The organism is Spiroplasma endosymbiont of Lasioglossum villosulum (assembly GCF_964020195.1).
In the GTDB taxonomy this organism is placed as follows: domain Bacteria; phylum Bacillota_I; class Bacilli_A; order Mycoplasmatales; family VBWQ01; genus Spiroplasma_E; species Spiroplasma_E ixodetis_A.
This window is the reverse complement of sequence record NZ_OZ026539.1, coordinates 749,726-1,211,098: the sequence shown is the minus strand read 5'-3', so window position 1 is coordinate 1,211,098 and position 461,373 is coordinate 749,726. Positions and strand designations below refer to the sequence as shown.

499 protein-coding genes, 5 tRNA genes, 6 rRNA genes, 1 other RNA gene, 4 pseudogenes and 2 riboswitches (2 of these 517 only partly in view) are annotated in these 461,373 nt (G+C 24.0%); of the genes and pseudogenes, 328 read left to right on the top strand and 187 right to left on the bottom strand.

Annotated features, from left to right (window positions below; genetic code table 4):
• The 13 genes and pseudogenes from gpmI to AACK81_RS06815 form a co-directional block, all read left to right on the top strand.
• A protein-coding gene (gene gpmI, locus AACK81_RS06875; RefSeq protein WP_338960985.1) for a 2,3-bisphosphoglycerate-independent phosphoglycerate mutase crosses the window boundary here: on the top strand, nucleotides 1-176 show its final stretch. Its footprint begins 1,360 nt before the window's first position; 176 of the gene's 1,536 nt are visible here — the last part of the coding sequence; its start codon lies off the left edge, out of view; it ends in the stop codon at nucleotides 174-176.
• A gap of 190 nt (nucleotides 177-366) precedes the next feature.
• On the top strand, nucleotides 367-1,293 hold the full coding sequence (locus tag AACK81_RS06870; RefSeq protein WP_338960982.1) for a hypothetical protein: 927 nt from the start codon (nucleotides 367-369) through the stop codon (nucleotides 1,291-1,293).
• Nucleotides 1,294-1,321: 28 nt separating this feature from the next.
• A complete protein-coding gene (locus tag AACK81_RS06865) occupies nucleotides 1,322-3,664 on the top strand; it encodes a hypothetical protein (protein ID WP_338960980.1) in 2,343 nt (780 codons plus the stop codon).
• A gap of 119 nt (nucleotides 3,665-3,783) precedes the next feature.
• Entirely contained in the window at nucleotides 3,784-5,088 is a 1,305-nt protein-coding gene (eno, locus tag AACK81_RS06860) for a phosphopyruvate hydratase (protein WP_338960977.1), read from the top strand.
• A gap of 106 nt (nucleotides 5,089-5,194) precedes the next feature.
• Nucleotides 5,195-6,247, top strand: a complete 1,053-nt coding sequence (locus AACK81_RS06855) for an ATP-dependent 6-phosphofructokinase (protein WP_338960974.1) — start codon at nucleotides 5,195-5,197, stop codon at nucleotides 6,245-6,247.
• Nucleotides 6,248-6,265: 18 nt separating this feature from the next.
• Nucleotides 6,266-7,672, top strand: coding sequence for a pyruvate kinase (gene pyk / locus AACK81_RS06850; protein WP_338960972.1), 1,407 nt, complete (start codon nucleotides 6,266-6,268; stop codon nucleotides 7,670-7,672).
• 43 nt (nucleotides 7,673-7,715) lie between these two features.
• Nucleotides 7,716-9,650 (top strand): threonine--tRNA ligase, encoded by a 1,935-nt coding sequence (gene thrS, locus AACK81_RS06845; RefSeq protein ID WP_338960970.1) that lies wholly within the window; start codon nucleotides 7,716-7,718, stop codon nucleotides 9,648-9,650.
• Nucleotides 9,651-9,960: 310 nt separating this feature from the next.
• Nucleotides 9,961-11,483: ribosomal RNA gene (locus tag AACK81_RS06840) — 16S ribosomal RNA — on the top strand.
• A gap of 191 nt (nucleotides 11,484-11,674) precedes the next feature.
• Nucleotides 11,675-14,612, top strand: a 23S ribosomal RNA gene (locus tag AACK81_RS06835).
• 82 nt (nucleotides 14,613-14,694) lie between these two features.
• Nucleotides 14,695-14,801, top strand: a 5S ribosomal RNA gene (rrf, locus tag AACK81_RS06830).
• Together the 16S, 23S and 5S rRNA genes form the textbook arrangement of a ribosomal RNA operon.
• Before the next feature lie 152 nt (nucleotides 14,802-14,953).
• Nucleotides 14,954-15,668, top strand: a pseudogene (locus AACK81_RS06825) (DNA alkylation repair protein); the annotation flags it as partial.
• Nucleotides 15,669-15,759: 91 nt separating this feature from the next.
• Complete coding sequence (locus AACK81_RS06820; protein ID WP_338960965.1) at nucleotides 15,760-16,293, top strand: hypothetical protein; 534 nt, start codon at nucleotides 15,760-15,762, stop codon at nucleotides 16,291-16,293.
• Complete coding sequence (locus AACK81_RS06815) at nucleotides 16,262-17,002, top strand: hypothetical protein (RefSeq protein WP_338960962.1); 741 nt, start codon at nucleotides 16,262-16,264, stop codon at nucleotides 17,000-17,002. Before AACK81_RS06820 ends, AACK81_RS06815 begins: the two co-directional genes overlap by 32 nt.
• Nucleotides 17,003-17,080: 78 nt before the next feature.
• Here AACK81_RS06815 and AACK81_RS06810 read toward each other — a convergent pair whose 3' ends face one another.
• Nucleotides 17,081-18,196: an Mbov_0401 family ICE element transposase-like protein gene (locus tag AACK81_RS06810; protein WP_338960959.1), complete on the bottom strand. Its 1,116-nt coding sequence runs from the start codon at nucleotides 18,194-18,196 to the stop codon at nucleotides 17,081-17,083.
• A gap of 635 nt (nucleotides 18,197-18,831) precedes the next feature.
• Here AACK81_RS06810 and AACK81_RS06805 point away from each other — a divergent pair.
• From AACK81_RS06805 to AACK81_RS06750, 12 genes are all read left to right on the top strand, one after another.
• Entirely contained in the window at nucleotides 18,832-19,227 is a 396-nt protein-coding gene (locus AACK81_RS06805) for a terminase small subunit (RefSeq protein ID WP_338960956.1), read from the top strand.
• Nucleotides 19,221-19,802, top strand: a complete 582-nt coding sequence (locus AACK81_RS06800) for a phage terminase large subunit (RefSeq protein ID WP_338960954.1) — start codon at nucleotides 19,221-19,223, stop codon at nucleotides 19,800-19,802. Before AACK81_RS06805 ends, AACK81_RS06800 begins: the two co-directional genes overlap by 7 nt.
• 465 nt (nucleotides 19,803-20,267) lie before the next feature.
• Nucleotides 20,268-20,573, top strand: coding sequence for a hypothetical protein (locus AACK81_RS06795; protein ID WP_338960950.1), 306 nt, complete (start codon nucleotides 20,268-20,270; stop codon nucleotides 20,571-20,573).
• 3 nt (nucleotides 20,574-20,576) lie between these two features.
• Nucleotides 20,577-21,062, top strand: a complete 486-nt coding sequence (locus AACK81_RS06790; protein ID WP_338960949.1) for a hypothetical protein — start codon at nucleotides 20,577-20,579, stop codon at nucleotides 21,060-21,062.
• Nucleotides 21,010-21,873 carry a hypothetical protein gene (locus AACK81_RS06785; protein WP_338960946.1) on the top strand — a complete coding sequence of 288 codons (864 nt, stop codon included), beginning with the start codon at nucleotides 21,010-21,012 and terminating at the stop codon, nucleotides 21,871-21,873. The genes AACK81_RS06790 and AACK81_RS06785 overlap by 53 nt, the downstream gene beginning before the upstream one ends.
• Nucleotides 21,842-24,706, top strand: a complete 2,865-nt coding sequence (locus tag AACK81_RS06780; RefSeq protein ID WP_338960944.1) for a hypothetical protein — start codon at nucleotides 21,842-21,844, stop codon at nucleotides 24,704-24,706. Before AACK81_RS06785 ends, AACK81_RS06780 begins: the two co-directional genes overlap by 32 nt.
• 16 nt (nucleotides 24,707-24,722) lie before the next feature.
• Nucleotides 24,723-25,208, top strand: coding sequence for a hypothetical protein (locus tag AACK81_RS06775; protein WP_338960942.1), 486 nt, complete (start codon nucleotides 24,723-24,725; stop codon nucleotides 25,206-25,208).
• Between the two features lie 4 nt (nucleotides 25,209-25,212).
• Nucleotides 25,213-26,403, top strand: coding sequence for a hypothetical protein (locus AACK81_RS06770; RefSeq protein WP_338960940.1), 1,191 nt, complete (start codon nucleotides 25,213-25,215; stop codon nucleotides 26,401-26,403).
• A gap of 5 nt (nucleotides 26,404-26,408) precedes the next feature.
• Entirely contained in the window at nucleotides 26,409-27,188 is a 780-nt protein-coding gene (locus tag AACK81_RS06765; protein ID WP_338960938.1) for a hypothetical protein, read from the top strand.
• Nucleotides 27,172-27,969, top strand: a complete 798-nt coding sequence (locus tag AACK81_RS06760; RefSeq protein ID WP_338960935.1) for a hypothetical protein — start codon at nucleotides 27,172-27,174, stop codon at nucleotides 27,967-27,969. The genes AACK81_RS06765 and AACK81_RS06760 overlap by 17 nt, the downstream gene beginning before the upstream one ends.
• A gap of 741 nt (nucleotides 27,970-28,710) precedes the next feature.
• Nucleotides 28,711-28,833: a hypothetical protein gene (locus tag AACK81_RS06755; RefSeq protein WP_338960933.1), complete on the top strand. Its 123-nt coding sequence runs from the start codon at nucleotides 28,711-28,713 to the stop codon at nucleotides 28,831-28,833.
• Between the two features lie 16 nt (nucleotides 28,834-28,849).
• Entirely contained in the window at nucleotides 28,850-29,059 is a 210-nt protein-coding gene (locus AACK81_RS06750) for a hypothetical protein (protein WP_338960930.1), read from the top strand.
• Here AACK81_RS06750 and AACK81_RS06745 read toward each other — a convergent pair.
• The 3 genes from AACK81_RS06745 to AACK81_RS06735 all read right to left on the bottom strand — a co-directional run bounded on the left by AACK81_RS06745 (nucleotide 29,054) and on the right by AACK81_RS06735 (nucleotide 31,025).
• Entirely contained in the window at nucleotides 29,054-29,884 is an 831-nt protein-coding gene (locus AACK81_RS06745) for a hypothetical protein (RefSeq protein ID WP_338960927.1), read from the bottom strand. The genes AACK81_RS06750 and AACK81_RS06745 overlap by 6 nt on opposite strands.
• Nucleotides 29,885-29,887: 3 nt before the next feature.
• Nucleotides 29,888-30,145 carry a hypothetical protein gene (locus AACK81_RS06740; protein WP_338960924.1) on the bottom strand — a complete coding sequence of 86 codons (258 nt, stop codon included), beginning with the start codon at nucleotides 30,143-30,145 and terminating at the stop codon, nucleotides 29,888-29,890.
• A gap of 496 nt (nucleotides 30,146-30,641) precedes the next feature.
• Entirely contained in the window at nucleotides 30,642-31,025 is a 384-nt protein-coding gene (locus AACK81_RS06735) for a recombinase RecT (RefSeq protein WP_338963053.1), read from the bottom strand.
• A 110-nt stretch (nucleotides 31,026-31,135) separates the two neighbouring features.
• Here AACK81_RS06735 and AACK81_RS06730 point away from each other — a divergent pair, with 110 nt between their 5' ends.
• The gene (locus AACK81_RS06730) at nucleotides 31,136-32,086 is read left to right on the top strand and encodes an IS30 family transposase (protein ID WP_338960921.1); all 951 of its coding nucleotides are present in this window, start codon (nucleotides 31,136-31,138) and stop codon (nucleotides 32,084-32,086) included.
• Nucleotides 32,087-32,105: 19 nt separating this feature from the next.
• Here the strand turns inward: AACK81_RS06730 and AACK81_RS06725 are convergent, their stop codons facing one another.
• From AACK81_RS06725 to AACK81_RS06705, 5 genes are all read right to left on the bottom strand, one after another.
• On the bottom strand, nucleotides 32,106-32,591 hold the full coding sequence (locus AACK81_RS06725) for a recombinase RecT (RefSeq protein ID WP_338960919.1): 486 nt from the start codon (nucleotides 32,589-32,591) through the stop codon (nucleotides 32,106-32,108).
• A gap of 204 nt (nucleotides 32,592-32,795) precedes the next feature.
• On the bottom strand, nucleotides 32,796-32,972 hold the full coding sequence (locus AACK81_RS06720; RefSeq protein ID WP_338960918.1) for a hypothetical protein: 177 nt from the start codon (nucleotides 32,970-32,972) through the stop codon (nucleotides 32,796-32,798).
• Nucleotides 32,959-33,615: a PD-(D/E)XK nuclease family protein gene (locus AACK81_RS06715; protein WP_338960916.1), complete on the bottom strand. Its 657-nt coding sequence runs from the start codon at nucleotides 33,613-33,615 to the stop codon at nucleotides 32,959-32,961. The genes AACK81_RS06720 and AACK81_RS06715 overlap by 14 nt, the downstream gene beginning before the upstream one ends.
• Nucleotides 33,608-33,730, bottom strand: a complete 123-nt coding sequence (locus tag AACK81_RS06710) for a hypothetical protein (protein ID WP_338960913.1) — start codon at nucleotides 33,728-33,730, stop codon at nucleotides 33,608-33,610. The genes AACK81_RS06715 and AACK81_RS06710 overlap by 8 nt, the downstream gene beginning before the upstream one ends.
• Nucleotides 33,731-33,747: 17 nt before the next feature.
• On the bottom strand, nucleotides 33,748-33,957 hold the full coding sequence (locus AACK81_RS06705) for a hypothetical protein (protein ID WP_338960911.1): 210 nt from the start codon (nucleotides 33,955-33,957) through the stop codon (nucleotides 33,748-33,750).
• A 563-nt stretch (nucleotides 33,958-34,520) separates the two neighbouring features.
• On the opposite strand from AACK81_RS06705, the gene infC reads away from it, so the two are divergent.
• The 10 genes from infC to AACK81_RS06655 all read left to right on the top strand — a co-directional run bounded on the left by infC (nucleotide 34,521) and on the right by AACK81_RS06655 (nucleotide 43,829).
• The gene (infC, locus tag AACK81_RS06700; RefSeq protein WP_338960909.1) at nucleotides 34,521-35,054 is read left to right on the top strand and encodes a translation initiation factor IF-3; all 534 of its coding nucleotides are present in this window, start codon (nucleotides 34,521-34,523) and stop codon (nucleotides 35,052-35,054) included.
• Nucleotides 35,055-35,079: 25 nt separating this feature from the next.
• The gene (gene rpmI, locus AACK81_RS06695; protein WP_174480739.1) at nucleotides 35,080-35,268 is read left to right on the top strand and encodes a 50S ribosomal protein L35; all 189 of its coding nucleotides are present in this window, start codon (nucleotides 35,080-35,082) and stop codon (nucleotides 35,266-35,268) included.
• A gap of 16 nt (nucleotides 35,269-35,284) precedes the next feature.
• Nucleotides 35,285-35,644, top strand: coding sequence for a 50S ribosomal protein L20 (gene rplT, locus AACK81_RS06690; protein WP_252320320.1), 360 nt, complete (start codon nucleotides 35,285-35,287; stop codon nucleotides 35,642-35,644).
• Between the two features lie 233 nt (nucleotides 35,645-35,877).
• Nucleotides 35,878-36,738: a hypothetical protein gene (locus tag AACK81_RS06685; RefSeq protein ID WP_338960906.1), complete on the top strand. Its 861-nt coding sequence runs from the start codon at nucleotides 35,878-35,880 to the stop codon at nucleotides 36,736-36,738.
• A gap of 31 nt (nucleotides 36,739-36,769) precedes the next feature.
• On the top strand, nucleotides 36,770-37,273 hold the full coding sequence (locus AACK81_RS06680) for a dUTP diphosphatase (protein WP_338960903.1): 504 nt from the start codon (nucleotides 36,770-36,772) through the stop codon (nucleotides 37,271-37,273).
• Between the two features lie 35 nt (nucleotides 37,274-37,308).
• The gene (locus AACK81_RS06675) at nucleotides 37,309-38,016 is read left to right on the top strand and encodes a SprT family zinc-dependent metalloprotease (RefSeq protein WP_338960901.1); all 708 of its coding nucleotides are present in this window, start codon (nucleotides 37,309-37,311) and stop codon (nucleotides 38,014-38,016) included.
• Nucleotides 37,994-38,773 carry an RNA methyltransferase gene (locus tag AACK81_RS06670; RefSeq protein WP_338960899.1) on the top strand — a complete coding sequence of 260 codons (780 nt, stop codon included), beginning with the start codon at nucleotides 37,994-37,996 and terminating at the stop codon, nucleotides 38,771-38,773. Before AACK81_RS06675 ends, AACK81_RS06670 begins: the two co-directional genes overlap by 23 nt.
• A 64-nt stretch (nucleotides 38,774-38,837) precedes the next feature.
• Complete coding sequence (gene pheS / locus AACK81_RS06665) at nucleotides 38,838-39,902, top strand: phenylalanine--tRNA ligase subunit alpha (RefSeq protein WP_338960896.1); 1,065 nt, start codon at nucleotides 38,838-38,840, stop codon at nucleotides 39,900-39,902.
• 24 nt (nucleotides 39,903-39,926) lie between these two features.
• On the top strand, nucleotides 39,927-42,332 hold the full coding sequence (pheT, locus tag AACK81_RS06660) for a phenylalanine--tRNA ligase subunit beta (RefSeq protein WP_338960895.1): 2,406 nt from the start codon (nucleotides 39,927-39,929) through the stop codon (nucleotides 42,330-42,332).
• Nucleotides 42,333-42,407: 75 nt separating this feature from the next.
• Nucleotides 42,408-43,829: an MATE family efflux transporter gene (locus AACK81_RS06655; RefSeq protein ID WP_338960892.1), complete on the top strand. Its 1,422-nt coding sequence runs from the start codon at nucleotides 42,408-42,410 to the stop codon at nucleotides 43,827-43,829.
• A 237-nt stretch (nucleotides 43,830-44,066) separates the two neighbouring features.
• Here the strand turns inward: AACK81_RS06655 and AACK81_RS06650 are convergent, their stop codons facing one another.
• Nucleotides 44,067-45,017 (bottom strand): IS30 family transposase, encoded by a 951-nt coding sequence (locus AACK81_RS06650; RefSeq protein ID WP_338960236.1) that lies wholly within the window; start codon nucleotides 45,015-45,017, stop codon nucleotides 44,067-44,069.
• A gap of 353 nt (nucleotides 45,018-45,370) precedes the next feature.
• On the opposite strand from AACK81_RS06650, the gene AACK81_RS06645 reads away from it, so the two are divergent.
• From AACK81_RS06645 to AACK81_RS06625, 5 genes are all read left to right on the top strand, one after another.
• On the top strand, nucleotides 45,371-45,886 hold the full coding sequence (locus AACK81_RS06645; protein WP_338960889.1) for a hypothetical protein: 516 nt from the start codon (nucleotides 45,371-45,373) through the stop codon (nucleotides 45,884-45,886).
• Nucleotides 45,887-45,898: 12 nt separating this feature from the next.
• Nucleotides 45,899-46,222: a hypothetical protein gene (locus tag AACK81_RS06640; RefSeq protein ID WP_338960888.1), complete on the top strand. Its 324-nt coding sequence runs from the start codon at nucleotides 45,899-45,901 to the stop codon at nucleotides 46,220-46,222.
• A gap of 62 nt (nucleotides 46,223-46,284) precedes the next feature.
• The gene (locus AACK81_RS06635; RefSeq protein WP_338960885.1) at nucleotides 46,285-48,111 is read left to right on the top strand and encodes a hypothetical protein; all 1,827 of its coding nucleotides are present in this window, start codon (nucleotides 46,285-46,287) and stop codon (nucleotides 48,109-48,111) included.
• A 138-nt stretch (nucleotides 48,112-48,249) separates the two neighbouring features.
• Nucleotides 48,250-48,981 (top strand): ABC transporter ATP-binding protein, encoded by a 732-nt coding sequence (locus AACK81_RS06630; protein WP_338960882.1) that lies wholly within the window; start codon nucleotides 48,250-48,252, stop codon nucleotides 48,979-48,981.
• Nucleotides 48,981-49,748: an ABC transporter permease gene (locus AACK81_RS06625; RefSeq protein ID WP_338960880.1), complete on the top strand. Its 768-nt coding sequence runs from the start codon at nucleotides 48,981-48,983 to the stop codon at nucleotides 49,746-49,748. The genes AACK81_RS06630 and AACK81_RS06625 overlap by 1 nt, the downstream gene beginning before the upstream one ends.
• Nucleotides 49,749-49,853: 105 nt before the next feature.
• Here the strand turns inward: AACK81_RS06625 and AACK81_RS06620 are convergent, their stop codons facing one another.
• On the bottom strand, nucleotides 49,854-50,453 hold the full coding sequence (locus tag AACK81_RS06620) for a BspA family leucine-rich repeat surface protein (RefSeq protein ID WP_338960878.1): 600 nt from the start codon (nucleotides 50,451-50,453) through the stop codon (nucleotides 49,854-49,856).
• Nucleotides 50,454-50,850: 397 nt separating this feature from the next.
• Between AACK81_RS06620 and AACK81_RS06615 the strand changes: the two genes are divergently transcribed.
• Entirely contained in the window at nucleotides 50,851-51,261 is a 411-nt protein-coding gene (locus AACK81_RS06615; RefSeq protein WP_338960875.1) for a GNAT family N-acetyltransferase, read from the top strand.
• Nucleotides 51,262-51,988: 727 nt separating this feature from the next.
• On the top strand, nucleotides 51,989-54,616 hold the full coding sequence (locus tag AACK81_RS06610; protein ID WP_338960872.1) for a valine--tRNA ligase: 2,628 nt from the start codon (nucleotides 51,989-51,991) through the stop codon (nucleotides 54,614-54,616).
• Nucleotides 54,617-54,624: 8 nt separating this feature from the next.
• On the opposite strand, the gene AACK81_RS06605 is transcribed toward AACK81_RS06610, so the two are convergent.
• On the bottom strand, nucleotides 54,625-55,107 hold the full coding sequence (locus tag AACK81_RS06605; protein ID WP_338960869.1) for a hypothetical protein: 483 nt from the start codon (nucleotides 55,105-55,107) through the stop codon (nucleotides 54,625-54,627).
• 101 nt (nucleotides 55,108-55,208) lie between these two features.
• Here AACK81_RS06605 and AACK81_RS06600 point away from each other — a divergent pair, with 101 nt between their 5' ends.
• The 5 genes from AACK81_RS06600 (at nucleotide 55,209) to AACK81_RS06580 (ending at nucleotide 61,686) form a co-directional block, all read left to right on the top strand.
• Nucleotides 55,209-55,754 (top strand): hypothetical protein, encoded by a 546-nt coding sequence (locus AACK81_RS06600; protein WP_338960866.1) that lies wholly within the window; start codon nucleotides 55,209-55,211, stop codon nucleotides 55,752-55,754.
• Nucleotides 55,754-57,868 (top strand): ComEC/Rec2 family competence protein, encoded by a 2,115-nt coding sequence (locus tag AACK81_RS06595; protein WP_338960864.1) that lies wholly within the window; start codon nucleotides 55,754-55,756, stop codon nucleotides 57,866-57,868. The genes AACK81_RS06600 and AACK81_RS06595 overlap by 1 nt, the downstream gene beginning before the upstream one ends.
• A gap of 152 nt (nucleotides 57,869-58,020) precedes the next feature.
• Nucleotides 58,021-59,064, top strand: coding sequence for an SGNH/GDSL hydrolase family protein (locus tag AACK81_RS06590; protein ID WP_338960861.1), 1,044 nt, complete (start codon nucleotides 58,021-58,023; stop codon nucleotides 59,062-59,064).
• Nucleotides 59,065-59,279: 215 nt separating this feature from the next.
• Nucleotides 59,280-60,191 (top strand): DNA polymerase III subunit delta, encoded by a 912-nt coding sequence (gene holA, locus AACK81_RS06585; RefSeq protein WP_281747832.1) that lies wholly within the window; start codon nucleotides 59,280-59,282, stop codon nucleotides 60,189-60,191.
• Between the two features lie 43 nt (nucleotides 60,192-60,234).
• Nucleotides 60,235-61,686, top strand: a complete 1,452-nt coding sequence (locus AACK81_RS06580) for a hypothetical protein (protein ID WP_338960856.1) — start codon at nucleotides 60,235-60,237, stop codon at nucleotides 61,684-61,686.
• A gap of 59 nt (nucleotides 61,687-61,745) precedes the next feature.
• Here the strand turns inward: AACK81_RS06580 and AACK81_RS06575 are convergent, their stop codons facing one another.
• A complete protein-coding gene (locus AACK81_RS06575; protein WP_338960853.1) occupies nucleotides 61,746-63,347 on the bottom strand; it encodes an ABC transporter ATP-binding protein/permease in 1,602 nt (533 codons plus the stop codon).
• Between the two features lie 339 nt (nucleotides 63,348-63,686).
• Between AACK81_RS06575 and AACK81_RS06570 the strand changes: the two genes are divergently transcribed.
• Nucleotides 63,687-64,832, top strand: coding sequence for a threonine/serine dehydratase (locus AACK81_RS06570; RefSeq protein ID WP_338960850.1), 1,146 nt, complete (start codon nucleotides 63,687-63,689; stop codon nucleotides 64,830-64,832).
• A gap of 106 nt (nucleotides 64,833-64,938) precedes the next feature.
• On the opposite strand, the gene rpsT is transcribed toward AACK81_RS06570, so the two are convergent.
• Nucleotides 64,939-65,199, bottom strand: a complete 261-nt coding sequence (gene rpsT / locus AACK81_RS06565; RefSeq protein ID WP_338960848.1) for a 30S ribosomal protein S20 — start codon at nucleotides 65,197-65,199, stop codon at nucleotides 64,939-64,941.
• 212 nt (nucleotides 65,200-65,411) lie between these two features.
• Between rpsT and AACK81_RS06560 the strand changes: the two genes are divergently transcribed.
• The 6 genes from AACK81_RS06560 to AACK81_RS06535 all read left to right on the top strand — a co-directional run bounded on the left by AACK81_RS06560 (nucleotide 65,412) and on the right by AACK81_RS06535 (nucleotide 70,049).
• A complete protein-coding gene (locus tag AACK81_RS06560) occupies nucleotides 65,412-65,693 on the top strand; it encodes a hypothetical protein (RefSeq protein ID WP_174480491.1) in 282 nt (93 codons plus the stop codon).
• Between the two features lie 21 nt (nucleotides 65,694-65,714).
• Nucleotides 65,715-66,323 carry a hypothetical protein gene (locus tag AACK81_RS06555; RefSeq protein ID WP_281747823.1) on the top strand — a complete coding sequence of 203 codons (609 nt, stop codon included), beginning with the start codon at nucleotides 65,715-65,717 and terminating at the stop codon, nucleotides 66,321-66,323.
• Nucleotides 66,324-66,359: 36 nt separating this feature from the next.
• Entirely contained in the window at nucleotides 66,360-68,114 is a 1,755-nt protein-coding gene (locus AACK81_RS06550) for a DUF2779 domain-containing protein (RefSeq protein WP_338960842.1), read from the top strand.
• The gene (gene fmt / locus AACK81_RS06545; RefSeq protein ID WP_338960839.1) at nucleotides 68,101-69,048 is read left to right on the top strand and encodes a methionyl-tRNA formyltransferase; all 948 of its coding nucleotides are present in this window, start codon (nucleotides 68,101-68,103) and stop codon (nucleotides 69,046-69,048) included. The genes AACK81_RS06550 and fmt overlap by 14 nt, the downstream gene beginning before the upstream one ends.
• A 45-nt stretch (nucleotides 69,049-69,093) precedes the next feature.
• Entirely contained in the window at nucleotides 69,094-69,675 is a 582-nt protein-coding gene (locus AACK81_RS06540) for a hypothetical protein (RefSeq protein WP_338960836.1), read from the top strand.
• Nucleotides 69,676-69,809: 134 nt separating this feature from the next.
• Nucleotides 69,810-70,049, top strand: coding sequence for a hypothetical protein (locus tag AACK81_RS06535; protein WP_338960834.1), 240 nt, complete (start codon nucleotides 69,810-69,812; stop codon nucleotides 70,047-70,049).
• A gap of 164 nt (nucleotides 70,050-70,213) precedes the next feature.
• On the opposite strand, the gene AACK81_RS06530 is transcribed toward AACK81_RS06535, so the two are convergent.
• The 5 genes from AACK81_RS06530 to AACK81_RS06510 all read right to left on the bottom strand — a co-directional run bounded on the left by AACK81_RS06530 (nucleotide 70,214) and on the right by AACK81_RS06510 (nucleotide 73,262).
• Nucleotides 70,214-70,681 carry a hypothetical protein gene (locus AACK81_RS06530; protein WP_338960831.1) on the bottom strand — a complete coding sequence of 156 codons (468 nt, stop codon included), beginning with the start codon at nucleotides 70,679-70,681 and terminating at the stop codon, nucleotides 70,214-70,216.
• Nucleotides 70,682-70,934: 253 nt separating this feature from the next.
• Nucleotides 70,935-71,066 (bottom strand): hypothetical protein, encoded by a 132-nt coding sequence (locus AACK81_RS06525; protein WP_338960829.1) that lies wholly within the window; start codon nucleotides 71,064-71,066, stop codon nucleotides 70,935-70,937.
• Between the two features lie 251 nt (nucleotides 71,067-71,317).
• Nucleotides 71,318-71,893 carry an ETX/MTX2 family pore-forming toxin gene (locus AACK81_RS06520; protein ID WP_338960827.1) on the bottom strand — a complete coding sequence of 192 codons (576 nt, stop codon included), beginning with the start codon at nucleotides 71,891-71,893 and terminating at the stop codon, nucleotides 71,318-71,320.
• A 321-nt stretch (nucleotides 71,894-72,214) separates the two neighbouring features.
• The gene (locus tag AACK81_RS06515; protein WP_338960825.1) at nucleotides 72,215-72,550 is read right to left on the bottom strand and encodes a hypothetical protein; all 336 of its coding nucleotides are present in this window, start codon (nucleotides 72,548-72,550) and stop codon (nucleotides 72,215-72,217) included.
• A gap of 37 nt (nucleotides 72,551-72,587) precedes the next feature.
• Nucleotides 72,588-73,262: a BspA family leucine-rich repeat surface protein gene (locus tag AACK81_RS06510; protein ID WP_338960822.1), complete on the bottom strand. Its 675-nt coding sequence runs from the start codon at nucleotides 73,260-73,262 to the stop codon at nucleotides 72,588-72,590.
• A gap of 224 nt (nucleotides 73,263-73,486) precedes the next feature.
• Between AACK81_RS06510 and lepA the strand changes: the two genes are divergently transcribed.
• On the top strand, nucleotides 73,487-75,295 hold the full coding sequence (lepA, locus tag AACK81_RS06505) for a translation elongation factor 4 (RefSeq protein ID WP_422397373.1): 1,809 nt from the start codon (nucleotides 73,487-73,489) through the stop codon (nucleotides 75,293-75,295).
• 150 nt (nucleotides 75,296-75,445) lie between these two features.
• Here lepA and AACK81_RS06500 read toward each other — a convergent pair whose 3' ends face one another.
• On the bottom strand, nucleotides 75,446-75,616 hold the full coding sequence (locus tag AACK81_RS06500) for a hypothetical protein (RefSeq protein ID WP_338960816.1): 171 nt from the start codon (nucleotides 75,614-75,616) through the stop codon (nucleotides 75,446-75,448).
• A 134-nt stretch (nucleotides 75,617-75,750) separates the two neighbouring features.
• Here AACK81_RS06500 and AACK81_RS06495 point away from each other — a divergent pair, with 134 nt between their 5' ends.
• Both AACK81_RS06495 and AACK81_RS06490 read left to right on the top strand, forming a co-directional pair.
• Nucleotides 75,751-76,038, top strand: a complete 288-nt coding sequence (locus tag AACK81_RS06495; RefSeq protein WP_338960814.1) for a hypothetical protein — start codon at nucleotides 75,751-75,753, stop codon at nucleotides 76,036-76,038.
• 127 nt (nucleotides 76,039-76,165) lie between these two features.
• Entirely contained in the window at nucleotides 76,166-76,678 is a 513-nt protein-coding gene (locus AACK81_RS06490) for a hypothetical protein (RefSeq protein ID WP_338960812.1), read from the top strand.
• Between the two features lie 180 nt (nucleotides 76,679-76,858).
• On the opposite strand, the gene AACK81_RS06485 is transcribed toward AACK81_RS06490, so the two are convergent.
• On the bottom strand, nucleotides 76,859-77,827 hold the full coding sequence (locus tag AACK81_RS06485; RefSeq protein ID WP_338960809.1) for a hypothetical protein: 969 nt from the start codon (nucleotides 77,825-77,827) through the stop codon (nucleotides 76,859-76,861).
• A gap of 277 nt (nucleotides 77,828-78,104) precedes the next feature.
• On the opposite strand from AACK81_RS06485, the gene AACK81_RS06480 reads away from it, so the two are divergent.
• From AACK81_RS06480 to AACK81_RS06460, 5 genes are all read left to right on the top strand, one after another.
• Nucleotides 78,105-79,286, top strand: a complete 1,182-nt coding sequence (locus tag AACK81_RS06480) for a prolipoprotein diacylglyceryl transferase (RefSeq protein WP_338960807.1) — start codon at nucleotides 78,105-78,107, stop codon at nucleotides 79,284-79,286.
• 123 nt (nucleotides 79,287-79,409) lie between these two features.
• Nucleotides 79,410-79,718, top strand: a complete 309-nt coding sequence (locus AACK81_RS06475) for a hypothetical protein (RefSeq protein ID WP_174480536.1) — start codon at nucleotides 79,410-79,412, stop codon at nucleotides 79,716-79,718.
• Nucleotides 79,719-79,737: 19 nt separating this feature from the next.
• Complete coding sequence (locus AACK81_RS06470; protein ID WP_338960804.1) at nucleotides 79,738-80,796, top strand: MSC_0882 family membrane protein; 1,059 nt, start codon at nucleotides 79,738-79,740, stop codon at nucleotides 80,794-80,796.
• 56 nt (nucleotides 80,797-80,852) lie between these two features.
• On the top strand, nucleotides 80,853-81,263 hold the full coding sequence (locus AACK81_RS06465) for a hypothetical protein (RefSeq protein WP_338960801.1): 411 nt from the start codon (nucleotides 80,853-80,855) through the stop codon (nucleotides 81,261-81,263).
• A gap of 27 nt (nucleotides 81,264-81,290) precedes the next feature.
• Nucleotides 81,291-81,815, top strand: a complete 525-nt coding sequence (locus tag AACK81_RS06460; RefSeq protein WP_338960798.1) for a hypothetical protein — start codon at nucleotides 81,291-81,293, stop codon at nucleotides 81,813-81,815.
• A gap of 168 nt (nucleotides 81,816-81,983) precedes the next feature.
• Here the strand turns inward: AACK81_RS06460 and AACK81_RS06455 are convergent, their stop codons facing one another.
• Nucleotides 81,984-82,412, bottom strand: coding sequence for a hypothetical protein (locus tag AACK81_RS06455; RefSeq protein WP_338960795.1), 429 nt, complete (start codon nucleotides 82,410-82,412; stop codon nucleotides 81,984-81,986).
• A 246-nt stretch (nucleotides 82,413-82,658) separates the two neighbouring features.
• Here AACK81_RS06455 and topA point away from each other — a divergent pair, with 246 nt between their 5' ends.
• From topA to AACK81_RS06435, 4 genes are all read left to right on the top strand, one after another.
• Nucleotides 82,659-84,620 (top strand): type I DNA topoisomerase, encoded by a 1,962-nt coding sequence (gene topA / locus AACK81_RS06450; RefSeq protein WP_338960793.1) that lies wholly within the window; start codon nucleotides 82,659-82,661, stop codon nucleotides 84,618-84,620.
• Between the two features lie 9 nt (nucleotides 84,621-84,629).
• A complete protein-coding gene (truB, locus tag AACK81_RS06445) occupies nucleotides 84,630-85,553 on the top strand; it encodes a tRNA pseudouridine(55) synthase TruB (RefSeq protein WP_252320746.1) in 924 nt (307 codons plus the stop codon).
• The gene (ribF, locus tag AACK81_RS06440; protein ID WP_338960790.1) at nucleotides 85,546-86,430 is read left to right on the top strand and encodes a riboflavin biosynthesis protein RibF; all 885 of its coding nucleotides are present in this window, start codon (nucleotides 85,546-85,548) and stop codon (nucleotides 86,428-86,430) included. Before truB ends, ribF begins: the two co-directional genes overlap by 8 nt.
• A gap of 137 nt (nucleotides 86,431-86,567) precedes the next feature.
• Nucleotides 86,568-86,870 carry a hypothetical protein gene (locus tag AACK81_RS06435; RefSeq protein ID WP_338960787.1) on the top strand — a complete coding sequence of 101 codons (303 nt, stop codon included), beginning with the start codon at nucleotides 86,568-86,570 and terminating at the stop codon, nucleotides 86,868-86,870.
• A gap of 50 nt (nucleotides 86,871-86,920) precedes the next feature.
• Here the strand turns inward: AACK81_RS06435 and AACK81_RS06430 are convergent, their stop codons facing one another.
• Entirely contained in the window at nucleotides 86,921-87,724 is an 804-nt protein-coding gene (locus AACK81_RS06430; RefSeq protein ID WP_338960784.1) for a phosphotransferase, read from the bottom strand.
• An 83-nt stretch (nucleotides 87,725-87,807) separates the two neighbouring features.
• Here AACK81_RS06430 and AACK81_RS06425 point away from each other — a divergent pair, with 83 nt between their 5' ends.
• Genes AACK81_RS06425 through AACK81_RS06415 form a run of 3 tightly spaced genes read left to right on the top strand, consistent with a single transcriptional unit; the run spans nucleotide 87,808 to nucleotide 88,936 of the window.
• On the top strand, nucleotides 87,808-88,341 hold the full coding sequence (locus tag AACK81_RS06425) for a cob(I)yrinic acid a,c-diamide adenosyltransferase (protein WP_338960781.1): 534 nt from the start codon (nucleotides 87,808-87,810) through the stop codon (nucleotides 88,339-88,341).
• Entirely contained in the window at nucleotides 88,341-88,649 is a 309-nt protein-coding gene (locus tag AACK81_RS06420; RefSeq protein WP_338960778.1) for a non-canonical purine NTP pyrophosphatase, read from the top strand. Before AACK81_RS06425 ends, AACK81_RS06420 begins: the two co-directional genes overlap by 1 nt.
• Nucleotides 88,643-88,936 carry a non-canonical purine NTP pyrophosphatase gene (locus AACK81_RS06415; RefSeq protein WP_338960775.1) on the top strand — a complete coding sequence of 98 codons (294 nt, stop codon included), beginning with the start codon at nucleotides 88,643-88,645 and terminating at the stop codon, nucleotides 88,934-88,936. Before AACK81_RS06420 ends, AACK81_RS06415 begins: the two co-directional genes overlap by 7 nt.
• Before the next feature lie 741 nt (nucleotides 88,937-89,677).
• On the opposite strand, the gene AACK81_RS06410 is transcribed toward AACK81_RS06415, so the two are convergent.
• Together AACK81_RS06410 and AACK81_RS06405 are read right to left on the bottom strand one after the other, a co-directional pair.
• Nucleotides 89,678-90,367: a hypothetical protein gene (locus AACK81_RS06410; RefSeq protein WP_338960772.1), complete on the bottom strand. Its 690-nt coding sequence runs from the start codon at nucleotides 90,365-90,367 to the stop codon at nucleotides 89,678-89,680.
• A 241-nt stretch (nucleotides 90,368-90,608) separates the two neighbouring features.
• Nucleotides 90,609-91,256: a hypothetical protein gene (locus AACK81_RS06405; protein ID WP_338960769.1), complete on the bottom strand. Its 648-nt coding sequence runs from the start codon at nucleotides 91,254-91,256 to the stop codon at nucleotides 90,609-90,611.
• 135 nt (nucleotides 91,257-91,391) lie between these two features.
• Here AACK81_RS06405 and AACK81_RS06400 point away from each other — a divergent pair, with 135 nt between their 5' ends.
• The 4 genes from AACK81_RS06400 to AACK81_RS06385 all read left to right on the top strand — a co-directional run bounded on the left by AACK81_RS06400 (nucleotide 91,392) and on the right by AACK81_RS06385 (nucleotide 95,328).
• Nucleotides 91,392-92,666, top strand: a complete 1,275-nt coding sequence (locus AACK81_RS06400) for a hemolysin family protein (protein WP_252320658.1) — start codon at nucleotides 91,392-91,394, stop codon at nucleotides 92,664-92,666.
• A gap of 75 nt (nucleotides 92,667-92,741) precedes the next feature.
• Nucleotides 92,742-93,812, top strand: coding sequence for a hypothetical protein (locus AACK81_RS06395; RefSeq protein ID WP_338960764.1), 1,071 nt, complete (start codon nucleotides 92,742-92,744; stop codon nucleotides 93,810-93,812).
• A 92-nt stretch (nucleotides 93,813-93,904) separates the two neighbouring features.
• A complete protein-coding gene (locus AACK81_RS06390; RefSeq protein WP_338960761.1) occupies nucleotides 93,905-94,165 on the top strand; it encodes a hypothetical protein in 261 nt (86 codons plus the stop codon).
• 212 nt (nucleotides 94,166-94,377) lie between these two features.
• Complete coding sequence (locus AACK81_RS06385) at nucleotides 94,378-95,328, top strand: IS30 family transposase (protein WP_338960236.1); 951 nt, start codon at nucleotides 94,378-94,380, stop codon at nucleotides 95,326-95,328.
• A gap of 159 nt (nucleotides 95,329-95,487) precedes the next feature.
• Here the strand turns inward: AACK81_RS06385 and AACK81_RS06380 are convergent, their stop codons facing one another.
• Nucleotides 95,488-96,363 (bottom strand): Cof-type HAD-IIB family hydrolase, encoded by an 876-nt coding sequence (locus tag AACK81_RS06380; RefSeq protein ID WP_174481248.1) that lies wholly within the window; start codon nucleotides 96,361-96,363, stop codon nucleotides 95,488-95,490.
• A gap of 12 nt (nucleotides 96,364-96,375) precedes the next feature.
• On the bottom strand, nucleotides 96,376-97,401 hold the full coding sequence (gene trpS / locus AACK81_RS06375) for a tryptophan--tRNA ligase (protein ID WP_338960758.1): 1,026 nt from the start codon (nucleotides 97,399-97,401) through the stop codon (nucleotides 96,376-96,378).
• 190 nt (nucleotides 97,402-97,591) lie between these two features.
• Here trpS and AACK81_RS06370 point away from each other — a divergent pair, with 190 nt between their 5' ends.
• Nucleotides 97,592-98,101, top strand: a complete 510-nt coding sequence (locus AACK81_RS06370) for a hypothetical protein (RefSeq protein WP_338960755.1) — start codon at nucleotides 97,592-97,594, stop codon at nucleotides 98,099-98,101.
• A gap of 735 nt (nucleotides 98,102-98,836) precedes the next feature.
• On the opposite strand, the gene AACK81_RS06365 is transcribed toward AACK81_RS06370, so the two are convergent.
• Entirely contained in the window at nucleotides 98,837-99,787 is a 951-nt protein-coding gene (locus tag AACK81_RS06365; protein WP_338960236.1) for an IS30 family transposase, read from the bottom strand.
• 253 nt (nucleotides 99,788-100,040) lie between these two features.
• Here AACK81_RS06365 and AACK81_RS06360 point away from each other — a divergent pair, with 253 nt between their 5' ends.
• Together AACK81_RS06360 and AACK81_RS06355 are read left to right on the top strand one after the other, a co-directional pair.
• Nucleotides 100,041-100,217: a hypothetical protein gene (locus AACK81_RS06360; RefSeq protein WP_338960753.1), complete on the top strand. Its 177-nt coding sequence runs from the start codon at nucleotides 100,041-100,043 to the stop codon at nucleotides 100,215-100,217.
• A 16-nt stretch (nucleotides 100,218-100,233) separates the two neighbouring features.
• On the top strand, nucleotides 100,234-100,524 hold the full coding sequence (locus tag AACK81_RS06355; protein ID WP_338960750.1) for a hypothetical protein: 291 nt from the start codon (nucleotides 100,234-100,236) through the stop codon (nucleotides 100,522-100,524).
• Between the two features lie 4 nt (nucleotides 100,525-100,528).
• Here AACK81_RS06355 and AACK81_RS06350 read toward each other — a convergent pair whose 3' ends face one another.
• The 23 genes from AACK81_RS06350 to AACK81_RS06240 form a co-directional block, all read right to left on the bottom strand.
• Nucleotides 100,529-101,851 carry a hypothetical protein gene (locus AACK81_RS06350; RefSeq protein ID WP_338960747.1) on the bottom strand — a complete coding sequence of 441 codons (1,323 nt, stop codon included), beginning with the start codon at nucleotides 101,849-101,851 and terminating at the stop codon, nucleotides 100,529-100,531.
• Nucleotides 101,823-102,560, bottom strand: a complete 738-nt coding sequence (locus AACK81_RS06345) for a hypothetical protein (RefSeq protein WP_338960744.1) — start codon at nucleotides 102,558-102,560, stop codon at nucleotides 101,823-101,825. Before AACK81_RS06345 ends, AACK81_RS06350 begins: the two co-directional genes overlap by 29 nt.
• Nucleotides 102,511-103,752 carry a hypothetical protein gene (locus tag AACK81_RS06340; RefSeq protein WP_338960742.1) on the bottom strand — a complete coding sequence of 414 codons (1,242 nt, stop codon included), beginning with the start codon at nucleotides 103,750-103,752 and terminating at the stop codon, nucleotides 102,511-102,513. Before AACK81_RS06340 ends, AACK81_RS06345 begins: the two co-directional genes overlap by 50 nt.
• Nucleotides 103,753-103,768: 16 nt before the next feature.
• A complete protein-coding gene (locus tag AACK81_RS06335) occupies nucleotides 103,769-103,891 on the bottom strand; it encodes a hypothetical protein (protein WP_255495889.1) in 123 nt (40 codons plus the stop codon).
• A 576-nt stretch (nucleotides 103,892-104,467) separates the two neighbouring features.
• Nucleotides 104,468-106,321: a hypothetical protein gene (locus AACK81_RS06330; RefSeq protein WP_338960737.1), complete on the bottom strand. Its 1,854-nt coding sequence runs from the start codon at nucleotides 106,319-106,321 to the stop codon at nucleotides 104,468-104,470.
• A gap of 3 nt (nucleotides 106,322-106,324) precedes the next feature.
• The gene (locus AACK81_RS06325) at nucleotides 106,325-108,022 is read right to left on the bottom strand and encodes a hypothetical protein (protein ID WP_338960735.1); all 1,698 of its coding nucleotides are present in this window, start codon (nucleotides 108,020-108,022) and stop codon (nucleotides 106,325-106,327) included.
• Between the two features lie 15 nt (nucleotides 108,023-108,037).
• Nucleotides 108,038-109,219, bottom strand: a complete 1,182-nt coding sequence (locus AACK81_RS06320) for a hypothetical protein (RefSeq protein ID WP_338960734.1) — start codon at nucleotides 109,217-109,219, stop codon at nucleotides 108,038-108,040.
• Nucleotides 109,220-109,237: 18 nt separating this feature from the next.
• Nucleotides 109,238-109,612, bottom strand: coding sequence for a hypothetical protein (locus AACK81_RS06315; protein ID WP_338960732.1), 375 nt, complete (start codon nucleotides 109,610-109,612; stop codon nucleotides 109,238-109,240).
• A gap of 17 nt (nucleotides 109,613-109,629) precedes the next feature.
• Nucleotides 109,630-109,815 carry a hypothetical protein gene (locus tag AACK81_RS06310; protein ID WP_338960729.1) on the bottom strand — a complete coding sequence of 62 codons (186 nt, stop codon included), beginning with the start codon at nucleotides 109,813-109,815 and terminating at the stop codon, nucleotides 109,630-109,632.
• 1 nt (nucleotide 109,816) lies between these two features.
• Entirely contained in the window at nucleotides 109,817-110,005 is a 189-nt protein-coding gene (locus AACK81_RS06305; protein WP_174481134.1) for a hypothetical protein, read from the bottom strand.
• A 36-nt stretch (nucleotides 110,006-110,041) separates the two neighbouring features.
• The gene (locus AACK81_RS06300; RefSeq protein WP_338960727.1) at nucleotides 110,042-110,197 is read right to left on the bottom strand and encodes a hypothetical protein; all 156 of its coding nucleotides are present in this window, start codon (nucleotides 110,195-110,197) and stop codon (nucleotides 110,042-110,044) included.
• Nucleotides 110,198-110,213: 16 nt separating this feature from the next.
• Nucleotides 110,214-110,975 carry a hypothetical protein gene (locus AACK81_RS06295; protein WP_338960724.1) on the bottom strand — a complete coding sequence of 254 codons (762 nt, stop codon included), beginning with the start codon at nucleotides 110,973-110,975 and terminating at the stop codon, nucleotides 110,214-110,216.
• Nucleotides 110,976-111,080: 105 nt separating this feature from the next.
• Nucleotides 111,081-111,317 carry a hypothetical protein gene (locus tag AACK81_RS06290; RefSeq protein WP_338960722.1) on the bottom strand — a complete coding sequence of 79 codons (237 nt, stop codon included), beginning with the start codon at nucleotides 111,315-111,317 and terminating at the stop codon, nucleotides 111,081-111,083.
• A complete protein-coding gene (locus AACK81_RS06285) occupies nucleotides 111,317-111,448 on the bottom strand; it encodes a hypothetical protein (RefSeq protein ID WP_338960719.1) in 132 nt (43 codons plus the stop codon). Before AACK81_RS06285 ends, AACK81_RS06290 begins: the two co-directional genes overlap by 1 nt.
• A 101-nt stretch (nucleotides 111,449-111,549) precedes the next feature.
• Nucleotides 111,550-111,903: a hypothetical protein gene (locus tag AACK81_RS06280; RefSeq protein WP_338960716.1), complete on the bottom strand. Its 354-nt coding sequence runs from the start codon at nucleotides 111,901-111,903 to the stop codon at nucleotides 111,550-111,552.
• Complete coding sequence (locus AACK81_RS06275) at nucleotides 111,903-112,064, bottom strand: hypothetical protein (protein ID WP_338960714.1); 162 nt, start codon at nucleotides 112,062-112,064, stop codon at nucleotides 111,903-111,905. The genes AACK81_RS06280 and AACK81_RS06275 overlap by 1 nt, the downstream gene beginning before the upstream one ends.
• A 3-nt stretch (nucleotides 112,065-112,067) precedes the next feature.
• Nucleotides 112,068-112,361: a hypothetical protein gene (locus AACK81_RS06270; protein WP_338960712.1), complete on the bottom strand. Its 294-nt coding sequence runs from the start codon at nucleotides 112,359-112,361 to the stop codon at nucleotides 112,068-112,070.
• Entirely contained in the window at nucleotides 112,351-112,554 is a 204-nt protein-coding gene (locus AACK81_RS06265; RefSeq protein ID WP_338960710.1) for a hypothetical protein, read from the bottom strand. Before AACK81_RS06265 ends, AACK81_RS06270 begins: the two co-directional genes overlap by 11 nt.
• Nucleotides 112,555-112,635: 81 nt before the next feature.
• A complete protein-coding gene (locus AACK81_RS06260; protein WP_338960708.1) occupies nucleotides 112,636-112,827 on the bottom strand; it encodes a hypothetical protein in 192 nt (63 codons plus the stop codon).
• An 8-nt stretch (nucleotides 112,828-112,835) separates the two neighbouring features.
• Entirely contained in the window at nucleotides 112,836-113,039 is a 204-nt protein-coding gene (locus AACK81_RS06255; RefSeq protein ID WP_338960705.1) for a hypothetical protein, read from the bottom strand.
• Complete coding sequence (locus AACK81_RS06250; protein WP_338960703.1) at nucleotides 113,032-113,202, bottom strand: hypothetical protein; 171 nt, start codon at nucleotides 113,200-113,202, stop codon at nucleotides 113,032-113,034. The genes AACK81_RS06255 and AACK81_RS06250 overlap by 8 nt, the downstream gene beginning before the upstream one ends.
• A complete protein-coding gene (locus tag AACK81_RS06245; protein WP_338960700.1) occupies nucleotides 113,174-113,692 on the bottom strand; it encodes a hypothetical protein in 519 nt (172 codons plus the stop codon). Before AACK81_RS06245 ends, AACK81_RS06250 begins: the two co-directional genes overlap by 29 nt.
• A 759-nt stretch (nucleotides 113,693-114,451) precedes the next feature.
• A complete protein-coding gene (locus AACK81_RS06240; RefSeq protein WP_338960698.1) occupies nucleotides 114,452-114,634 on the bottom strand; it encodes a hypothetical protein in 183 nt (60 codons plus the stop codon).
• A gap of 398 nt (nucleotides 114,635-115,032) precedes the next feature.
• Here AACK81_RS06240 and AACK81_RS06235 point away from each other — a divergent pair, with 398 nt between their 5' ends.
• From AACK81_RS06235 to AACK81_RS06225, 3 genes are read left to right on the top strand one after another with little or no spacing between them, the layout of a single operon-like run.
• Nucleotides 115,033-115,428 (top strand): Spx/MgsR family RNA polymerase-binding regulatory protein, encoded by a 396-nt coding sequence (locus AACK81_RS06235; RefSeq protein ID WP_174481244.1) that lies wholly within the window; start codon nucleotides 115,033-115,035, stop codon nucleotides 115,426-115,428.
• 23 nt (nucleotides 115,429-115,451) lie between these two features.
• Nucleotides 115,452-116,267: an NAD(+)/NADH kinase gene (locus AACK81_RS06230; RefSeq protein ID WP_338960695.1), complete on the top strand. Its 816-nt coding sequence runs from the start codon at nucleotides 115,452-115,454 to the stop codon at nucleotides 116,265-116,267.
• Between the two features lie 38 nt (nucleotides 116,268-116,305).
• Nucleotides 116,306-116,704: a hypothetical protein gene (locus AACK81_RS06225; protein WP_281749171.1), complete on the top strand. Its 399-nt coding sequence runs from the start codon at nucleotides 116,306-116,308 to the stop codon at nucleotides 116,702-116,704.
• 1 nt (nucleotide 116,705) lies between these two features.
• On the opposite strand, the gene AACK81_RS06220 is transcribed toward AACK81_RS06225, so the two are convergent.
• Nucleotides 116,706-117,041 carry a rhodanese-like domain-containing protein gene (locus AACK81_RS06220; protein WP_338960691.1) on the bottom strand — a complete coding sequence of 112 codons (336 nt, stop codon included), beginning with the start codon at nucleotides 117,039-117,041 and terminating at the stop codon, nucleotides 116,706-116,708.
• A gap of 106 nt (nucleotides 117,042-117,147) precedes the next feature.
• Here AACK81_RS06220 and AACK81_RS06215 point away from each other — a divergent pair, with 106 nt between their 5' ends.
• Both AACK81_RS06215 and AACK81_RS06210 read left to right on the top strand, forming a co-directional pair.
• Nucleotides 117,148-119,262: a polyribonucleotide nucleotidyltransferase gene (locus tag AACK81_RS06215; RefSeq protein WP_338960688.1), complete on the top strand. Its 2,115-nt coding sequence runs from the start codon at nucleotides 117,148-117,150 to the stop codon at nucleotides 119,260-119,262.
• 178 nt (nucleotides 119,263-119,440) lie between these two features.
• Nucleotides 119,441-121,210 carry a ribonuclease J gene (locus tag AACK81_RS06210; protein WP_338960685.1) on the top strand — a complete coding sequence of 590 codons (1,770 nt, stop codon included), beginning with the start codon at nucleotides 119,441-119,443 and terminating at the stop codon, nucleotides 121,208-121,210.
• A gap of 312 nt (nucleotides 121,211-121,522) precedes the next feature.
• Here AACK81_RS06210 and AACK81_RS06205 read toward each other — a convergent pair whose 3' ends face one another.
• Nucleotides 121,523-121,720, bottom strand: coding sequence for a hypothetical protein (locus tag AACK81_RS06205; RefSeq protein WP_338960682.1), 198 nt, complete (start codon nucleotides 121,718-121,720; stop codon nucleotides 121,523-121,525).
• A gap of 677 nt (nucleotides 121,721-122,397) precedes the next feature.
• Here AACK81_RS06205 and AACK81_RS06200 point away from each other — a divergent pair.
• Both AACK81_RS06200 and uvrC read left to right on the top strand, forming a co-directional pair.
• Nucleotides 122,398-123,510, top strand: a complete 1,113-nt coding sequence (locus AACK81_RS06200) for a hypothetical protein (RefSeq protein WP_338960679.1) — start codon at nucleotides 122,398-122,400, stop codon at nucleotides 123,508-123,510.
• 104 nt (nucleotides 123,511-123,614) lie between these two features.
• Complete coding sequence (gene uvrC / locus AACK81_RS06195; protein ID WP_338960678.1) at nucleotides 123,615-125,384, top strand: excinuclease ABC subunit UvrC; 1,770 nt, start codon at nucleotides 123,615-123,617, stop codon at nucleotides 125,382-125,384.
• Nucleotides 125,385-125,580: 196 nt separating this feature from the next.
• Here the strand turns inward: uvrC and AACK81_RS06190 are convergent, their stop codons facing one another.
• A complete protein-coding gene (locus tag AACK81_RS06190) occupies nucleotides 125,581-127,452 on the bottom strand; it encodes an ankyrin repeat domain-containing protein (RefSeq protein WP_338960675.1) in 1,872 nt (623 codons plus the stop codon).
• A gap of 354 nt (nucleotides 127,453-127,806) precedes the next feature.
• Between AACK81_RS06190 and parE the strand changes: the two genes are divergently transcribed.
• From parE to AACK81_RS06115, 15 genes are all read left to right on the top strand, one after another.
• Nucleotides 127,807-129,729 carry a DNA topoisomerase IV subunit B gene (gene parE / locus AACK81_RS06185; protein WP_338960672.1) on the top strand — a complete coding sequence of 641 codons (1,923 nt, stop codon included), beginning with the start codon at nucleotides 127,807-127,809 and terminating at the stop codon, nucleotides 129,727-129,729.
• 22 nt (nucleotides 129,730-129,751) lie between these two features.
• Nucleotides 129,752-132,265, top strand: coding sequence for a DNA topoisomerase IV subunit A (gene parC, locus AACK81_RS06180; RefSeq protein WP_338960669.1), 2,514 nt, complete (start codon nucleotides 129,752-129,754; stop codon nucleotides 132,263-132,265).
• Nucleotides 132,266-132,423: 158 nt separating this feature from the next.
• Complete coding sequence (locus AACK81_RS06175) at nucleotides 132,424-133,863, top strand: NADP-dependent glyceraldehyde-3-phosphate dehydrogenase (RefSeq protein ID WP_338960667.1); 1,440 nt, start codon at nucleotides 132,424-132,426, stop codon at nucleotides 133,861-133,863.
• 246 nt (nucleotides 133,864-134,109) lie between these two features.
• Entirely contained in the window at nucleotides 134,110-135,060 is a 951-nt protein-coding gene (locus AACK81_RS06170; RefSeq protein WP_338960666.1) for an L-lactate dehydrogenase, read from the top strand.
• Between the two features lie 20 nt (nucleotides 135,061-135,080).
• On the top strand, nucleotides 135,081-135,908 hold the full coding sequence (locus tag AACK81_RS06165) for a formate/nitrite transporter family protein (RefSeq protein ID WP_338960663.1): 828 nt from the start codon (nucleotides 135,081-135,083) through the stop codon (nucleotides 135,906-135,908).
• Between the two features lie 501 nt (nucleotides 135,909-136,409).
• A complete protein-coding gene (locus tag AACK81_RS06160; protein WP_338960660.1) occupies nucleotides 136,410-136,790 on the top strand; it encodes a hypothetical protein in 381 nt (126 codons plus the stop codon).
• Between the two features lie 173 nt (nucleotides 136,791-136,963).
• Entirely contained in the window at nucleotides 136,964-137,113 is a 150-nt protein-coding gene (rpmG, locus tag AACK81_RS06155; RefSeq protein ID WP_174481164.1) for a 50S ribosomal protein L33, read from the top strand.
• Nucleotides 137,114-137,196: 83 nt separating this feature from the next.
• Nucleotides 137,197-138,273, top strand: coding sequence for an aminopeptidase P family protein (locus tag AACK81_RS06150; protein ID WP_338960658.1), 1,077 nt, complete (start codon nucleotides 137,197-137,199; stop codon nucleotides 138,271-138,273).
• Nucleotides 138,274-138,275: 2 nt separating this feature from the next.
• On the top strand, nucleotides 138,276-138,839 hold the full coding sequence (efp, locus tag AACK81_RS06145; RefSeq protein WP_174481165.1) for an elongation factor P: 564 nt from the start codon (nucleotides 138,276-138,278) through the stop codon (nucleotides 138,837-138,839).
• A gap of 14 nt (nucleotides 138,840-138,853) precedes the next feature.
• Nucleotides 138,854-139,225: a hypothetical protein gene (locus AACK81_RS06140; protein ID WP_338960656.1), complete on the top strand. Its 372-nt coding sequence runs from the start codon at nucleotides 138,854-138,856 to the stop codon at nucleotides 139,223-139,225.
• On the top strand, nucleotides 139,191-139,595 hold the full coding sequence (nusB, locus tag AACK81_RS06135; RefSeq protein ID WP_338960654.1) for a transcription antitermination factor NusB: 405 nt from the start codon (nucleotides 139,191-139,193) through the stop codon (nucleotides 139,593-139,595). The genes AACK81_RS06140 and nusB overlap by 35 nt, the downstream gene beginning before the upstream one ends.
• 247 nt (nucleotides 139,596-139,842) lie before the next feature.
• Nucleotides 139,843-140,841 (top strand): hypothetical protein, encoded by a 999-nt coding sequence (locus AACK81_RS06130; RefSeq protein ID WP_338960652.1) that lies wholly within the window; start codon nucleotides 139,843-139,845, stop codon nucleotides 140,839-140,841.
• Nucleotides 140,842-140,995: 154 nt separating this feature from the next.
• Nucleotides 140,996-142,066, top strand: coding sequence for a hypothetical protein (locus AACK81_RS06125; RefSeq protein WP_338960649.1), 1,071 nt, complete (start codon nucleotides 140,996-140,998; stop codon nucleotides 142,064-142,066).
• A 206-nt stretch (nucleotides 142,067-142,272) separates the two neighbouring features.
• Complete coding sequence (locus AACK81_RS06120; protein WP_252320766.1) at nucleotides 142,273-143,016, top strand: hypothetical protein; 744 nt, start codon at nucleotides 142,273-142,275, stop codon at nucleotides 143,014-143,016.
• Nucleotides 143,017-143,032: 16 nt separating this feature from the next.
• Complete coding sequence (locus AACK81_RS06115; protein WP_338960646.1) at nucleotides 143,033-143,812, top strand: alpha/beta hydrolase-fold protein; 780 nt, start codon at nucleotides 143,033-143,035, stop codon at nucleotides 143,810-143,812.
• A gap of 6 nt (nucleotides 143,813-143,818) precedes the next feature.
• Here the strand turns inward: AACK81_RS06115 and AACK81_RS06110 are convergent, their stop codons facing one another.
• Entirely contained in the window at nucleotides 143,819-144,097 is a 279-nt protein-coding gene (locus tag AACK81_RS06110; RefSeq protein ID WP_338960644.1) for a SemiSWEET family sugar transporter, read from the bottom strand.
• A 132-nt stretch (nucleotides 144,098-144,229) separates the two neighbouring features.
• Between AACK81_RS06110 and AACK81_RS06105 the strand changes: the two genes are divergently transcribed.
• Nucleotides 144,230-145,279 carry a DUF3137 domain-containing protein gene (locus AACK81_RS06105; RefSeq protein ID WP_338960641.1) on the top strand — a complete coding sequence of 350 codons (1,050 nt, stop codon included), beginning with the start codon at nucleotides 144,230-144,232 and terminating at the stop codon, nucleotides 145,277-145,279.
• 53 nt (nucleotides 145,280-145,332) lie between these two features.
• Here the strand turns inward: AACK81_RS06105 and AACK81_RS06100 are convergent, their stop codons facing one another.
• Together AACK81_RS06100 and AACK81_RS06095 are read right to left on the bottom strand one after the other, a co-directional pair.
• Complete coding sequence (locus AACK81_RS06100; protein ID WP_338960639.1) at nucleotides 145,333-146,304, bottom strand: ABC transporter permease; 972 nt, start codon at nucleotides 146,302-146,304, stop codon at nucleotides 145,333-145,335.
• Nucleotides 146,305-146,334: 30 nt separating this feature from the next.
• On the bottom strand, nucleotides 146,335-146,721 hold the full coding sequence (locus tag AACK81_RS06095) for an ATP-binding cassette domain-containing protein (protein ID WP_338960636.1): 387 nt from the start codon (nucleotides 146,719-146,721) through the stop codon (nucleotides 146,335-146,337).
• A gap of 211 nt (nucleotides 146,722-146,932) precedes the next feature.
• Here AACK81_RS06095 and AACK81_RS08875 point away from each other — a divergent pair.
• A pseudogene (locus AACK81_RS08875) lies at nucleotides 146,933-148,182 on the top strand (ISNCY family transposase).
• 152 nt (nucleotides 148,183-148,334) lie between these two features.
• Here the strand turns inward: AACK81_RS08875 and AACK81_RS06080 are convergent.
• The 3 genes from AACK81_RS06080 to AACK81_RS06070 all read right to left on the bottom strand — a co-directional run bounded on the left by AACK81_RS06080 (nucleotide 148,335) and on the right by AACK81_RS06070 (nucleotide 150,242).
• Nucleotides 148,335-148,754, bottom strand: coding sequence for a hypothetical protein (locus AACK81_RS06080; RefSeq protein ID WP_338960629.1), 420 nt, complete (start codon nucleotides 148,752-148,754; stop codon nucleotides 148,335-148,337).
• 328 nt (nucleotides 148,755-149,082) lie between these two features.
• Nucleotides 149,083-149,787, bottom strand: coding sequence for an Mbov_0401 family ICE element transposase-like protein (locus tag AACK81_RS06075; RefSeq protein WP_338960627.1), 705 nt, complete (start codon nucleotides 149,785-149,787; stop codon nucleotides 149,083-149,085).
• Nucleotides 149,760-150,242, bottom strand: coding sequence for a UPF0236 family transposase-like protein (locus AACK81_RS06070; RefSeq protein WP_338960625.1), 483 nt, complete (start codon nucleotides 150,240-150,242; stop codon nucleotides 149,760-149,762). Before AACK81_RS06070 ends, AACK81_RS06075 begins: the two co-directional genes overlap by 28 nt.
• Before the next feature lie 64 nt (nucleotides 150,243-150,306).
• On the opposite strand from AACK81_RS06070, the gene AACK81_RS06065 reads away from it, so the two are divergent.
• The 3 genes from AACK81_RS06065 (at nucleotide 150,307) to AACK81_RS06055 (ending at nucleotide 152,391) form a co-directional block, all read left to right on the top strand.
• On the top strand, nucleotides 150,307-151,845 hold the full coding sequence (locus AACK81_RS06065) for a hypothetical protein (protein ID WP_338960623.1): 1,539 nt from the start codon (nucleotides 150,307-150,309) through the stop codon (nucleotides 151,843-151,845).
• Nucleotides 151,846-151,995: 150 nt separating this feature from the next.
• A complete protein-coding gene (locus AACK81_RS06060) occupies nucleotides 151,996-152,163 on the top strand; it encodes a hypothetical protein (RefSeq protein ID WP_338960620.1) in 168 nt (55 codons plus the stop codon).
• 18 nt (nucleotides 152,164-152,181) lie between these two features.
• Nucleotides 152,182-152,391, top strand: coding sequence for a hypothetical protein (locus AACK81_RS06055; protein ID WP_338960617.1), 210 nt, complete (start codon nucleotides 152,182-152,184; stop codon nucleotides 152,389-152,391).
• A gap of 121 nt (nucleotides 152,392-152,512) precedes the next feature.
• Here AACK81_RS06055 and AACK81_RS06050 read toward each other — a convergent pair whose 3' ends face one another.
• The 19 genes from AACK81_RS06050 to AACK81_RS05960 form a co-directional block, all read right to left on the bottom strand.
• On the bottom strand, nucleotides 152,513-154,552 hold the full coding sequence (locus AACK81_RS06050) for a hypothetical protein (protein WP_338960614.1): 2,040 nt from the start codon (nucleotides 154,550-154,552) through the stop codon (nucleotides 152,513-152,515).
• Complete coding sequence (locus AACK81_RS06045) at nucleotides 154,497-155,744, bottom strand: hypothetical protein (protein ID WP_338960612.1); 1,248 nt, start codon at nucleotides 155,742-155,744, stop codon at nucleotides 154,497-154,499. The genes AACK81_RS06050 and AACK81_RS06045 overlap by 56 nt, the downstream gene beginning before the upstream one ends.
• Before the next feature lie 18 nt (nucleotides 155,745-155,762).
• Nucleotides 155,763-155,885, bottom strand: a complete 123-nt coding sequence (locus AACK81_RS06040; RefSeq protein ID WP_338960611.1) for a hypothetical protein — start codon at nucleotides 155,883-155,885, stop codon at nucleotides 155,763-155,765.
• A 119-nt stretch (nucleotides 155,886-156,004) separates the two neighbouring features.
• Nucleotides 156,005-157,951, bottom strand: a complete 1,947-nt coding sequence (locus AACK81_RS06035; protein WP_338960609.1) for a hypothetical protein — start codon at nucleotides 157,949-157,951, stop codon at nucleotides 156,005-156,007.
• A 3-nt stretch (nucleotides 157,952-157,954) separates the two neighbouring features.
• A complete protein-coding gene (locus AACK81_RS06030; protein ID WP_338960607.1) occupies nucleotides 157,955-159,673 on the bottom strand; it encodes a hypothetical protein in 1,719 nt (572 codons plus the stop codon).
• Between the two features lie 14 nt (nucleotides 159,674-159,687).
• On the bottom strand, nucleotides 159,688-160,872 hold the full coding sequence (locus AACK81_RS06025; protein WP_338960604.1) for a hypothetical protein: 1,185 nt from the start codon (nucleotides 160,870-160,872) through the stop codon (nucleotides 159,688-159,690).
• 18 nt (nucleotides 160,873-160,890) lie between these two features.
• Complete coding sequence (locus tag AACK81_RS06020) at nucleotides 160,891-161,265, bottom strand: hypothetical protein (protein WP_338960602.1); 375 nt, start codon at nucleotides 161,263-161,265, stop codon at nucleotides 160,891-160,893.
• 15 nt (nucleotides 161,266-161,280) lie between these two features.
• Nucleotides 161,281-161,469: a hypothetical protein gene (locus AACK81_RS06015; RefSeq protein ID WP_338960599.1), complete on the bottom strand. Its 189-nt coding sequence runs from the start codon at nucleotides 161,467-161,469 to the stop codon at nucleotides 161,281-161,283.
• 33 nt (nucleotides 161,470-161,502) lie between these two features.
• The gene (locus AACK81_RS06010) at nucleotides 161,503-161,661 is read right to left on the bottom strand and encodes a hypothetical protein (RefSeq protein ID WP_338960597.1); all 159 of its coding nucleotides are present in this window, start codon (nucleotides 161,659-161,661) and stop codon (nucleotides 161,503-161,505) included.
• 16 nt (nucleotides 161,662-161,677) lie between these two features.
• Nucleotides 161,678-162,502, bottom strand: a complete 825-nt coding sequence (locus AACK81_RS06005) for a hypothetical protein (protein WP_338960594.1) — start codon at nucleotides 162,500-162,502, stop codon at nucleotides 161,678-161,680.
• A 119-nt stretch (nucleotides 162,503-162,621) separates the two neighbouring features.
• Nucleotides 162,622-162,804, bottom strand: coding sequence for a hypothetical protein (locus AACK81_RS06000; RefSeq protein WP_338960591.1), 183 nt, complete (start codon nucleotides 162,802-162,804; stop codon nucleotides 162,622-162,624).
• Nucleotides 162,805-162,815: 11 nt separating this feature from the next.
• The gene (locus AACK81_RS05995; RefSeq protein WP_338960588.1) at nucleotides 162,816-163,052 is read right to left on the bottom strand and encodes a hypothetical protein; all 237 of its coding nucleotides are present in this window, start codon (nucleotides 163,050-163,052) and stop codon (nucleotides 162,816-162,818) included.
• Entirely contained in the window at nucleotides 163,052-163,213 is a 162-nt protein-coding gene (locus tag AACK81_RS05990; RefSeq protein WP_338960586.1) for a hypothetical protein, read from the bottom strand. The genes AACK81_RS05995 and AACK81_RS05990 overlap by 1 nt, the downstream gene beginning before the upstream one ends.
• A gap of 3 nt (nucleotides 163,214-163,216) precedes the next feature.
• A complete protein-coding gene (locus tag AACK81_RS05985; RefSeq protein ID WP_338960583.1) occupies nucleotides 163,217-163,510 on the bottom strand; it encodes a hypothetical protein in 294 nt (97 codons plus the stop codon).
• Nucleotides 163,464-163,937: a hypothetical protein gene (locus AACK81_RS05980; protein WP_338960581.1), complete on the bottom strand. Its 474-nt coding sequence runs from the start codon at nucleotides 163,935-163,937 to the stop codon at nucleotides 163,464-163,466. Before AACK81_RS05980 ends, AACK81_RS05985 begins: the two co-directional genes overlap by 47 nt.
• Nucleotides 163,938-163,939: 2 nt before the next feature.
• Entirely contained in the window at nucleotides 163,940-164,170 is a 231-nt protein-coding gene (locus tag AACK81_RS05975; RefSeq protein WP_338960578.1) for a hypothetical protein, read from the bottom strand.
• Nucleotides 164,163-164,333: a hypothetical protein gene (locus AACK81_RS05970; protein ID WP_338960576.1), complete on the bottom strand. Its 171-nt coding sequence runs from the start codon at nucleotides 164,331-164,333 to the stop codon at nucleotides 164,163-164,165. The genes AACK81_RS05975 and AACK81_RS05970 overlap by 8 nt, the downstream gene beginning before the upstream one ends.
• 210 nt (nucleotides 164,334-164,543) lie before the next feature.
• A complete protein-coding gene (locus AACK81_RS05965) occupies nucleotides 164,544-164,822 on the bottom strand; it encodes a hypothetical protein (protein WP_338960574.1) in 279 nt (92 codons plus the stop codon).
• 626 nt (nucleotides 164,823-165,448) lie between these two features.
• A complete protein-coding gene (locus AACK81_RS05960) occupies nucleotides 165,449-165,778 on the bottom strand; it encodes an ATP-binding cassette domain-containing protein (protein WP_338960573.1) in 330 nt (109 codons plus the stop codon).
• Nucleotides 165,779-166,112: 334 nt separating this feature from the next.
• On the opposite strand from AACK81_RS05960, the gene AACK81_RS05955 reads away from it, so the two are divergent.
• From AACK81_RS05955 to AACK81_RS05945, 3 genes are all read left to right on the top strand, one after another.
• Nucleotides 166,113-167,438 (top strand): hypothetical protein, encoded by a 1,326-nt coding sequence (locus tag AACK81_RS05955; RefSeq protein ID WP_338960570.1) that lies wholly within the window; start codon nucleotides 166,113-166,115, stop codon nucleotides 167,436-167,438.
• Nucleotides 167,439-167,440: 2 nt separating this feature from the next.
• A complete protein-coding gene (locus AACK81_RS05950; RefSeq protein ID WP_338960568.1) occupies nucleotides 167,441-168,202 on the top strand; it encodes a hypothetical protein in 762 nt (253 codons plus the stop codon).
• Nucleotides 168,203-168,322: 120 nt separating this feature from the next.
• Entirely contained in the window at nucleotides 168,323-169,807 is a 1,485-nt protein-coding gene (locus AACK81_RS05945; protein WP_338960565.1) for an APC family permease, read from the top strand.
• Here AACK81_RS05945 and AACK81_RS05940 read toward each other — a convergent pair.
• The 3 genes from AACK81_RS05940 to AACK81_RS05930 all read right to left on the bottom strand — a co-directional run bounded on the left by AACK81_RS05940 (nucleotide 169,764) and on the right by AACK81_RS05930 (nucleotide 172,739).
• Nucleotides 169,764-169,967 (bottom strand): hypothetical protein, encoded by a 204-nt coding sequence (locus AACK81_RS05940; RefSeq protein WP_338960562.1) that lies wholly within the window; start codon nucleotides 169,965-169,967, stop codon nucleotides 169,764-169,766. The two genes, AACK81_RS05945 and AACK81_RS05940, sit on opposite strands and share 44 nt — an antisense overlap.
• A gap of 128 nt (nucleotides 169,968-170,095) precedes the next feature.
• A complete protein-coding gene (locus AACK81_RS05935) occupies nucleotides 170,096-171,004 on the bottom strand; it encodes an ABC transporter ATP-binding protein (protein WP_338960561.1) in 909 nt (302 codons plus the stop codon).
• Between the two features lie 13 nt (nucleotides 171,005-171,017).
• Entirely contained in the window at nucleotides 171,018-172,739 is a 1,722-nt protein-coding gene (locus AACK81_RS05930) for a hypothetical protein (protein ID WP_338960558.1), read from the bottom strand.
• A 356-nt stretch (nucleotides 172,740-173,095) separates the two neighbouring features.
• Here AACK81_RS05930 and AACK81_RS05925 point away from each other — a divergent pair, with 356 nt between their 5' ends.
• Nucleotides 173,096-174,703, top strand: a complete 1,608-nt coding sequence (locus tag AACK81_RS05925) for a hypothetical protein (RefSeq protein WP_338960555.1) — start codon at nucleotides 173,096-173,098, stop codon at nucleotides 174,701-174,703.
• 458 nt (nucleotides 174,704-175,161) lie between these two features.
• Complete coding sequence (locus tag AACK81_RS05920; RefSeq protein ID WP_338960553.1) at nucleotides 175,162-176,403, top strand: DEAD/DEAH box helicase; 1,242 nt, start codon at nucleotides 175,162-175,164, stop codon at nucleotides 176,401-176,403.
• A gap of 63 nt (nucleotides 176,404-176,466) precedes the next feature.
• Here the strand turns inward: AACK81_RS05920 and AACK81_RS05915 are convergent, their stop codons facing one another.
• The 3 genes from AACK81_RS05915 to AACK81_RS05905 all read right to left on the bottom strand — a co-directional run bounded on the left by AACK81_RS05915 (nucleotide 176,467) and on the right by AACK81_RS05905 (nucleotide 179,981).
• Nucleotides 176,467-176,622 (bottom strand): hypothetical protein, encoded by a 156-nt coding sequence (locus AACK81_RS05915; RefSeq protein WP_174479916.1) that lies wholly within the window; start codon nucleotides 176,620-176,622, stop codon nucleotides 176,467-176,469.
• Between the two features lie 158 nt (nucleotides 176,623-176,780).
• Nucleotides 176,781-178,952 (bottom strand): hypothetical protein, encoded by a 2,172-nt coding sequence (locus tag AACK81_RS05910; protein ID WP_338960550.1) that lies wholly within the window; start codon nucleotides 178,950-178,952, stop codon nucleotides 176,781-176,783.
• A 168-nt stretch (nucleotides 178,953-179,120) separates the two neighbouring features.
• Complete coding sequence (locus tag AACK81_RS05905; protein WP_281748449.1) at nucleotides 179,121-179,981, bottom strand: ribonuclease HIII; 861 nt, start codon at nucleotides 179,979-179,981, stop codon at nucleotides 179,121-179,123.
• 131 nt (nucleotides 179,982-180,112) lie between these two features.
• Between AACK81_RS05905 and acpS the strand changes: the two genes are divergently transcribed.
• From acpS to AACK81_RS05875, 6 genes are all read left to right on the top strand, one after another.
• On the top strand, nucleotides 180,113-180,433 hold the full coding sequence (acpS, locus tag AACK81_RS05900) for a holo-ACP synthase (RefSeq protein ID WP_338960545.1): 321 nt from the start codon (nucleotides 180,113-180,115) through the stop codon (nucleotides 180,431-180,433).
• A gap of 28 nt (nucleotides 180,434-180,461) precedes the next feature.
• A complete protein-coding gene (locus AACK81_RS05895) occupies nucleotides 180,462-181,769 on the top strand; it encodes a thymidine phosphorylase (RefSeq protein ID WP_338960541.1) in 1,308 nt (435 codons plus the stop codon).
• A gap of 74 nt (nucleotides 181,770-181,843) precedes the next feature.
• A complete protein-coding gene (locus AACK81_RS05890) occupies nucleotides 181,844-183,169 on the top strand; it encodes a hypothetical protein (RefSeq protein WP_338960538.1) in 1,326 nt (441 codons plus the stop codon).
• A 154-nt stretch (nucleotides 183,170-183,323) separates the two neighbouring features.
• The gene (locus tag AACK81_RS05885; RefSeq protein ID WP_338960536.1) at nucleotides 183,324-184,076 is read left to right on the top strand and encodes a segregation/condensation protein A; all 753 of its coding nucleotides are present in this window, start codon (nucleotides 183,324-183,326) and stop codon (nucleotides 184,074-184,076) included.
• A complete protein-coding gene (scpB, locus tag AACK81_RS05880; RefSeq protein WP_286641535.1) occupies nucleotides 184,069-184,650 on the top strand; it encodes an SMC-Scp complex subunit ScpB in 582 nt (193 codons plus the stop codon). The genes AACK81_RS05885 and scpB overlap by 8 nt, the downstream gene beginning before the upstream one ends.
• Nucleotides 184,643-185,380, top strand: a complete 738-nt coding sequence (locus AACK81_RS05875) for a pseudouridine synthase (protein ID WP_338960534.1) — start codon at nucleotides 184,643-184,645, stop codon at nucleotides 185,378-185,380. Before scpB ends, AACK81_RS05875 begins: the two co-directional genes overlap by 8 nt.
• A 21-nt stretch (nucleotides 185,381-185,401) precedes the next feature.
• Here AACK81_RS05875 and AACK81_RS05870 read toward each other — a convergent pair whose 3' ends face one another.
• Nucleotides 185,402-186,025, bottom strand: coding sequence for a hypothetical protein (locus AACK81_RS05870; RefSeq protein ID WP_338960532.1), 624 nt, complete (start codon nucleotides 186,023-186,025; stop codon nucleotides 185,402-185,404).
• 266 nt (nucleotides 186,026-186,291) lie between these two features.
• Nucleotides 186,292-186,531, bottom strand: coding sequence for a hypothetical protein (locus tag AACK81_RS05865; protein ID WP_338960530.1), 240 nt, complete (start codon nucleotides 186,529-186,531; stop codon nucleotides 186,292-186,294).
• A 279-nt stretch (nucleotides 186,532-186,810) separates the two neighbouring features.
• Here AACK81_RS05865 and AACK81_RS05860 point away from each other — a divergent pair, with 279 nt between their 5' ends.
• Nucleotides 186,811-187,170, top strand: coding sequence for a hypothetical protein (locus AACK81_RS05860; RefSeq protein ID WP_338960528.1), 360 nt, complete (start codon nucleotides 186,811-186,813; stop codon nucleotides 187,168-187,170).
• A 19-nt stretch (nucleotides 187,171-187,189) separates the two neighbouring features.
• On the opposite strand, the gene AACK81_RS05855 is transcribed toward AACK81_RS05860, so the two are convergent.
• Nucleotides 187,190-188,140 (bottom strand): IS30 family transposase, encoded by a 951-nt coding sequence (locus tag AACK81_RS05855; RefSeq protein ID WP_338960236.1) that lies wholly within the window; start codon nucleotides 188,138-188,140, stop codon nucleotides 187,190-187,192.
• A 376-nt stretch (nucleotides 188,141-188,516) separates the two neighbouring features.
• On the opposite strand from AACK81_RS05855, the gene AACK81_RS05850 reads away from it, so the two are divergent.
• From AACK81_RS05850 to AACK81_RS05840, 3 genes are all read left to right on the top strand, one after another.
• Nucleotides 188,517-190,451, top strand: a complete 1,935-nt coding sequence (locus tag AACK81_RS05850) for a hypothetical protein (RefSeq protein WP_338960526.1) — start codon at nucleotides 188,517-188,519, stop codon at nucleotides 190,449-190,451.
• 253 nt (nucleotides 190,452-190,704) lie between these two features.
• The gene (locus AACK81_RS05845) at nucleotides 190,705-190,842 is read left to right on the top strand and encodes a hypothetical protein (protein WP_338960524.1); all 138 of its coding nucleotides are present in this window, start codon (nucleotides 190,705-190,707) and stop codon (nucleotides 190,840-190,842) included.
• Between the two features lie 89 nt (nucleotides 190,843-190,931).
• Nucleotides 190,932-191,198, top strand: coding sequence for a hypothetical protein (locus AACK81_RS05840; RefSeq protein WP_338960521.1), 267 nt, complete (start codon nucleotides 190,932-190,934; stop codon nucleotides 191,196-191,198).
• A 435-nt stretch (nucleotides 191,199-191,633) separates the two neighbouring features.
• On the opposite strand, the gene AACK81_RS05835 is transcribed toward AACK81_RS05840, so the two are convergent.
• From AACK81_RS05835 to AACK81_RS05775, 13 genes are all read right to left on the bottom strand, one after another.
• Nucleotides 191,634-192,074 (bottom strand): hypothetical protein, encoded by a 441-nt coding sequence (locus AACK81_RS05835; RefSeq protein ID WP_338960518.1) that lies wholly within the window; start codon nucleotides 192,072-192,074, stop codon nucleotides 191,634-191,636.
• 30 nt (nucleotides 192,075-192,104) lie between these two features.
• Entirely contained in the window at nucleotides 192,105-192,254 is a 150-nt protein-coding gene (locus AACK81_RS05830) for a hypothetical protein (protein ID WP_338960516.1), read from the bottom strand.
• Nucleotides 192,255-192,363: 109 nt separating this feature from the next.
• Entirely contained in the window at nucleotides 192,364-193,224 is an 861-nt protein-coding gene (locus AACK81_RS05825; protein WP_338960514.1) for a hypothetical protein, read from the bottom strand.
• Between the two features lie 9 nt (nucleotides 193,225-193,233).
• Nucleotides 193,234-194,286: a hypothetical protein gene (locus AACK81_RS05820; protein ID WP_338960512.1), complete on the bottom strand. Its 1,053-nt coding sequence runs from the start codon at nucleotides 194,284-194,286 to the stop codon at nucleotides 193,234-193,236.
• A 203-nt stretch (nucleotides 194,287-194,489) separates the two neighbouring features.
• Nucleotides 194,490-194,687, bottom strand: a complete 198-nt coding sequence (locus AACK81_RS05815; RefSeq protein WP_338960152.1) for a hypothetical protein — start codon at nucleotides 194,685-194,687, stop codon at nucleotides 194,490-194,492.
• A gap of 2 nt (nucleotides 194,688-194,689) precedes the next feature.
• On the bottom strand, nucleotides 194,690-195,013 hold the full coding sequence (locus AACK81_RS05810; protein WP_338960510.1) for a hypothetical protein: 324 nt from the start codon (nucleotides 195,011-195,013) through the stop codon (nucleotides 194,690-194,692).
• 12 nt (nucleotides 195,014-195,025) lie between these two features.
• Entirely contained in the window at nucleotides 195,026-195,286 is a 261-nt protein-coding gene (locus tag AACK81_RS05805; protein WP_338956747.1) for a hypothetical protein, read from the bottom strand.
• A gap of 236 nt (nucleotides 195,287-195,522) precedes the next feature.
• Nucleotides 195,523-195,711 (bottom strand): hypothetical protein, encoded by a 189-nt coding sequence (locus AACK81_RS05800; RefSeq protein ID WP_338960158.1) that lies wholly within the window; start codon nucleotides 195,709-195,711, stop codon nucleotides 195,523-195,525.
• Complete coding sequence (locus tag AACK81_RS05795; RefSeq protein WP_338960160.1) at nucleotides 195,711-195,836, bottom strand: hypothetical protein; 126 nt, start codon at nucleotides 195,834-195,836, stop codon at nucleotides 195,711-195,713. Before AACK81_RS05795 ends, AACK81_RS05800 begins: the two co-directional genes overlap by 1 nt.
• A 16-nt stretch (nucleotides 195,837-195,852) precedes the next feature.
• Nucleotides 195,853-196,272, bottom strand: coding sequence for a hypothetical protein (locus AACK81_RS05790; RefSeq protein WP_338960508.1), 420 nt, complete (start codon nucleotides 196,270-196,272; stop codon nucleotides 195,853-195,855).
• A 1-nt stretch (nucleotide 196,273) separates the two neighbouring features.
• Nucleotides 196,274-197,131 (bottom strand): hypothetical protein, encoded by an 858-nt coding sequence (locus tag AACK81_RS05785; protein WP_338960506.1) that lies wholly within the window; start codon nucleotides 197,129-197,131, stop codon nucleotides 196,274-196,276.
• 101 nt (nucleotides 197,132-197,232) lie between these two features.
• The gene (locus tag AACK81_RS05780) at nucleotides 197,233-197,427 is read right to left on the bottom strand and encodes a hypothetical protein (RefSeq protein WP_338960504.1); all 195 of its coding nucleotides are present in this window, start codon (nucleotides 197,425-197,427) and stop codon (nucleotides 197,233-197,235) included.
• A 49-nt stretch (nucleotides 197,428-197,476) separates the two neighbouring features.
• A complete protein-coding gene (locus AACK81_RS05775) occupies nucleotides 197,477-197,764 on the bottom strand; it encodes a hypothetical protein (protein WP_338960502.1) in 288 nt (95 codons plus the stop codon).
• Nucleotides 197,765-197,963: 199 nt separating this feature from the next.
• Here AACK81_RS05775 and AACK81_RS05770 point away from each other — a divergent pair, with 199 nt between their 5' ends.
• Entirely contained in the window at nucleotides 197,964-199,211 is a 1,248-nt protein-coding gene (locus AACK81_RS05770) for an ISNCY family transposase (protein WP_338960500.1), read from the top strand.
• A gap of 152 nt (nucleotides 199,212-199,363) precedes the next feature.
• On the opposite strand, the gene AACK81_RS05765 is transcribed toward AACK81_RS05770, so the two are convergent.
• From AACK81_RS05765 to AACK81_RS05740, 6 genes are all read right to left on the bottom strand, one after another.
• Nucleotides 199,364-199,783 carry a hypothetical protein gene (locus AACK81_RS05765; protein ID WP_338960498.1) on the bottom strand — a complete coding sequence of 140 codons (420 nt, stop codon included), beginning with the start codon at nucleotides 199,781-199,783 and terminating at the stop codon, nucleotides 199,364-199,366.
• A 345-nt stretch (nucleotides 199,784-200,128) separates the two neighbouring features.
• Nucleotides 200,129-200,269 carry a hypothetical protein gene (locus AACK81_RS05760; protein ID WP_338960166.1) on the bottom strand — a complete coding sequence of 47 codons (141 nt, stop codon included), beginning with the start codon at nucleotides 200,267-200,269 and terminating at the stop codon, nucleotides 200,129-200,131.
• 68 nt (nucleotides 200,270-200,337) lie between these two features.
• Nucleotides 200,338-200,967 (bottom strand): rolling circle replication-associated protein, encoded by a 630-nt coding sequence (locus tag AACK81_RS05755; protein ID WP_422397372.1) that lies wholly within the window; start codon nucleotides 200,965-200,967, stop codon nucleotides 200,338-200,340.
• A 639-nt stretch (nucleotides 200,968-201,606) separates the two neighbouring features.
• Complete coding sequence (locus AACK81_RS05750) at nucleotides 201,607-202,335, bottom strand: NCS2 family permease (protein WP_338960494.1); 729 nt, start codon at nucleotides 202,333-202,335, stop codon at nucleotides 201,607-201,609.
• An 80-nt stretch (nucleotides 202,336-202,415) separates the two neighbouring features.
• Nucleotides 202,416-202,513: riboswitch (purine riboswitch) on the bottom strand.
• 203 nt (nucleotides 202,514-202,716) lie between these two features.
• Entirely contained in the window at nucleotides 202,717-203,238 is a 522-nt protein-coding gene (locus tag AACK81_RS05745; protein ID WP_338960492.1) for a hypothetical protein, read from the bottom strand.
• A gap of 8 nt (nucleotides 203,239-203,246) precedes the next feature.
• A complete protein-coding gene (locus AACK81_RS05740; protein WP_338960490.1) occupies nucleotides 203,247-203,537 on the bottom strand; it encodes a hypothetical protein in 291 nt (96 codons plus the stop codon).
• 285 nt (nucleotides 203,538-203,822) lie between these two features.
• On the opposite strand from AACK81_RS05740, the gene AACK81_RS05735 reads away from it, so the two are divergent.
• From AACK81_RS05735 to AACK81_RS05665, 15 genes are all read left to right on the top strand, one after another.
• The gene (locus AACK81_RS05735) at nucleotides 203,823-203,972 is read left to right on the top strand and encodes a hypothetical protein (RefSeq protein WP_338960489.1); all 150 of its coding nucleotides are present in this window, start codon (nucleotides 203,823-203,825) and stop codon (nucleotides 203,970-203,972) included.
• A complete protein-coding gene (locus AACK81_RS05730; protein WP_338960487.1) occupies nucleotides 203,944-204,492 on the top strand; it encodes a hypothetical protein in 549 nt (182 codons plus the stop codon). The genes AACK81_RS05735 and AACK81_RS05730 overlap by 29 nt, the downstream gene beginning before the upstream one ends.
• A 127-nt stretch (nucleotides 204,493-204,619) precedes the next feature.
• Nucleotides 204,620-205,399: a hypothetical protein gene (locus tag AACK81_RS05725; protein WP_338960485.1), complete on the top strand. Its 780-nt coding sequence runs from the start codon at nucleotides 204,620-204,622 to the stop codon at nucleotides 205,397-205,399.
• Between the two features lie 80 nt (nucleotides 205,400-205,479).
• Nucleotides 205,480-205,707 carry a hypothetical protein gene (locus AACK81_RS05720; protein WP_338960483.1) on the top strand — a complete coding sequence of 76 codons (228 nt, stop codon included), beginning with the start codon at nucleotides 205,480-205,482 and terminating at the stop codon, nucleotides 205,705-205,707.
• Between the two features lie 152 nt (nucleotides 205,708-205,859).
• Nucleotides 205,860-206,582 (top strand): RsmE family RNA methyltransferase, encoded by a 723-nt coding sequence (locus AACK81_RS05715; RefSeq protein WP_338960481.1) that lies wholly within the window; start codon nucleotides 205,860-205,862, stop codon nucleotides 206,580-206,582.
• An 11-nt stretch (nucleotides 206,583-206,593) separates the two neighbouring features.
• The gene (locus tag AACK81_RS05710; protein WP_338960479.1) at nucleotides 206,594-207,577 is read left to right on the top strand and encodes a Gfo/Idh/MocA family oxidoreductase; all 984 of its coding nucleotides are present in this window, start codon (nucleotides 206,594-206,596) and stop codon (nucleotides 207,575-207,577) included.
• Nucleotides 207,567-208,244, top strand: a complete 678-nt coding sequence (deoC, locus tag AACK81_RS05705; RefSeq protein WP_338960477.1) for a deoxyribose-phosphate aldolase — start codon at nucleotides 207,567-207,569, stop codon at nucleotides 208,242-208,244. The genes AACK81_RS05710 and deoC overlap by 11 nt, the downstream gene beginning before the upstream one ends.
• 273 nt (nucleotides 208,245-208,517) lie before the next feature.
• Complete coding sequence (locus AACK81_RS05700; RefSeq protein ID WP_338960475.1) at nucleotides 208,518-208,925, top strand: DUF3800 domain-containing protein; 408 nt, start codon at nucleotides 208,518-208,520, stop codon at nucleotides 208,923-208,925.
• Between the two features lie 126 nt (nucleotides 208,926-209,051).
• Nucleotides 209,052-209,429 (top strand): hypothetical protein, encoded by a 378-nt coding sequence (locus AACK81_RS05695; RefSeq protein ID WP_338960473.1) that lies wholly within the window; start codon nucleotides 209,052-209,054, stop codon nucleotides 209,427-209,429.
• 225 nt (nucleotides 209,430-209,654) lie between these two features.
• Nucleotides 209,655-209,864: a 50S ribosomal protein L32 gene (gene rpmF, locus AACK81_RS05690; protein ID WP_281747878.1), complete on the top strand. Its 210-nt coding sequence runs from the start codon at nucleotides 209,655-209,657 to the stop codon at nucleotides 209,862-209,864.
• Between the two features lie 169 nt (nucleotides 209,865-210,033).
• Complete coding sequence (locus AACK81_RS05685) at nucleotides 210,034-213,054, top strand: DEAD/DEAH box helicase family protein (RefSeq protein ID WP_338960469.1); 3,021 nt, start codon at nucleotides 210,034-210,036, stop codon at nucleotides 213,052-213,054.
• A 245-nt stretch (nucleotides 213,055-213,299) separates the two neighbouring features.
• Nucleotides 213,300-214,821, top strand: a 16S ribosomal RNA gene (locus tag AACK81_RS05680).
• Between the two features lie 191 nt (nucleotides 214,822-215,012).
• A 23S ribosomal RNA gene (locus AACK81_RS05675) occupies nucleotides 215,013-217,950 on the top strand.
• Between the two features lie 82 nt (nucleotides 217,951-218,032).
• Nucleotides 218,033-218,139: ribosomal RNA gene (gene rrf / locus AACK81_RS05670) — 5S ribosomal RNA — on the top strand.
• 102 nt (nucleotides 218,140-218,241) lie between these two features.
• Nucleotides 218,242-218,730, top strand: a complete 489-nt coding sequence (locus tag AACK81_RS05665; protein ID WP_338960468.1) for a hypothetical protein — start codon at nucleotides 218,242-218,244, stop codon at nucleotides 218,728-218,730.
• 62 nt (nucleotides 218,731-218,792) lie between these two features.
• Here the strand turns inward: AACK81_RS05665 and AACK81_RS05660 are convergent, their stop codons facing one another.
• Together AACK81_RS05660 and AACK81_RS05655 are read right to left on the bottom strand one after the other, a co-directional pair.
• Nucleotides 218,793-219,590 carry a Pr6Pr family membrane protein gene (locus AACK81_RS05660; RefSeq protein ID WP_338960467.1) on the bottom strand — a complete coding sequence of 266 codons (798 nt, stop codon included), beginning with the start codon at nucleotides 219,588-219,590 and terminating at the stop codon, nucleotides 218,793-218,795.
• Between the two features lie 182 nt (nucleotides 219,591-219,772).
• Nucleotides 219,773-220,723: an IS30 family transposase gene (locus AACK81_RS05655; RefSeq protein ID WP_338960236.1), complete on the bottom strand. Its 951-nt coding sequence runs from the start codon at nucleotides 220,721-220,723 to the stop codon at nucleotides 219,773-219,775.
• 388 nt (nucleotides 220,724-221,111) lie between these two features.
• On the opposite strand from AACK81_RS05655, the gene AACK81_RS05650 reads away from it, so the two are divergent.
• Nucleotides 221,112-222,707 carry a hypothetical protein gene (locus AACK81_RS05650; protein WP_338960465.1) on the top strand — a complete coding sequence of 532 codons (1,596 nt, stop codon included), beginning with the start codon at nucleotides 221,112-221,114 and terminating at the stop codon, nucleotides 222,705-222,707.
• Between the two features lie 427 nt (nucleotides 222,708-223,134).
• Here AACK81_RS05650 and AACK81_RS05645 read toward each other — a convergent pair whose 3' ends face one another.
• Entirely contained in the window at nucleotides 223,135-223,848 is a 714-nt protein-coding gene (locus AACK81_RS05645; protein WP_338960463.1) for a hypothetical protein, read from the bottom strand.
• A gap of 212 nt (nucleotides 223,849-224,060) precedes the next feature.
• Here AACK81_RS05645 and tsaB point away from each other — a divergent pair, with 212 nt between their 5' ends.
• The 4 genes from tsaB to AACK81_RS05625 all read left to right on the top strand — a co-directional run bounded on the left by tsaB (nucleotide 224,061) and on the right by AACK81_RS05625 (nucleotide 228,704).
• Nucleotides 224,061-224,642 carry a tRNA (adenosine(37)-N6)-threonylcarbamoyltransferase complex dimerization subunit type 1 TsaB gene (gene tsaB, locus AACK81_RS05640; protein WP_338960461.1) on the top strand — a complete coding sequence of 194 codons (582 nt, stop codon included), beginning with the start codon at nucleotides 224,061-224,063 and terminating at the stop codon, nucleotides 224,640-224,642.
• Nucleotides 224,643-224,692: 50 nt separating this feature from the next.
• Nucleotides 224,693-225,535 (top strand): MurR/RpiR family transcriptional regulator, encoded by an 843-nt coding sequence (locus tag AACK81_RS05635; protein ID WP_252320354.1) that lies wholly within the window; start codon nucleotides 224,693-224,695, stop codon nucleotides 225,533-225,535.
• 82 nt (nucleotides 225,536-225,617) lie between these two features.
• Nucleotides 225,618-227,723 (top strand): fructose-specific PTS transporter subunit EIIC, encoded by a 2,106-nt coding sequence (locus tag AACK81_RS05630; protein WP_338960459.1) that lies wholly within the window; start codon nucleotides 225,618-225,620, stop codon nucleotides 227,721-227,723.
• Nucleotides 227,724-227,756: 33 nt separating this feature from the next.
• Nucleotides 227,757-228,704, top strand: coding sequence for a type I phosphomannose isomerase catalytic subunit (locus AACK81_RS05625; RefSeq protein ID WP_338960457.1), 948 nt, complete (start codon nucleotides 227,757-227,759; stop codon nucleotides 228,702-228,704).
• A 10-nt stretch (nucleotides 228,705-228,714) separates the two neighbouring features.
• Here AACK81_RS05625 and AACK81_RS05620 read toward each other — a convergent pair.
• Nucleotides 228,715-229,922, bottom strand: a pseudogene (locus tag AACK81_RS05620) (trans-sulfuration enzyme family protein).
• Nucleotides 229,923-230,975: 1,053 nt separating this feature from the next.
• Complete coding sequence (locus tag AACK81_RS05615) at nucleotides 230,976-231,356, bottom strand: RidA family protein (RefSeq protein WP_338960455.1); 381 nt, start codon at nucleotides 231,354-231,356, stop codon at nucleotides 230,976-230,978.
• A gap of 500 nt (nucleotides 231,357-231,856) precedes the next feature.
• On the opposite strand from AACK81_RS05615, the gene AACK81_RS05610 reads away from it, so the two are divergent.
• Nucleotides 231,857-232,171 carry an HU family DNA-binding protein gene (locus AACK81_RS05610; protein WP_252320859.1) on the top strand — a complete coding sequence of 105 codons (315 nt, stop codon included), beginning with the start codon at nucleotides 231,857-231,859 and terminating at the stop codon, nucleotides 232,169-232,171.
• Here AACK81_RS05610 and AACK81_RS05605 read toward each other — a convergent pair.
• Nucleotides 232,168-232,629, bottom strand: a complete 462-nt coding sequence (locus AACK81_RS05605; RefSeq protein WP_338960454.1) for a Holliday junction resolvase RecU — start codon at nucleotides 232,627-232,629, stop codon at nucleotides 232,168-232,170. The two genes, AACK81_RS05610 and AACK81_RS05605, sit on opposite strands and share 4 nt — an antisense overlap.
• A 76-nt stretch (nucleotides 232,630-232,705) precedes the next feature.
• Between AACK81_RS05605 and AACK81_RS05600 the strand changes: the two genes are divergently transcribed.
• The 18 genes and pseudogenes from AACK81_RS05600 to AACK81_RS05510 all read left to right on the top strand — a co-directional run bounded on the left by AACK81_RS05600 (nucleotide 232,706) and on the right by AACK81_RS05510 (nucleotide 250,202).
• Nucleotides 232,706-233,023, top strand: coding sequence for a DivIVA domain-containing protein (locus AACK81_RS05600; RefSeq protein WP_281749393.1), 318 nt, complete (start codon nucleotides 232,706-232,708; stop codon nucleotides 233,021-233,023).
• Between the two features lie 29 nt (nucleotides 233,024-233,052).
• Nucleotides 233,053-233,402, top strand: an RNA gene (gene rnpB, locus AACK81_RS05595) — RNase P RNA component class B.
• A gap of 48 nt (nucleotides 233,403-233,450) precedes the next feature.
• Complete coding sequence (locus tag AACK81_RS05590; protein ID WP_338960450.1) at nucleotides 233,451-233,912, top strand: CinA family protein; 462 nt, start codon at nucleotides 233,451-233,453, stop codon at nucleotides 233,910-233,912.
• A gap of 53 nt (nucleotides 233,913-233,965) precedes the next feature.
• A pseudogene (locus AACK81_RS08870) lies at nucleotides 233,966-234,482 on the top strand (hypothetical protein).
• Nucleotides 234,446-234,949 (top strand): recombinase RecA, encoded by a 504-nt coding sequence (locus AACK81_RS05575; protein WP_338960446.1) that lies wholly within the window; start codon nucleotides 234,446-234,448, stop codon nucleotides 234,947-234,949. Before AACK81_RS08870 ends, AACK81_RS05575 begins: the two are co-directional and overlap by 37 nt.
• Nucleotides 234,950-235,112: 163 nt before the next feature.
• Complete coding sequence (rny, locus tag AACK81_RS05570) at nucleotides 235,113-236,699, top strand: ribonuclease Y (protein WP_338960444.1); 1,587 nt, start codon at nucleotides 235,113-235,115, stop codon at nucleotides 236,697-236,699.
• Nucleotides 236,700-236,850: 151 nt separating this feature from the next.
• A complete protein-coding gene (ffh, locus tag AACK81_RS05565) occupies nucleotides 236,851-238,206 on the top strand; it encodes a signal recognition particle protein (protein ID WP_338960442.1) in 1,356 nt (451 codons plus the stop codon).
• A gap of 331 nt (nucleotides 238,207-238,537) precedes the next feature.
• Nucleotides 238,538-238,789, top strand: coding sequence for a hypothetical protein (locus tag AACK81_RS05560; RefSeq protein WP_174480064.1), 252 nt, complete (start codon nucleotides 238,538-238,540; stop codon nucleotides 238,787-238,789).
• A complete protein-coding gene (locus AACK81_RS05555; RefSeq protein ID WP_338960440.1) occupies nucleotides 238,770-241,457 on the top strand; it encodes an Mbov_0397 family ICE element conjugal transfer ATPase in 2,688 nt (895 codons plus the stop codon). Before AACK81_RS05560 ends, AACK81_RS05555 begins: the two co-directional genes overlap by 20 nt.
• A gap of 366 nt (nucleotides 241,458-241,823) precedes the next feature.
• Complete coding sequence (locus AACK81_RS05550) at nucleotides 241,824-242,126, top strand: hypothetical protein (protein ID WP_338960438.1); 303 nt, start codon at nucleotides 241,824-241,826, stop codon at nucleotides 242,124-242,126.
• 54 nt (nucleotides 242,127-242,180) lie between these two features.
• A complete protein-coding gene (locus AACK81_RS05545) occupies nucleotides 242,181-243,524 on the top strand; it encodes an Mbov_0396 family ICE element transmembrane protein (RefSeq protein ID WP_338960436.1) in 1,344 nt (447 codons plus the stop codon).
• A gap of 34 nt (nucleotides 243,525-243,558) precedes the next feature.
• Nucleotides 243,559-243,687, top strand: a complete 129-nt coding sequence (locus AACK81_RS05540) for a hypothetical protein (RefSeq protein ID WP_255495888.1) — start codon at nucleotides 243,559-243,561, stop codon at nucleotides 243,685-243,687.
• Between the two features lie 45 nt (nucleotides 243,688-243,732).
• Nucleotides 243,733-245,616: a VirD4-like conjugal transfer protein, CD1115 family gene (locus AACK81_RS05535; RefSeq protein ID WP_338960433.1), complete on the top strand. Its 1,884-nt coding sequence runs from the start codon at nucleotides 243,733-243,735 to the stop codon at nucleotides 245,614-245,616.
• 210 nt (nucleotides 245,617-245,826) lie between these two features.
• The gene (pgsA, locus tag AACK81_RS05530; protein ID WP_338960431.1) at nucleotides 245,827-246,468 is read left to right on the top strand and encodes a CDP-diacylglycerol--glycerol-3-phosphate 3-phosphatidyltransferase; all 642 of its coding nucleotides are present in this window, start codon (nucleotides 245,827-245,829) and stop codon (nucleotides 246,466-246,468) included.
• Between the two features lie 23 nt (nucleotides 246,469-246,491).
• Complete coding sequence (locus AACK81_RS05525) at nucleotides 246,492-247,298, top strand: SDR family NAD(P)-dependent oxidoreductase (protein WP_252320132.1); 807 nt, start codon at nucleotides 246,492-246,494, stop codon at nucleotides 247,296-247,298.
• Nucleotides 247,299-247,458: 160 nt separating this feature from the next.
• The gene (locus tag AACK81_RS05520; protein ID WP_338960236.1) at nucleotides 247,459-248,409 is read left to right on the top strand and encodes an IS30 family transposase; all 951 of its coding nucleotides are present in this window, start codon (nucleotides 247,459-247,461) and stop codon (nucleotides 248,407-248,409) included.
• A 123-nt stretch (nucleotides 248,410-248,532) separates the two neighbouring features.
• Nucleotides 248,533-249,087, top strand: a complete 555-nt coding sequence (locus tag AACK81_RS05515; protein WP_338960427.1) for a hypothetical protein — start codon at nucleotides 248,533-248,535, stop codon at nucleotides 249,085-249,087.
• Between the two features lie 584 nt (nucleotides 249,088-249,671).
• On the top strand, nucleotides 249,672-250,202 hold the full coding sequence (locus AACK81_RS05510; RefSeq protein WP_338960425.1) for a hypothetical protein: 531 nt from the start codon (nucleotides 249,672-249,674) through the stop codon (nucleotides 250,200-250,202).
• Between the two features lie 136 nt (nucleotides 250,203-250,338).
• Here the strand turns inward: AACK81_RS05510 and AACK81_RS05505 are convergent, their stop codons facing one another.
• Both AACK81_RS05505 and AACK81_RS05500 read right to left on the bottom strand, forming a co-directional pair.
• Nucleotides 250,339-250,644 carry an SDR family oxidoreductase gene (locus tag AACK81_RS05505; RefSeq protein WP_338960423.1) on the bottom strand — a complete coding sequence of 102 codons (306 nt, stop codon included), beginning with the start codon at nucleotides 250,642-250,644 and terminating at the stop codon, nucleotides 250,339-250,341.
• On the bottom strand, nucleotides 250,601-251,080 hold the full coding sequence (locus AACK81_RS05500; protein WP_338960421.1) for an SDR family oxidoreductase: 480 nt from the start codon (nucleotides 251,078-251,080) through the stop codon (nucleotides 250,601-250,603). The genes AACK81_RS05505 and AACK81_RS05500 overlap by 44 nt, the downstream gene beginning before the upstream one ends.
• Before the next feature lie 205 nt (nucleotides 251,081-251,285).
• On the opposite strand from AACK81_RS05500, the gene AACK81_RS05495 reads away from it, so the two are divergent.
• A complete protein-coding gene (locus tag AACK81_RS05495) occupies nucleotides 251,286-251,627 on the top strand; it encodes a hypothetical protein (RefSeq protein ID WP_338960419.1) in 342 nt (113 codons plus the stop codon).
• A 71-nt stretch (nucleotides 251,628-251,698) separates the two neighbouring features.
• Here the strand turns inward: AACK81_RS05495 and AACK81_RS05490 are convergent, their stop codons facing one another.
• Nucleotides 251,699-252,328: a hypothetical protein gene (locus AACK81_RS05490; protein WP_338960417.1), complete on the bottom strand. Its 630-nt coding sequence runs from the start codon at nucleotides 252,326-252,328 to the stop codon at nucleotides 251,699-251,701.
• Nucleotides 252,329-252,445: 117 nt separating this feature from the next.
• On the bottom strand, nucleotides 252,446-253,006 hold the full coding sequence (locus tag AACK81_RS05485; protein ID WP_338960415.1) for a hypothetical protein: 561 nt from the start codon (nucleotides 253,004-253,006) through the stop codon (nucleotides 252,446-252,448).
• Nucleotides 253,007-253,452: 446 nt separating this feature from the next.
• Between AACK81_RS05485 and AACK81_RS05480 the strand changes: the two genes are divergently transcribed.
• From AACK81_RS05480 to AACK81_RS05380, 21 genes are all read left to right on the top strand, one after another.
• Nucleotides 253,453-254,100 carry a hypothetical protein gene (locus AACK81_RS05480; RefSeq protein ID WP_338960413.1) on the top strand — a complete coding sequence of 216 codons (648 nt, stop codon included), beginning with the start codon at nucleotides 253,453-253,455 and terminating at the stop codon, nucleotides 254,098-254,100.
• A 16-nt stretch (nucleotides 254,101-254,116) separates the two neighbouring features.
• A complete protein-coding gene (cmk, locus tag AACK81_RS05475) occupies nucleotides 254,117-254,788 on the top strand; it encodes a (d)CMP kinase (protein WP_338960411.1) in 672 nt (223 codons plus the stop codon).
• Nucleotides 254,789-254,815: 27 nt separating this feature from the next.
• Nucleotides 254,816-256,147 (top strand): ribosome biogenesis GTPase Der, encoded by a 1,332-nt coding sequence (gene der / locus AACK81_RS05470; RefSeq protein ID WP_338960409.1) that lies wholly within the window; start codon nucleotides 254,816-254,818, stop codon nucleotides 256,145-256,147.
• A gap of 357 nt (nucleotides 256,148-256,504) precedes the next feature.
• Complete coding sequence (locus tag AACK81_RS05465; protein WP_338960407.1) at nucleotides 256,505-257,452, top strand: rolling circle replication-associated protein; 948 nt, start codon at nucleotides 256,505-256,507, stop codon at nucleotides 257,450-257,452.
• Nucleotides 257,453-257,682: 230 nt separating this feature from the next.
• Entirely contained in the window at nucleotides 257,683-257,958 is a 276-nt protein-coding gene (locus tag AACK81_RS05460; protein WP_281748222.1) for a hypothetical protein, read from the top strand.
• A 58-nt stretch (nucleotides 257,959-258,016) separates the two neighbouring features.
• Nucleotides 258,017-258,220: a hypothetical protein gene (locus AACK81_RS05455; RefSeq protein ID WP_338960402.1), complete on the top strand. Its 204-nt coding sequence runs from the start codon at nucleotides 258,017-258,019 to the stop codon at nucleotides 258,218-258,220.
• Nucleotides 258,221-258,370: 150 nt separating this feature from the next.
• Nucleotides 258,371-259,234 (top strand): hypothetical protein, encoded by an 864-nt coding sequence (locus AACK81_RS05450; protein ID WP_338960400.1) that lies wholly within the window; start codon nucleotides 258,371-258,373, stop codon nucleotides 259,232-259,234.
• A 208-nt stretch (nucleotides 259,235-259,442) separates the two neighbouring features.
• Entirely contained in the window at nucleotides 259,443-259,610 is a 168-nt protein-coding gene (locus AACK81_RS05445; RefSeq protein ID WP_338960398.1) for a hypothetical protein, read from the top strand.
• Nucleotides 259,610-259,843: a hypothetical protein gene (locus tag AACK81_RS05440; protein ID WP_338960396.1), complete on the top strand. Its 234-nt coding sequence runs from the start codon at nucleotides 259,610-259,612 to the stop codon at nucleotides 259,841-259,843. Before AACK81_RS05445 ends, AACK81_RS05440 begins: the two co-directional genes overlap by 1 nt.
• Nucleotide 259,844: 1 nt before the next feature.
• Nucleotides 259,845-260,051: a hypothetical protein gene (locus AACK81_RS05435; protein ID WP_174480363.1), complete on the top strand. Its 207-nt coding sequence runs from the start codon at nucleotides 259,845-259,847 to the stop codon at nucleotides 260,049-260,051.
• A 289-nt stretch (nucleotides 260,052-260,340) separates the two neighbouring features.
• Nucleotides 260,341-260,715 (top strand): hypothetical protein, encoded by a 375-nt coding sequence (locus AACK81_RS05430; protein WP_338960394.1) that lies wholly within the window; start codon nucleotides 260,341-260,343, stop codon nucleotides 260,713-260,715.
• Nucleotides 260,716-260,717: 2 nt separating this feature from the next.
• A complete protein-coding gene (locus AACK81_RS05425; protein ID WP_338960392.1) occupies nucleotides 260,718-260,915 on the top strand; it encodes a hypothetical protein in 198 nt (65 codons plus the stop codon).
• Between the two features lie 9 nt (nucleotides 260,916-260,924).
• Nucleotides 260,925-261,155: a hypothetical protein gene (locus AACK81_RS05420; RefSeq protein WP_338960390.1), complete on the top strand. Its 231-nt coding sequence runs from the start codon at nucleotides 260,925-260,927 to the stop codon at nucleotides 261,153-261,155.
• On the top strand, nucleotides 261,119-261,418 hold the full coding sequence (locus tag AACK81_RS05415; RefSeq protein WP_338960388.1) for a hypothetical protein: 300 nt from the start codon (nucleotides 261,119-261,121) through the stop codon (nucleotides 261,416-261,418). Before AACK81_RS05420 ends, AACK81_RS05415 begins: the two co-directional genes overlap by 37 nt.
• Nucleotides 261,412-262,179, top strand: coding sequence for a hypothetical protein (locus tag AACK81_RS05410; protein WP_338960386.1), 768 nt, complete (start codon nucleotides 261,412-261,414; stop codon nucleotides 262,177-262,179). The genes AACK81_RS05415 and AACK81_RS05410 overlap by 7 nt, the downstream gene beginning before the upstream one ends.
• 11 nt (nucleotides 262,180-262,190) lie before the next feature.
• Nucleotides 262,191-263,114 carry a hypothetical protein gene (locus AACK81_RS05405; RefSeq protein ID WP_338960384.1) on the top strand — a complete coding sequence of 308 codons (924 nt, stop codon included), beginning with the start codon at nucleotides 262,191-262,193 and terminating at the stop codon, nucleotides 263,112-263,114.
• A 486-nt stretch (nucleotides 263,115-263,600) separates the two neighbouring features.
• Nucleotides 263,601-264,509, top strand: a complete 909-nt coding sequence (locus AACK81_RS05400; protein ID WP_338960382.1) for a PTS transporter subunit EIIC — start codon at nucleotides 263,601-263,603, stop codon at nucleotides 264,507-264,509.
• Nucleotides 264,416-265,411, top strand: coding sequence for a PTS transporter subunit EIIC (locus AACK81_RS05395; RefSeq protein WP_338963047.1), 996 nt, complete (start codon nucleotides 264,416-264,418; stop codon nucleotides 265,409-265,411). The genes AACK81_RS05400 and AACK81_RS05395 overlap by 94 nt, the downstream gene beginning before the upstream one ends.
• 105 nt (nucleotides 265,412-265,516) lie before the next feature.
• Entirely contained in the window at nucleotides 265,517-267,538 is a 2,022-nt protein-coding gene (locus AACK81_RS05390) for a hypothetical protein (protein WP_338960380.1), read from the top strand.
• 202 nt (nucleotides 267,539-267,740) lie between these two features.
• On the top strand, nucleotides 267,741-267,884 hold the full coding sequence (locus AACK81_RS05385; protein WP_338960378.1) for a hypothetical protein: 144 nt from the start codon (nucleotides 267,741-267,743) through the stop codon (nucleotides 267,882-267,884).
• A 71-nt stretch (nucleotides 267,885-267,955) separates the two neighbouring features.
• Complete coding sequence (locus tag AACK81_RS05380) at nucleotides 267,956-268,438, top strand: hypothetical protein (RefSeq protein WP_338960376.1); 483 nt, start codon at nucleotides 267,956-267,958, stop codon at nucleotides 268,436-268,438.
• 21 nt (nucleotides 268,439-268,459) lie between these two features.
• Here AACK81_RS05380 and AACK81_RS05375 read toward each other — a convergent pair whose 3' ends face one another.
• Nucleotides 268,460-268,756, bottom strand: coding sequence for a hypothetical protein (locus AACK81_RS05375; protein ID WP_338960374.1), 297 nt, complete (start codon nucleotides 268,754-268,756; stop codon nucleotides 268,460-268,462).
• Nucleotides 268,757-268,874: 118 nt separating this feature from the next.
• Between AACK81_RS05375 and AACK81_RS05370 the strand changes: the two genes are divergently transcribed.
• The 4 genes from AACK81_RS05370 to AACK81_RS05355 all read left to right on the top strand — a co-directional run bounded on the left by AACK81_RS05370 (nucleotide 268,875) and on the right by AACK81_RS05355 (nucleotide 275,226).
• Complete coding sequence (locus AACK81_RS05370; protein WP_338960372.1) at nucleotides 268,875-269,738, top strand: hypothetical protein; 864 nt, start codon at nucleotides 268,875-268,877, stop codon at nucleotides 269,736-269,738.
• Between the two features lie 40 nt (nucleotides 269,739-269,778).
• A complete protein-coding gene (locus AACK81_RS05365; RefSeq protein WP_338960370.1) occupies nucleotides 269,779-273,774 on the top strand; it encodes an ABC transporter permease in 3,996 nt (1,331 codons plus the stop codon).
• A gap of 20 nt (nucleotides 273,775-273,794) precedes the next feature.
• Complete coding sequence (locus AACK81_RS05360) at nucleotides 273,795-274,799, top strand: ABC transporter ATP-binding protein (protein WP_338960368.1); 1,005 nt, start codon at nucleotides 273,795-273,797, stop codon at nucleotides 274,797-274,799.
• Between the two features lie 187 nt (nucleotides 274,800-274,986).
• Complete coding sequence (locus AACK81_RS05355; protein WP_286642660.1) at nucleotides 274,987-275,226, top strand: hypothetical protein; 240 nt, start codon at nucleotides 274,987-274,989, stop codon at nucleotides 275,224-275,226.
• A 161-nt stretch (nucleotides 275,227-275,387) separates the two neighbouring features.
• Here AACK81_RS05355 and phoU read toward each other — a convergent pair whose 3' ends face one another.
• The 5 genes from phoU to rpmB form a co-directional block, all read right to left on the bottom strand.
• The gene (phoU, locus tag AACK81_RS05350) at nucleotides 275,388-276,065 is read right to left on the bottom strand and encodes a phosphate signaling complex protein PhoU (protein WP_174480791.1); all 678 of its coding nucleotides are present in this window, start codon (nucleotides 276,063-276,065) and stop codon (nucleotides 275,388-275,390) included.
• Nucleotides 276,066-276,102: 37 nt separating this feature from the next.
• Nucleotides 276,103-277,038 carry a phosphate ABC transporter ATP-binding protein PstB gene (gene pstB / locus AACK81_RS05345; RefSeq protein ID WP_338960365.1) on the bottom strand — a complete coding sequence of 312 codons (936 nt, stop codon included), beginning with the start codon at nucleotides 277,036-277,038 and terminating at the stop codon, nucleotides 276,103-276,105.
• On the bottom strand, nucleotides 276,963-278,984 hold the full coding sequence (gene pstA / locus AACK81_RS05340) for a phosphate ABC transporter permease PstA (protein WP_338960363.1): 2,022 nt from the start codon (nucleotides 278,982-278,984) through the stop codon (nucleotides 276,963-276,965). The genes pstB and pstA overlap by 76 nt, the downstream gene beginning before the upstream one ends.
• Before the next feature lie 14 nt (nucleotides 278,985-278,998).
• Nucleotides 278,999-279,964, bottom strand: a complete 966-nt coding sequence (locus tag AACK81_RS05335; RefSeq protein ID WP_338960361.1) for a PstS family phosphate ABC transporter substrate-binding protein — start codon at nucleotides 279,962-279,964, stop codon at nucleotides 278,999-279,001.
• Between the two features lie 224 nt (nucleotides 279,965-280,188).
• Complete coding sequence (gene rpmB / locus AACK81_RS05330) at nucleotides 280,189-280,380, bottom strand: 50S ribosomal protein L28 (protein ID WP_252320665.1); 192 nt, start codon at nucleotides 280,378-280,380, stop codon at nucleotides 280,189-280,191.
• Nucleotides 280,381-280,598: 218 nt separating this feature from the next.
• On the opposite strand from rpmB, the gene AACK81_RS05325 reads away from it, so the two are divergent.
• On the top strand, nucleotides 280,599-280,946 hold the full coding sequence (locus AACK81_RS05325) for an HPr family phosphocarrier protein (RefSeq protein ID WP_338960359.1): 348 nt from the start codon (nucleotides 280,599-280,601) through the stop codon (nucleotides 280,944-280,946).
• A 118-nt stretch (nucleotides 280,947-281,064) separates the two neighbouring features.
• On the top strand, nucleotides 281,065-281,586 hold the full coding sequence (gene greA, locus AACK81_RS05320; RefSeq protein WP_338960357.1) for a transcription elongation factor GreA: 522 nt from the start codon (nucleotides 281,065-281,067) through the stop codon (nucleotides 281,584-281,586).
• 4 nt (nucleotides 281,587-281,590) lie between these two features.
• On the opposite strand, the gene AACK81_RS05315 is transcribed toward greA, so the two are convergent.
• Together AACK81_RS05315 and asnS are read right to left on the bottom strand one after the other, a co-directional pair.
• Nucleotides 281,591-282,148 (bottom strand): hypothetical protein, encoded by a 558-nt coding sequence (locus AACK81_RS05315; protein ID WP_338960355.1) that lies wholly within the window; start codon nucleotides 282,146-282,148, stop codon nucleotides 281,591-281,593.
• Nucleotides 282,149-282,295: 147 nt separating this feature from the next.
• Complete coding sequence (gene asnS, locus AACK81_RS05310; RefSeq protein WP_338960353.1) at nucleotides 282,296-283,711, bottom strand: asparagine--tRNA ligase; 1,416 nt, start codon at nucleotides 283,709-283,711, stop codon at nucleotides 282,296-282,298.
• Between the two features lie 184 nt (nucleotides 283,712-283,895).
• Here asnS and AACK81_RS05305 point away from each other — a divergent pair, with 184 nt between their 5' ends.
• Nucleotides 283,896-284,432, top strand: coding sequence for a hypothetical protein (locus AACK81_RS05305; protein WP_338960351.1), 537 nt, complete (start codon nucleotides 283,896-283,898; stop codon nucleotides 284,430-284,432).
• Between the two features lie 267 nt (nucleotides 284,433-284,699).
• A complete protein-coding gene (locus AACK81_RS05300; protein WP_338960349.1) occupies nucleotides 284,700-285,161 on the top strand; it encodes a hypothetical protein in 462 nt (153 codons plus the stop codon).
• Here AACK81_RS05300 and AACK81_RS05295 read toward each other — a convergent pair whose 3' ends face one another.
• The gene (locus AACK81_RS05295) at nucleotides 285,162-286,061 is read right to left on the bottom strand and encodes an Mbov_0401 family ICE element transposase-like protein (RefSeq protein ID WP_422397554.1); all 900 of its coding nucleotides are present in this window, start codon (nucleotides 286,059-286,061) and stop codon (nucleotides 285,162-285,164) included.
• Between the two features lie 512 nt (nucleotides 286,062-286,573).
• On the opposite strand from AACK81_RS05295, the gene AACK81_RS05285 reads away from it, so the two are divergent.
• From AACK81_RS05285 to AACK81_RS05185, 21 genes are all read left to right on the top strand, one after another.
• Nucleotides 286,574-286,762: a hypothetical protein gene (locus AACK81_RS05285; RefSeq protein WP_338960344.1), complete on the top strand. Its 189-nt coding sequence runs from the start codon at nucleotides 286,574-286,576 to the stop codon at nucleotides 286,760-286,762.
• 291 nt (nucleotides 286,763-287,053) lie between these two features.
• The gene (locus AACK81_RS05280; protein ID WP_338960342.1) at nucleotides 287,054-287,476 is read left to right on the top strand and encodes a hypothetical protein; all 423 of its coding nucleotides are present in this window, start codon (nucleotides 287,054-287,056) and stop codon (nucleotides 287,474-287,476) included.
• Nucleotides 287,448-287,618, top strand: a complete 171-nt coding sequence (locus AACK81_RS05275; protein ID WP_338960340.1) for a hypothetical protein — start codon at nucleotides 287,448-287,450, stop codon at nucleotides 287,616-287,618. Before AACK81_RS05280 ends, AACK81_RS05275 begins: the two co-directional genes overlap by 29 nt.
• Nucleotides 287,611-287,772 (top strand): hypothetical protein, encoded by a 162-nt coding sequence (locus AACK81_RS05270; RefSeq protein ID WP_338960339.1) that lies wholly within the window; start codon nucleotides 287,611-287,613, stop codon nucleotides 287,770-287,772. The genes AACK81_RS05275 and AACK81_RS05270 overlap by 8 nt, the downstream gene beginning before the upstream one ends.
• A 1-nt stretch (nucleotide 287,773) precedes the next feature.
• A complete protein-coding gene (locus tag AACK81_RS05265) occupies nucleotides 287,774-288,211 on the top strand; it encodes a hypothetical protein (RefSeq protein WP_338960337.1) in 438 nt (145 codons plus the stop codon).
• Entirely contained in the window at nucleotides 288,201-288,494 is a 294-nt protein-coding gene (locus tag AACK81_RS05260; protein WP_338960335.1) for a hypothetical protein, read from the top strand. Before AACK81_RS05265 ends, AACK81_RS05260 begins: the two co-directional genes overlap by 11 nt.
• A 3-nt stretch (nucleotides 288,495-288,497) precedes the next feature.
• Entirely contained in the window at nucleotides 288,498-288,650 is a 153-nt protein-coding gene (locus AACK81_RS05255; RefSeq protein ID WP_338957299.1) for a hypothetical protein, read from the top strand.
• Nucleotides 288,651-288,670: 20 nt separating this feature from the next.
• Nucleotides 288,671-289,054, top strand: coding sequence for a hypothetical protein (locus AACK81_RS05250; protein ID WP_338960333.1), 384 nt, complete (start codon nucleotides 288,671-288,673; stop codon nucleotides 289,052-289,054).
• The gene (locus AACK81_RS05245; protein WP_338956809.1) at nucleotides 289,047-289,181 is read left to right on the top strand and encodes a hypothetical protein; all 135 of its coding nucleotides are present in this window, start codon (nucleotides 289,047-289,049) and stop codon (nucleotides 289,179-289,181) included. Before AACK81_RS05250 ends, AACK81_RS05245 begins: the two co-directional genes overlap by 8 nt.
• Nucleotides 289,181-289,426 (top strand): hypothetical protein, encoded by a 246-nt coding sequence (locus tag AACK81_RS05240; RefSeq protein WP_338960331.1) that lies wholly within the window; start codon nucleotides 289,181-289,183, stop codon nucleotides 289,424-289,426. Before AACK81_RS05245 ends, AACK81_RS05240 begins: the two co-directional genes overlap by 1 nt.
• A gap of 3 nt (nucleotides 289,427-289,429) precedes the next feature.
• Nucleotides 289,430-290,011 (top strand): hypothetical protein, encoded by a 582-nt coding sequence (locus AACK81_RS05235; RefSeq protein WP_338960329.1) that lies wholly within the window; start codon nucleotides 289,430-289,432, stop codon nucleotides 290,009-290,011.
• A gap of 180 nt (nucleotides 290,012-290,191) precedes the next feature.
• Nucleotides 290,192-290,350, top strand: coding sequence for a hypothetical protein (locus AACK81_RS05230; protein WP_338960327.1), 159 nt, complete (start codon nucleotides 290,192-290,194; stop codon nucleotides 290,348-290,350).
• 40 nt (nucleotides 290,351-290,390) lie between these two features.
• The gene (locus tag AACK81_RS05225; protein WP_174481134.1) at nucleotides 290,391-290,579 is read left to right on the top strand and encodes a hypothetical protein; all 189 of its coding nucleotides are present in this window, start codon (nucleotides 290,391-290,393) and stop codon (nucleotides 290,577-290,579) included.
• A gap of 1 nt (nucleotide 290,580) precedes the next feature.
• Nucleotides 290,581-290,766, top strand: a complete 186-nt coding sequence (locus tag AACK81_RS05220) for a hypothetical protein (RefSeq protein ID WP_174480219.1) — start codon at nucleotides 290,581-290,583, stop codon at nucleotides 290,764-290,766.
• Nucleotides 290,767-290,783: 17 nt separating this feature from the next.
• Nucleotides 290,784-291,158, top strand: a complete 375-nt coding sequence (locus tag AACK81_RS05215) for a hypothetical protein (protein ID WP_338960326.1) — start codon at nucleotides 290,784-290,786, stop codon at nucleotides 291,156-291,158.
• Between the two features lie 18 nt (nucleotides 291,159-291,176).
• Nucleotides 291,177-292,361, top strand: coding sequence for a hypothetical protein (locus AACK81_RS05210; RefSeq protein ID WP_338960324.1), 1,185 nt, complete (start codon nucleotides 291,177-291,179; stop codon nucleotides 292,359-292,361).
• 14 nt (nucleotides 292,362-292,375) lie between these two features.
• Nucleotides 292,376-294,073, top strand: coding sequence for a hypothetical protein (locus AACK81_RS05205; RefSeq protein WP_338960322.1), 1,698 nt, complete (start codon nucleotides 292,376-292,378; stop codon nucleotides 294,071-294,073).
• A gap of 3 nt (nucleotides 294,074-294,076) precedes the next feature.
• Nucleotides 294,077-296,080, top strand: coding sequence for a hypothetical protein (locus tag AACK81_RS05200; RefSeq protein WP_338960321.1), 2,004 nt, complete (start codon nucleotides 294,077-294,079; stop codon nucleotides 296,078-296,080).
• 4 nt (nucleotides 296,081-296,084) lie between these two features.
• Nucleotides 296,085-296,207, top strand: coding sequence for a hypothetical protein (locus tag AACK81_RS05195; RefSeq protein ID WP_255495924.1), 123 nt, complete (start codon nucleotides 296,085-296,087; stop codon nucleotides 296,205-296,207).
• Between the two features lie 17 nt (nucleotides 296,208-296,224).
• Nucleotides 296,225-297,466 (top strand): hypothetical protein, encoded by a 1,242-nt coding sequence (locus AACK81_RS05190; RefSeq protein WP_338960319.1) that lies wholly within the window; start codon nucleotides 296,225-296,227, stop codon nucleotides 297,464-297,466.
• Nucleotides 297,417-299,453 carry a hypothetical protein gene (locus AACK81_RS05185; protein WP_338960317.1) on the top strand — a complete coding sequence of 679 codons (2,037 nt, stop codon included), beginning with the start codon at nucleotides 297,417-297,419 and terminating at the stop codon, nucleotides 299,451-299,453. The genes AACK81_RS05190 and AACK81_RS05185 overlap by 50 nt, the downstream gene beginning before the upstream one ends.
• On the opposite strand, the gene AACK81_RS05180 is transcribed toward AACK81_RS05185, so the two are convergent.
• Together AACK81_RS05180 and AACK81_RS05175 are read right to left on the bottom strand one after the other, a co-directional pair.
• Entirely contained in the window at nucleotides 299,454-299,615 is a 162-nt protein-coding gene (locus AACK81_RS05180) for a hypothetical protein (RefSeq protein WP_338960315.1), read from the bottom strand.
• 200 nt (nucleotides 299,616-299,815) lie between these two features.
• Nucleotides 299,816-300,016, bottom strand: coding sequence for a hypothetical protein (locus AACK81_RS05175; protein WP_338960314.1), 201 nt, complete (start codon nucleotides 300,014-300,016; stop codon nucleotides 299,816-299,818).
• A 330-nt stretch (nucleotides 300,017-300,346) separates the two neighbouring features.
• On the opposite strand from AACK81_RS05175, the gene AACK81_RS05170 reads away from it, so the two are divergent.
• From AACK81_RS05170 to AACK81_RS05065, 22 genes are all read left to right on the top strand, one after another.
• Nucleotides 300,347-301,468, top strand: coding sequence for an Mbov_0401 family ICE element transposase-like protein (locus tag AACK81_RS05170; protein ID WP_338960312.1), 1,122 nt, complete (start codon nucleotides 300,347-300,349; stop codon nucleotides 301,466-301,468).
• Between the two features lie 728 nt (nucleotides 301,469-302,196).
• Nucleotides 302,197-302,385 carry a hypothetical protein gene (locus AACK81_RS05165; protein ID WP_338960344.1) on the top strand — a complete coding sequence of 63 codons (189 nt, stop codon included), beginning with the start codon at nucleotides 302,197-302,199 and terminating at the stop codon, nucleotides 302,383-302,385.
• 291 nt (nucleotides 302,386-302,676) lie between these two features.
• On the top strand, nucleotides 302,677-303,099 hold the full coding sequence (locus AACK81_RS05160; protein ID WP_338960342.1) for a hypothetical protein: 423 nt from the start codon (nucleotides 302,677-302,679) through the stop codon (nucleotides 303,097-303,099).
• Nucleotides 303,071-303,241, top strand: coding sequence for a hypothetical protein (locus AACK81_RS05155; protein WP_338960340.1), 171 nt, complete (start codon nucleotides 303,071-303,073; stop codon nucleotides 303,239-303,241). The genes AACK81_RS05160 and AACK81_RS05155 overlap by 29 nt, the downstream gene beginning before the upstream one ends.
• The gene (locus AACK81_RS05150; protein ID WP_338960339.1) at nucleotides 303,234-303,395 is read left to right on the top strand and encodes a hypothetical protein; all 162 of its coding nucleotides are present in this window, start codon (nucleotides 303,234-303,236) and stop codon (nucleotides 303,393-303,395) included. The genes AACK81_RS05155 and AACK81_RS05150 overlap by 8 nt, the downstream gene beginning before the upstream one ends.
• A gap of 1 nt (nucleotide 303,396) precedes the next feature.
• Nucleotides 303,397-303,834: a hypothetical protein gene (locus AACK81_RS05145; protein ID WP_338960337.1), complete on the top strand. Its 438-nt coding sequence runs from the start codon at nucleotides 303,397-303,399 to the stop codon at nucleotides 303,832-303,834.
• Nucleotides 303,824-304,117, top strand: a complete 294-nt coding sequence (locus AACK81_RS05140) for a hypothetical protein (RefSeq protein ID WP_338960335.1) — start codon at nucleotides 303,824-303,826, stop codon at nucleotides 304,115-304,117. Before AACK81_RS05145 ends, AACK81_RS05140 begins: the two co-directional genes overlap by 11 nt.
• Nucleotides 304,118-304,120: 3 nt before the next feature.
• The gene (locus tag AACK81_RS05135; RefSeq protein WP_338957299.1) at nucleotides 304,121-304,273 is read left to right on the top strand and encodes a hypothetical protein; all 153 of its coding nucleotides are present in this window, start codon (nucleotides 304,121-304,123) and stop codon (nucleotides 304,271-304,273) included.
• 20 nt (nucleotides 304,274-304,293) lie between these two features.
• Complete coding sequence (locus tag AACK81_RS05130; RefSeq protein ID WP_338960333.1) at nucleotides 304,294-304,677, top strand: hypothetical protein; 384 nt, start codon at nucleotides 304,294-304,296, stop codon at nucleotides 304,675-304,677.
• Nucleotides 304,670-304,804: a hypothetical protein gene (locus AACK81_RS05125; RefSeq protein WP_338956809.1), complete on the top strand. Its 135-nt coding sequence runs from the start codon at nucleotides 304,670-304,672 to the stop codon at nucleotides 304,802-304,804. Before AACK81_RS05130 ends, AACK81_RS05125 begins: the two co-directional genes overlap by 8 nt.
• Nucleotides 304,804-305,049 carry a hypothetical protein gene (locus AACK81_RS05120; RefSeq protein WP_338960331.1) on the top strand — a complete coding sequence of 82 codons (246 nt, stop codon included), beginning with the start codon at nucleotides 304,804-304,806 and terminating at the stop codon, nucleotides 305,047-305,049. Before AACK81_RS05125 ends, AACK81_RS05120 begins: the two co-directional genes overlap by 1 nt.
• Nucleotides 305,050-305,052: 3 nt before the next feature.
• Complete coding sequence (locus AACK81_RS05115) at nucleotides 305,053-305,634, top strand: hypothetical protein (RefSeq protein ID WP_338960329.1); 582 nt, start codon at nucleotides 305,053-305,055, stop codon at nucleotides 305,632-305,634.
• A gap of 180 nt (nucleotides 305,635-305,814) precedes the next feature.
• Nucleotides 305,815-305,973, top strand: coding sequence for a hypothetical protein (locus AACK81_RS05110; RefSeq protein ID WP_338960327.1), 159 nt, complete (start codon nucleotides 305,815-305,817; stop codon nucleotides 305,971-305,973).
• Nucleotides 305,974-306,013: 40 nt separating this feature from the next.
• Nucleotides 306,014-306,202 (top strand): hypothetical protein, encoded by a 189-nt coding sequence (locus tag AACK81_RS05105; RefSeq protein WP_174481134.1) that lies wholly within the window; start codon nucleotides 306,014-306,016, stop codon nucleotides 306,200-306,202.
• Between the two features lies 1 nt (nucleotide 306,203).
• Entirely contained in the window at nucleotides 306,204-306,389 is a 186-nt protein-coding gene (locus AACK81_RS05100) for a hypothetical protein (protein ID WP_174480219.1), read from the top strand.
• Nucleotides 306,390-306,406: 17 nt separating this feature from the next.
• The gene (locus AACK81_RS05095) at nucleotides 306,407-306,781 is read left to right on the top strand and encodes a hypothetical protein (RefSeq protein ID WP_338960326.1); all 375 of its coding nucleotides are present in this window, start codon (nucleotides 306,407-306,409) and stop codon (nucleotides 306,779-306,781) included.
• Nucleotides 306,782-306,799: 18 nt separating this feature from the next.
• Nucleotides 306,800-307,984, top strand: coding sequence for a hypothetical protein (locus AACK81_RS05090; RefSeq protein WP_338960324.1), 1,185 nt, complete (start codon nucleotides 306,800-306,802; stop codon nucleotides 307,982-307,984).
• Between the two features lie 14 nt (nucleotides 307,985-307,998).
• Nucleotides 307,999-309,696: a hypothetical protein gene (locus AACK81_RS05085; protein WP_338960322.1), complete on the top strand. Its 1,698-nt coding sequence runs from the start codon at nucleotides 307,999-308,001 to the stop codon at nucleotides 309,694-309,696.
• A 3-nt stretch (nucleotides 309,697-309,699) separates the two neighbouring features.
• On the top strand, nucleotides 309,700-311,703 hold the full coding sequence (locus tag AACK81_RS05080; RefSeq protein ID WP_338960321.1) for a hypothetical protein: 2,004 nt from the start codon (nucleotides 309,700-309,702) through the stop codon (nucleotides 311,701-311,703).
• Nucleotides 311,704-311,707: 4 nt separating this feature from the next.
• Nucleotides 311,708-311,830 (top strand): hypothetical protein, encoded by a 123-nt coding sequence (locus AACK81_RS05075; protein ID WP_255495924.1) that lies wholly within the window; start codon nucleotides 311,708-311,710, stop codon nucleotides 311,828-311,830.
• Between the two features lie 17 nt (nucleotides 311,831-311,847).
• The gene (locus AACK81_RS05070; protein ID WP_338960319.1) at nucleotides 311,848-313,089 is read left to right on the top strand and encodes a hypothetical protein; all 1,242 of its coding nucleotides are present in this window, start codon (nucleotides 311,848-311,850) and stop codon (nucleotides 313,087-313,089) included.
• Nucleotides 313,040-315,076 carry a hypothetical protein gene (locus AACK81_RS05065; protein WP_338960317.1) on the top strand — a complete coding sequence of 679 codons (2,037 nt, stop codon included), beginning with the start codon at nucleotides 313,040-313,042 and terminating at the stop codon, nucleotides 315,074-315,076. The genes AACK81_RS05070 and AACK81_RS05065 overlap by 50 nt, the downstream gene beginning before the upstream one ends.
• Here the strand turns inward: AACK81_RS05065 and AACK81_RS05060 are convergent, their stop codons facing one another.
• Nucleotides 315,077-315,238: a hypothetical protein gene (locus AACK81_RS05060; RefSeq protein ID WP_338960315.1), complete on the bottom strand. Its 162-nt coding sequence runs from the start codon at nucleotides 315,236-315,238 to the stop codon at nucleotides 315,077-315,079.
• 200 nt (nucleotides 315,239-315,438) lie between these two features.
• On the bottom strand, nucleotides 315,439-315,639 hold the full coding sequence (locus AACK81_RS05055; RefSeq protein ID WP_338960314.1) for a hypothetical protein: 201 nt from the start codon (nucleotides 315,637-315,639) through the stop codon (nucleotides 315,439-315,441).
• Between the two features lie 330 nt (nucleotides 315,640-315,969).
• Between AACK81_RS05055 and AACK81_RS05050 the strand changes: the two genes are divergently transcribed.
• From AACK81_RS05050 to tsaE, 3 genes are all read left to right on the top strand, one after another.
• Nucleotides 315,970-317,091 (top strand): Mbov_0401 family ICE element transposase-like protein, encoded by a 1,122-nt coding sequence (locus AACK81_RS05050; RefSeq protein ID WP_338960312.1) that lies wholly within the window; start codon nucleotides 315,970-315,972, stop codon nucleotides 317,089-317,091.
• Nucleotides 317,092-317,695: 604 nt separating this feature from the next.
• Nucleotides 317,696-318,457 (top strand): nicotinamide riboside transporter PnuC, encoded by a 762-nt coding sequence (gene pnuC / locus AACK81_RS05045; protein WP_338960310.1) that lies wholly within the window; start codon nucleotides 317,696-317,698, stop codon nucleotides 318,455-318,457.
• A 95-nt stretch (nucleotides 318,458-318,552) separates the two neighbouring features.
• Entirely contained in the window at nucleotides 318,553-319,023 is a 471-nt protein-coding gene (gene tsaE / locus AACK81_RS05040; protein WP_281749327.1) for a tRNA (adenosine(37)-N6)-threonylcarbamoyltransferase complex ATPase subunit type 1 TsaE, read from the top strand.
• 40 nt (nucleotides 319,024-319,063) lie between these two features.
• Here the strand turns inward: tsaE and AACK81_RS05035 are convergent, their stop codons facing one another.
• From AACK81_RS05035 to ileS, 4 genes are read right to left on the bottom strand one after another with little or no spacing between them, the layout of a single operon-like run.
• Nucleotides 319,064-320,422, bottom strand: a complete 1,359-nt coding sequence (locus tag AACK81_RS05035; protein ID WP_338960307.1) for a hypothetical protein — start codon at nucleotides 320,420-320,422, stop codon at nucleotides 319,064-319,066.
• Nucleotides 320,422-321,288, bottom strand: a complete 867-nt coding sequence (locus tag AACK81_RS05030) for an RluA family pseudouridine synthase (RefSeq protein ID WP_338963044.1) — start codon at nucleotides 321,286-321,288, stop codon at nucleotides 320,422-320,424. The genes AACK81_RS05035 and AACK81_RS05030 overlap by 1 nt, the downstream gene beginning before the upstream one ends.
• On the bottom strand, nucleotides 321,233-321,940 hold the full coding sequence (lspA, locus tag AACK81_RS05025) for a signal peptidase II (protein ID WP_338960306.1): 708 nt from the start codon (nucleotides 321,938-321,940) through the stop codon (nucleotides 321,233-321,235). The genes AACK81_RS05030 and lspA overlap by 56 nt, the downstream gene beginning before the upstream one ends.
• 31 nt (nucleotides 321,941-321,971) lie before the next feature.
• A complete protein-coding gene (gene ileS / locus AACK81_RS05020) occupies nucleotides 321,972-324,734 on the bottom strand; it encodes an isoleucine--tRNA ligase (protein WP_338960305.1) in 2,763 nt (920 codons plus the stop codon).
• 244 nt (nucleotides 324,735-324,978) lie between these two features.
• Here ileS and AACK81_RS05015 point away from each other — a divergent pair, with 244 nt between their 5' ends.
• The 7 genes from AACK81_RS05015 (at nucleotide 324,979) to rpoC (ending at nucleotide 337,081) form a co-directional block, all read left to right on the top strand.
• On the top strand, nucleotides 324,979-325,824 hold the full coding sequence (locus tag AACK81_RS05015) for a TIR domain-containing protein (protein WP_338960303.1): 846 nt from the start codon (nucleotides 324,979-324,981) through the stop codon (nucleotides 325,822-325,824).
• A 759-nt stretch (nucleotides 325,825-326,583) separates the two neighbouring features.
• Entirely contained in the window at nucleotides 326,584-327,543 is a 960-nt protein-coding gene (locus tag AACK81_RS05010) for a hypothetical protein (RefSeq protein ID WP_338960301.1), read from the top strand.
• A gap of 379 nt (nucleotides 327,544-327,922) precedes the next feature.
• The gene (locus AACK81_RS05005; RefSeq protein ID WP_252320294.1) at nucleotides 327,923-328,135 is read left to right on the top strand and encodes a hypothetical protein; all 213 of its coding nucleotides are present in this window, start codon (nucleotides 327,923-327,925) and stop codon (nucleotides 328,133-328,135) included.
• Between the two features lie 362 nt (nucleotides 328,136-328,497).
• Entirely contained in the window at nucleotides 328,498-328,989 is a 492-nt protein-coding gene (gene rplJ, locus AACK81_RS05000) for a 50S ribosomal protein L10 (protein WP_338960299.1), read from the top strand.
• A 41-nt stretch (nucleotides 328,990-329,030) separates the two neighbouring features.
• A complete protein-coding gene (gene rplL / locus AACK81_RS04995; protein ID WP_338960297.1) occupies nucleotides 329,031-329,411 on the top strand; it encodes a 50S ribosomal protein L7/L12 in 381 nt (126 codons plus the stop codon).
• A gap of 182 nt (nucleotides 329,412-329,593) precedes the next feature.
• Nucleotides 329,594-333,304, top strand: coding sequence for a DNA-directed RNA polymerase subunit beta (locus tag AACK81_RS04990; protein ID WP_338960294.1), 3,711 nt, complete (start codon nucleotides 329,594-329,596; stop codon nucleotides 333,302-333,304).
• A gap of 24 nt (nucleotides 333,305-333,328) precedes the next feature.
• On the top strand, nucleotides 333,329-337,081 hold the full coding sequence (gene rpoC, locus AACK81_RS04985) for a DNA-directed RNA polymerase subunit beta' (protein WP_338963042.1): 3,753 nt from the start codon (nucleotides 333,329-333,331) through the stop codon (nucleotides 337,079-337,081).
• Between the two features lie 92 nt (nucleotides 337,082-337,173).
• Here rpoC and AACK81_RS04980 read toward each other — a convergent pair whose 3' ends face one another.
• The 3 genes from AACK81_RS04980 to AACK81_RS04970 form a co-directional block, all read right to left on the bottom strand.
• Nucleotides 337,174-338,538, bottom strand: coding sequence for a TIR domain-containing protein (locus tag AACK81_RS04980; RefSeq protein ID WP_338960292.1), 1,365 nt, complete (start codon nucleotides 338,536-338,538; stop codon nucleotides 337,174-337,176).
• Nucleotides 338,539-338,875: 337 nt separating this feature from the next.
• Nucleotides 338,876-339,316 (bottom strand): hypothetical protein, encoded by a 441-nt coding sequence (locus AACK81_RS04975; RefSeq protein WP_338960290.1) that lies wholly within the window; start codon nucleotides 339,314-339,316, stop codon nucleotides 338,876-338,878.
• Between the two features lie 382 nt (nucleotides 339,317-339,698).
• Entirely contained in the window at nucleotides 339,699-340,436 is a 738-nt protein-coding gene (locus AACK81_RS04970) for a hypothetical protein (protein WP_338960288.1), read from the bottom strand.
• Nucleotides 340,437-340,715: 279 nt separating this feature from the next.
• Here AACK81_RS04970 and AACK81_RS04965 point away from each other — a divergent pair, with 279 nt between their 5' ends.
• The 14 genes from AACK81_RS04965 (at nucleotide 340,716) to AACK81_RS04900 (ending at nucleotide 347,689) form a co-directional block, all read left to right on the top strand.
• Entirely contained in the window at nucleotides 340,716-340,919 is a 204-nt protein-coding gene (locus AACK81_RS04965) for a hypothetical protein (protein WP_338960286.1), read from the top strand.
• A 217-nt stretch (nucleotides 340,920-341,136) separates the two neighbouring features.
• A complete protein-coding gene (locus AACK81_RS04960) occupies nucleotides 341,137-341,772 on the top strand; it encodes a hypothetical protein (protein ID WP_338960284.1) in 636 nt (211 codons plus the stop codon).
• A 6-nt stretch (nucleotides 341,773-341,778) separates the two neighbouring features.
• Nucleotides 341,779-341,994: a hypothetical protein gene (locus tag AACK81_RS04955; RefSeq protein WP_338960282.1), complete on the top strand. Its 216-nt coding sequence runs from the start codon at nucleotides 341,779-341,781 to the stop codon at nucleotides 341,992-341,994.
• Between the two features lies 1 nt (nucleotide 341,995).
• Nucleotides 341,996-342,229: a hypothetical protein gene (locus tag AACK81_RS04950; RefSeq protein WP_338960280.1), complete on the top strand. Its 234-nt coding sequence runs from the start codon at nucleotides 341,996-341,998 to the stop codon at nucleotides 342,227-342,229.
• 1 nt (nucleotide 342,230) lies between these two features.
• Nucleotides 342,231-342,437 carry a hypothetical protein gene (locus AACK81_RS04945; protein WP_174480862.1) on the top strand — a complete coding sequence of 69 codons (207 nt, stop codon included), beginning with the start codon at nucleotides 342,231-342,233 and terminating at the stop codon, nucleotides 342,435-342,437.
• 21 nt (nucleotides 342,438-342,458) lie between these two features.
• The gene (locus tag AACK81_RS04940; protein ID WP_338960279.1) at nucleotides 342,459-342,713 is read left to right on the top strand and encodes a hypothetical protein; all 255 of its coding nucleotides are present in this window, start codon (nucleotides 342,459-342,461) and stop codon (nucleotides 342,711-342,713) included.
• Between the two features lie 11 nt (nucleotides 342,714-342,724).
• A complete protein-coding gene (locus tag AACK81_RS04935; RefSeq protein WP_338960277.1) occupies nucleotides 342,725-343,051 on the top strand; it encodes a hypothetical protein in 327 nt (108 codons plus the stop codon).
• Nucleotides 343,052-343,053: 2 nt separating this feature from the next.
• Nucleotides 343,054-343,251 (top strand): hypothetical protein, encoded by a 198-nt coding sequence (locus AACK81_RS04930; protein ID WP_338960275.1) that lies wholly within the window; start codon nucleotides 343,054-343,056, stop codon nucleotides 343,249-343,251.
• 9 nt (nucleotides 343,252-343,260) lie between these two features.
• On the top strand, nucleotides 343,261-343,452 hold the full coding sequence (locus AACK81_RS04925) for a hypothetical protein (protein ID WP_338960274.1): 192 nt from the start codon (nucleotides 343,261-343,263) through the stop codon (nucleotides 343,450-343,452).
• A 2-nt stretch (nucleotides 343,453-343,454) separates the two neighbouring features.
• The gene (locus AACK81_RS04920) at nucleotides 343,455-344,504 is read left to right on the top strand and encodes a hypothetical protein (RefSeq protein ID WP_338960272.1); all 1,050 of its coding nucleotides are present in this window, start codon (nucleotides 343,455-343,457) and stop codon (nucleotides 344,502-344,504) included.
• Nucleotides 344,505-344,523: 19 nt separating this feature from the next.
• Nucleotides 344,524-345,447: a hypothetical protein gene (locus tag AACK81_RS04915; RefSeq protein WP_338960270.1), complete on the top strand. Its 924-nt coding sequence runs from the start codon at nucleotides 344,524-344,526 to the stop codon at nucleotides 345,445-345,447.
• A gap of 141 nt (nucleotides 345,448-345,588) precedes the next feature.
• Nucleotides 345,589-346,458, top strand: coding sequence for a thymidylate synthase (thyA, locus tag AACK81_RS04910; RefSeq protein WP_338960268.1), 870 nt, complete (start codon nucleotides 345,589-345,591; stop codon nucleotides 346,456-346,458).
• Nucleotides 346,458-346,949 carry a dihydrofolate reductase gene (locus AACK81_RS04905; protein ID WP_338960267.1) on the top strand — a complete coding sequence of 164 codons (492 nt, stop codon included), beginning with the start codon at nucleotides 346,458-346,460 and terminating at the stop codon, nucleotides 346,947-346,949. The genes thyA and AACK81_RS04905 overlap by 1 nt, the downstream gene beginning before the upstream one ends.
• A 2-nt stretch (nucleotides 346,950-346,951) precedes the next feature.
• Complete coding sequence (locus AACK81_RS04900) at nucleotides 346,952-347,689, top strand: lysophospholipid acyltransferase family protein (RefSeq protein ID WP_338960266.1); 738 nt, start codon at nucleotides 346,952-346,954, stop codon at nucleotides 347,687-347,689.
• Between the two features lie 44 nt (nucleotides 347,690-347,733).
• On the opposite strand, the gene AACK81_RS04895 is transcribed toward AACK81_RS04900, so the two are convergent.
• From AACK81_RS04895 to AACK81_RS04885, 3 genes are all read right to left on the bottom strand, one after another.
• Nucleotides 347,734-348,810: a sulfite exporter TauE/SafE family protein gene (locus AACK81_RS04895; protein WP_338960265.1), complete on the bottom strand. Its 1,077-nt coding sequence runs from the start codon at nucleotides 348,808-348,810 to the stop codon at nucleotides 347,734-347,736.
• A gap of 111 nt (nucleotides 348,811-348,921) precedes the next feature.
• Entirely contained in the window at nucleotides 348,922-350,838 is a 1,917-nt protein-coding gene (locus tag AACK81_RS04890) for an ankyrin repeat domain-containing protein (protein WP_338960264.1), read from the bottom strand.
• 161 nt (nucleotides 350,839-350,999) lie between these two features.
• Nucleotides 351,000-351,182, bottom strand: a complete 183-nt coding sequence (locus AACK81_RS04885; RefSeq protein WP_338960262.1) for a hypothetical protein — start codon at nucleotides 351,180-351,182, stop codon at nucleotides 351,000-351,002.
• Between the two features lie 614 nt (nucleotides 351,183-351,796).
• Here AACK81_RS04885 and leuS point away from each other — a divergent pair.
• Both leuS and AACK81_RS04875 read left to right on the top strand, forming a co-directional pair.
• Nucleotides 351,797-354,235 carry a leucine--tRNA ligase gene (gene leuS, locus AACK81_RS04880; RefSeq protein WP_338960260.1) on the top strand — a complete coding sequence of 813 codons (2,439 nt, stop codon included), beginning with the start codon at nucleotides 351,797-351,799 and terminating at the stop codon, nucleotides 354,233-354,235.
• Between the two features lie 10 nt (nucleotides 354,236-354,245).
• A complete protein-coding gene (locus AACK81_RS04875; RefSeq protein ID WP_338960258.1) occupies nucleotides 354,246-354,959 on the top strand; it encodes a sugar phosphate nucleotidyltransferase in 714 nt (237 codons plus the stop codon).
• 1 nt (nucleotide 354,960) lies between these two features.
• On the opposite strand, the gene AACK81_RS04870 is transcribed toward AACK81_RS04875, so the two are convergent.
• Nucleotides 354,961-355,440: a hypothetical protein gene (locus AACK81_RS04870; RefSeq protein ID WP_338960257.1), complete on the bottom strand. Its 480-nt coding sequence runs from the start codon at nucleotides 355,438-355,440 to the stop codon at nucleotides 354,961-354,963.
• 256 nt (nucleotides 355,441-355,696) lie between these two features.
• On the opposite strand from AACK81_RS04870, the gene AACK81_RS04865 reads away from it, so the two are divergent.
• The 4 genes from AACK81_RS04865 (at nucleotide 355,697) to AACK81_RS04850 (ending at nucleotide 357,712) form a co-directional block, all read left to right on the top strand.
• On the top strand, nucleotides 355,697-355,861 hold the full coding sequence (locus AACK81_RS04865; RefSeq protein ID WP_338960255.1) for a hypothetical protein: 165 nt from the start codon (nucleotides 355,697-355,699) through the stop codon (nucleotides 355,859-355,861).
• A gap of 376 nt (nucleotides 355,862-356,237) precedes the next feature.
• Nucleotides 356,238-356,459, top strand: a complete 222-nt coding sequence (locus AACK81_RS04860; protein WP_338960254.1) for a hypothetical protein — start codon at nucleotides 356,238-356,240, stop codon at nucleotides 356,457-356,459.
• Between the two features lie 30 nt (nucleotides 356,460-356,489).
• Complete coding sequence (locus tag AACK81_RS04855) at nucleotides 356,490-357,512, top strand: hypothetical protein (protein ID WP_338960252.1); 1,023 nt, start codon at nucleotides 356,490-356,492, stop codon at nucleotides 357,510-357,512.
• A 20-nt stretch (nucleotides 357,513-357,532) separates the two neighbouring features.
• On the top strand, nucleotides 357,533-357,712 hold the full coding sequence (locus tag AACK81_RS04850; RefSeq protein ID WP_338960250.1) for a hypothetical protein: 180 nt from the start codon (nucleotides 357,533-357,535) through the stop codon (nucleotides 357,710-357,712).
• A gap of 75 nt (nucleotides 357,713-357,787) precedes the next feature.
• Here AACK81_RS04850 and tpx read toward each other — a convergent pair whose 3' ends face one another.
• The 5 genes from tpx to AACK81_RS04825 form a co-directional block, all read right to left on the bottom strand.
• A complete protein-coding gene (gene tpx / locus AACK81_RS04845) occupies nucleotides 357,788-358,294 on the bottom strand; it encodes a thiol peroxidase (protein ID WP_338960248.1) in 507 nt (168 codons plus the stop codon).
• A 31-nt stretch (nucleotides 358,295-358,325) separates the two neighbouring features.
• Nucleotides 358,326-359,300, bottom strand: a complete 975-nt coding sequence (locus tag AACK81_RS04840) for a hypothetical protein (RefSeq protein WP_338960247.1) — start codon at nucleotides 359,298-359,300, stop codon at nucleotides 358,326-358,328.
• Nucleotides 359,301-359,402: 102 nt separating this feature from the next.
• Entirely contained in the window at nucleotides 359,403-360,236 is an 834-nt protein-coding gene (locus AACK81_RS04835) for a hypothetical protein (protein WP_338960245.1), read from the bottom strand.
• 212 nt (nucleotides 360,237-360,448) lie between these two features.
• Nucleotides 360,449-360,658 (bottom strand): hypothetical protein, encoded by a 210-nt coding sequence (locus tag AACK81_RS04830; RefSeq protein ID WP_338960243.1) that lies wholly within the window; start codon nucleotides 360,656-360,658, stop codon nucleotides 360,449-360,451.
• A 137-nt stretch (nucleotides 360,659-360,795) separates the two neighbouring features.
• Complete coding sequence (locus tag AACK81_RS04825) at nucleotides 360,796-361,587, bottom strand: hypothetical protein (protein ID WP_338960241.1); 792 nt, start codon at nucleotides 361,585-361,587, stop codon at nucleotides 360,796-360,798.
• Nucleotides 361,588-362,462: 875 nt separating this feature from the next.
• Here AACK81_RS04825 and alaS point away from each other — a divergent pair.
• The 5 genes from alaS (at nucleotide 362,463) to AACK81_RS04800 (ending at nucleotide 368,349) form a co-directional block, all read left to right on the top strand.
• A complete protein-coding gene (gene alaS, locus AACK81_RS04820) occupies nucleotides 362,463-365,186 on the top strand; it encodes an alanine--tRNA ligase (RefSeq protein ID WP_338960239.1) in 2,724 nt (907 codons plus the stop codon).
• A gap of 453 nt (nucleotides 365,187-365,639) precedes the next feature.
• A complete protein-coding gene (locus tag AACK81_RS04815) occupies nucleotides 365,640-366,035 on the top strand; it encodes a hypothetical protein (RefSeq protein ID WP_338960238.1) in 396 nt (131 codons plus the stop codon).
• 141 nt (nucleotides 366,036-366,176) lie between these two features.
• Complete coding sequence (locus AACK81_RS04810; RefSeq protein WP_338960236.1) at nucleotides 366,177-367,127, top strand: IS30 family transposase; 951 nt, start codon at nucleotides 366,177-366,179, stop codon at nucleotides 367,125-367,127.
• 45 nt (nucleotides 367,128-367,172) lie between these two features.
• The gene (locus tag AACK81_RS04805) at nucleotides 367,173-367,604 is read left to right on the top strand and encodes a hypothetical protein (RefSeq protein WP_338960234.1); all 432 of its coding nucleotides are present in this window, start codon (nucleotides 367,173-367,175) and stop codon (nucleotides 367,602-367,604) included.
• Nucleotides 367,540-368,349, top strand: a complete 810-nt coding sequence (locus AACK81_RS04800) for a hypothetical protein (RefSeq protein ID WP_338960232.1) — start codon at nucleotides 367,540-367,542, stop codon at nucleotides 368,347-368,349. The genes AACK81_RS04805 and AACK81_RS04800 overlap by 65 nt, the downstream gene beginning before the upstream one ends.
• A 575-nt stretch (nucleotides 368,350-368,924) precedes the next feature.
• On the opposite strand, the gene AACK81_RS04795 is transcribed toward AACK81_RS04800, so the two are convergent.
• The 5 genes from AACK81_RS04795 to nusA all read right to left on the bottom strand — a co-directional run bounded on the left by AACK81_RS04795 (nucleotide 368,925) and on the right by nusA (nucleotide 373,842).
• Entirely contained in the window at nucleotides 368,925-370,043 is a 1,119-nt protein-coding gene (locus tag AACK81_RS04795) for an agmatine deiminase family protein (protein WP_338960230.1), read from the bottom strand.
• Between the two features lie 96 nt (nucleotides 370,044-370,139).
• The gene (rbfA, locus tag AACK81_RS04790) at nucleotides 370,140-370,499 is read right to left on the bottom strand and encodes a 30S ribosome-binding factor RbfA (RefSeq protein WP_281747920.1); all 360 of its coding nucleotides are present in this window, start codon (nucleotides 370,497-370,499) and stop codon (nucleotides 370,140-370,142) included.
• A gap of 1 nt (nucleotide 370,500) precedes the next feature.
• A complete protein-coding gene (gene infB, locus AACK81_RS04785) occupies nucleotides 370,501-372,330 on the bottom strand; it encodes a translation initiation factor IF-2 (RefSeq protein ID WP_338960220.1) in 1,830 nt (609 codons plus the stop codon).
• Nucleotides 372,331-372,357: 27 nt separating this feature from the next.
• On the bottom strand, nucleotides 372,358-372,648 hold the full coding sequence (gene rnpM / locus AACK81_RS04780; protein WP_338957115.1) for an RNase P modulator RnpM: 291 nt from the start codon (nucleotides 372,646-372,648) through the stop codon (nucleotides 372,358-372,360).
• 18 nt (nucleotides 372,649-372,666) lie between these two features.
• Nucleotides 372,667-373,842 (bottom strand): transcription termination factor NusA, encoded by a 1,176-nt coding sequence (gene nusA, locus AACK81_RS04775; RefSeq protein WP_338960218.1) that lies wholly within the window; start codon nucleotides 373,840-373,842, stop codon nucleotides 372,667-372,669.
• Nucleotides 373,843-374,398: 556 nt separating this feature from the next.
• Between nusA and AACK81_RS04770 the strand changes: the two genes are divergently transcribed.
• The 7 genes from AACK81_RS04770 to AACK81_RS04740 all read left to right on the top strand — a co-directional run bounded on the left by AACK81_RS04770 (nucleotide 374,399) and on the right by AACK81_RS04740 (nucleotide 381,011).
• Nucleotides 374,399-375,346, top strand: coding sequence for a nuclease-related domain-containing protein (locus AACK81_RS04770; protein ID WP_338960216.1), 948 nt, complete (start codon nucleotides 374,399-374,401; stop codon nucleotides 375,344-375,346).
• A 385-nt stretch (nucleotides 375,347-375,731) separates the two neighbouring features.
• Entirely contained in the window at nucleotides 375,732-376,628 is an 897-nt protein-coding gene (locus AACK81_RS04765; protein ID WP_338960214.1) for a hypothetical protein, read from the top strand.
• Nucleotides 376,629-376,781: 153 nt separating this feature from the next.
• Nucleotides 376,782-377,660, top strand: a complete 879-nt coding sequence (locus tag AACK81_RS04760; RefSeq protein ID WP_338960212.1) for a hypothetical protein — start codon at nucleotides 376,782-376,784, stop codon at nucleotides 377,658-377,660.
• Nucleotides 377,661-377,890: 230 nt separating this feature from the next.
• Nucleotides 377,891-378,139: a hypothetical protein gene (locus AACK81_RS04755; RefSeq protein ID WP_338960210.1), complete on the top strand. Its 249-nt coding sequence runs from the start codon at nucleotides 377,891-377,893 to the stop codon at nucleotides 378,137-378,139.
• A gap of 135 nt (nucleotides 378,140-378,274) precedes the next feature.
• Nucleotides 378,275-378,817 carry a ribosome-recycling factor gene (locus AACK81_RS04750; protein ID WP_338960208.1) on the top strand — a complete coding sequence of 181 codons (543 nt, stop codon included), beginning with the start codon at nucleotides 378,275-378,277 and terminating at the stop codon, nucleotides 378,815-378,817.
• Nucleotides 378,818-378,851: 34 nt separating this feature from the next.
• Nucleotides 378,852-379,865 carry a phosphatidate cytidylyltransferase gene (locus tag AACK81_RS04745; RefSeq protein WP_338960206.1) on the top strand — a complete coding sequence of 338 codons (1,014 nt, stop codon included), beginning with the start codon at nucleotides 378,852-378,854 and terminating at the stop codon, nucleotides 379,863-379,865.
• Nucleotides 379,866-379,889: 24 nt separating this feature from the next.
• Nucleotides 379,890-381,011 (top strand): site-2 protease family protein, encoded by a 1,122-nt coding sequence (locus AACK81_RS04740; RefSeq protein WP_338960204.1) that lies wholly within the window; start codon nucleotides 379,890-379,892, stop codon nucleotides 381,009-381,011.
• 173 nt (nucleotides 381,012-381,184) lie between these two features.
• Here the strand turns inward: AACK81_RS04740 and AACK81_RS04735 are convergent, their stop codons facing one another.
• The 5 genes from AACK81_RS04735 to AACK81_RS04715 form a co-directional block, all read right to left on the bottom strand.
• Nucleotides 381,185-382,024 carry a class II fructose-bisphosphate aldolase gene (locus AACK81_RS04735; protein ID WP_338960202.1) on the bottom strand — a complete coding sequence of 280 codons (840 nt, stop codon included), beginning with the start codon at nucleotides 382,022-382,024 and terminating at the stop codon, nucleotides 381,185-381,187.
• Between the two features lie 83 nt (nucleotides 382,025-382,107).
• Nucleotides 382,108-382,869: a Pr6Pr family membrane protein gene (locus tag AACK81_RS04730; protein ID WP_338960200.1), complete on the bottom strand. Its 762-nt coding sequence runs from the start codon at nucleotides 382,867-382,869 to the stop codon at nucleotides 382,108-382,110.
• Between the two features lie 86 nt (nucleotides 382,870-382,955).
• Entirely contained in the window at nucleotides 382,956-387,305 is a 4,350-nt protein-coding gene (locus AACK81_RS04725) for a PolC-type DNA polymerase III (RefSeq protein WP_338960198.1), read from the bottom strand.
• Nucleotides 387,306-387,540: 235 nt separating this feature from the next.
• On the bottom strand, nucleotides 387,541-388,185 hold the full coding sequence (locus AACK81_RS04720) for a hypothetical protein (RefSeq protein WP_338960196.1): 645 nt from the start codon (nucleotides 388,183-388,185) through the stop codon (nucleotides 387,541-387,543).
• A 193-nt stretch (nucleotides 388,186-388,378) separates the two neighbouring features.
• Nucleotides 388,379-388,759: a hypothetical protein gene (locus AACK81_RS04715; protein WP_338960194.1), complete on the bottom strand. Its 381-nt coding sequence runs from the start codon at nucleotides 388,757-388,759 to the stop codon at nucleotides 388,379-388,381.
• A gap of 279 nt (nucleotides 388,760-389,038) precedes the next feature.
• Between AACK81_RS04715 and AACK81_RS04710 the strand changes: the two genes are divergently transcribed.
• The 4 genes from AACK81_RS04710 (at nucleotide 389,039) to lon (ending at nucleotide 393,898) form a co-directional block, all read left to right on the top strand.
• Nucleotides 389,039-389,114: transfer RNA gene (locus AACK81_RS04710), tRNA-Arg, on the top strand.
• A gap of 36 nt (nucleotides 389,115-389,150) precedes the next feature.
• Complete coding sequence (locus AACK81_RS04705; RefSeq protein ID WP_338960192.1) at nucleotides 389,151-389,921, top strand: DUF3196 family protein; 771 nt, start codon at nucleotides 389,151-389,153, stop codon at nucleotides 389,919-389,921.
• A 15-nt stretch (nucleotides 389,922-389,936) separates the two neighbouring features.
• Nucleotides 389,937-391,247 carry a trigger factor gene (gene tig / locus AACK81_RS04700; protein WP_338960190.1) on the top strand — a complete coding sequence of 437 codons (1,311 nt, stop codon included), beginning with the start codon at nucleotides 389,937-389,939 and terminating at the stop codon, nucleotides 391,245-391,247.
• 266 nt (nucleotides 391,248-391,513) lie between these two features.
• Entirely contained in the window at nucleotides 391,514-393,898 is a 2,385-nt protein-coding gene (gene lon / locus AACK81_RS04695) for an endopeptidase La (protein ID WP_338960188.1), read from the top strand.
• Nucleotides 393,899-393,981: 83 nt separating this feature from the next.
• On the opposite strand, the gene AACK81_RS04690 is transcribed toward lon, so the two are convergent.
• The 3 genes from AACK81_RS04690 to AACK81_RS04680 form a co-directional block, all read right to left on the bottom strand.
• Nucleotides 393,982-394,197 (bottom strand): hypothetical protein, encoded by a 216-nt coding sequence (locus AACK81_RS04690; protein ID WP_338960186.1) that lies wholly within the window; start codon nucleotides 394,195-394,197, stop codon nucleotides 393,982-393,984.
• 73 nt (nucleotides 394,198-394,270) lie between these two features.
• A complete protein-coding gene (locus AACK81_RS04685; RefSeq protein WP_338960185.1) occupies nucleotides 394,271-394,531 on the bottom strand; it encodes a hypothetical protein in 261 nt (86 codons plus the stop codon).
• A gap of 192 nt (nucleotides 394,532-394,723) precedes the next feature.
• On the bottom strand, nucleotides 394,724-395,101 hold the full coding sequence (locus AACK81_RS04680; protein ID WP_338960183.1) for a hypothetical protein: 378 nt from the start codon (nucleotides 395,099-395,101) through the stop codon (nucleotides 394,724-394,726).
• A 173-nt stretch (nucleotides 395,102-395,274) separates the two neighbouring features.
• Between AACK81_RS04680 and AACK81_RS04675 the strand changes: the two genes are divergently transcribed.
• Genes AACK81_RS04675 through AACK81_RS04665 form a run of 3 tightly spaced genes read left to right on the top strand, consistent with a single transcriptional unit; the run spans nucleotide 395,275 to nucleotide 397,102 of the window.
• Nucleotides 395,275-396,081, top strand: a complete 807-nt coding sequence (locus AACK81_RS04675; RefSeq protein WP_338960181.1) for an ABC transporter ATP-binding protein — start codon at nucleotides 395,275-395,277, stop codon at nucleotides 396,079-396,081.
• Nucleotides 396,032-396,808 carry a hypothetical protein gene (locus AACK81_RS04670; protein ID WP_338960179.1) on the top strand — a complete coding sequence of 259 codons (777 nt, stop codon included), beginning with the start codon at nucleotides 396,032-396,034 and terminating at the stop codon, nucleotides 396,806-396,808. Before AACK81_RS04675 ends, AACK81_RS04670 begins: the two co-directional genes overlap by 50 nt.
• A gap of 54 nt (nucleotides 396,809-396,862) precedes the next feature.
• Nucleotides 396,863-397,102 (top strand): hypothetical protein, encoded by a 240-nt coding sequence (locus AACK81_RS04665; protein WP_338960177.1) that lies wholly within the window; start codon nucleotides 396,863-396,865, stop codon nucleotides 397,100-397,102.
• Between the two features lie 603 nt (nucleotides 397,103-397,705).
• Here AACK81_RS04665 and AACK81_RS04660 read toward each other — a convergent pair.
• Nucleotides 397,706-398,443 (bottom strand): hypothetical protein, encoded by a 738-nt coding sequence (locus AACK81_RS04660; protein WP_338960175.1) that lies wholly within the window; start codon nucleotides 398,441-398,443, stop codon nucleotides 397,706-397,708.
• Nucleotides 398,427-398,933: a hypothetical protein gene (locus AACK81_RS04655; protein ID WP_338960173.1), complete on the bottom strand. Its 507-nt coding sequence runs from the start codon at nucleotides 398,931-398,933 to the stop codon at nucleotides 398,427-398,429. Before AACK81_RS04655 ends, AACK81_RS04660 begins: the two co-directional genes overlap by 17 nt.
• Before the next feature lie 201 nt (nucleotides 398,934-399,134).
• Nucleotides 399,135-399,222: riboswitch (TPP riboswitch) on the top strand.
• A gap of 60 nt (nucleotides 399,223-399,282) precedes the next feature.
• On the opposite strand from AACK81_RS04655, the gene AACK81_RS04650 reads away from it, so the two are divergent.
• The 17 genes from AACK81_RS04650 (at nucleotide 399,283) to AACK81_RS04570 (ending at nucleotide 407,517) form a co-directional block, all read left to right on the top strand.
• On the top strand, nucleotides 399,283-400,329 hold the full coding sequence (locus tag AACK81_RS04650) for an energy-coupled thiamine transporter ThiT (protein ID WP_338960170.1): 1,047 nt from the start codon (nucleotides 399,283-399,285) through the stop codon (nucleotides 400,327-400,329).
• Between the two features lie 168 nt (nucleotides 400,330-400,497).
• Entirely contained in the window at nucleotides 400,498-401,352 is an 855-nt protein-coding gene (locus AACK81_RS04645) for a rolling circle replication-associated protein (protein ID WP_338960168.1), read from the top strand.
• Between the two features lie 68 nt (nucleotides 401,353-401,420).
• Nucleotides 401,421-401,561 (top strand): hypothetical protein, encoded by a 141-nt coding sequence (locus tag AACK81_RS04640; RefSeq protein WP_338960166.1) that lies wholly within the window; start codon nucleotides 401,421-401,423, stop codon nucleotides 401,559-401,561.
• A 199-nt stretch (nucleotides 401,562-401,760) separates the two neighbouring features.
• On the top strand, nucleotides 401,761-402,048 hold the full coding sequence (locus AACK81_RS04635; protein WP_338960164.1) for a hypothetical protein: 288 nt from the start codon (nucleotides 401,761-401,763) through the stop codon (nucleotides 402,046-402,048).
• A gap of 49 nt (nucleotides 402,049-402,097) precedes the next feature.
• Complete coding sequence (locus AACK81_RS04630; protein WP_281749008.1) at nucleotides 402,098-402,292, top strand: hypothetical protein; 195 nt, start codon at nucleotides 402,098-402,100, stop codon at nucleotides 402,290-402,292.
• Nucleotides 402,293-402,397: 105 nt separating this feature from the next.
• Nucleotides 402,398-403,255, top strand: a complete 858-nt coding sequence (locus AACK81_RS04625; RefSeq protein WP_338960163.1) for a hypothetical protein — start codon at nucleotides 402,398-402,400, stop codon at nucleotides 403,253-403,255.
• 1 nt (nucleotide 403,256) lies between these two features.
• On the top strand, nucleotides 403,257-403,676 hold the full coding sequence (locus AACK81_RS04620; RefSeq protein ID WP_338960162.1) for a hypothetical protein: 420 nt from the start codon (nucleotides 403,257-403,259) through the stop codon (nucleotides 403,674-403,676).
• A gap of 16 nt (nucleotides 403,677-403,692) precedes the next feature.
• The gene (locus AACK81_RS04615) at nucleotides 403,693-403,818 is read left to right on the top strand and encodes a hypothetical protein (protein WP_338960160.1); all 126 of its coding nucleotides are present in this window, start codon (nucleotides 403,693-403,695) and stop codon (nucleotides 403,816-403,818) included.
• Nucleotides 403,818-404,006: a hypothetical protein gene (locus AACK81_RS04610; RefSeq protein WP_338960158.1), complete on the top strand. Its 189-nt coding sequence runs from the start codon at nucleotides 403,818-403,820 to the stop codon at nucleotides 404,004-404,006. The genes AACK81_RS04615 and AACK81_RS04610 overlap by 1 nt, the downstream gene beginning before the upstream one ends.
• Before the next feature lies 1 nt (nucleotide 404,007).
• Nucleotides 404,008-404,208, top strand: coding sequence for a hypothetical protein (locus AACK81_RS04605; protein ID WP_338960156.1), 201 nt, complete (start codon nucleotides 404,008-404,010; stop codon nucleotides 404,206-404,208).
• Nucleotides 404,209-404,242: 34 nt separating this feature from the next.
• Complete coding sequence (locus AACK81_RS04600; RefSeq protein WP_338956747.1) at nucleotides 404,243-404,503, top strand: hypothetical protein; 261 nt, start codon at nucleotides 404,243-404,245, stop codon at nucleotides 404,501-404,503.
• Nucleotides 404,504-404,651: 148 nt separating this feature from the next.
• On the top strand, nucleotides 404,652-404,840 hold the full coding sequence (locus AACK81_RS04595; RefSeq protein WP_338960154.1) for a hypothetical protein: 189 nt from the start codon (nucleotides 404,652-404,654) through the stop codon (nucleotides 404,838-404,840).
• A 2-nt stretch (nucleotides 404,841-404,842) separates the two neighbouring features.
• Nucleotides 404,843-405,040, top strand: a complete 198-nt coding sequence (locus AACK81_RS04590; RefSeq protein ID WP_338960152.1) for a hypothetical protein — start codon at nucleotides 404,843-404,845, stop codon at nucleotides 405,038-405,040.
• 9 nt (nucleotides 405,041-405,049) lie between these two features.
• Nucleotides 405,050-405,241 (top strand): hypothetical protein, encoded by a 192-nt coding sequence (locus AACK81_RS04585; RefSeq protein WP_338960150.1) that lies wholly within the window; start codon nucleotides 405,050-405,052, stop codon nucleotides 405,239-405,241.
• 2 nt (nucleotides 405,242-405,243) lie between these two features.
• On the top strand, nucleotides 405,244-406,296 hold the full coding sequence (locus AACK81_RS04580) for a hypothetical protein (protein WP_338960148.1): 1,053 nt from the start codon (nucleotides 405,244-405,246) through the stop codon (nucleotides 406,294-406,296).
• Between the two features lie 9 nt (nucleotides 406,297-406,305).
• Entirely contained in the window at nucleotides 406,306-407,166 is an 861-nt protein-coding gene (locus tag AACK81_RS04575) for a hypothetical protein (protein ID WP_338960147.1), read from the top strand.
• A 102-nt stretch (nucleotides 407,167-407,268) separates the two neighbouring features.
• On the top strand, nucleotides 407,269-407,517 hold the full coding sequence (locus tag AACK81_RS04570) for a hypothetical protein (RefSeq protein ID WP_338960145.1): 249 nt from the start codon (nucleotides 407,269-407,271) through the stop codon (nucleotides 407,515-407,517).
• A gap of 25 nt (nucleotides 407,518-407,542) precedes the next feature.
• Here AACK81_RS04570 and AACK81_RS04565 read toward each other — a convergent pair whose 3' ends face one another.
• The 3 genes from AACK81_RS04565 to AACK81_RS04555 all read right to left on the bottom strand — a co-directional run bounded on the left by AACK81_RS04565 (nucleotide 407,543) and on the right by AACK81_RS04555 (nucleotide 411,462).
• Nucleotides 407,543-408,724, bottom strand: coding sequence for an amino acid permease (locus tag AACK81_RS04565; RefSeq protein ID WP_338960143.1), 1,182 nt, complete (start codon nucleotides 408,722-408,724; stop codon nucleotides 407,543-407,545).
• Nucleotides 408,706-411,258 carry a magnesium-translocating P-type ATPase gene (gene mgtA / locus AACK81_RS04560; protein ID WP_338960142.1) on the bottom strand — a complete coding sequence of 851 codons (2,553 nt, stop codon included), beginning with the start codon at nucleotides 411,256-411,258 and terminating at the stop codon, nucleotides 408,706-408,708. Before mgtA ends, AACK81_RS04565 begins: the two co-directional genes overlap by 19 nt.
• Before the next feature lie 69 nt (nucleotides 411,259-411,327).
• On the bottom strand, nucleotides 411,328-411,462 hold the full coding sequence (locus tag AACK81_RS04555) for a hypothetical protein (RefSeq protein ID WP_338960140.1): 135 nt from the start codon (nucleotides 411,460-411,462) through the stop codon (nucleotides 411,328-411,330).
• Nucleotides 411,463-411,640: 178 nt separating this feature from the next.
• Between AACK81_RS04555 and AACK81_RS04550 the strand changes: the two genes are divergently transcribed.
• From AACK81_RS04550 to AACK81_RS04530, 5 genes are all read left to right on the top strand, one after another.
• Nucleotides 411,641-411,841: a hypothetical protein gene (locus AACK81_RS04550; protein WP_338960138.1), complete on the top strand. Its 201-nt coding sequence runs from the start codon at nucleotides 411,641-411,643 to the stop codon at nucleotides 411,839-411,841.
• Nucleotides 411,842-411,910: 69 nt separating this feature from the next.
• Nucleotides 411,911-412,525 carry a ribosome biogenesis GTP-binding protein YihA/YsxC gene (gene yihA, locus AACK81_RS04545; RefSeq protein WP_286640905.1) on the top strand — a complete coding sequence of 205 codons (615 nt, stop codon included), beginning with the start codon at nucleotides 411,911-411,913 and terminating at the stop codon, nucleotides 412,523-412,525.
• Nucleotides 412,526-412,704: 179 nt separating this feature from the next.
• Nucleotides 412,705-413,205 (top strand): hypothetical protein, encoded by a 501-nt coding sequence (locus AACK81_RS04540; protein WP_338960134.1) that lies wholly within the window; start codon nucleotides 412,705-412,707, stop codon nucleotides 413,203-413,205.
• A 215-nt stretch (nucleotides 413,206-413,420) separates the two neighbouring features.
• Nucleotides 413,421-415,712, top strand: a complete 2,292-nt coding sequence (locus AACK81_RS04535) for a cation-translocating P-type ATPase (RefSeq protein ID WP_338960132.1) — start codon at nucleotides 413,421-413,423, stop codon at nucleotides 415,710-415,712.
• Between the two features lie 179 nt (nucleotides 415,713-415,891).
• Nucleotides 415,892-416,047 (top strand): hypothetical protein, encoded by a 156-nt coding sequence (locus AACK81_RS04530; RefSeq protein ID WP_174480153.1) that lies wholly within the window; start codon nucleotides 415,892-415,894, stop codon nucleotides 416,045-416,047.
• 209 nt (nucleotides 416,048-416,256) lie between these two features.
• Here AACK81_RS04530 and AACK81_RS04525 read toward each other — a convergent pair whose 3' ends face one another.
• From AACK81_RS04525 to AACK81_RS04500, 6 genes are all read right to left on the bottom strand, one after another.
• The gene (locus tag AACK81_RS04525; protein ID WP_338960130.1) at nucleotides 416,257-416,409 is read right to left on the bottom strand and encodes a hypothetical protein; all 153 of its coding nucleotides are present in this window, start codon (nucleotides 416,407-416,409) and stop codon (nucleotides 416,257-416,259) included.
• A 70-nt stretch (nucleotides 416,410-416,479) separates the two neighbouring features.
• On the bottom strand, nucleotides 416,480-417,307 hold the full coding sequence (locus AACK81_RS04520) for a Cof-type HAD-IIB family hydrolase (RefSeq protein WP_338960128.1): 828 nt from the start codon (nucleotides 417,305-417,307) through the stop codon (nucleotides 416,480-416,482).
• Nucleotides 417,308-417,522: 215 nt separating this feature from the next.
• Nucleotides 417,523-417,607: transfer RNA gene (locus tag AACK81_RS04515), tRNA-Leu, on the bottom strand.
• A gap of 4 nt (nucleotides 417,608-417,611) precedes the next feature.
• Nucleotides 417,612-417,687, bottom strand: a tRNA-Lys gene (locus tag AACK81_RS04510).
• A 56-nt stretch (nucleotides 417,688-417,743) separates the two neighbouring features.
• A tRNA-Glu gene (locus tag AACK81_RS04505) sits at nucleotides 417,744-417,818 on the bottom strand.
• A 24-nt stretch (nucleotides 417,819-417,842) separates the two neighbouring features.
• Nucleotides 417,843-417,917 (bottom strand) — tRNA-Asn (locus tag AACK81_RS04500).
• Nucleotides 417,918-418,162: 245 nt separating this feature from the next.
• Between AACK81_RS04500 and AACK81_RS04495 the strand changes: the two genes are divergently transcribed.
• Together AACK81_RS04495 and AACK81_RS04490 are read left to right on the top strand one after the other, a co-directional pair.
• Nucleotides 418,163-419,326, top strand: coding sequence for a hypothetical protein (locus AACK81_RS04495; RefSeq protein WP_338960126.1), 1,164 nt, complete (start codon nucleotides 418,163-418,165; stop codon nucleotides 419,324-419,326).
• A gap of 58 nt (nucleotides 419,327-419,384) precedes the next feature.
• Nucleotides 419,385-420,545: a hypothetical protein gene (locus tag AACK81_RS04490; protein WP_338960124.1), complete on the top strand. Its 1,161-nt coding sequence runs from the start codon at nucleotides 419,385-419,387 to the stop codon at nucleotides 420,543-420,545.
• 77 nt (nucleotides 420,546-420,622) lie between these two features.
• Here the strand turns inward: AACK81_RS04490 and AACK81_RS04485 are convergent, their stop codons facing one another.
• The 7 genes from AACK81_RS04485 to AACK81_RS04455 all read right to left on the bottom strand — a co-directional run bounded on the left by AACK81_RS04485 (nucleotide 420,623) and on the right by AACK81_RS04455 (nucleotide 425,705).
• Entirely contained in the window at nucleotides 420,623-421,090 is a 468-nt protein-coding gene (locus tag AACK81_RS04485; RefSeq protein ID WP_338960122.1) for a hypothetical protein, read from the bottom strand.
• Nucleotides 421,084-421,524 (bottom strand): hypothetical protein, encoded by a 441-nt coding sequence (locus tag AACK81_RS04480; protein ID WP_338960120.1) that lies wholly within the window; start codon nucleotides 421,522-421,524, stop codon nucleotides 421,084-421,086. Before AACK81_RS04480 ends, AACK81_RS04485 begins: the two co-directional genes overlap by 7 nt.
• A complete protein-coding gene (locus AACK81_RS04475; RefSeq protein WP_338960118.1) occupies nucleotides 421,518-421,829 on the bottom strand; it encodes a hypothetical protein in 312 nt (103 codons plus the stop codon). Before AACK81_RS04475 ends, AACK81_RS04480 begins: the two co-directional genes overlap by 7 nt.
• The gene (locus AACK81_RS04470; protein WP_338960117.1) at nucleotides 421,786-422,418 is read right to left on the bottom strand and encodes a hypothetical protein; all 633 of its coding nucleotides are present in this window, start codon (nucleotides 422,416-422,418) and stop codon (nucleotides 421,786-421,788) included. Before AACK81_RS04470 ends, AACK81_RS04475 begins: the two co-directional genes overlap by 44 nt.
• Before the next feature lie 403 nt (nucleotides 422,419-422,821).
• A complete protein-coding gene (locus AACK81_RS04465) occupies nucleotides 422,822-423,328 on the bottom strand; it encodes a hypothetical protein (RefSeq protein ID WP_338960114.1) in 507 nt (168 codons plus the stop codon).
• Nucleotides 423,329-423,341: 13 nt separating this feature from the next.
• On the bottom strand, nucleotides 423,342-424,196 hold the full coding sequence (locus tag AACK81_RS04460) for a bifunctional 5,10-methylenetetrahydrofolate dehydrogenase/5,10-methenyltetrahydrofolate cyclohydrolase (RefSeq protein ID WP_338960112.1): 855 nt from the start codon (nucleotides 424,194-424,196) through the stop codon (nucleotides 423,342-423,344).
• A gap of 21 nt (nucleotides 424,197-424,217) precedes the next feature.
• Nucleotides 424,218-425,705: a TrkH family potassium uptake protein gene (locus tag AACK81_RS04455; protein WP_338960110.1), complete on the bottom strand. Its 1,488-nt coding sequence runs from the start codon at nucleotides 425,703-425,705 to the stop codon at nucleotides 424,218-424,220.
• 166 nt (nucleotides 425,706-425,871) lie between these two features.
• Here AACK81_RS04455 and AACK81_RS04450 point away from each other — a divergent pair, with 166 nt between their 5' ends.
• From AACK81_RS04450 to AACK81_RS04440, 3 genes are all read left to right on the top strand, one after another.
• Nucleotides 425,872-426,705, top strand: coding sequence for a TrkA family potassium uptake protein (locus AACK81_RS04450; RefSeq protein ID WP_338960108.1), 834 nt, complete (start codon nucleotides 425,872-425,874; stop codon nucleotides 426,703-426,705).
• 166 nt (nucleotides 426,706-426,871) lie between these two features.
• A complete protein-coding gene (locus tag AACK81_RS04445; protein ID WP_338960105.1) occupies nucleotides 426,872-427,567 on the top strand; it encodes a hypothetical protein in 696 nt (231 codons plus the stop codon).
• Between the two features lie 176 nt (nucleotides 427,568-427,743).
• Entirely contained in the window at nucleotides 427,744-428,697 is a 954-nt protein-coding gene (locus tag AACK81_RS04440; RefSeq protein ID WP_338960102.1) for a hypothetical protein, read from the top strand.
• Nucleotides 428,698-428,896: 199 nt separating this feature from the next.
• Here AACK81_RS04440 and gatB read toward each other — a convergent pair whose 3' ends face one another.
• Genes gatB through ligA form a run of 4 tightly spaced genes read right to left on the bottom strand, consistent with a single transcriptional unit; the run spans nucleotide 428,897 to nucleotide 434,113 of the window.
• Nucleotides 428,897-430,336, bottom strand: a complete 1,440-nt coding sequence (gene gatB / locus AACK81_RS04435; RefSeq protein WP_338960099.1) for an Asp-tRNA(Asn)/Glu-tRNA(Gln) amidotransferase subunit GatB — start codon at nucleotides 430,334-430,336, stop codon at nucleotides 428,897-428,899.
• The gene (locus AACK81_RS04430) at nucleotides 430,329-431,801 is read right to left on the bottom strand and encodes an amidase family protein (RefSeq protein WP_338960097.1); all 1,473 of its coding nucleotides are present in this window, start codon (nucleotides 431,799-431,801) and stop codon (nucleotides 430,329-430,331) included. Before AACK81_RS04430 ends, gatB begins: the two co-directional genes overlap by 8 nt.
• The gene (gatC, locus tag AACK81_RS04425; RefSeq protein ID WP_338960095.1) at nucleotides 431,791-432,105 is read right to left on the bottom strand and encodes an Asp-tRNA(Asn)/Glu-tRNA(Gln) amidotransferase subunit GatC; all 315 of its coding nucleotides are present in this window, start codon (nucleotides 432,103-432,105) and stop codon (nucleotides 431,791-431,793) included. Before gatC ends, AACK81_RS04430 begins: the two co-directional genes overlap by 11 nt.
• The gene (gene ligA, locus AACK81_RS04420; RefSeq protein WP_338960092.1) at nucleotides 432,098-434,113 is read right to left on the bottom strand and encodes an NAD-dependent DNA ligase LigA; all 2,016 of its coding nucleotides are present in this window, start codon (nucleotides 434,111-434,113) and stop codon (nucleotides 432,098-432,100) included. The genes gatC and ligA overlap by 8 nt, the downstream gene beginning before the upstream one ends.
• A 345-nt stretch (nucleotides 434,114-434,458) precedes the next feature.
• Between ligA and AACK81_RS04415 the strand changes: the two genes are divergently transcribed.
• Nucleotides 434,459-434,695, top strand: coding sequence for a hypothetical protein (locus tag AACK81_RS04415; protein ID WP_286640752.1), 237 nt, complete (start codon nucleotides 434,459-434,461; stop codon nucleotides 434,693-434,695).
• 62 nt (nucleotides 434,696-434,757) lie between these two features.
• On the opposite strand, the gene AACK81_RS04410 is transcribed toward AACK81_RS04415, so the two are convergent.
• The gene (locus tag AACK81_RS04410; protein ID WP_338960088.1) at nucleotides 434,758-435,450 is read right to left on the bottom strand and encodes a superoxide dismutase; all 693 of its coding nucleotides are present in this window, start codon (nucleotides 435,448-435,450) and stop codon (nucleotides 434,758-434,760) included.
• Nucleotides 435,451-435,635: 185 nt separating this feature from the next.
• Between AACK81_RS04410 and AACK81_RS04405 the strand changes: the two genes are divergently transcribed.
• From AACK81_RS04405 to AACK81_RS04375, 7 genes are all read left to right on the top strand, one after another.
• On the top strand, nucleotides 435,636-436,712 hold the full coding sequence (locus AACK81_RS04405; protein WP_338960085.1) for a type II CAAX endopeptidase family protein: 1,077 nt from the start codon (nucleotides 435,636-435,638) through the stop codon (nucleotides 436,710-436,712).
• An 11-nt stretch (nucleotides 436,713-436,723) separates the two neighbouring features.
• The gene (locus AACK81_RS04400) at nucleotides 436,724-437,653 is read left to right on the top strand and encodes an RluA family pseudouridine synthase (RefSeq protein ID WP_338960083.1); all 930 of its coding nucleotides are present in this window, start codon (nucleotides 436,724-436,726) and stop codon (nucleotides 437,651-437,653) included.
• 154 nt (nucleotides 437,654-437,807) lie between these two features.
• Nucleotides 437,808-439,721 carry a hypothetical protein gene (locus tag AACK81_RS04395; protein WP_338960080.1) on the top strand — a complete coding sequence of 638 codons (1,914 nt, stop codon included), beginning with the start codon at nucleotides 437,808-437,810 and terminating at the stop codon, nucleotides 439,719-439,721.
• A 21-nt stretch (nucleotides 439,722-439,742) separates the two neighbouring features.
• Nucleotides 439,743-440,480 carry an Abi family protein gene (locus AACK81_RS04390; RefSeq protein ID WP_338960078.1) on the top strand — a complete coding sequence of 246 codons (738 nt, stop codon included), beginning with the start codon at nucleotides 439,743-439,745 and terminating at the stop codon, nucleotides 440,478-440,480.
• 155 nt (nucleotides 440,481-440,635) lie between these two features.
• Nucleotides 440,636-441,112, top strand: a complete 477-nt coding sequence (locus AACK81_RS04385; RefSeq protein ID WP_338960076.1) for a hypothetical protein — start codon at nucleotides 440,636-440,638, stop codon at nucleotides 441,110-441,112.
• Nucleotides 441,113-441,978: 866 nt separating this feature from the next.
• Nucleotides 441,979-442,482: a Pycsar system effector family protein gene (locus AACK81_RS04380; protein WP_338960074.1), complete on the top strand. Its 504-nt coding sequence runs from the start codon at nucleotides 441,979-441,981 to the stop codon at nucleotides 442,480-442,482.
• Nucleotides 442,483-442,718: 236 nt separating this feature from the next.
• A complete protein-coding gene (locus AACK81_RS04375; protein WP_338960071.1) occupies nucleotides 442,719-444,194 on the top strand; it encodes an anthrax toxin-like adenylyl cyclase domain-containing protein in 1,476 nt (491 codons plus the stop codon).
• Here AACK81_RS04375 and AACK81_RS04370 read toward each other — a convergent pair.
• Nucleotides 444,169-446,235 (bottom strand): hypothetical protein, encoded by a 2,067-nt coding sequence (locus AACK81_RS04370; protein WP_338960070.1) that lies wholly within the window; start codon nucleotides 446,233-446,235, stop codon nucleotides 444,169-444,171. The genes AACK81_RS04375 and AACK81_RS04370 overlap by 26 nt on opposite strands.
• Before the next feature lie 126 nt (nucleotides 446,236-446,361).
• Between AACK81_RS04370 and AACK81_RS04365 the strand changes: the two genes are divergently transcribed.
• From AACK81_RS04365 to AACK81_RS04320, 10 genes are all read left to right on the top strand, one after another.
• Nucleotides 446,362-447,255, top strand: coding sequence for a hypothetical protein (locus AACK81_RS04365; protein ID WP_338960067.1), 894 nt, complete (start codon nucleotides 446,362-446,364; stop codon nucleotides 447,253-447,255).
• 13 nt (nucleotides 447,256-447,268) lie between these two features.
• Entirely contained in the window at nucleotides 447,269-448,423 is a 1,155-nt protein-coding gene (locus AACK81_RS04360; protein WP_338960065.1) for a YitT family protein, read from the top strand.
• A gap of 151 nt (nucleotides 448,424-448,574) precedes the next feature.
• Entirely contained in the window at nucleotides 448,575-449,618 is a 1,044-nt protein-coding gene (locus AACK81_RS04355) for a DUF3137 domain-containing protein (protein WP_338960062.1), read from the top strand.
• A 54-nt stretch (nucleotides 449,619-449,672) separates the two neighbouring features.
• The gene (locus AACK81_RS04350; RefSeq protein WP_338960061.1) at nucleotides 449,673-450,749 is read left to right on the top strand and encodes a hypothetical protein; all 1,077 of its coding nucleotides are present in this window, start codon (nucleotides 449,673-449,675) and stop codon (nucleotides 450,747-450,749) included.
• Nucleotides 450,750-450,771: 22 nt separating this feature from the next.
• On the top strand, nucleotides 450,772-451,110 hold the full coding sequence (locus AACK81_RS04345) for a hypothetical protein (RefSeq protein ID WP_338960059.1): 339 nt from the start codon (nucleotides 450,772-450,774) through the stop codon (nucleotides 451,108-451,110).
• A 278-nt stretch (nucleotides 451,111-451,388) separates the two neighbouring features.
• Nucleotides 451,389-451,658 carry a hypothetical protein gene (locus tag AACK81_RS04340; RefSeq protein ID WP_338960057.1) on the top strand — a complete coding sequence of 90 codons (270 nt, stop codon included), beginning with the start codon at nucleotides 451,389-451,391 and terminating at the stop codon, nucleotides 451,656-451,658.
• A 248-nt stretch (nucleotides 451,659-451,906) separates the two neighbouring features.
• Nucleotides 451,907-453,112: a hypothetical protein gene (locus tag AACK81_RS04335; RefSeq protein ID WP_338960054.1), complete on the top strand. Its 1,206-nt coding sequence runs from the start codon at nucleotides 451,907-451,909 to the stop codon at nucleotides 453,110-453,112.
• Nucleotides 453,113-453,655: 543 nt separating this feature from the next.
• Nucleotides 453,656-454,438 (top strand): hypothetical protein, encoded by a 783-nt coding sequence (locus AACK81_RS04330; protein ID WP_338960051.1) that lies wholly within the window; start codon nucleotides 453,656-453,658, stop codon nucleotides 454,436-454,438.
• A 124-nt stretch (nucleotides 454,439-454,562) separates the two neighbouring features.
• Entirely contained in the window at nucleotides 454,563-454,907 is a 345-nt protein-coding gene (locus AACK81_RS04325) for a hypothetical protein (RefSeq protein WP_338962999.1), read from the top strand.
• 173 nt (nucleotides 454,908-455,080) lie between these two features.
• Entirely contained in the window at nucleotides 455,081-455,932 is an 852-nt protein-coding gene (locus tag AACK81_RS04320; RefSeq protein ID WP_338962996.1) for a hypothetical protein, read from the top strand.
• Nucleotides 455,933-456,003: 71 nt separating this feature from the next.
• Here the strand turns inward: AACK81_RS04320 and glpK are convergent, their stop codons facing one another.
• The 3 genes from glpK to glpO are packed head-to-tail and all read right to left on the bottom strand — an operon-like array spanning nucleotide 456,004 to nucleotide 459,502.
• On the bottom strand, nucleotides 456,004-457,572 hold the full coding sequence (gene glpK / locus AACK81_RS04315; protein ID WP_338962994.1) for a glycerol kinase GlpK: 1,569 nt from the start codon (nucleotides 457,570-457,572) through the stop codon (nucleotides 456,004-456,006).
• A 25-nt stretch (nucleotides 457,573-457,597) separates the two neighbouring features.
• A complete protein-coding gene (locus AACK81_RS04310) occupies nucleotides 457,598-458,371 on the bottom strand; it encodes an MIP/aquaporin family protein (RefSeq protein ID WP_338962992.1) in 774 nt (257 codons plus the stop codon).
• An 18-nt stretch (nucleotides 458,372-458,389) separates the two neighbouring features.
• The gene (gene glpO, locus AACK81_RS04305) at nucleotides 458,390-459,502 is read right to left on the bottom strand and encodes a type 2 glycerol-3-phosphate oxidase (RefSeq protein WP_338962989.1); all 1,113 of its coding nucleotides are present in this window, start codon (nucleotides 459,500-459,502) and stop codon (nucleotides 458,390-458,392) included.
• A gap of 267 nt (nucleotides 459,503-459,769) precedes the next feature.
• On the opposite strand from glpO, the gene AACK81_RS04300 reads away from it, so the two are divergent.
• Both AACK81_RS04300 and AACK81_RS04295 read left to right on the top strand, forming a co-directional pair.
• Nucleotides 459,770-460,399: a hypothetical protein gene (locus tag AACK81_RS04300; protein WP_338962986.1), complete on the top strand. Its 630-nt coding sequence runs from the start codon at nucleotides 459,770-459,772 to the stop codon at nucleotides 460,397-460,399.
• A gap of 471 nt (nucleotides 460,400-460,870) precedes the next feature.
• Nucleotides 460,871-461,032, top strand: coding sequence for a hypothetical protein (locus tag AACK81_RS04295; RefSeq protein ID WP_338962984.1), 162 nt, complete (start codon nucleotides 460,871-460,873; stop codon nucleotides 461,030-461,032).
• Nucleotides 461,033-461,105: 73 nt separating this feature from the next.
• Here AACK81_RS04295 and AACK81_RS04290 read toward each other — a convergent pair whose 3' ends face one another.
• Nucleotides 461,106-461,373, bottom strand: partial view of an HAD family hydrolase gene (locus AACK81_RS04290; protein WP_338962981.1) — the 3' portion only. The gene runs 557 nt beyond the window's last position; the window shows 268 of its 825 coding nt (coding positions 558-825); its start codon lies off the right edge, out of view; the stop codon is at nucleotides 461,106-461,108.

Below are 461,373 nucleotides of genomic sequence, written 5' to 3'. Positions count from 1 at the left end.
AAGAGGGTAATCCTAATAAAAAACATACATCGCAACCAGTACCATTTATTTTTTGTAAAACAGGATTAAAATTAAAATCAGGTGGTTGCTTAGCAAATATTGCTCCAACGCTATTAGACGTTTTGGGTTTAGTTAAACCAACTGTTATGACAAGTGAGTCTTTAATTATTAAATAAAAATATATTGATTTTTTCTTTTTATTGATAAGTGCTTGTTTTAAGAATATAAAAGTATTAAAATATAGACATATGAATTAAATATAGTGTTTCCCCTTTTATTTTTTTTAAATAAATATAAGGGGTTTATTATATTTAGTTTTTATATTTTGGAAATTTATACATTTATTAAAAATTATGGAGGTAGAGTATGCCATTATCAGAGACAGTAGAATATCGAGAACTTAATGATTTTCTACAAAAATCATTAAGTTCTAAAAAAGATGAATCATCACCCAATATAACTTTAAATAGTTTGGAAGTTAAGATTGATGATATAAAAACACAATTGGATAGTAGTTTAAAAGAATATATTATTGAACTTGTATATGTAGATGAAAAGGGACGTTTAGTAAAAAAAACTAATGATGAAAACGTTAGTATTATTCAACAACCACCTTTAGTAATTAATAGTGATCAATTACAACAACTAGTAATAGTAAAAGAAAAATTAGATAGTTCTCTAGTACATTTATATCGAACTAAAAAAGAAAATGATAAGATTATTCTTGAATATTTAGGTAAAAAAGAATTACCAGCATTATTATTAAAAACTGAATCAGAATCCAATAATTTAAATAATGAAGAATATAAAGAAGAGTTAGATGATCTTAATGTTAATATTATAAAAAGATCTGAAGAGCCTATGAAATTATCATTTACTGAAAATGGAACGTGTTATTTGTTTATTGATAATAAAAACAAAACAATTGTTCCTGTAGATGTAAATGATGCTAAGGAATTTAAAAACTTTGTAGCCAAAAAATGTCCTCGTAATGGTAGTATAAATATTGAAGTTGATAAAAATGGAAAGATTTTGTTTGCATATATTATTGATAACCAGACTCATAAGAGGAAAGATATAAAAATTGCTGAAAAATTAATTGATACTTTTGAAAGAGTAATTAGTACAGCCTCTTCTTTACATTCACAACATTGACAAAATAATTCTGTTGCATCTAAAAAAGAAGTACAAAGTAATAATTCTTTTCCTGCAAAGGAAGTTAATGGTACTGAACCACCATCAAAACCAGTAGAACAAAGTGTTAAGTCAGTTTTATCTACACCAACACCATAAATGTAATAATTAAAGGAGAAAAATAAAAATGCCACTAATGAAAAATTTTAAATGATTTACAAACATTATGAGAAATATATATCAATCAGAAATAAGTGATGTTGAAGATATTGCTATTGAAGTAGAGGATGACCTATATTCAAAAAAGAATACACTTAATATTTTAAAGAATTCTTCTTTCAAGATTAATCCATTAAAAGTAAAAAAAATAGTTAGTTTAAATCAAGATAGAAAATTTGTTGTTGATAGTGGTTCATTAGTTAATACTATATTTATTAGTGATGAATCATTAACTCAAAATGATCAAAGTTTATTTAAAAAAGACCAATTAGTTTTCATTGAAGATGAAACTGACAATACTAAAATTAAAATATATAAAATTTTATTTGATGAATCTGAAGGTGAAATAAGACCTGAATTAGGATTATTAGGAAGTATAAAATTATCAGAATTTAATGGAATTTTTATAAATTCTGGACTGTTTAAAGAAAATGATGTTTTAATTAATCAAAAGATTAATAATTTATTAGATGCTCCACAGTTGCGAAATCCATTTGAACAACTAAACCCAGTTTGAGATGTGGAACACTATAAAATTAATGATTATTCTTCAAATAGTACAATGATTGAAAATTTTAAAAAACATTTAAACTTAGTGAATGTTGAAAAAGACTATTTTATTTATCGTCAAGGAAATGAAATTTTTATTAAAAATGTTACTGATCCAAATGATACTTTTATAATCTCAACAACTGCTCAAAGTATTACTGATAATGATATTTTTTATTTAAATAAAAAGATTAACAAAAATGGAGAAACTTTTTGAGAAACCTATAAAATAACAAAAAAACCTGTTCTAGGATGAATATATGATAATGTAAAATATCAAGCATATGAATTTAATCCTTTAACCGACCAGCAATTTGATGATTTAAAAGCATTAAGTATTCCTCCACAATTAGGATTTACTATAGAACCAACAATTAATAATGGATTAGCATTTCTTCTTAAAGAAGAGCAACAAGAAATTGATTTAGTTGCTATGCGTTTTTTAGTAAATGCACCAGAAGTGTTACCAGAAGATTTACCTGAACCTTTACAGATTGCAAATAATATCTCTGAAACATTGCAAAATAATAGCATAGAAGGTTTGTATAGTTTAGTAATAGAAGATGGTAAAATAAAAATATCAGATGCTAAATCAGATCCAGAAAATGTAATTTTTGAACAAGAACTTTCTCAAGAAAATAAAAATATATGAAATAATGATATAGAAGTTGCTGGTAAGTATCAAAAAGTATACTTTGCGAAAAACCCAAGTAATAATTTAGTAGAAAAATGAGTAGTTATTGCTGATCAAAATCAACTACAATGTATTGGAACAATTTCTTTATCGGAATTAAGAAAAAGTTTTGCAAATAATAATTTATTTCCTGATGGATTAAAGGGTATTCACTGTGGAGAAAATGGAGCACAAGTTAAAGTGGCAAGAGCTGCTGCTGAACAGGTAATATCACCAAAACCATCAGTTACAAAATTATCTCCAGTTATCGTTAAAAATGTTATTAATTTAAAATGAGATGATAGTAGAAAATTATGAGATTTAAATATAACAACTGATGAGCAAACATTGGATAAAAAATTAAAATTAGAAAAAAATGAAAATGATATTTTGAATAATTTAATAGAACAAAATAAAAAAGCAAATACTGTTATTTTATTTAATAAGTGTGATGGTAAATTTTTAAGAGCATATTATTTTGATGAAAATAATAAGAAAGTAAATTGCTCTAATAAGTTAAGTGATGAAGATAAAGAACAACTTAGTACCATAAATCAAAAAGCAAAAGCAAGAGTATTAGAAGCAAGAACAGTAACACCAATACTTGATTTAAAATCAAACTTATTTTTAAAAAATACTAAAACTTTTAATTTTAATATTTTTAATGGAAAATGTTATGTTTTATGTAATGATGAACTTGGAATTCCATTAAAAGCAGAAGTGAAACTTAGTCCTGAACAAATTCGTGCATTATCATATTTAGCTAAAAATGAAGTTGATTTTTCTTTAACTTTTGATAAAGATGATAATTTTAAAAGTATAAGTTATACCTTTTATAGAGATGAAGTAAAACAAAATGTAACTATTAATAGGAAAGATTTATCTGATAGTAATAATTTTAATCAAAAAAGGATTGAAACTGATGAATTAATGGAAACAATAGTTACTGCTCTTAATAATCCTGAAAGTTTAATACCAGAAGATGATGGAGTAACTCCAAAACCATGAAATAGTGATACTGTTGCTAAAGTTAATGGAGCATCATTACCAAGTAGTACAACTCAACATCCACAACAACAACAAATGTAATTAAATCATCATTATTTTAGAAGCACAAATAAAAAATATTTGTGCTTTTTTGATTCTAAACAATATTTTTTTCTGTATAATAATTAGTGAAATATTAAAGAAAGAAGGAATTAATAAATATGTCTTGCATTATTGATATTAGAGCACTACAAGTAATAGACTCAAGAGGAAATCCAACTATTCAAGTTGAATGTTGAACTGAAGATGGTGGATACGGGCTTGCTTTAGTGCCATCAGGTGCTTCAACAGGTACTAGAGAAGCTTTAGAACTACGAGACAAAGATACTAAAGTTTATGGTGGACTTGGTGTTATGAAAGCCATTAAAAATATTAATGAAAATATTGCCGAAGCTATTATTGGTTTGGAAGTTACTAATCAAAGATTAATTGATCAAACAATGATTAAGTTAGATGGAACAGAAAATAAAACAAAATTAGGTGCCAATGCTATTTTAGGGGTATCATTAGCAGTTGCTAAAGCTGCCGCTGATGAATTATATGTGTCCTTATATACATACTTAGGTGGTACTAATGCTTGTCAGTTGCCAGTCCCAATGTTAAATGTAATTAATGGTGGTGCTCATGCTGATAATAATATTGACTTTCAAGAATTTTTAATAATGCCAGTTGGTGCTAAAACATTTTCAAAGGCAATCCAAATGGCTGCCGAAACTTTTCATGCTTTAAAAAGTATTTTAAAAGGTAAGGGTTTAGTTACTGCAGTTGGTGATGAAGGTGGTTTTGCTCCTAATTTAAAATCAACCGAAGAAGCATTAGATTTAATTGTTGAAGCTATTAAAAAAGCGGGTTATACTCCAAATAAAGATATAAAAATTGCTATGGACTGTGCATCATCAGAGATTTATAAAAATGGTAAATATGTTTTTGGTAATAAAGATGGTAAAAGTAAAAATACTGAAAAATTATTAACTTCAGCGCAACTAGTAGATTATTTAGTTGATTTAACTAAAAAATATCCAATTATTTCAATTGAAGATGGTTTGGCTGAAGGTGATTGAGAAGGATTTAAATTATTATTAGAAAAATCAGAAGGTAAATTCCAAGTTGTTGGTGATGATTTATTCGTTACTAATCCAAAAATTATTAAAGAAGGAATTATTAAAAACGTTGCTAATTCAGTATTAATTAAATTAAATCAAATTGGAACATTAACTGAAACTATGGAAGCTATTGAAATGTGTCAAAAAGCTGGGTGAACGGCAGTAGTATCTCATCGTTCTGGGGAAACTGAAGATACAACGATTGCTGACTTAGCAGTAGCTTTTAATACTGGACAAATTAAAACAGGTTCAATGTCAAGAACTGATCGTGTTGCAAAATACAATCGTTTATTAACAATTGAAGCTGATTTAGCAGATCAAGCTAAATTTTTAGGTGACGATGTATTTTATAATATTAATTAATTAAAATCATATTTTATGGTTAAATTTACTGATATCCTTTTTAATTTTAAACAAATTATAATAATTATCACTAAAATAATGTAATTAGAAGAGAGGATGACTAAATATGCAAGAATTAAATAAAAGAAGAATTGGAATCTTAACTTCTGGTGGTGATTCACCAGGTATGAATAATGTTATTAATGCAGTATATAAGACTCTTCGTGGTATAAATCATGAAAATAGTAAAATTGCTACTGCTGATAAAAGACCATTTGAATTAGTTTTAATAAAAAATGGTTATAAAGGAATAATGACAAATGACATTCATGTTATTGATAACAATTGAGCAAATTTAATTGATCTAGGAACTGAGATGGGGGGAACAATCATTGGGTCTGCTCGTTTTAGAGAATTTGAGGAAGAAGAAACTCGTAAAAAATGTATTGAAATTTTAAAATCTAAAAAAATTGAAGGTTTAATTGCTATTGGTGGTGATGGCACATATAATGGTTTGCAAAAATTAAGTAATGAAGCAGCTATTCAATGTGTGGGTATTCCAGGTACTATTGATAATGATATTAGTTCAAGTGAGTTTACTATTGGTTTTGATACCGCTCTTAATACAATTGTTGAAAATCTTGATAAAATTCGTCAAACCGCTAATTCTCATGGAAGAATTATGATTGTTGAAGTAATGGGTCGTAATTGTGGTGACCTTGCTCTTCATAGTGTTGCTGCTGCAAATTGTGATTTAGTTGCAACTAAAGATTTAGGAATTGGAGAACAGTCATTGATTGATATTATTAAACAGTTGTACACTAAAAAACAACGTCGTTCATTAGTAATAGTAGTAACTGAACGTCAATATGATGTTAATAAAATAGCTAAAATCATTGAAAAAGATACTGATTGTGAAACAAGAGCAGTAATATTGGGTCAAATTCAACGTGGGGGAACACCAAGTGCATTTGATCGTTATTTAGCAACAATGATGGGTATTTTTGCTGCCGAAAGATTTGCAAATAGTAATAAATCTAGTATTTGTATTGGATTACAAGATAATAAATTAGTAGCTATTGAAATTCAAGATGCATTAAACACACCTTCAATAAATAAAAATAACGTTGCTAATAAAATTTTACGTTTGTCAGGAGTTATTTTTAAAAAAAATACTTAATAAAAAGAGGTGAATAATTTGATATCAATTATAAAAAGAACTAAATGTGTAACTACTTTAGGACCTGCTTCAAATTCTGCTGATGTTATTAAACAACTAATAGAAAATGGCTCAATTTGTGGGCGTTTAAATTTTTCTCATGGTACTCATGATGAACATTTAGCAAGGGTTTTAATGATTAGAGAAGTATCTAAACAATTAAATGTACCAGTTGCTATTATGTTAGATACTAGAGGTCCAGAAGTTAGAACACATACCTTTACAAAGGGTAGTGTAGAAATCAAAAAAAATGAAATTATTACGATAATTGATAATAAAGAGATTATTGGTACTGCCGATAAGTTTTCTGTAAATTATGGTAATTTAGCAAAGGATATTAAAGTTAATGTTAATTTACTAGTAGATGATGGTAAATTAACATTAAAGGTTACAGCGGTTAAAGATCATACTGTTATTTGTCAAGCTTTAAATACACATACTATTAAAGATCGTCGTGCTATTAATATTCCAAATGTTAAATTGTCTTTACCTTTTATTTCTGAAAAAGATAGAGCAGATTTAATTTTTGGTTGTCAGCAAAAAGTAGATTATGTTGCTGCATCATTTGTTTGTTCAGCAGCTGATATTAAAGAAATCCGCAAAGTTTTAGATGATAATGATGGTAAACATATTCAAATCATTGCTAAAATTGAATCACAATTAGCAGTTAATAATTTTGATGAAATTTTAAAAGAATCAGATGCTATTATGGTTGCTCGTGGTGATTTAGGAGTTGAAATTCCTTTTGAAAAAGTTCCTTTTTTAGAACGTGAATGAATTAAAAAATGTCGTACTGTTAACAAACCGATAATTGTTGCTACGCAAATGCTAGATTCAATGATAGATAATCCTCATCCAACACGCGCTGAAGTTACTGATGTTTGGGTTGCTATGGATTGGGGAGCAACATGTACAATGTTATCGGGTGAATCTGCCAATGGTAACTATTCTGTGTTATCAATTGCAACAATGAGTAAAATTCTTGTTGATGCTGAAAGTCATCAAGAACAGAGTAAAATTGCTACTGATTTATTGCATACAAAAGATCAATTAGTTGCTAAAACTATTAAAAAAATTATTGAAGAAAAACCACAATATTTAATTACTAATAGTCAAGATAGTAATTATATTAGAACTATTGCTAATGCTCATTTGCCAGTTTATATAATTCCTATTGTTAATAATGTTATTGATTATAATAAATTTGCAATAAACTTTGGAATTTATACTTTTTTAGCAGTTGAAGGAATTCCAGTAGAATTAAGTAATTCTTCGCAATTAGTTAAAAGCATTAGTAGCACTTATATAATCCCTACTAAATCAAAAGTATTAGTAGTAGATATTAATAATAATACTAATCCTTTTACAACTTTTATTGTCAAATAACCTAGTACTACTTAGGTAAATTAGAAAAGGAATTAGGTAAAACATGAAAATTAATGTAATTAAATTAAATGGCAAAACGATGACTTATAATATTGAAAATCCAATTACTGGTTATCAATTATTAAAACAGGAAAATGAAAATATAGATTCTTCAATTATTGCTTTTACTCTGAATGGACAATTAAAAGATTTATATTGAGAAATTAAAGAAGATGCTGAAATCAAGTTTATTAAAAAAGATGATGCTTTAGGATGAACTATTTTAAATTATGGATGTGCTATGATTTTAGCTCATACTATTAAATTAATGTATCCACAAGCGTTAATTACGATTGCTAATACTAATGATAATGGTTTTTATTTAGATTTTGATTATGAAAAGCGACTTTCTAATGATGAATTAATTAAAATTGAAGAGAAAATGCGTGAAATTTTAATAAAAAATATTGAAATTAAAAGAGTTTGTCAAACTAAAGAAGAATCTTTAAAAACTCATAAAGACAATCCTTTTGCTTTAGAATATATTAAATTAAATCATGTTAATGGATTAAAATGCTCTTATTTAGTTGATAATAAGACTTTAGTAGTGGCATCGGGTGTTGCTATTAATAATTCTTCATCAATAAAAGATTTTAAATTATTAAGTATTACTGGTGCATATTGATTAGGAAATGATAAAAATAAACAATTACAGCGCATTTCTGGTATTTGTGATTATTCAAAAGTAAAATTAGTAGATAAACTTAATGAACTTGAAGAACGAAAAAATCGTGATCATCGCAAACTAGGTAAAGAATTAAATATTTTTATTTTTAATGATGATTGTGGTAAAGGATTACCTATATTTTTACCAAATGGTATGGTTATTAAAAAAGTTTTGCAGAAATATTTGAGAAAACAAGAATTTATGTGAGATTATCAAGAAGTATCAACACCAGTTTTAGGTTCTGTTGAATTATATAAAAAAAGTGGTCATTGAGATCATTATCGTGAAAATATGTTTACTCCAATTAAAAAAGAAGAAGAACAATTGGTATTAAGACCAATGACTTGTCCTCATCACTGTATGATTTATAAAAGTGCTCTTCGTAGTTATAAAGATTTACCTTTGCGTTTAAGTGAGCATGCTTTATTATATCGTTATGAAGCAAGTGGTGCTTTAACTGGTTTAGAACGAGTAAGAAGTATGGAATTAACTGATTCTCATATTTTTGTTAGATTTGATCAAATGAAAACAGAGTTTAAACGTTGTTATCAGTTAATTGCTGAGGTTTTAAAAACTTTAAATATTAAAATTGATTATTTATCATTATCTTTACGAGATCCTGCTGATAAACAAAAATATTTTAATGATGATAAAATGTGAAATCAAGCAGAAACAGCATTACGTGAAGTATTAGATGAATTACAATTAGAGTATAAACCAATGATTGGTGAGGCTGCTTTTTATGGACCAAAATTTGATGTTCAAATTAAAACAGCATTAGGTCATGAAATTACAATATCTACTATTCAATTCGATTTCTTATTACCGAAAAAGTTTAATTTAACTTATATTGATGAAAATAATAATGAAACAAATCCAGTTATTGTTCATCGAGGATTAATTGGTACATATGAACGTTTTATTGCCACATTATTAGAACAAAATAAAGGCGTTTTTCCATTATGATTAGCACCAAGGCAAATTGCAATTTTACCAATAAATGAAAAAGAAAAAACCTTAGAATATGCTAATAAATTATTGCAAACTTGTAAACAACATAATTTACGAACTGAAATTATTAGCAGTGGAACTATTGGCAAACGTATTGTTGAAACACAAACTCAAAAAATTCCTTATGAAATTATTATTGGTGATAAGGAAATAGAAAATAATAATTTAAGTTATCGTCAGTATGGTCAAAAAGAAAGTAAAATTGTTACTTTATCAGAATTTTTAAAATTATTAACAAAACAAGTTGAGAATAAAATATAACTATAAAAATTAAAAAACCATTTAAGGTTCTAATTCTTAAATGGTTTTTTAGTTAATTAAGCAATTTAATTTTACTAATATACTTAGTAAAATTTAAACCATTTTTTTATACGAAAAAAATATTTATATTTTTACTATTATTTTCATTGACATTGGGTTTTGTTTTCTGTAAGATACTTATTGTGCCCGAAAATAAATGGGTTACAAACTAGAAAAAACGATCTTTGAAAACTAAATAGAACAAGAATTAATCCGTCAATTTTTTATTAAAAATTAAATAAGTCAGACATCATCTTTTAACAAAAACAATTTTATTGAGAGTTTGATCCTGGCTCAGGATTAACGCTGGCGGTATGCCTAATACATGCAAGTCGAACGAAAGTAGCAATCTTTAGTGGCGAACGGGTGAGTAACACGTATCTAACCTACCATTTAGTGGGGAATAACTGTTGGAAACGACAGAGCTAATACCGCATATGTTATTTATTTGCAATGATAAATAATGAAAGGAGCATTTGCTTCGCTAATTGATGGGGATGCGGCGCATTAACTAGTTGGTAAGGTAATGGCTTACCAAGGTAACGATGCGTAGCCGATCTGAGAGGATGAACGGCCACATTGGGACTGAGACATGGCCCAAACTTCTACGGAAGGCAGCAGTAGGGAATTTTTCACAATGGGCGAAAGCCTGATGGAGCAATGCCGCGTGACTGATGAAGGTCTTCGGATTGTAAAGGTCTGTTGTAAGGGAAGAAGTGCTAGAATAGGAAATGATTTTAGTATCGACCATACCTTACCAGAAAGCCACGGCTAACTATGTGCCAGCAGCCGCGGTAATACATAGGTGGCAAGCGTTATCCGGATTTATTGGGCGTAAAGCGTGCGTAGACGGTTTTGCAAGTCTGAGGTTAAATTTAGGGGCTCAACCCCTGACCGCCTTGGAAACTACATTACTAGAGTATAGGAGAGGTTAGTGGAATTTCATGTGTAGCGGTGGAATGCGTAGATATATGAAGGAACACCAGTGGCGAAGGCGGCTAACTGGCCTATTATTGACGTTGTGGCACGAAAGCGTGGGGAGCAAATAGGATTAGATACCCTAGTAGTCCACGCCGTAAACGATGAGTACTAAGTGTTGCCATGAGGCAGTGCTGTAGCTAACGCATTAAGTACTCCGCCTGAGTAGTATGCTCGCAAGAGTGAAACTCAAAGGAATTGACGGGGACCCGCACAAGCGGTGGAGCATGTGGTTTAATTCGAAGCAACGCGAAGAACCTTACCAGGTCTTGACATACCTTGCGAAGCTATAGAGATATAGTAGAGGTTAACAAGGATACAGGTGGTGCATGGTTGTCGTCAGTTCGTGTCGTGAGATGTTTGGTTAAGTTCAGCAACGAACGTAACCCTTGTCCTTAGTTGCCAGCATTAAGTTGGGGACTCTAAGGAGACTGCTAGTGTAAGCTAGAGGAAGGTGGGGACGACGTCAAATCATCATGCCCCTTATGACCTGGGTTACACACGTGCTACAATGGCTGATACAAAGAGTCGCTAAACCGCGAGGTCAAGCAAATCTCAAAAAGTCAGTCTCAGTCCGGATTGAAGTCTGCAACTCGACTTCATGAAGTCGGAATCGCTAGTAATCGCGAATCAGCAATGTCGCGGTGAATACGTTCTCGGGTCTTGTACACACCGCCCGTCAAACCACGAGAGTTGGCAATGCCAGAAGTCGGTGTCCTAACCGCAAGGAGGGAGTTGCCAAAGGCAGGGTTGATGATTGGGGTTAAGTCGTAACAAGGTATCGCTACCGGAAGGTGGGGATGGATCACCTCCTTTCTATGGAGTTTAGTTTCTAATAAGAAACCAAGACAACAAGAAAAATTAGATGGATGATTTATTGGATTACTTCTTTTGTTCTGTTTAGTTTTCAGGGATTGTTTTCTCTGAGCAATTGTTCTTTAAAAACTGGATAATAGACATCTTTTAAAAAAATAAGATAATTTTTATCTTGCAATAGGATATTCTAAAAATAAATTATTAAGAGCGTATGGTGGATGCCTTGGAATTGGAAGACGATGAAGGACGCGATTACCTGCGATAAGCTTCGGGGAGCTGGAAATAAGCTTTGATCCGGAGATGTCCGAATGGGGAAACCCACTATCTTTAATCAGATAGTACTGTACAATGAATTCATAGTTGTGCAGAGTGATACCTAGAGAATTGAAACATCTTAGTACCTAGAGGAAAAGAAAGCGAATGCGATTCCCTTAGTAGCGGCGAGCGAAAAGGGAGCAGCCTAAACCAGTCGTCAGACTGGGGTTATAGGACTGTCTATTAGGTTCGACCTATGAAGAGTTACAAAATTTATATATAGCAGAAGTTGTTGGGAAGCAACGCCATAGATGGTGAAAGCCCAGTATGCGAAATGTATAAATCTCTTGACAGTATCCTGAGTACGGCGAGGCACGTGGAACCTTGTCGGAATTTGCGCAGACCACTGTGTAAGGCTAAATACTAACCAATTACCGATAGTGAACCAGTACCGTGAGGGAAAGGTGAAAAGTACCCCGAGAGGGGAGTGAAATAGTTTTTGAAACCATATGCTTACAACAAGTCGGAGCCCGTTAATGGGTGACGGCGTGCCTTTTGTAGAATGAGCCGGCGAGTTACGATTACATGCAAGGTTAAGTTGAAAAGACGGAGCCGAAGTGAAAGCGAGTCTGAATAGGACGTTTAGTATGTGGTCGTAGACCCGAAACCAGGTGATCTAGCCATGAGCAGGTTGAAGTTAATGTAACAGTTAATGGAGGACCGAACCAACGTTCGTTGAAAAGACCGTGGATGACTTGTGGCTAGCGGTGAAATTCCAATCGAACCTGGAGATAGCTGGTTCTCCCCGATATAGTTTTAGGACTAGCGTCAGAATTAGTGCAATGGAGGTAAAGCTCTGAATGTATGATGGCCCCACCTCGGGGTACTGAATGCAATTAAACTGCGAATGCCATTGTTACATATCTGGCAGTCAGTCTATGGGTGATAAGGTCCATGGACGTGAGGGAAACAGCCCAGATCATCAGCTAAGGTCCCCAAATCAATGCTAAGTGGAAAACGATGTGGAATTGTTCAGACAGCTAGGAGGTTGGCTTAGAAGCAGCCATCCTTTAAAGAGTGCGTAACAGCTCACTAGTCGAATGATTCTGCGCGGAAAATGTACCGGGGCTAAGCATTGTACCGAAGCTATGGGTCTATATGTATGTTTACATATATTGTGGGCGGTAGGGGAGCGTTCTAATCTGCGACGAAGTTAGACCGGAAGGACTAGTGGAGCGTTTAGAAGTGAGAATGCCGGCGTGAGTAACGATTGAAGGTGAGAATCCTTCATGCCGATTGACCAAGGTTTCCTGGGCTAGGTTCGTCCACCCAGGGTTAGTCAGGACCTAAGGCGAGGCCGAAAGGCGTAGTCGATGGATAACAGGTTGATATTCCTGTACCACCATGGTGACTGATGGAATGACGGAGAAGGCTAAAATGTCCCAGTGGTTGGTAGTGCTGGGCTAAGTACAAAGAGGGTTGTGTAGGCAAATCCGCACAGCGTTAACCTTGAAGTACGATGGGGAGTGAACGGTTCGCTTAGTAACGAAGCATTTGATGCCATACTTCCAAGAAAAGTTTCTAAAGACATCACCATGGTGCCTGTACCGAGAACGGACACACGTGGTCAAGGAGAATATCCTAAGGCAAGCGAGATAACTATAGCTAAGGAACTCTGCAAAATAACCCCGTAAGTTAGCAAGAAGGGGAGCTCATAGCAATATGAGTCGCAGTGAAGAGGTCCGGGCGACTGTTTAGCAAAAACACAGCTCTCTGCTAAGTCGTAAGACTATGTATAGGGGGTGACGCCTGCCCAGTGCTGGAAGGTTAAAGAGATTTGTTAGCGTAAGCGAAGCTTTGAACTGAAGCCCCAGTGAACGGCGGCCGTAACTATAACGGTCCTAAGGTAGCGAAATTCCTTGTCAGGTAAGTTCTGACCCGCACGAAAGGCGTAACGATCCGGACGCTGTCTCGGCTATAGACTCGGTGAAATCTTAGTACCTGTGAAGATGCAGGTTACCCGCGATTAGACGGAAAGACCCCGTGGAGCTTTACTACAACTTGATATTGAATTTTGGTGTAGTTTGTACAGCATAGGTGGGAGACGTTGATATGCAGACGCTAGTAGGCATGGAGTCACCATTGGGATACCACCCTTGCTATATTGAAATTCTAACTTGAGACCATAATCTGGTCTAAGAACAGTGTCTGGTGGGTAGTTTGACTGGGGCGGTCGCCTCCTAAAAAGTAACGGAGGCGTCCAAAGGTACCCTCAATATGAATGGAAATCATATGTAGAGCGCAAAGGTAAAAGGGTGCTTGACTGCGAGACATACAAGTCGAGCAGGAACGAAAGTTGGGCTTAGTGATCCGGCGGTGCTGTGTGGAAAGGCCGTCGCTCAACGGATAAAAGTTACCCCGGGGATAACAGGCTAATCTCTCCCAATAGTTCATATAGACGGGGAGGTTTGGCACCTCGATGTCGGCTCATCGCATCCTGGAGGTGTAGTCGCTTCCAAGGGTTGGGCTGTTCGCCCATTAAAGCGGTACGCGAGCTGGGTTCAGAACGTCGTGAGACAGTTTGGTCCCTATCTGTCGTGGGCGCAAGAAATTTGAGGAAAGCTGTTCCTAGTACGAGAGGACCGGAATGGACCTACCTCTGGTGCACCAGTTGTCACGCCAGTGGCACAGCTGGGTAGCTATGTAGGGCATGAATAAGCGCTGAAAGCATCTAAGCGCGAAGTCAGTTCCAAGATGAGATTTCTCATTCGAAAGAAGTAAGATCCCTTGAATACTACAAGGTTGATAGGTCAGGTGTGTAAGCATAGTGATATGTTCAGCTTACTGATACTAATAGATCGAGGATTTATTGAAGAATATATTCTCTATTGCAAATCAAAAGTAATCAAATTTAAAGATGTCTGTTTCTAGTTTTTAGGGAGCAATTGCTAAACTATTTGGTGTCCATGGCGGAGTGGTCACACCTGTTCCCATCTCGAACACAGCAGTTAAGCACTCCAGCGGCGAAAATACCAGCAATGGGAAAATAGCACGATGCCAAATTTTTTTTATTGTTAATCTTAATGTAAAAATTAAGATTTTTTTAATTTTTATATTAAAATAAGTAAATAATTTTATTTTTAATTTATGATTGTTTTAAACCACTTATACGCTCTGCTATTGATAAATCATTTTTTATTCATCAATATTATTAAATGCTTGCTTGATCTAAGCATGATAATGAGCATGTGCGACGACTTGCTAGTGAAGGTTGTCGTCCTCAATTACCATGAGGACAGGCATTAACAAATTTTAATTTTACAACAATTAAAAGCCGATCCCTCTTTTTATGTTCGTAAAAGTGTAGCAAATAATTTAAATGATATTTCTAAAACACATCCTGACTTGGTTACAAAAATTGCAAAGGAATGATATGGTAAAAACAATCATACTGATTGGATTGTAAAGCACGGTTGTAGGACCCTTTTGAAAAAAGGCAATATGGAGGTAATGAAAATCTTTGGTTTTACCAATATTGATTGTGTAAATGTGATTGATTTTGCTTTAGGTGCTGAATTTGTTTCTATTGGAGAAAATATGACTTTTTCTTTTAAGATTGAGACAAAAAAAGCAATCAAGGTACGATTAGAATATAGTATTGATTATGTGAAAGCAAGTGGTAAACGGAATCGTAAAATATTCCAAATATCAGAGATATATTTAAAGGAAAATATGAAGAAATTTTACGCAAAAAAACATTGCTTTGCAGATATAAGTACAAGGATTACAGGAACTCATTCAATTTCACTTATTGTGAATGGTACTACTTGAGATACATTAATTTTAAGATGTTGGCTATTAAATAGTCTAATTAATTATTTAATTAACCTACATATCAATTTAATTAGAATTATAAAGTTGGAAAATTAAAAGATTTGTATTTTATTTTAAAAGTCTTAATATATATTATATATATTGTATACTATAAAAAACTATTAGTAGTATCAAAAAGGGGGTACTTATGAAAACATTAATAAAAACATTAAGTGTTTTAACACTTGCAACAACAACAGGAAATTTAACTAATCTATTAAACACAATTGAAGAAAAAACTAATATTGCAACTAATTATATTCAAAATAAAAAAAGTTTAGAAAATAAACATAGTGCAATTAACTTAGCAGATATAATAGTAAATAATAATTTAGGACTTATTAATAGTGGGAAGGATTTAGCACCATCTAAAATGAGTTTACTAATAGGTATTATTGAAGCAAATCATCCAATTAAATCATTAACTATTAATGATTTTGATATTAAAAGACAAGATAATAGTACTGCTACAATTATTGGTAAAGGTGATTATATAGGAACAGTTAATTTGTATTATAGTATTACTAATTTTGTTTCTCAAAAATTAACAAATGGAAACATTTATGCTTTAGGTGTTGATTCACAAGGTAATATTTTTAGAGCACAAGAAGATAAGGTTTATAAGATTACTCCAACAGGATTAGATTTTAATGGCAGGATTAGAAGGATATTGGGCAGTTAGAGCCTTAGTAATTGATAATGAAGATAATGTTTATGTTGGTAGTGATAATGGTTTTGTTTATAAGAGTGATGGTGTACGTAGTTTTGAAAAAATTATAATACCAGGACCAAAAAACTGAATTTGAGCTTTAACATTTGATAAAAATACTGAAACTGTTTATGTTGGTAGTAATACTGGTGTATGCAAAATCAACAAAAATGGAAGCACTAGTTTAATGCAAGGAACAAATGGTGATCATATTCATAGTTTAGCAGTTGGTTCAGATGGCTCAATTTATGCTGGTGATGATGATCGTGGAATAATTTATAAAACTGATAAAATAAGTCAAACTTTTGGAATATTTCAACAAATAAACGATGGGCATCAAATTGATAGTTTAGTAGTTGACAATGATAATACTGTTTTTGCTGGTTCTTGAAATGGTCGTCTTTATAAGATAAAGAATGGAATATATGAGGTAATATTAGAAACAAATCCAAACCACGAGGTTAAAGGTTTAGTCATTGATAGAGATAATAATTTATTTGTTGGTATTGACTCTAATAAAGTATATAAAAAAATAGAAGATACAGATTTATGTTCTGAATTATCTGGAATAAAAAATACTGATGATCATATTTTTGCTTTAGCAGTTGGTCCAGATGATTCAATTTATGCTGCTGGATCGCAAGGAATTTTATATACAGCTAAAAATTTTAATAAAATATAGGTTATATATAAGTAATTAGTATTTTTTTAATAAAAATAAAAGACTTGCTTGCTAATTATATAGTAAGTTTTTTTATTTTTATTTAAATTTATGTACTAACATATTAATTAACGTTGGATAAGCATATATTTTTGCACCTTTAGTTTGAGATTTAACTAAATGTTGAATATCACTTTCAGCACTACAGCCAATATTTCAATCAGCAGGTTGATTAATAATACCTTCTTTATTATTTTCAAAAATTCTTAAAGTTTCTTTATTTACTTTTGTTTCAATTAAAAATGCTATTAATTCATCATATTGACCATTACAAAAATATTTTCAAGCCTTTAAAAAGTTTTTTAAATTTTCTGGATTAACTTTATTTTTTCTTTTATCAGGTTTATATGCTGTTCATAAATAATAAAAAGCATGATATTTATCTAGTACATAATAAGCACCCAAATATTTTGCTAAATTATATATTCATCCAGCACCATCACCAGAAACTACTAATTTTGCATTTTCAAATTCATAATATTTTTTTAATCCATTTCAAGTAAAATCAACTGTAGGATTTGCTTGTAAATAATCTTCTTTAGGACTATATTTATAATCACCCATAAAAGTATAAATTTTATTTGATAATTTATTTCTATTTTTACCTATTTGTTTTTTACCAGTATTATATGAAATACTACGAATTTTTTGCATTTCTCTTTTATGATTTTTATTTCAAACTGGAACATAACAATCATCAGCATTAATATAAATAAATTCACTATTTTTAACTTTAAATTTTTGTTCTGGTAATTTTTCTTGAACTTTTGCATTTTTATGAATTTTACTAATTGTTACTTTTGAAACATAAGTAAATTTTAAAATATCTTGTATATCTTGATAATGTTTCTTTCTTCCAATATATGATATTATTTCTTCTTTTAATCAACTAATAATTTTTGCTCTTTTTTCAATATTAAACTCTTCATAAACTGGATAATAATATTTTTTCTTTAATTTATCTCAATAAACTCTTTGATTAAAAATCATTTTACCAAATTCAAAAATAATACTACGATTACATTTTTTAGCAACTTTATATCTATCTTTATCTCTATTTTGAAAAAAATATTCATCAAAAGCATGGATTTTATTAACATGATTTGTTATAATTCTATTAATTTCATATTCAAGATTATTTTTATAATTAAACATTTTTTAACACCTTTCTATTTATTTTTTTATCCTAACTATTTTAACAAATTTGTTAAAATATTGTTGAAAAATGTTTGGTTTTAGAGTATAATATTAAAGAACGATTGAAATAATTAGCAAATCTATTGCAACGTTTAAAGATAACTTTTATTAGTTATCTTTTCTTTTTTAATAAAATAATGTACAATAAAGAAAAATATAAATAGAAAAGGAAAATAAAAATGATTGAGCAATGATTAGCAGATGTAATAGTACTTTCAGTAATGTTTGGAATAGTATTTTTGGTGTTAATTACATGTAAAGGACATGATTTATGCCATAGAGAAAAAAATGGGTATATTTTTTATGTTTATATCTTTGAATTTTTTTGGTTTATTTTGAGCATATAAAATATATAAAAAAGACCATCCTAATTTTAAATTCTGATTAACTGTAAAAAATAAATTTAGAAGAAAAAATAAAAAAATAGCAGTATAATGCTATTTTTTGTTATAATTATATTATAAAAATTAAAAAAATAAATATATGAATAATTAATAAAGTTAATAAGTTATTTTTGGTAGTTTAACTTAAAAATTATATTAATTATATCATAAATTTTTTTGTTTTTAAAGCATATGAAAGGAGATTTTTATGTGCAAGAAGAAAAAATAAAAATAAGAACAATTTTTAATGATGCAAAAGCATTAAGAGAAAAATTAGAAGAATATTTTAATCATTGTAAACAAACTGAAGAAGTACCAACTAAAATTGGTATGTTAGTTTATTTAGATATTACAGAAAATACTCTTTATAGTTGAAAACAAAAAAAGAGAAATACTTTTTTACAACAAATTAATTGAGCATATTTACAAATACGTCATATTAATACACAAAGATATTTAAAAGCAAATGCAAATAATACTGCATGATATTTAGAAAGAGCATTTGTGAAAGAATATCATTTATCTACAAAAATTTTAATAAAAAGTAGTGATAATACAGCCCCTATAGCAATTAGTTTAGAAAATAAAGGTAAGAATAAATGTTAAGTAATTTTGATTATTTATTAGATATTGCTAAAAGAATGTATTTAAAACAACCTTTAAATATTACTAAAATTAAACAATTAGGTAGTCGTAAATCTGGTAAAACATTTAGTAATATTGAATTCTTAGGTATTTTATTAATGTTAGATAATATTAATATTCATGCTTATTTAATTCGTAATATGTCAAAACAATTAAATGATAGTTGACAAGAATTAAAACAAATTATTAGAGCAACATATCCTAGTATTAATTTTATTATTAGTGAAACTAAAAAAACTATTGAATTTAATGGTAGTAAAATAACTTGTAAATATTTACATTCACAAGATAATAGTAATGTTAAATTAACTGGATTAGCAAGTAATTATTTATATGATTATGTAATTATATGAAGTGATGAAAGATATGAAATTACTGAAAATGATTATCAAGATTTAAAAGATGCTATTCGTTGTGCAAATCAATTATTAGAAATTGAAAGTTGTAATCCTTGAAGTATTTTAAATGAATTTATTAAAAAAACTATAAATGCTTGTCCACAAAATGAAAAACAAATTATTAATGAATATGAATAATTTACTATTATTGATAATACTATTTATCATTATCAAAATTGAAAATTAAATACTCATTTAAAAGATAGTGATAAACAACAATTATTAGAAATAGAACTTCTAGACCCAATATCTGCAAGAGTAAGAAGTCATGGTTTAGTTGGTTATGAATCTGGTGGAATATATTCACATTTAATTCATAAGATTAGTAGATTATTACAACCAAGTTATAGATTTAGTGCTGGATTAGATTATGGGTTTAAAGATGATGCTTTAGCATGTTTATTAATAGGTTTTGATTATAATTTTAAATTTGTTAATGTTATTGATTGTTTAAAAATAGAAAATAAATTAATTCGTTATGATAATAAACAATTAGCAAGATTAGTAGTTGAGTTTTATATTAAATTAGCAAAAGAAAATAATTTACTTTATGAATATGGTTTAACTGTATATTGTGATTTTAGTAATTATACATTTATTGAAATGTTAAATGATACAGCAATTAAATATCAAGTTAATTCATGACTATATTTTAAAGACTGTATGAAATTAAGACTTGAGTTTAGAATAGGTAAGAATGTGGCTTTAATGGCTTCAGAACGATTAAATATTAGTATGAATGCACAAGCATTATTAGATGAGTTTAGATTGGCTGTATGAGACCCTAAAAGTATTAAACAAATACCATTAGCGGGTAATGACCATTTACGTGACGCATTTGATTATGCTATAGAACCATATATTAGAAATTTAAGTGCAAATATAAATCCTTATTTTGAAAGGAAGTAACATATGAATAATCATAATACTGAAATATTAACTCCTAATTGATGTATGATAAATCTTCAAGAAATTATAGCAAATCATGCAAGTAAATTATTATGAGGTAATGGTTATACTTTAACAAGTGAACATGAAGAATATAAAAGAGCAATTGAAAAATTAAAAGAATGAAATAATTTAGATTTATTATTTTATCAAGATTGTCATATAAAGAGTGGATATGGTTATAGTATTGTTCAAATTGATAAAAGTAAAAGTGGTAGAATATCATTAAATTTTGCTCAACCGTATGCTCAATCAAGAGTTGCAAGAGTATTAGAAACTGAATATAGTGCATCAACATGGTCAAGATTACAATATGATGACCAAAGTATTTATGTTAAAACAACATATACTCGAAATCAAATAATTAGATATTTTACTAGTGATTATGTTACTTTAGATGGTTTACAAAAAACAAATAAGTGATGATTTAAAATTACCTTTAATAGATAATCATAATTTAGGTATTATTCCAGTTAAATTTATGCAAAATTTACCTAAAAAGAATTTCTTTGGTGGAGTTATTGGTGATTATTATCCAGATATGACTCCAATTAAAAAATTACAAAAATTATTAAATAAAACATTTGAATCAATTGAACATGAACTTGAATATAATGTTACTCGTGTATTTTTAGATATTACTGAACAAGAAATAAATCAATCTAAAACTGCTTTTGATTTTAAAAAATTAATAGGTAAATTTATTTTACAAGCAAATTTAAGAAGTTTAGGAAGTACTAGTGGAATACCACCAATTGCTATTTTACAAGGTAGTCCAATATTAGATAAATATGCAGAATTTATTCAATTTATTATTGATAAAGCATTTGAAGGCTCTGGATATAGTCCAGTAAATGATACTACAAGTCAAAAAACTGAAGCAGAAGTATTAATTACTAATTCTCGTGATATGGAAACTACAAGAATTAAAAGAACTTTAAATCAAAGTGATTGAAATGAAATATTTCAAAGATGTTTTATATTAATGGGATTAGATGGTGATAAATCTAAATGAACATTTGAAATTAAAGAAAATACTATTACAGATAGATTAAAATCACTTGAAATTGATGAAGCAGAATTAAGATTAGGAATTACTAATATTAAAAGAATTATTGTTAAAAGATATGGTGTTAGTGAAGAAGAAGCACAACAAATTATTGAAGAAAATAGAAAATATCAAAAAGAAGAAATTGAATTTAATAATACTTTTTTAGGAGAAACTAAAAATGATACCGAAAATAAATCATCAATTAATTAAAACAGTTTGAAAATCAACTGGTGAAATTGAAAAAGATTTTACACAAAATAAAGATTTACAATTTCGTGTATATCCTTTTATTATTATTTTAGGTGCTATAAATTCAACAGAAACTGGTTATAAACCACCAACTAGCATTCCTAATGATTATACTTCATTTAGTAAAATATTTACTGGACGTGAAGCAATACAAGCAGTTTGAGACCATTCTTATTATCCTATTCAAAATAAAGATAATCCAGATGAAGCATATAAACAATTACAAATTGGTGATGTGTTTTATGGGAATATATTATCAGACCAATTAGGTATTATTTATTCAGCAACACCAGCAAAGAATGCTTTTATTCAAGAACAAGCAATTAAAAATGTAGTTATTAATATTCCAAATGAAAAAAAGAATTTTAATTTTATTAATAATATTGTTTCAAATTTATATAAATTATATATGATTCCAGAAATTAATAAAGTTATAAATACTGATAAATCTATTAAAGTTGATAGACAATGATATATTCTTGAAGTTGCTAGTAAAACTTATAATAATGAAAATAAAGAATTAGCATATATTCAATGTACTTTTAGTAGTTTAAATGATAAATTAGCACATAGTGGATTAGCAATTAATCAATATGTACAATTAGGTGCACCTGCTGACCCAGTAGCATTACCAGTATTAGATGAAAATAATAATATTATTTTAGATTCAAATTATTTAACACCTTTACCAGTTACTCATTGTCAAATATCTTTTTATGGTTCAGTAAAACCTATTTCAATAGCATTATGAGGTAGAGAGATTGATAATAATCCTGAAAATACTAAACAACATAAATATAGACAATATACAAGTAAATTATTATTTCCATGAGAATATCAATGTAGTACATATGACCCAGTAAGTTTTCAAGCATTACCAGAAACAAATTATGTATTAACTGTTCAAGGACAATCAGTTTTAGAAAGTTATCAAGATTGACAAAAAGTAATTGCTCCAAATTATGATGATGGTGCAACAAAACATTATGAAGGTCATTTAAGAACTAATGTTGAAAAAACTAAAAATACTAATAAATTAGATGTTTCTAATAGATTAGTAAATTATTGAGATAATATTTTTTTAAATGGTGCTGAAATAGAAGATTATAATTATGCAACTGCTGGTAATCCATATTTTCAATATTATAATAAAAATAATAAAAAATTTATTGGTAATACTCATTATAATATGAATAATAATAAATTTAAGCAATTAAATACTATAAATGCATTACATTATTTTATTTATAATCCTATTAGTGAAATACCTTTAACAGTAAGAGAAACTATTAAAATTAATCTTAATACTATACCTGTATTTGGTTCATTTATGAATTTCTTTCTTGGTGGTTTAGATATTGGTGCTAAATTATCAAGTAATTTATTAATACCACAATTTCCTTATATAAATGGCTTAATATCTGCTGAATTATATAATTTTTATACAACATTATTATATAGTTCACAAAGTACTAATCCAGCATTAATTCCATTCGATGTATTTAGAAATGATACTCCAGATGCTATTCAATCTGTTGCTGGAACAGCCAGTCATATGACATCATTTACATTTAATTTAACTGATAGTTTATCAATGTCAAAATTTAATATTAATGATAATACTAGTTCTACTGGTTATAATCTTACAACTGATAATTTAGTTCAATTAGATAAAACTGATAAAACACAAATATATTTATTACCATCAGATAATGATATTAATCCTTTATTAAAAGAATCAGATTTTACTAATAAAAATATATTAAAATGAGCAATTGATATGATTGATATTAAAGTTGTAGGTAAAAGTAATTTTAAAATCACATTTTATAGTATGCCAGATAATAGAAGTGGTGCTGTTAATGATAATTTTAGTATTTGAAGTGGTACTTATCAAACAGTTGGTAAAGCAAGTAATAATAGTAGATTAATTCAAAATACATTTATTTTAGCAAATAATACTTTTAAATTTGACCAACCATTTAATTATCCACAAGCAATACAACCACCACCATTAATAGAAAGAGCGCATCCTATATTTATTGATTTAAGTAATCAAAGTCAATATGGGATTACAAATAGTATTATTAGTACTACTCAAACAGATGTTCATCAAAGTAGATATCAAATGAGACCGCATATTTTAGAAGATGTTAAAGGTAAATTTCATAATAGTATTGGTATTTATGTAAATCAATATGGTTATGATAATGTTGATAAATTTAAAGAAGATTATGAAAGTATAACATTTAATTTTAATATGAATGCGTTATATGAAACTTATGATGGTGAAACTACAAAAAGTTGAACTAATTCTAAAAATTGATTTACACCTATTAAAATAAATTTAAATGATATTGGTAATTTACCAGATGACCAAAATGATACTGCTCTTTTCCAAGATAAGGATATTATTTATAATAATAATTCTGGAAATCATAATGATAGTAATAATAATTGAACATTTAATGTTAATAATAAAGAAGATTATAGTCAAATTGCTTCTTTAACAAATGCAGAAAGATTAAATAATATATATATTAATGATTTATTATGAACAAATGATAATCCAAGTAGTGGTCACACAATATCTTCATCAACATGATTTAAAATAATGACTTTTAAAACAAAAGCATATGAAAGTCAAGAAGATAATTTAATTGTTATTGAATATCAATTTATAACTACGTTTTCAGCAATACCTCCACAAAGACCACCTTCATATGAAAAAACTAACGCTAATTGAAACTTACAGACTACATCATTGGTAATTAATCCAAAAAGTTCAACTTAGAAAGGTGGTGGTAATTATGTTAAATGAAAATGAAATGAAAGAAGGTAATAATATGGAAGAAAAAGAAAAAGATGAACAAGAAGAAACTAAGGAAGAAGAAGTAAAATCAGAAGAAAATACTGAAAAAGAATCTGAAGCTGAATATAAAAAAGAACCAGAAACTGAAGAATCTAAAGAACCAACTTTAGAAGATAAATATAAAGAATTAGAAGAAAAATATAATGCTTTATATAAAGAAAAAACTGATAAAGATAGAGAAATTAGACATTCAGAAAGTTATAAAAAATATGATTTATCACAAGAAAATATTAATTTATTAAAAAGATATCTTGGAGATAAAGAAGATATTGATAAAGAATTATCATTATTAAATAAAGATTTTCCACATTTATTTAATAAAAATAAAGACACAAATATTAGTAATTCTTTAGATGTAAAAGATAAATTTAAAGAAGAAAAAGATGATGAAGTAGATACTAGAAAAATAGGAATGGTAGGTTAAAAATATGGCAATTATTATAACACAATCAACAACGATTAATGACCCAAGTAATCCAACTGGTAAATTAGATTTATCAGTTAAATATATTAAAAATTTAAAAGTTTTATTATCAAAAAGAGTTGCATTAATTAATGCAACAGTTGAAAATAGAGAACAATTAGATGCTGGTACTGCTATTTATAATATTACTAAAAGAAATCTTACAGATGATTATGATGCTGGTGCTGGTGCTAATGATTTAACAGCAACAAGAGTTGAACAAATTTTATTAGATAAAAAGAAACAAATAACTTTTGAAGAAGAAACACTTGATTTAAAAAGATTAGGTGCAAGATATGAAGATGGTAATGTTCTTGTATCAGATAGTTTAGCATCAAGTTGAATTGATGCAAAAGCAAAATCAGTTGAAACATATTTAGTAGCAAAATTATTAGCATTAGCAGTTAAAACAGCCAAAGATAATGGAATTATTAATATTGCATTACCAAGTACACCAAAAATAGATGATTATAGAATGTTATTATGATTAAAAATATCAAATACATTAGCAACCTTAAAAGCAAGAATTACTGATGAATATATCGGTACAGATGAAGAAGATTATACTTTATGAGTATCTAGTTTCTTTAAACCATTAGTATTATTATCAACTACAATTTTAGGTAGTGATAGTGCTTCACAAGCATTAAAAGATGGTAAAATTGTAGAAATTGGTGGTATTAAAATTGTAGAATGTCCTTGATTAGGTAGAAATTATCCGATTGCAACTATTGATAAAAAAGAAGGATTTAACTTTTTAGGATGTGATGCTGTATTAGTGCATAAAGAAGCATTAGCATTTCCATTTAATCGTGGTCAAGATAATATTTTTGTTTTACAAACTAATGGTAATGTTAAGAATTTTCATAAGTTTTTAGTTTCAGAAGGTAAAGCATTAAGACCAGATTTAGTTAAAGGATTTACAGTTACTTCAAGTATTGATATTGCAACAGCAATTGAATTTACTAATTTAGGAAAAATAACTATGGCTGGTGATACTCCAACAGCAGATGAAGTAGAAAAAGCAGTTATTGCTAAAAATCCTAATTATCAAAAAGGTAATGCTAATTTTTCAGATTTAACAGCAACAAGTGCTAATGTTGAAGGTAAAACTTTATATGATGGTTCTTTACAAGTAACTTTTACAAAGAAGTAATTTAAATGCCTATTATATTATTGTTAAGAATGATATTAGAAACTGCTGTTAGTGATATACAAACTGCTGAATTAATAGAAAAATTTAAAAAAAGTAATTCATTATTTAATAGTTTTTTAAAAAATCCAGCGGGAATATTAAAAAATCAATTAATGTCAAAAGTATTAGGACAAGGTAAATCTCAAAAAGAATTATCTGAATTTCAACAAGTTTTACAAAAATTAACTAATTTACCAGTAATTCATAAAAAAATAATGACACATATTACTAATAATAATATTGCTAAATTACAACATATTCAAAAACAATATTTAAATGGTAAGTCATTAATGGATAAAGGTAAAGAAATAATAATGAATTCTTTAACTGAACAAGATTATGACAGTATGATTGGAGTTTATGTAAATCTTTCAAGTTCTGCTCTTGCTGGCGGTATATGAACTCCAGTAGTACAAGCACAATCAGGTACTTATGGTATTGCTACATTAACATATAGAACAAATTTAAGTAAATCATATGATTATTTTAATGTTTCAAGAGAAACTTGAATTGATATGTGTAAAGCAACTGGTGCTTATGGTCATGGTGCTAATAAAATATTTATTAATCAATATTTAGGTGGAGTTCGTAAAACAAGAGAAGAAATGAATGCTACGGTTAGAAAAAATGTTAGTCAATTAAATAGAGCAGTAACTAAACCTAATAAATCAGTTATTAGTACAGTTAATAAATCACAAGCAGTACAAGGATATGGAAGGTATAAAGATTATGGAAAACAAAAATAATATTGATTGAAATGTAAATTTAAATTATATTACAAAAGATGATTTAAAAACTATATATGGTTTTATACCAGATGCAGACCAAACTACTACTGATAATACTAAAACTGATTTTACTATTATGGCAATTGCTATTTCAAGTGAAAGAATTAATACTATTACTGGTAATCAAATTGAAGTAATAGGATTTAAAAATCTTAATGAAACTCAACAACAATTAGTTAAAAGAGCAACAGCAAGAATGACTATATATTATTTAACTGATGGAATGGCATTTATAAGAAGTTCAGTATCTATTAGTGGTAATGGTTTATCAAGTAGTATTAGTTCACCAAGTGAACCAGATTATGTATTAATGGAAGTATATAATTTATTACAACAAGCAAATTTACATACACCAAGAAAAGCAATTAATAATAGTATTTCATGTAATACAGATAATTTTAATACACCTAGTATATTTGATGAAAGTGATAGAAGAGTTATTACTTGAGATTCTGGTAATAAAACATTTTTACAAAAAATGGGAATAATTGAAGGAACTGGTATAAAAATAGATGATGTAAGTGATACTATACCTAAATTAAAAATTCATGTTGATAGTAATATTGATTCATTATGAGAAGTAAATAATGAAAATCCTAATTTTATTAAACTAAAAGATTATAAAGGTATTGATGTTAATGGTAAAAGAATAATTGATGTTGGTACACCTACATTTTTAAGTGATGCTACAACTAAAGTATATGTTGATAATTTATTAGAAAAAAACAAAATAAATTAATTGCTGGTGAAAATATTAAGATTGATGAAAAAACTAATACTATTAGTGCTACTGGTGGTAAAGTAGATTTATCTGATTATTATAAAAAAGAAGAAATAGATAAAAAATTAGAAGATACAAAATCACAATTTCCTATTGCATTTCAAATAAATGCTATTGGTCAAGAAATTCCTAATTTAGAAACTACTAATAAAACTATTGTTGGCGCTATTAATGAATTAAAAGAAAAAATAAAAGATAAAAAATTTTCAAATGATTATTTTAAATATAATACTGAAACAAATGAAATTGCATTAAATGATGAAGAAAATTCATTACTTTGTAAAGATTTATTAGAAAATAATGAATATAAATTATTAAAAACTCAAAATAAAAAATTATTACAAGCCATTAATGAAATATTAGAAAAACAACCAACTCCAACTCCAAGTATAAATAATTGAAAAGAAGTAGGAACAAGAGAGAAAAATAAATGAGATAATTGACAAATTACTTATGATTTTCAAGACAATAAACATTATAGAGTTTATTATTCTTGAAGTATATATAATCCAGTTTATACTATTCAAGAATTTATTATAACTGATAAAAAAATTGCTGGTGTACAAATACAAACATTTAATGATAGTGCTAATATAGTAATTTTATCAGTTCAACATGCAAAATTAATTACTATTTATACTGGAAAAGGTAATTTAAAAGGTAATGTATGAAAATTAGAAGAATTACAGGAATAATATTATGTTTTTTAAAATAATAAAAATTATTTTAGGTTTAATTGGAATGTTATTATCTTCTGCTGTTGCTGGTTTAATTATATTTATTATTGTAAAAATTGTATTAAAAATTAATCAAATATTTTAGAAAGGTGGTGATTAATATGGATACTACAACAATTATTATAGTTGCTAATTTATGTATTAATGGAGGTTATGTTTTAATTAAATTAGGAAAAGCATTAGTTGCATTTGGTAAATCTTTAACAGACCCTAATAAAAAAGAAATTAAAAAACAAAATAAAATTAATAAATTACAAACTAAATTAAATTCTATTAATAAACAACCAGAAGTTAAAAGTATTTATTTATAAACTCATATGATTATAATCTCAATTTAATGAAGCATTATCATAATTTAATGGTACTTCACTCATATTATCACTACCATAATATTGACTTGCAGTTTCACTATTAATAGTAAATCTATTATCATTAATTAATCTTGTAGTTTCATTATTAAATGGTGTTTCTTGCATTTCTTGATTATGATGTATAGTTTCAATAGGTAATAAATTATGAATTATTTCACTTGCACCAGCAACTATGGTAGGTACTGCATAAGCATTCATAAAATCATTATTTATACCCATTGCTACACCACTTGAAATTAAACAACCACCAGTAGCCATATTACAAATTTTTCTTATTGTTTCAAATTTATTAGGTATTAATTCAGTAATACCAGCAACTAAATTAGCAATACCATATGAACTTAAAGATATATAAGTATCTCAATCCATTAAATGATTATCAGTAGTATTAGGATTACTAAATAATAAATCTGGTGGAAATGGGTCTACTGTTGTAGTTGTGGTCGGACTTTCAGTTGGATTAGGATTAATATCAACATTGGTAAATTTACTATAATTAACTAATCCAATTGTTCCTAACCCTAATAATATTTTCTTACTTGAATTTAATATTTTCTTTTTAGTACTTGGCATTTGATTTAAATTTCATATATCAATCCCTAATTTTTTACTAAATAATAAAGCATTAATACTTCCTAATATTGGATTTCCTATTAATTGACCATAGTAGGCAGAAGTTCCTATCATTGCTGATAATGGTGATATTCCAGTTCTTATTAATTTTAATAAAGTATAATTTGATTGTGAGTTTTCTGTATTTGGCATTTTCTATTCTCCTTTTATAAATTTAAATTGCATATTTCCAATAGTATCTCTATTATTACCAACTATAATTAAATATCCAGTTTGATTATTTTCTAATATTCATGAATAAAAAATATCTTGTGGATATAATTTTGGATATAAATTTAATGCTAATAAATAACATAAAGCATCTTCTTTATTTTTTAATAATCCAACTGTTGGACATTTTATTTCTTTAGGACTTTTATCATTATAAAATCATTCAGTTCTAATATTTCTCATTATTTCACATCCTTTTATGAACTCATCAGCACCGTATTTAACGGTGGACTATAGAATTATAATGTTATCCAAATTTTAATAATTCTATAGTTTCGTTCTGTATAGAGATAAAATCTCTGTTATAGTTAGGACTTACATTGACATATTTTAAGCAAGAATAAAAAATAGGGAATAGGAGTCAAAAAGGGTATATGTCAAATGCCTATCATTTTCTTTAATCTTTTATTATTGCTATTGCTCCTAAAATAAGAACAACTAATCAAAATAATGATATTATTGCCACTGGTGTACTAACTATTACTATTAATAAAATCCCTCATCAAGGCATTAAATAACCTCCTTTCATTATCAAATTCTCCTAAATTTCCTCAACTCTTTAGACTTCATTTGTTGAGTAATTCTAATCAGCAACTATAACAGTGTTTATCTATAGAATTTTCTTTTACTTTATTGCATATAGAACATTTATTGTCATATATCATATTTATTCGCCTTATTACACTTCAAAATTTTCTATAATTTCTTCTTCTTTTTCTAATTCTTGTAATTTAGATAAAGCAGAATTTATATCAGTATTATCAATATTATTATTTGAATCAATAATTTTAACTTCAACATGATTATTATTACTTGGATTATCAATATATATTTTTTCTGTTTCAGTAATAATTGCTTGGTCATTTTCATAAGCAGTTTGCATATCAACTGACATAATTCCTCATTTTCTTAATAATTGAGTAAGTACAGTTTTTAATGCCATTGCTTCAAAACTACTAACAATAAATTTTTTATTTTTTTTATAAGTTTCTGAATAAGTATTAAAATGTTCTTCTATTTGTTCTTTTGACATATATAAATATTTTTCATAACCATTTTTTAATTTAAAGCTGAGTTATACTTGTAAGTGCAAGTAAATAAAATTGCAAAAAATTCTCATATAAAAATTTCATAATGCTAAATTTAGTTTAGAAAAAAGTAAGGAGTTTTTATATGAGTTATAAACATCTTGGCATAGATGAAAGGATTTATATTGAGAATCAATTGAAATTTAAATTTAAAATTAGTGAAATAGCTAAAAATCTTAATCGAAGTATTAGTACTATTATTCGAGAAATTAATAGAAATAAAGATAATAATCATTATTTTTCATTAATTGCACAAAATAAAGCTGAAAATCGAAAACAATCACATATTAGTTTTCATAAGTTTAAAAATAAGAATTTAGTAAAATATGTACAACAAAAATTACTATTAGGTTGATCACCTGAACAAATTTATGGCAGAATTAAAAATTTTCATAAAGAGTGAGTTATGAGTTTTAAAACAATTTATACTTGAATTTATTTTGGAATGCTTGATAAAGTTACTAGTAAAAATTTAAGAAGAAAAGGTAAAAAACGAAAATCTAAAGAAAATCGTGGCAAGTTTAATGGTAAATCAATTAAAGAACGAGATATAAATGTTAATGATCGTATAACACTTGGTCATTGAGAAGGAGATACTATAGTATCATCACGAGGTAAAAGCAAATCATGTTTAATAACTTTAGTTGAAAGAGTATCACGATTTACTTTAGCAATATTAGTTAAAAACAGAACTACTAAAGTTATTAATAAAAATGTTAGTTATTATTTATCAATTCTTCCTAAAAACATTGTTAAAACTATTACTTTTGATCGTGGCAAAGAATTTTCAAATTGACAACAACTTGAAAAAAATTTAGATATAAAAATTTATTTTGCCAATCCATATTCACCTTGACAAAGAGGTACTAATGAAAATACTAATGGTTTAATTAGAGAAAAATTTCCTAAAAAATTTATTTTTTCAAAAACTAATAAAAATGAAGTTCATAAATTTATATTGTCTTTAAACCAAAGACCAAGAAAAATACTAAATTATCTTTCACCAATCGAATATTTGGATAGAAAAATAATTTAGTTGCACTTACCTTTACAATTTAGCTAAAATAAGCAACATAACCAATAGTTTTTTCTTTTAATCTTTCTAATTCATTTTGAATTCAATTAAATTTCATACTTTTTAATCTATCAATTTTTTTAATTTCACCAAATTTAACATCACTTACATTAATTTCTTTATATTGTTGACTACGTAATGCTAATTGAATATAACCTTTATAACCCATTTGAAACTGTGCTTCTTTAATCTGTTTTCAATTTCCTTGTTCATCTTTATATTTTCTATTAAAAGGTACAACTCAACAATAACCAAAATTCTTTTCTAATGGTAATTGTAATAATGTTGCTTGATAACATGCTTCTAAAGTTGTTTTATTTGCTGGTAATCCTAATTGATTTTTAATTGCTAAAACATTACTTTTAAATCTTTGTATTTCTTTATTATCAATATTACCTTGATTTTTTTCATTAAATCATTGTTCAATAGTTAATGAATTTTTATTATTAATTAAATCATTACTCATTATTTTCTTCTCCTTTTTTATTTAATAATTCTAAAATTTCATCTAATTTTTTATTAATTTTTCCTAAATGTTTTAATAAAATTAAAATTGATTTATCCATGATTGTTATCCCTCTTATTACTTGTTATTTCATCAACTATTATTTCTAAACAATTCATACATCAATTTTTACTTAATCAAATTCTTTTATTACATTTTTTACATTTATTCATATTTATTTATCCTTGTTTTTAATAAACTTAATTCATATTTAATTTGTTTTCTAATTTCAAATTCAATAACTGGGTCTTGAATAGTTCCTATTAATTGATTTAAATAAAAAATATTTTCTTTAATTTGTTTGATTGTTAATTCATTTTTTATTTCATTAAATGGTTTCATTTTTATTTTCTCCTTTAAAATATTTTGTTTTTGCATTCATTCATTCAATTATTAATTCATTTGTTATTTCTATTTTTATTTCTTGCTGAGTATTTTTATTAGTTAAATAAACATAAGTTTTATAAGATGGAATTATGCCATTATCAAGTAACATACAATAATAAGCAGTTAATTGTAATTTAATTCTTTTTAATTTATCATCATCAATATAAGCATAAGTTTTATAATCTATTAAATAATACTTATTCTTTTTTTTATCTAAATAAACTAAATCTGGTGTTCCAGCAATTAAATTATCAGCAATAGGTTTTTCTATAATAAATTCATAATTATTTTTATCTTTAAATTTTTCTTTTAAAAACATAAGTGATTTTTTACAATAAGAATAATTTATTGAATTTGTTACTGGTTTTAATTTTTTTAATAAATTATTAATAATATTTTCTTGATTAATATTTTGTAAATATAATTCATTAAGTTTATGAACTCATTTACCACGAACTGAAGCATTTTTTAATACTTCTGGTGATATATGACTATAGCCAAAACCTAAATAATTATCAATAATTCTAGAAACTGATATTAATTCTTTATTGTCAATAAAATATTGATGAGTTTCTTTTTTAAAAATTAATTTACTCATATTTTTTTCTACCTATTAATAATCAAAAACATTTATTACATAATCTATTACCAAAAGAAGATTGTTTTCTACATTTATCACAAGAACCATTCATTCTATATTCTCTACATTCCATAAATATTTTTCCTTTCATTAATTAAGTTTTTTATTTAATTCCTTATTATTTAAATTTATGTCTAATTCCATTATTAATATTTCATATTTTTCAATATAAGCATCTTTGAATAAATGATGTTTATAATTTCTATGAAAGTTGGTAGCATTTTCTACTGTTGAAAAAGCCTTATATTTTATTTGACCTGTATAATTAACTTCATATTTTAATAAGTAAATATATTTCATATTTATTTTTCTCCTTTTAAATTTTTATTGTGTTATGATATTGTTAATGAGGTATGTATTTATATATAAAACCCCTATTTTTTTAAATAATACAAATGTAATTATTAATTAGATTAATGGGTTCTTTACTGAGCCATAATAAGGCTATTCAAATTAATCTATAATTACATTAAGCGATACAGTGTAACATTTTAACTTGCTTAACATTAAATGCTCTTTTATACTGATATAGAAGTATTTACATTTCGTACTCACTATTTGACTTCTACGACAGTTTTATGAAGTTTTAATCTTTTAACAAAAAAAGAACGATAGTTATATCGTTCTTTGTTATTTCTAAATCTATCTATTAAATTAATGCGCCCACATATTAAAAAAATCTTGTAATTTATTAAAAATCTAATATAATAATAGTTGACATAAAGAAAGTAGTTTTTACGCTCACCTGATAACTAAGTTGTTATAGGTTCAATGCTTTAAATTTTTATTTTTAAAATAAAGTTTTGTAGTGGTGAGTGTGCGTTTTAGCACACTTTTATTTATGCAAATTAAAGGAGGTATGTATGGCTTTTAAAAATAATGATAATTTATGAAATAGTAATATTCCCTTTTATGAATTTTTATTAATTGGTAATGATGGTACTAATTATGGTTTAATGAAAAAAAATGATGCTTTAAAAAAAGCAGAAGATTTAGGATATGACCTATTATGTATATCACCAAATGCTAAACCACCTGTTTGTAAAATGTTTAAATTTGATACATATCGTTTTGAACAACAAAAAAAGGAAAAAGAAGTTAAAAAAGCACAAAAATTAACAATTGTTGAAGAAAAAGAAATTCGACTAAGTGTTGTTATTGATAACAATGACATTAAAACAAAGGCAAATAAGGCTCGTAAATTTCTAAGTAATGGTAACAAAGTAAAAGTTACATTAAAATATCGTGGTCGTGAATTACATAATCCTGAAACAGGATTTGAAGTAATTACAAAATTTTATAAAGAATTAGAAGATATTTGTATTTATGATAAAAACTTTGATAAAAAAGAAAAAAATATACAAACTATTTATCTTTTTCCAAAAAAGAAAAATTAAGAAAATTAACAATAGGAGGTAAAATATGCCAAAAATGAAAACAAAAAAAGCTTTAAAAAAAAGAATTAAAGTAACAGGAAGTGGTAAATGAATGCGTAGTGGTGCTTTTGTTTCTCACTTAGCTCAAAATAAAACAACAAAACAAAAACGTCAATTACGTGGGTGAAGTGAAGTATCTGCTTCTGACTATAAGCGTTTAAAAGATTTAATTTAGGAAGGTGACAAAATAAATGGCTAGAGTTAAAGGCGGTTATACAACTAATCATCGTCGTAAAAAAATACTAAAAGCAGCAAAAGGATATTATGGAGCAAAACATAGTTTATATCGTACAGCAAATGAACAAGTAATGAACTCATTAGCATATGCTTATCGTGATCGTAAAAATTGTAAACGTGAGTTTCGCAAGTTATGAATTCAAAGAATTAATGCAGCTGTTCGTAATTATGATTTATCATATTCACGTTTTATTGATGGCTTAAATAAAGCTAATATTAATCTTAATCGTAAAATATTGTCTGAGTTATCAATTAATCAACCAGAAGAATTTGAAAAATTAGTTTTGGCATCAAAATCTGCTTTAGCAAAATAATTAATTGCAAAATTTTATATAAATTAAAAACACTTGAAATAAATTAAATTTATTATAAGTGTTTTTAATTTATAAAATTATGATAAGTTTTAGAAATGTATTTAATATAAATTTCAAAGAATATTTTTTTATCACAAACTTTGTTTTATAATATATTTAATGGTAAAATTAAAAAATAAATTCGCTTCTTAGTATAAAAATAAGAAAGAAATTTAAAAAAGAGGGGGGCCATTATGCAATTTGTTTTTCTTGGATTTTTTGATGGTAATCCACAAGCAGTTATTAATCCTTTATTTGGTATGTATTATTGAATTGGCTTATCTATATCATTATTCTTGATAATTAGTTTATTTATTTTTAAAAGGTTTTATGCTAATTTAAGTAAGTGCTATAGTTTTAAATATAGTTTAGGTATTTTTCAAATACTTTTATATATTAGTTTTTATATTGTTCATGGATTGAATGGAGATAATTATCAATGGTATGATTATTTTCCTTTTCAATTATGTTCGGTATTAAATATTACTAGTGGTATACTATTAATTATTCCTAATAAAAGTTTATTTAATATTACTTTTCCTTTAATTGGTCCTGTTATTTTGGCATTTTTATTACCAGATAAAACAAAATGAGTTTTTGGTCCACAGCATTTTCTTTATTGAAATTATTATTTTATTCATATTATTATTCTTTTTTCTTATTTACTTTTATATTTATATTGTCATATTGAATATGACAAAATATATATCAAAAAAAGTATATTATATTTAACTTTATTTGGTGGTGGTGTTTTTATTTTTAATACTTCCTTTGGTACTAATTACTTATTTATTGGAAATGCCGGTTATACAGCAAGTTTTGGTAAAAAAGTATTAGACACTTCAGTGTGGTTACCAATTTTACGTTTTACATTTATGTCTGTTGTTGGTATTTCATTACTAGTTTTAACATATATTTTTATTATAAAAACTTTATCTCCTTTTTATTTAGAAAAAGGAACAAAAATTAATCCTATTTACAAAGATAAAAAATCATTAATTACAAAATTTTATAAAAAATTAAATTTAGAAGATAAAAAAATAATGAAATCTTAATTAATAATTAAAAAAAGAAAGTGAGTTAATTATGTTAAATTCAAAACAATTTTCAACAATTATCCAACTTCAAAATGAGTTAGATAAAAAAATAATTATTAATCGCGGTGTTAGCGATATTAAAACATTAAATTCTAGATTTTTAGCACTTTTAGTTGAATTAGGTGAATTTGCAAATGAACAAAGATGTTTTAAATATTGAAGTTCAAAACCAAGTAGTGAAAAATCAGTAATGCTTGAAGAATATATTGATAGTCTTCATTTTATTCTTAGTATCGGTAATAGCCTTAATATTGATTTTCAAAATTTTAGTTTTTCAGAAAAAACAAATTATCAAGATCTTAATCTTGCATTCATTGATTTATTTGCTTTTGTTACAACTTTTTTTAAATCAAAATCAAGTAATGATTTTTTTGAATTATTAAATATTTATTTTACAATTGGTAAAAAATGTAACTTTAATAGTGAAGACATTATTTCTTGTTATATTTATAAAAATGAAATAAATCATTTACGACAATCACAAAATTATTAATGGAAATAAGTGATCGTTTTATTTAGGAGATTAAAATGACTAATGTTAAAATTTTCAATTATAATAATACAAAATGAGAATACATTATTACATATAAACAACAAAAACATATGTATTTAAAAGTGCGCAACGATCAAATTATTATTAGTGCTCCATTTTTTATGCAAGAAAAATTAATTGAAGATTTCATTTTAAAAAGTTTACCTAAAATTTTAAAAAAGAAAACTATATTAAAACCTAATATTGTTATTAATAATAATGACAGTTATCTTTATTTTTTAAGTAAAAAATATAAATTAATTATTAAGTATCATTCAAAAAAAACCATTATTTATTTTGAATTTAATAATTTGGTAGTATGCACAAATATTCAAGATGATAAGCAAATATTAATTAAAATTCAAAAATTTTTAAAAGAAGAGTCAAAAAATATTTTTATGAGTCGTTTACAATATTGATCAGAAATTATGAATATTGAGTTTTCAGTACTAAAAATTCGTTCGATGTTAAATAAATGAGGTGTTTGTCAACCAAATACTAAAATCATTACACTTAATTATAAATTAATTCATTTTGATTATGCTGTAATTGATTATGTTATAATTCATGAGTTAACGCATATAATTCATGCTCATCATAAAAAAACATTTTGAAATTTTGTTGCTCAATATTGTCCAGATTTTCAAGATTGTCAAAAAATATTAAAACAAGGAGTTATGGATGAAACAAATAACCTCACTTAAAAATCCAATAATTCAAGAATTAGTTTTATTACATGAAAGAAAACATCGCAATGTTAAAAAAAAGTTTTTAATTGAAGGAGAACATTTAATTAGTATTGCATTATTAAAAAAAAGATTACTTGCAGTATATGTTGATGAGAAGTATTTAGACAAATATGCAAATTTATTAAAAGATTGTAATAATATTGAAGTTACTATTGTAAATAGTATGATTATTAAAAAAATTTCACAACAAAAAACACCACAACCAATAATTGGCGTTTGTAATATTGTTAAACCTTTAAATTATTTTTATTCTTCTCATATTATTCTAATTGATACAATTCAAGATCCAGGTAATTTAGGAAATATTTTACGCAGTGTTACTGCTTTTAATATTTCTGAAGTATATTTATCGAATGAAAGCGTTGATTTATATAATCACAAAGTAATTAGTGCAAGTCAAGGAGCTATTTTTTATACTAATGTGTATTATGAAAATTTTGATCAATTTTTATTAAAAGTAAAAAATGCAAATTATATGATTTATGGTACATTTCTACATGAAGATAATAGTACTAATTTATTTGAAATTACCTTTAAGCAAAAGAATGCTTTTTTATTTGGCAATGAAGGACAAGGCATTAATAAAAAGTATAAAGATAAAATTAATAGTAATATTTTTATTCCAACTTCTTTTAATGTTGAATCATTAAATTTAGCAACAAGTATAGCAATAGTAACGTATTGCTTATTTACTAGTAATATATTAAAATAAATTATACTTATTTTGAATTATAAAAATTTAATTATACATATTAACAAATTAATGGAGGAATAGAATGTTAGCGGTTAACGATTTAAAAAAAAGATTAGAAATTATTAGACAGCAAGCATTTAATAATATTGATGAAGTTGCTGATTTACATAAATTGCAAGTTTTAAAATCACAATATTTAGGTAAAAATTCGGATATTAATAATATATTAAAATCTTTAGAAAAGTTTCCTCATAATTTTAGAATTGAAATTGGTCAAGCAGCTAATAAATTAAAAAAAGAAATTAATGAATATATAATAAAAAAATTTAATGAAATTGAGAAAGATAACATTAATGAGCGTCTTAAATCTTCAGAAATTGATTTAACACTACCGGGTATTGATTTTAATATTGGTCACATCAATCCTCTATTAAAAGCTGTTACCGAAATATCTGAAATTTTTAAAAATTTGGGTTATCAAATCATTAGTGGTAATGAAGTAGAAAATGAAGAATATAATTTTAATCGCTTAAATTTACCATTTGATCATCCAGCAAGAGATATGCAAGATACTTTTTATCTTGAAAATAATAATGACAAACTTAATCGTTGATTATTAAGAACACACGCTACAAATATGACTGCACGCATTCTTAGCGAGCAAGATAAAAATTCAAAAGAAACCACGGCTATTATTAGTTTAGGAAATGTTTATCGAAAAGATGATGATGATGTTACTCATTCTCATCAATTTATGCAAGTTGATGGGTTTTTAGTTGGTTCTAACATTACTTTTGCAAATTTAAAATGAACATTAAATTATTTTTGTCAGCAATTTTTTGGTATGGAAACTAAAACAAGATTACGTCCTAGTTATTTCCCATTTACGGAGCCTTCAGTTGAAGTAGATGTAAGTTGTCCAAAATGTAATACAGAAGGTTGTTCATTATGTAAGTATACTGGTTGAATTGAAGTTTTGGGTGCTGGTATGATTCATCCAAATGTTTTTATTGCTGCTGGTTTAGATGAAACAACAGCAGGTTTTGCCTTTGGTGTAGGCATTGAAAGAATTACTATGATTAAATATGGCATTGACGATATCAGATTATTTTATAATAATGATTTTCGATTCTTAAAACAATTTTAAAAATTAAAAGGAGTATAAAATAAAATGATAGTTTCACGTAAAATCATTTCACAGTGATTGAATATTAATAGCATTAAAGATTATGAAATCGTTGATGCTTTAAATAGTTTAGGTTTTGAGGTTGATCAAGTAAAAAATTTAATGTTTAGTAATACAAACTTAGTTGTTGGTCAAATTACTAAAATTACCAAACATCCTAAATCGAATAAATTAAATATTTGTGAAGTAACAGTAGGTACTGAAATGTTAACTATAGTTTGTGGTACACCAAATGTAGTTATTGGTATTAAAGTTGTTGTAGCAAGGATAGGAAGTGTTTTAGGTAATGGTCTTACTATTGTTGAAAGAACAATTCAAGATGTTGTTTCTTCAGGAATGCTTTGTTCATTAACAGAATTAGGATTAAGCGGTATTGTTCAGAATAAAGAAGAATTAAGTGGTATTATTCATTTACCAGATGATGCAATGATTGGTAATATTAATCCGTTACAATATTTAAATTTAGATGATACAATTTTTTTTATTGATTTAACAGTAAATCGTAGTGATTGTTTGGGGATTTATAGTATTGCTAGAGAATTAAGCGGGTATTTTAAAATTCCTTTAAAAAACATGGAAGTTAGTAGTATAGGAAAATTTGATAATAAAAGTCAAGTTAGCGTTCTTAATGGTAAAATTCAAGCTTTAGCAACATTAAAGATTGAATTTGATGATAAATCTGTAATAACACCAATTTGAATTAGAAGAACACTACAACTTGCAAATATTGTACCCAAAACTTTATCAGAAGATATTATTCATTTAGTAATGTTAGAATTGGGTCAACCCTTAATTACTTTTAGTGCTGATATTTTAAAAAAACCATCTTTAAATATTTCACCTAAATCATACCCAGAAGGTAATTTGCAAATTAAAGAGGGCGATATTTTATTACACGATAAATATTTGGCTTTTAGTGTTTTAGGAGTTAGTCATAATATTGAATATGAAGTTAAACCAAGTTCCAAAGAAGTTTTTATATTTTCAATTAATCCTGATGTTACCTTAATGAGTAAACAAGCAAAACGACATGGTGCTCTTATTAATACATTATTAGAACGTTTAACAAGACCAGTTGTTCCTGACTATTATTTAATTGCTTTACAACGTTATTTGTTTATTTTAGGACAATTGCAAGTTAAATATGAAATTACCGGTTTTAGTAATGATGTTCCTTATCAAGTTAAAACAAAAGTGATTAACTTTAATTTTAATTTTATTAATAAAATTTTATGTACAAAATTTGAGGTTAATGAAATAATTAATTATTTGACTATTATTGGTTGTCAAATTGAAATTGATGCAAAAAATCAAGAAATTTTAAAAGTAACAGTTCCTAATCATCGTAGTGATTTAAATAACGCTAATGATTTTAGTGAAGAAGTTGCCAGAGTATTTGGATATGATAAATTACCAGTTATTAAACCACAATTTAATGTATCATTTAAGTCACCAACAGCATTGGAAAATTTAATGATGAAATGAAGACAACATTTAACAAGTTATGGTTTTAATCAAGTAAAAACATATAGTTTAACAAGTATGCAGAGATTAAATGATTTTAATTTTTTTAAATATAAAATACCTATAAAATTAGAAGCACCGTTGACATTAACAAGAGAAGTTATGCGTTTTAGTTTGACAGATAGTTTATTAAGAATTTGTCAATATAATTATGCACGTAAAGAAACACAATTAAAAATTTTTACTGATGAAACTATTTATACAGGTGATGAAACTGATGATAATCATCATTTAGCTTTTATGATTATGGATAATTTTTGACCAAAAATTAATGCTAATAAAATTACTAATAGTACTTATTATTTTATTAAAGGTTTTTTAGATGGTTTTTTAGCAAAAATTATGCCAAATTTATTTAACTCTATTGTTTATAAAAATAATAATAATTCTTTAATGCATCCGTATTTAAGCGCAGATATTTTTTATGAGCAAGAACATATTGCTACTATTGGCGCACTGCATCCACAAACTGAAAAAATAATGAATGTTGAAAAAATATTCTTAGCAGAAATTAATTGTAGTAAGTTAGTTAAAATCATAGAAGAACAACAAAAAGTAGTTTCTAAATTTAAGCTTTGATCAAAATTTAATGCTTTAAGTCGTGATATATCAATTATTGTTAATAGCGATATTCAATTTTCTGATGTAAAAAATGCTATAATGTTTGCAAATATTGATTTTTTAGAACAAATATCTTTGGTAGATTTTTATAATGATGAAAAATTAAAATCACAACATCAACACTCATTAACTTTTAATTTGAAATTTAATAGTCAAGAAGAACAATTAGATGAAACAAAAGTAAGTGGACAAATAAGTAATATTCAAGAAATATTAAAGAAAAAATTTCAAGCAATTATTCGTTAAAAATATAACAAAATATTAAATAATAACATTAATATATTTTTTTATTATATTAAATTTTAAATTGGGTGAGATGATATGAAAATGTTAAACAAAGATAATTTAAGCTTTTATAAAATGGCATTATTATTTATGATTCCAATTTGTGCACAATCTTTAATTGAAACATTAATAAACTTAATGAATAATTTTGTGGTTGGTCAATTTGGAAATGATGATGCTATTGCCGGAGTTGCATCATCAAGTAATATTTATGATATGGTTTGATATATCTTTTTTGCTATTGTTGCTACTGGTAATATTTTTACTGCTCAATATTTAGGTATTAAAGATAAGAAGAAAATTCAAGAAACTACTAATATAAAATTATTTTATACTTTAATTTTTTGAATATTTTTTGTTGTAATATTAGAATTATTTAGTAAACAAATTATGGGAATAATTCTTGGTGCTGAAGATAATTCTCATCAAAATGCTATTGGTATTGCTGAAGAATATAGTAAATTAATTGCTTGAAATTACCCATTGTTAGGTTTTGCTTTTATTATGTCAATTACTATGAATACATGTGGTAACGTTAAAACACCATTGATAACTTCTATTTGTTCATTACTCTTAAATACATTTTTAGTTTGTATTTTATCATTACCATATAGTGGGGGACCACAATTAGGTATTGAAGGATTAGCAATAAGTTTAATTATTTCAAGAGCAGTAGAATGTTTTATATTGTTAGGTTATTTAATTTATAAAAAACCAATTTATGCTCCTAATTGAAATATTTTTAAATTTACAAAAGATTTACATAAAAAATATATTATTACTTTTATTCCTTTATTTGCTAGTCAAGTATTATTTGGTGTTTCAGTAGTAATGTTAACAGCTTTATATTCTCATTTTGGTGATACTGAAGTTGTTGCCGGTGTGCAAATTGTTGGTAGTGTTGTTGCTATTTTTTATTCTACTTTTAGGGGATATAATGCTTTAGTTGGCTATGCTGTTGGTAGCAAGTTAGGTTCAGGAGAACTAGTACTGGCTAAAGAAAATGCTAAGAAGATATTAAAATTGAGTTTTGCTATTTCAACTGTTATTGCTTTAATTATTTTGGGTAGTGCTTTTTGAGTTCCAAAAGTATTATTTCCAAATTTATCTAATAATGCTATGAAACTTGCAGTTTGATATATGGCTTTTTCAGCAGTAACTTATTTTTTCATTAATATGATGCAACCATTATTTAGTTTTCTTTATGCTGGTGGCTATACTTTAATTATTAGTATTGCTGATCTATTTTTAATTTGATTTATTGATATTTTTATTACTTTTGCTTTATTGCAGTGAACTGACTTAAGTATTAAAATGGTAATTATGATTTCGTGTTTAAGTAAATCAGCTGATTTTATTTGTGCTTATGTATTTTATAAAATAATTCCTTGAAATAAAAATATTATTAATTCTAAAGTAGAAAGTGTACCTCATCCGACATTTGAACCACATGGATAATATAAAAATCCCTTTTTAATAAATAGATTTATTTTAATAACTCTGTTTAAAAAATGTTAAAAAAATTCTATTATATTTTAGCAAATAAATTCATATTTATCGTTTTATTTTTATTGTATTTAATATACAATTATTATAGTTACTGGTGTGATTTTAGAGGATGGTAGAAGTAATGATTTTTTTATTTTTAGTTATAATTAAACTTTTATAATAGCTAAATTGTAAAGGTAAGTGCAACTAAATTATTTTTCTATCCAAATATTCGATTGGTGAAAGATAATTTAGTATTTTTCTTGGTCTTTGGTTTAAAGACAATATAAATTTATGAACTTCATTTTTATTAGTTTTTGAAAAAATAAATTTTTTAGGAAATTTTTCTCTAATTAAACCATTAGTATTTTCATTAGTACCTCTTTGTCAAGGTGAATATGGATTGGCAAAATAAATTTTTATATCTAAATTTTTTTCAAGTTGTTGTCAATTTGAAAATTCTTTGCCACGATCAAAAGTAATAGTTTTAACAATGTTTTTAGGAAGAATTGATAAATAATAACTAACATTTTTATTAATAACTTTAGTAGTTCTGTTTTTAACTAATATTGCTAAAGTAAATCGTGATACTCTTTCAACTAAAGTTATTAAACATGATTTGCTTTTACCTCGTGATGATACTATAGTATCTCCTTCTCAATGACCAAGTGTTATACGATCATTAACATTTATATCTCGTTCTTTAATTGATTTACCATTAAACTTGCCACGATTTTCTTTAGATTTTCGTTTTTTACCTTTTCTTCTTAAATTTTTACTAGTAACTTTATCAAGCATTCCAAAATAAATTCAAGTATAAATTGTTTTAAAACTAATAACTCACTCTTTATGAAAATTTTTAATTCTGCCATAAATTTGTTCAGGTGATCAACCTAATAGTAATTTTTGTTGTACATATTTTACTAAATTCTTATTTTTAAACTTATGAAAACTAATATGTGATTGTTTTCGATTTTCAGCTTTATTTTGTGCAATTAATGAAAAATAATGATTATTATCTTTATTTCTATTAATTTCTCGAATAATAGTACTAATACTTCGATTAAGATTTTTAGCTATTTCACTAATTTTAAATTTAAATTTCAATTGATTCTCAATATAAATCCTTTCATCTATGCCAAGATGTTTATAACTCATATAAAAACTCCTTACTTTTTTCTAAACTAAATTTAGCATTATGAAATTTTTATATGAGAATTTTTTGCAATTTTATTTACTTGCACTTACAAGTATAACTCAGCAATAATTAAATTTTAAATAACGAAATAAATACGGACATTAAAAATTTTGACATACCTTTATTATAAGAAATTTTTATTTTTTGAAAGAATTTTAAAAAATAAGTTTAAGTAAATATATAAAAATAGTAATAACACCAGAACTAATAAAATCATTTTGGAATTAAAAAAGAAATTAAGAAATAATAAAAAAATAAAAAAAGCATGATTGTTTTAACATTTTTTTATTTTTTTATAAGAAGGAGAAAGAAAATGTTAAAGTTTATAAGAAAATTTTATAATAAGTATCTTAAAAAGTACTTTAAAAAGAAAAATAAAGAATTACAAAAAATAAGAAAAGAAATTCTTTATATAGAAGAAGAGATGAAAAAACTAAAAGAAGATAATATTTTTTTATTTAATACTATTAAAATGTTATTAAATTATCAAAATAGTTCAATTGATAATCCTTTATATTTTAATCAAGATGATCATATTTATGAAGAAATAAAAGAAAAAGCTATTTTTGAAAAATTTATTTATGAAAATGTAAAAGATGAAACAACTTCATTGAGTTCAGTTGGTAATAATGTTCCTCCACAATTACCACCAAGAAATAAAACAAGTGAAAATAATATGAAAGTAATGACAGAAGAAATTAATGAAATTAAACTATCAAATATTACAAAAAAAGTAGAAGAACAACCTATATATGAAAAAATAAATACCGATTCAATTTATGATGAAGTTAAATCAAATATTAAACCATTTTGTCGTTCTATTTCTTAGGAGGGCAAAATTATGAAAAAAATATTAAGTATATTTACAATAAGTATTTTAGCATCATTACTTTTCACAAGTAACATTATTAATATTGATAGTAATAAAACGGATAATAATGTTGTTAATAAAAATTCCTTACTACCAAAAAAAGAATCAACAAATGAGCCCTTAACTCATTTATTTAATAATCAATATAATTATTTAATAAATAGTAATTGAATTACGAATCAATCAGATTTAGATCAAAAATTTTACAGTTATGATACAAATCATGCTAATTATAAGTTGAGCAATGATATTAATGCTAGAGAAGTTTTTTTGTTGATAATGATGGTAATTTAAATTATGATTCTACACTTATTTTAGAAAAGGATAAGTTAAATATTGAAAATACAAAACAAGAAATGATTAACTATAAAAAAGTGACAAAAACTAAAGATAAAAAAAATATATCTAATGAAAGTATTTATGATAATAATTATTTTGAAGGTGATAATAATGATTGACAATATATTCAATTTGGAGGATTAAATAGTCATATTGATATTTCAAATCAAGTAGGTGCTGATAAAGTTGAACACAGTAATAATCTAAATGAAACATTAGGTTTATACTATATTGTTAAAGCAGTACACGAAAATAAAATTACTAAAGGTGTAGCTGATAGTTTAGGAAAGGATTTTATTAGTAAAATTAGTATTAAAAATAGTTTTAATAAAAGTTTAACTAATGAGATTATTAATTTAATTGTTGATAAAGAAAAAGTTTATAAACTAATTAATGAATTGCCCTTTTCTAAAGATGCAAGAGATTATTCAATTAATTATATTTTTGATAAAGATAATAATTTAATTGAAATTTATTATCATAAATTTAATAATACGAATTTAAGTAAAAATATTAATATATTTAATTCTCAATCATTTGATGGAACTAATAGTTGAGAAGATTTTAAATCAGAAAACTACACTTTAATTAATTGAACAAAATATGCAAAAAGATGAGAAGAATTTTGTCTATTATGACCTAGCCTTTCATTTAATAATTCTTATATTAAATTAACTAATTCTAATGGTCCTGTTATTAACAATAATCTAAGTTTAATGACTAATAAAATTAATAAATCTATTCCTGAGTATATTGCTCCTCCATTTAATGATCCTGTAGTATTAAATAATGATACTTTTAATTTTAAGTTTGAAAATAATTTTTGAATTTTTATGGCTCAAAATCGAATTCATATATATTTATGTATATGGCATGATGATAATAATATTTATTGTCAATATGCAGGTCATAATTCTTCTCAGTTTTGTGCTAGTGGTAGTTCTTATGATATAAATTTGGAATCTATTACATTTCATAATTTATCTGATTCATCTGTTTTATTAAATAAAAAAATAGCAAATGAAAAAATTTATGCTTTGGGTGTTGATTCACAAAGTAATATTTTTAGAACACAAGAAGATAGAGTTTATAAACTTAGTACTACAGGAGTAGAAACTTTAATAGAAGGATTAGATGCTGGTAAAACTGCCAGAAATATAGTAATTGATAATGAAGATAATGTTTATGTTGGAACTGATTCTGGTTCTGTTTATAAAAGTGATGGAATACATAAATTTGAAAAAATTTTATTGCCAGATTCAATAAATTGAATATGAGCTTTAGCAGTTAATAAAAAAACCGGCATTGTTTATGTTGGAAATGATGATGGTGTATATAGCATTGATAAAAATAGTAACGTTAATCATATGTTAGGAACACATGATTATATTAATAGTTTAGCAATAGGTGAAGATGGTTCTGTTTTTGCTGGAGCTAATAATCATGGTAAAATTTATAAAAGTAATGGTGTAAATGATTTTCAATTAATTAAAGAACAAAATGATGCTGGATCAATAAAAAGTTTAGTCGTAGATACTATTGGAACTATTTTTGCTGGTTCTGATAATGGTAATATTTATCAAATTAATAGTGGAATGTATTCTAAAATTTTAAATACAGGTCATGAAATTAAACGATTAATTATTGATAGAGATGGTGTTTTGTTTGCTGGTGTTGATTCAAATCAAATATATAAAAAAGTAAAAAAATCATCTACTTTTTATAATATGTTAGGAATAGATAATGATAATGAACATATTCTTGCCTTAACAATTAATTCAGAAAACACTTTATATGCTGCAGGAACTGAAGGCATTTTGTATTCAAATAAAAATTTTAAGTAACATTTAAAATGTTACTTAAAATTAAATATATTAAAAAAAGATTTTAATTAAAAAATGTTGGCTGTTATGATATAAAATTAGATTTTTTTAATGCTATACTTATTTATAAAGTTTAAAATAATATGAAAGGAAGCAATTATGAAAGTAATTAAGGTTAAAAATATTACTAAGTCATATAATGGTAATGTTGTACTGGGACCTATTAATTTAGAAATTGAGAGTGGTAGTTCTGTTGCTATTTTTGGTGCTAATGGTGCTGGTAAAACCACATTATGTGAGATTATTAGTAATACTAAAAATGCAAGTACAGGAGAAATTGAATATAACTTTAATAAAAAAGATATTCCATATGTTGTTGGAATAAATTTTCAAGATCAAGTTTATCCTAATTTTATAACAGTTAAAGAATTAATAAATTTTTATCATAAAATTTATTTAGATAAAATAAAACCCGAAATTTTTAATAGTATGTTAGATAAGTTTCAATTAAAAGAATTATACAAACGTAAAGTAAATAGTTTATCGGGTGGTCAAAGACAAAGAGTTAATTTATTTTTATCATTATTTCATCAACCAAAAATTTATATTGGTGATGAGATTTCAACTGGTTTAGATGTTAAAACAAGAATTGATATTATTAATTTTTTACAAGAACAAATTAGTTTGAATAACATTACTTTAATTTTAGTTAGTCATAACTTAGATGAAATCCAAGCTTTATGTAAACGTATTATTTTTTTAAAGGATGGTCAAATTATTGATGATACTACTGTTGTTGAAGTTACTAAAAAACATGGTTCATTATTAAAATATTATTTAGAAAAAACAGAAATATCATTAGAAATAACTACGAGAAAGGAAAAAAAATAATGCTAGCAATGTTTCAATTATTATTTGGTTATTTTAAGAAATCTTTCCATAGTATTTTCTTTGGCTTTATTTTCCCTATTATTATGTTAACAATTTTACTTGCTGTATTAACACCTGGTAACCCAAATGCTGCACAAACAGTATTACCGGGGTTAGTGATGTCAGCTTCACCAGTATTAGGAATTGTTACTTTATCAATGACATATTCTGATTTTAAACAATCAATAATTATTAAAAGAATTGGTGCAACACCATTAAAACCATGACAATTTATTAGTAGTATTTTAATATTTCATGTTATTTTAATTTTTATTGGTAGTTTTTGAACATTAGGAATTGGTGCAGCTTTATATCATAATCAGATTAATTGAGAACTAATTAATTGAGGTTATATATTACTAGCAATTCTGCTTTCATCAATTATGTGTTCAGCAGTAGGAATAATGGTTGGTATTCTTGCTTCTGATTTTAAAATTGCTAATGCTTTTGCTTTATTATTATATTTGCCAACATCATTTTTATCGGGTCAATATATTCCGTATGTAGCCATTAAAGGACAACCAGTTTTAGTTATTATTGCTAAAATTATTCCTTTTTCTTATCCCGTTTCTATTATGAATAGAGGATGAAATAATTATGGTACTCCAAATGATTTAATCAATGCAGCACTTTTTGATAATTACTGAATACCGATTTTAGTTAGTTTACTTTGAATTGGAGCATTAATATTTGGAGCAATTATGGCTTATAAATATCGACGTAAATAAGTAAATAAGAAAAAATATTTGTTTATAAAGAAATTATTTAAATTTTAAAAAATATTTACAAAATAAACAAGCCTAATTAGGCTTGTTTTGATTTATTTTTAAAAATTAATGATACTTAAATTTTGGTCATTTACTTCGGCTATCAAATCCTGAATTAGTAGCAAAAAGATCAAAATTATTAACTTTTTCTACATTTCATGCTGAAAGGTTCTGATTAATTTTTTTTGCATTTCAAAACATTCCCATCATATTTGTTACTTTTGAAGTATTTCACTTTGAAATATCTTGATTAAATTTTTTTGCATCATAAAACATATAACTCATATCTACTATATTTGATATATTTCAAGAAGATATGTTTTGATCAAATGTTAGATTATCAGCAAACATATTACTTAAAGAAGTAATTTTTGTTGGTAATTGATCTGGTACTTTTTCAACTATTCTTGGCATTTTAACAGCTTGAATTTCTCTAATTCCATTTTCAAAAAATCCGATTTGAATAATTTCTTTACTATCTATATTTGATAAATCTTTTTTATTTGTTTCTACTTTTGTTCCTGTTTTGTCAATATAAATTGTATCTTGTTGTATTTTATTTTGTGTAATATTAGTATTTTGTTTGATAGTGTTTAAGAAACTAGTTAAATTACCTGTGGTTGTTGCAAGTGTTAAAACACTTAATGTTTTGATTAATATTTTCATTAAGATCTCCTTTTTTGTTTTTCCCCAATAACTTCTTAAGTTTAAGAAGTTAATTTATATTTTAAGTCATTTAAAAATAAATGCAATAAGTGTTTAGTTTATGATAGAAATAAAAATATATAAATATTAGGAAAAAATTTTATGTTATTAGTAAGGTTAAATGTAATAAAAAAGTTATATAATATATTTTTTGCATACAATTTGTTTTTTTAAAAAAAAGATATTTTATGATATTATTAAATTAATTTAATAACTGTTAATTACTAGTATAGATAGTTTTACCTATATTAGTTTTTTTGTTTTAATTAAATTAATTTAATTAAAAAAATATTATATATTAGGTTTATTGCGTTTAAAGTCAAGTTTTATATTGAATTTATTAGAAAGAAGTTAAAATATGGCAAACGGCAGAGAAGTTATTATTACTAATAATTTAAATAATCCAAGTATAAAAAGTTTATTATTAATTGATGAATTTAGTAATAAAATTGGTGACGCATTACTTATTATTGATTTAGAAAAAAAAGAAGCTATTTTAGAAAGTATATTTATTGAAGAAAAATATCGTAAGCAACAATATGGTAGTTTACTTATTTACAAAATTTTTGAGATATGTCATAGCAATAATATCGAAAACCTTATTTTATTATCAGATCCAACTAATGTTACTGTCGGTGAATTTTATGAAAAATTAGGATTCACTTATGCATGAAATAAAAAAACTTTTTTTATGATTATGAAATTAATATACCTCATGCAATTTTTAATAAAAGAGATGATATTGAAAAGTGAAAAAATATTAAAATAAAAGAAATTTTTATTGATTTTGATAAGTCAAAATCAAAAGCTATAAATGATGAACAAAAGATATTAGAGGATAGTGAAATATTATCTAGTATTTTAGATGAAGTTTTAATACATGAAGAATCAATTTTAAAGGAAGATTATCAAAAAGTTATTGATTGATTTAATCAACAAAGAGAACAAATAATCAAAAATCCAAAACAATGATGAAATACTTTAACCCCCAAACAAGTAGAAGTTGTTAAAAATGAGGCAAAAAAATGATGAAATAACTTAACACCAGAACAAAGAAAAATAAAATTATTAGAAAAACAAGCATATCAAAAAAAGACAATAAAAAAAGATGATACTCCTTTATTGTGTGATTTTGATCAAAATATAAAAAATAAATTAGACTGCATGCAGTCTATGAAAACATCAACTCCTGTTTTTAAAAAAGATAATTTTAATATTTAGATTTTTTCTTTTCTCAAATGTCTTGTTTTTTAAAATTAACAATGTAAAATAAAATACATAATTAATTTAAAATATAAAAGAGTAAAATTAAATGGTAATTTAGAGACTTAGTGGTTGCTGTAAACTAAGCAAGTTTAATTTGAAGGTAACTTATATTATTAGTAATTTAAATAATAATTAAGTGCATTTACTTTGTAAATGAATTAGGATGGTACCGCGTTAAAAAACGTTCCTATTTGTGGAATGTTTTTTTATTTTAAAAAGGAGTATAACAAATGAATAGAAATTTAAACAAAAAATATAATCATATTGAAATTGAAAAGGATCGTTATCAACAATGAGTAAAATCTGGATTATTTAAGGCAAATGTTAGTTCTATTAATCCTACATTTTCTATTATCTTACCACCACCCAATGTAACCGGACTTTTACATTTAGGTCATGCTTGAGATAGTACTATCCAAGATTTATTAATTCGTTATAAACGTTTACAAGGATTTAATACTTTATTTATACCCGGTATGGATCATGCTGGCATTGCTACTCAGGTTAAAGTTGCACAACGTATTAAAGAAGAACAAAAACTTAATTTGCAAGAATTAGGTAAAGATAAATTTTTACAACAAGCATGAAAATGAAAAACAGAATATGCACAAAACATAAGAAAACAGTGAGCAAAACTTGGCTTAGCATTAGATTATTCGCATGAAGTATTTACTTTAGATGAAAATGTTAAGCAAGCAGTTAATGAAGTATTTGTAAAGTTATATAAAGAAGGTTTAGTTTATCGAGGAAAAAAGATAGTAAATTGAGATCCAGAATTAAAAACCGCTATTTCTAATATTGAAGTAAATTATCATGAAACAAAAGGAAAAATGTATTATTTAAAATATTTTATAGAAAATAGTAGTGAATTTATTACTATTGCTACTACCAGACCAGAAACAATGTTTGCTGATCAGTGTATAGTTGTAAATAGTAAAGATAAACGTTATTTACAATTTATTGGTAAAATGGTTATTAATCCGGCTAATAAAATGTTAATTAAAGTCATTGCTGATGATTATGTTGATATGAATTTTGGAACGGGTGCTATGAAATGTACACCGGCTCATGATGCTAATGACTATGAAATTGCATTACGTCACAATTTAGCAATGCCTATTTGTATGAATGTTGATGGAACTATGAATGAATTAGCACAATCATATATTAATCAAGATCGAATGGTATGTCGTAAACAATTAGTTGAACAATTAAGAAAAGAAAATTTAGTTGTAAAGGTTGAAGACTATCTTCATCAAGTTGGTTATTCAGAAAGAAGTAACGCTATTATTGAACCATATTTATCACAACAATGATTCATAAAAATGAAACCATTAGTTGAAATGATTATTGATAAACAAAAAAATAAGAAAACAAAGATTGATTTTCATCCAATATTATTTGAACAACAACTTTTGCAGTGATTAAATAATATTCAAGATTGATGTATTTCCCGTCAATTGTGATGGGGTCATTCGCTTCCGGTTTGATATCATAAAAAAACTAAGAAAATTTATGTTGATAATAACCCACCATCACCAATTAACGATTATATTCAAGAATCAGACGTATTAGATACATGATTTTCTAGCGGTTTATGACCTTTTGTAACCTTGGGTTGACCACAAAAAAATGTTGATTTGCAAAAATATTATCCAATATCAGTATTAGTTACTGCTTATGATATTTTATTTTTTTGAGTTGCACGAATGCTGTTTATGGGTTGAAAATTTACTAATCAAAAACCATTTACTAATGTTTTAATTCATGGTTTAATTCGTGATGAACAAGGTAGAAAAATGTCAAAATCATTAAATAATGGAATTGATCCAATGGAAGTTATTAAAAAGTATGGTGCGGATGCTTTACGTTACTTTTTAGTTAGCAATTGTGCTCCCGGTCAAGATTTAAGATTTAGTATTACTAAAGTTGAGTCAGCTTGAAATTTCAATAATAAGTTATGAAACGCTGCACGTTATGTACTAATGAATATTGATGATAAGTTTCAATTGGATGAAAATATTGTCTATAATAATTCGTTATCATTTATTGATCAATGAATTTTACAAGAACTTAATCAATTGATTATTTATGTAGAGCAATATATGGAAAAATATGAATTTGTTTTAGTAGTTAAAGCACTATCAAATTTTATATGAAATAAATATTGTTCTTGATATATTGAATTAAATAAAGTTAATTTACAAAATCAAGAGCAACAAAGTAACTCATTACAAACATTATATTATGTTTTACAGCAAATTATTATTATGGTTCATCCCTTTATTCCCTTTATTACAGAAGCAATTTATGAAGAAATGGGGTATAAAAATAGCATTTTAACAAATAAGTTTCCTAAAGTTAAAGTTATGGAAAAAACAAAAGTTGTAACACAATTTGTTGAAATATTAATTGAAATTATTGGTAATATTCGAGAAATTCGTAAAGAACTTAATTTATCTTTAAAATTACCGTTAACTATTCATATCAATACGACTAATTCTTTTTTTGAAGTAGAAAAAAATACTTTAAATCCTTATTTATTACAATTAACTAATAGTCAAATTGTTACTATTAGTGATAGTCCGTTGTCTGTTAATAATAAAATAATTAAAATTATTAATTCAGCAGTAATAGAAATTAATGTTTCAAATTTATTTAATAAAGAAGAACAATTAGCAAAATTAAAAGGGGAATTAGTTTATATTGAAAATGAAATAAAACGTAGTAAAGATATTTTAAATAACCAACAATTTTTAGCAAAGGCACCACCAACAAAAGTTGAAATAGAAAAGCAGAAATTAGAAAAGTATCAAAATCAAAAAAAATTAATCAATGCCAAGATTAAAGAATTATAAAAAAACTTTTATTTTAATTCAAGTTGAAAAATTTCATTATTTTCCAATTTAATATCATCAATACCTACTGAAAAATCAATAAATTCTTTACCATTTCAATGCTCAATGTATCAAAATTTTTTATCTTCTTGAGTACCTTTTTTACCTTTTACAGCAACCAAAAATCTTCCCAATTGACTTTTTTCAACAGTAAAATCATTAGAACAAGCACTTAATAAATTACCAAGTGTATTAAAAGTAGTAATATAATTAGTTTTTTCAAGAATAGTTTCCTTGCCGTTGATAGCTGTAATTTCAATATTAGTAGTAATACTATTTTGATTAGTAGTACCATTTAAGAATTTTGGGATATAAATAATATTTAGTATTAATGAAGTTCCTAATATTAATATAATAGAATTATATTTGCATCATTTAATAAATGTTTTATTTTTAATTATTTTTATAAAATTATTTTCTCATTTCTTACCATCAGTTTTTATTTTTGTCATTATTATCAGCCTTTGAATTATCTTTTTTATTTTATTATATTAAAAAAATAAAAAAAGGAAATTGCTTATCTCATTTTTAATAATTATTGAGGTGAAATTAAATGAGATTATTAATTATAACATTGACAATTCTTTTTCTTGCAAGTAATGGATTAGTTGTATTAAAGTTGATTAAAAATTTTAATGAAAATGAAATAGTTAGTAAGGAAAAAAATGATACAAAAATTATTACTATTACTGTTGAAATTAAAGAACATTTACCAATTAGAGAAGATTTATGTATACGAAATAAATATTATGTTAAAATTCTTAATTCAAAAATAAGTATTATTAATTTAATTAATACTTTGAATATTTCTAATGTTTATTTTGACATTTTGGCATTAAATCTAAATCAAAATATTAGTGAAAATTATAAATTAATATTATCACCAAGAAATAATGCTATTAAATATTATTCCCATTATACTATTACTTTAGAGCCTTTAATTAATTTAGGTTTAAATAGTCAAGATGCCAAAAAAGTATTATTATTATTTAATAAAAAAAATTTAAATGCAAAACAATTGTTAGAGAATTTAGAAAAATTATTAATAACCACAAAAAGAAAATATATACAATTGATGCATAAATTTATTAGTTTTTAATGATGTTTACTTATCATGCTTTATTAGTTTTATTTCTAATATTTTTAGTTTTCTTTTTATCAAGTTTTACGATATTTAGTGGTTTAGTTTTATTATTAATAATAATTATTATTTTGTATTATATTTTTTTTAAAAAGCAATCATTTTATAAGTATTTCTTTTTATTATTAGTATTTACTTTTACTTCCTTAGTTAATATTAACTTTAAAAAAGATGAACATATAAATATTGAAAATGTTAATTTGAAAGTAGTAGAAACCTATCCAAATTATTTGATAGTACAAGAAGGATGAGAAAAATATTATTTATTATCACATTATTATATTAATAATATGCAGTATACTATTAATGCCCAATTAGATGATACACTTATTTTTAAAGGTCAAACTAAAGATTTAAAAACTATTAATAATTTTTATGAGTTTGATTTTAAATTATTTTTAAATGCTAATAATGTTAATAAACAAATAGTAGTTAATGGAAATAAAGTAAAAGTTGTTTTTGGAAAAACTCTTAGAACTATTTTTTTTAATTATATAAATACTTTTCCAAAGGAAATTAAAACTTGAACTAAATTATTATTATTATTTGGTCAGCAAACTGAAGAAAACAAATCTATTTTTACCATTTTTAATAAGTTTGGTATTACTCCAATTATTGTTGTTAGTGGTTTACACATTAATTTTTTCTTTGTTTTTTTAAAAAAAAGTTTTTGATTTATCAAAAATCAATTAATTAAACTTTTAATTTGCTTTGTAATTTTATGTTTTTATTTATATTTACTTAATTGATTTATTGCAGCAATGAAAGCATTATTTTTTTTAATTTTTAGTTGTATTTTAAAATTTAATAAAAAAATTATTCATCCAATTTCTATTCTTAGTTTTAGTGCTTATTGTTGTCTTTATTTATGACCTTTACAATTCTATCTTTTAGGATTTCAACTTTCTTTTGGTATTACTTTTTTGATTTTATTTATTAATAATAAATTTAAAAAATATAGTTATTGGATTAGAATGTTATTGATTAATTTTGTTTTATTTTTATTCACTATTCTTATTCAGTGACAAATAAATCATGGTTTTAGTTTATTAACTGTTGCATATTTATTATTTTTTACACCAATCATTATTTTTTGTGATGTTATTTTATTTTTAAATTTATTTTTAAATTCAATTTTAAGTTTTTTTGTTTCTCCAATTTTAAATTTTTTAATTATTATTATTAAGTTAATAAATATGAGTAATATTTGAATTCCGACTTTTAAAATTGAAATTTGAATTTTACAACTTTATTTTTTAATTTTAATAGTTATTTATAATTGTTGACGATATTTTAATTGAAGAATGTTAACAGTTATTATTATTAATTTTGTTTTACTTTCAACATTATGAATGAATAGTATTATTAAACCTTATTATGAATTAACAATGATTAATGTTGGTAGTGCTATGAGTTTTTTAATAACTAGTCCTTATAATAAATCTGCTATTTTAATTGATTCGGGCACAGAAGATTTAAAACCAAATAATCCAACTATTTATAATTATCTTTCAGCAAAAGGAATTTATAGTTTAAAAGCAGTATTTTTAACTCATCATGATTTAGATCATATTAGTAATATTGGATTTTTGAAAATGAACTTAAAAATAGATAAAATTTATGAAAATATCAATCAATTATCGCAATATGTTATTGATGGTTTTAATCCAATTCATAATTTAGTTTATGGTTTTAATTTGCAATATGTTTCTGAAAATAATAAAAGTTTAGTTTTGTTATTAAAAGTTTATAATTATAAAATTTTATTTACTGGTGATATTGAAGAACAAACCGAAAATTTATTAGTTAACACCCATGTATTAAGTAAAATTAATATTTTACAAGTTCCTCACCATGGTTCAAAAACTTCATCAACTATTAGTTTTTTAAAAACTCTTAATTCAGAATTAGCATTAATTTCCGGACATTATCAAAAACGAAGACAGTTTCCCAATATTGAAACATTGAATAATCTTAAAAAAATTAATGCTCAAGTTTATTATTCGGGAAAAAATAAAACTGTGATTATAAGAATATATATGAAACATTATGATATTATAACGTTAATATAAACTGATATAATAATATTGTGAGATTAGAAATAGTATTTATATTATTCATGTTCAATATGAGTATTTAGTAAAAGTATTGAATAATTAAAAGAAAATTACTTTTTAGAAAAGAAAGCTAAAAAATATATAATTAAAACAAAAGGGGAAAAAATATGAAAAAAATAAATCATTTATTAAAAATTTTGTTGTTACCTTCAATGTTAATAACTACTATTACATCCAATAGCAAGGCAGAAAAAACAGTTACTGATTATCATCAATTATACGTTCTTGGTGATAGTCTTTCTGATACTGGTAGTTTTGTTGGAGCTGGGAGTGACTTTGTCCAAAAATCACCATTAGCACCTTTATGAGTCGCTCAAGTAGAATTAGGAGATCCATATTATTTAAATCGCTCTTTCAGCAATGGTAAGGTTGCAGCTGAAATTTTAGCTAATAAATTACATTTAAACTTACAAGCAGGATGAAAATATACGATTTTAAATGATGCAGCAACTTATGAACAATTTGGTAATAACTATGCGGTTGGAGGCGCTGTTGCAGCTGAAAATGATTCATGAACAGGAGAATTTTATTCAAATCGTTTTAGCCTTCAACATCAAATGGCTGCTTTATTATCTCAACATCAAAATTTACAAAGTGATGATTTAGTCTTTCTTGAATCAGGAAATAATGATATGTTGGCTGCTATTGATAGTGGTAACTATTATAAAGGACTTGATATTATTTATAATGCAATTATAAAAGAAGGAGATATAATTCAAGAATTAATTAATAAAGGCATTCAACATATTGTTGCTACTGATGTTCCAGATTTTAGTCTTGTCCCAAAATATTATGGAACTAAATCGCAAGTTTTAGCAAAACAATTATCTGATGCTTATAAAACACTTTGAAATCATGAGATATCTTTATATACAACTAATTATCCTAATTTTATTAGAAGATTTAGTTTAAGAGAAAAATTAAGTAAATATGAGTTGATATTTCAACAAGAAGGAAAAAATATTACTCAAAATGCAATTGAATCTGATTATGCTCATATGGCATTAGATGGTGCTGTTACAGCAACATATGTTAATGGTTCAACAAAAGAAACATTAAATAATTATTTCTTCTTTGATGAAGTTCATCTAACAACATTAGTGCATCAAGCAGTTGCTGAAGATCTTTATAATTTAGTTGAAAAGTGATAATGTTTTAAAACATTAGATATAACAATTAGTATATAAGATAAAAGTTCAAATTTGGAATATTATCAAAAACGAAAGTGTTTTCCGAATATTGAAACATTGAATAATCTTAAAAAAGTTTATTATTGAGGAAAAAATAAAAGTGTGATTATATATGAAACATTATGATATTATAACATTAACATAAAATATATTAATAATTTTGTGAGGTTGGAAACATGGTTTATATTGTTCATGGTCAAGATGAGTATTTAGTAAGAAAAAATATTGAACAATTAATTAAAAAAAATCATAAAAAAGAAAATTATGATTATAATCTATATGAATTACAAGAGGATACAATTGTTAATATTATTAATGAAATTCAAATTATGAGTATATTTGAAGAAAATAAAGTAATCGTAATTAATGATAGCAGTAATTTATGGCAAAAATATATTAAAGAAAAAAAATTTGTTAATGCTTTGCTTAATCATAATCAAAAAACAATGATAATTATTAAAAGTTTAAATGTTGATTTTAAAATTAGTAGAGAATTTCAACAATTTAATATTATCAAAATTAAAAATTATACAAAATCACAATTATTATTATTAATTAATAAAGTTTGCAATAGTTTTAAAGTTAACATTACTCAAGAAGTAACTAATTTTCTTTTAGAATACTTGCCAAATGATGTCAGTATTATTTTAAATGAGTTATCAAAATTAAGGTTAATTGGAAAAAAAATAACTTCAGATATTATTATTGAGGTGGTTCCTAAATATTTTGAAACAAATATTTTTAAAACTGTTGAATATATATTAAAAAAAGATTATAACAATTTTTGAACACAATATAACTATTATAATGTTATTAATTATGATAAAATTAAATTGATTAATATTCTTGTATATCAATTAGAATTAATTAGAGATATCAAAATTTTAGTTAAACAAAAAAAAAGTAATGAAGATATTTCCAATATATTAAATATTTCCAAGTTTCAAGTAAAAATATTAGAACAATATTTAAATATTAATTTAAATATTAATAATATTTTGTTAAAATTATATGAATTAGATTACAATATCAAAAAAGGAAAGTTTAATAAAAATATTGCAATTGATTTATTTTTTTTGAATATTTAGTATATAATTATAGATGTTTTAAACTCAAGAGGTGATACATATAATGAAAAGTAATAAAAATATTGATGTTACAGAAAAAAAGTTAGTAGAAGAAAATAGTGACATTACATTGGTTAAACCAAAAGTAAAAAGAGTTACAAAGAAAAAAACCGAAAAAGTGTACTCAGAAGAAGATTTAAATGTTGCATTATACTATGAAATATCAAGTACTATATATAACAGTTTAAATAATTTAATTGTTAGAAAATCTATTTTTGCTAATGAAGAACTTTTAAAAATTTTAGAATTACAAATTTCTAATTTATTTTTTCTTGAAAAAGAACTAAAAGAATTAAAAGATAAAAAGTATGCAATAGAATTTTTGCAGTTAATTTCTAATTTGGTAAATCGTAGTTTGAGTATTACTAAAAGTTCTCCTAAAAATCGTATTGAAATTCTTGAAGAGCGTAACTTATTAATAGTTACAATTACTAATATTTGTAAGACTGTGGAAAAAGAAAGTCTTGAACGAATAAGACAGTTTGATAATAATACTTTTAATGAATTAAATGATCAAATTACTGCATTAAATAATTTTAGTGATGATGCTACTGAGGTTAAGCCAAGTGTTACTCCAAATAATCAGAATGTTGATAATAATGTTGATACAAATCCTAATATTGGTGGCATTGGGAATCTAGGTAATAATTTAAATATTAATAATCTTGATAATAATAGTTTAGCAAATTTAGCGAAGTTAGGTGTATTACCGCAACATCCCGCCACAAATCCTAAATTTTACCCTTATATGAATAAACCAAAATATATTCCACTTTTAAAGAAAATATTATCAGCTTTTTTCTTATTAACAACAGTGCTAGCAATAGCTACTTATATACTAACTTATTTTATAGCAGGTACTTTTCAAATTAAAGATAATAGTACATCACCCGTTTATTATAATTTTGCACAACAATCAAAAACTATAGTTTTCACTATTGTTACAACAATAGTTTTAAATGGAGGCTTTTTATATTCAATTTTAAAACCACCAAAATTAGGTCGTGATTTATATCGAACATCATATTTTTTAATAGTTATTTTAATTTTTTGAATAATTTATACAATTTCAAATTTATTTTATATGACAACAGATGATTCATTATTAAGAACATTTACTTCTTTTTTAGATAAAGGTGACAAAATTAATCCTAATGCTTTATCCTGATTAAAAGGATTAGCAACTTTTAAAGCTTTTCAAATATTAACATATATTACAGCAGCATCAGCAATTTTACTAATTGCTATTATACTAGTTATTGCTATTCTTAATCCAAAAATTGATCGTAATAAAATTATGAGAGCCAATTCGGAATATCAAAATGCTATTAATAATGCTTTAAGTGGTAAACCCTATGAAATCGATCCATCACTTTTTGATGATAGTTTAGATAATGATAATAAAAAAGATACAAAAGATCATAAATTTTGATGTAATAGTGATTTATTTAAATAATAAAATTAAAAAGGACTAAAAGTCCTTTTTAATTTTATTATTTTTAATTATTAGTTTTATTATGCTTGTCAACGTAATTTTGAACTTGCAACTATTGTGTAAATACCAATCAATCCAAGTGCAACTCCTAGATATATTCCATAAGTTGTTGTAAAAGTAAAACTTGTTCCACTTCAAGCTTGAATAAATGGATCCATAGCGTATTTGAATGGATTAAAGTAAGTTGCGTATTTTAAAACAGGACTACTATTAATTAACTCAGCCGGGAAAAATACCCCACTTAAAAGTGTAACTGGAAAATAAATTACATTTGATGCTGCAACTAAAGCAGTTACTGATTTGAAAATTGAGGCTAATAACATTCCTAAACCCATTGATGAAAAGAAAATTAAGATAATAAATGGGATAGATTTTCCAATAAAATTTGCTGTTACTATATTACTTCACCCATAAGTACCACCAAACATAATTCCAACTCATAATAAAGATCATAAGAATGTTGCTATCATAAAGAAAAATCCAATTATCATAACTGAAAAAACAAAGAAAATTGGTTTAATATTTGTTGCTCCAATTCGCTTCATTAAAACACTATTTTTAAATTCAACAATTGTTTGTGGAATAATGAAAATTCCTACTGCCATTGGTTGTAACATTGAAATTGAACCAACTAAAGTATGTAAACTTTTTACAGTATCACCTTCCATTTGTTTAAAAGCAAAACCTTCTAAGAACAACATTAGAATTGGAAATAAAACTAGAAAGAAGGGTACAAAAAATCCTCGATAATAATATTTAAACATTAAGTTTATTAATGGTCGACTTTTTTTGGGCATTTTGGCTTTATGAATTCATTTATTTTTTTTCTTATTTTTTTTGATTTCAGCATTTTCTTTTTTTATTTCTTCATATTGTTTTTTTAAATCAGCTTTTTTATTTTTATCAAACATTTTTCATGTAAAGTTATGAACTGAGCCATATTTTTTAACAATATCTTTAACATTTCCTGCTTCTTTTATAACTCCATTATGAATGTAAATATACTTTTCATAAAATTCTTCAACTTCGCTCATATTGTGAGTAACTAAGATCATTGTCTTATTTTTGTCAATAATATTTTTTCTAAAGAATTCAAAAATTTCTGAACGAACTTCAATATCTAATCCCGTGGAAACTTCATCTAAAATAACTAGATCAGGATCATGAATAACAGCTAGTAAAATATTTAAACGTTGTTGTTGTCCACCTGAAAGTGTTTGAATAAACTTATTTTCAATTCCAAGTAATTGATATGTCTTCAGTAACTCTAATAGTTCATCTTCTTTCATTGAAATATTAAAAGTATGTAAATAATATTTAATCATATCCATAAGAGATATTCCGGCCGGATATCTAGATTCTTGAAATTGTAAACCATTTACCAGATGTTCTTGACGAATTATTTCACCAGATGTTGGTTTACGAATACCACCAATAATTTCACTTAAAGTTGATTTACCACTACCATTTGCACCAATGATTCCAATTCGATCGCCAGGATTAATAGTTAAATTAACTTTATTTAATGCTACTTTATTTTTATATTCCTTTGTTAGATTCAAAATTTCTACTAGTGGCCGAGACTTATCTATTTTTTTCTTATTTTGTTCATTATTTTCCATATATAAGACCTCCTGCATTAGATTGTACTATAATTAAGTGTTAAAAAGCAATTATTGAAATTTGTAACAATAAAATAAACAGTATTAATTCTAAATATTTTGGAAAAATATTTTTTAATTTTTGTTTTTCATGTATATATAATATAGATTTGAGAATAGTGATTATCTAGTATAGTAATTTAACACTTGCTTTAAATCAACATTTATGAATTTAAATCCCATTTAATTATAAAATCATATACTATTAATGATTACTTTTGTTGTTTTATAAATAAAAGTTATTATATTGTATAATTAATTATATTTGAGAAATTAGATAGAAACTCAGGAGGAACCATTGTGGAAAATTTAGTAAGTGAAGAAATAATTGAAGAAACGTATTCAAAAATTAAAGATAAAATTAGTAAGACAAGTTTGATAAAAGCAGATAAACTTTCTTCATTTTCTGGTAATAATATATTTTTAAAGTTAGAAAATTTACAAAAAACAGGTAGTTTTAAAATTAGAGGCGCTTTAAATAAAATTCTTAATTTATCAAAGGAACAGCAAGCAAAGGGTTTAATTGCTGCTACTAAAGAATTTGGTGGTGCTAAATGTACTGTTAAACTTTGTGGTAATATGTTTGATGATGCAATGTCTGAAGCATTAAGACTTGAAAAAGAAGAAGGGTTAACGTTAGTTCATCCATATGATGATAATTTTGTTATTGCTGGTCAAGGTACAATTGGTTTGGAAATATATGAACAAATGAATGCAATGGGTAAAGAAATTGATTATTGTTTAGTTCCAATTGGTGGAGGAGGACTTTTAAGTGGTATTTCAATTTATTTAAAAAGTAAAAATCCAAATATTAAATTTATTGGTATTGAAGCACAAAATGTTGATTCTTATAATCAAGCTTTAAAACAAGGAAAACCATTTAAAATTCAAGGTAAAAGTTCAATTGCTGATGGAATTGCTGTTAAACAAACAGGGGAATTAACATTTAATATTTTAAAGAAAAATGTTGATAAAGTTATTACTGTTAGCGAAGAAGAAATTGCACAAGCAATGTTATTTTTATTAGAAAAATGTAAAATTGTAACTGAAGGTAGTGGTGCTGTTAGTGTTGCTGCTATTCTTTCTGGTAAATTAGATAAAATCATTGGTAAAGATAAAAATGTTGTTTGTGTAATTAGTGGTGGCAATGTTGATATTACTACATTAGGAACAATTATTAATAGTGCCTTAATTAGTTCACATCGACGAGTTCCTTTTTCAGTTAACGGTAAAATTAATAATAGTACTATTAGCGAAATTATTAATATTATTACTAAAAATGGTGCTTCTATTTATAAAATTCACAGTACATTTGATTGTAATAAATTAGATATTAGTAATTTTAGTATTTTTATAGTTATGGATACATCAGATGAATTTCAAAAAAATAAAATTTTTGCTGAGATTAGAGCATCAAGTTCTAACTTTACATTATTAGCTAAATAATTTTTGAATTTGGTATTTTATTAAAACAAAAATTTAGTTTAAAAATATCAATTATATTTTAAAAAGAGACACTATTAATAGTGTCTCTTTTTAAAATAAATTATAGTTATTTTGCTTTTGCTAATTTAGTCATAATTTTAGATTTTTGACGAGCAGCTTTATTAATGTGATAAATGCCTTTAACAACAGCTTTATCAATTAAACTACATACTTCATTAACAAGTACTGTAGCATTTTCTGCTTTGTTTTTTATTGATATTTCAGCTTTTTTTAAAGCAGTTTTAACTTTAGATTTATAACTTTTATTAATTTCATTTCTTTTTTGGTTTGTTTTAATTCTTTTAATTTGTGATGCAATGTTAGCCATTTTTTCTCCTTTTTTGTTTTGAACATGTTTTATAGATTAATTACAACAAAAATAATTATAACAAAAATCATAAATGTTGTATAATATTTTTTATTTTTTCAGTATAATTAATGTGTTAGCTTTTTGTTAATAGTATATTTTAATTTTTTTACACTTTTAATGTAAATTATTTGTTTAAAAAATTTAATAATAAATGTAGGTGTGGTAAATAAATGAGTTACTATTTTCGTAACCCTTATCAATTTTCTTATCATAGTATTGGTAGGATTAGAACAAGATTAAAATTGCAAGACTTAAATGATATCCAATTACGTGAATATTGTTTAAAATTGATTAATGAGTCTTATGATATTGAAGAGACAAAAAGTTTTAAATATATTAGAGTAAATAAAACACATCTTTATTTTGTAATTAAAAAAGATGTTAATTTAATTTTAACAATTTCACCGATGAGTCCAACTAAACTATTAGCAGTAATCGAGGAAAATTTATAAATCAAAAAAGAGGAATAAAAAATGGGAAATTTATCTAGTCAATGATGAATGTTAGCGCTTATAGGAGTAGTTTTAATAATTTTTATTTTTACAACCATTTCAGCAAAAAAGAAGAAAAAAGAAGAGAAAAAACAACGTCAAAAAGAAGTAAAAAATATTATTAAATCCTTTATGCGTGATGAATTAAAATTGCAACATAAAACAGTAGAATTTGAACAAGTAGTTTCACGTAGTAGTAAAGAATATCGCTATCGTGATGTTTTTGATGTAATTGTAAAATTATATGATTCTAAGAAAAATGATTTATTTGCAACTAAAGCATTTGAGGTAGAAGGATTTACTAAGCAATTATCAAAGAAAGAATTTGAAACAATTTGAAAAGTAAATTGTGAATTGGATTTAGAAGAAACACTTAAGAAAATTGAAATGTCAAAAAAACGTAGTGGTAAAATTAAAATAAAAAGAAAGACAGCAGAAGAAAAAACAGCAATTAAAAAAGAAAATGAAGCCGTTAAACTTGCAATTGAAGAAGAACGTTTACAAAATAAAGAAAATAAAAAACGTGCTAAAAATTTAGAAAAACCTAAAATTGCAATTCATGATAAATTTTCTGGATGAAAAGATAAATAAATCTTTATTTTTAAGTAGGCAATTGGGTGATACGTAATGAAAATTTATAAAGATGATTATAAGCATTTCCGTATTTGTCGAAAACTTTCATGATTTTTAAATACAAAAAATTATGCTTTAGCTAAGCATTTAATTGAAGAGAAAAAGATAATAAATTTTGTTGAACTAACGCATACTAAAACAAGTAGTAAATTTAAATCTAATTTAATTACTATTTCTGATTTAGATGATGATACATTTGAAAATAATTATAATGAAGAAGATGATTCTGAATTTTATCTTGGTGAAACAATTGCAGATGGTATTGAAACTGGGTACTATGCTCAAGAATATTTTAAAGTAAAATATTCTTATTTTAATTTTGAGTCTGAACCGGGTAATAATGTCATAGAAATTATTAATAATAAAGAGTATGATGTTTTATTTGAACCAAGATTTGAATATCAGGGCTGTGTTACTAAGTGTGATATTTTAAAACGAAATAATGATGGTTGGGATTTAATTGAAGTAAAAGCAGTAACTTGAGTTAAAGAAGAACATATGTGAGATTTACTTTATCAGTATGATATTTTAACCAAATGTGGAATTAAAGTAGTTAATACTTATATTATGTATTTAAATAATAATTATGTTAAGAAAGAAAAAATAGATTTAAATGAATTATTTATTGTTAATGGATCAACTTGGCAAAAAAGTCCTAATACTAAAAAAAGTTTTAGTCTTTTTGAATCAATTCAAGATGAAATTTTAAATAATAATTTGAAATTACAATATGAAAATATTAAGAATATTATTAAAATTAGTGATATTGATGAAATAGTTAAATTATTAACTTTATCTTATTGTCATGAAAATAGTAATCAATTTTGTCCTCATATTTTTAAATATTTTTCTATTCATAATACTATTTTTGAATTATATCGTTTAAGAAAAACTAAGAAAGCATTGTGATATTATGAAGAAGATTTGTTAGAAATTAATGATGAAAGATTATTACCATTTTTAACAAAGTCTAATTTACATTTAAGACAATATGATGTAATTAAAAATGGTGAAAAATTAATTGATGGCAATAAATTTGTTGATTTAAAAATTGAATACAAAAAGTACCAATATCCAATTTATATGTATGATTTTGAGACTATGAAATCTGCAATACCTAAGTTTAAAAATAGTAAACCATATCAACAAATTCCTTTTCAATATTCTGTCCATGTATTATTGGCACCAGATTTTGATTTTAAAACTTATAAATCAATTAAACATTATGAATTTTTAGCAGATGGAAATGATGATCCAAGAGAAATGTTAACAAAAAAATTATGTCATGATTTAATTAATATTCATGGTAAGGGTACGTATGTTGCTTATAATCAATCATTTGAGAAATCTGTTCTTAAAAAATTAGCTTATTATTATCCTCAATATAAAAATAAATTATCATTAATCCATGATGGTACTATTGATTTACAAGATTTTTTTAAAGAATTTAAAATTTATAAAGAACAGTTTTATGGTTCTCTTTCAATTAAAAAAACTTTACCAGCATTTGAACCTTCCTTTTCTTATGAAGGATTAGTTATTAAAAAAGGAGATATGGCATCAGAAGTTTTTCGTAGAAGAGTTGAAAATAACATTAGTTTAACTAATTGAATTCATAATTTTCGTGAAAATATGTTAAAATATTGTGCTCAAGATACTTTAGGTATGGTAGTATTATTCTGACATGTAAAAAATATTATTGAAATGTACAAAGCAAAAATTGAGGGCGAAAATTATGAAAAAATTTAAAATTTTATTTATGGGTTCTTCTTTTTTTTCTGAAAATATTTTAAAAACATTGTTAATAACAATGAAAAATGAAGTTGAGATAGTTGGTGTTGTTTGTCAGCCAGATCGTAAAATTGGTCGTAAACAAGAAGTTGTTCCTTTAGCAATTAAACAATTGGCAGAAGAATATCAAATCCCTGTTTTCCAACCAGAAAATATTATTGAAAGTTTAAAAAGTTTACAATTATTAAATATTGATGTTATTCTTACTTGTGCTTATGGTCAATTTTTACCAAAAGCAATTTTAAATTTACCAAAATATAAATGTTTAAATATTCATGCTTCATTATTACCATCATTGCGTGGTGGTGCCCCTATTCAATGAGCAATTATTAATGGATTACAAACTACTGGTATTACATTAATGAAAATGGTAAGTAAAATGGATGCAGGAGCAATTTATGTTCAAGAACAAGTTTCAATTGGTATTGAGGATACATATACTTCTTTAGTTAATAAGTTGATAACTTTAGCACAAAATATGTTAATAAAATATTTATTAAAAATCATTAATAATGAAATACAAGAGCAAGAACAAGATGAAAATAAAGTAACTTTTGGTTTAAATATTAAAAGAAGTGATGAAAAAATTAATTGAAATCTTTCAGCACAATTAATTTCATGTCATGTTCGTGGATTGTATAATACACCAATCGCTTATACTACATTGAATGATAATATATACAAAATTCATCAAGTAGCAGTAACTAATGAATTATCAAATGCTCTGCCAGGAACAATTGTTGCAATAAATAAATTAGGTATTATTGTTGCCACTAAAACTAATAACATAGTAATTAAGGTTATTCAACCAGCAGGTAAAAAAGAAATTATAGCAGCTTGTTACTATGGTTCTAAAATTAATTCAATTGCAATTGGTTTTATCTTTAAATAGTAATAAAAAAATAACTAATATTTTTTGGTAATCTAGGAGGAAAAGATGTATCGTTTTCGCTCAATTAAATATCTAGCAATGACTGGTATTATTACTGGTTTATTAGTAACAATTGGTTATTGTTCAACTTTTCTTTTTGGTTGAGCAATTACTAGTTTATTTGGTGGAAATTCTACTTTGCAATTATTTGATGCTGTTTTTATTCCGTTTTGTGCTTTTTTTGAAGGGCCAATGCTGTTATTTGCAGGACCAATTGCCGGTGGCATTTTTGATTTAATTAGTGGTGTTAAAATTGTGGTTATTCCTATTACAATTTTTATTAGAATTTTAATGTTTTTTGTTATTAAGTTATTAATTAATAAATCTTGATGAAGTACTATTTATACTTTCTTTTTTGCTGGTATTTTATTACTTATTTATCCATTGTCTTATTTAGTAATTTATCAAGATTATGCTATTACAGTTAATGAATTAATTACTGATAGTATTCAAGCTATCTTTGCTTATTTTGTTGCTATTCCACTTTATTATGCTCTTAGTAAAAATAAGATTAGATCAAATTATAGTTTTTGAAATGATCAAGAATTTGATTATTTAAAAAATAAAAAAATAACTGTTTTAGAATAGTTTACTTATTATCAATTATTGATATCTAATATAGACAATATGGTATAATTTTATAAACTTAATATAAGTTTATACCCATTTACTTAAGTTTTAAGGTAAAGGGTTTTTAATTAAAATAAGGAGAAAAAGGTTTTATGAATAAAAAAATTAAAAAAAGTTTTAAAAAAAGTTTTAAAAAAATATCTAAGTTAAAAAAAGTAATTAAAAATCATATAATCGATCCAACACCATCTGAAACAGTTATTGCAACTACTGTTCTTTCTGCTGCTATTAGTGGTATTATAATTGGAGAGCTGGTGGTGCACCCGTTATTGCTCCTGTGCTTGCTGGTAGTATTATTGCGGTGGGAACGGTTTCTGCTATGACATATATAGTAGAAAAAATAAATGAATCAGAAAATAATAGTGTTATTGAAGGTAGTAAATCTCAAACAAAGAGATTAACATCAGTAATATAGATAAATTAATATCATGAAATGTTACTTTTAATATTTAATTAATAATAAAAAAATGAATAATTATTATATTCATTTTTTATTTTAAATAATAGTTAGCGTATATTCATTATTAAATTGAATTTCACGAATTGAAAATTTTACTTTAATAACATCACCTTTTGAAAAATAAGTTCCATCATTTACAGATTTACTTACTTTAACTTTAAAGTGGTCACCTTGTTTCATAAGATCAGCAATTCTTTCTCCTAAAGAATAAATTGGACTTTTTAGATAGTTTGTTAAATCTGTATCAACTAATAATTTTGATTTAGGTTGTCCAATTTTAAATTCTGGAATATCATTAAAGTTATTTAATGATATGTTAGATGTGGTTGGTAATTTAGGTAATACAAGACCATCATTTGGTTTGGATAAAATATTTAATAAATAATTGTCAGATAATTGTTTATTATTTTTTTCAAAAAATATAGTTACTGTAGCACCTGTAATTATATAATCTGTATGATCTATTTTTTTATTAATTATTGGTGAGTAAGATTTAACTTTCATCTTAATGAATTGTGTATCACTATGTTTAAAAAGTCTATATTTTCCTTGACCACTAACTGCTTTTAATTTTAAAATATCAACTAAAAAGTTAGCACCATCAGCAGATTTAGCTTTAGCAGTTTCGCTATCATTTTCTAATAAATTGCTGGCAGTAATATTGTTTAGTTGAATAGAGTTTCATTTTGTTAATTTAGTTATATTATTTTGATAGATATCTAATTTGATTGTTGAATTATTATTTGAATCTAAAAAATTAAAATCTTTTTTGTACTTGTATATTCATTTTTAAATTATCATCTGATTGACATGCAATAAGTGAACTTGTACTAACTGTTGTTAAAATAACTGCTGTCATTAATTTAAATAAAGTTTTCATATTTTTCATATTTTTTCTTTCTCCTTTTAAATCTAGAAAAATTTTAGTTATTTTTAATAATTTGGTAATTAATTAAAAATAATTTTCTGATATAAATTATATATTTTTAGCACTTATTAATGATTTTCATAATAATTTTCTTTTGTTAGTGTTGTTTTAATAATTTTAAAGTTGAATAAAAAAATATTTAATAAAACTGCTCAATTGAGCAGTTTTATTTTAAAAAATGTTATTTTTGAATTAAATATTTTATATAAACTTTAAATTGGTTGTTCTGGATTGACTGTAACATCTAATTCATTAGATTTACCATATAAGGTTAATGGAATAGAATAATATAGTTCGTTATTGTTAGCATACATTAAACAATTATTAGCAAATTGATTTTTATTTAATTCTGTTAGAAGCTCATAGAAATTATATGTTTGTCAACCTTTATTAACATTATCTTCTCAATAATATAAATTTCCAGAAAAAGTTGAACTCTTATCTAATTTTAAAGTTAGAATATAGTCAGATTTAGTATTATTTAAAAATATATCATAATCTATGTTTACCTTTTTATGAGGTAATACATTTATTTTTTGAGATGGATATTTTAATGTTACTGATTCAGAATTTGTATTTGTGGTACTATGACCAAAGTTAAAATTAAAGGTTGTTTCTTCAAAAGGTATTGATATTTTTTCACTTATACCAACATCATATGTATTAGTAACAGAATAAGTATTTGTTACTTCTTTATCGTATTCTTGTGTACTAAGTGGTTGTTCAATGTTTGTATTATTTTTAATATTAAGTTTCATATTTTCTAATCAATAACCTTTATTTTTCATATGACCCATTACAAGAATGTCTAGAAAATTTCATATATTAAAATCAAATTCTTGTCTATAACTTAAAGTAATTTCACCTTTATAGTCACCAGTTCCTTCAATTATAGCACTTGTACTATTAATAGATCCTTTAATATTAAAATCATTAATAGTTAAAATACTAGCATCATAATTTATGCTTTTGATACCAATTAAAAGTTCCTCTTTGGTTGGAATTAAATTTTTTGCTAAAATTTTAATAAATCCTAGGTTTTGATTTGCTATAAGTAAATTTAAGTCTTTTTTCTCTTGTGTGGTTGTAATATTTATATTTATCGTTTTTTAACCCGTAAAGTTTATAGAAGTACGTAATGCAATTATTTTTATAATTAATTTTCTATTTTTAATATCAGCATCTTGTAGAGGTGTATTATTATTTTTACTAATTTTTACATCGCTTAGTTGTAAATTTGAAAATATTTTTTTTCTTAATTTATTAATTAATTCAACTTTAAAAACTTTTACATTATTATCAAGTGTTGTAATGTCTAAGTTATCAGATAAACCTTTTAAATCTTTTTTATGTACAGGATATACTGTTCCTCCACAAGCAACTAAACTAATACTTGTTGGTGTTGCAACCATTAAAGATAATATAAATCTTAGCAGTTTTCTCATAATTATTTACCACCTTATTTTTTTCTTATTATTTTTTTTATTGTTTAAATTTTGGTAATTTATTGGGATTATCAATTTTTGAGCCAGTAGCAAAATTACTGTGTTCTATTATTTTTTTTACATTTCATTTTGAAAGGTTTTGATTGAATGATCTTGCATTAAAAAACATTTTATTCATATTTGTTGCATTAGAAGTATTTCAATTTGAAATATTTTGATTAAATGTTAAAGCATCAGCAAACATTGAATTCATATTTATTACATTTGATGTATTTCAATCTGCAAGACTTTGATTAAATGCAATAGCATTTTGAAAGATAAGATTTAAATCTGTTACTTTTGAAATGTCTCATTTTGAAATATCTTGATTGAAGACAATAGCATCTCAAAACATGTGTTTTAAAGAAGTTATTTCTGGTGGTAATTGATCTGGCACTTTTTGAATTGTTTTTGGCATTTTAACCACTTGAATTTGATTAATGATGTTTTTATAAAATCCAATTTGAACAATTTCTTTGCTATTTATATTTGATAAATCTGTTTCATTAGTTGTTATTTGTTCTCCATCTTTGTCAATGTAAATTGTGTCTTGTTGAGTTTTATTAATTATATGTACATTTTGTTGCGAACTACTATTTAAATTAACATTATTTACATTTCCAACAGTAATTGTAATTGCTAAAATACTTAATGTTGTTAATATTTTTTTCATATTACTAACACCCTCCCTCCTTTATTTTTTGTTATTATAATTTTACATGATTTTAAAAACTAGTTATTTATGTATATATCTTTTCATATATTGTTAAGTGATAGTTTAATTATATTTATAAGATTATCTGCAACTTTCGATTTAATTTTATTTAAACTTTGATATACTAAAACATAGTAAATAGTTTATAAGCAAAAGATAGGTGAATAAATAATATTATGAGTATCGATAAAAAATACATTAGAAATTTTTCAATTATTGCCCATATTGATCATGGTAAATCAACTTTGGCTGATCGTATTTTAGAATTAACTAATGCCGTTTCAAAAAGGGAAATGAAAAATCAATTGTTAGATTCACTGGATTTAGAACGTGAACGTGGCATTACAATTAAACTAAATAGTGTACAGCTTAAATATCAATCATTAGATGGTCATACTTATTTGCTTCACTTAATTGATACTCCAGGTCATGTTGACTTTACTTATGAAGTATCGCGTAGTTTAGCAGCATGTGAGGGTGCCATTTTAGTAGTTGATGCTGCTCAGGGTATTGAAGCACAAACTTTAGCAAATGTATATTTAGCATTAGATAATGACTTAGCAATTATTCCTGTTATTAATAAAATAGATTTACCAAGTGCTGAACCAGAAAAAGTTAAAGAAGAAATTGAAAAAGTATTGGGTTTACCTGCTGATTATGCGCCTTTAATTTCTGCAAAAACAGGTATTAATATTCGCGATGTTTTAGAAGCAGTTATTAAATATATTCCTTATCCAATTGATGCTGATGATAATGAACCATTACGTGCTTTAATTTTTGATTCATTATATGATAAATATCGTGGAGTGATGGCATTTATTAGAATCAAAACTGGTGTAATTAAAGTTGGTGATAAAGTAAGAATGATGTCAACTGGTGCTGAATATGAAATTACTGAATTAGGAGTACGCACACCAAAAGAAGAAAAGAGAGAAATGTTAACAGCTGGTGAAGTTGGTTGAATTAGTGGTGCAATTAAAATAATTAGTGATATTCATGTTGGTGATACGATTACTAGTGTTATTAATCCTGCTGATGCACCATTACCAGGTTATAAAACTTTAAAACCAATGGTTTATTGTGGTTTATATCCAATTGATACTAATAAATATCAAGAATTAAAGGATGCATTATATAAAATTCAATTATCGGATGCCTCATTAATTTTTACTGCTGAAACATCACAAGCATTAGGTTTTGGTTTTCGTTGTGGTTTTTTAGGGTTATTACATATGGATGTTATTCAAGAGCGTTTAGAGCGTGAATATAATTTAGTTTTAATTTCAACAGCTCCTTCTGTAATTTATGAAGTAAATTTAACTAATGGTGAAAAGTTAATAATTGATAATCCAGCAAAATGACCAACTGTGCAAACAATTAAAAGTGTAGAAGAACCATTTGTACAAGTAACAATAATGACACCAGAACAATATGTTGGTGCATTGATGCAATTATGTCAGGATAAACGCGGAACTTATTTAGATCTAAAATATGCTGATAATTTACGAAGAACTCTTATTTATAATATGCCACTGAATGAAATTGTCATTGATTTTTTTGATAAATTAAAATCAATATCAAAAGGTTATGCTTCATTAGATTATGAGTTAATTGGTTATCAGGAAAGTAAATTAGTGAAAATGGATATTTTATTAGCAGGTAATATTGTTGATACATTATCTGTTATTGTTCATAAGGATTTTGCTTATGATCGTGGGCGTGTTTTATGTGAAAAATTAAAAAAATTAATTCCGAAACAAAATTTTGAAGTTGCTATTCAGGCTGCTATTAATAATAAAATTATTGCTCGTCAAACTGTGCAAGCAGTTAGAAAAGATGTTATTGCTAAATGTTATGGTGGTGATATTACAAGAAAAAGAAAACTTTTAGAAAAACAAAAAGAAGGAAAGAAAAAAATGAAATCGATTGGTAATGTTGAATTACCACCAGAAGCATTTCGTGCTGTTTTAAAAATAGATGAAGAAAATTAATAAAAATGTATATATATATATATGATTTGTATTTTTCTAAATTGAATTATTTGAAAATAAAAAAAATAATTGACTTAAATAGAACAATTATTTTTTTTATTTTTATAAATCATATTTTTAGATTAAAATCAGATTTCTCACAATTTTATGTTAAATATATAGTATTTTTTTTAATTCTGCAATTATTTCCATTTTAATTTTGATGTATTTTTTTTGCATTTCAATATTAATTAAATTTTCTTGAGTTTTTGACTGATTATTTTCTAAATTATTTTTAATTATTGCGTGACACTCAATTTCTCTAGAGTAATTTTTAATCATATTTTTTTATGTTATTAATCATTTTATATTCCCCATTTCAAAGTTTTATAAATAATTCCCTAAGAAATTGATAAAATTTTAATTTATAATAAGTATATTAATAATAATTACTTAAATGGGGAGTAGAGGGTTATGTGAAAATTTTATTAAAAATAATTGATTGTTTGAACCCAATTTCTATTTTTAAAAGTATTAAAAAGTATATAGAAAATAGAGCTAAGATTGAAGCAAAATTAATTGATAAAGAAAAGCAAAGACAACATGAAAAAGATTTACAAGATTCTAGATTTAAACATGAATCACTTGAAAATGAAAAAGACAGAAAATTACAAAAAGAATTAGCTGAAGAAAAAACTAAAAGATTAGGGTTAATATTAGAAAATAAATTAATTATAAATAGACAAAATTATTATTTAAGCTAAATTAGAATTAGAACTTAAAAGAAAACGAATTAAAGGTAAAAAAATAAAGTAATATTGTATTTACAAAAATATGAGGTTAAAATTGATATAATCACTCTATTGAAGGTGATTTTAAGGAGTTTTGATAATGGATTTAAATATCAATAAAAATTTAAAAACAAAAGTTTTAAATAATTTTTTAAATTTATTAGCAATTAATTTAGCAGATACTTATTTAGAAACCTTAAAAAAATATAAATCAAAAGATGTAGATGAATTAGTATTAAATTTTTTAGATCAAGTAGTTTATTTAGTGGATGAAGAAATTGATATAACAAACGTTAAAAATAGTTCTAAAATATCCAAAATGAATATTAAACAAAAAGAAAAATTTAATAATGCTTTAAGAAAAGATAATAAATATCGAAAAATGTGTTCAGTTCTTAATTTTATATATCGAGTAATAAAAGAAGAAGAAACACAAGAACAAGTATTCAATAATATATATCATTTTTATGAAAAATCTGATGCTAAAACTTTAGAAATATTTTCTAATGATTATAAAGAAAAAGAAAAATTTGATTTTTTTAAAGAAATAAAATTAAAGTTAAAAAATAGTAATAGTTTTTTATATAAATCAAATTTACAAGCAAATATATAAGTTTAATATATTTATAAAGTATCTTTAAAAACATCTCTAATAAAATATTAGAGATGTTTTATGAATAAACAAAATTATAAAAATTAAAATGATTTATAATTTTACTATTAAATTTTTCAATAAGTATTACAATTTTTTTTAAAAAAAGAACTAACTTAAAATTAGTTATTTTAAATTAGATTATTTATTTTTATATATTCCATCAGTAGTTGTTGCATAAATAGTAAAATTATTAGAATTATAAATTAATTCGTTAATTGAATTAAGTTTATTTTCATTCATTAAATTAAAGTTGTTTTCTTTATAACTTTTTCATATATTACCATCTTTATCACCAACTAAAACTCCTGTTCCAAAAGTTATTACTGTTGTATTTATTGTTTTTAAAGTTTGCTTATATTGTAAAAATTTACGACTAGTAACAGGTTTATAATAAACTTTTTTACTCTTGTTAGTAACAAAGACTGTTTCTTTATTATCAACAGCAATGCTTGTAATACCACTATCTTCTAGTTGCTCAACTAAATTAAAAGGATTACCCCCAATACTTTTAAAAATCATTCCTTCTGTATTACCGGCATAAATTAAGCCATTTTTAGTTGTTTTTAAAACTGTAATGTTACCTGTTGCCCCATCTATTTTTTCTAATTCAGTTGTTGGACTTGAATTAGTATATACCCCTTCATTTGTTCCTATATAAATATTATTTTCTTTGTCAAAAGTCATTGCTAATAATTGATGTGAACTTAAAGTATATTTTTCAGCAAGTTGATCATTTTTAAGAATATAAACTTTTAATTCATTATTTTTTTCATTATAAGTTCCAACGTAAATTGTTCCATTAGGTGTTATAATTAGTGATTTTATTTTATAATCATAATTAAGTAAATTTATTTCTTCAAAAGATTGACCATTGTCACTTTTATAAACAATACCTTTATTATTAACAGCATAAGTTTGCTCACCGTTAAAAGTTAAACTATTAATTTCACCAGTAGTGCCTGTCATTTTGTTAAAACTAATTTTAGAAACATTGTTTTTATTTAAAAAAGTAGTATTTTGATTGCTATTAATTATTTTATTATTTGATAATATCATCCCTAAACTTGTAACACTGGTAATTAATAATAACAATTGTTTAAATTTCATTTTCATTCCCCCTTTTTTTAAAAAATAAATTAAGATTTATCAAAAATACATTATTTTTTGTATTTGTTTTTTGGTAAATCTTAATTTAAGTTTATATTTGCAAAAAATAATATACAATAAAAAATCTAAAAAAATGTGAATTACAATTACACTTTATCAAAATTATATATGCAATATGTATTGTTTGTCTTTATTTATATTGTGATTCTTAGTTAGTTATGGTATTCTATTATGGTATTCTATATTAAAAGATGGTCTTGTAAGTGAGGTGTTTGTTATGTTAAATTTAGATTTTGTTGGACCTCACGGCATTACTGATACTTATGGTGGATGATTTCATGTTTATGCATTTGCTATTATGTCAGGTATTTTTGCTTCAATTATTGCTTCTTGAGTAAAATTTAAACGTTATCGTGTTCCTACTGATTCTTTAGCATGATCAATAATATTTATTATTCCTGCTTCATTATTTGGTGCTAGTTTTCTTGGTAAGGATGATCCTGATAAGTCAATTAGTTTTTTTGAAAAATTTGCATTTTGAAAACCAGGGATGTCTATTCATGGTGGTGTTTTATTTGGCATTATTGCTGGTGCAATTATTTTTTACTTTGTTGGTCGTAAGTATAAAATATCATTATGAATATATGGCGATTTAATTATTCCTAATATTTTATTAGGGCAGATATTAGGACGTTGAGGTAATTTCTTTAATCATGAATTACTTGGTAACGTTGTAAGTTATGATTCATTATCATGATTACCTGCTTTTATTCGTGATAATTGTTTTAAATTAATTGGTGGACCAAGTGGTAATCCCGAAACGATTAATGGTGAAATTGTTTATCGTGCACCAATATTTCTTTATGAATCAATTGCTAATTTAGGTTTATGATTAGCGATTACATTTATTGTTCCAAATCTTGGTAAATGATTTGGTAAAAAGCCATGAAAAGTGGAACCAGATAAGTTTCAATTTGATTTTAAAGATAATTTTAAATACTGAGGAAAAATAACTTTTAATCCAAAATATTGAAATAAAGTAAATCGTGACCCAAAGCATTTGACTTGAATTAAAATGTGAAATGAAGTTTACTATTATAATCAAGTACCAAAAAATGTAGTAAATAAAGCATTAGCAGAAGTCAAACCTTCTGGTAAGAAAATTAATGATTATATAAATAAAAGCAAAAAACTTTATGAAATAAATAATCCACATCATTATCGAATGATGCATGCAGGTGTTCAAATGGGACTTTATTTTTTTGGATGAAATTTAATTAGATTTATTTTAGAGTTACAGCGCCCACCAGAAGATTTATTTTTAATTAATCGTCCAATCCTTAATTATACAATTTTATTATTGATTACTTTCTTTGGTCTGTTTCTAGCAATATTTGCACAATTTGTTGCAGCAAAATATTTACGTAGCGAAGGATGAACATATGAAAAAGAATATTAATAATATTCTTTTTTATTATTAAAATAATTATTATAACAGAAAATAAGCTATTAAATAGATAATATTAATTAGATTTGGTGTTTTTGTTATAATATTTATATACTAATGTATGAGGTGAAATTAGTGTTAGCAGTAGTAAGTGATGATAGTAGTACTAATACCATTAAGTTTTTAGGTTTTGAGATTCCAATTACTACTTTTTTATATTCAATGGGTGGGTTAGCACTTTTGATTTTTCTGTTATTATTATCAATTTTATTAATAATGTATTTACGCAAAAGGATTTCTATTAAAGGATACTTAAGTTTAGAAGAAAAAGATTATCAATTTGAAGATAAAATTTTGGAAATTGAACATGAAATTGCCAAATTACAAAGAAAATTTTATTCAAGTAAACATATTTCTAAAAAGACAAAAAAATATTTTAACTAATTAAATGTAGGTGATGTATATGTCTAAAATAAAATTTAAATTATTTGATAAATTTTTTTCACAAAAAAATAGGTTATCAGATAAAGAAGATTATCAAAAATCAACTAATAATAACACTTATTTTAGCAATGTTGTACCACCAATTAATAAAAATAAAGAAAATATTCATAATTCTGATTTTAATGAAAACGATTATAATGAAAAAAAATATGATGGTAAAAATATACAAGTTACTAGTTCTTATATAATACCTTTACAAGAAAAAAAGACAGTGCCGATCAATGAAAACTTTACTAAAGAAAAAGATATGTATTATGATCAACCACAAACATTTAATACTATGGAAATAGTTAGTTATAAAAATAGTTTTAAAATTCCAAAACCAATTAGCAGAGAAATTAAATCAGAGAAGCTAAAACAATTGATTTTATTATTTATTGGTGTTATGACATTAATTATTGTTTCAACTTTTATTGGTTTATATTTTGGTATGATTAACATAAAAATTATTCCTCATCCTGTAATTACTATTCCATTAGCAATTATTGCTCTTACTATTATTTTGATTAATATTATTGAATTTGTGACATTAAGAAGAGAAGTGGATTTATATATTGAAAGAACACTAAAAGGATCGCTATTACCTCCTAATTTTATAATTAGAAATTATCGTAAAATTCATGCTAACTTGATAATTATTAATTGAATAAGTATTAGTAGTTATATTGTTCTTGGTATTATTATTGGCATTATGTTTTTGATTAGTGGTCAGAAATTAACTTTTATTATTCAAAAATGAACAGTTAATGTTCCTGATATTATTAAAGATGCAATAACATTAACAATTATTTTAGGTGTTATTTTCTTTATTCATATGATTAATATTGTTATTTTTAAATTTCGTAAACGTAATATTATAAGTTATTATGGCTATGAAATTATTAATCCACAAGAGTTAAATCAGTACAAAAAAAAGATAAATAGAATATGTATGATTATTACTATTGGTTTTACTGCTTTAATATTTTTTGCAATTGTTATTCCAATATTTGTATTAAAAAGAAGAAAGAAAAAGTAGTTATTATTTATAATATATATATATATAGTAATAATCATTTTTATAAGGTGTTAATTATGTCAAAAAATTTAAATAAATGAGGAAGAGAAACAATTACTTTCAATGAATTCCAAAATAAAAAATGTCAATTTAAAAGTTGTGAAGAAAATATTTTTAGTCATAGTTTAGATTTAAATTATTTTAAAAAAATGATTTCTGAACATTTAACAAATTTAAATAAATTAGAACAAGAACAAGAGTTATTTAAATTTAGTAACTCTATATATGCATCTGATTTTTGCAAAAATCATTTATTTGAAATATATTTTTCTTATTTAACTAAACTTAAGATTATTGATTTTTTAATTCCTTGTTCAAATAAAATAATAGAGTCATGATTTTTTGATTTTTTAATATATAATCAAACTAATGATGAATGATTAAGATGTTACCATGATAATAAAGGTATTGACATTTTAAAAACCTAGTTTAAAAAAATAATTCCTAATACATTTTTGAAACAACCAATTACCGAAAAATTTTCAAAAGTGCATAATATTGATAGTGAAATTAGATGATTTAATGAATCTACACATTATTTATCTATTCCTATAATTATAAGAAAGAATTATATTTTAAAAGAATATATAGGTACTACAAAAGAACAAGGTAGATTAAATGGCCCAGATTTTATTTTAGAAAATATAAATAATAAAAAAACATTAGGACTTGAAATTGTTGAATTAAATCCTGTGTTGTTTGTTTTTCCTAATGGAGTAAGAGATTTTGAAAAAGTTGGTAAAAAGTTAGATAAACAAATTAATGAACAAAAAGGTGGAAATTTTTATAGAAATTGAATTAATTTAATTAAAATAGTTGAAGATAAAATTAATAAGTGAAAAAAATTTCAAAAAACTGATGAAAAGGTAATTGGAATAATATTAAATAATTCAGTTCCCGATATTTGATATTATATTTTTGAAATATCTTTAAAATTTTCCAAATTTAATAATGAAATTGATTATTTTTTTATTCTTTAAAACAAAATTATTTTTTTTATTTTGAAATGATTATTTTAGTAAATTTATTTTTTATGAAAGCAATAAAAGAATTTTAGAAAACAATTATTAGTAGATGAAATTAATGATTATAGATTGACATATTATAATAAAAGTTACCTAATGGTAACTTTTATTATAATTAAATTTTTAAATATGATTACTTCCATAAGAAGGTAAATCAATTATTGCTCATTCATCTTCATCATTTATTGCTTCTTTTGCATCATCTAACATATCATATTCTTCTTCAACATTTTTGTTATTGTTATTATCTAATGTTATATTACATTCATATTTACTTATATTACTTGCTTCATTATTTACTAGATTGTTTGAGTCTAATGTAGTTTTTTCTTTATATTCATCTAAATATTTTTTTTCATTTTCATTTTTTTCTATTACTTTTATATTTAATTCTTGTTTTTTATTTTTGTAAAAATTTCATGAATAGTAACCAATTCCACCAGCAAGACACACTAATCCCACTGTAAGAGGATTATTTGGAAGTATTGATTTTAATAAATTAGAAAGTATTTCAGAATTAATTTCGCTCTCATTTGTGTTTAAAAATTTCATTTTTATGTTCCTTTCAAATCAAAATAAAAACCTATTTATTTACAAAAATAAATAGGATAAAAACTTATATTAAATTTTTACTAAATAAATATAGCATAATTTATATATTAATTGTTAATAAGTTATTTAAAATTTTTATAAAAAAGCATATATCCAAAAAAATATTGACTTTCGCGTTAAAGTTATATATATTACAAAATAGTATTTGAATAAAGTTAATAAATTATATATAGAGGAAGATATAAGATGCCATCAAAATTAGTAATCATGGAATCTCCAGTTAAAAGTAAAGCAGTACAATCATATTTAGGTAATGATTATTTAGTGTTATCTTCGGATGGACACATTCGTAATTTAGCAATTAAAGGTCAATATGGTTTGGGAATTGATTTAGAAACTTTTGAACCAATTTACAAAATTGATCGCAAAAAAATGCCAAAGGTAAAAGAATTAAAAAGTAAATTAAAAAGTATTACTCATGTTTATCTAGCAACCGATCATGATCGCGAAGGAGAAGCAATTGCTTATCATTTAGATCAAGTATTAGCAACAAGTAATATATCATCACGAATAACTTTTAATGAAATTACTAAAGATGCAATTTTAACAGCATTTAAATCTCCACATAGTATTGATTTATCATTAGTTCGTAGTCAAGAAGCAAGAAGAATGGTTGATCGTATCATTGGTTTTCGCTTAAGTAATCTATTACAAAAAAAGATCGGTTCACGTAGTGCAGGGAGAGTGCAATCAGTAGCATTAAAATTAATAGCAACAAGAGAACGTGAAATTACTAATTTTATTAGTAAAGAATTTTGAACAATTAATAGTACTTATCAAAAAAAAATAATATTAAATTGTGAAAAATATAAAGAAGAACTGTTAGTTATTAATAATGAACAAGAAGCAGTTGCTATTAAAAATGCATTAAGTGATAGTTATCAAGTAATTTCTGTTACTGAACAAAATCGTAAGCGTAATTCATTAAATCCATTTACTACTAGTAGTTTATTACAAGCAGCATCAACGCAATTAAATTTTAGTACTGCTAAAACAACGCTTATTGCTCAGCAATTGTATGAAGGAATTGATGTTAATGGAACACTTATCGGATTTATTAGTTATCCTCGTACTGATTCAATACGTTTAAATGATAAATTTATTGAAAATGCCAAAACATTAATTGTTAATGAATATGGTGAACAATATCTTGGGCAGAAGAAAGAACAGACTAATAAAAAAAATGTGCAAGATGCTCATGAAGCAATCAGACCAACTGATTTAACAATGAATAATAAACGTGCTATTGATTTTTTAAATAAAGATCAATTAAAACTTTATAATTTAATTTATTTTCGTGCCTTTAGTTCATTAATGGCACCAGCACAATTAATTAGTACTACTGTTTTATTTAAAAATAATGATTATCAATTTCGTTTAATAGGACAACAAATCAAGTTTAAAGGATTTTTAACGCTTGATATAGAAAGTCTTGAAAATGAAGAACTTTTAGTTTTACCAAAATTTGAAAAAAATCAAATTATTAAAGTTGAGTCAGTAAATTTACAGCAACACTTTACTAAACCAAAACCAAGATACACAGAAGCTAAATTAATTAAAACATTAGAAGAACTAGGAATTGGTCGACCATCAACTTATAATCCAATTATGAACACTATTAAAGAACGCGGTTATGTTATTATTGAAAATAAGTCTTTTAAAGCTACTGAGAAAGGTCTTTTAACTAATGATAAACTTCAAGAGTTTTTTTATGATATTATTAATGAGACATATACTTCACAAGTTGAAACTCAATTAGATCAAATTGCTCATGGTAATTTTGATATGCATCAAGTAGTAAAAGACTTTTGAGTTAAGTTTGAACCAAGGATTGATGATGCTTTTGATAAAATGACTGAGTTTAAAATTAAACCAGTTTTATTAGATCAAGATTGTCCACTTTGTGGTGCCCCACTTGTGCAAAGAACAGGAAGATATGGTAAATTTAACGGTTGTTCAGCATTTCCAAAATGTCGATATATTCAAAAACAATTAGAAAAAATTAAACCTTGTTTAGTATGTACAGATGGTTGAATGGTTGTTAAATCTTCAAAACAAAATCGAAAATTTTTAGCATGTACTAATTATCCAAATTGTAAACATGTTGAAAAGTATCAAGAAATAGCTTCTGATAAAGAAGTAAAGTAGGTGAAACGCATGTTAAAAGATTATATATTATTAATAGATAAACCTTCATTTATGACATCACAAGATTGTCTTGTTGTTATTAAAAAACGTTTGAAATTAAATAAAATTGGTCATACAGGTACGTTAGATCCTTTAGCAACAGGACTAATGGTAGTACTTGTGAATGAAGCAACCAAAATTAGTGATTTTATTTTAAAAAGTGATAAAGTTTACATTGCAAAAATGCAACTATTTTTAAAAACCGACACCGGCGATATTACTGGTAAAATTATTGAATCAAAACCACATCTTGATTTAAAAGAATCAGAAATTGTTAAAGCACTTGAATTTTATAATAATCGTCAATATGAGCAAATAATTCCTGCTTATGCAGCAGTTAAAATTAATGGTAAAAAACTTTATGAATATGCTCGCGAGAATATTCCTGTTGAATTACCAAAACGTAAGGTTTATATTAAATCTTTAAAATTAATTAGTTTTAATAATGATTTAGTTACTTTTGAAGTAGTATGTTCAAAAGGAACTTATGTTCGAGCTTTGGTTACTGACATTGCTAGAATTTTACATACATCAGCAACTTTAACTTATTTGAGAAGAATTCATCAATCGGGTTTTGATTTAAGTAATGCCTTAAATTTAGATGTTATCAATGAAGAAACAGTTAGTAAAAATCATATTAGTATTTATGATGGTGTTAAAAATATTATGCCAGCGATTGTTGTTGATAATAGTAAAAGTGTTATTGATGGTAAACCTTTAGTTATTGATAGTACTAATGAGCCATATGTTTTAGTTGTTAATTCTGAACATTTGCCATTAGCTATTTATCGTAATCAAAAAAATAATTTATACGTAAGCCAACGAGGTTTTAAATGTAATGAAGATATTAAAATTGAAAAATCTAAATATTCAAAATCAAAAATTGATGTCTAAACCAATTATTGCTTGTTGAGGATTTTTTGATGGTATTCATCAAGGTCATCAAGCCTTATTTAAACAATTATTAGTTAATTCAACAATAAATAATTATCAAACATGTATTATTAGTTTTGATAGAAAACCACAAAGTGTAATTAGTAATAAAAATAATGAGGTTTTATTAAGTAATGAAGATAAAATTAAAACAATTGCTAAATATAATTTTGATTATTATTGGGAAATTAAGTTTAGTAAAGAAATAGCAACACTTTCACCAGAGCAATTTATTTCGTGATTATTGGCAAATAATGTTAAAGCAGTAGTTGTTAATCCAAATATTAGGTTTGGTTATCAAGGGCAAGGTAATATTAAAACATTACAACAATCTTCATTACAAGTTTATCTTTGTAATGATATTATTGTTAATAATAACAAAGTTTCTTCAACTTATATTAAACAACTTTTACAAAATAAAGATATTAGTAGTGCTAATCTTTGTTTACAACAAGAGTCATATACAATTAGTGGTAAAGTAGTTCATGGTATTAAAGAGGCTAGAACGATTAATTTTCCAACTGCTAATTTATCGTTATTAACAAACTATGCACTACCAGGTCTTGCTACTTATATTACGCTTACTGAAGTAGATAATAAATGATATCAAAGTATGACAGTAATTATGTTACGTAATAATAAGCCGTTAGTTGAAACTTACTTATTAAACTTTAATCAAGATTTATATGGAAAAATCATTAAAGTTAGATTTTTAGATTTTCTTCGTGATAATTTAAAATTTACTAATTTAGATGATTTAAAAAAACAAGTGGATAAAGATTTAATAGAAACAATTAAATATTTTGCTAATTCTAGTAGTAAATTATTAAAGCCATAATAATTGTGATATTCTTTATATTTACAATAATTATTAAACATTATAAATACTATTTATTAAAAACTATTTCCAGTAAAATTAAATTTTATTGTATATGCTAATGAAAAATAAAAAAGAAAAAAGGGAGTAAATAAATAATGAAATATTGAGTAAAAGAATTTATAAATCAAATAAAAGATAATAATGAAATTTGTGCAAACTGTGATTATAAAGAAAATTTACATAAAAATATTACTTCAAATGATAATTGTCAAATTGTAAATGATGAAACAATGCCATTGTTACAAGAACACACTTCAAATAATAAATGTATAGTTATTGAAATAGAATCAAACATTTCAGCTGTTAATAATATAGTAGAAATAAATTTACAAGGAAAACAAATTGAACAAAAAAAACAGACTACTAATAAATTACCTAATTATGGTTCAATTTGTTAAGAAGTTAAAACTACATAATCAGACTTAAAATGATGAATTATTTAAATAACTTATTTTAATAGATTAGTTAATTTACTTTCACTAATTTCTTTATATATATTTAAATTAGTTTGTTCGTATAAATAACAAGCTCAATAATATCAAATTAAATTTTGATAATTCATTCATTTTTTGACAATAATTGTTTGTTCATTATTTAAATTAAAACAATTAAATCAAGTATTAATTTCGGTTTCAGAAGTTAAACTTTCAGAAGCAAAAGAGGCAATATCAAATAATTCATCATTTCAACAGGCAAAATCTCAATCAATTAAATATCAGCAATTATTTTTTTTAACAAAATTATTTAATGTTAAATCATTATGAGATAAAACAATTGTTGTTGGTTGATAAGTAGCAATTCATTTGATTACCTCACTGGTTATTTTTTCTAAGCAAGGATTACTAGTAGTTAAATTACAGTATAAATTAAGTTGTTCTAAGCCTTTTCAAGTTTTAATTAATGATTTATTATCAAATTTAATATTATGTAGTTGTTTTACCAATGATGAAATTTGTTCTAATATTTGTTTATTAATTATTTGTTCGCTTAAATTAATTAAATTATGATAATATGGCATTAAGGTTAATAGTTTATTATTATTAATATTGACTTCATTAATAGGTAATGTAATTTTTTTTGATTTAATTAATTTAATAACATTAATTTGATTTGTAAAATTCAAAAAAGGTTGCAAAATATCTTTAGATTGTTTTAAAAAAAAATGTTTATTTACTAAAAATAAGTCATTGGTTAAACCCTTTGTTTTTAATAGTTCTAATTGATATGGTGGTTTAATAGTTTTAAATTTCAAAATGACACCTCTATTTTGCTTGTATTGTCCGTAATAAAATTATACAATTTATTAAATAAAAATTATTGAAAGTAAGTGATAGTATGTTAAAAAAAGGTTATATTCATATTTATAAAGGTGAAGGAAGAGGTAAAACCTCAATTCTTAATGGTATGGTAATTAGAGCATTGGGTAATAATCTTAATGTTAGTTACTTACGTTTTTTAAAAAATCGTCCTTCTGGTGAAATTAATTTTTTAAAACAAAATACTAAACTTAAAATTGAAAGTTTTTATGAATCTTCGCAAAAATTTTTTTGAGAAATGGATGAAGAAGAAAAAAATAAATTAAAACAAGAAACTAATTATGGTCTTACTAGATTAAAACTGTTAAGTCAAAGTGATAATACTGATCTTATTGTTGTTGATGAGATTTTAGGGTGTATTCAAAATAATTTGATTAAAGAACAAGACTTAATTGAAATTTTAAAAAATAAAAAAAGATATATTGAAATTGCATTATCTGGTAGATATGCATCTTTTGTCTTAGAGCAATGTGCTAATTTAATTAGTGAAGTTAAATCAATTAAACATTATTTTGAACAAGGTCAAATTGCTCGTGAAGGGATTGATTATTAATGACTGCTAAAACCTTATGGTTTGCATCTAATAATATCGGTAAAATTAATGAATTAAAGAGTATATTACAAACAAAGGGATATAATGTCAAATCAATGTTAGATCTTAATTCTCCTCTTGAAATTAATGAAACAGGTACATCATTTATTGAAAATGCAATTTTAAAAGCAACAACACTTGCAAAATTAGTGAATGGTCCTGTTATTGCTGATGATTCAGGATTAGAAATATTGGCTTTAAATAATTTTCCTGGTATTAACTCAGCACGATGAAAGGGAGAAATGTCCTATCATGATGTGCAATGTTAGACATTTTAGAACAAATGGAAGGTGAAACTAATCGTGCAGCAGTATTTATTTCTGCTATTGCTTATGTTGATTTTGATCATAAGATTACTAAAGCATTTATTGGTAAACTTGAAGGTGAAATCACTACTGAGATAAAAGGTAATGATGGTTTTGGTTACGATCAAATATTTTATGTTCCAGTAGTACATGCTACTTTAGGTGAATTGTCATTAGCAAATAAAAATAAAATTTCTCATCGTAATTCAGCAATTGAGCAATTATTAACATTTTTACAAGAAGAAAATTAGATAGTTAAAATGAAAATAAAAAGGATGATTTAATTTTGTCATAATCATTAACAGATTCATAATTACCATTATTAACTGGTAATAACAATAATATTAAACTCCTATTTGAAAATCAGGAATAAAACCATTTAGTTTAATTAGTTTATCATGAACAGTTTCAATAATTATGTCACCAATTGTGGCAATAACTAACTATTGAAAAAATACTACCAAATTTGAATTTGTAAATGGATGAAATGACTTTATTATGAGACCCACTACTTTTATTAGTAGTGAATTAATTAATTCTTTTTTATAGTTTTTCTTTTTTAAAGATTAATTTTTGTTTAGAAACTATTTTAAATAATAGTTTAAGTAAAATAGATAAATTAAAAAAATTTAGTAAAGATACTATGTTAGTTATATCATTTTAGTAATAGTTTACTTGCTTATTTTTTAGTGATATTTTTAAAAAATGAAAGAATGGTTTTATATAAAAAAATAACGCAAAATGAAGTTGATTCATTTATAAGAAGTAGTTGTTATTGGATTTACTAGAACATATAATACTTTTGGTAGTGCTGAACTTTAATATTAAAACATAGTATTAGTTATGATAGTTTTTTTAATATTCAAGAAATAATAGAAAATGCTGAACGAGAGGCTACTATTAATAGTAGTCAAAAATTTAATTTTATTTCAATATAAGTTATTTTAAATTGATTTTTAAAAAGATTGTAACTTAAAAGTTACAATCTTTTTTTACATTTTTGGTAAATTTGGCTTAAATTCAGTTGTTGTTGATTGATTTTGCGAATCCATGGTGTTAATTTTTGTGATTACTTGTTTTGGTCAAAATACTTCTTTTTGTTCTTTTGTAAAGAGTTCAATTTGTTCTTTGGTGAATGCGGGTATTTGTTCACTTGTAAAACTTGGTATTTGTTCAGGTAATAATGCTTGTATTTGATTTTCTGTTAGTACTTGTATTTGTTCTGTTGTAAAAGCAGAGATTTGTCAAAATGTAAATTGTTCAATTTGATGTGGCATTAATGCGGGTATTTGTTCACTTGTGAGTGCTTGTATTTGTTGAAGTGTAAAACTTTTTATTTGTTCTGCTGTAAATGTTTTAATTTGTCAATTTGTTAATCATTTTATTTGTTTTGTTGATAATCTTTGTATTTGTTCAGTTGTGAGTGTTGATACCAATATATTTGTGCTTCTTTTTTTATGTCTATTTTTGTTTTTAGTTGTTGTTAATGGCGTTGTTATTTGTTGTCTTAACTTTTTTCCTCATTCTTGTGATTTTAAAAAATTTTGATATGTTTGTTCAACTTTATTTTTGTATTCTTGAATAGAATTTTTTCAAGTAATATTTTTTATATTAGTAGGATCTGTACTGTTAGTATTAAAAGTTACCAATTCACTGGTATTATTAATAAGTAAATCATTCATTTTAGATACCTCTTTTTAACTATAAAACTCATTACTTTAAAAAAAGTAATGAGTTAGAAATGTTTAGAATTATTGATATTTTTACTAAATCTGCTTATCTACTAAAATTTTAGCACCTTATAAATAAAATACAATAAAAAATAAACACGTATTTTAGTTATATCAATTTATAAAAAATGGAATAAAAAATATTAAGAAATAAAAAAGTAAAAGAAGATATATAATTATCTTCTTTTAAAAATTATATAGTTTTTTTAGCAGCAGTTTTTAATAGATTACCTGTGATTAAAGCTGTTAGTTGATCAAAAAACTGATTTGGACCATCAATAGTTCCTCATTCTTGACCAACAGTTATTAGTTTACCTTTATTAACAATAAAAACAATTGGTAAAGTTTTAAATGCTCTTTCTTTATCAACAGGATTTTGAATTTCCTTGACACCTGAATCAGCAACAGGTGCTGAACTATTATCAGAAATTTTATGGTCAAGTAGTCAATGATAAATTTGTTGTTGTCAACTAATTTTTTTATCATTTCAAAATTGGTTAACAATATCACTACTAGGGTTGGCATAAGGAGATTTTTCATAAATTTTAATATCAATAGTCCCATTAGTAGTAACACTGTTTATTTCAGTTTTCTTTTCTGTTAATCAGTTATCTCATTTACTTGGTACATTATTATTTTTGATTTGCATTGTGTGTAAACCGTCAATAATTTGCTTAGAAAGTGGATTATCAGCAGCACCAAGGATACCAAAAAAAGCATACCCACTATTAACATCACTAATAAATTCTTGATATTTTGAATCATCTGTACAAGCACTAACTTGTAAACTGGTTGTTGTGCCTATTATTAAGGCTGCTATTAGTCCAAATTTTTTACGCATTTATTTTCATCACCTTCAATATAATATCATAAAGTTATATGAGTAATAAATTAATAATTAAATATAACGTACTAAGTATACTATGTTATAATCTTAATAACAATATAAAAATCAAAAGGAGTAGTTTTTTTTTATATGGACAGTAATTGGTATATTTATTTAATAATATTGCTAGTTTTATTATTTTTAAGTGGTTTTTATTCATCTGCTGAAACATCATTAACTTCTTTAAATGTTATAAGAATTAAATCTATTGGTAAATTACGTAGTAAGAAAAGTCGTCGTGCTAATATTGTATTTAAGTTAGTTAAAAATTATAATGTAACTTTAACAACAATTTTACTTGGTAACACAGTAATTAATGTTGGAATTGGTACTTTAAGTACCATATTATTTATTGATTCTTTTCATGTTTCTCCTACTTATGGTCCTTTAATATCAACTTTAGTTTCGGCAATTGTTGTTTTAATTATTGGTGAAATTATACCTAAAAGTGTTGCAAAATTACATCCTGAGACAATAGCTTTAAATTATGCATATATTTTGTATATTCTTAATATTATTTTTTATCCAATAACTTTTATTGTTACTTTATTTCAATTTAAAAGTAAAAAACCAACAAGTTCTGAACAAGAACTTATTGAACTGATTTCAATAATTGAAAGAGAAGGAGTTCTTGAAAAAGCAGAACGTGATTTAATTGAATCTGCAATTAAATTTGATGAAAAATCAGTTTTTCAAGCTATGCATCCCAAAAGTAAAATTAAATATATTTATGATGATACGCCACCTAAAGTTATTAAACATCTATATTTAGAAGAAAAATATAGTAGAATTCCTGTTTTAGATCATGTTAATCAAAATGTAATTGGTATTTTAAATATTAAAGAATTTATTATTAATATGTTAGAAAATGAAAATCCAGATTTATTACAATTAATGTTACCAGCAATTTTTATTTCTAAGCGTACTAAGTTAAATGAAGCATTGGAAATTTTACAAACCGAAAGAATGCATATGGCTATTGTCTGCAATAATAAAGATAAAAAAGATTTTAATGGTATTATTACACTTGAAGATATTCTTGAAGAATTAGTTGGTGAAATTTATGATGAAACTGATGAAATTGGATTGATACAAGAAATAGGAACACATAAGTTTCGTGTTGATGGTTCTTCAAAACTTGAAGTATTATTTAAACGTTATTTAAAAAGAAAACCTCCAAATTATAATAAACAAACTGTCCAAGAATGATATATGTTTAAAACAAAAGTAAAGAAAGTAAGGAAAAATAGCCCACTTTTAAAATTTCGAAATTTTTCATTTAAAGTTATAAAGGTTCGCAAAGAATTTGCTGTTTTTGAAGTTGAAATTTTTACTAATAAAAAAATTAAAAATAAATGAGAGTAGTTAGTGCAGTATTTTTATTTAAATGCTACAATGTAAAATCATAATTATAATTATGATATGAAGGGGAGGTTAATTATGAAAAAAGGTATTAAATTAGTAACTATGATTACAACATTAAATCTTGTAACAGTTAATGGTTTAATGTTAACGTTTTCTCCAGACAGTGATCATTATGTCTATTTAAATAAGCATGATGCTAATGCTAGTTTATTAAAATGAAAACTTTCACCAGAAGATGCAAAGATGGTAAAAAAATATGAATATAAAATCCATCAAATGGCAAGTAAAGAAAGTATTGATGAATTTAATAACTTGTATGATAATAATAAAAGTGATGTAATTTGAAGTAATTATGATAGTTTACAATATGATTTAACTCATACTAAAATTGGTGGTAAAACCATTGATGTTAATTGAGTTGAAATGTATAAAAAAGCTGGTTTAAATAATGAACAATTACAATTAGCAGAGCAACAACAATTACGTTTTTATAATATTTTTGCTAAAGTTTTTCATAAAAACACTGTTATTAAACTAATTCAAAAAGTAGCACCAGTTGCTGTAAGTGATAGCACAGTAGCATGAACTGCTTTTAATTCAGAAGCTGATAATCAACGTATGGGTTATGGTCCTGAATTTGCAAATATTAATTTAATTGATCAACAATTTCAAGAGGGATTTTGATCTTCAGATCAAATAATTAGTGTTACAACTCACGAATATGGTCATGTTTTAAGTAATTTTATTGGTTTAAGTGCTGATGAAAGAAATTCATTTAATGCTAATTGAAAGTGACCAGATAGCAGTTATAGTGATATTAATACTAATATGACATCAGTTTCTCATAAACTAACCGTTAACAATGATAACAAACAAATTTATGATCGTACTTGATATTTAATTGATTATTTAGGTCAACAAGCAAAATTAACTAATATTAAGCAAAAATTATTATTTGGTTTAATAACAGTTAATAGTAATTATGGTCGTAGTGCCTGATTTAATGGTAAATATAATATAAATCTTGATGATGAATTTTTTGCCGAAAGTTTTGCTAGGTGAATTTTAACGCCCCAGAATCAGCGTGATTGAGGATGAGAATTAGAAAATAGTTTTTTCTTACATTATTTACCAACGGTTTTATAGCATTTTACTAGTTAAAAAGGAGAATTATTTTTCCTTTTTTATTATTTGGTATAATAAATTTAATAAAAGAATTGAGGAAAGTAGGTAATTTTATGTTTGGCAAAAATATCCATGATCATGAATCACAGCAAAAAAGTTGTTTAAAATGTCAGTATGAAAAACTTTTTAAAACAGGTAAAATATTATTTGATGAATGAGATAAACAACCACCAGCACCTGCTCAATTACTTAAAATAAAAAAGCAATTAAATGAATTAAAAATTAAAATTGAAGAACAAAAAAATGATTCGGAATTAAAGTTTTGTGCCAATCACCCAGAAATTTTTGACTTCTTGCCTTTAGAAGTTTTATAGTTTTTTTGTATTAATAGTATTAAAATATTTATATTTACTAGAAATTAATGCCCTATTGTTTTAAAAAATAAAACAATAGGTTTTTTTATTTTAGTATATTAAATTTATGCTGAGTTATACTTGTAAGTGCAAGTAAATAAAATTGCAAAAAATTCTCATATAAAAATTTCATAATGCTAAATTTAGTTTAGAAAAAAGTAAGGAGTTTTTATATGAGTTATAAACATCTTGGCATAGATGAAAGGATTTATATTGAGAATCAATTGAAATTTAAATTTAAAATTAGTGAAATAGCTAAAAATCTTAATCGAAGTATTAGTACTATTATTCGAGAAATTAATAGAAATAAAGATAATAATCATTATTTTTCATTAATTGCACAAAATAAAGCTGAAAATCGAAAACAATCACATATTAGTTTTCATAAGTTTAAAAATAAGAATTTAGTAAAATATGTACAACAAAAATTACTATTAGGTTGATCACCTGAACAAATTTATGGCAGAATTAAAAATTTTCATAAAGAGTGAGTTATTAGTTTTAAAACAATTTATACTTGAATTTATTTTGGAATGCTTGATAAAGTTACTAGTAAAAATTTAAGAAGAAAAGGTAAAAAACGAAAATCTAAAGAAAATCGTGGCAAGTTTAATGGTAAATCAATTAAAGAACGAGATATAAATGTTAATGATCGTATAACACTTGGTCATTGAGAAGGAGATACTATAGTATCATCACGAGGTAAAAGCAAATCATGTTTAATAACTTTAGTTGAAAGAGTATCACGATTTACTTTAGCAATATTAGTTAAAAACAGAACTACTAAAGTTATTAATAAAAATGTTAGTTATTATTTATCAATTCTTCCTAAAAACATTGTTAAAACTATTACTTTTGATCGTGGCAAAGAATTTTCAAATTGACAACAACTTGAAAAAAATTTAGATATAAAAATTTATTTTGCCAATCCATATTCACCTTGACAAAGAGGTACTAATGAAAATACTAATGGTTTAATTAGAGAAAAATTTCCTAAAAAATTTATTTTTTCAAAAACTAATAAAAATGAAGTTCATAAATTTATATTGTCTTTAAACCAAAGACCAAGAAAAATACTAAATTATCTTTCACCAATCGAATATTTGGATAGAAAAATAATTTAGTTGCACTTACCTTTACAATTTAGCTTATAAAAAAACTTTTTTAAATAAAAACCTATTTACTTTAAAAATAAAGTAAATAGGTTAAAAACTTATATTAATTTTTAAAAACTATATCATATTACAAATATAGAAATAATAGTTAATATATTTTCATTCCTATTAAATATAAATTTCACTTTCTTCATAAAGATTTAATAATTTTGATAAATGATCACCAACTCCACCCTCATCATTAGTTTTAGTAGTAATATCATTGGCAATACTTTTAATAACAATATTACCATTTTTCATTGCTACACCATAGCCAACTTCCATCAACATTTCTTTATCATTAATTTCATCACCATAAGCAATAACATCTCTAATATCAACATTATAATATTGAGCCAAAATGCGAGCTGTCATTCCTTTATCAATAAATTTACTTGAAATTTCAAAGATTAGTTTATTATTATCATAGCGATTTCAAGTATTTACCTTAATTGAGTTTGAATATTTTTCTAAGTCACGATATACTTGATCAAGATTAGTATTTTCTTTAAATTCAATTAAAATGGCATTAGCGCTCCCTTTTCAATCACGAATTAATTTACTAATTGTAAAAGTATCATTCTCAATAGTATCTAAATGAAAATAAGTTTCAAAGAAATCATCTTTTTTTCAACATACTGCTTTGTTGTAATATTCAATAACCGCGTTTTCAATTTGTTGAAAAATATAGTCTTCATTTAAAATATGTTTAACAATTGTTTCAGAAATTGGAAAAACTAATCGTTTGAATTTTTTGATTTTTGGATCATGAATATGCCCACCATTAAAATTGCATAGTAATGTATTAAGACCTAATTCACGATAAAATTTAATTGATCCACGATAAGGTCGACCAGTGACAATACAAACAATATGACCTTGTTTTTGAGCATCAATTAGTGCTTTTTTAGTATTAATATGAATTTCTCGACCACCACTTTTTAATAGAGTACCATCTAAATCAACTAGGATTAAATGTTTTTGTTTTTTATTGTATAAAGACATTATCTCTTCCTCCTATCTTTCTTTCTCGATAAAATTAATACCCATTGTGTTTTGAACAAAGTTTAATTTTTTAGTAGCAATATTATTAGCAAAATTTGCACCTTCTTCTAAATATTTTGCTAATTGTGATGATTTTTCGTTAATAAATTCTTGGTGTTTTTTTTGCATTGGTTCTAATAAATCATTTATTACTTTAATTACTTCTTCTTTTAAAAAACCATAATTGTGATTGCTGAAGTATTGTTCACAAGTTTTGATATCTTTTTTAGTAATGCTAGCATAAATAGTTAATAAATTACTAACTCCAGGCTTATGTTCTGGATCAAATTTAATAATATTTTCTGAATCAGTAACTGCTTTTTTAATTTTATTGGTAACTTCTTGTTTGCTATCGCTTAAAAAAATAGTATTTTTTAGATTAGTATCAGATTTTGACATTTTTTTTTCAGGTTCTTGTAAACTCATAATTTTCTGTGCTTGTTTATCAATAATGATTTTAGGAATTTTGAATAAATCAGTTTTATAATTGTTATTCATTCTTGTTGCTAAAGTTTTTGTCAATTCTAAATGTTGAGTTTGATCAACACCAACTGGCACAAAATCAGCGTCATATAGTAAAATATCAGCAGCCATTAATGCTGGATATGTAAGAATACCTGTTGGAATACTAATCGTTTTATTTTGTTGATTTGTCATTTTTTGACTTTTATCTTTAAATTGTGTCATTCGTTCTAATTCACCGACATAACTATTACATAATAATATATATCCTAATTGACTATGGGCTAAAACATCAGATTGAATAAAAATATGAGATTTATTTGGTATAATACCAGCAGCAAAATATCAAGCGGCAATATCTTTAATATTATCTCTTAATTCTTGTGCTTTTATTGGTAGTGTTAATCCATGTAAATTTGCAACAAATATTAAGAGTTCATGTTCTTCTTGCAATTTTAAAAAATTATTAATTGCTCCCAAGTAGTTACCAAGAGTTAATTTTCCAGTGCTAGTTATTCCGGATATAATACGAGCCATATATTTTGCTTCCTCCAAATTATTTTTTTAATATAATTAATTATCAATGATAAAGTTAAATAATTCAATTAATTATATTAAAATTTGTTTGATTTTGATATAATAAAAACATAAATTAAAAATAGTTTTTGACCCATAGCTTTTATTTTTTAAGAGTAATGGGTTTTTTACTTTATAAAGGAGTTTTTTTATGTTATTTGGAGAAGAAAAATATAAGGATGATTTACAAAAATATTTAAAGAAAATAAAAGATCGAAACAATGTGAAAGAATATCTTCAAACTCTTGGGTTAAAACTTGAGGAATTAGAAATCAAGAAACAAAATATTGCCGAAAAACAAGCAAGTTTTGAATCTGAAAGAAAACAACTAGAAGATATATTGAAGAAAGCTGAAAGTCAATTAAGAAATATCAAAGATAGTGAAGATAAAAAAATATTTATTGAACAATATGTTAATCAGATGACTGATAAATTAAAAGCAGTTAATGAAAATATATATACTTTAGAAGTTGAAAGTAAAGAAACTAGTAAAGATATAAAAAACAGAAATCTAGACAGAGTAGATAACAGAAGAACCTTAGAAAGAATTAGAAATGAATTATTGAAATTAGATGATAATCAATTTAACTGATTATCTATTACAAATGAATTAGAAAGTAATAATATACCCGCATTAATGCCATATCAAATTGAACACTAGGTAATGGTGAATATGGAAAATATTTTACAAGAACTATTATTGATAAAAATAAAATTAATAATGCTTTAAATTTATATGGTTCTAATAAATCTCAATTATTTTCTAAATTACAATTTTATAAAGAAATTTTACAAATTGATAATAATAGTGATTTTGAATTACAAATTGAAAGATTAGAAAAAAACAAGGAACAATTAACAACAGAGATTGATGTAAATAACGGTCAAATACAATCTATTTTTAATGATAATGAAACTTCTAAAGAACAATTAATCACAAAAATAGATGAAATAAATTTAAATATTAAAACATTAAATGACAAGATAGATGCAAAAACTAATTCAATTTCTCGTTTAGAAGAAGAAATTGAAAGTAATGATAAAGATATTAATTTAAAAGTAAAAGATTCTGAAAAATATTTTCTGAATCTTTTACTTTTACAAGATTGAAGAGATAGTAATTGACGTCGTGTTATTGCAATATTAACTTGGGACGGTAACAAAAACGGAGGATATAATTACTTTTAAACATTTCTTTCAAGTTATAGACAAGAAATAATTGTAATTATATGCAATTGTAGATAAATTTTACTACTAAATTAAATTAATTTCAATTAAAATACAAATATTGAAAAAATCAATAATAAAATTAATATTTATACACAACAAAAATTCTTATTAACTTTTAATTTAATAAGTTTTTAATATTTTAGCTAAATTGTAAAGGTAAGTGCAACTAAATTATTTTTCTATCCAAATATTCGATTGGTGAAAGATAATTTAGTATTTTTCTTGGTCTTTGGTTTAAAGACAATATAAATTTATGAACTTCATTTTTATTAGTTTTTGAAAAAATAAATTTTTTAGGAAATTTTTCTCTAATTAAACCATTAGTATTTTCATTAGTACCTCTTTGTCAAGGTGAATATGGATTGGCAAAATAAATTTTTATATCTAAATTTTTTTCAAGTTGTTGTCAATTTGAAAATTCTTTGCCACGATCAAAAGTAATAGTTTTAACAATGTTTTTAGGAAGAATTGATAAATAATAACTAACATTTTTATTAATAACTTTAGTAGTTCTGTTTTTAACTAATATTGCTAAAGTAAATCGTGATACTCTTTCAACTAAAGTTATTAAACATGATTTGCTTTTACCTCGTGATGATACTATAGTATCTCCTTCTCAATGACCAAGTGTTATACGATCATTAACATTTATATCTCGTTCTTTAATTGATTTACCATTAAACTTGCCACGATTTTCTTTAGATTTTCGTTTTTTACCTTTTCTTCTTAAATTTTTACTAGTAACTTTATCAAGCATTCCAAAATAAATTCAAGTATAAATTGTTTTAAAACTAATAACTCACTCTTTATGAAAATTTTTAATTCTGCCATAAATTTGTTCAGGTGATCAACCTAATAGTAATTTTTGTTGTACATATTTTACTAAATTCTTATTTTTAAACTTATGAAAACTAATATGTGATTGTTTTCGATTTTCAGCTTTATTTTGTGCAATTAATGAAAAATAATGATTATTATCTTTATTTCTATTAATTTCTCGAATAATAGTACTAATACTTCGATTAAGATTTTTAGCTATTTCACTAATTTTAAATTTAAATTTCAATTGATTCTCAATATAAATCCTTTCATCTATGCCAAGATGTTTATAACTCATATAAAAACTCCTTACTTTTTTCTAAACTAAATTTAGCATTATGAAATTTTTATATGAGAATTTTTTGCAATTTTATTTACTTGCACTTACAAGTATAACTCAGCAACAAGTTATATATAATTAATAGTATAAGGTCTCACAAAATAAACGCCTTTAATTTAGGTGTTATTTTGCATTTAAAAGCATACTTGTAAAAATAATCAAAAATAGTACAATTTATAAGTAAATTAAAAAAAAAGGAAGATTTAAATAAATGATGGAAGCAAAAGATTATGAAAAAATTATAGAAGATTTAAAGAAAGAAATAGAAACAGAAAAGAGAAAAATATCTTATTTTCAAAAGTATAAACAAAGATTAAAAATTTCAATTATTACTCATATTATTATAATATGTATATTTTTACCAATATTGATAATATTTAATAAATAATAAAGGAGAAATTTATATGAAAACATGAATAAAAACAAATTTAAATAAAATAACATTAGCATTAGCTCTAATTGGAGCAACAACTGGAACCATAGGACTAATTATGAGTGGGGTAATTACACATAATATAGGCACTCATGTTAAACACTATTTCAAACGAAATGGAGAAATAGTATATGGAACAACTACTATTTGAGTTGATACACATACAAGTAAAGACATTTTTATATTATATTTTGCTAATAATCCAGAACATACAGATGATATAAAATGAAATGGTAAATATCCAAATTGATATTTTAATTAATAATTTAAATTTCAATATTTATATAAGAAATATTTTCATTATATTTATCAAATAAATTAATTGTTTTTAAATTAATTTCTTTGTTATTAGTTATTAAAATTAAGTTATAATTTTCGGAACCAAATATCCCACTAATTTCAATCCGATTTAAGTTATTAATCGGATTTTCAATTTGTAATTCAAATTCACTATCATTATCAATTTTTGAAATTTCTTTATAAAATTCTAATTTTGAAAATAATTGAGATTTATTTGAACCATATAAGTTTAAAATATTTTCAATTTTATTATTATTAATGATTACTCTTGTAAAATATTTTCCATATTCACCATTACTTAATGTTCAATCAGCAGGAATTAATGATGGAATATTATTTGTCTCTAATTCATTAGTTATAGATAATCAATTAAATTGGTTATCATCTAGTTTAAATAATTCATTTTGACTAATATCATTATTTTTTAATTTAATATTACTAATATCTGTAAAATCAAAATACATCGATTTTAATATAACTTTTATATCTTTATATTTTCAACTATCATCCTTAGTAGAATGTATAGGATTTGATTTTAATTCAAAATAATATGGCAATAAAATTTTATTATCATCATTTAAACCGTTATTAATTGATAATGATGAATAAATATATTTCGATAACATAATAAATATTTGCTTAAATATTTTCATTTGTGGTAAATTTATATAATTTGGATAATCTAATTCTCATTTTTTAAATAAATTTGTAATAACTTCATCAGGTTTTTGTCCTTCAAATTTTGCACGTAATTTTGCAATATTATTTTTAGGTTTACCTTTTTCATCATATTCTGCACCATCAAAATTTCTATTATAATTATAGGTATAACTTAGCATATCTAATAACAGTTGTTGTAAACTATCAATTGGTGGTTTGTCACTTATTTCAAGTTCAACATCATCAAATTTATCATATGTTGCAATACTTGTATATTCTTTTCCAATTGGACCACTCTGAATTTTTCATACTTCTTTATCTTTAAGTTCTTTCTTTTCTTTTAATGGTCATTCTCCAAAAGAATAAGAACTTAAAAAATATCCTAATCAAGCATGTGTAACTCTTGCGTTTTTAATTATTTCTTTTCTTGTTTCTCTACCACCACCAATAGCAATTAAATCTAAAACTGATTTTTCTTGCCCGATAAATTGTTTTGCTAAATTTCATGGTAATATTTGTTCACTAAATCATTGTTGTAATATTCTAACTTTTGGTTGAGTTTCAATAGGCATTGATAATAGTGGAAATGCTATCTTGTCTTTAACAAATAATTTTGGGTATACTTTCATTATCAACTTCACCAAGTACCTTTATATTGTCAAAAATCATGCTTCTAGGGGCTTTAATTTTTAAATCAGTAACTTTTGTATCTTTATCTAATGGTTTTTGTAATTTAATAATAATTGGATAACCATCTCTTGTTTTAAAATCTTTAATTTTAATAATAGTAATACTTTTAGTACTTCTTGTTTTTGGATTTTGATAAGGTTGTGAATAGTTATTAATGATATATAAATTATCAATATTATTTTCATTTAATGGTTCATTTATACTAACTGCATATAATTTAAATTGATTTAATAAATTTATTTCTTGAAATATTAAATTTTTAATATCAGTCATACTATATTCAATTGTATTATCATTAATATTAGTACTTGCTCTTTGATTTAATTGCATAGTAAAATCAGATGTTTCAACAGCAGTAGTTTTTAATACTTTATCAATATCAATAAAACCTATTTTAATAGTATTTGCTGAAAATTTTAAACTATTATTTTCATTATTTTTAAATAAACGTTCAATTTCATAAATATATATTGTTCTTTTTTTAAATTCATCGTATGCTCTATTAATATCTGGGTCACTAGTAGCACCCATCATATTTGTAAAATCATAAGGAATATTATCAATTAAATAATCATTTTCTACTTCTGCTTGATTAAGTTTAGTCTGTTTCTGTGGAAACTTCGTTTGTGGTTTGTTGTTGTTTTCCATTGTTCTCTCCTATTAATTGGTTATTTTCGGGATTAAATAATTTTAATTTAACAGTTAAATTATTAATTTCTTGTTCATCATTAATATTAAATGTTTTACTATTTAATAAATCTTTATCCATACTTACTAATATTTGAATAAATTTAAGAATATCAATATTAAATTGTCATAATTTTTGTTCAATATAATTAATTGTTGAAATATTTACTGCTGTACTTTCCGGAACTGATTGTTGTGCAGATTTCTTTTGGCTTGGTATATGAATACCACAACGTTTAAATATTTCATTAACATTTCAATCGTATATATCAGTTAAATTTTTACCTTTAAAATTACTATTTGTCATATTGATATTTTCGTTTTGTTCATTATTATCTCCACCACTTTTAAATATGTAGTTTTTAGTAACTAATGTTCTTACTGCTTCTTCTAATGTTGATTGAACATTACCATAAGTTTGACTAAATATAAATTTAGGTGAATTTAAAATGCTATCTAAAACAATTTGCTCATAAATAACATCTAATGCTTTAATTTTATCCATTACTTTATCACAATCTGCTAACTCATTTGCTTTATTTCGTATAATTGCTATTGGTATATAATTAATATTTAGTGTTTGTTCTTGTAATAGATTAGGATTATTAATAAATGATTTAAAATCTAATGGAAATTGTTTTTTATTATCACTAATACTATAAATTGCACGATTAATTGTTACTTCTTCATTGTTTAATGTATAAACTTCAAATAGTCTTACTGTTTGTGCATTTTGTTCATAGTTATCATAAAAAATAGTACATTGAATTAATTTACCAGTAATATCATAAACTCTTTGTTGTATATCAACAACTTGAAAATATAATTCATCATTAGCAATATAAATTAAATAACCACTAATTCCTAATTTACTTAATTTAAAAATAGATTTTCAATTTTTTCTGTAAAATTCTTGTTGAATTAAGTATTGTTTAATAGTTTCATTATTTATTTCTAATGGAGCATTATATAAATTAGCGTTATTTTCTGCTACAAAATCAGTAAAATAAGTTTCATGATTAAAATCATTAAAACCAAAATAACTTAAAATAGAAGCATGTGTACTTTTATTTTTATTAGTTAAAAATTTTACTTTTTCATTTTGATTATCACTAATATTACTTTTATCTTTTCTAAAAAATCTACTTAACATAATATTCACCACCTTTTTAAAAGATTTGATTAATTTTTAATACAATTTTTACAATAATAAATATAATTAAACCAGCAACAGCAGAAGATAATAAAACTCCTATTAAACCTAAAATAATTTTTATAATTTTAAAAAACATAATCTTATTTCTGTAATTCTTCTAATTTTCATACATTACCTTTTAAATTACCTTTTCCAGTATAAATAGTAATCCATTTTGCATGTTGAACTGATAAAATTACTATATTAGCACTATCATTAAAAGTTTGTATTTGTATACCAGCAATTTTTTTATCAGTTATAATAAATTCTTGAATAGTATAAACTGGATTATATATACTTCAAGAATAATAAACTCTATAATGTTTATTCTCTTGAAAATCATAAGTAATTTGTCAATTATCTCATTTATTTTTTCTACTATATATGTCATAGCAGAAACCGTTCCCACCGCAATAATACTACCAGCAAGCACAGGAGCAATAACGGGTGCACCACCAGCTCTCCAATTATAATACCACTAATAGCAGCAGAAAGAACAGTAGTTGCAATAACTGTTTCAGATGGTGTTGGATTGTTTTTTAATTCAATATCTCAAATATTTTCTTCAATTTCATTAGTTTCTAAACTTCTTGAATTAATTTTTAATTTTGGTGTAATATCTATTTTAATAGTATCTTGTAATTCTTCTAATGAAAATATATTTCAATATTGTTTATTTCCTCCAATAATAATTAATTGTGCTTTTTCTATTAACAGTTCCTAATTTAATAATTAATGAAGCATCTTCATTATCAATTTTAGCTTTAACAAGCATATAATCTCCACCTATATGAGTAGAACTAGATTTAAATTCTATTTTTAGTTTTACACTTGTTTGATTAAAAGGTGGTTTATCTCATGTTATAAATACTCTATAATATTTATTAAAACTAAGAGCAAAATCTTCTCATGTACGATTATCAAAACTTTTACCTATTATTTTTCATACTTCTTTATCTTGTTTTTTATCAATATTTGATTTATTTTCATTAATAGTACCAGCAACTGTTTTATTAGTAGTTTCTAAATTAGGAATTTCTTGACTTATAGCATTTATTTGAAATGCAATAGGAAATTGTGATTTTGTATCTTCTAATTTTTTATCTACTTCTTCTTTTTTATAATAATCAGTTAAATCTGTAGTTCCACCAGTAGCACTAATTTTATTATTTTCATCAATTTTAATATTTTCACCAGCAATTAATTTATTTTGTTTTTTATCTAATAAATTATTAGTTTCTAGTTTTGTATAATAATCACGTTCAGTACCTTCTTCCGATATAAATTCAGTTGGTGTTCTAGTTCCTTGATATTGATATATTTTAGAAATAAATGTTGAATAATATGTTCCGGGTGTACCACTAGCGCGAATTTTATAATTACTGCAAGTTAAATATAATCTAATATTATTAGTTTTATCTGAATAAAAAGTATCTAATAGAGTATATGATTTTATTGCATATTCTTCATTTAATTTAAATATAGATTTTCTAGTATATTTATATTTATAAATATCACTCTCATAAGTATAACCTCATATTACTAATATTTCTTTATTTAAATTATCAGTTGAAAGTTCATTAGATATCTCTTTTCATAATGGACTAGTTTCAATATTAAATCAGTTATTTTTAATATCATCAATATTTTGTTTATTAATCTCAATTTTATTTTCTATTGATTTGATATTATTATCAACTTTAGTTTCTAATAATTTAATATTATTTTCATTTGTAGTAATTCGTTTTTGTTGTTTAGCAGAAAAATCACAAGTTGGTGCATGCGTATAATCACCAATTTGTGGATTATTTTGTAATGCTTCGGGGGGTAATGTACCAATTTCATCAGGTCAATCTAAAATCATTGTTTCAGTTTCTTTATCATAATCAGTTGCAACATAACCTTTATTAATAAATTTACTAACAGGACCTCTATATATTTCATTTTCATTATCATCAACTAAATCATCATATAATTTAATTTGTTTTGATAATGTAAATTCTTTTTGTTGTTCGATTAATTCATCAACTTGATTTCTAGTATAAAATGCTTTTAAATCAATTTTTTCAACATCTATTTCATCATCATTATAATTTGATAATATTTGTTTTAATTCTGTTAGTCTTGCCCATATTTTCATTCTACTTGGTACTAAATCTCAAACATTAATTGTAGGAATACTATTTGCACTAAATTGACTACCATTATTAAACTGAATAGTAGTATCAACATTAAATTCAATTGGTGTACGATTAAATACTCAATGTTCAGCGGTTACATAAACCATATCTCTTAATGTTTCTTTAATTAATTCATCTTTAAAACTATCAAAAGGAAATTTAGATAAAATAAAACCAAGATAAGCATTAATATCATTTTGAGCACGAATAGCAAAAGTTTTAAATCAATCATTAACATTTGGTCATGTTTGTATATATTGCTGTGGTGTTTCTGTAATTTTTCCAGTTAATGGATATCAGTTATTATAATTTTCTAGACTGACACCAGTTCAAAGTTTATTAATCATAATTTATCATTCCTTAAAAAATGCTTTTTTATAATGTTTAGTTTTTGTTTTAGTTTTTCTATGTGATATATGGATAATTTCTTTTTGTAATTTTTTCTTACCTTTTTCTGCAACTTGACTATATGCAAATTTTTCTAAATGATGTAATAATCCAGTACCAAATAAAGTATTAACTGAAAACTTTAAACCAACATTTTTAAATGATTTGTTAATATTTTCAATAGGATTATTAATAACATTTACTACTTTATAATAAGTTCTTATTATTCTAAATATTTCTCTATATACTTTAAAACTATCTCTAATTACTTGTTGTAAAACTGGTGGAGCAAATGCTATTGCTTTTAATCATTTATTACGATTAACGCCATAACCAATGTATCAACCACTATATCAACGATATCAATGGAATGGATGTATTTGAGTAACAAAAGTTTTTGCTTTAAGAATACTATCAACAACTGTAATTGGTTTATATTTAGGATTGCGATGATAAATAGTAATTGCACATTTATCTAATGACAAAGGTTGAATTTTACAACCCATAAATACTGGGGAATTTAATGGAATTAATTGTGCATGTTTAATTGTTCTTTTTTCTGCACTAGTAAATAAATCAGTTGCTTTTTCTTTTAATTTCTGAATTTTTTCAAATACTTGTTTTTCTAATTTTTCAAATTTTTCTTGTAATTTATATATACTTTCTCGTATTTTTTCAAAATATGGTGTATCTTTTCAAAATTTATTTAAACCTTTTTTTAAATAAAATCTAATATCAAAATATTTAAAAGTTTGATTTGCTTTTAAAACAAGTTGATTAATAACATTATTTTTAAAATTAAATTTAATAGCATTAGCACGAATTTTTTGTAAATCTAAAATTAAAGTTTTTCCATATCTATTTTCTGAATGTATTGTATGAACTAAATTTAATCAATCATGTGGATTCATAGATAGTACTTTTTTTAAATCAGTATTAAATTTTTTTAAAAAGTTATTTGCTTTTTCAATATCTTTAATTTTAAATTTAGGAGTTAATTGGGGACTTAATTTTATTAATGTATTTTGTAATAATAAGTGTTCCATTAATTTTTCTGTTTCTAATTTTTGAAAATTATTCTTATATTGTCTTTCAGCAACATAACCTAAATCTCGTAATACTGTTTCACGATTAGGAGTAAAACTATAATTCATTAAATAACGTTTATTACCAATAATTTTATCTGTTAAAATTTCTTTTCCACTTACTTGACTAATAATTTCTTGTAAGTTTTTTACTTCTTTAATTCCAACTTGTTCTAATGTTTTAGTTTTTTGTGCTAATTTAATAAATTTAGTTGTACGATAACCACGACTAATTTTATTAAGTCCAGTAAATGCAGGAAGTATATTAAAGAAAGTATTTAATTTTGTTACATTTCCTTTTAAATAATCATAAACTTGATTAATAGTAAAATTAGTTAAAAACTCTACACCAACAGCACTAATACTAGCAACTAAATCACTAGCACCTAATCCAAGTGCAAAACTTTCACTTAATCCACCAGTAAAAGGAGCAAGTGCTACTGCTATAACTAGTACACCAATCATTTCTAAAATTTCTCATCAAAAACTTTTATTTTCTTGTTGTTTACTTATTCTAGTATGTTTTGGTTTATTTATGTTTAAAAGTATTGCTGTACTAGTTGTACCAATTGGCATGGCATTTAATTTCCTTTATTTAAGAGTTATTTTAATAGGATTAGTTGTTCCTTTATAATTTAAGTCATTAACATTTGCAGTAATAGTTATATATAAGTCACCTGCTTTTTGTTTTTGATTACTTACATTAGTTTTCCCTTGTGCATCACTAAAATATTTAATAGTTGGATTTGTTAAATATGGATTTAATGATTTAAGTTCATTAGTACTTTTTATTTGTGTATTTAATTCACTATTATTGTTATTAACATTTGCAGTAATATCAATTGTTAAAGTTGTAATCTTAGTTTTTAAATCAGTTTTATCATTATTAACAATTGCACATAACATTCAGCGTGAAGTTGTTTCTTCATCTGTTATATAGGGTATTGATTCACCAGTTACTTCTCCACCAACTAAATATCTTCTTCCAACTTTACCATCAGCAATATCTTGAACATATACAACTGTATTTTGTAACATATATCTTTTCATTGCTCTTGGTGTTGCTAAAACAAAAGACATAATTTTAGTTTCATTATTATCAGTAAATGTCATATAATCATCCATTACAATTTGACATAGTACACCTTTAATATATAAATCATTTCCATTTAATCTTAATTGTTGAGCAATCTGATTATCAGTAATTAATCCTTTATTATTAGCTAAATAAACAATACTATCATAAAGATTATTAGTAATAAAAAAACGACAATTATTACTATTTCTTAATTGAAATAAAGTATTTCAAGCATCTAACATTGATTTTAAATATTCTACTGATGCTTTATCAGTAATTTCTATTTTAGTTGCATATTTTGCAATTACATTTGTATCATTATTTGCTAAATAATCTGCTAAATCATTAGCAACTTCATATTGCATTGTATTTAATAAATTTTGTCCATTTTCAGCATTTAAATCAACATTAGCAATTATTTCACCCGCAACTGCTTCTTCTTTAATTTCTTTTAAAATTTTAATAGTTTCAGCATAACTAACATCTAATCCTTTGCTTTTATCATTTCATTTTAATACTTTAATTTCTGAATTTTTTGGTTTTTTAACTATAAATTCAATTTTTGTTGAATTAACCATTTCGATAGGAAAAAAACTTGCTCATGGTGAATTTGATTGTTTATAAAATTCTATAAACTCTGGTGCTTCTACTAATTTTTCGGTATTATCTAAATTTTTATTGAATTGTATTGCCATTTTTTGATTTCCTTTCTGTTATAAATTATTATTTTTTTTATAATCCAATAATGTACTTTTTATTGAATTTTGTTGATTTGTTATTATTGTTTGTGGTTTGCCACCTGTATTAATTGTTTGTTTAAATACTGGTTGTTCTTTAATCATTTTTTTAATAGTTTCTTCAATTTTTGAATTTTCTAGATTACTTGTTTTAAATTTTAAAAAATCATAAAATTCAGTTTTAACTTGATATTTTTTAAATATATTAATCATTTCTTTTTCTTTAATTTCTTGATTAAGTTTATTTAACTTATTTTCTGCTTCATTAACTTTATTTTCTATTTCTTGTTGAGCATTATTTTCAGTTAAAGGTTCAGTTGTTTGTTGAACATTATTTTCATTTTCTAACATTTAACATTCTCCTAATCTTATCCCAATAATCAATCTTTAACTAATTGTGGCATTTCACTTATTAGTTTTTTATAATCATTAACAGCATTTTCTAATGTATTGATATCAGAAAATTTAAAACAATTATCAATATGTAAATCAAAATCTCTATCAATACTAATATCTTGTTTTCTATATTTTTCATTAAATTCAATTTTTTTCATATTATTTTTCTCCTTTATTAATCTTTTCATTTAATTTTGCTAATTTTTTTTGATGTTTTATAATTTTGTTATTTGCTCTAACATGTTTTGGAGTTGTGATAAATCTTTTTAATAAAACAATAATTTCTCTGCAAATTAATGTTCCAACACTTGTTCCAATAATTATTAATTCATGTAAAAATTCTTTCATTAGAATATTTTCCTTTCAACTATTTATTTTTAATTATTAATCAAAGTCTCCATTTTTAATTTTTTCTACCATTCTATGGTAACAAAGTACAGATACTATTAATTCATCTAATTTTTTTTGTAAATGTTCTGCCTCTTTATTTGCATCTTTTATTATTTCAGTGTAATATTCAAGTAATTTTTCTTTATTCATAAATTATTCACCTCCTTTATAAACTCATATGACTATAATCTCATCTTAAATTTGATTGATTAGTAGTACCATATTCACTTACACTATCATTAATTAATCTTGTAGTTTCATGATTAAATGCTGTTTCTTGCATTTCTTCATTATGATGTGTGGTTTCCATAGGTAATAAATTATTGATAATTTCAGAAGCACCAGCAATTATGGTAGGTACTGCATAAGCATTATTAAAATCATTATTAATACCCATAGCAACTCCACTTGAAATTAAACATCCACCAGTAGCCATATTACAAATCTTTCTTATTGTTTCAAATTTATTAGGTATTAACTCAGTTAATCCACTAATAAGATTTGATATACCATAAGCATTTAAACTAATATATGTATCTCAATCCATTAATGACTGATTTTCTTGTTTATTTAATAGTAATCATGGAGGACCCTCAGTTGTAGTTGTAGTAGTTATTGGCATTGGTGTTGTTGGAATAATAGGATTAATATTATTTTCTGTTCATTTACTATAATTTGCTAAACCAATTGTTCCTAAACCTAATAAGATTTTTTTAGAACTATTAATTAATTTAGTTTTAGTATTTGGTCTTTGATTTAAATTTCATATATCTAAACCTAATTTTTTACCAAATAATAAACTATTAATTGAACCTAATACTGGATTACTTATTACTTGACCATAATAAGCACTTGTACCAATCATTGCACTTAAAGGACTTATTGAAGAGCGTATTATTTTTGTTAATGTATAATTATTTGTTTCCATTTCTATTCTCCTTTATTTGCTTTTAACATTTCTCTTACAATATCTAATAAAGTATTTACTTGATAATCATATAATTCAAATTCATGAATTCTAATTTTAATTTTTTTAATTTTCTAATTTTTTAATTGTTACTTTAATTCAACCTTGATAAACATCATTATCACCAACTATTAATGCAACATTACTTTCTGGGTCAGAAACAATTATGTGTTTGGATTTAACATTTGGGTATTGTTTTAAAATAATTGCTCTAATATCATTACTTGTATGAATTGCTTTTGGAAATGGTGACAATATTTCAATTTCATCTTTATTTTCAAACAAAGTAGGTAATATTATCATTAGTCAAAGTCTCCGTTTTTTATTTTTTCAATTAATAAATTTAAAAAACTATAATCGATTTTTTTAGTTAATTTAAGTCTGTCAAAAATTATTATATTTTTAATATATTCAAGTAATTTTTCTTTATTCATAATTTAACCTTTCTTTCCTAACTCTTTTATTTTGTTTTTGTTTACATAAGTTATTACATTTATGAGCAAAAACTCTACCATAACCACATTTATTATTTTTTTTAATTTTTATTATCATTATAAAATTCATTACTTTCTAAATATTCTAATATATTTGCATAAGTATCTGCTTTTGATTGAAATCATTTGTCTTCAACTTGATTAAAATTATTATAAAATTCAGATAAAAAAGATACTAATTTTTCTTTATTAATACAATTTTTATGTCTTGATTTATTAATTTCATCAACTTTAATTCTATGTTCTTTACAATATGCTCTACAATATTCATCAAATTGCTCTTCTGTCATATTTTCACATTGTCTTTGTCTTTGTTCATTTTTAATTTCATCATAATGTGGTTCATGAATAAATTTTTCAAATGTTATTGTTTCAGTTCATGTACATCTATTCATTATTTATTCTCCTTATTTTTAATTTGATTAGCAATTTCACTTAATATTTTCAATACTTTATATTCATTTTTTAATTTTTTAATAATAAATATTAAAAATATTATTAGTGTTATACTTGTTATTAATATTGGTACTATTAATAAAATTTTTCATAATATCATTTTTTACTCTTTTCATTTTTTAAATCATTTAACATTAATTGAACAAAATACACGATTTTTAAGAATATTTAAAGTGTTAAAGATTTGACCAGTTACAATAATTTCATCATTTTTGTTTAATAAAATACAGCGTCTATAAAGTTTTGGGTTATTAAAAATTAAAGTAACATAATTTAATCCATTTCATTGACCATGAACACTATAATATAATTCCTTATTACCTTTTTCGTAATATTTTGCTTCAATAGTGTTACTCAGTTTTACTTTTAATTTGACATAATTTTCTTTATCTTTCATTTTTAGAATTCCTTAAATAATTATCAAAAATCAATATTTTCTTATGATTTTTTAAATAATATTGAATATGCTTATAAGCATCTTGTTCATGTTTTGTTAATTTTATATTTCCTTTATAATTTGTTATTTTATTTTTATTTTTTGGGTGGTTTTCTAGATAATCTCAGTTAAAAACATCTTGAACTAATACCATTAATGCACCAATAATTTTAGGTGTTGCTAATGGATTAGTTAATAATTGTTTTGAACTTAAAAAGAAATTTTCTACAATAACTTATATTTTTTTATCAATAAATTTTTCTTTAATTAATTGCAATTTTTCTTTATACATATTTTTAGTTCATAAAACAGTTAATGTATTAAATGTTTCATTAAAAACAATATTATTAGTTTCACTTGAATATATAACCATTCCATTATTACCAATTCCAGCAGGGTCAATTCCAATAATTAAGTCATATTGCATTAATTAAGTTAAGCTCTAATAACCGTTTTAATAATTTCTAAATCACAATTACATCAACAATATTTATATTCTTCAATAAATTCTTTATGACCACAAACTAAATTATCTTTTTTTAAATCATCAATCAGTTTAATTAGCCCTATTTTAAATTCAATATCATCACTGTCTGGTATGCAAATCGTTCCTCTTTTAGTTAAATATTCTTTATCCATATTTATACCTCCTACTTAACTTAATATTTAAAATACAGTCATAACAAATTGCTTTACTATTTTTATCTCTTAAAAAATATTTTCTTGTTTTTATATCATTAGTATTAAAGAATAAATAATCTAATTTATTTTGTTTACATGTTCAACAAAAATACTTTTTCATTATGAGTTGAAATTTCCTTATAAGAAGTAACTATATAATTAATTGGTAAATCATCATGTTTATATGGATTATTTATTTTAAAACATTTTCTGTTTTCTTCTCACGTAATGTTATATTTAAAACAAGGATTAGTAATTTTAGTTTTGTTATCTGTTATTTCACCCATAAATCAACTATTATGCTGTTCATAAAATTTTAATGGTTCAAGTTTTATATCATTAAGATAATATTCTTTTGGAGCAGTTGGTTTATTAACAGTTATTTTTTGGTTTTTAATATATGGTTCTAATAATTTTATTAATTCATTACCACTTAATTCTTTTTTAATATTTTCTAAATTAAAAACTCAATATGTATATTTATCATCAGCAATAAAACTATTATTTTTAACCATTCATTTTGGACATTGTAATTTATATTCACCATAATCAATAATAATAGATTGTGGTTTATCTTTAACAATTTGTTCTTTTTTAAATTCTATTTGCATAATAATCCTTTCCTAATATGTTCTGTTGCTTCTAGCATAAAGAACATATATTTTGATTTTTAGATTATTAATAATACTACTATTAGTTTTATTAATTTCAGAAATTCTGGGCTCAAAAATAAATTGTGAAATTTTAAAAAGAAATCGAGGCATTCGATTCAATATTTATTTAATTTGTGTTAAACAAATTAATACTTTAATTGAACCGGCACCGCTCAATTTTTTTTACAAGTTTGAAATTTATTTTCTCGCTCAAAAAATTTTTCAAAAAAAAATAAAAAATAAAACCAACACTTGCTCACTGGGGGGTGGCAAGGTTGGTTAAATAAAGAATAGAATTAATACAATAGGTCCCTAAAACAGGTCTATATATACTAGTTTCCAATTCGCTCCCACCCCAAGAATTACCATTAAATGGTTAGTATATTTTATTAGGTATCACTCCACTTTTTATTTATCCATGCAAGTCCACATGTTCTAGCTACTATTTTTAACAACTGTGTTGTAGTTCACTTTTTTAGTTCCCTAACACGTGTTGATAATAGCGTTAAAGAGGTTTATTAAAAATTTTAAAATTTTACAATTACAAAAAAAAGACAAGATTATTTCTTGTCTTTTTCCTTAATAATAACTTTGAGAATAATTTTTATTTTATTTAAATATATATTTTTTAAAATACGTCGAATATAAATTTAAGGGTAAAAGAGAATTTAATTTATCTATCATCATTTTTAAATGGTAATATTCAAAAGAATTTATTTATCTAGTAATTAATCTTCCTACTTTTTTGGGAACCTCCCTTGATTTTTCCATTTCTTGTATTATCATAAAAAATAAAATAGTTGATAAACTAAGACTAGTTAATAATATTCCGGTGGAACTAATTATAGTTCCAGTTATGAATTCTTTAAAATATTTACTGTTATTATTTTGAATAGGCATGTTTAGTTAACTCCTTGTTTTTTATGCATAAAAATTATTTATTTTTAATTATTTACTTTAAAATAAAGAAAATTTAATTTTATAATTTGATTATATTATAATTCAAATTATAAATAAAATTTGACAGTAAAATATATGTTAAATTTTTTTATAAAATTTAAGGAATAAAAGTATCTATTTTTCAAAAAATAATATGATATAATATGTGGGTGAAGGATATAGCGGAAAAGGTCTTTCATGTACTTATTTTCTAAGTTTGGTCAAAGATAGTGTGGAAATATATATTATTATAGTAATGTAGAGTTTATTAACTTTTATCTTTTAAAGATAAAAAAATATTAATTTTAAAAAAGAGTATTTAAATCAAATGTAGTCTAAAAGCAAAGAGGGGTATTGTCATGATTAAAATATATGTTTCGCCAAGTTGTTTGTCTTCAAAAAAAGTTATTCAATTTTTTGATAAACATAAAATTCCATATATTAAACGTAATATTATCCATAATCCATTGACCGATACTGAAATTAAATTATTATTAAGATTTGTACCAAATGGTGTTGGTGATATTATTTCAACAAGAGCAAAGTTTATTAAAACACATGCTATTAATATTGAAAAGTTAACAATGTTACAAGTTTTTGATTTAATTAAAACTTCACCAACTGTTTTAAAACGTCCAATTATTGTTCAAGAAAATAAACAACGTATTCAAATTGGTTATAATGAAGATGAGATTGAATTATTTTTACGTGGTTCTATTGAAAACGAATTTGAAGATTCTTGTGAAATATTTTAATTGAAATATGATTGGAATACATGATGAAAAATTATAAATTTACAATTATTGCTAATAAATATGAGAATTCTCAATCATTAGCTAAGGAATTAAGGGCCAAGTTATTGGCCCTTAAAGCACTTGAAGATACTTCTTTTCCAGATATTGTTTTTATTATTGGTGGTGATGGAACATTTTTAAAAGCTGTTCATGATTATAATAATATACTCAATACTGTTAAGTTTGTTAGTTTTAAATGTGGTAATCTTGGTTTTTATGAAAACTTTTTAAACACAGAAGTTGACAAAGTATTAATGTGAATTGATAAAAATGATAATAATTTAATAGTAAATAAATTTTCATTATTAGAAGTAAATATTAATAATAAGATTTTATATGCTATTAATGAAGTTAAATTTGTTAATTTAACAACAACTCTTTCATGTCAAGTGTTAATTAATAATCAATTATTTGAAAACTTTCGTGGTTCTGGTTTAGTTATTGCAACAAGAACTGGTTCGACGGGTTTAATGAAATCACTTGGTGGTGCTGTTTTAATTTCAAATCATAACTTAATGCAATTTCATGAAATTGCTCCAGTAGCTAATAATAGTTATCGCAGTTTAAATTCACCACTAATTTTGGATGAAAATCATGAAATTACTTTGAAAAATATTCAAAAAGATAGTAAATTGAGCGATTTTGGAAAATTAATTGTTGATACTTTTGATTTTAATGATAAACTAAATGATAAGGTAACAATTAAATTATCAAAATTAACGTTACAAGTTTTAGAATATCGACTTAATCATTATTCTTTACTTGCTAAAGTAAAAAAAGCTTTTATTCAAGAAGATTAAGAAAATATTTAAAAATATATTAATTAAGGAAGGTAATCATGCCAATTTGACAAATAGTATTATTAGTTATTGCATTGTTATTTGCTGTGGCTAGTATTGGGATTTGAATATGAAATGTTAGTACAGCTAAAAAATTACGCAATCAACAAGAAAGTAGTTTAAAACCCATTAATAAACCACAAAAATTCCCATTTAAATTACAAAATTTTATTGTTGATTTAGGAGGAATTGATAATATTAAAGGGACAACAGCAACAGCAAATAAAATTAAGGTAGAGATTATTGATCATTCAAAAATTAATTTTAATAATCTTAAAAAAATTAAAAATCGTGGTATTTTAGACCAAGACGATAGTGTTAGTTTAGTCCTAGGAACTTATTGTAATAATTTAAGTATTGCTATTAATGATCTTATTAAATTAAATAATGAGAAATAAGTTATTTTTTGTAATATCCATAAATACCATTAATTAAAACATAAGTGTTAGTATAGCCCAATTCTCTGAGTGTTAGTGCAGCAGCAGTTGAACGATTTCCTGCATTACAAATAGTTATAATCACTTGATTTTTGTTTTCAATATATTTACTAGGATTTTTAATCAAATCATAGTAAGGAATATTAACAATATTAAGTTCACCATTATCATTTGTTATTTTTTTTAAAATTTGATATTCAGCAACATCACGAACATCAATAATTAAAGCTTTATTTTTAATTTTATCAAAGTCTTTATTTGAAATTGAAATTTCATTTTGTATTTTATATTTAAACATAAGTTATGACCTCCTAAAATAAAATTGTTCTATAACTTATTTTAACATTTTATTATGCTATAATGCTCATAGTTGCGACAAAAAATGGAAGTTAAGGAGTAAAATAATGTTAAAAGAAAAATTCCTTTTTAAAGAAGGAAAATATGAATTAATTGTTGAATTAGGTACAATGGCTAATTTAGCAGAAAAATCAGTAAAAATTACTTATGGAAATACAGTTGTATTAACAACTGTATCTTATAATGAAGTTATTAATAATCAAGATTTTTTTCCATTACAAATAGTTTTTCAAGAAAAGTTATATTCAGTTGGTAAGATTCCGGGTGGTTTTTTAAAGCGTGAAGGTCGACCTAGTGAATATGCAACACTATGTGCTAGATTAATTGATCGTTCAATTCGTCCATTATTTCCAAAAGGTTTTGTTAATGAAGTGCAAGTTGTAAATAATGTTTTTGCGTTAGATGATGCTTGTGATGTTAGAGTAAATGCAGCTTTTGGGACTTCACTTGCTTTAGGATTAAGTAGTTTGCCATTTCAGGGTCCTAGTGCTACTGTTGTTGTTGGTAAAATAAATGATGAACTTGTCCTTAATCCAACACAAGAGCAATTATTAAATTCAAAAATGGAATTAATTGTTGGTGGAACAAAAGATGCCATCAATATGGTTGAAGCAGGATGTCATGATATTTTAGAAAAAGATATGATTAAAGCATTAAAATTTGCACATGAACATATTATTAAATTAATAATTTTTCAAGAAAGTATCATTGAAAAATTAAAACCAAATAAATTTGAGCCACAGTTAGCATTAATTCCTGTTAATATTGAACAATTTGTAGAAACAAATTGTCAATCACAAATTAGTAAAATTAGTACTACTGTTGATAAAAAAAGTCGAAGCAACTTGATTAAAAATTTAGTTGAAGAAACATTTCAAAGTTTTAAAAATGAATTTAATCAAGAAGTTTTAAATATTGGTGAAGAAACAACTATTCATAATTTATGCAAAAGTATTGATCAATTATTACAAAAAGCAATGCGTACTATGATTTTAAAAAATAATGTACGAGTTGATGGACGAAAAGCTGATGATATTAGAAAATTAACAAGTATGATTGATGTTTTACCTATTGTTCATGGTAGTGCAATGTTTACTCGTGGTGAAACACAAGTTTTATCAGTTTTAACGTTGGGTGCACTTGCTGAACATCAAATTATTGATGGATTAGGTAAAGAAGAGTATAAACGTTTTATTCATCATTATAATTTTTCTCCATTTTCTGTTGGTGAAACCGGAAGAATGGGTGTTCCTTCACGACGTGAGATTGGTCATGGCGCCCTTGGTGAAAAAGCATTATTACAAATTATTCCTCTTGAAAAAGATTTCCCTTATACAATTAGATTAGTATCAGAAGTATTAGCATCAAATGGTTCAACTTCACAAGCAGCAATTTGTGCTTCATCAATGGCATTAATGGCTGGTGGTGTACCAATTAGAGCTGCAATTGCTGGTATTGCCATGGGTTTAATTAAAGAAGAAAAAGATTTTACAATTTTAACTGACATTCAAGGATTAGAAGATCACTTAGGTGATATGGATTTTAAAGTGGCAGGAACAGCCAATGGTATTTGTGCTTTACAAATGGATATTAAAATTACTGGTATTGATTTTAATATTATTACACAAGCTTTGGAAAAAGCCAGAGTTGCGAGATTACAAGTATTAGCAAACATGAATGAAGTAATTAAAAAGCCTAGAACTACATTGGCACCTAATGCTCCAAAAATTATTCAAAAGTTAATTCCAATTGATAAAATTCGTGATATTATTGGTGTTGGTGGGAAAGTTATTAATAAAATTATTACCGACTGTGATAATGTTAAAATTGATATTGAAGATGATGGACGATTGATGATTTATCATAATGAACAATCAGCCATTGATAAAGCTTGACAAATTATTGAAAGTATTGTTAATCCTGTTCAAATTAAAATCGGTTCTGAATTTGATAGTAAAGTTGTAAAAATTGTTAATTTTGGTGTTTTTGTTAATTTACAAGATAAGATTGATGGTTTAATTCATATTTCAGAATTTTCAAAAAAATTTAATAAACGTATTGATAATTTAAATAATGTCGTTAAAATTAATGATATAATTAAAGTTCGAGTAATTAAAGTTGAAGATAATAGTAAGCTTAGTTTAGAAATTATTGATAAATAATTTGAAACTATTTTTAATGAAAATTAATTACAGTTTTATTATTAAATTAGTGTTAAAATACTAATAACATAATATAGCAGCATCTTGGGAATTTAAGTTAAAATTTTAATTTTTATGTTCTTCTAAGATATTAAATTTTATAAAATAAAAATAAAGAAAGTTGAAAACTGGTGAAAACATGGCAAAGATAAAAGTATTTGCTCTGGGTGGATTAGATGAACGTGGTAAAAACTTATATGTTGTTGAAGTAAATGATAAGATATTTGTATTTGATGCCGGCATTAGACTCCCAGAAAGAGAAATTTTAGGAATTGATATTATTATTCCAGATTATACATATTTAAAAGAAAATAAACATCGTATTCAAGGTATATTTATTTCAAAACCATCTGATGATGCTTTTGGAGCACTACCTTATATTTTAAAAGATTTTAATAAAATAAAACCCGAGTATAAAGTTCCAATCTTTACTAGTAAATTAACTGATTTTATGATTAAGCAGAAATTAGAACGTTTTCGTTTTATTAATCAAAATGAAATTATAATTAAAACTATTGAGCCTGAACAAAAAGTATCGTTTGGTAATGTTGTTGTTAAAACATTTAAAACAACTACTTCAATTCCAGGTAGTTTAGGTTTTGTTTTAACTGTAAATAATGGTGAAAATATTAAATTAAATGAAACAATTGTTTATACGGGTGATTATATTTTTGATGGTGAACATCGTAGTGATTTTACTACTGATATTCAACATTTAGCTAGTGTTTCTAAAAATGATGTTTTATTATTAATTAGTGAAGCAACATGTGCCAATAGAAAAGCTTTTACAGCTCCTAAGCATAAAATTCAAACTATTATTGAACCAGTATTAAAAGAAGCACCAGGAAGGGTTATTCTTGCATGTTATGATCAAGATTTATATCGTGTTAGTGAAATTCTTAATGCTATTAAAGAAACTGACTCTAAACGTAAAATTGCAGTTTATGGTGCAACTTTATATGATATTTTATTAAAAGTTAATGATTTAAACGCTTTCAATATTGATAAATCACAAATTATTAATTTAGCACAAACAATTGGTACTAAAGATACAGTAATTATTGTTACTGGTAGTGGTGAACGTTTATTTACTAGAATGAATAAAATTGCTATTGGTAATGATGATTATTTAAAACTTGAATCGCAAGATACAATAATTTTAGCAACTCCACCAATTCCAGGAAATGAATTGGCTCATGCAGCCTTATTAGATGACTTAGCACGTACTGATGTTAAAGTTATTAATATATCAGAAAAACAAGCTTGAAGTTTAAATGCTTCTTATGAAGATATTAAGTTAATGGTTAATATTATTGAACCAAAATATTTTTTACCAGTTAAAGGTTTATATAAAGATTTTGTAGCAGCACAAGCAGCAGCCATTGATGCTGGTGTGTTACATAACAATGCTTTAATTCATGATAATGGTGAAGTTATTACTTTTGAAAATGGTAAATTAATTGATAATTTTGTTAAACAGTATGTTGCACGTCCTTCTCGTTTTAATGATAAAAATGCTACTAATAAAACAACAGATAACTTAATAAAAACTGGTGATGTATATGTAGATGGTATTGGTGTTGGTGATATTGGTTCAATTGTTATTAGTGAAAGAAAACAATTACAACGTGATGGTATTTTAATTACAGGAGTGACAATAAATTGTAAAACTAAGGAAATTGTTTCTTTAATTGATGCACAAATGCGTGGTGTTGTTTATTTAACTAATAATGAAGAAATGTTGAAAAAATTGCAAAACATTATTATTAATGTTATTGAAAAATATAAAACTAATACTGCTTTTAGTCTTAGTGAAGTTAAGACTAAAATGAAAAATGATTTACAAGATTATATTAAAAAAGAAACTGGTAAGTTACCTATGATTTTAACAGTTGTTAATGAAATTTAAGGTTAATGATAATATCATTAACCTTAAATTATATAATTTTTTCATATTTAAACTAATTTTAAAATTTATATAATGTTTACTAAATTAGAACCAGTTTAGAAAAATACTAAAGACTATTGAAAATCAATTTAAAATAATTTATAGTGCATTTAGTAAAAAAACATGAAAATTATTGCTGGAAAATTTGAAAGTAATAAAAAAATTTCTTCAACTTGTATATTAGTTTCGGTTGAAGAAATTTTTTATTTTATTAATTAAAAATCCAATAACTTTGTAAACTACATTATATAAATTAATAGAAAAATTTAAAATTTAAAAATTTCATGGATTATAATGTCCTTTACCTTTTATTTTTGCTGCATTTTCTGCTTCTGCACGTTCTCTTTTTTGCCTTTCATCTTCTTCAGCTGCTCTGGCACGTTCTCTTAATTCTTTAGTTCTATCTTCTTTTAATTTTTCTTGAAAAATTTTTTCTCGTTTTGCTTCTCTTTCTATTCTTTGTTTTTCCATATATTCATTTGCTTCTTTTACAGGTTGGCTTTCTTCTTCGGCTTTTCTATTTTTTTCTTCTCTTTCTCTTTTTTCTTTTTGTTTTTGTTTTTCTTCTCTTTCGGCTTTTAATCTAGCTTGGTCTCTTTCAATTTTTCGTAGTTGTTCTGCTTGTTTTTCGGCTTCTCTTTGTCTTTCTTTTTTTTCTTGTTCTTCTTTTTGTCTTTTTCTTTCTTCTCTTTCGGCTTTTAATTTAGTTTGGTCTCTTTCAATTTTTCGTAGTTGTTCTGCTTGTTTTTCGGCTTCTTTTTGTCTTTCTTGTTCTTTTTTTTATTTTTATTAAAACCTCACATTGTTTATGTCCGCTTTAAAATTAGAAAATAAAAACCCATTTTACTTTAAATGAAGCAACGGGTAAAACTTATATTAAGTTTACAATGATTATATAATATTATATAAATTAATTGTTAAATAAATATAAATAAGAAAAATGATTTATTTTAAATTTTTAAAATCTAGAAAATAATGAATATGAAATTTAAATAATACATTTTTTATGATAAAAGTATTAAAAAAATATTATTGTTCTTTTGCAATAATAAATCAAAAATCGATTATAGAAAGATATTACATATATCAATTATGTTATACTATTTTTATAAGTTATTTTGTGGAGACTGTTAAGAGGTGATATTCTTATGATTAAAAATGGCATTAAAATATCAAAATCTCAATCTCGTGGTGATGAAGTTGGGTTACTTTTTTTCTTATTAGTAATCTTCTTTTTCCTAATAGTTAGTTTAACTAGATTTTCAATAATTGGTAAAGTACTTGATGATTTTCTTTTTTCTTTTTTATTTGGATGAGTGAAATATGCTGTTTATTTCTTTCTTTTTTTAATGATTATTCCTTTAGCTTTTGGTTATAGCATGCAATTTAAATTGAAGTATATTTTTGTTACTTTTTTATTTTTAGTGATTAGTTGTTGGACAACACAAACTTTAACTTTAATAATTTTAGGAAAGAATAATTTATGAACTAGTTATTATAATTTAAACCTATTAAATATTAGTGAAATATACGTTAAAACATGATGAAATACAAATGCTATAAATAATTATCTAGGTTTTTTTGCTTCACCAATTTCTTTTAAAGACTTTAGTGTTGAAACCTTTTTTCCAGCATATGCTACTGGTGGCATTATTAGTAATGTTTTAATAGGTATTTTTAATTATGGTTTTTTTGTTACTAATTTAATTGCAAACTTTATTAGTATTTTTTCTTTAACTTGTTTATTTATTTTTAATAAACCTTTTATTTTCTTTAGCAAAATGAAACAAATTATTAAACAAATTATTAAACAAATTATTATTAATAATAAAAATAAAAAGCAAAAAAATAAAATAAATGCTGATTTAAAACAAAAACATATTAAGTTAAAAAAAGAAAAATTATTAATTGATAAACAAGTTAAAAAATCTTTTAGAAAAGAAAATAATTTTAATAAGGAATCAAAGAAGGAACCACCTATATCACCAGTAAAAAAAGTAGAAATAAAACAAAATGAAATAAAACAAAATGAAATAAAACAAAATGATAATAGTGACATTATCAATAAATCTTCTTCACCTATTGTTTATTTTAATGAAAATAGTTATTTAACTCCTTTTGGTAAAATTGACCCTGAAAAACAAAAAGATGTAATGAGTAATAGCAAAGGTACTCTGGTAGTTAAAAAAAGTTTAGAAGATAGTATTTTAAATCGTGAAATTATTAATGATAACGATACTATTATTAATAACGAATCATAAGTAATTAATAATGAATAAAATTAAGAGTTTACTTTAGGATAAAACATTATATTAATGTTAAAATCAAAGTATCTTTTAATTTGTTAATAAATTTAGGTGAACTAATGGCAGAAAAATCTTTACTACAAATGAAAATTAAACTTTTACCTAATATTGCTGGATGCTATTTATTTAAAGATATACATAATAATTTAATTTATGTTGGTAAAGCTAATTCATTAAAAAAACGAGTAACTTCATATTTAAATAAAGCCAGTAATTTTAAAACAATGTTATTAGTTAATGATATTCATGATGTTGAATACATTACGACATCTAATGAAAAAGAGGCTTTAATTTTAGAACAAACATTGATTAAAAAACATCATCCTAAATATAATATTTTGTTAACAGATGATAAAAAATATCCTTATATTCAAATCACTAATAATCGTGATCCACAATATCGTTATGTACGTAGTGCTACTAAAAAAGAGGGACATTATTATGGACCATTTCCCGATGGTACTGGTGCGCGTGAAATTTTAAAGTTATTGGAACGAATTTTTCCATTACGAAAATGTGCTGGTAATCTTGGTAAACCTTGTTTATATTATCATTTACAGCAATGTTCTGGCGCTTGTTTTAAATCAGTACCTATTACTTATTATGAAGATATGATTAGTAAAATTGATCAATTTTTCAAAGGGAATGTTACTGCTGTTAAAAAAATATTAATTAATAATATGAATATTAGTGTTGAAAACTTACAATTTGAAAATGCTAATCGTATTAAAATTTTGTTATCAAAAATAGATCTATTTTTATCACAACAAGTTGTTGAGTTTCAAGATTATGGAAATCGCGATTTTATTAATTTTTTAATTGAAGATGAAATGGTTGTTTTAATTACTTTATTTTATCGTAATGGTAAATTGCAAGCTAAAGATGAACAAATAGTTCAAAATAATTACTTAGAAATTCAAGATTTAATTCGTAATTATTGTCAACAACTATATAGTAAAAATACATTGCCAAATGAAATATATTTACCATCAAATATTGATTTAAAACAATTAAAATTATTATTTCCACAAATAAAATTTATTAATCCAATTAAAGGAACAAAAGAACATATTTTAACATTGGCAAAAACCAATGCCATTTATGCATGAAATAATTATTTACAGACTAATCAGTTTAATGCGCCGTTAAATATGATGAAAGTATTATCACAATGATTAAAAATTCCTAATTTAAATCATTTAGAGGTTTTTGATGTTTCTAATCTTCAACAAAGTGCTAGTGTTGGTGGTATGATTGTTTATAAGAATGGTAATCCTAGTTTTAATGATTATCGCAAATTTTTATTAGTTCCAAAAATTGTTGATGATTATCATCGTTTTTGTGAAATGATTTATCGTAGATATCATCACTTAGTTATTAATAAATTGCCACTTCCTGATTTAATTATTGTTGATGGTGGAAAACCACAAATTAGTGCTACATTAGAACAACTAACATTATTAAACTTAACAATTCCTATTATTGGATTAGTTAAAAATAAAAAACATCAAACTGATAAAATTATAAATGATAAAATGCAAATTATTAATATTCCTAAGACTGATGCTTGTTTTTTATTTTTGAGTAAATTACAAGATCAAGTTCATAATTATGCAATTAAATATCATAAAGCAAAGCGAAGTCAATCAATGATAAGTAGTGTTTTATCATCAGTACCAGGAATTGGTTTACAATTACAAAATAAAATATTACAGCAATTTCCAACTTGACAATTATTGCAAAATGCTACAAAAACAGAACTTTCATCATTAGTTAAATCAAAAGTAATTTTAGAAAAACTATGAAAAGAATTACATAGTTTTGAATAATATGTTATTAAGAAATAAATAATAACGTAAATAAGATATTTATCTAAGTTACTAATGTAAAAATATCAAAAGTTAGATAAAAAATATCTTAATGTTTTAAGATATTGAAAATTTTAACGTATTGCTTTCGTTTGTGAAAGAATTTTGCATTTGTAAATCGATACTACTAATATGTTCTCAACTCTCAATACTATTTTTATCTTTTGGCATATAATAGTCAATAATTTTTTTCTATTTTCACTAGCATTTTTATTAATTTCTTTTTTTCAATTGGATTTCAATTTGGAGATGAAGGAATTAATTGTTTTATAAATACTTTATTTTTATAAGTTAATTGATGTTCTTTTTTAATAGTCAAAGTATTTTTTGGTTGTAATAACATACAAGCGTGATTTCATGCTGAATTTCCTGAGTTATTTTGATAATCAATATCAACTGGTCATTCATTTATTAAATAAGTTACTAATTTTTGTCAATCATTTAATACTGCTATATGTAATAATGAATAATTTTCTTTTCCAAACTTTAGAATATTAATAAAATCTTTTTTTAGAGAATGATTATTAAGTTCTGAATTAATATTTTTAAGTTTTTGATTTAAATTATGTTTATAGTTATCAATGATTTCAATAATTTCTTCTTGATTATTTTTTCAAATTTCATTATCATTTTGATTATCTTTTATTTTATTAGTTTTTTTTAGTTGTTCATTTAAAACATTATTAATGTTTAGTATCATTTCTTTAGCATTTATTAAATTTTCTGCCTTTAGTTGATTTATTTGATTTATTTGTTCGATTATTCTTGCTATTTTTATATGGTTATTTTTATTGGCCATCATTAAAGCTGTATTACCATTTTGATTTGCATAATTAAGATTAGCGTTATTTTCTATTAAACTATTAACAATTTTTAAAAAACCATTTTTAGCAGCTAAGATTAAAGCGGTATCACCAACTTGATTTGTATGATTAACATTGGCGCCATTTTTTATTAAAGCATTAGTAATTTCTAAAAAACCATTTTTAGCAGCTATCATTAAAGGACTGTAACCAGATTGATCTGAATAATTAACATTAACATTTTTTGCTAGTAAAGTGTTAACTATTTCCAAATAACCTTTTCAAGTACTTCATATTAAAGCTGTATCACCTTTTTCATTTACATAATTAATATTGGTATTATGTATTATTAAACTATTAACTATATTTAGATAACCATTTCGCGCGCTTCATATTAAAGCATTATTATTTATTTGATTTGTATGATCGGTATTAGCATTATGCGCTATTATAACATTAGTTATATCTAAATATCCGTTTGTAGCGGCTCACTTGAAAGCAGTGTAACCTTCTATATTTTCATGATTAATATTAATATTATGTTGCATTATTAAGCTATTAACAATATTTAAGTGTCCGTTTCTGGCGGCTCATATTAAAGCTGTATCACCATAACGATTTTCATGATTAATATTAGCAAAATTATCGATTAAGAGATTAATGATTTCATGGTGTCCGTTTCTGGCAGCTAAGATTAAAGCGGTTTCATCATTATCTTCATTTATATGATTAACATTGGCATTATGTGTTATTAATACATTAACGATATTTAAGTGTCCGTTTTTAGCAGTTAGTGTTAAAGCAGTATTATTAAAATTATTAGGATGATCAATATTAATATTATGTTGCATTATTAAGATATTAACGATATTTAAGTGTCCGTTTTTAGCAGCTAAGATTAAAGCAGTTTCATTACCATTATTTTCATGATTAATATTAGCGTTATTTTCTATTAGTGTATTAACTATTTCAATATGATTATTTTCAGCAGCTAATAATAAAGCAGTATTACCAAATATATTAGCATGATTAATATTAGCATCATTTTCTAGTAAAGTTTTAACGATATTTAAGTGTCCATTTCAGGCGGCTAGTGTTAAAGCACTAAAATTATTTATAGTTAAATAATTAACATCAGCACAATTATTTATCAGTAAAATATTAATTGTATCTAAATCGCCATTTCAAGCACTATTTATTAATTTTTCATTTAAATCGTCATTCATTTTTTTACTCCTTTAACAATAAAAAACCCATTTATTTTGTAAACATTAAAATAAGTAAGCGATAAAATTCTATAATCTTTATAAGATTATTATATTTATTTTTTTTATGATTCAAATATTAACTTTTAATTAATTTAAAAGTTAATAGTTTTTTTATATTTATTTTTATAGCTGTTTTATTAATAATTAAAAATTATTAGTTAAATATTTATTTTAAATGTATTATCTTAAATTTTGTATAGAAACCTTTAACTTTAAATTATAAAATTGATTTAGTTCTTTTATTGACATTATCTTTAAATAAATATATGATAAAATGAAAATGAAGTAAATTGTAGTAAGGAGTTTTTTTTCATGGCAAATAAACCAAAAAACAGTGTTTATAATGAATCATCAATTCAAATTTTAGAAGGTCTAGAAGCAGTTAGAAAAAGACCTGGAATGTATATTGGTTCTACTGATAATCGTGGTCTTCATCATCTAGTTTGAGAAATTGTTGATAATGGTATTGATGAAGCATTAGCTGGTTTTTGTACTAGTATTGTTGTTACTATTAATGTTGATAAGTCAGTTACTGTTGAAGACAATGGTCGTGGTGTTCCAACTGGTATGCATGCTTCAAAAAAAAGTACTCCCGAAGTTATTTATACGGTTTTACATGCTGGTGGAAAATTTGACACTAATAGTTATAAAACCTCGGGTGGTTTACATGGCGTTGGTGCTTCAGTAGTAAATGCTTTAAGTAATTGAATGATTGTTACTATTCATCGTGATAAAAAAATTCATGAAATTAAATTTAAAAATGGTGGTAAGATTGATCAAAGTTTAAAAATGATTGGTAACACTTATAAAACAGGAACTAGGGTACAATTTTTACCTGATTTTCATCGTGTTTTTCTAGGTTGTGATTGAAATGTTCATTTATTTGAACAACATTTACGTGAAAGTGCTTTTTTAATTAATGATTTAAGTATTCAATTAATTGATAAGAGGACAGGTACTGAAGAAACTTTTCATTATGAAAATGGCTTAGTTGCTTTTATGCAATATTTAAATAAAGATAAAAAAAATTTATCACCAATTGTTAGTTTAAAAGGTAAACAAAATAATATTGACGTTGAAATTGTATTACAATATACGGAAGATTATAGCGAAACGTTAGTAGGGTTTGCCAATAACGTTAAAACTGTTGATGGTGGAAGTCATTTAGTTGGTTTTAAAAGTGGTTTAACAAAAGCTATTAATGAATATGCAAGAAAACAAGAATTATTAAAAGCAAAAGATAAAAATTTAGAAGGTAATGATTTGCGAGAAGGTTTGGTTGCTATTGTTTCGTTGCGTATTCCTGAAAATTTAATTCAATACGAAGGTCAAACAAAAGGTAAATTAGGAACGCCCGAAGCAAGAATTGTTGTTGATAATATTGTTAATGAAAGATTTTCATTTTGACTTCACGAAAATAGTGATGCTGCTAAAAAAATTATTGATAAAGCCATTAAGGCTCGTGATATTCGTAATGCTTTAAGAAAAGAACGTGAATCATTGCGTAATAAAAGTAAAGATACGCAAAAATTTTTAGTAGGTAAATTGGTGCCTGCACAAAGTAAAAATCCTAATATTAATGAATTATTTTTAGTGGAAGGAGATTCCGCTGGTGGCAGTGCCAAGTCAGGTCGTGATCGTAAGTTCCAAGCGATATTACCGTTAAAAGGAAAAGTAATTAATGCCGAAAAAACTAAAGTAATTGATCTTTTTAATAATGAGGAAATTAGTATGATTATTAATGCGATTGGTGCTGGTGTTGGTAACGAATTTAGTATTGAAAATTGTAATTATAATAAAGTCATTATTATGACTGATGCCGATACTGATGGTGCCCATATTCAAATTTTATTACTAACTTTTTTCTATCGTTATATGCGAGATTTAATTACTTCGGGTAATATTTATATTGCATTACCGCCTTTATTTAAAATTTCTTTTAAAGAAGAAGAGCAAGAGAAACATGTATATGTTTGAAATGAGTTAGAATTAAAAGATAAAGTTGAAACAATTAAAGGTAAATATGACCTGCAACGTTATAAAGGTTTAGGAGAAATGAATGCTGAACAATTATGAGAAACAACTATGGACCCAAACGTCCGTCAATTAATTAAAATTACTATTGAGGATGCTCTATCAGCAGAAACAGAAATTCAAATATTAATGGGTGATAAACCAGAAAAAAGACGAAAATGAATTGAAGAAAATATTTCTTTTGAAGCTAGTGATTATTAAGAAAAAAAGGAGTTTATAAGTTATGAATAGTAAAGAAGAGATTCAACAAAATAATGAACAAATTTTATCTTATCCTATTGATGATATTGTTGCAGAACGTTTTGGTCGATATGCCAAATATATTATTTTAGAACGAGCATTGCCCGATGTCCGTGATGGTTTGAAGCCAGTTCAACGTCGAATTTTGCATGCTATGAATGATTTGGGTTTAACCAATGATAAAGCATATAAAAAAGCAGCTCGTGTTGTTGGAGAAGTAATTGGTAAATATCATCCTCATGGTGATACAGCGGTTTATGCTGCGATGTGTAGAATGGCACAAGAGTGAAAGGTAGCATGACCATTAGTACAAATGCACGGTAATAAAGGTTCAATTGATGGTGATAATCCTGCTGCGATGCGATATACAGAAGCACGTTTATCATTAATTTCAGAATTATTACTGAAGGATATTAAGAAAAATACTATTAGTTTAATTAAAAATTTTGATGAATCAGAAACAGAACCAACAGTTTTACCTGCCTATTTTCCAAATTTATTAGTAAATGGTGCTTCTGGAATTGCCGTTGGAATGGCAACTAATATTCCACCTCATAATTTACAAGAAGTAATTAATGCAATTGTCATGAGAATTAATAATCCACAATGTAATTTAAACGAATTAATGCGTGTTATTAAGGGTCCTGACTTTCCAACCGGAGGAATTATTCAAGGGATTAAAGGTATTAAAGAAGCTTATCGTTCTGGTAAGGGGCGAATTGCAATTCGTGCCAAAACTCATATTAATAATGAAGGTGAAATTCCACAAATAATTATTACCGAAATTCCATTTGAAGTTATTAAACAAGATTTAATTAAAAAAATTGATGATGTTAAAACATTAGCAAAAATTCATGGTATTAAAGAAGTACGTGATGAAACGGATCGTTTTGGTTTACGAATAGTTATTGATTTAGTAGAAGATAGTAAACCACAAGAAATTTTAAATTATTTATTTAAAAATACCAATTTACAAATTTATTATAACTTTAATTTAGTAGCAATTGCTAACAAAAAACCAGTACAAATGAGTTTAATTAATATGTTAGATTTTTATATTAATCATCAAATTGATGTTGTTACTAAGCGTTCACAATATGACTTAGCACAATTAGAACGAAGATTAGAGATTGTTAATGGTTTAGTTATTGCATTAAGTGAAGTTGATAAAGTAATTAAAATTATTAGAACATCAACTGACCGTATGCAAGCAAAATTAAATTTAATATCAGCTTTTAATTTTACTGATATTCAAGCAGAAGCAATTGTACAATTGCGTTTATATCGTTTAACTGCTACTGATATTCAATCATTAGTTTTAGAAAAAGCAGATATTGAAAGTAAAATTATTGTTTTACAAGAAATTCTTAATAATGAAAATTCACTACGTCAAGTTATTATTACTGAGTTAGAACAAATTAATTCTCATTTTTCTGGATTAAGAAAATCACAAATTCAAGGTGAAATTTCTGAAATTACAATTGATGAAAAAGCAACATTGCGACAAGAAAATGTATTTGTTAGTATTAGTTATGATGGTTGAATTAAGGTAATAAGTAGTAAAGTATTTTTACAAAATCTTGATTATCAAGATTTTGGGCGTAAGCCAAATGATGTTATTATTGGTGGAGCAATGTTCAATAATTTTAATAATTTATTATTTTTTACAAATAAAGGTAATTATTTTTTAATACCAATTTTTAAATTAGAAGAAAATAAATGGAAAGATAATGGTATTCATGTTAATACGTTATGTAAACTTGAAGGAAATGAAAAAATTATTAGTGTTGCGCAAGTTAATAGTTTTGAACAGCCAAATGTAAATATAGTAGTCGCTACTAGATATGGTTTAATTAAAAGAATGCCACTTTTAGAGTTAGCAACTACCAGATTTAATAAAACCGCCAAATATGTTAAATTAAAAGAGAACGATAGTGTTATTAGTGTTAATAGTACTACCGGTCATGATTTTATTGTTATTAGTACTCGCAAGGGTATGACTTTAAAATATTTAGAAACGAAAGTTCCATTATTAACTAAAACTGCAACAGGTGTTAAAGCTTTGAAAATTAATTCTGAAGAAGATGAAGTGGTAGGAATGGCTTGTGGTAATAGTAATGATATTTATGCAATGTTAACATCAGTTGGAACAATTAAACGAATGTTATTCAATACTATTGAACAAACTTCACGAACAACAAAAGGTAATAAAGTAATAAAAGTTCCTAAAAGTAAAAGTATTAGTATTATTAAAACTTTCTTATCACCAGCAACATCTTTTATTAATATATTAACGAAAAAAGAAAAATGATTAGTGATTAAAGCAAGTGACATTAATCTTAGCAAGGTAAATGAAGGAACTGGCAAAGTAGTTGTTGATGATATTATTGCTGGCGGTAGTAATTTAGTGATTGATTTAAAAACTGATGTTATTGATGCTGATATATCATCAATATCAGAAAATTTTGATGGAAAAGAAAGCAACAATGGTATTTAAAATAAACTTTTTTATTGAAAATTATGGACTTTTTAAAGAATTAGTTTTTTTGATTTTCATAATATAAATTTAAATAATAATTTTAGTTAAGAGTGAATAGGATATGACTTATATCAATGCTATAATTATTATGGTAGTGATTTAAGGAGGAAGTATAGATGACAAATAATATTATTAAATATCAATCTCTAATTAATGGTGACTTGTATGAAAATGGTAATTGAATATCAGTTATCAATCCCACCACTAATAAAATAGCAGGCCAAGTTCCTGCCTTAACTAAAGTTGAAATTAAAAAAGTATATGAATCTGCAAAATTTGCTCAAAAAAATTGAGAACAAATGCCTATTTTAAAAAGAATTTCTTTTTTAAATTCTTGAAAACAATTAATTATTCACGATAAATTAATACTTGCTGAATTAATGACTAATGAAATTGCTAAAGGCACAAAAGCAGCTTGCAGTGAAATTGATAGAACAGTTGAATATATTGAATATACTTTACAAGAAGCATTACGTCTTCATCCTGAATCTTATACAGGTGATAGTTGAGGAAGTATGAACAAATTAGCTGTTTTTGAATACGTACCAAAAGGAATTGTTCTTGCTATTTCCCCTTTTAATTATCCGATAAATTTATCAGTCTCTAAAATATTTCCAGCACTTGTGACTGGTAATAGTGTTGTTTTTAAACCCGCAACACAAGGATCATTGGTGGGATTACACTTAGCTAAATTAGCTAAAGAAGCTAACATTCCTAATGGTGTTTTTAATGCTATAAGTGGTAAAGGTAGTGAAATTGGTGATAGTTTAGTTGAAAATGAAGCAATTAATGTTATTTCTTTTACTGGTAGTGCTGTTGTTGGTAATCGTATTTCACAGAAATCTTTAAAAGCTGATTTGATTTTAGAATTAGGAGGTAAAGATCCAGCAATAGTGCTTAATGATGCTGATCTTGAAGATACAGCAACCAAAATCATTAAAGGTGCATTTAGTTATTCAGGACAACGCTGTACTGCTATTAAAAGAGTGTTAGTACAAAGAAAAATTAGTAGCAAATTAATTCCAATTTTAAAAGAAAAAGTTGAAAAGTTAACTGTTGGTTTGCCCACAGATGATTGTGATATTACTCCTGTTATTGATCAACCAACAGTTGATAATGCTAAAAAATTAATTAAAGATGCTTTAGATAAAGGAGCCAATTGTTTAGTTGGTAATAAATTTAAAGAAAATTTAATGTGACCAACTATTATTACTGACGTAACAACAAAAATGAATTTAGCATGAGAAGAACCTTTTGCACCATTGTTGCCGATTATTATTTTTGATGAAGTAAAAGAAGCAATTAATATTGCAAATGATTCACAATATGGTTTACAAGCTTCTGTTTTTACTACTAATATTAATAGTGCAATGAGTATTGCTAAATTATTAGAAGTTGGAAGTGTTAATATTAACGATCAGTCACAACGTGGTCCCGATCACTTTTCTTTTGTTGGTGTTAAGGATTCGGGTCTTGGCGTACAAGGTATTCGTCCTTCGTTACTTGCTTTTACTAGACCAAAAGGGATTGTTATTAATTGAAAAACAAAAATTTAAAAGAAAAAATAAAACTTATTTTAATAAAAAAATAAGTTTTATTTTTTTATTAAAATAGTGGTAAGATAAAAATGTAATAAATTTTTGTCCTTGTTAATTAGATTTTTATTTTTTTAACATTCTTATATAAAAAGCATAATAAAAATATTACATATCATTGTAACTTTTATTTTAAAAAGTAAGTTATTAAAATAGTGCCGAGGATAAAGTACTGTTACATGAAATGCAAAAAATATGGAGGTAAATATGGCAAAACGAAAAATTGTCCTTGTTGGATGTGGAGCTGTTGGTAGTAGTTTTATTTACAGTGCCATTAATCAAGGTTTAGCCCAAGAATATGTATTAATTGATGCTTTTGAAGGTATAGCTGAAGGTAATGCGATTGATTTTGCTGATTGTCAAGCAGCTTTAGATCATCCTTTTATTTCAATTAAGGCGGGAAATTACAGCGATTGTAAAGATGCTGATATTATTGTTATTACTGCCGGAAGACCACAAAAAGATGGTGAAACAAGATTAAATATGGTAGCAGATAATGCCAAAATTATGAAGAGCATTGCTTTAGAAATTAAAAAATCAGGATTTAAAGGTGTTACTATTATTGCATCTAATCCTGTTGATATTATGACAACTGTTTATCAAAAAATTACACAATTTGATTATCATCAAGTATTAGGTTCTGGTACAATTTTAGATACCTTACGTTTACAATATTTAATTGGAGAAAAAATTGCAGTTAATCCAAAGTCAGTTGCTGCTTATGTAATTGGTGAACATGGTGATTCTTCAATGATTCCTTGAAGTTCGGTTTCGGTAGGTAATAAAACTATTTATCAACAAATTACTGAAGGTAGAATTAAAGAAAAAGATTTAGAAGAATTAAGAAAAGAAGTAGCACAAAGAGCTTATAAAATTATTAAATTAAAGCGTGCAACTTTTTATGGTATTGGTGCAGCATTGGCATTATTAGTAAGAAATATCCTTGAAGGACAAAATCACGTTTTAGTAGCAGGTGCTTATTTACAGGGAGAATATGGACAGCAAGGTTTTTATATTGGTGTACCAACAATACTTTACGAAAAAGGTTGAAAAAGAGTAGTTCAGTTACCATTAACGAAAGAAGAGCAAACGGCATTTGATAAATCTTGTGCAATTATTAAAGAAACTTTAGAAACAGTTTTTGCTGCTATTAAATAAAAGATAGGAGTAGTTTATTCGTGAATACAAGTGTAGAAAATATCAATAATGAAGAAACATTAACAAGTATTGAAACTTATATTGCTGTTTATAAGTATGCATTAAAGAAAGCAGAAAGTCCGTTATTAAAAACTTTTTTAATGGGTATTGCGGCTGGATTTTTTGTTGGTATTGCTTATATTGCGGCTATTTTTGGTAGTAGAGGATTAAGTGATAATGGTATTAAAAATTTAACATTTGGTTTTATTTTTACTTTAGCAATTACTATGATTGTCTTTATGGGTGGTGAACTTTTTACTTCTAATTCCATGATATTTATGCCATTAATAAAAAAACAAGTTAAGTTAACAAGAATGTTAATTAACTTACTAGTAGTATTAATTGGTAATTTTATAGGTTGTTTTATTCTTTCATTATTTACATGATGAGCAGGCTTTTTTGATAATCAAGCTTTTTTGGATAATGCTGTTAGTATTTTTAATCATAAATTAGTAATGTCTTGATGAAAAGCCTTTTTTAGTGGTATATTATGTAATTTTTTAGTAGCAGGAAGTGTTTATATTTCTCATGCCACTCGTTTATCTACTGCTAAATTTTTATTAATAGGATTAGTAATTATGGTTTTTGCCTTATCTGGTTTTTCTCACGTTGTAGCAAATTCTTATGTTTGAGGATTAGGGCCTTTATTTAATATTTATGGAATTCATAGTGGATTTAATGACTTTTTACAATTTGGTTATCAAGTACAACTTCCAACCTTATTTGGTAATTTTATTGGTGGTGGTATTTTATTACCTGGTATGTATTATTTAATCTTTAGAAAAGAATTACCAAAAATAACATTATAAATATATTATTAGTTTAATATAAAAATTAATCCATTACTTTAGTTTTAAGTAATGGATTTATTAATTTTATGAAAATAAATTAATTGTAAATAGAAGTTATTTGATAAGTATATTTTAAAATTTGTTTCTTTATTTCATACAATAAAAGAAATTAACTATATTCGTGATGATGAAGTTATTATTAACTCAGATAATGGAGACTATAGTCTTTTAGTAAGTAATTCCGATTTTACTATTAATAAATTATCGTGAACAGCAAAATATTTTTTTAAAACTAATAGAGAAGTTTGAGTAATTAAAGATGATAATAATCAAGTATTAATTTATGATTATGTAAGTAATACATATTCTGAATTAGATCTTTATGGAATTGATATTATTAGATTAAATAGTAAAACATATATTTTAAAAGAAGATAGTAAAAATATTCAAATTATTGATTCATCAGGTCAAGTTATTAAAGGAAAATATAATTTTGAAATTTCTGATGATTATGATTTATTGAATATTAATAGTCAATTATTACTTTTATTTGATCGACAACAAAAAATGACAGTTAGAATAATTGAGAGAAATCTTAATTCTGAAAATGAATTAGTTGTATTAAAAACAATAAATTTAACTAATGAAATAAGTGAAATAAAATTATTAAATAATCAAGAAAATAAGGGTAAATCTTCAACTAATTTTTTCGTTAAAACATTAAATAATCCAAATTATGTTCTTAATATTGATTCAAATATAAACAAAATTGAGAATTTAGAAGTTAATACTAAAAGTATTCCTGATGGAATGAATGGCGAAATTAATAGATATAATAAAACAGTTAGTATTTTTACACAGTATAAAACTGATGACTTATATTGATATCAAGTATTTTAAATAATATTATTTAAATAATTACCTAGTTACTGATATTTTGTATTTTTAATATTAGTAACATTTTTTCATATAAGGAAGTTTAAAAATAATTCTTTTATTTAATTGAACTAACTATTTAATTATGCAATAATATTGTATTGTATATAACTCAATTATTATTAAGGAGGCGCACAATGCGTGATGGATTAACTTTAAGATGTGAAGTTTGCAAAGAAGAAAATTATATTGCTGATCGTAATAAAAAAACTAAGCCTGAAAAATTAGAAACAAAAAAACATTGTTCTCGTTGTAATCAACATACACTACATAAAGAAAAGAAATAAGTAAAACTTATTTCTTTTCTTTAATTTGCAGTACAATATACTTAGTTATTAATTAATGATTTATTAAAAGGATTGAATTTAAAATGAAAAATTTAAATAAAAAAGAAATTATTGAAACAATATTAACCAAAAATAAAATAGATGCTATGTTATTTTACTCTTCCGAAAATCGCTTTTGATATAGTGATTTTATTTCAACGTTAGGTTATTTATTGATTAGCAAAAATGATGCAAATTTATTATTAGATGGAAGATATATTACTGAGGGAAAAGAAAATGCCAAAAATGTTAAATGCATTCAATTTAGTAATATTTTTTCTTCGTTGAAAGATTTATTAAAATCACAAAAAATTAAAAAAATTGGTTTTGAAGCAGAATATATTACTATTGCTCAATTAGAAAGTTGAAAGCAAGAAATTAAAGATATTGAATTTGTTCCAATTTATGTTAGTTCATTAAGAATGATTAAAGATGAAATCGAAATTGCACGAATTGCAAAAGCTTGTGCTATTGGTGATTTGGCTTTTAATGAAGTTTTAAGCTTTATCCGACCTGGTGTTAGTGAAAAAGATGTTGAAGATATAATATTACGTTCATTTGTTAAAAATGGTGCAACAAAAGCATCATTTGATACTATTGTTGCTTCTGGAGAAAGAGGAGCAATGCCTCATGGTAAAGCTAGTAATAAAAAAATTGGCAATAATGAGTTAATTACTTGTGATTTTGGTTGTGTATATGAAGGTTTTTGTTCAGATATGACTAGAACTTTTGCGATTGGTAAAGTTAATCCAAAATTAATTGAAATTCATGAAATAGTTAAATCAGCACAAATGGCAGGAATTAAGGCTGTAAAATCAGGTATAGCTATTGGTGAAATTGATAAGATTTGTAGAGAATATATTAAAGAAAAGGGTTATGAACAATATTTTACTCATGGTACTGGTCATGGACTTGGTATTGAAATTCATGAATCACCTTGAGTTATTAAAAATGAATCTACTATTTTAGTTCCGGGAATGGTTATTACTGTTGAACCAGGTATTTATATTCCTAATTTAGGTGGTGTTAGAATTGAAGATGATATTTTAGTTACCAAAGATGGTTATCAAATTTTAACAAAATCATCTCGTGAAATTGACATTTGAAAGGAAAAAAAATAAAAATGATTAACGTTAATGATTTTAAACCAGGAATTACTTTTTTACATAATAAAACTGATATTTTAATAGTTATTGAATCAGCACATTCTAAAAGTGGACGTGGACAAGCGCATGTGAAGGTAAAAGCAAAAAATTTAAGGACACAAGCTATTATTAGTATTACTTTTACCGGTGGTGATACAGTTTATCCAGCTATTATTGATAAACGACCAGCAATTTATAGTTATGATGATGGTATGTATTCAGTTTTTATGGATAATGAAGATTATAATGAAATTAGGATTGATCAATCACGCTTATCATGAGAAAAAAAATTTTTAGTTCCTGGTAATGAAGTATCATTAAGGGTTTATAAAAATTTAGAAATATTAGGTATTGATTTACCTCCTTCGGTAGTATTAGCGGTTGTTGATGCTCCACCAGGAGTCAAGGGAAATAGTGTTTCTAATACGACAAAAACAGCTATTTTAGAAACTGGTTTACAATTACAAGTACCAATGTTTATTAATAATGGTGATAAAATTGTAGTAAGTACAGATGAAGGGAAATACAAAACTCGCGCTTAAGAAAGGTGAATATTATGGAAATACTTATTGAAGAAAGTAAAGTTGGAACATTAAAATTATCTTCGTTAGTTATTAAAAAATTTATTTATATGTTATTAATTAATGATAACTACTATCAATTAACATTAGAAGATGTTGAAGTTCTAATGTTAGAAACAAATGATATTACTGCTATTAATAATAATATTGTTGTGCGAATAAAATTAATTGTTAATCCAAATGAAGATTTAGTAAATTTAAAAAATAAAATTAATAATTTAATTTTAAGACGTACTGAATCAGCTTTAAATTTATTTTTATTAAATATTCATATAATATTTATTGCTAAAACTAAGGAAGTAGAAATCAACAATGCAAGAACAAAAGAAGATAACCCAGCATCATAAAAGAATTGGCATGATGGAAGTATTATATCAATATTTCCTTGAAGGTCAATCACAACAAGCATTTAAACAATTTCTTTTTGAAGAAGAAGGTAAGAGTTTAATTACTGAACAATGTGAGATATTAAATAAAATAATTGATTATGAATATGATTTAATAGATTTAATTAATAAAAATTTAAAACAAGGATGAGATTTTGAAAATTTAAAACCAATTGAACAAGCAATTTTAATTTTAGCAGTGTATGAAATTGTCCATACTAAAACAGATAAAAAAATTATTATTAATGAAGCTATTATTATAACTAAAGTTTATTGTCCAAATGATGCTTATAAATACATTAATGGTGTTTTAGATAAAATAAATAAGTAATTATAACTAGTATATGATTGAATTTAGTTAATAACTATATTTCTAATATAAATATATTATCTTATTTTAAAGATATTTTTTATGTTATAATGTAATATTTTTGTTCAATGTAACTATTTTTTAAAAATTAATAGTTAAAAAATAAAAAAATAAAGTATAATATACTTTAATAAACTTAATATAAGTTTTTATCCATTGTTTTTTTAAAGCAAATGGGTTCTTTTGTTTTTAAAAAGGAGAAGTATATATGCCATTAACTAAAGAAGAATCTTTTTTACTATTAGATAAAGAAATTAATAAATTAGATGAAAAAATATCTTATATTGATAAAAAAAATACAGAATTAAAATTAAATATTTCATTAATCGAAGAGGAGGAATTTTTTACATTAGATGAAGAAATCAATGAATTAACTGGACAAATATTTGATGAAGAAGATAAAAATATAAAATTAATAGGAGAAATTAAAGTATTAGAAAAAAATATTAAAGTTTTAGAAAAACAAAAAAACCAAAAAAATTGAAAACTAACTTTTTTAAATGTATTTACTTTTGGTATTTTTAAATATTATAAAAACAAAAATATTGATAAGCAAATTAAAGAAATAAAAATTAAGAGAGAATGTTTGAAACAAACGATAAATAATAATAAAAATATTATTAAATTGTTAAAAATTCAAAAATTAAAAATTATTAAAAAAACTAATATTCTTTTAAAAAACTTATTTTTTGTTAACAATCGATTAATTAAAATTAATAAAGAATTTTTTCAACAGTTAGATAATTTAAAAAATCAAATAGCAAAAATAGTAGATCCTATTAATAATGATTCTTCATTAGAACAAAATTCTTCTGGATATAATAGTGATGATGATAGTCATATTGAAGTACTTTCTGAATCTGAGAAAAAAGATGATATTTTAAAAATATCTTTAAATAAAAAAAGTATCTTTAGTGAAGAAATAGAAGTAGATGTTACTGTTAATAAATTAAATTTTAATGATGATGATAGTGATATTGAAGTACTTTCTGAATCCGAGCAAGAAGATGATATATTTTTAAGTAAAGATAGTGGTTTTAATGAAGATGATGACGGCAGTGATATTGAAGTACTTTCTAAATCAGTGGAAGAAGAAGATGCTAAAATATTTGGAAGTTGTTGTTTTAGTCAAAATTTAATAAACAATTTCGCGAAAAGTTTTTCTACAGTACCTCCTATTTTACAAAAAAGTATTTTAACTAGTTAAAATACTTTTTTTAAAACATATTAGTGAAAAAAATAAAAATAATAATTAAAAATAAAAAAGTAAGTATAATTTAATTTATAAACTAAATATAGTTTTTAACCTATTGCTTTATTTATAAGTAAATGGGTTTTTTTAATTTTTAAAGGAGAAAAAAATGTTAATCGAAAAAATTAATATATTAAAAAAAGCAAAAGAAGAATTGGATAAAGAAATATTTTTTATTGAGAAAAAAAGTGAAGAAATAGTTGAGCAAATTGAATCTTTAGAAAATAAAATTAAACGTTTAAAAAAATTAAAAAAATCAAAAAAAATACAACTATTTTCAAATATTAATAAACAAATTAAAAAAACAGAATTAAATATAAAAACTTTAATAGAAGAAATTGATGAAAATGAAAAAAATGCACAACCATTTAAAAATTCAAAATTAAATATTTTAAAAGAAATTATTGATTTACAAGGTCAGTTATATGAAAATAAAGTTAAGAGATATAAAGAAATATTTGAACAATTAGATTTTATTTTAAAAAATAAAAACTTTGAAGAATTAGAACATTCTATATATCCATCTAAGAAAAATCCTTTTGAAGAAGATGGTGATACAGAATTATTTGATAGTATTAGTTTCTCAGCAATTCAAATTAAGGATTTAGAACAAAAAATATTTGATTTTGAAGAAAAAAATAAAGAAATATTAGATAAAATTGATTTACTTGAACGTGATATTCAAGATTTAAGAGAAAAAAAAGCAGAAAAAAATTGACAAATAACTTTTGTAAATACTATTAGTTTTGGTATTTTTAAATATGTTAGAAACAAAAAAGTTAATAAAGAAATTAAAGAAATAAAATTGAAAACAAGAAATTTAAGAGAAGAAATAAATGAAAATGAAAAAAATATTAAACCACTTAAAGTTTTAAAATTAAATATTTTTGAAAATATTATTAATTTACAAGTCAGTTTGATTAATAAAATTACAAATGAAAAAAATGAAGAAATTTTTGATAAATTAAATTTAATTTCAGAAAATGAAATATCAAAGCAATTTGATGAAAATAATCCTTTTTCTAGTAAAAAAGAATTAATTTCAAGAGTTAATAGTCAATATAGTGATCTTGGTTTTGAAACAGATATTGAAAAAAATCAATCTTGTTTTAGTTTGCCAAATGAAGATAAAGCAGAAGAAAAATTAAGTTCTTCTTTGAGATTAATAAATTATTTATAAGAAAAAAAGATTTTAGTTAAGAATGGATTTAAAAAGTTATTATTTAAAATAACTTTTTAAATTTATATATTAAATATAATTAATTATCAATGATATTATTGGCAATTAAATATAATAAATAAGTACATAATGTTACTTATTTATTTCAATGTTATAATTATTTTAAGATTAAATTTAAAAATATATAATTAGATTGGAAGTAAAAAATGATTCCCGAATATCGATTATTTAACCATCTTTTGCTTTTAAAAAGTAATTATTTTTTTAAGCGCGAAATTAAAAAAAAATTAGGTCATTTAAAAGCAAAAGATTATCGTAATACTTATAACTTAATATTTAATAGTAATCAAAATTTAATGTTTATGAAAATAATAAGTGTTTATTTATATTTCAATAAAATTTCTTATAAAGAATATTTAAGATTAGTTGCAAATTTTATATTAACTATTTCTGCTTTAATTCCTACTTTTAAGCGTCAAGAAAAACAGTTAGATGATTATCAAAATGCCAAGGAACTTTTATTATTACTTGGATGTAAAGATCAAATAAAAGTTTGGTTTGATGATACTTCAAAAGTAGTATTACCTGATTTTTTGATAAATAATTCTAATTTGAAAAAAGAAAGTTTGCTAATAATTAAAAGATTGGTAAATATTAGTGGTAATATTTTTATTAATTTAACTAAGAATGAAACAAACATAAAAAATAATTATGAGTTTGGAAGTTTATTAATGTTATTTTATTTGTTGGATTTAGAAACTAGAAAAACATTGCTGACAAAAGATAGTACTGATTTAAATTTAAAAGCTTTTTTTTCATATGAAACTTTATTTACTAATAAGTTGATAATTTTAGATGAATTGGTTAAATGCGCTATGCGCTTAGAACAAACTAATTTTAATTTTTATATTAGAATAATGAATTATTCTTTGTTAGGAAATTATCAATAAATTAAGGAGAAAAAATATGAATAATTATGATGTAAAAGTTGATAATATTAAAAGTAAATTTTTAAATATTAATAAAGATATTATTATTGCTTTGTCTTCTATTTATGATCAAAATATTGCTTATGAAGTTTATTTAGTTTTTGATGGTAAAGATATGTTACTTAATAGTAATAGTAATATTTTATTTGAAAATAATAGTAATTGTATTTTTATTGGTATTGGTAGTACCAATAATATGACTCGTTTTAATGATTTAGCAACTTATACCAATGATGATGTAAAAATATTAATGACAAAATATTTTCCTGAATTAAAAAAAAGTAACATTGATTTTCTTGGTGGTAATGGTAAAAATTACTTAGAATTTATTATTAATGAGGTTATACCATTTGTTATTAAAAAGTTTAATTTAAAAATTAAAAATTTAAATGCCATTGGTTGTTCTTTGGGGGCATATTTTTGTTTACAAATGTTATATTTATCAAAATTACCATTTACAAAATTATTATTATTTTCGCCAGCAATTTGATTTAATTCACAAATTATTGAAGATTTAAAAACTAAAGTTTTAAATAATAATCAACCTTTAATAGTTGAACTATGGGTAGGAAAAAAAGAACCAAAGTTTTTTGAAGGCAAATTAGTAACAAATTATGAAAGTAATACTATTGAATTAAAAAAAATATTAACTAATAGAAAAATTACTACTAATCTAGTAATTGATGAAAATGGTGCTCATGGTTTTAAATGATGAATTAAATATATTAATGAAAATCCTTTAATTCTTATTAGCTAATTGAAACTATGGTTTTTCTTTTTTTCTAAAAATATTATTAATTTTTAGAATTAAAATAATACTTGCAAAAAATAATACAATAGTATTATTTGTAATAATAGCAGGTTGATTAGACAATATTGCAAAAATAATTCATGTTATTGCTGATAGTACAAAAATAATATACATATATAATGATAATGATTTTGTATCTCTGGTGCGAATTATTTTAAAACTTTGGGGAATTAAAACAATACTAGTTAAAATTGCTCCAATTCAAGATAAAATATTAATTGTAAGTTCCATATCTTTCTCTCCTAAATTCTTACTATATTTTAGTATTCTAAATTTTATTATAAGATATTAATGGTTAAGTTGATAGTAAAAATAATAATTTTAAGTATAATTATTTTAATAAATTAATATATGGGAGGAAAAGTGAGCAGAAATAATAGTATTATAAAGTTTAATGAGAATGAATTAAAAATTATTAAAGAAAATATACATTCAATTTATAACAAGATTTTAAATACTTCCTTTAAGCGAATGTTTATAAGCAATGTATATAAAATTATTGCTTATATTATTTTGGCATTAGGTTTTTTTACTATTATGTTAGGGATAATTTTTCTGAGTAGTTTATTACCTGAAAAAGTGTCTAGCACATTTTATTTAGTAATAGTTATTATTGGTATTATTTTTATTTTAGTTGGAACATTGTTAGTAACAGTTGGACAAACTTTTTCCAAAAAAATAAAACGAGAATTTTTAGAATATAATATTAATTATTTAAAAATGGCAGTTAATTCTACTTTTAAAGCAGTTGAAATTACTAATGTTACTAAGAATTTTACCATTGTACCACAAAAATTCTTAGTTATTGGTAGTGATTTTAATCATCGTGTTTGAACTGAAAAAGTTATTATTGGTAGTATTAATGATAAAAATTTTAATTGTGGAACAACGTTAGAAAAGATTACTAGAACTTACAAGACAGGAAAAACTACAACTACTAGTACTACATATAATCGATATCTTTATTTTACGTGTTTAATTGATATGCAAGATGTAATAACAACGATTGTTCCTGAAACATTAGGTTCAAGAATTATGGGTTCAAATCGTGGTGATCAACTTGAATCAGCAGCATTTGAGAAGTTATTTGCTCTTGATTATAGTGATCCAATTAAGTTAAGAAAGTTATTAGTGCCAAAAGTAATGAGCAAAATGATTGATTTAGCAAATATACAAGAAAAAATACCACGTATTTATGTTAATAAAAATCAAGTCACTCTAATGTTTCCTTATATGAATATTGGTTCTGATAATAGTTCTACTGCTAATTTATTAAATTTAGTTATTGCTAATAGTGAAGAAAAATTATTAGAAAATATTGTTGAAATGTTAAATTTTACATTAGATATTATAATAAACTCTTATCAATGAGTAGTAAGTTTAGATTTAAGTAAGGAATTATTATTTAAATAATTAAAAAATATTAAAAGTGATTGGGAATTCCAATCACTTTTAAATTTAGATTATTAATCTTGTCATTTTAATTTGTGAGCAGCAATTCCCATAAAAATTGCTAGTATTATTAAACTAATACCTCCATATAAATACATTTCTCATGTCATTTTAAATGTTCCATTTCAACATTCAAAGTAAGGCAAAGTAGAGTATTTAAATGGTGAGAAATAACTAATAATATTTAATACTTTACTACTTGTAATTCAATCAATAGGCATAATTGAGCCACTTAAGTAAGCAACAGGTAAATATAATACGTTGGCAACAGCAATAAATGAAGTAATAGTCTTAAATAATGATGCTAACATTATTCCCAAACCAATAGTAGTAATAAAAATAATAATAATTCATGGAATCGAAGCACCAATTTGAGTAGGAAGAGCAATAACACTTCAGCCATACGTACCACCAAAGTAAATGCCACCTCATAATAATGTTCATAAGAAAGAAATTATTGAAGCAAATACACCGATGATAATTACAGCAGTAACAAAAAATAAGGGATGAATATTAGTTGCACCAATTCTTTTTAGTAATACAGATAATTTAAATTCAATAATTGTTTGAGGAATAATAAATATTCCAACTGAAATAATATTAATAATCGCAATACCAGCAATCATTTGTTTAACGGCAGTAATGGTGCCAGCAACATCAGCACCAGTATGCCGTATTGATTCTCCTTGAATTCCCAAGATTAGAATTGGATAAACAATTAGAAAAAATGGGACAAAGAAGCCTTTTAGATAATATTTAAACATTAAATTCAATAACGGTATTTGTTTAGAAGGGCGTGTTTTTGCGGCATTTACAATTTTGTTTGGATCTTGCTGACCTTTTTTCTTAGATAATGCTTCTTTTTCTGCAGCAATAGTAGGTTTTTTATATTTTTGAAATTGTTGAGATGTATAGTTATGAACTGAACCATATTCTTTAACAACCTCTTTAACAGTCCGTTTTTCAATAATGTCACCATCGTGCATATAAATGATACGTGTACAGAAATTTTCAATTTAACTCATGTTATGAGTAACTAAAATCATTGCTACATTTTTTTCAACAATATTTTTTTGTAAAAAATCAAATATTTCTTCCTTAACTTCAATATCTAAACCAGTTGATACTTCATCTAAAATAACCAAGTCAGGTTTATGAATAACGCTTAATAATATATTAAGTCGTTGTTGTTGACCACCAGATAGAAACATAATATTTTTATTTTTAGCAGCTGATAATTGATAGGTATTTAATAATTCATTTAATTGACCAACATTGATTTCGATATTAAATGTTTCTAAATAATAAGTAAGCATATCCATAACAGTAATCCCTGGTGGATATTTTGATTCTTGAAATTGGAAACCAATAACAATACCTTCTTTTTTTTGGGAACATATCAATGTTGTCTATAACATTCATTTATTGTCTTTAAATTATAAGATTAGACGAGAATAATTTAGACTTCAATATGCAATTGTATGTTAATCTTAACACTTGAAAAATATTAGTCAACAATAATACTTACTTATTGTCATTATTTAGTGATAATTTCCTATTAGTTATCGAGTAAAAATTTCCCAAAAGTGAAGTTAAATATACTTGGTGATAAATATGGAAAGAAGTATGACTATGAAAGAAAAATATAAATACAAAATTATAAATGATATTATTATTAATAAATTATCTAAACATCAAGCCAAGAATAAACTTAATCTAACTATTAGAAGAATTAACCAATTAATTCAAATTTTTAATAGAGAAGGTAAAGTTGATTTTATTCATAAATCTCGTAATAAAATTTCTAATAAGGCAACAAATTTTGAAATCAAAATTAAGATTATAAACTTGTATAAAACAAAATATTATAATTTTAATTTTCAACATTTTCATGAGAAATTAATTAATGAAGAAAAAATTAAGATTTCATATAGCACACTTTATACTATATTAATTAAAGAAAAAATTACTTCACCAAAAAGACATAAAAATAAAAAAAATAACTTACATCCAACAAGAAATCGAAGAACAAATTTTGGTGAATTAATTCAAATGGACGCCAGTAATCATCATTGATTTGGTAACGATAAACCAAAATCATTTTTACATGCTGCAATTGATGATGCTACAGGAAATATTGTTGGACTATGATTTGATCATCAAGAAACATTAGATGGTTATTATAATATTTTTTATCAAATTTTAACTAATTATGGAATACCAAAAACATTTTATACCGATAATAGAACAGTTTTTGGATATAAGAAAAAAGTTGATGCAGGAAAAATAAATACAGAAAATGACACTTATACTCAATTTCAAAAGTCCTGTAATGATTTAGGTGTTGTGAAATAATCAGAACTTCAATTCCGCAAGCTAAAGGTCGCGTTGAACGCTTATTTGGAACACTTCAAAGTCGTTTAATTAGTGAATTACGACTTAATAAAATTAGAAATTTAGAAGAAGCTAACAAATTTCTTAAAACATACATAAGTACTTTTAATAAACAATTTGCCTTTCCTATTGATGATACTAAATCTGCTATGGTTAAAGCTCCTACACAGGAAGAAATCAATATTTATCTTTCAAGATTTTCTAAAAGAAAAACAGATAGTGGTTCAACCATAACATATTATGGTAAAAAGTATTTTCCTTATAAAAATAACAAAGTTCAATACATACAACCTAGAACTGATGTAATTGTACTTAAATCATTTATTAATGAATTATATCTTAGTTACAATAATCAAATGTATGAACTAAAAGAAATAGCACAAAAACCAATTATAAAAGAAAATTTAATAAAAATTAAAAAAGTTTATATACCCAATAAAAATCATCCTTGAAGATATGGATATCAATAATTCTTAATTAAAATTAAAAATCTATTTTATAAGATATTTAATTTTATAAATACTAAACCATATAAAATTTTAAAACGTTTGCGTATGAGCAAATTTGGTGTTCTAAAATTGATTTTAAATATAAAAGAAATTGTAATTGCAATCTCTCGTTTTTACATTTGTGGTAAGTTTGATTTAGTCGGATTTATTAATAAATTATTTAAAGTTACATTATTAATTTTATTAACATCTATATTTATTTCACTATTTGATTTTCTTATATATAATTCTTTTACTTTTTTAATATTTCCAAAAAGTTCTTTTGATATTTTTATAAAAAAATCATTTTTTTCTTTAATTATTTTATTTTTATCAATTTTTCCAAAAGTAAATATTTTCAATATTGAATAACTAATTTTTTTAAATTTGCTAATCTTTTGTTTTTTTAAATTTTCATTAATATCAACAATAGTAGTTTGAACTAAATTAACTCTATTACTAATAATTTCTGGAGTAAATTGATTTTTATTAATAATTATTTTTTTCAATTCTCTATTAATTCATTCATATTCTTCTTGTAAATTTTTATTCATTTTTTCATCCTTTCAAAATAAAAACTCATTTACTTTGAAATTAAAGCAATGAGTTAAAAACTTATATTAAACTTAATTAAATTATACAAAAAAAAGTTCGCAAATCAAAATTTAAAGCTAAATTTTTAACGTTTATTTGGAATTCGTGTTTATATTTATTTAACACTGTAACTTTCCAAAATAATTTATTTTTTTATAAATATTTTTGGGAAATTTTCACTCGATATTGACACAATAATACTTACTTATATAACTCAAAAATTCTTATTAAAGTAAATTTTAATAAGTTTTATTTTATTTTTAGTTATTTTTAAATTTTAGTTTTAATTTATAATAACTGTATGGCTGTATTTATTTGATAGCATTTAAAATTAACCATTTTTGTATACATATCAATGTTATAAGTTCTATCACCAATCATATGCTTTAAAATTTGTTTAATATTAGTTTCAGTAAAGCAACCAATATTCTCAACTAATGCTTGGTTTAATACACCATCTTTTGCATTAATAAAATAACCAACTTTTAATTTTTTATATTGTAAAGTTAATAACTGTAAAAAATCAATTAATTCATAATATTGACCTTTTGCAAATAAATTTATTGCATTTTGATAGTGTAATTTAGCAATTTTATCTTTTTTTCTTCCTGCCATTATCCCAAGAAATAAAACATGAAAAGCATGGAATTTATCTAAAATAAATTTAGCATTTAAAATTGTAGCAGTTTTTCTAATTCATTTTGCACTATCTCCACAAACTATTAAATTTGCTTTGTCAAAATTTTCAAAAAATAAATTACCATATTTTTTAATTAATTGTGCTGTTTTTTCTGCACCAATTTCTGTTTTTGATATTCTTATTTTGCATACTGCTCTTTTATTAATTAATTTTCCATTTTTCTTTTTACCAGTACAAAATACTAATAATCTCATAGAACATTTTTTACAATTCTTAGTATTGTGTTTTTCATTAAACTTAAATTTTCTATGTCCATTATCAATATTTACATATAAATTTTGATATGGTTGCAATGGTATTTTGAGGATATTGGCTTTTGGTAATTCAAACTTTTATATGTTCTACAAACTGTACTAGTACTTATTAAATCTTCAATAAAAGTATCACAAACATCACGATACTTTTTACCATCAGCAAAATATTTTAAAATTTGTTTAATAACATTAGGTGCAAGTTTACTATATTTTTTAACACCGAGATAGTTATCTAATAGGGATACGTATTCAGTTTTTTGTTTTTCTATGTTATAATAAGTACAAATACGTCGTTTATAATTTAATAAACCTTTTTTTGTTTTTAATTTTCTCTTTCTAAATCTATATGATTTATATTTAGATTTATCACATGTACTTCATAAATAATCATCTATTGTTTTAAATAATTCTTCTGTTTGTTTTAAACTTAATTCATCTTGATTAAAATCGTGTTTGTCTCAATCAAAAAGATTAGGAAATGGTAATATAAACATTTTTAATGTTCCTTTCTTTAAAATAATTTAATTTTAACTTATATATGTTAATAAGGAGTAAAATATGGCTTTTATTAGTAGTTATGCACAACTGAATAAAAAATATAATCTTAATTTTAGTGATAGTAGTGTTCAAGAAGTAAGAAGATATGAAAATACTCATAGTGAAACTACAATTGGTGCTTTAATGAATGTTTCTCAAGTATTATTAGATAAATATGATATTAATTTATTACCTAATAATCCCCATGGTATTAAATGAAAAATTACTAAGGACGCTGGGTGTATTATCTTTCCTAATAATCAACAAATTGATTTTATTGGTTATGCTAATGGTAATAAGATTTTTGGAAAAGAAGCAGGTGGGTCAAGTTTTTTAGGTTCAAGAACAGATGAAATAATAATGGCAGAAGAAAAAGAAACATTAACAGAAAAACAATTAACATATCGATATGAACGTTTACAAAACTCTATGTTTAGAAGTAATCGTATTAAAGTATCAAAAGAACCTATTAAAGAATGAAGTTGAACGTTTATTGATAAAAATATATATAGTCCTACTTTTGGAAAATTGATTACTCGTTATTTTTATAAAAGTTTCTTTATTACTTTTACATGTAATCCTTATGATAAATACCATCCATTTTATTTAAAATACTGTACGCCATTTTTACCATTAAATGATAAAGTGATGGAAAATCTTAAAAAAGTTGGCAAAATTTATTATGAAAATCAAGATATGTTTAGTGGTTTAGGTTTATTTGTTTTAAGATTTACTATTCAACCATTTTGAAATAAATTACCAGATATTCAAAAAAGAACATTATTAGAAATGAAAAAAAGTAATCCTGATGAATTTAATACTGTTTTTTATGGTTTTGAATTTTTAGATAGTGATGCAACAATTTTTCCATTTCAAAAAACAGTAAAATATTGACAATCATATGATTTAAAACAATTTTATAATCAAGAAAAAGATATGTATAAATTTGATTTTTATAGTGTTGGTATTGATTGAGCTACGGGACCAAAAGACCATACTGTATTTATGGTAGTTGGTTTTAAAGAATATAATAATACTGGTTATTATGATGCATATATTATTTGTGAATTAGTAGTTACTCCAAATGATTTTATAAATGAAAATGAAAAAATTAATGCTTATGTTAATGAAATTTTAGGATTAATGGATAATTTTGAGAATTTTGAACAAGCAATTTATTTTTATGATGATAAAGCAAGAACTGCCATGGATTGATTAAATCAAAAATTAATAGATGAACATAATACTATTTTAATAACACAAACTGCTATTAAACATGCTTCAAATTTAAATCAAGAAGCCGGATTAACTAATAGAGTAATTTGAATGAGAAATATTATGAGTTATGGAAATTTTTATGCAAATAAAGATGATTTACCAAAAACAACTCAATGTTTAGAAGAATTACGTTATGATGAAGCAAAAACTAACATTCCTGACAAAAATATGTATCAAGACCCATATGATGCTTTGTTTTATGCACTTTATCCATACAAAAATGTAATTAGGGGTAAAAATAATGCTACTGTGAAAAAAAGTATCTTCACATTTGCAATATAATAAACAAGTGACCTATAATTAATATTATAGGTCACACAAAATAAACGCCTTGTATTTAGGCGTTATTTTCCATTTAAAAGCATTCTTGTAAAAATAATCAAAAATAGTACAATTTATAAGTAAAATCAAGGAAAAAAGGAGTAATTTGATATGAAAAAAATTATGACAACGATTTTATATCTTGCATCAATACCATCATTTTCTATAAGCACTTATCGATGTTCATTAACAGGACATACTATTCAATGTAATGATGGTACTTGAACTAATATTCATGGTAAAGGTGCATGTTCATGCCATGGCGGAATAAAAAAATAAGATAAGGAGTAATTAAACATGAGTGAACAAAATACAGAATTACATTATGCTAAAAATATAGCAAAACAAAGAAAAACACAAAGAAATATATTTATTGGATTATTTTCATTTATGACAATATTATTTATTATTTCAGCAACAGCATTAGGACTTGCATGTAAAGATGGAAGACAAAAATTAAGTTTTTATTTAGGTCATGATTATACAGCGTACTGGGGGGTGGCATAACTATATGAGAAACTAAAAATTTACATGATGAGAATAAAATAGATTTATATTTTGGAATTAAACCAGATTATAAAAATGATATAAAATGAGATGGCATTTATCCTGATGGATATTTTGATAATTAAATTTGAATATTTATATATGAAATATTTTCACTATATTTATCAAATAAATTAATATTTTTTAAATTTATTTCTTGTTTATTGGTTATTAAAATTAAATCATAATTTCCAGCACCAAATATGCCACTAATTTCAATCCGATTTAAGTTATTAATCGGATTTTCAATTTGTAATTCAAATTCACTATTATTATCAATTTGTGATATTTCTTTATAAAATTCTAATTTAGAAAATAATTGAGATTTATTTGAACCATATAAATTTAATGCATTTTCAATTTTATTATTACTAATAATTGCTTTTGTAAAGTATTTTCCATATTCACCATTACCTAATGTTCAATCAGCTGGAATTAATGATGGTATATTGTTACTTTCTAATTCATTTGTAATAGATAATCAATTAAATTGGTTATCATCTAGTTTGAATAATTCATTTTGACTGATATCATTATTTTTTAATTTAATATTATTGGTATCTGTAAAATCAAAATATACAGATTTTAATATAACTTTTATGTCTTTGAATTTTCATATTTCTTTATCATTTGGTTTTATTGGACTTGATTTTAATTCAAAATAATAAGGTAATAAAATCTTATTATCATCATTTAAACCTTTATTAATTGATAATGATGAATAAATATTTTTTGATAACATAATAAATATTTGTTTAAATATTTTCACTTGCTCTAAGTTAATATAATTTGGATATTCAAATTCTCATTGTTTAAATAAATTAGTAATTATTTCATCTGGTTTTTGTCCTGAAAATGTATCACGTAATTCTGCAATTTTATTTTTTGGTTTACCTTTTTCATCATAATCTGCACCTTCAAAATTTCTATTGTAGTTATATGTATAACTTAACATATCTAATAATAGTTTCTGTAAACTATCAATTGGTGGTTTGTCACTTATTTCAACTTCAATATCATCAAATTTATCATATGTAGCAATACTTGTATATTCTTTACCAATTGGACCACTCTGAATTTTTCATACTTCTTTATCTTTAAGTTCTTTCTTTTCTTTTAATGGTCATTCTCCAAAAGAATAAGAACTTAAAAAATATCCTAATCAAGCATGTGTAACTCTTGCGTTTTTAATTATTTCTTTTCTTGTTTCTTTACCCCCACCAATAGCAATTAAATCTAAAACTGATTTTTCTTGTTCTATAAATTGTTTTGCTAAATTTCAAGGTAGTATTTGTTCACTAAATCATTGTTGTAATATTCTAACTTTTGGTTGAGTTTCAATAGGTATTGATAATAGTGGAAATGCTATCTTATCTTTAACAAATAACTTTGGGTATACTTCCATATTATCAACTTCACCAAGTACCTTTATATTGCCAAAAATCATGCTTCTAGGGGCTTTAATTTTTAGACCAGTTACTTTTATATCTTTATCTAATGGTTTTTGTAATTTAATAATAATTGGATAACCATCTCTTGTTTTAAAATCTTTAATTTTAATAATAGTTATGCTTTTAGTACTTCTTGTTTTTGGATTTTGATAAGGTTGTGAATAATTATTAATGATATATAAATTATCAATATTATTTTCAGTTAATGGTTCATTTATACTAACTGCATATAACTTAAATTGATTTAATAAATTTTTTTCTTGGAATATTAAATTTTTAATATCGGTCATACTATATTCAATTGTATTATCATTAATATTAGTGCTTGCTCTTTGATTTAATTGCATAGTAAAATCTGATGTTTCAGCAGCAGTAGTTTTTAATACTTTATCAATATCAATAAAACCAACTTTAATAGTATTTGCTGAAAATCTTAAACTATTATTTTCATTATTTTTAAATAAACTTTCAATTTCATAAATATATAAAGTTCTTAGTTTAAATTCATCATATGCTCTTTTAAGCTCAGGGTCACCTTTGCTATTCATAAGATTAGTAAATTCATAAGGAATATTATCAATTAAATAATCATTTTCTACTTCTGCTTGATTAAGTTTAATTTGCTTCTGTTTCTGTGGAAACTTCGTTTGTGGTTTGTTGTTGTTTTCCATTGTTCTCTCCTATTAATTGGTTATTTTCAGGATTAAATAATTTTAATTTAACTGTTAAGTTATTAATTTCTTGTTCATCATTAATATTAAATGTTTTACTAGTTAATAAATCTTTATCCATACGTACTAATATTTGAATAAATTTAAGGATATCAATATTAAATTGTCATAATTTTTGTTCAATGTAATTAATAGTTGAAATATTTACTGCTGTACTTTCTGGAACTGATTGTTGTGCAGATTTTTTTTGACTTGGTATATGAATACCACAACGTTTAAATATTTCATTAACATTTCAATCATATATATCAGTTAAATTTTTACCTTTAAAATTACTACTTGTCATATTAATATTTTCATTTTTTTCGTTATTATCTCCGCCACTTTTAAATAAATAATTTTTAGTAACTAATTCTCTTAATGCTTGTTCTAATGTTGATTGAACATTACCATAAGTTTGATTAAAAATAAATTTAGGTGAATTTAAAATGGTATCTAAAACAATTTGTTCATAAATAACATCTAATGCTTTAATTTTATCCATTACTTTATTACAATCTGCTAATTCATTTGCTTTATTTCTCATAATTGCTATTGGTATATAGTTAATATTTAATATTTGTTCTTGTTCTAAATTAGGATTATTAATAAATGATTTAAAATTTAAGGGAAATTGTTTTTTATTATCACTAATACTATAAATTGCACGATTAATAGTTACTTGTTCATTATTTAATGTATAAATTTCAAATAATCTTACAGTTTGTGCATTTTGTTGATAACTATCATAAAAAATAGTACATTGAATTAATTTACCAGTAATATCATAAACTCTTTGTTGGATATCTACTACTTGAAAATATAAATCATCATTAGCAATAAAAATTAAATAACCACCAATTCCTAATTTGCTTAATTTAAAAATAGAATTTCAATTTTTTCTATAAAATTCTTGCTGAATTAAGTATTTTTTAATAGTTTCATTATTAATATCTAATGGAGCATTATATAAATTAGCATTATTTTCTGCTACAAAATCAGTGAAATAAGTTTCATGATTAAAATCATTAAAACCAAAATAACTTAAAATTGAAGCATGTGTACTTTTATTTTTATTACTTAAAAATTTTAATTTTTCATTTTGATTATCATTAATATTGCTTTTATCTTTTCTAAAAAATCTACCTAACATAATATTCACCACCTTTTTTTAAAATATTTGATTAATTTTTAATACAATTTTTACAATAATAAATATAATTAAACCAGCAACAGCAGAAGATAATAAAACTCCAATTAAACTTAAAATAATTTTTATAATTTTAAAAAACATAATTTTATTCCTGTAATTCTTCTAATTTTCATACATTACCTTTTAAATTACCTTTTCCAGTATAAATAGTAATCAATTTTGCATGTTGAACTGATAAAATTACTATATTAACACTATCATTAAAGGTTTGTATTTGTACACCAGCAATTTTTATCAGTTATAATAAATTCTTGAATAGTATAAACTGGATTATATATACTTCAAGAATAATAAACTCTATAATGTTTATTCTCTTGAAAATCATAAGTAATTTGTCAATTATCTCATTTATTTTTTTCTCTTGTTCCTACTTCTTTTCAATTTGAACCACTTGGACTTGGTTGTGGTTGTTTTTCTAATATTTCATTAATTGCTTGTAATAATTTTTTATTTTGAGTTTTTAATAATTTATATTCATTATTTTCTAATAAATCCCTACAAAGTAATGAATTTTCTTCATCATTTAATGCAATTTCATTTGTTTCAGTATTATATTTAAAATAATCATTTGAAAATTTTTTATCTTTTATTTTTTCTTTTAATTCATTAATAGCACCGGCAATAGTTTTATCAGTAGTTTCTAAATTAGGAATTTCAGTACCAATAGTATTAATAGAAAAAGCATATTTAAAATGGTCTTTATCCATTTTATCTTCTAATTTTTTATCTATTTCTTCTTTTTTATAATAATCAGATAAATCAGTTTTACCACCACTAGCACTAATTTTATTATTTTGATCAATAGTTATATTAGTACCAGCAGTTAATTTATCTTGTTTTTTATCTAATAAATTATTAGTTTCTGGTTTTGTATAATAATCACGTTCAGTATTTTCTTCTGCTATAAATTCAGTTGGTGTATCTATTCCTTGATATTGATATATTTCTTCTATATCACCAATTAAATTAATTTTTCCACGTTCAGGATAAGAATTACCGCCACCACTAAATTCTTTCTTTTTATTGTTATAGTAAATCGTTCCGGTATTTAAAATTCTTTTATTTTGGATTTGTTCACTATACGTCATGGAATCAACATTTAGCAATTCAAATTCATTAAAAACATTATTTAAATAAATTTTAATTACTTTATAAAATTTCATAAAGTTATTTTCTGTTGAATATTGATAACTGATTTTAATAAAATATCATTTAAATATTTCTATATTATTATTTTCAACTTTTTTTCATAAAGGACTAGTTTCAATATTAAATCAATTATTTTTAACATCATTAATATTTTTATTTGCTTTAATTAATTCAGTATTTAATTTGGTAATTTCATTTTCATTAGTAGTAATTCGTTTTTGTTGTTTAGCAGAAAAATCACAAGTTGGTGCATGTGTATAATCACCAATTTGTGGATTATTTTGTAATGCTTCTGGTGGTAATGTACCAATTTCATCAGGTCAATCTAAAATCATTGTTTCAGTTTCTTTATCATAATCAGTTGCAACATAACCTTTATTAATAAATTTACTAACAGGACCTCTATATATTTCATTTTCATTATCATCAACTAAATCATCATATAATTTAATTTGTTTTGATAATGTAAATTCTTTTTGTTGTTCAATTAATTCATCAACTTGATTTCTAGTATAAAATGATTTTAAGTCAATTTTTTCAATATCTATTTCATCATCATTATAACTTGATAATATTTGTTTTAATTCTGTTAGTCTTGCTAATATTTTCATTCTACTAGGTGCTAAATCTCATACATTAATTGTTGGAAGACTACTTGCACTAAATTGACTACCATTATTAAATTGAATAGTAGCATCAACATTAAATTCAATTGGTGTACGATTGAAAACTCAATGTTCAGTGGTTACATATACCATATCTCTTAATGTTTCTTTAATTAATTCATCTTTGAAACTATCAAAAGAAAATTTAGATAAAATAAAACCAAGATAAGCATTAATATCATTTTGAGCACGAATAGCAAAAGTTTTAAATCAATCATTAACAATTGGTCATGTTTGTATATATTGCTGTGGCGTTTCTGTAATTTTTCCAGTTAATGGATATCAGTTATTATAATTTTCAAGACTGACACCAGTTCAAAGTTTATTAATCATAATTTATCATTCCTTAAAAAATGCTTGTTTATAATGATGAGTATGTTTTTTTGTTTTTTTATGTGTTATATGCTCAATTTCTTTTTGTATTTTATTTTTGCTTTTTTTTAATTTTTTCTTACTTTTTGCTATAACTTGACTATATGCAAATTTTTCTAAATGATGTAATAATCCAGTACCAAATAAAGTATTAACTGATAACTTTAAACCAACATTTTTAAATGATTTATTAATATTTTCAATAGGATTATTAATAACATTAACTACTTTATGATAAGTTCTAATAGTTCTAAATATTTCTCTATATACTTTAAAACTATCTCTAATTACTTGTTGTACCACTGGTGGAGCAAATGCTATTGCTTTTAATCATTTATTATGATTAACACCATAACCAATGTATCAACCACTATATCAACGATATCAATGAAATGGATGTATTTGAGTAACAAAAGTTTTTGCTTTAAGAATACTATCAACAACTGTAATTGGTTTATATTTAGGATTACGATGATAAATAGTAATTGCACATTTATCTAATGACAAAGGTTGAATTTTACAACCCATAAATACTGGTGAATTTAATGGAATTAATTGTGCATGTTTAATTGCTCTTTTTTCTGCACTAGTAAATAAATCAGTTGCTTTTTCTTTTAATTTATTAATTTTTTCAAATGCTTGTTTTTCTAACTTTTCAAATTTTTCTTGTAATTTATATATACTTTCTCTTATTTTTTCAAAATATGGTGTATCTTTTCAAAATTTATTTAAACCTTTTTTTAAATAAAATCTAATATCAAAATATTTAAAAGTTTGATTTGCTTTTAAAACAAGTTGATGAATAACATTATTTTTAAAATTAAATTTAATAGTATTAGCACGAATTTTTTGTAAATCTAAAATTAAAGTTTTTCCATATCTATTTTCTGTATGTATTGTATGAACTAAATTTAATCAATCATGTTGATTCATTTTTAATACTTCTTTTAAATCAGTATTAAATTTTTTTAAAAAGTTATTTGCTTTTTCAATATCTTTAATTTTAAATTTAGGAGTTAATTGTGGACTTAATTTTATTAATGTATTTTGTAATAATAAGTGTTCCATTAATTTTTCTGTTTCTAGTTTTTGAAAATTATTCTTATATTGTCTTTCAGCAAAATATCCTAAATCTCGTAATACTGTTTCACGATTAGGAGTAAAACTATAATTAATTAAATAACGTTTATTACCAATAATTTTATCTGTTAAAATTTCTTTTCCACTTACTTGACTAATAATTTCTTGTAAGTTTTTTGCTTCTTTAATACCAACTTGTTCTAATGTTTTAGTTTTTTGTGCTAACTTAATAAAATTAGTCGTACGATAACCACGACTAATTTTATTAAGTCCAGCAAATGCTGGTAATATATTAAAAAAAGTATTTAATGGTGTTACATTTCCTTTTAAATAATCATAAACTTGATTAATAGTAAAATCAGTTAAAAATTCTACACCAACAGCACTAATACTAGCAATTAAATCACTTGCACCTAATCCAAGGGCTACACTTTCACTTAATCCACCAGTAAAAGGAGCAAGTGCTACTGCTATAACTTGTACACCAATCATTTCTAAAATTTCTCATCAAAAACTTTTGTTTTCTTGTTGGTTACTTGTTCTAGTATGTTTTGGTTTATTTATGTTTAAAAGTATTGCTGTACTAGTTGTACCGATTGGCATAATATTAATTTCCTTTATTTAAGAGTTATTTTAATTGGATTTGTTGTTCCTTTATAATTTAAGTCATTAACATTAGCAGTAATGGTTATATATAAGTCACCTGCTTTTTGTTTTTGATTACTTACATTAGTTTTTCCTTGTGCATCACTAAAATATTTAATAGTTGGATTTGTTAAATTAGGATTTAATGATTTAAGTTCATTAGTACTTTTTATTTGTGTATTTAATTCACTATTATTGTTATTAACATTTGCAGTAATATCAGTTGTTAAACTTGTAATTTTAGTTTTTAAATGAGTTTTCTCTGTTTTAATAATTCCGCATAACATTCATCTTGATGTTGTTTCATTATTGGAAATATAAGGTATTGATTCTCCAACAACTTCACCAGCAACTTTATATGCTCTTCCTGCTTTATCATCTTTAATAAAGTCTACATAAATAATTGTTCTTTCTAACATGTATCTTTTCATTGCTCTTGGTGTTGCTAAAACAAAAGTCATTAGTTGTTGTTCATTTTTATCATTAGTAAAAATCATATAGTCATCAAGAACGATTTCACATAATACACCTTTTACATATAAATTATTTCCATTTAAACGTAATTGTTGCGCTAACTGATTATCGGTGATTAAACCTTTATTATCTGCTAAATAAACTAAACTATCATAAAGACCATTAGTAATAAAAAATTTACTATTTGCAATGTTTCTAAATTGAAACAAAGTATTTCAAGCAGATAACATTGATTTTAAATATCCTATTGGCGTTGTATCTTCAATATCTATTTTAGTAGCAGATTTTGCAATTGCTTGTGTATCATCAATTGCTAATTTATCTGCTAAATCATTTGCAACTTCATATTGCATACTATCTAATAAATTTTGTGCATTATTTGCATTTAAATCTACATCTGCAATAATTTTTCCTGCAAGATATTTTTTAGTTATTTTTTTACTAATTTTATCTGTATCAACATATGGTAATTCATATCTTTTGCTTTTGTCATCTCAAGCAATAATCTTAACTTCTGGTTTTTTTGGTTTTTCAACAATAAATTCAATATTTACTGAATCAACAATTTCAGTAGGAAAAAAGTTTGCCCATGGACTATTTGAAATTTTAAAAAATTCTATAAATTCTGGTGCTTCTACTAATCTCTCTGTATTGTCTAAATTTTGATTAAATGGTACTGACATTTTATTTCTTCCTTTCGTTTATAAATAATTTTTCTTTTTATAATTAATTAAAAAAATTTTTTTATCATTTGGTTTATTATTAATAATTATTTGTTTATTACCACCTGTATTAATTGTTTGTTTAAATACTGGTTGTTCTTTAATCATTTTTTTAATAGTTTCTTCAATTTTTGAATTTTGTAAATTATTAGTTTTAAATTTTAAATAATCATAAAATTCAGTTTTAACTTGATATTTTTTAAATATATTAATTATTTCTTTTTCTTTAATTTCTTGATTAAGTTTATTTAACTTATTTTCTGCTTCATTAACTTTATTTTCTATTTCTTGTTGAGCATTATTTTCAGTTAAAGGTTCAGTTGTTTGTTGAACATTATCTTCATTTTCTAACATTTACATCACCCTTTATTATTTATTTTCTTTATTAATTTTTTCATTTAATTTTGCTAATTTTTTTTGATGTTTTATAATTTTGTTATTTGCTCTAACATGTTTTGGAGTTGTGATAAATCTTTTTAATAAAACATTAATTTCTCTGCAAATTAATGTTCCAACACTTGTTCCAATAATTATTAATTCATGTAAAAATTCTTTCATCTGAATATTTTCCTTTCAATTGTTTATTTTTAATTATTCATCAAATTGACCACCATTAATTCTTTCAATCATTGATTGTGAATTACTTATAATTTCTACTAATACAGATATTTCTTTATTGAATTCTTCTATTCTTTCTTTATATTTTTTTATTTCCTGATTATAATATTCAATTATTTTTTCTTTATTCATAAATTATTCACCTCCTTTATAAACTCATGTGATTATAATCTCAATTTAATGAAGCATTATCATTATTTAATGGTACTTCGCTCATATTATCACTACCATATTGACTAGTTGTTTCACTATTAATAGTAAATCTATTGTCATTAATTAATCTTGCAGTTTCATCATGAAATGATGTTTCTTGCATTTCTTCATTATGATGTGTAGTTTCCATAGGTAATAAATTATGAATAATTTCAGAAGCACCAGCAACAATAGTTGGAACTGCATAAGCATTATTAAAATCATTATTAATACCCATAGCAACACCACTTGATATTAAACAACCATCAGTAGCCATATTACAAATCTTTCTTATTGTTTCAAATTTATTAGGTATTAATTCAGTTAATCCACTAATAAGATTTGAAATACCATAAGCATTTAAACTAATATATGTATCTCAATCCATTAATGACTGATTTTCTTGTTTATTTAATAGTAATCATGGAGGACCTTCTGTTGTAGTTGTAGTAGTTATTGGAGTTGGTGTTGTTGGAATAATAGGATTAATATTATTTTCTGTTCATTTACTATAATTTGCTAAACCAATTGTTCCTAAACCTAGTAATATTTTTTTACTACTATTAATTAATTTAGTTTTAGTATTTGGTCTTTGATTTAAATTTCAAATATCTAAACCTAATTTTTTACCAAATAATAAACTATTAATTGAACCTAATACTGGATTTGCAATTACTGGACCATAATAAGCACTTGTTCCTATCATTGCACAAATTGGACTTATACCAGTTCTAATTAATTTAGTTAAAGTATAATTTGATTGTGTATTTTCGTTTGGCATTTTACTCTCCTTTATTTGTTTTTATTAGTTCTCTTATAACATCTAATAAAGAATCTACTAAATAAGAATTTAATTCAAATTCATAATTTCTAATTTTAATTTTTTCCTTCTGCATTTATTTATTCTCCTTTAATTTCAATAACATAATCAATTGTTATATTTTTGTAATTATTTAAATGAGTTTTACATAATCCTAATTTTTTATCTTTTTTAATTGAACAAACATATATTTCTTGCTTACTATTATTATTTTTACAACCATAAATATCACAATATCATAGTCATTCATAATCATTAATCATTTTATTTTCCTTTAATTTTCTAATTTTTTAATTGTTACCTTAATTCAACCTTGATAAACATCATTATCACCAACTATTAATGCAACATTACTTTCTGGGTCAGAAACAATTATGTGTTTTGATTTAACATTTGGGTATTGTCTTAAAATAATTGCTCTAATATCATTATTTGTATGAATTGCTTTTGGAAATGGTGATAATATTTCAATTTCATCTTTATTTTCAAACAAAGTAGGTAATATTATCATTAATTATTCTCCTTATGTTTAATTTCTTTTGATATTTCATTTAATATTTTTAATACTTTATATTCATTTTTTAATTCTTTAATAATAAATATTAAAAATATTATTAGTGTTATGCTTGTTATTAATATTGGTACTATTAATAAAATTTTTCATAATATCATTTTTTACTCTTTTCATTTTTTAAATCATTTAACATTTATTGAACAAAATGCACGATTTTTAGGAATGTTTAAAGTATTAAAGATTTGACCAGTTACTATAATTTCATCGTTTTTGTTTAATAAAATACATCGTTTATAAAATTTTGAGTTATTAAAAATTAAAGTAACATAGTTTAAACCATTTCATTGACCACGAACACTATAATATAATTCTTTATTACCTTTTTCGTAATATTTTGCTTCAATAGTGTTACTCAGTTTTACTGTTAATTTGACATAATTTGCTTTCTCTTTCATTTTTATAATTCCTTAAATAGTATTGAATATGCTTATAAGCATCTTGTTCATGTTTTGTTAATTTTATATTTCCTTTATAATTTTCTATTTTGTTTTTATTTTTTGGTTCACTTTCTAAATAATCTCAATTCATAATATCTTCTACTAACACCATTAATGCACCAATAATTTTAGGTGTTGCTAATGGATTAGTTAATAATTGTTTTGAACTTAAAAAGAAATTTTCTACAATAACTAATATTTTTTTATTATCAAAATGTTTTTTAATTAATTGAAAATATTCTTTATACATATTTTTAGTTCATGAAACTTTTAATACATTAAGTGTTTCATTAAAAACAATATTATTAGTTTCATTTGAATATATAACAATTCCATTATTACCAATACCAGCGGGGTCAATTCCAATAATTAAGTCATATTCCATTATTAATCAAATTCTCCATTATTGATTTTTTGTATTAACGAATGATATATTGCATCAACATTTGTACTTCTATATCCATCATTTTCAATTTTATTTTCTAAATATGTAATGAACTTTGCTTTATCAATAAAGTTATCAATTTTTTTTCATAAACCGTTATATAATATGTCATTATTTTGTTTAAGTAGTTCTATTTTTAATTTTAATGAATTAATTTCTTGGTCTTTATTCATATTTATACCTCCTACTTAACCTAATATTTAAAATACAGTCATAACAAATTGCTTTACTATTTTTATCTCTTAAAAAATATTTTCTTGTTTTTATATCATTAGTATTAAAGAATAAATAATCTAATTTATTTTGTTTACATGTTCAACAAAAATACTTTTTCATTATGAGTTGAAGTTTCTTTATAAGAAGTAACTATATAATGAATTGCTAAATCATTTTTATTATATGGATTATTTATTTTAAAACTTTTTCTGTTTTCTTCTCACGTAATGTTATATTTAAAACAAGGATTAGTAATTTTAGTTTTGTTATCTGTTATTTCACTTATAAATCAACTATTATGCTGTTCATAAAATATTAGTGGTTCAAGTTTTATATCATTAAGATAATATTCTTTTGGAGCAATTGGTTTATTAACAGTTTTTTTTGGTCTTTAATATATGGTTCTAATAATTTTATTAATTCATTACCACTTAATTCTCTTTTAATATTTTCTAAATTAAAAACTCAATATGTGTAACTGTTATCAACAATAAAAGAATTATTTTTAATCATTCATTTTGGAAGCGATAATTTATATTCAACATAATCAATAAGAATAGATTGTGGTTTATCTTTAACAATTTGTTCTTTTTTAAATTCTATTTGCATAATAATCCTCTCCTAATATGTTCTGTTGCTTCTAGCATAAAGAACATATATTTTGATTTTTAGATTATTAATAATACTACTATTCGTTTTATTTATTCCAGTAATTCTGGGCTCAAAAATAAATTGTGAAATTTTAAAAAACATTGAGGCATTCGATTCAATATTTATTTAATTTGTGTTAAACAAATTAATATTTTAATTGAATCGAATGCCTCAATTTTTTTTATAAGTTTGAAATTTATTTTCTCGCCCAAAAATTTTTTCAAAAAAATAAAAAATAAAACCAACACTTGCTCACTGGGGAGTGGCAAGGTTGGTTAAATAAAGAATAGAATTAATATAGTAGGTTCCCTAAGCAGGTCTATATATACTAGTTTCCAATTCGCTCCCACCCCAAGAATTACCATTTCTGGTTAGTATATTTTATTAGGTATCACTCCACTTTTTATTTATCCATGCAAGTCCACATGCTAGCTACTATTTTTAACAACTGTGTTGTAGTTCACTTTTTTAGTTCCCTAACACGTGTTGATAATAGCGTTAAAGACGGTTATTAAAAATTTTAAAATTTTACAATTACACAAAAAAAAGACAAGATTTTTATTCTCGTCTTTTGTCATTTATTTTTAATTCAAGGGTTTAAAAAAGAAAGGAGCTATTTCAGGAAAATGAGTTGTTATCGACATCTTCGACACGCTCCCTTTTTTTTCAATAACTCCTGAAGTTGCATGTCTAATACCAGCAATAATTTCTGTCAGTGTTGACTTACTACTACCATTTGCAACAATGATTCCAATTCGCTCACCAGCTTTAATTTGAATATTTAATTTATTTAAAACCGTTTTATCACCGTATACTTTAACAATGTCAGTAGCATTAATTAGAAAGTCACTATTTTTAATTCTTTTTTCATGTGTTGTTTCTGTTAAATTTGTTTTGGTTTCTTTTTCTAACATTTTTTATTTGCTCTCTTTTCAATTTAAACTACTATTTTCACTATCTAAATTTGGTTCTAATAAATCATTATATATCATCTTGCTGCTGTTAACAATTAAAATATGAGTAAATCATTTTTTATTTTTAGTTAAGTAATATTGTTAATACTTTTTAAATATGTTTTTAAAAGTTATCTTTTTTATAAAAATTTCAATTAATAGCATTATTTATAACACTATTTTAAAATAGTGTATTATTACGATAATATTAAAAGAATATAAGTTTTTAACCATTTACTTTATTTTTGAAAGTAAGTGGTTTTTTTATTTCTAAAAAGAAAGGATAGTATAAATTATGAAAATTTTTAATCCAAATTATTGATTTAAAGTATGAACGTTAACTGTTTTTAGTTTTGACCAACAAAATAAAAAAACACATGATCTATCAATAGCAATACCTATGACAAATAATGAAATGATAACAAGAAATCAATTGTTAATTGATAATAAAAATATTACAACGATATTAGATTTTAATTTAAATAGAATTAAAAGGGAAACTAATTCAATTGATAATATAAATATAATGAAAATTTATGAATTAAATTTATTAAAAATTCAAGCAATAACAAAAGAACAAATTCAAAACATTCAAGTATGAGATATTACAATAATTACAGAAAAACAAATACAATCATTTACCAAAAAACAAATGAAATCGCTTGAATCATCTCAAATTCAAGCATTTACACCAATTCAAATTCCATGATTTAAACTAGAACAAATCCCATGATTTACTTCAGAACAAGTCCAGTATTTTACACAAAAACAGATTCAATCCTTTACAGAAGAACAAATTAACAAGTTTACACCAGAAAAAACTAAATTATTTTTATGAGAAGTTTTTTGATTAACACCGACACAATTTTCAGAAATAGCACCAGAGCAAATTTCAAAAATTTCTCTAGAACATTTTTTATTATTAACAATTTCTCAAATTAAAGCATTGACCCCAATACAAATTAAAGCATTAACAAAAGAACAAATTCAAATTTTTACAATACAACAAATTAAAGCATTTACAGAAGAACAAATTAAATCATTAACAAGAGAACAAATTGAAGTTTTTACAATACAACAAATTAAAGCATTGACCCCAATACAAATTAAATTTTTTAAACCAGAACAAATATCATGATTTAAACCAAAACAAATTTCAAAATTTACAGAAGAACAAATTTCAGAATTTACGGAAAAACAAATTCAAGAGTTTTTACCACTACAAATTAGATCATTGACCCCAGTACAAGTTAAATCATTGACGAAACAACAAGTAAGTTCATTTTATTTATGACAAATTTTAGAATTAAAACCAAGTCAATTAGTGCAACTATCACCATTGAAAAAACAATATTTTACATTAATTATAAATGGTAATAGTTTTAACATTAAAACATGAGATGGTAAAATTAAAAGTTGTATACATGAAGCAGGACATATTATGAATGATTTTAATTCTGATTTTTTTAAAGATTTTATTATTTCAATGGAAGTTTTTAATAGAGAACACGTTACAGGAATAACCAAACTTAATATTACTGGCAATATAACAGATGTTGAAAATATACAATTATATATTCTTGACTTAGATCTGTACTTGGTGGTGCTTCAGCTGAAATAGTTATGAAATATCCGTACCCTTATCGTCGTAATGGTCATGAAGTAGCGCCAAATATAAAAATAGTGCATGAAATGTTAGTAATAAAAAGAAGGCAAATTTCAAATTTAGATTTTCAAATTTTAATTGAACAATTAAAAAAGGATTCAATAAAAGTAATAGAAGATAATAAAATAGCATTTAGTAAAATAATCGAAATATGTAGTATTTTCAGTAAAGTTACTAAAGAAGAAATTGAATATATTTTTAAATATAAAAGTTTGCCAGTAATAGTCGAAAATATAAAAAGTCAAATTCAACAACGTATAGATAATATTGATTGAAATGAAATAAATTCATTTGATTTACAAAGTATAAAAAAAGTATTAGTAAATGCCAAAGATAATTTTGTTGGAAATGAATGATTATTATTTTTAGCCTGTGTTATTTTTGTTTCAATGGGGTTTGGTTTTGTTTATAATAAACCATTTTCTTTAAAATCACAAATCGATAAAACAATAGCAGAAAATAATTTAGAGAATTTAACAGAGTTAGTTACTATTGAACGACAATTTCATCAAACAGAACTAAATATGAAAACAGTATCTCTAATTAATAATGTAAGTAATGAAGATTTAGATCAACATCAAAAAGAAATTGAACAAGAAATAAAGCATCATAAAGGAGAAATAATTCCTTTATTACAAGATGAAATAATTTCAATAAATAATGTTGATTTTGCAAATCAACATTCAATAAGTGAACATAGTAGATTGTTATTTACTTAAATGGTTTTAATAATTATTATCATTAAAATTAGAATATATGTCATTAATTTAATTAATAACAAAATATTTTTCTTTTTAAATGTTACAATTAATTTTAAAAATATTAAGGAGGAAAAAATAATGAAGAGTGATGAATCTCATAAACGATTGTCATTAAAAGAATTTGTTTGATTAGGTTTTAATTATGCAGTAGGAATTGGTTTTATTGGTAATTTTGCAATATTATCTAATATTGGAAAACCTAATTCAATTGGAATTAATGCAATATGAGTGTATTTATTAATTGGTTTTGTGGCGGATAATTGTGCATGAGCTTTTGCAAAATTATCTAGAATTCATAATTCTGATAATAATGGTGGTGCATATATCTATGTTAGGACAACTTTTGGTAGATTCTGAGGTTGATTAGTAGGTTTTATGCAATATGCTTGTTTACCATTTGTTGTAACAATTCAAGTAATGATGTTAATTAGAGGAACTTTTTCTCCAGAATTTATTAGTAATGGTCAACCACAATGGTATAGTGCTAATTGAGGACCATTTTCTGATTTATATTTAGATTTCATTGGAATTTTTATTTATATGATTTCAGCTTCTGTTATTTTTGCTGGGATTAAAATATATAAAAAAATGGCACATACAACATCAATTATTAAGTGATTAACAGCCGGATTTTTAGTTATTGCTGGAATTAGTTTAGCAATAACTAATGGTTCATCAAATTGAAATTATTGAACTACTGAGAGTACATTTTCTTTTGCTAGATTTATGAATACTTTTACTTCATGTTTCTTTTTCTTTGCTGGTTTTGAAATTTTTTCAACAGCAGATAAAAACGTTAATAACCCTGAAAAAAATATTGGTAAAGGTATTACTTTAATTATGATAATTATGACAATTTTCTATGTTGTTATTTCATTAATTTTCTTTTTAGGATATAGAGTCTTTGTTCAAAATATGAATATGGGTGCGTGAAGTCCTTTTACAAGCAAAATAATTATCTATGGTGGTCCAATTATAATGATTATTAGTGGGTTAGCTTTAAAAATTAATATCGCAATGCAAAACGCTTTATATGGTGGTACCACATTACAGCCGCTTTCTAAAGAAGGATATATTTCTAATAAGTTATTTAATTTAAATAAAGATGGAATTCCTGTTAAAGCAGCAGTTATTAATTTAATAGTAACATCTGTTATGTTAATTTTATCATCAGCTTTTTCTGTAATTACAATGTTTATTTATATCATGGTTTTAATTACAGTATTAAAATTAGCATTAGATAAAAAATTAAAACTAAATTGATATGAAAAAATTACTTTTCCATTTATTTTAGTAACTTTAGGTTTAATGTTTGTTTGACATTATTATTCTATTATTTATGATGCAGTTACAGCAACTGATTCAAGTGCAATAGTTGCTATGGTTATTGAATTAGTATTTATTTTAAGTAATGTGATTTTTGCAATAACTTGATACTTTGCTTATTACTATAAAAAATATAAAATTTGTTTAAAAACAAATCCTAATTTACAAGTAGAATTGAATAGTGAATTTACTTTTAATTTAGAACATCAAGCAAAATTAGCAAAATGTAATAGTTAATAAAAAAATAAGTTTTTTTATATTTGTTGTTTATTTCTTCTTTTAAATTATTAATTATTTTGTATTCTTGTTCTCAATTTATTTTTATTTGATTTTTTTCTTCAAGTGTTTTCTTAAATTCATGTTGATGTTTATTTATTCATTCATTAACTTTTTGCATTTTTTCTCCTTATTAAAATGAAAAGGTATTTATTTAAAATAATTAAACTTATATTAAGTTTATAAATAATTATACTATAAGAAATTAAAAAAATTAGAAATTTTATAGTTAAATTTTTGTTTTTTATTTTATAAAAAATTTTTTAAATGTGATAAATCTATTTCTTTTTCATAAAGATTTTGAATACCAATTTTATATTTATTTAAAATTGAACTAAGATTATCAATTTTTTCTTGTGTATCTAAGCGAATTAAGATTTCATTTAAATCTTTAATATATTTAAATTGATATTGATATTTTGTTAATATAGTGGCTGTTAATGGTAAATTGTTGGTAGTCAAAATAAAAATTTTGCCAACATCAAATTTTGCTATTGGTCCACTATAAAGCATTTTTCCCAAATCAATAATAGTACAATCATCAATAATATCTTTAACCTCGTTAATCATATGAGTTGTTAAGAAAATAGTTTTACCTTCTGCTTTTAATCTTTTTAATACATTTGTAAAATATTTTCGTGACTCTGAATCTAAGTTTGCACCCGGTTCATCAAGAATTACTAGTTCTGGATCATGTGCTAAGGCTTGAATTAGCATAATTCTATTTTTCATTCCTGAAGAGAAAGAATTTAAACCCTTATTACGATGTTCTCATAAATTAAAATTATTTAATAATTTTTGTAAATTAACTTCTAGAGCACTATCGGTAATAGTGGTTGTTTGTCCTAAATATTTTAGAAAATTATAAGCTGTTAAACCTTGTGGAAAGTTTTCTAAATTTAAGGAATAACCTAAACTTAATTTTGATTTTGCACTTCCTGCTTTGTAATCATTAACCTTAATTGTACCACTGTATCTGTTACTAGGCATTGCACCAATGATAGACTTTAATAAAACAGATTTTCCGCTACCAGATTGACCAACCAAAGCATGAATAGTTCCTTTAAATACAGTAAAATTAATATTACTAATATTAAACTTTTTAAATTTTTTGTTATAGTTTCTGACACTAATTATAATGTCTTCTGTAGTTCCCATAATAAGTTTTCTCCTAACTAACAATTTTTCGATTATACATTAAATAAGAAAGTAAGAATAAAAAGATAGAAAATCCACAATATATTTCAAGAACTGATTGATTATTTTGAAAATAATCAATGTTATCAGTTTTTATTTTTTTATTATTTAGTGTTAGTTTAAAATCAGGATAACTAAATAAAGTATTTTTTTGTGTATCAAAATCGATACTAGATGTTGCATAAGGTTCAAATCAAAAATCACCATAGTAGTCCATAAAATAAGTTCAAATTTGATTTCAATGTTCAATAAAATTTATTGCATTGATAAATTGATAACTATTTGCAATACTAATGTAATTTTTATAATTTTTATCATTAGTAACAGAATTATTAGTAATCTGACGATAAGTATGAATTTGATTATAAATATATTCTTCGGTTGTTCTAACTAAAAAATAAACAGGATTATAAAAAATTTTATTAAATTCATTACGAAAATCAAATTTATATGCATATGTATCAATAAAAATATTTTTAATTTCCTTGGGTGATAGTGGAACGGGTTTTTCTAATATTGGACCTGTAATTTGTATATAAGTATTATTAATATCAGTATCGTATGTTAATAGTGAAGGTGCTTTACCACTTTGCAGATCCATAAATGAATCAATATTATACTTTTTATCATAATCATTAATTATATTAATTAAGTCTTCTGTAATTTGATTATTATCAACATTATTTTTTAATTCATCTAAGTTTTTAAAATAACTATTAAAAGTAATTTTCATAAATATATCTTTATTTTGAAATTCAATTGGTTTTCAAGTGGTTGTTTTACCACTAAGAGTTTTAACAGTAGGATTTGTTTTAATAAATCCTAATTTTTGATAAAAATCAATACGCTTATTAATAACATTATTTTTTTTAATATCCTTTAATTCTTGATCACTAAGATTAGAATAAAAATCAAAAATAGCTTTTGTTAAATTTGGATATTTAATTAATCCTTTTTCTAAATTTTGTTTAAATAAAATTGCTTCTTTGATTTCACTAACAGTATATTGGATATTATTTTCAAAATTAATTTTAATAATGTCACTATTTATTTTGGTTAATGAGTAAGGCAAACCACCTAATAAAAATAGACTACAGAAAATAACAAAAATTAAAAAAACTGTTTGTGATGGAGTAAAAACTAACATTGTTACTACACCAACAGTAACTAAAACAGCAAATAAAGAGCAAAAGCCAAAAAACTTTAGGATAGTTAATACGTAAAAAGCTAAATAAGAAACTTTTATAATAATTCCACAAATCCCGCCAAATATTAATAAAGCAATAATATTTATGAAAATAAAAGTTAAACTCATAAAAAATAAAGCAGCGTATTGAGTTAAAATAATAACATTTCTTGTATAAGGTTTAGTAAGTAATAATAAGAAAGAACTATCTTCAAATTGAGTACCAAAAATTTTTATAGCATTTAATAAAATAAAAATAAATAAAAATATACTATAAAAAATCATAATATAATATTGTAAATCAATAATAAAATCTTCTATTGATAAATTTAAAAAAAACAAAACACTAATGCTCAATACCGAAATTACTATTGAAAATAAAAATAAAAATGCCGTAATAAAACTGTAACTAATTTTAATTATAATTAATCTAAATAACTTAAATCAACTTGCCTTTTTGGTTTTAGTTTTTTCTATAGTTTTCGTTGTGGTTTCTAGTAATCTGTCCATTATTTTTTCTCCTTTACATATTATCAATTATAATCAATTATTTTTTTTGTTTATAAAATATAATTTAATGAAAAAGAAAAATTATTTTTTATTAAACTGCATAAAAAAAGAAATATTATTTAAACATTTTAATTATAAGTAATAAAATTTAACAAATTTTGATATAAAAGATAATCTAATAATTATGATTACAATGCTTATTTTTTAATTATTAAATTAAACTTGATTTTTTATAAACTTATTAGTTTACTGAAATATTAAAGTTAATATATTCACAACATTTTAATTATAAATATTATAGAATATACTAAAACTTTAATAAAATATATTAAAAGAAATTTTAGGAGGGTACTAGAGTGAAGGGAATATTAAAATTATTAGCAATTTTTGGATTAACAGCACCATTAGCAGTAAATGTAGTGGCATGTGGAAATGGTAATAGTTCTGATACTGATGATGAAGTATCGGAAAATGCTGATGTACAAGAATTATTAAAAAAAGCTAAAGAGCAAATTAGTTTAGGACTTGCAAATTTAATTAGTGAATATAAGAATTTAACTTTTGAAGATGAATTTGGTGAATCTGGAAAAGATATTACTAATAATTTAAATAGTTTATCTAAAGATAGTGACACTCTGGTTGATAGTAAAATAAAAGATATATTTTTAACTAGGCTTCAAAAAGATATTACAAATCTTATTATTGAGGATTATTTATTACAACCATCTGATTTAAAACCATTATTTAATAATATAACTACTAGTGAAATTTTAAAAATTGATTTTAATGGAACAACAATGACAAATAAACAATTCAATTGAACTAAGGAAAAAGCTGATTTTGGTATTGAAAATTATGATCCAGCAACGTATAACATAACAATGTGATATAAACTTGCTGCAGACTTAAAATTAAAATTATCTTATAAAGATGAAAGTAACAAAAAGACAGAAATTGAAGTATCTAATATTTTTGATTTTAATTACGCTAATACTGGCGCTAATTTAAAGTCTTTAATTGAAGCTTCAACTGGTAATGTAACAAAAGTATTAAAAGATTTTATGATACAAATAGAAAGCACCACTACTGATAGTGAAAGTTTATTACAAAAAGCAAAAGAATTAATTACTAGAAAACTTAATAACAATAAAGTTAATATTACTAAAGTTGATATTAATGCTCAATCAGAAGTTCTTCAAAAAAATGATGTTTATGCTAGTGGTGATCATATGTATGAAGCGCTTACTAAATCTACAATTGATGAAGCAATTGATTCTTTGAAAAATTATTTATCACCAACAGCAACAGCTTTTTCAGATGAGATTACTAAGTGACTTGTTGGAAAACAAGGAGTGCCTGAAGAAAGTAAAAATAAAATTAATGCTTTTGGAAAAATCACTATTAGTGATTGAAGCATTTCAGGATTAAGATTAACGCCAATGACTTTAGATTTTATTAATATTAGCCCTAATCAAACGCAAGATGAATGAGCAGAGCAAACAGCAACAGCATTAGGTAAAATATTCTATACAAAAAGTGAATTTGCTAAAGGGCGTATTGATATCACTACTGATAATAATTTAACAATATATATGAATCCCGGAGATTTTGATAATTTTGTTCAAAATAATAAAACAATGAGTGATATTAGTGACTATATTAGTTCAAAAATAAGTTCTAAAGCTACAACCAAAAATCTTATTAAAGGTAATATTTCAGTTACTTTAAATGGTCTTTGAAAAGGAGAAAAAAATCCAACTTTAAGTGATAGAACTAGTGTGGAAAAAGTAGATGATAATACATTTAAAGTTAAAAGAAATGCGGGTGGTATGCATGGTTATAATTATTTAACTATTCGTTATGCAAACACTAATTTTTTAATTGGAATGATTAAGAATCATAAAAATAATCATATTTTATTTGATAATTGAATTATTAAAAAAGCAGATACTGATGTTTGATAATTTATATTATTTTTCAAAATTTTTTGTTATGATAAAAAATTTCTAATATAATTTAAATTTTTAATTTTAATAAATTTAAAAATTTGTATAGTATTTTAATTATTATTTTTATATTTTCATTTCTATAAATTTATCTTTACATTTAATTAAAAATAGTGTATTATATTTAAGTTGTTGATTAATTCGCAATTTTCTTTTAAGATATGATTGATAAAAAAATATCAAAAAAGTTGTTAATGATGTCAAAGAAATAAATAATATCATGAAATTATTTGACAACTTTTAATTTTAGAAAAATTAGATGAATTAATACTTTAAAATGTAAGTAAGTATATTATATATAAATAATAAATAAAACTAATCATTTTTTAAAATAATCCTCTTTTAGAGGTTATTTTTCAGGTTATAATTATCATTTTTTCTAAATTTATTCAAAATTTATTTTTAAGGAGAAATATATGAGTTTTACAGAACTAAATTTAAAACAAGAATTAACTGCTGCTATTGCTAAATGGGGTTATACTACCCCAACACCAATTCAAAAGAAGACAATTCCAGTTTCTTTACAAAAAAAAGATATTATTGGAAAAAGTCATACCGGAACCGGAAAAACTGCTGCCTTTGTCTTACCTATATTACATAATTTAGATATAAAATTATATCGTAATCAAGCCATTATTGTTTGTCCAACTAGAGAATTGGCAATCCAAGTTGCTAAACAAGTAAAAAAATATGCTTATTTTTTAAATGGCGTTAATGTTGTTTTATTATGCGGTGGTGTTAATATTAGAAATCAATTATATGATTTAAGAACTAGTAACATAGTTGTTGGAACACCAGGAAGAATTACTGATCATATTAATCGTGGCAGTTTAAGATTAAATTCAATTAAAACATTAGTTTTAGATGAAGCAGATGAAATGTTAAAAATGGGATTTAAAAAAGATATTGATTTCTTATTTGAAAATTCACCTCAAAATATTCAAACTGTTCTTTTTTCAGCGACAATGTCAAAACCAGTTTTAAAAATTGCTGATGATTATCAAAATAATCCAGTTAGTATTAGTGTTGAAGATGAAAGTCAAAAATTACAACAAGCAAATATTAAACAATATTATTTTGATTGTCGTAATATAACAAAAGAAACTGCATTAGTTGCTTTATATCAAAAATTACAACCACAATTAAGTATTGTTTTTTCAAATACAAAAGCTTTTACTAACAAAATCGCACAATTATTAGAACAAAATAATATTAAATGTGCTGTTATTAACGGTGATAAAAGTCAAAGAGAACGTATGGAAGCAATGAGACAATTTAAAAATGGTAAGGTTAAAGTACTAATTGCTACTGATGTTGTTGCTAGAGGAATTGACATTAATGGTATTGATTATGTTTTTAATTATGATATTCCACGCGAATATGAGTATTATACTCATCGTATTGGTAGAACAGCTCGTGCTGGAGCACAAGGCACTGCTATTACTTTAGTAAGTAATAGAGTTCAATATAATGAAATTCAAGAAATTCAATATTATCAAAATCACGAAATTACTTTACTAGATACTACAGGTTGAGATTTACCTAAAAATGTTGTTAAAGTACCGACTAAATTAAATTTTTCATCTCATAACAATAGAAATGATTTTAAACGTAATGTTGATAATAATTCAAATTGAAAAAGAAAACCAAAATATTAAAATTATTCATTTTTATAAAAAAATCACTTAATTATTAAGTGATTTTTTCTTTAAATATTATTTTTATAAAGTTTTTTTATTTTCATTTTTTTTCTTATTTTCGATTTCTTGTTGTTGTCTTTCTTTTTCAGCTTTTTCAGATTCTTTTTTTAATTTATTAGCTGCAATTTTTTCTTTTATTCTTGCTATTTCTTTTTCTCTTTTATTTTTTTCATCCATAAAAATCCCTTTCTCACTATTTTTTTTGGCATATTTATTCTTATATATCTAAAATATCCAAAATTAGTGTACATTTTTTAGAAAAAAAATAAATATAAAATATTAAAAAAGTCACTCTTTTTAAAAGAGTGACTAAAAATTAAATTTAAATAGTGCTTTTAATTGAATGACATTGGATGGTATATTCCTGTACTTGTTGATGGTTGGTTATTTATATCATTTGCAAATTGATATGGATTGTCAATAGGAAATTCTTCTATTGATGTTTCGTCATCAGTTTCTTTTTCATTTGATGATTTTTCTGATTCTATTTGTTGTGATAAAACTTCTTCAATACCAGAATCTTCAAATTCTTCTTCCTGATATTTTTTAAACAATTCATCAAGAGTTGTGAATTTCCCATTGTTTTCTAATTTTTCTAAATGTTTTTCAAGAAAAACTGCTTCTTTTTTAGTAAATCCACAACAACTAGTTAATATTTCTGTGATTTTTTTTATAGTTATTGGTTGATTAAATACATCTTTATAAAAATCAGAAATAGCAAAAGCAATCATATCAATTGCTGTTACACCAATTGAAAATCCTAATGTTGTTCATCTAACAAATTTTTCATAAAATAATTTTGTGGCTTTTTGAAATCCATATTCAGTAACTAATGCAGCTTCTGTTTTAACAGCATTAACAGTACAAGTGACTGATAAAAATAAAGGGATTGCCATTAATATTTTTTTATATCTAGTTTGTTTTTCAACTCATTTTGAAAGTTTTTCAGAACAAAGATTAGTTGGAATTCCTAAGTTTGTTAAACCCGATTTAAAAATATTATTAATTGGTCTCATAACGAAATAACGACTTATATTTGCTGCTAAAGCACCTGTAGTAAAAATGTCTTTCGTGATTCAATCATGTAAATTAAAATCTTCTTTAGAAGTATTTTCTGATGAACCAGTTAGAATAATATGACTACCTGCCCATGTTAGTGTTTCTAAAGTTAAATTAACTAAAAGATTACGTCCTCAATTAGTTACTAATGCTATTGGTTTATTATTTTGTTGTTCCATAGTTTTAATTGTTTTATTTGCTAAAGATATTACTTGTTTAATTTCAATATCATTATTAGCATTATTATTTTCTGTTTGTGAATTAATAATTAGTTTTTTAATTCGTTCAATTTCTTTTTTAAAATTTGGATGATATTCAAATTCTGTTTCTACACAATTTTCAATTTGATTAAATTTCTGTATTAAATCATTAAGTATGGAAATATTTGAAAAATATTTCATTAATTTTTGATGATCTTCTTCAAATAAAAGTGTTTCAAATATTTCTTTATATTTTTCAAAGTCACTGGTATTAAATTGATTGATTTCAATGGGATTTGTTTTGTTTTTTTTATTAAAAAAAACATCTCGTGATCAACTTGAAGCTGCTGAAGTGAAAAATGTGCCAAGTGCAGTATCAAGTAATACCATAACATAATTTTGTCAATTTCAAAATATAGCATCAATATAATCTTGGGATGTGTGTTCTTTACCATCAATGGGAAAATTAGAAACTACTCTTTGTAAATTTTTACCAGTAAGTCCAATATAAATTTCTAATAATCCTAAAAATTTATATGCAATATTTCTTATTATTCCTGGTTTTGTTTGATCAATAAAATTTTGTATTATTGTTAAATATTTATATAATTTTAATAAAACATTTAAATCTCTATTATTAGAATTTTCTTTAAATAATTTTAATTGTTCATTAAGTGCGTTGGTATTTGTTATAAATTTATTAAGATTATTAATAGTTTTTATAGTAATATTTTCTAAGAATTGATTTTCGGGTGATAATTTTCTTTCTTTTTTTTGAAAAGTTTTTAAATCTAAATTATCATCAATATATTTATCAATATCATTGTATTCTTTTTTATATATTTCTATTGTATTTCTATTAAAGTTTATTTTTAATAATTCTAAAATCACTATAATTACTGTTCAATTTTTTTCAACAAATGTTAGTTTTTGTCAGTATTGATTGTTATTAATGGTAATAGTGCTTTCATTAAAAAAAGTTAAACTATCAAAGTTATTTTTAATTTGGGTTTCATATTTTCAATTTCCATTATCATTGAGTTTTTTTTGTGTTGTTCCTCCATAGCGACTACTACAATTTATTCAATTATTTTCTTCACTATCTTCTATTTCGATAATTGTACTTGAATTATTAAGACTTTCAGTACTACTTGAATTACTATCATTTATAGAAGGTTGTTGATGAGTAATTCCATAATTACTATGTTTATTTTTTTCTAATAAAGGCTTTTTTTCTTCATTTGGCATTTTATTTTCTCCTTTAAGTATAAAAGTCCTATTTTGTTTATAAAAACAAAATAGGACTTAAAAATATATTTAAACATATATCTGATTTGGATTATATCATTTATTTAATAGTTTTTAAATAAAAAATATCTTTTTATATATAGTTAATAAAAATTAAGTTTTAATTATTTATTTAAAAAATTCAGTAAATGATTTTTTGCTATGACGTTCAAGAAATTTATTAAATTCAATTGTTTTTTCATTTTTAATTTTTTCTAAAAATACATTAACTTCTTTTCCAGTACCTAATGGAATTGTATTAGTGTCAATACCTTTTATTTTTTTAATTTCTTCTAAAAATAAATAACGACTAATAATAGTACTACAAGCGATAGCTAAATACTTACTTTCTGCATTAGTAACAAATTGAACTTTATCTTTAATAATTTTATTACGATTATCTTTCATATTTTCAATGTATTTGTAATATGTATCTTCATTAATATATTGATCAATAACTATAGTATCATATTGAATTCTATGTTGTAACATACGAACTAATGCTTGATTTTCTCCTCAGGTTTTAATAATATTGGGGCTATAACCCGCATCAATTCATTGATTATATTTACGATTGTTAATGATTACTGACTCAAAAATAATTGTTTTCATAATATCTTGTGCTAATTCAATAAATTTACTTTGTGATAAGTCTTTATAATCGCGAATGTTAAGTAAACGTAATTTTTCTAAATTACCTGAACCAATATAAGAACTAATAATAACAAGTGGACCAAAAAAATTATTAATACCAAATTCAGCATTGCCAATGACTGGTGATTGATTTTCATCAAGTTGATTTCAAATACTGCGATATTCTGCAATAATATCCTCTTTAGTACCTTTAAAAATAACTTTTTCTTGATAAATTTCAATTGTTATATTATGATATTGAAATAATTCATAACTACTATTTTTATTATCAACTTTATAGTTTTGGTAGTGTTCTTTAATTAATGATTTTTGTTTTTGATTTAAGTAAAATGTCATTAATATATCACCATCTTTTCAAAATTTATTTGATTTATTGAAATTAATATCACACTTTCTTTCATATTAATTATATAATAAAAACAAGGATTTTAGGGTTTTAACCTTTTATTTTATATAAGGAGTTAACAATGCGTAGTGTAGGTATAGATATTATTGAAGTAAATCGAATAGAAAATATTGAAGAACTTGCTAAAAGAATTTTAAGTAAAAAAGAAATTATACTTTTTAATCAATATTCTTTACAACGTCAACAGGAATTTTTGGCAGGAAGATGAGCATTAAAAGAAGCAATTTTTAAGGCATTACCACAAGAAAAGTTAACATTTAAAAATATTGATATTAGCTATAATCAATATAATCAACCAATAACTATCATTAAGAATTATCAATTACTTTTATCTTTATCACATAATGAAACTAATGCAATTGCAATTGTAATTGTTATTTAATAAAAAGAAAGTAAGGTGTTTTATTAAAATGTATATGATTGATTTAATTTCTAAAAAGAAATTAGGACAAAGTTTAAATAAAGAAGAACTAAAATTTTTAACAGAAGGTATTGCCAATGAAACAATACCAGACTATCAAATTAGTGCTTGAGCAATGGCTGTTTATTTTCAGGGAATGACTAATGATGAATTAGTAGAATATACAAAAGCTATTATTAATAGTGGTGAAACCATGGATTTATCACAAATTACTGGTTTTAGTATTGATAAACATTCAACTGGTGGTGTTGGTGATAAAACTAGTTTAGTATTTGGTCCAATAGCTGCTGCTTGTGGATTAAAGGTTGCAAAAATTTCTGGAAGAGGATTGGGTATTACTGGTGGTACTATTGATAAACTGGAAATAATTCCAAATTTTAAATGTGATTTAGCAATATCAGATTTTATTAAAGTTGTTAATAAAGTTGGTATGAGTATTATTAGTCAAACTAGTAATTTAGTGCCTGCTGATAAAAAATTATATGCATTACGTGATGTTTCAGGAACAGTTGATTCATTACCATTAATTGCTGCTAGTGTTATGTCTAAAAAAATAGCAATGGGCGCTGATTTAATTTTACTAGACATTAAATGTGGAAAAGGTGCCTTTGTTCAGGATATAGTAACTGCAAGAGAGTTAGCAAAATTAATGGTACATATTGGTAAAGCTTTTAATAAAAAAATTTATGCTATTATTAGTGATATGAATAAGCCTTTAGGACGAACAATTGGTAATGCACTAGAATTACAAGAAGTTATTTTAAGTTTAAAAAATAAAGGACCAGAAGATTTGAAAATCCTTGTTAGTAATTTAGTAGCTTTAGCCTTATTGGGAGCTAAAAAGGTAAAAACCTTAAAAGAGGGTATTGATAAAGTTAATGCTATGTTTACTAGTGAAAAACCACTACAAATTTTTTATGATTTTATTAAAAGTCAAGGTGGAGATACTAAATATCTTGATAATATTGATAAATTACCACCAGCTAAATATATTATTAAAGTTAAGGCGCAATTATCGGGCTATTTAGATTTTACTAATAATTATGCTTTAGGTGAATTATCAGTAATATTAGGAGCAGGAAGAACTACGAAAACTGATATTATTGATCCGGTGGCAGGAATTTATTTAAAACAAATTCATGGTCAAAAAGTTGAAAAAAATAGTGTAATTATGGAACTCCATACTAATAAAGATCAACATTTCCATCAACAATTTTTAGATTTGGCAATTTCTATATTTCAGATTACTAATAAAAAATACGATATTAAACCAATAATTTTAGAAATAATAATGTAATTTAGTTTAAAATTGTTTATAATGTTACAGTATTTTAAAAATATTAATTAAATGAAATGATAAGGAGCGTTTTTGTGAAATCTTTATTAAAATTACTGGGCACACTTGCTTTAGCAACAACACCAGTTGTAACAGTTGTTGCTTGTGGTAGTGAAAATAATCAAATGACTCCAAGGGATATTCTTAATTTTGCTGCCTCTTTTGTTACTGATAGTAGTGTGCAAATTAAGGCTGATCTTAATTTATCAGATGATACCAATATAGGAGAAATGAAAGGTAAAATTTTTAGCAAATTAGATACTTCTGTGCAAACAGCTATTGGTAACTTTTTCTCTAGTAAACTTAAAGAAAGTACCAATGAACATCCAGCAAATTGATATCACCCTGATGCACATGTCAAAATTATGGACTATGTTCCAAAAAAAGATAATGATAATGATGAAAAAGAAAAACCTAAGTTTGTTTTACCAACTGGTAGTGAATTAGTCAATGGTCATTTATGAGTAAAAGCGGAAATCTCTTATTTAGATTTACCATCAGTTACTAAAGATATTAAAATTACAATTAATAATGATACAAGTCATACTAGTGATCAAAAAAAAGCTGATGCAATTAAAGATTTTATTAAAGAAGAAATTACTAAAGGTAATCTAAATATTAATGTTGAAAATTTACCAATAACTGGAAAAATTAAAGGAGCAGAAAAAGAAGAAAAAGAAGAAATTGCTAGAACTCAGTTATCATATATTAAACAAAATTTAAATGTTGCCATTAAAGATAAAGTTCAATATTCTGGTTTAAGTTTAAGTTTTGAATTTTCAGGTGATTTTTCAAATGTTCCTAAATCAACTTTATTTAAAATGACAGATCCAACGGTGACCAATAATGATGATAAATCAATTGTATTTAATGGTAATGTTAGTAATATTACTATTGATTTCTTAGTTGGTAATGATAGTAAATCTATTTTTAATACTGGTGATATTGAAAGTACTACTGCTATTAAGATTAACCAAACTTTTGTTGATGCAACAACACAAATTTCAAAAATATTTTCTGAATGAACAGTTGATGCAGTAAAGGAATTACCAAATGCTTCAGAAAGTTTTTCAGATTATAAGGAAATGAATAATATAAAAGAACAAGTTATAACAAAGGGTTATTTTGCTAATATTAATAAAATTTATAGTATTCTTGCTTCCAAATGAAATGATAGTCTAATAACTATTACTAATCCCGAAAGTGGATTTAATTTTAATCCTAACGAAAAAAATGGTTATTTTAATTTAAACTTTAAATTAGAATATGACCTAAGTAAAGGCTTTCCAGATATAAAGACATCTTCAAAATTTGAAATAAATGTTGAAAATATTCATATTACGTTACGTGAAGTTAAATAATAATATTTAAATATATAATAACTTTTAAAACTTATTTTAATCATTAAAAAATTAAAAATAAGTTTTTTTATTTATTAAAGATTAATCAAGTACTATTAAATTAAGTTATAATTAATATTAATAAGTATAAAATGATATTGAGGGAACGAGAATAATGTTACAACCAGTAATTACAATTGAATCTTTTCAAGGACCAATGGATTTGCTTTTGCATTTAATTAAAGAAAAAAATATTGATATTTTAGATTTAAATCTAAATGATGTTACTAACCAATATGTTCATTTTATTAATGAAGAATTAATTAAAAACATTGATTTAGTAAGTGAATATTTACCGATTGCTGCTTATTTATTAGAATTGCAATCAAAACAATTATTACCAAAACAAGAACTAGTGGTAGATAGTGCTTATGAAAATGAAGTTAATCGTCAAAAATTAATTGCTCGTTTATTAGAATATAAAAAATTCAAAGAAATAAGTAATTATTTTAAAGAACAGGCTTTATATAGAACCCAATTATTAACAAAAACACCTAGTGATTTAAAAACATATTTAGTTGATGAAATTACACCAATTTTGGTAAAAAATAATATTAATAAATTAACACAAGCAATGTTAAACATATTTAATAGACTACAAAATGAAAATAAATTACCAGTTAATTTAGCATTAAACTTAATTTCAGCTGAAGATCGAGCTAAAGAAATTAAACACTTACTGAAAAAAAACCCCAAGCAACACTTTACTTTAGAACAATTATTTTTTACTAAAGCATTAACTTTACATTATTTTATTATTACTTTTATTGCAATTTTAGATCTTGCAAATCATCAAATTTTACATATTATACAAACTAATACTTTTACTGAAATTACAGTAATTTATCGAGGTGAGAAAAATGAATAATAGCAATTGAAAAACAAACGAAAGATTAGCAGTTTTACAAGGTTTATTATTTATTGCTGGCAATGAAGGCCTTGATTTATTAACACTTGCTGAATATTTAGAATTAACAAAAAAACCAAAGACTGTTGAAAATTTAATTGCGTCTTTACAAATGAAATTAAATGATGATGATACCAGTGGTTTAAGTTTAATTAAAGTTGGTAATATTTATAAATTAACAACAAAACCTATTCATTATAATCGCTATCAAGTATTAAAACAACAACCTTTAATACGTTTATCACAAGCAGCTTTAGAAACACTAGCTATTATTGCTTATAATCATCCAGTTACTAAACCACAAATTGAAGATATTCGTGGTGTAAATTGTGATTCTATTATTTTTAAACTAAAAAGTTTAAATTTAATTACTGAGATTGGTCGTAGTGAATTACCAGGAAAACCAATTTTATATGATTTAACTGATGAATTTATGGATCATTTTAATATCGAATCTTTAACTCAATTACCAACTTTGCCTCAATTTAATAACCAAAATGATGAACAAGAAATCTACAACTTTACTAATGAATAATGATTTAGAACGCTTGCAAAAAGCTATTGCTAATTCTGGAGTATGTTCACGACGAAAAGCAGAATTACTAATTATTAATGGGCAAGTAACAGTTAATGGGCAAATTATTACAACGTTAGGTTTTAAAGTTACAAGTAGTGATGTTATTAAAGTTAATAATCAAATTATTAAGCAATCTAATCATATTTATTTAGCATTTTATAAACCACCTAATTGTTTAACAACAGTCAGTGATCCTAAAAATCGACCAACGGTAATGAATTATTTTACTAATATTAATAGTAGAATTTACCCAGTCGGTCGTTTAGATTTTGATACTTCAGGTTTGTTGTTAATGACTAATGATGGTGAATTTACTAATGCTATTATTCATCCTCGTTATAAAATAGATAAGGTATATGAAGTATTGGCAAGTGGTATTTTGTCATCAAATGCTATTAAAAAACTACAAGACGGTATTATTTTATCAACTTTATTTACAACTTCTCCTGCTATTGTTAAAATAATTTATAAAAATATAAAAAAAGAAAATACTTTACTACATCTAACCATTCATGAGGGACAAAATCAACAAGTTAAACGTATGATTAAAGCAGTAGGAAGTAGAGTAATTACTTTAAAACGTTTACAAGTTGCTAATATTACTTTAAAAGGTTTAACAATGGGTGAATATCGTTATTTGACAGAAGAAGAAGTAACAACATTGATGAAATTGAGTCAAAAGAGTTAAAATAAAAGAATAATTTATTTTTTAAATATAACAACTTTTTATACTTTCTGGGTTTGTCTTTATATCAAAAACCTTATTTATTTCAATAATATTATCAGCAAAATCGTTTGCTGTTTTTATTTCCTCTTGTAATTTTTTATTTGTAATAATATCATTTTTAAAATTTTTCAGTATTTCAATAAGATTATTTAAGTTTTGAAATTTATTGGCTTCTTTAGCAATAGTGTATTTTTGTTTTTCACAGATTTTAATACTGGTATCTATTCAATTTTGTAATTTTTTTATTTTTCATTTTTGATTTGAAGTTATTAATGGTGGATTTTGATAATTGTTAATTGCATGATACATGCTTGTGCTAAAAACCATTATTCTTAATACATTATTACTTAATTCTTGGTGAAAATATTTATTTAAACTACCTTTATTATTTAAAAGATAATTAATAGCATTATGTGTTCCGCGATCTCAATTTTTTATAATTTGTTGAAAAAAAACTCAACTTTGTATTATTGGATTTATAGGTCTTTGACTTTGAAGAATAAAACATTTAACACTTCTGAAACGAATACTTTCTGATGTAGCTAGAATTGCTCCTATTAATGAGCATTTAATTTGATTTTCATTTAAGTTAGAATTTGTTAACAATAAAAAATCATTATGTATTGTTTGTCAAGAATAATTATTATGTGCCTGGAGTCCATTACTTGCTACATAACTTCCTACAAAAGGTAAAGATTGGCAAATAATATTTTCTATATTAGGATTTATTAATGTGCTATCTTCAAAATAATAATAAGTTATTTCAAAAGTAAATCCTTGTAGGTATAAAGTTTTTGAACAAAAAAATAATTTTAACGTTTTTTGTTCAATATTTACAGTAATTGAAAAGTAATCATATTGTGCTTTTTGATTTATATAATAAAACTCTGAGTTAGCGTTTGAACCATATGTATTTGCATTTTTAATAAAATAGTTTCTATATATAGTTCTTTAATAATATGATTTAATTTTTTAAAAAATATTATAGGATTATCATTTAAAATTTCTAAAATTGTTATTGTATGAAAAATACTTGAGTAGATTATTTTTTCTTCATCAAATTTTTCTTTTTCTTTTCGATCTTTTTTTTCAAAATTTGATTTTTTTGGCATATTCAATTTTCCTTTCAAAATAAAAACCCATTTACTTTCATAAAAAGTAAATGGATTAAAAACTAATATTTAGTTATATACAGTATAGAAAATAAAAAAAATTTGTCAACTTTAGAATCTCTTATATTATTTCAAAATAAGTCAAATTTCAAAAAAGTAATAATAAAAACTTTAATAGTGTTAAAAGCATTTTTTATGTTTTTTAGATAATCATTTATTATTATTATTTATAGTTTATTTTAAAAATTAAAATAAATGAATTTTTTTGAAAGGAAAAAAATGAGAGAAGAAGATTTAAAAGAGATAAATGAAAAAATATTAAATATAAAAGAATTATATAAACGTAATAATGAAATTTTAAATGAAATCATATTTAATAAAAATAACTATTGTGAAGAAAATATAGATATGATAAAAGATTCAATTTTAGAAAAAAATTATAATTTTCAAGAAATAAAAATTCAACTTTTAGATCATCAAAACTTTTTATTAAGTAAAAATATAAATAATGAATTCTTATTTAATAATCTTGAGTTAGAATTATCAATAAATAAATTCTGATATAAATTTTGTATTAAACTTTATAAAAAAGAAAAAGAAGTAGTTAAATATTGAAAAGAACAGTATTTTGAATGCTAAATTGTAAAGGTAAGTGCAACTAAATTATTTTTCTATCCAAATATTCGATTGGTGAAAGATAATTTAGTATTTTTCTTGGTCTTTGGTTTAAAGACAATATAAATTTATGAACTTCATTTTTATTAGTTTTTGAAAAAATAAATTTTTTAGGAAATTTTTCTCTAATTAAACCATTAGTATTTTCATTAGTACCTCTTTGTCAAGGTGAATATGGATTGGCAAAATAAATTTTTATATCTAAATTTTTTTCAAGTTGTTGTCAATTTGAAAATTCTTTGCCACGATCAAAAGTAATAGTTTTAACAATGTTTTTAGGAAGAATTGATAAATAATAACTAACATTTTTATTAATAACTTTAGTAGTTCTGTTTTTAACTAATATTGCTAAAGTAAATCGTGATACTCTTTCAACTAAAGTTATTAAACATGATTTGCTTTTACCTCGTGATGATACTATAGTATCTCCTTCTCAATGACCAAGTGTTATACGATCATTAACATTTATATCTCGTTCTTTAATTGATTTACCATTAAACTTGCCACGATTTTCTTTAGATTTTCGTTTTTTACCTTTTCTTCTTAAATTTTTACTAGTAACTTTATCAAGCATTCCAAAATAAATTCAAGTATAAATTGTTTTAAAACTAATAACTCACTCTTTATGAAAATTTTTAATTCTGCCATAAATTTGTTCAGGTGATCAACCTAATAGTAATTTTTGTTGTACATATTTTACTAAATTCTTATTTTTAAACTTATGAAAACTAATATGTGATTGTTTTCGATTTTCAGCTTTATTTTGTGCAATTAATGAAAAATAATGATTATTATCTTTATTTCTATTAATTTCTCGAATAATAGTACTAATACTTCGATTAAGATTTTTAGCTATTTCACTAATTTTAAATTTAAATTTCAATTGATTCTCAATATAAATCCTTTCATCTATGCCAAGATGTTTATAACTCATATAAAAACTCCTTACTTTTTTCTAAACTAAATTTAGCATTATGAAATTTTTATATGAGAATTTTTTGCAATTTTATTTACTTGCACTTACAAGTATAACTCAGCGAATGTTATAAAAAACATTTTTTTATAAAGAAAAACTTAGAAAATGATAATAAAATATCAAATTTTGTTATTAATAAAATTAATAAAGATGTACAAAATATTTCCGTTTCGACTCCTTCATTAAAAGTACATACATTAAAAATGTAAAATATATAAAACGCTATTTTTTAATAAAATCATTTAAAAATCTAGAATTTAATTTTTTTTAAATTATGATATAATCACTTTAAAATAATTATTAATTTTTTACAATATTTAAATGAGGTATATATATGAAAAAACCATTATTATTTATGGGTGCATTATTATTATCAAGTGCAGTCACTGCTAGTACAACGGCATGTAATAATCTAACTATATTCAAAAAAGATTTAAAAAAAGATTTAACACAAACAGATTTAAAAATTGTACCAGAGGAACATCGAGGAACAATACCTACAGATTATGAATTAAAATCACAACTATTTATTTTAAATCATGAACTTCATACTGATAATATTATAATTATTAATAAAACAACTAATTATGCTTTTGTTGTTGGTGATGGTATTTTTTATAATCAAGATAAAATTAAAATTACTTATCAAATCCAAACTATTGATATTAGAACAATAATTGTTGATGGAGCATCCATTGGTAATTTTAGTACTAATGGTCAAAAACCTACTGTGGAAGCCGTTTACAGTCGTATTCAAGAAAAATATTCTAATTTAGAAATGGATCGCCTTAAAATTGATGTTATTTCTAATAAAGAAGCAACTATTACAGGTATTACGGGTGCTGATGTTATTCCTCTTTATACTGGTAAGGTAACAGTTACATTTAGTACTAATGATAGTGTTGATTTAAGTACTATTATTAATAAAAAAGATTTAATGGTTAAGACTAATGGTCATGATATACCATCAAATAATGATGTAATAAGAGCATTACGTGATACTTACCAAGAAAAGTTAGATACTTCTTTTATTGCAATAGAAATTACTGCTACTAATAGTGCCACTATTACTAGTACAAATCAAAAAAAATATACCGGTAAAGTAATACTAAATTTAAATCTTGATATTAGAATTGCTCTTAAAGACGTTATTAATAAGGGATTAGATAAAATTGCTATTATAGGAAAAGTAATAACTTTAGAAGATGTTAGTAGTGCATTGAAAAAACAATATTCAAGGTTAAATATGAATGCTATTCAAGTAACGTTGCAAAATAATAGTGTTACTATTAAATCTATTAATCAATATGTATACACTGGTGCTGATGTAGTAATTAATAATTTACTTATTGATTTAAATAGTGTTTTAAATAATAAATTACCAACTTTGAATATTCCTGGACAAAATACACCAAGTAAAGAGCAATTAATTTTAGCACTTAAAACCGCTAACTATAATCTTGATGTAAGCAAAATTATAGTTGATAAAATTACTGATAATAGTGCAGTTATTAATGGTGATGGTAAATTTTATAGCAATGATAGTATTGTTGTTACTTATGATTGTGATAAAACAGAGCTTTTAAGTGATGTTTTTAAAAATTTAAATTTAGGAACAATTAAAACTAATGGATTATCAAAACCAAATATTGAAGAAATTAAAACTGCGATTAGTAAAAGTAATCCAAATGTAAAGCTAGATGCAATTAAATTTAGTGAAGATGATATTACTAATCAACAAGTAACTATTAGTGGTGATGAAACTATTTATAAAGGAAAGATAGTTGCTGATTTTACTGTTGATAGTAGTAGTATTAATAATGATCAACTAAATTATAATTATAATGAAAGTAATAGTGTTGGTTCGTTAAAAAGTACTTGAACCAGCTCTGATATTCCTCTATTATCTAATTGAACAAATTATGCACCAGATTGAGATAGTTTTTCTAATAAGTTTAGTAAATTAAGTTTTGGTGATAATTCGTATTTTAGTCTTTATTGTAATACTTATACTGATCAAAAATTAAAAGGTTCGCAATTAAGTATTAGTACTAATGATATTAGTAATGATAGAAACAAAAATATATTTGAGCTTAGTTACTATTATGATGGTGGATTTTGAGGAGCCTTTCTTGAATTACATGGTTATATTCATATTTGACATGATGAAGAAAATGTTTATGTAAGCATTAATTGAAGCGTTGATACAGTTAAATGTTTCCGTGATCGAGTATGGAATATTAACTTGCAAGGTGTAACCTTTAGTTAGAATTTAACAGATTATATTTATTTAGTTTTACTGTTAATCATATAATTTTGAAATATTAATTTTATTAAAAAGATAAATGAGAGATAATACTCTCATTTTTAATATTTTTTTATATAAATTAAGTAAATAATTAAAAAAGGATATACAAAGTAAGTTAAAAAATTAAAATTAAAAATTATTAATTTATAATTATTATAAACTTAATATAGTTTTTATTTTAAAATAAATGAGTTTAGATTGAAAGGAAAAAAAGATGAATAGAGAGCAAGAAATAAATATATTAAATGTAGAAATAAATTTAATTGAACAAAAAATGGCTATTATTAAAAGTAATTTAGAAACTTGTATCAAAAATATAAGTGATAATCAAAGACAAGTATCTAATTTTTAGAAGAACTTAAAAGAGAAGATTCAGAACATAAAAAATTATTATCTTCACCATGTTTAGAAAAAAGTGGAAATTGTCAAGAAAATAGAGCAATGAGAGAAAGAATTACATTTCATTGAAGACATATTAAATATATTGAAGGAAAAATTATTAACTTAGAATTTTTAAATAAAAATCAAGAACAAGAAAAAAATAATTTAAAATCCGAAATGAATTTATTAAGGATAGAAAAAGATAAAAAAATTAGAATTTTAGAACAACAAAAAAATAATTTCAATAACATTAAGAGTATTGTTAATCATGAAAAAAAGTATAATGATAGTAATAAACCCAATACAAGTTATAGTAAATTAACATAATAAATTAACATAATTGAAGTAATTATATAAGATTTATATTTAATTTATTTACAAAAAAGTTATCATTTCTGATAACTTTTTGTATGTTTATTTACATTATTGAAGAATTTTATTTAAGTAAGGCTATTGAAAGTTGATTTTTAAAATTTTGAAAGTAATAAAAATTGAATTTAATTTATTCTGTAGGAGCTATTCCACAATCAATTCTATGGATACTTACATTACCAAAATGAATTTCTAAAAAAACTTTTGAGTTTGGAAAATTTCCTGTTACTGGTGTTCAATTATTAATATCACTAAAAAATTGTGTAGAAATTTTTGTATTTAGTAATTTAACTAATTCATCAAATTGCTTTTGTTTATCATCACTTTTAAATTTTAATTTAAAACTAGTAATTGGATTACCTTGTCTAAAACCTTCTTCTGTTGTTAATTTTAAAGTACTTTTATTAAATATAATATAGTAATAATTATATTATTAATGCCTAATTCATTATTTTTGCTTGTATTGATAGTATAAGAAGTAATAAGTTTTTCATTTTTTTCATCTTTGGTTAAAATATCAATTTGACAAGTACCGTCACTAACCCGAAAGTCATTTTGATTATTTTCTGTAATTTTGCCTGGATTACTATTTCTAACTTTTGCAATTAAATTACTAATTTCATTAACATCATAGTTTGAATAATCCTGATTTTCATTACCAGATGTATATCCTAATTCTTGTAAAAATGCAACAGCATGCTCATTTCTTGCTTTATATTTTTTTGAAGTAGAACCTGTAATTAATAATTTATTTTTAAAGAGATTATCAGGTATAATTAATGAATCATCGGCAATAATTAAATATTTTTCGTTATTACTATCATAACTCAATTTTTGTTGGATTAAACTTATTGAGTTATCTTAATTATATCATCCTAATAATTTTGCATATCTAGAATTTAAATCAGGCACTTTTATTGAATCATACTCACAAGCAACAATTGAACTTGTGCTAATAGAAGTTAAAGTAATTGCACTCATTATTTTTAATGTTATTTTTATATTTCTCATATTTGTACCCCCATAAATAATATTCAAGTATATAGGGACTTCGTCCCTCGCCACTACGTGGCTCACCCAAATTATAGTCCCAGTAGGTTCACTGGGACTATAATCATTTTTATTTATCTTTATTTTTAGGTTTATCTTTTTTCTTTAAAATATTATCCAATTTATCCAATCCAGCAGACTTAATATCGCTATAAGTCATATCAATACTATTTGCTTCTTTAAGGTATTTTTTAGGTGACAATTCACTTTTAAGTTCATGCACATAATGTAAAGCACGTCAATTATACCTTTTTAACCAGTGTCTAGGAAAAAATAAAGTTATAGCCATTGCTTCACCACTATAACTTGGAGGCATAATACCTCTTTTAATCATTTTCTTTGTTCTACGACGTGAAAATACTACTTTATTATAATCCTCAATATTAGTATATAAATTAAGATTAAATATAACAATAAAACCCAAAAAACGCATACGTTTAACTTGAACAACATACTCAACTTTTTCTCTTGCTTGTACTGGTATTCTATTAGGATGTTGTTCAATCAAATACATTGTACCATTAAACATGTGACCTATTAACTTACAAAATTGTCCTAAACTTTCTTGTTGATTTTTAAACTGTACTCCTAAATCATTAGAATTTATTTTTAATACTAATTCATCTAAAATTATTAAATCTTGTTCCTCAAAAGCATAATTACTTGCTAACTGATTAAAAGTAAAAACATCGTTATAATTAACCAAATAAGAATAACCAGTCTTTAACTTAATAGGGAAAGGACTAACTACTCGTTTCTTATGACTTTGTGCTAAACAACAAGCAAGGGCAGATTTGCCAGTCCTTGGAGGTGCTGAAATAATATAACTACCAACTCGTTTTAAAATTTTAAGATTACGAATAGTTATAAGAATTGGATAAATAATTATAATCAAACCTATAACTAATAACACATAACCATATCAAGGCATAATAAACTCCTAACCTATAATTAAACTAATTGCTCTAACAAATAATCATAAAGGTATAATATTTTCTATTCCACTAACAATATCAACATTTAAAGCAGTACTAATCGTATCTGAAAAAATATGTCGTAATAAACTATCTGTTGTAAAAAGAAATTGTCTTAATGGTTCAACTGGTAAAACTTTACCAACAACACCATAAAGTACTCATCTAAAAGCATTACGCAAATGACCAAAAACATCATATCAACTAACACGTTCATACTCAGGGTTAAAAGGACTATTTGGTGGGACTGGTGTTACTTTCTCACTTGAAAAAATATTAATTTGACCAAAATTTAACCGTGGTGACATATGTGAAAATGAATCACCATGAACATCAAAAAATACTGTTAAATATCTTAAATTTGGAACACGAATAGGCATAGTAACAAAATTATATAAATCTTGCTGATAAATATCATTATCAACCTTACCTTTAAAAACATACTTTGTATCACCAACATTATCTAAAAAACTAAAAACAAAATTAGCAGTAAAAGTTTTAAAATATTCATATTCAAAATAAAACATAAAACCTTGAATATAAAAACTTAAAGGTTTATCAATTTCAAAATTTAACTGTGTTTGAAAATTTATAACTCTCCTATCATTATTAACAAAATTCAAACGATTAGTATTCTTTTCTGTAACATAATTATGATTAAACATAATACGTGAAAATTCATCCAATTGTTTTCTATTAAAAGTATAAACACCAGACCCCATATTTATCTCTTGTGACGGAACACCAATTGTATCACTATAATAAGAACATATATAAGTACCCTGATTACCAATAAATTCACCACTTACTAATTTTAAATCCGGCTGGTCAACATCAAAATAAGCAGAATTTCATGGAATTGTTGCTCAATCATCAAAATTATGATACTTAACATGTTTAACCATTTCTTTTGTAATATCATAATTAACAACATTAGGGTCATTTGAAGCAATTAAACTAGTTGGTGCTTGAACAGAAGTATTTACAACAAAAAATAATTTAGCAAATTTAAATCACATAATTATTTACCAAACAAACATCTTAAAACTCATCATAAACCATAAAATATAATAAATCCAATAAAAAACTGCGTTCCATAAACTACTAAATTTTATAAAATAGTAGTAAATTGGTCAACTGGACTTCCTATAAACATAGTTCAATAATCAACTATACATTGATGTATTTTATTGTAAATATCTCAAACACTCATATTTAATACCTACCCAAACAATGACCTAAAAATAAATTTAATACTACGATAAATAAAATTAAAAAATACACCTAATACCAACCAAAAAGTCAAATTAAACAAAATATAAACTTCATCAGTAATATTAGTTTGATTTAAAAATATACCAATATCATTACTAGAAAATATAAAAATTAAATGCAATATACTATTAACAAAATCACTCATAACTAATTACCTACAAACTTCCCTTTTTTATTTTCAACACCCTTAGCCTTATTTCTTAAACGTTTTCTTTCATGTTGTTTAGCAATTTGCTTACCAACAAATTTTGAACTACCTTTAATATTTTTGTAACTTTTCTTTACAGTACCCGATGTAGAAACTGGCTGAATATCAATATTTAAAAAAACTGACATAGCAAACTTTATTAAAAGAATAAAAACAACAAAAGTACCCAAATTAAAACCTAAATCTGCCATTGGCAAATTTCAAAATTTCATAAAAATTTGTCCAAATAGTTCTAAAACTTTTGAAATAAAAGCAACACCCATAATAAACTACTCCTATATTATTTTTAATAATTTTAAAATTAATGAAAAAGTAAAAAGTACTAAAATAATTGCTAACAATGGTGCTGGCATTGAAACTATTTGTTGTGAACTATCACCAAAAATAAAACTTTTAATAACCAAAGACAAATTATGTAAACCAGAAAAATCAGTAATATAACTTTGTAAAATATTTTGCACAATATTATTTAAAGAAGGTAAAAGTTTACCTAATAAAGGAAAAACAAAAATTATTGCAAAAAATAATTTAATCATAACTATTACCTCCTAAAAACAACTTTAATTTTTTCTATCTAAATCCACGAATAATATGTCCAATAAATTCTTTAATAAATACTAAGACCATCATAAATATTGGAATTAATACTGGTCAATTTGTCATTATAGAATCACCCGCAAATACTTAATTAAAAACATAACTAAAAGATTCTAGTAATTTTTGACCAATACCTCCAATCATTTCTATTAAAGCACTTAACCCTTTTGGCATACTAATCACCTCCCTCCTCTAATTCTTTTCTTGCTCTTTCTTTACGTTTTTGTTCTTTACAATATCAACAATCTGGGTCAACTACATTGTGTTTTCTATGTTTAAATTTTCAAACTAACTTTTTAATAGTACCTTTAAAAGCCCAAGAAGTACCAAGCACAGCAATTATCACAACTATTCATTTAACCATTATTTTCTACCTCCTAAAAAACTATCAAAACTCATATTTTCATATAATCTTTGGTCAAAATTTCTTTTTGCCTTTTTCTTATGCAACTTTTGTCTTGACATATTTTTTCATTTATCTTTTTTCATAAAATTAATTCACTCCTTATAAAATAAATGTTCTTATAGTTTTATTTTGTTCATTATTTCTTAAATTTTCATTATTAATTTCTAATAATTTACTTTGAAATTCTAATGTTTGTTTTAATTCTTTTACTTGATTATTTAAATTTAGAAATTTTCTTTCTAATTTTTGTTTTTCATATCTTTTTCTTTCAACTTTTAAATCATTCTTTTTAATAAATTTATTTTCTTTTCTCTTAAAAACTCAATTTGTTATTTTATTTTTAATATTATTTCATGGAATACCAATATAACCCACAACAATACCAATTAAAATAGATACTGGTTTAATTGCAACAATTCCTAAAACTATAATGCTAGGAATTAATCCTAAAAATATACTAAATGTAATACATCCAGTTAATGCCATAAATTTTAAAATTCATCACATATATATTTTCACTTTAAATACCACCTAGTGTATAAGCATAAGAATAATCCCAGTTTAAACTTGCTCTATCTAAATTAATCTCTGACATACTATCATCATTTAAATCAATATCAACCATACCGTCATCTGTACTTTGATAATGATTAACACTGCCATTAATTAATCTTGCTCTTTCATCAGTAAACACTTCTTGTAATTCTGTATTATTATGTGTATTTCCTAATGGCAACAGTAAAGTATTTATAATTTCACTTGCTCCGGCAATAATCGTAGGAATAGCAAAATAATTATTAAAATTATTATTAATACCCATAGCAACACCACTACTAATCAAACAACCACCAGTACCCATATTTGCTATTTTACGTATAGTTTCAAATCTATTAGGTATTAACTCAGTTAAACTACTAATAACATTCGCTATACCAAAACTATTTAAAGATATATAAGTATCTCAATCTACAAAATAATTATCAACTACTGGTTTAGGTGTTGGTATTGGAGTAGGAATTGGTGGCTCAGTAGGGCAAGGTGGTCAAAAACAAGGTTCATCTCTTAATAAAAAAGTTGACTTATTTACATACTGAACAAACTTAGCATAATTAATTAAACCAATTGTTCCTAATCCTAAAAATATCTTTTTATAACTATTAATAACTTTATTTCTAGTAGTTGGTCTTTGATTAATATTCCATATATCAATTCCTAACTTTTTACTAAATAACAAAGAATTAATAGAACCTAAAATTGGGTCTTTTAAATATTGACCATAATAAGCACTAACTCCTACCATAGCACTTAATGGACTTAATCCAGTTCTTAATATTTTAGTTAAAGTATAATTACTAGTTTGTTTTAACTCATTAGGCATAAATAAAACTCCTTACTTTATTAATAAGGAGCATATTTATACTAATTAGAGTAAGGGGCAAAAATACACTAAAAAGTATATATATGCCCCTTATTTAATTTTTAATTTTCTTTTTGTTGTAATTGTTCTTTTTGTTTAACCAAAGCAATATTTAATATACAATTTGGACAATAATATTTCCCAGTATATAAATTTTGTAAAACTCTTTTAGGACAAATTAGTTGGTCGCAAAGTTTGCATACATACATTGCTAAATGAAAATGTTGTTGACAAGCACAATTATTAATTTTTGACATAACTTAAATCCTTTAAATAATTATTTACCAATTACCCTATAATAAATAACTATTTAGTTTTTAAATTATGTATGTCAATTATTTTTGCTTCTCATGTTATTTCAATATCATAATAAGAACCAAGACTTAAATTCATTTTAGAAAGTTTAGTAAATAATTCACTATCATGTAAAACTCATTTATCCTTAGATTTTTCACCAGTTGATATTTTAATACCTTTATCAGTAACATAAAACGACGAAAAAGTAAGTACATCATAATTTTTGGACTTACCACTTTTTTCATCTTTAATTACTTCATTACTTCTAATTTTCGTCAATTGACAAAGAAAATACATTTTATTAACCTCCTAGGAATTAGGTTATATTAATAACCAGATTAATAATATGGGTAATTAACATTATTAATTATAATATAACATAAAAATTAAAATTTACAACAAAAAAACGCAAAATGTCATTATTTAGTGATAATTTCCTATTAGTTATCGAGTAAAAATTTCCCAAAAGTGAAGTTAAATATACTTGGTGATAAATATGGAAAGAAGTATGACTATGAAAGAAAAATATAAATACAAAATTATAAATGATATTATTATTAATAAATTATCTAAACATCAAGCCAAGAATAAACTTAATCTAACTATTAGAAGAATTAACCAATTAATTCAAATTTTTAATAGAGAAGGTAAAGTTGATTTTATTCATAAATCTCGTAATAAAATTTCTAATAAGGCAACAAATTTTGAAATCAAAATTAAGATTATAAACTTGTATAAAACAAAATATTATAATTTTAATTTTCAACATTTTCATGAGAAATTAATTAATGAAGAAAAAATTAAGATTTCATATAGCACACTTTATACTATATTAATTAAAGAAAAAATTACTTCACCAAAAAGACATAAAAATAAAAAAAATAACTTACATCCAACAAGAAATCGAAGAACAAATTTTGGTGAATTAATTCAAATGGACGCCAGTAATCATCATTGATTTGGTAACGATAAACCAAAATCATTTTTACATGCTGCAATTGATGATGCTACAGGAAATATTGTTGGACTATGATTTGATCATCAAGAAACATTAGATGGTTATTATAATATTTTTTATCAAATTTTAACTAATTATGGAATACCAAAAACATTTTATACCGATAATAGAACAGTTTTTGGATATAAGAAAAAAGTTGATGCAGGAAAAATAAATACAGAAAATGATACTTATACTCAATTTCAAAAGTCTTGTAATGATTTAGGTGTTGAAATAATCAGAACTTCAATTCCGCAAGCTAAAGGTCGCGTTGAACGCTTATTTGGAACACTTCAAAGTCGTTTAATTAGTGAATTACGACTTAATAAAATTAGAAATTTAGAAGAAGCTAACAAATTTCTTAAAACATACATAAGTACTTTTAATAAACAATTTGCCTTTCCTATTGATGATACTAAATCTGCTATGGTTAAAGCTCCTACACAGGAAGAAATCAATATTTATCTTTCAAGATTTTCTAAAAGAAAAACAGATAGTGGTTCAACCATAACATATTATGGTAAAAAGTATTTTCCTTATAAAAATAACAAAGTTCAATACATACAACCTAGAACTGATGTAATTGTACTTAAATCATTTATTAATGAATTATATCTTAGTTACAATAATCAAATGTATGAACTAAAAGAAATAGCACAAAAACCAATTATAAAAGAAAATTTAATAAAAACTAAAAAAGTTTATATACCCAATAAAAATCATCCTTGAAGATATGGATATCAATAATTCTTAATTAAAATTAAAAATCTATTTTATAAGATATTTAATTTTATAAATACTAAACCATATAAAATTTTAAAACGTTTGCGTATGAGCAAATTTGGTGTTCTAAAATTGATTTTAAATATAAAAGAAATTGTAATTGCAATCTCTCGTTTTTACATTTGTGGTAAGTTTGATTTAGTCGGATTTATTAATAAATTATTTAAAGTTACATTATTAATTTTATTAACATCTATATTTATTTCACTATTTGATTTTCTTATATATAATTCTTTTACTTTTTTAATATTTCCAAAAAGTTCTTTTGATATTTTTATAAAAAAATCATTTTTTTCTTTAATTATTTTATTTTTATCAATTTTTCCAAAAGTAAATATTTTCAATATTGAATAACTAATTTTTTTAAATTTGCTAATCTTTTGTTTTTTTAAATTTTCATTAATATCAACAATAGTAGTTTGAGCTAAATTAACTCTATTACTAATAATTTCTGGAGTAAATTGATTTTTATTAATAATTATTTTTTTCAATTCTCTATTAATTCATTCATATTCTTCTTGTAAATTTTTATTCATTTTTTCATCCTTTCAAAATAAAAACTCATTTACTTTGAAATTAAAGCAATGAGTTAAAAACTTATATTAAACTTAATTAAATTATACAAAAAAAAGTTCGCAAATCAAAATTTAAAGCTAAATTTTTAACGTTTATTTGGAATTCGTGTTTATATTTATTTAACACTGTAACTTTCCAAAATAATTTATTTTTTTATAAATATTTTTGGGAAATTTTCACTCGATATTGACACAAAAAAACGCAAAAACATAAAGTTAAATTCCTAGGTAAAACCTTACATTTTTGCTATTAACCATTATATATATATATATATATATATACAAGTATTTTCTTTAAAAATCATATTAAGATTTAACAGTTTGAACTTTTTTTTCACGTTTATCACCATAAATTAAAGTTTTAAGCATAAAATGAAATGGAATTCAAATAATGGTCAAACATAAAAATATTGAAATACACATAATAACTCTTTTTAAAATATTCATTTAAGTACAACTCCTTTCTTAAATAAATATATCAAAAATAAAATTTTAAAAAACAATTAAAATATAATTTAATGTAAATGTAAAATTCTAGGTACACGCTTAATTGCATTCCTAAACCTAATACTATCAATTGAGATATATTCATCATAATCTTTAAAATTATCACCAAAAACAGTAGTATCAAAACTACCACCAAAAAGTATAGTACGACCCAAATTATCAATTTTCTTTTTAAAAAATTGTGTATGTAAAGCATTAATAGAAGCGTCAATTAAACGTTGATATAACATTATCTTTTGGCCTTTAACTACTTTTGGATTAGAACAATTACGAGAAAAAGCATAAGCACGAACACCCAAATCATACTGATTTTGAGATTTTATATCATTTTGCACTTTTACAACATATTTACTTAAATACTTAACTATATTTTCATTAGTACCTTTTTTAACAACTCTTACATCATTAAAACCAAATGGTCATCATTGTGGCAACATACTTTTATGTATTTTTCTATTAAATAATATATGAAAGTGAATAGCACCACGCTTTTGATATTCATAAACATACATATATTTTAACTCACCTAAATATTTAACACGTTTAGGGTTATTTCATCAACGCTTTAAACGTTTGAAGAATATAGCAATATCATGTTTTGCTTTATTAATATCTTGCATATTTTCAGCATAAGTTAAAGTAACAAAACTTAAAACTTTTGAATTATAAAAATTATGATACGCTTTATGTATTAATTTTGTTTTAGTACGAATAGTACGTCCCTACAACAGGTCTATATATACTAGTTTCCAATTCGCTCCCACCCCAAGAATTACCATTAATGGTTAGTATATTTTATTAGGTATCACTCCACTTTTTATTTATCCATACAAGTCCACATGCTAGCTACTATTTTTAACAACTGTGTTGTAGTTCACTTTTTTAGTTCCTTAACACGTGTTGATAATAGTATTAAAGAGGGTTATTAAAAATTTTAAAATTTTACAATTACAAAAAAAGACAAGATTATTTCTTGTCTTTTTCCTTTATAACTTTGATAATAATTTTTATTTTTTTAAATGTATATTTTTTAAAATACGTCGAATATAAATTTAAAAATTTAAGGGTTAAAGAGAGTAATTTTGTCTAATTTTCATTATTTTTCAAATAATTCATTTTTGGAAATAAGTTACTAATGTAATAATTAATTATTTCGTAAATTTGACAACTGCCCAAATAGCAATATACATTGTTGGTGAACTTCAAATTTTCGGATTTACAATTGCATTATAGGTATTGTTTAAATTAATTTTTCAAGAACTAAAATCTGAGTAACTTTAATTAGTTCAATGTGCAAAGTTTTTTTTAATAAAATCACTATTACTAACATTACCAATAATTAATGAAATTATTAGACCGCATAAAATTGCTAATGCAATTGCTCCTGGAATTTTTTTAAAATATAAAATGAATATTAGAGTTAAAACAAAAATTCCCATTAAAATTAATGGTCAGTTATCTTTTAAATTTGCTAATGAGGCAATTGGTAAACCGCTACCACTAATTTCTACCAAGCCAATATTTTTAAAACCAATATATGCAATAAAAAAACCAATACCAGTACCAATTGCTAATTTCATTGATTGTGGTAATGATTGTATGATTAACATTCTAATTTTTGTAGCAGATATTAAACAAAATAAAATGGAAGAAATCATTACTGCAATTAAAGCTCCTTCATATCCAATTCCATTATTAGCAATATTAAAAGTAAATACAGCATTTAATCCCATACTTGGTGCTAATCCAACTGGTATATTAGCAGATAATCCCATAATCACTGTACCAATGAATGCAGCAATGGCAGTAGAAATAAAAATTCCCCCAAATTGCATATTCCCATTATTGACATTAATACTTGGTGCACTTGATAAAATGCTAGGTTGTACAGATAAAATGTAAACCATTGCTAAAAAAGTTGTTAAACCACCAATAATTTCTTTTTTAAAAGTAGGATTAAGACTATCAAATTTAAAAAACTTACTAATTGTTTTTTTATAAAACATATGTTATTCCTTTCTTATAGTAAATTTAAAAATAAAAAAATCAACATTTCCCAAGTGTTTGATGTTGATTTATCATGACAAAAAATCATTAATAAACCCATAGTGTTTAATTTTTGGTTAAACATAGAAATACTAGTCCATATTACTAGCATATAAGGGCAAAATTTATTTAATTATACTGATATTTTATACTATATAAGTATTTTAATGTCAAATTTTATGTTAAGTTTAATTTTTGTTTTCTTTCAATAATTTTTATATCTGAAAATAATATTTCTTGATTTACTATGTGTGCTATTTTATTTTCAGTTTTATTTATTTTAAATGTTATTTCTAAAAAGTGTTTTATTCCTTTGTTTTTTATTATTTCTTTATTTTCTTTTAATAATTTTCAAAATTTTTTTCTTCTTTTGCTTTTGCTTTTTGATAAGCAATATTTAGTAGTTTTTGTTCTTCTGTAGTTAAAATACTATTAAATCATTTTGGTCATAGATTTTCTAAAAAATGAGAAGATAGTTCTTTATTATTACATTTAGTAATATTATTAAGTGATTGATTTGTTTTAGGTATTATGGATGTGGTAATTAATGATTTTTGTTGTTTGTTATCTTTTTTAGTTTCACAAATGAAAAGTGATTTTTGATTTTCTAATCACGATTTTAAAGTATAGAGTTCATTTTGTAGTTGTTGATTTTCAATAATTAGATTTGGTATAAAAAATTTTTTTAAGTATTGTTGATAGTTTGTTTTATTTTCATTATCAAGGTAGTTATTAATTGTTTCTAATATAATATTAGTTTGTTGTAATAACGTATATTTTGTTTTAAATTTTGGAATATTAATATTTATTTCTTTTAACTCATTAAAAGTTAATTTTTCAGATAATTTAAAGATTTTTGTCATTTTTTTTGTTATTGGTTTATTAGGAAAAAAATTTGTTGGTATAAAATTTCTATTACTGTTAATGTAGTAAGAGTTATGCCAAAAATAACAAAAATTTTAGAATAGTATTCTAATCAAGTAATATAGTCAGTTAAAGTTGTTTTTAATTTTTTATATTCAAGTTCATTTATATTTTTTTCTGGACTATTATTTATTTTATCTAGTTCTTCAGTACTTTTTTTATGTAATATTCAAATTGTGATAATTGTAATTCAATTCAATGCTAATATACATTTTGTTTTCTTGCTAATTTTTTTCATATTTTTTACGCCCGTAAAAATAAAATACATTTTTTTAAATTTCTATTTTAAAAAAATGTAAACACTAATTTTTAAATAATATATTAAAGTATAACATTTATAATATTTAAAAATATATTTTTATTAAATTTAATTAAAACTTAAAATTTTATTTATTTTTTGAATTATGGAAATTTGTTGTAAAAAAGACAAAATTTGATAACATATAATTATTATTGAGTTTATATCACCCATTACTTTAAATTAAAGTAAATGGGTTTTTGTTTAAAAAAAGGAGAAAAAAGAATGGCTGATAAAACAAATTTGCAAACATTTCATCAAATCATTAAACAACAAATAATAAATGATATTTTAAATAAGTCAGAAATTGCTATAAAAGCAAGACATGGCGGCTTAACAATAAGATTTGAAAAAAATAAAAAAAAATATAAATAATACTGAATTTACTAGTTCTTTTAATTCAAGTCAAATATCACAAACTAAAATAATTGAAAATGGATCACAAAAGTATAGATATAATTCTGTAACAATTTTAGATCTTGATAAACAAATAGCAAAGAAAATAATAATTGAAGAAGCAAGAGCATATAGAATATTAAATTTACAAAAAGAAAATAATGATGAAACTTTAAAAATTGAATTTGAATTAAAAAAAGCAAAGGAAAATTTAGAAAAAATTAAAAATGCAATAGTTAGTGGTCAATTATTTGGTAAAAAAACGTTAAAAAAAAGAAAAAGAGAATTAGCCAAATATGAACATGAAATTAAAGAAAAAACAACTCGGTTAAGGAAATTAAAACAAAGAAAAGAACAATTAAATGAATATCAAAAGATAAATAGTAATATCCAAAATGAATTAAAAAATGATATTAAACAATTTTTAAATAATGACGAAAAGAACAAAACCAAAATATTAACAAAAAATAGAAAAAAAATAAAAAAAACTAAAAATTAAACTTAATAAAATTAACATTTTACAAAAAGAATTAAAATATGAAAATAAAATATTAAAATTAGAAAATGAAATTAAACAAGAAAAAATTGAAAATGGTAAAAAAGTTGAACAAATATATGAAGAAATTTTGACAATAAATAATAATTGTTATTATATAACAACTTTTATACATAATAATCAATCAATTTCAGAAAAAATAATGTTTTTTCATAACTTTGATAATGATAATATACAAATATTAACGCAAACAAAACAATATAAAAATTTAAGTCAATACAAAAATGATCTTTTATTAATAAATAATAATAATTTTGATAGAATACCAATTAAAGAGTTTATAAAAGAACAAACAAAATATAAAGAAAAACCATCTATAGTTGAATTCACAATGTGGGGTGTTATTTCAGTACTTTCTGTTGGTGTTCCAATATTGATTTCTTGTTTACCCTTTGTAAGGAGGGAAATTGCAACAGAATTAAAAGACAAACTTATAGTTGGTTTAATTTCAATTATACTTGGCTTATTTATTAAAACTGCTGCAACAACAGTTTCAACTGCAATAAAAAAAGTTGATTCATGAATTTATAATAAAATGTTTAAAAATCAAGAAAAAATTGAAAAAGATAAAAAAGAATTTAAAACAATAATTAGAGACTTGACAAGTGATAAAGTAGAAACTCAATTAGAAAGACAATTTAATATTTTAAAACAAGAATTAGATAATAGGAAAAAGCAAAAAATAAATAAACTATTAAGTAATAAAATAACGTGAGAAAACCCAGATAAAGCAAAACCAACAGTTACTAATCCTGTTGCTAAAAATTTTGATTTAAGTGTTATAGTTAATTCTACTGATATACAACCCCCAATTAGCCCAGTAACAAAACAACGAAGTTATTCAATATAAAATATTGTTTTAAAAATAATTTTACTGAGTATTTAAAGGGTAGAAAAAATATTCAAAGAATAATAAAGGAAGTAAAAAATATGCCATGAGAACCACATGAAAAATGAAGTACAAAAGATAAAGATTCACTTGCAAAAAAAATAGATGAAGTAAATAATAGTTTTGGAAAAGAAAAAGAAAGAGAAAGACGAGAAAAAGTTGCTGATACATTTGAAAGTAATAAAAATAAGAACATAATAAATGATAAACCTTTAGTAAACATAGATAATAATGCTATTACTAAAGTTGCAAAATGTATTATTTTATAAATAATTAAAAACTACTTAATTAATTAAGTAGTTTTTAATTTAGTTTCATGATAAAAGAAAAAAGAAATTTTATATTTTATAAATTAAAGATGATAGTTAAAACTTGTTAATTTGAGTTTTACCTTATGTTATAATTAAATTAGAGGTGGACTATGGAATGCTACTTTACTAATCATAAAACTAATAATATTTTAATATTGGATGAAGAAGATAGTAAACATCTAATTAAAGTATTACGTCATAAAATTAATGATGAAATAGTTATTATTCATCAAGAACAAAAATATTTAACAAAAATTATTGAAATTACATCAGTTATTAAATGCGAAATTATAAAAACAGTGCCAAATAGTAATTCAGAATTCAGATGTAAAATCACATTAGTAATATCTTTATTAAAAGAACAAAAATTTGATTTAGTCATTCAAAAAGCAGTAGAATTGGGAGTTTATCAAATTGTGCCATTGCAGTTAAAACGATGTGTTAGTGTTTTAACAAGAACAAAAGCAGAACAGAAAGTTTTACGTTGACAAAATATTGCAAAAGCTGCTGCCAAACAATCAAATCGCAATTTAATTCCGATTGTTACACCCGTTGTTTTTGATTTAAAACAATTAGAGCGATATCGGTCTCATCTTAATTTGGTTGCATATGAAAATTCATCAGAAACTAGTTGAATTAGTCAAATAAATAATAAATTATCATCAATAACAATTATAGTTGGACCCGAAGGAGGAATCACTAAAGAAGAAATTGCAACTTTAACACAACTTAATTTTAGTAATATTAGTTTAGGAAAATTAATTTTACGTGCTGAAACTGCACCTTTATTTTTAATGTCAATCATTAATTATGAAACAAGTTTAAAAAGTTAGAGGAGTACAAGATGATTAGAATTGGTATTATTGGAACTGGAAAAATTGTTCAAAGATTTATAAAGCAAGCGTTAACTAATAAAAAAGTTAAAATAACTTGTATATATTCAAGAAGTTTAGATAAAGCAGAAACATGAGCAAAAAAATATAATATTGCCCATAGTACTGATGATTTAAATAAAATGATAGAACATATTGATGCTATTTATATTGCTTCACCAAATGGTTTGCATTACAAACAAAGTAAATTATTTTTAAAAAATAATATTCATGTTTTGGTAGAAAAAACTATTACTTTTACAGTTGAAGAAGTTAAAAACCTAATTTCTTTAGCAAGAAGTAAAAAAATAATTTTATTAGAAGCTTATGTTACTGTTCATTTACCTATTTTTTCTAAATTAAAAAAATTAGTGCATGAAATAAATCCAGAAGTAGTTAACCTTAATTTTAATCGTATTTCTTCAAGAATGCCATCAGTTGAAAAAGGAATATATGATTCTGTTTTTGATAAAGATTTTGGTAAAGGTTCAACTTATGATAGTTTAGTATATCCATTACAATTAGTATTGTATTTATTAGGTAAAGTAAAAACAGTTAAAGCGATGGCAATTAAATTACCTAATGGTGTTAATTTAAGTAATCATGTTATTTTGAAGCATGAAAATGGAACTATTACTACTATTACTTGTAGTAAAGGAGTAACCTCTTATGCACAAAGTGAATTTATAGGTCATAATAGTAGTCTTGTTTTATCACAAGTTCATCCATTAAGTGGAATTAAGGTTTATACTAAAAACGGAATAAAAGAAATCGCAGATAATACCAATGAAGAAAGTTTAATGACATATGAATTAAATGACTTTGTAAAAATGATTAAAAATAAAGATTATTTAAGTCGAGATTATTGATTAAATCATAGTTTAATGAATCTTGAAGTTATTGAAGCAATTATTAAAAGTGAAAATGAATTAGGAGTTGAAGTTTATGAAAAGTAATATTAATTTAAATGAATATATTGATCATACATTATTAAAACCAGAAGCAACATTATCAATGATTGATACATTATGTAAAGAAACTAAAACTTATTATTTTAAAGCAGTTTGTATTAATCCATTTTATGTTAATCGTGCTGTTACTTTATTAAAAAATAGTAATGTTAAAGTATGTACAGTGGTTGGTTTTCCATTGGGTGCCAATACTACACAAACTAAAGTAGCAGAAACAATTAATGCGATTAAAGATGGTGCTCAAGAAATTGATGTTGTTATTAATATTGGGGCACTAAAGGATAATGATCAAAAACTTGTATTGCAAGATCTACAAGCAGTTCGTAATGCATGTCCACAAAATATTATTTTAAAAGTAATAATTGAGTGTAGTTTATTAACAACAGAACAAAAAATTATTGCTTGTCAGTTAGTAACTAAAGTAAAAGCAGATTTTATTAAAACTTCAACTGGTTTTGCTAATGGTGGTGCAACGGTTGCTGATATTAAATTAATGAAGGCAAATATTGGTCCTCATGTTGCAATTAAAGCTTCTGGTGGTATTAAAAATCAAGATGATGCAATGGCGATGATTAATGCTGGTGCTACTAGAATTGGTACTAGTAATGGTGTTGCTATTATTTCAGGACAAGAAACTAAGGGTGGTTATTAAGATAGATATATTGATAATTATAATAAATAAAAAAAAGAAATTAAGATATTTAAAAAAATTAATTATATGTAAAAAATAAAAGTTACCTAGGTAACTTTTATTAATAAAAAATCCCTAATTAAAGGGATTTTGCCTAAGAAACCACGTACTTAACATACGCTTAGTAATCAAGTGGTATACGGTTTATCTTAAAGGACTTTATTGTATTTTACTATACTTTTATATATGATTCAAGTATAATAAATTTGATAACTTATGAAAGTGTAGTATATAATGGTATTTATAATATTAGATGAATCCGGGACTTTATCAATAAATAATAGACATAAATATTTTGTCATAGCAGGCTATATATGTAAAGATATAAGAAAAGTAAAATTTATATATAACAAAGTAAAAAATATTTTAAAAGAAAGTTTAAAAAATAAAATTGAAATAAAAGCTACAGATTTAAATGTTACAGAAAAAGCAATTTTTATAAATCAATTATTAACCTTAAATGATGTTAAATTAATAGGAATTTATATTAATGCAAAAAATCCAAAACTTTTAAAAAATATAAAACATATTGCAGATAAATATAATTTTTTAACTAAAGTTATGTTAAATAAAATTTTTGAAAATATTAAAGAATATTTTGAAGATGAAAGTGAAATTAATTTTAGGATTGATGAAAGATAAGATAAAGGATTATTTCCAAATGGTTTAGAACAATATTTAAAACAAAATTGAAAACTATGTAATGTTAATGAAAATATAAAATTAAATGTAAAATATTTAGATTCTAAAACAAATTTAGATATTCAAATGGCAGATTATATTGCTAATATAATTTTTGTAAAAAAAAATTATCCTGAACATTCACAACCTATAAATTTTATTAATGACTGGGAATTAAATAATAAACTAATATGAGATTATGAAGCTTATCATAATAAAAAAATAATTGAAAAAGATGAAGTAAAAACAACAAAGAATACACATGTTACACATGTAAATCTAGTAAATGTTAAAAAAATAGATAAAATTAAAGAGTTTAAAAAAGTAAATAATAATGTTTTGATAGAAAATATATATCAAAAGGTGAATTTTTGAACATTAACGCACTATAAAAATGGAAGAATATTAATTCAAGGTAAAGAAATTATTGAATTAATAAAAATTTTAGAAATAGAAAATTTTTAGAAAAAACTGTTTAAAATGGTAATTTTTTATAGTAAAAAATAAGCAGTTTCTCATAATTACATTCTATTTTTAATTATTTCACCAATCTTTTTATCATTCCAAATAAAATATTTGATTTATTAGTATTTTATTTCCAAAAATTTGAAAAACTTATCAAAAAAAATAGATTTTTCTGATAAATCAATATATAATTTATGAGATACGAAAGTAAGGAGGCAACAGACTATGGCAGTACCAGCAAGAAGAACGTCAAAAATGCGTAAAAATACACGTCGTGCCCATGATAGTTTATCTGCAACAACTACAACTAACTGTTTAAATTGTGGAGCAATTACTAAACCACATCATGCCTGTATGAAATGCAAGACATACAAAGGTGTAAGTATTACTAATCCATTACAAGCAGAAAAAACATCATCAACAGAAAAAAAATAAAATATGAATATATCTTATCTTAGATTACCTTCCTCTTATTTATTTAAAATAATATTTTAAATATTAGAGGTTTTTTATTTTACAAAATTATTTTATAATAGTTAATAATTTATTAAAATATAGATTATAATTTATTAAAATAGACACTATTTATTAGGAAGTGTAGAGTATGAAAAATAAGGGCTATTATGATTTATTATTAAAGATTAGTGATGATATTACCAATAATTTCCAAATATCACATATTAATGATGAAAAAGAATTAATTAAAGACATTGATCATTATTTAGTTAAACAATTAAATAATACTTTAATTGAACAATTAAAAACGATTAAATCACCAGAAGCAAAAATTGATTTTTTAAATCAAATCATAAGTAATTTTACTACTAATAAATTTAGTAATAACATTTTATTACAAGTAAATGATAGTATAATTGATAATCCTTTAACTTCTAATATTAGATTAAGTGATAATTATTTATTTACTAATGAAAACCAACAAACATTAATTAATCATTTAAATCAGGAAATTAGAACTTGTGATGAAGTATACTTCATTTATCCTTTTATATCAAATTCAATTATTAATAAGTTACGTTCATCATTTACTTACGCTTTAAATCATAATATTACTATTAATTTTATTACTACTACTTTTGATGATATGGCTTTATTTGTTAATTTATATGCATTAGTTAAAATAATAAAAAAGTATCCTAATATTAAAGTTAAAGTTGAAAATAATTTAGAAAAACGTAGTGAAAGAATTCATATTAAAGCTGCTATCTTTAAACGAAATTCAGGTTTTTCTTCAGCAATAATTGGTTCATCAAATTTAACGCAAAAAGGTTTAGCTAGTGGTCGTGAATGAAATATTAAAATTAATGAATTTGATAATAAGCAACTATATCAAAATATTTTAAATCAGTATTATAAATTATGAAATGATAATTTAGTTGATTTAAATGATGAACAACAACGATTACAATTACTATCACGAATTGAATATAATCGATTGCTTGTAAATAAAAAAGATGAACAATGATTAGCAACTAATTATTTTCTTTATGATTTTCAAATTGCCTTAATTAATAAATTAAAGTTAAGAAGAAAACTTAAAAAAACAAAACATTTAATTGTCATGGCAACAGGTGTTGGTAAAACAGTAGTATCTGCTTTTGACTATTTAAATCAAATCAAAGAAAATAATAATCAAAAACCTTCAATTTTATTTTTAGCACATCAAAGAGAAATTATTGAACAAGCAATTATTACTTTTCGAAAAGTAATAAATGATAAAAAATTTGCAACTATTTTAAATAGTAAACAAAATAATTTTCAAGAACAATATTTATTTGCAACAGTACAAACTGTACATAGACATCTAAATAAGTTTAAACGTCAACAATTTGATATTATTATTTTTGATGAAGCTCATCATTTGGCTGCCAAAACTTTTCAGACAATTTTAAATTATTTTCATCCTAAACAAATTATTGGTTTAACAGCAACACCAGAACGAGAAGATAATAAAAACATTATTAATTATTTTGATAATGAGTTTGCACATGAATTACGATTGTGAGATGCAATTAATGAAAAACTTTTATCACCATTTGATTATTATTGTATTGATGACATTACTGCTGATTTAACTGGTATTGATTTAAATAATGATCAACAATTATTTAAAAAATTAAATACTGAAGCAAGAAATAAGTTATTATTAGATGTAATTAATGACTATATTGGATTTTATAGTAATCGGATTTGTTTAATTTTTTGTATTAACATTACTCATGCACAAATTGTTGCTAGATTTTTGCAAAATCACGGCTTAAAAGCAGATTTTTTAACAAGTAAAAATCAAACTAATCGTAGTAAAATCATTAATGATTTTAAAAATAGAATTATTAATTATTTATGTGTAGTAAATATTTTTAATGAGGGAATTGATATTCCTGAAATTGATACTATTATTTTATTACGACCAACTAATTCAAAAACAGTATATTTACAGCAATTAGGAAGAGGATTGAGAAAAACAGAAACTAAACATTGTTTAGAGGTTTATGATTTAATTGCTAATATTGATAAAAAATATGACATAACCATTGGTATTAAAAATCTTTCGAACTCACATATTATAAATGTTAATAAACAATTACCTAATAGTTTTAATTTACCTTATGGATGTACTATTACTTTAGAACCAAGAAGTCAAAACGTCATTTTAACTAATTTAAAGCAATGATATCAATCACGAAAAAAAATTTATTTGGTAATTCAATCATATTATCAACTTTATAATGATAATGCTATTTTTAAAATATTAATTGATTATGATTTGACAATTCAAGAATTTTATAATTTTTTAAATGATTTTTATTTACGAATAGCAAAAAAAATAAAAAATTATCAAACCCATGATAATGATACTAATCGTAATCAAAATATCTTAAAACAATTCTTATTTTTAAATGATTATCAAATAGTTAATTATTTTTATTTAAGATTAAGTCAAGAATTAGATACTGAATTAATTAATTATCATTATGACAATTTATTAATAGCATCATTATTATATGAGGTTACAAGTAATAAAGTATTTAATCGTATTTTTCCAAATTTTAATGAAATACCATGTTTAGTTACAAATTTCATTGAAAATAACAAATTGGTTGTTAATGAACTAAAAATTATTCTTAAATATAAACTAGATTATGAAACATTGTTACTTAATGAACATTTTAATCAAGATTATCCTTTATTATCTTATCAATCAACATTTACTGTGCATCAGGCACTATGTACAATTAATCGTGTTAATTTTAATAAAAAACTTGGACCTTTAAAAATTATTGCCTTTCAAGCGGGTCATTTGACATTTAATGAAAATAAATCAGTAATTTTTGCAGATATTGATGGAACAAATTATGGTAAATTAACTAGTTATAATAAATTAACAAAAGAATATTACTGATCAATACCAGAAAATAAAACGATTAATTCAAAATTAGTGAAAGATTTACAAAATAATAATATTGAAAAAATATTATTTTTAAATAATGATTGTAATAAAAAATTTAAAAATCTTGCTTTAAAGTTGTATGACTTTATTGGTATTGGTCAATATCAATTAACAATTAAGAGTGATTATATTACTATTAAATTTTTAGTAGAATAAATAATATTTTATTTTTTTAATTTTATAAAAAATTTTAATGATTTTAATTTTAAAAAAATAATGTTTTTTTATGATAATTAGGTTGACAATAATTATGGCATGTTGTATTATTATTATTGTCCCAAAAATAAATGGGTTACAAACTAGAAAAAACGATCTTTGAAAACTAAATAGAACAAGAATTAATCCGTCAATTTTTTATTAAAAATTAAATAAGTCAGACATCATCTTTTAACAAAAACAATTTTATTGAGAGTTTGATCCTGGCTCAGGATTAACGCTGGCGGCATGCCTAATACATGCAAGTCGAACGAAAGTAGCAATACTTTAGTGGCGAACGGGTGAGTAACACGTATCTAACCTACCATTTAGTGGGGAATAACTGTTGGAAACGACAGCTAATACCGCATATGTTATTTATTTGCAATGATAAATAATGAAAGGAGCATTTGCTTCGCTAATTGATGGGAATGCGGCGCATTAACTAGTTGGTAAGGTAATGGCTTACCAAGGTAACGATGCGTAGCCGATCTGAGAGGATGAACGGCCACATTGGGACTGAGACACGGCCCAAACTTCTACGGAAGGCAGCAGTAGGGAATTTTTCACAATGGGCGAAAGCCTGATGGAGCAATGCCGCGTGACTGATGAAGGTCTTCGGATTGTAAAGGTCTGTTGTAAGGGAAGAAGTGCTAGAATAGGAAATGATTTTAGTATCGACCATACCTTACCAGAAAGCCACGGCTAACTATGTGCCAGCAGTCGCGGTAATACATAGGTGGCAAGCGTTATCCGGATTTATTGGGCGTAAAGCGTGCGTAGACGGTTTTGCAAGTCTGAGGTTAAATTTAGGGGCTCAACCCCTAACCGCCTTGGAAACTACATTACTAGAGTATAGGAGAGGTTAGTGGAATTTCATGTGTAGCGGTGGAATGTGTAGATATATGAAGGAACACCAGTGGCGAAGGCGGCTAACTGGCCTATTACTGACGTTGTGGCACGAAAGCGTGGGGAGCAAATAGGATTAGATACCCTAGTAGTCCACGCCGTAAACGATGAGTACTAAGTGTTGCCATGAGGCAGTGCTGTAGCTAACGCATTAAGTACTCCGCCTGAGTAGTATGCTTGCAAGAGTGAAACTCAAAGGAATTGACGGGGACCCGCACAAGCGGTGGAGCATGTGGTTTAATTCGAAGCAACGCGAAGAACCTTACCAGGTCTTGACATACCTTGCGAAGCTATAGAGATATAGTAGAGGTTAACAAGGATACAGGTGGTGCATGGTTGTCGTCAGTTCGTGTCGTGAGATGTTTGGTTAAGTTCAGCAACGAACGCAACCCTTGTCCTTAGTTGCCAGCATTAAGTTGGGGACTCTAAGGAGACTGCTAGTGTAAGTTAGAGGAAGGTGGGGACGACGTCAAATCATCATGCCCCTTATGACCTGGGCTACACACGTGCTACAATGGCTGATACAAAGAGTCGCTAAACCGCGAGGTCAAGCAAATCTCAAAAAGTCAGTCTCAGTCCGGATTGAAGTCTGCAACTCGACTTCATGAAGTCGGAATCGCTAGTAATCGCGAATCAGCAATGTCGCGGTGAATACGTTCTCGGGTCTTGTACACACCGCCCGTCAAACCACGAGAGTTGGCAATGCCAGAAGTCGGTGTCCTAACCGCAAGGAGGGAGCTGCCAAAGGCAGGGTTGATGATTGGGGTTAAGTCGTAACAAGGTATCCCTACCGGAAGGTGGGGATGGATCACCTCCTTTCTATGGAGTTTAGTTTCTAATAAGAAACCAAGACAACAAGAAAAATTAGATGGATGATTTATTGGATTATTTCTTTTGTTCTGTTTAGTTTTCAGGGATTGTTTTTTCTGAACAATTGTTCTTTAAAAACTGGATAATAGACATCTTTTAAAAAAATAAGATAATTTTTATTTTGCAATAGGATATTCTAAAAATAAATTATTAAGAGCGTATGGTGGATGCCTTGGAATTGGAAGACGATGAAGGACGCGATTACCTGCGATAAGCTTCGGGGAGCTGGAAATAAGCTTTGATCCGGAGATGTCCGAATGGGGAAACCCACTATCTTTAATCAGATAGTACTGTACAATGAATTCATAGTTGTGCAGAGTGATACCTAGAGAATTGAAACATCTTAGTACCTAGAGGAAAAGAAAGCGAATGCGATTCCCTTAGTAGCGGCGAGCGAAAAGGGAGCAGCCTAAACCAGTCGTCAGACTGGGGTTATAGGACTGTCTATTAGGTTCCACCTATGAAGAGTTACAAAATTTATATATAGCAGAAGTTGTTGGGAAGCAACGCTATAGATGGTGAAAGCCCAGTATGCGAAATGTATAAATCTCTTGACAGTATCCTGAGTACGGCGAGGCACGTGGAACCTTGTCGGAATTTGCGCAGACCACTGCGTAAGGCTAAATACTAACCAATTACCGATAGTGAACCAGTACCGTGAGGGAAAGGTGAAAAGTACCCCGAGAGGGGAGTGAAATAGTTTCTGAAACCATATGCTTACAACAAGTCGGAGCCCGTTAATGGGTGACGGTGTGCCTTTTGTAGAATGAGCCGGCGAGTTACGATTACATGCAAGGTTAAGTTGAAAAGACGGAGCCGAAGTGAAAGCGAGCCTGAATAGGGCGTTTAGTATGTGGTCGTAGACCCGAAACCAGGTGATCTAGCCATGAGCAGGTTGAAGTTAATGTAACAGTTAATGGAGGACCGAACCAACGTTCGTTGAAAAGACCGTGGATGACTTGTGGCTAGCGGTGAAATTCCAATCGAACCTGGAGATAGCTGGTTCTCCCCGATATAGTTTTAGGACTAGCGTCAGAATTAGTGCAATGGAGGTAAAGCTCTGAATGTATGATGGCCCCACCTCGGGGTACTGAATGCAGTTAAACTGCGAATGCCATTGTTACATATCTGGCAGTCAGTCTATGGGTGATAAGGTCCATGGACGTGAGGGAAACAGCCCAGATCATCAGCTAAGGTCCCCAAATCAATGCTAAGTGGAAAACGATGTGGAATTGTTCAGACAGCTAGGAGGTTGGCTTAGAAGCAGCCATCCTTTAAAGAGTGCGTAACAGCTCACTAGTCGAATGATTCTGCGCGGAAAATGTACCGGGGCTAAGCATTGTACCGAAGCTATGGGTCTATATGTATGTTTACATATATTGTGGGCGGTAGGGGAGCGTTCTAATCTGCGACGAAGTTAGACCGGAAGGACTAGTGGAGCGTTTAGAAGTGAGAATGCCGGTGTGAGTAACGATTGAAGGTGAGAATCCTTCATGCCGATTGACCAAGGTTTCCTGGGCTAGGTTCGTCCACCCAGGGTTAGTCAGGACCTAAGGCGAGGCCGAAAGGCGTAGTCGATGGATAACAGGTTGATATTCCTGTACCACCATGGTGACTGATGGAATGACGGAGAAGGCTAAAATGTCCCAGTGGTTGGTAGTGCTGGGCTAAGTACAAAGAGGGTTGTGTAGGCAAATCCGCACAGCGTTAACCTTGAAGTACGATGGGGAGTGAACGGTTCGCTTAGTAACGAAGCATTTGATGCCATACTTCCAAGAAAAGTTTCTAAAGACATCACCATGGTGCCTGTACCGAGAACGGACACATGTGGTCAAGGAGAATATCCTAAGGCAAGCGAGATAACTATAGCTAAGGAACTCTGCAAAATAACCCCGTAAGTTAGCGAGAAGGGGAACTCATAGCAATATGAGTCGCAGTGAAGAGGTCCGGGCGACTGTTTAGCAAAAACATAGCTCTCTGCTAAGTCGTAAGACGATGTATAGGGGGTGACGCCTGCCCAGTGCTGGAAGGTTAAAGAGATTTGTTAGCGTAAGCGAAGCTTTGAACTGAAGCCCCAGTGAACGGCGGCCGTAACTATAACGGTCCTAAGGTAGCGAAATTCCTTGTCAGGTAAGTTCTGACCCGCACGAAAGGCGTAACGATCCGGACGCTGTCTCGGCTATAGACTCGGTGAAATCTTAGTACCTGTGAAGATGCAGGTTACCCGCGATTAGACGGAAAGACCCCGTGGAGCTTTACTACAACTTGATATTGAATTTTGGTGTAGTTTGTACAGCATAGGTGGGAGACGTTGATATGCAGACGCTAGTAGGTATGGAGTCACCATTGGGATACCACCCTTGCTATATTGAAATTCTAACTTGAGACCATAATCTGGTCTAAGGACAGTGTCTGGTGGGTAGTTTGACTGGGGCGGTCGCCTCCTAAAAAGTAACGGAGGCGCCCAAAGGTACCCTCAATATGAATGGAAATCATATGTAGAGCGCAAAGGTAAAAGGGTGCTTGACTGCGAGACATACAAGTCGAGCAGGAACGAAAGTTGGGCTTAGTGATCCGGCGGTGCTGTGTGGAAAGGCCGTTGCTCAACGGATAAAAGTTACCCCGGGGATAACAGGCTAATCTCTCCCAATAGTTCATATAGACGGGGAGGTTTGGCACCTCGATGTCGGCTCATCGCATCCTGGAGGTGTAGTCGCTTCCAAGGGTTGGGCTGTTCGCCCATTAAAGCGGTACGCGAGCTGGGTTCAGAACGTCGTGAGACAGTTTGGTCCCTATCTGTCGTGGGCGCAAGAAATTTGAGGAAAGCTGTTCCTAGTACGAGAGGACCGGAATGGACCTACCTCTGGTGCACCAGTTGTCACGCCAGTGGCACAGCTGGGTAGCTATGTAGGGCATGAATAAGCGCTGAAAGCATCTAAGCGCGAAGTCAGTTCCAAGATGAGATTTCTCATTCGAAAGAAGTAAGATCCCTTGAATACTACAAGGTTGATAGGTCAGGTGTGTAAGCATAGTGATATGTTCAGCTTACTGATACTAATAGATCGAGGATTTATTGAAGAATATATTCTCTATTGCAAATCAAAAGTAATCAAATTTAAAGATGTCTGTTTCTAGTTTTTAGGGAACAATTGCTAAACTATTTGGTGTCCATGGCGGAGTGGTCACACCTGTTCCCATCTCGAACACAGCAGTTAAGCACTCCAGCGACGAAAATACCAGCAATGGGAAAATAGCACGATACCAAATTTTTTTGTTTGTGTTAGTATTTAATTTAAAATTTAAATTTTTTTTATGTTAAGATTGAGAGTATTAAAATGTAAAAAAGATTTTAAGAAAAAAGGAGAAAAAATGGATAAGGTTGAAAAGAAATTAGATAAAAAATTATATATTGGAGCTAAAATTGGATTCATAACAAATATTATAAATATTATTTGAAGTGTAATTATTACAATTATTTTAGCAACAGCAAGTAGTGTCATTTTTAAAAGTTTTACAAAATATGATCACACTTCATTAACATCAGGAGTTAGTACAATATTTATTGTTGGATTGATTTTTGGACTTTTAATTGCTATTGGATTTTCAATTGCAATAATTATTATGTGCAATAATGTTTTAAAAGGAAATGCTAATAGTGGTTTAGCTGTTGGAATTGTAACTTTGGTTTTAGCAGGTTTTTCTTTAATAGTTATGTTTTCATCAAATTTTAATTTTATTAGTGGTATTAATATTATTTTTTTAGGACTTAATATTGCTTCAGGTGTATTATTAATTATTGGTAAATATTTTCCAGTTACTAATAAACCAGAAGAAGTAGTTTCTATGGTAAATGAATAATTAAAAATATTTAATAAATTGTATAAATAAGGCTTTTAATTTCTAAAGCCTTATTTTATTTTTTATAATTTAAAACCATAAGGATAAGTAATGATTGGAAAATTTGGTTTATCATCATCATGCTTTTTTTTATATTGTATGTTATTAATTCATAAATAAAGGTATTGTAAACCAATACTAATAATTAACAGAAAAATAATAGCAGTAACTAATACTCCTACACCATATTTTTGGTAGTTGAAAAAAAAGTAAGGATAACAAATATTAATATTTTCTCCTTGTTTAATACGTAGTACACCACGAACCATTACCATTACTACATAAAAACAAGGATAAAATAAAATAAATCACATATAAAGTTTATGATGATTTTTTAGTGAATAAAAATCACGTCCACATGATAAAGCAAAATTTAAAATCATAACAATTGGCATAATTAGATTTAGAATTATTGTTTTAAATCATAAATAAATATCAGTTCCATATTTACTTCTTTCTTGGCTATTACTAATGATACCTATTCAAAATACTAACATTGTAATTGTAATATAAATAGTAATGCTTAATAAAATATAAAAACTTGGTTTTGAATTTTCTTTAAATTTACTTTCAAATAAAAAAGCAAATAAATAAATGAGTACTAAATAATTAGTTTGAGTTGTAAAATAAAAATAATAAATTGCCAATCTTTCAGTTGATTTATCAACATTAGGAACAATGAAAGCATTGGGATAATTAATAGTAATTATTAAATCAAAAATTAAGAATAAAGAAATAATAAGTAGACCAAATAAACGTCAAATAATTTTAATAAGATTTCTTTTTTTTAATCGGTATTCACTACTATTTTTTCAATTCATATTTTTTCTCCTATTTATATTAGAATTAAATTTAATTAAATTTCCTATCAAAAATTTAATTTTTTATTATGATTGAATATGCTACTTATTTAGTATATCAAGTTTTTTCTTATCACTATTAATATTTACTAACTGATTATTTAAAACACTTAATAAGTGCTAAATTGTAAAGGTAAGTGCAACTAAATTATTTTTCTATCCAAATATTCGATTGGTGAAAGATAATTTAGTATTTTTCTTGGTCTTTGGTTTAAAGACAATATAAATTTATGAACTTCATTTTTATTAGTTTTTGAAAAAATAAATTTTTTAGGAAATTTTTCTCTAATTAAACCATTAGTATTTTCATTAGTACCTCTTTGTCAAGGTGAATATGGATTGGCAAAATAAATTTTTATATCTAAATTTTTTTCAAGTTGTTGTCAATTTGAAAATTCTTTGCCACGATCAAAAGTAATAGTTTTAACAATGTTTTTAGGAAGAATTGATAAATAATAACTAACATTTTTATTAATAACTTTAGTAGTTCTGTTTTTAACTAATATTGCTAAAGTAAATCGTGATACTCTTTCAACTAAAGTTATTAAACATGATTTGCTTTTACCTCGTGATGATACTATAGTATCTCCTTCTCAATGACCAAGTGTTATACGATCATTAACATTTATATCTCGTTCTTTAATTGATTTACCATTAAACTTGCCACGATTTTCTTTAGATTTTCGTTTTTTACCTTTTCTTCTTAAATTTTTACTAGTAACTTTATCAAGCATTCCAAAATAAATTCAAGTATAAATTGTTTTAAAACTAATAACTCACTCTTTATGAAAATTTTTAATTCTGCCATAAATTTGTTCAGGTGATCAACCTAATAGTAATTTTTGTTGTACATATTTTACTAAATTCTTATTTTTAAACTTATGAAAACTAATATGTGATTGTTTTCGATTTTCAGCTTTATTTTGTGCAATTAATGAAAAATAATGATTATTATCTTTATTTCTATTAATTTCTCGAATAATAGTACTAATACTTCGATTAAGATTTTTAGCTATTTCACTAATTTTAAATTTAAATTTCAATTGATTCTCAATATAAATCCTTTCATCTATGCCAAGATGTTTATAACTCATATAAAAACTCCTTACTTTTTTCTAAACTAAATTTAGCATTATGAAATTTTTATATGAGAATTTTTTGCAATTTTATTTACTTGCACTTACAAGTATAACTCAGCAAGTTAAAAAAATTAACTTATTAATTATTTAATCTTGATTTTTTGGTAATAAAGTTTATTATTAATGTTAAGGATATAATTTTATCCTTATAATTTTAATGAATATATAAGTAATTATATAAGTATTAAAATTATATATGTTGATTTAACAAAAAGTTTAATAATTGATTATATATCCTTAGTTTTATTAAAATAAAACTAAGATTTTAAGTATTTAATTAAATATACTTAATTTAATATTATAATTATAAACACAAATAATAGGTAAAAAAGGAGTAATCATAATGACAAATTTCTTATCTTTTAGTTTTAAAACAATAAGTTTGGCTTTGGCATTATCTCTTACTAGTAGTTTAATGATAGTTACTAATCATCAATCTAATATTAGTACTGTTAATGACAGTAACAAACTTTCTGGGTTTCATATTACTGTTAAGGAAAATAATAAAAATTTAATTAGTGAAGCCAATACTTGAAATTCAATTAATAATAAGTATGAAGATTTTATTAGATTGCATAAAGAAGTAATAACAGAACAATTTAATGATATTAATAAGGTTAATAATAATTCAAATGATGATATTAGTAAAGAAGTTAATAAGAAATTTAAGGAACAAATCGAAAACAAAGCTAATAATATCTTACCAGATAATGGTATTAAATATTTTACTGATAAAGTTATTGGTCGTAGTGTTGCTAAACAAAGTTTTAATGATATTGCTAGTTTTGGTTATGTTTATGTTGGTTACCATGATAATAGTTTACCAGCACAGATTAACAATGGTATTTTTGCAACGGTAAATCCTAGGGCAGATTTTAATAATTATTTTAGTATTCCTTATATGATTAAACCAAGCGATGATTTTTTAAATAGTCATAAAAGCGTTCAAGATCGGTTAGCAATTTTACCACTTAATAATGGTAATCCCAATGATACTAATCAACCAATGTTAGCTATTTTAGCAAAAAATAAAAATGATAAGAATGAACAATTATTAATAAATGATAAAAATGATGAAGTTTTTGATAATGGTTCAATTAGTTATGCAATATTAAATCATAAACCAGACGATCATTTAAAATCAACTAGTTTTAATGTTAGTGTTAAAGATAGTGGCTATAGTAAAACTATTAAGTTAACAAATAATAGTTCAAATATTCAATTTAGTACTATTAGTGATGAAAAAGTTAAAGAAAATCCTGTAATTACACCTCAATATTTAGTTCAAAATAATTCACAAGATAATAAAAATACATTAATAGTTATGAATAAAGCTATTGAGAAAGCTAAAGTAAATATTAGTGATTCACAACAACATTGACTAAAATGAAAAGTTGATTCACAAACTTTACAAAAAGCAAAAAATGATTTAGGAACACCTATTAAAGATGGTGATAATTTAACTCTTAATCAAGGAAGTAATTTTCAAGTTTATTGTATAGGTTTAGATACATCTGACTTACAACGTCAAGCTGCTTCTGAACAATATATTACTGTTTATAGAAGCAATACAAAAATACCTAATTTTCCAAATTGTACTGATTTTTTTGAAAAAACTAATAATTTATTAGCAGGTTTTCAACAATATTTAAATAGTGCTACTAATAATAGTATTAAAATTGAAGATTTAAAAAATAATGCTGCTGGTGAGTTTTTATCATGATTTATTCAATATCAAGGTGATATTACTAAACAAAATTATGTTAATTATTTACAAAGTAATAATTCAGATCGTCCCTGAGATGTTAATATACCATTAACAACTAAAATGTTAATTAATAATTGAAATATTATTATCATTTGTGGCTTCATTATTAGTTTTTTAACTATAATTCCAATAGTTGTTGTTATTATTCGTAAAAAGAAATATTTAAAATAAAGTTTATTATTTTTAAGTAGTACTTGTTAAAATGCAATATATTATATAAAAATATAAAATGATAAGTGTAAAAAATGTTATTACTTGTTTTTTCTTTTTAGTGAGTTACAATAAAAATGGTAGTTATAAATGTTTAGAAAATATTTAAGTAATGCCGGTTTTAATTTTATATTTGACTTTAAGTCCTTGTATAGCATATATAGCATACAAGGAGTTTTTATATAATTTTAAAATAAAATATATTAAGAAAAAGGAGGGAAAAAATAACAAAATAATATTTAAAAAAATAATACAATTTCAAATTTTACTTTTCACAAATATATATTCCTCCCTACAATTATTTTTCAATATTTTTTAAATAATAAATAATAGTAATAAAGTGTACTAGTTTATAAACTAGTACACTTTATTTATAAATTATTTTACATTAAAAATTTGTATCTCTTAAAGCTGCTATTGGTTTATTATTTTTCTTATAAAGAATATTATTATAAAGAGTAAAAAGTAACATCAAAATTAGGTATAAGATTAAAATTGCAAAGATATAAATAAAGAAAGTAGTTAAACTTTTATGAAAATCTAAAAATGGATATGGAAATGAATAATCAATTTCTGTCGTTCCTTTTCTTAAAAAACCAACAAAATTTCCTTTAGCAAGTGCATAACCTAAATATGCAAACATGTAAATAGAAATAATTGGTATTCAAAGATATGTTTGTTTTCCGAGTTTTCAGTAGTATTTACCAGCAGAAAACATAAAATATAAAATCACTATCACTGGTACTATTAAATGTAATAAAAATGTATTTATAAAATTTAATATGCTAATACTATTACTACTATCTAAATTATTTATCATTGGTTTAAATAATACAGCAAAAAATACGATAAGAGTTACGGTAATATAAACAGTAATTGCTAATGAAAATCGCCCAAAAACAAATTGTGCGCGATTTTCATGAAAACGATTTGTTAATACAAAACAAAAGAAAAGAAAAACTAAAAAATTTGATTGAATAGTAAAGGTAGAAATCATTGTTCAAATACCAACTCATGGGCCATCTGGAGTTCATAAATTATGAGGATTAGGTGTTCCAACTGTTATTGGTTTATACTCAATTAAAACTATTGCAAATTGCATTATTAGACCTATAACAGCAATAATTAGCCCAAATCAAAGTAAAAAATCAGAAAATTTACTTTTAAATCCTATATTTTTTCTTATTCCCATATGGATCAACTCACAATTCTATATTTTTTCTATTTTAATTACATTATACATGATATTATAATAAGTATGTAAGATATTAGAAAATTATTAATAGCAACTAAATGAAATAATAAGGTGATGTTATGTATCAATTATATTTAGATACAACAAATAACAAATTAACAGTGGTGATTTTGCAAGGTAATAAAATTTTAGCAAGTTCATCATTTATTGCTTGACAAAAACAAACAGAATTGGCAATTCCAACTATTACTAATTTACTTGTAAAATGCAAAATAAAATTAAAAGATATTTCAAAAGTAGTTATTGCAAATGGTCCTGGCAGTTATACTGGAATTAGAGTAGCAATTACTTTTGTCAAAACACTTAAAGTTTTGAATAGTTTTTTAACGGTTTTTACTATTAATAGTTTATTATTACAGGCAGGATTAATAAAATCAATAAGTGTTTTGTCAGCATACAATAATAAAAGTTATTTGGCAGTATGTGATAATGGAAAAATAATTATTCAGCCGCAATTAGTAGATGAAAATGCTAAAATTGGTATTATTAGTGATTTACTAGATTATAAAATAATTGAAAATTTAGAAAAGTGTAATATTGTGGAAAATTTTCAAAAGTTGTCACCATATTTTATCGAAGTAAAAAACATGGAAGATTTGCAACCATATTATATTAATGATCCATTTTCATCACATAATTAAAAAATAATAATATTTAAATATTTTACATTAGTTTAAAAAGGAGTTTTTACATGCTTATCAATGATAATTTTTGATCTAGAGTATCAAAGGAAGAAAATAATTTCACAAAAAAAGAAAAAGTTCTTATTAACTATATTAATAAGAATAGTCAAAAAATGGATCAAGTTACTATTAGTTCTTTGGCTAAAGAAAATACTGTTGGTTATAGTGTTGTTTATAATTTAATTAAGAAGTTGGGATTTAAAGGTTATCGTGAATTTATCATTAGTTTAGCTGCGCAAGAAACTACTTTCAAAGCTTTAAATCGTGAGTTTTTTGGTGATCGTAGTGTTTTAAAAGAACATTATAAAAAACTGATGGATTTAAATGATTCAACGATTAATTATGAGGAATTACAAAGATTTATTAATTGAATAGATGATAATCGTAAAGCTTGTATTTATTTAGCAGGCATTGGTCATTCTGGTTTAGGTGCGGAAGATTTATCAAATAAATTATATCGGTTTGGTTTACGATCAATCTGTTTAAATAAAGATGATGATAGTATTTTAATGCATGCTTCTTTAATTATTCCAGAAGATGTAATAATTCTTTTTTCATTATCAGGTAAAACCGCTACTATTGTTGAAGCAGCTAAACTTGCTAAAAAGAATAATGCTAAAATTGCAGTTGTTACATCACAAGATAAAACTGAATTAGTGACTTATGCTGATTGAACATTTAATATTGTTTCTTCAGGACTTTATGAAGCACAAGAAATATTTATTTCTCCATTATTTGCTATTACTTATTTTAATGATTTAGTAACAACATATTTATTAAAATCAAAGCATAAAGATTGATATTTAGAAAATAGAATTAAAACTAATAAAGTAATTAAAAAATTTAATTAATTTTTTAAATAAAAAAACTGTTTTTTTAAAAATAATAATTTAATATTATGTCATGAATATTTATTAAGTAAGGAGATGAAGTATGGTGTCTAAACAAGATGATATTTTGACAGTAGAACATGTTTTTCTTGAATCTGATTGTAAAACACAAGCAGAAGCTTTTCAAGAAATAGCAACTTCTGCTAAAAAATTAGGTTTTTTGAAAAAAAATATTAGTGAAAAATCACTAGTTAATAGTTTTCTACAAAGAGAAGGAGAAGGAACTACTGGTTTTGGTGATGGTGTTGCTGTGCCGCATGCCTGTAATGAAGATATTGTTAAATCAGGAATTTTTATTATGCGTTTTAAACAGCCAATTCCTTGGAAAGCACTAGATCAACAACCCGTTAAAGCAATAATTGCTTTAATTGTGCCACTAAAAAGTGCTGGTAATGAACACTTGGAAATTTTATCAAAAGTGGCACAAAGATTAACAAAACCGGAATTTCAATCAATATTATTTAATTCAAAAGATAAAAAAGCAATTATTCAATCACTAAATATTAATAATAAACCTAATGTTGAAACTAGTAGTAAAACTATTAGTGAAGATATGAAAGGTTCTTCAAAAAAAACTAAAAATATTATAGCAATTACTGCTTGTCCAGTTGGGGTAGCACATACTTATATTGCACAAGATAAATTAGAAATTGCTGCAAAAAATTTAGGTTATAATATTAAAGTTGAAACTCATGGTAGTATTGGTATTAAAGGTGCTTTTACAGCAATTGATATTGCCAATGCTGATTTAGTTATTATTGCAGTATCAGCCGGTGTTGCAGATTTAAAATTAGAACGTTTTAATAATAAACCATTATATAAAGTAGAAATTAGCAAAGTTATTAAAAATCCTGAAAGTATTGTTAATGATGCTTTTGCTAACGCAAAACCTTATGAAATAAACAAGTCAGAATCGGGACAAAAAGCGGAAAAAGAAAATAAATCAAATGATTTATTTACTACTGATAAACAAGGAATTATGAAACATATTATGGCTGGTGTTGGCTATATGGTTCCATTTGTTGTTTTTGGTGGAATTATATTAGCATTATCAATTGGTATTGCTAAAGCAGTTTATGGTGCTGACTTTGATATTTCCAAGTTACCACACAATCATTTTCTTTATTTTATGAATCAAGCCGGAAGTATTGCTTTTACATTAATGATTCCAATTTTAGCTGGTTTTATCGCTAATTCAATTGCAGGACGTGCTGCCTTGGTTCCGGCAATAGTAAGTGCATATGTTGCTAATACAGCAGGATTAGTTTATCCAATTGCTGGTTTAGAGCCAAAGATTTCTGCTGGATTTTTAGGAGCATTATTAATTGGTCCAAGTGTTGGATATTTAGTAAGATGAATTATTACTTGAAAAGTACCAAAGACTATTGCTCCAATTATGCCAATTTTCTTTATTCCTATTGTAGTAACATTTTTAATTAGTTTCACTTTTATTTATGCAATTGGAGCTCCAATTGGTTGAATAATGGAACAATTTCAAAATGGGTTAACCCACATGCCACGTGAAGCAATGGCAGCAATTGGAATGTTGCTAGGAGCAATGGTTGGATTTGATATGGGTGGTCCAATTAACAAAGTTGCTTTTTTAGCAGCTTCAACAACGATAACTGCTGATCCTAGTTCACAATTATTTATGGGAGCAGTAGCTGCAGCTATTCCTGTTGCACCACTTGGAATGGGTTTAACAACTTTGATTTTTCGTAAATTCTTTAATGAAAGTGAACGTACATTAGGTTTAACAGCTATGTTAATGGGGTGTATTGGTATTTCTGAAGGTGCGATTCCTTTTGCAGTAAGAGATCCAAAACGTGCTATTATTAGTAATATTATTGGTAGTGCTGTTGCTGGTAGTATTGCTGGTGCTTTCTTATTAACTGATGTTGCGGGTCATGGTGGTCCTATTGTTGCTATCTTAGGTGCAGTTAGTTCAGTTAATTATGTGCTTTGGGTAAGTATTCTTTTATTCTTTTTAGCCATTATTGTTGGAAGTATTGTTACTTGTTTAGTATATGGTGGATTATTAATTATTCAATCACGTAATATTAAGGTTTTTAAATTAATGAATGAAAGAATCATGAAAATATTTAATAGTAAAAAATCTAAATCTAAAAATAGTAAAAATAAAGTTTAATTGAACAAATAATCAAAGTTTAGGAGAGTGAATATGAATAATAGCACATCACAAATAATTTTTTTAAAACCTGCTTTTATTCGCAAATTATGAGGTAGTCAAAAATTAGCACACAAATTTAATTTTGATTTACCTAAAAATACACCAATTGGTGAAGCATGATTAGTTAGTGCTCATCCCAATGGAATGAGTTATGTTTTAAATGGCGAGTATAAGGGATTAAGTTTAGCAGAATTGTTTAAACAGCAACCCAGTTTATTTGCTAATCTTGATAGTTCAGGTAATGTGATTAATAAAGAATATCCGTTGTTAACAAAAATTTTAGACGCAAATGATAGTTTAAGCGTTCAAATTCACCCTGATGATAAATTCGCAGAAAAAAATCATCAATGTTTAGGAAAAACTGAATGTTGGTATATATTAGAATGTTTACCCAAAGGTAAAGTTATCTTGGGTCATAATGCTAAAACCAAAGATCAGTTTAATCAATGATTGGTAAAAGAACAATGACATAAACTATTAAAATATATTCCAATTAAAAAAGATCAATTTATTTATGTTCCTTCTCTAAAAATTCATGGCTTATTGGCACATACTATGGTTTTTGAACTACAACAATCATCAGATATTACATATCGTTTATATGATTATGGTCGTAAAGATGAACTTGGTAATTTACGAAATTTGCATTTGAAAGAAGCATCAACTATTGTTTTAGCTCCTGATTTAAATAGTAGTGAAGCTAATGGTCATGATAATTATTTAGTTGATAATAAGTTTTTTAAGTTAATTAAATTAATTAATGAGGGAATTAAGCATTATAGTTATCCTAATACTAGATGATTGCAAATCTCAGTATTGGATGGTAATGGTATAATTGATAATACTAGTATTAAAAAAGGTGACTCATTTATTTTACCAAATGGTTATACTGATTTTTGTTTAAGTGGAAACATGTTATTGATGGTTGCATATTGCTAATAAATAATTATTATAGTTTTTTTAATGCTTGTTCCAAATCATTTCATAAATCTTCAACATATTCAATACCAATTGAAAGACGAACAAGACCTTCTGAAATATTTGCATCTGCTAATTCTTGTGCATTATAAGTAGAATGTGTCATTGAAGCTGGATGTTCAATCAATGACTCAACTCCACCTAAAGAAACTGCCAAAATTATTAATTTTAAATTATTTAATAGTTTGATTCCTCCATCATATCCACATTTTAATTCGAAACTAATCATTGCTCCCGGTAATTTCATTTGTTGTTCATAAAGTACTTGTTCTGTTGCTGAATTAGTTAGTCCAGGATAAAATACTTTTTTAATCTTAGGATGTTCTTTTAATCTTGCTGCAATTATTCTTGCATTTTTGCAAGCTCTTCATAATCGTAATTCTAAAGTTGATAGTCCTCTTAAAACAAGAAAGGCATCATGAGGTGATAATACAGCTCCTGTTAAATCTTTTAATCCTTCAAAACGAATTTTATTTATTAAAGTACTTTTACCACAAACAATTCCGGCCATAACATCAGAATGACCATTAATATACTTTGTTGCTGAATGGATAACAATATCAGCACCAAAAATTAAAGGTTTAGTAATGATTGGTGTTGAAAAAGTATTATCAACAATTACTTGAATTTGTGGATTATATTGATGGACAATATCACTAATTGCTTTAATATCTAAAATTTCTAAAGTAGGATTAGCTGGTGTTTCGAAAAAAACAACTTTAGTATTTGGTTTTAATTTTTTTTAATTTCATCAAGTTTAGTAAAATCAGCAAAATCAACTTCAATTTGAAAGCGTGATATTCCTTTTTCAATAAGTGAATGAGTACCACCATAAATTGTTTTTGATGATAATAAATGGTCAGTAGCATTCAATAATGTTCAAAAAGTAGATGCAATGGCCCCCATACCCGATGAGAAAGCAATTGCTTTTTCTGATCCTTCTAAATGTGCCATTCGTTTTTCTAAAACAGTTGTTGTTGGATTACCAATTCTTGTATAAACATATCCTTCTTCTTGTAAATTAAATATCCTACCACCTTGTTCGGCACTATCAAAAGCAAAAGTTGTTGATAGATAAATAGGAGGTAGAGCGGCTCCAAATTTATCATTATAATTACCACAATGAACTAATTTAGTTGCAATGTGGTAATTATTTTTATTTTTTTTAATTTTTGTCATAATTATTTCCTTATAGATATAAATTTATTTTATTTTTATGTTATTTCCATTTAATTTCTATTTTAAAACTACCTTTTATATAAAATAAAGGTAGCAAGTTTTATTAAAGTATATAAATATCTTAGATTAATGTTAACAATCTTGTTTTAAAAAAGTAGTTATAATCTAATATTCAATTTTTATATGAAAATACTATAATATCTTTTTGTTATTTTATAGTAAATGTTTTTTTTAATAAAAAAGGTTACCTTTTTACTAGTAATCTTTAAATTCATATTTTAAATTCAATACTTATTATAGTTTTTATTAATTAATATAATTTTAGTTTATTATTGATATTTTATATAGATTAAGATTTATTTAGAATGTATTTTATTATTGTTTTAAGTATAAAATATTTAGAATTTTGAGAAAAGTGTGAAATTGTAGTAAGAATATTAAATTGGAAAGTGTAGTAATGTATCATTAAAAATGATATTAATTTATTTTACAATATCATTATTATGTGAATAAAACTTTTTAAATTTTAAAGTACTTTTTCTAAATAAATCTTGATTTAATTTTATATTCAAAAGTTTACATATGCAATAAATATTTTTTAATATAAAAATATTTATTATAATTAAAATTTATATTATATGTATTAAAATTTAATTATCAATTGGAATATAAAAAAGGTTACCTTTTACTAGTAATCTTTAAATTTATATTTTAAATTCAATTATTATTTTATTTATACTTTAAGTAATGTTGAATATTATTTTTTGTTAATTTATAATTTATTTTTAAAGTTAAGATTTATTTAAAATGTATTTTATTATTGTTTTAAGTATAAAATATTTAGAATTTTGAGAAAAGTATGAAATTGTAGTAAGAATATTAAATTGGAAAGTGTAGTAATGTATCATTAATAATGATATTAGTTCATTTTACTAATATCATTATTATATGAATAAAACTTTTTAAATTTTAAAGTACTTTTTCTAAATAAATCTTGATTTAATTTTATAGTTAAAAATTTATATATGCAATAAAAAAATAAAATTAGAAAAATTATTTTAAATAAGCAATTGCTTCAATTTCAATTAATGCATCTTTGGGAATTCTAGCAACTTGAACTGCTGCTCTTGCTGGAGCGTGTGCACCAAATATTTCTCCATAAACTTTATTCATTTCAACAAAGTGATTTAAGTCTTTTAAGAAAATATTAACTTTTACAATATTATTTAAAGTAATATTAGCAGCTTCACAAATTGCTTTAATATTTAATAAACTTTGTTTAGTTTGTGAAGAAATGTCAGTGCCAATAAATTTACCTGTTTTACTATTAATTGGTAATTGCCCAGAAATATATAAAAAGTCACCTGCAATTATTGCTTGACTATATGGCCCAATGGCAGCAGGAGCATTAGGAGTATGAATAATATTTTTCATAGTTTATCATTCTTTCTAAAATTATTATGTTTTGCATCATTGAATATATTAGTAAAATGTAGCGTTATTTTTAAGTTATTTAGGTGATATTAAATAATTAATAGTAATATAAAATTAGCATCATTAATTATTAAAACTTGAACAACTATAAATATATTTTACATGATTTTCTTTTTTTTAATTAATTATTTTTCACTTTAATAATTTTTTTCATTTTAATTTTAATAAAATATTTATTTAATATTTTATTATCAGTATTGAAAATTAAATTTTATTTTTATTTTTTAACCTTTATAAGTGTAAAAAAAATATTATTAAAATAATTTTATCATTTTTTTAGAAAAAAAATACATTTTATGGTTCACTTTATAAAATGTTACTATATAATTTGATTACAGACCAGTAACATTTTTAAATTGGTTTGAAGATAACGTAGTTATAATAATATCTATAATAGACATTATAATTATAATTCTTAAAACATTAGGAGGAAATCTTTTATGGCAAAAAGTAATTCTAAAACAAAGACAGAAATTATTAAGATAGTGGCGCAAAAGTCTGACGTCACAATTGCCTTAGCGACTAATATTATTGATTTATTTTTTGAAGAGATAAAAGTTGAAGTTGCAAATGGTGGTAAAATTAATATACCAAAATTTGGAATATTTGAAACTATTATTCGTGAAGCAAGAACAGGTCGTAATCCCCAAACTGGTGAATCTATTGTAATTAGTGCTTCTAAAGCACCTAAATTTAAAGCTAGTTCTGAATTTAAAAAACATACTAATCAACAAACAGAAACTTTAGCTTCTTAAATTAAAAATTTTAAAAAATCAAGATAAAATGGATATATAATTTCTAATTTATATCCATTTTGTTCTATTTTTTTATATATCAGTGCTTTTTTTTGAACTTTTAAAAATTTTAATTTTTCTCAAAAAACTAAGAAAAAGGCATTATGTTGTGAAAAATAAATAATAACAAAACTAATAGCATTAAGATAAAAAGCATTTTCTAAGTATTCAAGTTGATGTTTTTTAAAATTATTTCATGGTAATGTTAAAGACTTAGTACTTTTTGCTTCAAAACACAAATATTTACCATGATAAACTCCATGATAATCAACATTACTTTTTTCTTTAAAAATTTTATTGTTTTGATATAAACTTGGTGGATTTTGTTTAAAAATTAGTGCTTGTTTTTCATTATTTATAATTTCAATAGTATAATTAATTATAGTTTCAAGAAACATTCCGCGGTTAGCATAAAACATTATTTTAATTCCCCCTTACATATAGAATATTACTAACTTTGGAATAGTTTTCCTTTTAATTAAAGGAGGTATAAATATGAATATTTGTAAAAAGGATATTATAGATAAAGAATTTACTGTTGATTATAAAGGCTATGATTCTAAAGAAGTAGATTTATTTCTTGATTTAGTAGCTACTAATTATGAAATACTAGAAGAATTTGTAAATAAACTAAAAAAGCAAAATGCAATTTTAGAAAATAATAATTACAAGTTACTTAAAGAAATTGATATTTTAAAAACACAAATTTTAGTTTTAAAACAAGAAAAACAAAAATTAGAAGAAAAAGGTGTAGAAAATGTTGATATTATTACGAGATTAAGCAAATTAGAAAGTATTGTACATGAAGAATAAATATGTTATAATTTTCTTCTAAAAGAATAAAAAATGAGCTAATCGCTGCATTAGTATGTAGAGGAAAGTCCATGCTCGCACTTTCTGTGATGAAAGTAATGTTTGTGTTAGAGAAAACGATAACTCTAAGCAGTAATTCTGACGGCTGACAAAAACCTAAGTTTTTTATTAAATAAGGTTCTAGTCTATAAAAGTGTCATAGAGACGAGTTTTAAGGAAACTTAAAAGCTGGAACGAGATAAACCCCACAAGCGAGAAACCCAAATTTAGGTAGGGGCATTGGTTTATTAGAAATGAATAATAAACCGAACTATTGTTTACAATAGTAGATAAATGGTTAGCACTTGCAAGAAGCAAGAACAGAACGTGGCTTATGATTTTTTTATTCTTTTTTTGTATTGTAAATTATTTGATTGAAGGTTTGAAAATGACTGAACTTTTAGTTTTATTAGATAAATTTAATTTTAGAATTAGTTGTTGTGAAAGTATTACTGGTGGACTTTTTGCTCAAGAGATTACTAGTATTGCTGGTGCTTCTAAATATTTTAGTGGTGGTTTTATAACGTATACTAATGAATCAAAAATCAATATTGTTAAAATTAAAAAAACAACCATTGAAAAATATGGTGTAATAAGTAAACAATGTGCTATAGAAATGGCTTTAAATACACAAAAAATTTTAAAAACAAATATTGCTATTAGTTTTACTGGAAATGCAGGACCTAATGCTCTAGAAAATAAACCGGTTGGTTTAGTATATGTAGGTATTGTTATCAATAATAATGTTTGATGTGAAGTGTTAAATATTTCAGGTAATAGAAACGAAATTAGATCAACTATAGTAGCAAAAGCAGTAGTTATTTTTAAAAAAAATTTATTAAGTTTTTAAAATTTAAAAAGGAATTATCTTACAGAGTTATTAATATTTTATAGGGTGATTTTATGGAAATAAACATTAAAGAAAAAGAGCAATTATTAGAAAAGGCCATTAAGCAAATTGAAAAAGAATTTGGCAAAGGTGCTATTATGTTACTAAGTGATAGTGGTATTGGCGATATTGAAGTTATTAGTTCAGGAAGTATATTATTAGATGATATTTTAGGTGTTAAAGGTTTTCCAAAAGGTCGTATTATTGAAGTTTATGGACCAGAATCTGCAGGTAAAACTACATTAGCATTAATGGCTTTAGCAGAAGTTCAAAAACAAAATGGTAGAATAATTTATAGATGCTGAACATGCATTAGATCGTCAATATAGTCAAAAATTAGGTGTTGATATTAGTCGTTTATTAATTACACAACCAGATTCAGGAGTACAAGCATTAGAAATACTAGATATTCTTGTTAAATCAGAGGCTTTAGATATGATTGTTGTTGATTCAGTAGCTGCATTAGTTCCACAAATTGAACTTTTGATGGTGATATGAATGATCAAACAATTGGTGCTCAAGCGCGATTAATGTCTAAGGCATTACGAAAAATTAGTGGAAATATCGCAAAAACTAATTGTATTGTTTTATTTATTAATCAAATTCGAGAAAAAGTTGGTATTATATATGGTAATCCTGAAATAACACCCGGAGGAAAAGCATTACGTTTTTATAGTACAATTAGACTAGAAGTACGTAAAGGTGAACAATTAATCAAAAGTAATCAAATAATTGGTCATAAAATAAAAATAAAAGTTGTAAAAAATAAAGTAGCACCACCATTTAAAACAACAAGTCTTGATTTTTGTTTTGAAGAAGGATTTTCAAAAATTAGTGAAATCATTACAATTGCTGTTGAGAAAGAAGTTATTAATAAATCTGGTGGCTGATACACTTATGAAGATGTAAAATTAGGACAAGGAAAAATAAAAGCAAAAGAAAGTTTAGAAGCAAATACTTTTCTTTTAGAACAAATTAAGGAACGAATCAAGTTTTAAATATTAATATTTAAAACATGCTAAAATTAATGTAGGATTATTATCCTACTTATTTGTGTGTAGATATTAAAGAAGAAAAATATAAAATTTTAATTTTATTTAAGTTTTTGAGTGTAATGATTCTTTTTCTTGTAGGTGTTTTACAGCAAGGAGAGAAATATAAATGGAAAAAAATATGTTAGCTATATTATCAAATATAAGTAGTCAACAGTTTGGAATGTGAGTAGGTATATCAATTTTTCTAGCAATGATAGTAGGGATAATTGCTGGATTTCTAATTAGAAAAATGTATTTAAAAATTAAAGAACAACAAAGTTTTACTAATATTTTAAAGAGAGAAAAAGAATCTCAAAAATTAATTCAATCCTCAAGAGCCGATGCAAAAATTGAAATAAGTAAAATGAAAAAAGATTTGTATTTAGAGATTGAATATCGTAAAGAACAAAATTTAGAATATGAGAAACTTTTAAATAAAAGAGAACGCAAATTAAGTGAACGTGAAGAAATAATTGAAACACAAACACAAAATCTTTATCATCAACGTGAAATTGTAAAAAATGTTAAATTAGAATATCATCAAAAAATTGATCAAATTATTATGGAATTAGAAAAAATTTCTGGTATGAGTCGAAATGAAGCAAAAGATGAATTGTTTAGTAAATTAAAAGAAAAATTATCATTAGAATTTAATAAAATTATTAAAAATCATGAATATAATATTAAACTTCAATCTAAAGAGTTAGCCAATAATATTGTTAGTGAAGCAATAGAACGTTATGCAAGTAATTTTATTGTTGATAAGTCAGTATCATACGTTAAGTTGCCTAATGAAGAAATGAAAGGCAGAATTATTGGTAAAGAGGGTAGAAATATTAAATCTTTTGAGTTAACAGCAGGTGTAGATATTATCATTGATGATACGCCAGAAACAATTCAAATTTCTTCATTTAATCTGATCAGAAGAGAAATTGCAACTAGAGCTTTAGAAGATTTAGTTAAAGATGGAAGAATTCATCCAATTAGAATTGAAGAAATCTTGAGATTTCATGAGCAGGAATTAAATGAAGGTTTTAAAGTTGATGGTAAAAAAATTATTGATGAGTTAAAATTAACTGGTTTTGAACCAGAGTTAGTATCTTATATTGGAAGATTAAAATATCGTACAAGTTATGGTCAAAATGTTTTATTGCATTCCTTTGAAGTTGCCAAACTTGCAGGAGCAATGGCAGCTGAATTGGGTTTAGATGTTAATATTGCAAAACGTGCTGGTTTATTACATGATATTGGTAAAGCCGCTGATTATGAATTAGAAGGTTCACATGTTTATAATGGTGTGATTTTAGCAAAAAAATATGGTGAAAGTGATATTATTATTAATGCTATTCATTCTCATCATGGTGATGTTGCAAAAGATAATGTTTATTCTTCTTTAGTTTCAGCTGCTGATACATTATCAGCAGCTAGACCTGGTTCAAGAAATAATTCATTAGAAGAATTTATAACTAGAATTAAAGAAATTGAAGATTTGTGTAAATCTGTTAAAGGCGTAGAAAAAGCATATGCTGTTCAGGCCGGAAGACAAATTAGAGTTATTGTTGATCCTAAAGTTATTAATGATTTTGATGCTTATATATTAGCAAGAAACTTAAAACAAAAATTAGAACAAATGATTACAATACCAGGCGATATTCATATTACTGTTATTCGTGAAGTAAGAGCAACAGAATTAATTAATTTTTTAATTAATTAATTGTTTTTTAGAGAACCCTTAGGTTCTCTTTTAACTTTATAAAATATATAATTTGTTAATTCAAATATTTATTTTTTATGCTTAATTTATTTTTTCATTATTATTTTAATGTTAAAATAATATAGTCTTAAAAATAGAGGAGAATATAAATATGAGTTTTGCTGACATTATGTCAAAAAAAGTACAAAAAACATTAGAAAAAAATTTAAGTAAAAAAACTTTAACCATGGAAAATATGGAAGCAACAATTAAAGAATTCAGATTAATTTTGTTAGAGGCTGATGTTAATTTTAGGGTGGTTAAAACTTTAACTAATGAAATTATTAATAAAGCAAAAGGTGAATTTATTAAAGAAGGCTTAGATCAAAAAGAAATGTTAATTAAAATTATTCATGATGAATTAACAAAGATTATGGGTACTAAGAATGTTGAATTAGATTTATCTACTAATCCTACTGTTATTATGATAGTTGGTTTACAAGGTTCTGGTAAAACAACAACAATATCTAAACTAGCAAAGTTGTTAACAGATAAATATCAAAAAAAATGTTTACTAGTTGCAGGAGATATTTATCGTCCAGCTGCTGTTGAACAATTAAAAGTTTTAGGAAAACAATTGAATATTGAAGTTTTTTCCCAAAAAAATGAAACCCCTACTAATATTGTTAAAAATGCTCAAATATATGCTAATAAAAATAAGTTTGATGTAATATTAATTGATACAGCTGGAAGATTACACATTGATGAAAAATTAATGCAAGAACTAGCAGAAATAAGAAAAATTACTTCACCAAAAGAAGTTTTACTTGTTTGTGATGGTATGGCAGGACAAGATATAATTAATGTTGCTATTGAGTTTAATAATACTATTCCTATTACTGGAAGCATAGTCACTAAATTAGATGGTACTGCTAAGGGTGGTTCAGCTCTTTCAATTTCTTATTTAACAAAGATTCCTGTTAAGTTCTTAGGAATGGGTGAAAAGGTAACTGATTTAGAGGTTTTTTATCCAGAAAGAATGGCAGAACGTATTTTAGGAATGGGTGATCTTACTACATTAATGGAGAAGGCCGAAAGTATAGTTTCAACTCGTGATGTTGAAGAAACTATGAATAGAATGATGTTAGGTCAATTTGATTTGAATGACCTTGTTAATCAAATGAAGCAAATTCAAAAAATGGGTAAATTGGGATCACTTGTAAAAATGATTCCTGGTATGTCTGCTAAAATTAGTGATGCTAAAATTAGTGATGCTGAAACTGATTTAAAAATAGCAGAATATATTATTGCTTCAACAACTGCTCAAGAACGTGAAAAGCCACAAATTTTACGTTATCCAACTAGAAAAGCAAGAGTATTAAAAGGCTCAGGTCGTTCAGAAAAAGAATTAAATAAAGTGTTAAACCAATTTGAAAAAACTAAAAAAGTTATGGATCAAATTGCTGGTCAGATTAAAAAAGGAGAAATGCCAAATATTCCAGGATTAGATAAGTTAATAAAAAGTTAGAAAAATAAAAAAAATTTGTTTTTTTTTGTTAATTTGTTAAAATTTATTTAACTCAAGAAATGTATAAAACTTTGATTTTTTGAGTTTTTATAGATATTATTTTATTAAAATTTTTTTAAATTTTCTTCTTTGTTTTTAAAAATTTAATTTATTTTTTAAAGTAAAACTAGATTTTAAAAAGAAAATAGTGTTTAAATAGTGGGTTATTTTAAATTAAAAATATAACAAAAATTTATTTTTTCTTTTTCAGTTGCTTAATAATATTTAGGGAACAAGATAACTTTGAATTGTGTTTAGTAAACAAATTAAATTCGGTTAGGAGACAATGATTATGAAAGATACGTATACATCTGTTCGATTAGCTCAAAAGCCACAAAATTCTTTTGCTTGCTATCGATGTGGTAGAGTAATTTTGATAGCTGATTACTTAGAAGGAATAAATATTCAAGTTAATTGCAGTCGTTGTGGCTTTAAGAAGCGTGTTAATAGTATAAAGATAGAGAAAATAAACAGTAAACCAAATTCAGCGCTAAATTCTAATGAAATTTCAAAAGAAAAGATAAATGAAATTTTTAATTCCTAAAACTATTAAATTTGTAAAATTACAAATTTGGAGAAGTGTTGGTTTAATTGATTTATTAATTATTTTAATGGTAGTTGGATTTGCTTCAATTATTATTTTATTGTTGCAAATTGATATTATTTTTAAAATATTAGCTGTTATTTTAGTTGGTTGTGCTACTATTCCGCTTACTTTTTATTGACAGCCAAGAAAAAAAGGATGAGAAATTATTTTATTATGATTTAAATTTCATAGTAAAAATCGTTATTATAAATCTGAAAAAAATTCACAAATATTAGTACCATTTAAAAAAATTATTAGTAAGAATGTGATGCAATTAAATGTGAAAAATACAAATTATACTAGAGCTTTATTATTGGAGGGTTTTAATATTACATTATTATCTAATGAAGAAGCCTCAAATAAAATTAAAGATTTAGCTGCAGCTTTTAAAATTATTAATATTTCTATGTCTTTAATAAAGATTGATATGCCTTTAGATATAACTGTACAAACTAATTTTTATAAAGAACAACTCGAAAAAATTGATTTAGAAAATATTAGTGAAAAAGCAAAATTAGCAAGAAAATTTCAAATGATATCAGCAATTAATGCTAATAATGAAATTCAAAATCAAAATGAAATGACGCAACCATTTTTTTACTTATTTTTTTATTCATCAAATCAAGAAAAATTAAAAGAAGAAGTAAATGCTTTTAAAAATTATATCAGTCGTAGTGGTGTTAAAGCTAGTGATATTAATTGTTTTGAAATGATGGTTGTTTATAGTAAATTAATAAATTCTAATGAAAATGCTTCCTTAGAAGAAATGTTTACTACAAAAAAAGAAGAAACTGTTAAAAGTAAAGATTTAACTAATGATTTGGCGATTAAAGAATTATTAGTTCATAAGAATAATTTAGAATTTGCTAATTGTTTTCAAACTGTTTATAACATATATGATTATCCATTTGAAGTTTCAGCAGTCTGATTAGCAAATTTAGTAAATATTCCTAATACTAGTTTAATCTTTACTTTTAATAGTATCAGTGAAGAAAGTGCTAAAAAACAATTGAATAAAGCTATGCAAAATTTAGCAACTTTAAATTTTATGACAAAATCATTATCAGAACGAAGAGATTATGATTATCATTATCAATCATTAAATGAATTATTAGATCAAATTGCTGGTGGTGGTGAAAAAATATTTAATACTAATATGTATTTGTTAATTAATGGTGCTGATCGTAAGCAACTTAAACAAAATATTAGTACTGCCGAATACGAAATAAAAAATAATAATATGAAGTTTGATAAATTATATTATCGTCAATTAGAAGCTTTTTTATCAGTAATGCCAGATAGTGCTGATTGATTTAAAGAAACAGGTCACGAAATGCCATGTTTAACAATAGGTGCTAGTTTTCCTTTTTTAAATCAAGAATTAAATGATAAACAAGGATTATTTCTTGGATTTAATGAAAGTGGTAATAAAGTATTTTTTGATCAAAGAACTAAAAGTAGTACTCGTAAAAATCATAATCAACTAATTATTGGTACTAGTGGTTCAGGAAAATCTTATACTTCTAAAAAAGAAGTAAATTATCAAATTATGCTTGGTCATAAAGTAATTGTTATTGATCCTGAACGTGAATATCGCGATTTATGTAATTATCATGATGGAAGTTGAATTGATGTTGGTGATGGTTCTTCTGGCAATATTAATCCATTTCAAATTACATTGGCACTGAGTGATGATAATACTAATGATAATAATACTCGTGATATTTTAGCACCACATATGCAATTCTTAGAACAATTTTTAAACGTTGCTACTGGTGGATTAACGAGAAATGAATCAAGTTTATTAATGATTTATGTAAATTTAATGTATGAAAAATTTGGTATTACTTCTCGAACAAAAATTCATTTATTAAAACCAAATCAATTTCCAATTTTTCAAGATTTATATGATATTATTGAATCTGATATGGTTAAAGAAGAAGAGATTAGAAGTAAAAATGAATTAAAAAATTTACTAATTATATTATCAAGATTTGCAACTGGTGGTACTGATGCTAATTTATGAAATGCTCATACTAATATTAATAGCAGTAGTTTATTACAAGTTTATGATTTATATACTTTAACGCAATCAGGGAATAAACGTTTAGTTAACGCTCAAATGTTTTTAATTTTGAAATATATTGAAAATGAAGTACGAAAGAATAAAAATGATAATGAAATTAATAATAAACAACAATGAATTTCAATTACTATTGATGAAGCCCATTTACTTATTGATAAAGAATTTCCAGCAGCATTATTATTTATGTATCAAATTGTTAAGAGAATTCGTAAGTATACAGGTATGATAAATATTATTACACAAAATATTAACGATTTTCTTGGTTCTGAAGAAATTAAAAAATATACTACTGCTATTATTAACTCAAGTCAATATTTAAAAGTATTAAACTTACAACCTCATGATTTAGCAGCATTAAATGAATTGTATTCTTCATATGGTGGCATTTCTGCTAATGAAACTGATTTTATTGCTCGTGCTAAAGTTGGTGAATGTCTTTTTGCTATTTCTAGTTTATATCGTATGTGTTTAAATATTAATGTTAGTGATGCTGAAAAACAAGCAATTAAAAATATAAAAAATAAAGAAATTGAAAATTAGTATATTTTTTTATACATTATCGATTTCATCAATAATTGTTAATTTATTTTTAAATTAAATAAAGATACTTTCATATTAATAAAACTTATAAGTTTTATTAATATGATTTTATTTAAATAATAAATTTTATAAAATAATAAAAAATAAGTTGATAAAATTGAAAATTTTTATTTACTTTATTTTAAAACCAACTATAATTAATGTGTATCAACATTATTTATAACATATGAATTTGACTGTAAGTCCTAATTTATCTCTTTAAGGAGTAAAATAGGGTTTATTATATTATTAGATAAATTCATGCTTTATAAACAATTTTGATTAGTAAATAATTTTATTTTTTTATTATTTAAGGAGGAAAAACTTATGATTTTTAATTATCTATCAGATGGACCTGATATAAATAAAATCATTGATGTAGCAAAACCTTATGTTTCGGCAGTTGCAGGATTGCTAATTGCTGCTTTAATTGCATTTAGTGTTTTTAAAATAATTATATTGGCAAAAGATTTAGCGGCTGCTGGTGATGATCCACAACGTAGAAGTGAGATTAAAAAAGCGTTTATGTATACATTAATTGCACCAATTATTGGTATTACTGCATCAGCAATAATAATTGCTCTTGTGCAGGCCTTTGGTGGTAATCCAAATATTCTTCCTACTAACTAAAGAAAGTTATATATTAACTTGATATTAAGTTATGAAGAGAAAAGAGATGAAAATATGGATTGACTAACAGATATTATAGTAGGAGCTTTATTATTTATACCTTGACTTATTTTCATTCAAGGACCATTATATTTAATTGCTGTTTTATTAAGACCACATGGTATATTTGATTATTTAACAACTGATGCAATAACTAATTTAATTTTTGGAAAATTTAATGAAGATCCACTTAATAGTAAAAACTTACCAATATTTTTTTCAGTATTAGCTGTTGTTTCAATTGGTGTAATACTTATTATGTTTATTATGCAATTAATTATTATCCAATTTACTGAAACACATACAATTAGAGAAAAACTAGGTAAAGCTATAAAAAATACATTTTTAGCTTTTTTAGTAATTGTTTTCATTCCATTTTTTATGAGTGCTATAAATTATCTAATGACAGGATTATTGGCAGTTTTACAAATTACAGCTTTAGGAAAAAATGCTAGTTTAGCTGATTTATTATGAGGTATTGGTGCTCCTGATTATGATAGTTCTTTGCATCCTAATGGTGTTTTTTCAATGCCTGATATTTCGTATTTAAAACATTGAAACTTTATTCTTGAAATTGTTGCGGTGTGATTTACTTTATATGTATTATTTGTTGCATCAATGACATTGGTTGAAAGAATTATTGATTTATTACTTTTATTTTCAATATCACCAATTGTTGCCGCTATAATGCCTGTTGATCAAGGAAAAAGATTGGGTGTTTGAAAAGAAATGGTAATAGGTAAGTTTATTATTGGTCCAGGAACGATGTTACCTATTTATATATTTCTTGAAATATTACCAAAAGCAATAGTAGATATTACTAATAATACTAATTTTAGTTGACTTGAAAAACAAGTTCTATATACATTATTTTGTACAGCCGGTGCTATTAGTTGTTTAAGAACTCAAAAAATTATTAATCACTTAGTAACACAAAACTTAGGTGTACAAAGTGCTATTGATTCTAATGGAGCAGCTATTGCTGGAAATATTATGGGTAAAGCTCGTACTTTTGCTAGCCTTGCAGCCGGTGGTGCTGGTGCATTAAAACTTGGAAAACAAATTGCATTTGGTGGTGCTAAAGATGGAAGAAATCCTGATGGTAGCGAAAAGAAAGCAAATGGACTATTAAAAAATGGTATCACGGGTTATTTAGGTAAAGGTACTAAAGGAGTTGCTAAAGGAATTGGTAAATTTCAAAATTCTAATGATCATGGTACTAAATGACAAGATACAAAAAATAATTTAAAAAGTCCCTTTGTTGGATTAAAAAATATGGCTAATGCTGCTTTTAAAGAACCTGTTGTAAATTTAAATAATATTAGAAAGAATGCAAGAAGAGGAGATTCTGATGAATAAAAAAGTAAAATATTAAAATCTTGGAGAAATAATCATGAAATTTAAAAAAACAAAAAATGAATTTAAAAAGAAAAAAAGTTATCGTTGAAGACGTAATGTAACTATTGGTATTTTATTATTAATAATATCAGGTATTGCTGGTGTTATTTCTCAATATGGGTAAAATATAAATTATTATAAAATATATAAAAAATAAAGGAACATAAAAATGAAATTTATTCGTCAAAAAAAATGAGTACTACCAGAAGTAATTATAATTGTTATACCCTTTTTAGTATTAATAAATACTTTATTAGTTTATGCTTTAGTCTTTGTTCGTAACATGTTTTCTCATAGTGGAGATAATCAACAACCATTTACACTTAAATTTTTAATACAGGATGTTATTAATTATTGATTAATATTTTTAATTCTATTTCTTATTGAATTTTCAGTTTTATTATCTTACTTTATGATTCATAAATATAAAATTTATCTTGAAACTCATAATAAAAGTCGCTTTTTACGTGATTCAAAAAATAAAGTGTATGGATCTGCTGCTTGATTAACACCCACTGAAATTGCTAATACCTTTCCTTTATCAAAAACTGTTGAAAATGATTACGGTATTGTTGTTCAAACAACAAAGACTAAAATTGGTGGTGTCCAATTTAATATTAAGTCTGATGCTCATAATATTGTAATTGGGGGAACAGGAAGTGGTAAAACTCAAAAATTAGTTATTCCAACTATATATTTAAATGCCCAATCAAAAATTAAACCATCAATGGTTATTACTGATCCAAAAGGAGAATTATTTCAAAATCATTCTAAAATATTAAAAGATAATGGTTACTATGTTTATGTTATTAATTTACGTGATACATCAGTATCTAATTCATGAAATCCTTTTGTTAAAGTATATGATTTTTATGTAGAATCAATGCGTTTAAAAAAAGAAAATAATCCTTTAAATGAATCAATTACTTATGAATCAATGGCATTATCATGAATTAATGATATTGTTGAAGCCTTATTTCCTGAATCAGATCCAAAACAAAAATTTTGAAATCAATCAGCGATGCAAGTTGTTAAATCAATTATGTTATTTATGCTAGAACAACTTGAAGATCAACCTGATGTTCCTTTAAAATACTTTAGTATGTCAAATGCTGCTATTGTTGCTACTAATCGTCAACGATATGTTGAAATTCTAAAAAAAATGCCAAGTCATAGTTTAGCTCGTCAAATTGGTTTAGGTGCATTAGAAGGTGCTGAAGAAACTGCGGGATCAATTAGTCAAATGGTTGCTAATGGATTACGTTTATTTACTGATCCAGTGACGCGAAATATTAGTTGTAGTAATGATATAAATTTAGATGAAATTGTAAAAAAACCAAGTGCTGTTTTCTTAGTTGTACCTGATGAAAGTAATGAACGTAATGCTTTTGTATCAATGTTTATTGCACAGTTATATAAAAATACAATTCGTTATGCAAGTACTTTGCCTGATATTAAATTACCACGTCCTTTATACTTTTTATTTGATGAGTTTGGTAATATACCAACGATTGCTAGTATGGCACAAATGATTACTGTTGCACGAAGTCGTAATATTTTTTTCATGATGATTATGCAAGATTTACAACAATTAACACAAAAATATGGTAAAGAAACAGCAGAAACTATTTTTAATAACTGTATTTTGCATACTTTTTTGCAAACTATGGATTTACAAACTGCTAATAAATATTCAGATATGTTCGGTGAAAAAACAATTATTAATTATAGCCATTCTGGTAATAAAGATAAAAAAGCTGATAATATTAATTCATCATTACAAGGTAAAAAATTAATTACAGGTAGTGAGTTAATGAAATTAGATTTTGATACTGCTGTTATTTTTTTAGCAAAACATAATCCAGCAAAAACACGTTTAATTCCGTTTTATGAATGAGGAAGTAAACCGGCAGGACAAGCAACTGTTACAAATGCTTCACGTTTAATTGATTTTAATAAAGATTATTATTTAAGTTATATTGGCTTATTCTATTATATTGAGAAAAGAAAAAATCCACAAGCTGCTGCCGAAAGAGAAAAATCAGAAAAATAAAAAACAAACAATAGTTAAGAAATTGTATATAAAAGAATATTTATTTTAATATATAAATGTATATTATTGATAGATATAGAAAATAACGATATACTTATTTCATGAATAGATCAAAAATATAAGTTTTACTTTTTATAAATTATGCTAAAAAAGGTAAGTACATAATAATGTTAAATATTATAAATAAACTTATATGAAAGGATTTTAAATATGAATGTTCCCAATATTATTTCTTTAATAAGATTAATATTAGTTCCAATTATTGTTAGTTTAATGATTATCGGTCCAATAGATAATGATAATTTTTATCATCTTTGAATAACAAGTATTAATATTAATAATTATAGTTTACCAATTAGTTGGTTAATAGCAGCAATTTTATTTATTATTGCTGCCATTAGTGATTTTATTGATGGATGATGAGCAAGAAAATTTAATCAGGTAACAACTTTTGGTAAATTTTTTGATTCAATTGCAGATAAACTTTTAACTAATGGTGTTTTAATTGTAATGGCATGTGGTACTATAATTCCGGTTTGAATGGTAGTTATTTTGGTATTACGTGATTTTATTATTGATGTAGTTCGTCAAATTTTGGCTACTAAAGGCACAGTAATGGCTGCTGATAAATATGGTAGAATAAAGGCAGCAGTACAAATGTTAGGAATTACAATTTTATTTTTTATTAATTGACGATTTTTAAAGGGTAGTGTTAATGGTCATAGTAATAATGATCAATATGGCTTAATTAATCAATTAGTAATGATACCAATGTACGTTGCTACAATATTAAGTATTTTTAGCGCTTATAATTATATTAGTTCAAATAGTAAAAAAATGCTTAATATCTAAAAATAAAAGGAGTATTAATATAAATGATAAATAAAGTAATTGTTTTGAATCAGTGAGCAGTAGTTACAGGAGCGTCTAAAGGATTGGGATATTATTACTGTCAAGCATTATTAGCACAAGGTTATCACGTATTAGGGGTATCACGTGATAGTAAAAAAATATTAGAATTAGCAGATAAGTATCCACACTTACAAGTTAAAAATTATGATTTAGATTTATCTGATTTAAAAAATATTTATAAATTATTTGAGTTATCAAAAGAATTAAATGTAACAGTAGTTATTAATAATGCTGGTTATGGTGTTTGAGGAACATTTGCAGATAGTATGTTAGAACAAGAATTAAATATGATTAATTTAAATATTTCTTGTTTACATATTTTAACAAAGTTATTTGTTCAACGTTTTAGTAAAAATAATTATGGTCGTGTTATTAATATTGGAAGTATGGCAGCTTTTAGTCCAGGGCCTGTTTTTGCTAGTTATTATGCTTCTAAATCATATGTTTGAAGTTTAGGTGTTGCAGTTAATTATGAATTAAAAAGAGCAAAAAGTAAAGTAAGAGTAATTACAATTTGTCCAGGTCCATTAAAAACTGAATTTTGAAATCGTAGTAGTAATGGTAAAGGAAATAAAGAACATTATAGTTCATTATTACCAGTTTTAGATACTGAAACTTATGCTAAAAAGTCTTTACAAACAGCCTTAAAAACAAAAAGAAAAAGTTTTATTATTACAGGAATTTCTAATAAAATTACAAGAACTATTATTAGAATATTACCTTTAAAAACAGTACTTAAATTAGTATATAATTATCAAAAAAATCGCTAATAATGAATTTCATTTTTTATTTTAATCGTAAAAATTATTAAAAAACATTTATTTATGCTGAGTTATACTTGTAAGTGCAAGTAAATAAAATTGCAAAAAATTCTCATATAAAAATTTCATAATGCTAAATTTAGTTTAGAAAAAAGTAAGGAGTTTTTATATGAGTTATAAACATCTTGGCATAGATGAAAGGATTTATATTGAGAATCAATTGAAATTTAAATTTAAAATTAGTGAAATAGCTAAAAATCTTAATCGAAGTATTAGTACTATTATTCGAGAAATTAATAGAAATAAAGATAATAATCATTATTTTTCATTAATTGCACAAAATAAAGCTGAAAATCGAAAACAATCACATATTAGTTTTCATAAGTTTAAAAATAAGAATTTAGTAAAATATGTACAACAAAAATTACTATTAGGTTGATCACCTGAACAAATTTATGGCAGAATTAAAAATTTTCATAAAGAGTGAGTTATTAGTTTTAAAACAATTTATACTTGAATTTATTTTGGAATGCTTGATAAAGTTACTAGTAAAAATTTAAGAAGAAAAGGTAAAAAACGAAAATCTAAAGAAAATCGTGGCAAGTTTAATGGTAAATCAATTAAAGAACGAGATATAAATGTTAATGATCGTATAACACTTGGTCATTGAGAAGGAGATACTATAGTATCATCACGAGGTAAAAGCAAATCATGTTTAATAACTTTAGTTGAAAGAGTATCACGATTTACTTTAGCAATATTAGTTAAAAACAGAACTACTAAAGTTATTAATAAAAATGTTAGTTATTATTTATCAATTCTTCCTAAAAACATTGTTAAAACTATTACTTTTGATCGTGGCAAAGAATTTTCAAATTGACAACAACTTGAAAAAAATTTAGATATAAAAATTTATTTTGCCAATCCATATTCACCTTGACAAAGAGGTACTAATGAAAATACTAATGGTTTAATTAGAGAAAAATTTCCTAAAAAATTTATTTTTTCAAAAACTAATAAAAATGAAGTTCATAAATTTATATTGTCTTTAAACCAAAGACCAAGAAAAATACTAAATTATCTTTCACCAATCGAATATTTGGATAGAAAAATAATTTAGTTGCACTTACCTTTACAATTTAGCTTATTATAAATATTTTTTATTGTTTTTTTTAAAAGAAAGGTTTATGATGTATCCAACTTCTTAAGATTTTAAGAAGTTATTAAAAAAGAGGTGTTATTTATGAAAAAATATTTATCAATGTTAACAACAGCAGCATTATCAGCAGCATCAATATTTTCAACTTCTTCGATATTAAATTCATATATAAAAAATTCCAATTTAATAAATGTTGATAATTTACATGATGTAATACAACAAATTGATATTGTTGAATACCCTATTTTTGCTGATAATGGAGAAACTACAACTAAAACTTTTGAAAAAAATGTTATTGTTCTTTTTAGTGATCCTTCAAAATTAAAATATATAGAATTAACTGATATAAAAAGTCATGTCGATTTTCATATAAATGGAAAAGATTATTATTATAATGATCAAAGTAAGAATTCAGTTATTGTATCTAGTGATACAAAGTTTATTGATAATAGTATTTCACATGAAGGAAATATGAATAAAGTTCAACAAACAGTTAGTTACGATTATGATTGAAATCAAAAAGCATTTATTTTTAAATTTGTTAGTGTTGAAACAGTTACAGCAAATAATGAAAAAGATACTCAGTTTGTAAGAGGTTATTTTACTACTAGTTTAAAGTTAAATTTGCATGAATTTTAATTTATAGTTTAAAATATTATTTTTTTAACTTAATTAGAGAAATTATATTATAAAAGTAGTACTTAAGTATTACTTTTATTTATTTTTTTGTTTTTTAAAATAAAATAAATAATATTTAGAATATAAAATTAATTAAAAGTATTAATAATAAATTTATAGTGGTAATTAATCAAAATATATTATATACAGTATGAGATTCTATTGTAATTTGGTTTAAATTTGTTATTATATATTTGTCCTAAAACTTTAGGACAAAACATCAGTTTAATTAATTTAAAATTGTAAATTTGGCTTTATGCCCTTATATGAGTAATTTTCATGTAAGGGTTTTGTATTTTAATTTATTGATATGAGTCTTTAATTTAGTTTAAAAACTCAATTTAATATCTATTCCAATTTCATAAATTAATATTCCACTTACCCTTAAACCAAAATTTATACAGACTAATAATTAAAAACATTTTAAAATTTATATCATTATAATTTAAAAGTATTAAGTTTAAGGTCAAATTTACTCTTTTATGGTAATTAAGTTTGTTTATAGTAAAAGTATTATTAAAACTTTAGAAAATGAGGTTTATTAAATGCATAATATTATAAATTGTGGCATTTATTTTGCTAATGTGCCATTAACAAAAACAACTAACGAAACTAGATGTGAAAATATAAATTGTAATTATCAATATTGTAATGGTTGCAAACTTGAAACAGTTATCATTTGAACACAAACTCCTGATCAAAAATGTTTAATAATTCCTATTATTAGAAATTCAATTGAGCAACATGAGCAAAGCCTAGGCTTATTAGGCGATAACTTATCTATTATTAAATTGAAAAAATCTAATAATAATTCTATTTTAAGTTTTCGCGAGGAAGATATTAGTTATGCTGATCTTAATCGTGCAATTTGAATTAAAAACTTTAGAATTGGTGATGAATACTTAATCAATGGAGAACTTCGTGTCTTAAATGAAACTGAAATTCATGATTTATCTTTTAGAGTAAAAACATTACCAATATCAAGTATTAATACAATTGCCAATATTGGTATTAATAAAAATTTAAATTTAAATAATAAAATTGTAAGTTATAGTGACAATACTTTGAAAGAATAATTTCTTAAAACAATTAAAAATATAAAAATTCTTAATATTAAATTTCTCTCTCTTTTAAAATTAAAAAATAATAAAGAATTGTCTAAAGTATTTTAAAATTCAAAAATTAGATAAATATTCTTTATTTTTTTTATTTTTACATTATTTCATTGGTTGGTCTAATAATAATTTCATTTCAAGTAGCATCAGCAGGTAATTCAATTGCTTGTTTTATTGTTAGTGCTATTCGTTCGGCAGATATGCTATAAGTTTTATAATATTCTTTAAATTCAGAACTAAATTCTTTATCAGTTACTCTATTCAATAATTCAGTATTGATTGCTCCAGGTGAAATTACTGTAATTCTAATATTAGTTTTATCCTTTGCTACTTCTTCTCTTAATGATTCACTAATTGCTCTAACTGCTCATTTTGTTGCTGAGTAAACTGCTTTCACCAGCATGAGCAAAATGACCAGCAATTGATGAAATATTAATGATATGACCTGAATTTTGTTGATACATTAATGGTAATGATGCAGCAATACCATAAAGTGTTCCTTTAATATTGACATCAATTGTTTCATCTCAGTCTTTAATGTTTTTTTGTTTTAAAGATGTTAGTATCATAATTCCTGCATTATTAATTCAAACATCAATTTTATTAAATGTTTTAATTGCAAATTGTGCTAGTTTTTCTACCTCATGATGTTTGGTGACATCAGTTACTAAATAATTTGCTTCACCATTTTTATTTTTAATACTAGTAACTAATGCCTTAAGTTTTTCTTCTCTTCTTGCAGCTAAAATTAATTTATGACCGGCGCTTGCTAATAACTTAGCTGTTTCCATACCAATACCACTAGAAGCCCCTGTGATTACGATAACTTTTGATTTCATGCGTATTCACCTCTAAACTATTGACCAACAATGATCATTTTTTTATTTTTAATAATTAATGCAATTAAAATTGTTTTTAACAGAAATGTTTAATAAATGTATGTATAATTAATGAATATTAAATTAAAGAAAAAATAATGATTTACAAAACTAAGTAATTGTAAATTCTCTGCTTAAGAAAATAAAGAAGAAACGGGGGTAAAAAATGGTAAATTATAAAAAAATTAATTGATTTATTTTAGCAATTATTATTCTTGGGTTTTTATTTATGATAATTGGATTAAGTTTATTTACTAGCAAAGTGTTAATAGGAAGTCATACAGAATTAGTCACTAATGGTTTTGGATTAATCGCAGGAAAATATAAAGAGTATTCTCATTTAAATGGAATTTTAGATGTATTTAATAATAATTTAAATGATTGATTTAACATTTCAAATGTAAGATGTGGTGTTGTTTTTACAATATTTTTAACTCCTATATTTTTATCTATAAGTATAATTTGTTTTTTATATAATTATTATATTTTTAAATTTCCTAAGAAGTAAAATAACAATAACATTATTTTTGATAAATATTTATTAGAATTTATGTATTTTTATTTAGTTAATTAATGAATCTAATCATTATTATTAAAATCAGCAATTTTGACAGTATATTCAAAAGTTTCACTTGAAGTTACATCAACAATTTTGCCATCAATCATTACCTTTATTGTTATTGGATAATTCATTTTGTAGTTTAAAAATTGATTACCTACTGAAATTGCTTCTATTCTGCATTTTTCTAAATGTTCTTTAAATGAATTTGTTAAATTTGGAATAGTAACATTGTTTAAATCATTAATGAATCATTCTCAGGTTTTATTAATACTGGCTTGATTATAAGCTGCTTGAAACAAATTACGCATATAATCTAATGTTACTTGTTCAGCGATAATGTTATATTTTTTTTCTGTTGTTGTTTTTCTATCCCTTACTGCAAACATTCCACTTGGATAGTCATTATTTTTTAATAAGAATATTCTAGTGAGTGGTGATAAGTCTAAAAGTTGAGTAATATAAATAGTCATACTATTTAAGTTTTCTTTAATTTGATTAACATCATTAAAATCAAAAACAGGTACTTTATATCTTACCGTTTCATAATTATTATTAGTGTTATTTTTATTTTCATTTTTTTCTTCGTTATTGGTTATTTTTGTTTTCATTATAATTTTAATTTTTTCATTGATATTTTTATTGTTCATTAGTACTTTTCCTTTTATTTAATAATATAACCTAGGTTATTTAGTAATACTAAATTGACCTAGGTACTAAGAAAATATAAAAAATATTATATTTTATGAATTACTAAAATTATTTAATTACGCTTTTTTAACTGCTTTAACAGTAAAGTGGAATTTAACTGATGAACTAGCAGTTACTTGTGGCGCATTAGGTACGGTTGCTACAACTTTATAAATGAAATCCATTTTATAATCTAGTTCATCTCCTGAAGCTATATATGCATTTAAACATTTTTTTGTATGTTCTTCAAATTGATTTTCTAAATCGTTAATAGAAACATCTGTTTGACTAGCAATTGATCATCCTCATTGTTGACTTTGTGCTAATATATATGCTTTTGGAGCTGTTTCTTGAAGTCTAGTAAGTAAATATTGTGGTACAATTGGTGTTATACCAGCACTTGTTACTAATACGAATGTTCCATTTGGATATTGTTCATCTTTTAAAAACGCAACTTTTTCTGTAGCTGGTAAAGCTTCTAATATTTGATTAATATATGGAACCATACTGTTTAAGTTAGCTTGCACACTAATAGGATCAACGTTATCTAGTACATTAATATTATTACTATCAGTATTTCCAGTAGTAGTTGTATGTTCAATTTTTAAATGCCCTAAAATAAATGTAGTTTTTTGCATATTTTATTCTCCTTTGTTACTAAAATAAATTATTATTTTTAGTTTTAGTTTATTTTAAGATTAAGATTTACCTAATGTAATATTTTTTTATTTTTAATATCGATAATAGTAAGATATTTATAATAATGTGAAAGTGATATTAGATAAAAATATTTTTTGTAAATCTTAATTTAAGTCTATAATTGAAAAAATGAATATACAATAAAAAAATAATGCCTACATAAAAATATAAATTTTTCTAATATTTTATTTTAATAATGTTTAAAACAAAACTAAGCAAAAACAATTATTTTTTAAAATATTATCAATATTATCAATAGTTAAATTTGTATATTATAATGATTTTATATATTTATGTTATAATCAAGAAAATTATTATTACTATTAAAAATAAATCAGTATTGGAATTTTTTAAATATTAATTTGTGGGTGCTTTAATGACAAGAATGGAAAAGTATAAAAGTTTACGTGAACAAATTACTAAAGAAATTAAAGAAAATAGTAAGCTTTGAGAACAAGAACAAAAAATAGAAAATTATTATCAGCAACTAATAAAAATTGATCAATCATATTTTGAGCCAATTTTTCAAAAATTAAATTCTGATTTAAATTTAGTTAATTTTGAAAATTATTTTATTAAAAATAATGAACAACATTTAGATGATAATGATAAATTAATATTGGAAAATATGTTAGAAAATATTAATAATATTTTAAAAAAATATAGTGAAAATATTGATTTTGAAATAGTTGATGTGCCATTAATAAGTACTAACTTGGAATATCAAACGTTAATTAATAGTATGCATAATAAAATAAATGAATTTCAAAAAGACTTAGAAAGTAAAATTCATGATGTCAAAAATTTTGTTAAAAATTTAGAATTTAAATATAAAAAGTATAAAATAAATAATAGTGATCTTAATAAAGGACTAAAAGAAATTAATCAAGAACATAATAATTTTCAAGATGAATTACAAAAAATTAAAATTAAGCATAATTATAAATGAAGTTTAACAGTATTTAGTATTATCATTATTTGTTTAATTTTAATAGTCGTGTTAGTATTATCATTAATATTATTTATTAAGTAGAGAATGGAGAAAAACAATGTACCCAAAGATTAATATTGCAATAGATGGTCCAGCAGCTAGTGGTAAATCAGCAGCTGCATATTTGTTTTCTAAAAAAATTGATTATCAATTTATGGATACAGGAATTATGTATCGTAGTTTTACTAATCATTGTTTAAAAAATAAAATTGCTTTTGAAAGTGAAGATTTAATACTTGCAGCACTACAACTTTTTGATATAAGATGAGTTAATGGTCATTTTTTATTTAATGATCAACCACCAACAGAAGAAATTTATGATAAAAATGTTACTAGTAAAGTACCAATAATTGCTTCGTTATCTGAAGTTAGAAAAGTTATGGTTGCTAGAATTCAAGAAATGGTTAGAAGTCAAGGCTTTATTGTCGTTGGCAGAGATATTAGTAGTGTTGTTTTACCTGATGCTCAATTAAAGATTTTTTTAACTTCTAGTTTACACGCTCGTAGTGAAAGAAGATATAAACAGTATATTAAAGAGGGTATTAATATTACGCAAGAACAAGTATATAACGATATGGTAATTCGTGATAATGTTGATAAAACTCGTAGCACTGGACAACTAGTAATTGTTGAAGATGCAGTTATTTTAGATAATAGTGATTATAATTTACAAACGACCGTTGATAAATTAAAAATTTTATATGATAATTACTTTAGTCATAAAAAATAATATTTTAAATATAAGGATTTGAATAAAATGAATAAGTTACCAAAAGTAGTAATTGTAGGACGCCCTAATGTTGGTAAATCTTCAATTTTTAATCGTATATTACAAAAAAAAGTAGCAATAATTGAAGATATGCCTGGAGCAACTAGAGATCGAATTTATGGCATTGGTGAATGATTAACACAAAATTTTGTGATTATTGATACGGGTGGTATTACTAAAACGATTACTAATTTTACTCAACAAATCAATCAACAAGTTAATATTGCTTTAGCTGAGGCTGATATTGTTTTATTTGTTTGTTCTTATCAAGAAGGTCTAACTCACGAAGATGAAGATATTGCTAAATTATTATACAGAACTAAGAAACCTGTTATTATTATTGCAAATAAATATGATAATGTTCAAAAAGATAATGATAAAATTTATGATTATTTAAAAGTTGGCTTTGGCGAACCAATTTTAGTATCTGCTAGTCATGGTGTTGGTTTTGGTGATTTATTAGATATGATAATTACTAAGTTACCAAAAGAGGTTCATACAGAAAAAAAAGAACATATTAATTTAGCAATTATTGGTCGTCCCAATGTTGGTAAATCAAGTTTAGTTAATACTATTCTTCAAGAGAATAGAGTTATTGTTTCACCAATAGCAGGAACAACAACTGATGCTATTGATAGTAATTTTGTTTATAATAAAAAACAATATTGTGTTATTGATACTGCGGGAATTCGTAGAAAAGGAAAAATTACTGAAGATTTAGAAAAATATAGTTTAATTAGAACTACTAATGCCATTGAACGTAGTGATATTGTTTTGTTTTTATTAGATGGTAGTGTTGAAATTCAAGAACAAGATTTAACAATAGCAGGAATGGCAAAAAATTTAGATAAGCCAGTTATTATTATTGTTAATAAATGAGATTTAGTTAAAAAAAATGAAAAAACAATGCAAGAGTTTACTAAAAAAATTAAAGAAAAATTTAAATATCTTGAGTATTCTTTTGTTGTATATTTATCTGCTTTAGAAAATACTAGAATTCATACTTTATTTGCTACTATTAATGAAGTATTAGTTAATATGAATTTAAGAATTAAAACAAGTATTCTTAATGAAATAATTAATAAAGCTCAATTAATTAATGAGCCGCCTTACTTTAAAGGTGGTAGATTAAAGATATATTACACAACACAGGTTGAAAAAAATCCGCCTACTTTTATTTTAATGGTAAATGCTCCACAACGATGTCATTTTTCTTATGAACGTTTTTTAATTAATCAAATTCGTGAACGATTTGGTTTTCAGGGTGTACCAATTAAATTAAGATTTAGAATGCGTAAGTCATTGTATAATAAACAATAAAAAAGTGTAAAATTTTGTGATTATATTTATTTTAAAGAAAATTATTGTATAATAATATATATTAAGTATCGTTTTTGTTTATGTTTGCTTTTATAATTTTTTATGTTAAGATTTGTTTGTTATTAAAGTATAAAATTTGCTACTTTAAAGTAGTGTTTCATCGGAGTTTTATATATGGATATTCAACAAGATTTTTATGTTAAAAAGATTTTTTATGCTTGTTATGTTAAAAATGTGGTTTTAATTAAGTATCGTTTTTGTTTATGTTTGCTTTTATAATTTTTTATGTTAAGATTTGTTTGTTATTAAAGTATAAAATTTGCTACTTTAAAGTAGTGTTTCATCGGAGTTTTATATATGGATATTCAACAAGATTTTTATGTTAAAAAGATTTTTTATGCTTGTTATGTTAAAAATGTGGTTTTACCTATTTCTTTTTTAAATAATATTGGAAATAAAAAAGGTAAATGTTATGTTGGCAATAAACAAAAATTAAGAAATAATACTGTTCGTACTAAAACTAATTTAATTCAAAAAGCATTGCATAATTTTTATGATAGTAAAATGTTAAGTTTTGTTACTTTAACTTATAAAGATAATATACAAGATATTAAAAAAGCAAAAAAAGATATTCGTTTATTTTTTCTTAAATTAAAGAAATGATGAAATGACCCTAAACGTTTTGAACATTTAGGTGAATTAAAATATTTTTATGTTTATGAATATCAAGAGCGTGGTGCTATTCATTTTCATATAATTTTTAATAGAAAGATATATAAAAGTATGTTAGCAGAATGATGAACTCATGGTTTTAATGATTTAAAAGTAGTTAAAAAAGGTACAAATGAATTTGTTATTAAATATTTAGGAAAATATGTTACAAAAGCGATAGATGATGTTAAATCTATAAATCAAACAGATGTTGGTGTAAAGGCTTATGCTTTTAGTTGTAATTGTAAAAATCCTATTGTAGTTCGTGGTATTAAGAAATTGACAATTGGAGATATCATTAAAGTAAGTTTTAATGCTACAAATGTATTTTATTTTAAAACTCAAAGAGATAGTAATGGTGATACTGTTATGATTGGTGGTATTATTGAAAGTACTGTTGTAAATGATTATTTTAAAGATTATGAAGATTACGAAAAATATGTATATTTAAGTGCTTTATCACATAAGCATTATTTACGGACTAGTGAAATTGGATATTTAATTCAAAAAGATAAAGATGTTTTGACTTGGGTTGATAAAGTTTTTGGTAATAAAGTTGAAAAAATAGATTTTAGGAAAAAAGTTTTACATTAGAAAAAAAACTATTTTTTTCTATATTTTTACTTGTATATATATATATATATATATATAATGTTTAATGTCAAAGTAATTTAAAGTCACCGATGAAGATTTTATTTTACTTTGATGTTTTTTTGTTTTTACTTGAAATATATATAAATATCTGTATATTTATAAATAAGATGGTTTACCCACATCTTAATCTGACTTTATTAGTCGTTTCATCGGAGGTTAAGTATTTTTTTATGTTTAAAGTACAGTTAGTTAATATTGAAAAAGGGCGTATTATTCCCGATAAAAATAATAAAGGTCAAACATTGAAGTTTGATGTTTTGAAGTTTGTAGAAATAAATAAGCAAACAAGCGTGCCAACTGGTCAAACACGTGATAAATGATATAATCCGGAATTTGCTAGTGATTTTAATAATTGTTTATCTACTGTTGATTTGAAAGTTGGTAATTTTTATTCACTTGAACTTGATTTAAGCGGTAATATTAAAAAACTTTCTAATTGAAAATAGTTATTTATTGAAAGGGTAATTTTAAATAATTATTAATATGTTAGGAGTTAATTAAATTATGGCTAAAAATGATAATTGTTCATGTGAGCAAACATTTCATTTAGCAATTTATATGTGTAAACTTTGTGACCAAGTTATTTGTCCTAAAAAAGTTTTACAAAACTTATATACTAAAAAATATTATTGTCCAAATTGTATATTAAATATTGCTTTAAATAAGGCAATGAGACAGCAAGAAAGTAAGTTAAATTATGAGACATAAATGTAACGATTGGACTTATGAACGAGTATACGGTTGTGAAATGTGTTACAGAGTTGCTAATGAAATGGAACGAATAAGAAAAGAGAATAAAAGAAATAAGTAAAAATTAAATAAGCTCCTTATTAGTATATAAAGTAAGGAGTTTTATTTATGCCTAATGAGTTAGAACAAACTAGTAATTATACTTTAACTAAAATATTAAGAACTGGATTAAGTCCATTAAGTGCTATGGTAGGAGTTAGTGCTTATTATGGTCAATATTTAAAAGACCCAATTTTAGGTTCTATTAATTCTTTGTTATTTAGTAAAAAGTTAGGAATTGATATTTGGAATATTAATCAAAGACCTACTACTAAAAATAAAGTGATTAATAGTTATAAAAAAATATTTTTAGGTTTAGGAACAATTGGTTTAATTAATTTTGCTAAATTTGTTCAGTATGTAGATAAGTCAGTTTTTTTATTAAGAGATGAACCTTGTTTTTGACCACCTTGCCCTACTGAACCACCTAAACCAACGTATCCACCATTTACAACTGTTAAACCAATAATTGATGTTCTTTTTGTAGATTGAGATACTTATATATCTTTAAATAGTTTTGGTATAGCGAATGTTATTAGTGGTTTAACTGAGTTAATACCTAATAGATTTGAAGCAATTAGAAAAATAGCGAATATGGCTACTGGTGGATGTTTGATTAGTAGTGGTGTTGCTATGGGTATAAATAATGATTTTAGTAATTATTTTGCTATTCCTACGATTATTGCTGGAGCAAGTGAGATTATAAATACTTTATTGTTGCCATTGGGAAATACACATAATAATACAGAGTTACAAGAAGTATTTACTGATGAAAGAGCAAGATTAATTAATGGTAGTGTTAATGATTATCAAAGTACAGATGACGGTATGGTTGATATTGATTTAAATGATGATAGTATGTCTGAGATTAATTTAGATAGAGCAAGTTTAAATTGGGATTATTCTTATGCTTATACATTAGGTGGTGTTTAAAATGAAAAAAGATAAATGAAAAAATATGCCAAGACAAAAGTTGCATAAGAAAAAGGCAAAAAGAAATTTTGACCAAAGATTAAGTGAAAATATGAATTATGATGATTTTTATTAGGGGGTAAAAAATAATGGAAAATAAAGAAATTAAAAAAAGTGGTATGACACTCCTAAATTTCATGTTTTTTGTTTTATTGTTGGTTTCTTTTCTATGGTTTGAACTGTTGCTGAAATACATAATATTATAAATGGTAGTTTTGACTTTTTTATTGGTTTAGATTTGGGGATTAATATTTTACTTTTTGTTTTAGTAATTGTTTATGAATTATTTAGTTTAATTGATTTTTTTAAAAAAAGAAAAAAAGGAAGTGATAAATAATGGATATGAAAGAAATTATAAAATATGTGTTATATATTGGTGGTTTTTGTTTAATTCTTTGATTTTGTAGAAATTGAATACGTGAAGGTATAGAAAAATATAAACATAGAAAACATGTAAAGGAGAATGATAGTGAGCCTGATTGTATTTTTTGTCGTAAAGATTTTGAAAAGAAGAAACGTAAATTAGAAATGGAAAAACAACAAAAAGAATTAGAGAAAGGAGGTGATTAATATGCCTGCTGGATTATCAGCATTATTAAATATGATTGGTGGTGTTGGCCAACAATTATTAAATGCTTTTACTTATATTTTTGGTTGAGTATTTACTACTGGCGATGGTGGAACACTTACAAATTGACCAGTGTTAATTTCAATTGTATTTATGGTATTAGTGTTTATCAAACAATTTGTGGGACATATTATTCATGGAACACATTAATAATTAGAAAGGAATTAAGCAAATGGTAAAGTTATTTTTTAGTTTGGTTTTTGTTTTACCTTTATTAGGTAAACTTTTACTGGTTGTTAATGCTTTGGTACAAACTATTTATATGCAGTATTTAAGTTCTTTTGCTGGGCTACATACTGTGACACTTTTTATTAAGTCGTTTTTTTTATGATAGTTTATACACTTTACCTTTGCCTATTCTTGCTTTAATAAATGTTAGTTTTGTATTTTATTTAATTTTGGGATTATTTAGATTTACAAGACATTAGGATGTGAAATTATGTTTATACCTTTTATTACAACTGTTATGCAATTATTTGCTTCAATTTTTATGAAGTTTTTTAGTTTTCCACTTGGTGATTTAGGTTTTAATTTGGGTACATTAATGATATTTTTAATTTTGCTTAGATTTGCATTTAGGGTTATTTTACCCGAATTAATGTTACCAACATTAGGTTTAGGATATGCTGTTAAGTTCATTGGTAAAAGTTCTGTTTCTTTGGGTGTTGGTACTGGTCAACAAATTGCTAAGAGTTATCAAAGACGCGTTGAAAAAGTAAAAACAAGAAATAAACAACAAGGTAAGTTTAAAGGTGGTGCTGGTGGTAATAAGTTTACTGGTAGTTCAACTCGTGACTTTGGTATTGGTGATTAATTATGTCTAATTTTGTTCTTAGTATATTGCATTTTATTTTTATATTTTCTAGTAATGATATTAGTATATTTTTAAATCAAACTAATATTACTGATGAAGTTTATATTTTGTTTAATTTGACTTTTTGGTTAGTATTAGGTGTATTTTTTAATTTTATTTATCGTAGTATTAAATTTATTTTTAGGTCATTATTTGGGTAGGTGTTAGTTATGAGTGTTTTAGAAATTTACAATAAAATACATCAATGTATTGTTGATTATTGAACTATGTTTATAGGTAATCCAGTTGATGATTTTACTACTATTTTATGAAATTTAGTAGTTTATGGAACACAGTTTTTTATTGGATTTGTTTTATTTTATGGTTCATGGTGAATTTTAAAATCTTTATTTGGTAAACAATTATGTGATTTAAGTTTGCTAAATTATTTTTTGTTGTAAATACTTCTGTTCAAGCACCGACTAGTTTAATTGCTTCAAATGACCCTAATGTTGTTAATTATGATATTATAAAAGAAATGGTTAAACATGTTAAATATCATGATTTTGATGATTGAGCAACAATTCCATGAAATTCTGCTTATTTTGATGTTGACCAACCGGATTTAAAATTAGTAAGTGGTGAGTTTATAGGTAATAATGAAGGTTTATATACGTGTTATTATTATAGTGATACAGTTGGTGTTCCGTCTCACAAATGATAGATATGGGAACTGGCGTTTATACTTTTAATAGAAAACAATTAGATGAATTTTCACGTATTATGTTTAATCATAATTATGTTGCAAAGAATAATACTAATAATTTAAATTTTGTTAATACTGGTAAAAGTATTATAAATTTTCAAACACAGTTAAATTTTGAAATTGATAAACCTTTAAGTTTTTATATTCAAGGTTTTATGTTTTATTTTGAATATGAATATTTTAAAACTTTTACTGCTAATTTTGTTTTTAGTTTTTTAGATAATGTTGGTGATACAAAATATGTTTTTAAAGGTAAAGTTGATAATGATATTTATCAGCAAGATTTATATAATTTTGTTACTATGCCTATTCGTGTTCCAAATTTAAGACATTTAACAGTATTTTTTGATGTTCATGGTGAATCAACTAGACCAACTTTTTCACCACAATTAAATTTTGATCAAATTAATATTTTTTCAAGTGAGAAAGTTACGCCAGTACCACCAAATAGTCCTTTTAACCCTGAGTATGAACGTGTTAGTTGATATGATGTTTTTGGTCATTTGCGTAATGCTTTTAGGTGAGTACTATATGGTGTTGTTGGTAAAGTTTTACCAGTTGAACCATTAAGAGAATTTTTTACTAAACTTGACGGATTATTGAGACGTATTTTTGATGATACTATTAGTTCTGTTTTAAATGTTGATTTTACTAGTGGTTTAGAACAAGTTTTAACTTTATGAGTATTTTTAAAAGCTGTTGGATTTTTAGTTGGTTAGGAGTTGAAATAATGCCTTGATATGGTTATTTACTTTTAGGAGTTATATTATTAATAATACTTTATCCATTTTTAATAACTAGAAAAAATATAAAGATATTACAACGTGTAGGTAGTTATATTATTTCAGCACCACCACGTACTGGTAAATCTGCCCTTGCTTGTTGTTTAGCACAAAAACATAAAGGTAGGGTAGTAAGTCCTATTCCTATTAAAGTACGTAATGAATATAGTTATCGTTGTTCTTATGATGATGTTTTTAAATTTAATCAATTAAATAGTAATTATGCTTTTAAAGAGAATGATATGCTTGTTTTTGATGAACTAGGTTTAAAAATTAATAGTAATGATTTATCAGCCGAATTTAAAGAAACACAAGAAAGTTTAGGAATGTTTTGTAAATTAATAGGTCATAATTTTAATGGAATTATGTATATGATTGAACAATACCCCGATAGAATACCAAAACAAGCACGTGAAAAAGTGGAATATATTGTGCAAGTTAAAAGAATGCGTATTTTGTTATTTTTAGTTAAGTTTAAACTAAATATTTATACTAATGTTGATGATTATAATAAAGTTGTATTATCTAAAAGACAAACAAAGCGAATAATTAAACGTGGTGGATTACCACCTAGTTATAGTGGTGAAACTATGACTTTTAGTTTATGATTTCCTAGGTCTTATTTACAAAGATATAATAGTCGTGCTTTAAATTATATTCATTCGTTAAAGAGTGAATTAAGTACTGTTAAAGACTATGAACAATCACAAGCATTAGATTTTACTGTTGATGATATTAGAGCAGTAGGATTAGATAAGTTAGATAATATATTACAAACTGAAAAGAAAGAAACTGAAAATACTGTATGCCGTACTTGTTATTATAGAAATAAATATTCTAAGAAAAATAAGAAAGATGTTAAAATAGAGTAAACCTATATTTATTGGTTGAAGCTAACCAGAACCTTGGTTGGTTGGCCGTGGCGTTTACGCCACTGGGGTAAGTTGCGAAGCAACTAGGGGCAAAGCCCCTATATACTTGTTAAGATAAAAAACTAATGATTAGAAAGTGTAAATGATTATGCTAAATTTTTTAACATTAGAATCGCACAATAAAAGTTTATCAACATCGGCAATGTGAATAATGTTTATCATTGGTTTGATTTGTGTTGGTATTATTTTTCTTGTGTTTTTTTTATTTAAAAGAAAATTACGTAAAGAAAGGAGCCTGATTAACGAGCAATTTTTATTTAAACCAAAAAAAGTTACATATCAAGTTTTTTATTTTTGAAATAAAGCTCTTTATATATTTTTAATGTTTTGTGCAACAGTTGGTGCCATTGTGCTATTATCAGTTTCAATAAGTTCAATGTTTTAATTTTGAAAAATTAAGAAAAAGTTTTAGGAAGGGGTTAAAATATGGGTTTAGTTTTCTGAAAAAAACATAAAGAAAAAAATCAAACAAAAAATAGTAATATTGAATTAAAAACCTCAAAAGAAAAAAGTCCTTGAAATAATGTTTTAAAATTTTTACAAGACTTAGGTAAAGCATTACAGTTTCCAATCGCAGTATTACCATTCGCTGCTATTTTAAACAGATTTGGAGCATTAGGACTTATATTTACTACTACAACTGATGCTGGTGTTATGCATGTTACTAATGAAGTGGGTTATTGAATTTCATATATTATTCAACAACCAGGAAAAATAGTATTTGATAATTTACCATTATTATTTGCTTTGGGTTTAGCATTTGGTTTAGCTAAAGATCATCGTGGTGAAGCTGCATTAGTTGGAGCAGTATTTTATTTAGCAATAGCTGCAATGACGTCAATTGAACACTCATTACCAGAAATGTTATATAAAAATGTTTTAACTTTTACATCAAGTAAAGGTGAAAAATTTTCGTCATTATTTTATGTAGAAGAATTTGGAACAGATGGTAAAACTATTATCGGCAGTATTTATGTATTAAACATTGGTGTTTTTGGTGGAATTGTAGCGGGGTGTTTATCTGCAGTTTTATATAATAAATATAAAGAAATCAAACTTCCTCAAGCGTTATCATTCTTTGGTGGTAGAAGATTTGCACCAATGGTGGCTTTAGCAATAACTATTCCCACTGCTTTGGTATTTGCTATTGTTTGACCATGAATTCAATTAGTATTAATGAAATTTGGTCAATTAGTTGCTAATCCAAATAATCCAGCAGTTGCTATTCCAGGAACAGCTGTTTATGGAATATTAAATCGTTTATTATTACCTTTTGGATTACATCAAATCTTAAATACTTTTTTTGATTTCAATTACCAATTAATGGTCAGATAATATCTCCAATTACAGGTGCTGCATCTGGAACAAGAGAATGAGTAAATGGAGACATTAATGCTTTTACTAGAGGTATTGAAGGATCTGGATTTTTTCAATCAGGTTTCTTTCCTATTATGATGGGTGGTATTCCCGCTGCTGCCTTAGCTATGATTATGGCAGCTAAAAAAGAAAATAGAAAAATGGTATCAGGATTTTTAGGAGGAGTTGCTTTAGTTTCTTTTATTAGTGGAATCACTGAACCCATTGAATTTTCATTTGTATTTATTGCCCCATTATTATTGGTAATTCATGCCTTATTAACAGGGATATTTATTGCAATAACGACAGCATTGCATATCCAAGTTGGTTTTGGTTTTAGTGCTGGAATTATTGACTATTGCATTTCTTTTGCTCAATCATGAGGATTTACTAATCATGCTACTGGTGCTTATCATATTACTTCAAATCCACTATGAGTATTATTATTAATTGTGGCTGCTGGTGGAGTTTATTTTATTGTATTTTATACATTAATTACTAAAATGAATATTGAAACACCAGGAAGAGAAGAAGATTTTGGTGTTGAAGAAAATAAAGTAACAACAAAATCAGAGTTAACCAATAAAAATCTTAAAAGTGATAAATATACACTAATGGCAATAAAATTAATTGAAGCAATTGGTGCAGATAATTTTGTTGAAATTGATAATTGTGCTACTAGGTTACGTTTGATTGTTAAAGATACATCACGTGTTAATTTGGCAAAAGTTAAGGCCGCAGGAGCATTTGGTACTAAAATTTTGAGTAAAGAAGCTTTGCAAATTGTTATTGGTACCGATGTTGAACATGTAGCCAATGCAATAAAGGCACAGTTACAAAATTCAGCAACTTTGAATATTAAAGCTAAAGTTAATCTATAATTGAAAGTGATTATTACAATATAATATTAAAGCTACTAGAGCTCATATAACTATTTAATAGCTATATGAGTTTTTAATTGATTAAAAAAGATAGGAGTAAAAATAATGTCAGTAGGTAAACATTTAATTACTAACATTTTACAAAAAATAAAATCACAAGTACCAACATTAACTAAAGAAGATATTATTACTGCACTTAATATTATTTATATAACTTGTGTAGAATATAATGCTATTGATAGTTCTATCAGTAATATTGCCAAATATTATCAACAGGAAGATGAAAAATTTGATAGTCAATTGTTTAGAAAAAATTTGCATAGTTCTTTGCAATATATTGATCAAGCCAATTTATACAGTTTGAAAAGTTTGATTTCAATTTTTTTAATAATTAATGTTTTTAATCATCCTTTATTATTTAGTGATTTTAGTGATTTTATTAAAAAAGATATTACTAATATTGAATTTATGAAAACAAAAATAGAAATCCTGAAAAATGATAATATTTTTTTTATTAAAAAAATTAGTTCGTGTAAGGACTTAAATAACCTAAATAAACTAAGAGAGCAATTAAATAATAATTTTGAAATATTAAAACATTTTAAATCAATTTGTGAAAATCATCAATTAGGTGTATTAAATATTTATAACTTTATTGCTAATCAATCAAAATATTTTGTTACTGATGAAGATTGCGATAATAAAATTAGTTTAATAAGCAATGAATATGAAAAAATTAAGGACATAATGTCAAGAGAAAATAAATTTAAGGATATTTTAGTTAAAGATAGTAATTCTGAAATTCCATATAAATTAAATATTGAAGAACTTGATAAAATTTTTAAAAAGGAAATTGTAAATTTATTCGATGAATATGAAAATAAAATTTATGATTTTAAAAATAATAAATCTAAAAAGAATGAATTGAAAATTAAGGGAATTAAATTAAAAATTCAAAATATTTTTGATTTGTCAAAAATTATTTTTGAAATGTTTCAAAAACCAGTTACTTCTCCATTGCCTTTAACGAAAATTGTAAATCAAATTTTTAATGAAAATGATTCAATGCAATATTTAAGCGAGATTGAAAAAAATATTGATAGTAATATTGAAATGATTAAAAAGTTAAAGCAAAAATTGCAAGAAGTTTTAAATGATAATGATGTTTCAAAAAAAGAAACGTTAATGCAAGTAGAAAGTTTTAATAATTCTCATAAAATAGAAACAAAGAAAACAAATGTTAAAAAAAGAAAAAATAAGAAAAAAGACAACAAAAAAAATGAACATTTAAAATTTATTAATACTAATGAAACAGATAATTCAGAATCATCTACAACAAGTAGTTTAACGACTTTACTTGAAAAAGATATTACTAAAATTGATGTTATTTTAGAAGAAAATGACATTAAAGAACAAAGTATAAAACAAGAAAATGATGCAAAAGAAGAAAAAACAGAAATTTTAAGTCAAGATCAAATTTTACAAGCAAAAATTAATGAATTAGAAGCACAATTAAAGCAAACACAAGAAGAATTGGATAAAATAAAAGTTAAATCTGCAGAAGAAACAGCAATATTAGAACAACAATTAATAGCAGAAAAGCAAAAAGTACAACTATTAATTGATGAAACTAAATTTTTAGTTTCTAAAGTTGCTACCTTAGAAAGAGAAAAAACAAAGTTAGAAAAAATTAAGCAACAAAATAGTGTAAAAATAAATCAAATAAGTAATAATTTAGAAAAAGTACAAAAAAAAGTGAGAAATATTCGTGAACAAAAAAATAAAAGTATTGAAAGATTAATAAAAAAAGAGTTCGCGTTAGCTTTAGAAAAAGAAAGATTAGAAAGTAGAAATTATAAAAATAACCAAGCTTTAGAAAAATTAAATCAAGAATTATCAAAAACACAACAAACATTAATAACAGTAGAAGATAAAAATCAAAAATTAGTTATGGAAGTTAATCAATTAAAGGAAGAAAAAATAAAACTAGAAACTATTCAACAAGAAAATGGCATGCAAATAAAAGAGAAAGAAAAAAATATTTCTTTACTAGAAGGTAAATTAACAAAAATTGGTAATCAAGCAACTGAAGAAGTTCAAAAACTACTTAAAGAAAAAAACAATTAGTTTTAGAAAAAGAAAAGTTAGAAACTTTAAATAAAAAAGGTAGTCAGAAGTTGACAACTTTAAATAAAAAAATACAAATGTTATCACAGTACAATCAAAATTTAGTGGCATTTACTGATAGTTATGATATAAAATCTTGTATTCATATTAACCCCCAATTATTGAAAAAAAAATAGTATCAAAAACATTAGTAGTTAGTGAAATGATGGAAGTAGTTGCACCACTATCGGTTTTAGTACCTACAGGTCAACAATTTTCAATTGAGACTGAAAATTGAGAAGACGTTCATATTGCTGATGAATTAACACCAGGATTTTGTTTACAACCAAAATTTTTTACAATGTAATTAGTATTATTATTTCGTATAAATAAGAATCATTAAAATTATGTTATAGTTTATATAGAGGTGACCATATAGTGAACAATGAGGTACTAAAAACAATTTTATTCAAGAAAGAAATAACTATCAAAGATAGAATATTATTTAAAACAATTTTTGAGGTTTTAAGTACTCTTTTTACTAATGAAGATGATGTATCAATATTAAAAAGTGGTTATAAAATAAATGATTATCAACAAGTTTGATTTTTAACGATTACTCCAAATAGCGAAAAAGAAAAAGTAATTAAAACAGGATATGCAAATTTTTTGTCAGAAGATTGAAATGTTATTTATCAATTTAATAGTACTAGTACAAGTGAAAAAAGAAAACAATTGGGTGAAAAATATATTAAAGATAAAGTAGAATTTGTTACTTTTGTAAAAATAAAAGAAAAATCAAAAGGCATTGGTTATCATTTTATAGGTATATTTGTTTTTGATGATTATCGTAATAAAGATTACAAAACAATGGTTTTTAAAAAAGTTAAAGATAGTTATAAATTAAAAACAAAGAGTTAATAAATATTTATTAACTCTTTTTTATTTATAAAGATATATGTTTAGTTTGATTTTCACTTTCTTCTTCAAAAATAGTAATATTATTAATATTAATTTCTTATATCTTTTTTTCAATGGTTTTGAAATAATTTTTCTATTTGAAAAAACTGTTGATGTATTTTTAGTTGGTTGTTCAACAATTATTTTTTTAGTAGTAGATGTAGTAGTTTGATAATTAGTAGTGGGGTAGTACATATAGTTTGAATCCATAGGTTGTAAATATTGATATTCATTATCAAAATTATTACTAAAGAATTTAATACAGCAGTTTCATAACATTTTCTTTTCATCCTTTTTTTTGAATATTTGAACACTATCTAAAACTAAATAATTGCATTATTTAATTTTAATAGTTTATAATTATAATAATAGCAAAGTTTATTTAAAGGTGAATATAATGTTACGTAGTAGTAATATTTTAAAAATTAATAGTATTAATAATTTTGAACAATTATTTATTTTTTTTGGTTTACCAGTTCTTTTTTTACTTTTAATTATGAAATTAACTTTTTTAATTACTATTAATTTTCATAAAAATAGTATTAATAATAAAAAAATATTTAATAAAACAAAAATCATTATTCTTCAATTTAGTTTATGATTTTTAGCACAATTTTGTTTATTTTTATTACCAGTTCAAGAAATGGTAATTAATATTAATTTTTTAGATTTAGAAAGTTTACCAATGCTATCATTGATTTCGATTTTACATTTATTTATTTGCTTTAGTTTTTTAAGCCGTAATAATAATCAGATTATGAAAGTGATGCGTTTTACTATTTTGTCAATTATTATAATTGCCATTATTTTACAATTTAATTTTACTATGATTAAAATATTATTACCATCAATAAATAACTTTGTTTCAATACTAATTTTAGTGTTCTTTTACTATTGATTAGGTTTTTTTTCATGAAAAATGTTTAGTGATAATTTATCTACAATTTTTAATTTAATGAAAAAAATTTGAGTGACATTATTTAGTAATTCTTCATTACCTAATATTATTAATAAACAATTTCCAGTAAAAGCATATACTAAAACTAAAATTATCATTTTAACATGGCAATTTAAAAAACAAATGTTTACTAATTTTGACCACCAAGTTTTTATTACTGATAATAATAAAAAACTTTTAATTGCTATTTTTAAGAAGAATTTAACTTATTTTTTAAGTGCCCAATTAACACTACTTATTACTAAAACTATTCAAGATTTAAAAACTTTAATTAATGGTTGAAAAATGGCTTTAATTCAATAACTTTTTTTGTTTTAAAATTTAAAAGAAAGGAAGAACGAATATGAAAAAACAATCATTTTTGCTTTTTAAAAATGCGTTTAAACAAGCAATTCGTAATAAAATTCAATTAGTTGGTTTAATTGTTTTAGTATTATTATCATCAACTATTTTTTCATTAATGCAAACAAGTTTAGCAAGAATTTCTGATGAATATTCAACATTAGTTGCAAAATCTAATTTACATGATTTTGTTATTGATTTATCTAATACTACTCCAAAAACTGTTTCTAATAAAATCTCAACATCAACAACTGCTGTTGATGAAAAGAATGATTTTGATATTAACAATATTGCAAATGATGCTGGTAATGAATTTATATGAGATCGTGTTGAAGGCAGAACTATGCAATTAGATAATAATAGTAATCCTAGAATTTTAAAAATATTAACTTATAATCAAGATGCTCGTATTGATAAATTAATCATTAGTGATGGTTATCAAATAGGAGATAGTAAAAATCCAGATAAAACTCCAAGTTGAAAACAGGTAGTTATTAATAAAGAATTTGCTCAAAAAAATAATTTGCATATTAATGATACAATTCGTGTGCAATCAGATCAATTAGGAAGTAGTTTAAAAGTTTCAGGATATGATTTAAATGATGCTGCTTATAGTAGTTATAATTGATTAAAAATTGTTGGATATGGTGTATCTGCTGATTTCACAACTCCAATTATTGATCAAACTACACCAATTCCAAATAAAACTCGTGAAGGTTTATTATACGTTGATCCAATGCAATTTGGTTTAAGTAAAAGGTTAGAAAAAAATAATTATATTTGGTCATATGATAAAGCTAATGAAAAAATCACAATTTCTTCTGATAATGATCGCGAAATTTATTTTGTTGGAAAATCAACAATAGGTAAAATTAATGATATTAAATTAATTTCACAAAGTTTAAGAAGTAAATATATTAATACTATTGATTCTGATGCTGCTTTAGTATATAAGTTAGGAAATAATAAGTATACGTTTAATAATCGTACTGCTACTTTGAATGCAACTATTATTGGATTTAAAAGTTTATTAATTGGTTTATTGTTAATTGTTTTAATTATTACAGGAATTACAGTAATATTAATTACTTATAAAAATATTGATAATTCACGAACACAAATTGGAATTTTAAAATCATTAGGTTATAGTAATATTAAAATTTTAATTACATCTTTAGCTTATCCAATGGTAGCAGCACTTATTGGTACTATTTTAGTGTTTTTACCAGCAAGTGGTTTACAAGTAATTATAGTTCAAACATTTGCCAACTATTTTAATCTAGATTTTGGTCGTTTTATTTTTGATGGTTTAGGATTTATATATTGTTTAATTTTAATATTTGGTTTTTTATCAATTATTGCATGAGTTATTAGCGCTTTAACAGTTATTAAAAAACCAATAGATTTAATTAAAAACGAATCAGCTACTGTTAATTCTCGCTTTAGTCGAATTATTAAAACAAAAAGTATTAATCGTGGATTTTTAACAAGATTCCGTTTATCACTATTTACATCATCAATTGGAAAAATGGCAGCAGCATCATTAACTATGTTTTTAGGAACAACGTTAATGACAACATCTATTATTGGTCCAAAAATTATGGCTGATAATAAATTACTTTCTTTTACTGGTATGAATTATCACTCCTTAGTTGAATATGACATTCCGACTTATAATTCTCCATATAGTTTTTATAAAACTTATAATCCAAATAATAAAGATGATTGAACTTATACTTCTACTGTTGATAGTACTACTGGTGATACATATTGACATCCACCACGTTTTGATAATTCTGGACCATTAAATGATACTTTTGTTAAAGAATTATTAGAAAATAATATTAATGCTGAAGCATATGCTCCAATGTCAGATGAATCTAATCCCGGTGGTGCTATTAGTGATTTAGGATATACTGGTTTAACGTATTTAAATGGTAAAATGCTTACTAAAAACTTTTTAAATGGATTAGATTCTAGTGATATTAAAGATGCTTCTGTGATTGTTGGAATTATGGTACAAATGGCTTGACCAAATGCATTACCAATGTATGACACAGTTTTAAAAAATACTAATATTAACAGTTTTTATAGTGAGAATACTTATAATATTATTAGAAAATTTTATCAAAACTATCGAACAACAGTGGCAATGAATATTAGTGGTACGATTTCGAAGACTGGTAAGATTAGTACTAATCCTAATGATTTAGATATTACAAAATTCAAAGATTGAGCAAATAGTAATATTCCTGCTTACAAAAATGCCTCAAGTAAGGGTCCTACTTTTATTAATGATATTGATAATTTAAGTTTTGATACTAGCGATAAATTATATCCGTGACATTTAACTAATGAAACACAATTATTGAATAATAATGCATCTGAAATTAGTGACAAAGAGCGTGATAGTTGAATTAATAAAGTTGGAATTTGATTTGGTGCTTTATTTTATAATAGAATGGGACAAACTGTAGTGCAAGGTGCTTATACTAAAAGCCCATATTTTATTCGTCAAAATATTGCCAAAGCTTATAGTGATCCCAATGTTCCTTTTAATGCTGCTTTTAATGTTGTGCCTTTTGATAAAGAAACTGATGAATTAGGAACTTACTTTATTGGTACTCCTGAAAAATTATTTAAACAGAACAAATATTTAATGAAAGTTTATGGTTTACAAAATCAACAACAGTTAGGCAAACCTTCAATGATGCAATTATATGATGCTGGAGGTTCTTCATTAAATCCACTTTTAGAACAAGAAAATAGTGATGATAGTATTAGTCTTGTTATTAATCAAACGATTGCTAAACAATTAAATTTAAAAATAAATGATGAATTTAAAATGAGTAGTAATGGTAATACTATGAAATTTAAAGATAATAATAAATTGAAACCTTTTGATTTGGATAAAATTAATATTGATAACATTGTTGGTGATAGTAAAAATGTTAATAATGTTACATTATTAAGACAACAAACTGGTTATACACAAGTTGATGAGTTAAAGGATGGGGCTTATGATAATATGGGTATTAATGCTACAAATATGTTAAAAGAAGTTACTGCTGGTAAGGTTGTTAATTCTTATAATGATAAGATAAGTTCTAAAACACCAACGTATAAAGTAGTTGGTATATATAATGGTTATGGTCAACCTAATGCTTATATTAGTAAAACTAATGCTGATAAAGTTTTATCATTTAATAAAACAAAAGAATTTTTATTTTTATTATTTAAAAAAGAATGAGAAGACAAAAAAACAACTTGTGATGTTGATTTTGGTAAATTAAAATTATTTAATGAATATCAAAATTTTCTTAATCAATTAAATGATCCCGTTATTTATAAACTTAATCAAATATTTGAAAATGAAAATCCAATTTTTAATTTTAAATTTTCAAATTCGCAATCATTACCAGATATAACTAATTCATTTTCAACTTCGCAAATGTATGGAGATTACAGTGCTTTTGGTTTAAATGGTGGTACTGATGGTTCTGGTACTTATCAAGGTTATGGTGCAGGTAGTGCTGTTAATATTACGCCACAAGATATCCATCATCAGTTGTTAAATCAAATTACTGCTTTAGTTGATACAGTATTGGTTGCATTTATTATCTTTTCATTAATCATTTCGTTCTTTATTATTTTATTAACAAGTAATTTAGTAATTTATGAAAATCGTAAAACAATAGCAACAATGAAAACACTTGGTTATAGTGATGCAAAAATAACTAATATTGTTATTGGTATGTATTTACCAGTGATTGCTGTTATGTTTGTTATTGGTTTTCCCGTAGGATGAATAATTGTTAAGTTTATTCTTAACTATTTAGCTGCTAATACAACATGGGTTTTACCATTATTCTTTGTTTGATGATTACCGCTTGTGGTTGGTTTAATTGTCTTTGGTATTTATGCAACAACCTTTATTATTGATTGATATGCCATGAAGAAGATTAATCCAATTAAAACTTTAAATGAAATTGATTAAAAGCAGAAGGGAATAAAAACATGAAAAATGATAAAAAAAACACTAAAAATTCAAGTGAACAAGTAACTAAAAATAAGTTAGAATCTAGTTTTACAAAGAAGTCAGTATCTAAAAATGAAGGTGCAATACCACCAGTAACCCATAAATCTCATGATAAACCAGAATCAAAGGAAGAAATAGAAGCTAATAAAGCCAAATTGCAAGCTTTTAAAGATAATCAAAAAGCAATTAAAAAATTAACAAAAACTCATTCAAAAGAAATTTTAGCAGGTAAAATTATATCAATGACTAATAATACTCCTGATACTCAAACTAATGTTATTGAATTATTTGATGTTAAAAAATCTTACTTAACTGGAGACTTAGAATATGAAGTATTAAAAGGAGTTAATTTAAAAATTAAATTAGGTGATTTTGTTGTTATCTTAGGACCATCGGGAAGTGGTAAGACAACATTATTAAATATTATTTCGGGATTGGATAAATCTAATACTGGTGATGTTTTTGTGGCGGGATACAATTTATCTTTATTAAAAGATAGTCATTTAACTAAATTTAGACGAGATAATGTTGGTTTTATTTTTCAACAATACAATTTATTAACTAACTTAACTGCTCGTGAAAATGCTGAAGTTGGTGAAAATCTTGCTAAAAATAAAAATAAAAATATGAGTATTGATGATATTTTTCAAGTTATTGAAATGGATGAGCATATGAATAAATTTCCAAGTCAATTATCAGGTGGACAACAACAAAGAGTATCGATTGGTAGAGCACTAGCAAAAAATCCGACAATTTTATTTTGTGATGAGCCAACAGGAGCACTTGATGAGGAAATGGGGTGTAAGGTATTAGAGATTTTATTGGATGTTAATCGAGAATATAAAACATCAATTATTATGGTTACTCATAATCCTAACTTCCAATATGTTGCAAATACTGTTATTAACGTTAAAAATGGTAAAATTATTAGTGTAAAGAATAATGAAAAACCAATGAAACCAAATGAAATAAATTGATCATAAGAAAAGGGTATAGATGGGGGTTGATTTAATAAATATAAGAAAAATGCATATTTTCATGCATTTTTCTTATATTTATATAGAGTAAATACTTGTATAAAGAAAAAAATATTAAATTATAAGAATCTAATAGAAAATACTATATTTTATTTAGTTTAATTATTTTTTAGAAAGAAAAAGGTGCAAGGTAATGAGTATTGGTTTAATTACATTTATTATATGAATATGTTTAGTAATTTGAATAGTATTTTTAATTTGAGGTATAAGTTTATGTAATAGTAATAATGCATTAGGCATCATATTATTATTTTTAACATTAAATTTAATTGGTTTAATAATAGGAATTTCTTTATTATATAATAAAAATAAGCAAAATGTAGATAACAAAAAAAATATTAATAGTAATATTAAAATAGAAGAACTAAGTTAAATATTCCTTTTTAGAAATTTTAATATTAAATTAAAAAATCATACCTTAATTTAATACAATTAAAAATAAAATAATAATAAATATTATCATATTAAAGTATGACTTAAAAATATTTAAATGAAACTTGCAAAAAAGTAATTATTTTAACACTGATTGATAAATTATTCAGATATTTTTGTTGAAGATAAATCATAAAATTTACCTTTAATAATATATACTATTGTTTCACAAATGTTAACTAAGTGATCACCTAGTCTTTCAATATATTTCAACTGTTGCATTGTTGATGTATATTGAGAGAGTTGATCATTATTTTTGTTTACTTTTAACATATTGACAATGTTTTTCATTGATTCACGAAAACGATTATCAATATCAATATCATATTCTGCTGCTTGATAAGCTTTATTAATATCATTTTCATTTATAGATTCACCAATTAAATCCATCATTTTAAATACTTTTTTCATTAATCCTGATAATTGAGATGTTAATTTAATTTCTGGTTTATATTTGACATTAAATTTGGATAAATTTTTAGCATAATTTGAAATACGTTCTAAATCACGAATAATATTCATATAGCCAATAATAGTACGTAAGTCAGTAGCAAAAGGATTTTGTTGAGCAATACTTCAAATTGCAGTAATTGTTAAACTTTCAGCGACTGTTCTAATTTCTTTATCGGTTTCAACAATTCTTTTTGACATGTCAAAATCTTGGGTTTCCATTGCTATTAAAGCGTCTTTATGTTCTTTTTTTACTTCTTTTAATAAAGTTAATAAGTTTTGTTTTAAATTTATGATATCTAAATCAAATCTACGGTTAATTATTTTCATTTTTTCCTCCTTTCTCTATAATTAATTATATATATTTTTAACCAAATCTGCCGGTAATATAATCTTCTGTTCTTTTATCTTTTGGTCGTGAAAATATTTTTTTAGTATTATTATATTCAATGACTTCTCCATTTAAGAAAAAGGCAGTTTTATCAGAAATTCGTGCTGCTTGTTGCATTGAATGTGTAACAACAATAATTGTAAAGTCTGATTTTAAATCATTCATTAAGTCTTCAATTTTAGATGCGGCAATCGGATCTAGAGCTGAAGTTGGTTCATCCATTAATAGTACTTCTGGTTTTAGGGCAATAGCACGAGCAATACATAAACGTTGTTGTTGTCCACCTGATAATGATAATGCTGAATCGAATAAGTGTTGAGCAACTTCATCTCATAAAGCCGCTTTTTTTAAAGCATCTTCGACAATTTGATTTAGAATCTTTTTATTTTTAATGCCTTGATTTTTTGGGCCATATGCCACATTTTCATAAATTGACATTGGAAAGGGATTAGGTTTTTGAAATACCATTCCAACTTTAGTTCGTAATGAAATAATATTTTTTTTATTTTCATAAATATCTTCATTATTAAATAATATTTGTCCATTAATTTTAACACCATCAATTAAATCATTCATTCTATTTAAAGTTCGTAGTAATGTTGATTTGCCACAACCACTTGGTCCAATAAAAGCGGTTACTTGATTACGACTTATTTCTAAATTTATATTAAATAAAACCTGTTTTTTGCCATGATTATAGAAGAAATTTAAATTTTTAATAGTAAAAACATAATTACTTTTTGGAATATTTTCTATATTTGATAAATTATTTGATTTGTTATTTGGTTTTTTCTTAAATTTATCTTTCACTTTTAAAAAGTAAGGTTTAATTACATTTACTTTTCTTTTTTTATTGCTATTCGTTGATTCTTTCTTGCTTTCATTTTTTCTTTTAATAATTCAATTGAGCATTTTGTTTTCACCCCGATTCCTGTTGTTAAACTTTTTTCAAAATGTTTTGCTATAAAGTTTAAAATAAATATTAGTATAACTGTTATTAGTGCTGTTTGGTACATCTTTCCTAATTTATTAGGGTCATTTGATTCTTTATTAACTAATAAAATATGGGTTGTTAAAGTTTGTCCTGAACTTAAGAAACCTTTATTGGGAAAAGCAACAGTGCTTCCTAATGTTAGATAAACTGGTGCTGATTCACCAATAATTCTACCCATTGATAAAATCATACTAGTAATAATGCCACCAATGGCAGCTGGAATAACTACTTTTCTTATTGTTTCAAATTTACTAGCACCTAGTGCTAATGATGCTTCGCGATATTCAATAGGTACTGATTTTAATGTATCTTCTACTGCTCTAATAATAAGTGGTAAAATAACAATTGTTAATGTTAAACTAGCAGCAATTGCTGAGAAACTTATTTGTAAGAAAGTAATAAAAAAAGTAAATCCAAACATACCAAAGATAATTGATGGCGTAGAAGCTAAGGTATTTAGCACAAAACGTAATATTGAAGCAAATCAACCATTTTTGGCATATTCGTGAAGATAAATTGCACCAATAATACCTAATGGCATAGCAATAGTAATTGTTGTTAATACCAATAAACATGTCATTGTGATAATTGATAAGTAACCTTCATCACCAGTTGTTGAAATTAAAGCTGCAAAATTAAAATTGAAAATGCTACTACCAGCATTACCACTAATGTTGAAGATACCATTAATAATAATATCACCAATAATTCAAATAATTAATCCCATAGTAATAAAACAAGCTAGCCCCATAAAGAATAATCGAAAATAGTCTTTAAAGTGTTTTCAGCCTTGATTTTTAATAGTTTTTTCACTAATAGTTAACATTAGTTGATTATCAGATAGATTTATTTTTTTTAAATTATAATTTCGTGGTTTTTTATGACCTTTTGCTTTTTTATCACTACGTTTATAAATTATTAAAACAATAAAGTTAATTATTGAAACTATAATAAATAAAAATAAACCAATTCCATATAATGCTGATATTTGTTGAGAACTAACTGCTTCTCCAATTTCTAGTCCAATTACTCCCGCTAAAGTAGAAATTGAACTAAATAAAAATGCAAGTGGACCATGTGCAAAATTTGGGGTTAGAGTACTATTACCAGCAATCATAACAACGGCCATTGTTTCACCGATGACTCTTCCGAATCCAAAAATTATTGCACCAATGATTTTGGTTTTTGCCGCTTTAAAAATGACTTTAAAACTAGTGTCAGTCCTGCTAATACCTAGTGCTAATGATGCATATAGATAAGATTTTGGTACTCGAGTAATAGCATTAACAGATAATGAAATAATTGTTGGTAATGCCATCATTGATAAAATAAAACTTGCTGTCATCATATTTTCTTTGGTTGGTGCTCCCATTTTTACAAAAATAGGGCCAATGGTCATTAAACCAAAAGCACCAAAAACAATTGAAGGAATACCAGATAATAATTCTACTAAAGTTAATGTTGTTTTTTTTAATTTTGGTGGTAAAAATTCACATATAAATAATGATGTTAGTAAACTTAAAGGAACAGCAAGTATCATTGAAAATAGTGCAACTCAAAAAGTGGCAACGATAAAGGCAATAATACCAAAACTATTAGCACTAGGTAATCATTTACTATTTCCTAACATTTTAAATCAATTTAGAAAACTCATATTACTAAATGTTTGACCGATAATAAAACCAATTAATAATGAAGCGGCAATTAGTGCTAATGAAGATATAGACAATACACAAATTTTAGCAATCAGATCATAAGTATGTTTTTTTTGTTCACTAATAAAAACATTTTTTGGATCATGATTTTTATTAAAATGATTAAAAGTTATTTTATGTCAAAACTTTTTAAAAGATTTGGATTTCATTTATTAATACTCCTTTATGGAAAATTGTTTAATCACTGATTTAAATCATAATTTAATTTGTCAGTTAATGGTACTGCTGATTGTGCGTACTGAGTTTCTGAAAAAGCAGGAACTACGTATTCGTTATGACCTGGATAGTCAGGAATAAACAAGAATTTTAGAAATTTAACTAAAGTATTAATTTGTTTAAAATTTTTATTTATTAAACCTGTAAATGGTCGTGATAACTGATAAGTACCATTTTTAATGGTGTCTAAACTTGGAGCAATATTTTCTCAATTAGCAATATGAATATTAGTGAATTGTTTATTCGAATCTAATTGTTTTTTATCTGAATATGAACTATAGCCAACACCACCACTAGACATATTAAACATTTGTGTACTTGAATTAACAGTTATTGCTTGTGGATAATATGCTTTTGAATTACCCAGAACTTTTTCCTTAAAAACATCTCGTGTTCCTGAACCATTTTCTCTAGTATAAGGTAAAATTTTGAGGTTACAAGTTGGTTTGATTCAACCTTGATTTGGTTCTGAAGTATTTTGTGGAAATAAATCTCTTCAGAAAATAGGTGATTTCGATAAATACATTTTTTTTACTTTATCTTGTGTAAAATTTAGAGGTTTATTATTACCTAAGCAATCTTGTGGCAAATTATAAACTAAAATCATACCATCTTTTGATAAAACAAAAGAAATTAAATTATTATTAGGAGTTGTATATTCTTTTGAAAGTCAGCCAATACCAAACATATTTTTATTAACTGGAATTACTGCTGCATCTGAACCTAAACTGTTATAAGTAAAGTCTGCTTCTTTATGATTATCGGGATAGTCTTCCATTAATGTATGCATTAAAGGTGCTACTGAAGTTGAACCCCCCATAATAAAATAGGGTTTATGACTAACTAAAGTTACAATAAAAATACTAATCATTGTGATTAATCAAAATAATGACAAAATTCTTTTTTTTAGCATATAAATCCACCCAACTGAGAGTTTTCTTTATCATACACGTATTATAACAATATAATTAATAAAAACTAGAAAAATTATTTCATTTTTATAAAAAATGTAGGTTCTAGACTATATTATTAATATTTTTTATTAAATATTTTTAATTTAATATAAAAAATAAAAGAAAAGTATTTCTTTCTTTTATTAGTATTCTTTATTTATATATTTCAAAAGATAAAATAACTTTATTTTTTATTATCTAAAGCATTATTTTTCTTTAAAGTTTTTAAAGTACGAGCACTAATCATTAAAGTTTTTCCACCAATTTTTACTGGTTGTAAGTTTGGATTTCATTTTCTTCTAGAAGAGTTCATCGCATGCGAACGGTTGTTACCAGCTAGTGGACCAATACCACTTAAAGCACATTTTCTTGCCATAGTTATTTTCTCCTTATTAATGTTTTAACTAATAAATAATACCATATTTATTTATTTATTTTAAAAAAAATTAAAATTTATTTGTAAAAAATTGAATATTTACTAGGTCATTATTTTAATAAGAAAAATTTAAATTATTTATTTTTTTAAAAAAAATAAAAAATATGTTATAAATAAACTATATTATACAAATTTTTAAGAAATCTTGGAGGAAAAAAATGAATTGTATTATTTATGTTGTGCAAATTGATGATGAAAAAAAGATTGGTTTACATGCACGACCAATAGCCAAAATTGCAGCTGCTATTAGTAAGTATAAAAATATTGAGGTAGAAGTCATTAAATTACCTGATAATGCAGATATTACGAAGTCAGTAAAACTTACTGGTAATGAAACTAAAGTTAAAGCTAAGTCAGTTCTTAATTTTCTAGGTTTACAAGCAAAAAATTTTAGTAAAATTGCTTTTATTATTACAAAAATGGATGAAAAAGTAGAAGATAAAAAACTTGAAGAAGTTAAATCAGAAATTATTTCTTTATTAAAAGAAGAAAAATTAATAAAGTAAATGGTTTTAAAAAAAGTATTCAAAAGAATACTTTTTTTAAAACCATTTATCCTTATGATATAATTATTTACGTTCTTAAAATATTTAAAATATTAAATTATATAAATGGAGGCATTTAATGAGCGAAATTAACAAAAATAAAGAAATAATAATTTCAGAACAAGGTTTAGAAAAGTTAAAAACTGAATTATATAAACGAATTAATGTTGAACGTGAATCAATAAAAGAACGATTAAAAGCAGCTAGGGGTGATGGCGATTTATCAGAAAATGCTGATTATACTAGTGCGCGTGAAGAGCAAGGCAAAAATGAAGCACGCATTCAAGAACTTGAAACGATTATTACTAGTGCTGTTATTCTTGAAGAACAAAAACAACGTAAAAATAGTAATATCAAAGCAGTTCGTGTTGGTAGTTGAGTAACAATTGTAAAAATTAAACATGGTAAAATTGTTTCTGAATCAGAAGAAAAATTTAAAATTGTTGGAAGTATTGAAAGTAATCCATTTGAAGGATTAATTTCTAATGAGTGCCCATTAGCACTATCAATTATGAATTGTGTTGTTGGTGATATTGTTGATATTAAAGGTATTAAAGAAACATATAGGGTAAAAATTATAGAAGTAAAAAATCATTTTTAATTATTTATAATTGAACAGAATGATAATTATAAGTTTTGTTTTCTTTAGTATCTAAATTACTTTGTTGTTTGATTTTTTCAAAATTATTATCTGGGATTTTTAAGCAATTATTTAGTAATTCTTTTATGTTAGAATTTTCAATATTAAAGTTTTCACATATTTCTTTTAAAGAAAGTTTAATTTCAAAGTATGTTTCATCATTTTTAATAGTTATACCTTCTTTAATAATTTTATTTTTTAAGTCATTAATTTCAGTTATATATGATAAATTTGGTAATTTTTTTTGATTAATTTCAAATTTTGGTAAATTAAAAGTTGCTGTTATTACTCATGGGATATCTATTTTTTTAGATGCAACTGCATTATGGTAAGCATTTTTTAAAAATTCTTGTAATTCTTTAGAAAAAATGGTTGCTTTTGAACTATTGTAAATTGAGTGTTGAACATTAATTAGATCTTTTTGATTATAATCAATCATTATTTCTAAATTTAAACGTTTACTTTTTAATTTAAAAGTATTATTTTTTAATATTGTTTTTATAATTTCATATGATTTTGGCATATAAATATCCTTTCTTTTTTTTAACTTATTAAATAATTATTTAATACTAAATTAATTATATATTATGTTGGATTTTAATGTAGTAATAGGAGTTTTAAATAACATTATAAGTTTAATTTAAAAAGATATTATTAAAATATTATTATTTTAGAATAATAAGTTATTTGGTGTACGAGGAAAAGGAATAACATCTCTAATATTATTAATACCAGTAATAAACATTAAAAATCTTTCTAGACCTAAACCAAAACCAGCACTTGGTGCATATCCATATTTTCTTAAATCAAAATATCATTGTAGATCATTACCTTCAATTTTGAATTGAGTTTTATTTTTTAGTAATTGTTCATAATTATCTTCACGAACAGAACCACCAATTAATTCACCAATCCCTGGCACTAATAAATCCATAGCTGCCACTGTTTTTTGTTGTGGATGATTACTATCAATTGGATTAAGTTTCATGTAAAAAGCTTTGATGGTTTGTGGATAGTTAATAACAAAAGTTGGTTGTTTAGTTATTTCTTCACATAAATATCTTTCATGTTCTGATTGTAAATCAATTCCTCATTTAATTTCATTAAATTCAAATTTTTTTCCTTTTTTTTGTGCATTTAAAAGTAATTCAATGACTTCTGTATAAGTAATAACTTTAAAATCAGATTTAAAATCGGCAATTTTTTCTAATTTTTCAATTAGTGATTGTTCATTTTTAGTTTCTTGTTTTTGTTCTAAGAATTTTAATTCAGAATTACAATTATTTAGAACATCTCTAATAACAGTTTTTATTAGTTTTTGGGCTAGTATAATATTATCTTGTAGATTACTAAAGGTAAATTCTGGTTCTACCATTCAAAATTCTGCTGCGTGACGTGTAGTATTAGATTTTTCAGCACGAAATGTTGGTCCAAATGTGTAAACTTTTTGTAAAGATTGAGCGTAGGCTTCAGCATTTAACTGACCACTAACAGTTAATGAGGCTTTTTTCCCAAAAAAATCCTTTTCATATTTATCATTAGTTATAGTAGTAACAATAAAATTTTCACCAGCACCTTCAGCATCATTAGCTGTAATAAGAGGACTATGTAGGTAAATAAATTGATTATCATGGAAAAATTTATGAATAGATCATGATACTTGATCACGAATTCTAAATAATGACAAGAAAGTATTAGTACGAACACGTAAGTGTGCGTGTTCACGAAGAAATTCATTTGTATGTTCTTTTTTTTGGATTGGATAATCATTAGCGCATATGTTGTAGACAGTAGCAGTAATTACTTTTAGTTCAAATGGTTGTTTTGCATTTGGTGTTAAAATTAAATTACCAGTAATAGTAACAGCACTACCAGTAGTAACATTAGTTAAATTGTTATTATTTTCTAAATTTGGATCATATACTACTTGTAAGTTATTAATTGAAGAACCATCGTTTAAATCTAAAAACCCAACTTTTTTACTATTTCGATTAGAACGAACCCAACCGTTAACAGTTACTTGTGTTGGTATTTTTTTAGTTTTATCGTTACTATTAATAAATAAATTATTAATTGTGTAAATCATTATTGTTCCTCCTATTTATTTTTATATAATAAATAAATTATATATTAACTATTATCTTAGTAGGGAATTATTTATGATTTTTTTCATTAATATTTGGGATAAATTTTATTTTTAGTTAGTATAAAATTTGAAATTCAATTTTAAGTTAATGTTATAATATTACTTATAGTAAAGGGAGTTTATTATGGGCAAATTTTTAAAGTTAATTACTAATGGCTTTATGACAGGTGTTAGTGAACCATGATGTAATAATGAAGGAGTTGCAGTTTTACCTTTTGTATATAAATACAATCAATATTGATTTTTATTAATGAAAGAAAAGAATCCTTTATTTGAAAATAAAAAGATATCATTTTTTAGTACTCTAACAGGTGGTTGTAAATTAGGTAAATCATCACTAGAAACTGTTAAGAATGAAATTTTAGAAGAAACAGGAATTAATATTAGAAGCTTAAAACTTGATTGTATTTATAGACTTGGTAGTTACTATGCTAATAAAACTTCAATAAAAATATGACATTTTTATGCTGTTGATTTATCTAGTTTGAATTTAGATTTAAAGTTAAGTTATTTTGGTAAAGGTGATGGTAGTATTGGTGAAAATGGTATTAATGGTATTTTTATTAATGAGAGTGAACTAGATAAAGTTAATGATGCACTTATATTGGCAATTTATGGAAAATTACGATTGAATAATACAATAGTGAACATAAATAAATAAATTTAAAAGGAAGAAAATATGTTTAAAGATATAAAATTTAGATTTATAAAAAGAAAGAAAAATATAAAAGATTTTGGGAGATTGTCAAAAATCCGGAATAAATTAAATCGTTGTAGTCTTATTATTATGTTAGACAAGAAATAATTTGGATTTTTATGAAATTGTATTTAAATGATATAATTTTTTTAAAAATATTGCAACTAAAATACTTATAATTAAGTTTGTTAAATGTTAAACTTATGAAGTAAAGTTAAGGAGAATTTAAAAATGAAAATTAAAGCACTTAAAAAATTACAGTTATTGACTGTAGTACTATTTATTTTAACTATTTTAATTATTATTGCAGGATTATTATTACTAGGTTTATTTCATGGAAAAGAACTAGTAACTATTAAAAGTAATCATTTAGTTAAAAATACAGAACCTTTAATATATGAATATAATGGTTTTACTTTATGAAGTAAATACAGTTGATATTATATATTAACTAATAACAATATTTGCCTTAATAATTTTGGAAGTTATTATATTATTCATAATTCTTATAATTATTCTTTATTATGGTTAAAAATTGCAGTTATTTTTTCTACAATTGTAGTTCCAATTTTTATTTCTATAATTTTGTCATTAACATTCTTAATTATTGGTTTAAAAAGAAAAATAAAAAATAATAATTTTTGAGATGCTATTGCAAATTGTGAAATAATAAGTAATTATTACATTCATTAATTATGTTTCTAAATTTATTTTATTACATTTAAAAATAACCATTTTAATATAAATTAAAATATTATATGTTCTATTACCAAGCATTTCTTTTAAAACATGTCAAATATTTGTTTCAGTATAACAACCAATATTTCATTTCTTACCTTGATTTTCAATACCTTGTTTATTATTTTTAAAATATTTTTTCTTTAATTTTTTATGATTATCTAATTGATTATATAAATAGTCAATTAATTCATCATATTTACCATTATTAATTAAATTTTTACAGTGATTATATTCTTTTAAATATTTTCCTTTATTTCCAGCCAATATTCCAAGATATAATCTTCTAATTAAATGAAATTTATCTAAAATAAACTCAGCACCTAAATAATCTGCAACATCTTTAATTCACCCTGCACTATCACCACAAATAATTATTTTTGCTTGTTCAACATTTTCATAAAATTTTTTACAATGTTCTTTAATAAATTCAACAGTCTTTTTAACTCCAATTGCTGTTCTTGTTGGTCTTATAATTGCTTTTACTCTTTTATTTTGTACTTTGTGATTAATATTATCTGTATATGTTGTTATTAATCTCATAGAGTGTTTTATACCTTTACGTTTAAAATCTCAAAACTTTCGATGTCCATCATCAATTGCTACAAAAATAGGTTGATTTTTTTCTAATTTTACTTTTACTGGATTTGCTTCAATTACTTCTAAATTCTTAAAAACTCTATGAACAGTGCTAACACTAATACCTGCTTTTTTACAAATAGCACAAATATCATGATATCTTTTTCCGTCAGCAAAATATTCAATAATAATTTGTTCAACATCTTCACCAATTCTTTTATATTTAGGTAATTCTAGTCATTCATCAACTAAACAAACACGAACTCATTTTTGTAATTTTTCATCAAAATATTCATAAATTCTTCTTTTATAAGTTACTGGGCGGTTGTCAAATTTACGAAATAATTAATTATTATATTAGTAACTTATTTCCAAAATTACCATTTAAAAATGATGATAGACAAATTAAATTCTCTTTTACCCTTAAATTTAAATTTATATTCGACGTATTTTAAAAAATATACATTTAAAAGATAAAATAAAAATTATTAACAAGGAAAAAGACAAGAAATAATCTTGTCTTTTTTTGTAATTGTAAAATTTTAAAATTTTTATTATTAACATCCTTTAAATATCTACTACACGCAGTGACCAAGTAGGAGAAGTTAATAATTAATAACCGTCTTTAACGCTATTATCAACACGTGTTAGGGAACTAAAAAAGTGAACTACAACACAGTTGTTAAAAATAGTAGCTAGTATGTGGACTTGCATGGATAAATAAAAAGTGGAGTGATACCTAATAAAATATACTAACCATTAATGGTAATTCTTGGGGTGGGAGCGAATTGGAAACTAGTATATATAGACCTGTTGTAGGGACCTATTGTATTAATTCTATTCTTTATTTAACCAACCTTGCCACTCCCCAGTGAGCAAGTGTTGGTTTTATTTTTTATTTTTTTGAAAAAATTTTTTTGGGCGAGAAAATAAATTTAAAACTTGTAAAAAAAATTGAGCGGTGCCGGTTCAATTAAAATATTAATTTGTTCAACACAAATTAAATAAATATTGAATCGAATGCCTCAATGTTTTTTAAAATTTCATAATTTATTTTTGAGCCCAGTTTTCATGGAATGAATAAAACGAATAGTAGTATTATTAATAATCTAAAAATCAAAATATATGTTCTTTATGCTAGAAGCAACAGAACATATTAGGAAAGGATTATTATGCAAATATAATTTAAAAAAGAACAAATTGTTAAAGATAGACCACAATCTATTCTTATTGATTATGGTGAATATAAATTACAATGTCCAAAATGAATGGTTAAAAATAATAGTTTTATTGCTGATGATAAATATACATATTGAGTTTTTAATTTAGAAAATATTAAAAGAGAATTAAGTGGTAATGAATTAATAAAATTATTAGAACCATATATTAAAGACCAAAAAATAACTGTTAATAAACCAACTGCTCCAAAAGAATATTATCTTAATGATATAAAACTTGAACCATTAAAATTTTATGACCAGCATAATAGTTGATTTATCGGTGAAATAACAGATAACAAAACTAAAATTACTAATCCTTGTTTTAAATATAACATTACGTGAGAAGAAAACAGAAAAGGTTTTAAAATAAATAATCCATATAAACATGATGATTTACCAATTAATTATATAGTTACTTCTTATAAGGAAATTTCAAATCATAATGAAAAAGTATTTTTGTTGAACATGTAAACAAAATAAATTAGATTATTTATTCTTTAATACTAATGATATAAAAACAAGAAAATATTTTTTAAGAGATAAAAATGGTAAAGCAATTTGTTATGACTGTATTTTAAATATTAGGTTAAGTAGGAGGTATAAATATGGATAAAGAAAAATTAATTAGTTGATTAAATTTAATTTTAGATAGTGATATAGAACAATATAATAAAGAAAAAGACATATATTATTTAAATAAATTAAAAGGTTCAATTGATATTATTAAAATTTTAATTAATAAAATACAATGCAGAGAATTTGATTAATATGCAATATGACTTAATTATTGGAATTGACCCTGCTGGAATTGGTAATAATGGAATCGTTATATATTCAAATGAAACTAATAATATTATTTTTAATGAAATATTTAAAACTAAAACAGTTTTAGAAAGTAAAAATATGTATAAAGAATATTTTCAATTAATTCAAAAACAATTTATTAATCAAAAAATATTAATTATTGTAGAAAATTTCTTTTTAAGTTCAAAACAATTATTAACTAATCCATTAGCAACACCTAAAATTATTGGTGCATTAATGGTATTAGTAGAAGATGTTATGAATTGAGATTATTTAGAAAGTGAACCAAAAAATAAAACTAAAATAGAAAATTATAAAGGAAATATAAAATTAACAAAACATGAACAAGATGCATATAAACATATTCAATACTATTTAAGGAATTCTAAAAATGAAAGATAAAGAAAATTATGTCAAATTAAAAGTAAAACTGAGTAACACTATTGAAGCAAAATATTACGAAAAAGTTAATAAAGAATTATATTATAGTGTTCGTGGTCAATGAAATGGTTTAAACTATGTTACTTTAATTTTTAACAACCCAAAATTTTATAGACGCTGTATTTTATTAAACAAAAATGATGAAATTTTAGTAACTGGTCAAATTTTTAATACTTTAAATATTCCTAAAAATCGTGCATTTTGTTCAATTAATGTTAAATGATTTAAAAAATGAAAAGAGTAAAAAATGATATTATGAAAAATTTTATTAATAGTACCAATATTAATAACAAGTATAACACTAATAATATTTTTAATATTTATTATTAAAGAATTAAAAAATGAATATAAAGTTTTAAAATTATTAAATTCAATTGCAAAAAATTTAGAAAAAAAATAATCAAATAAGGAGAATAAATAATGAATAGATGTACATGAACTGAAACAATAACATTTGAAAAATTTATTCATGAACCATATTATGATGAAATTAAAAATGAACAAAGACAAAGACAATGTGAAAATATGACAGATGAGCAATTTGATGAATATGGAAGAGCATATTGTAAAGAAAATAGAATTAAAGTTGATGAAATTAATAAATCAAGACATAAAAATTGTATTAATAAAGAAAAATTAATTAAAGATTTAGAAGAACGAATAACATGACTTACAAATGAAATATCTAATGTTAAATATTTTAAACAAATAGAATTTTATATATGAGAAAAAATATGTTTAAAAGATTTTTTAATTAAAATAAAAAACAAAAATATTGAAATTGGTGAATTTGATTATGAATAAAGAAAAATTAATTATTTCTATGAAAGAAAGAATAGATTTATTAAATAATTCATTAATAGAATATTCATCCAAACTTTATGAGTTAGAAAACTGAATTATAAGACTTGAAAGAGGTGAATTTGACTAATGATAATATTACCTACTTTGTTTGAAAATAAAGATGAAATTGAAATATTATCACCATTTCCAAAAGAAATTCATACAAGTAATGATATTAGAGCAATTATTTTAAGACAATACCCAAATGTTAAATCCAAACACATAATTGTTTCTGACCCAGAAAGTAATGTTGCATTAATAGTTGGTGATAATGATTTTTATCAAGGTTGAATTAAAGTAACAGTTAAAAAATTAGAAATTAAAGGAGAATAGAAAATGCCAAGTATAGAAAATCAATCAAATTATACTTTAACTAAATTAATTAGAACTGGAATAAGTCCAATTTGTGCAATGATTGGTACAAGTGCTTATTATGGTCAAGTAATAGATAATCCATTATTAGGTTCAATTAATAGTAGTAAAAAAATACTATTAGGTTTAGGAATAATTGGTTTAGCAAATTATAGTAAATGAACTGAAAATAATATTAATCCTATTATTCCAAGAACACCAACTCCAATAACTACTACAACTACAACTGAGGGTCCTCCATGATTATTATTAAATAAGCAAGAAAATCAGTCATTAATGGATTGAGATACTTATATTTCATTAAATGCTTATGGTATATCAAATCTTATTAATGGATTAACGGAGTTAGTACCTAATAAATTTGAAACAATAAGAAAGATTTGTAATATGGCTACTGGTGGATGTTTAATATCAAGTGGTGGTGCTATGGGTATTAATAATGATTTTAATAATGCTTATGCAGTACCTACCATAATTGCTGGTGCAAGTGAAATTATCCATAATTTAATACCTATGGAAACTACAAATCATAATGAAGAAATGTAAGAAACATCATTTAATGATGAAACTGCAAGATTAATTAATGACAATAGATTTACTATTAATAGTGAAACTGCAAGTCAATATTATGGTAGTGATAATATGAGCGAAGTACCATTAAATAATGATAATGCTTCATTAAATTGAGATTACAATCACATGAGTTTATAAGGGAGGTGAAAAGCAATGAATAAAGAAAAAATTATTGAATATTATAATAATGAAATTCAGACATATAAAGAGAGAATGGAACAATTAAATAAAGAAATATCTGTATTAGTAAAAATTATAAGTAATTCACAGTCAATGATTGAAAGAATTAATGGTGGTCAATTTGATGAATAATTAAAAATTAAAAATAAATAGTTGAAAGGAAAATATTGAAATGAAAGAATTTTTACATGAATTAATAATTATTGGAACAAGTGTTGGAACATTAATTTGCAGAGAAATTATTGTTTTATTAAAAAGATTTATCACAACTCCAAAACATGTTAGAGCAAATAACAAAATTATAAAACATCAAAAAAAATTAGCAAAATTAAATGAAAAAATTAATAAAGGAGAAAAATAATATGACAAAAATTGAATTTAATGAAAAATATAGAAAACAAGATATCAGTATTGATAGAGATTTTGATTTACATATTGATAATTGTTTTAAATTTTCTGATATCAATACATTAGAAAATGCTGTTAATGATTATAAAAAACTAATAAGTGAAATGCCACAATTAGTTAAAGATTGATTACTGGGATAAGATTAGGAGAATGTTAAATGTTAGAAAATGAAAATAATGTTCAACAAACAACTGAACCTTTAACTGAAAATAATGCTCAACAAGAAATAGAAAATAAAGTTAATGAAGCAGAAAATAAGTTAAATAAACTTAATCAAGAAATTAAAGAAAAAGAAATGATTAATATATTTAAAAAATATCAAGTTAAAACTGAATTTTATGATTATTTAAAATTTAAAACTAATAATTTAGAAAATTCAAAAATTGAAGAAACTATTAAAAAAATGATTAAAGAACAACCAGTATTTAAAGAAACAATTAATACAGGTGGCAATAAACAAATAATTATTAATAATAAACCAAATGATAAAGAAAATTTTTTAATTAATTATAAAAAGAAAAATTATTTATAAATGAAAGGAAGAAATAAAATGTCAGTACCATTTAATCAAAATTTAGACAATACAGAGAGATTAGTAGAAGCACCAGAATTTATAGAGTTTTTTAAAATTTCAAATAGTCCATGGGCAAACTTTTTTCCTACTGAAATTGTTGACTCAGTAAATATTGAGTTTATTGTTAAAAAACCAAAAAAACCAGAAGTAAAAATTATTCCTTGAGATGATAAAAGTAAAAGATATGAATTACCATATGTTGATACAGATAAAATTAGTAAAAAAATAACTAAAAAATATCTTGCAGGAGAAATTATTACAGATGTAGATTTAAAAGCAAATAATGGTCAAAATTTATTAGATAGTATGCAATATGAAGTTGCAAATGATTTAGCAGATAAATTGGCAATTGATGATACACAAGCAATTGCAAAATTTGCTACTAAAATCGATATTGAAGATACAACACCAGTAGGCTATTTAAAATCAATGTTATCTGCTTGAAATACTTTGTTTCAATTTAGAAATATTGCAAATAGTAAATTTTTTATTACTAATGGTCTTTATGATAGTTTAGTTTATTTAGCAGATAATAAAGGTTTAATTACTGATAATCAGTTGGCACAACAATTACGTTTAAATGGAAATAATTTATATGTAAAAGGTGTATTATGTGAAATCGTTCTTGATGACTATATGGTTTTTACTAATGATAAAAATGAACAACAATTAATGACCTTTATTTTAGCAACACCAAGAGCAATGAAAAGATACATGATAGAAAATACAGTTATTTATGTAGATTTTATTAAAGATGATAAAGCAGGAAGAGCATATAAAGTTGCTGGTGAAGTTGTTGGAGAAGCAATACCATATATTTCTAATAATGAAACAACATCAAGATGAATGTTATGTGGAGTTATTAAAACAGAAAAAACTGATTTAAAAACTAAAATTACAAGTTTAACAATTGATATTACTGCAAATGTTAATAACAATAATAGTGAATTAAATACACAAATAAAAAGTACTAATGAAGTTAAATCATTAAATCCAAATTTAACAAATTCAACTATTAAATATTTTAGTGATGCACAAGGAAAAACTAATGTAAGTAATCAAAAACAAAAAGCCGGTGACTTATATATAACTATTACTGCAAATGTTAATGACTTAAATTATAAAGGAACAACAAATCAAATTAAAATAACTCTTAAATAAAGGAAATTAATACCATGCCAATAGGTACAACTAATACAGCAATACTTTTAAACATAAATAAACCCAAACATACTAGAATAAGTAAACAACAAGAAAATAAAAGTTTTTGATGAGAAATTTTAGAAATGATTGGTGTACAAGTAATAGCAGTAGCACTTGCTCCTTTTACTGGTGGATTAAGTGAAAGCGTAGCCCTTGGATTAGGTGCAAGTGATTTTATTGCAAGTGCCATTAATTTTGGTATTTATGCTACAACTGATTTTACTATTAATCAAGTTTATGATTATTTAAAAGGAAATGTAACAAAATGAAATACTTTCTTTAATATACTACCTGCATTTGCTGGACTTAATAAAATTAGTCGTGGTTATCGTACTACTAAATTTATTAAACTAACACAAAAAACTAAAACATTAGAACAAATTGGCGTTAAAGAAGCAAAAAATTTACAAGAAATTATTAGTCAAGTAAGTGGAAAAGAAATTTTAACAGATAAAATTATTGGTAATAAACGTTATTTAATGAATTATAGTTTTACTCCTAATCGTGAAACAGTATTACGAGATTTAGGTTATGTTGCTGAAAGACAATATAAGAATAATTTTCAAAAACTAGAAACACAAAAGTTAAAAGAACACTTATTATTACAAAATACATTAATAAAATTAAGTCCACAATTAACTCCTAAATTTAAAATTAAAGATATTGAAAAAGCAAATAACTTTTTAAAAAAATTTAATACTGATTTAAAAAAAGTACTATCTATGAATCAACATGATTGATTAAATTTAGTTCATACAATATATACAGAAAATAGATATGGAAAAACTTTAATTTTAGATTTACAAAAAATTCGTGCTAATGCTATTAAATTTAATTTTAAAAAAAGTTCAATTCATAAGATTGTTTTAAATGCAAATAAAATTTTTAAATATTTGGATATTAGATTTTATTTAAAAAAAGGTTTAAATAAATTTTGAAAAAATACACCATATTTTGAAAAAATACGAGAAAGTATATATAAATTACAAGAAAAATTTGAAAAGTTAGAAAAACAAGCATTTGAAAAGATTAATAAATTAAAACAAAAAGCAACTGATTTATTTACTAGTGCAGAAAAAAGAGCAATTAAACATGCACAATTAATTCCATTAAATTCACAAGTATTTATGGGTTGTAAAATTCAACCTTTATCATTAGATAAATGTGCAATTACTATTTATCATCGCAATCCTAAATATAAACCAATTACAGTTGTTGATAGTATTCTTAAAGCAAAAACTTTTGTTACTCAAATACATCCATTTCATTGATATCGTTGATATAGTGGTTGATACATTGGTTATGGTATTAATCGTAATAAATGATTAAAAGCAATAGCATTTGCTCCACCAGTGGTACAACAAGTAATTAGAGATAGTTTTAAAGTATATAGAGAAATATTTAGAATAATAAGAACTTATCATAAAGTAGTAAATGTTATTAATAATCCTATTGAAAATATTAATAAATCATTTAAAAGTGTTGGTTTAAAATTTTCAGTTAATACTTTATTTGGCACTGGACTATTACATCATTTAGAAAAATTTGCATATAGTCAAGTTGTAAAAAAAGGTAAGAAAAAGTTACAAAAAGAAATTATCCATATATCACATAGAAAAACTAAAACAAAAACTAAGCATTATAAAAAAGCATTTTTTAAGGAATGATAAATTATGATTAATAAACTTTGAACTGATGTCAGTCTTGAAAATTATAATAACTGATATCCATTAACTGGAAAAATTACAGAAACCCCACAGCAATATATACAGACATGACCTAATGTTAATGATTGATTTAAAACTTTTGCTATTCGTGCTCAAAATGATATTAATGCTTATCTTGATTTTATTTTATCTAAATTTCCTTTTGATAGTTTTAAAGATGAATTAATTAAAGAAACATTAAGAGATATGGTTTATGTAATGGTTGAACATTGAGTATTTAATCGTACACCAATTGAATTTAATGTTGATGCTACTATTCAATTTAATAATGGTAGTCAATTTAGTGCAAGTAGTATTCCTACGATTAATGTTTGAGATTTAGCACCTAGTAGAATGAAAATATGAGCAAGATTAACAGAATTAAAACAAATATTTTCAAGTTATAATGATGATGAAATAGATATTGAAAAAATTGACTTAAAAGCATTTTATACTAGAAATCAAGTTGATGAATTAATTGAACAACAAAAAGAATTTACATTATCAAAACAAATTAAATTATATGATGATTTAGTTGATGATAATGAAAATGAAATATACAGAGGTCCTGTTAGTAAATTTGTTAATAAAGGTTATGTTGCAACAGATTATGATAAAGAAACTGAAACAATGATTTTAGATTGACCAGATGAAATTGGAACATTACCACAAGAAGCATTACAAAATAATCCACAAATTGGTGATTATACACATGCACCAACTTGTGATTTTTCTGCTAAACAACAAAAACGAATTACTACAAATGAAAATACTATTAAATTATTAGAAACTAAAGTTGATAATAATATCAAATTATTAGAAAATAAAATTGAGATTAATAAACAAAATATTGATGATATTAAAAATAACTGATTTAATATTGAAACTAGTCCATTATGAAAAGAAATATCAAATGAACTTTCAACTGATAATTTAAATAAAGAAATATTAGTAATATGAGGTTATATTTATGAAAGTGATATTTATAAATATAAATATACTAGAAAATCTATATTTAAATTAGATAAAGAATCTGCAATAAAATCATATACTCTATTAGATACTTTTTATTCAGATGAAATTAATAATATTAGATTATATTTAACTTGCATTAATTATAAAATTCGTGCAAGTGCTACATCTGGAACATATTACTCAGGATTTATTTCTAAAATATATCAATATATTGGAAAAGGTACACCAACTGAATTTATAGCAGAAGAAACTTCTGGACATGATTATTATACAAAACAAGAAACTAATGAATTGTTGGATAAAAAGCAAAATATTGATGATGAGAATTTACAAACAGTTGTTAAACAAATTGTTCCAGCAATTAATGAAAATAAACTAAATATTGATAAAAAACAAGATAAATTAATTGCTGGTACTAATATAACTATTGATCAAAATAATAAAATTAGTGCTACTGGTGGTAAAGTAGATTTATCTGATTATTATAAAAAAGAAGAAATAGATAAAAAATTAGAAGATAAAATGGATAAAGACCATTTTAAATATGCTTTTTCTATTAATACTATTGGTACTGAAATTCTTAGTTTAGAAACTACTGATAAAACTATTGCTGGTGCTATTAATGAAATTATCAAAAAACAGCCACAACCAATTCCAATTCCTCCAAGTGGTTCAAATTGAAAAGAAGTAGGAGAAATTATAACAGATAAAAATAATAATAATCAAAATTATATAAAATATATATTTAAAGATAAAACACATTATAGAATATATATAAGTTATGGTGATTATACAACTAAAGAAAATAATAAAAATTATAGTTGACAAATAATTAATTTTTATTATCAATTAGATACAAGCGTTGTAAAAAGTAGTTTATGAATAGCAAATAATAACAATAACCAACAAACTGAAATTAATATTTATAACAATAGAATAATGTGGGGTATGGGTAGAGATTATATTTTTAAAAAATTAGAAGAATTACAGGAATAATATTATGTTTTTTAAAATTATAAAAATTATTTTAGGTTTAATAGGAGTAATTTTATCATCAGCAACAGCAGGTTTAATTATATTTATCATTGTAAAAATCATATTAAAAATTAATCAAATATTTTAAGAAAGGTGGTGAATATTATGTTAGGTAAATTTTTTAGAAAAGATAAAAGCAATATTAATGATAATCAAAGTGAAAAATTAAAATTTTTAACTAATAAAAATAAAAGTACACATGCTTCTATTTTAAATTATTTTGGTTTTAATGATTTTAACCATGAAACTTATTTTACTGATTTTGTAGCAGAAAATAATGCTAATTTATATAATGCTCCATTAGAAATTAATAATGAAACCATTAAACAATATTTAATTCAACAAGAATTTTATAGAAAAAATTGAAATTCTATTTTTAAATTAAGTAAATTAGGAATTAGTGGTTATTTAATTTATATTGCAAATGATAATTTATATTTTCAAGTAGTTGACATACAACAAAGAGTTTATGATATTACTGGTAAATTAATTCAATGTACTATTTTTTATGATAATTATGAACAAAATGCACAAACTGTAAGATTATTTGAAGTTTATACATTAAACAATGAACAAGTAACAATTAATCGTGCAATTTATAGTATTAATGATACTAAAAAACAAAATAAATTAGATTTTAAATCATACATTAATAATCCCAATTTAGTACAAGAACAAATACTAAATATTAATTATATACCAATAGCAATTATGAGAAATAAAGCAAATGAACAAGCAGATTGTGATAAAGTAATGGATAAAATTAAAGCATTAGATGTTATTTATGAACAAATTGTTTTAGATACTATTTTAAACTCACCTAAATTTATATTTAGTCAAACTTATGGTAATGTTCAATCAGCATTAGAAGAAGCAGTAAGAACTTTGGTTACTAAAAACTACATATTTAAAAGTGGTGGAGATAATAATGAACAAAACGAAAATATCAATATGACAAATAGTAATTTTAAAGGTAAAAATTTAACTGATATATATGATTGAAATGTTAATGAAATATTTAAACGTTGTGGTATTCATATACCAAGTCAAAAGAAATCAGCACAACAATCAGTTCCAGAAAGTACAGCAGTTAATATTTCAACCATTAATTATATTGAACAAAAATTATGACAATTTAATATTGATATTCTTAAATTTATTCAAATATTAGTACGTATGGATAAAGATTTATTAAATAGTAAAACATTTAACATTAATGATGAACAAAAAATTAATAATTTAACAGTTAAATTAAAATTATTTAATCCCAAAAATAACCAATTAATAGGAGAGAACAATGGAAAACAACAACAAACCACAAACGAAGTTTCCACAGAAACAAACTAAACTTAATCAAGCAGAAGTAGAAAATGATTATTTAATTGATAATATTCCTTATGACTTTACTAATATGATGCGCGCTACTAGTGACCCAGATATTAATAGAGCATACGATGAATTTAAAAAAAGAACTTTATATATTTATGAAATTGAACGCTTATTTAAAAATAATGAAAATAATAGTTTAAGATTTTCAGCAAATACTATTAAAATTGGTTTTATTGATATTGATAAAGTATTAAAAGCTACTGCTGTTGAAACATCAGACTTTACTATGCAATTAAATCAAAGAGCAAGTACAAACATTAATGATAATACTATTGAATATAGTATGACTGATATTAAAAATTTAATTTTTCAAGAAATAAATTTATTAAATCAATTTAAATTATATGCAGTGAGTATAAATGAACCATTAACTGAAAATAATATTGATAATTTATATATTATTAATAATTATTCACAACCTTATCAAAATCCAAAAACAAGAAGTACTAAAAGTATAACTATTATTAAAATTAAAGATTTTAAAACAAGAGATGGTTATCCAATCATTATTAAATTACAAAAACCATTAGACAAAGATACCAAAGTTATTGGTTTAAAAATTAAAGCTCCTAGAAGCATGATTTTTGGCAATATAAAGGTACTTGGTGAAGTTGACAATATGGAAGTATACCCAAAGTTATTTGTTAAAGATAAGATAGCATTTCCGCTATTATCAATGCCTATTGAAACGCAACCAAAAGTTAGAATATTACAACAATGATTTAGTGAACAAATATTATCTTGAAACTTAGCAAAACAATTTATAAATCAAGAAAAATCAGTTTTAGATTTAATTGCTATTGGTGGAGGTAAAGAAACAAGAAAAGAAATAATTAAAAACGCAAGAGTTACACATGCTTGATTAGGATATTTTTTAAGTTCTTATTCTTTTGGAGAATGACCATTAAAAGAAAAGAAAGAACTTAAAGATAAAGAAGTATGAAAAATTCAGAGTGGTCCAATTGGTAAAGAATATACAAGTATTGCTACAAATGATAAATTTTTAGATGTTGAATTAGAAATAAAAGATGCACCAACTAATGATAGTTTACAACAACTATTATTAAATATGTTAAGTTATACATATAACTATAATAGAAATTTTGAAGGAGCAACTTATGATGAACATACGGGTAAATCAACAAATAAAATAGCAGAATTACGTGATACATTTTCGGGACAAAAACCTGATGAAGTTATTACTAATTTATTTAAGCAATGAGAATTAGATTATCCAAATTATATTGATTTATTACAAGTTAAAATATTTAAACAAGTATTTATTATGTTGTCAAAATATATTTATTCATCTTTATCAATAAATAAAGGATTAAATGATGATAATAAGATTTTATTACCTTACTATTTTGAATTAAAATCAAGTCCAATAAAACCTAATAAAAATGATATTTGGCAATTTAAAGATGTAAAGGTAATATTAAAATCTCCATATTTTGATTTTACTGATATTAATGACATTAAATTAAAAAATAATGATATTAGTCAAAATGAATTATTCAAGTTAGATGACAATCAATTTAATTGATTATCAATTACCAATGAATTAGAAAGTAATAATATTCCGTCATTAATTCCTGCTGATTGAACATTAGCTAACGGTGAATATGGAAAATATTTTACAAGAATAATTATTGAAAAAAACAAAATTGAAAACGCTTTAAATTTATATGGTTCAAATAAATCTCAACTATTTTCTAAATTAGAATTTTATAAAGAAATTTTAAAAATTGATAATAATAGTGAATTTGAATTACAAATTGAAAATCCGATTAACAACTTAAATCGGATTGAAATTAGTGGTATATTTGGTGCTGGAAATTATGATTTAATTTTAATAACCGATAAAAAAGAAATAAATTTACAAAATATTAATTTATTTGATAAATATAATGAGAATATTTCTTATATAAATATAGAAATTTAATTATCAAAAATATCCATCAGGATAATAATCTTTAACTCATGGTATATCTATTCTTTCAACAGAATCTCCATCATTATAAAATTTGGTTTTTTTAGGAGTATCAGCAAAATAAATTTTAAATTCACTTTTAATATCAACTGATATATTATGAATATCAGACATTCATATTTTTTGAACTCCCATTATAGGTTCCTTATTTGATGCTAAAAAATATTTAAGTCCATTAAGATTATGGATAATTAACCCCCATGATTAATCCTATTGTTCCAGTTGTTGCACCAGTTAGTGCTAATGCTAATGTTATTTTACTTAAATTTGCTTTTATTCATGTTTTCATAATAAATTTCTCCTTACTTATATTTTTATAAAATTGTACAACGTTTTGAACAACATTTACTTTTTTTGATATTTTGTTTTTGTTTATTGTTTTTTATTTTTTTATCTTCTACTACTTCATTTAAATTTATATGTTCTCATACTTCTTCATTATAAGTGATTGATTGTCTAACTCCGTTTATATTATCTACATATCATGTTGTTGTATTATTTTTAGATGTTTTCATATTAAATTACTCCTTTTTTCCTTGATTTTACTTATAAATTGTACTATTTTTGATTATTTTTACAAGTATGATTTTAAACGCAAAATAACGCCTAAATTAAAGGTGTTTATTTTATGATACCTATATTATTAATTGAATGCTACTTGCTTATTATATTGAAAATATGAAAGTACTTTTTTTCGCAATACCATTATTTTAATAATAATTACGTTCTTATGTGGATTATTGTGAATAAAATAAATTATTAATATTATTTACCATATTTTAACACTTTAAATTTATGTAAATTAAAATTAATAATTAGTATAAAAAAGATTAGGAGAGCAAAATATGAGTTTTAATTATAAATGAAATTTTAGAGAAGAAAGTGCAAAAATTGATAAATTAGTTTTAGAATATATAACAAATAAGTGAGAAAAACGAGATTGAAGAATATTTAAAACAAGAGACAAAAAGAAATATAAAATTGTTGATTATCAATATCGAACAAGAAAAATAATGTATGGATTAGTAACTTATAAAAGAAGAATTTATGAATATTTTGATGAAAAATTACAAAAATGAGTTCGTGTTTGTTTAGTTGATGAATGACTAGAATTACCTAAATATAAAAGAATTGGTGAAGATGTTGAACAAACTATTATTGAATATTTTGCTGATGGAAAAAGATATCATGATATTTGTGCTATTTGTAAAAAAGCAGGTATTAGTCTTAGTTCTATTCATAGAGTTTTTAAAAATTTAAAAGTAATTGAAGCAAATCCAGTAAAAGTAAAATTAGAAAAAAATCAACCTATTTTTGTAGCAATTGATGATGGACATCGAAAGTTTTGAGATTTTAAACGTAAAGGTATAAAACACTCTATGAGATTAATAACAACATATACAGATAATATTAATCATAAAGTACAAAATAAAAGAGTAAAAGCAATTATTAGACCAACAAGAACAGCAATTGGAGTTAAAAAAACTGCTGAATTTGTTAAAGAACATTGTCAAAAATTTTATGAAAATGTTGAACAAGCAAAAATAATTATTTGTGGAGATAGTGCTGGATGAATTAAAGATGTAGCAGATTATCTTGGTGCTGAGTTTGTTTTAGATAAATTCCATTTAATTAGAACATTATATCTTGGTATAATGGCGGGAAATAAAGGAAAATATTGAAGTGAATATAATAATTGTAAAGATTTCATTAATAATGGTCAATATGAACAATTAATTGATTATTTATATAAAGAATTAGATAATCATAAAAAGTTAAAAAAACAATATTTTAAAAATAATAAAAAAGGTATTGTTAATCAAGGTGCAAAATGAAATATTGGTTGTTTTACTGAAACAAATATTTGACATGTTTTAAAAGAAATGATTGTTAATAGAACATATAGTATTTTTATTTATATAAAAATGGTTATTTTTAAATGTAATCAAATAAATTTAAAAACATAATTTTACTTATTTTAAAATAAAAAATTAAAAAAACTTATTAAATTAAAAGTTAATAAGAATTTTTGTTATATATTTATGTTAATTAAATTATTAAAATATTTTTATAATTTATAAAATTGAGTATTTTAATTGTAATATTTTTAAATTAGTAGTAAGATAAATTTACAATTTCATAAAAATCCAAATTATTTCTTGTCTAACATAATAATAAGACTACAACGATTTAATTTATTCCGGATTTTTGACAATCTACCTTACTGGGCGGTTGTCAAATTTACGAAATAATTAATTATTATATTAGTAACTTATTTCCAAAATTACCATTTAAAAATGATGATAGACAAATTAAATTCTCTTTTACCCTTAAATTTAAATTTATATTCGACGTATTTTAAAAAATATACATTTAAAAGATAAAATAAAAATTATTAACAAGGAAAAAGACAAGAAATAATCTTGTCTTTTTTTGTAATTGTAAAATTTTAAAATTTTTATTATTAACATCCTTTAAATATCTACTACACGCAGTGACCAAGTAGGAGAAGTTAATAATTAATAACCGTCTTTAACGCTATTATCAACACGTGTTAGGGAACTAAAAAAGTGAACTACAACACAGTTGTTAAAAATAGTAGCTAGTATGTGGACTTGCATGGATAAATAAAAAGTGGAGTGATACCTAATAAAATATACTAACCATTAATGGTAATTCTTGGGGTGGGAGCGAATTGGAAACTAGTATATATAGACCTGTTGTAGGGACCTATTGTATTAATTCTATTCTTTATTTAACCAACCTTGCCACTCCCCAGTGAGCAAGTGTTGGTTTTATTTTTTATTTTTTTGAAAAAATTTTTTTGGGCGAGAAAATAAATTTAAAACTTGTAAAAAAAATTGAGCGGTGCCGGTTCAATTAAAATATTAATTTGTTCAACACAAATTAAATAAATATTGAATCGAATGCCTCAATGTTTTTTAAAATTTCATAATTTATTTTTGAGCCCAGTTTTCATGGAATGAATAAAACGAATAGTAGTATTATTAATAATCTAAAAATCAAAATATATGTTCTTTATGCTAGAAGCAACAGAACATATTAGGAAAGGATTATTATGCAAATATAATTTAAAAAAGAACAAATTGTTAAAGATAGACCACAATCTATTCTTATTGATTATGGTGAATATAAATTACAATGTCCAAAATGAATGGTTAAAAATAATAGTTTTATTGCTGATGATAAATATACATATTGAGTTTTTAATTTAGAAAATATTAAAAGAGAATTAAGTGGTAATGAATTAATAAAATTATTAGAACCATATATTAAAGACCAAAAAATAACTGTTAATAAACCAACTGCTCCAAAAGAATATTATCTTAATGATATAAAACTTGAACCATTAAAATTTTATGACCAGCATAATAGTTGATTTATCGGTGAAATAACAGATAACAAAACTAAAATTACTAATCCTTGTTTTAAATATAACATTACGTGAGAAGAAAACAGAAAAGGTTTTAAAATAAATAATCCATATAAACATGATGATTTACCAATTAATTATATAGTTACTTCTTATAAGGAAATTTCAAATCATAATGAAAAAGTATTTTTGTTGAACATGTAAACAAAATAAATTAGATTATTTATTCTTTAATACTAATGATATAAAAACAAGAAAATATTTTTTAAGAGATAAAAATGGTAAAGCAATTTGTTATGACTGTATTTTAAATATTAGGTTAAGTAGGAGGTATAAATATGGATAAAGAAAAATTAATTAGTTGATTAAATTTAATTTTAGATAGTGATATAGAACAATATAATAAAGAAAAAGACATATATTATTTAAATAAATTAAAAGGTTCAATTGATATTATTAAAATTTTAATTAATAAAATACAATGCAGAGAATTTGATTAATATGCAATATGACTTAATTATTGGAATTGACCCTGCTGGAATTGGTAATAATGGAATCGTTATATATTCAAATGAAACTAATAATATTATTTTTAATGAAATATTTAAAACTAAAACAGTTTTAGAAAGTAAAAATATGTATAAAGAATATTTTCAATTAATTCAAAAACAATTTATTAATCAAAAAATATTAATTATTGTAGAAAATTTCTTTTTAAGTTCAAAACAATTATTAACTAATCCATTAGCAACACCTAAAATTATTGGTGCATTAATGGTATTAGTAGAAGATGTTATGAATTGAGATTATTTAGAAAGTGAACCAAAAAATAAAACTAAAATAGAAAATTATAAAGGAAATATAAAATTAACAAAACATGAACAAGATGCATATAAACATATTCAATACTATTTAAGGAATTCTAAAAATGAAAGATAAAGAAAATTATGTCAAATTAAAAGTAAAACTGAGTAACACTATTGAAGCAAAATATTACGAAAAAGTTAATAAAGAATTATATTATAGTGTTCGTGGTCAATGAAATGGTTTAAACTATGTTACTTTAATTTTTAACAACCCAAAATTTTATAGACGCTGTATTTTATTAAACAAAAATGATGAAATTTTAGTAACTGGTCAAATTTTTAATACTTTAAATATTCCTAAAAATCGTGCATTTTGTTCAATTAATGTTAAATGATTTAAAAAATGAAAAGAGTAAAAAATGATATTATGAAAAATTTTATTAATAGTACCAATATTAATAACAAGTATAACACTAATAATATTTTTAATATTTATTATTAAAGAATTAAAAAATGAATATAAAGTTTTAAAATTATTAAATTCAATTGCAAAAAATTTAGAAAAAAAATAATCAAATAAGGAGAATAAATAATGAATAGATGTACATGAACTGAAACAATAACATTTGAAAAATTTATTCATGAACCATATTATGATGAAATTAAAAATGAACAAAGACAAAGACAATGTGAAAATATGACAGATGAGCAATTTGATGAATATGGAAGAGCATATTGTAAAGAAAATAGAATTAAAGTTGATGAAATTAATAAATCAAGACATAAAAATTGTATTAATAAAGAAAAATTAATTAAAGATTTAGAAGAACGAATAACATGACTTACAAATGAAATATCTAATGTTAAATATTTTAAACAAATAGAATTTTATATATGAGAAAAAATATGTTTAAAAGATTTTTTAATTAAAATAAAAAACAAAAATATTGAAATTGGTGAATTTGATTATGAATAAAGAAAAATTAATTATTTCTATGAAAGAAAGAATAGATTTATTAAATAATTCATTAATAGAATATTCATCCAAACTTTATGAGTTAGAAAACTGAATTATAAGACTTGAAAGAGGTGAATTTGACTAATGATAATATTACCTACTTTGTTTGAAAATAAAGATGAAATTGAAATATTATCACCATTTCCAAAAGAAATTCATACAAGTAATGATATTAGAGCAATTATTTTAAGACAATACCCAAATGTTAAATCCAAACACATAATTGTTTCTGACCCAGAAAGTAATGTTGCATTAATAGTTGGTGATAATGATTTTTATCAAGGTTGAATTAAAGTAACAGTTAAAAAATTAGAAATTAAAGGAGAATAGAAAATGCCAAGTATAGAAAATCAATCAAATTATACTTTAACTAAATTAATTAGAACTGGAATAAGTCCAATTTGTGCAATGATTGGTACAAGTGCTTATTATGGTCAAGTAATAGATAATCCATTATTAGGTTCAATTAATAGTAGTAAAAAAATACTATTAGGTTTAGGAATAATTGGTTTAGCAAATTATAGTAAATGAACTGAAAATAATATTAATCCTATTATTCCAAGAACACCAACTCCAATAACTACTACAACTACAACTGAGGGTCCTCCATGATTATTATTAAATAAGCAAGAAAATCAGTCATTAATGGATTGAGATACTTATATTTCATTAAATGCTTATGGTATATCAAATCTTATTAATGGATTAACGGAGTTAGTACCTAATAAATTTGAAACAATAAGAAAGATTTGTAATATGGCTACTGGTGGATGTTTAATATCAAGTGGTGGTGCTATGGGTATTAATAATGATTTTAATAATGCTTATGCAGTACCTACCATAATTGCTGGTGCAAGTGAAATTATCCATAATTTAATACCTATGGAAACTACAAATCATAATGAAGAAATGTAAGAAACATCATTTAATGATGAAACTGCAAGATTAATTAATGACAATAGATTTACTATTAATAGTGAAACTGCAAGTCAATATTATGGTAGTGATAATATGAGCGAAGTACCATTAAATAATGATAATGCTTCATTAAATTGAGATTACAATCACATGAGTTTATAAGGGAGGTGAAAAGCAATGAATAAAGAAAAAATTATTGAATATTATAATAATGAAATTCAGACATATAAAGAGAGAATGGAACAATTAAATAAAGAAATATCTGTATTAGTAAAAATTATAAGTAATTCACAGTCAATGATTGAAAGAATTAATGGTGGTCAATTTGATGAATAATTAAAAATTAAAAATAAATAGTTGAAAGGAAAATATTGAAATGAAAGAATTTTTACATGAATTAATAATTATTGGAACAAGTGTTGGAACATTAATTTGCAGAGAAATTATTGTTTTATTAAAAAGATTTATCACAACTCCAAAACATGTTAGAGCAAATAACAAAATTATAAAACATCAAAAAAAATTAGCAAAATTAAATGAAAAAATTAATAAAGGAGAAAAATAATATGACAAAAATTGAATTTAATGAAAAATATAGAAAACAAGATATCAGTATTGATAGAGATTTTGATTTACATATTGATAATTGTTTTAAATTTTCTGATATCAATACATTAGAAAATGCTGTTAATGATTATAAAAAACTAATAAGTGAAATGCCACAATTAGTTAAAGATTGATTACTGGGATAAGATTAGGAGAATGTTAAATGTTAGAAAATGAAAATAATGTTCAACAAACAACTGAACCTTTAACTGAAAATAATGCTCAACAAGAAATAGAAAATAAAGTTAATGAAGCAGAAAATAAGTTAAATAAACTTAATCAAGAAATTAAAGAAAAAGAAATGATTAATATATTTAAAAAATATCAAGTTAAAACTGAATTTTATGATTATTTAAAATTTAAAACTAATAATTTAGAAAATTCAAAAATTGAAGAAACTATTAAAAAAATGATTAAAGAACAACCAGTATTTAAAGAAACAATTAATACAGGTGGCAATAAACAAATAATTATTAATAATAAACCAAATGATAAAGAAAATTTTTTAATTAATTATAAAAAGAAAAATTATTTATAAATGAAAGGAAGAAATAAAATGTCAGTACCATTTAATCAAAATTTAGACAATACAGAGAGATTAGTAGAAGCACCAGAATTTATAGAGTTTTTTAAAATTTCAAATAGTCCATGGGCAAACTTTTTTCCTACTGAAATTGTTGACTCAGTAAATATTGAGTTTATTGTTAAAAAACCAAAAAAACCAGAAGTAAAAATTATTCCTTGAGATGATAAAAGTAAAAGATATGAATTACCATATGTTGATACAGATAAAATTAGTAAAAAAATAACTAAAAAATATCTTGCAGGAGAAATTATTACAGATGTAGATTTAAAAGCAAATAATGGTCAAAATTTATTAGATAGTATGCAATATGAAGTTGCAAATGATTTAGCAGATAAATTGGCAATTGATGATACACAAGCAATTGCAAAATTTGCTACTAAAATCGATATTGAAGATACAACACCAGTAGGCTATTTAAAATCAATGTTATCTGCTTGAAATACTTTGTTTCAATTTAGAAATATTGCAAATAGTAAATTTTTTATTACTAATGGTCTTTATGATAGTTTAGTTTATTTAGCAGATAATAAAGGTTTAATTACTGATAATCAGTTGGCACAACAATTACGTTTAAATGGAAATAATTTATATGTAAAAGGTGTATTATGTGAAATCGTTCTTGATGACTATATGGTTTTTACTAATGATAAAAATGAACAACAATTAATGACCTTTATTTTAGCAACACCAAGAGCAATGAAAAGATACATGATAGAAAATACAGTTATTTATGTAGATTTTATTAAAGATGATAAAGCAGGAAGAGCATATAAAGTTGCTGGTGAAGTTGTTGGAGAAGCAATACCATATATTTCTAATAATGAAACAACATCAAGATGAATGTTATGTGGAGTTATTAAAACAGAAAAAACTGATTTAAAAACTAAAATTACAAGTTTAACAATTGATATTACTGCAAATGTTAATAACAATAATAGTGAATTAAATACACAAATAAAAAGTACTAATGAAGTTAAATCATTAAATCCAAATTTAACAAATTCAACTATTAAATATTTTAGTGATGCACAAGGAAAAACTAATGTAAGTAATCAAAAACAAAAAGCCGGTGACTTATATATAACTATTACTGCAAATGTTAATGACTTAAATTATAAAGGAACAACAAATCAAATTAAAATAACTCTTAAATAAAGGAAATTAATACCATGCCAATAGGTACAACTAATACAGCAATACTTTTAAACATAAATAAACCCAAACATACTAGAATAAGTAAACAACAAGAAAATAAAAGTTTTTGATGAGAAATTTTAGAAATGATTGGTGTACAAGTAATAGCAGTAGCACTTGCTCCTTTTACTGGTGGATTAAGTGAAAGCGTAGCCCTTGGATTAGGTGCAAGTGATTTTATTGCAAGTGCCATTAATTTTGGTATTTATGCTACAACTGATTTTACTATTAATCAAGTTTATGATTATTTAAAAGGAAATGTAACAAAATGAAATACTTTCTTTAATATACTACCTGCATTTGCTGGACTTAATAAAATTAGTCGTGGTTATCGTACTACTAAATTTATTAAACTAACACAAAAAACTAAAACATTAGAACAAATTGGCGTTAAAGAAGCAAAAAATTTACAAGAAATTATTAGTCAAGTAAGTGGAAAAGAAATTTTAACAGATAAAATTATTGGTAATAAACGTTATTTAATGAATTATAGTTTTACTCCTAATCGTGAAACAGTATTACGAGATTTAGGTTATGTTGCTGAAAGACAATATAAGAATAATTTTCAAAAACTAGAAACACAAAAGTTAAAAGAACACTTATTATTACAAAATACATTAATAAAATTAAGTCCACAATTAACTCCTAAATTTAAAATTAAAGATATTGAAAAAGCAAATAACTTTTTAAAAAAATTTAATACTGATTTAAAAAAAGTACTATCTATGAATCAACATGATTGATTAAATTTAGTTCATACAATATATACAGAAAATAGATATGGAAAAACTTTAATTTTAGATTTACAAAAAATTCGTGCTAATGCTATTAAATTTAATTTTAAAAAAAGTTCAATTCATAAGATTGTTTTAAATGCAAATAAAATTTTTAAATATTTGGATATTAGATTTTATTTAAAAAAAGGTTTAAATAAATTTTGAAAAAATACACCATATTTTGAAAAAATACGAGAAAGTATATATAAATTACAAGAAAAATTTGAAAAGTTAGAAAAACAAGCATTTGAAAAGATTAATAAATTAAAACAAAAAGCAACTGATTTATTTACTAGTGCAGAAAAAAGAGCAATTAAACATGCACAATTAATTCCATTAAATTCACAAGTATTTATGGGTTGTAAAATTCAACCTTTATCATTAGATAAATGTGCAATTACTATTTATCATCGCAATCCTAAATATAAACCAATTACAGTTGTTGATAGTATTCTTAAAGCAAAAACTTTTGTTACTCAAATACATCCATTTCATTGATATCGTTGATATAGTGGTTGATACATTGGTTATGGTATTAATCGTAATAAATGATTAAAAGCAATAGCATTTGCTCCACCAGTGGTACAACAAGTAATTAGAGATAGTTTTAAAGTATATAGAGAAATATTTAGAATAATAAGAACTTATCATAAAGTAGTAAATGTTATTAATAATCCTATTGAAAATATTAATAAATCATTTAAAAGTGTTGGTTTAAAATTTTCAGTTAATACTTTATTTGGCACTGGACTATTACATCATTTAGAAAAATTTGCATATAGTCAAGTTGTAAAAAAAGGTAAGAAAAAGTTACAAAAAGAAATTATCCATATATCACATAGAAAAACTAAAACAAAAACTAAGCATTATAAAAAAGCATTTTTTAAGGAATGATAAATTATGATTAATAAACTTTGAACTGATGTCAGTCTTGAAAATTATAATAACTGATATCCATTAACTGGAAAAATTACAGAAACCCCACAGCAATATATACAGACATGACCTAATGTTAATGATTGATTTAAAACTTTTGCTATTCGTGCTCAAAATGATATTAATGCTTATCTTGATTTTATTTTATCTAAATTTCCTTTTGATAGTTTTAAAGATGAATTAATTAAAGAAACATTAAGAGATATGGTTTATGTAATGGTTGAACATTGAGTATTTAATCGTACACCAATTGAATTTAATGTTGATGCTACTATTCAATTTAATAATGGTAGTCAATTTAGTGCAAGTAGTATTCCTACGATTAATGTTTGAGATTTAGCACCTAGTAGAATGAAAATATGAGCAAGATTAACAGAATTAAAACAAATATTTTCAAGTTATAATGATGATGAAATAGATATTGAAAAAATTGACTTAAAAGCATTTTATACTAGAAATCAAGTTGATGAATTAATTGAACAACAAAAAGAATTTACATTATCAAAACAAATTAAATTATATGATGATTTAGTTGATGATAATGAAAATGAAATATACAGAGGTCCTGTTAGTAAATTTGTTAATAAAGGTTATGTTGCAACAGATTATGATAAAGAAACTGAAACAATGATTTTAGATTGACCAGATGAAATTGGAACATTACCACAAGAAGCATTACAAAATAATCCACAAATTGGTGATTATACACATGCACCAACTTGTGATTTTTCTGCTAAACAACAAAAACGAATTACTACAAATGAAAATACTATTAAATTATTAGAAACTAAAGTTGATAATAATATCAAATTATTAGAAAATAAAATTGAGATTAATAAACAAAATATTGATGATATTAAAAATAACTGATTTAATATTGAAACTAGTCCATTATGAAAAGAAATATCAAATGAACTTTCAACTGATAATTTAAATAAAGAAATATTAGTAATATGAGGTTATATTTATGAAAGTGATATTTATAAATATAAATATACTAGAAAATCTATATTTAAATTAGATAAAGAATCTGCAATAAAATCATATACTCTATTAGATACTTTTTATTCAGATGAAATTAATAATATTAGATTATATTTAACTTGCATTAATTATAAAATTCGTGCAAGTGCTACATCTGGAACATATTACTCAGGATTTATTTCTAAAATATATCAATATATTGGAAAAGGTACACCAACTGAATTTATAGCAGAAGAAACTTCTGGACATGATTATTATACAAAACAAGAAACTAATGAATTGTTGGATAAAAAGCAAAATATTGATGATGAGAATTTACAAACAGTTGTTAAACAAATTGTTCCAGCAATTAATGAAAATAAACTAAATATTGATAAAAAACAAGATAAATTAATTGCTGGTACTAATATAACTATTGATCAAAATAATAAAATTAGTGCTACTGGTGGTAAAGTAGATTTATCTGATTATTATAAAAAAGAAGAAATAGATAAAAAATTAGAAGATAAAATGGATAAAGACCATTTTAAATATGCTTTTTCTATTAATACTATTGGTACTGAAATTCTTAGTTTAGAAACTACTGATAAAACTATTGCTGGTGCTATTAATGAAATTATCAAAAAACAGCCACAACCAATTCCAATTCCTCCAAGTGGTTCAAATTGAAAAGAAGTAGGAGAAATTATAACAGATAAAAATAATAATAATCAAAATTATATAAAATATATATTTAAAGATAAAACACATTATAGAATATATATAAGTTATGGTGATTATACAACTAAAGAAAATAATAAAAATTATAGTTGACAAATAATTAATTTTTATTATCAATTAGATACAAGCGTTGTAAAAAGTAGTTTATGAATAGCAAATAATAACAATAACCAACAAACTGAAATTAATATTTATAACAATAGAATAATGTGGGGTATGGGTAGAGATTATATTTTTAAAAAATTAGAAGAATTACAGGAATAATATTATGTTTTTTAAAATTATAAAAATTATTTTAGGTTTAATAGGAGTAATTTTATCATCAGCAACAGCAGGTTTAATTATATTTATCATTGTAAAAATCATATTAAAAATTAATCAAATATTTTAAGAAAGGTGGTGAATATTATGTTAGGTAAATTTTTTAGAAAAGATAAAAGCAATATTAATGATAATCAAAGTGAAAAATTAAAATTTTTAACTAATAAAAATAAAAGTACACATGCTTCTATTTTAAATTATTTTGGTTTTAATGATTTTAACCATGAAACTTATTTTACTGATTTTGTAGCAGAAAATAATGCTAATTTATATAATGCTCCATTAGAAATTAATAATGAAACCATTAAACAATATTTAATTCAACAAGAATTTTATAGAAAAAATTGAAATTCTATTTTTAAATTAAGTAAATTAGGAATTAGTGGTTATTTAATTTATATTGCAAATGATAATTTATATTTTCAAGTAGTTGACATACAACAAAGAGTTTATGATATTACTGGTAAATTAATTCAATGTACTATTTTTTATGATAATTATGAACAAAATGCACAAACTGTAAGATTATTTGAAGTTTATACATTAAACAATGAACAAGTAACAATTAATCGTGCAATTTATAGTATTAATGATACTAAAAAACAAAATAAATTAGATTTTAAATCATACATTAATAATCCCAATTTAGTACAAGAACAAATACTAAATATTAATTATATACCAATAGCAATTATGAGAAATAAAGCAAATGAACAAGCAGATTGTGATAAAGTAATGGATAAAATTAAAGCATTAGATGTTATTTATGAACAAATTGTTTTAGATACTATTTTAAACTCACCTAAATTTATATTTAGTCAAACTTATGGTAATGTTCAATCAGCATTAGAAGAAGCAGTAAGAACTTTGGTTACTAAAAACTACATATTTAAAAGTGGTGGAGATAATAATGAACAAAACGAAAATATCAATATGACAAATAGTAATTTTAAAGGTAAAAATTTAACTGATATATATGATTGAAATGTTAATGAAATATTTAAACGTTGTGGTATTCATATACCAAGTCAAAAGAAATCAGCACAACAATCAGTTCCAGAAAGTACAGCAGTTAATATTTCAACCATTAATTATATTGAACAAAAATTATGACAATTTAATATTGATATTCTTAAATTTATTCAAATATTAGTACGTATGGATAAAGATTTATTAAATAGTAAAACATTTAACATTAATGATGAACAAAAAATTAATAATTTAACAGTTAAATTAAAATTATTTAATCCCAAAAATAACCAATTAATAGGAGAGAACAATGGAAAACAACAACAAACCACAAACGAAGTTTCCACAGAAACAAACTAAACTTAATCAAGCAGAAGTAGAAAATGATTATTTAATTGATAATATTCCTTATGACTTTACTAATATGATGCGCGCTACTAGTGACCCAGATATTAATAGAGCATACGATGAATTTAAAAAAAGAACTTTATATATTTATGAAATTGAACGCTTATTTAAAAATAATGAAAATAATAGTTTAAGATTTTCAGCAAATACTATTAAAATTGGTTTTATTGATATTGATAAAGTATTAAAAGCTACTGCTGTTGAAACATCAGACTTTACTATGCAATTAAATCAAAGAGCAAGTACAAACATTAATGATAATACTATTGAATATAGTATGACTGATATTAAAAATTTAATTTTTCAAGAAATAAATTTATTAAATCAATTTAAATTATATGCAGTGAGTATAAATGAACCATTAACTGAAAATAATATTGATAATTTATATATTATTAATAATTATTCACAACCTTATCAAAATCCAAAAACAAGAAGTACTAAAAGTATAACTATTATTAAAATTAAAGATTTTAAAACAAGAGATGGTTATCCAATCATTATTAAATTACAAAAACCATTAGACAAAGATACCAAAGTTATTGGTTTAAAAATTAAAGCTCCTAGAAGCATGATTTTTGGCAATATAAAGGTACTTGGTGAAGTTGACAATATGGAAGTATACCCAAAGTTATTTGTTAAAGATAAGATAGCATTTCCGCTATTATCAATGCCTATTGAAACGCAACCAAAAGTTAGAATATTACAACAATGATTTAGTGAACAAATATTATCTTGAAACTTAGCAAAACAATTTATAAATCAAGAAAAATCAGTTTTAGATTTAATTGCTATTGGTGGAGGTAAAGAAACAAGAAAAGAAATAATTAAAAACGCAAGAGTTACACATGCTTGATTAGGATATTTTTTAAGTTCTTATTCTTTTGGAGAATGACCATTAAAAGAAAAGAAAGAACTTAAAGATAAAGAAGTATGAAAAATTCAGAGTGGTCCAATTGGTAAAGAATATACAAGTATTGCTACAAATGATAAATTTTTAGATGTTGAATTAGAAATAAAAGATGCACCAACTAATGATAGTTTACAACAACTATTATTAAATATGTTAAGTTATACATATAACTATAATAGAAATTTTGAAGGAGCAACTTATGATGAACATACGGGTAAATCAACAAATAAAATAGCAGAATTACGTGATACATTTTCGGGACAAAAACCTGATGAAGTTATTACTAATTTATTTAAGCAATGAGAATTAGATTATCCAAATTATATTGATTTATTACAAGTTAAAATATTTAAACAAGTATTTATTATGTTGTCAAAATATATTTATTCATCTTTATCAATAAATAAAGGATTAAATGATGATAATAAGATTTTATTACCTTACTATTTTGAATTAAAATCAAGTCCAATAAAACCTAATAAAAATGATATTTGGCAATTTAAAGATGTAAAGGTAATATTAAAATCTCCATATTTTGATTTTACTGATATTAATGACATTAAATTAAAAAATAATGATATTAGTCAAAATGAATTATTCAAGTTAGATGACAATCAATTTAATTGATTATCAATTACCAATGAATTAGAAAGTAATAATATTCCGTCATTAATTCCTGCTGATTGAACATTAGCTAACGGTGAATATGGAAAATATTTTACAAGAATAATTATTGAAAAAAACAAAATTGAAAACGCTTTAAATTTATATGGTTCAAATAAATCTCAACTATTTTCTAAATTAGAATTTTATAAAGAAATTTTAAAAATTGATAATAATAGTGAATTTGAATTACAAATTGAAAATCCGATTAACAACTTAAATCGGATTGAAATTAGTGGTATATTTGGTGCTGGAAATTATGATTTAATTTTAATAACCGATAAAAAAGAAATAAATTTACAAAATATTAATTTATTTGATAAATATAATGAGAATATTTCTTATATAAATATAGAAATTTAATTATCAAAAATATCCATCAGGATAATAATCTTTAACTCATGGTATATCTATTCTTTCAACAGAATCTCCATCATTATAAAATTTGGTTTTTTTAGGAGTATCAGCAAAATAAATTTTAAATTCACTTTTAATATCAACTGATATATTATGAATATCAGACATTCATATTTTTTGAACTCCCATTATAGGTTCCTTATTTGATGCTAAAAAATATTTAAGTCCATTAAGATTATGGATAATTAACCCCCATGATTAATCCTATTGTTCCAGTTGTTGCACCAGTTAGTGCTAATGCTAATGTTATTTTACTTAAATTTGCTTTTATTCATGTTTTCATAATAAATTTCTCCTTACTTATATTTTTATAAAATTGTACAACGTTTTGAACAACATTTACTTTTTTTGATATTTTGTTTTTGTTTATTGTTTTTTATTTTTTTATCTTCTACTACTTCATTTAAATTTATATGTTCTCATACTTCTTCATTATAAGTGATTGATTGTCTAACTCCGTTTATATTATCTACATATCATGTTGTTGTATTATTTTTAGATGTTTTCATATTAAATTACTCCTTTTTTCCTTGATTTTACTTATAAATTGTACTATTTTTGATTATTTTTACAAGTATGATTTTAAACGCAAAATAACGCCTAAATTAAAGGTGTTTATTTTATGATACCTATATTATTAATTGAATGCTACTTGCTTATTATATTGAAAATATGAAAGTACTTTTTTTCGCAATACCATTATTTTAATAATAATTACGTTCTTATGTGGATTATTGTGAATAAAATAAATTATTAATATTATTTACCATATTTTAACACTTTAAATTTATGTAAATTAAAATTAATAATTAGTATAAAAAAGATTAGGAGAGCAAAATATGAGTTTTAATTATAAATGAAATTTTAGAGAAGAAAGTGCAAAAATTGATAAATTAGTTTTAGAATATATAACAAATAAGTGAGAAAAACGAGATTGAAGAATATTTAAAACAAGAGACAAAAAGAAATATAAAATTGTTGATTATCAATATCGAACAAGAAAAATAATGTATGGATTAGTAACTTATAAAAGAAGAATTTATGAATATTTTGATGAAAAATTACAAAAATGAGTTCGTGTTTGTTTAGTTGATGAATGACTAGAATTACCTAAATATAAAAGAATTGGTGAAGATGTTGAACAAACTATTATTGAATATTTTGCTGATGGAAAAAGATATCATGATATTTGTGCTATTTGTAAAAAAGCAGGTATTAGTCTTAGTTCTATTCATAGAGTTTTTAAAAATTTAAAAGTAATTGAAGCAAATCCAGTAAAAGTAAAATTAGAAAAAAATCAACCTATTTTTGTAGCAATTGATGATGGACATCGAAAGTTTTGAGATTTTAAACGTAAAGGTATAAAACACTCTATGAGATTAATAACAACATATACAGATAATATTAATCATAAAGTACAAAATAAAAGAGTAAAAGCAATTATTAGACCAACAAGAACAGCAATTGGAGTTAAAAAAACTGCTGAATTTGTTAAAGAACATTGTCAAAAATTTTATGAAAATGTTGAACAAGCAAAAATAATTATTTGTGGAGATAGTGCTGGATGAATTAAAGATGTAGCAGATTATCTTGGTGCTGAGTTTGTTTTAGATAAATTCCATTTAATTAGAACATTATATCTTGGTATAATGGCGGGAAATAAAGGAAAATATTGAAGTGAATATAATAATTGTAAAGATTTCATTAATAATGGTCAATATGAACAATTAATTGATTATTTATATAAAGAATTAGATAATCATAAAAAGTTAAAAAAACAATATTTTAAAAATAATAAAAAAGGTATTGTTAATCAAGGTGCAAAATGAAATATTGGTTGTTTTACTGAAACAAATATTTGACATGTTTTAAAAGAAATGATTGTTAATAGAACATATAGTATTTTTATTTATATAAAAATGGTTATTTTTAAATGTAATCAAATAAATTTAAAAACATAATTTTACTTATTTTAAAATAAAAAATTAAAAAAACTTATTAAATTAAAAGTTAATAAGAATTTTTGTTATATATTTATGTTAATTAAATTATTAAAATATTTTTATAATTTATAAAATTGAGTATTTTAATTGTAATATTTTTAAATTAGTAGTAAGATAAATTTACAATTTCATAAAAATCCAAATTATTTCTTGTCTAACATAATAATAAGACTACAACGATTTAATTTATTCCGGATTTTTGACAATCTACCTGTTGATAATAGCGTTAAAGAGGTTTATTAAAAATTTTAAAATTTTACAATTACAAAAAAAGACAAGATTATTTCTTGTCTTTTCCTTAATAACTTTGAGAATAATTTTTATTTTTTTTAAATGTATATTTTTTAAAATACGTCGAATATAAATTTAAGGGTTAAAGAGAGTAATTTTGTCTAATTTTTCATTATTTTTCAAATAATTCATTTTTGGAAATAAGTTACTAATATAATAATTAATTATTTCGTAACTTTGACAACCGCCCAGAATTTTATTATCAATACCCAAAGATCTTAATAAAATTCCATTTTCTGCTAAAGTAGCTATTATTTGTTTAGGGATTTTTATGTTATGAAATACATTTTTTGATTTGAATCATTTTATTAATCCTAATTTATATCCTTCGGTCTGAACTATTGTAAATCGTCAAGCTTATCATCCTTGACAGCAAGTATTATTATTTTTAAATGGTATTGCTGCTTTTACTAATGTTATTTGTATAATTTTAATTTCGTTTGGTAAAATTTCTAATTTTTTTTGAGGTTTTTTTGCTGTTAGTATTTATGGTTGTATTGCTTTAGTTTGAGATTATGTTGGTGATATGCAGTTGAATTTATTTTTCTTTTTGCCTTTTCAATTTATTGGCTATAGTTTATGGAAATTTCATTTAGATTCACAACAAGAAATAATTTCTAAACGTTTAAATTTAAAAACAAGTATTGTTACTATTTACTTTGCAATTGTTTTATCAGTATTTTTTTATTTTGAAATTCCTGAATTTTCACGTGTAATTTTAGGGAAATATGATTTTGATGGTAATACTTTTCAACAAGTTTTACCACATATTCTAGATTCATTAACTAATTCTTTAAGTATTGTTGCGCAAATACTAATGTTATTACGTTTTCGTGAACAATGAATTTTTTGAATAATCGTTAATATTTTTCAAATAGCTATGTATTCGGGAGCTGCTCATAATCGTTTGGATGTAAATCTTTTATTAATGTGAATTGTTGCTCTTGGTAATTCATGCTTTGGTTTTTATCAATGATTTTTTGTAAGAAGTAAAGAAAAAGTGGTAGTTAAAAAAGAAACATATGAACATTAATATTTTTTAAATAAGAAAAATAATAATTTAGAAAATAAGTTATTATTTTGTATAATAGTTTGTAAAGTATAAAATAATTATCAAAGAAGGTTATTATGAAAAAAAATGTATATATATTAAAAAAATTAGATGACACTAATACTCTTGCCAAAATAATTGCTAAAATTGCTAAACCAAATTTAATTTTATTATTAAATGGTCCGCTTGGTAGTGGTAAAACGCAAATTACTAAATTAATTGGTAATTTACTTGGAGTTAAAAATATTATTAATTCACCAACTTTTATTATTTGAAATAAGTATCAAACTAAATATGAATGAAATTTAATTCATATGGATGCTTATCGTTTAATTAATCCTCATTTAGAAGAATATTATGAAATAATGATGAATAATTTTATGATAATTGAATGATCAGAAAGATTAAAAATTAATTTTAATAATTATTCATATATTGCTATAGATTTTAAAATTATTGATATTAATAGTAGACAAATAGTTATTAATACTAATCTTCTTACAAAAGAGGAAGAAAAGTATTTATTTGACGCATTAAAAAAAATATAGAATTTTATTTATAAAAAAAGTAGGAAAAATCCTACTTTTTTTATACTTGTATATGAAAGTAATTAAGCATAATACTATTAATAGTACTTTGACTAATTAAACCAAGTTTTTGATATTGTTTTAATACTTCTAAAGTATAGTTATTATCATCAACAGGATAATAACTATTTAAACCTCAAAGCAAACCAGCAAATAATACTAATGAACCAATAGCAATTGGACTAAAAGCATAATACACAGTTATTTTACAATTATGATATCCTATTAAAAAAGCAAATAATCATCCTGTGACAAAAGCAATCATTCAATATAATAATGTCACTACTTGTTGATCAGTTATAAATCAAAATATTAACATTAATAAAATAGTTGTAAAGAAACGACTCATAATTGGAGTTTTAAATAATTTATAATTTCAAATGAAAGGTAACATTGCTCCTAATGAAATTACAGGAAAAACTCAAAATCCTGACATGATATTAATATTATCAACAACACTTTGTAAAATACCAGTTAGAATCATTGCACCAATTCAAATGAAAATTGCTTTTCATCATCCATAAAATCCTTCAACAAATCTGCCAACACGATAAAACATTCAAAGTGAAAATATTAAATTAATAGGAGCTGAAGGATTTATATCATTACCAGCAAATGGATAAATTAATCACCTTCAATATTGATAAGCACCAAATATTAAGTTATGATAATTGGCACCAAAAAGCAAATGTTGTTTTTTATAATCTAATGCTAATCAATCATCTTGACTAAGATTTATAATTACTAGAAAAACAACAAGTGTAATAATAGGAATTATAAAAAGAAATCAGGTAACTGCCAAATTAGCATTAGTACATTTTTTTAATGTTTCGCTTAAGTAACGACGATTTTGAAAATTAACTTTTTTTCAATTATCACTTAAAGTTCCAGTACTATTATCTTCATTAGTCTCTTCATTATTTTCAGTTTCAGTTTCAAGTTGGGGTAAGTCTACCTTAATAAATTTAGTAATACTAGGATAAAATTTAGATAATTCTTGAACAATTTTATCACTAGTAGCAATAATAACATCAACTGCTGGTGACATTCGATTTTCGTTTTGGTTATCATCATTTAAGATAACCATTAAATAACGAATATCTTTAACACCTTCATCTGCTAATTGTTTATGTAAAATTTCATAAACTTCATCTTTGTTTTTTAAATGGTGAGGATTAAAATTATTTTCTTTAATAATTTTAATGATATGATAAGTATTACTATCTTTATTAGTTAGATATACTTCACCTTTAACATGTAGTTTTAATTCTTTAGGAACATTAAATGGTCGATAATCTTGATGACTAATAAAATAATCAACTAATTGTAAACCTAAAATATCTAGAATATTATTATCCATTATTTAACACTTTCCTTTCGTAATAATTGTAATTTATTTTCAAAAAAATCAGGTAAATTACATTCAAAAGTCATAACTTTTTTAGTTGTGGGATGAGTAAAAGTAATGACTTTAGCATGTAAGTATTGTCCAATATTAGCATTTTCCAATTTAAACTTGCTGTATAAAGGGTCATTTACAATTGGATGTTCAATTCACTCAAAATGAACACGAATTTGGTGTGTTCGACCAGTTTCTAATTGACATTGAACTAAAGTATAGTCTTTAAATCGCTCAATAACTGTAAAATGAGTAGTTGCTTTCTTACTATTTTGTTCATTGACCATCATTTTTAGACGATTATTATTGCTTCTAGCAATAGGTGCTTTAATGGTTCCTGATCTACCTTTAATTGTACCATGAACTAATGCAATATAAATTCGTTTAATTTCATGTTTTTGTAATTGTTCTGCTAAAATATGATGACTAATTTTATTTTTAGCTACTAATAATAATCCTGTCGTTTGTTTGTCAATACGATGAACAATGCCTGGACGTAAATTATTTTCTTCAATATTTTCAATTTTAGACTGGAATAATAATCCGTTAACTAAAGTATTATCTCAATTACCTGCTCCTGGGTGGACAACCAAATTATTAGGTTTGTTAATAACAAGAATTTCATTATCCTCATAAACTATTTCAAAATCAATTGCAGTTGCTTTTAAAGTGTTATCTTTGTCATTTTTAATAATAATATTTATTTCATCATTATTTTTTAATAATAAGTTAGCTGATGAAATAGTTTTATTATTAACTATTACTTGCCCATTAGTGATTAAATTTTGGATAAAATTTCGTGAATAATGATGTTCTGTTAATACCATTGCTAAATATTTGTCGATGCGGATATTTTTGTTTTCATGATATTTTAGTTTTATCATCTTTTGATTTTCTGTCATTGATGATTGTTGTAAATGTTCCATTGTTGACTTCATTATTGTGTTCTCCAAACTTTTCTTGATAGGCATTAATTATGGTTCCAATAATTATTTGTAGAATAATAATTGTGATACCAATGGTAATGAATATATCCGCAGTATTAAAAATAGTATATGGCGGGAATAGTTGTCATAATAAAAAGTCAATAACACCACCTTTGTGTAAAAATCTATCTGTTAAATTACCGATTGTTCCTGCAATAACAAAACTGAGACCTAGTGCTCTGTTAATAGATTTAGTAAATAATAGTCAGGTGCTACTAGCAATTGCTAGTAGAAAAGCAAAAGTTATTAGAAAGATTCTTTGATTTTGAAAAAAACTAAAAGCAGAACCATAATTAATAATAAATTTTAAATTAATAAATCCGGTTATGAATTTATATTCTTCACCAGCTTTTATTCCATTTTGTACTGCTAATTTTATCATTTGATCAGTGACAATTAGAATAATAATTGCGCAAAAACAAATTATTTTAGTTAATCATTTTCAATCACGTGTTTTTAAATGATTTTTAATTGCTAATCAAGAAAATTCCATAATTACTTCTTTCTAAACTAATATTAGTTATTTACATTATTAAGGATAACACTTCAAAACAACGATTACAAACATCTTCTTTTGTTTCATTAACAATTAATCAACAGCGAGGACATTTAGTACCATCTTTTGTTTTAACATTAATAGTCCAATCATTAACGTTGCTATTATTATAATTAATATTAACTTCACTAACAATTAATAATTGTGCTAATTCTTTTTCATCAATTGTTGATAAGATATTATGATTATCTTTAAAAATAATAGTTACTATTGTTTCTAGGGCTGTTTTAACAATTTTGTCTTTTTTAGCTTGTTCAATAACTTTATTAACTTCATTTTTAAAGTTAATAAAATATTCTCATTTTTCCATTAGTTTTGTTGGTTTGTTTAAATTTCATGGTTGTGGAAATTTTTTTAAATGAATAGAATCACTGCTTGTGTTTAAATCTTTTTTAGTTAAACTTTGGAATGCTTCTTCAGTAGTGTGTGGTAAAATAGGGGCTAATAAACCAATTAAAGTTTTTACTATTAAAAACATTGTTATTTGTACTTGTTTTCTTCTAATGTCTTTTTTGCTATTAACATATAAAATATCTTTAGTAAAATCACAATAAAAAGCAGACAAATCATTAGTAACAAAATTTAAAATTAAATGATAGATAGTATTAAATTGGTAAGTTTGATAATTTTCATTAATTTTAATCACTAATCCGTTTAATTTATTTAAAATATATTGATCAACTTCTGATAAACTATTAATAATTTCTTCTTCTGTTTTATTTTCAATAGTTTTGATATCTAAATCAAATAAATTACCTAGTAAGAAACGAAAAATATTTCTGATTTTACGATAGTTTTCACTAACTTGTTTTAAAATTTCAGTACCAATTCTTGTATCATCAGTAAAATCAACACTGGCTACTCATAATCGTAAAATATCAGCACCATTAGTATCACAAATTGATTTAACACTAATAACATTACCAATTGATTTTGACATTTTATTGTCTTTAGCATCAGTTACAAAACCATGTGCTAACAAGTTTTTATATGGACTACTATTATTAGTAATAGTTCCTGTTGTTAAACTTGAATTAAATCAACCACGAAATTGATCATTACCCTCCAAATATAAATCTGCTGGTCAAGGTAAATTATTATTTTTAATAACTGCTAAGTGGGAAACACCACTATCATATCAAACATCCATGATATCTTGTTCTTTATAAAAAATACCATTTGGGCTATCTTTATGTTGATATTTAGGTGGTAATAAATCTTTTGCTTCTTTTTCAAATCAAATATTTGAACCATGTTTAGCAAATAAATCAGCCACATGATTAATAAGGTTTATATCCATGATTGGTTCTTTTTTTTCAGTATAAAAAATTGGAATTGGTAATCCTCAAGCACGTTGACGAGAAATGCATCAATCATAGCGATTATTTGTCATTAATAACATTCTTTTTTTTGCTCATTCAGGAACAAAATTTACTTTATTAATATTTTTAGTAAGTAATGGTTTGATTTTTTCAATAGCGATAAATCATTGTAAAGTAGCACGATAAATAACGGGTTTTTTAGTTCGTCAATCATGTGGATATTGATGTTTAAATCATTTCATACCAATTAATGTACCATTATTTTTTAAGCGCTCAACAATAATTTTATTAGTATCATCATAAAACTTATTGACTAATTGTTCATCATTGATTTCTGCTGTAAATTGACCTTGATCATTAATTGGACAAAGAATTTTGATATTATGTTTTAATCCTAAATCAAAATCTTCTTCACCAAACGCTGGAGCAGTATGAACAATTCCAGTTCCATCATTTATAGTAACATGAGAACCATGAACGATTGGGGTTTTTCTTTGATATAATGGATGTAATGCTGTTAATCCAATTAAATCTTTACCAGAAATTGTTTTAACAATTGTAAAATTGGTGATGTTGTTTGCTTTAGTAAAAGAATCAATCAATGGTTGTGCAATAATATATTGTTGTTCATTAGTCTTAATAATACTATATGTAAATTCTTCATTTACTGCTAACATTTGATTGCTAGGAATGGTTCATGGTGTTGTTGTTCAAATTACTAGTGAGGTAGGTAAGTTAAATATTTTTTTTTCATCATTTAGTAAAAAGGCAACATAAATAGCAACACTAGTTTTTGTTAAATATTCAACTTCAGCTTCAGCTAAGGCACTTTCACTTGATGGTGATCAATATACAGGATATAAATTACGATATACTAGTTTTTTTTCTACCATTTTAGCAAAAACTTTAATTTGTTCAGATTCATATTTTTTATCATAAGTAACATAATGATCTTCAAAATCTGTTAATAATCCTAATGTTTTAAATTGATTAATTTGATTAGCAACTTGCAGTTCTGCATATTTTTGACATTGTTTTCTAAAATCTGATACTGCTATTGTTTTACGATTAATTCCTGAGTTAGTAACTGCTGTTTCAATAGGTAAACCATGCGTATCTCAACCCGCAATATAGGGTGCATAATAATTGCTACTATTATAATAGCGAACAATAATATCTTTTAAAATTTTATTTAATGCATGTCCTAAATGTAGATCACCGTTAGCATATGGAGGTCCATCATGAAGGATAAAAGTTTTCGTAGATTTTTTATTTTTGTTAATTAGTTGTTGATATATTTTTTGGTCTTGTCAATATTTTTGTAGTTGTGGTTCTTTTATAGTTAAATTAGCACGCATTTCAAAGTTAGTTTGAGGCATTAATAATGTATCTTTATAGTTTTTATTCATGTATATTATTCTCCTTTAAAATAACAAGTTTTATTTGTACTAATTATTCTTTTTTATTCTTAAATCATTATACTAGTAATTACTTGAAATTTGTATAATATTTACTTTATTTTAATAATAAGATTTTATAAAACTTAAAAGTTAAAAATATTACTTTTAGTGAGTATTATTTTATAATAAAGTATAAACTTATTAAAGTTTATAAAAAATATTTTTAAAATTTTAAAAAAGAGGTTAATGAATAATGTTAAAAATTTTTATTTCATATCATCATTTAAGAGAACAAAAAGCAAAGGATGAATTATCAGAATTAATTTTGCAGTGTTATGGAGAATATTTTGAAGTGAAAGACGTATCTGTAAAACTAGGTGATATTGATCCGCAATTGCCTCCTAAAAAGATATTTAAAACTATTAGAGAAGAGTATTTAAAAGATTCAGACATTACTGTAGTTATTTTAGGAAAACATACAAAATGTAGAAAACATATTGATTGAGAAATTGCATCTTCATTATCAATATATGGTAGTCTTCATCGAAGGGGAAAAAATGGTTTATTAATACTTTTAACTGATGATTTTATTAAAAAAGCAAAAAAAAATTGTGATTTTAATGATAATGATTACAAAACTTTAATTAATGAACAAAATTCTACTCCAAGAATTTATGAAAATGTAATAAATAACTATGCAATCGTTGAAAGTTTTTCAAATGTAGTTTCAAATCCTTTAAAGTTTAAAAAATTACTTGATAAATGTCAAGATAAAGTTAAAACTGAAAAATTGAAAAAAAACTTTGATCTTTTCAAAGAAATAAATTTGTTTGAAGAAAATATAGAAGATTGTCCAAAAAAATCTAAAAAGAAACTAAATTGTTATCTCTCTTCACAAAAACAGAAATCACAAAAAAATTTGTTTGAAGAAAATATAGAAGATTGGCCAAAAAAATCTAAAAAGAAACTAAATTGTTATCTCTCTTCACAAAAACAGAAATCACAAAAAAATTTATTTGAAGACATTAAAACAAAAGTGAATAATATAGACTCTATTTCTGCAACTATTCAATATTTATTTGTTGATTTCTTTTTTTAAATCAAATTATTATCAAAAATATATAAAATTAAAAAGGTTTTATTTTTTTTAGTAAATAAAACTAAAAAAACTTTATTTTAGTAGTATAATAAAAATACTTACTTAGTTAAGGGTAAGTAAATATTCATTGCGGTTGGCACCTAACAGTGAATAGGAGTTACCATTATTGGTAACTCTTTTATTTTAAATAATTATTATATACCTCAAAATTTAATAATATTTAAATTATTTATATAATATGAAAATAAAAAATATTGTAAAAATTTCTAAAATTTGGTAAAAGATAAGTGTAAAACTAAATATAGTTTTTAATCCATTGCTTTGTTTGTAAGTAAATGGGTTTTATTTTACTAAGAAGGTGTATAAAATGCGTGATAATGATAAAAGAAAATCAACAACATTTCAGCGAATAATGGAAAATAATCCAGAAAATATTTTTGCTCAAACCGATGGTTCTATAAAAAAAGACATGGAGGTTTAGCAATAAAATCTTCTAGAAGTGAAAATAGTTTAAATGAAGCAAATAATGATAGTAATGTTTTAAATAAATATAAATATAATTGTCTTACAATTATAGAAGATCAAAAGATAAGTAAACTTAGAGAAGAAATTTTTAATTTTACAAAACAATTAGAAGATGTCAAAAGAACAAATGATGATTTAAATAAAAAATTAACTATTATTAGAGAAAATCTTTTTGAATTAGAAATTATTCAACTTAAACCTTTACTTGATGATTTAAAACGTAAAGAAAGAAAAATGGAAATAAATAAAACTAAGAAACAAAATACAACCGATAGTGAATTTAGAGAATATTTTGCGCTTAAAGAAACAATATCAGATAAAGAATTAGAAATTGAAGAACAAAGAAATATAAAAAAAGAATTGAATAATAATATTAAAAAAAATAATTCTAAAATTGAAGAATTAGAAAATACTATAAGCAATTTAAATAGTGAACTAGATAGTTATAGTGATGATTGGATGCCGTTATCATTAAAAGAAAATATTAATAGAAGAATAGAACTACAAAGAAAAATTGATGAAGAAAATTTAACTGAAGAGCAAAAACTAGAAATATTTTCTAATATTTCTAAGTTAAAAAAAGAAATAAAAAAAGAATGAAATATTAAAAATCAAAATGTTCAAAAAATTTATGAAGAAATTTTTCCAATTGAAGATAAGATATTTTATATAACAACTTTAGTTTATAATGATGAATCAATTTTTGAAGAAATAATATATTTTGATAATAATGAAAAAAATGAGGTTGAAGTTTGAAAACAGACTAAAAAGTACCAGAGTATTGAAGAATATAAAAAAAGCACTTGTTTAATTGATAAAGAAAATGCAAATAATATTAGTACAATGCCAGTTAAAGAATTATTAAAAGAACAAATGGAATTAAAATCAAAGCCATCTAAAACGGAGTGAAAAGTTTGGGTTATTATTTTAGTCATTACTATTGTTATTGTTGTTCTTCCAAATTTGCTTCCTGTGATTTTAGCTCCTTATTTGGCTGCTGCAATAGTGGCAACAATTAAGATTGATATTGCTATTGCTTCAGTTTTTATTAGTGGAGGTTTTAAAGCAATTACATCAGTTTTTTCAACTGCATCAAAAAAAGTTGAATCATGAATTTATAATAAAATATTTAAAAATAATAAAGATAAAAAAGAAAAAGAAAAAAAGAAGTTAAATCAGTATCTAAGGATTTAACAAGTGATAAATTAGAAACTAAGTTAGAAACACAATTTAATATATTAAAATAAGAACTGGATGGTAGAAAACTTAAAACTATAAATTAACTAATGAATGATAAAACAATAATAAATGTTGAAAATAATATAATTCCACTTGAAAATCAGTTTGATGTAGATAAAGCAAATTCTATGGACAATATGCAACCTCCTACAAATGTAAGACAACGACGTTACTCATTTTAAAATATAACGATAATTAGTTTAATTATTCTTACTTAATTAAGTAAGAATAATTTTTTATATATTTTTATATATATTTTTAATAAAAAATATATAATTTTATTGAGTATTTAAAGGTAGAAAAAATATTCAAAAAGTGAAAGGAATAATAAATTATGCCATGAAAATCTATTGAGAATAATAAATTAAAACAAGAAGCACATGCTAAAAATGCTGATAAAATAAATAAAGCTTGAGGAGAAAAAAATGAATCTGAAAGAAGAGAAAGAGTTTGTAAAAATCTTGAGTTAGATAAATCAAAAATAAATAGTGAATCTTCTTCAAGTGAAAGCAAAAACTCTAGTAGTAAAAATAGTAACCAGTTATAAAAAAACAATTTTTTTAATTAAAATAAACTTCAATATGAAGTTTATTTTAATTTATTTTTTTAATCTTAATTAAGATATTGATGAAATTAGCATTTATGTTATTAAAAATAGTGTTTATAACTTAAAAGATATATAATAAAAAATTATTTATTTAATCTTTTGTAAATTTTTCTTGATTTTAATATATATATATCATATAATATATAAGCTAGAATAAGCCAAAGACAGCAACGGACTTTTGTCTTAATTATGTTGCTCAGGTAATTTCCATCATTATATATGCATGTGATTTACTCGGTTTTGTTCCGAGTTTTATTTACTACTTATTGCTAGTTATTTCAGAATAATAAGGAGGTGTACTTATGCGCCCAGCAATGGTTGAAAAACAAAAAACTATTGATTTAATTGCTAAGCAAATTAATGATTCAAAAACAACAATTGTTGTACAATATCAAGGTATGAATGTTGAAGAAATTAGTTCTTTATGTAAGGAATTAAGAGCTAAAGGTGCAACATTCACTATTTATAAGAATAATTTAGTTGCTCGTGCTTTAAAAAAAGAATATTCATCGCTTGAAAGTAGTTTAGTTGGCCCAAATGGTTTTATCTTTGGATTTGAAAACGACTTAGAAACAGCTAAAATAGTTTCTAATTATGCTAAAATTAATAAATTATTAGTATTAAGAGGTGGCATTTTTGAAGGGAAAGTTATTGACCAAAGTGAGTTACAAAAAATAGCTTCATTACCATCAAAATTAGAATTAATTTCAATGTTAGCTTCTTGTTTACAAGCACCAGTTTGCAATTTGGCTTTAGCAATTAAAGCAGTAGCCCAACAAAAAGAAAACGCATAATTAACACTTATTAAATAAAAAAATATATGGAGGAAAAAATAATGGAAAATATTACAAATAAACAAATTATTGAACATGTTAAAACAATGACAGCAGTTCAATTAAAAGAATTAGTTGAATTAATTGAAACAACTTTTGGAGTAACTGCAGCAGTTGTTTCTGCACCATCAGCAGCTAAAGAAGAAGCAACAAAACCATCAACAGTTTCTGTAATCTTAAAAGAAGTAGGAGACAAAAAAGTTGATGTTATTAAAGCAGTTAAAGCAATTGTTGGTGGTACAATGTCTTTAATGGATGCTAAAAAAATGGTTGATGCAGTAGCAACAGGACCACAAAAGATTTTAGAAAATATTGATACAGCAAAAGCAACAGAACACGAAGCAACGTTAAAAGCCGTTGGTGCTATTGTTGAAGTTAAGTAGTTCAAATATTAAAAATTTATATGAAAACCAGTTTTAATTAATACTGGTTTTCTGTTTGTTATTTAACTAAAAATTATCAACTTAAAACTTAATATTTTATCAAACTAATTAGTAAATTAATACTAATTAACTGAAATCAAATTATTTGATTTTAATAAATTTTTAAAATTGGAGATGAACCAATGTCATATACTACAAAACAATTTGGTCATTATGCTAAAAGACGTGACTATACTAAAGTATCAGGAAATTTAGATCTTCCTGATTTAATTTCAATTCAACGTGATACTTATAAATGATTTATTGATACAGGAATACAAGAAGTATTTAATGAAATATTTCCGGTAACTGATAATGATAATCGTATTATTTTATCATTGATTGATTGAGAATTTCGTAAACCAAGAAGAACATTAAAAGAAGCAAAAGATGAGTCAAAAACTTATGAAGCACCAATCTATACAAAATTATCTTTATCAATTCATGAAAATAATCATCATTTAACTATTGCTGCTAAAGATAATATTTTAGATTATTTAATGCGTTGAATTAAAGACCAATTTGGTATTAAAAACATTAATGAACCAAAAGTTAGCGATAATATATATTATTTTGAAGAAAAAAATGTTCATGCTAATAGTGAATTTTCAACTATTGAAGTTACTATTAAAAGTAGAGAAGAAGATGTTTTAATTGTTGATTATACATTAACTCGTGAAGGAGATGTATTTTTAGGTGATTTTCCATTAATGACACAAAAAGGAACATTTATTATTAATGGAAGTGAAAAGGTTGTTGTTTCACAATTAGTTCGTTCACCAGGTGCATATTTTAAAATTGAAATTGATCCAAAAACCGGATTATATAAATTTTTAGGTGATTTAATTCCATCACGTGGAACTTGACTAGAATTTGAAACTGATTCTAAACGTAATAAATTAGTTCGTAATAAAAATGCAATTAAAGATATTATTCAAGTTAAAATTGAAAAATCACGTAAAATTGCAGTAACCACTTTACTTACTGCCTTAGGATTAACTAAAGATGATGTTATTAATATCATTGGTAAAGATGATGTTTTATTAAATACTTATGAATATGATGAACATCAAAATTGACCAGCAGCAGTACAAGAAATTTATAAAAAAATTAAAGCCGGAGAAACTGCCAGTGTTGATGGTGCTGCAAAATTTTTAACTGGATTATTATTTGATTCAAAAAAATATGATTTAACAAAAGCAGGAAGATATAAGCTAATTCAAAAATTAGCTATTACAGATCGTGTTTTAAATTACATTCTAGCTGAAGATATTAAAGATATTAGAGGTAATGTTGTTTTATCCAAAAAAACAGTAATTGGTAAATCACAATTAGAAATTCTAAAAACAGTATTAGAAGAAGGAGCATGTTTAGTACCTTTAAAAACATCAATCAGTGATAGTGAACCAAAACATTATGTGCAGTTAATTAAAGTTTATAATGATAAAGAAAGATTAAATGAAGTTATTAATGTTGTTGGAATTAATCCTAAATGTAAAGAAGTAATTATTACTATTGCTGATGTTTTAGCAACGCTTTCTTATATTTTAAATTTTGTTCATGGTATTGGTAATGCTGATGATATTGATCACTTAGCAAATCGTCGTATTCGTACAATTGGTGAATTATTACAAAACCAATTTCGTATTGGAATGGGACGTATTGAAAAAAACGTTAAAGAAAAAATGTCAACTACTGATAGTGATAAAATGAAACCAGCAAATATTACAAATAATAAACCATTAACAGCTGTTATTGGTGAGTTTTTTAACTTATCACAATTATCACAATTTATGGATCAAACTAATCCATTAGCAGAATTGGCTAATAAAAGACGTTTAACTGCTTTAGGACCTGGTGGATTATCACGTGATCGTGCTAGTTTAGAAGTTCGTGATGTTCACTATTCTCACTATGGAAGAATTTGTCCGATTGAAACTCCTGAAGGACCTAATATTGGTTTAATCAATAATTTAGCCACTTATGCTCGTATTAATGAATACGGTTTTATTGAAACACCTTACCGTCAAGTAATTGCAGGTAAAATTACTAATGAAATTAAATATTTAACTGCTGGTGAAGAAAAGAATTATATCATTGCACAAGCTAATATTGAATTAGATACTAATAATGTTATTAAAAATAATAATGTTATTGCTCGTAGTAATGGTCAAAATATTATTGTTGGACCAAACGAAGTTGAATATATTGATGTTTCACCAAAACAAATTGTGTCAATAGCTACAAGTTGTATTCCCTTTTTAGAAAATGATGATGCTAACCGTGCTTTAATGGGAGCTAATATGCAACGTCAAGCAATTCCATTATTAAAACCGCAAACACCAATTGTTGGTACGGGTGTTGAGTATGCTGTTGCTCGTGACTCAGGATTAGCTATTGTTGCTAATTTACCGGGAGTTGTACAATATGTTGATTCTCATGAAATTATTATTAAATCAGAAGATGAAATAACAACTTATGAGTTAAGTCGTTTTGAACGTAGTAATCAAGGAACAGCAGTAACTCATGTGCCATTAGTAAAAGTTGGTGATAAAGTTGAAGTTAATCAAATTTTAGCAGATGGACCTTCGATGAAAGATGGCGAACTTGCATTAGGACAAAATGTAATTATTGCTTTCATGACTTGACATGGTTATAACTATGAAGATGCTATTATTATTAGTGAACGTTTAGTAAAAGATGATGTTTATACTTCAATGCATATTGAAGAATATAATTTAGAATGTCGAAAAACAAAACAAGGTAAAGAAGAAATTACACGTGAAATCCCTAATACTTCTGAACAATCAAGAGGTTATCTTGATGATGAAGGAATTGTTTTAATTGGAACTGAAGTTAAAGAAGGAGATATTCTTGTTGGTAAAGTTACACCAAAAGGTCAAACACAATCAACTGCTGAAGAAAAATTATTAGCAGCTATTTTTGGTGAAAAATCACGTAATGTTAAAGATAATTCATTACGAGTACCTAATGGTGGTGCTGGAATTGTTCAAGGTATTAAACGTTATAAACGTGAAGATGGTTTTGACTTACCTTCAGAAGTAGAAGAAGTAGTTAAAATATTTATTGTCCAAAAACGTAAAATCCGAGAAGGAGATAAAATGGCTGGAAGACACGGAAATAAAGGTGTTATTTCTAAAGTCTTACCAATTGAAGATATGCCTTTCCTAGAAGATGGAACACCGGTTGATATTATGTTAAATCCATTAGGAGTACCATCGCGGATGAATATTGGACAAATTCTTGAATTACACTTAGGAATGGCTGCTAAAACTTTAGGAATTAAAGTAGCAACCCCTGTTTTTGATGGTGCAAAAAATCAAGACTTGTTAGATATTATGAAAGAAGCAAAATATAATGATTTTGATAAATTAACATTATATGATGGTTTAACTGGTGAAAAGTTTGCCAAGAAAATTTCTGTTGGTGTTATGTATATGCTAAAACTATCACATATGGTAGATGATAAATTACATGCTCGTAATGTGGGTCCATATTCATTAATTACTCAACAACCATTAGGTGGTAAGGCACAAAATGGTGGACAAAGATTTGGAGAAATGGAAGTTTGAGCATTAGAAGCTTATGGTGCTGCTCATACTTTACAAGAAATCCTAACTATTAAATCTGATGATATTAAAGGTAGAATTAAAACTTATGAAGCGATTCTACGTAATAAACAGATTCCAACGCCAGGTATCCCTGAATCATTTAATGTTTTAACAAAAGAACTACAAGGTTTAGGAATAAATATTGTGTTAATTGACGAAAAAGGTCAAGAACAAAAAGTGGTAACTTACGATGAAGAAGTCGAAAGTTATCTTGAGGATTAGAAAAGGAGTAATAAATATATGCAAATGCAAAAAAATTCAAAACATTATACTGCCCTTAAAATTTCTCTTGCTTCTCCCGATCAAATTCGCTCATGATCACATGGAGAAATTACAAAGCCAGAAACAATTAATTATAAGTCATTAAAACCTGAAAAAGATGGATTATTTGATGCACGAATATTTGGACCAACTAAAAATTATGAATGTACTTGTGGTAAATATAAGAAAATAAAAAATAAAGGTAAAGTTTGTGAACGTTGTTTAGTAGAAATTACTGAAGCAATTGTTCGACGTGAACGTTTAGGACACATTGAGTTAGAAGAGCCAGTAACTCATATTTGAATGTTAAAGGCTTCTCCTTCAAGAATTGCGTTAGCATTAGATATGAAAGCTAAAGACTTAGAAGAAGTAGCATATTTTGTTTCTTATATTGTTTTAGACCCAGGGACCGCTAAAGGTTTAAAACAAAAAATGATTATGGATTTAGGTAATGCTAAATCTTCAACTGATACTCGTAATCGTTTACGTAAAGTATTTGCACAAATTTTAGAACAATTAGAACCTTCTTCTTTTGCTTATACTCGTGCTCAAATGTTAACTGATACTTTAGCAGATACTTCACGTCCATTTTCAATGGATGAATGTGCTCAATTTATTACTAAACATACTGGAACAAAATTTGGAATTGGTGCTTCAGCTATTGAGTATTTATTAAAAAATATTAATTTAGAAAAAGAATTTCTTGCCATTAAAAAACAATTGACAAACAAGAAATCACAAACTGATCGTAGAAAACTAGAACGTCGTTTAGATGTTATTGATTCATTTGCTAAATCAGGAAATAAACCAGAATGAATGGTATTACACGCTATTCCGGTGATTCCACCTGATATTCGTCCAATTATTCAGTTAGATGGTGGTCGTTTTACAACATCAGAAATTAATGATTTATATCGAAGAATTATTATTCGTAATGAACGCTTAAAAAAAGTAAAACAAATGGGAGCACCAATCTTAATTATTAATAATGAAAAAAGAATGTTGCAAGAATCAGTTGATGCTTTATTTGATAATGAACGTAAAGCACGTCCAGTAACAGGAAGAGATAAACGTCCATTAAAATCTTTAACTTCAACATTAAAAGGAAAACAAGGACGTTTCCGTCAAAACTTATTAGGTAAGCGTGTTGATTATTCAGGTCGAAGTGTTATTGCTGTTGGTCCGGAATTAAAAATGTATCAATGTGGTATTCCTCGTGATATGGCAATTATTTTGTTCAAACCTTTTGTTGTGCAAAGATTAGTTCATCAAGAATTAGCTTTAAATATTAAAATTGCTGAAAAATTAATTGAAATCCAAGATGAACGAATTTGAGATGTTTTAGAAGAAGTAATTAAAGATCGTCCTGTTTTATTAAACCGTGCCCCAACTTTACACCGTTTAGGAATTCAAGCATTTGAACCAATTCTAGTTAAAGGGAAAGCTATTCGTTTACATCCACTAGTAACTCCTGCTTTTAATGCTGACTTTGATGGTGACCAAATGGCTGTTCACGTGCCAATTACCCAAGAAGCAGTAGCTGAAGCAAGAAGTTTAATGTTAGGTTCAAAAAATATTTTAAGTCCTAAAGATGGTAAACCAATTGTTACGCCAACTCAAGATATGGTTCTTGGTAATTATTATTTAACTATTGAAAAATTAGATGAATTAGGTCAAGGTTCAATTTTTAAAGATGTTAATGAAGCAATTAAAGCTTATGATACAAAACAAGTTTCATTACATGCTATTATTGGAATTCGTGTTGCTAGTTTAGGTGCAAGTAAATTTGCTGCTACCGATCAAAACAAATTTTTAATTACTACTATTGGTAAGATTATTTTTAATCAAATGTTTTCAGAAAGAATGCCATTTATTAATCGCCCAAATATTATTAATTTAACTGAAACCCATAATGAAGATTTAGTTACAACTGATGTTGATTTTCGTGAATTTATTAAAAAAAGAATTATTGTTGAACCATTTAAGAAAAAAGCTTTAGCAGATATTATTCATAAATATTTTAAAACTTTTGGAACTCAATTAACTGCACAAATGTTAGATAAAATGAAAAATCTTGGTTTTAAATTTTCAACAATTTCAGGAACAACAATTTCTGCAGGCGATGTTGTATCTTATTCAGGTAAAACAAGATTATTTAAAGAAGCAGATGAATATGTTAAAACAATTAACAAGTTTTATAAACAAGGTATGCTAACTAATCGTGAGCGTCATTACCATATTATTAATAAATGAAGTGGAATTAAAAATAATATTCAAGTTGAACTAGAAACAGTTTTAAGAAAAGATATTGAAAATCCAATCTTTATGATGTGAGATTCAGGTGCTAGAACTAATATTAGTAACTTTACTCAATTAGTAGGGATGCGTGGTTTAATGAATAATCCAAAAGGAGAAGTTATTGAATTACCAATTAAATCTTCATTCCGTGAAGGATTAAATGTTTCAGAGTTCTTTATTTCTACCCATGGTGCTCGTAAAGGAATGGCAGATATGGCGCTTAAAACTTCTGACTCAGGTTATTTAACAAGAAGACTAGTTGACGTTTCACAAGATATTATTGTTACTGAAGAAGATTGTAATACCGGTAATGGCTTTATAATTAGTGACGTTGTTGACCAAAAACGTAATAATATTATTGTGCCCTTACGTGACCGTTTATTTGGACGTTTTGTTCAAGGTGATGTTGTTGATAGTAAAAATAATGTAATTGTTGCAAATAATGAATTAATTACTGAAAAATTAGTAGAAACAATATTAGAGGCAAAAATTACAAAAATAAATATTCGTTCAGTTTTAACTTGTGAAGCAAGTTATGGTGTTTGTCAAAAATGTTATGGTATTAATTTAACAACAGGTTCTATTGTTGCTATTGGTGAAGCAGTTGGAATTATTGCAGCGCAATCAATTGGTGAACCAGGAACTCAACTAACGATGAGAACTTTCCATACTGGAGGAGTTGCTGGTGGTAGTGATATTACCCAAGGATTACCAAGAATTAAAGAATTATTAGATATTACTAATCCCAAAGGTGCTGTTGCTATTATTAGTGAGTTTGATGGTAAAGTAACAGATATTCGTGAAGAGCAAGGAATTTATACAATTACTGTAAAGTCAAAACTTGACTATAAAGAATATAAAACTCAATATAATGCGCAGGTAAGAATTAAAATTGGTGATAATGTTAAGATTGGCCAAAAACTAACTGAAGGTGCAATTAATATTACACAATTACTAGAAATAGCAGGAATCATTGAAGTTCAACAATATATTTTAAAAGAAGTACAACGTGTTTATCGTTTACAAGGAATTGAAATTTCTGATAAGTATATTGAAATTATTGTAAAACAAATGTTGAATCGTATTTTTGTAGTTGAAGGTAATGATTCACCATTATTGCCTGGAGCGATTGTTGATATCAAAGAATTTAAGAATGTTAATGCTAAAATTATTGTTGCTGGTAAAAAACCCGCTTTTGGTCATCCAATTATTTTAGGGATTAAAAAAGCACCATTAGAATCAGAATCATTCTTGGCTGCTGCTTCTTTCCAAGATACAACAAGAGTATTAACTAATGCTGTTATTAAGTCAAAACAAGATAATTTACGTGGTTTAAAGGAAAATGTTATTTTAGGAAACTTGATACCGGCCGGTACTGGTTTAATGCCAACTGAGAAGTTAATAGGTATGGGTAATTCTTCACTTGAAGAAGAATACTAAATTAAAATAAAAATAAAAAGTGAGAATTTTATTCTCACTTTTTAAATATTTATATTTTATTTTCTAATGTTTAATTTTACTAGTTGTATGTTTTAAAGATAGGATAAATATATTTCTGGACATTCTTGTGTATAATTAGTTTTACCAGAATTTATAAATTTTTTTGTTTTTTTAGTAAACTCTTGCATTGTTTTTTCTTCTTTTTCTTTTGCTTCACATTCTTCTGAATTACCTTTTTTATGGAGATGTATTCTTTTAAAATTTTCATCTTTCATTATACTTATTTTTTGTAGTTTACTACCAATTCCACTATCTTTACTATTATGTTTTAAAGATAATTTTCTTAAAAGATTACTTTTATTATCATCTTTAGTAAAGTTGGTTGTAGTTTCTTGTAGTAATTGATTATTAATTTCACTATCTTGAATTGAAGTTAATATTACATTATCTATTTTTTCCTCTAATTTAAAAGGTACTACAATATTACTATCATCATCTTTGTTAAAATCATTATCTTTACTCAAAGTTAATATTGCATCATTTATTTTTTCCTCTGATTTAGAAGGTACTACAATATTACTATCATCATCTTCGTTAAAACCACTATCTTGACTTGAAGTTAATTTTTCATTATTTATTTTTTCCTCTGATTTAGAAGGTACTACACTATCATTATCATCATTTTCTTTGTTAACACCATTATCTTTATTTGAAGATAATTTTGCATTTTCTATTTCTTCGTCTGATTCAGAAAGTATTTCAATATCACTATCTTCTTCTTTAAAACCATTATCTTTATTTGAAGATAATATTGCATTATCTATTTCTTTTTTTTCATTAAAAACAGTATCTTTAGTATTATCTTTTAAAACAGTTGGTTTTAAAAAACTAGGGCTGATAACATTTTGATAAAACATTTCTTCTTTTTTATGATTAGATTGAACTTTATCAAGTAAATTTTTAAGAATTATTATATCTGAAAAGATTTCATCATAAGTAGCAATAATTACATGTTTATTTATTACGGTTTCATATATTCTTTGACCAGCATTTTCTTGGGTGATTAAAGAAGAATAATCACAAGTGTTATTAAAATTACAATTTATTTTTGCTTTTTTAATAAAATCAGCAGTTAAAAGTATTATAAAACTATTTATCTTCTTTCTTCTATTTAAACTTCCATATTTATTTAATGAAGCTTCAATTTCTCAGTCAATATGTTGTCTACATTTTGTATGTATTCCTAGAATAAGAATAGTAATAGTTGTATCTTTTAAATGATTTTGTCTAATAGTTTTAGCGATTTCATTATTTGATCATGTGGTATCAATATCCCCTATTTCTACAGACATGTCTTTTATATTTAAATAATTAGCATACTTTTTAATTAACTCTGCTAATTGGTCTTTTTCTTCTTGTTCTCTTAGATGATGATATGAAATAAAAATTTTTCTCACTGTTTAACTCCTTTTTTTAACATTATTAAGACTTATGTTTTATAATCAAAAAAATTATAAAACATAAGTCTTAATAGGTAATTTTAAAGATATTGTTTTAAAAATTTAAATTTGTTTTTTACTTATATTTTATTTAAACATTTAATATTTTAATCTGTGTAGTTTAATAATTTTTTGATTTGTTCATTAGTTGCAGTTGAAAGTGAAAGTATTGAAATAAAATATAAGTATTTGTTTTCTATTAAATCTTTTCTAACTTTATCAATTTGTTTTCAAAAATCTTCGATTTCTTCTTTGCTTAAATTTTCATCATTAATGATGAAATTACCATTAGTATCTATTTTGTTAGTGATCTACTAGCAATTAAGATTGGTCTGATTTTTAAATTCATAATTTTTAAAATTACATCTGTTACTAAATTATTGTTATCGGAAGTTAATAATATTTGTTTACTTTCATCAAAAGTATTTTTAATACTTTTGATTGCTTCAGAAACTCTTCCTTCGGATTTATTTACTAATATTGAACTTGTCAAAATTATAAAAAAATTTCAGGCAATTTTTGTTGGTTTTTTATTAACTCCACTTTCTGATTTTAGGAATTTTTTAAATAAATTTATATCAACATCTCTAATAAATATTTCTTTAAAATATTTTCTTAGTTTTATTTTTAATTCTTTTTTCGTTCCTATGATTTGACTAAAATCATTTGAAGAAAGTATCCTTTTAACTTTGTTTTTTTGTTTATAATTTAATAAAAATTTTATTAGTAAAAACATTAAAAGTAATATGAAAAAAATAAGTAAAGCAATACTTGAAATATAAGCTATTCAATTAAATATTTTAGTTGTAGTCAATCTGCTTTTCCTTAGTTTTATCCATAAAATGTTAAACATAATACGACAAAAAAATATATAACTTTTATATTTATAATTTGGGGTATTAGTTTAAAAAAAATAAAAAAATTTAGTATTATAATTTTTTAATTAAATAGTTACTTGTTTTGTGTTAGTTATTAATTTTATTTTAGTTTCTTATTAATATTTATTGAAAATTATTATGATATTAATAATAATATTCCATTTTAATTATATACATATATAATTAAAAAAATCTATTAAAAAGCAACATAATATAAGAATTTTTTTAAAAAAATTATTTTTATAATGTTTCTTTTTTATGTATTTTATACTGATCTGTGTAGTTTAATAATTTTTTGATTTGTTCATTAGTTGCAGTTGAAAGTGAAAGTATTGAAATAAAATATAAGTATTTGTTTTCTATTAAATCTTTTCTAACTTTATCAATTTGTTTTCAAAAATTTTCGATTTCTTCTTTGCTTAAATTTTCATCATTAATGATAAAATTACCATTAGTATCTATTTTTGTTAGTGATCTACTAGCAATTAAGATTGGTCTGATTTTTAAATTCATAATTTTTAAAATTACATCTGTTACTAAGTTATTTTTATCAGAAGTTAATAATATTTGTTTACTTTCATCAAAAGTATTAAAAATACTTTTGATTGCTTCAGAAACTCTTCCTTCGGATTTATTTACTAATATTGAACTTGTCAAAATTATAAAAAAATTTCAGGCAATTTTTGTTGGTTTTTTATTAACTCCACTTTCTGATTTTAGGAATTTTTTAAATAAATTTATATCAACATCTCTAATAAATATTTCTTTAAAATATTTTCTTAGTTTTATTTTTAATTCTTTTTTCGTTTCTATGATTTGACTAAAATCATTTGAAGAAAGTATTCTTTTAACTTTGTTTTTTTGTTTATAATTTAATAAAAATTTTATTAGTAAAAACATTAAAAGTAATATAAAAGAAATAAGTAAGCTAGAACCAGAAATAACACCTATTCAACTAAATACTTGATTTTGACTCAATTTAATTTTCCTTTCAAATAACATGAAATATGATGTTGATATTTTATTTTAATTATACATAGACATAATAAAAATTAAATATTTATTAAGTGTATTTTACAAATTTTTGAATATGTATATAAAATAAATAATAAAATTAAAACTTAGATAAAAAAATATTTTTTGTTAAAATATAATTGATTTAAGCGGTAATATTAAAAAACTTTCTAATTGAAAATAGTTATTTATTAAAAGGGTAATTTTAAATAATTATTTTATGTTAGGAGTTAATTTTAAATTATGGCTAAAAATGATAATTGTTCATGTGAACAAGTATTTCATTTAGCGATTTATATATGTAAACTTTGTGACCAAGTTATTTGTCCTAAAAGAGTTTTGCAAAACTTATATACTAGAAAATATTATTGTCCAAATTGTATATTAGATATTGATTTAAATAAATCAATGAGACAACAAGAAAGTAAGTTAAATTATGAGACATAAGTGTAGTGATTGAACTTATGAAAGAGTATTTGGTTGTGAAATGTGTTATAGAGTTGCTAATGAAATGGAACGAATAAGAAAAGAGAATAAAAGAAATAAGTAAAAATTGAATAAGGGGCTTATATATGGATTATATATTTTTCATTAAGCCCCAATGGATTAGATTATAATTCATAAATAAGCTCCTTATTAGTATATAAAGTAAGGAGTTTTATTTATGCCTAATGAGTTAGAACAAACTAGTAATTATACTTTACCTAAAATATTAAGAACTGGATTAAGTCCATTAAGTGCTATGGTTGGAGTTAGTGCTTATTATGGTCAATATTTAAAAGACCCAATTTTAGGTTCTATTAATTCTTTGTTATTTAGTAAAAAGTTAGGAATTGATATATGGAATATTAATCAAAGACCTACTACTAGAAATAAAGTTATTAATAGTTATAAAAAGATATTTTTAGGTTTAGGAACAATTGGATTAATTAATTATGCTAAGTTTGTTCAGTATGTAAATAAGTCAGTTTCTTTATTAAGAGATGAACCTTGTTTTTGACCACCATGTCCTACTGAGCCACCAATTCCTACTCCAATACCAACACCTAAGCCAATAGTTGATAAGGCTTTTGTAGATTGAGATACTTATATATCTTTAAATAGTTTTGGTATAGCAAATGTTATTAGTGGTTTAACTGAATTAATACCTAATAGATTTGAAACTATACGTAAAATAGCAAATATGGGTACTGGTGGTTGTTTGATTAGTAGTGGTGTTGCTATGGGTATTAATAATGATTTTAATAATTATTTTGCTATTCCTACAATTATTGCAGGAGCAAGCGAGATTATAAATTAGTTATTATTGCCTTTTGGAAATACTAATAATGTTGTTCAAATGCAAGAAGTATTTACTGATGAAAGAGCAAGATTAATTAATGCTAGTGTTAGTGATTATCAAAGTACAGATGACAGTATGGTTGATGTTGATTTAAATGATGATAGTATGTCTGAGATTAATTTAGATAGAGCAAGTTTAAATTGGGATTATTCTTATGCTTATACGTTAGGTGGTGTTTAAAATGGATTTTAAGGAGATTATAAAATATGCTTTATATATTGGTGGGTTTTGCCTTATACTTTGATTTTGTCGTAGTTGAATACATGAGGGTATACAGAAGTTCAAACATAAAAAACATGTAAAGGAAAAAGAAAATGACCCTGATTGTACTTTTTGTCGTAAAGATTTTGAAAAGAAGAAACGTAAATTAGAAATGGAAAAACAACAAAAAGAATTAGAGAAAGGGGGTGATTAATATGCCCGCTGGATTATCAGCATTATTAACCATGATAGGTGGTGTAGGACAACAATTATTAAATGCTTTTACTTATATTTTTGGTTGAGTATTTACAACTGGCGACGGTGGAACACTTACAAATTGACCAGTGTTAATTTCAATTGTATTTATGGTTCTTGTATTTATTAAGCAGTTTGTTGGTCATATTATTCATGGAACTCATTAGTAATTAGAAAGGAGTAAGCAAATGGTAAAGTTATTTTTTAGTTTGGTTTTTGTTTTACCTTTATTAGGTAGACTTTTACCGGTTGTTAATACTTTGGTACAAACTATTTATATACAGTATTTAAGTTCTTTTGCTGGATTACATACTGTGACACTTTTTATTAAGTCGTTCTTTTATGATAGTTTATACACTTTACCTTTGCCTATTCTTGCTTTAATAAATGTTAGTTTTGTATTTTATTTAATTTTGGGATTATTTAGATTTACAAGACATTAGGATGTGAAATTATGTTTATACCTTTTATTACAACTGTTATGCAATTATTTGCTTCAATTTTTATGAAGTTTTTTAGTTTTCCACTTGGTGACTTAGGTTTTAATTTAGGTACTTTAATGATATTTTTGATTTTGCTTAGATTTGCATTTAGGGTTATTTTACCCGAATTAATGTTACCAGCATTAGATTTAGGACAGAATGTTAAAACTATGGGTCGTGCTTCTGTTAAATTTTATAAAGGTTCATCATGAGTTGGTAAACAACTTGCTGAAAGAAAACGTTTAGATAATAAGGCTAAGGGTATTGAGAATAAAAAAGGGAAGTTTGTAGGTAAATAATTATGTCTAATTTTGTTCTTAGTATATTGCATTTTATTTTTATATTTTCTAGTAATGATATTGGTATATTTTTAAATCAAACTAATATTACTGATGAAGTTTATATTTTGTTTAATTTAACTTTTTGGTTGGTATTAGGTGTATTTTTTAATTTTATTTATCGTGTTATTAAATTTGTTTTTAGGTCATTGTTTGGGTAGGTGTTAAGTATGAGTGTTTTAGAAATTTACAATAAAATACATCAATGTATAGTTGATTATTGAACTATGTTTATAGGTAGTCCAGTTGATAATTTTACTACTATTTTATGAAATTTAGTAGTTTATGGAACTCAGTTTTTTATTGGATTTGTTTTGTTTTATGGTTCATGATGAATTTTAAAATGTTTATTTGGTAAATAATTATGTGATTTAAGTTTGCAAAATTATTTTTTGTTGTAAATACTTCTGTTCAAGCACTCACTAGTTTAATTGCTTCAAATGACCCTAATGTTGTTAATTATGATATTACAAAAGAAATGGTTAAACATGTTAAATATCATGATTTTGATGATTGAGCAACAATTCCATGAAATTCTGCTTATTTTGATGTTGACCAACCAGACTTAAAATTAGTTAGTGGTGAATTTATAGGTAATAATGAAGGTTTATATACGTGTTATTATTATAGTGATACAGTTGGTGTTCCGTCACAAATGATAGATATGGGAACTGGTGTTTATACTTTTAATAGAAAACAATTAGATGAATTTTTACGTATTATGTTTAATCATAATTATGTTGCAAAGAATAATACTAATAATTTAAATTTTGTTAATACTGGTAAAAGTATTATAAATTTTCAAACACAGTTAAATTTTGAAATTGATAAACCTTTAAGTTTTTATATTCAAGGTTTTATGTTTTATTTTGAATATGAATATTTTAAAACTTTTACTGCTAATTTTGTTTTTAGTTTTTTAGATAATGTTGGTGATACAAAATATGTTTTTAAAGGTAAGGTTGATAATGATATTTACCAGCAAGATTTATATAATTTTGTTACTATGCCTATTCGTGTTCCAAATTTAAGACATTTAACAGTATTTTTTGATGTTCATGGTGAATCAACTAGACCAACTTTTTCACCACAATTAAATTTTGGTCAAATTAATATTTTTTCAAGTGAGAAAGTAACACCAGTTCCACCAAATAGTCCTTTTAACCCTGAGTATGAGCGAGTTAGTTGATATGATGTTTTTGGTCATTTACGTAATGCTTTTAGATGAGTACTTTATGGAGTTGTTGGTAAAGTTTTATCGGTAGAACCATTAAGAGAATTTTTTACTAAACTTGATGGATTATTGAGACGTATTTTTGATGATACTATTAGTTCTGTTTTAAATGTTGATTTTACTAGTGGTTTAGAACAAGTTTTAACTTTATGAGTATTTTTAAAAGCAGTAGGATTTTAGTTGGTTAGGAGTTGAAATAATGCCTTGATATGGTTATTTACTTTTAGGAGTTATATTATTAATAATATTTTATCCATTTTTAATAACTAGAAAAAATATAAAGATATTACAACGTGTAGGTAGTTATATTATTTCAGCACCACCACGTACTGGTAAATCTGCTCTTGCTTGTTGTTTAGCACAAAAACATAAGGGTAGGGTAGTAAGTCCTATTCCTATTAAAGTTCGTAATGAGTATAGTTATCGTTGTTCTTATGATGATGTTTTTAAATTTAATCAATTAAATAGTAATTATGCTTTTAAAGAGTGTGATATGGTTGTTTTAGATGAGTTAGGTTTGAAAATTATTAGTAATGATTTGTCGCCCGAATTTAAAGAAACACAAGAAAGTTTAGGAATGTTTTGTAAGTTAATAGGTCATAATTTTAATGGAATTATGTATATGATTGAACAACACCCCGATAGAATACCAAAACAAGCACGTGAAAAAGTGGAATATATTGTGCAAGTTAAAAGAATGCGTATTTTGTTATTTTTAGTTAAGTTTAAACTAAATATTTATACTAATGTTGATGATTATAATAAAGTTGTATTATCTAAAAGACAAACAAAGCGAATAATTAAACGTGGTGGATTACCACCTAGTTATAGTGGTGAAACTATGACTTTTAGTTTATGATTTCCTAGGTCTTATTTACAAAGATATAATAGTCGTGCTTTAAATTATATTCATTCTTTAAAGAGTGAATTAAGTACTGTTAAATACTATGAACAATCACAAGCATTAGATTTTACTGTTGATGATATTAGAGCAGTAGGATTAGATAAGTTGGATAATATATTACAAACTGAAAAGAAAGAAACTGAAAATACTGTATGTCGTACTTGTTATTATAGAAATAAATATTCTAAGAAAAATAAGAAAGATGTTAAAATAGAGTAAACCTATATTATTGGTCGAAGCCAACCAGAACCTTGGTTGGTTGGCCGTGGCGTTTACGCCACTGGGGTGAGTTGCGAAGCAACTAGGGGCAAAGCCCCTATATACTTGATTTGAATTTGATTTATGAAAGAGGTAATGATTATGAAACAATATTTAGATTTATGTCAATATGTTTTAGAAAAAGGATATAAAAAAGCTGATAGAACAGGCACTGGTACTGTTTCTACTTTTGGTTATCAAATGCGTTTTGATTTACAAAAAGGTTTTCCCATATTAACTACAAAAAAAGTTCATTTTGCTTCTATTGTTCATGAGTTATTATGATTTATTGCTGGTGATACTAATATTGAATATTTAGTTAAAAATAATGTTAGAATTTGAAATGAGTGACCTTATAAGAAATTTATGGAAAGTAAAAAATATCAAAATGAAACTTTAGAAGAATTTGTTGAAAAAATTAAAACTGATCATCAATTCGCTCTTGAATTTGGTGATTTAGGACCTGTTTATGGTAGACAATGACGTAATTTTAATGGTGTTGATCAGTTGCAGGAGTTAATAGAAAATTTAAAAAACAATCCTTTTTCACGAAGACACATTTTATCAGCATGAAATCCTGCAGAAATTAAAAATATGGCACTACCACCATGTCATACTTTAATTCAATTTTACGTTTCTGATGATAAAAAATTATCTTGTCAATTATATCAACGTAGTGCAGATATTTTTTTAGGAGTTCCTTTTAATATTGTTTCTTATGCATTATTAACAATAATGTTAGCACAAATATGTGGCTATCAGTTAGGAGAATTTATTCACACTTTAGGTGATGCTCATATTTATAGTAATCATTTTTCACAAATTAATGAACAATTAAGTAGAAAACCAAAATCATTACCAATTTTAGTTATTAATAAAAATATTACTAATTTATTTAATTTTAAATTTGAAGATTTTAAATTAGAACAATATGATCCATATCCGTTGATTAGAGGTCAGGTTGCAGTATAATGGTAATTTTAGTTTGAGCAATGACCAAAGAAAAGGTAATTGGTTTTAATAATAAATTGCCCTGAAAAATTAAAGAAGAAATGCAATATTTTCAGAGCATTACTTTAAATAAAAATGTATTAATGGGTTCAAAAACTTTTGAAAGTATTGGCAAACCATTAAAAAATCGTTACAATATAGTTGTTACTAATCATCAAGAACGTTATCAACAATTTCTAAATGATAATAATATTACTTTCACAAATGATATTATTTCATATTTAAAACAATATCAAGGTAATAAAAAAACAGATATTTGTATTATTGGTGGTACTGAAATTTATAAGCAGGCATGAGATTATGCTGATTATTTATATGTTTCAGTCATTAAAAATTTATATAATGGTGATCTTTTATTTCCTATTAGTAATTTTTCTGATTTTAAATTAATCAAAACAACAGAATTTGCAGAATTTGTGGCGAATGTGTATCAAAGAAAGGAAAAAAAATAATAATGAACATTTGAAAAGCAATTTTAACATGACCTTATTTATTACAAACTTATAGTAAATCAGGTTCAATGACAAGAAAGGTATTAAAAGACCCAAGTTTAGTTTCTGAAGCAAAACGATATATTTGATTGAAAAAACGTGTGCGTTATATTAAATGATTATATAATATTAAATTAACCGTTCATAACATTGAGAATTGACCAAAAAGAAAAGGTTGTGTAATGGTTGCCAATCATCAATCAAATTTTGATCCATTATTAGTATTATCGGTAAATGATTATAGTTTATATGCACCTTTAGGTTTTATTGCAAAAGAAGAATTAAAAAAAAGCCATTTGGCACGAAGATTTATTTTTTTAATTGATGTTTTATTTATTGATCGTAATAATCCACGAACAGCCGTTACGGCTTTTCAAGAAGCAAAGGAATTAATTAGAATTCCGCGTACAATGATGATTTTTCCAGAAGGAACAAGAAGTCATCAACAAGAAATGCAAGAATTTAAAGCAGGTGCTTTTAATATGGCATATCAATCTTATGTACCAATTATTCCTGTTACTATTATTAATTCTTATCAAATTTTTGATCGAAAATATAAAGGCAAAAAAGATATTCATCTTATTTTTCATAAGCTAATTGAGTCAAGTGAATTTATTAAATTATCTACTGATGTATTATCAAAGCAAGTATTTAATATTATTAAAAAAGGAATTGATGATTTTAGCAATAATAAAATTTAAGTAGTAATAATAAAAGGTTGTTAATTAACAACCTTTTATGATGTTTAAGAGTCAATAATTAATTTCTGATGTGATTTTTGTTTTTTATAATTACGTAAATTTTTTACTGATGTAATTATTAGTGAAGAAGATGTATATCAAATTATTACGATAATTAATCATAGTAGGATATTAATAAATTGTTCTTTATTTAAGCCAAGACCATTTTGTAATAATAAGAATACACTTAAGTAAGCACAAATAACACCAATTGATCCACCTAGTGTGAAAGCAATTGCTGGTTTAATTTCATAGTTTTTATCTTTAATAAAACGTGTGCCAGCAACTGGCATTAAAAAAGCTGCAGATCCCATCATAATTGGAAAAGCACATTCAGCGTTAAGACCTAATAAATAAGTAGTTGCCATTGCTGGAGCATAAATACCAATGCCTAATGCCATGAAAGCACCAAGGATAAAGAATATACTAATACCAACCAAATATTTTCATCAAATATCAAGACTATTATTATTACCCGCTGTTGGCATAATTCCAATTTGTTTTTGACCTAAAAGCATGATAATTGAAACAATAAATAATAGAATACCAATAAATAGTTGTGATCAACTAAGTTTAATTTTATTTGCGATAATGGCGCCTAAATAGGCACCTAATGTTGCAGCAGAAATTAATGAAACTAGTGTTGGTCATGCTACTTGAATTAAAGCAATAAAAATAATTGCTTCTAAGCAAGTAGGAATACTATGACCAATATTCATAATTCCTAAAATTTTTTTATCATTACGTACTTGTTTTGTTAATTTTAATAAAATAATACTTACTGCAAATGAACCAATACCAATTGTGTCACAAAAATCAGCAATAAAACCAATTATTCCTAGTTTTCAAAATCGTTGTTTAAAATTATCTTCAAAATTATGGATATGTTCTTTATCAAATTGTGAATAACTATTTTTTATAAGATATCATGTAAAAATTGCTACTATTATTAACAAAATAGTAATAAAAATAATAGCAACAATTGAGGGTTTTCAAATATTTGTTAAAAATAAAGTAAGTAATAATACAAATAAAGAAATAGGAATTATTAATAAACTATAGTATATTGTTTTTTTATTCATAGTTATGTCCTTTTTTCTTTTAGATTTACTTTATGTTATTTAAGATTTTATCATGAAAAAATCCAAAAAAATATTATTATCTTTTAATTTTTTTATTTCTTTTTTTAAAAATTATATTTTTAAAGAATTTGATTTATCACATTTGTTCTGTAAATTATGATTTTGTAAATCTATAGAATTTATTTGTTCTTTTCAATAATTTGATTCATTAATTATATTTTGTATTTCTAAATGTCCATTTCTAGTAGCTCATGTTAAAGCACTATCACCATTAGCATCTAAATGAGTAATATCTATATCATTTTTTATTAAAGTATTAACTACATCTAGGTGTCCTTCTTTGGCTGCTCATATTAGAGAATTATCACCAAAATAATTAATATGATTAAGGTCAATTCCACTTTTTATTAAAGTGTTAACTACATCTAGGTGTCCTTCTTTGGCTGCTCATATTAGAGCATTATTACCATATTTTGTTTTATGATTAATAATATCATTATTTTTTGTTAATAAAGCGTTAACTACTTCTGTGTGTCCGTTTCTGGCAGCTCATATTAAGGCATTTTCACCAACATTATTTTCGCGATTAATATTAATATCATTCTTTATTAAAATTTTTACTATATCTAAGTGTCCATTTTTAGCTGCTATTATTAAAGCAGTATTATTAAATTTAGTTCTATGTAGAATTACATCAGAGTTTATTTTAATTAAAGTATCAACTATTTCCAAATAACCTTTTCTGGCGGCTATTATTAAAGCACTATCACCATTAGCATCTATGTGATTAATATCAACATTTTTTGTTTTTAGAAAATTGATAACTATTTCTGTGTGTCCGTTTTCAATAGCTAATATTAAAAACGTGTTTTTATTTTTGTCTATATAATTAAAATCAGCATTATGTTTTAATAAATTATTAATTATTTCTGTGTGTCGATTTTCGGTGGATATTGTTAAAGCAGTATCACCAAAGTCATTTATATAATTAATAATATCACTATTTTTTGTTAATAAAGCGTTAACTACTTCTGTGTGTCCGTTTCTGGCGGCACATATTAAAGCAGTATCGCCATCTATATCTTTATCATAAACATTAGCATTATTATCTTCTGCTAATAGTATGTTAACTGTTTCTGTGTGTCCGTTTCTGGCGGCACATATTAAAGCAGTATCATCATTTGTATCTTTATGATTAATATCAGCACCATATGCTAGTAAAGTGTTAACTATTTTTGCATAACCTTTTTCAGCTGCTCATATTAGAGCAGTATCACCAAAGTTATCTTCATGATTAAGGTCAATTCCATTTTTTATTAAAGTGTTAACTACATCTAGGTCTTCTTCTTTGGCTGCTCATATTAAAGCACTATTTTTGTTTTTATCTACATTATTAATATCAGCACCATATGCTAGTAAAATTTCAACTATTTCCAAATAACCTTTTCTGGCGGCTATTATTAAAGCAGAGTCACCAAGGTTGTTTACATGATTATTAATGTCATTATCTTTTGTTATTAAAACTTTAACTGTTTCTGTGTGTCCGTTTTCAGTAGCTCATATTAGAGCAGTATCACCAAATATATTTGTATCATTAATATAAGCACCACTTTTTAATAAAGTTTTAATTGTATTTACATGCCCATTTTGTGCTGCTGATATTAGAGCGCTATCACCAATTCAATTTTTGTGATTAATAATCTTACTATTTGTTGCTAATAAAGCGTTAACTACTTCTGTGTGTCCCTTTTTAGCAGCCATTCTTAAAGCATCATCACCAAAATCATTTATATGGTTAATATTAGCGTTATTTTTTAATAAAATTTGAACAATTTTTAAATTACCATGTTCAGCAGCTATTGTTAATGGACTATTATGATGTTCATCTACATAATTAACATCAGCATTATTTTTTAGTAAAGTTTGGGTCAATTCTAAATCATCATGTTTAGCGGCTTTAATTAATTTTTCATTTTTATTAATTTTTATAGTTGTATTTAATTTAGATATTTCTTTTAAATTAGACATTTTTTTCTCCTATCAAATTAAAAAACCTATTTATTTTAAAACTAAAATAAATAGGTTAAAAACTTATATTAAGTTTGAAAAAATTATATCATAAGATTTATTTCTATAGTAAATATAGATAATTGCTATTTAAAATTGCAAACTTTAATATTAATTAGCCGTTATAATCATTTTTTAAATACTTTAATGTATCCCATTTTTATTAATTGACTTAGCACACAATAAGTCATGATTATTCCTAAAACAATTGGAATATAGACTGGCGGTGGTCCTATCATATTCATTTGATGACCAATGTAAGTATAAGGTAAACCTAATCCAATGGTACAAATAACAATTGCCATTATATTCACCGGTAACAGTAGATGGTAAAATGATATATTGCATAAAGCCGGTTATTCATCCTCAAAAACGACCAAAAGTTGCTCTAACATAAATATATGCTCCAACCATTATTACCAGCATAAACTTTACTACATTTTAAAAAAGCACATGCACTAATACTAGCCATTATAGCGCCTAAAATCATAATTCAGATTAGATGTAATCCAACTCCGCCATTATTTCAATAATATATTCCTATAAAAGACATAGGAAAAGCTATTGTGCAAGTATAATTAAATCCAAAGTCACACCAGTTCTCCTAAGCCTATTTTTTCCGGTTTTTCTTTTTTTGTTTTAAAGACTTATTTAAAACTTTTTGTGTGTTCATAGAATCCTCCTTTGAATTTATTTAATATTAATGATAATTATATAGTATATTTTATTTGAAATACAATAAAAACTATTTCTTTTTTGTAGAAAATAAATATTAGCAAATGGTTTAATAACATTGATTGATAATTAACAAAATATTTAAAATATAATTTAATCAATAAGTAAACATTGCAACTTGTTAAATGATTATGATATTATGGTTTTATGATTACTTTACCTGAACATATTAAAGGAGAAAAACATGAGTTATAATCACCAACAAATAGAAAAAAAATGACAGCAGTATTGATTAAAAAATGAAACTTTTAAAACAAACATTGATGATAATAAAAAACCAAAATCATATATTCTTGATATGTTTCCTTATCCTTCAGGATCAGGTTTACATGTTGGCCATCCTAAAGGTTATTGTGCTACTGATGTTATTTCTCGAGTTAAAATAATGAATGGTTTTAATGTTTTGCATCCAATTGGTTGAGATGCTTTTGGTTTACCAGCTGAGCAATATGCCTTAAATACAGGTAATAATCCAGAGACATTTACTAAACAAAACATTAATAATTTTCGTAAACAATTACAAAGTATTGGTCTAAGTTTTGATTATAATAAAGAAGTTAATACTACAGACCCTCAATATTATAAGTGAACACAATGAATTTTCATTAAACTTTATGAACAAGGGTTAGCTGAAATTAAAGATGTTGAAGTTAATTTTTGTGAACAGTTAGGAACTGTTTTAGCTAATGAAGAAATAATTAACATTAATGGTCATATGGTTTCTGAACGTGGTAATTTCCCAGTTATTAAAAAACCAATGCGTCAGTGGGTTTTAAAAATTACTAAGTATGCTGAAAAATTATTAAAAGGATTAGATGATTTAGACTGACCAAATAGTGTTAAGGAATTACAACGTAATTGAATTGGTAAAAGTGTTGGAACACTAGTTGATTTTGTAGTTGAAAATAATAAATGTAAGGTTTCTATTTTTACTTCAAGGGTTGATACTATTTTTGGTGTTTCATTTTTAGTACTTGCTCCTGAACATCCATTAATTCATGATTTAACAACTAGTGAATATTCGCAAGCAGTTACTCAATACTGTTTAGATGCTAAAACTAAAACAGATTTAATGCGTCAAGGAGATGATACTTTAAAATCTGGTGTTTTTACTGGAAGTTATGCTATTCATCCTTTTACTAAAAGTAAATTACCAATTTGAGTTGGTAATTATGTTTTAAATCATTATGGGACAGGAGCAATTATGGGTGTTCCTGCACATGATAGTCGTGATTTTATTTTTGCTAAAAATAAAAATTTACCAATCATTTTTATTATGAAAACTAATAATAAAAATGAACCATTTTTGGGTACTAGTGAATATATTAACTCTGATTTTATTAATGGTAAGGATTTAGAAACAGCTACTAATTTAATTGTTAAAAAATTACTAACTTTAAAACAAGGAAAAGTACATACTGTATATAAGTTACGAGATTGACTTTTTTCTCGTCAACGTTATTGAGGTGAACCTTTTCCGATAATTTATTGAGAAGATGGTACAATGTCAACAGTAGATGAACAACAATTACCAGTATTATTACCAAAAATGACTAATATTAAGCCATCTAATTCGGGGAATGCACCTTTAACTAATGCACCAAATTCCTGATTACATGTAACTAGAAAAGATGGTGTAAAAGGAAAAAGAGAAATTAATACAATGCCACAATGAGCAGGTAGCTGTTGATATTATTTAGCATATATTTTAAAAAATGATGATGGTACTTATTGTGATTTTTATAGTGCTATTGCGCAAAAACGTTTTAACTATTGATTACCAGTTGATTTATATATTGGCGGTCAAGAACATGCTGTTTTACATTTATTGTATGCTCGTTTCTGACATTTAGTACTATATGATTTAAAGTTAGTTAGTGTTAAAGAGCCATTTTTAAAATTGGTAAATCAAGGTATGATTCTTGGTGAAAATAATGAAAAAATGTCTAAATCACGCGGTAATGTTGTTAATCCAGATGATATTATTAATGAGTATGGTGCTGATACTTTACGAATATATGAAATGTTTATGGGACCATTAACAGCATCTTTACCGTGATTAAATAGTGGTTTAGTTGGTTGTTATAAGTTTTTAATGCGTATTTATCGTCTTGTTAATAAAGATGAGTATAAAATAAAAATTACTACTAAGAATGATAAATCATTAGATACAATTTATCATCAAACTGTAAAAAAAGTAACTAATGATATTAACGATTTAAATTTTAATACTGCTATTGCACAACTTATGATTTTTATCAATGCTTGTTATAAAGCACCAACTATTTATCAACAATATTTAGTTAATTTTTTAAAATTATTAAATCCATTTGCTCCACATATTGCTGAAGAATTATGATTTCAATTTGGTAATAAAGAAAGTATTAATAAAAGTCAGTTTCCAAGTTATGATGAAAAATTTTTGATTACTAGTGAAGTTACTATTGCTATTCAGATTAATGGTAAAACGAAAATAACTTTAGTAGTAAAAGAAAATTTAAATAATCAAGAACTTTTAAAAGTAGTTAATAATGAAGAAAAAGTAAAATATTGATTGCAAGATAAAACAATTATTAAGACAATTTGTATACCAAATAAGATTGTTAATTTTGTTGTTAAGTAAAGGAGGAATAATGAAAGTTGCTATTATTTTTGCAGCAGGAATTGGCAGTAGATTACAACCTATCTCAAATAATGTTCATAAATCGTTAATTAAATTTAAAGGTTTAACTTTAATTGAACATATAATTAATCATTTAATTGAAATACATGATTTAAAAAAAATTATTGTCATTACTGGTCATTTAAAAGATGAATTTAATTTTCTTACTCATAAATATTCAAAATTAATTTTAATAAATAATCAACATTTCCTTGATTATAATAGTGGTTATGCTTTGACATTAGTATCATCATATTTTAATGGTCAAGATGATATTTTTATTATTTCTGGTGATATGATTAGTACAAAAAATATTTTTTTAAATAATTTTTCAACTAATATGATGGCCGCTATTAATCGTGATCATGATAATATCAAAGAAGATTGAAGTTATAAATTAAACAAGAATGGTAATATTATTGATATTATTAAAAGTAAAAAAAAGGATAGTTTCTTGGCAGGAGAATGAAGTTATATTACTAAAAAATGAACAAAAGTTCTTGGTGAAGATTTAATAAATCCACAACAAGAACTTGTATTGCAAACAACAATGGTTGGTAAATATTTAATTAGTAATAGTATTAAACATAATTTTGAATTAAAACCTTATGTTTTATCATTTGATTGTCATTGGGATGTTGATAATATTATTGATTTAGAACGAACTAATAAATATTTTAAATAATTTAAGTAGTTAATTTTTTTCCAGAAGTTGTTGTTGAAACTACTGGAATTTCTTCACGATTACAACTATGTGCAACATTTTGGAATGGATTAGTAGTATTACCGTTTAATTTTAGTGCTTCTGCTATTGATTCATTTTCTGGATCTAGTGCATCTACTTCTTTAAAACTAACTTGTCCATTACTACGAGCAATAACATTATTGTTTTGATTAACATTATCTTTATTTTTAATAATATTAACTGACTGATTTAGTTTAGGCTTTTTAGTTCGATTATTAAATAGTGAAACTAAAAGTTTTTTTAATCATATGTATGGAAAAAAAGAAATATAAGCGACATCTTTTGCAAATTTTACAATTCAATTTCTACTACTACCACCAGAAGAAGTATTTGCTTTTTCTTTTTTATCTTTTTCACCTTGTAATTTATCAAAAATTTCTTTATTTGGTTGTTGCTGCTGTTGCTGTTGTTGTGCTGACATAATTTTTCACATCCTTTAAAAAAGAATAAGTCGAACCTAATGGTCTTTAATAATTTAGTTTATTATGATGTTAGTATAACATATTTTCAATTTTTAAGCACAATAATTAAAAAAATAACATCCTTACTTTTGAGTTAATAAATCATAATTTTATTTAAAAATATTTATTTTATCTTTTAATTTTTATGAAAAATTTTATACTGTATTTTGGATATTTTTAAAAATAAATATTTAAAAGAAAGGGAGAAAAAATATTATGAATGAAAAAGAAAAAGCAGCAAAATTATTACATGATGCAGAACAAGAAAATAGAAGACTTGATTTATTACTTGCAAAAGCTAAGAAACAAGAAGATACATTAAAAAAAATTGAAGAAGAAAAACAATTAAACAAACATAAATCAAGAAATCCGAAAATTTAAATCTCATTATTTAATTTTAGATAAAAACTTATGCAATAAAATTTAATATAGTTCTAAATTTATTATTTTCTTTTAAAAAGAAATATATTGAAATTAAAGGTTATTCAGAAAAATTAAATAACATTTATAAATTCAAAAATATCCATAAATTAAAATAATTAAAAGCTTAGTTATTATGTTTAATAATACTTACTGACAATAGATATTTTTCATAAATTAAATAAATATTAATTTAAATAAAATATGCTTATTTATATTAAAAAATTATTGTAAATTATGTAATATTTGATAAAATATAGTTATTAAACATATAAGTTTTTTACCCATTCCTTTATTTTAAAGTAAATGGGTTTTTTAATTAAAAGGAGATACTAAAATGTGACCAACAACACCTATTATTGAAGCAGAATTTAATGATAAAGATGATAAAAATGCTATTTCTACAAAATTTAAAGAAAATGATGAAAATTGACATAATGGTAAAACTTTTCTATTTGAAAGTGAAGAAAATGAAGATGAAGATATAAAACATTTTCAATTTAAAACAATTATTGAAGAAAATAATTGGAATTATTTTATTTATGATGAAATAATATAAATTAATAATAAACCTGTTTTATTATTAGAATTGCATGATGATGAAAAAGAAGAAGTTTGACAACAACTAATTTATCTTGAAAAAGATGAAGTTGTTCAACAAATTAGACATTTAAGTAGTGATCAATTCTTCAATGAGTTTAATGAAAATGAAATTTCAAAAAATAAGAAATTTATTAAATTAACTGAAGATGATGCAACAACTATTGTTAGAATGCCATTTTTAGATTTTATTAATAGTGTCAATCAAGGACAAACAGAAGAGTGAGACGCTAGTATAAAAGATTCAAAATTTAGAAAAATTTTATGAAAAATATCAAAAGTAACAATGTTTTTAGTTGCTTGAGCTGGTATTGGTCTTTTAAGTGGTTTAGTTGTTGGTCCATTAATAACTCCTCTTGTACCACCACTTGTTGCAGGAGCACTAATTGCTTTAACTTGTGGAGCTATCGTTGGTGGAACTGTTATAGCATGAGAAACATATAAAGACAAAATAAAAGCATGATTATTACCTAATTGAAAACGTAAAAAAGATTTACAATTACAAAAAGAATTAAGAAAAGGAAAGACAAAATCAAAACAATGATTTTTAAGTTTAACGCGTGAAGCAAAAGTACAGGCATTTGCAAAAAGTTTTGGTAAAATTTGAGATAGTAATAAAAATAAAACATTTGAAAATATTCAAAAAGAATTAAGTAAAAAATTTGAAAAAAATAAACAAGATGTAAAAACTCAAGAATTTTCAAAAATTTATGCTCAAAAAGTTCAACAATGAAATGAAAATTGAAATAAAACAGTTGAATTTTCACAAAATTTAAAACCTAGAGATATCAGCAAAATAAAAGAAGTTTTTAATGAAAGTGATGCAACTAAAAAGCATATGTGTGATGGTTTTTTTTATAAACCAAAACAAGTATGAGAAGAATTTCAAGAAGAAAAAATAATGGAAAATGTAAGAAATTTATTTGAAAATCCTGAAAAAAATGATAATCTTGAAAGAGAAGATATTAGAAAGAAATCACCAGTTAAAAATATGAGAAGAGCAAGTTTATAATTTAAAAAAGGAGACACATTATGGATGAAAAAGAAAAAGAAAAAGTAGATAAAATACTTACTAAATCAGCTATGCAAAGAGCTAAAGATATGAAAGAAAGACTAGCACAAAAAGCTGAGAAAGCAGCACGTGAAAAGGAAAAAGCAGATAGTACTAAAAAAGAACAGCAATCAAAAAAACATATTTCATTTTCAAAATAAATAGTTTTTAAAAGTCTACTGATAAATAAAAAAAAGTTAGGTAATACTTATTTTAAAAATATTACCTAACTTTTTTTATGTTAAAGTTTTAATAAATTTTAGAACTTCATCATAGTTTGGTTCTAATGTTACTTCTTTAACAATTTGTAAATATATAACTTTGTTATTTTTATCAACAATGATAATAGTACGTGCTAATAATTGGATTTCATCAATTAATAAATTAGTAGTATTACTAAAATTATTTTCATTATTACGATAATCACTTCAAATATGAAAATTATTATTCATTTTTAGTTTTTCACAAAAGCGATTTTGAGCAAATGGTAAATCTTTGGAAATAGTAATAATAACTAAATCTTTTAATTTAGTGGCCTCTTTATTAAAGTGTATAGTTTGTAAAGCACAAGTTTTAGTATCAATGCTTGGTACACTAGAAATAATTTTAAATTTATTAGTGAATTTTTCCAAATTCATATTATCCATTGTTTTATTAACTGCAGAAAATGATAAAGTATCTCCAACTTTGATTATTTCATTTTTAATATGAACGGGTTTACCTTTAATTGTTAATTGCAACATAATATTTTTTCTCCCTTTTTATCAAATGTATTTATAATATTATTATAACTAAATTTATTAAAGATAATCTATTAAGGAGTAATAAAGTGTTAAAAATTTTTATACTTTCATTATTTGGTTCTTGGTTTAGTTCTGTTTCTAATAGACAAATTTGATGATTATTAAGCATTTTGTTATTAATATCTTCAATTTTTGATATTTTTTCTTTAATTTCTTTAGGAATAATGTTATTTTTATCTTTTTTTAGATTTTCAATTATTTTATCTATGTTATTAATTTGATTAGAAATTTCATTTTCTTTTATCTTTTTTTGTCATTGATAGATTTCATCGATTTTTATCATTTTATCATTTTCATTTGTAACTAATTGTGCTAGTTTTTCTTTGATTTCTTTGCAACAATTATTTTTTTCTTGATTACAATTCTTAGTGTTTTTTAATAGATTGATTCTTTCGTGAATTTTTAATATTTCATTATTTTTAGCATTTATTAAATTTTGATAAAATTCAATTCCTTTATTTTCTTTATCACAGTTATTTTTATTATTTTTAAGGTCTTCAATTTTCTTTTGATATTCATCAATAGTATTTTCCGTTTCTTCTAATATTTTTAGTAGTTGTTTTATTTCTAATTGTATTGTTTTATCAAATTCTTGTTCTTGTTTATTATTATTTTTTTGATTAATTTTTTCTATCATTTCATAGTTAATTTTGATTGAATCTTTTATATCATTTAATTGTTTTAATAGGTTTTGACAATTAATTAGACGTATTTTATTTTTTTCTTCTTCAATTAATTTATTTATTTGATGTTTAACATTTTGAACTTGTTTTTCAATAGCTTCTTTTTCTTCGATATGATAATCAATGTTTTCTATTGTATCTGGATTATTTTTTATTTCTTCAATTTCTATTTCTTTGATTGTTAGTTTTTTTTCAAGTTCTTTTAATTGTCTTTTAAGTAATTCTATTTTTTCATTTTTAATATCATTATTTTGTTCTGACATATTAGTTTTTTGTATTATATTTTTGATAAATTTTCTTATACTAATCTTTAAAAATCTTATTTTAAATATTTTTATCTTTCTTGTGCTAGTTTTTTTGACAAGTTAGTATAATAGTATTTTTTTATTTATTACATTGACATCTTTTTTTTCTTTTTTTAGATTTTCTAGTTGTTGTTCAAGTTCTTGTTTTGTTTTTAATTCATGTGCTAGTTTTTTTTCAATTTCTTTTAATTGTGTAATAATTTTTTCGTTTTCATTGTTTTTATTAATAATTGTATTTTTGTCATCAGCAAGTTTATCATTTATTTCTATTAGATTTTTAATAAAATTTTTTATACTTTCATTATTTGGATCTTGGTTTAGTTCTTTTTCTAATAGACAAATTTGGTGATTATTATCAAGAATTTCATTATTTATATTTTCAATTTTTGATATTTTTTCTTTAATTTCTTCAGGAATAATGTTTTCTTTTTGTTTTTTTAGTTCATCAATTGTTTTTGCTAATTGATCAATTTCTTTTCAAATTTCTTTTTCTTTTTCATTTTTTTGTCATTGAAAAATTTGATCAATTTTTTTCATTTTTTCATCTTCTATATCAACCAATTGTGCTAGTTTTTCTTTGATTTCTTTGCAACAATTATTTTTTTCTTGATTACAATTCTTAGTGTTTTTTAATAGATTAATTCTTTCGTGAATTTTTAATATTTCATTATTTTTAGCATTTATTAAATTTTGATAAAATTCAATTCCTTTATTTTCTTTATCACAATTATTTGTATTATTTTTAAGGTTTTCAATTTTCTTTTGATATTCATTAATAGTATTTTCATTTTCCACTAATATTTGTAATAATTGTTTGATTTCTTGTTGTATTGTTTCATCAAACTCTTGTTTTGATTTATCATTATTATTTTTTTGATTAAGTTTTTCTATCATTTCATAATTATTTTTTATTGAATCTTTTATATCATTTAATTGTTTTAATAGATCTTGACAATTGATTAAATGAACTCTATTTTTTTCTTCTTCAATTAATTTATTTATTTGATCTTTAATATTTTGTATTTGTTTTTCAATTGCTTCTTTTTCTTCAATATGATCTTCAATATTTTCTATTGTGTCTGAATTAGTTTTTATTTCTTCAATTTCTAGTTCTTTTTTTGATAATTTTTTTCTAATTCTTCTCTCTTTTTAATATTTTTTAGTTCTTCATCACTTTTTTTACCATTAATCTGTTCTTTTAGTTGTTCGATTTCTTTTTTAGCTTCTTCTAACTTATTTTTTAGTTCTTGTATTTCTTCAATTTCGTTTAATAATGCTTGCATTTCTTTATTGGCTTCATTCAACTTAGTTTGCATTTCTTCTTTTGCTTTGTTAGTTTCTTCTATTTTATTTTTTAGTTCTTGTATTTTTTCATTATCGTTAGTGTTTTTGCTTTCTTCTTTTAGTTGTTCGATTTCTTTGTTAGCTTCTTCTAACTTAGATTCAATTTCATTTAATTTATCTTCAATTGCTTTTTTTCTAGTTCTGTATTTTCTAGTTTATTTTTTAGTTCTTGTATTTTTTCATTATCGTTAGTGTTTTTGCTTTCTTCTTTTAGTTGTTCGATTTCTTTATTGGCTTCTTCTAATTTAGATTCTATTTCTTCTTTAGCCTTGTTAGTTTCTTCTAATTTAATTTCTATTTCTTTTTTTGCAACTTCTGTGTCTGCTACTTTTTTTTCTAATTCTTCTAATTTATTTTTTAGTTCTTGTATTTTTTCATTATCGGTAGTGTTTTCAATTTCTTCTTTTAGTTGTTCGATTTCTTTGTTGGCTTCTTCTAATTTAGATTCTATTTCTTCTTTAGCCTTGTTAGTTTCTTCTAATTTAATTTCTATTTCTTTGTTAGCAACTTCTGTGTCTGCTACTTTTTTTTCTAATTCTTCTAATTTATTTTTTAGTTCTTGTATTTTTTCATTATCGGTAGTGTTTTCAATTTCTTCTAGTAGTTGTTCGATTTCTTTGTTGGCTTCTTCTAACTTAGTTTGCATTTCTACTTTTGCTTTGTTAGTTTCATCTAGTTTAGATTGAACTTCTTCTTTTTCTTTACTTATATTTTCCTTTTCTTTATTGGTTTCTTCTAATTTATTTTCTATTTCTTTTTTTTCAAGTTCTGTCTCTGCTAGTTTTTTTTCTAATTCTGTGTTAACATTTTCTTCTTCTTCCTCTTTTTCTTCCTCTTTGGTTTCTTCTTCAAATTCATTTATTGTATTATCTATTTCATTATTATTTAGTTTACTTGACATAAAATTTGTCTCCTTTTTATTTATTAATTTGATTTATTTTTGGACTCCTTTTATAGTAATATTTTAATAAAACACAAATTTAGAGTAGAAATTAAATTATTTTTTTGTTTTTTGAAATAATAAATAAATTCAGTTGTTTAAAATTTCATTTTAAAAAAATGAATAGTAATTTAATAGTTATTGTTCTTACAAGGATTAATTTTAATAAATTAATAAAATTTTTAATGCTAGATTTGATTGTAAAACTTCAATTAATTATCATTTTTATTTTTTATATTTAAGATTTACTTAAAATATTTTTTTATTCAAAATTATAGATTTAAAAATATAAAAAATGCATTAATATATTAAATAGTAAGTAATATTGAATTAAATGAATTAATTTTATATAATTTAATGATAAATTTTTATTTTTTAAAAGTTATTCTAAGCAAATCTTAACTAAAGTTTATATCTGAAAAAATGAATATACAATAAAAAAAATACCAGTTAAATTATATTTTTAATTAAATAGAAAAAATCTTTCTTGTAATTTTTATTATATAAAGTTAATAATTAATATTTTTTTCTTTTTAATTTATAAAAATATTTCATAATTTTATCTTTTTGCTTGTAATAACTAATATTTATGGTTAATATTAAAATTGAAATTAATATTTATATTAATCTAAATTAGATAAGTATAATTAATAATAATTAGTTTTCAGCGAGAGTGAATAGTGTAAGCACTTAACCATTATTAATTAGAAGCTCCTAATTTAACAATTTTAATCATTAATTAAGCGCATTTACTTTGTAAGTGAATTAGGATGGTACCGCGTTAAAAAACGTTCCTATTTTGATAGGAATTTTTATTATTTTGAGGAGAAATTATTATGTCAATAAAATGAACAACAGATAAAGTTAGAACAACTTGATTAAATTTTTTTAAAAGTTATGATCATCACATTTTAGAAAGTGCATCACTTGTTCCAAATGATGATCCTTCACTATTGTGGATTAATTCTGGAGTTGCTACATTAAAACCATATTTTGATGGACGACAAACCCCAATTGCTAAAAGATTAGCAAATTCACAAAAAGCAATTAGAACTAATGATATTGAAAATATTGGTATTACAGCAAGACATCAAACTTTTTTTGAAATGTTAGGTAATTTTTCAATTGGTGATTATTTTAAAAAAGAAGCTATTATTTGAGGATGAGAATTTTTAACTAGTAAAAAATGATTAAATTTAGATGCTAATTTATTATATGTAACAGTTTTTAATGAAGATGAAGAAACATATAATTTATGATTAAATATTATTAAATTACCAAAAGAACGTATTATTAAAGGTACAAGATCTACTAACTTTTGAGATATGGGTCAAGGTCCTTGTGGTCCTAATACTGAAATTTATTATGATCGTGGTATTAAATATGATCCTAAAAATATTGGTATTAAATTATTAAAAGATGATATTGAAAATGATCGTTATATTGAAATTTGAAATATTGTTTTTTCACAATTTAATAATGATGGCAAAAATAATTATACTGATTTACCAAGAAAAAATATTGATACTGGTGCAGGATTAGAAAGACTAGTAGCAATTTTACAAGATGTGCCAACTAACTTTGATACTGATTTATTTCAAAATATTATTCATGAATGTGAAAAATTGACAAATTTTCGTTATGATATTAATAATTATTTTACACAAGAGATTAAGCAAAAAACTATTAATACTGCATTTAAAATTATTGCTGATCATATTCGTTGCTTAGTTTTTGCAATTAGTGATGGTGTTTTTCCTAGTAATAAAGATCGTGGTTATGTATTACGAAGATTGATTAGAAGAGCTGTTGTATATGGACAAAAACTTAATATTAATGAACCATTTTTGTTTAAGTTAGTTTCAATTATTATCAAAGTTATGGGTCAACATTATCAAGAATTACATGAAAAAGTCGATTTAGTAACTAATATTATTAAAAGCGAAGAATTAAAATTTTGAACAACATTAATAACAGGAAAACAATTATTATTACAAGTTATTAGTGATAATAAAAAAGTAGATGCAACTGCGGCTTTTAAATTATTTGATACCTATGGTTATCCTATTGAATTAACATTAGAGATTGCAAATGAAGAAAATGCTACTGTTGATTTAAAAGGTTTTCAAAAGTTATTGGATAACAGTAAAGATAATACAAGAAAAGTAAGAATTAATCATCAAGCATTAACAATTCAATCTTCATTATTAACTAATTTAAAAGTTCCTTCAACCTTTGTTGGTTATGATAAAGAACAAATAAATACAAATATTGTTTTTATGTTTAAATCAGAGCATGAGGTAAAATTTTTAAAAAATGAAAAAGGTTATTTAATTTTAAATGAAACGCCTTTTTATGCAGAAAAGGGGGGACAAGCATCTGATGATGGCATTATCACAGGAGAAAATGGAACGGCCTCTGTTATTGATGTACAACAAGGACCACAAAAACAGCATATTCATCAAGTGGAAGTAAAAGGTGAATTAACACAAACAGAAATTGTTGAAGCACAAATTAATAGTTCACATCGTTTTTATACAAGAAAAAATCATTCAGGAACTCATTTATTACATGCTGCTTTAAGAAAATTATTAGGTTTACATGTTATGCAATCTGGAAGTTTTAATAATTATCAATATTTACGATTAGATTTTAGTCATTATCAAATGTTAACTTTAGAACAAATTATAAGTATAGAACAACAAGTAAGTAAATGAATTAAAGGTAAATATCCTTGTGAAATTATTTATTGTACATATGAAGAAGCAATCAAAATTGGAGCTTTAGCTTTTTTTGGTGAAAAATATGAAGAAAAAGTTCGAGTAATTAAGTTTGGTGATTTTTCAATTGAACTTTGTGGGGGTACTCATTGTTATAATTCACAAGAAGTAGAACAATTATTAATAACTAATGTTGAATCAAAAGGTTCTGGTTCTTATCGAATTCATGCTTTAACATCATTAAAAACTATTAATGAATACTTAACACAACAAATAATAATGATTAAAGAACAAAGCAATAATTTATTTATGCAATATCAAAAAAATAAAGATAATTGTATGCAAGAAGAAATTGAAAAAATATATGATACTATTAATAACTTAAAAGTGGTAGCTGCTGATTGAAGAAAAGGAAAAATGTTATTACTAGAATTACATGGTTTATTTAAAAAATGACAAATTAATTTTGAAGAATTAAATCGTCAGAAGATAGTGAAAAAATATTTAACTTTAGTTCCAAAAAATGAAAATAATTATAAACTATTAATTGCAAATTTTGAAAATTTAGATATTAAAACATTAAGAGAAATAATTGAACATTATCGTAATCAATATCAAAATATTATTATTATTTTTATTAATAAAATTAATAATCAAGAATATTTAGTATTAGTTGCTTCAAGTAAAGAATTGCATAATAATAAACAGTATCAAAGTAATAATATTTTACAAAAAATATTAAAAACATATAATGGTAAGGGTGGCGGTAGCCCAATCTTAGCGCAAGGGAAGATTGATAAGTTTATTACAGAAAAAGAAATTAATAAAATTATATATTAAACTTAATACTTATATGTATTAATTTATATAAATATTATGATATACAATAATATATGTTCAACGTCAATAATTTTTTACAATCATATATAACATTATTATAGTAATTGCAGAATCTTTTATAATTTCTTATTGATGAAATATAGGAAAATAGTAGTGATAATAATTTTGAAAAAAATATATTTTTTTAATTAATAACTGTCAATATCGAGTGAAAATTTCCCAAAAATATTTATAAAAAAATAAATTATTTTAGAAAGTTACAGTGTTAAATAAATATAAACACGAATTCCAAATAAACGTTAAAAATTTAGCTTTAAATTTTGATTTGCGAACTTTTTTTTGTATAATTTAATTAAGTTTAATATAAGTTTTTAACTCATTGCTTTAATTTCAAAGTAAATGAGTTTTTATTTTGAAAGGATGAAAAAATGAATAAAAATTTACAAGAAGAATATGAATGAATTAATAGAGAATTGAAAAAAAATAATTATTAATAAAAATCAATTTACTCCAGAAATTATTAGTAATAGAGTTAATTTAGCTCAAACTACTATTGTTGATATTAATGAAAATTTAAAAAAACAAAAGATTAGCAAATTTAAAAAAATTAGTTATTCAATATTGAAAATATTTACTTTTGGAAAAATTGATAAAAATAAAATAATTAAAGAAAAAAATGATTTTTTTATAAAAATATCAAAAGAACTTTTTGGAAATATTAAAAAAGTAAAAGAATTATATATAAGAAAATCAAATAGTGAAATAAATATAGATGTTAATAAAATTAATAATGTAACTTTAAATAATTTATTAATAAATCCGACTAAATCAAACTTACCACAAATGTAAAAACGAGAGATTGCAATTACAATTTCTTTTATATTTAGCTGAGTTATACTTGTAAGTGCAAGTAAATAAAATTGCAAAAAATTCTCATATAAAAATTTCATAATGCTAAATTTAGTTTAGAAAAAAGTAAGGAGTTTTTATATGAGTTATAAACATCTTGGCATAGATGAAAGGATTTATATTGAGAATCAATTGAAATTTAAATTTAAAATTAGTGAAATAGCTAAAAATCTTAATCGAAGTATTAGTACTATTATTCGAGAAATTAATAGAAATAAAGATAATAATCATTATTTTTCATTAATTGCACAAAATAAAGCTGAAAATCGAAAACAATCACATATTAGTTTTCATAAGTTTAAAAATAAGAATTTAGTAAAATATGTACAACAAAAATTACTATTAGGTTGATCACCTGAACAAATTTATGGCAGAATTAAAAATTTTCATAAAGAGTGAGTTATTAGTTTTAAAACAATTTATACTTGAATTTATTTTGGAATGCTTGATAAAGTTACTAGTAAAAATTTAAGAAGAAAAGGTAAAAAACGAAAATCTAAAGAAAATCGTGGCAAGTTTAATGGTAAATCAATTAAAGAACGAGATATAAATGTTAATGATCGTATAACACTTGGTCATTGAGAAGGAGATACTATAGTATCATCACGAGGTAAAAGCAAATCATGTTTAATAACTTTAGTTGAAAGAGTATCACGATTTACTTTAGCAATATTAGTTAAAAACAGAACTACTAAAGTTATTAATAAAAATGTTAGTTATTATTTATCAATTCTTCCTAAAAACATTGTTAAAACTATTACTTTTGATCGTGGCAAAGAATTTTCAAATTGACAACAACTTGAAAAAAATTTAGATATAAAAATTTATTTTGCCAATCCATATTCACCTTGACAAAGAGGTACTAATGAAAATACTAATGGTTTAATTAGAGAAAAATTTCCTAAAAAATTTATTTTTTCAAAAACTAATAAAAATGAAGTTCATAAATTTATATTGTCTTTAAACCAAAGACCAAGAAAAATACTAAATTATCTTTCACCAATCGAATATTTGGATAGAAAAATAATTTAGTTGCACTTACCTTTACAATTTAGCAAATGACAGAAAACTATTCGTTTGAAAAACGGTAGAGTGATTTTAGAATTATCAAATTTAGATGAAAATAATCAATTTGAACAAAAATTTAAAATATATGAAAATGAAAATGCATACCTTAGTGATTTAAAATCATTAGATTTAAGTACTTTTACAGAAACAAAACAAAAAACACCTATTAATTGATATTTTATTATCACTGCATGAGGAATTATTCCTATTGTTGTGTTTGCACGAACTACACAAAGAGTATTTTCAGTTAATATTACAGATAATAAACCTCATCCATCTAGTGATTGAATAACTAATATTCTTGACGTTACTAATGAAAAAACACAGTATAATCTTATGATGGCAAGTGCTGATATTATTTTTAGTCTTCTTACTGGTGAAATTTTTAAATGATCGCGTAAGGTTATTAGTCCTTGTTGTCAAAGTAGAAACTGTTGCTAATTCACCTGTTAATAATTCATATTTTATTACATCATTAATTCATCTTTGATCAACATTTAGTAATCATGTAGTTGTTACTGCTGCCGCAATGTATACTCTTGATAGTTTTACTTGACCAAATTATGGCTGAAAATTAATTGATAAATTTAATATCTTATCTACTATTGCTAGACTTTATGCTATGACAACTATTAATAATGGTTTTAAATGATCATTAAGTACATTAAATAATGAGTTTCAATTATCTGATAAGTTTAATTGTTTTTTAAATATTTTTAGTAAAATAGTTAATTTTATTAATGAATTATGTTACCCTTTAAAAGGTTTTATTGCACTTGTTAGTTTTGGTGCAATTACATTTAGTAGTAATGCACTTAAAACTTTAGCATCACTTGTTGCTGAAAATGGGTTTACAGATGGTTGTTCAATATTCCCTAATAAATTTTTTACTTTAGGAATGTTGGGAACAGCTACAGCAATGTCAATAACAGATGGTTTAAATTTACAGTTAGATAATTATAAAAAACCACTATTACAACCATTTCTAAATGGAGCAAAATGAATTTGAACTAAAACAAAATCATGTTGTATAAATAATGAAAATGATAATGGATATGGTTCTATAAATAATGATAATGTTGAAGATGGAGTTGTTATTAATAATCCTGAAAATGATATAAAAGATTTATTAGAGCAACAAGCAATAACTGAAGCAAAAAAAAACAAATTTAAATGGTTTATTTAAAAAATTTAATTCATTTAATATAAATTAAATCAATGAAACACAACCATCAGTAAGTGAGCATTTTTCAGATTCACGATATACTGTGATATAGTTTAGTTTAAATTAATATTAATCACTCTTTTTATAAGAGTGATTTTTTATGATTATATATTTTATTTTTTTAAAAAAATATATACTTTTCTTAGATATTTTTTAAGAGTTAGAAAAAAAATAATTTAAAATTTTATATTTGAAAGGAGTGTTATTATGGATAAAAAAAGAATAGAAGAAGAAAAAAACATGGAGAAGAAGCAAAGAAATGAAGAGAAGAATGTAAAAAAATAGAAAACAAGATGAAGATGCGAGAAGAACAGTATAGAAAGAAAAATGAAACTAAAAAGAATTTATAATATTTACTAGAGTTTTATTTATATTAGGATTGAAAGTTATTTTCTAGTTTTAGTATCTTTAAAAATTTAAATTAAATTTAATAAATTTTATATTTTTTAAATAGAAATAATTAGTTAAAATAATTAAGTTTTAACTAGTTAATTTTTTTAATTTAAAGATAAAGAATAAGATAAAACTTTATAAAATTATGTAGTAGATATTAAAGCTGGTTGATGACAAATTAAACTATGAATGCCACTTTTACCAAGAATAAGTTCTCTAGCATCAAATAAAACAATTTGTTTATTATTAAATACATTTGTTTTTGATAAAATATCTAGAAGTTTAGTTTCACTTTCTTCATCATTGAAAGTAGGAATAATAACAACTTTGTTACTTATATATAAGTTAAGATAACTAGTGACAAGTTTTTGATTTGCTAGGATACGATTATGATAAATGTTAAAATCAATCATTTTAATATCATCACTATTACGAACGTCATTTTTTGGTAAAGGAATTTTTATAATTTTATATTTTTTGCCATGAGCATTTATTGATTTTGATAATACATCTCAACACTTTTTAACAGCAAGATAACGATCATCAATAGTATTTTCTGTTCAACTTAATAAAATAGTATTACTATCAACTATACACATGATATTATCTAATCTTCCTTTGGTTTCGTCATATGGTAATCCATAAGGTATTCAAATAATATTTACAACATTTAGATAGTCTTTTAAATACATTTCTATTTGCTCTTGTGATAAATTAGGATTACGTTCTTGACATAAAATACCTTCATAACTAGCAAAACAAGTACCTTCACCATCTAACATAATCATGCTAGATTCTAAAATGATTGGTAGAAAATAGTAATCAATTTTTTGTAGTTCAAATATTTTGTATGCTATCATATCATCATCATTTCAAGGTGAATAAATACCTACTATTTCTCCACCTCAAGCATTAAAATTAAATTTTAAGCCTCTAATATTCTTTGTTTCTTTATTTTGAAGAAAGATTGGACCATAATCACGAATAAAGCAATCATTAGTAGACATTTCGATAATTGTAATATTTTTATTTAATAAATTTCTAGCATTATTAAATTGATTTTTACTAACAATCATATTTACATGTTCATGTTCACTAATAATATTAGCAAGTTTACTTATTTTTTCTTGTGCTGGTTTAGCGCCTAATCTTCAATTATCGGTTCTTTCTGGTCATACCATTCAACATTGTTGATGTTCTAAAAATTCAGGAATAACATAAAAATCATCACTATTTAGTGTTGAATAAATTTTTTGTGCCATTAATAGTAGCTTTCCTTTCTTACTTAGTAGCTACTGAATAATTCCCTTATTTTATTGATGATTCCTTTTTTTATTATACTAATAATTTTATTTTTTTTATTCATTTGAAGAATTATTATTTTTGATATTTTTTAATATTTCTTCAATGTTTTTAACTCTAGTGTTGGTATTATCATATTTAAAGCGTAATTCTGGAACTTTATATTTATTACTTGTTTTAGCAAGTGCGCTTCGACAAAAACCTTTAGCTTTTTCTAAAGCAGTACTAATGGTTTTAATATCTAAATTATCTAAGTAAACTGTTCAATAAATGGTAGCATAACTGTTATCTTTTGTTATTTTTACATTAGTAATAGTGATATCTTTGAAAAGAATATTTTTTGATTCTTTTTTTAATATATTAGTAATTTCTTTTTTTAAGAAACTTTCTTGTTGTTCAAATTTAATGATAGACATCCTATTTTGTCTCCACTTCTTCTACTAAATATGATTCAATAATATCATTTTCTTTTAAGTCATTACTATTTTTAATAGTAATACCGCATTGAGTTTCTTTTTTAGCAATTTTTAAATCATTTTTTTCATGTTTTAAACCACTGATTTCACCGTTATAAATAACAACATCATCACGAATGATATGAACTTTGCTATTACGTTGAATGAAACCATTAATGACAACACAACCAGCAATTGTTCCTACTTTTGAAAAATGAAAAGTTTTAATAACTCGTGCTTGACCAAGAATTTTATCTTCATAAGTTGGTTCTAATAAACCTTTAGCAGCCAATTCTAATTCTTCAGTTATTTTATAAATGATATTATGTAATCTAATTTCAACACCGGCATTGTTAGCAGCTTCACGAATAACATGATTGGGGCGAACATTGAAACCATAAATAATACTTCCTGAAGTTTGAGCAAGTTTAATATCTGATTCACTAATACCACCAATAGTTGCTCTAATAAACTTAACAGTAATATCATTAACATTAATTTTATTTACTGCTTGAACGATTGCTTGCACTGAACCTTGAGTATCTGCTCGTAAAATAACATTAATTTGTTTTAATTCACCTGTAGCAACATCTTGTGTTAAATTACCTAAACTAATTTGTCGATTATTTCTAATTTTATTTGTTTCTTCTGTTTGTCGTACTAGTGCTACTTTTCTTGCTAATTTATCATCATTAAAAACAATAAAAGATTCACCAGGAGTAGGGGCTGTTTCAAATCCTAAAACTTGAACAGGCATTGAAGGTCCGGCTTTAGTAATTATTTTACCAGTATCATTAATAAGGCGTTTAATTTTTCCTTTAACACTACCCGCAACTACAATATCAGTAACTTTTAGTGTTCCACCTTGTATTAATAAAGTACAAATTGAACCAACATTTTTATCATGATGAGATTCGATAACAGTTCCATTAGCAAATCGATTTGGATTAGCATTTAGTTCTTTTAATTCAGCAATTACTAATATTGCTTCTAATAATTCATCAATTCCTTGATTTTTTAAAGCACTACCATAAACAAAAATAGTATCGCCACCTCATTCTTCACTAGTTAAATCACAATTAGCTAGTTCATTCATAATGCGATCAGTATTAACATTTGGTTTATCCATTTTATTAACAAAAACAATAATTGAAACACCAGCTACTTTTGCATGGTCAATTGCTTCACGAGTTTGTGGCATCACACCATCATCACCAGCAACTACTAAAACAACAATATCAGTAATTTTAGAACCACGTGAACGCATTTCAGTAAATGCTTCGTGACCTGGGGTATCAATAAAAGTAATTAATTTATTATTAGTTTTAATTTGATAAGCACCAATATGTTGAGTAATACCACCGTGTTCTTGATTAGTAACTTTAGAATTACGGATAGTATCTAATAGTGTTGTTTTTCCATGATCAACGTGGCCCATAATTGTAACAACAGGTGGTCGAGTTACTAAATTTTTTTTATCATCTTCGAGATTAATATTTTCTAATAAGTTTTCATATGTTACCACTTTAGCTTTTTCAAAATCAATATTTCATTCTAAACAAAGTTCAAGCATTAATTCTTGAGTTAATATTTGATTTTGATTAAATAGTTTGCCTTGTTTCATGAAGTATTTAATAATGTCAGTTACTGGATGATGCAATGCTTTAGCAAATTCTGAAATAGTTAATGGTTCGTTATATAAAAATACTCCTTTTTCATTAATTTGAGATGTTTTTTGTTTTAGTTGTTGATTAATATTTTGTGTTTGTTGAGATATTCGTTTTTTTGCCATTTGCATCCCGCCTTTCGCTTGGGAAAATTAATCTCAATTTTTTTTAATTTCATTAATTAATTGTTCATAAAATTCATTTGGAATTTTTGTTTTTAATGCTCGTTCTAATGCCTTATTTTTAATAAGCAAAGGTATTAATTCAAGTTTAGGTTGGATGTAGGCACCTCGACCATTTTGTTTGCCAGTTTTATCAATGAATAATTGTCCTTCTTTATTAATAACAATTCTAATTAATTCACGTTTAGGTAAAATAGTATTTGTAACTATACATTTACGCATTGGTATTTTTTTACGTTGAATTAAAGGTATTTTATTCATAACGACCTACTTTATTGTTTATTGATTTTTATTTTTTCATTGTGTTTTTTTTAATAATTCAGATATAAACTTTTCATATTCACTTTCTTTAATATTACCATTTCAAGTAAATTTAATATTATTTTCTTTTGCTTGTTCTAATGAAGTAATATTAATATTTCAGTGAGTTACACCGGCAACTAATTTAGCAGCCATACCATTTTTACCAATAGCTAATGATAATTGTTCAGTAGGAACAATAATATTTGCTTGTTGTTCTTCTTCATTAATATCAATTGAAATAACTTTAGCTGGTGTTAAAGCGTTAATTATATATTCTTTTATATTAGGATTTCAGGCAATAATGTCAATTTTTTCGCCACTTAATTCTTGCGTAATTAGTTTTGTTCTTTCGCCTTTTGGGCCAATACATGCACCAATACCATCAATGCTTGGATCATGACTAACAATTGCAACCTTAGCTCTAATTCCAGGAATACGAGCAATATCTTTAACTTCGATTACACCTTGTGCGATTTCAGGAACTTCTAATTCTAGTAAACAACGTAAAAAATTAACGTGAGTTCTTGATGCTAAAATTTGACCATAGTTTTTATTTTTAATAATATCTTCAACATAAAATTTGATATAAGTATTATTAGCGATTGGTTTATTTTTTGGTAAGATCTCACTAGGGATTTGATTTTGTTTTGGTAAGAAAGCATAGGCTCTACCAATTTTAATTAACATATAAGTTTCTTCAACACTTTCAATAGTACCAATTAATATGTGATCTTTTTTATCAATAAATTCATCATAAATTGATGTTTTTTCTGCTTCACGAATTGATTGTTTAACTACTTGAATGGCTTTAAAAATTGATAAACGAGAGAATTGATCACTAGGAATTATTTGCGTATATGTATCACCAATTGTTAAGCCAGGATTCTTTGTTTTAATAGTTGAAAGTGCAATTTCTAATTCAGGATCTTCAACTTTTGGAACAACAATTAAATCCTTTAAAATTTTAATAGTACCTTTATTTTGATCAATTTCAATTCTGATATTTGTACTATCATCACGATGACTTTGATATTCATATGCTTTTTTTAGTCCTTCTTTTAAAGCTTCAATGATATCTTCTTTTGCTATTTGTTTTTCTTCAGCAATTTCATTTATGGCATTTAAAATGATTTGACTAATTTCTTTGTCCACTTTTTCTCCTCCTTGTTTTTTATAAACATTGTTGTTTATTATTTAATAGTATTTGAAATAGATTTATTTCAAAATGAAAATATACTTAAATAAAAAAAATATATTACACTAGAAATAATAAAGACAGCTGGTAGCTGTCTTGCTATAATTCTAATTCATTGTTCATTATACAATATTATTAATTTGAAAACAATAGAAATTTATTAAAGGATAGAGTTTTATTATCGTAGATTATATTGTAGAAATATCTTTCATTATATTAATGGTAATTTTCAAGTTTTAAATTGATTAAATATAATTATTTATATAGTCGTAATTGTTTTTGTTCTATTATCATTGAAAGATATAACATTCATTTTAAAGTTTCTATTTTTTTAAAATCAAGGGGAACTAAATCGATTTTCAATACTAATTTGTTCTTATATTGATATTAATTTCCTATATATTCTGCTTATCAAAGATTAGACATTTTTTTAAAATATTTTCAAACATTAGTAAAAATGTTAAGATTTATTTATTAAATTTTATTAAATAATAAAAATTTGGAGTAAATATTATGAGTAAAAATAAGAAAAAGAATGAAAATATTAGTATTGTAGTTTTTATTTCATTAATAATTATTATCACTATTATATTTTTGATTAAGTCATTATTTAAAGGTTTAGAAAAATGAATTGTTAATAATGTTTGAATAACTATAATTATTATATTTTCTATAATTATTGTTTCAATTTTAACTACTATTATATTGACAAATAAATATTTAAAATATAAAAAAAATTATTTTAATTTAGAAAAAAGTAAAGAAATAGAATATTCTTATCAAATAATAGAATTAGAAAATCGAATTAAAAATTATGAAAAAATTTATCCAAATTTAAAAAATTTTGAACATCCTTATCAATATAATGATAATTTAAATAATACGTTAGGTATTAAAGGTGAATTAATTGTTAAAGAAAAAATAATAAGTATGTTTAATGAAGAAGATTTACAATTATTTAACAATTTATATTTACAATCTATTGAGGGAAAAATTAATCAAATTGATCATTTATTAATTTTAAATAGTTGTATTTTTATAATTGAGACTAAAAATTGATCTTTAAAAACTTATGGAGATTATTTTAAAAAAAACTGAATCCAATATCATGGTGAAAGACAAGAATTTATTCCATCACCTCTTTATCAAAATAGAAGTCATGTTAGAACTATTCTGTATCTTTTAAAAAAAGAAAACATTAATTTAAAACAATTTAAATTTTTTAGCCTTGTAGTATTTGTTCAAAATAATTTACAAATTACTGAAAATAGTAACTTAAAAATAAATGAGAAAGCATTAAATTTATTTGAATTATCTGAATATATTAAAAATAAAATTGAAGAAAATTCAGGAAAATGTACTTCTTCTTCTAATAGTCAAAGAAATATAATGAATCAAATTATTTTAAATAATAATAATCCAGAAAACATTCAAATTCATAAAGAACAATTAGACTATTAAAAACACAGTTATAAGCGAACAAAATTTAATAAATTAATTTTTCTAATAATCTTCTGTCGTTGAAATTTTAATTAAAAAAATGTATTTTTATTTTCTGTTCTTAATTTTTAAATATAAAAAAACCTGAAAATTTTTCAGGTCTTTTTACATTATATTACTCAATAATCTTGGAAGTACTGTAGAGTATATATAAAAAATAATAAGAATGTTCAGTTAATGAACAATTTAATCCTAACATTTTTGAAATTATTTTTTTTAAAAAAGCAAAATAACACTTAATAATGAAAAATATTATAAAAAAAACACCAAATAAAAAAGAATGTATAATTATGAACAGAAAATAGTTTATATTTTTCAGAAAAATTATCTAAGGGGGAAAAACAATATGAGAAACATGAAAACATTACTACGACTAATGGGTGCTGCTGCTTTAACAACAGTTGCAGCAAGTTCAGTTGTTGCATGTGGAACTCAAACAAAAGCGCCAGCATTGAATGGCAAATATGCAAAATTATTAGGATGATATAGTGATGAAAATACAAGTACAATTAATCAAGAACTAAAAAAGGATGAAAGTGCTGTTGGTAAAGAAAATTATTCAATTGCTATTGTTGCTACTGATAGTACAAAAATTACAACAACTAAATTTAACGAAAAATTATTAAAAGCAGGTGACGGTGCTGATGCTAACAAATTTAAAGCAAAAGATGCTGATGCTGCAGTATTTTTAAAAGATTTAGGATTTACATCTGGTAGCACTACTGCTTTTTATAAAGTTGAAGAAGTTACATCTATTACTGCTTTATCTGCAAAAGTTGAAAGTACTGAAGCAGGTAAAATTGAAGCTGTTGGTACAACTGATTTTAAAGTTGCAGCTGGTACTTGCCAAATTAATATTATGGATAAGGCAACTGGAGATGATGCCAAATCTGTAAAAAAATATACTATTAGTACTCTTAAGAAAGATACATTAGGTGTTCCTGCTCAAGTAGATACGCTTGTACAATCAGCAAAATTGGATTTAACTAAAGCTAATGGATTTGAACAAGGCAAAGATGTACTTAAGTCTTTACCTTGAAAAACTGAGAATTCTAAAGAAAAAAATCTATATAATTCTTTAGTTAACTTATTTAGTAAAGATAAAGTATCATTAGTTTGAACTTCTGATGCTCAAGGTCAAACAGCGATACTTAAGTATACAGCTCAAAAAGTATACTTAACCGTAAAATTTGGAGAAGTAAAAGTTACAAATACTCTAGATTTTGGAACTCCACAAGCTTAAATATATTTTAAAAGATTGCAATTGCAATCTTTTTTATCACTTAAAAAATTTTATTAATTTATTAAAATTATAAAAATAATTTCAATTTAAGAATAATAAATAGCAGAAAATAATTTTTTTTAGAAAATTATCTAAAAGGGGAGAAAATATTATATGAAAAATATAAAAACATTATTACGTTTAATGGCTGCTACTGCTTTAATTACAACTGTAGCAAGTTCAATTGTTGCCTGTGATTTTGAAGCAAAAGGACCAATATTAAATGGTAAATATGCAAAATTATTAGGATGATATAGTGACAAAAATACAAGTTTAATTAATCAAGAATTAAAGAAGGATGAAACTACCGGTAAAGAGAAGTATTCAATTGAGGCTGATGACACAAAAATTATGATGACTAATTTTAAAAATAGTTTATTAAACGTAAACGAAATTAGAAATCCAAATCAAGCAAAAGATGCTGATGCTGCAACATTTTTGAAAGAGTTAGGAATTACAAGTGGTAGTGAAAATGAAGAATATTCACCTGATGATGTTAAAAAAATTACTACCTTATCTGCAAAAATTACAAGTACTGAAACGGGTAAAACTGAAGAAAATAATACAGGAACTGATTTTAAAGTTCTTGCTGGTACTTGTCAAATTGATATTATAAGCAAAGATGATGATAGTGTAGTAAAATTTTATACTATCAATACTGCTAAAAATAATGGATTAAATATTTCAAAGATAGTTATTACTAAACTTATTAGTGATAAAAATAGTTTAAAATTAACTGCTGCGCAAGGATTTAAACAAGGTGAGTCTGTTGCTGATTTTAAATTAGTAATAAATTCAGAAAGTAAACAAAAACAATTTGATTCTCTAGTTCAAATATTGAATACAAATGTTAGTACTCAGTTCCATGCTAGAGTTGCTGATGGTCCATTAGTAACAGGAAATTTTAGAAATTTAAAAGTTTATTTAGCAATATATTTTGGTGATGTGCATCTTTTACCTAGAATAGATTGTGGTATACCACCAACTGTTTAAATCATTAAATATTTTAAAAAATATAATGACAGTTATTGTTAATTATCATATTTTTTTGTTACTATTAATACAAATGAAAATTATTAATAATTAGACATTTGAAATCAGAAGAAATTAAATTTATAACATTGATAAGTTAAAAAAATAAACTTTAAATGAGGACACAATTGTATCTTTCAATTTTATTAAGTGATATTATTAATTATAAAAATTAAAGAAGGAGAAAAAATATGTTAAAAGCAGGAAGTATATTAATATTTATTGTTTTTATTTTAGAATCAATATTTATAATTCCTTTATTATGAACAATACCCGCTTTTATTTTATACAAAAAAGTAAGTAAAGGTGAAGCGACTACTGATCAAAAAATTGCTTTAGCAATATTAGGAATTATCTTTGGTGTTGCATTAGGTATTATTGGTGGTATTTTTATATTAGTTGATTTAAACAATGATGAAAATAAAATCCAAAGATATTAATAAAAAACATCATTAATTAATGATGTTTTTTATTTTTTTAAATAGTTTTCCATTGGTTTTAATAAAAATTATTATATAATTTTTATAGTTTGATTTAAAAACAACTTAAAATTATTAACTAGGAGGAAAACAAATATGGAAGTTATTATTTTAGAAGCCACAAATCTGATGAATGAAATAATTTTACGTTATAAAAATGAAATTAACAAAATTCGCACCGGAAGAGCTAATCCTAATATCTTAGAAGGAGTTAATGTTAAATGTTATGGTGGTGTTGATAGTTTAAGTAATATTGCGCAAGTTAAAGTAGCAGAAGCACATCAATTATTAATTAAACCATATGATCGCAGTTTAATTAAAGACATTACAGAAGCTGTTACAAAAGCTGATTTGAAATTACAAATTAAAAGCGAAGCAGAGAATATACGTTTAATTTTCCCACAATTAACAGAAGACGTTCGTAAATCTTTAGTTAAAGATTTGAGTAAAAAAACTGAAGAATATAAAGTTAAAATCCGTAATTGTCGACGTGATGCTGTTCAAAATCTGAAAAAAATAAAATTACCAGAAGATCAAGAAAAGCATGCAGAAACTACAATTCAAGATTTAACTGATAGTAAAATTAAAGAACTTGTATTAATAGAAAACAATAAAAAAGCCGATTTAATGAAAATTTAGCAATAAAGCAATAAAAAGTTAGGGGTTAAATATTGTGAAAAAAAAGATAATAAATAAAGAAAATATAAAATCTAAAGTTTCTTTTTTTGCAAAACTTAGTATTTTTTTTAGAACCTATCGAAATCGTATTCTTACAAGCTTTATTTTAATTGCTTGTGGTGTATTATGAATGTTTATTGGGGCAGTTTATTTAGAACCAATTTTTGGTAATAAACCACAGTGATCAGCCTATACATTTATGATAATTAATACTTTAATTTTTATTGGTTGTTTATGAGAAATTATTAATTTAAAAAAAGAATCAAATTGATCAATTGTACTTAAAATTTCTATAATTTTAACAGGAGTCATACTTTTATGAGTTCCGCTTGGTAAAGAAACTTTTGGTCCATATATTTATAATCATTATTGATTTGAAACTTGAATGACTTTATTAACTTTATTATTTTTCATTTGTATTTTTATTTTAATTGCTTGACGAAGTAAAAATTTTCAATTAAGTGATGTTATTTTTATTTTTACTTGAATTATTTATTTAGTATTTGTTGTTAAAGCTGTTAATTTTTTAATGTTATCAGAAATTAAACTTTCAAAACTAGGATGACCAACATTATTGTTTTTATTCATTATTGTTATGTCTAATGATGTTGGTGCTTTTATTGGTGGTATAATTTATGGTAAAACAAAAATGGCACCAAGTATATCACCAAATAAAAATTGAGAAGGTGCTATTACTGGTTTAATAACAGCAGTTATTTTAAGTATGATAACAGTAACTGTTTTTTTAGAAACAAGTAATTATAATCCATTGCCTTTTTTAGAAGTTAATAGTAAAGTACCAATCTATATTGCTTATTTTGCTACTAGTTTTATTCTTTCAATCGTTAGTCAAATGGGTGATTTATTATTTTCTTATTTGAAACGTAATTATCATGTTAAGGATTTTTCAAATATTTTACCTGGACATGGAGGATTATTAGATCGTTTAGATTCATTTTCAACAGTAGTTATTTTTGGTTCTCTAATTACTCTAGCAGCTATTGCTTAATATATAAAATTTAAGGATGAAGTTATGTATATATTTTTAGCCATTTTAATTGGTTTATTTACAATATTATTTTTAATTACCTTGCATGAATTTGCTCATTTTGTAATTGCTAAATTATCAGGAGCATATGTATATGAATTTGCTATTGGTATGGGACCAAAACTTTTGCAGTGAGGTAAAAAAGAAACACGTTATACTTTAAGACTATTACCATTGGGTGGTTATGTTTCTATTGCTTCAGAAATTGCTGATGCTCCTAAAGGACGAGAAGATGAAGTAATTGATGGTAAACGAATGATGGAAAACTTGCAACGTGGTAAAAAAGCAGCTTTCATTAGTGCAGGTGCACTAATGAATTTATTATTAACTTTTATTTTATTAATGATTGGATATGGAATTTATCCACATAAATATGATCCTAATTTGCCACCAACTTATGCAACAACAGGACCATTATATGAAGCAGTTAAAGAATATAATGAACATAATCCAACTTTTAAAATTTTAGATACTGATGCTATTACTAGTATTTATAATACTGGTGATATTGAATCTAAACAATCAATTAAATCATATTATGATTTAGAAGCATGATTAAGTAAATATAATAAAAAGACTACTAATGGTACAGTTATTGCTGACTACAAAATTACTTTTGATAATAAAAATGATAAAACTGTTACTTTTAAACCTGTAGAACAAAAAGGGGTGCTATTCATTGGTGTTAGTCAAGGTAGTTATTATTTAAATGCAGGTCAAGTTATTAGTAATGGTATCATTGATACTTTTAAAGATAGTTACAGTCTTTTACAAGCATTGGGACAATTAGTTACTTTTCATTGACAAAATTTATCAGGACCTGTTGGTATTGTTAAATCAACTAATAGTTTTTTAAATCCTGATTTATCATCAACACAAGCAGCAAGTACATATTTTCGTTGAGCAGCATTATTATCATCTAATTTATTTTTATTAAATATGTTACCAATTCCGCCATTGGATGGTTATAAATTTGTTGAAAATGCAGTTGAAGCGGTAACAAGAAAAAAATTAAATGAAAAATATAAAATTATTGTCAGTATTGCTGGAGCTATATTATTTTTAGTTATCTTTATTGCTATTACTATTAAAGATATATTTTTTTAATCTTTACTTTATAATAAAATCTTATTATAAATAGGATAATAAATTTGAATGAAAAAGTTTTGAGTAATTTTCTTAATTATTTATATTTTAAAAAATAAAATAGTTACTATTTTAAGTGAACAATATTGTTCACTTTTTATTTTATTTTGAAATATACTTTATAAGTATAAAAACTAAAATTTATATCGATTATTTGCTCCTAAGAGAATTATTTTTTCTTCAACAAATTTCTGAATAGCTATCATTGCATTTTCTGTTAATGTATTAAGATTAGATAAATTAGAATTAGTTTGCAAACTTTTTTTTAGACTTTCAACGTAAATCTTTCTTAAATCACTACTAATATTAACTTTAGTAATACCAGCTTTAATTGCTAGAGTTAATTGTTCATCATTAATAGTAATATTATCATGTAATACTAAAAAAATTTCAGGCATTTTAATAGCAATTTCTTTAATTAGAGAAATTTTTAAATCTTGTCTATTATCTTGATGATGACTATTGATAGCAGTAAATACAAGACAATTAATATTAGTTTTATTTCTAAATAATATTGCTTGTTCAATTAAATTAATATCATTAGTAATATCTCCTTTTGTATTATTGTAAAAAATCTCTGATTCAACAATAATACCCAAAGGAGCAGCAAAATGAACAATATCTTTAGTTTTTTCAATATTTTCTTTAATTGTATAGTTACTGTAATTTAACATAACTGAACTAAAATCAGATGTAATTTTAGTTTTAATAAAGTGTGGATCAAGACAGTGGTCTAGTTGTAAAAAAATTGGTACTTTTGCACGATTAATAACATTATTAATAATAGCAAGTACATATTTTAAATCAATACAATTAATAGTGTTAGGTGTTATCATTAAACATATTGGTGCTTTTTGTTTTTCGGCTGCATTAGTAATTGCAATTAACATTTCTAAATTATCAAAGTTAAAACTTGGGATTGCGTATTTGTTAATTTGTGCATGTTTTAACATTATTTTCAAGTTAATTTTCAATTACAATCACCTAACTTTTCTTTTTTATTTAATTATATCAATAATATTTATCATGTAAGGAATATAAGATATGTTTTAAATTTTTACTTTTTTCTTTTCTTTTTAATTTTGCTTTTCTTTTTTTTATTAAGTTGACGTAATATTTTTTGATAAAAATCATATAAACGATGTTCAGAAGTTTGATAACGTTTGAACATTAAGTTATTAATTCAAATATAAAAATATTGTAAACTGAAAACTAAACCAAAAACAAAAACAACAGCAGTAGCAGCGATTAATCATCCATATTCGCCATTTGAATAATCAAAGAAAAAATATGGATATCATGTATCTCTTGGTGGATGACCAGTTTCTATAAAATCTAAATAACGTAAATGACCTCTAATTAGAATAACAATACAATAAATTGCTGGATAAATAACAATTAATCATAAATATATTTTATGTTGTTGTTTTATATTAATATATTGATGACCTGACGTAACAATAAAGCTAGTAATCATAATTATTGGCATTAATAAGTGTAAAATTAATGTTGCAATTCAATTATAAGCACTGTATTGTTTTGGATCTTGCTCAGCAGTGAAAATACCTATTCAAAATATTAACATCGTAATAGTAATATAAACAGTTACTGCTAATCGAGTTTGAAAACTTGGTTTAGTACTACGAAAATAAGAATCAAATAAATAAACACAAAAATAAATAACAACCATATAATTACTCTCAGTAGTAAAAAAAGCATAGTAGTTACTTACTCGTTCACCATATCCTAAATGTTCAAATTTTTCCATTGGATAATATATTGCACTAATTAAATCAATAATTAAAAATAAAATTATCATTATTAATGCAGATAAACGTATATAAAAGTTGGCTTTGTTACTTAATTTATACATAATAATCCCACATCTTTTCTTTTTTCTTTGTATTATAATTCTAACATTAATTGTGTATTTTCTTCTAAATGTTCTAATACTCCTAACTCATTTAATAGTTGATAATTAGTTTTAGTAATATTAGTTCGTAGTTGTAAATCATTTTTTGAAGTAATTGCTTGTTCACTCCTTGCTTTAACAATTGAATTAGCCACAATTTCACCCAATCCATCTAAAGTAATAAATGGTGGTAAAATTTGTTTTTCACCATTTATTACTTTAACTTGAAAAAGTTTAGCATCAGAATGTTCTAAACTAATATTGCTAAATTTAATATTTCTAGCATTCATTTCTAATGCCACTTCTAATAATGGGATTAAATCTTTTTCTTTAGTAGTAACTGTATTTTTTTGACCATCATTTTTTCTTAATCTGTTATTAATATCTTTTAATTTATTAGTAATAGCACCAATACCTTGTAACATAGTTTTAATATCAAAAATTTCGCATCTTGTTGTAAAATAAGTAGCATAATATTCATGTGGATAATAAACTTTAAATCAAGCTACTCTTCATGCCATTAATACATAAGCAGTAGCGTGTGCTTTAGGAAACATATATTTAATTTTTTTGCAAGATTGAATGTATCAATTAGGAACTTTCTTTTCTTGCATTAACTTTTCATATTCTTGTTTAATGCCTTTTCCTTTACGGACATCTTCCATAATATTAAAAGCAATTTTTGCTGGTAAGCCTTGATATACTAAATAAGTCATAATATCATCACGACAACCGATTACATCTTTTAGTTTTAAACCTTGTTGTGAAATTAATTCATCAGCATTATTTAATCAAACGTCAGTACCATGTGATAAACCAGATATTTGTACTAATTCAGAAAATGAAGTAGGTAATGTATCACTTAACATTTTACGAACAAAACCAGTACCAAATTCAGGGATACCAATTGCTCCTGTTTTTTCGCCAAGTAAATCATCACTAGTAATATTTAAGGAATTTAAATTAGAAAATAATGATAAAACTTTTTCATCTTGATTAGGAATTGTTTTTGGATCAATACCAGTTAAATTTTCTAACATTTTTAATGCTGTTGGATCAACATGACCTAGAATATCTAATTTTAATAAATTATCATGAATAGCATTAAAATCAAAGTGGGTAGTTTTTCATGTAGAACTAGTATCATCAGCTGGAAAATTGATTGGTGTAAAATCATTAATATTATATTCTTTTGGTACAACAATAATACCACCAGGATGTTGACCAGTTGTTCTTTTAATACCAACACATCCTTGACTTAGTAACTCTAGTTTTGCTGCACGCATATCTGATTGACCAATTTTTTCTGCATAAGCTTTAACATAACCATAAGCTGTTTTATTGGCAATTGTTGAAATTGTTCCGGCACGAAAAACATTTTCTTCACCAAACATTTCTTTAGTAAAATCATGAGCTTTATTTTGATATTCACCAGAAAAGTTTAAATCAATATCAGGTGTTTTATCACCATCAAATCCTAAGAATGTTTCAAAAGGAATATCATGACCATCAGTATTTAAATCAATATTGCATTGTGAACACATTTTTTTTGGTAAATCATAACCACACTTATAAGAACCATTACTAATAAATTCACTAGTTTTACATTGTGGACATAAATAGTGTGGTTGTAGTGGGTTAACCTCAGTAATGTTAGCAAAAGTAGCTACTAAAGATGAACCAACTGAGCCACGACTACCAACAAGATAACCATCTTGCAAAGATTTTTCTACTAATTTGTGTGCAATTCAATAAACAACAGCAAAACCATGAGTAATAATTGCATCTAATTCACGAGTTAAACGTTTTTCTACATATGTTGGTAATGGATTACCGTAACGATTTCATGCTTGTTCATAACAAAGATTACGTAATTTAGTATCAACATTAACAATACTTGGTGTAAATAAGCCATCTTTGATTGGTTTAATCATTTCAAATTGTTTAGCTAATTGCAAAGGATTATTAATAACAATATCATTAATTAAATTAGGGTCATCTAAAAAATTAAATTCTGTTAACATTTGATTAGTAGTTCTTAAATGTTGATCAGGATATGATGTAACTTTACCTTTACGATCAAATAATGGGTGCAATAAACCACCAATTGCTTTGCTATTAATAATAACATCACGATATATTTTTTCATGGAAATGTAAATAGTGGGCATCGCTAGTAGCAATTACTAATTTATTTAATTTAAGGGCATTATTAATAATTTTTTTAATAGTATCATGTAATTGTTCTTTAGTAATATTTCCTAACTGTATTAAGTGTTTATAAACAGCAGGTGGTTGGATTTCAATAAAATCAAATCACTTCATTATTTTAATTAGTTCTTCTTCACTTTTATTTAATGCTGTTTCAAAAACAGCACCATTTATACAACTACTACCAATTAATAATTCTTTTCTATTTTCATTAATTGCTTCTGATATGATTTTTGGTGTTTTATAAAAATACTTTGTATGAGATAGTGAAACTAATTGATATAAATCTTTTAAACCTAATTGATTTTTTGCAAAAATAGTAATATGTTCACCACGAAGTTTATAATTAATTTGTTCATTAATTAAGTTATTAATTTCTTGTAAATTAATACAATTAAATTCTGTTTTTAATTGTTGTAACATTTTTAAAAATACTTGTGCTAATACATTAGCATCATAATCAGCACGGTGAGCAATTTCATCATCATATTTAATGCCATAAGTACGACAAATAGTACCTAATCGATAATATTTTAGTTGTGGTAGAATTGCTCTAGATAATTGCAAAGTATCAATGACAGGATTATTTAAAGGCATGAAACCCAATTGTTTCATTGCTGCTTGTAAAAAAACAAAGTCAAAGTTAGCATTATGAGCAACTATTGTTTTATTACCAATTATTTCAATAATTGTTGGCAATATTTGTTGTAATGTTTGTTTATCTTTTAGCATAACATTGGTAATATTAGTAAGTTCAGTAATATGTTCAGGTATGGGATTATTTGGTTTAATTAAAATTGTATCTTGTTTTAAAATCATATTGTCTTTAACAATTGTATAACCAAATTCAATAATTTCGTGATAATTGGTTGATAAACCAGTTGTTTCTAAGTCAAGAACAATGTATTCTAAATCTAATAATGATGTATTAATATTATTTTTAGTAATACTAATATTATTGGGGATTAAATCCATTTCAACACCATACATTACTTTTAAGTTTGGATGTTTTTTAGCAGCATTAGCAATATCTGGGTATGCTTGTACATTTAAGTGATCAGTAAAACCAATTGCTTGGTGTCCTCATTTAGTTACTTGATTGATATAATCACTTGCTGAAGTAATACCATCCATAGCACTCATTTTAGTATGAGTATGAAATTCAATTCTTTTAGTTTTAGCATCATCATTATTGTTAGCATTTTTATTATTTAAATCGATAATTAAATCATCAATTCATAGTACTTGTTCTTTACTATAATTATCATAACGACTATTAGCATTAATTTTTATTCAATCATCAACTTTAATATTATCAAATTTCTCATCTGGTTGATCGCTATTAATAAATGCTTTGCAAGTAATTGCATCGCTATAATCAGTAATTCAAAATGAATAAAATCATTTTTGAGTTTTGGTTAAAAATTTATTAATTTTAAAAACTTTACCACTAATAATAATATTGGGTTTGTCGCCAATGATATCTTTAATACTATGAGTTGGGTCTGTTATTTCTAAATTAATTTTTGCTTTTTTGCGATAAGTAGTGGTACTAAAATTTTTACTTACATTATTTTTAGTAATTTTAGTTTTTAAATTGTTGGTAATTTTGCTAATTTCTGTTTTAGATTCATTTTCATAACTAATAAATGGTTGCTCTGCTTTATTTATTTTAGTTTTTAATTGAATTTTTTTAAAACCATATTGTTGAAAGTAATTAATAAATTGTAAAAATTCATTAGTTATTAATTTCTCTTCAATACTATTATGAATAGTAATGGTAATAATATTATTTTTATAATTAATTGCTGAGTCGGGTAAAGAATAATAAATGCCAGCTAATAGTTGCAATTTATGAGTTTTAATATAATGAAAATATGTTAATACAGTTGATTCATCAGCAGTAAGAGAAACATTAAAATCGACATTAATATTCGAAACAGGTAATTTTTCAAAATGTTGTTCAAAACTTTTTAAAGTAGTAGTTGTTAGAAAATTAGGTAAGTTGATGGTAATTATTACTTGTTGATTATGATGAAAATATTGTACTTTTTTAATAGTGGCATGATTAAATTCATTATTAACATCATTAAAATCCATTTCATGGAAAAGTTTTTGCAAATCTTGGTTCATATATTTTTCCCTCTCTTAATACTAAATAATTAACAATAATAACTATATTTTAATTAAAATATATTAAATCATTATTCTAATGTTTAATCAAATTTCATATTTTAATTATAACTTAATTAAAATTCTTATTCTTATTCTTATATAAAAAAAGTATGAAATTTTAGCTATAAAAAAAATAAAAACAAAATAATTTAATTACAATAAAAAGTAATGCCTAATATTTAGGCATTACTTTTTATCATGAAAGTGTTATTGGATTATTTGTTTTAGGTAATGTTTCGGTTTCAAAAATAGCATTTATATTATTAACATTAAAATTTGAATTTAATTGTTGATTTCTTGTTTGTATAGATGGTTTATTAAAAGATTTTTTTTGTTCTTTGGTAAATGCTGCCTTTTGATTAGAAGTAAATCATTCTAATTGTTTTGGAGTTAATGATTCAATTTGAAATTTAAATTCATAAAAATCATATTCTATTGTTAATTGATTATTAATTGTTTTTAATGCTTTTCTTATTCCTTTTTCTAGTAATGAAAACTTATTATAACTGAAATTTTTTATTTGTTCTGTTGTAAATGCTTGTATTTGTATTTTTGTAAGTGCTTTCATTTGTTTTTTTGAAAAAGCATAAAGCAGTAAATTATTTTTTGTAAATAAGGGAATTAAGTTGGAATTAATTGTTGAAACTTGATATGGGCTTAATAGTTGCAATAATTGTCTTCAAATTGGTAACCCATTATTATCATTTTCTTTAATGATACTTAAAATAAATTTATCAATTTCTTGTTTATTGATAGTGTTTGTAAATGATTGTATTTGTGTTTTAGTAAGTCCTTTAAGTTCTGATTTGCTAAATAATATTTGATTTTCTGTAGACATATCTTTTAATCTTTGTCCTTTTCATTTAAATTTAATTTAATAAAAATCCTAATATAGAAATAATTTCTATATTAGGTATGAACATTTATTAAATTAAAAAATAATTATAATATAAATTAATTATTTTTGTTATATTATGCATTTTATGAATTATAATTTAATATTTTTTAAATGAATATATAATTTGTTTTTTTTAGACAGAAGTTACTGTTAAACTTCTGGTTCTCATAACTGGTTCTTTTGATGAATTTGCTAGTTCATTAGATACTTTAATGTAATCAGGAGTAATATTTGCTTTTGATACTCTTACTGTGGGGATAGTAGGATTTGTTCTTAAAAATTTGTTAATTCTTGATTCTTTTCTTCCAAAATTTGTAGTAGTAGCCATTCCACCAGCTATTAAAGTTGTACCAACAGCAATTGTACCAATAGCAACTGGTAATAATGAAGCACCACCAGTCATAGGTGCTGCAGCAACACAAGCTGTTGTTATTCCTGCAGTTGTTGTTAATGTTCCTGTAGTTATTGTGACACCAGCAATTACTTTTCTTTTTGTACTTATTTCACTAGGCATAATACTTTTCTTCCTTTTCTTTTTCAATATTTAATTTAATAAAAATCCTAATATAGAAATTATTTCTATATTAGAAATGAACAATTATTAAATTACAAAAAATATTATAATATAAAAAAATGAAAATATTTTATTTTTTTTAAAAAAATATTACTTAAAGGTACATAATGAAATATCAAAATAATATTAAATATATTATTATTATTTTATTGAAAAGTAGCCAATTAATAATTGCATTTTTTAATCAAACAAGTTAAGATTACTTATGGTAAATGTTATGCCCACGTAGCTCAGTGGATAGAGCACCGCCCTTCTAAGGCGGGGGTCAGAAGTTCGAATCTTCTCGTGGGCGCCATTAAATTTTAAAATACTAAGAAGGTTTAACTAAATAATGATAAATCATGACAATTATTATCAAGACATTATTGGTAAAATTAACCACCTCATTAGTGAAAATAAATGAGATCAAGCAATGAAGTTGGTCAAACATGAATTAGAGATGCCTTATATTCCTATTCATCATGAAGTTACATTACAAGAGTTACATCATAATATTACTACTCATATTAGATTAAATAGTAAAAATGAAAGTCATGAGTGAAATTTAGAGAGAATAAGTCATGTATTAATGAATCCATTTGATGAAGATCTTCATCCGATGGCATTTTATTATTTACAAAGTCATAATGCTAGGTTAATTTTGCCAACAATTAAGATTTATCTTACAAATAAAAATATAAATAATATAAATAATATAAATAAAACGCAACTATTATTTATATTAAATAATCAAGGTATTGATGAAGAAATAGAAGTAATAAAAGGTCATGATACATTTAAAATTAATCCAAAAAAAATAACACAATGACAAGAATCACTCGTTTATTTAAAGATTACAAAAATATTTGAAGATGAAGTTCATATTGATAATCCAGGTATTTATGGTATTTGCTTGTTTTTATTGGATAGTTATTTTGAGAATTTGTTTCCAACATTACCTAATAAAAATCAAGCAGCAGCATTAGCAGCTGCTTTGTATATTCGTGCTTGTAGTTTCCAATTTATTAGTGTAAAATTGGTAGAAAGTGCTAAAAAATTTAAAACTACTACTACTTTAATAAAAAAATACTTAAGTATTATGATTCAACAACAAATTACATAAGGAGAGATTTGAAAAATGATATTAAATATTATAAAAGATGAAAAAAATGGTCTTGGAAAATGACATGTTACCATTGATGCTAAAACTTGAAAAGATCAATTGGCAAAAGCTGAAAATAAATTGATTGCACAAGTAGAAATTCCTGGATTTCGTAAAGGAAAAGTTCCTACTAAAATGGCTAAAAAACACGTAACTGAAGAACAAACTTTACAAACAGCAACTAAAGCAGTTATTACTATTGCTTATGATTTTGTCTTAAAACAAAAACCTAACTTAATGCCTACTAATCAACCCGAAGTTAATGTGGAAAAATCTACTATTAAAGAGTGTGAAATAATGTTTGTATTTGATTTACCAGCAGAAATTACTATTGGTAAATATCGTGGTATTGATATAGTAAAACCTGTAGCAACTGTTAATCAAGAAGAAATTGATACTCAAATTAAACTATTACAAGATCGTTTTGCTATTTTTAATCCAAAAGAAAAAGGAAAATTAGAAAAAGGTGATACTGCAGTTTTTAATTTTACTGGTTTTTTAGAAGGTAAAAAATTCCCTGGCGGTGAAGCTAAAAATATGGAATTAGAAATTGGTTCTGGTAAATTTATTCCTGGTTTTGAAGAAGGAATGATCGGTATGGAATCTAAATCTAAAAAAACTATTGAAGTAACTTTCCCAGAAGATTATCATGTTCCAAATTTAAAAGGTCAATTATTACAATTTGAAATTGAATTAAACGAAATAAAAACAAAAGTTATTAATGAAGATTTAGAAGAATTAGTAAAAGATGTTAACATTCCAGATGTTACTACTACTGAACAATTATTAGAAAATATTAAAAAACAAATTGAAGTACAAAAAACAATGACAATTAAGGAACAATTTATGGAAGAACTTATTGCTAAAATTGTTAAAGATTCAAAAATAATAATTCCAAATTTTGCTGTTAAAAATGAAACTGAACGTTTAGAAAATGAATTTAAAAAACAATTAGCTAATCAAAACTTTACAATTGAAAACTATATGGCAGCAACCGGTTTATCTCATGAAGAAATTATTAATGAAATAAAAAAGGATGCAATTATGCAACTTCAGAATTTTTTAGTTATTGAAGAAATTATTAAACAAGAAAAAATAGAAATTACCGAAGAAGAAGTTCAAAAACAATTAACAACATTTGCCGACCAATTTAAAATAAGCATTGAAGAAGTTAAAGCAAATATTAAAGATTTAAGTTTAGTGACTACTACCCTAAAACATAATAAAGCCTTTGATTTATTATGAGAAAGTAACGGTAAAAACCAAAAGCAAACAACAAGTGCTTAATTAATTTAATTTGATAATTATTATATAACCTAATTACCAATTTAATAATTAGGTTATTTTATCGTTTATTTTTTTTTCAAAAAGTAAAAATTATCAAAAAAAAAATAAATGTAATAAAATACTACTAGTATAAATTAAATATGAATTAATAAGTGCTGCTGTAATAGTATAGTATAAATCAAAAATTAGATATTTTAGCAATTAAGTATTGCAAGTGCTAATTTTTTATATTATAATCCAGTTAATACATTATTTGAGGTGAGACAATGAAGATAAAAAATATTACTAATATTCCAGTACTAGTAACAAGAGGAAGTTTTGTTTTCCCAACAGTTGAAATAGAACTAGAAGTTGGCAGACATAAATCAGTAGCGGCAATTAATGAATCGGTAGCTAAGTTTAATTCAGAAATTATTTTAGTTTCGCAAAAGGATCCAAAAGTAGATAATCCTCAATTAAGTGAAGTCTACAATCATGGTACTTTGTGTAAAGTGCAAATTCAAAAAAGTCATAATGATGGTACACTTACCATATCTTTTTATGGACAACAAAGAGTTAAAGTTTCTAAGTTTTATGATGATAAATTTTATACAGGAGATGCTGAAACTTTAGTTAGTCCTAATGTTTCAAAATCATTAGAAGAAGAGTTGATCCAAAGAATTGTAAATAATTTACAACAGATTTTAGATGTTCATGGTTCAATTCCACAAGGTGTAATTAGTCAAATCACCGATGGAATGAAAGCTAGTGAAATTATTGATAAAATGGCTCAATTTTTACCATTTTTAACTATCAATAAACGCCAAGAAATTTTACAAGAAATTGATATTAATAAACGTTTAGATTTATTATTGAAAGATGTTGGTAGTCAAAAACAAGTTGGTGCTATTGAAAAGGATTTAACAGCTAAAATTAAAGATCGTATTGATGAACAACAACGTGAATATTATTTACGAGAAAGATTGCGTGCTATTAAAGAAGAATTAGGCGAAATTGATGGTAAGTCTAATGAAATGAAACGTTATTTAGAACGTTTAGAAACAGAAGAGTTTCCTGAAGCAATCAAAACTCGTGTTAAAGAAGAAATTAGTCGTTATGAAGATATGCCACAAGCTTCAAGTGAATCAAATATAATTCGTACATACATTGATTGAATGATGACTTTACCTTGATTTCAAAAAAGTGAAGAAAAATTTGATTTAATTAATGCAAAAAAAATTCTTGATAAATATCACTATGGTTTAGAAAAAGTTAAAGAAAGAATTATTGAATATCTTGCTGTTAAAAAAATGGCTAAGGCAATGCCAGGGCAAATTATTTGTTTAGTTGGTCCTCCTGGTGTTGGTAAGACTTCTTTAGCTAAATCAATTGCTGAAGCGATGGGGCGTACTTTCGTTAAAGTTTCACTTGGTGGAGTTAAAGATGAATCTGAAATTCGTGGTCATCGTAAAACTTATATTGGTGCGATGCCAGGAAGAATTATCCAAGGTATGAAACGTGCTAAAGTTATTAATCCATTATTTTTATTAGATGAAATTGATAAAATGTCATCTGATTATCGTGGTGATCCAGCTAGTGCTATGTTAGAAGTATTAGATCCTGAACAAAATGCTAATTTTTCAGATCATTATATTGAAGAAAATTATGATTTATCACAAGTTATGTTTCTAGCAACAGCTAATTATATGGAAGGTATCCCTGAACCATTAAAAGATCGAATGGAAATTATTGAGCTTTCTTCATATACAGAATTAGAAAAACTTGAAATTGCAAAAAAATATTTAATTCCTCGTGTTATTGAAATTACTGGTTTAAATAATAAAATGTTAAAATTTAAACCAAATTCAATTGAAGAAATAATTAAATATTATACAAGAGAATCAGGTGTTCGACAATTAGAAAGATTATTAAATAAAATTGCTCGTAAATTTATTGTTAAACTTTTGAATAAAAAAATTAGTACTGAAGAAATTGTTGCTGATAATGTTAAAGATTATTTAGGAAAACAAATTTTCGATTATACTAAAAAAGAAAATGAATCACAAATTGGAGTGGTAACTGGTCTTGCTTATACTCAATATGGTGGTGATATCTTACCAATTGAAGTAAACTACTTTAAAGGAAAAGGTAATTTAGTATTAACTGGTAAATTAGGTGAAGTTATGAAAGAATCTGCTACTATTGCTTTAGATTATATTAAAGCAAATGCTATTACTTTCAATATTCCTGATACTTTCTTTGCAGAACATGATATTCATATCCATGTTCCTGAAGGAGCAGTGCCAAAGGATGGTCCAAGTGCTGGTATTACTTTAACAACTGCAATTATTTCTGCTCTGACAAGTAGACCTGTATCAAAAGATATTGGTATGACAGGTGAAATTACACTTCGTGGTCATGTATTACCAATTGGTGGATTAAAAGAAAAATCAATTTCTGCTCATCGTAGTGGACTAAAAACAATTTTAATTCCAAAAGCTAATATAAAAGACTTAGAAGATATTCCAGAAGAAGTAAAGAAAAAATTAAATATTGTTTCAGTTGAATTTTATTCTGAAGTATATGATTTTATTTTTAATAAACATAAAGCAAAAATTCACTCACCTATTAATAATATTAAACCAACTTCAAGTATTATTGATGAAGGTTAAAATCTAATTAAATTATTAATAACTATAACTTTAAAAAAGTAAATACTAAAAACAAGTATTTACTTTTTTTATATAAAATTTTTTTATATTTGTGATAAATTTGATTTGCTTTTATTTGTTACAGAAAAATTAATTTCCGAATTTACACTTTTAATTATATTTTTTTTGTTAATTCGTAATATTAGTTCATTTATTTTTACTAAATTTTGTTGTTTAATTTCTTTAATTTTTGTTAAAATAGTTATTTTTGTTTCTATTTTTTTATTTCAATTAAATAATCCAATAGTAAGTATTTTCATTATTTTATTTATTTTTTTATTTATTTTTTTATTATTTAATTTTTTTGATAGGTTATTTATTGAATTTATAAAATTATTTTCTAATTTTTTTTGATAGGTTATTTATTGAATTTATAAAATTATTTTCTAATTTTTTTAAGGATTCTAAAGTTTTTATTTTTTTATTTAAAAATTGATAATGATTTTGAGTATTTTTTTTATTATTTTCTCAAAAGTCAAAAATATCATTGTAATCTTTACTATAAGTTTCAATCGGAAAATGTAAATAAAGATTAATAATATGATAATTATTTGCTATAAAGTTAACTTCTCTTTCTAAATCATTAATATCCATTTTTTAATGTCTCCTCTTTTAAAAAATAAAAAAACCCTTTACTTTTAAAATAAAGTAATGGGTTAAAACTTTGATCAAGTTTGTTTTTATATTATATATTATTTTAATTTTATAATTGAAAAATTAAATTATAAATAGTAAAAGTGTTGTTATTAATATTTTTTTTATATTTTTATATAAAAATATTTAAAATTAAAAAATTGTGCATGGTGGACAACATTTTTTACCATATTGCATATTAATTAATTCTTCTGAATTTATACTATTTATATCATCATTAGTTATTAGAAAAGTACTATCTTTTAAATATTGATCTTCATTATTTAACTGTTGAAGGTTAAAATTAAATTCTAGATTTCCATTTTCAATTTCATCTAAATGTTCTTCATAATCTACTAATAATTTTTGTTTTAAGTTAACAATTTTTTCATTGATTAAAGCAATTTCTTTCAATATCTTTTCTTTATTATTAAGACTAAAATTTTTGTTAAATGGATTCAAACTTTTTTCTAATTCTTTTTTCTCTTTTTTTAATTTTTTTATTTCTTTTTTTTGTGCATTTTTTTTCATAATTTTCTCCTTTTAAAAATAAAAACTCATTTACTTTTTATGAAAATAATGAGTAAAAACCTAATAAAGTTTACAATATATTATATAATATTTTAATTTTTATAACTTAAAAAACAAGTAATATTTATGTAGTAATTATGATAAAATTATAAAGTTATAGGAAGGAAGTAATTATGATTAAAGATAAAAAAAATAATGTTGAAATCATTAATGTCAGTAAAAACTATGATAGTAATGAAGTCATTAAAAATGTTAGTCTGAATATTGCTATTGGTGCCAAAATTGGTATTGTTGGCCCCAATGGTACTGGAAAAACAACATTATGTGAAATGATTTCCCAACTTCGTAAACCAACAACAGGTACTATTAATATTAAACCTGATTTAAAAATAGGAATGCAATTACAAGAAACTAAATTTCCTCGTGGTCTAACTGGTTGAGATATGGCCCAATATTATATGAGAGCTTATCGTTTAAATAAGTCTGTTGAAGACATTCAAAAGTTATTGTACTATTTGGACGCTGAAGCATTTATTAATAAACCTATTATTACTTTATCGGGCGGTCAACAACAAAAAATTAATATTTTATTAGCATTAATTGTTGAACCAGATTTATTAATTTTAGATGAATTAGCTACGGGATTAGATTTAGAGGTACGTGAGCGAATTTATGAATTATTAGAAAAAGAAGTTTTTATTAAACCTAATCTTTCAGTATTGATTGTTTCACATAATATGCAAGAAATTGAACGTTTTTGTCAACAAATTATTTTCATGTTTGAAGGTTTAATTATTAGTATAAATGATGTTAAAACTGTTGTTAAAGAATATGGAAGTATTGAAGAATATGTTAAAACTAAATTTAAAGAATATAAAATAGGTATGTATGATAGCGAAGCGTTATTAAAAAGATTAGGAGGGGAAAATAATGAAAAATGAGCTAAGTCTTGAAAAAAACACCTTAAAAAACAAAAATAATGATTGATCTCTTCTTAATTTATTTTGAAGTTATTTAAAACGTAATCGTTCAATTATTATTTTTTCAGTTTTCGTTTCACCATTGATTTTTATTGGTGCATCAATTGGTGGAAATAATCAAATATTATCATCACCTGCTGGTAAAAATATTGGACGATTTATTTTGCTGATTATTTGATTGACACAAACTGCTTCCTTTTCAATTCAAACTTTTTTAGCTATTTTACTAGATTTAAAACAAAGCGTAGTTTATCGCCGCATTGGTTTAACAAGAATTAGCAAAACCAAGTTTATTATTATAACATCAATATTTAATTTAGCTTTAGTTTTAATTTCTGATATTATTATTTTTATTGGTATTATTATTATTGGTTATGTTGTTCCTTTATCTGGAATGATTAGTTCCATTTTTAATTGACAATTATTAATTATTATTTTATTTACATTATTTTTTTCTATTACTATTACTAGTATTGCTTTGCTAATGTCAGTTATTATTAAAAGTCGTACTGGACAAGCAATTGTTAGTTTATTTACTAGTTTATTAATTGTTGCGCCATTAATTATTTTAACTTACTTTTTAGCTAGTCTTATTGGTGAAGGATTAGTTTCAAGTATTGGTGCTGGTGCTGTTGTTGGTATTTTAGTAGGTATATTTATTGCCTTAAATCTTATTAGTTGTGGCATTTATTATTTAACTTGAAAACTATTTAAATGATTTGATTAATTTTTATAAAAGTATGTAATGAATTATAAAATAACAAAGGAGTGAAAATATACAATGCCTAAAAATATAAGAAAATATGTTATTGATGAACAACCAATTAATTATTTTGATAAAGTTAAAGCATGATTAGATAATCAAAATAAATTTGAAAATTTAGAACTATTATCAGAAGTTGCATCTCAACAAAACTATTTAAAACAAAGTGATAAGTTAAATACTAAAGTAATAAATCAATTAGAAAATAAATATTTGGAAAATGTTTCAAATTTAAATCAAAAATTGAAAATGTTTTAATATAATAACTTACTTATTTTTATTAATTTATAGTCTAATTATTTTTTATAAATAATTAGATTTTTATATATTAACAATATTTTGAAATAATAGGTTTATTAAAATACTCCTTTAAATTTATTTTTAAAGGAGTATGAATATTTAAAAAATAAATTATGAGTATAATCGAAAACCGTTCCCTAAAATTGTTTTAATTTGTCCTCCACTTTCAGATCCTCATGTTTCACCATAATGAGCAATGATGATTTGAAAAAATCATTTTCCATTTTCTTCATAAAAAGTTAACCCTAATTTAATAGTTATTAATAAACTGGCAAGTAAGAAATTTTCTTTATTATTACATATGATAATATTACAAAAATTTGCTGGGTTAATAGGTCCATTTTTTGTTACTTTTGCATTTATTAAATATTTTTGAAAATTTAGATTTTTAACAACTTGATTAATGTTAATAGTTGGATATCCTGTATCGCCTCAGCTATAAGATGAATCTACATAATCTTCTGTACCATTTTCATTAAAAAAAGTAATATATTGATAATCAATTGGTAAACCATATTCTGTATTTCATTCAAATGTATGGATAAATGAATTATTTCTAGTCTATTTTCAATAACTTATATCAGTTAGTCTTCTGTTATTAAAATGAAATTCTGTTGTTTTTCATCATATTTTTGTCATTTTTTTAAATTCTGTTTGTTTTGTTGGACATTTATAAATGCCATTAATAGTTAAAACATAAATATTTTTATTACTATCAAAAGTAATATTACTAACATCATATGTATCATTATCAATCACTTTCATTTCAATAAAATTTGATTGTAAAAAATCAAATTTATAAACTTTATTTATTGCAGAGTTATTATTAGTTATTATATAAATATTTTTATTACTTATTATTATTTTTTTGATTATTCCATCTATTGCTGAATTATTTATTTTCTTAAAGTATTTTTCTTTTACTGAATACTTATAAATATTATTATTATCTGCAATATAGATAGTTCCATTTTCATCTGTTACTAAAATAGCATTAACAGGTACTCCTCAATGTTCACTTATTATTATAAATTCTGTTTGTTCTGCTGGATATTTATAAATACTATTATTTGCAATTACATAAATGTGTCCATCTTTACCAGTTGTTAAAAGAGAAATTTGTAATGTTTCTTTATTTGTATCTATATTTAATTGTTTAAATTCGTTGTCATGTTCTAAACACTTATAAATACTATTTGCAAAAGGAACATGAAGATTATTATTAGCAGTGATATAAATATTTCCATATTTATCAATACTTATGTGACTCAGAAAATTAATGTTAGTTGGTAATGTCATTTTTTTTAAATTCTCATTCTCCCGCTAAACATTTATAAATACTATTATTAGCTATTATAAAAACATTTCCGTCTCTCTCATTAATTTTTAAAAATCTAATATTTTCTAATTCTTTAGGTACTATCATTTGTTGAAAATATGTTTGTGTTGCAAGACATTTATAAATATTATTATTAGTTGCTACATAAGTATTTTTATCTTTATCAGTTTTTATAAATTTACCATTAGCAAATTCTTTAGGTACTATAATTTTTTCGAATTCTGTTTGTTCTGCTAAACATTTATAAACAGTATTATTAGCAAGTGCATAAATATTTCTATTTCTATCAGTTGTTAAAGACTTAATTTCATTTATTTTTCAATTATTATTTTCATTTTTAATACTTGTTTTAATTTTATTATTTGTGTTATTGATAAATAAGGTATTTAAACTGTTTGTACTTGCTATTGCTAAAATTGTTGTTGTAATTAGTGTTGATATCTTTTTCATATTTAAAAAACTCCTTTTTATTTTTTCCCAATAACTTCTTATTTTTAAGAAGTGAATATATTTTATTTTTTTTCAAATAAATTTCAAATAAAAATAGAACAAATTTTAATTTAAACTAAAAATCATAAAAAATATATTTTATATTTAAAAAAATATTTTGAATGTTATAATAGTAGTAAATATGGATTAATTTGCATATATTATATAAAGCAGGGGTGGCATTGCCTGAGAAATACCCTATAACCTGATCTAGTTAGTACTAGCGGAGGGAGACTTTATTTTTTATATTTTAAAAAATGATAACTCCTTTTTGTTATGTAAGATAAATTAAAGGAGTTATCATTTTATTATGTTTAAAGAACAACTATTAACAACTATCAATTATAATAAAATTAAAAGCAAACTGGGGGTAGGAATGTTAATTAAAGCATCAGCCATTTTTAGTTTAATTACTCTTTTAACATTAACAGTTATTATTAGTATTTTACCTGCTAGTAGTATTAATCACTTTTTTAAAGTTACTACTATTATTGGTTGACAATTTTATAGCAGTAAAATTTATTTAATATTAATTCTTTGTTTATTATTAATTTCATCAATTTTATTATCTGTTATTACATGAACAGTTAAAATAGAAGATATGCATAAAAATATTGTTATTGTTACATTACTATCAATTTTTAGTATCAATCCCATTGCATTAATTTTTAATTGAATTAAACATTATCAATGACAAAAAGAAGAAACTTTTGCCATTTTAAAAACAAGATGATGAACTAATTTTAAATTTGCATTTGGTATTAAACGATGATTAGTTATTGATTATACAATTATTGGTTTATTTACTGGTGTAAATATTGCTTGTGCTTTTATTGAACAAAATTTATTACCAAAAATGCCATACGGCGGCGGTATTGCTATTAAATATATACCTTTAATGGTTATTAGTTATATTATTGGCTTTGCAGGTGGATGATTAACGGGTATGATTAGTGCTTTAATGTCATTATTATTTATTGGTGGTGGTTATGTTATTAATGCTTGAAGTTATTTATTAGATTATTTTTTGCCAATGACAACGCCCGCTATTATTTCATTATTACGTTTTAATTTAAAAGCTGATAAATCAATTTTTACTTATATTAATTATTTTTTACATTGTTTTTTAGTTTGTTTAATTATTTATTTTTGACAAACAATAGCAGGATATTTTATTTGATCACAAATTACTAATGCTGACGGAAGTAAAAATATTTGATCAGGATTTAATCCTCTTTTTTACTCATTAGTTTACAATTTTATTCATATTTTTTTGTTTACTTATCCAATTATGCAATTAACAATACCTTTTATTTATCGTGGTTTAGTTAGTCACTATGTAGAAAGATATCGTTAGAATAGTAATTGTAATTACTATTTCTTTTTTAAATAGCGTTATAATATTAATTGAATTAAGTAACATAATTCACCGCAAGATAATTTATTAATTATTTTGTTTTTTGTGTTATGATTATTTTGTTATTAAAATATATAAAATTATAATTAATTCCTAGGAGTTTTATATATGCAAGAAAATTTTTATATTAAAAAAGTTTATTATGGTGCTTATGTTAAAAATATAATTTTACCTATGAGTGCTATATTAAATAATAAGCGTAATGAAATTGGTATTAAAAATTTAGGTATTAATAATAAAAAGTTGCGTAATAGTACTATTCGTACTAAAACAAAATTAATACATAAAGCGTATCATAATTTTTATAATTCAAAAGTTTTAAGTTTTGTTACTTTAACTTATGCTAAAAATATGCAAGATATTAATAAAGCAAAACATGATATTGCTATATTCTTCAAACGTTTAAAGCGTTGATGAAATAACCCTAAACGTGTTAAATATTTAGGTGAGTTAAAATATATGTATGTTTATGAATATCAAAAGCGTGGTGCTATTCACTTTCATATATTATTTAATAGAAAAATACATAAAAGTATGTTGCCACAATGATGACCATTTGGTTTTAATGATGTAAGAGTTGTTAAAAAAGGTACTAATGAAAATATAGTTAAGTATTTAAGTAAATATGTTGTAAAAGTGCAAAATGATATAAAATCTCAAAATCAGTATGATTTAGGTGTTCGTGCTTATGCTTTTTCTCGTAATTGTTCTAATCCAAAAGTAGTTAAAGGCCAAAAGATAATGTTATATCAACGTTTAATTGACGCTTCTATTAATGCTTTACATACACAATTTTTTAAAAAGAAAATTGATAATTTGGGTCGTACTATACTTTTTGGTGGTAGTTTTGATACTACTGTTTTTGGTGATAATTTTAAAGATTATGATGAATATATCTCAATTGATAGTATTAGGTTTAGGAATGCAATTAAGCGTGTACCTAGAATTTTACATTTACATTAAATTATATTTTAATTGTTTTTTAAAATTTTATTTTTGATATATTTATTTAAGAAAGGAGTTGTACTTAAATGAATATTTTAAAAAGAGTTATTATGTGTATTTCAATATTTTTATGTTTGACCATTATTTGAATTCCATTTCATTTTATGCTTAAAACTTTAATTTATGGTGATAAACGTGAAAAAAAAGTTCAAACTGTTAAATCTTAATATGATTTTTAAAGAAAATACTTGTATATATAATGGTTAATAGCAAAAATGTAAGGTTTTACCTAGGAATTTAACTTTATGTTTTTGCGTTTTTTTGTTGTAAATTTTAATTTTTATGTTATATTATAATTAATAATGTTAATTACCCACATTATTAATCTGGTTATTAATATAACCTAATTCCTAGGAGGTTAATAAAATGTATTTTCTTTGTCAATTGACAAAAATTAGAAGTAATGAAGTAATTAAAGATGAAAAAAGTGGTAAGTCCAAAAATTATGATGTACTTATTTTTTCGTCGTTTTATGTTACTGATAAAGGTATTAAAATATCAACTGGTGAAAAATCTAAGGATAAATGAGTTTTACATGATAGTGAATTATTTACTAAACTTTCTAAAATGAATTTAAGTCTTGGTTCTTATTATGATGTTGAAATAACATGAGAAGCAAAAATAATTGACATACATAATTTAAAAACTAAATAGTTATTTATTATAGGGTAATTGGTAAATAATTATTTAAAGGATTTAAGTTATGTCAAAAATTAATAATTGTGCTTGTCAACAACATTTTCATTTAGCAATGTATGTATGCAAACTTTGCGACCAAGTAATTTGTCCTAAAAGAGTTTTACAAAATTTATATACTGGGAAATATTATTGTCCAAATTGTATATTAAATATTGCTTTGGTTAAACAAAAAGAACAATTACAACAAAAAGAAAATTAAAAATTAAATAAGGGGCATATATATACTTTTTAGTGTATTTTTGCCCCTTACTCTAATTAGTATAAATATGCTCCTTATTAGTATATAAAGTAAGGAGTTTTATTTATGCCTAATGAGTTAGAACAAACTAGTAATTATACTTTACCTAAAATATTAAGAACTGGATTAAGTCCATTAAGTGCTATGGTTGGAGTTAGTGCTTATTATGGTCAATATTTAAAAGACCCAATTTTAGGTTCTATTAATTCTTTGTTATTTAGTAAAAAGTTAGGAATTGATATATGGAATATTAATCAAAGACCAACTACTAGAAATAAAGTTATTAATAGTTATAAAAAGATATTTTTAGGATTAGGAACAATTGGTTTAATTAATTATGCTAAGTTTGTTCAGTATGTAAATAAGTCAACTTTTTTATTAAGAGATGAACCTTGTTTTTGACCACCTTGCCCTACTGAGCCACCAATTCCTACTCCAATACCAACACCTAAACCAGTAGTTGATAATTATTTTGTAGATTGAGATACTTATATATCTTTAAATAGTTTTGGTATAGCGAATGTTATTAGTGGTTTAACTGAGTTAATACCTAATAGATTTGAAACTATACGTAAAATAGCAAATATGGGTACTGGTGGTTGTTTGATTAGTAGTGGTGTTGCTATGGGTATTAATAATAATTTTAATAATTATTTTGCTATTCCTACGATTATTGTCGGAGCAAGTGAAATTATAAATACTTTACTGTTGCCATTAGGAAATACACATAATAATACAGAATTACAAGAAGTGTTTACTGATGAAAGAGCAAGATTAATTAATGGCAGTGTTAATCATTATCAAAGTACAGATGACGGTATGGTTGATATTGATTTAAATGATGATAGTATGTCAGAGATTAATTTAGATAGAGCAAGTTTAAACTGGGATTATTCTTATGCTTATACACTAGGTGGTGTTTAAAGTGAAAATATATATGTGATGAATTTTAAAATTTATGGTATTAACTGGATGTATTACATTTAGTATATTTTTAGGATTAATTCCTAGCATTATAGTTTTAGGAATTGTTGCAATTAAACCAGTATCTATTTTAATTGGTATTGTTGTGGGTTATATTGGTATTCCATGAAATAATATTAAAAATAAAATAACAAATTGAGTTTTTAAGAGAAAAGAAAATAAATTTATTAAAAAGAATGATTTAAAAGTTGAAAGAAAAAGATATGAAAAACAAAAATTAGAAAGAAAATTTCTAAATTTAAATAATCAAGTAAAAGAATTAAAACAAACATTAGAATTTCAAAGTAAATTATTAGAAATTAATAATGAAAATTTAAGAAATAATGAACAAAATAAAACTATAAGAACATTTATTTTATAAGGAGTGAATTAATTTTATGAAAAAAGATAAATGAAAAAATATGTCAAGACAAAAGTTGCATAAGAAAAAGGCAAAAAGAAATTTTGACCAAAGATTATATGAAAATATGAGTTTTGATAGTTTTTTAGGAGGTAGAAAATAATGGTTAAATGAATAGTTGTGATAATTGCTGTGCTTGGTACTTCTTGGGCTTTTAAAGGTACTATTAAAAAGTTAGTTTGAAAATTTAAACATAGAAAACACAATGTAGTTGACCCAGATTGTTGATATTGTAAAGAACAAAAACGTAAAGAAAGAGCAAGAAAAGAATTAGAGGAGGGAGGTGATTAGTATGCCAAAAGGGTTAAGTGCTTTAATAGAAATGATTGGAGGTATTGGTCAAAAATTACTAGAATCTTTTAGTTATGTTTTTAATTGAGTATTTGCGGGTGATTTTATAATGACAAATTGACCGGTATTAATTCCAATATTTATGATGGTCTTAGTATTTATTAAAGAATTTATTGGACATATTATTCGTGGATTTAGATAGAAAAAATTAAAGTTGTTTTTAGGAGGTAATAGTTATGATTAAATTATTTTTTGCAATAATTTTTGTTTTTCCTTTATTAGGTAAACTTTTACCTTCTTTAAATAATATTGTGCAAAATATTTTACAAAGTTATATTACTGATTTTTCTGGTTTACATAATTTGTCTTTGGTTATTAAAAGTTTTATTTTTGGTGATAGTTCACAACAAATAGTTTCAATGCCAGCACCATTGTTAGCAATTATTTTAGTACTTTTTACTTTTTCATTAATTTTAAAATTATTAAAAATAATATAGGAGTAGTTTATTATGGGTGTTGCTTTTATTTCAAAAGTTTTAGAACTATTTGGACAAATTTTTATGAAATTTTGAAATTTGCCAATGGCAGATTTAGGTTTTAATTTGGGTACTTTTTGGTGTTTTTATTCTTTTAATAAAGTTTGCTATGTCAGTTTTTTTAAATATTGATATTCAGCCAGTTTCTACATCGGGTACTGTAAAGAAAAGTTACAAAAATATTAAAGGTAGTTCAAAATTTGTTGGTAAGCAAATTGCTAAACAACATGAAAGAAAACGTTTAAGAAATAAGGCTAAGGGTGTTGAAAATAAAAAAGGGAAGTTTGTAGGTAATTAGTTATGAGTGATTTTGTTAATAGTATATTGCATTTAATTTTTATATTTTCTAGTAATGATATTGGTATATTTTTAAATCAAACTAATATTACTGATGAAGTTTATATTTTGTTTAATTTGACTTTTTGGTTGGTATTAGGTGTATTTTTTAATTTTATTTATCGTAGTATTAAATTTATTTTTAGGTCATTGTTTGGGTAGGTGTTAAATATGAGTGTTTGAGATATTTACAATAAAATATATCAATGTATAGTTGATTATTGAACTATGTTTATAGGAAGTCCAGTTGACCAATTTACTACTATTTTATGAAATTTAGTAGTTTATGGAACGCAGTTTTTTATTGGATTTATTATATTTTATGGTTTATGATGAGTTTTAAGATGTTTGTTTGGTAAATAATTATGTGATTTAAATTTGCTAAATTATTTTTTGTTGTAAATACTTCTGTTCAAGCACCAACTAGTTTAATTGCTTCAAATGACCCTAATGTTGTTAATTATGATATTACAAAAGAAATGGTTAAACATGTTAAGTATCATAATTTTAATGATTGAGCAACAATTCCATGAAATTCTGCTTATTTTGATGTTGACCAGCCGGATTTAAAATTAGTAAGTGGTGAATTTATTGGTAATCAGGGTACTTATATATGTTCTTATTATAGTGATACAATTGGTGTTCCGTCACAAGAGATAAATATGGGGTCTGGTGTTTATACTTTTAATAGAAAACAATTGGATGAATTTTCACGTATTATGTTTAATCATAATTATGTTACAGAAAAGAATACTAATCGTTTGAATTTTGTTAATAATGATAGGAGAGTTATAAATTTTCAAACACAGTTAAATTTTGAAATTGATAAACCTTTAAGTTTTTATATTCAAGGTTTTATGTTTTATTTTGAATATGAATATTTTAAAACTTTTACTGCTAATTTTGTTTTTAGTTTTTTAGATAATGTTGGTGATACAAAGTATGTTTTTAAAGGTAAGGTTGATAATGATATTTATCAGCAAGATTTATATAATTTTGTTACTATGCCTATTCGTGTTCCAAATTTAAGACATTTAACAGTATTTTTTGATGTTCATGGTGATTCATTTTCACATATGTCACCACGGTTAAATTTTGGTCAAATTAATATTTTTTCAAGTGAGAAAGTAACACCATTCCCACCAAATAGTCCTTTTAACCCTGAGTATGAACGTGTTAGTTGATATGATGTTTTTGGTCATTTGCGTAATGCTTTTAGATGAGTACTTTATGGTGTTGTTGGTAAAGTTTTACCAGTTGAACCATTAAGACAATTTCTTTTTACAACAGATAGTTTATTATGACATATTTTTTCAGATACGATTAGTACTGCTTTAAATGTTGATATTGTTAGTGGAATAGAAAATATTATACCTTTATGATTATTTGTTAGAGCAATTAGTTTAATTATAGGTTAGGAGTTTATTATGCCTTGATATGGTTATGTGTTATTAGTTATAGGTTTGATTATAATTATTTATCCAATTCTTATAACTATTCGTAATCTTAAAATTTTAAAACGAGTTGGTAGTTATATTATTTCAGCACCTCCAAGGACTGGCAAATCTGCCCTTGCTTGTTGTTTAGCACAAAGTCATAAGAAACGAGTAGTTAGTCCTTTCCCTATTAAGTTAAAGACTGGTTATTCTTATTTGGTTAATTATAACGATGTTTTTACTTTTAATCAGTTAGCAAGTAATTATGCTTTTGAGGAACAAGATTTAATAATTTTAGATGAATTAGTATTAAAAATAAATTCTAATGATTTAGGAGTACAGTTTAAAAATCAACAAGAAAGTTTAGGACAATTTTGTAAGTTAATAGGTCACATGTTTAATGGTACAATGTATTTGATTGAACAACACCCTAATAGAATACCAGTACAAGCAAGAGAAAAAGTTGAGTATGTTGTTCAAGTTAAACGTATGCGTTTTTTGGGTTTTATTGTTATATTTAATCTTAATTTATATATTAATATTGAGGATTATAATAAAGTAGTATTTTCACGTCGTAGAACAAAGAAAATGATTAAACGAGGTATTATGCCTCCAAGTTATAGTGGTGAAGCAATGGCTATGACTTTATTTTTTCCTAGACACTGGTTAAAAAGGTATAATTCACGTGCTTTACATTATGTGCATGAACTTAAAAGTGAATTGTCACCTAAAAAATACCTTAAAGAAGCAAGTAGTATTGATATGACTTATAGCGATATTAAGTCTGCTGGATTGGATAAATTGGATAATATTTTAAAGAAAAAAGATAAACCTAAAAATAAAGATAAATAAAAATGATTATAGTCCCAGTGAACCTACTGGGACTATAATTTGGGTGAGCCACGTAGTGGCGAGGGACGAAGTCCCTATATACTTGTAGAAAGGGTGATTATAATGAAAAATGATGAAATAATCAAAGAAGATATTATTATTATGGATGCTGATATTAAATTAATGAATAAAGCATTAAATGAGAAAAAGGTTGTATTAGCAGCAATTGAATTAGGAAAACATGCTCAACATACAATTGATATTGGTTGATCTGAACATTTTCAAGCATATGCTAAATTAAAAAGTACAACTACTACTGGTACTTGTTTTTGTAAAAAACCAGCAACTCATTTAGTTTATTTTTGATGATAATAAGATAATATAATTTTTAAATATTTTAATTAACTACTAGATGAGAATTAAAAATAAATTCTTTATCTAATTGATTTTGATATTCTGGATTTGTTATTAATCTTTGTTTTAGTTTTGGTTTATAATAAGTAAAATAAATAATAGTAGCAATTATAATAAATACTCAAAACATTAAAAACTTAATCGCAATTGCAATTAATATGATTCCTTTGTTGCTTACTAAATCATGAATCATATTATAATTAAAAATAATGAATTGACTAATTAAAAATAATAAACAGATAATAAACATAATTCATTCAATAACTTTTATTTTTATTTTTTTATAATAACCCATAACACAAGTTGCTGCTATAACAAAAAGATAAACAAAGATTGTTATATTAGTTGTAAATCCCAATATTTGGTTATAATTAAAACTAATTCCAATTAAATCCGGAATTATTAGCATAATAATACAAACTATAATTGTAATTATAAAATTAATAGTATTACCATACATTGCAATATTTTCTTTATTTAATTTGGCTATTTTTTCACTAATGTATCCTTCTTTGGCTAATGGTTGTAGCATAGCTCCAGAATATAGCGCTACTTGTATTACACCATTCAATTTAATTGATAAAGTACAAATAACTAGTAAAATGATACCCGTTGTACCAGCAATGCCAGCAATAACATTATTTGGGTTATAATTATTACCACCATTTGCTCATCCGTTATTACCATTAGGTCCCTGCGAACTGATGGCACCAATAATTAAAATTGTAATCATTAAATAAAAAATAGTTGTCAAAAATAAGACAATAATTGTTCCCCTACCTAAATTTTTATTAGGATTTTTAACATTTTTTCCAATAACAGTAAAGGTCTCAAAACCAAGGAAAAAGTAGAAAAAATTACTAAAAGCATTATTAAAAATATTAATTGTAAAATGAAGATGTTTAGTACCAACAAATGCTTGTTGATAAACTATAGTGCCGTTTTTGATTACCAGAATAATGGCACAAATAATCAAAAAACAAGTTGACAGTCATTTAATGATTCCTGAAATATTAACAAATCAACGAAAACCTCTTAATCCAAAATAGATACAACTTGTAACCAAACAATAAACTATAATTCCTAAACTATCAATAAATAAATTAGATCATCTATCAGGTAATCAAGAAAAAAATGATAATTGGTTTAAGTTAATTCTAAACATTGAAATAATACCACCAATCAAGTACCACGACTTTGAATAAAAGGAATTTTTTCAGTTCTAAACATTTGTACTATTAATGTTTGTGTTAATAAACCTTCAATAAATCATCCTGAGTTGAACATATTAATATTTTCTGCAGAAGGATTACCAAAGACACCAAATCCAAATCCTAAAATTGCAAAAGTAGAGATATCAAAAATGCTACTTATAGGTCCATTAATAAAAGCAAATGGTAACATTCCTTTTGGATTTCAGCGTTGTGGTTTTAATAAAAATGATGGATCAACACGATCAAAGGCAATTGTAAATTGTGAAATATCATATAATAAATTTTGAAATAATAATTGTACTGGTGACATTGGTGCAAAAGCAAATCATGCTGATGCTACTAGCACACTAAAGACATTACCAAAGTTAGAAGCAATCGTGATTTTAATATATTTTAAAATATTACCAAAAATGCGACGACCTTCAATAATACCTTTTTCTAAAACTAATAATGATTTTTCTAATAAAATGATATCTGATGCTTCTTTTGCAATATCAGTAGCATTATCAACAGAAATTCCAACATCAGCATTTCTTAATACTAAAGCATCATTAATACCATCACCCATGAAACCAACGACGTGATCATTACTTTTTAAAGTTTGAATAATCTTTGCCTTTTGTAATAGGTTTAGTTTAACAAAAATATTATTATTTTCAACAATTCTTTTTAATTCATATTCAGTTAGGCCAGTTAATTGTTCACCAGAAATTAATCCTTTAATTTCTAGATTAACACGATTACAAATTGCTCTTGTTACTAATTCATTATCACCAGTTAATATTTTAAGATCAACACCATGTGTTTTTAGCAATTTGATCATTTTTGTTGCTGTAGGTTTTGGTGTATCAAGAAAAGTTACAAAACCAAGAAAAATTAAATTTTTTTCGTTTGTTTCATTATATTTATTATTAGTAAGATTTGTATCTTCATATGAGACATCTAAGACACGTAATCCTTGTTCATTTAATTTTGTTATTTTTTTATTAACCATTTTCATTAAATCAGAATTTAATGGTATTACTTTATCTTGATAAACTATACGATTACATGTATTAATAACTTCTTCAATTGCACCTTTACAAATTAATTTTTTATTATTTAATTTATCTTCTAAAACAATTGTTAATTTACGACGATTAAAATCAAAAGGAATTTCATCAATTTTTTGATAATAATTACTTATATTTTTTAATTTGTTTTTTTCTCCAAATTCAAGTATTGAATTATCCATTGGATTTTTTATTCCTGTTTGAAAATAACTATTTAAATAAATAAACTTAATTAAGTCATTATTTGTTTTATTATCCAATGTTATATGGTTGACTACTTCAATATTATCATTAGTTAAAGTTCCTGTTTTATCAGTACATAAAATATCAATTGCACCTAAATTTTGAATAGCAGCTAGTTGTTTAACAACTACTTTTTGTTTACTCATTTTACTAGCACCTCGCGCTAGATTAGAGGTAACAATCATTGGTAGCATTTCAGGAGTCAAACCAACAGCAACCGAAATTGAAAAAATAAATGCTGCAGGTCAATTGTTTTTTAAAAGACCATTGATAATTAACACAATGGGTACCATTACTAGCATAAAGCAAATTAACATTAAAGTAACGCGTTTAATTCCTTTGGAAAAACTGCTTAATGGACGTTGTTTATTTATTGTATCAGCAATAGTAGCGAAGTAGGTGTTAGTAGCTGTTGCTATAACAATAGCAATTGCACTTCCAGAGACAACACTTGTTCCCATAAAACAAATATTTTGTAAATCAAATAAGTTTTGATATGCAGGATCGTTAATAGCGTGTTTTTCAGCAGGTAGTGATTCTCCTGTTAATGATGATTGATTAATAAATAAATCATTGCTTAATAAAATTTTTAAATCAGCAGGAATTAAATCACCCGCTGATAAATAAATTAAATCACCTGGTAATAATTCATTAACATTTATTTCTTGTGCTTGTTTAATTATTTTAATTGAGTTTTCTTTAGTAATTTGATTAATGTTTATATTACGAATAACAGTAGTTGTATTTTTGACCAAAATTGTTAAATGTTTAGTAATAAAAAAAGCTCGTATTGATTGAATGTAAATTAGGGTTCCACTTAATAAAATCATAGTTCCAACAATAATAGCGGCAACCAATGAATAAATTGAAGTATCATTTGTTGTAAAATATGAGAATAAATTATAGATAGTAATAATTGATAAAATTATATTGAATGATCCAAAATATGCTTTTAAAAATTCTAAAATTCAATTAAATTTTGTATTTTTTAAAGTATTAATACCATATTTTTTTCTTCTTATTTCAATTTGGTCTGTTTTAAGACCAAAATTATGTAAATCTAAATTTTTTAGTAATTGTTTTTGGTTAAAATGTGCAATTTGTTTAATATAATCACCATTTGTGTAAACTAATGGTTTTTTAAAACTAAATTGTAATTTAAAATAAATTTTGTTTAAAAAAATCTTCATAATTTCTTTACCTCCTTATTTTTCTTATTTTAAGACTTTTAAATAAGGATTTAGAAATTTATTAACACGCTAAAAAAATATTTTTTTAGTAAAAATACCAGGAGAATATTTAACTGAATCTTTATTTAAAAGTACACTTTTAAAATTACTAATTTTTAAATTAGTATTATTTTTCTTATTATAAACGGAATCGCTGTCAGTCATGATATCACTCTCCTTTATCCTTTGACATTTTAACATGTTTCTCTTTAAAAAGATAACTTTTTTTAATTTATATAATTTTAAGAAAAAGATGATTACTATAAAATATTCGAATTTATTTTATGTTATTATTAATTAATGTTACGTGTTACTTTAATAATTAAAATAATAGGAGGTAAACATGAATACATTTGTAATAGTTGGTATTATTATAATAGCTATTGCTATTATTAGTTTTATGTTATTATTTAAAATTATAAAATGACTTGCTATTTATATTATTGTTGGTGGTATCATTTTGGCTGTATTATTTTTTGGTTTTGGTATATGGCCATTAGATAATATTCATTTTACTAATTTTATTAATATTAATAAAAATTAAAATAATAAATAATAATTAGTTTAAATCTTAACTATTAATTATAATATATTTTTGAATAAGAGGTAAAAAATGGAACGAATTAAGCAAGCACAATTTTTAACTAGTGCTATTAAAGAAGAACAATGGCCGCAGGATGAAATTCCTGAATTTTGTTTTGTTGGTCGCAGTAATGTTGGTAAATCAACATTTTTAAATACAATTTGTAATAATGGTAAGTTAGCTAGAGTTTCACAAACACCTGGTAAAACACAAATGCTAAATTTTTTTACAATTAATAATAATATTTGTCGCTTTGTTGATGTTCCTGGCTATGGTTTTGCTAAAGTATCAAATGAAAAAAAAATCCAATTTGCGACAATGATGGATGAATATTTTCAGTCACGAAAAAATTTAAAAGCAGTTTTTTTATTATTAGATTTAAGACATGCACCCAGTAAAGATGATATTGATATGTTGGAATATTTACAACATTATCATTTAAAAATTCATTTAATTGCTACTAAAGTTGATAAAGTGAAAAATAGTCAATTAGTAAAAAATAAAAAATTAATATTATCAACTTTAAAACTTAGCACTAATACTCCTATTATTTTATTTTCTAGTATTAGTAAACAAGGAATTGATTTAGTAATTAGTAAATTAGCAGATGATGTTAATACTAATGAAGTTGAAGTAGAAACTTAATAGTATAATATTTGTTGCTATAAAAAAAGATAAAAGTTGTTTAATATGTATATATTTATTAAAAATATCAATATTCAGTATAGAATAGAATATAATAATAATTAAACTTAATATAAGTTTTTAACTCATTATTTTGATAAAAATAAATGAGTTTTTATTTGAAAGGAAGATTAAAAGAAATGCCTATAAAAAATGAAATTTTACAAAATCTTGAAGCAAAATCAGAAGAAAATGTAGAACAAAAACCTACAAAATGAAAAGAATTTAAAACAAAACATCGAACAACCGCAAAAATTATAAAAGTGACTAAAGGTGTTGCTACTGGTACTGCTGTTGGTGCTTTGTATATTAATCCTATTGCTCAAATGAGCGGTTTAGTTGCTGCTACTGTTGCGGGTGGTGTCAGTGCTGTTAGTAACCGTTCTGAAGAACAATTAGAAACTGATATTATAACTGCTGCTGCTATTGGTGGGATTGCCAATGCTGTAATAACACCTGTTTTTATTCCTGTTGGTGGTGCTATTATTTTTGGCATAGATGCAGCAAAAAAATTTGATGAAAAACAAAGAAGACAAATTGAAGTTGACAATGATAAGTTTGCAGATAAAAAAACCGCTATAAATAATATAGATTCACAAATTGAAGTAAAAATAGAATCAAAGAAAATGGCCAGTTTATAATGAAATTTTAGATTTAAGGTAGTCTATGTTATAATATAAATATATTACTTTTTAATTACTTTTTAAGGTAATAAATCCCCAATAACATGATTGGGGATTTAGTGTTTTTAATATTTTTTAACATTAAAATGTGTATAATTTATTTTTGTATATATTGTGTGTTAAAAAGTAATAAAAAAGATTAAAATATTAAAATTTGAGGAGATGAAGTTAATATGAATAATACAAGTGATATAAATGATAATTTTGTTATTAGTAGAGCAGTACTGTCAGATGTTTCATGTACCTCTTGTGCTAGTGTTATCGAAAGACATTTTACTAAAGAAGATGGTATTACTGTTAGTATCAATTTTGCTACTAAAAAAGCACAATTTAGTTATGAACCTAAGTTTTGAAATGAAAAAAAAATTAAAAAAGCAATGCATCATTTAGGATATGAAATTTGTAAGTTTGAAACTGAGATTAAAGATATAAAAACGAGTCACCAAGTTGATATGAAAGATATTACAGATGATCATAGTAGTCATAGTAGTGAACAACATCAATCTCATATGTCAGAACAACATCATAATCATCAACATAATGTTAAATTACGTGATTTAATTGAACTTATTATTGGTTGAATATTGTTATTACCATTATTATTAATTATGATACCTAATACTTCATTTTTTGATAGTTTACGTAATCCTTATGTTCAACTTGCACTAGCAATTCCAATTCAATTTTATTTTGGTCGTAAATTTTATATTGGTATTTATCGAGAATTAATTAAACAAAAATGACCTGGTATGCATACTTTAGTAGCACTAGGAACAACAACGGCATTTATTTTTTCTATTTATTTAATGATAATTAATAAAACCGAACACTTATATTTTGAAGTTAGTGCTTCAATTATTATGATTGTTTTACTTGGTGATTTAATTAGTGCTGTTGCACAGAAAAGGGCTACTAGTGGCTTAGAAAGTTTAATGTCATTAAAGCCAAAATCAATCTTAAAATATGATTATAATACCAAAACAGAAACTTTTATTAATATTGAAGATGTACAATTAAATGATATTTTAATTATTCGAAAAGGTGAAAATATTCCTACTGATGGTCAATTAATTAGTGAAGAAGCATTTATTAATGAATCAATGTTAACTGGTGAATCGCAAGTTATTACGAAACAAGTTAACCAAAATTTAATTGGTGGAACTAATAATGTTGGTGATAGTTTTAGGATGAAAGCAACTAAAATTGGTAAAGACACAGTATTAGCAAGTATTATTAAGGCAGTTGAAGATGCACAATCTCAGAAACCAAAATTACAAAAATTGGCTGATAAAATTTCTGGGTGATTTACACCAACTGTTATTTTAATTGCCATTTTAGTTTTTCTTATTCGTTATTTTGCAGTAGGTAATGGTGTGCAAGAATCATTAGAAATTGCAATTGCAACTTTAATAATTGCTTGTCCTTGTGCATTAGGAATTGCAACACCATTAGCAGTTGCTGTTGGAATTAATAAAGCAGCAAAAATAGGAATCATTTATAATAAGGCTAGTGCTTTTGAAAAAATTACTAAGATTGATACCATTTGTTTTGATAAAACAGGAACATTAACTACTGGTAATTTGGTTATTACTAAAATTTATGGTCAAGAAAAACATGTTAATAAGGCAATTGCTATGGAAAAGCATTCAACACATCCTTTGGCTTTAGCTTTTTCTTTATATTCTAATACTAATAATGTTGGACAATCATTGACAATTACCGAGGTTAAAGAACAAATTGGTTTTGGTATTAAAGCAAAATATCAAACTGAAGAATTACAAATTTCATCACTTGAAAATTTACAAAAAGCAAAAATGCCATTTAGTCCATTTCTAAAAACATTTGATTTTGAAACAGTTACTCCTAGCCAGAAAGTATTGGCATTAGCAATTAATAAAGTTGTTACTAATATTTTTATTTTAGAAGATGAATTACAAACAAATGCATTATTAACAATTGAAAAAGTTAAAAAACAGGGAATTGAGGTTATTTTAATTAGTGGTGATAATGAATCACAAACACTTGCTATTGCTAATCGCGTTGGGATAGAAACATATTTTGCTAATGTTACACCACAAGGTAAATCACAAATTGTTGCTGATTTACAAGCAAAAGGGAAAAAAGTAGCGTTTGTTGGTGATGGTATTAATGATGTTATTGCCTTAGAACAATCTGATTTAGCAATTGCAATGGGCTCTGGTAGTGATATTGCTAAAAAAATTGGTGATATTACTATTCTTGATAATGATATTAGTATTGTTTATAAGGCTATTGTTTTAACTAAAAAAACTAAAAATAATATTTGAATGAATTTTATTTGAGCATTTAGTTATAATATTATCATTATTCCATTAGCTGCTGCCGGATTTATTATTCCACCGTTGGCTGCAATTGCAATGGCTCTTTCTGATATAACTGTTGTTGGAAATTCATTAATTTTTAAATGAAGAAAATATAAATATTAGATAATATATAAATTAATAATAAATAAAAAAGTACTTTAATTTTTTAAAAGGGGGAATTTAAATGGCTAGACAAAATGAAGAAAAAAAAGCAGAGCTTGATCAAAAGATATCTATTTTACAAAAAATGATAGGTATTATAGAAGAAAAAAAATAATGTTGAACCAAAGCCTGATGAAAAGTTGATTAGAATTAATCAACTGATAATTGATGATTATAAGAACAAACTTTCTCTATTAGTAAAAGAAAGAGAAAATAATGATTGAGAAACAATTAATTTAGAAGATATTGATAAACCATCTACAAGTCAAAATAAATGAAGTTTATCAAAAATATAAAAAAAGTTACCAATTAAGGTAACTTTTTTTATATTTTTAAAAATTAAAACTTACCTTTCTCTATAACCCTACTAGGTAAGTATTTTGATTATACTTTATCATTGTTGATTTGTATAGCAATTTTAGTGTTTTTTTAAAATTTCAATATTTTTTTATATTTAAAAGAGTCAGATTTTAAATCTGACTCTTTTAAGCAATTATCTGTCTATCTATTTGTTTTTGGGATTTTCTTCAGCATTAGCTCATAATGCTGCTGCTTTTCCAAAAGCCTCAGTGTGTTTTAATTCTGGGTGTTCTGCTTTAACCTTTGGCAATATAGTTTTCATAAAAATATTAAAAACAGTAGGTTTTTTTGCTGCCATATTTTCCTTCTCCTTTCACTTTTCTTATATTATTATTATAATATATTTTAATTATTAGTGTGTTAATAAACTATAAGAGTATATTTTTAAAAACATAATTATTAATAATGTATCCAACTCCATGCTCATCATTATTTGGAGCAATAGTTTTACCATATGGTTTTAAAGCAATATTAGCATTTTCCATTACTATTGGATGACCAGATACTTCAAACATTGGTAAATCATTAAATCCATCACCAATCGTTAATGCATCTTTAGTGTCAATATTTAAATGATTACATAATCATTGTAGTGCCGAACCTTTATTAATGTTTTTATTACCAATTGAAAAAACATTTGTATGATATTGAACAATTGTTAAATCTGGAAAGTTAGTTTCAAAACTATTAATGAATTTTGTAATTTTATTAGCCTTTCAATATTTTTCTAAAATAACCATTACTTTTGAGATTGGCATTTTAATATCAGTACTATTAGTTAACTTAATAATTTTAATTTGCAGATTTTCAACTCATGTACTTCAACTATTAGCCGCATGGTTAACATACAAAGTATCAATACTATTAAAATGTAAAATCATTTGTTTATTATATTTGGTTAATCATTCATAAAGTTTAATTGTTATTTCTGAATTTAATTGTTGTAAATAAATTCATTTTTGTTTAGTATATGATCAAATTTCAGCACCATCATTACCAATAATATAACCATCATATTTTTCAGCATTAATCATTTTACCAACACGAATAGCATTTTCACCATATCTACCTGTATTAATTACAACTTTAATATTATTTTTTTGAGCTTTTAAACAAGCATTAAGATTAATTTCACTTAAGGCACTGCCACTATCAAATAAAGTACCATCTACATCAGTAAAAATTATTTTTACCATCAATCATTTCCTGCTTTCTTTTTTTCTATTATTTTATTAATATTATAAAGATAAAATAATAAAATACTATATATTTCCATAGAATAAAATTTCTTAAATTAAAATAAAATATTACGTTTAAAATATAATATTTTATTTTAATTTTTTATTATATAAAAATGTTAAAAAAGAAAAAAACCTTTAATGAAAAACATAAAGGTTAACAAAATAATGTATGGTGCGGAACAAGGGACTTGAACCCTCATGCCTTTCGGCGCCAGAGCCTAAATCTGGTGCGTCTGCCAGTTTCGCCAATTCCGCATTTTGGTGTCCCATATAGGCCTCGAACCTACAACCCTCAGATTAAGAGTCTGATGCTCTGCCAATTGAGCTAACGAGACATCTAGGGGAATAAAAAACAAGTAATTATAATACTTGCAGTCTAAATATTAATTAATGGTGACTCGTACGGGGATCGAACCCGTAATGTAGGAATGAAAATCCTATGTGTTTACCAATTCACCAACGAGCCGTAGAAAACAAGAGTTTAGAATAATGGCGCCCAGTATAGGATTTGAACCTATGACACTTCGATTAACAGTCGAATGCTCTGCCGCTGAGCTAACCGGGCATTTACTAAACCTTAATTATTATATTGAAGAAAAGTATAATTTGCAATAACTAATAAAGTTTTTTTTATTTTTTTCTTGATTACGGCAATGTATATGCTTTATTAATCATTTTTTTAAATTAAATGTAATAATAACTTAAGTATTATTTGTAATAATGAATACTATTAATGGTAAAAATAATTAGAAAGAAGTAAACATAGAAATCATGTAGAATTACATTATCAATATAAAGGGGTTTTAATTTATGAAGTTATTATTAGTAACATTAAGTTTTTTAACATTTGGAACAACTGTAGGAACTTTTGGAAATGTATTAAGTACGAATCTAAGCAAAATAAATAATAGTATTAAAGAAACTTATACTATAATTCCTAATTCATTTAGTTTGAAAAGTGAATTAAGAAAAGAAAAAATGAATACTGATAATATTGATGTTGATATGTTAGATGGAATGACAAAGGCTATTATTCGTTATATGCCAGATACAACAGATTTACCTTTTTTAGTTAAAGAGGTTAATTTGTTTTGACTAAGTAATGATATTAGTCAAATAATAACTAAAAAAGCATTACCTTATAGTAAAAGTTTTGAAAAAAACGGAATAGTTGATAAAGATTTAATTTTAGAAGCAATTAATATTATGAATGGTACTAAGTTTTCTAATAATGATTTAGATGTACTAATTAATCAAGATAATAAAAATATTTCTTTAATAGCAAAAAGTAATAGTCACTTTCAAGGGAAAATAGATATTTTAAATAAGCCAGCAGAATTTTCGGATATTTTTTATGAACAAAATCTTGGAAAAATTTATTTTAATACTGATATGTATGAAAAAAGCACATTCTTACATCCAACAAGTCAATTTGGGAGATTTGCAATAGTTATGGAATATTTAGGAAATCGTAATAAATTAATAAAATTTTATGAAAATGAGATTACATCTGCTTTAACTAGTTCAGCATTAAAAATATATGAGTTAAGTTTTCCCAATTTTAATAATGAAGGAAAGATTGAATTTAGTTTTGCAATTGAAAATATTATGAATTATTCATCATTTAAAGCAAACTTTTTACCATTACCAACAGAAAATAATCGAGTTTTTATTAACTACCAAGGTAAACAACCAAAAAATGATGAAAAAATTGATATTAAGTTAGAAGGATTATATACAGAAAATAATAAAAATAAATTATTTTATGATGTTGTAGTAAAAACACTTGGTAAAAAATTTGCTGATAAGTATAAAGATATTTTATATAATGAATTTCTTATTGAGGGTTTTAATAAAAAATTAAAAACTACAAAAATAACTCCTAAACCAGGATCAAAAATATTTGCTTTTTCAACAAAAGTATCAGAAAGTTATACAGAAATCCCTTATTATAAGTTAAATATTTCATGATAACATAATTAAATTAATATAAATCCCTAAATATTTAAATATAGATTCAGGAGATAAAGTTATGAGAAAAATAATTAGATTTTTTTTAAATTATATTTTGGTTAGTGCAACAACAATAAATGTTATTGCTTGTAGGTGAGGCTGTACTAATAATGATTATGATTTTGCTGATGAAAATGAACAAGATATTTCTGGTAATTATATTGTTCCTGATATCAATAAGAGAATTAATAAAGTAGTAAGTGATCGCATAAATTTTTTTGAAGGCGAAGATGTGGCTAGTTTAAAACAATGATATTTAAAAAATTCGCAAAATTGATTTAGTAAAACTAGTAAAAAATTAAACTTTGTTACTAATTTAGAAGAAAAAATTCAATATGAGGCAAAAAAAGAGTCGATTAATGAATTTAACTTGTTAGCAAATAATAAGAGTAATTTTACAGACTTTTCTGATTTACAAAATCAAATTAATATTACTAATCTTGGCAAAATTTATACAAATGTTAATTGGGATACATTAATTAATTCATCTACAATAAATGCTACTGAAAAAGCAGAGATAAAAGATAAATTAGTTCGATTTTATAATATATTTGCACAAATTTATGGCAAAAAAAATGTTCTTAAACTTTTATATCGAGTAGCTGAAATTAATAAAAATGGTTTATTTGGCTTTGTTAAATCTGGTTATGTTTATGATTCACAATTTCAAAATTATTCATTAGTTCAAGTTATGGCAATAAATCCAAATTCTCTTAGTAAAAGAATTCAATATTGGCAATATGTTAGTGGTTATAAAGCTTCAAAAAGTATTATTAGAACAATTGTTCATGAATATGGTCATGCTTTAGGTTCTTTTATTCGTTTAAATTTTCAAGGAAAACAAAGAATAAATTCACTTGCAGATAATGATCATAGTAAATGATGAAATAATTATTTTAATTCATCTTATTTATTAAAAAATAATCTAGAAAAAGGAGAAATAACTGATGAAACTAATTATATGATTTCATCATTAGCAAATAGTACAAAAATTAACGATCCAATTTATCAAAAGATTTTAGCATATGGTATTGTGAGAAGTGAATATGGCCGAGAATCACATTTTGATTTATTTGCCGAAGCCTTTGATCAGTGAATAGATACTGAAGAAAGTCAACGTAATATTGCATGAGAAAAATTAGATAATTTTTTTAGAATTGATTTGCCTAAAACATTATAAAAAAAATATGAATTGGAAATTTGAGTTTAGTTAAATACAAGAAAAATAAAATTATGTTATTAAAACCATAATAATTTCTATAATATTTTTTCATTATCTTTAATTTTATTGTTTAAAGTTTTATTATTTAAATAATAGTTATTTATTTCTTTTGGATTAAAAGTTTTAATTTCTTCTTTTCTTAATAAAAGGTGTGGTGAATTTTTAATTTGTTCAGATGTAAATCAAGTAATTTGTTCTTTTGTGAGTATTTGAATTTGCTCACTTGTTAGTGCTGGTATTTGTTCGTTTGTGAGTGCTTGTATTTGGTTTTTTGTAAATGCCTGTATTTGTTTTTCAGTAAAAGATTGAATTTGATATCATCAAAGGTTTTTGATTTGTTTTGTAGTAAATGTGGGTATTTGTATTTTTGTAAAAGCTGTTATTTGTTGGTTTGTGAGTGCTTGTATTTGTTCTGCTGATAATTCTTTAATTTGCTCACTTGTTAGTGCTTGTATTTGTTCGTTTGTGAGTGCTTGTATTTGGTTTTTTGTAAATACTAGCATTGTTGTGGCCAAAAATTTTTTATTTGTTCTTCAGTAAATCCTTGTATTTGATATGGCCAAAAAAATGCTGCTATTTGTTTTTCAGTAAATCAAGTAATTTGTAATGGTAAAAATGATTGGGTTTGTAATAGTGTTAGTGTTTGTATTTGCTCACTTGTAAGTGCTGGTATTTGTTCGTTTGTGAGTGCTTGTATTTGGTTTTTTGTAAATGCCTGTATTTGTTTTTCAGTAAAAGATTGAATTTGATATCATCAAAGGTTTTTGATTTGTTTTGTAGTAAATGTGGGTATTTGTATTTTTGTAAAAGCTGTTATTTGTTGGTTTGTGAGTGCTTGTATTTGTTCTGCTGATAATTCTTTAATTTGCTCACTTGTTAGTGCTTGTATTTGTTCGTTTGTGAGTGCTTGTATTTGGTTTTTTGTAAATACTAGCATTGTTGTGGCCAAAAATTTTTTATTTGTTCTTCAGTAAATCCTTGTATTTGATATGGCCAAAAAAATGCTGCTATTTGTTTTTCAGTAAATCAAGTAATTTGTAATGGTAAAAATGATTGGGTTTGTAATAGTGTTAGTGTTTGTATTTGCTCACTTGTAAGTGCTTGTATTTGTATTTTTGTAAGTTTTTTAATTTCTTTTTCTTTAAATAGCGGAATAGGTATTTCTTTATGTTTTAAAATATAATCAGTATGGTTTTTATTAACGTAGTTTATTAGACAACATGTTTTGAGAATTTTTTTCAAATTCTAGCTTATTATTTATTATTTTTCTTGTTTCATTTAATTGTTTACCTATAAAAATTAAAGAATTTTCATTGTAGGGTTTTAATTTTCTTGATTCAAACTCTTCTTGATAAATATTATGATAGTGTTGTAAGTCACTTGAATCCATAATTCTTGCTTGTCCGATAATATATTTTAAAGGGTTACTATCAAAAAACATAGATTCAGCAGCAAATCCAGCTAAATCAATTCGTAATAAGGTATATAAGTCATTATCACTTATATTTTTAATTTGATTTAAAGGTATAAGTTCATCAGATATTGTTCTTCCAAGGTATTGGGAATCTGAACTAATATATTCTAACTTTTGAAATTTATTTTTAAATTTAGAATCTAAAATCATTGTTGTATGTCCTGCTTCATGAATACAAGTAATATCTTGATCATTAGATTGTGTACAATCTGTAATAGATATATTTTTAGGTTTTCAATCTTTAATATTTTCTTTATTATAAATTATTTTAGCATTAATATTTTGAAGTTGATTATTAAAAAGTGGCGTGATTAATAATCATAATTTAAATCAATAATTTGGATTAAAATATTTCATATTTTTGTACTCCTTTTTAAATGTAAAAAAACTCATTTACTTTTAAAATAAAAGCAATGAGTTAAAACTTATAATTTAGTTTCTAATTATTTTTATAACAAATTTTATAATTTTTACATACAATATGATTTATTTTTGATTTAGTGCTTTAATGATTTATATTAATTTAAAAAGTTAAATATGATTGTAAATAAAAGTGCTAAAATTGAAATAAATGATGATCAATTTCTTTTTCATCAATTAGAATTTTTATATTCATAACCTTTAGTAGTAATTTCAGTTTCAGTTTCAACATATTTTATTGTAATTTCATGGTTTCCTTTAAATAATAGTTCTTTTATTAAAGAGTCTGATGAATTTCTAAAAGTAAAACGTAATTTTTTATTTAAAGAAACTTCTTTATTTAAAGTGTCTTTATCTGTTCATCAATATCCAACATCGCTAAATTCTTCTTAATCTTTTTCAAAGGAAGAAATATTGAAATTATTTTTTCTATTTTTGAAGTTCAAACTCTTACAACATAAATTTTATTTTTTGATATTAAATTATTTTTTAAAAGAAATAAGTTTTGATTAAGTTTATTAATAAAATCATTAGTTTTTAAATTATATTCAGTGTTAATATTTATATATTTTTTACTTAAAATATAATCTCAAGCAAAATTATTCATTCCTTTTATTCAATCATCATATAATTTTTGTGTATTAACTTCTATTTTAAAAATAATAGTATTATTTTCATTATGTATTTGATAATCTGAATAATTTTCAGGTTTTAAAAAATGTAAAGGACTATCAAAATAAACACTATTTGTTGAAATAGTTTCTTTTAAAAACTTAAATTTTAATAATTCTAAATTATTTTTTTCAATATTATTTAATCTTTTTTTAATCCAATTTTTCTTTAACATTTAATTTTCCAATTTAATTATATTTATTATTTAATTGATAGCAAATCATTAAATTTTCTAATAACATGGCAATAGTCATTGGTCCAACACCACCAGGCACAGGAGTAATTGCTGAAGCGGTATTTTTCATTATTTCAAAATTAATATCACCAACAACTTTTTTTTCTTTACCTTGATAATTAATTGCTACATCAATAATAACAACATCACGTTTAACTTGACTACTATTAATAATATTATAGATACCAGTAGCACTACAAATGATATCAGCTTCTTTAGTATAAATAGTTAAGTCTTTGGTTAATTTATGAACAATGCTAACAGTTGCTCCCATATTAGTTAATGATAAAGCCAATGGTTTACCAACAATATTACTATCGTTAATGATAGTAATATTTTGTTTAGAAATGGGAATTTGATAGTGATTTAGTAATTTTAAAATACCTTTTACTGTACAAGGCAACATTGCTTTTTTATCACCTTGTAATAATCTTCCGGCATTAATATTTGTTAAACCATCAACATCTTTATTAATAGTAATGCTATTAATAATTGCTAATGTATCTAAATGTTTTGGTAGTGGTAATTGTACTAAAATTCCATCAATATTATTGTCACTATTTAATTGTTCAATTTTATTAATTATTTCTTTTTGTGTTACTGTTGTTGTTAGTGAAAATACTTGTCCATCAATACCACATTCTTGACATGCTTTAATTTTAGTTCGTACGTACATTTGTGATGCTAAATCTTCACCAATAATTATTACTGCTAGTTTAGGTTTGCGATTAGTAATAGTTATTACTTGTGATTTAATTTTTGCTTTAATTTGCTGGGCAATTATTTTACCATCTAAAATTTTTATCATATGTGTTCACCATTTCTTAATTTATCCAATTAATACGTTTTCTTCAACTCTACTTATTGTTGGTTTTGATTTACGATCACTTCAAGCAAGAACAGTAGTTGATACTCCTAATTGTCCCACAAACATGACAAAAATTAAACTAAGTTGACTAAAAATACCTAATTTGGAATTATCAAATAATGAAAGTCCTGTTGTTCCAAAAGCACTTGAAACATCAAAAATTACTTGTGCAAAGGTCATATCAGAATTATCTGTTAAAAAAACATTTTCAATTGTGATAATCATTACTGATACAAAAACTAAAATAAAACCAAGTGTACTGACTATAAATGACATACGAACAGTTTGATTAGGAATTTTACGCTTGAATACAAAAACATCATTACGGCCACGTGCAATATTAAAAATTGTTAAAAGAATAATTGCTAAAGTTGTCGTTCTAATTCCTCCGGCAGTACTTGCTGGTGAAGAACCAATTCACATCATTAATGATTGGATCATTTGTGAGGCAAGGTGAAATTTATTTAAGTCAACTGTATAGTATCCACCATTTCTTGTTGACATTGTATTAAAAAAAACAGCCATAATTGCATCAGATGTCGATAAATTTTTAAAAATGGGCTCTTGCCTTGACGGAGTTATGACATTACGTGAAAAATATTCAATAAACATAACACTATTAACACCCAATATCGCAACTAAAAAATATGTTATTAATGTTAGTTTAGTGAATAAACTAAATCTAAATTTTTTACCATGAGTTTTACTTTTAATTCAATGATATAAATCATAATAAACAGGAAAACCAATACCGCCAATTACAAATTCAATAATAAAAATTCACTGCACAAAATAATCACTCTGAAAAGGTTCTAATGAAGTTATACCAACTATATCAAATCCAGCATTATTAACAGCAGAAATTGAGTGGAAAATTCCCGATCATAATGCTAATAGTATGTGATTATAGTAACCTGTATTATTGTTTAGACCATATTCTATTCCTGAGATAGGCACAAAATAAAAATATAAAAATAAAACAATTGCTCCCAAAAATTCAGTAATTGTCATAACAATAATACCAATTTTTAATACATCAATAGTCGTTCCTAATTTATTAGAACCACGTTCACCTTGCATTAGTAATCTTTCTCTTAAACTAGTATGTCGATTAAATACAAATAAGGATAATATTGCTAGTTTAACTGTAATTAAACCAATACCACCAAATTTAATTAAAATTAAAATAATAAATTGACCAAAGAAAGTAAAATCATTAGCAGTACTTTTTACTGTTAAACCAGTGTCAGAAAACGCACTACTAGCAGTAAAAAGGGCAGGCAAAAAGTTTCATTGTCCTTTTGTTGTGGCAATTGGTGTCATTAAAAGTATTGTTCCAACTAATAAAGTGAAAAAATATAAATTAAACATTTGTCGGGGACGGGTTTTACCAACAAAAATAATTTTAAAAATATTTTTTACACTACGATAATTAACCTTAGATAGCATCAAAAAACTCCTAAAATAACATTTTCTTTTATTATTATACTATACTATAGTCATTTCTATTAAATATTAGTTTTAAATGTAAAATACCAATATTTTAAGAATTAGTTTATAATTTAGTATAATATAATATATTTAAGTAAATATTATTTAAGGAAGAAGGATATAGATGTCTTCATCAGAAAATGATTTTTGTGTCATTGGTTTAGGTAAATTCGGAATTTCAGTTGTTAAAACTTTAGAAGAATTAGGTAAAGTTACATTAGCTATTGATAAAAGAGAAGACCGTTGTCAATTAGTTTCATCAATAGCTTCTGAAACTTTAATTTTAGATTCGACTAATCGTGATGCATTAAATGATGCTGGAATTCATAAAGTGCAAAATATTATTATTGCTATTGGTTCTGATTTAGCAGCTTCAATTGTTACTGCTGTTCATGTTTTAACAATTCATCGTAAACACAATACATTATCATCACTTAATCTTATTGCTAAAGCTGTTGATAGTACTCACCAACTAATTTTAGAAGCAATTGGTATTACTAATATTATTTTATCTGAAACAGAAGCCGGTAAGAAAGCTGCATATCGTGCTATTTGAAAATTAGGAATAGATTTAACTACAGTTGATGAAAAGTACTCAATAGCTAATGTAATTGTTAAAAATACTAAGTTTACAAATAAAAAACTAGAAACTTTAAAAATTCCTAGCAATTATAAAATTAACTTAGTTGCGATTAAACGTCATGGTAAAGTTATTATTCCTAGTAGAAATGAAATATTAATGTTAAATGATGAACTATTATTTATTAGTTCTAATGAAAATATTAATTCTGTTTGTAATGATTTTTCAATTGGTGATACTAATAAAATATTTGAGCCTACTATTATTAAAACGGTAAAGAAAAAGCGTTCATTTTGAAATTGATTCAGAAGAAATAAGAAAAAGAAAAAAAATAAAAAATTAAAGAAAAAGGAAGTTAAGAAAGAAAAAAAACACTAATAAAAAAACAAAATTAATTATAAAAAAATTGTTTTTTATTTTTAGAAATATTAATGTATTATCATTGTAATAAAAATTATATGTTTTAATCTAAATATAAGTTTTTAACCGATTGCTTTATTTTTTAAAGTAAATAGGTTTTTTTATTTTTTGAAAGGAAAATATTATGTATACAATGGAAAAAAATAAGAAAGTACTAATTAAAAAAATAGAAAAAATTTTTAAAATAATTCAAATTAATCAAAAAAATTTAAGCAAAGAAAGAATACGGAAACATAATCAAAAACCTGAGGTTGGAACTAAAAAATTAAAATATGCTCAAAGGCCTGAAGTGAAAGCGAGAAAACGAGAATCTTATCAAAGATGGTCCCAAAAAAATAAAGAAAAAATACGAGAATATAATCACAGATGATGTCAAAAAAATAAAGAAAAAATACGAGAATATAATCAAAAGTCAGAAGTGAAAGCGAGAAAACGAGAATATTATTACAGATGATGTCAAAAAAATAAAGAAAAAATGAGAGAACATACTCAAAGTCCTATAGAGTGATATGATACTCAAATTTGCAAAAATTCAAAATATATTAAAACAAAATATGCGACAGTGATAGTAAAGCAAAAAGTTGATGATACGATAATGCTTTCTAACATCGTACCAATGCCAGTAACTAAAAGTAATGAAGAACAAGAAATAGTACACAAGGCAGATATATTTAACGTTAAAGATTTATCTAATGGTATTAATAACATTGAAACTAATATGTTTGAAAGACCAGAGATACCTAAAACGCCCGAGATTATTGATATAATTTTAGACATGTCAGAAAATATCTTATTTTCTGACATGTCAATGGTAAAGTAATTAGTAATAGTATTTAAAAGGAAAAAATATCAAAAGTATAAGTAAAGAATATTAATAGAATCTAATTTTGAAATAACTAGAGATGATATCTATAAATATTTAATGATTTACTAAATTAAGGGAAATTTATTTATTTAGTATTTAAAATAATAATTTTATGTAAAGGATGAAGAACAATGGACAATTATATTTATTTTTTTAGTAATAAATGAACACAATATAAAATAAAATGTTTGGATAAAAAGATACCAATTCTAAAAGGGAAATTTGATTCACTTAAAATTATTGAAGATTGAACAAATTCCTTAATCTTAGAATTAAATGATGAAATAAATAATTATTCATATAATTTTCAATTAACTACTTTAAAAGAGGTTTTTTTACCAAAAATACTTGAAGATTTTATTAATTTTAAAAAAAATAAAGATATTTTTCATTTAATAATAAATGAAAAATATCTTAAAAAAATAAAAGTATTAAATTTATTTATTAATAAACAAATTGAAAAAGATAATTTTTCTAAAAAACATTTAAAGAAAATTTTATTAAAAGTATTAAGGTTTAGAGTTTATTTTAATAGTAAATTGATAGAAGCAAAAAGCGATTTACTAACTTTAAATAGTAAAATAAAACTTTTATGAAAAGAGATTTTTGATAGGGACATAAAATTTTTACAAAAACAACAGCAGAAGTTAAAACAAAAAAATATCTTGATAGAGAATCAAAAGACAAAATTAAAAGAAAATATTAAAGATATTAAAGATAAATTAGAAAAAGAATTAAAAGCTGATTATCAAAATAATAAACTTACTAATTTTAAAATTCTTTTAGAAATACCAAAAAAAGCAAATTTTAAAATAGCATCTTTAGAAAAACAAATTACTAATTTAGAAATTAAACAATATGAATTACATGTTCAAATGCAAACATTACAACAAAAAAGTAATGAATTACATGAAAAGATACAACAATTACAACAAAAAAATAATGAATCAAATTTGAATCAAAGAAATATTAATGATCAAACAATAACCATCCAATTAAATAAACCAGAATTGACAAATAAAACATTAGTTAATAATTTAACAATGTCATTACAATTTTTAAGACCAACAAATAATTTTAATTAAAATTAAGAAAGTTATTTAAAAGAATAAAAACAAATATTTTAATAAAATATTCATTAATTATTAATAAGACAAATGATGATTTAGTAATTAAAGAAAATTTAATTGAAGATGTAGATTTTAAATAAAATATTAGTATATAATTTATAATAAAAATATTCAAAGTATAATATAAAAATTCATAATTAAAAATTGATTGAAACTAATTATAGTTTTCAATCAATTTTTTTAATATTTCTTTAGAAACTTGTGGATTTGCTTGTCCTTTAGTTAGTTTCATTAATTGACCCATAAAAAATTTTAATGCTTTTTCTGGATTGACTTTATAAATAGTAATCATGTTTTCATTTGCTTTTAAAATTGTGATTAATATTTTTTCTAAATCATTACTATCACTTACTAAAGTAATACCTAATGTTCTAATAAGATCGGTAGGGCTTTTTTCATTATTAATCATAATTGCATTTAATAACTGTTTACTTTGTTTATCATTAATTTTTTGCTCATAAACTAGACTAACTAATTGTGATAGATTATTAGCAGTAAGTTCGCTGTTTTTAATAGTAGTGTTATTAATATTACAATAAGCTTGCACAGGACCTACTAAATAATTAAACGTAGGTAATATTAAATTATTAATGGCAACTGTTTGTTCAAAAATAGTTAATATTTCTACTTTGTCAATTAATAAATTAATATCTTTTATTGGTAAATTGTATTGTTTTTTTAATCTTTCCATTATTTGTTTAGGCAATTCAGGAAGATTTTTAGCAATCATTTTGATTCATTTTTCGTCTAGTTGAATTGGAAAAATATTTGGTTCAGGAAAGTATTTATAATCAATTTTATTTTCTTTGCTACGCATGCTAACGGTTTTATTAGTTTTTTCATCAAATCTTCTAGTTTCAAGATTAATTTTTTGTTTTTTATTTAAAATATTAGTTTGACGATTAATTTCATCATTTATTGCTAAAGTAATATTATGTGTAGAATTTAAATTTTTAATTTCAACTTTGGTACCTAAAGTATCACTACCATGTGGTTTTAACGATATATTAATATCGCATCGTAATGAACCTTCATTCATTTTAGCATAACTAACTTGTAAATGAATTAATAATTGACGTAGAGTATTAATATATGCTACTACTTGTTCGCTTGTGTTAAAAATTGGTTTAGTAACAATTTCTAATAAGGGAATTCCTGCTCGATTATAGTCTAGTAATGTTTTTTTATTATTATGAATTTGTTTTGCTGTGTCTTCTTCAATATGTAAGCGTTCAAAGCTAACAATAAATTCTTCATTATTTACAACTATTGGTAATTCACCGTTTGTACCAATTGGATGAAAAAATTGTGTGATTTGATAACCTTTAGGTAAATCGGGATAAAAATAACTTTTTCGATCAAAACGTAATAGTGGATCAATATTCATTTTTAAAGCAGTACATGTTTGAATTGCCATTATAATAACAGCTTGATTAACTGTTGGTAATGTTCCTGGATAGCCACAATCAATGGCATTAATTTGAGTATTTGGTTTTTGACCAAAAGTATTGGCGGCGTTGGAAAAACATTTAGTTTTAGTTTTTAATTCACAGTGGATTTCAATACCCATTACAACATCATATTTATTATTCATGATCATCACCTAGTAGTTTATTATTAAAATTAATTTTTTTACTTAAAAATGAAGCAATATTCAATATAACTTGATCATTGAAAGGTGCACCATTAATATTAAAACCAATCGGTAAACCATTAACAGTAGTTAACGGAATATTAATGCTTGGTCCACCATTTAAGTTAGAAAGTAGTAGTAAGTCTTCTAAATAATCATGTTCACTTTTAATAACTTTTTTTTGTTCTAATACATCTTTAATTTTTGGAACTGGATTAATATTTGGCATAATAATGAAAGCATCATATTTTTTAAAGATAGTATTTAAATGTTCAACAATTAATCTTCTTACTTTTTTAGCTTTGTTAAATAATTCTTCTTGATGATTTTCAGATAAAGCATATGCACCAATAATGTATCTGCGTTTTACCATATCACCGAAACCAAATGTTCGTGAATTTGTCATAACTTCTTGATAATTTTTACCATTTTTACGAACACCAAAATTAATACCAGTTAGATTTGCATGGCAACTGGTTGCTTCAGCAAAAGAAATAATCATATAGACTGGTAATAAAGATTGTAATAATTCTTTATTAAATTCAATTTGTTGAACTTTTGCACCACCATCAGTTAAATGCTTTATTGCTTCATCAAAACTAGATTTAACTATATCATTTCACTGATAATCATTATAATTTAAAATAGCAATATTTTTACCTTCTATATTTTGATTTAAGTTTTTAGTATAGTTTTTTTCTTTACTTTGAACACTAGTAAAGTCTTGTTCATCAAATAAAACAATACTATCCAAGACAATGGCAATATCTTCGACATGATTAGTAAATATACCAACTGTGTCTAAACTTGGAGCATAAGGAAAAACACCATTTCGTGAAATTAAACCATACGTTGGTTTAAAACCAACAATACCACAATAAGCGGCAGGTTTACGTATTGAATCACCAGTATCTGTTCCTAAAGCAAATGGTACAATTCCAGCAGCGACTAAAGCTGCACTGCCACTAGAACTACCACCAGTGATATGTTTTAAATTCCAAGGGTTTAAGACATGACCAGTAGCTGCATATAAACCATCTCCACCCATTCCTAGTTCATCAAGAGCAGTTTTAGCTATATTAATGGCTTTATTATTTGTTAATAACATATTAACAGTACTGTCATAATTAGGAATAAAATTAGCAAGAATTTTTGATGAACCTGTTGTTAAGAAATTAATAGTAGCAATATTATCTTTCATTACAAATGGAATTGCTGCTAATAAATTATCATTAATTTCTTGTTCAGTAATTAATTTTGTTTGTTTAATGGCATTTTGTTCTAGTGAAGTAACAACAGCATTTAATTTTTTGAATTGTTCTAATCGTTTGTATACTAATTTAGTTAATTGATCTGGAGTAAGTATTTTTGTTTTTAATAATTCATGAAGTTGACGAATTGAAAGTTGGTGGTAATTAATTTTCATGATTAATCACCTGATTAATACTAATGTAATTATTTTCAACTTCTGGAGCAATATTTAAAACACTTTTAGACGTTAAATGAGTTCCAACATTATCGGAACGTAATAAATTATTAATAATAGGAAATGGGTAATTTAAAGGTTCAATATCATTTGTATTGATATTTGTTACAATTTCCATTTGTTTTTCAATAGCTTTAAATTCTAGTAAAAGATTTTCACATTGTTCTTCGCTTAAATTGAACATAAGTTCGTTAGCAAATTCATGTAGCATTTTTGTTGTCATTTTCTTTTCAATTTTATCCATTTTTAGCTACCTCTTTCAATAAATTTTGTAATTGCTCTTCATTAATAATTTTAACATTAAGTTTGCGTGCTTGTGCTAATTTATTTCCTGGATTTTCTCCAACAATTAAATAAGAAGTATTATTACTAATAGTATTGGTAATTTTAGCACCATAGTTATTTAATAATTCAATGAATTCGTTACGACTTTTAGTTAAAGTTCCTGTTAAGACAAAAGTTTTACCATTCAATACTTGTGATTGGTTTTTTTGTAAATAATTAAAGTTAAGTTTAAAGTTTTGCAAGTTATTAATTAGTTGTTGATTAGTAGGATTAAGGAAATAATCAATAACACTAGTAGCGATTGTTGGACCAATTTCATTAGTATTAGCTAGATCATCAAAGGTTGCTTCCATTAAGTTATTTAAAGTTAAATATTTTTTTGCAAGAATAATTGCTGTTTTTTGACCAACATGGCGAATTCCCAAACCGAATAAAAGTCTTTCTAAGGAATTTTGTTTTGATAGAATAATTGAATTAGCAAGATTAGTGAAAGATTTTTCACCAAAACGTGGTAATGATAGTATTTCTTTTCGTAAATTAACTAAATTGTAAATATCACTAATAGTTTTAATTCATTTTAAATCTAAAAAACGTAATAATATTTTTTCATTTAAACCAATAATATCCATAGCATTTCTTGAACAGAAGTGCATTAATGATTTAAGAATTCGTGATGGACAGTCACTATTAATGCAAAATTGATCAACTTCTGGCGGAACTTGTTCTAATTTTGTTTTACAAACCGGACAATGGATAGCTTTTTTAAAAATAATATTGTTTATTTGACGATTACTAATAATTGGTGCAATTACTTCTGGAATAATATCACCAGCTTTTTTAACACTTACTAAATCATTAATACGTAAATCACGATTAATAATATAATCACCATTATGAAGTGTGGCAAAAGTAACGGTAGTACCAGCAATTATCACTGGTTGTAATCTAGCATTATAGGTTATTTTTCCTGTTCTACCAACAGTTGGAAATATATCTAAAAGTTTAGTAACACTAGTAACAGCAGGAAATTTATAAGCTATTGCTCATTTTGGTGCCTTATTAGTTCTTCCTAACATATCATAACTGGTTAGATCATTAATTTTAATGACAATACCATCAATTTCATATGGTAATGTATTTCTTAACTTTTCATATTTTTGAATATAAATTCATACTTCTTCAATATTTTTACATAACTGTCATTGTTCATTAATTTTGAAACCATATTTTTGTAAGGTAAATAATGCTTGTTCATGGGTTTTAATATTATCATTAGTAGCATTAATATAATAGTAAAGAAAACCATCTAATTTTCTTGAATTAACAATATTAATATCAAGTTGACGAATAGTACCAGCTGCAGCATTGCGAGGATTAGCAAAGAGTGGTAAGTTTTGTTGTTGTTGTTTTTCATTAATGCGATTAAATTCTTCTTTACTTAAATATATTTCTCCTCTTACTTCTAATTTAGAATTAATTGGTATTATTTTTGGTATTGTTTTAATTGTCAAAATATTATTGGTAATGTCTTCACCAGCAATTCCATCACCTCTGGTAGCAGCAGTTTTTAATTCTCCTTTTTCATAAGTTATGGAAATTGATAGACCATCAATTTTTAGTTCACAAACATATTCAATGTTATTTTCTGATAATGTTTTTTTAATTTGTTGATCAAATTTTAGTAAATCTTCATAATTAAAGGCATTACCCAAACTTAGCATTGGTTGTTGGTGAAAAATTTTTGTTAAAGAATTAATTGGTTTATTACCAACAGTTTTAGTTGGAGAATCATTACTATTAAATTGGGGATATTGTTCTTCTAATTTTACTAATCTATGATAGGCGCTATCATAAAGTTCATCACTAACGGTAGGTGCATCTAAAACATGATATTCATAATTTCATTGTTTAATTTGGTTTCTTAATTGTATTATTTCAATTTTAATATCATTATTTTTGTTACTCATATTACTTTCTCCCCTAATTGGTTTGTTAATAAGACATAATTAATTATAAATGAATTATTACTTTAATTGTAATATTGTTTTATAAAAGTATAATTTAGTAATGTAAATAAAATAAATAAATAATAATATACATTTTTTTAAAAAAATGATTATAATAAAATTAGTATTAAAAAATAATGGCTAATTAAGTATTTGGTTTTTTAAACTCTTATTAAGTTTATTTGACTTAAAGGTTTTTTTGTATATAACTAGATACATTTTTTAATATTAACCTTTGATAAGTTTTAAGTATAGTATTAAAACTAAAGATAATTACTTTAATTTTATATGAGTTAGGAGTAAGTTATGAAAGATACATATGCATCTGTTCGTTTAGCACAAAAGCCAGAAAATGCTTTTGCTTGTCATCGTTGTGGTAGGGTTATTTTAATTGCCGAATTTTTAGAAGCAAAAAATATTCAATTGAATTGTAATCGATGTGGTTTTAAAAAACATGTTGAAAAAATCAAAATAGAAAAAAAAGCAGAAATTAAAAAAACTAGAATTGCTGCTATTTCTTCCAAAAATTCTTCTAAAAAATAACTTAGCTTAGATTAATATTAATAATATTATAAAAAAAAGAACTCAACTGAGTTCTTTTTTACTTATTTTTTATTTTTTTCATTTAAATACTCTTGATAATTATTATTTACTTGTTCTCAATTGATAACTTTTAATAATGCTTGTAAGTATTTCTCTTGTTCATTTTTATATTGTAGATAATGTGCATGTTCTCATACATCAATAGCGATCAATGGGTACATGTTCAAGAATCATGGATTGTCTTGATTAAAAGTTTTGTATAGTCTTAATGTACCATTATTATCAATTACTAATCATGCTCAACCACTTCCAAAAATATCCATGGCAGTTTTTGTTAAAGCAGCTTCAAATTTTTCATAAGATTCAAAGCGATTAATGATTGCTTTACCAATAGCTGATTTTTCATTAAAACCTTTATTTTTCCCCAATAGTGAAAAGAAAAGATTATGATTAATTACTCCCCCACCAAATTGTCGAATGCTACTTTGTAATTTTTTTACATTACAAGTTTCTTTATCCTCACATATATCTTCTAATTTACAATAATTACTTAATAAACGATTTAGTTCCCCTTTAGTTTCAAGATTATAATCAGAAAAAACTTTCGGATGTTTATCCATCACTAATTTTAAAGAAGTTAAATATTTCTTATGAAGTTCTTCATAATGATGTTTAATTGTTTCTTGTGAAATGTAAGGTTCTAAAGCATCATAATTATATGGTAAATCGATAATATTAATCTTGTATTTAGGCATTCTTTTCTATCCTCCTTTTCTTTTTAAACTCTTCACATATAAATATTGCATTGCATTATAATAAATTAATATAAAATTACAAGTTTATTATATTACAAGATTTCTCACTATATGTTATACTAAAAATTAATATTAAATACTAATTTTACTAACAAAGGGTGAAAGTTTTCGTGCAGTACTTATACATGTTTAATAAAAAATCTAATCAAATTAATGTTTCTCACAACAATGATATCATACGTAGAATTAATGTAAACCAAACTGATAACATTAATAGTAATAATTTAGAAAAAAATGAACAAAAACAATCATTTATTGATAAATTTACTTCAAAATCCCTTAGTTGTGATGACACCAATAACTTTAATTTCAAAACAGCCAGTTGAACTCTAACAATAATTTATCTTATATCTTTTATTATAATTCCAATTCTTTATAGTTTAATCAAAACTTATGCTGTAAAAGATACTAGTCAAAGTTCATTTCTTAGTCTTTTTATTTTTAGTTTATTGCCAATTTTTGGCTTGGTTGTTTCACTTGGTATTGATTGAGAAGCTATGATTAAAAAAGGCGGGTGGGCTGCTTATAGTCATAGTGTATTTGGTTTTATTAGTGTAGTATTTGTTCTTTTATTTTTTATTGCAACAAAAGTTATTAGTGGTAAAGATGATGATGTAACTTCGCTTGCTACTACATTTTTAATTCAACAGTTATTTCAATTGTTAGGATCAATTTTAGTATTAGTATTTTGTAGATCATTACGTGAGAGAATTATTACTACTTTAAAAGAAGCAAAATTAGATTTAATAACTTGAGTTACCATTTTTGCTGTTATTGGTACTATTTTAAATATTATTTTCAACATAATTCCTAAATTTAGTGAATTTAATATGTTAACAAGTAATAATACTTCAAAAAATCAAGATGTTTTAAACTTATTAATGAATAGTCCGTATGGCATTTTTGTTTTAGTTCTTAGTACTATTTTTATTGCTCCAATTAATGAAGAAATATCATATCGTCATGGTACTTTTACCATTGTTCGTTATCGTTGATTAGCATATGCAGCTTCATTAATTTATTTCCCATCAATGCATGTTATGGATAGTGGTGATTGAAATAATATTATTGGTTATTTAGGATTTAGTATTATATTACCCTTATTATTTATAATGACACGGGGTAATACTACATATACTATTGGTTTACATGCTTTTTCTAATCTAATTGCAACTATTTCTGGTTTTATTAATAAAAATTAAAAGGAGAAATTATGACTACCTTAACAATTACTCCCAATGATGCTGATCAAACTTTAATTAATTATTTAAAAAAAGTATTTAAAACACTACCACTGTCAAAAATTTATCGTTTATTTAGAACAAAAAAAATCAGAGTTAATAATAAAACTACTACTGATTTTAAATATCGCTTACAAGAAAATGATTTAGTAGTCATTTATGAAAGTAATTTAGTTGTTAACTATAAACCAGAAAAAATTACTAAAGAAGCACCAATTGAATTGTTTTATGAAGATGATAATTTTTTAATTGTTAATAAAGATCATAATATTGTTGTCCACCAACCATATGGTTCTTGCTTAGATAACATGGTAAAATATTATTTACAACAAAAATACCCGAAGAAGAAACGTGAGCAAACATTTAATATTAGTCATCAGTATCGTTTAGATAAACTAACTAAGGGTTTAATTATTTATCCAAAAAATAAAATGACACAAAACGTACTTCATAATGCTACTAAAAATGGTCAAATTATTAAAAAATATTTGGCTATTTGTTCTGGTCAATTAACTAAAAATTTAAATATTTCTGGTTATATTACTCATGATGAGTTAACAATGAAAATGAAATTTTCAATTGAACCAAGTGAACAAAGTAAAAGTTGTAGCACCATCTTTACACCAATATTTAATACTAAAGACTTTACTTTAGTTGAGTGTCAATTAGTTACTGGTAGAAAACATCAAATTCGTAGTACTTTACAATTTTTAAATTTGCCAATTGTTGGTGACACTAAGTATGGGTCAACAATAGTTACCCCTAATAAAATTGCATTATTTGCTTATTATTTGTCATTTAATGATTTAGAAGAACCATTTACTTATTTGAATGATCAAAATTTTATAATAAAAGATTTAAAAACAGATTTAATTAAACAGATTAAAAAAGAAAAATGATAAAATTAATCTATACTAATATATAGATTACATTTTTATTTTTTTGCTATTTTTTATTTTTAATAGTGATTAATAATATTGAACTTTTAATTTTGGGTTGTTAACATATTTAAATAAAAAACAAAATTAGTTTTATTTATATAGATTGGGTGAAGTAATGACAACTAAAAAAGGTATTTTTAATACAATTGTTGGTGTTATCATGACAATTATTATCTCTATTTTACAGTTAACTTTTCTTTATGTTACTGGTTTAGCATACGGTGAAAAAATTAATGGTTTAATTCGTGTTATTATTTCTTTTTTGACTTACCTTAGTTTGACAGAAGGAGGACTTGGTTTAATTACCATTTTTTCTTTATATCGTCCGTTACAAAATGATGATTATGAAACCGTCAACGATATTATTAATACGACAAGAAAAAATTATCATCATTCAGGAAGAATATATTTAATTATTCTTGTCAGTGCTGGTTTTATTTTAGGATTAGCTAGTGTTCATTTACCAGAAATTGGTTTAGATATGGAAATTCCTTTTTGACAAGTAGCACTTATTATTATTTCTTTAGGATCACGTGAATTAATCTTTTTTTATTTTAGTGGTGCTTATCAAAATTTAATTCAAGCTGATCAAAAAGGTTATTTAAATCGTTTAATTTTTATTTTTTCAGAGATTATTATGTATATTTTACTAATGACGTTATTAGTTATTAGAAAGTCTGATGGTAAACCGATAGATATGTATATTCCTTTTTTTGCTTATTTTGTTTGTGGTGTATTAAAAGCATTTGTTACTTTTATCGTTATTAAAATTGAATATCCATGATTACAACATAAAAAATGAACACAACAAAAAAGGATGCTAAAACAATCGTGATGAGTAGCCCTGAATCGTTTACCTGACATGATTATTTCTAACATTGATATTATTTTAATTACTTTATTTTTATCACTGACAACAACATCAATTTACACTATTTATATTATTATTGCTACAACGATGCGCTCAATTGCTTTAATTTTAATTAGTTCTTTTCGCGAAGTTTTTGGATATTGAATTGCCAAAAGTGGACGAATTAGATGAACTGTGTATACTAAATTTGAGTTATATGCTTATATGATTGCTGGTTTTTTATTTATTAATCAATTTATTATTACTCAATATTTAGTGTCTGCTTTAAGTATTACAAATATTAATAATTCTGATGGTAATTTTGATTCTTCAAAAAATCTTTTTATTAATTTATTTTTGTCACAACCATGATTTATTTTACTTTTATCTTTAAAAAATACAATTCAAGTGGCAACCGAACCAGGAAAAGTTATTGTAAATGCTACTGTAAAACACAAAGAAACAATTTGAGGTTCATATATTCAATCAATAATCAATCTTGTTTTAGGTGTTATTTTGGGTTGAATACTATCAAATTTAGGTTGAAAACATCAAAGTTATCAATATTTATCATTAAGTTTATATATGATTCTTTTATCAAGTTGTATTGGTTGAGTTTATCGTTTAATTTCAATCTGAGTTTATGTTTGAAAACATTTGACGTATAATAGTGATTTACGTTTTATTATTCAAAATACTTTAGTGTTAATTATTCCAATTTTAGCAGTAACATTATTTGGATGTCTTTATTTCTTTGATAAATATCCACCAACATATAATTTCACAGATTATAGTTTTGTATTACGAGTTATCGGTTATTCATTATTGTATTCATCAATTTTAATTTTTGGTTTAGCAATGACTATTAATTTTCGTCAGTTTTGATCAATTTTTAATTTTAAGAAATTTTTTACTAATTTATTTTCACGTAAACGTAAGCAAAAAGCATTTATGAATCAAGAAGTACAAGAATTTTTTAAAGATAGTAATAAACCTAAAAATAACTTTACTAATAAAACATTTGATTGAACTGCTACTTATCAAAGTACCAATATGAACGTTGATGACTTTATTGAACAAGAGTTGTTACGAAGAAAAAAAGAAGTAGATATTAAAAGTGAAACAAAAGAATCTGAAAATTCTTCTATTCGCGTTGGTATTTATAAAATTAGAGGTTAGTTTATTTAAGGAGTGAATTACATGTTATTAAATGAAGAATGATTTGTAGAAAATATTGTTGAAGAAAAATATTTAGAATTATTAAAGCGTAATTATCCTCAACATCAACTTAAAGATTTATTTTTATTAAACATTGATTTACGTTTATTGTATTTAAAACATATTTTAATGATTGAAAATTCTTTAAAAAATGCTTTATTACATCAACTTTTTAATGATAATGTTCAAAATTTAGATAATGCTACTTTTCTTAATCCAGAACACCTAGCTCAAATGAAAACAGCTTTACGTTTGATTCGTGCTGGTTATAATAAATATAATAGAAGTGGTGTTTTAAAATCACGAACAATACGCAGTTTAATAGAAGTTATGTCATTTGAATGAACAATGAAATTATTACAAACTTTAAATGATAAAAGTATCGCTAAGATTGCTCATTATTTTGGTATCAAAGAATTTAATGATAGTAAAATTTTATTAGAACAGTTAGAATATATTAAAGATGTTCGTAATTATTTATCACATAATTTTAAAGTATTAGCAATTCAATTTAAGTATAAAGAACGGTTCGCTTATTATGAACAAACTTTAAATGCTAATAATGATCATCATTATTTGCACTTATTAATTACTCGTTTTTCTAGTAAAAACCAATTACTAGCGCCATTTAATGTTGATTATGAAAATTTATTTAATAGTTATGATGTTAAAATTCATGATTGTGTTAAGAAAGATACTCAAAGTATAATCCATACTTAATATAGAAAAATTATTAAATTTTAGTAGATTTAATTTAATAAGTATATTATAATGATATCAATTAATTACTAGTGTAAAATAAACCATTGTCGTTTAAAAACGACAATGGTTTATTTTATTTAGAGTTAATGAAAATTAAAGAAAGTAGGAAAAAAATGAAGTCAGAGTATAATGAAAAAAAAGATTTAAATATTACAGAATTAAAACGACTTGACTTATTAAAAGAGTTATTTCCTAAGGAAATTATTAGTAAAAAAAATCTTTTTCAGATAATGAATCATTTTTATAAAAATTTAGAAGTAAAATATAAAGGTATATCTAATTATTTTGCTCCAAATATTGAAAAAACCGAAAATAGTATATTACTTAATACAATTTTTAATTTAAACAAAATGAAAATCACAGATAATATACAAAAGGGTTTTTTAAATTGTTTATTATTGAAAGGTAATGCTGAACAATTATATGCAAGTTTGTTAAAAATATCAGAAGTACAAAAGGCGCTTGATCAATTTATTGAAAGAAATAATGAATCAGTTACAAGAAGTTTTTCTGCAACAGTAGTATTAGATATCAATAAAGAAGATACAGTATCTACTTTCGTTATTGAAAAAAATAATATTTCTTTATAATTAATTATATTTATAAACTTAAAATATTAGAAAATAATAAAAAACATTAAAGAAAATGGCTTAAATATTTAAGTATTTTATTAAAAAAAGAATTATAAAAATTACTATTATCCTATTTAAAATTTATTTAAATAGGATATTTTAAGTTATAAAAATAATTAGAAATACTTAATTATTTATTTGATAGTATGTTGTAAATAATTAATAATTTTGTTTTTTTATATAAAATATAATATTAAATTAATAAAAAAATAAACTTATCAAAATATAATTTGATATTGATAGTTGAACATAAAAAATAAAAACGTTATACTATCTCTGGAGTTAAATGGTAAAAGAATTAGTGTTAAATATAATATTTAAATATATTAATTATTAATGTTTTAAATTATTATCAAAATAGTATTTAAAAATATTAACAAAAGTAAATTTATAATTAAAGTCAATTTTTATTAACAATATTAAAATATTAATGTAATTTTATAATTAATAATAACTTACAGTCAAATATTAATTTAATTGAATATGCTTTTATAAAACGTTCTAATTTTTAAAAATTTTCTTATCAAAAACCATAAAAATAATCTTAGTTTGAAAAAACCAAAAACTATTTTTTAGATAGTTTTTTATTAATAGTTAATAATAATTATCAAAGTTTGCAAAAAATCATCATAATGTTTTATAAAACAAAATTAAAAATAAACTTGATAAAAATAATTTCAAAGATAAGAATAGTTGTTGTTTTTAGTTACACTTAAAAATTTAAATGTAGCTTAAAGAAATAGAAATTAAAAAAAATAAATTTAATTATTAATTTAATTTATTTTTTATTTAAATCAATAACTAATAAAAAGGAATTTTAACTAATGAATGACAATGAAGTTAATTTACTAAATGAAATTAAAAAACAAATAGAAAGATTTGATGGAAAGGCTAGCATATTATCAGCTATTGCCGGTGCTCTGTTAGGACTGTCTTTTGGTTGAATACCAATATTTAAAAATATTGAAAATTGTAATATAACAATTAAAACATGTTTTTTATTTACTTTTGTACTTTTATATGTAGTGTTTTTATGTTTAGCATTTTTATTTTTTATTTTAACAATTTTTCCAAGAAGTACACCTAAAAAACTTAATAAAATAAGAAAAAATGATTATACTCTTTATTATAAAGATTTACAAAAAATGAAACCTGATAGTATTAAAGAAATAATTTTACAAGATCAAGAAACTGACTTATTGAAACGAATTCAAATTAATTCTATTATAACTTGTAAAAAACATAAAATGTTAGTTTTAGGTATTTTATTTTTAATTTTATCAACGCTTTCAATAGTTACTTCACTTTTACTTTATATGTTTATATAAAATAAACTAGAAAAATTAATAAAAAAGACTATTTTTAAAAATAGTCTTTTTTCCTTTTTGTTTTTAAAAATGTGTACACTTATTTAGGATATTTTTTATAAAATTAGAAAAATAATTCCAAAAATATTGATAAATTAATGTTTTAATTACAAAAAAAGTAATAAAAAAGAAAAGAATTTTTCTTTTTTTTGAAATGTAATTAACAGATAAAAAGAAAGAAGGAGAAATAAAAAACTATGGAAATTTATGTTAATGATGAAGTTAAACAATGCAAAAATAATGGAATTTTTGAAGAACATTTTGCAGGTTTTATTAAAACTGCTCAAGAAGAAAATGTAGTTCTTATTGTAAGAAATGTTAATCCAATAACAAAAGTATTAATACCTCAAAAATATCCAGCAAAACATTTTAGTATTAAAAATAAAAGTTCTGATTGAGGTGTACAATCTGGCTTTATAATTTCTTTAGATGAGTTAACATTTTTAAGCAAGATAGGATTAAAAGATAATGAAACACAAACTGAAAAAATAAATCTTCTTTGTAAGAAATTTTCAATAAAATTAAATAAAAATAATAAAGATAATAAAATAAATCCAGTTTCTTTAAAATTAAAAAATAATGAAACTATTTTAAAAATTACTAATGAACATTTTTTCTTTTTATTAGTTAATATGGAAAAATTTGGAATTATTGATGCTGAATTTTTTTTGGATCAAATTTTTGTTAAATGTTGTCAACCAAAAAATAAAAAAAACGAGATAGTACTTTATTTAGAAAAAGAAAAAAATAATAATACATATAATGTTTATTATATTTTTGCGCTTGATGAAGAAAATAATATTAAAAATTTAAATAATAGAGATTTAAAAGAAATAATAGAAATTGAAAAAAATAATTTAATTTATTTTCCAATTTCTATTTTTTGTCAAGAAATTTCTAAAGAAAAAAAACCAATAATTCCTGATTATGATCTTTTTGCAGTTTGTTGAACAATAGATGAATCAATAAAATATCATCAACCACCAATACCTACTAATTCATTTGCAGCATTGAAAATAGATAGTTGATCAAATAGTTATAGAGAAAGAGATTTGAGTAAAATTTTTAAAAAAGGTCATAATTATGAAAATTTTTTTGATTTTAGATACTCTTTAGAAATATCAAATACTTTAGAAAACAAAGTATTTCTTGATAAATTAAGTAAAAATTTGGGTTATGAAGAGGCAATAAATGATCAATTATGTCCAATCCAGCATTCTTTTGAACTTGTTAATATTAACGTTAGAGATTTTAATGAAAATTTTTATACATTTTTTTTACCTAATCAACAATTATTAACTGATTTTACATTTCCTAATGGAATAAAAGTAGATAAACAGACTATTTCTTATTTTGCTGTTTATGAACCTTTTAATGATGGAATTTTTTTATGAGAAAAATTTCTAGAACCTTTTTTGTTTTATATAAAAACAAAAGGATATTATGTTCCAAATAATTGTTTTGTAAAACAAACTGATTTTTTAGGTTTTGCTAATTCATTTAATCCTTGAGTTAGAAAAATAAGAGAAGAACAAAGTGAAAGACGGAAATCTAATGAACTAAGTTTATCAGTTAATGTTGAAGCAGTAAATAGCTTAAAAAATGATAAACCTAATTCCAAAAAAATAAAAGAACAGTTATTTTGTATTAATTCAAATTTGTCTTTGTGTTAGATTGCTTTTTTTTAAATTGTTGTTTTAAGTATCAATCATAAATAATAGCAATAATAGTTAAAATGAAACCAATACCAAGAAAACCAGAAATAATATAACCTAAAGTATTACCACGCGCTTCATTAATTGTTCAATTAACTGATAAATTTCTTAGATTATTAATTTCTTTTGCATTCATATTTTCTAGCTCCTTAGAAGTATAATTAAGTTTTAAAGCAGCATTTCATAATTTTATACCAGTATCAGCAGTTCAAAATTCAACAATAGGTAAATTATTACCATGATAAATAGTAAAATATTGTCAGTTGCTAATATTATTTCAATTAACAGTTTGTAGTAAATATACATTATTATTGCTTTTGGCATTTAATTTAAAAGTAGTTTTTGGTTTTAATGTTCATAAATTCATTTTATTCATAGTAGTACTATCAATAGTAATAATATTTACAAATTGGATAGTATTATCATAGTTAAAATTAATTGTAAAACCGTCATTAGTATTAGTGCTATTAATATCATATAAATTATTATTTACTATTCCAACATATTTAGTATTAGTATTAGTACTATTATCTAGTGTTGGCAAAATATTTTGATTATATATTAATACATGATAAGTTATTATTTCATCTTCAAATTTAATATTAATTTCAGAATTACTATTAATAATAGTCGTAATACTATTATTAATATTTGGTAATAATGGTTGATTATCATTAATAGTAATATCTTTTAGCTCATCATTAGTTACATTTAAAATTAAACTATTATTACTAATTCAATTATTAGTACGATTAACTGCAGTGAGTTTATCTTTATCAATATATGAATTAATAAAATTAGTCAATTGTTCATCTTTAGTTTTAGTAAATTTAATAGTATTAATTCGACTTCAATTGTTATTTTTACTATCACTTAGTAATAATTTACTTGTATTATTATTAATAAAACCAAGATTATCATTTATTCTTTGGAAATTGGCACAATAACCAATTTTAGTAAAAGTACCTAATTCATTTACAAAATAGCCAATTTCTTGTTCATCAATAAAAACACCTAAACCATCATGAAGTAAAATGAAATTATTCATATAATGTTCATTAATTTTTGTAAGTTTAATAGCATTACTATCAGTAATGCTTAAATGATAAGGTTGTCCAAAAAATTTGGAGCTATTTTTGAGATTTATATTTAAAATTCCTTGATTGTTACCAGTCTTGCTAAAAAAAACAATAGTAGTACTAAACAGTGGTTCCTTATTAATAATTAATGGTTTTGTTGTAGCATTACCATTATCATCTATTGTTAAATAAAATAATTGCCCATTAACATCACGAATAATGCCACCATTATCATTAATGGCAACAAAAGAATTTAATAGTATTGGATTAGGAACATTAATATTAATTGGTTTGATATTACCATCAACTTTTAGAATATAAGAATTTTGATCACCACCAACAAAAACGCCAAAAGTAGCATTTATAGTAGTAAAACTAGTTTTACCTTTTCCATAATGATAGAGAGTAACTAACTTAGTTACTTTTCCGTCTGTATTAATTAAGTCAGCACCAATATCGGTACTAACGATATTATTACCAAAGTTAGTAAAAGTATGATTTGGAGTTTCAATGGCAGTAGCATCATCACTAATACCATTTTTAGTCATTAAAAATGAATTATTAATAAAATTACTATCATCACTTTTATGAAAATTATTTAAAGTAGCAATTCCTAAGTTATCATCAAATCTAATAAAATTACTAATTTGTAAGTCTAAATTATTATATGTGCCATCCTTATTTAATAAATAAGATTGTGCTTGTGAATTTGTAAAAATACCAGCAATAGAATTAGTTGAATCATTTTTATTTCAATTATAAAAATTTCCACTTTCAAAAGTTAAGGTTAAACTTTGTTCGTTTAGGATAGTATTTTCTGATTTTATTTCTTTATGATGATAATTATTTATTTTCACTTGGCTTAAATTAGTAAAAGTGACTAGTGAAATAGTAACTAGTGTATATAAAATTTTAAACATATTATCAATTCCTTTAATATAAACTAATATTAATTATAAAGATTTTGAAGATAGTGTATAGCAAAATAATAAAAATAAGTTACAATTTATATATGATATTTTATAAATTAAGGAATGATTATAATTATGAAAAAAATTTTAACATTAATGGGTACTATTGCTTTTGGTAGTGGAATAGTAACGCCAGTTTTAGCTTGTTCTGATCAACAACAAGATAGTATTTTAAAAGCAATTACTAATGGTAATGGTAATTATAATGGTTGAGAAGCAACTTTATCAAAAGTTGGTATTAAAAAACCAGTGGATGTTCCTGTTGATGGTCAAAGACTCGAAAAAGAACAAGTTATTAAAAATGAAGCATTAGAAAACAGTCTTGCACAATCACTTGCCAAATTAATTTTAGATAAAGCAAATATTAAAGAACCAACTTGATTTGATAGTCAATTAGAAGTGGGTACTAAATGTTATTATTTTACGATTGATAATGGCAAAATAGATGAATCAACAAAAGCAAGAACTTGAGATGTTGATGCTTCAACTGGTAGAATTAGTATTAATATTACTTATCAAGTTGGAGTAGTAAATAATGATAAAAGTTTTAAAGTTGAACAATACATAAAAAAAACTTTTAATATAAAATGTTCTTATACACAAAGCGATTACATAGTTTATAGTTGTGTTAGTGATGTTACTAAATTATCAGAACAAATAGTACCAATTAGTGTTGATGAAAAAACTAAACCTGATATTGATAAAACATATGCTGATTTTTCTCAAAAAACTAAAACTTTAGTTCAAGAAGGAATAAGTTTAGCATTAAATAATAATCCTCATGTTAATTCTGTTAATATTAATATCAAAGGAATTGATGGTCAAAAAGTTACAAGTTCTGGTCCTAATAAATTAGAACTTAAAGTTAATTTTGTGATTAGTTTTCAAGATTCATTAATTGACATGTCTTTACCTTCGCCTTATGATGATAGTAATTATGTTCCAACAATACTTCAATTTAATAGTTAAAAAGGAGTTTAATATGTCCAATAATTCAGAAGCAAAAAATAAAGATAAAGAGCCACCGTTAATTGTTGATGCCTTTACTTTTAAAAATATTGGTGTTAAGCAAGAGATCCATTCTTCATGAAAAAACTTTAATTGAAAAATAACTTCCAAAAATTTATTATTAATTTTTATTGGTGCTTTTTTAACAACTGTTTCCTTTTTTTATTTTATTAATCGTGCTGGTTTATATACTAATGGTTTATCAGCTTTTGCACAATTAATAGCTAAATTTATTGCCTTATCTTATAATGGCAGTATTACTGAACAAGAAACAAGCCAAGCATTTTGATTTTATCCAGTATATTTTCTTATTAATGGTCCTATCATTATTTGAGGATTATTCAAGGTTGGATTTCGTTTTACTCTTTATACTATTATTTATTTGTTATTTCAAAACGGAATTAACTTTTTGTTAACATCAATTGATGTTCTTAAAAATTTTCAAGTTTTAGGTAATGAGCCATTAAAAGGTACTACAGATTATTGGCACTTAGTTTTACCACGTACTTTTATTTTTGCTGCTTTAGGTGGATTAATTTATGGTGCTGGTATTGGTATTTTATTTAAAACTGGTGGATCTAGTGGTGGTATGGATTTTATTAGTACTTATATTTCTATGAAACGTAAATATTCAATTGCTACTATTATTAGAAATACTAATATTATTATTGTTGTTATTGTTTTAATTCTTGATGGAACTTTTTTACAGAAAACTAGTCTTGTTGATAATTTTTTAGTTAGACCTTATTTTATGTCAACGCTTGTTTATATTTATGTAGCAGCTTTTGTTATGAATAGAGTTTATCCAAAATATATGTTGATGAGTGTCTTTATTATTTCTAATGAATTAGAGCAAATCCGTAATGATATTTATCGAAATAATTATTTACGTGGTGGTAATGTTTGAAATGTGAAAGGTTTGTATTCAGGTAATGAATATAAAATGATGATGACAACAATGTCATTATTAGAATATAATTTTTTTAAAACAAAAATAGTTCGAATCGATCCTAAAGTTTTTATGGTAGCAGTTCCTGCAAAATATATGCATGGTGGTAATGCAGGTAAACCTCCACAAAATGCACCTGTTAATATTACTGAAATTAATGATTTTTTAGAAAAAAACTAATAATATATATGTTATAATGTAATTAGTTTTATAATAATAGGTTTTTAGACTTCTAAATAGATTATTACATCTATAGTTAGTCTTTTTCTATTTTTTATAAAACAAAATTAGTTATAAACTATATTAAGAATTAAAAAAGAATGGAATAATTATGAAACATAATTTATCGCCAAAGGTTGTAAATGAGATTGTTAATAATATTCATACTGACTATAATAATAGTAGTAATCATTGATGAATTAAATTAATAAATAATCGTTTATGAATTAGTTTATGAATTATTACTACCATTATTGCTCTAATTGCTCTAATTGCTATTGGTGCTAGTATTGGTATTAACAAATCATCATTTATTAAAAAACCATTTACCATTATTAGTATTATTGGATTCATTGTTGGATTTTTTTTATTAGTACAGAGTTTTGTATTAAAAACTAAAATTCATGAAAAATTAATAGAAGAATTACCAATTATTAACTATTATCAATGAGTTATTAAAGATAATAATTCACAAATGAATTTAACAACTATTAGTGATTATTGAACAATTGAACCACAAGGAAATTTACCTTTAGATGAACAACCTAATTATTATAATTATTGCGAACAAGTAATGATAGGAAGTATTAATGGTCAAAATTTTAACTATGGAAGTATCATTAACCAAAAAGTTATGTATGAAACAAGTTCTGGATATAATAGTGCTGCTCAAGTTATTGAAACAGAAAAAATTACTTGTTATTATACACGTTTTGTTTATTACACAACTATTATTAGGAATAATAATTTTACAATGACATTAACACCACGTAATATATTTTCAAAAAAATTTCGTAGTAAAAAGAAAGTTCAATTAGAATCACATTTATTTGAAGATTTATTTGAAGTAAAATGTGATAATCAAATTAAATTAAGATTAATTTTAGAACCAAAAGTAATGAATTTACTTAATGAATTTGCTTATAGTTTAGGAAATAAGGATTTACCAGTTATTCACATAGAAAATGAACAATTAACATTAAGTTGAAAATATGAATTAGGAAAAAATCCTTATAATGATGGAAAAGGAAAATTGATGGTTTTACCCACTACTACTAATCTTGAAAAGTTTATTAATAAATTATTAGCAATGATTAGTAAAGATATTTTAAATTTAACGCAAGCACAAATGTGAGTTAATAGCTTACAATTATAATAATAATTTATATAAATTACTTTATAATAATTTAAAAATAAGGTAGATAAAATTATGAATAACTATCAATTATTAAAATCAAGTTGAAAATGATTTAACAATAAATATTTGATGCAGACGATCTTATGAATATTGTTAACAATTTGTTTGATTATTTGTGCAATTTTATGAGAAGTTAAAAGTAGTATTTTTAATAAAATTTTAACATTTGATTTTTTTAATAATGCTAGTATTACTGATGAAACTATTATTACTTTAAAAACTTATTTATATATTGCTATTTTTAGTAGTTGTATTGCAAGTAATACTTTAATATTTATTCAAATCAGATGTTGAATGAAAAAATATATTGAAAATAAATATAAGGTAATTTCAAATTTTGAAAATAATTTCTTTATTTTTAAAGCTTTATTAGTATTAAATGTTGCTAGAAACATTACTTATATTTTTTGTTTTACTAATGTTTTTACCACATTATTTGTTTTAACTTATTGATTTTGTTATTTTATTATTTATATTATTTTAGAAAAAATATTAGAAGAAAAAAATCAGATTCTTGGTAATCCTTGATGAAAAGATATAGAAAAACGATCATTATTTATTATTTTAGGTTTTGAAGTTTTATATTTAATTGTAAAAAATTCAATTTTGAATTTTACTAAGGGTGCTATTAACATTGATCAAGTTTTAAAGTACTTTATTCCCGCTAGTTCTTTAGCATTAATATTAGCAGTCTTTATTCAAAGTTTAGTTAAAAACGATGTTAAAACTATTTTAAAAAATATTAAAGATGTTAAAACCAAAGTTGATGATTTTAAAATATTTTATAATTGAGATTATAAAAATATCATTAGTGATTTTCTATTTGTTAAAGAAGCACCAATAATTATTCGAAATGAATTAAAACAAAAAGTATTAACTAATGAAGAAAAAAATAAAATATTTGAACTTTTACATGAAATTTATCAATTTCTAATATTTGTTGAAAAACAAAATATTAAAGTTAGTGAGTTGAAATATATTTATTATCATTTATTTTATGAAATAACAGATCGCGTTGAAATTTCACAAATTAAAAATAGAATTATTAATACAAAAAAGAAAAATTTGAAGATAATACTAAAAAAGTAGTGATTATCTAAGGAAGTTTATTATGAAAAAAATATTAAAAATTATAAGTGTTTTTGCATTTACTAGTATTACTAGTATTAATATTAGCGCATGTGATGTTTTTCACAATTCATCAGTTGATTATCAGCAATTATTAGAAGATGCTGCAAATTTAATTGCTAATAATACTTATCCCAATTTTACTAATTTTTTAAAACCCGAAAATAAAACTCATGTTTCTGATTTTAAAAAATTAATTGAAGACAATATTTGGAACTTGTTTAATACTGCTCCAGAAGATTTTAGTAAAATTACTTATGAAATTACTAATGGTCAAGATGAAATAAAAAAATTAATAGTACTAACATTAAAATTCATTTAACTATTTATAATAATTCTGCAGTAAAAGATTGTAGTTTTAATGCTAATTTTAGTCCATTACAAGATTATATAAATGAAAAATTAGAACCATTAGTTAATGGAACACAATATTTATCAATTAATAAAAAGGATAGTGGTGGATTTTATAATGATTTAGTTACTGCTGGTGCTACTTTTGAAAGAGAAGAAAAAAATCAAAAAGAACAATATTTAAGAAATAATTCAGATGCAGCTGAAAATTTTTGAAAATCATTTCAAGAGTGAATTCCTTCTGAAGAAGTGAAAAACCCTTTACTTGATAATATTTTAGTTCCATTGTTAAATTTTATTCCAAAAAAACCCGTTACTTGGTTAACTTTTGATAATTTTAAACCATATTTGTTAAATGCTGGTGGATATAATAATGTTATTGCTATTACTGGTAATAAAAAATTTGGTGATAAATATTATGATTATATAAAAATTGGATTAGAGGATAAAAATTCAAAGGATATTGCTTTTGGTAATAAATATGAAGGTTTAACTTTTATTTTTACTACTAATAGTTAATTAATAAATTTTTAGTTCCTTTTTGAAAAGATAAAAATTAATAATAAAAATTACTTTTATAACTATTTTTGTTTTAAAAAAATTAAAAAAATATAGACAAGTTATAAAACACATACTATTATTTTTTCATACCTTTTTAGGTTAAATAATATATGCGACTAAAAGAAGTAGTTTCACATAATAATTATATTACTGGAAGCTACTTTTTATTTTAAAAAAGTAGCAACTTAAAAAAAATATTATTATATATGAAAGAAGTGTTTAAAATGTCTCCTTTATTTATAGGTAATCAAAATCCTAATATTCGTAGAATGTCTGATGATAGTGCAATAAGTTTATTGGGTTCAAGTGGTGATTTTTCTAGCATATCTAATAGTAGTACAATATCTATTTTTGAAGAAACTGCTATTAAAGAAAACAAATATTTATCAAAAATAACTAAACTTTTAGGTAAAAATATTACTTTTATTGTTGCTCTTTCTGGTAATATCACTGCTCAAATGATAATTAGTACTACTGTTGCTAAAACACCATGAAATTGACAAACTATTAAGGATAGTTTGATATTTAGTGGTATACTTATTGGTTGTGATACAGCTATTGAACCTTTTATTTTTGATTCAATCGAAAATATTGAAAATTGAGTTATAGATAAATGAAAAAACAATGAAAATAATATTAATGTAGGAAAAGAAATAATAAAAGTTATTCCTTTCTTATTATTTTTAAGTTATTCTGGTGTAATTTTGGATAGAGCTTCTAATAATATTTTAAATAGTTGAATTTCAATGGAAATTCTTGAACAGACAACTATTGAATTTATTAGTTATGTGTTAAATATGACTTTTCATGGTGCAATCATTTCTAGGATAGAAAAAGTAATAAAATTAGGTTGAGAAAAAGTTAAAAGTTTATTTAATAACAATATTAATGATATAGAAAATCAACTTCTTAATAGTGAACAAAATAGTGATGAAAATAGTAATTTTTTTTATAAAAATATTTTACCATTATTTTTTATACCACCAATATCAATGGCTATAACATGAGGTACTGAGAATTATATATCTAATCAAGAATTTACTTGAAAAAAACTGTCAACAGATGCTCCAAAAGTTATTGGTGGTATAACTCTTTCTCTAGTTTCATCTTTACTTAATTGTATGGTTAATAAAGAAGGAATACCATTTCTTCCAAAACTGAGTACTGTTATAGATACTATTAAAAGATGAACTGGTTATCAACAAAATAATGGTAATATTGAACAATCAGTAACATCATGTCAATCCTCTATTAATGATTCTTGTTTAATAGATGTTTTTAGTGAATTAGAAAGTATTGAAGAATTTTCTAGTGTTATTGGACAATTATGTAATGAAGAAGAATGAAATTTTGAAAAATCAAAACTATCTTTTGAAAGTGATGAAGAATTTTTTGATGCTGTTGAAGAGTAGAAAGTAGATAGTAATTTTGGATCTACTACTAAGCCAAGAAATAACTATGGAACATTCAATAACTATTGTGAGGGTACAAATTCTTTGGATGGTGGAATTAGTAGTTCAATTCTTAAAACAGAGTTTGAACAATCATTTCTTTCAAAGCCACGCTCATTTACTATATAAAACAGTATATAGTAAATGTATAATAATATTTCTATATTATATAATTATGTGATTTTGAAATTTAATAAATCAAAAAAAGTATTTTAGTAAATTAAAGTACTTTTTTTATTGTATATTTATTTTTTCAATTATAAATTTAAATTGGGATTTAATCAAAATACCATATAATTCAATATTATTTTATACTTTTTTAAATTTACAATTGTTTATATTAAATAAAATTAAAAAAATTATATTTTTGATGAATCTTAATATTGGTACAAGGAAACTACTAATATAAATTAGAACTATTCTGATATTTTTATTTTTAAATTTAATTAAAAATCAGATTATAAAAAATGTTATTTTTAACATATATAGAAGGAGAAAAAATCAATGTATACTAGTGATGAAGAAAATATTTCTATAGAAGATTTACAAAAGCAACTAGAAAAAATTACTCAAGAAAAAGAGGAAGTTCAATCTAAATTAGATGAAACTAGTAAGGCTAAAGAAGAAGTAGAGTCTAAGTTAGAAGAAGCTAATAAAGAAATTGATAATGCTAATGATAATGAAAAAATAAAAGAATTAGAAATTAAATTAGAAGAAGCGAATAAAGAAAAAGAAAATATAAGTAAAGAAAAAGAGGAAGTTCAATCTAAATTAGATGAAACTAGTAAGGCTAAAGAAGAAGTAGAGTCTAAGTTAGAAGAAGTTAATAAAGAAAAAGAAAATATAAGTAAAGAAAAAGAGGAAGTTCAATCTAAATTAGATGAAACTAGTAAGGCTAAAGAAGAAGTAGAGTCTAAGTTAGAAGAAGTTAATAAAGAAGTATCTAAATTAAAAGAAGAAATTAAAAACTGTAGTGATAATGAAAAATTACAAGAACTAAAAAATAAGTTAGAAGAAGCTAATAAAGAAATTGAAAAATTAAGAAAACAATTAAATGAAAAAGATAATAATGAAATAAAACCTAATCCTAAAATTGAATTATTAAAAGAGAAATTAGAAAGACTTGAAAAGAAATTAAATGAAAAGGAAAAAGAAATTCAAAATATTAAAAATGATCCAGAGTCATTAGAGGACTTAGAAGCTAATATAGAAGAAAAAGAAGCTATTGAAAAACAAATCAATAGTGTTAAAAAACAATTGGAAATTTTAATAAAAGAAAAAAAATAAGATTCATTTAATTAATTGTCAAATTTTACAAGAGCAATTAAAAGAAATAAATGAAAAACTTGATAATTGTCAATCTAATGAAAAAAATGATAATAGTCAATGTTGTGAAACAATTAATAAAAAAATGGATCAACTTCTAAATTATAATAATGATAAATCTATGAAAGAAATTGAGAAATTAAACAAAAATATTGAAGAAAAGAATAAACAAATTAAAGAATTAGAAGCAAAAATAAATAATAATAATACTAATAGTCAAGAAATTAAAGATAAGTTAAGTGAATTAGAAAATAATAAAAATAATTTAATTAAAGAAAAAGAACAATTTGTAAAAGATGCTGATTATGATAAAGCAGCTAAAATTGATAAAGAAATTAAAGATTTAGAACAAAAACAAAAAGATTTAGAAAAAGAACTTTTAGAAAATAATAAAAAAGAACTTGAAAAAAAGAACTTCAAGAAAAAATAATTAAAATTCAATCAAAACTTGAACAAATAAAAAAAGAAAAAATAGATTTAGAAGAAAAGATAAATAATAATAGTAACAATAATATTTGTTCTAAAGAAGAAGTTATTGGTGAATTTACTATTACAAAGGTAACCACAATTGAAGAATTTAATAGTACTAATAGTATTAGAGAAATGATTGCTAATAAAATAAAAAATCTTTATCCTAGCGCTGTTATTAATGAAGATTACAAAATTGAATTTGAAAATTTAAGTACTAATGATATTGTACAAGGAAAAGAATTAAAAATAAAAATTAAACCAACAAAAAATAGTAAAGTAAAAGAAGAATTAAATTTTATAGTTAAAATTAATTATAAATATGATGCCGAAGAACAAAAAAGAGCAGCAACTGGTATTTTAAGAAAAGCAATACCCACAGAATTTTGAAATGATAGAAAAAATAATAAATATCTTGCAATTTGACGTGCTGAAGGTCGATATGCAGCAGTAGCATCAATGATTCAAAATGTTAGACCATTACCTATATTATTAAGCGAACCTCATTTTGCAAGTAAAATTATAGTTGAAACATTTGCAGCTAGTTATTGAACTAATTATCATACACAATTTTGAGGATTATGAGTAAATGCTGATAATGGTTATTGACCTCAATATACTACTATACCTAGTTCAGATGATACTAATAAGATAAAAAATGTTAAAATTCTTTCTGAATTAAATAATACTTATTTTAATAAATTATTCTTTGTTATTGAAAAATATTTAAATGATTCAGGTATTAAATGTCGTATTTCTAAAAAAGCAGTAAAAGATTGATATTCTAGTTTATATTTATATGGAGTTGGAAATATTCAATTTAATAATCAATATGACGATTATGATAATGGCAAAAAACGACAATATTATATTCAAGTTAATTTTGATGTTTTATTCTTTGATAATAATGATTCTTCTTCAGATATTTCACAAGAGTTTTCTGGAGTAGTATTTACTTTAATTGATGAATTAGATTTATATTCTTAACAACTAAAAAAACAAAATAAAATAATTAAGTAAATTTACTTAATTATTTTATACTGTCAATTCAGTTATTTTTATTTAATAGAAGTAGTTCAACCACGTGTTCTTTTAACTGCTTCTTGTCAACCCTTATAAAAAGTTTCTGCTTTTTTTTCTGTCATCATTGGTTTATATTCTTTTTCAATTTTATTTATTTTTTTAATATCATTAATATTTCAAAATCCAATTGCAAGTCCTGCTAAGTAAGCAGTACCCATTGCTGTAGTCTCAGTATTTTTAGGTTTAATTAAATTAGTACGACTAATGTCACTTTGGAATTGCATAATATATGAATTATTACTTGCTCCACCATCAACTTTAATCTTAATTTTTAAATCTTTTAAATCTTTATTTAATTTAACATCTGCTTGCATTGCCAGAATAACATCTTGTGACTGATAAACTAATGATTCAATGGTACCTTTAACAATATGTTCACGTTTCGTACCACGTTCTAAACCAAATATAGCACCACGTGCTGTTGAATCTCAATAAGGGGCACCCAAACCAACAAAAGCAGGTACTACATAAATACGTTGTTCTTCTTTAGGATCAACAATTTGTGAATATCATAGACTTTCATCGGAACGATATAACATTCGTAATTGATCACGTAAAAATTGAACAGCAGCTCCTGCAATAAAAACTGAACCTTCTAAAGCAAAAACTGGTTCTTCGCCTGATATTTGATAAGCAATAGTGGTTAGTAAACCTTGTTTTGAAAAAAGAGGAGTATTTCCAATGTTCATTAAAATAAAACAACCAGTACCATAAGTATTTTTGATTTCACCAGGTGTTAAACATAATTGACCAAATAATGCAGCTTGTTGATCACCAATTGCAGCAGTAATAGGAATTTCTTGCTCATCATTTTGGAATAACATTCCTTTATAAGTAGTTCCAATTTTACCTGAACTGGGAACTACTTCTGGTAGCATATTTTTAGGAATATCAAATAATTCTAGTAATTCTTCATCTCATTTTTTAGTATTAATGTTGAATAACATTGTTCGTGAAGCATTTGTAATATCAATAACATGTTTAGTTTTTTCAACATTATTTTCAATACCATTTGTCATTTTATAAATTAATCAACTATCAATAGTACCAAAAGCTAGTTTTCCTTTTTTTGCTAATTCACGTGCATTTTTAACATTATCTAAAATTCATTTTATTTTAGTAGCAGAAAAATAAGAATCAATTAGTAAGCCGGTTTTTTTATGAATTTTTTCTTTTCATCCTTTTTTTGTTAACTCTTCACAGTAATCTGCTGTTCTGCGATCTTGTCAAACAATAGCGTTATAAATTGGTAAACCTGTATCACGATTTCATACTACTGTTGTTTCACGTTGATTAGTAATACCAATTGCTTCAATTTGATTAGATTTAATATTACTTTTATTTAAAGCTTGTTGCATTGTTGTTAATTGATTATTTCAAATTCCAAGTGCATCATGTTCAACTCAACCTGATTGAGGGGGGTAGTGCTGAGGTATATCAATTTGATGGATACCAGTAATTTTTCCTTCTTTATCAATAATTAAAGTACGACAACTAGATGTACCTTCATCTAATGCCATAATATATTTTTTTTCTTCTGACATATTATTTATCCTTTCTGTACTTTTATTAAAGTATTTCAATTACTTGAATTAAACCACCAGCAATAATTGCTCCTAAAATTGGTCCAATAACAGGCACTGGAGCATATTTTCAATCAGAACTTCCTTTATTTGCTATTGGTAAAATAGCATGAATAATTCTTGGTCCTAAATCTCGAGCTGGATTAATAGCAAAACCTGTTGGTCCACCAATAGCAAGTCCAATAACCATAACACCAATACCAACAGTCGCAGGTCCAGTAATAAACGCAGAACCACTATTAAATATTTTATAATTAATAACTAAATTTTTAATACCAATAGTAGCACAAACAATCATAACTAGCATAAATGTTCCAATAATTTCTGTTATAGTATTTCAAATATAACTACGTTCGGCTGGGGCTGTTGCAAAAGTTGCTAAAATTTTATTATTATCTTCAGTAATGTTATATTGTTTAAAATATGCTAAGTAAACAACTAATTGTCCTAACATTGCACCTAAAAATTGAAATAAAATATAAAATGGAATATAAAGGAAGTTTTCCCCAATAAAAGCTGTTTTTTTATTAGCAACTCATAATCCAATAGTAACAGCTGGATTTAAATGTGCTCCTGAAATTCCACTTAACATTGCAGCAATAGCAACAGCAAATCCTCATCCAGTACAAATAACAAGCCAACCGCTATTTTCTCCATTTGTTTTTTTTAATAAAACGTTAGCAACAACACAATTTCCTAGTAAAATTAGGATAAATGTGCCAAATAGTTCACCAATAATTACTTGTGAGACTTCTGACATAATATTTTCCTCCTTAAATTAAATATTTTTTATCATATTTGCTACTAGTAAAGCAATTGCTGGTGCTGAACTTAGACCTGGTGATTTAATACCAGCAACATTAATAAAGTTAGGATTATTACTAGCAAATTTTATGAAAAAATCATCAGTTTCAACACAAATTGCTCGTGAACCACTAATTACTTTACAAGTTTTATTAATATTTAAAGTTGGAATAATTTTTAGACCAATTTTATTAATAAGTTCAATATCTTCAATTGTAATTAATCTAGTATCACTTTTCGGTACATTTTCATGAGAAGTAGGACCCACCAAGATATGACCATCAAGCATTGGGGCAACTATTACTCCTTTACCATGAATAGTAGGTATCATAAATAGAATGTGATTATTTATAATATGATTTTCGGTTTTTTCAAGAATACAATACTGTCCTCTTCTAGTTTTTAAAGTGAAATCTTGACAATTTATTAACTTTGCAATATCATCAGCATAATGACCAGCAGCATTAATAATATATTTTGAAGTAAAAGTTACTTTTTTTTGCTTATTTAAACAAGTAACTCGAAAACCTGAATTTAATGTTTCAATATTAATTACTTGATGATCAACTTTTAGTTGTCCTTTATTTTTAATCATGCGATTAATTAAAGATTGTGTTAATAATACTGGATCAACAGCATATGAAGCAAAACAAAGTAGTGCACTAGTAACTTTTGGATTAACATTAGGTTCTAATGAAATTACTTCTTCTCTTGTTAATATTGATAATTCTTTTTTAGCAAGACCATTAGTAATACCGCGTGCATATAATGTTTGTATTTCTGAGTTTTCTTCTTTGCTAAAAGCAAGTATTAAAGAATCAATTTTTTTTCATGGAAAATCTAAATTTTTAAATCAATCATTTTCATATAATTTTCTGCCCTCTAGATTTAATTTAGCATTTAGTTTTCCTGGTGTTGGATCAAATCCACCATGAATGACTCCAGAATTTCCTTCTGATGTTTCTTGGGCAATTCTTAAATTTTTTTCTAAAATAACTACTTTTAAGTTTCTTTTTGATAATTCATCACTAATAGCAGCACCAATAACACCAGCACCAATAGTAATAACATCAAAATCAAATTCCATTACTTTCACCTCTCTCTAAACATCATTAAGAACAAAAGTTCTATCTGTGTATAGTTTAATTATAATATATTTTTTTATTATTAACTTAATTCCAAATATTAGGTTAATTTTTAGACATTTTTAAATGAGATTTTATTAAAAAAATAAGAAAAATTTGTGTTATATTATAAATAACTATATAAGTTCAATATCGTTATAATTTTAATGAGTATATATAAAAAGATATCTAATTATTAAAATTGTATTATTTAAAAGGTAGGTATATGAATGAAACAATTACTAATGACATTAAGTACATTAACAACATTAATTTTAACAAGTAATACTATTATTAATAGTATTAATGATAATATTGTTAATAACAGTAGCTTAACAAATAAATCATCAATAAAGAATTCTACAAATTCATTATTTAATAATCAATGAAATGTTTTAGATACTAGTGATTGAATTACTAACCAATCAATAACTGATTATAAGTTTTACAGTTATGATACTTCAGCATTAAAAAATTATACTTTTGCCAATGCTCAAAATACTTTTTTAGTAGATACAACAGGTAATCTAGTTTATAATACCAAAGTCATTGTTCCTGATAAAGATAAATCAGATATTGAAAATACTAAACAAGAAATGAATAATACTAAAAAAGTAACTACTATTAAAGATACATATAATCCATATAATAAAAGTAAATATAGTACTTCTTATTTTAGTGGTGATAATCAAGATTGAAAGTTAATTCAGCAAGGTGGAATTGAAAAACACATTGATATTTCACAACAAGCAGGTGCTGATAAAGTTGAACATAGTGATAATTTAAGTGAAACATTGGGTCTATATTATATTGCTAAAGCAACATTATCTAATAAAATTGATAGAACGATTGCTCAATAATTAGCTAATTATTTTATTAGTCAAAGTAGTTTAAAAGAACAAATTAATAATGAATTAGTTACTAAAATTATTGATTTAATTATTGATAATAAAGATATTTATAATTTTATTTATAATCTACCATTTAATATTAGCGACAAAAACTATTCATTAAACTATATTTTTGATAATGATAATATTACACAAAATGTAAATTTTAATTATACTACTAATTATAATGGAACAGATTCTACAAATGTTTATAATAGTGAGCAAAAAAATATATTTTCAAATTGAACTAACTATGCTAAATCTTGGGATGACTTTACTACTTTATTTCCTAGTATAAGCTTTGATAATAATTCTTTTATTTCTGCTGGTGATTCAAGTCAAAGTACTCAAAAACATAATATTAAAATTAGCACAAAAGATATAACAGAAGCGATTGATAATTCTGCTAAAATTCAAAATAATTTTTCTGTAAGTGGTTTTATGTGACATGCATATATTAATTCATCTGTTTTTATTTGACATGATTTTTCTGGTATTTATATTAAATTTTGAATTGGTGAAGATTCATTTTTTTATAATGATAGTCTTACTTTTTCTATAGTATTAGATAAAACTACTTTTAATAATTCAATGAATAGTTAGTTTATATTAAAAGAATGTAAATTTGAAAAATATTTATTTAATAATAAATTATATTAGAAAATTAAACTATTATTTATTCAAACTCTGATTTAGGAAATACATATTTATCGATAGCTTTTGCAACACCACCACAAGTATTTTTACTAGTAACATCATATGCTATTTCTTTTAAATTAGGATGAGCATTTTGCATTGCAATACCATATTTAGCCCACTTTATTAATTTATAATCATTCATACCATCACCACAAGCTAGTACTTGGTCAGGAGTAATATTTCATTTTTTGCATAAAAATTGTACAGCAGCAGCTTTATTAACACCAATTGGATTAATTTCGATA